Genomic DNA, 461,373 nt, shown 5'->3' with positions numbered 1-461,373 from the left:
GCAGAATGCCCATAACCAGCTTCATCATTGGAGCCATTTGTTGAATGCCGCCGACAACCTTCTGCATTTTTCCAATACCATTCATGATGCCGTCGATGCCGCCGAAGCGGTCGATCATTCCTTTTAACTCACCGAGATTCGCGAGAGAGAACCCGGAACCACTGGAAGCAGCAGGTGTCTCAATCGGAACTGGGGGAGCAACGGGTACACCGCCGCTATACAAGTTGCCGCCAGGTGCACCTTGCCCATAAGGTACAAGTGCAGATGCCTCCACTTCACCGTAGGCCGGATAGTAGGGTTCTACTCCGGGGTACATCGGTTGAACTTGGGTTTCATTCAATGAACGCTGTACCGCACCGGGCGGAGCATAGGCAGAAGTATGCGCCTGTCGCTGTGAATAGGAAGACGGACGCTGCCGTGGTGTGGGCTGGCGATGATAATAATGCTGTGGCATGAACGATCACGTTCCTTCTATATTGGATTTCGGAAATGCGTTCCTTCAACTGTCAGGTCCAATAGGCGTGAACAGACCTTGATGGAACTCCCTTTTGCTATACTGTATGTCATTCGCGGAGAGACGGCGTAGGCGGGTGTCACGGAAAACGGGATATTTGCGGAATTGGGCGCAGGGGACAAGGGAGGATCATAATCATCGAAAAGGGAAGTTTGTACACAAAATTGTAACAATTATAAGGGTTAAATCCCTACATAAGTAATCGGGAATATACAGGTGAAAAATGGGATATATCGCAGGAATTACGGTTGGTGTCCACGTGTGAAGGACAATAGTGCCTAATGTAAGCGGTAACATGTATTTTTATTCTGTAGTGCGTGAAATCGTTAACGCTTGAAATACCAACTCAGTGTGAGTACAATGAAGGTACACAGTAACCGCTAGGGGATGATGATGAAATGCAGCTGAAAAAGCTAAATGATAAAAGTATTGAACAACTATTTGAGGCCATTCTCACTCTGAAAGATATTGAGGAGTGCTACGTGTTTTTTGATGACCTCTGCACGGTGAACGAGATTCAATCCATGTCCCAGCGGCTGGAAGTTGCTCGTATGCTTGGTAAAGGCAACACGTATAATCAGATTGAAGCAGAGACAGGAGCTAGTACAGCTACGATCTCCCGCGTGAAGCGCTGCCTGAACTACGGCAATGATGGCTATAAAATGACATTAGAACGTCTGGGTCGCTAAGATGAAGAAACCGGGTGTACTGATCATTAGTCACGGTTCTCAGGAGCAGACCTGGGTAGAATCCGTCGATGACGCGGTCTCCCGGCTTAATCTGCCTGACGATCTGCCTGTTGAAGCTTCATTTCTTGAACTTGTGGAAGGACGCCTGATCCAGGACGGTATCAACCGACTGGAAGCACAGAGCGTAACCGATATATTGGTCGTACCGCTATTCGTTTCGTCTGGCAGCACTCATGTGGATGAGATTGAATATGCGATCGGCGCGAAGGAAGCACCGGAACGGGAAACGGATCTGGAACCCTTTCAGGTAACTGCAAGGGTACACTTCGGTTATCCTGTGGATAACGACCCGGATATTGCCGTGATGGTGTGGGATAAGGTGAAATCGCTGTCCCGGGAGCCGAAGCAGGAGACAATTCTACTGGTTGGGCACGGGAGCATTCACGATGGATTCCGTCAACGCTGGGAGACAGGCATCTCCTCACTCGCACAGCGGGTGCAGGATGTCAGTGGCGTTGCCCATACGGATTATGCACTCCTCAATCCGGAGAGTGTGTATGACAAGGCAAAACACTGGAGCCAGGAGCAGGGAACCCGCGTTATTGTGGCGCCGCTGTTTTTGAGTGCCGGTTATTTTACCATGAACGTCATTCCGGGCAGGCTGAAGGAACTGGACTATGCCTACAGCGGTGAGACGCTGCTGCCGCATCCGCTCCTGGGAAACTGGCTGGAGCGTCAAATTCAACTTTTACTGGACAGATGTAATGAGGGTAAGGCCCTTTCTTAAGAAGGGGACGAGCACTTTAAAATTATAGACAAGGAAACCACGTCCGCCGGACGTGGTTTTCTTATTGCTGGTGTTGCTTGAGGTGGAGCTTATCCTTGAACCACGAGTGCAGGCAGGCTCAGATGGAGCTCCAATAACGCAATTAATTGGTCGACCATATCCTCTGCAGAATAAGGCATGGCATTCATAATCCACCATTCCAGCAGACCCACGGCAGCAGAAGCCAGAAACTGTATAGTGATCTCTTTGCTCATGCCTCCCTGAACGCCGCACGCATCCATCTGTTCCTCGACGCCCTGAATCATAATCGTCATGATCTTGCTCCGGAAGGCCGGAATCCCTTTTTTCGTGAGGAGGGTGGTATAGATGGCTGCATGTTCCTCGAGATAACGGAAGGTTCGCAGCAGCGCGTCTTTTGCCGTCATTGGCGTTGGATAATGATCAATCATGCAGCTGTCCACCAATTGCTGCAGGTACGTCTCGATACAGCGGTCCAGCAGATCATACTTGTCTGTATAATGCAGATAGATCGTTCCCCGGTTAACATTGGCGCGATCTGCGATATCATTGATCGTCATTTGCTCGAAATCCTTCTCATCCAGCAATCCGACAAAAGCCTCCATGATGGCCTTTCTGGTTTTAAGTACGCGTCTATCCATGGCGCCTCCTCTACATGTTTCTTCGTTTTCTGCATATCTCTCTATAAATAGCTTACGCTTTTCAACAAAAAGGAGTATTTCGTTGATTATTCAACGAAAGCGGGTTTTTTAGCGATTGAAGCCCGAAAGCGGCTTTGATACTCTTATTTTATCAACAACTGTTCATAAAGCAACGATTATTCATAAATAACGAAACTGAGGAGAATCGAATGAAAGTATTGGTCTATGGTGCGGGCGTGTTAGGCAGTCAGCTGGCCCACGTTCTGGTACGTGGAGGAAATGATGTTACCATTCTGGCGAGAGGGAAACGGGCTGAGGAATTGGAGAGGGATGGCGTGGTCATTCGGCATGTATTTCAGTTTAGAACGACGGTTGATCCGGTTCGGGTAACAAGAGAATTAAAGGCGGAAGATGTTTACGATCTCATTTTCGTGGTCATGAAATATAATGATTTTCCATCGGTGTTACCTATTCTCGCGAATAACCGGAGCACCAACATCGTGATTGTAGGAAACAATGCAGATGCACGAAGCATGCAGACCTATCTCGAAGACAACAGCCCAGTGGATAAGCGAGTTGCGTTTGGTTTTCACGTTAGCGGCGGGAAGCGTCACCAAGATCGAATGATGTCCATAGGCGGAGGAAAGGGGCTAATGGTGATTGGCGCACTGGACGGTAAGATTTCTTTTCAGTCTCTGCTGAATCAGGCCTTTGCGCGAGCAAAGTATAAGCTGGATGTGAGTGAGGATATTGACGCTTGGCTGAAGAGTCACCTCATCCCGATTCTGATGTTGAATGCAGTAAGTTTCAATAAAGAGCGAGAGTTGAAGAAGCTGGAGGGAAACCGAGAGCAGCTCCTGCACATGATCGGTGCCTTGGATGAGGGAATTGCTGTACTGGAGGCGATGGGCATCGACATGATTCCCCGAGCACAGGCGAAGCTGATCCGCAAGCATAAGCGGCTGCTGTATCTTTTGCTGAAGATCTACAGCATGCTTCCAGTGCATAAACTGGTTGCAGGTTCTTATGGCGAAATAGAGGCAATGGACCGGGCATTTACCGATTGGAAAAGCATAGCGAATGTACCTACACCCCATTGGGATGCACTCCGAAGGGATTTTACCATCCTATAATAAGATATGCACATGTTCAAATCATCTTTCTGTTGCTCAAAACTTCAATCTCGATTACAATAAAACCAACTAATAAAATGGGGATAAGGAGATATGAGGATGCGGGAAGTGCCTATGCGTTATGTCAAAGCGAATCAGGTCGGAATTGTGCTGTTTGTACTCCTATCGTTTGGGTTCAATCAACCGCTGATCTTGGGTGCGTTATGGATCATTCAGGTGGTCGGGCTCGTCTCTGGCGGAAAGCTGAATTTATTTGTCCAGATCGGGAAGGCTGTGCTTAAGGGAAAAGGTTCGGAAACCCAGGCGGTAGAGCTGCAGCGCTTCAATAATATTCTGGCGGTCGTATTCCTGTCTCTTGCTCTCATCTCCTTCTCCTGGGGCTGGCAGGTAGCCGGTTATCTATTTTCCGGGATGCTCCTACTTGCTGCAAGTGCAGCACTGCTCGGTTACTGTGTGGGCTGCACCGTTTATTTCTGGTACAAACAGCTTCGTGCAGGCAGACGAATCGGCTTCTAAACCGATAATGAATGTAAAATATAATGTAACGTGAATGCGGCTTCGTGATTCGGAGCCGTTTCTTTGTGCTTTTTGAAGGAGATAAAGGTTAAATTCTTGTCAGACGGGCAGAATGGGTGTCAATGAAATGGGTTAAAAACAGTTGAAGAGAAAATCGCTGGCTGTGTAAAATAAGATCGTATATGCTTGCAGGATGGCGTAAATCCGTTACAGGCTAGGACATCTTCACATTTGATGATATGATAGAATATAAAGGCTTTGGAATCAGATGGAATTCCTTATGCATAGATATAGATATGAATGAAGATTCGGGCAGGATTAACGGACGTGGGTGAACATGTAAAATGTTCCCCGGGTGGACGCTCGCAAGTAGAAAGAAAATGAGGTCGTTCAGACTCATGGATAATGTGGAATAGGTGGCGTATGAGATGAAAAAGGCTCGCTTAATATATAATCCGACTTCAGGCCGGGAAGAAATGAAGAAACGTCTGGCTGATGTGCTGCAGCGTTTGGATCAAGGTGGAATTGAAGCTTCAGTACATGCAACAACGGGTGAGGGAGATGCAACCCGGGAAGCAGAGCTCGCGATTGAACGTGGGTATGACATGATTATTGCCGCAGGCGGCGATGGTACGCTGTACGAAGTCATCAACGGCATGGCCGAGCGGGAGAACCGTCCGCCGCTGGGTGTATTCCCTTTGGGAACAACAAATGATTTTGCGCGTGCACTCGGGATCCCGAGACAGTGGGAAGATTATGTGGATCTGGTCATTAAACAGCAGACGCGTCCGCTCGATCTGGGTAAGGCGAATGATAAATATTTCATTAATATCGCAGGCGGTGGCTCGTTGACCGAACTGACATATGAGGTGCCAAGCCGTCTGAAAACGATGATTGGCCAGCTTGCCTATTATATGAAGGGCATTGAGAAAATGGCCAGTCTGTCTCCGCAGGAGCTGATTATCCGCGCGGCAGGCCAGGAAGAGATACATGACGAGTTCATGCTGTTCCTGATCGCCAATACGAATTCCGTCGGGGGATTCGAGAAGCTTGCACCAGGGGCAACGATAGACGATGGGCTGTTCGATGTCATCGGTGTGCGCAAATGTAATCTGGCCGATATGATTCGTCTCGTTACGCTTGCACTGCGCGGAGAACATCTGAACGATAAGAAAGTGATTCATTTCCAGACGGATTATATGGAAGTGACATCGCCGGGATACGTACAGCTGAACCTGGATGGGGAGCTTGGCGGCACTTTGCCTGCGACGTTCCAGAACCTCCAGCACCACCTGCTGCTGTATCGTTAAGAGAAGCGCGTGAAGGCGCGGGTGGCAGTGTGTTTTTCCAGTTGCCGTCCGCGTGGGGATCACGTATAATCTCAGGGTGAAATTGAAAAGATGAAGTGGAATGAACTCCCCATGCGTGGGGTGATATATAAGAAGAAAGAAGTGAATGTACGTTGTCTAATACGAACCGCAGCGGTCGTGGAAAAAACCGCCGGAATTCGGCTGCCTCTCAGGGGCAAGGGAGCGCTACGGCATCCCGTCAGCCAGGTAAATCATCTCGTCCATCATCACGTCAGCAAGGGAAAGAGGTGCGGTCACAAGGCGCATCTCTTTCTGCCGTTCGTCCGAAGGGACGGGGACGTGAATCCGCGCCGATCGAAGGACTTCCAGTCAGCAAAAACGAAGAGACCGTCATCGACATCATTGGTATGAACCATGACGGTGAGGGTGTAGGCCGTGCGAATGGATACACGCTTTTCGTGCAAGGCGCGCTCCCGGGTGAAACCGTCCGCGTACGCGTGATGAAGACCAAGAAGCAGTACGGCTACGCCAAGCTGCTGGAGATCGTGAAGGCGAGCCCGGATCGCGTATCCGCGCCCTGCCCGATCTATGATCAGTGCGGTGGCTGCCAGATCCAGCATATGAGCTACGCTGGACAGCTTGCGTGGAAGCGCCAGCTGGTGGTGGATAATTTGCAGCGGATCGGGAAGCTGAACGTGATGGTGGAGGATGCAGGCGCTCAGGGTGATGAAGCGAACCAGAAGAAACGTTCTGAAGAGGATGCAGACCAGGCAGTTGAGCCAGCTATTTCCGAAGAACAAGGGAACGGTAGCAATCGTATTCGTCTTCGGCTGGAAGGTGTCATGAACGAAGAAGCTGCTGAGCACGCTATCCGTGTGCTGCCTACCATGGGTATGGACGAGCCGTGGCGTTACCGCAACAAGGCACAGGTGCCTATTGGCGTGACCGAAGGCGGCTTGGTGGGTGGATTTTATGCCAAAGGAAGCCATCGGATCATCGATATGGAGACCTGTCTCATTCAGCATGAGCACAACGACGAAGTGGTAGCGAAGGTGAAGGAGATCGGCAGTCATCTGGGAATCAGTGCATACAACGAAGAGACAGGCCGTGGGCTGCTGCGTCATGTTGTTGTGAAGAAGGCTTTTCGCACAGGTGAGATGATGCTTGTTCTGGTAACCAATGGCCGGGATATCCCGCATAAGGATGAATGGATTGGCAGTATTCGTGAAGCGATCCCGCATGTGGCGAGCATCTGCCAGAACGTGAACAAGAAACAGACCAACGTCATCTTCGGCGATGAAACCCGCGTCCTGTGGGGCCGTGATGTAATCTACGATTATATCGGAGATGTGCAGTTTGCGATCTCTCCACGTTCGTTCTATCAGGTGAATCCGGTGCAAACGGAAGTGCTGTATGGGAAGACGGTAGAATACGCCGGCCTGAGCGGCAAAGAGACGGTCATTGATGCCTACTGCGGCATCGGTACGATCTCTCTTTTCCTCGCTCAGCATGCGGATCAGGTGTATGGGGTAGAGATCGTGCCCGAAGCGATCGAGGACGCTCGAAGCAATGCACTGCTGAACGAGATGAGGAACGTGAAGTTCGAAGTTGGTGCCTCCGAAGACGTCATCCCGCGCTGGAAAGAGCAAGGCATCGAAGCAGACGTCATCGTTGTCGATCCGCCGCGTAAGGGCTGCGACCCACGTTTGCTCGATACCATCCTGGAGATGAAGCCGGAGCGCGTGGTGTACGTAAGCTGTAATCCAAGCACCTTGGCACGTGATCTGCGCGTACTGGAGGATGGCGGTTACCGGACGGTTGAGGTAACGCCAGTGGACATGTTCCCGCATACGGTTCATGTGGAGTCGGTGGCGATGTTGGTTAGAAGCTAAACATAAACATAAGGGATTCGAGAATTTATATATGATTCTCGAACCCCTTCTTGTCTTTGTTTTAATACCATCCATTAATTTGTGAGTAATTCTGGAGTGAGTTCATTAATTATAGTAGTCTAAAACTCCCCATCATCACAGGAGGTAATTAATATACGTGCACATCAGTACCAAGCACGGATTTGTTTTGTACGGAATTACCGGATAGATATACCCTTTGCAGATTAGGCAGCTGGCTTAGGGTCTCGATATTGGAAATGGCATTGTTCTCGAGATGAAGCTCTTCCATGGCCTGCCAGTTACTCATAAATTCGAGAGAAGCCAAATTGCTGTCTTGCAGAGTGAAGGAACGCAGAGCGGACAGTTTGGCAAAGTAAGGCATCATGCGGTCAACTTCAGTAACAGAGGTATTGTTTATGCTGAAATACGGCTGCTCTAAGGTCAAATGTTCAAGCACGCTGTTCTCCGCGGCCGCCTTTTGTTCAAAGTTCAGCCTGCACTCGGAGCACATCAGAGATTTGACCTGCTTCAAACGAAATAAAGCATCGCTCTCCTTATATAGTGACGAGTCGTAAATGTTTAGGGCCTCTAGGCTGGACAAGCCGTCCAGGGCGCCAAGACGGGTTACTTCACTGACCTCCGAGAGGGAGAGTTGCTTAAGTTTCGGAAATTTCCCCAGCGCCGCCAAATTCAACTCTCCACTTCCGTCACGGAGCGTCAGGCTGGTTGCGTCAGGCGCTTTCAGTCCGGGGAGAAAGGAGCTCGGAATTTCCACTCGCTCTACTTTAGGCAGTGTCAGGACTTCTGCATTCTCGTAGTAGCCGGACAACGTTAATTCCCTCAAAGAGGATAGGCTATTGATGGGCTTTACTGAACTAAGTTGACTTAGAGAAGCCAGACGTAATTTCGTGATGGAAGCCTTGCCGGTCAGATGCTCCAGACTGGAGAAGTTTACATTTTCAATATCTAACGTTTGTAAAGCAGGCATATTTTGCACAAAGTCGATGGATTTTACGTTGGTTAAATAAGAAAGCCGGAGCTCTTGAAGCTGAGTTAAGGCGTACAGCGGCTGCAGGTCTGTGGCTTCACTGTAATCAATGGATAGGGAAGTCAGCCCGGTCATGGACGACAACCATCCCAGTTCATTGATATAGGTGAGCGACAGGGACTTGAGCGGCAGTTTGTTCAACAAAGAAAAATCCGTTACCGATTCATCCACATAGGTAATGGATAACGAGTTCAGATTAGGGAATTCCAGCAGTAAGGCCAATTCCTGATTACTGCGAAGCTGAGTGGAAAGCTCCGTAATTTTAGACTTGTCGCCAAAGTAGCCCGAAAATGTACTAAAGGATTCGTTAAAAGCGCCTCCATAGCTTTTTAATCCCGACATATGAGCAAACGTGGTTTGGTTCGACTGGGCAATTTCGTATGTTCCCCTCAAGTCCAACGCTGACAGTCCCGTAAAGGCTTCAAAATCTCGTTGGTCGATCTCCTGAGTATTCAGTTTCTTGTCCTGAGTAACATACGTGATCTTCTCGGCCTTTTCATCGCTGAAGGGATCGGAGAGGCTATATGTAAACTTCCACTGATCATTCTCCGAATGCTCTACGGTTAAATAGCGAATGCGAGCCAATTCCTCCTCTGTCGGCAGGGCAGACCCTTTATCGAAGATATCTCGCAAAAAGGAGAGCAGAACCTCGCTTTCAGGCATCTTCCGCACAGGCAGATTGGCTTCTGCTTGGGGATGAGTGGAGCTGACGCTGTAATAAAAATAAGTGCCGATGGCCCCGGTCAGGAGCAGCATCAATATCAGCAGCAGCCTTACAGAGACGTTCAGCGTCGGTGCTGTTTTTGGGAGCGTTCCGTGGTAGTGATTAATGGTCTGGTCCACGTAATAGACATGATTTTGCTTTAATAAAAGCTCTGTTTCACAATAGGGACACTTTAATATCTCACCCTCTTTGTATTCAATTCTTCCGTTGCAATTGGGACAGTTTAACGGGATAAAAGCCACGAATGTCCCCTCCTTCATTATGATGGTCATAAGATGATGCTGAACGGGCATCTAATTTCATTATACCTTGTGAATTTACGTTTGATGAGAGAAAGAAGTTCCGCATAGTGAAGGAGCAGGGAAACCCTGCTCCTCTTTGATTTTTTTAAAGTGTGGCTGGTTGTGGCATCGAACGAAGAGCATGACCATACCCGTATCAGAATTCGTATAGTTCTGAAATAATCTAGGATTCACCTTTAATTTGGAGTAAGAATTCTCTTCCATGAAGTGGTATTATCTGGGGTGAAAGGAGGCTGGTTACAGTAAATTATGTAAGCGCTTTACATGGTTTATAAAAAATTTGGTATGGGGGGAAGGCTTCGAATGAGGAAATCATTTAAGCAGGTCGTTTCCGGGTTACTCGCAGTGGCTCTGCTTCTTCCGGGCGGCTTGACGGCTCCGACAGTCAGTGCAGCAGATCCAGTAGCTTCTAACTCACAGATCGTCTATCAGGAAACATTCCAGAATGGTCAAGGCAAGGCAACTCAATCCGGCGATGCCCAGCTGGAAGCTGCCACAGGCATGCCGTTTGAGGGCAATGATGATGGAGCAGCGCTGAAAGTCAGTAACCGATCCAATAACTGGGATGGCGTGGATCTTGCATTCACCGATCTTGGTTTGACCAATGGCAAAGAGTATTCTGTAACCGCTTCCGTTTATGTCGATACGGATATTAATCCACCTGCAGCCGGGAAAGCTGTCCTGGAGGTTGTAACCAATAAGGGCGTGTCTGGCTCAGAAGGATACACGGAAATTAGCTCTTCCGATTTTATTGCGGGCCAAGGCATTACGCTATCTGCCCCTCTCTCCGTGACGAGTGTGGACAAGACAGCTTTGCGGATTAAATCCGATGATACAGGAAAAGGTGTGCAATTCTATATCGGGGATATCACGATTACCCAAGCAGAAACCCCTAGCGAAACCGCACCAGAGATTGTGGATAAAACAGGAATCACTGCAGACTTTGAGAGCGGTCTGGATGGATTCAAAGCACGAAACGGCCGTGAAACGGTAGTCCTCTCCCAAGGCGATAATCATACACCAGACGGCAAGCAAAGCTTGCTTGTGACAACCACGACACAATATGATGCAGCCTTGGTTGATGCTACAGGCAAAATGGCGAAGAATCACGAATATGAGCTGTCTGCATGGGTGAAAATGGCACCTGGCGAGGCGCCTACAACACTTCGTATTAGTGTTCAATATGCGGACAGTGGCTTTGCGAACGTTTCACAAAATGCAACCGTTACAGATCAGGAGTGGGTACACCTAACAGGGAAGTATACACTCACGACGACTCCAAGCGTACTCAATGCGTATATTGAAACGGCAAATGACGATGGCGGGAACCGTACCTTTTTTCTGGATGATTTTGCTCTAAAATATGTGGGTCCCGTAACTGCTGCACCTCCGATTCAAGAAAGCCTTCCTGATCTGAAGGAGGTTTACAAGGATGAATTCCTGATCGGCAACATTGTTAATCCGTCGACCTTTGACGAGACCCGGCTCAAGCTGCTGACGAAGCATCACAATGTCGTCACGTTTGAGAATGATATGAAGCCGGATTATGCATACAACGCGGACAGAGAATTTGATTTCACCGCAGAAGATGCCCTTGTTCAAAGAGTACAGGATGCAGGCCTTGATCTGCACGGTCACGTGCTCGTATGGCATGCGCAGTCTCCTACATGGCTGCATACGGCAGCAAACGGCGAACCTTTGAGCCGTGAAGAAGCTCTGAAGAACCTGAGAACACATGTTAAAACGGTCGTTGAACACTTTGGTGACCAGGTTATTTCCTGGGACGTTGTCAACGAAGCCATGAACGATAACCCGGCTAATCCGCAAGACTGGAAAAATGCATTGCGTAATTCCGGCTGGTTACAGGCCATCGGCCCTGACTTTCTTGAGGAGGCATTCCTTGCAGCCAAAGAAGTCATTGACGAGAATGGCTGGGACATCAAGCTTTACTACAATGATTACAACGATGACAACCAAAATAAATCTACAGCGATCTACAGCATGGTGAAAGAGATCAATGAGAAGTACGCCGCAGATCACCCCGGCGAGAAACTGATTGATGGCATCGGCATGCAAGCCCACTACAATCTGGGCACGAGATTGGACAATGTGAAGATGTCACTCGAACGTTTCATTTCCTTGGGTGTAGAAGTTAGTGTTACCGAATTGGACATTATGGCAGGCACGAACTCTGCAATCACTGAAAAAGAAGCGAAGCAGCAGGCCTATCTGTATGCCCAATTGATGGATCTCTATAAGAAGAACAGCGAGCATATTCCGCGTGTGACCTTCTGGGGATTGAATGACAGCACGAGCTGGAGAGCCGAGCAGAATCCAACCTTGTTCGACAAGGATTTTCAAGCCAAAGAGGCCTTCTACGGGGTCGTTGATCCGGAGAAGTACCTGGCAGAACATCCACCCGAAGAGCTTGATTACAAGAAATCAAGTGCGCACTATGGGACACCATCGCTTGATGGTTCTGTAGACAGCATATGGAGCAAAGCTCCTGAATTGAAACTGGATACGAAGCAAATGGCGTGGTCCGGTGCAACAGGAACGGCAAGAGTACTGTGGGATGACGACAATCTCTATGTGCTCGTTCAAGTCAGAGACGATCAACTGAACAACACCAATCCAAATGTATGGGAGCAGGATTCTGTCGAGGTATTCGTCGATGAAAATAACGGCAAAACGTCCAGCTTCCAGGATGATGATGGACAATACCGAGTGAACTTCGAGAACCTTGCTACCTTTAATCCTGCGGAAATCGCAGCAGGTTTCGATTCCAAAGTCTCTGTTTCCGGTACCAACTACACGGTCGAGATGAAAATTCCATTCAAAAAGGTGAAGCCTGCGAATAATGCCAAGATTGGCTTTGATGCGCAGATTAATGATGCCAAAGACGGCAACAGAATCAGCGTAAACGCATGGAATGATGCATCCGGTCAAGGTTACCAGGATACGTCCGTATTTGGTGAATTGACGCTCACGGGCAAACCTTCTTCAGGAGGAAACAACGGTGGAGGCAACAACAGCGGGGGGAACAATGGTGGAAGCAGTGGCGGATCAAATTCCGGGACTACTCCGCAGCCGCAGCCTCAACCACAGCTTCCAGGCAGCGACTCGGCAATTGTGCCAGTAGTGAAAGTCGAAAATGGAACAGCCACAGCAACCATTTCAAGTGACAGCCTGAATAAAGCGATTGAACAGGCTTCTACAGGTGCAAATGGCAAGAAACAGGTTACCATCGAAGTACCGAAGCAGGCGAATGCCCAATCCTATGTGGTGCAGCTGCCAACTTCAAACCTGCAGAGCAATAATAATGTTGAGTTTGTACTTAAGACAGACCATGCAGCACTTCAAATTCCGTCCAACATGCTGTCTAATATTACGGAACAAGCGGACCAAGTCTCTATTCAGATTAGCAAAGTCTTGGCAGACCGCTTGAACGCAGAAGTTCGCGCCAAAGTGGGCAGCCGTCCGGTCATCGACCTTAGCATCAAAGCTGGGGACCGTGTGCTGGCCTGGAATAATCCAGCGGCGTCTGTAACGGTATCTGTACCGTACACACCTGCTGGCCAAGAACTTGCCAATGCACATCAATTGGTGATCCTGAATATTGACAGTCAAGGAAAGGCAGCAGTCGTACCGAACGGACGATACGATGCTAAATCCGGATCGGTTGTGTTCAAGACAACGGAATTCAGCACGTATGCCGTAGCCTACGTAACCAAGTCTTTTGCCGATGTACAGCATGTCCTGTGGGCAAAAGAATCCGTTGAAGCAATGGCTGCACGCGATATTATTAAAGGCATATCGGATGAGAGCTTCGCTCCTGCAGCTTCCATTACGCGAGCTGACTTTATCACCTTGCTGGTGAGAGCCCTTGAATTGAAGGGGCAGGACACGAACGCGGCAGCCTTCAGCGATGTACAGCCTACTGCTTACTATGCAGAGGCCGTGGCCATTGCCAAACAGCTGGGAATTACCTCTGGATTTGAAGACAACACGTTCAAACCAAGCAGCAGCATTTCCCGTCAAGACATGATGGTTCTTACAGCGAAAGCTCTAAAAGCAGCAGGTAAGCCATCTGCCGGCAGCGGGAATCTCGCTCCTTATTCCGATACCGCAAGCATTTCCGCTTACGCGGTGGATAGTGTAACTTCCCTCGTAGGAAGCGGAATCGTCAACGGAAAAGGTGGCAAAATTGCACCAACTGAATCATTGACCCGCGCTGAAGCAGCGGTGATTCTGTCCCGGATCTGGAACATGTAAGTGATTTGAAAGGACATTTTGAAAAAAACTAGGCAACTCATTGAGCTGCTGTCTGTACTTTACAGACAGCAGCTTTTTTCAAATCCCATGGCCCTCTCGATCATGATTGTAATATAGATCGTTAACCAACCGATTCCAGTTACAGCTCAACAAAAATCATTCGTTTAGGCGATTTTATGATAGGAGGGAGCCGCTACTCAATGCTGAATATTGTCGATCCAACACATAGACATCATAAATTTTACTTTTTTCCACTTTGCAATAAAGATGGAATCTGATAGGATAAGTTTATAAATACGATGGTTTTAGTGAGGATTAAAAGGAGGCCGCCTTGCCATGCAAGAATTAACACATCTGGATCAACTTGAGGCTGAAGCGATATACATTATCAGAGAAGTAGCAGCGGAGTGCGAGAAACCGGTCATGTTGTATTCTATCGGCAAGGACAGCTCGGTCATGCTGCACTTGGCCCTCAAAGCTTTCTACCCCGAGAAGCCGCCGTTCCCATTCATGCATATCGATACAACTTGGAAATTTAAGGAAATGATTGAGTTCCGTGACCGAAAGGCGAAGGAATTTGGTATCGAGATGATCGTGCACTCTAATGAAGAGGCTATTCAACAAGGAATTAACCCCTTCGACCATGGTTCCGCATATACCGACATTATGAAAACCACAGCCCTGAAACAGGGATTGGACAAATACGGATTCACGGTTGCGTTCGGTGGCGGAAGACGTGATGAGGAGAAGTCGCGTGCGAAGGAGCGGATTTTCTCGTTCCGGAACAAGAACCACTCGTGGACCCGAAGAACCAACGTCCGGAGATGTGGAAGCTATTCAACACGCGAATCAACAAGGGAGAGAGCATTCGAGTCTTTCCGCTGTCTAACTGGACTGAGAAGGATATCTGGCAATACATTCGTCGGGAGAACATCGATATCGTTCCGCTGTACTCCGCGGACGTAAGACCGATCGTTAATCGTGACGGGCATATCATCATGGTGGATGACGAGCGGATGAAGCTTGAGCCTGGCGAGAAGATAGAGATGAAGAAGATTCGCTTCCGCACGTTGGGTTGTTACCCGCTCACAGGTGGAGTCGAGTCCGATGCCGTTACGCTGGATGAGATCATTGAGGAGACGTTGGGTGCGTTATCTTCCGAACGGACCAGTCGGGTTATCGATCAAGAAGCGGCGGGAAGCATGGAACGACGCAAACGGGAGGGCTATTTCTAACATGAAGAGTCTACTTAAATTCATTACCTGCGGAAGTGTGGATGACGGCAAGTCCACGCTGATCGGACATATGCTCTATGAAGCCAAGCTGCTGTTCGCCGATCAAGAACGCGCGCTTGAGCTCGATAGTCGATTGGGAAGCCGAGGCGGCAAGATCGACTACTCGTTGCTCCTCGATGGTTTGCTGGCCGAACGCGAACAAGGGATTACCATTGATGTGGCATATCGTTATTTTACGACGTCTCATCGTTCCTTCATCGTGGCGGACACACCGGGACACGAAGAGTATACGCGCAACATGGCTGTAGGTGCTTCCTTTGCCGATCTAGCCATCATTCTGGTGGACGCTACCAAAGGCATCATTACCCAGACCAAACGCCATGCCCGGATCTGCGCCCTGATGGGGATCAAGCATCTTGTATTGGCTGTGAACAAGATGGATCTGGTTGGCTTCGATCAGAGGACGTTCGAGGCGATCAAGGAAGAGTTCATCCAAACGACGGCCGAATTCCAAATCAAGAGCATTCAGGTCATTCCCGTGTCCGCTACGGAAGGGGACAACATCACAACTCAGTCGCCAAAAAGCCCCTGGTACGAAGGGTTAGCATTATTGCCGTATTTGGAAAATATAGATGTTCATACTACCGATGATACGAAGCCATTCATGATGCCGGTTCAGCGTGTAAGCAGACCGGACCATACGTTCCGTGGGTTCCAGGGCCAGATCGAAGCTGGAAAGATTTCGGTCGGAGACGAACTCATGACTCTGCCAAGTCGGGAGAAAGCAAAGGTTAAGCGGATTTTGGTGACGGACCAAGTTCAGGATTCGGCTTATGCTGGCCAACCGGTTACGATACAACTGGACCGCGAAGTTGATGTCTCGCGGGGCTGCGTGCTCACGGTGGACAATCAAGTGCAAGAAGCTGACAGCTTCACTTCAACGATCCTGTGGATGGACGATTCCGTCCTGACTCCAGGAAAGCATTATTGGGTAAAAGTCGGAACGAAGACTCTTCCAGGCACTGTAACGGCGATTACCCATAAAATTGACATTAACACGGGCCATACCGTTCCGGCCGATCAAATTGTTAAGAACGAATTGGCCAAGTGTGAATTCACGCTGTCGGATCAGATCGTCTTCGATTCCTTTGAACACAATAAGAGTATCGGAGGTTTTATCCTCATTGATCGTGTCACCAACATGACGTCCGCTTGCGGAGTCATCGATCAAGCGCTGAAGGGAGACAGCCGATTTGCCACGCTGGATACGGGAATCACGAGAGAGGTTCGCGCCCAGCAGAAAGGACAATCTCCGCTCACGGTCTGGTTTGCTGGCTCGGATACGGTAGCTCTCGCCAAGGAAGTGGAGAAGCGACTAATGTCATCCGGTTACCATACGATGCTGCTTGAGAGCGTTAGTGGAGAAACGCTCCGCGGTACGGCGGAGATGGCAAAGGTGTTGAATGACGCCGGTCTGATCTCACTGGTATCCCATGATTCTATCAGTGCGGGCGAACTTGAGACAGCCCGAGAGATCATTGGGGGCAAAGGATTTATCGAAGTTAACGAGAACGAGATCAGCGGAATCTCCACCCAGGATGCCGCGAAATCTGTGGTTAAACGAGTCGTGCAATCCATTATCGCTCACAGTCCTTCGAATAACTACGACATTTAATAAGCATGTCAGATGCAGCGGTTGCCGATCAGGCAGCCGCTTGTTTGCTTAAGATTAATGAGCAGGTGAAAATCATAGGAATTCGTATGTAAGAGTCGGTGTAAAAAAAATTATAAAGCACAAGTTTGAAAAAAAGTATGTTCACGAAACAAAGCAAAAACCGGATTGAGCATAGATCAATCCGGTTTTTGCAGTTCCTATAATTTACCTATGTCCCATCAGTCTACGGCAAAATGCACAATGGCACTATATAACATCTTGTTGTGAATGGGGTGGTACGTCACTTGATGCTGAACCTGCTTCACTCGCAGCATTAGCGCTTTGTTGATTCCGATTCGGTCTTCAATCGTACGCTCCAGTTCTTTGAAGTCATAAGCCTGCAAGCATTCAACTTTGTCTTTGATAATATCCAGTGAAATTTCCATATTTGATCCAGGCCACCTTCATCTCACGATTTGCAGGTACAAAAGCCTGCCGAGCTTTAATTGTAGAGGAGCTTGTTCGGTTCGGCAAGAGCGGACAGCGAGAATCATCAGAACGATGGAGGTGGTTTGATTTATATCTGGGGGAGCCAAAGCGGGAAGGTAAAGTTATGCTTCGAATCGTAAAAGTTGAATTCCCCAACCATATGGTACAATGAATTTGGATTCAATATGAGGGTTGTGATTATAAAGTGATTGGTTTTCTTAAGAACAAAGGGATAAAGGCATTTTACGAGATATCGGCGATTGCAGAACATCCGAATCTGTTATTCTCTAACGATAGGCAACAATACTATTCCGAGACTCAGTTTAATCTGTATACCCTCCAAAAGCTGAACAAACTAATTAAAAAGAACAAGCTTTCGATAAATGAATTACAACAGATTTTTGGCTATATTGAGACGTCTTGGTCTGACTATTTGAGAAAATATTATCGAGGTAAATCGTTTATCTTTTACCTATGGGGTGATGAGCAGATTCCAGCAATACGTTTTTCTGTTGTTTCTTATTATGAGGGTGTGGAATTACCTTTCAGATGTAGCTTAAACATGGTCAATGACATGAGTGAGGTTTTATCGCAGTATGTTAATAAAACTCAATTTGATGGAGTGACTATAATTGAGCTAGATAAAGCAGATGAAACGGATAAAGCTAGCTCTTCTTCCGAATCAGACTACGGTTATACGCTTACGGTGTATTCCAAGAAGATCACTTGTTGAAATAACGATTGCCTAACCGTTGCAAATACAGATACTAGGCTTTGAAAACATAGGAGGAATCATGTCCTGGAGCAAATTGAAACAAAATTTGGAGAGTTTCCTCTCTCCTGCATTGAATGAAAGGGTCGAATTCCGGGCAACCAGTTATCGTTATTTACCTGATAAATCCGGAAATTGTTACCTTACTGTAGACAAAAAGAACATACTTAATATGAGTGATACAACCGGCCCAATCCGTTGGTACAAGACGGAGCAGGAAATCAAAAACGATCCAGAACTCTACATCCCAATTAGCGTAGAAGAGATTGAAGCAGTCCAAAAAGATGCCAAGAGCACTATTCCCGAGGATCGTCTAAAGGTCATTGCAAGAAGCCGAAAGATTTCAGAGCTTGCCAAAGAGCTTTTATCCGCGCAGGCTGCATTAAGTAAATCCAATTTTACCGTCGCAGCTACTGCGTTCTTATCGACTTCAATTGAGCAAAGTCTGGAGAGTAATGATATCTTATTGAATATATTGGCTCTGGTGGGCAAAAAAAGAATCTTAAACATGTCAGATAAGATAAAATTAAAACATCCAGCCATGCAGTACTTCTATGAGCTGCGGCGCAGTACGTTATAGAAAATGGCAGGGAGGGCCGGTGCCCTTCCTTTTTTTGCGAGTCTTTGGGGGAGTATGCTTCTCTCCTGGGTATGATATACTCATTTAGATGTCTACTATATAAAATATATTGTTGCTGTCGTTTGAACTGCTTCGCTTAAAATGCTATAAAGTGAAGATGAAGTAAGGGCATGAACAGGTTACATTTACTATTTTCGAGGATAAAGATTTATCCTGATATGTATAGAGGGGTTTTTGAGATGACGAACAATTTTTGGTGTGAATTGCCACGACCATTTTTTATATTGGCACCGATGGAAGATGTGACTGATGTTGTGTTTCGCCATGTCGTGAGTGCAGCGGCCAGACCGGATGTATTTTTTACGGAGTTTGCGAATACAGAGAGTTACTGTCACCCGGAGGGGAACAAAAGTGTACGCGGTCGTTTGACGTTTACAGAGGATGAACAGCCTATGGTAGCTCATATCTGGGGCGATAAGCCGGAATTCTTCCGGGAAATGAGTATCGGTATGGCAAAAGAAGGCTTTAAAGGCATCGACATTAACATGGGTTGTCCTGTAGCCAATGTGGCGGAGAACGGGAAGGGCAGCGGGCTGATCTGTCGTCCCGAAACGGCAGCGGAAATTATCCAGGCTGCAAAAGCCGGGGGACTGCCCGTAAGTGTAAAAACAAGACTTGGTTTCACTGAAGTGGACGAATGGCGCGACTGGCTGACCCATATTTTGAAACAAGACATTGTGAATCTCTCGATTCATCTGCGCACAAGAGAAGAAATGAGCAAGGTAGACGCTCACTGGGAACTGATTCCGGAAATAAAAAAAGTTCGTGATGAGGTAGCACCTAATACGCTGCTGACCATTAATGGGGATATCCCTGATCGTCAGACCGGCTTGAAGCTCGCTGAGCAATATGGCGTGGATGGCATTATGATCGGGCGTGGTATCTTCCAGAACCCGTTTGCTTTTGAAAAAGAGCCGAAGGAACACACCAGCGAAGAATTGCTTGGTCTGCTGCGGCTTCATCTGGATCTCTATGATCAGTATTCCGCACAGGAGCCGCGTTCGTTCAGTCCGCTTGCCCGCTTCTTCAAAATCTATGTTCGTGGATTCCGCGGGGCAAGTGAACTCAGAAACAGCTTAATGAATGCCAAATCGACAAGTGAAGTGCGCACGCTGCTTGATGAGTTTGGAAGCAAGAATCTTGATGAGGTTGAGGTACAAGGAAATTAAGTTGCCAAGTTCCGACAAATAGTTGAGATTTATTGGCGGTTTACCAAGAAAAGAAGCGGGAAATATTCCGCTTCTTTTTTTAGCTGCTGTACTTCTATTTTAGTCGTAACACATTCATTGCCCAATCTGTCCACGAATGGGAATCAGGAACTTCAAAGCCTTCTTCCCTAGGTAAATTAACGAGAATATTCCGGTTGTGCCATCGTTACCGGTTGAGGATTGTTAAGCACCCATAACACCGCCAATTCGCATAATCTAGCAGGCGCATCATAATCCGATCCATTGCGAAGCCTGCCGACCAAGTTGGTTGCCTCTTGCAGAAGTGCCGGAGCTAATGGCGTACCGGTGCCCAGGTATCGAAGCAGCGCATCCAGCATCTTGAGGTATTGGCCATCCCAATTTCCCCCGCCATTATCCAATACTTCATGAGACACGCGCCCGGTGATGCGGATGACCTCTCCCTGTACCGTTTGAGCATGACCCTTGGGAGGAATGAGATATTCCCACAGCTCTTGGTGCTGCTCGGGCCAGGTAGTTGCCTTTACCTGAATGGGGGCAGTTCCATCATGCATGATCCGATTCGCTACCGGCTCGACACCAAATAGTCGATACAGCTTGAGAAGCGCGTCTGACACTTCGTCAACGCTGTCTTGATTGAACTTTTCCCGGACGAATTCAAAATCCTTGCCAATTCGCTTTACCGACTCTTTCATAGCAGGGGTGACCGATGCTCCGGCATCCAGCAAAATGGCTGAGATTTCAGACATACTTACAATATCACTATTCCGGCAATTGACTAATCCTTTCGCGAGCGGGGTGTTCCCCTGTTTATTCTCTGCGTTGATATCAGCACCTCGGGTTACCAACTCTTGCACCACTGTAGTTCTATACGAATTGACTGCTAAATGCAATGGTGTTTCATTGGTATAATCAACCGCGTCCAGCTCTGCACCCAATTCGAGGAGCAAGGGTACATTTCCTGACCAGTGCGCAGCATGGGCATGCAATGGCGTACGCTGGTACTTGTCCCGGGCGTTCATATCAGCTCCTTGCTCTACCAGCCATCGAACGACTTCATCCGAAATCTGCCGGAAACTGAGGGCTGTACCTTTGCTGTAACCCCCGCGGGCATCCCATTGGCATTGCTCAAAGACCTCTTTTACAGCAGTGATATCATTATTTTTAATGAGTTGCTCCATATGGGCGGGTAATGTTGTTTTCTTCTTAGCCATAACGTCTTCCTCTCCTTTATGAATAGCAACGTATTATCCCATGATAGGCAATGACAGTTTAATAGATATACAATTTCCAGTCATTTTATCACATAGGGAATTAAAATCCCAAAATAGGAATTCTCCCGTCTGAAGTCTAGCTCCACATCCTGTATCAACCCGAGATGTCAATTCGGTATGCTATGTTATAATTAAGGTAGTAGGCTTTTGAGAAGAGGAGGATTTATGTCCTGGAGTAAATTGAAGCAACAACTGGAGAGCTTCCTTAGCCCGGCATTAGTCGGAAGAGTTGAATTTCGCGCAACAAGCTACCGTTATGCACTTGATAAATCAGGAAGCTGTTACCTTGCCGTAGATAAAAAGAACGTGCTCAATATGAGTGACACAACAACTCCCATCCGGTGGTATCAAACGGAGCAGGAGATCAAGAACGATCCGAATATTGAATTTCCTGTGGATAACGAAGAGATTGAAGCAATCCGAAAAGAGAGCAAAGGAGCCATTCCGGAGGATCGCCTGCACGTCATTGCAAGAAGCAGAAAAATCTCTGTCCTGGCCAAAGAGCTTTTGTCAGCACAGTCATCATTAAGCAAATCCAATTTCACGGTTGCAGCGACTACGTTTTTATCAAGACCTATAGAGGAAAGTCTGGAGAGTCAGGATATTTTGCTGAACATTCTGGCTCTGGTAGACAGACGCGTTGGCAAAAAGCGGATTTTGAACATGTCCGAGAAGATCAAGTTAAAGCACCCAGCCGTGCAGTATTTTTATGAAATTCGGCGTAGGACGTTGTGAATTAGTTGAGAGTTAGATGTTTATCGTTTTTATTCTACGCTTGCTAAGCCTTGAATTGAATTCCTCATTAGTCATGTTATAATAAGGGCATGAACAGCTTATAATGCAAAGAGAGCCGTGCGACAACACGACTCTCGGAGCAATAGCCGCTTTTAAGGGCGGTGGGCTTAACAAGAGGATATACGTCAAGTAGACCGCAACCTTTGCTCGGGGGGCGGTCTACTTGACGTATAGCTAACAAAAGTGCTTCTATCAGTATTCCATTCCAAAGGACAGCATAGTGGCTCAGATACCGAGGGAATGTAAAAATAAAAATAACTTGAAACTATGATAAGAAATTTTCTGGTGATCAAGTTTTAGAAAGTGAGACATAAATGTCGGATACTAAGCTGTTTCATATAACGGGAGAAGTTAAAGAGTTGCCAGCAAATTCTGTTCTACTTGAGAGAGAATTACAAGTATTAATTGAAAAGAATATGCCTGTTTTTTTCGGAGTAACTTTTCTAAAAAGCGAATATACTACATCGAACGGTGGTAGAATTGACAGTTTAGGCTTAGATGAAAACAACTGTCCTGTCATTTTTGAATATAAAAGAACCAGTAACGAGAACGTGATTAACCAAGGGTTATTTTATCTCGACTGGCTACTTGATCATAAAGCAGAATTTGAGTTGTTAGTGATGAAGAATCTAGGAAAAGAGTGTTCGGATAAGTTAGATTGGAGTATGCCCAGACTTATTTGTGTAGCAGGAGACTTCACAAAATATGATAAATATGCAGTTAAACAGATCAATAGAAACATTGATCTTGTTCGTTACAAAAAGTTTGGCGCAGATTTACTTATGATGGAGCTAGTAAATTCAAGTACGGTGAGACCTTACAATATTCAGGAACAAGGAGATAATTGGACTAAGCCATCATCAGACAAGACTTTCCAAGAACAACTTCAGTCAACAACGCCCGCGCTCAGAGAACTGTATTATTCCATTAGAGCTTATGTACTTGCACTCGGTGATGACGTTACAGAAAATCAGCTCAAGTTGTATACAGCTTTTAAAAAGATGAAAAATATCATTTGTGTAGAAGTCTACCAAAAGCAGATACTACTGCACATGAGATTAAATCCTGGTGAGATTGAACTTGAGGATGGGTTTACTAGAGATATGCGTAATGTGGGGCATTTTGGGACTGGTGATTTGCAGATTATTATTAAATCCCCTGAAGATTTTAAAAGAGCAGAGCCTTTGATTGATAAAGCTTATAATTTAAACTAGCTTCGTTAACACCCAAGCGCTTTAGACGAACGATAGAAGAGTTCGGAAAATTGTAAAATGGAAGAACCAATGAAAGCAGATAAACTAGTTAAACCCGTTACGGGAAGTGTTAATGGAAATCATCTTAATAATCTGCTTTAATATCTTGCTATAGCTTTTGGCTATAACTAGTTATCTTCTTTTGGTTATTCTTCGAACTCTGCTCGGCGTGATATGATAACCCTATACAACGAGGGGGTTATTTACATGACTGATAAGTTCCAGATCGTAGGAAGTTTGTTGCGGCCCGAAGAGCTGCTGACATATAAAACACAAATTGAACATCGTGATGATATCCAATATCCGTTCTATGAGAATTTTGAAGGATATGAGCAATGCGAGACCGAGGCAATCAAACAGGTTGTGAAAAAGGAAATCGATCATAACCTGTCGGTTGTTACAGATGGCGAGTTCTCCAAGTCGATGTGGCATCTGGACTTTGTCTGGGGCTTTGATGGAATTGAACGCTATATTGCGGACCACGGTTACTTTTTCCGGGATGTGGATGGAACATCCAAATATGAAACTCGTAAAGATATCGGATTGCGCATTACGGGTGAACTGAGCGGGAAGAACCATCACTTCATTCAACTGTTCAAACAGCTGCAGGATACGGCAGGCGACCAGCAAACGAAACTTTGCGTACCGTCACCTTCCCATATCTTCGGTGAGCTTTCCTGGTCGGATAACATTGGCGGTACGGGTGCTGTATATCAGAACAAACAGGAGCTCAAAGCGGGGCTTGAGAAGGCATATAAAGAATTCGTGGCAGAATTCGCTGCGGCTGGGGGCAAAATTCTGCAATTCGATGACTGCCTGTGGGAGTTGTTTGCAGACGACAATCCAAACTCTCCATTTACCGGCGAGCATATTGATCAAGCAGAAGTAGCGGGTCTCGCTACCGAATTTATTGATATTAACAATACCGTAATTGACTTCGGTCATAGCCTGGGCTTGAAAATGTGGACACATAACTGCCGCGGTAACTACGATTCCCGCAACATGGGTGGTGGATCTTATGCGAAAATCGCCAACCTGTTCCTGAAACAGTTGAAATATGACCGTTTCTTCCTGGAGTGGGATGATGACCGTGCGGGTTCGATTGAAGCGTTGGAAGTGTTCAAGGACAGACCGGAAACGGAGATTGTTCTCGGCCTGCTGTCTTCCAAGACAAGTACACTGGATGATGAAGCACGCGTCATCCGTCTGCTTGACGAAGCATCCAAAATCATTGATAAGGATCGTCTGCTGCTCTCCCATCAATGCGGCTTTGCCTCCTGCGATGGCGGTAACGAGCTGAGCGAGGCTCAGCAATGGGCGAAGATTGACCAAGGTCAGCGCATTGCGAAGCAATACTGGAATAACTAATTCAATAGAAGGACTATTTTAAATAAAAGGGATGACTCCAAGGGCCGTTTACGGACCTCGTGAGGCATCCCTTTTTGTGTGCAGCCTGCTGCCTCGGTCAAACGTAGAACCCCCGACGCAGTATATTGAATGTGGTTTTTGTCCAGCTGTCCTCATACATGAATCTAGGCTAAGAGGATAGACTCCATGCGCTAACTTCGTCTGAAATTTGGGATTAAAAAGGAGAAACCTATGTAGATCAAGAAGTTATATTATTCCAGGAATACCCTGTGAAGTATGGTTGTGGAGATGGTTGATCGCTTATAAGAGTTCATTAAAGTTTATTAGAGACATGAGGGGAGAGAAGATGATGACAGATAGCCATGATCTGATAAATATAGAGCAATTGCTTATGGAGCTGGACTCATTGGGATATTCGGACAGGATGAAGCGAATGGCTCTTCTGGGGCGCCAACATACTGGAGATGCGGATTATTCCGCGCTGCTTGTATCCTTGCTTGAAAGCGGCACCGCCTATGAGGCGCATCTGGCCTTGACGGGTGCGGGTGTAGTGAATGATGCCCGTGCAGTTATACTGGCTCTGCAGCATCCCAAGGCAGGAGTTAGGGGCCGGGCGGCTCGGCTGCTGCCTGAAGTAGTGACGGACCCGGAATTTTCAATTGAAAACCAAATCGCTCTGATGTCATACCATTGTCGCCGCCAATTGCTGCGGAGCATTGTGAATACATATCATCAGGATTGGGCAGAGCGGCTGCTGCCGATCGTGCTTAATCGCTGGGGAGCACAAGAAGCGGCCTTGTTACTAGCTGTATGCAGCGAAGAGACAGTACGCAGCAGGCTGCCAGAGCTGGGATATGCGTTACTGAATTGGCGGCTTCTAACGAAGTACCACCCCGATCTGGTGGCAGCGTACTTCAAGAATGCTTTGCAGCATGCAACGCACCGGGAGAAGACCCATGTATGGTGGACGCTCTCTTCCGCGATTGAAATACTGAGTGTTTCAAGACCGGCGATCGTGTTGGAATGTGCGCTTACCCTTGGGCCAACGGATACGATTCATCCAGTGCTCAAGCAGCAACTGGGGATTCTGATTCAGGCCAGCCCAGAGAGCGTATTTGAACTGCTGACACGTGAGGAGACACGGGGATATCTATTGAATCATGGCGTTCCGGTCGGCATTCTGAAAAAGAGAAAATGGTTCACCACAGCGCAGTGGACCACGCTGACTGCATTGCTCGCAGATCAGCCTGTGCACCTGGCCAAGGTGCTGGATACTCTTGCGCCGTCGCATCGCGAAGCGATCTTTGATGCGGCTTATCTGGAAGATGAGCGGAAAACACGCATTTTCCCTACGCTGCTGCTGGATGTATTGCCACACCGACTGCGTGACAAGGAAGCTGCCCGCATGCTGGAACTGCGCGACATTCGTGATCACCGGGACAACAAGCTCGAAACGACAGCCCGCCGCTTAATTGTTAATGCCAGAGAGCAGCTTGAGCAAGCCGTTCAGGTGTCGAATAGCGACGAGCGTGCGGCGGCCTATGCCCACCTCATTCGAAGCACAGCACTTTCCCGGCGTGGTATGGATGAGACGCTTCGTTTTCTGACCCGAATCAAGAACGATCAGGATCCGGTACGCTTCATGGTTATGGCGGAGCTCTCCAACTGCCCTGCTCCCATGTTCAAGGAAAAGCATATTGACGATCTGACGGTGCTGGTGGATAGCGTAATTGAAGCAAGAGACACGTCTTATGGGACAAGGTCTGCCACGGAGAGGCTGGCTTTTGCCATACTGCGGGAACATGCACTGGAGCCGAAGGGCACCTTGTTCAAGTTTGCTCTGAGAACGTTCGGAAGATTGACGATGCGTGACGGACAGTTTGCATTGTACACGATGGATTGGGATAGCATACCGAGTTCTGCACTGGAAGCGTTATTCGATGAGGTCTATGCTTTTGGTGTAGAAGCGAATAAGCGCGAAAACACGAGCGTGATTCTGCGCATGGCAGATTTGTTCGGAAAAGCCGTGGATCGGTTGCCGAAGCTCCAGCTTCTGCTGGAAGAACTGCTGCAGGCCAAAACGTTGTCCCCACAGGCGGTCCATTATTGGCTGCTTCCGTATAAAACCCGGGATGCAAGGGTTAGAGAATTACTGGACAGAGACCCATCCTTCATCTCATTCCATGACGTATTCATGCATCTGCATCTGAAGCGTCAGGAGTGGCTGGACCCGTTCATCTCGGGGACAATCATCAAAGGCAAGCATTTATCGGGAAAAACAATTTATGTTGTGCCTGCGCATAACGGGTTCCATCGGTGGCTGCCGCGTCAGCAAAAGGCATTCGCTTCCCTGCTGGAACGGGTAGCACTCGACGCCAAACGAAGCTTCCATGAACGTGCATCCGCGATGCGCAGCTTGGCGAGCATGCCCGATTACATTTCCGATCAACTGGAGGTTTTACTGCATGACGAGGAAGTGCATGTTGTGGAGGCGGCTCTGTATGCGTACTCGTTATGGGAAGAGCCCGAGAAGGGACTGCCTGTATTGCTAAATAACTTGGATGGAGACCGGGCCCGGGTTGCCATGTACTCGATCCCCAGATGCATGCGCAGGGTCAGTCCGGTGATGTTGAATTCCATGCTGTCCGACCTGCTCCATCGGGAGAAATTAAAGATCACGGTCAGAAAAGAGGCCATTCGGCTGCTTGGAGCTTATAAAAGTGAAGAGAGCATGGCGCTTCTCATCCGTGAATGCGAGAAACCGAATGTACACAAGGACGTGATGATCGCCATAGGCCATGCCGCCAGACAATGGCTGGATGATGAACGCAGCTGGGCCATGCTGAGTGCCATGGCTGCTTCCCCGCAGCGTGACATCGCAAGAAGCCTGCTTAACCAGTATTCTGGCGGGATTCCCGTGGAATCCAGGCCAAGATATTTGGACTTAATTATCGAGATCGCCGGACATTCCGACCCGGTTGTGGCCAGAGAGGCTTTCCAAGCGATGAGCCACTGGGTGAATGGAAGTGAAGAGAAGGTGGCAGCTTCCACCAGCAAAACGATTCTGGATCTGGAGGACAATGCCAGGTGGAAGGCAGCGATGGATACACTAATTACGGCTTGTCGTGAAGGAAAGGTGAATGATCAGGTCATTAATGTTTGCACACAATTATCGGGCACGGAGACAAGAGCCGAATGGAATGCCAGCCCGGAGAGAGACCTTCCAAAGCGGCAGCGTTTGGTCGCATTAATAGACAAGCTAATCTCATTGCCTCCACATGCGAAGCGTGGACTCGTTCCTTTATATACAGGCATGATTGCTGTCCTTCAATCTCAAGAAACTTTGAAACAAGCCGTGATCAAGTTACATTTGGCATTTGTTGAATGGAACGAGGTGAATCAGGCCGCCCTGCAATTGGATCCTGTGATTCAAATGGTGGACAAGCACCCGTATCTATTGGATGTGGCCTACAGGCAGATCAATCGGGCAGCTAATGCCAGTCAGGCGTATTGGAAACCGGAGGCGATTCTGGATCTGGTGGACCAACTGAGAGGTCAGCAGCGAATTGCGGCCCAGTATCTTGGGCTTTCTCTGCTGAAGATGGCAGGCACGGCATTGCTGTGGAATCAGGCTTGTTCCGAACGCTTGCGAGCATACCGGAATCATGAGCATGAGGCCATTCGTATGGCGGCATTGGATATGTGGACGGTGCTTGAATAGAAAAGTGGTCCGGGTCGGATGGTTATATGGATAGATTATTAATAATGAATATCATAAATTAAAATAAATTATAGCATTTCATTTTATCCGGGAGGGGAGCCGAGACGATGCTGCATATCAGTAACTTCAAACTCTCTTCTGTCATTTCCAGCAACCCGAATATCTATCCGGATCATGTGTTCAGACACATGGCAGGGGAGGTTCTGCTGTTTGATCGTATCACGGTACTATACGGCAGTAATGGCTCCGGCAAATCCACCTTGCTGAATCTGATCGCGAACAAATTGCGATTGGCGGGCGCTGAGCGAATGTCCACTTATGGACACAGCATCTATGTTCAGCGGTTTATCGAGGAGAGCAGCTATCAACTCGGGCAGGATGAACAGGAGCGTACCGTATATAAGCTACCCGAGGGGAGCCGATACATCAAGTCAGAGGATCTGCTATATGAAATCAAAAAAATACAGCAGGAAAGCGTGCTTCGCGAAGGGCTGCTCCACGAGCAGTTCGTTCAGGGAAAGAGCAAGGCCGAGGTAGAAGAGCTGGAGCAGTCATATGCGTTTGAGAAAAAGATGGATATCATTCGGTTCTCGCAGGAGAAGTATTCGAACGGGGAAAGCTCGATGCAGTTCTTTGAGGAGCAGCTGCTTCCCGGGCAGCTGTATTTATTGGATGAACCGGAAACGTCACTGTCTCCGGCGAATCAAATCAAGCTGGCTGAACAAATGAACGATCTGGCGCGCTACTTCGACAGTCAATTCATTATTGCCACGCACTCTCCCTTTGTTCTGGGCACGCTTCATGCGAAGATCTACAATCTCGATGCCAGTATGCTGCAAACGGCAGAATGGTTTGAACTTGATAATGTACGATTCTTTTACGAGTTTTTTCATAAGCATCAACGGCTGTTTGAATGAAGTGGGTTTAAAATCTAGTAAGAGATATCCTGATGTCAGGGTATCTCTTTTTGGTATACATTTTATCATGTTAGAGCCATATGGAACTCGTATGCACTCATCTGCAATCTACTAATTCATTCCATTCCAAATCTGAGAGTATATTGTCCCAACTGAATTTTTACCGTATAACATTGAAATGAAAAGCTGACATAGCAATAAAATTCATTGATTTTTATGCAGATAATTGTATAATCTACTTAATTAACGTTAATTAAAGTGGAGAAAAGGGGATGACCATGACCAGAACGAAGCTGAAGGAAGCAGCGCTTAGATTATTTGGGCAGAAGGGCTACGATGGGACGGCATTATCGGAGATCGCGAAGGAGGTCGGGGTCAAAACACCAGCAATCTATGCCTTTTTTGAGAGCAAGGAGGATCTGTTCATGACGGTCTTCGAAGAATCGATGAGCGCCTACAACGAATATATCCAAGCGATGGCGGAAACCAGCAAAGGAATGAACACGGAGAAAAAACTGCATGCGCTGCTGCTTCGCCAATACGATTTTCACCGAAACAAAACAGAGCTTGCCGTGTTTGCCTTCCGGTATTTGATTTTCCCGCCGGATTTCCTATTGGAAAGAATGCAGGAGGCATTCGGGCGTTTCGATATATTGCTGAGCAGCATTATCGGCGAGATGATGCAGGAAGGTCTGGATCGCGGCGATTTGGCTGCCGTTCCGATGGAGACGCTGGTGGATTCGTTCCTCACCTTGATGGACGGGCTGGGCATGCAATATTACTACTATAAATCGCCGGAGCTGTTCGAACGGAAACTGAAACATGCCTTTGAGATGTTCTGGAGATCCGTCGCAGCTTAGGCAATCAACAAGATTGTACAGAAAGCAGAGGGTGGAACATGAGCAACGATACGAAAATAGAAGATTACGAACGGGAACCCGTACCTCAGCATTTACGAAAATCATGGCTTTCGATGGCATTTGTCTGGATTGCGATCGGAATTGATCTATCTGCCATGTTTCTGGGAGCGCAGCTCGGCGCAGGCATGAGCATCGGTGACTCCCTTACTGCGGTCATCGTCGGTTCAGTCATTTTGGGTATTATCGGGGCGTTGTGCGCCTATGTTGGGGCCAAAACAGGCTTGTCCACGGCCATGATTAGCCGGTTTCTGTTCGGGAACAAAGGAGCACTCATTGTCTCCGTCATTCTCGGAATTTCATCGCTGGGCTGGTTCGGCGTACAGGTCGGCTTCTTCGCTTCCAACTTCCAGACGGCGTTAAGCGAGCTGTGGGGTTGGCACTGGTCACTCTGGGTACTGTCGATGATTGGCGGACTGCTCATGATGTCTACGGCGATCTGGGGCTATCGGGCCATTGAGAAATTAAGTGTTTGGTCGGTACCGCTGCTCGTCGTTTTTATTATTTTCGCGCTGGTCTTGGCGCTGAACGGCGAAGGCGGAAGCACGGTCTGGTCACCGTTCGAGGGTGAGGCAGTGCCGATGGGAACGGCGATCTCACTGGTCATCGGAATCTTTATCCTTGGGACAGCACTGTCCCCTGACATTGCTCGTTGGGCCAAGACACCCAAGCATGCGATTACGGCAGCCTTTGTCGGTTTCTTTGTCGGCAACAGCTTCATGACGATCATTGCCATCTTCTTGTCACGGTCGATGGATTCCGACGATCTGACGGGTATTTTCCTGACGCTCGGACTCGGTATTCCGGCCATTATCGTGCTGACACTGGCACAGTGGACAACCAACACGAACAATTTGTATTCCGCAGGATTGGGTTTCTCCGTCGTATTCAAACGAGTGCCCAAATCCGTCATTACGATCATTGCAGGTTTGATTGCGACAGCACTCGCTTGCTTCGGCATTTATGACCGTTTCATGACGTTCCTCACATATATCACGATGCTTGTTGCACCGCTGGGCGGTATATATACGGCAGAGTATTTGCTGGTGAACAAAAACAGATTCTCGTTTGAAGGGCTGGACAGCAACCGGAGCTGGATTCCTCGCTCCATCGTGGTATGGGTCCTTGCCACATTCTTCGGATTCATGACAACGATGGCTCCGGATGGGCTTGGTTGGTTCCAAGTGACGCAGGTTCCGGCGCTGGACAGCTTCTTGATGGCATTTATCGTACAAGCCATCATAGGCAAATGGGTAGCAAAGAAGGGATGAAAGCATGAACAAGGCAGCAAGATTAACTACACTTGATGAACAAGCTATTGAATATATTGCAATTGGCGCAGCGGTGCTGGGCACAGGCGGCGGGGGTGACCCTCATGTCGGTAAACTGATAGCCATGGAGGCCATCCGCAAGCATGGGCCGGTCCGTATCGTACAACTTGAAGAACTGGATGATGAGGGACTTGTGGTACCGGTATCGATGATTGGTGCACCTACGGTGATGCTGGAGAAAATCCCTTCGGCAGAACAGCTGACCAAGCCGCTGGATCTGATGGAAAGAGAACTGGGCCGCAAAGTGGATGCCGTCATGCCGATCGAGGTCGGTGGTGGCAACTCACTCGTTCCGGTCATTGCGGCGGCGCAGCGCGGAATTCCGCTTGTGGATGCCGATGCAATGGGGCGTGCGTTTCCCGAATCGCAGATGGTTACGTTCCATCTGGAAGGCATCCCGTGCAGTCCGGTAGCGATGGCGGACGAGCGCGGCAATAGCGCGTTGATGCATACGATTGATGGCGTATGGGAAGAGCGCATGGCGCGTGCGCTGACAGTAGAGATGGGTGGTTCTGCTTCCATCTGCGATTATCCGGTATCTGGAGCGCAGGCGAAGCAGAGCGCCATTGGGGGTACGCTAACGCTCGCTTATGAGATCGGGCGGACGCTGTTCGAAGCGAAGCAGGAGAAGCTGAATCCGGTGCAGGAACTGCTCACGAAGCTGAATGGACATGCCCTGTTTCATGGCAAGGCCGTGGATATCCGTCGCCGGATGGACGGCGGTTTTACGCGCGGTGAAGCCGTGTTCGAAGGTACTGGCGAGAACAAAGGGAAGACGATGCGGCTGTTTTTCCAGAATGAGTTCCTGCTCGCCACCGTTGATGACCAACCACTCGCCATTACGCCTGACCTGATTACGCTGTTGGATCAGGATACGGGTATGCCGGTGACGACGGAGAATCTGAAGTATGGTGCCCGGGTGACGGTAGCAGGCTTGCCATGTGATGACAAATGGCGAACACCTAAAGGCATTGAGACGGCTGGGCCAAGATACTTCGGATATGATTTCGACTATGTGCCGATTGAGACGTTGGTTTTGAAAGGAGGTGCGGCGCAATGACTAAGGTAACTATGACTGAACCAAACACAAATCAGGTTTACCGGATCGGGATTGATGTGGGTGGAACGAATACGGACGCCGCCCTGCTGGATTCCAACTTGCACTGCGTGCACAAGGTCAAGGTCCATACTACTGCTGACGTGAACGAGGGCATTGTAGAGGCTGTTCGCCGCTTGCTGCAGGAGAGCGGCGTGAACGGAGCAGAGATTCGCTACGCGATGCTTGGCACCACGCACTGCACGAATGCGATCGTGGAACGCAAACATCTCGGCCGGGTCGGCCTGATTCGTATTGGTGCTCCGGCAACGACAGCCATTCCGCCGCTTGCTGGCTGGGACGAATCCCTGCGCACGGCGGTTGGACCGCATAGCTATATCGCCTCTGGCGGTTATGAGTATGATGGCCGCAAGATTGCAAGTCTGGATGAAGCTGAGATTGTCGAACTGGCCAACCGGATGAAGGGCGAAGTTGACGCGGTAGCGGTGTGCGGGGTCTTTGCCCCGGTGAACCGTGACCAAGAGAAGCGAGTTGGCGTGATCATCCGCGAAGTACTGGGTGCTGACATGCCAGTTACCTATTCCAGTGAGATTGGCAGCATCGGACTACTTGAGCGGGAGAACGCATCTGTGCTGAACGCGGCACTGCTGCAAGTCATTGCGGGTGTCGTGCGCGGCTTCGAAGAAGCGCTGAACGGCTTCGGCATCCATGCGCAGCTGTACATTTGCCAGAACGACGGCACGTTGATGAAGAGTGAATATGCGCTCCGTTATCCGATTCTGACGATTGCCTGCGGACCGACGAATTCCATTCGAGGTGCTGCGCACTTGTCCGGGCTGACTGATGCGCTGGTCGTTGACATTGGCGGTACAACAACGGATATTGGTGTGCTTGTGCAAGGCTTCCCGCGCCAGTCGTCGGCAGCGGTAGATATCGGCGGCATTCGTACGAATTTCCGGATGCCGGACATTTTGTCCATTGGTCTCGGCGGCGGAACCATTGTCCGGTTGGATGGCGCTGACGGCGTAACGGTTGGCCCCGACAGCGTCGGCTATGACCTGACGACACGGGCCCGCATCTTCGGCGGTGATACGCTAACGACGACGGACGTGGCGGTGAAGCTGGGCCGGGCGGTATGGCCGGGCACAAATGCGGATGCGGTAGACGAAGCCGTATGCCACAAAGTGGATGCAGTTATGCAGCAGAGCCTGGAGGACGCCATTGACCGGATGAAAACGAGTGCCGATCTGGTCGATGTCATTCTGGTTGGCGGCGGCAGCCTGCTTGTGCCGGAGACGCTGGCAGGAGCGAGCCGGATCATCCGGCCGGACAATTATGATGCGGCGAATGCAATCGGCGCAGCACTGGGAGAGGTTAGCGGCGAGTCGGAGCGGATCTATTCGCTGGACGACTGGAAATATGACGACGTCATGCAGGATGCCAAGGAAAGCGCCGTGAACGAGGCGACGGCAGCTGGCGCGAACCCGGAGACGGTACAGATTGTGTCCGTCGAGGACATTCCGATTGCCTATTTGCCAGGCAACGCACTGCTCGTGAAAGTGAAAGCTGCGGGTAAGCTGTAATACCATAAACGATATGCCCTCTATGCTCGACAGCATTATCTGCTGCATGAGAAGTATGTTGTAGACTCAGGCATCCACCTACGGTGCCGGTCAGGGGAATGGCGAGTGAAAAAATATGAAATATGAACTGGTGGTACGGATCCAATTCCGTATCACCTTTTTATTTGAGAGGATGGATTTCCTGATGAACCGGGATTAAGAAATGCAGGGAAACTGCAGATCAATACTCCAGTGGAGAGTTTGTTTTTTTGGATTACCCCATGATGCTGCAGGTTCAGGAAAAGGAAAATATGCACAACGAAGTAAGATGTTTATTTCAAGGAAATGCCCTCGACTCGGGTATCTAAATATGCCACAATAGAGGATCAGGTGCACAGGAGAATGGACCCGTTGGCACAGTAATGCAAGCCGCAAATTGCTAACAAATTTATGCTCAATAATTTATACTAAATAAGCCAGAATATATCGAAGGAGCTGCCGATTCCGCTATGAACAAAAAAGAAGTCGCCAATATACGCAAGCAATTCAAGATGGATCACGATTTACTGAATATTTACGATATCCTCAATGTCTATATTACGAAGGAAACGAATGAAGTCTACCACTGGGAGCGCCATCCGTTCGAGCTGGTGGACCGGGAGAAGCAGGAGTTATACATGGGGAATTTCAAAAAACTGCTGACCGGCGAACTGGATCAAAAATTGTTCGAACTGAAGTTTCAGGAAGAAGCGGAGGAACCTGCACAGGTACTGCTTCACCAAGCGCTCGTGACGGGAGACCCGGAAGAATGGCAGGACATGATGCTGCTGCTCGTGGACCGGATGTTGGCCGATGCCAAGTATGAGCGGGATATGGTAGTCACGTTTGTTCGGGGGCAGTATTATTTGCCGACAAAGGCGAGAAATGATGAAGCGGAAGAGAGCGAGAAGAATGAGGTATTCGCCCATCCGTTCATTCTATGCAGTGTGAACTCGACGGAGAAACAGCGGAAGACCCTCTTGTTCGATTATGTGGAGCGGGAGTTCAAGTACAATGTCATTGTCGATCCGATTATCAAGTTAAGCACGCCGGAGCAAGGATTCCTGTACCCTAGCGTAACGGACAACTATTCCGATGTGAATCGGATTCTGTACTGTACGGGAAAATCGAACTTCCCGGATCCTCATTTTGTCGAACAGGTATTGAACGGAGAAAGATCCGTGACAGCACTGGAAGAGCGAGCGATCTTTGAAGATATCGTCAAGGAAGTGGCCGGCGAAGAGCTCGATTCAGCTACCATTGCACAGGTGTATGAAGAGATTAACCGGGTGATCGAAATCAACGAAGAAACGAAGGAAGAAGAGCCTCCGAAGCTGGATTACAAAGATCTGGAGCGTGTACTGAACGCAAGCGGCGTGGAGGATGTGACCACCGAGAAGGTGGAACGGGCATTCGAAACGATCGTGGACAACAGAAACTATGAGATGAAAGCGACCAGCGTTATGCCGAAGTTTACTTCCAAGTCCATCAAGATCGAAACGAAGGTCGCTACGATTTCGGTTAGCCCGCAGGATTTGAGATACGTCAAGCAGGTGAATTTCCAAGGGAAACGCTGCATCATGATTGAAGTGGACGAAGATGTTGCGATTGAAGGCTTTACGCTGGCGTCAGAGACCCTTATTCAATAAAAGAAGCATTAACGCAGGCAGGAGATGACTTACGATGAACAGACTGCTTATGATCCTGATTGCGGCCTCAACAATGTTGACGGCTTGCCAATCGAACCAGACGGATGCCGGGAACCCCTCGGGCAGCAACGAACAATCCGCACAGACCGATACAGCGCAGCCAAACAACGAACCAACCGAAGAACGTACAAGCCAGGACGAGTGGTCTTCGCTTCCCGAATATGACACGATTGTTCAGAAGGTTGATGCCCGGGATTATACGTTTCGAACGGTAACGGACAGTGAAAATGAACGCATTCTGCTACTCACGAACCAAGATGGTGAGGAGAAATACAGGACCATTTTTATCAAAAACACGAGTCGCCTTAAAATCATTGATGTTGATGGAGGCGGACAGATCTTCAACGATGTTTTGAAAGATAGCTGAGACAAAAGGCAGACGAAATATCCCAATTCCAATATGAATCAAGGAGTGTTGCGGTCATGAATTTGGAAGAAGTGATGCAGGAGCTTGAGGCGTTAGGCAAGGAGCGCACCAAAAAAATCTACATGTCCAATGGCGCCCACGAACCACTCTTCGGTGTGGCTACAGGAGCGATGAAGCCGATTGCCCGCAAAATCAAAAAGGATCAGGCATTGGCCGAGCTGCTGTACGCAACTGGGAATTACGATGCAATGTATTTTGCGGGCGTCATTGCCGATCCGAAAGCGATGACTGAAGCGGATTTTGACCGGTGGATCGAGGACGCTTATTTTTACATGATCTCCGATTTCATCGTTGCTGTCACGCTGTCCGAGACGGATATTGCCCAGCAAGTGGCGGATAAATGGATCGCCAGTGGTGAAGAGCTGAAAATGTCGGCAGGCTGGAGCTGTTACTGCTGGCTGCTCGGCAACCGGCCGGACAGTGAGTTCTCTGAGGATAAGCTGAGGGCGATGTTGGAAGACGTACAGGCGAAGATCCACCAGTCTCCCGAACGAACCCAATATTCAATGAACAGTTTTGTATACACCGTGGGAGTGTCCTACATTCCGCTGCATGACAAGGCTGTTGAAACGGCGCTAGCCATCGGTCCCGTCGAAGTTCAGAAGGATAAGCCCAAGAGCAAGTTCCTGAATGCTTCCGAAACCATTCAAAATGCCGTAGATAAAAATCGGATTGGTTTCAAACGCAAGTATGTAAGATGTTAAAGGAAGGAAATGCACGTGATTTTATCTGGATTTTACACGATGAATATACATTATTTTCAAGTAGTTGTTGACAATCCTCAAGGTCTAAAATATAGTAAACACATCAGATTAATGTAAATTGTAGATATTCAAATTTTATCCATTGAATGGATGCTGACTGGTTTATCCAGAGGCTCAGAGGACAGCGCTTGTCGTTGTCACCTGAGCCTTTTTTGATTAAATACACCCAATATCATCGAAGAGGTGAAGTCAATGGCTGCTGCTGAAAAAATCAGATTTGAGAGTGTCACCAAAACGTTCACTGTCCGCGATCCGAAGCAAAAGGAGGCAACACAGGCATTTACAGCTGTAAAAGACCTGGACTTTTCGGTAAGAAAAGGCGAATTCATCACCATCGTAGGTCCGAGTGGCTGCGGAAAGTCAACCTTGCTGGATATGATTAGCGGATTATCCTCACCGACACAGGGTCGCATTTTAATCGACGGCCAAACCATTACTGGCCCAGGGCTTGACCGGGGCATTGTGTTTCAGCAGTACGCTTTATTTCCGTGGAAGACGGCACGCGGCAATATTGAATTTGGTTTGGAAGCCAAGGGTATTCCGAAGCAGGAGCGTAGGGAGCAAGTGGAGCATTTTCTGTCACTGGTCGGGCTTACTCACTTCGGAGACCGTTTTCCTCATGAGCTATCCGGGGGGATGAAGCAGCGTATAGCGATTGCCAGAAGTCTTGCTTTTAATCCGGATGTTTTATTAATGGATGAGCCTTTTGCCGCATTGGACGCCCAGACACGTGAATCCCTGCAAAGTGAACTTTTGCGTATTTGGCAGAAGACCCAAAAGACCATCATTTTTATTACACATGGTATTGATGAGGCGGTTTATCTTGGAGAACGAGTAGTGGTATTGACGCCAGGGCCAGGTATGGTGAGACAAATTGTGGATATTCCGCTTCAATCGCGATTGGAAGATGCAGATATTCGCTCCCATCCCGACTTTGTAAAGGCTCGCCATGAAGTATGGAGTCTGCTGCATGAACCTGAGTACCGCGGTGCTTATATCTAATTGATTAAAGGAGTGTATTCCTATCGAATCCGTAAAGACTGCTCATTCAACCCTACGGCTTGGTAAACGAAGTCCTGCTGCCTTTTCTGGTGTGCTGAAGTTGTTCAAACAGTCGATCGTGTTAATTGCCTTGGTCTTACTATGGGAGATTGCGCCAAGGACGGGCTTGGTCGATGCAGCGTTTTTCCCTGCCTTTTCCGAGGTCATCCGGGCATTGTGGAGTTTGATCATCTCAGGTGAACTTTTCACTCACTTTCTGGCAAGCATCGTTCGTTCATTCAGTGGATTTGCCTTAGCCTTACTTATTGCGATCCCGTTAGGATTACTGATTGGCTGGTATCCATTAGCCAGACAGCTGTTAAATCCCGTGCTGGAATTGTTTCGAAATACTGCCGCATTAGCACTGCTTCCGGTATTCATGCTGCTGCTCGGAATCGGTGAAACTTCCAAGATTGCGATCGTGCTCTTTGCCTGCACATGGCCCATTCTTCTGAATACGATTGCTGCTGTCGGCAACGTTGATCCTTTGCTCATTAAGGCAGCAAGATCGATGAATATTAAGTCCTTTAAATTATTTCTTAAGGTGATTCTGCCAGCATCAGTCCCAACCATTTTTACCGGTATTCGTATGGCAGGGACAGGGGCGATCCTGGTACTTATAGCTGCTGAAATGGTAGGGGCCAAAGAAGGTTTGGGTTATCTCATTACGTATTCCCAATATAACTTCCAGATCCCTCAAATGTATGCCGGGATATTAACCATTGCTTTGCTGGGGTTGTTAATCAACCAAGGGCTCAGCATGCTTGAACGTAGATTTTCCAAATGGAAACAGCAAGTGAATGAGTAGTTCTGTTCGAATATTCCCTCATTATTTTTTTATCAATAATCCTTACTAATTCAATTGAATTAATAAGTTATGAATAAGCATCGTTTGGAGGAGGAAAAGCGAGATGAAACGAACATTAGGCATTCTTGTACTTGCAGGCTTGGTCAGTGGTGTCCTATCAGGCTGCTCAGATCCCAAGACCTCCGCGAAGAGCGGAGAAGAAGATCAAGTTCTGCAGTATCAGTCTTCACCTGGAAGTGTTTCTTTTCCGGAGCTGGCTGCAGATTTGGGCTACTTGGGGGATTTGAAACTGGAATCCATAGGTGACAGCGTTGGGGGACCGGAAAGCATCCAGTTAACCGCGACGAAACAAATTGACTTTGGTTCAGCATTCAACGGGGCCATTATCAAATCCTATTCTCAAAATGTAAAAATAAAGTCCGTCATCGGTTCATACGGCAGTGATGAACATACGTATATCGGAGCCTACACCCTTGAGGGGTCACCCATAAAGTCAGCTAAAGATTTTATCGGGAAAAAGGTAGGGGTGAACATTCTCGGGGCTCATTTGGAATTTGTCCTCAAAGACTATTTACGACAAGGCAATCTGACGGAAAAAGAAATCGAACAGGTCACTTTGGTGACCGTCCCAAGTTCAAGTGCGGAACAGGTGCTGCGGAATCAACAGATCGACGTGGTGATGTTAAGCGGAATTGGCCGGGACAGGGCTCTGGCAACAGGAGGAATCACTGAAATTTTCAGAGATATCGATGTGTTTGGCAAGGAGTTTACGGCAGGCGACTATTTCTTCAGCGAGGATTACATCCGGGAGAATCCGAATACGGTGAAGCAATTTGTTGACGGGGTTGCCAAAGCCATTGACTGGGCTCAGACCACGCCTAGGGAGGAAGTCATCTCGAGGTTCGAGGACATTGTGAATCAGCGGGAACGCAAGGAAACGACGGAAAACCTTAAATATTGGAAGAGTACAGGCATATCGGAAAAGGGAGGCGTCATTACTCCATCGGAATACGGAACTTGGATCGACTGGCTTGTGGCGAATGGTGAGCTAAAAGAAGGTCAGGTGAAACCGGAAGACTTATATACCAACGAATATAATCCATTTGCTCAATAACCTTTTCATATATACCATACACACTTTAACGGAGAGGCAGTACCAATCTGGAGAAGCGAAGCGTTCGCCTTTATCACCTGATTTTCCCCTTAGAAAAAGGGAATCAAAAAATCTGGGGATAACAGCGATCGGAAGATGGTACTGCACTCGCAGTGGCCTTGTGTGATAGATAAGTGTGGTTTATATAAAAGGTTTTTAACCATAATCAAATAAGGGAGTGGTTCGTATGACTAGAAAACAAATGAAACTGGGAGCTTTCATTAATCTGCCGGGACATCATGTAGCAAGCTGGCGGCACCCTTCATCAGGTGCAGGTCGCGCATTTGATTTGGATTATTTAACGGAGATTGCACAGACGGCGGAACGCGGTAAATTCGATATGATATTTTTCGCCGATGTCCTGGGTCAGCGGCTTTCCGGTAATGCACAATCCTCACTGAAGCTGGACCCGGTTATCATTATTTCGGCCCTCGCGGCCGTGACAAAAAATATTGGGTTAACGGCCACGCTGACCACAACCTATAACGATCCATACCATGTCGCGCGCAAATTCGCAGCAATTGATCATCTGTCCAAGGGACGGGCCGCCTGGAATGTCGTCACATCGGCCAACGAGGGAGAAGCGCTCCTGTTCGGGAAAGAAAAGCATCTGCAGCATGCGCTCCGTTATGAACGTGCTGAGGAATTCGTGGACGTTGTCAAGCAGCTATGGTTGTCCATCGAGGATGAGGCGCTGGTCATCGACAAGGAAAATGGACGGTACCTGGATGTAGAGAAGGTACATCCGGTTAACCATGAAGGGGCATGGTTTAAAGTTCAGGGTGCCCTTGATTCCCCAACAACACCGCAAGGGCATCCCGTGATTGTTCAGGCCGGGTCTTCGGAATCTGGCAAAGAGCTGGCAGCGAAGACGGCTGAAGTCATTTTTACAGCTTGGCAAACGCTTGAAGAGGCACAGGTCTTTTATCGGGATGTCAAAGGGCGACTGGCTAAGTACGGACGTAAGCCGGATGATCTGAAGATCATGCCTGGCGTGTTCATTACGGTGGCCAAAACAGAGGCAGAAGCTCTGTTGAAACAGCAGCAATTAAACAGCTATATCCTGCCTGAAGTGGGGTTAGCATATCTGTCTGCCTTCACAAATATTGATCTGTCCGGGTATGATGTCGATGAACCACTTCCCGAGGCAAGCTCCATCGAAGATGAGACCAATCCGCGAATCCGCTACAACATCATTCGTGAAATTGCGAAACGGGAGAATCTGCAGTCGATACGTGCAATCTATGAACGAATCGCAGGAGCGCGCGGTCATCGGGAGATTGTCGGGACCCCGGAACAAATTGCGGATCAATTGGAAGAATGGTTCCTGAATGATGGTGCAGATGGCTTTAATATTATGCCGCCCCATTTCCCGGAGGGCTTCAACGATATCGTCGAACTGGTGGTTCCGGAATTGCAGCGGAGGGGATTATTCCGAACTGAATATGAGAGCAGTACCCTTCGAGGGAATTTGGGACTGTCTGTACCTGCAGTAAAAACACCCGAAAAGGCATTAACCGGTGCGAGCACAGGTGAAATCGTGTAAGGAATGCATTTAACGCAACCATTTATGGTTGCGTTTTTTGATTGGGAACCGGATTGAGATCCGTAGGGAGGAAAGGGGGAGATGCTAATCTTCCCGCTTTTTGAGCCTAGGCCTAGACCTAGACCCACCCTGTAAACTCCAGTATGGATGCTTTGGCGGACTGTACTTCGGATTGTACACTCTTGCGCCACGCTTTGGGGGACTGTCCCATCAGTTTGGAGAAGCAGCGATTGAAGCTGGAGATGGAATGAAACCCGACCTGTTCAGAGATCGACAGAATGGAATGGTCCGTGCTTTTCAGCTGTTTGCAGGCTTCTTCGATCCGTGTACTGTTGATGAATTCGAGAGGCGTCGTCCTCATAATCTCGTGAAATTTTCTGCGGAAATGCGTTGTGCTCAAGTGGCACAGATCGGCCAAAAAATCGATGGTCATGGGGGTCATGTAGTTCTTGGTGATATACTCGAGCACGGGCGAGATGACCAGATCGCCTTTCAAACCATGATCTGTACCTTGTTCAGCCAGGGGCTGATTCCGGGAGTGAATTCGAAGGAGCTCGATATACAGGGACAACATTAAACCATAGGCACTTTCCTGATAATAAGGATTCTGCAGCCTTAACTCCTCCACGATCGATGTGGCAAGGGTGTACACCTTGGGATGCTGCTCCTTGCTTAGCACACAGTTCATTCCCTGTACTGCCCATAGATTCGGCTCGAAGTCGCTGTATGTACTTTTTAATGAATGCTGAAACAGGTCCTCCGGCGAAAAGAAAATATAGGCCCACAAACTGGCCGTACCAGGCGTGCTGTACGTTGTATGAGGAAGATATCTGGGAATGAAAGTTATATCGCCAGCCTGAAAGGGAACGGATTCACCCTTGATCTCCATAATGCCGCTGTCGGAGTAGCAGATGCCAATCTCCAGATGGTTATGAAAATGAAGATGCTCGCTCTTGATATCGGATATTTTCCAGCGTTCACCGCTTAATAGCAGGACGGGAAAATGGATGGGCAGGCTGTAATGACGATATTCAATAACAGGTTTCCTGGTTTTGGCCATATGCGATACCCCCATTCATAAATGGTTGAAATTGCGCAGTTTTGTTACGAATATGCTTAGATTGACACCATTTTACTGCGTAGAATGGAATAAGTAAAGCGTTTACAATACGAACGGACACCTCTCAGGGTGCACTTGGGGGCATGTGTCCAGGAGAGGGGAATACCGATGCTTCAAGTGAAATATGACAGGGAAGAGATTTTAAAAGTCATCGATAACGTCACCGAAAAAACACTATCCATGGATCTGACATGGGACTGGCCTTGCGGGGTAGCCTATTACGGTGTATCCAGAGCCTACCAGACGACTGGCAACAAGGAGGTTTTGGACAGGCTGGTTCAATGGGCAGATGAATACATTGAGCTGGGACTGCCGAGCTGGACGGTGAATACCTGTGCCATGGGCCATATGCTGATCACGTTGTATGAAGAGACAGGGGATCAGAAATATTGGGATATCGCGCTGAGCAAAGTGGATTATCTCCAGAATCATGCGCTCCGCTTCGGAGACAACGTGCTGCAGCATACCGTATCCGTTGCCAATGATTTTCCGGAACAGGCCTGGGCGGATACCTTGTTTATGGCTGCATTTTTCCTGCTGCGCGTAGGCAGCAAATTGAAGGATGAAGCTATGATTCAGGATGCCTTGAATCAGTATTACTGGCATATTAAATACCTTCAGGACCCAAGCACGAGCTTCTGGTATCACGGCTATAACAACGTTAATAAGGACCATATGTCCGGATTTTACTGGGGCAGAGCGAATGCCTGGGGTGCTTACACGATGTCGCAGGTGAAGCCGCAATTGAAGGACTGGTATTTGTATCCGCAATGTATGGACGTCGAGTGTTCGCTTCGGGATCAGCTGGCAGCATTGAAGCTGGTTCAGACGGACAACGGCTTGTGGAGAACGGTGCTTGATGACGAAGAGTCCTATGAAGAAGTATCGGCATCTTGCGGTATTGCGGCAGCCATGATCAATAACGGCAATCCGCTGCATACCAAGTATGTGCAGAAGGCATTAGATGGCGTTCTGAAAAACATCACCGAAGATGGACGGGTGCTGGGTGTATCCGGCGGTACGGCTGTCATGAAGGACCGGGAAGGGTATCGCAATATTCCAAAAGACTGGATTCAGGGCTGGGGTCAGGGCCTGGCACTCGCCTTTCTGTCCGACATGTTGAGATAGGAGGAGATCCAATTTGTCCAAAAAATCAACGGGGGCCTTTACCTTGCCCGGAGAATCGGGTTATGAGGCTCTGACACTGGAACTCGCTGAACGTTGGGGTGCCGATGTCATTCGTGATAGTGACGGAACGAAATTGTCGGATGAGATTATCAACGCAGGATACGGTATATATTCGACGATCTGTATCATCCGGGATCATAATGAGTGGGCATCCCGCAATACGGATAAGCTGCAGCAATGTTTTCTCATCACCAACCCCAAGGTGGCCGTGCAGGATTACCTGTCCATCTACCTGATGGAGGATTTTTTCGCTGAACAATTCAGAGTGAACGATTCCCGGGAGGCGTTCAAGTATTGGCAGGTCTATGACCGGACGACGGGACAAGAAGTGCCGAGAGAACAGTGGAATTATGAACGTGAATCCGGCAATGTGGTTATTACCGGCATCGTTCCGTGGCATAAATACACCGTCAGCTTCATGGTTTACCGGATATGGGAAGAGATTTCGATGTACAATCACACGACGAATGACTGGGATAAAGAGCATCTGATGCAGATCGATCCCATCTATCCGGAAACCCAAGCATACTTGCTGAATTGGATGGAACATTGGTGCCAGGAGCACAAGGAAACGACCGTGGTTCGGTTTACGTCCCTGTTCTATAATTTCGCCTGGATCTGGGGCAGCAGTGAGCGGAACCGCCATTTGTTCTCGGACTGGGGTTCATACGATTTTACGGTAAGCGCAAGAGCGCTTGATCTGTTTGCCAAAAAGGCTGGCTATTCCCTCACGGCCGAGGATTTCGTAAATGGCGGGAAATACCGGGTCAGTCATATCCCTGCGGATCAGCGCAAGCTGGACTGGATGGCATTCATTCATGATTTTGTGATTGAATTCGGCAAAAAGCTGATTGATATTGTACACCAACATGACAAGCTGGCTTATGTCTTCTACGATGACAGTTGGGTTGGCATGGAGCCTTATAATGACCGCTTTCAGGAGTTTGGATTCGACGGCATGATCAAATGTGTATTCTCCGGGTATGAGGCAAGAATGTGCTCGGGTATCGACGTGGATACGCATGAAATCAGGCTGCATCCTTACTTGTTCCCGGTGGGTTTAGGCGGGCTTCCTACCTTCAAGGAGGGCGGCGACCCTACGCTGGATGCCAAGAAGTATTGGATTAATATCCGGCGAGCCCTGCTCAGAGAGCCGATCGACCGGATTGGACTGGGCGGGTATCTGCACCTGGTTGAACCTTATCCGGATTTTGTAGAATACATCGAGAAGATTGCGAATGAATTCAGGGAAATGAAGGAACTGCATCAGGCTGGCAAGCCTTATCAGATCAAGACCAAGGTAGCCGTGCTGCATAGCTGGGGCAAACTGAGATCGTGGACGTTATCCGGGCATTTCCATGAAACGTATATGCATGACTTGATTCATGTCAATGAAGCCTTATCCGGATTACCGGTTGAAGTGCGGTTCATCAATTTTGAAGACATCCGTCAGGGCGTTCTTAAAGACTGCGATGTCGTGATCAATGCCGGCTCTGCCGGTTCCGCATGGAGCGGTGGGGAGCACTGGAACGACCATACGTGTGTGGACCTACTGACGGAGTGGGTGTATCAAGGTGGGGCATTTATAGGCATCAATCAGCCTTCGGCGATCGAGGGGTACGACAGCTTTTTCCGAATGGCACATGTTCTTGGCGTGGATGAAGATACAGGGGCCAGAGTCGTTCACGGAAAATGGTCGTTTGAGGCTCAGGATGAACAGGGGTTGGTACCGGGTAAGGCCAGCATAATGCCGAAGAAAGGCATTTATCTTACCGATGGTACAGCTGAGGTGCTGCACGAAACGGATGGTTACATTACGTTGACTGCGCATGCCTTCGGCAAAGGAAAAGGAATCTATCTTCCCGCCTTCGAATTCAACTGGGAGAATACCAGATTGCTGCTGAATCTGATTCGCTATGCAGGCCAAGTGTACGAAGAAACGAAGTATATCCCGGATAACTTGTACACCGAGTGTGCTTATTATCCGGAAAGTAACATATTGGTTGTGATCAACAATAGTGACAAGGTTCAAACAACAACGATTGATACAGAGTTTGGAAAACAAACGCTGGAACTGGCTCCGTATGACACGGTCATCACCAAGATTGGCGTAACCAAATCGGTATCCTCATAGAATATTTTCTTCATAAAATATCGTCTTCATAGACCGTATCCCTGGCCAGGGAGCGGTCTATTTTGGCTACAAAGGAATTCTGCGCATGAATATTTTATAATGTAAACCATACATGTAAACCAAATATATCTTACTCTAGACTCAAGATCGTGGGGGTGTAATCAATGATTCGAATGGCTGTCGGCGCCGTCATCCAAAAGGATGGCAAATTGCTATTGGTTCATAAGGTGAAGGGAGCGCAGGGCAAAATCAAAGGAACGTGGGATTTCCCGAAGGGCGGGATGGAGCCGCAGGACAAGAGCATGGAGGCGGCACTGCTCAGGGAATTAGAAGAAGAAACCGGATCAACGAACTATACAATTACCAAGCAATTTGAGGACAGAATTGCCTTTCGTTTCGATGCCATAACGCAGCAGAAATTGGGCTATCTGGGGCAGGAAACGACAATGTTTCTGGTCCAGTACTCCGGAGACGGAACCGACCTGAAACCTCAGGATGATGAAATCGATGATATTCGATGGTTCTCCATAGATCATGTCGCTCCATTGCTATTTCCGGAGGCCCGTCTGTTCCTTGAAAGATACGTTCTGGTGAGAGGAGGAGATTGACTTGATTGCAGATTTTAGAGTTTTGACCGAATTCCTTCAAGGTCATGATGAAGCAGAGGATTTCATTACAGAGGAAGACATTCAGGAGCAGGAGAGCCGCCTCGGCAAGCCGTTTCCAGCCGCTCTGCGTGAATACTATAAGAGGTTTGGGCGGTCCCAATATATTACCCAGCATTGCAATAATCAGTATGAACCGATGGCTTTGGAGGATATTTTTGTACCTGATTCGGAGTTTTTTACAACGGACAAGGCGTTTTTGGTATTTTATCAATGCGAAGAATCAGTGATCTATTGCGGCATTCGTTTCAGTGATCTGACGAAAGAAGACCCGCCTGTGTATCTGTGTGCGTGGAACCATCCGGATTGGTCGCTGGAGAATGAATCGCTCACCAATTTCCTGGTAAGCAAGGCATTCATTCAAATGGGGGTGGAGGACAGGCTGCCTTATTGGGTTATTTTTGATGAGAACATGTGGGGGTTATCGGATTACCGATCCTATTGGGGATTAAGCGATGGAGCATATGAAATTCCAGAAACGTCATCTCTTCAGGCCTGGCGGATATTTTATAAGGACGGTGTCAATCTCCTATTCGAACTGGCTGTTGGCGAAAACGAGGATGATGTATTAGCTGTATATCTGGCTTTTTTTGATCGAGAGTGTATAGCGAGCCTGTTGAATCGTACAACGCAGGACAGGCAACTGCCTGATTATAGAACCAATCTGAGTTCATAGTTGCAAACCATTGATGATTCACAGTAGAACCTCACTTCCAAAACGTACCTGTAACCTATATATTGAATGATAGGGATAACAGAAATAATTAAACTGAAGGAGCACATTATGATTAATTTTAACCAACCAGTGGCTTTGCGGTCTATTTTAAGCCCAAAATATTTGGAGTTTGCTCTAAGAGATCAATATGAACTGGGTCAATGGGAAGAATGTTTGTTTTGGCTGCGAGGATTGAATGATACATACAGGGTAAAAACGTCCACTGGCTTGTATATCCTTCGGGTTTACCGAGCAGAGATCGGAGAGGAAGAAGTAATCACGGAGTTGTCTGTGCTATCTCAATTAAAAGCGATACTGAATTCTTCGGTGCATGCAGATGTTGGAGATTACATTAAGAGGAAGGATAACAGGGATTACACCGTGCTGGGTGCGCCGGAAGGCAAACGGGTAGCCGTGATCTTCCGCTATATTGAGGGGAACGAGAACAACCTGGAGGATGAAGAGTCCTGTTTTGCTTTTGGTCAATCTGCGGCTGAGCTGCACGGAGCTATGGATCAGGTGGTACTGGAGCAGCCGAGATATGAGCTGGATACACCATTTCTGATTGATCAGCCGCTCGCCCGCATTATAGCGTATATCGGAGAGTCGCATGAATCGGCACCATTTTTGTATGCGTTTACTCAGGAGCTGAAGAAGCGCATTACGGCATCCAGCCAGAGTCTGGAATGGGGGCTGTGTCATGGCGATATGCATGGCAACAATAATGCCTTTCAGCAGGGAAACTTGTTTACGCATTATGACCTGGAGTGGACAGCCAAAGGCTGGCGTGCTTACGACCTGGCTCAGGTAAAGGCTAGAAAGAGACAATCCGGTGAGCAAAAAGCAGCATTATGGAATGCACTCATGGCAGGTTATCGTTCGATACGAAGCTTCTCTCCAGCGGACGAACAGGCCGTGGACCTATTCATTGTCGCTCGCCGATTCTGGGTCATGGGTCTGGATGTTGCTTTTATTGAAAGTGATATGGGTGCACTGGATTATGGTGACGATTGGCTGGACAGTTTTGTGGAAGAGTTCCGCGAAGCGGGAATCCTCTAGTTTTGAAAGTTGATTAATTGTTCTATACTCATTTTGAATAACCTAAAGACCCCTCTGAATCATTCAGAGGGGTCTTTACTCTCATGAAAAATTCCATGGGAAACGTCAGCTTGAAGAAGATGAAGCGGCAGCAGCAGCCGATGCCGCGGCAGCGGAGGCCATGGCGGCCTGCTGTGCGATGATAATGTTGGTGATGCTGGTAGAGAGTGTCGTGGTCAGCACGCCGCTTCGCAGATTCTCAACATGCTGAACAGCCACGAGGGCCGATGAGAATAGAAGCAGTTCTTGTTTGGTGATCGACCATGCCCCGAAGCCCTTTTGCTCGCGCAGCCAGTCAACCGTTTCTTGGACCTGATCCACCAGTGTGTCTTGGTTTACAGGCAGCAGAGAGAGCACTCCGAGGGAGGATAGGGTATACGTTTTATCCAAGCGGATGCTGCGTTTACGGAACGCCTCCTGTAACGCCAATACACGCGCGCTTGATTCAGGATTGTCGTCTCCAAGGACCAGTACCTGGGTTAATGCCTGCACACTGTTGCCAGGGGAGAATTCTGGCTTCAGTTCACGGTAGAGCTGCTCCAAGCGGGCCACACCGGATTCCACATCCAGATCGGAGAGAGCCAGCATGGCTGCAAAAATATAGTCATCCTGCCCGGTCAGGAAGCGGTGTTTTGCTTTCATCTGATCGTAAAAAGCCTTGGCACGCTCCACCGTGTACTGAAACTGGTCAGGCGTTGCCTGGGCAGCAATCTGATAGGCAGCAGCGGCCAGGAAATCGGAAGTGCGAAACTTGATCTGTTTCATCAGATCGTAGACATGTAGGGTATCCGCCATCTTCGACTCCTGATCCGTGGTAAGGGAGAGCATGGCGGCAATACTGATGGCCGAATTGCCTCTGAATACGGAAAAGAGGTTTGTATTTTGCTTCATTAGATCATGACTCTGACGAATGGCCTCGCCATCTGCTGTTTTATTTTCGGCTGCATAGAGAAGTGCCGCCAGGCGGTGCATCATCGGATTTTGCCATTTGAATGACTTCTTGATCAACTGTACGTTGGAAACGAATAATTCGACTCGTGCTGCGTGCTGCTGTTCCATATGCAGACCTCCCGAAATGAGTAGTTGTTACCCCTAGTTTATTAGGAATATCAAATGGATTAAAGCAAAAATTCCCATGGGGTAGATGAATGACCTTGAGAACGAATTTTTAAATTGATTGCGAGGGTGCTTCTCAAACAAGAAATGCAATATCGTATGTATGATGAAAAAGATGTCCAGCACCCAGAATGTAATTGTCTGATACGAACTGAAGAGCAGGGAGAGGATGACGGTGTATAGGGGCAGGTGCACCCATGTAAAATACCTATAAGCTTTCTCGTCTTCCATCTCTTTCAACACGATAAACAATCTCCACTCGGACCGCCTGATCGCATCCATTTCGTGCAGAAGAAATAGAGACAGGTTGAACAAAAATAAGACCAGCGACAAGTCAGGCATATGGTGCCTCCCCTATAAGCGTTTATAGAAGATACGGATAGGTAGCAAGATTGTTCCAGTATCCTGTTTGTTAGGTCCATGTTCGATGCGGCTATATTTAAAATACAAAAATGATAAACATTCTTAATAAAAACGCTTCCTTACATTCCTTGTTGTATTTCTGCGGCACATCTCGTACAATTTGGTGAAGCAATTCTGCATTGCGTTAATGTGAACACGAAAATGGAAATGTAAATCTGACAACACGAAGCTGCAAACAAGAAAAGGGGAGAATCGTTTGGAATCGAAGCAACTATCTAGAGGGCTAAAGCCCCGTCACGTAGAGCTGATTGCACTCGGGGGTACAATCGGCGTTGGATTGTTCATGGGATCGGCGAGTACGATCAAATGGGCAGGTCCTTCGGTGCTGCTGGCCTATCTGCTGGCCGGGATCATTATCTTTTTTGTCATGCGTATTATGGGAGAGATGTTGATTCAGGAGCCTGTCACCGGATCCTTTGCCACATTTGCTCATAAATATATCAGTCCGCTTGCGGGGTTCCTGACTGCCTGGAGTTACTGGTTCCTCTGGGTAACGGTGGGGATGGCGGAAGTTACGGCGATCGGCATTTATGTCGGATACTGGTTTCCGGATATTCCGCAATGGCTGCCGGCACTGGCTGGCGTGCTCATTATTGCGGCGGCGAATCTGGCTGCGGTTAAATATTACGGTGAGTTTGAATTCTGGTTTGCCATGATTAAGGTAACAGCCATTGTGTTCATGATCGTCATCGGAACCGGCTTAATCTTCTTCGGTCTGGGTAACGGCGGGGAGCCGATCGGATTATCGAACCTCGTGAGTCATGGGGGCTTTTTCCCTGGAGGGCTCAAAGGATTCTTATTTGCTCTATGTATTGTGACGGCAGCCTATCAGGGCGTGGAAATGGTCGGCATTACGGCCGGGGAAGCGGAGAATCCGAAGCAAACACTGCGTAAAGCCATCAAAAATATTGTATGGCGTATTCTTATCTTTTATGTAGGGGCCATCTTTGTCATCGTGACACTGTACCCCTGGAATGAAGTGGGACAGACGGGAAGCCCGTTTGTACTCACATTTGCCAAGGTCGGTATCGTGGCTGCTGCGGGCATTATCAACTTCGTGGTGCTCACGGCGGCAATGTCAGGATGTAACAGTGGAATTTACAGTGCGGGACGTATGTTATACACGCTTGCGGAGAATGGACAGGCACCTGCCTTTTTCAAAAAGCTGTCCAAAGGCGGGGTTCCACGCAACAGCATCGTTATTACGATCTCCCTGTTGCTGATCGGTGTAATATTGAACTACCTGATGCCGAATTCCAAACTGTTCCTGTATATCTACAGTGCAAGTGTTCTTCCGGGGATGGTGCCATGGTTCGCACTGGCCTTCAGCCAGTTCCGGTTCAGAAAGCGCTGGGGTAAAGAGATGGGTGAACACAACTTCAAGTCCAAATGGTTCCCCATCAGCAACTACATTATTATTGTGTATCTGATCCTCGTTATCATCGGGATGGCGTTTAACCCGGATACACGCTTGCCCCTGATTGTAGGTGCGACCTTTATGGCCATCGTGGTGATCGGATATTTCATATTCGGTGTTGGAAAAAAACAGCGTGTAGATGGCGGAGAAGATCAGTAAACTTCATATGATACAACCGTAAGTTGATTGTTCAGCGGATGCCCAAAATGCATTTCTTGAATACATCGGAGAATCTTCAGAGATTCGGTGTCATTCAAGGGTGCATTTTTTGTTTTTTTTGTAAAAATGAGTCGAAATAACAACTTAATTTATTGATCAGTATTCAGGCTTACCTTATAATCAAGAGGATTGAAGAATTTGTAAACATACTGGGGGAGTTTGCTAATGTTAGTAGGAAAAGGCGCAGTACGTGAGATGTCAAATGATATCGACAAAGTCATCAGAGAAATCGACCAGATCACTCAATCCAAAATTGACCGTGTATCGGACAAGATTGACTCCGAATTGAACTCTTGTGGTCGTGAGCTTTCAAACGCTGCAACGACATTATCTCAGATCAAGCCTCTGATTGATAGATTGGTCGCACAAGTTGGACAAGATGCTCCTGATCATGTACAAGTACTTGTGACATCGATTGCACAAGAAGTAATGTCCAAAGTTATAGCTACTAGCGGCAACATTGACGAAGTTCAGAAGAACATTAAAGATGTAGACAAGTTAACCAACGAAATCGATAGTCTCACGGACGAGATCGACAAGTTGACAGATAAGATTGATGAAATTACCGATAAGTATCAGAAATAGGGAGGATAGGTCTCTATGAGCGATTATACACCACCTGTAGGTCAGCCCAATTACATATCGGGTGGCTGGGGCAACAAACAAGCAAAAGAAACGGCTTTAAAGATAGATCATATTGCAGATAAGGCCAAGTTTGGCATTGAGATGCTGGGTACAGGATTGGATGGCATAGATGCTATTGAAAAAGAATTGATTGAAATCTCCCATGCGCCGCAGCCTCCTACACAAGAGCAGATTCGATCGATGGCACATCGCCTGGATGCACATCAAAAGCAACTTCAACTGGCTTTGGACCGGATTAAAGATATGATGACAGATATAGAAAAAGAAACGGATTCAATTCAAAAACCACGTACATCCTGGTAATTTTCGATGATTTTGAAATTAGAATATGTAAAAGAAGAGAGGGGAATCCCCTCTCTTTTTTTATTGGTTCTCAGTAGTTACTTTTTTCTAGAAAAATCCCCTCTTGAAGCTCCTGTTACAGGAGGTTTTATGATTACGAATAGAAAAGCTGCTGCTGTATGGTTTTGTAACTTAAGCGCAGCTGATAAAAGAGGGGGCATAAGCAAGATGAGGACTGTAGAATGGATTTACCTTATTTTCAACGTAATAATGCTGGTGTGGTTGATTGGGGGAAGGAATAAACCGCGGAAATGGGTATGGGGAGGGTTTGTCACATCGGCTGCGCTGCTGTTGATCCATGGTGTGGTTGAGGGAATACGTTGGCCAATGATCTCGGCATACGTGCTGACACTGGTTCCCGTGGTTGTTGTAATCACAGAAGCAAGACGGTATACGCGTGTTGGTTTGGCCTCTGAAAAAGGTAAATGTGCTGCTATATTATCTGCGTCTACGGCGCGAAAGTCTGGTCATGTTCGGTCCATTACAGCAAAGTTGCTGGTACTGTTGTATGCAGTGGTTACGGTAGGCCTGCCGCTTCTATTTCCGGTATTTTCGTTCGAAAAACCAACAGGGCCTTATGGAATCGGCACAGTCTCCTATGATTGGACGGACAATAGCCGGGAGGAATTGCTGACGAGTACCGCCGGAGACCAAAGGGAGCTGATGGTACAGATCTGGTATCCAACAGATCCCGATGTCAAGGGGAAAACAGCTCCGTATGTAAACGATCCAGCGGTTTATGCAACAGCCTTCAATGAAGTGCTGCAGCTGCCGAAGCTGTTATTCTCAAGTTTGGGCCAGGTCCAAACTCATGCAATACAGGAAGCATCGTTATCGGATGCGGAGGCCAGGTATCCGGTGATCCTTTTCTCTCATGGTCTGCATGGCTATGAAAATCAAAATACGTTCCAGGTGGAGCAGCTTGTTAGTCAGGGTTACATTGTCGTTGGCATTAATCACACCTACAGCAGTTTGGTATCCGTATTTCCGGATGGACGTGTGGCTCAGTTTGAATCGGAGGGCAAAGAGGGCTTCGAACAGCTGCAATTCAGTTATATGGACAAGCTTAATGAGACCTGGGTGAAGGATGCGCAATTCGTACTGGATGAGGTGGAGAAATTGGCTGCGAATGATCCGAGCGGACGTTTTACCGGTCACATGGATCTGGACAACATGGGCATGTTCGGGCATTCATTTGGCGGGGCAACGACGGTACAGATGTTGATGGATGATCCGCGCCTCAAGGCAGGCATGAATATGGATGGGGTACTTTTTGGCGAGAAACGCATTCCTGCTGAAGGAGTTGGCAAACCGTTCCTGATGATGAGTGCAGACACAACGGTTGCAGGAACAAGCGTCATGAGTGACGAAGAGATCGCTGCCATGGGCACGACCCGTCCGGAAGCCGAGAAATACTATGAGGAAGTATACGCACGCTATGAGCCGGTAACGGCAGGAGGAAACTACTGGATGGAGCTGAATAACACCAAACATCTGAGTTTCTCTGACCTCTATTTGATATCTCCTATTCTGGAATGGTCCCAGGGTGTAGATGCGCATGAGGCACAACAGTTGATAAATGATACAACCATCGACTTTTTTAATCACTACCTGAAAGGACAACCGCTGCAGATGGATAGTAACGTGGGAGAACATGAATCCTATTCGTTGAAAAAGGGATAAACGGATAAATGGAAGGAGACTGGACTTCAGTCTTCTTCCATTTGTTGTAACCGCAGCCGCATGCCTTCCTGAAGCAGGTTAATCCCGTCGACGATCTCGCTCCACTCGGGATTCACCACCATACACAGCCTATTAAAACGAAGGATGCGCTCCGTAACAGAGTCCAGCATGTACTGAGCCTGAGTTCGGAAAAAAGCCTCCGGGTCTCCGGTATGCTCAATACTCGCGTACAACATGACAAAATCCTGCACGATCCCCTGAACCGCAGGACTGTCTGGCGGCCATTGCTTGGACAATGCCTCGGTGGCCCGGACGCGGATTTCCTCCATTTTCTTCACCCAGACTTCCGCCTCAACTTGTGGATGGTTCGCCATCGTGAAGAAGGGGAGTTCGAGTCGGGCCAGATCGGCAAAATAGCCGGGATCATTAATGATTTCCTGGATTTCATTCCAGGCCATCGTTTGCTCGGCAGACATTTTGGTATCTTTCATCAAGTATTTATCAAAGAAATGCAAGAATGAAACTCTCCATTCCTGCGGGAGTCCATCCAGAAGATGGGATTCTTCCATTTTGGCAGAGATGAACTGTTTGCGTTTCTTGGCATGGGCGGTAAGCGAATCCACCAGGCTGGACACATAGCTGAGAGATTGATCTGCATGCAATGGAGTTTCGGCTTCATGCTGCTTGGCTTGCTGCAAAATAGAGAGCATGGAATTCAGAGTACCGATCTGGGTCTCAAGCGCTTCAATCTGCAGGTCCAGCGCCTGCGAGACACCCAGTTCACCAGACATGAGCTTGCGAATATCTGGTATGCCGAAATTCAGATAGCGAAGCGTTGTGATTAGCTCCAGCCGCCACAGGTCTTGGGGGGTATAGAGACGGTGGCCGCCTTCCGTGTGCAGAGAGGGATGAACCAGTCCGATCTCGTCGTAATAACGGATGGTTTTAACGGTGGAACCAATCATTTTGGCGGCTTCACCGATCGAATATTTATGTGGATTAGAACCCTGATTTGAATCCAATAAGATCACCTCATGATCCATTATACAACCTCCAGTGACTGGAGATTCAATTGTACGCAGCTGCGATAAGGAAATGGCCAAGCCCAGTTTAAATTCCACCCATCTCGGTTACAAAGAAAAGAGTGCAACTTTTATGAAACCCAACTATAAATAAATTGAAATTTACACATTCTATCTAAATTGAACTTCACATCTACACATTAACGTAGAGGGCAGAGAAAACCTGAAGAAATGAAATGTTCGCCTTTATCACCTAATTTTCTCCTTCTAAAGGAATAGAAAAAAATTGGGGGATAACAGCGATCGGAAGGTTGCTCTGACCGCGTAGTGACACGTGTAGAATTCATTGGTTCTATTTTTATAGCGTGTAAATTTATCCAAGGAGGAATTGAACATGGCTAATCAAGACCAGCATACTGTACAAGATCCGACGACACAATATCCGAAGGCAACATCAGAATGGAAACAGCAGCAGGAAGAGCCGGGGCTTCAGCGCGAGATGACACCTGTGCCTGATGCAGGCGAAAAGAGCTACAAAGGCAGCGGACGTCTGACTGGACGCAAAGCCGTAGTGACTGGAGCAGACAGCGGAATTGGCCGCGCGGCGGCTATTGCCTTTGCACGTGAAGGCGCGGATGTTGTGCTATCTTATCTTCCTGAAGAAGAAGCAGATGCCAAAGAAGTGGTACAGCTGATTGAAGAAGCAGGCCGTAAGGCTGTGGCGATTCCCGGCGACCTGAAGGATGAGAACTATTGTGAGCAGCTCATTGAGTCTGCCGTTAAGGAGCTTGGCGGGATCGATATTCTTGCCAACGTGGCAGGTAAACAGCAGTTTGTGGAACAGATTGCGGATCTGACTACAGAGCAATTCGATGCGACATTCAAAACGAATGTGTACTCCATGTTCTGGCTCTGCAAAGCGGCTGTAAAACATATGAAACCAGGCAGCTCCATCATCAATACGTCGTCCATTCAGGCGTACAGTCCTTCACCAATCCTGCTGGATTATGCAACGACGAAGGCGGCCATCAACACGTTCAGCAAAGCACTGGCCCAGCAGGTCGGCAGCAAAGGTATCCGCGTGAATGTTGTAGCGCCAGGTCCGGTATGGACACCGCTTCAGGTGGTTGGCGGACAGCCCGTCGAGAAGCTTGCTAGTTTCGGTTCCAATACGCCACTTGGCCGGGCAGGACAACCTGCCGAGATGGCACCTGCCTTTGTATTCCTGGCGAGCCAGGAATCCAGTTACGTGAGCGGTGAGACCCTGAATGCTAACGGTGGTACCGTTAGTCCTTAACAGGAGACCGTAAATTGGCCCCCAATGGATTAGCTTGTTAAGCAAAGAACTCCATTCCCGATATGGGTGATGGAGTTCTTTGTGTTTTGGTTATTATTTTTGTTCCGGATTGGTTTCCAGAATCGTGTAACTGCCCAGCGTTGCCAATTGTGCCGTGTTCAGCAGGGCTTCATCCACCGCAGCAAGTGCTTCGCCTGCCGCTGTCATTAATTCATCGGAGTCAACAGGGGAGGCCAATCTCAGAATAACCCGTTTCTCCCCATTTTTAAGTTCACTCTCAGTCTTCGTTTTATATTCATTGACCGAAGCGACTTCGAGTTCATTTTGCACATAATAGTCATTCGCATCACTTTCACCATGAAACAGTTCGAGTTCGGAATCGATCCAGTAATCTTTATCCGCTATCGTTTCCTGACTTGCAGCCGTCTCATCGTTTGCATTGTATAGGAAGTAGGGAATACCGGAGTTGGTCAGGTTGTTCGTGGCATCTACGTGGAACCATTCATTTCCGATTTTGACCTTGTTCCATGCATGAGGGACACCACTGGATGCTCCCGTTACGACAATGCTGTCCAATCCGGACAGATCGGAGAGCAGCTTGTAGACCGAAGCATAGCTGGCGCATACACCAACCCCTTTGACCAGAATACCGTAGGTGGTGAATGAGTCGTTAAACTGAGCATCCACATTTTTAAAGTTGTTTTGCTCCGCACTTTCCAGTGCCGCATCGTCATACTTCGCATTATCGTTCAGATAATCATAGATGGCTTTTCGTTTCTCATCATCCTTCATGCCATCCTTGATGATGGAAGCAACAACTTCGTTTGCTTTGGCAATAATCTCGCCTTGTTTCTTCTGGATGACATCTGCAGATTCATTGTAATGAATGGAGAGCGTCAATGTACCATAGTTGTATTCGAAACCTTCGACGCCGAGAATCAATGGATTCTGATACATTACTTTCAGGACAACATCCGAGAGTGTCGTGAAATTTTGGGCTTCGGGAAAAGCTTTCAATGAGATTTGATCTTCAGCTGCAATCATGTTTTTGGCCAGCACTTCTTCCAGTGCAGAATCCGCATTGATGAGTTTATCACCTGCAGCTGGTTCAGGAACGGTTTCCTGGTTGCCTTCTTCAACATTCTGCTGTGTGTTCGATTTCTGTTCGTCCACCAGATTTGCTTCTGCCGTTTCAGGGTTAGAGGCAGGTGCTTGTTCAGAACCTTCTTCAGTGGTCGCATCCACTTCAACTTCAGGTGCTGGAACAGCAGTCGTTGCAGACTCTTCAGGCGTAGATTCTGTTGCAGTCTCCGATGCAGGCGCATCATTATTGTTAATGATGGTTGGCACATCAGGTGCAGGCACGTAAGGAGTGTCATTTTTTGGTTCAACCAGTCCGTTACTGGACTCAGCGACCGTTTGTTGATCCAATTTGGCCAAGTCTTCTTTGGTTACAGATTCTACCCGTACGTAGCTCTTAAGAGCGGTTCCTTTGATATGAAAAGGAATGTTCGTTTCGTTGAAATCCGAGATTTCTACATTCGCAGTATCGTAGACAATTGATCCTTGGGAGAAGGAACCGTCGATGTGTTCAATACTTGTTGTTTTAGGCAGTTCGTTTGTGTTCTTCAATTTCTTCATATAGAGCTGTTCTTTTAGAGCCATGGGCAACTGGTTAGAGAGAGGAGCAGTAGCCACACCGTTACTAAAATTCGATTCCTTGTCCCCACTGACAGCAGTGACGTAGTATTCACCCTTCATACCATGGTTCTGATAGGATGTCGTTAGTTCATTCATGATACCAAGGCCGCCTTTGCCATCCTCATTGAAATCATTGAAGGATGTTTCGGTTGTCGTTGCTACGACCAGCGGATTGCTTCCATTGTAGGCTTTCTCTGCCCCTTGCAGGGGAACATTGTTTGTTTCAAAAATAACCGTTCGATCGGCACGATTATAGATTTTATACTCTGCTGCGCCCTCTACCTTGTCCCAGGTAAGCGTGAACCGTTTATCCTTGTCGATCTCATACTTAAGATTTGGAACAGGCAGCTCGGATTTTACTGTAAAAGGAATAATCATGGGTTGATCAAGTAGTGTCAGTTTCTCAGCATCTGGATTATAGTTCAGACGAATGTAATAGATGGGGGCACCACCCCATGTACTTTGTTCTTGTGCTTTCAGCTTCTCTGAGCTTAATACACCCCATCCGAGAGGTTTGATCGAAATGCTATTATCATTGATTTCCGGTATGGCATAGACTTTACTTGCTTCCAGGGCTTTAATATCCGTATGTACACTAATCATGTCACTTGCTTGTAGACGACTGGTTTTTAGGTCAGCCTTAAATGTAAACTGGAATTCTTCGTCTTGAGCTACGTTATACATGGGCATAATCGATGGGCTTGATTCGGAGCCGTATTTTTGCTTCAAACTCAATATGGTAGAGCCTTCTAAAGTTTCTGTGGGATTATTTTCGCTCGGACTGCTCTCTTTGTCATTGCTTTGGCATCCGGCCAGCAGTAGAGTGAGGGCAAACAACATTACGAATAGACGTTTCATGATACACCACTTTCTGGTTTTTCTAGTTCATACACCTGACATTATCATTTATGGTAAAAATCAATCTGAATCCTCTTATCAGCAAAACCTCCTATTAATTACCTAAAGTCTTTTGCTAGTTTATGGTTATATAGTCTCATTGTCAAGGTATGTTAATAGGGATAATAGTCCCGTAGAACAGTAGAACAGATTGAACTCCCACCATGGAATGGATGTTAGAATAAGGGAAGATATAGAAGGTTGCGTTTTAGATGTGACAGAAAATCCAATGTAAATGGAGTGGCTTGCAATGACCCCAGAACAGATTGTCAGAGCCTTTTTCGAGGAGGTTCGGTCAGGTCGTAACCTTGATTATGCTGATACATTGATGGCAGAGCAGGTACTGGCACATCAGGTGGTATCCGAAGAGGAAGTGACCGTAAACAGGACACCTTCCGAATATGCGGATCATGTACGAGAGATGATTCAGGCGTACGGTGAAATCTCACTTGAGATACAGGAACTGATCGCACAGGGCGATAAGGTGTATGTGCGCTGGAGACAAGAGGGTATACATATTGGTGAAGTGGACGGATATGCACCAACCCATCGGCCGGTTATTGAAATTGCCAGTGCCGTATATCGCGTGGAAAATGAGCGGATTGCAGAATATTGGATTCAGATTGACAGGCTGGGTATTGAAAAACAATTGGAGCGCAATAAGAGCTGAGAATTCAGCTCTTTTTTTGTTATATCGATCCTTCTTACAGAAGTTATATTTTTAATAGAATGTTTTCGAGGTTTATGCGTTGAGCAGGTTAATTTACATGAAGTTTTAAACATTTATCCGTGACTGTAAGCGTTCCCGTGTTATAATGAATGAAGTTGTATACAAGTTACTAAAACGTTTTCTGTCATTTCAATTTCATAACCGAAAGAGAGGTTCAGTGATGATCAGAGTAACGAACGACAATGAATATTACGAGCTGACCAGTCCGACAAGTATGCCTAAGGCATCCGGATTCCTATGGAACGAAAAGATGATGATCCATATGAATTGCCGCGGATATGCTGTGGCGCAATTCATGCAGCCGGAGCCTGCCAAGTACTCGCATGCACCCAATTTGGAAGCGAAGACTTTTATGCAGCCGGAGCAGCCGTATTATGCGCATCATCCGGGGAGATTTGTCTACATCAAGGATGAAGTAGGCGGAAACATTTTCTCGGCTCCATATGAGCCGGTGCGAAAACAGGCGGACAGCTATACGTTCGCCGTGGGTAAACACGATATTCGCTGGAATGTTGTAAGCGATGACATTTCCATTGAGATGAGCCTGCGTCTGCCCAAAGCGGATGCCATGGAGCTGTGGCAAGTGAAGGTGAAGAACCTTTCCTCTCATAAACGCAAGCTAAGCATGTATCCGTATTTCACGGTTGGTTATATGTCATGGATGAATCAGTCCGGTGAATATGTGGATGATTTGCAGGGAATCGTCTGCTCGTCCATTACGCCGTATCAGAAGTATCAGGATTATGCCAAAGTCAAAAATTACAGCGACAAGACCTACCTGCTTGCGGATCGCAAGCCTGCTTCATGGGAAGTGAATCATGAGCGTTTCGAGGGCGAGGGCGGCCTTCATGCCCCATCGGCATTGCAGCTGGACACCTTAGAGGGCGGGGATGCAAGGTATGAGACACCTGTCGCTGTCCTTCAGTACAGGTTGGAGCTCGAAGCAGGAGCTGAGCGGGAATATCGGTTTATCTTTGGCCCGGCTCATGATGAGGCAGAGATCGAACGCATCCGGCAGCAGTATTTTATCAAACGGGATCATGAAGGATTGGATGGCTTTGCCTTGGCTGAACAGGAATATGCCGCTTACGTTGCAGAAGGACAGGGAAATATCCAGATCCAGACCCCGGATGACGGATTGAATAATTTTGTAAACCACTGGCTGCCACGCCAAATGTATTACCACGGCAAAACGAACCGTCTGACGACTGATCCGCAGACCCGAAACTATCTGCAGGATAACATGGGCATGAGTTACATTCAGCCTGGGATCGCACGAGATGCCTTCCTGACAGCCCTGGCTCAGCAGCATGCAAGCGGCGCGATGCCGGATGGAATCATTTTGCACCCGGATGCTGAGCTCAAATACATCAACCAGGTTCCTCATACGGACCACTGTATCTGGCTTCCGGTCTGTATGCGTACGTATCTGGATGAGACGAATGATTACAGCATTTTGGAGGAGCAGGTTGCATTTGCCGACAGTGAAGAGAAGGCCTCTGTGCTGGAGCATATGAATCTGGCCATGCGCTGGCTGATTCAGGATCGTGACCATCGCGGCCTCAACTTCATTAATCAGGGCGACTGGTGTGATCCGATGAACATGGTGGGTTATAAGGGTAAAGGGGTATCCGGCTGGCTCACCATTGCAACGGCGTATGCGTTCAAGGTATGGGCGGATATTTCGGAGCAGGCCGGGCATACCGAAACAGCGAAGCAATTCCGTGAGGAAGCCGACCGGACCAATGCTGTAGCGAATGAGTATCTCTGGGATGGCGAATGGTATGCACGCGGAATAACGGATGATAATGTCGTTTTTGGCATCAGCAAGGATCAGGAAGGACGCATCTATATTAATCCTCAGGGTTGGGCGCTGATGAGCGGCGCGGCCGATGAGGAGAAGCGGAAGAAGCTGATCCGGGCAGTGGAGGAGCAGTTAGAGACCCCATATGGTGTGGAGAAGTTGGCACCGTCTTTCACCGCCATGCGGGAAGATGTGGGGCGGGTTACGCAAAAACATCCGGGCAGTGCCGAGAATGGGGCGGTCTACAACCATGCGGCTGCGTTCTACATCTATGCACTGTATTTAGTTGAGGAAAAGGAGAACGCCTATCGACTCCTTCGCAAAATGATTCCTGGTCCCGATACCGAAGATGTCCTCCAGCGGGGGCAGTTACCTGTATTCATCCCCAATTATTATCGCGGGGCCTACAGACAATATCCACGTACAGCCGGGCGCTCCAGCCATCTGTTCAATACAGGTACGGTACCTTGGGTGTATCGCTGCCTGATCGATGGACTGTTCGGATTGCAGGGTCACGCCGAAGGGCTGCTCGTTCGTCCGCAATTACCTGCGGATTGGGATAAGGCTTCGGTGACCAGGTTGTTCCGTGGTGCCGAGCTGCAGGTAGAGATGAAACGGGATGCGGCTGTCCGAAAGACCGAAGTGTATGTTAACGGTCAATTGATCGAAGGAGACATGATTAAGGATATCCAGGATGGCAAGTCATACGAGGTACTGGTTAAGCTTCCTATATCATAAGGATAGAAAATATGAAATGCCTTTCTTGTTTTTTAAGAAAGGCATTTTTTAATACGATAAGGTGCATCTAAGGATGTCTGATGAACTGGAGTTCGGGGCAGGGATGTGGATCAAGATTCGTGGAGTGCCTTAACTCTATACCAATACGAGTAGATTTTCGAATAGCCCAGCTTGGCGTAGAGCTTTATAGCGGGAGCGTTACCGGCTACAACCTGCAGATAGCTGGATGTGGCGCCTTGTTTTCTCCCCCAATGCAAGAGATGTAATATCATCTGTTCAGCGAACCCGCGATTCCGGTATGCGGCATCCGTTATGATATCATACAAGCCAATGTAGCCACGTTCAACAACGCCCAGGCCACAGGCAACGACTTGCCCATCAACCGAGAGAGAAATGAAACCTGTGCTTGTACGGATATTGGACAGCATCTGTGTCATTGTTCTCCGCTTCCCTTCATGTACCTGATTCAATCGGCAAAAGTGATCCAGCCACTCTTGGGTCAACTGCTCATCGATTTGTACAAAAGGGTACTCCGGTTCCTTCAGCTCTTCCAGACTGCGCACCTGCATGTTGGTGTGATCCACAAGGGTAAACCCTCTGTCCTGCAGAAGCTGATCCAAGTGATCCGGCTGGCTAAACGGTGTGATTTTGAAAATGGTACTCAGCTGGTTGGATGCGTAGATTCGCTCGCACTCATCGATCTTGGCAAACACATCGTGGGTAGAATCATAGATGGGTTGTATGGAGTTGGCACGCTTCGTGTATCCGTTGGCAAAACGTAAAATCCATCCATCATAGAACAAGGTAGACAAGGACTGCCAGTGATTGAGGGATAATTCCTCAATGATTTTGTGTCCATTCTCAGTAATTTGCTTCATACGGTATCCTCCATTTATATGAGACTGAATTCAATATTTTTAAATAATAATACATAATAGTGAATAATAATACAGTTTTATTTAACAAATATTTATGTGTTGTTTGTGCAGATTACCTTAGGATGATATACAATCGTAATGAATGGATTAAAAAAAGAAGCGGAGCACAGCATGCTAACGATTAAACTAAACGAACACATCATTCAATGCCATGTGGTATATGGCAAAGGCAAGAAGGTTTCCATCACAATGGACCTGCCCTACATGGTAACGATTAAGGCACCTAATGGCACGAGCAATGAGATGATTCAGCAGCTTGTAGAGCAGCATGGTGAAATCATATTGAAGAAATCGGCGCTAATGCAGCAGGCCCTGGAAGGACCGCAGGCCAAAGACTACGAAGAAGAAGGTAGCGGGAAGTTTTTGTTTCTGGGCAAGGAATATGCACTGCATGAGTTAATTAAGGTTGAAGGGTTGTCCGAGGATGAGCTGCGGGCGAATCTGAAGAAATTTTATTTTGCCGAGTGTAAGAGAGTCATTGGTGAACGCATTGGTCCATATCAACAGGAGCTGAAGGTCAAGCCAAAGTCCATAGACATTGTGGAATCCCCCACCAAGTGGGGCAGCTGCAGCTGGGACAAAAAACTCACATTTAACTATCGTCTGGCCATGGCACCACCGGAAGTCATTGATTATGTCATTATCCATGAGCTGTGCCATATTCATCATATGAATCATGATCGCTCCTTCTGGCGCCGCGTTGGCAGTATCATGCCGGACTACAAGACGAAGGAAGATTATCTGATGCGCAATGGCCGGGCCATGACGTTGTGAAAAATAAATCCATATCACGAGTCCATGAATCGTGGTGGAAGGAGTTCAGGATGGCTGAGGGTAACCATTATTCTGCACTGGTCGATGAATATATTTCGGGGTTCGCTCCGGATGTACAGGTCAGACTGCAGGTATTAAGACAAATTATTCGCGAAGCGGCTCCGAATGCGGAGGAGAAGATTAGCTATCAGATGCCAACGTATGCGCAGCACGGAAATCTGGTCCATTTTGCTGCATATAAGAATCATATCGGATTCTATCCTGCTCCCAGCGGAATCGAGGCATTCCGGGATGAACTCTCTGTCTACAAAGGCGCTAAAGGGTCGGTGCAGTTCCCCCTGAATCAACCCTTGCCGGAAGAGCTTATCCGCCGGATTGTGGAATTTCGGGTGAAGGAAAATGTAGAGAAGGCCGCGGAGAAGAAACGAAAGAAGTAGCTTATATTAGAGGAATAGATAGACCGCTATCTCTGGTGAAGAGGGCGGTCTTATTTGTGTTTTAAATCATGTTCGTGGGGTCAGCGATAGCCGACAGTTCGAATTCAGCGATTTTTCAGTTAGAGCCATTATACTGTTTTCGAATCCTGTACTCGAAAAGGAGTTTTGGCATGTCTAAGGTGATCCATAAGACGCTTTATCTCATTCTTATTTTCTTTGTTGGTTTGTTTATTGTGTCGTCTTTATTCGTTCGGGCGCAGTATAATTATGGCCTTTATGGAGACAATCCGATCCTGGGAACCCAGCAATGGAGCATTTTCCTTCCGGTCATCATCCTGCTTCTGTTAATGGGTATCGGGCTATACCGTCTCTGCCTGAGATTGAACAAGTACAGTCCAAAGGTCGTCATCCCGGTAGTTTTGCTATGTTCCATGGCGATTCAGATCGCAATTATCTTTGTGTTTCCAAGAGTGCCGACAGATGACTCTCAGACGGTCGTTTCTCTGGCGATGAGCATGCTCTACGATCAGGATTATTCCTCGTTTGAAACGGGTGGATATCTTCACATGTTCCCGTTTAACTTTTCCATCGTGCTCTATTTAAAAACACTGCTGTACCTGTTCCCGGATAACTACCTGGTGATCAAGCTGTTTAATATCCTTTTTTCAACGGTGACCACCTTCATGGTTTATCTCATTTATAAGCAGCTGAACCCCAAATCTACGGAACGGGATTACGGCGTTTTGATTTTTGCAGCGACGTACTTGCCTTCCTTATTCTTGAACAACCTGATTTATAACGATGTTATTGCGACGGCATTTCTGACATCCTGTTTATATTTTTTGCTCCGGTTTGTACGCGAAAAATCATGGAAGGCTATTCTCTGTGCTGCGATTCTTCTCGCCATCGGGAACTACTTCCGCAGTATCGGCGCCATTGTGCTGATTGCCGCTATCTTGTACATCCTGCTGAACATACGGAGTATCGGGTTCAAGAAGGTGCTGGGCTCCATCGCCGTAATGGCTATTCTGTTTAATGTCCCAGGTTGGACCCAGAATGCCGTGCTGCAGTCCACAGGTACGGTAAAAGAACCGGTCGGCGAGAATTCGGCCCCCGTCTATATGTGGCTGAACATGGGGATTAACCTCGAACGATTCGGATTCTGGGACAATATGGAGAGCTACCAAATCTATCAGAGACAGGCCAATTACAATAAGGCTGATAGCACAGCACTATTTAAGCAGGAGATTGAATCGAAGCTGTCGGAAGCGAGTGCCAGCGAACTGATTCAGATGTATTACAAAAAGATCATATGGACTTGGACTGAAGGGACGTACCAGATGGATCGATACGGAATCGGCAATGAAAGTGCCTCAGGCATGGGAAGAGAAAGAGCAGGCGGAATTGCTGGCTCCTATAGTTACACCAATGGGGTAACGGACCTGTTCCAGGGGGATTCAGTCTATCGAACGGGTGTGCTTTGGGTCGTATATGTGATGAACTTCCTGATGTACTGTTTTATTTCCGTTCGGTTGGTCCGGGGGATTCGTCTTAAGCGATATGATGAAGTCTCTCTGATTCTGGTGGTTCTCGGATTTATCGGTTTTTATATCCTGTGGGAGATCAAATCGCGCTATATCTATCCGGTATACCCTTTGCTAATCGTGTTGTCCTATCTGGGATTCAAAGATACGTATGAATTGATGTTCCAAAGAAAACTCGGCTGGGGACGGCCATCCCTGGGAAAAAGGTGATCTTATGCGAAAAAATTATTATTTCACATCTGTTCTAATCCTGCTGGCAGGCTGTGCTGTTCTGCTTGCCGCCTGTGATGTCATTACAGCCCAAAAAATTACGAATACCGGTACTGCGCAAGGCATGAATGGCGGGGGAATGATAAATGGTGGCCCAGGCATGAACGGAGGAATGCAGAGAGGCGGAGGCATGAATGACCGAACAGGTGGACCGGATGATATGCGTGTTGCAATGAATGCCGATCTTACAGGCAGGATTGTCTCGATAGACGGAGATACCGTTACTCTAGCATTACTTGAGTTTCAGGGCTTCTCTTCACAGAACTCCAATAATCAGGGTCAGCAGGACGGTGCTCCTGGCAGCGGAAGCAGGGGGATCAATGAAACTGGCGTTGAAATGAAATTAAAGCTGAATGTGGATGTTAGTATCACTCAAGGTATGGAGATGGGAGGACGTGGTAACACCAGTTCAGATGCCAACGGGGCAATTCAGGTATCTGATCTGAAAGAGGGAGATGTCGTCATGGCATGGTATAAGGAGAACACGGAGACAGTGGAACGAATGGCAGTTATCCAGTCTGAATAAGAGATAAAGACAGCGATGAAGGGATTTGCGAGAAGATTTGATGCCGATCCAATTTAAAAGAGCACAGGCTACCTAGTAAAAGGGAGAGTCTTGTGCTCTTTCTCTTCATATATGGTCAGATCTAATCCAGGCTCAGGTCAAAATCAGGTTCACACATGTAATCGATCGGATAGAGATCCTCTCTGGCTGAAATTAATGCACGAAGGTGAAGATAAACATGGTTGGGCTGTACGACCACACCATCGATACGGTAGGGAGCAAGTTCAGCAACGACGAATACGTCTTCCGCAGCGTTACATCTGAAAATGACGTTAGTCGGGTTACATACTTCCTCCATGTAGCTGTAAGTCATCACGTGATAGTCTTGCCCGCGCCATTTGGTTTTAATGACTTTATAGGATTGTGTTGCGACAAGATCAATATAGCGTTCCAAGGGAAACGTATGTTCAAATTGAGTGATGTACCCTTTTTTATCCACATCAATTGTATATTCCACATCATAGCTCAAATGAAACTCTTCCTTATAGGTTCCCTTCATGATTGTCATAGCATCTAAATGCGATCCAAAGTTAGTGTCTTCTATGTAGGGAATTGCAATGCGTTCAGGATCAACATGATCGGTAATTTGGCTGGTGTTTGAGATCCCTTTTATAAACTTCGATGGTTGAAGGTCAATGGTCCCAATCATTTTTCCAGCATATGCAGGGCTGCAGGTTATTCGCATAGTCATCTCCTTTGTTGTTTATTAGTAATTAGACGAAAGGCAGTAGAGAAAGTTTCAACAGAATAAGGAATTCAACTTGAGGACAATTTGAATAAAAAAGTAGCTGCATTTAGTTGGTGCATCCCACTTGTTAATTTCCAAATAAATGAATTAAACATTTTTGATCTTTTATGAGCAAGTTATCGTTAATTGAATTGAGGGGGTGAGGGAGCGTTGGATGATGAAGAGTTGATTCATGAGATTCGCAAAGGCAGCCGGGCTGCAATGGAAGTATTGGTGAAGCGGCATTATCATTCGATATTTACTTATGTGTACCGGAAAACGGGAGACTATCATACCGCTTACGATCTGACCCAAGAGGTATTTGTAAAAATGATGAAGTCACTCGGCAGTTACCGTGATAACGGAAAATTCAGTCACTGGCTGCTGAAAATTGCAGTGAATCATTGCATGGATTATTTTCGCGGACGCGAATTCAAACAGCAAAACAGGGAAAGCGAGTTAACCGAAGAGGCGCTCCCTGCCAGTGAGCATCAGAACGTGTGGAATATCTTCTACAAACGGCTTCAGAATGATCAAGTTAGGCAGGCAGTGTTACGTTTGCCTGAGCAGCAGCGGGACGCGGTTATTTTAAATTATTACAACGGGCTGAAGATCAGGGAAGTCGCCGAGCTGACGGGAACCAACGAATCGACGGTGAAATCACGTATACGCTTGGGGATAGCCAAGTTGAAGGAGATCATTGTGGGAGGTGAGCGGGATGAAACGTACCGAAAACCAAGATAAAAAGAAGCACACCACTGAATTCGAGATGGAAGAATTCAACGAGATTGCCCCTTATCTGGATCAATATGCGGTTGAATTTCCTTCCGAGATGGAGATTGATCAGACGATCCGGACACTGGAGGCATATATGCCTGGACTGGTGGACCAAATGAACGAACATTTACAACCCTCACCAGGGAGGACGTTTATAGAATTGCTCCAGGTTGTTCGAGGAGAGGTCGCGATTTTTCACAGATCCTACTGGGTAATATGTGCGCTGCTCCTGATCATTGGCTTCTGGTTAGGGGGGCACAGCAAGATCGATCCCTACATGAGCGGGATTGTTATGGTACCTGTTCCTTTTATTCTGGGGCTGCTGGAAGTGTTTAAAGGCCGGGATCAGGGACTGATGGAAATGGAACTCACCTGCAAAATAACATCGCAGCAGCTAATGCTAACCCGCTTGATCGTTGTACTCTCAGCAAATATGGTGTTTGTACTGCTGCTTATGCTAGCCATATCCGGGGGGACTGGTGGTTCCATTTCATGGAGTGTCATTGCTCTCTGGTACGCCCAACTGATGGTTGCTGCAGGAGCTAGTTTGTGGCTGGCCATGCGTGTCCGGGGTGGTACAGCCGTTAGCCTTTTTTTGGTCGGATGGTTCGGACTCATCTGGCTAATATTGAGCGATCCACGATTCATCAGTCTAGTGCATTCGATTCAAACGCCAGTGCTTATCGTGCTTGCCATATGCGGAATCCTGCTGTTGATCAGCCAAATACGCCAGATGTCGCGTAAATATACATCACAAACAGAAAGAGGTTATTCCTTTGATATTGACCATGGATAATGTATCCAAGAAATACAGGAACAAGTGGGCTGTGAAATCATTCTCGCTGGAGCTGTCCAGCGGTGGTGTTTACGGTCTGCTCGGACCGAATGGAGCGGGCAAAACAACGCTGCTTCGCATGCTTGTCGATATCGCCAAGCCAACATCCGGCCAGATTTTGCTGGATGGACAACCGATTGAGCGGATGGGAGATCGCTATCGAAGTCTACTGGGATATATGCCGCAGCGATTCGGATTTTATAACCGTTTCACTGCTCATCGATTTCTCATGTACATGTGTTCGCTCAAAGGGCTGAGTGTACCTCAGGCCGCTGTTCGCGTGCAGGAGACATTACGGATGGTGGATCTGGAACAGCAGGCCCAGCATAAAATCCGTACGTTCTCTGGGGGCATGAGGCAGAGATTGGGTATTGCTCAAGCCTTGCTGAATGATCCGCACATTCTGGTTCTCGACGAACCGACGGCTGGCCTGGATCCCAAGGAGCGTATTCGGTTCCGTAACATTATCGGCGAGCTGGGAAGAGACCGGATTGTTCTGTTATCGACGCATATTATTTCTGACCTGGAGTTTTCGTGTAAGGAAATGATTCTGATGAATAATGGTCAACTGATCACTCGGAACACACCTGAGGAAATCATGAACAGGATGCAGGGCAGTGTGTGGAAGGCAACGTTAACGCAGCAGCAGCTTGCTGAGCTGACCTCGCATTTTAAGGTAAGTGGCTTGTCCTATCAGTCGGACGGCATCGTAGCCAGAATCTTGGCCAAAGAGCAGCCTGTACCGCAAGCTGTACCGGAAACTCCTCGTCTCGAAGACGTATACATGCACTATTTTGACGAGGAGGCGACATCGTGATTCGTTTAACCCAATATGAATTTGTTAAAATCATTACGCGTAAAAGCGTTTATCTGGCAATCGCCGGACTGCTTGTGCTTCTTGCATTATATGCCTGTTTCGGGCATCCCGGGCCGTTGAACGGTACATCATACTATAAGCCCTATGAAGGAGCCATTACGGAGGAGAAGGTTCAGACCGCACGGGATCAGATGCTAGCCGAGGGTTACAGTGACGAAAAGAACCAGACTCGATATGGCGTATTTTATGAAATATCAATGTTCTCCCCGGAATCCACCAAAAACTACACCCGATATGATGACAGCGGAAATGCCATAGAACGAACCGTAACCGTCTCCGAGATTCATTACAATAAGCCATGGGGCTATCTGTTGGAATACATTGATCAATTTGGAGTGCTCTTCATGATGATCATCATTCTGCTCGGACTGGCACCTGTATTTGCAGAGGAATATGCACGAGGAACCGCAGCATTACTGCGCAGCAGCAAACGGGGGAGAAGCCAAGTTGTATCGGCTAAATTGATGGCCTCCATGCTTTATGTCGTGCTATGCGTCATATTGTTTACAGGAGTCAACCTGTTGATCTACTGGTTAAGGTTTGGAAATTTGGCTGGAGCAGATACACCTCTCCAGAGTGTTGGGATGTATTTTCAGGGCTTTTACTATGATTTCTCTCCTTATCGGCTATCTGCGGTTCAGTATTATGGAGTCCAGCTGGTCACTCACTTGGCAGGCAGTCTGGTCTTTGCTTTTGTTGTGTTATGCGTCTCTACGCTCAGTTCAACGTCGTTTGTTGCCATGGTCATTAATGTTGCGATTGTAGGTGTGCCTTATCTGGCATTCGATGTGCTCAACTTCAACCCGGGATGGGCCAAGTGGATTGAGGAGTTTTCATTCAGTACCATGATGCGGGTAACGAGGTTATTTCAAGCACCAGCGAGCTACTCCGTATTTGGATTGGAACTGTCCTATTTGACTATATATATGATTATTATGGCTGTTATTACGATTGGCGTTGTATTTGGCATGTATCGTGCATTCCGTACCCGCGAGGTGTTTTCCTGATCGAAGCCTTCTAGGTGAGATGAATAGATATTCAATTGGGGTCCGCAGACATGCGGGCTTCTTTTATATGAAGGAACAGGATGTGATATTTCCAAACATTCTTCAATTTTGATACATTGGTTATAAACGTTTTCGGAGGTATAAGTCATATGGAACATTCGCTCCAGGAGCTCATGCGCAACGCGCGGGCGGAAGAGAATACCTTTTTATACATGCTTCATGAGGAAGCGCGTTTTGATCAGTTGTTATTCTGGAGATATGTGAATAGTATTATGGAACTGACCCGTCTCACTGCGGACCAACCGCTGAATCGGGAAGCAGCGGGGGCCGTCAGCTTCACCTATTCCAAAATCATGGAGTACCTGCAGTGGCATCACTCGGACTCCGATGTCTACGAAATTGAACATTTCCCTTACGTTAATGCCCATCATATCGTGAGCCTTCTCGGCGAAGTGGTTAACGGCTTTTATCAGGGAATTGTCCCGGATGAATCCCATTTCGATGAGCACTTTCCGAACCCGGCCTTCGCCGGTATATTGGCTAACGAACAACCAGCAATACTGCAGCTCGGATATTATAAACAAGAAACGAATGTGCACGCCCTCGGATTCCGCGAGGAGGATGGGACGTACCAAATTATGTTGAATGAAGAAGACGACAGAGACTTAGTTGATTCCAAATTGAGCCGCCGGGAGGTGGAAGGAACCTATCTCTTCCATGCCCCCGATGCCAGCAGCGCTCACCAATTGTTCCATGAATGGGTAATGAGTACTTATGCACCCTACCGTTCTGCACTGAATCGATCATAATTACGCCGTCAGTTGATTAGGAGGATGAATATGTTATCTAGTAAAGTTATTGAGTTTTGCCAAGGCAAGGGGTGGTGGCATGAAAATGTACCGAAGGAGTATGAGGAAGCACTGAAGAAGCTGAATATTGATCTTCAGTCTGATTTTGCGCAGTTTTATCTGTATGCAGATGATGGCCCGACCTTCTATAGCAGACATCAGGAGATCTATCAGATCTGCTGGGTGATGGAGAATACTGTGTATTTGGAAGACATGACGGTGGCCCAGCTCACCCTCGGATTGCCTGAAGCTTACATACCGCTGGATAGCTTTGAAGGGGAGGGAGGATTTTTCTATAATCGGCAAACCGGTGAAGTGGTGCTTGTAGAGCTTGGTGAGTCGATTGAACTTTTCTTGAACGGGGAGAGCCGCCCCGAGTGGCCTGATTTTAATACATTTCTGGAGTGGTACTTCGAACTGAAGGAGGAGAAGGCGATATGAAGGAATTGACATCGGAACATCCTGAACTGGAGAGACAGATTATTGAAACCGTTGAAGCAGGCAATGTGCTGGACGACACGCAGCAGCATGAACAGGCACTGATCTATTATGATCAGGCCTGGGGGATGCTGCCTGAGCCAAAGACCGAATGGGAAATAGCGAGCTGGATTGCATCCTGTCATGCGAATGCACATATGGACTTGGGACAGTATGCGCTGGCGAAGCCCTGGGCGGAATTATCGCTGCAAACGCGAGGATCGGATATTAATACGGGTCCGCTCATTGAGCTGGGGACCGTCTGCATGAGACTGGAACAGCATGACGAGGCGTATTCTTATTTGCATCAGGCCTATGAATACGGCAAGGAACGTGCATTTCAAGGCTGCCCGCCTGACGTGCTGCACTATTACAAGGAACAGAGGATAAAGCGTGAACAAAACTGATTCTACTGAATCACAAAAAGAAAAGGGTACCCTGTCTGCCAAATCATGATTGGCCTTGGGTTACCCTTTTTTTACTTGATCGTATGATCGTTCACTGACTTAATTGTTCGCCCCGTAAGGGAAGAATTCTTCCACCAGATCCTGTGGCGAGATCGATACCAAGACATGATCCAGTTCCGTCTTGCTGGCAAAATCCATAATGTCCTCGGTGTAATACCTCGGATCGATGACGTAGATTTCGGACACAACCGTGGACAGGAAAGAGATCATCGGCACGGCGAGGGAGTCCTTGATGAACATGACCTTCAGACCATTCGGATTATCTTTGTTCACCACATGAACAATCCCCTGATTCCCGTACAGATACGTGAAATACTTGTCCGCAGTCAGATCATATGTGGCTCCCTGCACATTGAGCGGGTAGGTGGTGAGCAGCGCATCCTCGAAGCGTCCATTAAGTGCAGCTTCGGTCTCGCCTGTCTTGAAGTAGAAGGAATAGTTTGTCTTGAACTTCGGATAGATCAGGTCGAAGTCATCTGCACCCGCGAAGTATTTACCAGCCTTGCGGCCCTGCGATCCGATAAAGATGTCTTCGTATGGAATCACATTGTAGTTATGAATGTCTGTGAAATAATGATCCGGGTCCAGCGACTTCGTGTACATGCCGTCCATATGATTCACGAGCTGGCCGAAGGCCCAGAACGCCGTCCTGATTTTCCAGTGATGGTCGGTTGTAAAGAACAGATCCTCCGGCGGAATGCCGCTCTCCAGCAATCCCTCCCGCAGATCAAGGGTATCAATGCCGTCCTGTTCCAGATTGGCTAGGAAGCCATCAGCAGTTTCATTATTATAGTTGTACGGAATGCCTTCCGGGAACGTAGTATAGCCACGCACGTATTTGTCCGGCGTCATGACATAGGTCAGCTTCGTTTGTGGATCCAAATGCGCTTCAAGCGCAGCAACCCGGTCGGACAGATCCTTTGTGTACGTTGGCCCGGTGGCAAAATAGGTATAGTGCAGCTTGCCCTCCATGTCTCTGACAACCTCGAAATTGTTCTCCTCGTTTTTCCACATCAGGGATTGCAAGTATCCGTAGGCTTCCACGAATCCAAACTTCTCGAAGACATGATCATTGATGTCCGCATCCAGCTGGTGGATCAGTCCTTTGGTTTCAGAGATATCGTAGTCTCCGGAGGCCAGTGTTTGTTTGATCGGGCCGAAGGACTGAATGATATTCAGAACAGAGAGCGTCACCAGCACAAGTATGAAGAGGAAAGCGGTGATTCTCTTTTTGGCAAGAAAGTTATGCATGCTTGTGTGCCTTCTCTCAGAAATTAAAATAGATAAATGGATTATATGTACCCTTGACCAGATACGATACGCAGACCAGGAATAATAGAATGATCGTCAGCGGATAGACCAGCTCCAGCGGTTTGCGGAAACGGGCGCCATCAACCATGAGTTTGTTCATCCGAGTGGCAATCGGCATACAGAACAGGATACCCAGAATGAAGAAGAATGCATATTCCTTGAGGAACATCCCTGTTGTATCACTCCAGAACCCATTGCCGTACAGTCCAAACATATTGCCCAGATAATGACCTGCCTGCAGCAGATCCGGCGACCGGAAGATAACCCAGCCAATCACGACGATAAACATGGCGTAGAGATGCCGCAGCGGGATGAAGCGTGTTCCTTTGTCAAAGCTGAAGATTTTCTCCAGCGCGATGAACGCGAAGTTAATTAACCCCCACACGACGAATGTCCACTCCGCACCATGCCATACGCCGGTAAGTCCCCAGACGATCAGCAGGTTACGAATCATTTTGTCCTTATTGGTAACGCGGGAACCGCCCAGCGGGAAGTATACATATTCCTTGAACCAGGTACCGAGCGAGATATGCCAGCGGCGCCAGAATTCAGTGATGGATCTGGAGATGTACGGATATCGGAAGTTCTCCTCGAACTTGAAGCCGAACATCAATGCGAGACCAATGGCCATGTCGGAATACCCGGAGAAGTCGAAATATATCTGCAGCGTATAGGCAATCGCCCCAAGCCACGCCAAACTGGAGGACACTTCAGATGTGCCTCCCATGCTGAAGATGTGATCGGCGACAATAGCCATGCTGTTCGATAACAGCACCTTTTTACCCAAGCCCACAATGAACCTGCAGCAGCCTACCGCGAACTTGTCCCAGCTCTCTTTCCGGTTTACCATCTGATCCGCAATCGTGTTATACCGCAGAATCGGTCCGGCAACAAGCTGAGGGAAGAAGGAGATGTACAATGCGACGTAAAAGAGATTTTTCTGTACAGCGCCGTGTCCACGATAGACATCAATGACGTAAGAGATACCGTGGAAGGTGAAGAAGGAGATACCCAGCGGCAGTGCAATGTTCGGAATGCTGAGTCCGAAGCTCGTATTTTCATTCACAATACGCAGCGCAAAAACCAGGTATTTGAACACAAACAGCATGCCGAGGTTGACGATCAGCATCATAGTAATAATGGTGTAGGCTGCATTGCGCCTTTCCCTGAACTTGTCCACGAGCAGAGCGAAGACATAGTTGGAACAGATAGAGGCCAGCATGATCAGGACGAACCAGGGTTCACCCCAAGCATAGAAGAATAAACTCGCGACAAGCAGCAGCATATTTTTGATCGTGACCGAGAATCTCAGTACGTAATAAAGCCCCAGTACAAGCGGCAGAAAATAAAATAAAAAAACGACACTGGAAAAGAGCACTGCCTTTCCTCCTTGAGGATCATATAAGAATACAGCGTGCATTCACGCAAAGTAGAGACAGACTATGCCGCATCCAGGGATATGGCATAGTCTGCTTCGTTCAGCTACATGCTGAATGGACGCCTTGCCCGGCGCTGCTCGCGGCGGGAACGCCTTTTTTGGGCTCGAGCTGTGTTTTTGCCTTTACGCCAGAATCCGTAGGCTGCAAGCGTAAGGATGCCGGCTGCCGACAGGATGATGCGGATGAGCCACTCCATCCACGGTTTCATCAGCGGATCGGTGGGGTTTACCACCTTTGTAACCTGATCAGGAGACGGAATGGCGCGCTTCGTCCCATCCTTCTCCTGTACATTCATGGCTGTCGATTGGTCCATCATAACGGTATAGGTAAGGTTCCATTTTCCGTTCACGAGTGCGCGTATGGTGAGACTTTTAGGTTGAACGGAAGTCTGGAGTGTAAGCAGGCCATCCGGTGTAATGGATGCCCCTTGCACAGGACTGTCCAGTTGAAAGGATGTCTTTGAAATTCCTTTGCTGGAAGAAGAGTGAACTTCATATTGTGCAATCGATTCACCAGCCTCCGGCTTCACCATTCGTTCTTCTCCCGTGATCTGCAGCGTGGTTAGCTCATTCTCAGCAGCGGCTTGCTTCCGGGATACCGGCTTGATGTTTCCGACCCGTAAGTTTAGCTTGGCATTCTCGGTGGTGGTCGTCGTAATGCCCCAGCCGGTGATTTTGCCCAGCTTGACCAGGCCTGCCGTCTTGGCCTTGTCCTGAACCATCAGACTGGAGAAAGGGATGCGGATCTGTCCGACAAAGCCAGGCTTCAGTTTAATCAGACCTGCTGTAGGGTGAACCAACGTGGCTTCCTTGGTTGTCTTCGGAACGACGATGACATTTCGGTTATCCGCTACGTTAAGGGAGCTCTGATCTGCCCGGATGATAACGACATTGAAGGGTAATGTCTGCTCCGATTCATTACGAATGGAGAAGGTCAACGCACCGTAGCTTGACCAGTCCCTGTTCCGCAGTTCATAGATGTAAGCGGAATAATAGCCTTTTTTGAGTCCCTCGGTAGAGGTTTGAATCTGTATACTGCCGTTCTTATCCATTTGGGTATCTACTTCGGTCCCGTTATTCCATTCACGAAGCGTACTTCCGCTCAGCTTAAGCTGTTCTGCTTGAACAGCCTGGACGGGAAGCAGGCTCCATAATGCAGCGAAAACGGCGGCAAGTATAAGTTGTTTCCACTTCTTGATCATGTGTACCTTGCCTCCGCTCTATAAATAAGCCATCTCGTTGAGTTCATCATTCGAGACGCTTTTGTCTTTGGATATGACATTTGGCCGACCTGTTTGCCGTTGCTCCCTATTCCACTGCGTAAACAAAGCCTCAAGGTTATGCATCTGATGATTACGGGCGATGTCCTGGATGTTGGTCACCCGGTACAGGTTACCTCGTTTGTTCCGTAGGGATTGTACCCATACACACTCCAGAGTCAGGTCGTCGCTAATGGGCAGATGGATCTCATAGCTCAATTCTTGGCGTGATGTCTCCAGCAGAACATATTCATAGTTGAAATCTAGCAGGGTAACGGCTCCATGCGTTGGCGTGTCCACTGTACGGTTAACTGCAATACGTGCCAGCTTCCGGTTGGACATAAACTCACTCTGCCCCCGGCGCACAAAGTTCAGGCGAATGTCCTCGAATGTACTGATATCCTTGTCCAGCTTCTGAGGAAGCGTAGGCTCGCGGTCATAGATTATGTGCAGCAGCTGCCGCTGCTGCTCTTCTGTAATTTTCTTTACGATAAAAGCATATTTCCAGCGATCGCCGATGGATGCAACGTGAGCGACCTTGCCTGTAAATTCACTTGCATATCGATCGTTAACCAGCTTGATGCCGACCTCCATATCACTCGGGATATATTTCGGCATATCGAGCATCACGGATATTCCGCCTTCCGAGAGATCATGAGTCAAGCAGGAGATCGTCTCGCCTTCGGTTGTAATCGTGCAGTCCACAGAAGCGAGTGAGCGCTCGTGGTTTCGGAACACTTTACGTCCGGCCAGGAAGAAGATGGACATCATGATGTTATAGAAGTTGATCAGCAACCAGTACAGCACGACCAGGAAACCGATGGTACCCTGACTGAACGTCCAGTGAATGCAGTTCACGATACCGATGATGGATAGGACAGCCAGAATCAGATGGGGAATCATTTGTTTTATCTGATAGTTCCGATCATCATTTTGCGCACCGTCCTTGCGGGTAACGACGAATTTGTTCATCGTAATGCCAAGCGTCTCCAGAATGACAGCAGGCAGCAGGGACGGGAACAGGATGGTTTCATAGACATTGGTCCATTTGGTTGTTCGAATATTGCCCGACAGCATGCGCAGACAGGTATTGGTCAGGAGATACATCGGCAGCCAAAATATTAAAATTTCAAGTATTGTGCACTTCACAACAAGAATGCCGAAGACGGCAAACAGAATCGGCGACATGATATACAGCAATCTCTTCAGCCCGGAATACCAGTAGGTTATGGAAGAGATATAATTTAATTTTTGGGCAAAACTCAAACCTTTCTTGAACAGCAGATTCATCTTCTTGCCTGTCTGGATACAACCGCGTGCCCAGCGCTGACGCTGCTTGATCAGGCTCTTTAGATCGCCCGGGGCAAGCCCGGATGCCAGTACCTTATTGGTTGCGAAGCAGCGGTACCCTTTGCTCTGCATCTCGATGCCTGTTGCAAAATCCTCCGTAATGGAACCAGTATAGAAGCCGCCTACGTCTTCCAATGCCTGTCTGGAGAGCACCGTATTGGTTCCGCCGTAGATTACGGAATTGGATTTGTTGCGTCCGACCTGCACGTCACGGTAGAAATAATCCTGCTCATTCGGAATCCGGTTCTCGGAGTACAGATTGTACTGGAATTGATCGGGATTGTAGAAGCTTTGCGGTGTCTGCACGAAACCGATCTTTTCTCCTGTCAGAAAATACGGCACACAGGACGTCAGAAAATCATGCTTCGGAATCATGTCGGCATCAAAGGTGACGATCAGGGGGGAAGAAGTATGTTTCATGGCGTTGTTGAGATTACCAGCCTTGGCGTGTTTGTGCTCGGTCCGGGTCAGGTAGTTGATGCCCAGATGGGCGGCAAGTTCCCGCATCTCGGGACGATTGGAATCGTCACACAGATGGATATGTACTTTGGAACGGTCCGGATAATCCATATTGAGGCAGCCGTTAATCGTTTTGAAGAGAAGGGAAGTGGGTTCATTGTAGGTCGCAATAAAGACATCCACATCCGGATATAACGCCTCATCTACTACGGGAAGCTCAGGGTATTCAAGCCGGGTCATATTGTAAAAGTGGACGGCCAGTTCGAACATGCCGATGAGTTCGACAATAAGGAGGGCAAGACCAGCGGTCACGGCGAGAGGGCCATGGCCGAAAGGAATGGTGAAGAACGTACGCCAAATGACGTAAATACAAGACATGATCACCGTAGCTGTGACCAGAATCTTGTTGCGTGTACTTAAATAATTCAATGGAATACCTCTCTCTGATGTTTCTGAAATGGAGCTGAACTGAAAAGGACGTGCTTATTGTACTAAAGCATTCTGAACAAATTCTGAAAAAAACACTAGGACCTTCGCAGTGTAATGTTAAAATAACGCGATTTATCTCCTTGAATATGTCGTATGGTGATAATTATTGTAGTTATTTGTCGAATAATGCGCAATATGTTTGTTGTATTCGGGTACTAAAATAGCTTGAGAACGAAGTGACAGAAGAGATTGTGAGGAGGAAATAGGAAGATTTGGAGCAACAAAAAAAGCGAGCAGAGGTGCTCGCCTTTTTTACATCTGTCTGCAGGGAAAACTGCAGGTGGCATTCATTCATTACTTTAATCAGAAATATTGCGCGTGTAATATTCAATAATATCCTTGCGCCGGATAATGCCAAGAAAGACGCGGTCCACGTCCACGACAGGCACGAAATTCTGGTCCGCTGCCAGCGTCAGCATATCCTCCATTTCTGCTTGGATGAAGACGCATTCATTATATACCCGGTTGCTGATTTCATGCACCTGAACCTGATCCATGTTATCAAATGTCAGTCCGGGGGTGCTCCGCATTTTCCATAACAAATCGCCTTCGGACAGGGTCGCAACATATTTTCCGTCCTGATCAATCACGGGAATGGCGGTATAATGCTGTGCTTCAAGCTGTTCGAGTGCTTCCTTCATGGAAGCGGAGGACTTGATATAAGCCACTTCGTCTTTGGGGAGTAAAAAATAGCTGATTTCCATCATCGGGCTCCTTTGCCTGTAGTTTCACTCTCCTTATTTAAACATATTATGTGAGCATTCGGCTATTTTTAATGATAAATTCGTCAGATTTGTTCCATTGTTTCAGGGGCTCTGGAAATCTATAGTATATAGTAGAGGTGATCTGACTATGAAAAAATCAAAACGAAAAATCATATATGGCTTGCTCCCCCTTCTGTTTGCTGGCGGAATAGGAGCGTATTTATACATGCAAAGCAGCAAGGCAGAGGAAGCGAAACCGGAGGCAACCGTAGACCAATACATACAGCATCTGCAGAAGCAGGAATTTGATCAGCTATATACATTAATGACGCCAGCGTCGCTGGATGAGTCCGGGATGAACCGGGAACAGTTTGTAGAGAAGTACAATGCCATCTATTCGGGAATGGAGGTCTCAGCCGTTAAGGCGGAAGTGAAGCCCAAGGTAACGGACACAGCGGAAAGTGGCGGTGCATCAGAGAATCAGGACAAAGGGGAGCAGAACACGGGCAAATCGGATCAGAATCCGGATGACTATGAAGTGGATTATCACTTGCAGCTAACAACCTTCCTTGGGGAAGTAAACGAGACACAGACACTCAAGCTTGTCCGGCAGGAAACCGAGGACGGCACGAAAGTGTGGCGGATTAACTGGCAGCCTTCCATGATCCTGAGCGACATGATTAAAGGAAGCAAAGTCAGGGTGAGGACACTCTTGCCGGAACGCGGTGATATCGTGGACCGGGACGGTTTGCCTCTTGCTACCAAGGGAACGGTGAACGAGTGGGGCATCGTGCCGGAGAAGCTGGGTGACAACCCGGATGCGATGATTGCCCAGATCGCCAAGCATTACAAGGTGTCCGAGGATGTGATTAACAACGCCCTGTCCCAAAAGTGGGTGAAGCCGGAGTATTTTGTCCCCATCGGTTCAACTGAGGATTACAATATTCCTGAACAATTAAGTGGGGTGAAGCTGCAGTCCAAGGAAATCCGCTATTATCCGCTTGGTGCATCGGCTGCGCATCTGATTGGTTATGTGCGTAAGGTCACTCAGGAAGATCTGGAGAAGGATACGGAAGGATATTACCATGCCGAGGATTGGATCGGAAGAGCCGGACTGGAGCAGTCCATGGAGAAGCAGCTCCGCGGCGAGCGCGGGGGCGTAATCGAAATCACGGACGAAGCAGGCAAAGTCCTCTCGGAGCTTATTCGCAAAGACGCGGCAAACGGACAAAAGGTGCAGTTGACCATCAGCGCGGAAACACAGTCGGAGCTGTATAAGGCGTTATCGAGTGACGGAGATGCCGGAGCGGCCGTGCTTATGAATCCGGTCGATGGGCACCTGCTCGCCCTGGCCAGTGCACCCGCCTACAATCCGAACAAAATGGTCACAGGACTCACTCAGGCGGAGTGGGACGCGTATTCAGCAGATGAACGGCTTCCTTTTATCAATCGATTCACCAATCGATATGCACCAGGTTCAACCTTCAAAGCAATTACGGCGGCAGCGGGATTAATGGAAAAGGTCACAACGGCGGATAAAACCCATGAGATCTCCGGTCTGCAATGGCGCAAGGATGAGAGTTGGGGCGGATATTATGTCAAGCGGGTGAAAAGTTTAACTCCGGTAAATATGGTTGATGCACTGGTCTATTCGGATAATATTTACTTTGCCCAAGAGGCGCTGGAGATGGGCAGCAAACGGTTTATTGAAGGAATCCAGAAGTTTGGTTTTGGAGATAACTTCGGTCTGGATGAGTTGTACTTAAAGCCGAGCCAGTATGCGAATGAAGCGAACCTGGATTTGGCTTCCGAAGTATTGCTTGCCGACACGTCCTATGGACAGGGAGAAATGCTGATGTCGCCGATTCATCTGGCGTCGTCCTTCACTCCTTTTATTAATGAAGGAAAAATGGTGAAGCCTGTTCTGATTCAAGGAAAAGAAACCTCCGAACCCGAGGTGATAATTACCCCTGAGGCAGCGAACACGGTCAAGGATGCTTTGGTTCAGGTGGTGTCTCGTTCGGGAGGAACGGCTCATTCATTAAACTCGCTTTCAGGAGAGCTTGCGGCCAAGACCGGAACGGCTGAGCTGAAGGCGAAGAAGGGCGAAAATGGCCTGGAGAACGGATTCGTTGTCGTGTTTGACACGCAATCCCCCAGCTTCCTGATCTCGGCGGTTATCGAAGGCGTGAATGGCCGGGGCGGCAGTCACTATGTGGTGGATAAGCTCAAGCCTTTCCTGGAAAAGCTGGAATCGACTCTGTAAAACCTTGGCGTTGACAGGCACTATCCGAAATGTTATTTTGTGGTAGAATCTACTCTATTGGATTGAGGTGGTCGATGGTGGCTGTTCGCGCCAAGCAGATTTTTGTCAATTTACCTGTCAAGGATTTGAAGAAATCGGTTGAGTTTTTTACCAACGTAGGATTTGAGTTTGATGCGAATTTTACAGATGAATCTGCTACCTGCATGATCATTGGGGACAACATTTATGCCATGCTGCTGGTGGAGGAACGGTTCCAATCCTTTATTTCGAAAGACATCTCGAATGCGGCGAGTACGGCAGAAGTCATTGTAGCCTTATCGGTAGATAGCCGCGAAGAGGTGGATACCATCGTCCAAGCTGCTCTGGATGCTGGCGGCAAGCCATATAATGATCCCCAGGATCATGGATTCATGTACGGATGGAGTTTTCAGGATCCCGATGATCACCTCTGGGAGGTTTCTTATATGGACCTTAGCGCATTTCCAACGCAAGAGTAGAGTAGAACATGAACCAATAAACGATGCCTTCCTACTATATCGTAGGGAGGTTTTTGTCTATTTATATAAAACATACACATTCACACATCCACTAAGATTTGGACTTGAATAGGATAGCGCATGCTTTGAAAAACGATTACAGGGAGATGGCCATGACTCGTTCAAATGTGAAAAGTTATCGCTACCGTGTGGGGAAGAAGCAATACATTGTCATTCAGATCCATCAAACGGCTAAAGGATATGCCGAGACGGGCAATGTGCTCGCAAGTAACGCGGTAAATATACAGATCAAGAAGCAGAAGGGCCGGCGTTCTTCGAGCAAAAGATAAACGGGTCGCTCGGGTGTTTTGATGAGCAGATCCGGAGCAGCACAACTACGGGATATATCATCATAGGGGGATGGTACGATGAGCACACGAAAGAGACAGAAGCATGCGAAACAGGTTAACCGGGTCGAGGTGGACAAAAGCCGTTTGAAATTCCAGGCTCGTCAGTCTGCCAAAGCTTCTGTTGGACAGGGCGGAAATGCATTTGCCATCAATGCGAATGAACTGGGTAACATTCGGGTACGTGCAGGACAACAGGGGTGAAGTGCAAAGGGATACCGTGAGGCGGTATCTCTTTTTTATGTCCATGGCAGGGCACCATTTACATTGGAATAACATATAGTGTATTTTACCTTTTTGCTATATGATAAGTGTCGATTCATGTAAAAACAGCAAACATACATACGTTCTTTTTGATGGAGGGATCAGGGTGTATTGTCACGTATGTGGGACCAAAAGCAGTCCGGGGGATAGCACGTGCAGAAAGTGTAGAACGAAATTATTAGATCCAAGCTCTACAGAGGAGCAGATTTGGGCCGAAACGGCAGTGGGTCTGGAGACCGGAACGGGAGACACCGATCAATCGTTATCGAGACAGCAGCAGCCTGCACCCCAGCAGAACCATAAAGGTCCGGGGCGAGCATTCAGCTGGATTATCCCGCTGCTGCTGGCAGCGGTGATGGGAGCCCTGCTGACGTATTATTACAACCAGGAAAGCCGTGTGAATGCAGAGGTACAATTGCTTCATGAACAAGCGGAAAAGGCAGCGCTGAACGGGGAATATGCAGAAGCTCTGCAGCTGCTGGACACAGCCATCGCCAAACGCCCAAACTACGATGCGCTGATGCAGGATCGCCAGATTACGGCGAAAGCGTCCAATCTGATGAATCAATTAGATGAAGCAGCTGTGAGTTTGAAGACAGGCAAACTGTCCGCAGGGGATAAAACCATTCAGGCGGTAGCCAAAGAACTGAAGGAGCGGGAGGAACCCGTTTTTGGCAAGGTACGTGCTGCATTGAACAACAGAAAGGTTACACTTTCCGTACTGAAGGTGAAGAAGGAAATCGATGGTTTGACCACCGTAGAGGCCCTTGCGGAGAAGCTGGATACGGTGTCGAAACTGAAAGGCAATGAAGCCCAGGCTGTGCAGAAGCAAATTATCGACAAGTTGACGGGAATTAGTTATAAGCAAGCGGAACAGCAAGTGAAGAAAAAGGATTTTACTGCCGCCCTGCAGACCGTCGATCAAGGACTGTCCTATGCACCGGAGGATGACAAACTGACCGCGTACCGTGAGCGGGTGCTGAGTGAGAAAAAGGCGTTTGAGAAAGCGGAAGCTGAGCGAATTCAGTTGGCTGAGCAGCAGGCTGCGGAAGAAGATTTGAGAAATCGTACGGCAGCCGTTAGCGTCGTAAATGTGGAAGCAACACTCGATAACTATGGTGATCTGTATATCAGTGGTTCAATCGTGAACAATGCGACGAGGCCGATCTCCTCCGTTACAATTATGGTCGATATCTATGGAACAGACGACACCTATCTGGGGCAGACCTATGTCGATGTGTATCCAAGCTGGCTGGAAGTGGGCGAAGAAGGTTTTTTTGAAACCTACTATTATGGTGTGTATGAGGAAGCGCAAGTCTCTGTTGTGAATGCAACGTGGTATCTGGAATAGGAGGAAAGGTTGGAATGGCCAAACGAACATGGAGTACGATCATATCCTGTGCCATCATTATTGGTGCCGGAGCAGGAGGCGTGTTCTGGATACATCAGCACTCGGAGAATCAGCTGCAGGGCGGGCCCAAACTGGCTGTCGTCGCAGCGCAGGAAGCGGAAACGACGGCAGCCAAGACAGCTCCAGATCCCAAAGTGAAGAAGACGCGCAAACAGATTATTGAAGAAAGCCAGAAGAAAGTGGTCACGATTGAGAGCAGCGGCGGGCTGGGCTCGGGCTTTCTCTATAATGACAAAGGTGACGTCATAACCAATGCTCATGTGGTGGAAGGATCCAAAGAGGTAACGGTCCGCACACTTAATCATGAGGAATATCAAGGGACGGTAATTGGTATCGGGGAAGAGACGGATGTGGCTGTCGTCAGAGTGCCGGATCTACAGAAGCATACACCGCTAACCATCGCCAAATCCAAAGCCGAGACCGGAGACGAGGTATTGGCACTGGGCAGTCCGCTGGGGCTGGAAAATACGGTGACCACAGGCATTATTAGCGGTGTTGGCCGCAGCTTCGAGATTCCGCCTTACATTTACAGTAATCTGTATCAGATCTCGGCTCCCATTACCCATGGCAACAGCGGGGGACCATTGATCCATGCGGAGACAGGCGAAGTACTCGGCATTAATTCGGCTGTCGTGGAGCAGGAGGGCGGCATTGGTTTCAGCATTCCGATTACCAGTGTATTGAAGCAGGTGCAGGCATGGTCCGAGAAACCAAATGCGACAACGGTGGTGCAGACGAACGGTGGAAGTAACACCACATCATCCGGAACCTCTGCCGAAGCAGAGGGATTGGTGACCGATTTCTATCTGAGTCTGAACCAGAGTGATTATGTTACTGCTTATGCATTACTCGGCAGTGAATGGCAGAGCGGTACGAGTTATGCCAAGTTTCGCGAAGGATATCTGAATACAAGTTATGTGACCATTAGCGGAATTTCTTCCTCAGGTAATGGGAATGATGAAATGAACGTCACGGCAACCATTACGGCGGATGAACGCGGGGACGGCGAATATGTGACCACGAAGTATAAGGTAACGTATCAGGTCGGTTACGAGAATGGTCAGCTAAAAATATTGCATGGCCAAGGGAAAAAGATAAAATAAGCAGCACAAAGGAGAATCGGCAGCGGGGCCATTCTCCTTTTGTATTGCCAAATTTCCAGTGATCTGTTAAAATACAGAACGAATGTTCAGTATGTAGAGAGAGAGTGATGGGATGAACAAAAAGCAACTTCAAACCGAGCAGACCAAGAAAAAACTTGCGGATGCCTCAAGAGCTCTTTTTGTACAAAAAGGCTATAAAGCGACGTCCATTGAAGATATTGTAGCTGCGACTGGCAGCAGCAAAGGAAATATTTATTACCATTTCAAAAGCAAAGAAGGCCTGTTTCTCTATCTGATCGATGAGTGGGATCGGGAGTGGGAAGAGAACTGGGCTTCCAAGGAACATCTCTATAAGACATCCACGGAGAAGGTCCATGGACTCATGGAGCAGCTTGTTCTGGATGACATGAACCACCCGCTGACCAAGGCAGCCGATGAGTTTTTCACCGGGGAAAAGAAGGAGAACGATATTGAGGAACGCATTGCCTTGATGTTCGAGAGGCATATCCAATTCAACAGACAATTGGTTCAGCAGGGCATTGAGAACGGTGAGTTCAAGGAAGACAATGTCGATCACCTGGCGTTGATTCTGGAAAGTACCATTATCGGACTCAGCCAGTTATCTCGCGGGATGAAGCCCGAAGAGGCTGTGGCATTGTACCGCCAGGCCGCGAATGTATTTTTGCATGGAATCTCCATAAGCAAGGCTTAAGATGGATTGAACACACCCACGAAACCCATGAAACAATACGTTTGCTCATCTATATAAAAAGCAACATTTTGACAATTTACGGAGGATACAATCATGGCATTACTGACAAGAAACAGGGGCGCACTCCTGCTGTTGATGTTTAATATTTTTCTCGTATTTACAGGTATTGGCTTGGTCGTACCGATCATGCCTGCGTACATGGATCTGCTGCATATCACTGGGTTCACGGTTGGTTTGCTGGTCGCGGCATTTTCCTTTACCCAGTTTCTATTTTCCCCAGTAGCGGGCAGGTGGTCCGATTCATTCGGACGTAAAAAGATCATTGTCGGGGGTATGCTAATTTTTGCCGTATCGGAATTCATGTTTGGTGCGGTCAATGCCCCCGTGCTGCTCTTCGCAGCCCGGATGCTCGGCGGGGTTGGTGCAGCGATGATTTTCCCTTCCATTATGGCCTACACCGCAGATATTACGACGGAAGAAGAGCGCGGCAAGGGGATGGGATTGATTAATGCAGCCATTACGACCGGATTCATCATTGGGCCGGGGATCGGTGGATATATCGCCGATTTCGGCATTCGGATTCCATTTTATGCGGCAGGGGTTGCCGGATTGCTGGCAGCCATTATTACTCTGATTATTCTGCCGGAATCGGCACGGAGCACTGGAGAAGCAAGTAAACCCGCTGCAGGTGCGGCAAAAGCCAAAGCGCCGGGAATGGTATCCCAGCTGCTGAATTCGTACCGGGAGCCTTACTTCTTCAGCCTGATTATCGTATTCGTTATGGCGTTTGGTCTGGCTAACTATGAGACGGTATTCTCTCTGTTTGTGGATCACAAATTCGGCTTCACGACCAAAGATATTGCATTCATCATTACGTTCGGATCGATCGCGGGTGCGGTAGTGCAGGTATCCCTGATCGGGTGGCTGCTGAACAAGTTTGGGGAGAAAAAAGTCATTTCGGTATGTCTGTTCTTCGTGGCGGTTTTTGTACTGCTGACCCTGTTTGTGCATACGTACTGGCTCATTCTGGTGGTCACCTTTATCGTATTCCTGGGTATGGATATTTTGCGTCCTGCCATCAGCACGCAGATGTCCAAACTGGCAGAGGAACAGCAAGGTTTCGTGGCTGGATTGAACTCCGCCTACACAAGCTTGGGCAATATCGCAGGTCCGATTGTGGCTGGGGCCTTGTTTGATGTGAATATTAACTATCCGTATGTTTCAGCTGCTGCTGTTCTGGCAATCTGTTTCCTGTTATCTCTCCGGGTTCTCAAAGGGGTTAGACCAGCAGGGCAAGCGAAGACGGAGATGTAATCGCAATTCGTTACCAACAATACGATGAAAAGCTAAAAGCCAGTCGGTTACACAGGATTCCTTGTGTAACCGACTGGTTTTGTTTTGGATGCCTATGGATTAACGGATTTCACCGTTTGTTTCAATCAGCTTTTGATACCAATAGAAGCTCTGTTTGCGGATACGTTTTAACTCCTTAATATCAAATTCCTCGCGGTCCACATAGATAAATCCATAACGTTTGCTGGACCCTTGATGTGTACTCACCAGATCGATCGCAGACCAAGGACAGAAACCAAATACATCCACACCATCCGTGATGGCCAGTTGAATCTGTTCAATGTGTTTATTGAAAAATTCAATGCGGTAAGGGTCGTTGACCACGTCGCCTTCTTCCAGCTTATCAAAAGCGCCAAGACCATTCTCCGTAACGATCAGTGGCAGGTTGTAACGGGAATAGATCTGACGAAGAGTCGACCGGAAGCCCACCGGATCAATCTCCCATCCAAATTCGGTCTTCTGCAGATTCGGATTCACAGATCCCCGATATGCACCAGGTTCGCCCACAATTTCGTGCTGATCCCCTGTGTGGGAGAAATCATTGCCATCATTCAGACTTTCACCAACGGTCTGCGAAGTATAGTAATTAAAAGCGATAAAATCAGGGTTTCCCTGAGCCAGAATATCCATGTCCCCGTCTTCAATGACTGGAGTGTACCCTTTCTCTTCAAGATAACTCCAGGCAATGTGGTTGTAGCGACCGTATACGGCCATATCGAGATAGAGCCAGTTGCGAATTGCTGCATAGTTATCGGCTGCGAGGGTATCCTCCGGTCTGGAGCTTGCCGGATAGATCACGCCAATATTGGGAGCCGGACCGATCTTGGCAGCTGGCAGCATCTCATGGCAGAGGACCATTGCTTTGGCTTGAGCAACCAGCATGTGATGGTTTTGCTGATACAGTGTTTTTTGCGGATCAACCATCGTGGTATCCAATGTGCCCAAAGAGCCAGGATGCAGGATGAGCATATTTTGTTCATTAATGGTCAGCCAATACTTGACCCGATCCCCGTAATTCTCGTACAGGGTTTTGGCGTATTGTTCAAAGGCATCGATCGTTGCCCGATTGGACCAGCCGCCTTGCTCTTCCAGCGCATAAGGAAGATCAAAGTGATACATGGTCACAATCGGTTCAATACCATATTTGATCAGTTCATTAATTAAGGAGTCATAGAATGCAAGACCTTTGGGATTAACTTCGCCAGCACCTTGCGGATAGATCCTTGTCCAGGCGATGGAGAAGCGATAGGCTTTGAAACCCATCTCCGCAAGCAGGGCCACATCTTCCTTATACATGTGATAGTGATTGCTGGTCACTTTGAAGTCGGTTACGCCTTCCACATGGTTTCCCATGTCAATAACGGATGGACCTTTACCATCTTCATTCCAGGCTCCTTCGATTTGATAGGCTGAGGTTGAACCTCCCCAGAAGAAGTCTTTGGGAAATGGTTTGAGTTGAGTATGCTTCATTGTTCATTCCTCCTAGTTGGGTTTTGGATAATGTAGCTGATCAGACAACCAGAGTGAGCAGGACATCATTTTTCTGTACATGTTCCTGGGATGTTTCGAACACATCCACCTCGTGTTGTGTGAGTGTAACAATGACCGGAGTGACAGTTTCGTACCCGGCTTGCTTAATTTGTTCGATGTCAAATTGAATCAGAAGATCTCCCTGTCTGACGATGTCACCTTCCTGTACGACAGGATTGAAGTGTTTTCCCTTCAGCGCAACAGTATTAATTCCGATGTGAATCAAAATTTCGGTGCCAGCGCCAGTCGTTAACCCGATGGCATGTCCTGTCGGGAAGAGTGAAGTGACTACACCATCCACGGGAGAAACGACTTCTCCGATTTCGGGTACGATGGCTAGTCCCTTGCCCATAGCGCCTGTGGAGAAGGCAGGATCGTTGATGGTGCTCAAAGCAACGGCTTTGCCAGTAAGCGGGCTATGAATTTGCTCTTTTTTGACCTCAGCCGTTTTCACCTCTGGAGCAGCAGGGATTTCTTTCGGTGTACTTTCGGAAATTGTATCTGTTTTCGCATCCTTGATTTCTGAAATGGCAGACTTGGTTTTGCTCTCGTAGCCGAACATGACGGTTAATACCGCAGCAATGGCGAAGGAGCATACAATCGCAATAATATATACAGCGGTTGGTGTGTACACCGGAATGGCAAAAATATTATGGAACACATAAGCCGTCATTTTAACGCCAAAATGACCATTAATGGCACCGCCGACTGCACCTGCGATGACAACGATAGGGATGACGCGTTTATAACGCAGGACCAATCCGTATACGATAGGTTCCGTTACACCTGCGAGTAATCCCGTAAGGCTTGTTGAGCCTGCAAGTGTGCGGAGCGTTTTGTCCTTTTTGGCTTTCAGGAAAATACCGAAGGCAACACCGATCTGAGCAAATACGGCTGCAGCAGCCATCGCTTCGATCGGATCTCCGCCAACCCCGATATTTTGGATCGTGATCGGAGTGAACCCCCAGTGGAGTCCGAAGATGACCATAAAGGTCATGAATCCGCCCAGCACAATCCCTGACAATATCCCGCTAACGTCAATGAGCCAAGTAACGCCAGAGGAGATCCAGTCTCCTACGTTGGTGCCAAATGGACCGAAGGCGATTGCAGACAGAGGAACCATAATCATGAGGGCAATCATCGGAACCAGAAACAATTGCAGATCCTTCAGAATGATTTTCTTCAACAGCTTATCGAGAAGGGCATAGATGCTGATGGAGATGAATATTGGAAATACGCTGGCTGAATAGCTCATCATGACAACAGGTATCCCCAGGAACGATACATCGGACCCTTTGTCCATCAATCCGGTGAAGTTTGGTTCCAGCAGGGCAGCACCGATGACCCCGGCGACATAAGGATTGGCTTTCAGCTTCATACCCAGCGTAATGCCGAGGAAAATGGGCAGAAAGTAAAATACGGCATTGCCGGCTGCAGATAAAATAAGATAGGTGTCACTGGTGTCGGACATCCAGCCAAGCATGGTTAGAACGGTCAGCAAGGCTTTTAACATACCTGAACCCGCCATGGCCGGAATCAACGGAGAGAAGCTTCCCGAGATAATTTCAAAAACTTTGGATAAGACCGAGGTTTTTTCACCTGTTGTCTCAGCGGTTGAGGAGGACTCACCTCCAAAATCCCGATGCTTCATAATCTCTGCATATACATGAGCAACATGACTCCCGATCACAACCTGAAATTGTCCACCGCTCTCCACAACGGTAATTACGCCCTCATGTTTTTCAAGCGTCTCACGCTCGGCTTTTTTGGAATCTTTGAGGTTAAACCTCAGCCTGGTCGCACAGTGGACAAGTCCGTTGATATTGGCTTCACCGCCGACGAGGCGTACGATGTCATCTCCCATTTTTTTATGATCCATGTTCATTCTCCTTTGTGGTCAGACTGCCCTGAAAACAAAAAAATACCTAAACGGAGGGCAGTGGCCATCCGAAAATGGATGGGGTGCCAATCGTTTAGGTATCGCCTGCTTGACCAGTAACAATCCTTGTCGTTAAGTTGTGAGACCTACTATAAATGACAGCGAAATCGTTTGCAAGCTTTTTTATTCCGTGTCCTGCATTTCATTTCGGGAAGTAACGCGTTGAATATGGATTGTCAAATACACCTTCTCATCAATGGACATCGCACTTTCGAACTTGTCCTCAAGGTACTGATTGATCAATTGGGTGCACTGAAAAGCCTTGCCGTATTTGTCTTTGACCTGATCATACAGAAAGTTGTCACCAGACGCCGTCTGTTCCTGTTCATTGCTCACCATGCGCTGGACGAAATATTGCAAATGGGTAATAAACCTGGAATAATTAAACGAATTTTCATCCAGGATAACACCATAATGATTCGTCACGATGTTAAAAATATCATCGATCACTTCGGTAATTTCAACCGTCTGCTGCATGCCCTGAACATCCTGTCTGGCGTTGACAAAATGCATGGCGATAAAGCTGGCTTCATGTTCGTCCATCTGAATGCCAAATTGTGTATCGATCAACTCCAGCGCATTCATGCCGATCATGAATTCCTTTTTATAAAATTTTTTGATCTGCCATAACAGGGAGTTCTTCAGCCCGACGGACTTCCTGTACCGTGAAATGGCAAATTGAATATGGTCGATGAGGGAAATATAGATATTGTCGCTAAAAATATCGCCCATTTCCCGTTTGGCATAGCCTACGATTTTGTCAGCCAACGTTAGATACTCCACGGAGGTTTCGCCCATCAGGTCGATCAGTTTTTGGGGGATATTATCCGATTTGAGAACAAAGGTTTTCTCGATTTTATCCTCATCCACGGGCTGCCCGTTTTTCTTTTTGAAGCCAAGACCGTTGCCAATGACAACAAATTCGTGACCAACCTGGTTCTCAGCCCGGATGACATTGTTGTTAAAAATCTGACGGATGATCATATATGTGTTTCACCTCAATTGGTCGTAATAATAACAAAAAACCCAAACTAAGGCTTAATAGACAGCCTTGGTTTGGGTATCGCCTGCTTACCAGTAACAATCCCGAAGAAGACGCAGCTTCCTCTTTCAATTATGTCCACTATACCGCTTTCATAACAGAATAACAATACAATGATTTCTGGAAATGGACGTAAAGACGTGGATTTTTGGTATAATAAGAAATGCTGGAAGTGAATTAGATGGGCTGGGTTGCATAATAAGTTACCGAGGACGGTCATTTTTAAGCATATACAGGATTATTGGAGTGATAACATGAGCAATGCAAAAGGAAAAGGCGGCACCGGCCGTGGTACGGGTAAAAAAGGCTGGAACCGTTGGCAAGCCGCTGCAAACCGGGCAAAAAGTGCCCCAAAGCCTTATAAAAGCAAAGGTACGAAGAAGAAAGACGATGCCGAAACATCAAGTGACAAGTCCCAGTGATTGGGCACAAGATAAGATGAAAAAGAGATCTTTCCCGGGAATAAGGAAAGATCTTTTTTGTACTACGCAAGTTGAAATGATTAATTTGTTTGCTTAACTTTGAAGAATGAAATTAGTTCCTGCAGCTGCTTGGACACGGCAGAGAGTTCATCCGAAGCGCTGACAATGGACGCCATGGAAGCTTCCTGTTCAGCGATCGATTGTTCAATCTGCTTGCTGCTGTTAGCTGCCTTGCTAACACTTGCGGACAGCTCATCTGCTGTTGCAGACATCTCTTGTGTACTGGCGGAGATTTCCTCTGTAGAACTGGAGATATCCTGGATCTGATTCGCAACTTTGTTCGTGGCTGTCAGGATATCGCCGAAGAATTCACCTGTCTCCCGGGTAACCTGAGAACCTTTCTCTACTTCACGTGAACCAAGCTGCATAGCTTCAGCGGACTGCGCGATGTCTCGCTGAATCTCGTCGATTAACGAGCGGATCTGATCGGCGGACTGCTGCGATTGTTCTGCCAGTTTGCGTACTTCTCCTGCCACGACAGCAAATCCTTTTCCTTCTTCACCTACACGTGCTGCTTCGATGGAAGCATTCAGGGCAAGCAGATTGGTTTGTCCTGCAATGTCAGTGATGAGATTGACAATACCGCTAATTTCATTGGAACGGTTTTCCAAAGACCGGATGGACTCGGATGTGTGTTGTACGGCTCCCGAGATCAGATCCATCTGCTCAATGACTTGCTGCATAATCTCATGGCCCGAATGGGACCGCTGTTCCATGCTCTGTGCTTCATCGGCAACCTCCGAAGAGCTGCTTGCGATGGTTTGGATAACGGTGGACATTTCCATCATGGCACGTGCATTTTCTACAGAGGCCTGGTCCTGAGAGCGAAGGCCAAGTGAGATATCCCGAATATTCGTACTGATCATTTGAATATTGCCATTGTTATTTTCCGAGATCTCCAACATTTTCTTGGAGGAGTTGGACAAGTGATGGGAAGTCAGTTGGACTTTGGACATCGTATCGTTGAAGCGTTCAATCATCGTATTGAATTTCTGATTAATGATCCCCAGATCATCTCGGCCTGTCTGGATGGATACATCCAGATTCCCCGAGCTGGCAACATCGATGCCCTTCATCAGGTTACGGATCGGAGTTAACGTTTTCTTCAACAGGACATATTGCAGAATCATGAACAGAAGCAGGAAACCTATAAGGAACATGCTGCTGTATGTAATAAGTTTATGAAGACCACTTGGGATTGCATTGGCGTCGACATCGAAGTAAATGGCGGCGTACATTTCACCCGCAGCATTCTTGATTGGATACATAATGGTTGTCCAGGTTCCATATTCATCTGTATAAAAGCTGCTTAGTGCAGGTTGCCCGTCCTTCTTCATGCCTTCCAGTGCTTCCACGTTTTCCTGTGGAAGAGGGTACATGGAGCCTACAGCCAGATTCAATTCTTCAAAAGGCTGTACCAGGTTGGTCGGAACGGCGATGATGGACGTTTGGTTGCCTTCCGCCAGTTCGGTTCCAAAAATATAGGTCTGGGCAATGTTGGGATACAGTTCATGGATGGAATCCAGATAGTCCCGCAGTTCTTTTTGCACCGGACCGTCATAGCTTTTTTCATTAATGGCTTCAAGCACTTTGGCTGTGTCCAGGTCGTCTGACCACTTCTGGGTGGTCACCTTGGCCTGATCATAGAGCTGCTGGCTGAGTACGTTTTTTTGCAGCTGGTATCCTGCTGTAATCAGGATGATTCCAATCAACATAATACTACCGAAAGATATAACGAGGTTTTTGGCAAAGAAAGGCATGGTACTCCATCGAATCTTGGCTAACAACTTGTTTCTCTCCTTTTTTCTGGTTAATTTGATCTATTCGTATATATGAATCATTCCAGACTCTTCTAGGACCTCCAGACATATCGTATTCATGGAATATATCGTAATAAAGTCATATGAATGTTAGTAATGAGAATAAAATGATGCTTTAGTACTAAAAGATTTAGTTTTTTTTGCGTTTTTTTAAAGGTTGGAGAGGGAAAATTGATTTAAGGATTAGTTTGAAATGGGAAAATAAGTAGGTAGTTATACAATAAAAAGGCCCTTTGAAACATGGGTAAGTTTCAAAAGGGCTTCTGCTCTATTCCAGTTGCTTTATAGGGTCTCACTATAGGTTTCGGTGTAGTTTTTGTAGTCGGCTTTGGCTTTGTCAAACCGTCCCTCGGTCGTCCAAAAAATAATTTGGGAGAAGTAATTGGTTGATTCCAGGAAGGTATATACATAACCGATTCTCATCTGGTCTACTTCAGTGAGGACTTCAACCTGCCATCCGTTCATACCATGAATCTTCACAGGGGTTCGTTCTGAGATGGATGCAGTACCGTCTGGATCTGCATTATTTTTCATAATGTAGTTGTAGTACTCCTGCAAGGTGATATCGTTCCCTAACTCCTCCTTCGCTTCACGCAGTACAACCATATAATCCTCGTTGCTGACGAATGCAGCCTCAATGTCGGCATCCGACGACAAATTTGGAGTGACTAACCAATTGGAAGGGATTTGGATTTGGCTTAGCCCATCCTCGCTCGTTAATGTTTGCTTCGTATAAGAAGAACGCCCCGTATCTACCATTGTCAATTCATCATTGAGGATTTTGACGGATTCTGCAATACGTACAAAATCTTCATGGTCCGCACTGGCGGATCCACCCGGGTGAAACAGGAATATCCGGTAAAAATGATGTTCTGCCTCCAGTGCAGCATTTAAATAATAGATGTTTTCACCCTGCGCGCTCCCCTTGCCTTCGATCACAGGAGCTGTCTTTCCATCAATGTGTAGAGTATATGTGGGCGCGTCTTTATTCTCCGGCTCTAAACCAGAGGCGGTACTGTCGTTGAACAGCTTATGTACATCTTCGAGTGTTGTTCCTGCTGTCAAGTCGGATTTGGCTATCCGGTTGATTGTTATGCCTCTACTTGCTTGTTGATCCATTGCGCTAAACAGCAATTGCACGTTTTCACTCGAGAATACCTTCCAGTCTGAAGGCACAGAGACTTGAATCTCCTTAGATTTTGATAATAATATCTGTTCTTTTTCGGTGTGTTCACTCGAAGTAGTAGATTCTGCCGTAGATCTGGTAGAATCGGACAGTCCTGAAGATGCAGATGATGCATCATCGGAGGATGAATTGCATCCGCTTAAAACAAGCGGAATGGATAAGGCCAAAATCATGGGAAACTGTACCACTTTCTTCAATGATGTAATCAAGATCAAATCCCCTTCAGAAAAATATTAGTAGACGCAGAGGCGTATTTTACCATTTATATGATCTTTCTGGCTATAGATAAAATTTCAGTATATAGATAAATATTACTGGACATTGATGTCGCGAAGCTGTGATACAATAGGTGAGGTCTATACAGAAACGGAAACATGCATGAGGTCGAGGAGGAGCAGGAACACAATGAATTCAGCCCCGTTTATTGCGGTGGAAGGTGCGATTGGAGCGGGGAAAACCACGCTGGCAACGATGCTTTCCAAGGAATTAAACCTTCCGCTGGTGAAGGAAATAGTAGAAGAGAATCCCTTTCTGGCTTCCTTCTATCAAAATATTGATGAGTGGAGCTTCCAGCTTGAAATGTTTTTCTTATGCAATCGGTTCAAGCAATTGGAAGACACAGGTCTGCACTACATTGAACGAAATACTCCAGTCATTTCAGATTATCATATCTACAAAAATATGATCTTTGCCGAACGCACCCTGAAAGGGACCAAACGGGACAAGTACCGTCAAATCTATCACTTGTTAACCGATGATCTGCCTAAGCCCAATCTGGTGTTATACATTGAAGCAGAGCTGGACACATTGATGTATCGCATTAACAAACGTGGACGTTCCTTTGAGCAGGACATGGACCCAGCCTATATGGAACAATTGATTGCGGATTACAAAACAGGCATGGCCTACTTGGCGGACAGCGCCAATCCGCCAACCCTTATAAAGGTAAATGCGGAGCAGTTGGATTTTGTGGAGCATCCTGAACATTTCAGGCAGATTGTTAACCAGGTAAAGGAGTATATCACATGAATAACTATGGCATTCCGGCGAATGCATTAATTACGGTAGCAGGTACGGTTGGTGTGGGCAAATCCACGTTAACGGCAGCACTTGCACAGCGTTTAAATTTTAAGACTTCTCTGGAACAGGTCGATCATAATCCATATTTGGAGAAGTTCTACCATGATTTCGAGCGTTGGAGCTTCCATTTGCAAATCTACTTCCTGGCGGAGCGCTTTAAGGAACAGAAGAAAATTTTTGAGCTGGGCGGAGGATTCGTACAGGATCGTTCTATTTATGAAGATACAGGGATTTTTGCGCAAATGCATGCGGATCAGGGCACAATGTCGGCCACGGATTTCGAAACATACAGCAGTTTGTTTGAAGCGATGGTAATGACCCCGTATTTCCCTCATCCCGATGTGTTGATCTATCTGGAAGGCAGCCTGCCGTCTATTCTGAACCGGATCACGGAACGCGGACGTGAAATGGAAATTCAGACCGACCGCTCGTATTGGGAACATATGCATGAACGTTATTCGGTATGGATTGATCAGTTCACGGCATGTCCGGTACTCCGTCTGAACATTGATGAATATGATGTGCATGATCCGGCTTCAGTGGATGCCATCCTGGCACAAATTGCTGCAGTCATTCAGCCTGCTAAAGAAGCGCAAGCATAGGATGTCAGCATTGTTTAGACAATAAATGATGCGCAATCAAAGATCCCCTCTACCAGCATTAGGCTGATAGAGGGGATCTTTGCGTTGCTGAAATATATCATGGGAGCTGCCCTGCCTTCTTTCTATTAATTTTCAGAAACAATTAGAAATTTGTTGAAAGAAGGCATATTTTGTGGTTTCATAGGAAAGGTGAATTCTGGAAAAGAAGCATAAGCATGACTCAGGAGGGAAAAGCACGTGGAAGAGAAACAAGGAATCCGAATTGGCTTGCCGATCATCGGCGGGTTAATTGCAGCAATTCTAGGGGGAGCCGTGTGGGCAGCAATCGCAGCGTCGACCGAATATGAGGTTGGGCTGATCGCGATTTTGATTGGGGCACTTACGGGGTATGCGGTTGTGTTGTTCTCCAACAAGCGGATTGCAACGGTACATAAAATCATTGCGGTAATTTTCGCACTTCTCGGCATTCTGCTGGGTAAGTATCTTACGGTGATCTATTTCACATCCCAATTGTTCGGGGATATCGGAATGATGGAACTGGCGTTTGATGTTGAGATCATCCGCGAGTTCTTCGCTACCATTACAGATTACTTCAGTGAACCGATCGATCTGTTGTTCATCGTGTTGGCCATTGTATCCGCATGGCAGATTCCGGGACGCATGGCGAAGACAAGTCTGGCGTCGTCAGCTTCGTCATCGGATCAAGCGCCAAGAGCGTAAGAGGACGAAGGGCTGTATTCAGAAGGGTGCATACGGCAGCGGGTTATACAACTTAAAAGTACTCAGAGTGAAGGACCGGAAGGGGTCAATCACATTGCGGCTGAGATACAGGAGAAGGGACGTGACGCCTAATGGCGTACGTCCCTTTTTTATCGCTTGGAGTGGAATCGGAGCTTATGCGTGAAGCATTAGCTCTTATGATCGGCAAAGATTGCCATTGCATCCCTCATAAACAAGGCCAATCCTTCGCCAAATTGATCAATATTACGAGTGAAGCGTTCGTCATCCACATACATCTGTCCAAGTCCTCTGAAAGCCTCCGGGGAATAACTCCCCATGTTGTTCAGATAGGTGTACCATTCGGTAATCCCTGCTTGGGCCTCCTCGGAGGCAGGATCCATGTGACGAAGTGCTGCCAGGCGGGTATAAATTGTATTCATTTCATCGGCCAGAGTTTTCTGTTCTTGGGCAGACTTGCTCTGAAGCTTCTGGTTTGCTTCTTTTACAGCTTCGTCTCCCCAGCGTTCTCTGGCTTCCTGTTCATACGGATTTTCACTGAAGTCGAATCCTTTGAATTGTTCTTTGGCTGTCATGTTAATCTCTCCTCTCATGTGAAGGACGCTTCGATCAATGGTGGCGATCATTTGATCAAGGCGCTGGCGCTTTTCCAGCAAAATACGGCGGTGCATATGCAGAGCCTCCTCCCGGTCAAAGGAAGGATTAGTGATAATGTTTTTGATCTCTTTCAGGGAGAAATCAAGCTCTCTGAAAAATAAAATTTGCTGCAGCATTTCCAGATTGGCGTCTGAGTACAGCCGATATCCAGCTGATGTGACTTCGTCCGGGGTTAATAATCCGATCTCATCATAATGATGCAGTGTGCGCACACTGATCGAGGCAAGTTCGGCAACTTCTTTGACTTTCATGGCCATGATCAACACCTCCTTACACCACCGATTGTACAGCGTCACGTAACGTGAGAGTCAACAGGGAAAAAAGATGCGAGCCAGAGGGCTGCATCCGGAACAAAACGGAGTAAATTTGTAAACAAAGGTGAGGCCGTCACGCTGGGATGATTAACATGCCCCAGCGTGTTGGACCGGGGGGGGGAGGCGGTGCAGGGACCGCACGGCTACGCCTGCATCCCGCGCACCGCCGCAGCGAACTGCGCAGCCGCTGCGCGCACATCGGCCGCGCCCGCGATGGCGGAGATGACGGCTACGCCGTCGGCTCCTGCCGCCATCACGGCGGCCGTGGTATCGGGCGTAATGCCGCCGATACCCACCACCGGAACTGAGATGCCTGCGGCGCGCAGTTCCGCCACCCCGGCGGGGCCCAGCACAGCGTGGGCATCCGCCTTGGAGCGCGTCGGGTACATGGGCCCGACGCCAAGATAGTCGGCGCCCGCCTGCACGGCGCGGCGGGCTTCCGACACGGAGTGGGCGGATACGCCAAGCATCCGCCCCGCTCCGATGCGGGCGCGTACCAGCGCCGCGTCCGCATCGTCCTGGCCGACATGCATGCCGTCGGCCTCCACCGCCACAGCCAGCTCCACATCATCGTTCACGATGAACGGAATCCCGTGCTGGCTGCATACCTCGCGAAGCTGCATCGCAAGCGAGATGCGGGCTTCGCCAGCAAGTGCACCAGTTCCCTTCTCGCGGAACTGGAACAGCGTGATGCCGCCAGCAATGGCTTGGCGCAGCACATGCACGGGGTCCAGCGTTGTATTCACGCTGCCCATCACCAGGTACACCTGCATCGCCCGGCGTACCGCCTCTGCATCCCATCTGCGCATCACTGTTCACCCCGCTGTCTGCGCTGATACGCAAAATGATTCGTTGGCCCATGTCCGGCCCCAATGCCCAGTTCATCCTCAATGGCTGCCTGAATGAACGCTCGCGCGGTCGTTACGGCAGCCAGGACTGAAGAGCCCTTGGCCAGTTCGGCCGTGATGGCGGCAGAGTACGTACATCCGGTCCCATGAGTGTGGCGTGTCACAATGCGTACGTTCTCCAGATAATGAAAGGACGTGCCGTCATAGAGAACATCCACGATCATCCCTTTACCCTCAGCATGACCACCTTTGACCAGAGCATACGCCGAGCCCATGTGCACGATCCGCCTGGCGGCTTCTTCACGTTCCGCCAGATTCCGAATGGTCATTCCGGTGATCAGTTCGGCCTCCGGAATATTCGGCGTTGTGATTAATGCATGTGGCAGCAGGTCCGTGATCAGGGCATGTACCGCCTCCTGCTGAAGCAATGGGGCACCGCCCTTTGCTACCATGACCGGATCGATGACCAGATTGGACCAACCGAATTTCCGCCATTTCTCGGAAACCAGCCTAATGGTCTCTGCATTGAAGAGCATGCCTGTTTTTACCGCCCCAGGCTTGAAATCTTCACCCGTGGAATCGAGCTGCCGGGCAATGCCTTCCAAGGGAACCGGATACACTCCCTGAACGCCTAGTGTATTCTGTGCAGTAACCGCAGTAATGACAGACAAGCCGTAAACGCCAAGCTCCTGAAAGGTTTTCAAATCTGCCTGAATGCCGGCCCCGCCGCCATTATCCGACCCGGCAATCGTGAGTGCCTGCGTTATACTCATTGAGGCTCACCGCCAACCTGACGAACCCGAGCCTGCTGTGCAAGCACGTCCGGGGTTACCAGCGCAAGCTGGTTTAACAGCTCAATCTGGAAGCTGCCTGGCCCAAGATGGGCTGTGCGCGCTGCCGCGATCTCGGCTGCAACGCCATAGAAGGCAAGTGCTTCAACAACGCTGCTGAGCAAGTCTTCTCCAGACGGTGCAATCGCAGCAAAGGCACCTATGATGGAGCTGAGCAGACATCCTGCGCCAGTGACCTGGGTGAGCAGGGCATGTCCATTTTGCGTCAGGAACGTGGTCTGCCCATCCGTAATCACATCCTCGCGTCCAGTGATAACGACAACGCAGCCGAGCTTTTGCGCTGCCCGCTCGGCGATCCGGGTGCGGTCACCTTCCCCTTCGCCAGCGTCGACACCCTTGATGCTCCAGTTCTCGCCTATAACATTGGCGACTTCCGCCACGTTCCCCCGCAGTACGGTAAGCCGAAGCTCACGCACGAGCATCTGAACTGTATCCGTGCGATAGGCCGTAGCGCCAGCTCCAACCGGGTCGAGTACAACAGGTACATGATGGGCATTGGCCGATTGTCCGGCGAGGCGGATGGCCTGAACAACCTGGTCATCCAGGGTGCCAATGTTGAGCACGACCGCTCCGGACATTTTGGCGACATCGGCTACCTCTTCATGGGCGTAGGCCATGAAGGGAGAGGCGCCCAGTGCGAGCAGGCCATTGGCCGTAAAGGGAGCAACCACAATGTTGGTGATATTGTGAACAAGTGGATTATGAGTACGAACACGTGCCAGATATGACATATGAAAATTCCTCCTAGTAAGCCATTATTGTTTTTTTATAGCAGAACTCATTTCCTTACTGATCCTGCAAGTTGATAAAAACATCGTCAGCTTTAACCGAATCCGGAATCAATTCACTTTGTACCAGCCACTTCCGCACGTTCTCCCAGGAGGAAGCGTCCTGCCAGCCAAACGGCTTGCCATCCTCAGTCATGAGTGGCAGCAGAATGTCCAGACTTTTCGCTTCAATCTCAGGATCCAGCGGAGACGTTGCATTTTCATGTGCGAGCAGAATGTTCAGTGCTTCTTCCGGATGTTCCATCACATCGTTCTGACCTTCCTGGATCGCTTTGACGAAGCGGGTGAGCTGATCTTTCTTCGCCTCGATTCCCTCATCGCTTGCCGTCAGAACGAGTTCGTAATAATCTGGTACGCCGTAATCGACTGGATTAATCGACTTGACGGCATGACCTTCTTTTTCGAGAATCAACTGTTCATGATTGATAAAACCACCCATAATCGCATCAGCCTGACCGGTGGCCAGCGAAGGGATCAGATCAAAACCGACATCCACCAGATTCATGCGGTCCGGATTGCCTCCATCCTGACGGATCATCGTTCGTACCATGGCTTCATACAGGGGAACGGAGGAATACCCTACGGTCAGTCCTTCAAGATCTTTGGGCGTGTTTACGTTCCCGTCCTTTTCCGTCATTAGATGAACGAGTGGATGCCGAACCACAGCGGCAATGGATCGTACGGGAATGCCTTCCCCACGGGCTAGCAAAATTTGCGGCTGATAACTCAGCGCCAGATCCACTTTGCCGGCGGCTACAAGTTTGAGCGCATCATTCGTATCGGCAGGCATCTGAATGTCCACATCGAGACCTTGGTCTGCGAAATATCCCTTTTCCTGTGCTGCGTATATAAAGGAATGGACTGCGTTCGGATACCAGTCGAGCATGATGGACAATGAATCATGGTCACCAGACGACGTTCCGGTTGTTGTTGAATCTGTGCCCTGTACCTGGGGATCGGAATCGGACGATGACGGGTTCGCGCCTTTATTGCCACAACCGCTGACGATCAAAAATAAACAGATGAGGACAGGAAGCAGGATGTGAATGATTTTCTTTTTTTTCATGGATAAATGGACCTCGTTTCGTTCATTTTTGTTTGGTTCCAATCGATGATATGTTTCAAAAAGATCGACAGGAAGGAGCAGCACTTGTTATCTCATTGCGATTGCCTTTTAATCGACTTTCCTCTGCGTTCATGGTCTGCATTCCGCTTCAATCCAAGAGATCGCTCCAGCCAGGCAATAAGCACAAACAGACCGATGCCCAGCAAGGATAACAGCAGGATGGAGGCAAACATGGCATCGGTATTCATGTTGCTTGACATTCTGCGGCTGAAATAGCCAAGACCTTTGCTGCCTCCGAGCCATTCGCCAATGGTTGCACCAACCACGCAGTACACCACCGACATCTTCAACCCCGAAAAGAAAGAGGGAAGTGCAAGAGGCACCTGGAGTTTACGGAACAGATCCCACTTGCTCGCCCCCATGGTCATCAGCAGTTCACGCTGCTCCGGGTCACCTTGACGGAGACCATCGTAGGTGCTGACCACAATCGGGAAGAACGCGATCAGAAACACCACGGCGACTTTGCTCCAGAGAGTATAGCCAAACCAGAGAATGAATACGGGGGACAGGGCGATGAGTGGAATCGTCTGACTGATCACGATGAAGGGGTACAGCGCCTTTTCAATTGCGCGGCTTAGGTGCATGCCCGCTGCAAGAGCGCTTCCGGCGACGATGGACAAGCCGAAGCCAACTGCAACCTCTATCAATGTGGTAGGCAGATGGGTGGCCAGAAGCAGATGCCGATGCTCAACTAGAGAACTCGCTATCGATGTAGGTGCAGGAATAATGAAGGAAGGGACCCAGCCCAATCGCACGATACATTCCCAGCCGGCCAGCATCATGAGGAGAAGCGATGCGAACAGGCCATAGCGGGCAAACCATCTGGTGACGCTAAAGCTTCGCATGTAATTGTTCCTCCAACCGTTGTCGCATCTGAATAAGATTCGGATCATAGACCATGTCCGAATGCCTCGGACGGGGCAGAGGCACCGTCATGTCCAGCAGCTGCCGACCACCAGGAGTTAGAAGGATGATCCGGTCACTTAATAACAGGGCTTCTTCAATATCATGCGTGATGAACAGCACCGTTTTGCCGAGGCTTTCCCACAATTCAAGCAGCCAGCGGTGCATCTCCCGCTTGGTCATGGCATCGAGCGCGCCGAAGGGCTCGTCCAGCAGCATCAGCTGTCCTCCCGTCAGCAAGGTGCGCAGCAGGGCGACCCGCTGCTTCATGCCGCCGGACAGTTCGTCCGGGTAGGCATGCTCATAGCCGGATAAGCCGAATCTGTCGAGTCCGGCCATAATGTCAGCTCGCAGCTTAACCTTGTCCTGCTTCCTCGGGGCAAGCTCCGAGGGAAGCAGGCAGTTCTCCATAACGGTCCGCCAGGATAACAGCAGATCCTTCTGCGGCATGTAGGCAACCTGCCCAAGTCGCTGTCCGGAAGGCACTCCCGCAATTTCGATCATGCCGTCCGTCGGTTCAAGCAAGCCCGCCAGCAGCTTGAAGAGTGTGCTCTTGCCCGACCCGCTGGAGCCGATCAGCGAGACGAATTCTCCTTTTTTTACACACATCGACACATTGGAGAGGACGGGGGAATCCCTCTGATCCGGGAAAGTGAAAGTCATGTTGTGAATCCGTACATCGTTGCTCATCGTGTTCCGTGCCCCCTTGGTATGAAAACTGCCTGAACGAAAATGCACCTGGTTTGCGATCTGTATGTAAACGCGAAAAGACCCACCCATTTCCGGAGAAATGAGTGGGCCTGTTAAGTTCAACCGACATTCATGTTCATATGAATATGTAAAAAATCAGTTAACTGAAAGTCCGCTCCACTTCCCTCCGCTGGTATGATCCAGATCAGGTTCAAAGGGTCCGAATACATTCATTCGTCTCAGCCGCAAGGCTCCCCTAGTGCAATCGTTCAAGATATGCAGTTGTGTACACAGCATATATCACGTGCCCGCGAGATGTAAAGAGGGCTTAGAGGCAAAAGTTAAACGTTAAACGCATTCGCGGATTTACCTTGGCTTCCTAACCCGATATAATGGTGATGGCGCATATGGGCCGGATTAAAAATGAGGGTGGGACTGTTCTCCCTCCTAAGCAGAATGGGGACCCCGAGTTGAAAACGTTCAAGAAAGTATATATTGAAATTACAAGCATATGTAACCTGGCATGCAGCTTCTGTCCACAAACCAAGCGTGCCAAAGGATTCATTGACCCTGAAGTCTTCAACAATATATTGGATCAAATTAAACCACATACCAAACATATTTATTTGCATGTCAAAGGGGAGCCGTTGCTTCATCCCAAAATTGATCTGTTACTGGATTCCGCGCATGAGAAGGGATTCAAGGTTAACATTACAACGAACGGAACGCTGCTGCCCAAGACCCAGCATAAGCTGCTTGGCAAACCGGCCTTGCGGCAAATGAATTTCTCCCTTCACAGCTTCGACGGGCATGAGGGATCGACAGACCGTGAAGGATACCTCAGCAACATTTTGTCTTTTGCCAGAGAAGCGGTGAAACATAATGTGATCATCTCGTTCCGACTCTGGAACCTGACGCAGGACAACTTCACGAATGCCCAGATGAATCGCAACCGGGAGACGCTGGAGGTACTGGAGCGCGAGTTCAACCTGGATTTCCGCATTGAGGAAAAGGTGGTTCCAGGCAGCGGCGTCAAAATTGCGCCGAATGTCTATCTCAATCAGGACCACGAGTTCCAGTGGCCAAGTCTGGATGCACCGGAGGATGATGGCAAAGGCTTCTGCCATGCGCTGCGCAATCAGGCGGCGGTCCTGGTGGATGGCACGGTTGTTCCGTGCTGCCTTGATGGCGAAGGTGTCATTAATCTTGGTAACGTCCATGAGAAGTCATTCTCGGAGATTATCGAAGGCGAGCGGGCGAACAATCTGGTTTATGGTTTTTCCAAGCGGGAAGCTGTGGAGGAACTATGCCGGAAGTGCGGATATCGTCAGCGGTTCGGAGCTTAGTCAAATAAGATATATTTAAAAGCGTGCCCTTCGAATTTTATTTCGATATGGCACGCTTTTTGCTTTTTTTATTGCAGAATAGTTTTGATAATAAAAATTGAAATCAATTCAGGATAACAACTTTTTTGTAAAATCATAGTTTAATGATCTTGTTTTTATGATTTTACATGGTATTATTATCCTATTGATCAGGAGGTGATATAGTTCCATAGATTCATATAATATTGTTTTTACCTACTAGAAGCCTATTGAGGAGTGTGTTTTAGTTTTGAATTCAAAATGGAAAAAGTTTAATCGCAAACTATCGTTGATGCTTTCTACGTCGCTTGTTGTCTCCATGTTAGCTCTTAATTTATCTGTATCGGCAGAAGTGGCTACATCTAAAACTTCTTTTACTGATATTGATCATTCGTATGCCAAAACGGAAATAACCAAACTAGTGGAACAAGGAATTCTGACAGGTTTTTCGGATGGGACATTTAAGCCTTCTGATTCCGTAACACGAGCTCAATTGGCAAAAATTATGGTCGGTGCACTTAAGTTACAGCCTGATACATCTGAAGCAAGCCAATTCAAGGATGTAAAGGAAGATCAATGGTATGCCGGCTATGTAGGTGCACTGGTCAAATCCGGGATTGCTCAAGGCACTTCCAAAGATAGCTTTTCACCTAATAAGAACGTGACAAGAGAAGAATTAGCTGTATTTTTCGTTAGAGCTTTTGGTTGGAACCAACAAGACGTAACGAGCCAAACATCCAAACCTCAACTTTTTGATTTGGATCAAGTATCGAACTGGGCAAAAGATTCTGTAGCATTGGCCTACCAATCGGGCTTCATCAAAGGATTAGTTCAAAAAGATGGAACAGTAAAATTTAATCCTTCAGGAATAGCAGATCGCCAAGCGTTAGCGAGACTTGCCTATGAATTTGTAATGAATAAGTCTACATATGATAGTTACATGACTCCGGCCAAGACAGAGGACGGAACTGAAGAATCTAACGAAGCAAAACCGGAAACGACAAAACCTTCTGAAGGTAGTAGTAAAGGAAGCAGTGGTAGCAGTTCCGGAGATAAAGGGAACGGTAGTAACAATGGTGGAAATAATGGAGGCGGGGAACAAGCTCCTAGTAAAAATCTTACCGCTCCAGGTGAATATACGCTTGGGGATGTAACTGGAAATGTAACTATTAGTTCTCAAGGTGTCACTCTAAAAAACACTAAAATAAATGGTGATTTGAAAATACTTGAGTCCGTAGAAAACGGTGACGTGACTCTTGATAATGTTAATGTTACGGGAACCACTGAGATTTATGGCGGAGGACCTAACAGTATTCATGCGGTGAACTCCGTTCTAGCAACAGTGATCGTTGACAAAGGAGATGGCAGTATCCGTCTGGTCCTTGAAGGTGGAAGTGATGTTCAGCAGATTGAAATTAGATCTGGTGCGATCGTACAGAATGTTTCCACGGGTCAGGTCGGACCAATCGATATTGCAGAGTCCGTTCCGCATAATGCTTCGGTAGCTCTAAGCGGAAGTTTCGACTCCGTAATGGTTCATGCGGAGCAAGTTTCAGTGGAATTTGGAGATGACTCCACCATTGGCAATCTCGAAGTATTCGAACAAGCATTGAACACTGTGTTTAAAATTAACCATGGTGCTGTAGTGAATCGGGCGATATTGAATGCAGTTGTACAATTTTCTGGTGGGGGAGCATTAACTTCGGCTCTGGTTAATGTAGAAGGCATTGATTTCAGTCAACTGAATCAGTCCCCAACCATTGAAGCAGATCCTACGGTGACGAGTGTCGTTTATTCACCGGAAGCAGCGGAGTTTTCAGCAATTGATTCAACCCGTCAGATCGTATTAACGGGGGTTACTGGATCAGCGTCGTCTAAGGATCTTACTTCGTTTGCAACATGGGATGTCGAAGATAGCTCCATCGCCGTCGTTAACTCAGGCAAGATTCAGGCCAAAGGTAACGGTACAACAGTTGTACAAGCCAAATATGGAAATTTTGAGATCAATGTTCCAGTAACCGTTGCAGTGTATAACGAAGGAACAGCCTATCCAACCCTCACAGGGATCCAAGTTACCAATGGAAGTGCAAAATTGGTGTTTACTGAAGGGTTTGATATCTCTGAACTAACAGCAGATGATTTTGTAGTTCATGCCTATTTGAATGGGGCAGAGCGGCAATTGAACAATCTGCAGTACGATAATGGCGAGTTTACTTTTGACGCTGTTAACAGTTACGGGTCCACATTATACATCACTGTAGAGTCTGATGTGGATAAAACACATTTTGCAGGAAGCCAAAGTGGTGCGATCAAGCTGACAGGGTTCGGTGGTCATATCAAGGATGTTGCTGGAAAGCCGGTAGCCGATCTACTGATTTCCTTCAGAAAAGGACTGGACAACAAAACCGGGGACGTTGTTGGAACGGTAACAACGGATACGTATGGCAACTATCAAATTTATCTTCCACCAGGCATCTATACAGGTGAACTCGGAGGAGGAGATACGAAATATATTAGAACGTATCTCATCGGTGTCTCTGCAGTAAATGTGGAAAATAGAAATGAAAATCAAACAGCTATTGAAATACCTTCGCAAGATGAAACACGCATAGTTCTGACATGGGGAAAAGACCCAGCTGATTTGGACTCACACCTTGTAGGTCCTGCAGGTGACAACGGCGTGTTCCATACGTTCTTCGCGGATAAGCAATACTATAATAATGACGAACTTATGGTAGATCTGGACTTGGATGATGTCACGTCCTATGGACCTGAAACGACTACAATACGTCACCTGCTTCCTGGAACATATACGTTTTATGTGCATCATTTTTCAGGAGCGAGTACTATCAAGAGTTCCGGAGCCAAAATTGAAGTGTTCCACGGAGCTGTAGCTGCACCAAGTGCCTCGTTTACGGTAGAGGAAGGAAGCGGCAACGAGAGATACTGGGTCGTTTTCAAAATGATTGTATCGGATAACGGTTCAGTAACATTTGAATCTGTGAATACATTTACGGATATCAACCCTCTCAATTCCCTTCAATCAACTATTGAAGATAACGAAGAAGAGTTGTAGAAATAACTGATACTTAGAGGTTAACGTCATCATAGTACCTTTAGAAACCCTGTCTTTCATAGACCAAGGGTTTCTTTTTTTGTATCTTTACAGGCTGTAAATGAAGCATACCGGAAGTTGAGATCAGCACATTCCATGCGGAATGGATCGACAAACAATGCTGGGAACGCAGATATCATGCCGACATTTGTATACCTAATCTAATGATTATTATCATTACACTCCTGATTTGGTAGGATCAGGGTAGGTTCCAGGACAGAGGTGCACCTCTCCAGGATCCGGGAAGACAAGCTGGCTTAAACACTAATTCATCAGAACAAGGGAGGATTTACGCATGAAAAAAATGTTATCGTTGCTGCTCTCCGCAGGTCTGGTCGCTTCCGTTTTTGGTGCATTACCCGTGTCTGCTGCTCCCGAAATTGTGAAGACGACGATTATTGTCAAAAAAGGTGAGACTTATGACGGCAAAGGAAAGAGTGTAGCCGCAGATCCCAACACATTGGGTGATGGCAGTCAGGCCGAGAATCAAAAGCCTATTTTTCGTCTCGAGGCAGGAGCTACCTTGAAAAATGTAGTGATCGAGGCACCGGCAGCCGATGGCGTACATTGTTATGGCAACTGCAATATTCAGAATGTCACCTGGAATGATGTCGGAGAAGATGCGCTTACGCTTAAATCCGCGGGTACGGTTAACATTACTGGCGGTGCAGCATACAAAGCCTACGACAAGGTGTTCCAGATGAATGCATCGGGGACGATCAACATTAAAAACTTCAGAGCCGATGATATCGGCAAGCTGGTACGCCAAAATGGGGGGACTTCTTACGCGGTCACCATGAACGTGGACAGCTCCAACATTTCCAATGTGAAGGATTCCATTCTGCGCACAGACAGCAGCTCTACGGTGGGCAAAATAACGAATACCCGCTATTCCAAAGTGCCTACATTGTTCAAAGGATTCGCGTCAGGTAAAACAAGTCAATCGGGGAATACGCAATATTAAAAACCATGAAATAAAGGCATCCACGAGGATGCCTTTTTTTCCATTTGAATGTTCATCTGTTGTTTTTGATGATAAAAGTGACTGCTTGCCAGGGATTGCCACAAATACCCAAGTGGTGTACATTAGTAGCAATGAAATAAAGTGAACCGGGAGCTCAATGAAGTTGGGCTGAGATTGGGGCCTTATGCCGCTGACCGTATATCTGATCTGGGTAATGCCAGCGTAGAGAACATGAATTCATGATAAGTAACTAGGTGGATGAAAACTGGAACGGTTGATCTCGGAATGCGAGTGGAAGCAGGCTTGCCTCGTGAATTGAACCGGAGTCCATTTTATTCTGTGCTACTTCATATCATGATATTTGACACTGTGCGTGAAGCTTTCCCGGAACCGGGGAGGCTTTTTTTATTTTCATTCCATAACCTCAAGGGGAACAGAGAAAGGAAGTAGAGAACATGTTAACAACAGTGCGCAGCAACAAATTGAAGTTAACCGATATTTTGGTGACGATCGTGATTGCGGTCGTATTCGGGGTCATCTACAAAATATGGGGACCGACGTATGATCTGATGAAGCCTTTCGGCGTGCATGCGGAACAGATGATCTATGGCATGTGGTTTATGGCGGGCACGTTCGCCTATGTCATCATTCGCAAGCCGGGGGTGGCCATCCTGGCTGAAGTTGCAGCCTCAACGGTAAGTGCTTTTCTCGGAAGTGAATGGGGAATGTCCACCTTGGTATACGGTCTGTTGCAGGGGCTGGGCGCTGAGATCTTCTTCGCAGCATTTCTGTACCGCAAAACGAATCTGTTCGTCACCTGTCTGGCAGCCATCGGTGCAGCAGCAGCCTCGCTTTTGCTCGATTACCAGTATGGTTACATTGACTCGCTGTCAGCGTGGAACTATACATTGTTTATCGGCTTCCGCTTCATTGGGAGTATTCTGATTGCAGGTGTATTTGCGTATTATCTTGCGAAAGCACTTGAACTGACAGGTGTGACCCGGTCCTTGAGACCTGTCTCCAAGCAGGATTATGAGGCACTGGACTAGATGAACGGAGAAGGGAGTTCGCAGGCGGTAGGCGTTACCAATCTAAGATGCAAGTTCCCGGGAGAGCAGGACCTGGTATTCCAGGGCTTGTCTCTCTCCGTGCGTAAAGGGGAAAAAGTGCTGCTGCTTGGTCCAAGTGGTTCAGGCAAGTCCACGCTGCTGCAAATTTTGAGCGGCCTGATTCCGCGGTCCGTGGAAATTCCGATGAAATGCGATGAGATCCAGGTGCCGATCCAGCCGGGCATTGTGTTTCAGGACCCGGATACCCAATTCTGCATGTCCTATACGGATGAAGAGATTGCTTTTGTACTTGAAAATCGGAATATCCCCCGAGATCGGATGCCTGTGCTGATTCAACATTATTTAGAATTGGTTGGGCTTTCTTTTGAACATAATCGTGCATTGATTCAATCGATGTCCCAGGGGATGAAGCAGCGCCTTGCAATTGCCTCCGTCCTTGCCATGGAGCCGGATGTCCTGTTTCTGGATGAACCAACTGCACTGCTCGATGATGTGGGAACCACACAGGTGTGGGATACGGTGAAGCAGGTTGCACAAGACAGGACGCTCATTATCGTGGAACACAAAATTAATGAAGTTGTGGACGTGGTTGACCGAATTATCGTGCTGTCGCCCGAAGGGAAGATTGTGGCGGACGGACAGGCGGATCAGGTGTTTGCGAATGAGCGGAATATGCTCAGAGAGTATGGCATCTGGTATCCGGGAGTATGGGAAGAAGTTGGAGCCGGGAAGATGGAAGCGAAGCAGCAATTTTCTCAAGATGTCTTTAAGCATGTGACCTTCGGATCCGGCAATCGCGCAGAAGTCGAAGAGGATGATTCCAGAGAATCAGGTTTAGCCCATCCAGCACTCGAATTGAGGCAATTCGCAGGATCGCGAGGGAAGACGCCGGTTGTACAGATTGATCAAGCTGAGGTATTTCACGGGGATTGGGTAGGAATCGTTGGAGCTAATGGTGCTGGAAAAAGTTCATTATTGCTTTCCTTGATGAATATCCTGAAAACGACGGGTCATTATCGTGTTGAAGGACAACAGCCCGGTAAGACCAGAGAGCTGGCTGACCGCATTGCATTCGTGTTTCAGAATCCGGAGTTTCAATTTGTTACGAATTCGGTTTTGGATGAGGTGGAATTTTCCTTGCTCGGCGGAGAGCTTACTGCGGAAGAACGTAGGTCCAGGACCATCGATATGCTGGAGCAGTTTGGACTTAGGGAGCTGTCGGAGCGACATCCGTATCAATTGTCGATGGGACAGAAACGCCGTCTGAGCGTAGCTTCCGCTCTGGTTCGCAGACAGCGGATATTGCTGCTGGATGAGCCCACATTCGGGCAGGACGCACGCAATACGTTTGCCATGCTGGGACAACTGGAGCGCCTGCGTCGTGAGGGAACGGCCATTGTCATGGTCACACATGATCAGGAAATCGTGAACAGATATTGTACTAAAGTGTGGACCGTAGTAGAGGGGAGGGTCACGCATGCAGCTTTCGTTTCCTCATCGTGAAACCTGGCTGCACGCCGTGAATCCGGGCCTTAAAGTTATTTTTCTGACCCTGATGTTTGTCTTCGTTATTCTTATTCACAATCTGAACATTATGATCAATGTAGCTGCTGTAATGCTTCTGTTACTATGCTGGACGGGTCACCCGTGGCATCGGTTGCTGCTCTATGCGTCGCCTTTTCTATTGATATTTATCTCCACTTCGACAGGCATGATGATGTTTGGCAAAGGCGAGACGACGTGGTTCAGATATGGACTGATACATATCACGGAAGAGAGCTTCTATCGCGGGCTGCACCTGGGGTTCCGTTCCCTGAGCATGGCGGCTGCGGGATTATTGTTTGGGCTGACCACCCGCCCGGTTCGTCTATTCTATTCACTCATGCAGCAATGGCGTCTGCCGCCCAAGTATGCCTATAGCTTTTTGGCCGCCATGCGCATGATTCCCATTCTGCTGGACGAATTCCAGACACTGCGTTATGCAATCCGCATTCGCGGCACGCAGCAGCGTGTCTCGCACTGGAATGTATACGCGACATTGAAGCGATATGCCATTCCCCTGCTCGCGCAGAGCATCCGGCGTGCAGAGCGCATGGCCATCGCCATGGAAGCAAAAGGATTCGCAGATGGCGCAAGCCGGACATATTACATCCAGATCGGGTATTCCAGGGCAGATCTGTGTTTTGTAATTTATTTTATCGCATCCCTTACTACGGCTTACACGCTAGGCTGTGAATTCCCTTATTACTCGGCAATGCTGGATGTCAGATGAAGGACAGGACAGAACTTTTTATTTTGATGGGATCGTAACTTTTCCTTGTTCAAAACGTCTTTAATGGAAATAACTTCAAATGGATGGAGTGAACAGATGTGAAGACAGGCGGGAACTGGCGCAAAAGGGGTTACAGATGGATCACCATTACGGGAGTAGCTGCTGTGATGGTTACAGGATACATGCTGCTGGATCTGAATGTGGCTGCCCGTGAAGGCCAAGTGCCGGAACCAGTTACACAAGCCCTATCGACATCAATAACCTATAAAGCCGGAGAAACCGTTACTTTGGGAAAAGGACTGCCTGTGTATGCCCAAACGGTTGATCACAAGGTTCCCGTTGATCTGATGAGAATATCCACGCATACCTCCGGCGGGGAAAAGATGAAAGTACAGACTGTTCGCGGAGAATGGATCAAATTGAATCATGACGAGTTCGGGAATTTCTGGGTACCCGGATGGTACGTATCCAAGGAAAGCCAAACGCTGAAAAGGTTGGTTCCGCAGAACTTTACACTCCGGACGGGCAGTAAGCTGTATCTGTATCCTGGAAGCCAGACAAGCTGGCCTTCTGGGGCTTCTCTAACGGATCATGCACTAATCGTGGCAGCGACGAAGGATTGGTATGGCGTCTCCGTTGCCCCTCGGACCTGGAACAAAGAGTCGAACGTATACCGTCCAGCGATCATCTGGGTTAGGGCGAAGGACGTGCAGCAGCACGTGAACGTAGCGGACGGCTGGTTCGGGAATCAGGCTTCCATGTCTACAACAGATGTGCGTCATCTGACGGATATCTTATTAAATAAAAGCACTACTTCGAAACAAGCTGCCCAGTGGCTTGGCGAGCCGGATTGGAAAGAGCATTCCCAGAATCTGAATGAAACCAATGTTACCATGAGCATTGGACAGACCTGGCGGTATGAGCGGGAAGATGCACAGTTTCTGGTAACGTTCAGCAAGACGGGAAGGCTCCTGCAAACACGCTGGAACATCCCGGTGGATGATCGTAATAATGTGGTCCCATCGGATTGGAATTTCAGTCGTTCGGACGACGATCAGTTCACAACCAAAATTGTTGGCAAAACACTGCCTTCAACGTTACCGTGGAAATCAACATGGACCAATCAGGGAAAGCTGAATTATCCCTTTTTGCAGGCAGCAACAGAGGATGTGCTTCTGATGAAAGGAGACGACGGCGGATTTAGCGGCATGCATTATGACAAATCCGTATACGCCCTTGATCGACATACCGGAAAAAATTTGTGGGAGATCCATGCAGGCTACGGCGCACTCCAAGCGCAGGTGGATACGAAGCGTGAAGGTGTAACGCTCTTTACGTCTTATACTCCGGGAGATCAAGAGTACAAAGACCGCATACGTCACATTAAACTATCGGATGGGAAAGTGCAGTGGGAGTACAAACCCGGCTCCAAACTTTCACTTCGTGGTATTACAGCTGCGGAACATGTTGTGGTGGTGGATAGCCCGGTTGCGGAAGGCTCCAGTCAGGGACGAATCACCGTGCTGAACAGTTCTAATGGCAAAACCCTCTGGACAAAGAAGCTAAGTGCCGGATACCAATTGTTCAACCAGACGGCAGATGACCCGCATGTGATGTATTGGGAGAAAAATCAACTGATTGCAGCCGACCCGCTATCAGGTCGTACGGTATGGAGTATCAAAACCGGTAAGCCTACTGTGGATCATATCGAGAATGATCCGTACTTCGACGGAATAACCCGGCTTGATCCATTCACGAAGGCACAGCCTGAACGTTGGATGCTGCTTGGGGATCAGTGGGTGTTAGTTGACCTGAATTCAGGCAAGAAACTCGCTCACTTTCAGGCTCGGAACGGACAGCGCTTCGAAGTCCTGAATGATGGCATGCTGTTGATCCGCGAAAATAAGCAAGGTGACCATTATGGAGATTATTTCGATTTTACAACGACACTGTATGATGCCAGGAACGATAAGAAAGTATGGACGTTAAACGACAAGGTCGAACGAGGGCTTGTGGAAGGTGATCAAATCGTTGTGATCAAGAACGGTTACCCGGCTGCACTGGATTATAATACGGGAAAAACACGCTGGGACGCACAACATACGATCTCTTCATTGAAATATCCTACCAACCAGGGGAGTTACCTGACCATTCATGACCAACTCCTGTTACCCATGGGTGACGATCTTCTGGTCATGAACAAAGAGGATGGTACGCTGGTTGGCCGCGTGTATGACGTGGTCATGGGATCACCGGAACACCGGGATCGGGATGCCAAGAATGGCACAATGAATCGGGTAGGGGATGAAATATACATCGGTTCCTCGAACGGGCGATTCAGCTTGTATCTTGCAAACGATTTAATAACAGATATCTCTCGTTAAGGCTTGTTTCACACAGAATGTTGCTTTATTATAAATGAACAGGATTGCTCGCGCTCCGGTTATCGGCTGTGCGGGCTTTCTTCATGTGTTCTCGAAGAACCATGCATGATTAATCGCAGGAGGAATCTCCATGATTTCATTATACGGCGTAAGCAAGCGTTATAACGAACGCGGGTCCCGGGCTGATCAGGGATTCGAGGCGTTAAGCTCTGTCTCGCTTGAAGTGGGACAGGGGGAGATTCACGGTATCATCGGCTCCAGCGGTGCAGGCAAATCGACGCTTCTCCGCATGCTGAACGGACTTGAACAGCCGGACTCGGGTGAAATAACCGTAGGCGGACAGCAGCTGACCCGGATGAGCGAACGCGGTCTTCGTCAGGCGCGTCGTTCCATCGGCATGATTTTTCAGCACTTCAATCTGTTGAGCAACCGAACGGTGATTGGCAATGTATGCATGCCTCTTGAACTGGCAGGTGTTTCCCGGAAAGAACGGGAAGAACGCGGACTTGAGGTGTTGAGATTTGTGGGTCTTGAGGATAAGGCGAAGCAATATCCTGCTCAGTTAAGCGGAGGGCAGAAGCAGCGCGTGGCCATTGCGAGGGCTCTTGCGAGCCGGCCTGATGTATTGCTCTGTGATGAACCGACGTCTTCGCTCGACCCACAGACAACGAATGGTATTCTGGATGTGCTGCGCCATGTCAATGAGACACTGGGTGTGACCATCGTGCTGGTTACGCATGAGATGGAGGTTGCGCGAAGACTCTGCCACCGGATTTCCATTATGAAGGAAGGGCGTATTGTCCGCACACTAACGGAAGCCGAAGTTCGCAGCATTCCCGCACCGCAGCCGGATTTGCTGACGTCCCTGCTTACAGGCGAAGAGGCAACGACGGTGGGAATGGAGGACAAGGAATAATGATACCTGAATCCGTATTGAAGTATCAGGATGAGATATGGAAGGCGATCGGAGAGACCTTTGTCATGGTTGGCATCTCGATTGGGGCAGCTGTCTTGATCGGGCTTCCGCTCGGTACGCTGCTGTATCTGTTCAGAAGAGGACAACGGTATGAGAACCGGCCTCTGTTCACGATTCTGGGCAGCCTTGTCAATATCATTCGTTCGTTCCCGTTTCTGCTGCTGGTTGTATTCATGATTCCGTTCACGCGGATGATTGTGGGTACGGCGATGGGCACATTGGCGGCGGCCGTGCCGCTTTCCGTTATCGCGATTGCTTACTATGCCCGCTTAGTAGAACAGGCACTGCTCGATGTGCCCAAAGGTGTGGTTGAGGCTGCATCGTCGATGGGTGCATCAACCATGCAGCTTGTGCTGAAATTTTTGTATGTGGAAGCACGTTCAGGTCTCGTACTTGGACTGACCACGGCAACGATCAGCTTTATCTCCTATTCCACGGTGATGGGGATTGTCGGTGGTGGAGGCGTAGGCGATTTTGCCATTCGTTACGGATATCAGCGGTTCGAGACGGAGATCATGGTATTTACGATCATCATGATGATCATTCTGGTGCAGATGATCCAGTTTACCGGAAGCAGATTGTCCCGCTGGCTGGATCGCAGATCATGAGGCAAAAAGGTTTACAGATGAGAAGAATTGAGTAGGACATTACAGATTACACGATGAAGGGGTTAGAATGGGAATGAAATCAAAAATGATCCTTATGCTGCTCGCAGTCATGCTGGTTGTGTCCGCATGCGGCAAGAAAGAAGAGACACCTGCTGCGGAGGGAAATAATGAAGGCAGCCATGCGACTCAGGAAGTTACTTTGAAAGTGGCCACATTGATTCCGCCAATGACGGATGTACTGGATATTGTAAAGCCGCTGCTTAAGGAAGATGGCGTGAATTTGGAGGTAGTCGTGCTTTCCGATAACGTTCAACCGAATACGGCATTGAAAGACAAGGAAGTAGACGCCAACTTCTTCCAGCATGTGCCTTACATGACTCAATTTAACGAAGCCAATAATGCGAATCTGGTAGCTGTACAGCCGATCTACAACGCGATCTACGGCGCCTATTCCAAAAAGTATAAATCCACTGAGGAACTGCCTGAAGGGGCAACGGTTGCTATTGCCAATGACCCTTCCAACATTGGACGTTCATTGGTCATGATGGAACAAAACGGTCTGATCAAGCTGAAAGAAGGCGTAGGATTCAACGCAACACAAGCGGACATTATTGAGAATCCGAAGAACTTTAAGTTCCAGGAAGTGGACCTGCTCATGTTGGCCCGTATGCTGGATGATGCAGATCTGGTTGCCATGACGCCAGCGTATGCAAGCCCGCTGGGACTTACACCGAAGAAGGATGCATTGTTCACAGAAAAGGATGACTCCCATTTTGCGATCACTCTGGTTGCACGTGAAGACAACAAGGATTCCGAAGCGATTCAGAAGCTGGCCAAACGCATGGCAGGACCAGAAGTGAAGGCTTTCTTCGAAGAGAAGTATGCGGACATCGCCATTCCGGCTTTTGAATAACATTTGATATGCATAAAGTGATCTGATCAGTATCCGATGAAAAGGGCTGGCTGATCTACTAAAAAGATCCGAGCGGAATCCGCTCGGATTTTTTTTCGTTTATTTGCATGGGGATGCCGTTTAAACGTTAGGTTTGGCTTGACGTTCTTTCTCCCGTTCCATAAGCCGCATCAATTTCCGTTCGGTGGCCGTATCCTGTGCTGGTGTGTAGATGCTGCACCGCAGATCGGTATTCCCCTGCACCTGTAACGAGGTCAGGTCGAACAACATTTTGCCGGCTCTGGAATGTCTGAATTCAATCAGTACATCTGGTGCACTGCTCACGCTGCTTTGTTTCCACAGGGACTGGAACTCCGGATATCGATCCATCATTTCATTCAGAAACAGATTGTACCATTCATCATCGACATATTGGCCGTAATAGGCACGGAAGATCGCAAGGTATCCGAGGACAAAATCCTCCCAGTTTACCGCCAGTCTCCGAAATTCCTTTCGTTCAAATAATAGACTGATCATATTTCGCTGTTCCGCAGGAATCTGCTCAAAATCGATGAAGACATGCCTGGCTGCCTCATTCCAGCCAACAATGTAGCAGCGGCGATCGGAAATGATGGTGGACAATTCTGGAGCTCCTGCAGTATTTTTTGCAGGGAAGGATGGAGCTGGTAAGGTTCTTCCTCAGGGATATGCAGCTCCGAGTAATGCTCCATGGCAAGAGAGAACAAGTACTTGCGTTCATCCGGGGTCAGTTTGAGTGCGGAAGCAATGTTATCCAGCACCGAATGAGATACCTGGATATCCCTTCCCTGTTCAAGCCAGGTGTACCAAGTCGTACTTACGCCAGCCAATTGGGCGACCTCTTCTCTTCTCAAACCTGGTGTTCTGCGCCGGGTACCTTCCGGCAAACCGACCGCTGCGGGAGCAATTTTGGCACGTTGTGTTTTCAAAAATACGGATAATGCCTGAAGCCTGACATCCTGGTTCATCTTATTCCACCCCAACCTCATTTTATCATGGTAGTCATTATACTATTATAATTGACAACTTGTAATAGGATACTGCACGTGCCAATATAAATGCAGAAGTTCAGTCGGGTAGCACGAAATGGCTAAGGAGGATGAGTAAGATATGGAACGCGAACGTGTTGTGATTACGGGTATGGGAATCATCTCGCCGCTGGGGAATGATGTAGATACATTTTGGAACGGACTCGTGAAAGGGAAATCAGGAATATCATTAATCGACAGCTTCGATACCACTTCATATAAAACCAAAATGGCCGGTGTCGTCCGGGATTTTGACGGAGAGGGCCGCTTCGGACGCAAGGAAGCCCGCCGTATGGACCGATTTTGCCAGTTCGCTGTAGCAGCAGCTGACGACGCTCTTGTACATTCGGGTCTGGATATGGAGAAAGTGGACAGAGAGCGGGTTGGAGTATATATTGGTTCCGGTATCGGCGGCATTCAAACATTGATGGAGCAAGGGAAGCTGTTGTCAGAACGTGGCCCCGGCCGGGTGAGTCCAACCCTTGTGCCGATGATGATTTCCAACATGGCAGCAGCCATGGTAAGCATGAAATTCGGATGTTGGGGTCCGACCCTTTCCCCTGTAACTGCCTGTTCAATCGGGAATACAGCCATAGGTGAAGCTTTCCGGCTGATTCGTGACGGAGGCGCAGATGTCATTATTGCAGGGGGAACCGAAGCGGCCATAACGGAAGTTTCGCTGGCCAGCTTCGGTAATGCCACCGCATTATCGACTAGAAACGAAACCTATGAAAAGGCAAGCAGACCGTTCGATGCAGGCAGAGATGGCTTTGTTATGGCAGAAGGTGCGGGGATTGTGGTGGTGGAATCTCTATCACATGCCCTGGCTAGAAACGCGAATATTCTCGCTGAAATTGTGGGATACGGAGCCAGTTCAGACGCCTATCACATGGTTGCAACCCACCCGGAAGGACGAGGAGCATTTCTGGCAATGAGAGCGGCTCTTGCTGATGCGAAGCTTGAGCCCCATGAAGTCGATGTGATAAACGCCCATGCGACCAGTACCGAAGCGGGAGACCTATCGGAGACCAGAGCTATCAAGCAACTTTTCGGTGATGCAGCTTATCGCATTCCCGTAACGGCTAACAAATCGATGACTGGGCACATGTTGGGAGCCGCGGGTGGAGCGGAAGCCATTTCACTGATCCAAACCTTACAGCATGGCCTCATTCCACCAACCATCAATCAGGAGCAGCAGGACCCGGACTGTGATTTGGATTATGTGCCTAATGAAGCCAGAGAGGTGGAAATGCAGATCGGAATGTCCAATTCTTTCGGTTTTGGCGGACATAATGCCGTTGTCGTATTTCGTAAATATTCATCCTGACAACAAGAGAACAGCAGCAGCCAAAGGGCTGTGCTGTTCTCTTTTCAGGTTGTGCTATGGGTGAACCTGATCGCCTAGGAAGAGAGGGATGTTGATTCCGTTTTGCTCGTAAAGGACTTCTTCAGCCATTGGCCGCGCCATTTGGATTGCATAATCAATACGAGCAGCATGGATGCGGCCGCAATAAGACTAAGGATTACGAATCCGGGCGTATAGGACTGATAGGAACTGTACAATTGACCGAGAATCAGCGGGAGTGCATATCCGCCCAGACCTCCTGCCGCGCCGACAATGCCCGTCATCAGACCGATTTCATTGCCGAATCGCTGCGGAACCAGCTGGAACACGGAACCGTTTCCCGCCCCAAGGCACATCATGCCCAGGAATAACATCACGACCACAACGGGAAGAGGTGGGAGGAAAGACACGCCCACAAGCATGATGCAGGCCCCCGTGTAGAGGAATGTTAGCATTCGCGTACCACCGATTTTGTCTGCCAAGTAGCCACCAACAGGCCGGAAGAAGCTGCCTGCAATGACGCAAAAGGTTGTGATGTCAGCGGCCCGAACAGGCGACAGGCCATATTGGGTATTGAAGAAGATGGTCAGATAGTTGCACAACCCGACGAAACCGCCAAAGGTTACACAATAAAATGCACAGAATACCCAGGCATCCCTTTGTTTCAGCAAGGTGCCGTATTCAGATAGCTTCTTCGGTGCTGGTCGGTTAGGACTGTTACGGGCAAAGATGGAGAAAAGGATGAAAACGACCACGATTGGAATGATAGCGAGTCCGAAAACGACTTCCCAGCTGCCGAAATGAGTAGCCAGTCGGTTGGCAAAAAGGGTAGCGAGCACTGTCCCACTATTCCCTGCTCCGGCGATTCCCATAGCCAGTCCTTGATGCTCCTTGGGATACCATTGACCCGCAAGTGGAAGGGCAGCGGCAAAGGAAGCACCGGCGACACCAAGCAGAAGAGCAACAACGTATAACTGGCTAAGCGAGTCAACCCACAGCCAGCCTAGCAGTAAGGGAACAAGTGTTACTCCCATTCCGATCTGCGCCGTGAGTTTTGGACCGATATAATCAGACATAAAGCCAAGGACAAGTCTAAGAATGGAGCCGCCAAGGATGGGCAGTGCCACCAGGTTGGCTTTCTCCAGAGGGGTCATCGGGTAGTCCATTGCAATAACAACCGCAAGCGGACCAAGCATGCCCCAGATCATAAAACTGATGTCAAAATACAGAAATGCCCCGAAGAGACTGGGCTTATGCCCGCTCTTCCAAAAACTTTTGCTCTCCATCATTCAGCATCGCTCCTCATCCAATTGAATAATCTTAACCTGTCTCTGTGCAGTTCGGGCAGAAAAAGGCCGCAATTCGTCCAGATCATGAACGATTTGCGGCCTCATTGCCGGCAGGCAGGACACGTCATTGTGTCCTGCACCTGATTTGATCACAGCACGGTGATTTTGATTCAAATTATAAAAAGAGAATTTATTTATGTCAAGAAAAATAACATTAAATTTTGAAATAAATCATTTTGATTCGTTATCCAGATTTATGTGTTAATTTTGTTGACATTAACTATGGATTGCCGTAATCTGAATCTAATATGAAATCACACAATGGCGTGTGATTTCCGGAGGCAACGGTGCCCTTTTCCGATTCATGGAGAAGGGATTTTTCTGTTTACTTTTAATTCAACATGTAACAGAGACAGGGGGCAGCCCATGAGCAAGAAGAGACTGGTCGTTATCGGAAACGGGATGGCAGGTGTTAGGTGTGTGGAAGAGATTATTGCAGTATCTCCGGATACCTATGAGATTGTCATCTATGGAAATGAACCACGTCCCAATTACAATCGGATCATGTTATCCAAAGTTTTACAGGGTGAACACGATCTGCAGGACATTATTATTAACGACTGGAGCTGGTATGAGGAGCATGGCATCCGGCTGTGTGCGGGAGAGATGGTCCACAAGATTCATACTCAGTCCAAAACGATTGAAACGTTATCCGGGATGAAGGATTCCTACGATATTCTAATCCTGGCCACAGGCTCTGCCCCGTTTATTCCGCCTATTCCTGGCGTGGATAAAGAGAGGGTGATGTCCTTCCGCACGATAGATGACTGCACGCGTATGTCTGATTATTCCAAAGTACATCGTAAGGCAGCCGTTATTGGTGGCGGATTGCTTGGACTTGAAGCTGCCCGAGGGCTGCTGCATTTGGGAATGGAAGCAGTTGTGGTCCATAACGCACCTTATATTATGAACCGACAATTGGATCTGCAGGCAGCGACCATGCTTCAGCACGAGCTGGAAGCTCAGGGCATGTCGTTCCTGTTAGCCAAAAACACACAGAAGATCATGGGCCGGTCCCAGGTTCAGGGACTTCAATTTACAGATGGAACCAAGCTTGAAGCACAGGTAGTCGTTGTTGCCGTGGGCATTCGCCCCAATGTCGACGTGGCCAGGCGGAGCGGAATCAGGACCAATCGGGCGATCGTGGTTGACGATTATATGCGTACCAGCGTACCGGATGTTTATGCTGTCGGTGAATGTGCCGAACATCGGGGGATCAGTTATGGTCTGGTCGCTCCCCTGTATGAGCAGGGTAAGGTACTTGCACGTTTTTTATGTGGACAGGAGACAACAGAGTATAAGGGTTCTATTCCATATTCCCAACTGAAGGTCTCTGGCGTTGACGTGTTCTCGGCCGGAAATATTAGCGGAGAAGATATGCAGACGGCTGTACAGATGCTTGATGGCATTCGCGGAACGTATAAAAAAGTATTAATGAAGGAAGGGTTCGTAAGCGGAGCGATCCTGTTCGGGGATACGACAGAGAGTGCGAGCCTGTTGGGACTCGTTCAGCGGGGGGCAAGCGTTGAGGAACTCGCTCCGCGCGAGGAAGGGACGAATCCAGCAGAGATGGCTGCAGCTGCATTGCCTGATCTGGAGACGGTCTGCGCATGTAACCATGTTAGCAAAGTGACGATCATGAGAGCTATACAGGACAAGGGGCTGCAGACTGCTGAGCAGGTTAAAGAGCATACCAAAGCCTCCGGTTCCTGCGGCGGATGCCGACCGATGGTGGCGGCACTGGTGAAGCATACCCTGCATCTTCAGAAAAACGGCGGTAGTGCAAGCGGAACAGCAATGGAAGCGAAAACGGCAGAATGGCCCATTTGCAGCTGTACGGATCTGAGTCATGCCTCGCTGAAAGAAGCGCTCGATCTGGTGTCGGAGGGAGATGGAATGAGAAGAATCATGCAAAGGCTGGACTGGAGAACAGAAGAAGGCTGCCATATCTGCCAACCAGCACTTCGTTATTATTTGAAGATATCCGGAAAATGGATGAATATGCAGCAGCCAGATCGGGCTGGAAACCGGAATGATACCTTGCGGGGGGCTGTTACAGGTATCGAGGTTCATGCCGATGATATGAAGTTCAAAGCAATGGCAGAGGAACTTCGGTTCAGGTGGATGAATGCAGAGATGCCCGCTTCTGTGAGGGTGGCCATGTCGGGTGGAGCAAGCTCCTGGGTAAGCCCGGTTGTGCAGGATATCGGTTTGCAGGAATCTCCCGCTGGCTGGGAAATTTACGCGGGGGGTCATGCAGCCCTTCCGGTAAAAGAGGGGGGGCTTCTCGGACTTGCCGAGGCGGAAGAAGATGCTGAACGACTTATCTCGGCATGCCTGGAGTGGTATCGCCGGACGGCCTGGTATGATGAACCCCTCTGGGCATGGGTAGAGCGAATGGGATTCATATCGATCCGCGAGAACCTGCTGGATCAACCATTCCAGAACGTGCTGGCGGGCAGAACCGTAAGTGAAGTGACTCTTACTTGATCGAAAAGGCAGGGAAGGGAGTGAAGAGGGGAATGAAGACATCAACTGAACACAGTTCGTCTGCTTCAAAACTGCATGTACGGGAGACACAATGCCCGTATTGCAGCGTACAGTGCAAAATGACCGTCGAGGAAGTTGCAGGGCCCATTGCCGGTGAACGCCGTGCCACATACACGGTGGAAGGAGTGCCTAATGAAGCCTCACAGGGAAGATTGTGCGTCAAAGGCATGAATGCACATCAGCATGCACTCAGTGGGCAGCGGCTCCTGCAACCTCTCATTCGTCAGGATGGTGAACTGGTACCTTCATCATGGCATGAAGTCTCTGAGCTTATTGCAAGACGTTTTATCAGTCTTCAGGATCAATACGGTGCAGATGTAATTGGTGTATATGGAGGGGGTTCCCTGACGAATGAAACGGCCTATTTGCTGGGTAAATTTGCGAGGGTTGCCTTAGGGACACGATACATTGATTATAACGGACGCTTCTGTATGTCTGCCGCTGCCTCGGCAGGAAGTAAAGTGTTTGGCATGGATCGGGGGCTGACGTTCCGTCTGTCCGACATTCCGCGGGCCCAATGTATAGTGCTTGCAGGGACCAACGTTGCAGAGTGCCAGCCAACCCTGCTGCCTTATTTCAACCAGGCGAAGGAGAATGGTGCATATATCATCGTTATTGATCCACGCAAGACAGCTACTGCAGCGATCGCCGACCTTCATTTGCAGGTTAAGCCGGGTATGGATGCACTGCTTGCGAACATCATGCTGAAGATCATTATGGAAGCCGGGCTGGTGAATGAGCATTTTGTTAATGCAAGAACCCAAGGGTATGAAAGTTTGCGGAATGCCCTGAGCGAGATAGACCTGGAACAATCCGCAGTACAATGCGGGGTGGCCTTGTCCATGATCCGTCAGGCCGCAATGGCCTATGGCCAGGCGGAGACAGGCATGATCATGACTGCGCGCGGAGTGGAGCAGCAAACGGATGGACATCTCGCTGTCCGTCATTTTCTTAACCTGGTACTGGCGACCGGAAAAATTGGCAGACCAGGCTGTGGGTACGGTGCGATTACGGGACAGGGAAACGGACAGGGCGGAAGAGAGCATGGGCAGAAGGCCGATCAGCTGCCGGGATATCGTTCCATAGAGAATGCGCAGGACCGTGCATATGTAGCATCCATCTGGGGCGTGGCGCCCGAAACCTTGCCGGGAAAAGGCGTCTCCGCCTACGAAATGATGGAGCGGGTTCATGAACAGGAGATCCGTGCGCTGCTTGTGATGGGCTCCAATCCGGTCGTGTCCAATCCCAATGTACGCCTGGTAGAGGAGGGCCTCCGCAAGCTGGATTTTCTGGTCGTGGCGGATATGTTTCTGTCCGAGACGGCAAAGATGGCTGATGTGGTGCTTCCGGTCACGGCTTATTTGGAGAACGAAGGTACACTGACCAATCTGGAGGGCCGGGTTCTGTTACGTGAACAGGGTAGACCGGCACCAGGAGAAACCCGTCATGATTGGGATATTCTATGCTCCATTGCTGGCGGTCTTGGCAAAGCTCCTTATTTTCAATATGAATGTGCCGAGGACATCTTCAATGAACTCAGACTGGCCAGCCGGGGCGGGGTTGCGGATTACTATGGAATGACCTATGAGCGTCTGCGGAGAGAAAAAGGGATCTATTGGCCCTGTGCTTCTCTGGAGGATGGGGGTGAAGGGTTGCTGTTCAGTGATCGGTTTGCCCATGAGGACGGCAGGGCTACCTTTACGAGTGAGTTAAGTGTGGGTTGGCAGGACACCTCTCGGGAATTCCCCTTGATCCTGACCAATGGCCGCGTGCTTCCTCACTATCTGACCGGCGTACAAACCCATCGGAGCCCAACCCTGGAAGCTCGTGAATTAGAAAATTTTGTTGAACTTCATCCGGCTACAGCTGCGCGTAATCGAATTATGGACGGCGAGTGGGTCGAGATTCAATCCCTGCATGGGAGCTTCACGGTTCGTGCCCGCATCAAGGAAAACATTCGTGAAGACACGTTGTTTGTACCAATGCATTGGGGTGGTATTCAGAACGTCAATCGGGCGACAAGGCCTGATCTGGATCCTTACTGCCGTATGCCAGGCTTCAAAACGGCGGCTGTCACGATTCGTTCCATGCGAGTGGTCAGATGAATCAATAATATATTTTGTTAACACAAATCAGGTCTGGTTGGCTGCTGAAGTGGCTGGGAAGTTCCAAGGTTATTGGAACAACCCGGCTTTTTTGCGTAAGTACGTTGGGGTGCAATAGTTCGCAGGTTTCAGGTAAACGTGAGATATGGCCCATGATTGTGGATAGGATATTGTTTATGATGCTAATAAGGGGTACATGTGTACGTATTTTTATTTTTTTATCAGGCTGGCTGAGACGCGATTAGTCAGTTCATATAGAAGAAGGGAGGGGACATCATGAACGTGTGGGTCACCGTCAAAAGCCTGGGCAAACGCAAGCCTGCACTTGCCAAGCAAAAGACAGAACTTCCGGAAACAACCGGAACGTTACGAGAGCTGATCGAATATATGGTACACGTGCAGGTGAACGCTCTTCAGGACAAGATAAACAGTGCAGCGTGGCTCACTTATCTGATGCCTGAGGATATTGAACTTAAGGGATCATCTGGAAAAGTAGGTTTTGGTGCGGTGTACAATGAGGAGATCCCCGATCTGGAGCATGCGGTCCAAACGGCAATGTTAGCTCATGAAGATGGACTATACAAAGTGTTCCTCAATGATGAGGAAATGTCCGAACTTGATGCACCACTGGAGTTGCGGGAAGATGACGAATTGGTGTTTATCCGGTTTACCATGCTTGCCGGGCGGTTGTGGTAGTTTACGATGAGGAGGAGATTGGATGAATCAGAACGATAACGAACAGGTGTATATTAACGGCTTGCAGGAAAGGGCAGCGTCATTGAAGGGGATCTGGCAGGAGCTTGCAGGATATGTGGTGGAGATGGCTGAATCCACGTATTTGCGCGGAGATGAAAAGGCATATTTAATTACAGAGGAAATCCTTCAAAAACAGGCTGCCGCAACGGGAAAACCCCTATTCGAACCTTTGCTGAATGTGCTTGGGCAGCTGGCGAACGAACGGTTGGTGGAACGATTCCGTTACATTGCTGACCGCGCCACAAAATACCCATACAGCATCATGTACGAACGCCGTCCGTTTCGAACTGCCGATCCTGAGCAGCATATTGGACAGGTGATTCGTAAACTCATTGGACTGCTGCGCATGGAGATGCGGCAATTTTCCCTGGACGAGTATGTATCTGTTCGTGAATACAAGTTCGATCATTTGTATGAGATCCGATCCGTGCTTTCGGATTGCATCGCTTATGAACTGGACCATCAGAACGGGGATATAAAGCAGGCGTTGCACGATATCATATATGGCGACAATCAGTCGGCGCTGCTTACTGGCGAGATGATCAAAGGTATATTCATGAGTGACCAGGCAGAAGCGTACCACATGGTGGGTGAACTGCTAGTGGCAGCAAGGCTGCAGGAGGGTCTGCGCCAGAGTATCGTTGAACGGATGGATGAAGGCACCATTGAAGCATTTATATACATATTAAAAGTAATTATCGATCACAATCTGATTCGTTTCAGTTCAGTGGTTAGAGCGTTAGCCGTATGGACAGGGCTCGGTATTGAAGCGGCCAACACGCGCGTTGCGGCACAGTTGATTGAGCAAGCTTATGACGCATTGACGGACGCAGCCGTTCGCGAAGCTTGGGAGCAGGATTCGAATGCCAATAAGATATTTATCAGTCTGTGGGCAACGGCAGTTATTGAAGAGGATCATCTCAATGACAAATTGATCCGTATTATGGATCATGGTCAGATGTATCAGAAGATTGTTGCTCAATATGTGCTTGCGAACAGTCAGAATCGTGAGCTGCGGCTAAGCATTGCCCGTCGCTATTTGGATGTGCAGGATCTGGAGCTGATGCACTGGATTATCCAGAACTATGATGCCATGTACATGCATAACTGGCACTTCGAGAATGGAGAGAATCAGCGCAGTATCCACATTTCGCCACTGCCTATCTTTGAAGACAAGGCAACACGGCGTCATGACTTCGATCAGTTCAAGCAGCTGCTGGACCGCATTCCCCAGGGAGGGGAAGGTGGGCCATCTGGCGTTCTTGAACATGTCCATTTCCGGATTGAACGAAATGATGTAGTCAAAAAAATGCTCTATCTGGCTGCGTATGATATGGACCCCGATTGGATCGGAGAAGTCATTGCAATCAAGGACATGCTGAGCCCGGAACTTCGAGGCGAGCTGTTATCCCAGTTCGTTCAGCAGCCCGAAAACAATGTACAAAGACAGTTTGTGTTCGAGAGTCTATCCGACAAAAGCATGAGCAACCGGGAGAGTGCTCTTGCCAAAGTGAAGAAACTTGAGCTGACCACCGAAGAGATGAAGCAGATGGAGGCTTTGCTCAAACTGAAGACCGGATCGCTTCGCCAGAAGGTCATTCAGGTTCTTTTGCTGCAACCTGTGGATCAACTAACGGTTTCACTGGAACGCTTGCTGAAGGCGAAGAATGAATTGCAGCGTCTGGGCGCACTTGAACTGTTGACCGAAATATCGGCAGATTCGGGACGTGCAGATCAGCACGAGCAATTACAGCCATTAGCCAGACTGATCCAAAAGCCTACCGCGAAGGAGCAAAAGCTGCTGGACAAGCTGACAGAGGAGGCCAGCCGGTATACCGCTTCGAACGGTTTTGGCCTTTTCAATCCTTCCCGGGAGGAGCCATTGCTGCAAGAGAAACGTGATTTTAGTGGTTTCAGTCCGAAGGATATCTTCACCCTTTCCCTGGAGAAGGCCAAACCGTTTATGGAAGGATTAGATGCTCTGGTTCATCAACACAGGGATCAAGAGTATGAGGTGGAGTATTATGCGGGCTACCGAGAAACGCTCTTGATTGGAGCGACTCTGCGCTCCATGGTCTCCTATACGGAACGGAATAAGATGAAAGAGATGGAGCAATACCCTCTCCATGAAGTTTGGGAAGCGTACGTTGCGCAGAGTGATCTGAACAGCTTGGAACTGATGCAGCTATTTTTTGTGTTGCAATTCAGCACATTGAGCGGCAGCTTAAATGAACATTACAGCTATTATCACGATCAATATGATTATAACGAATTAAACAAAATTCCGTTATTGGAAGGCTGGCGCAAGTCCTTTGCCGAACAGACATATCCTCTTTCCTATATGGAAGAACTGAAGCAGATTGCGGCTTCGCTGACCTATAAGGATCAGGTTGCTGAATTGATCGCAGCAGCGTTCAAAGACAGCAACCCGGCAGATACGTTCGAGATAGCGGAGAAGACGTGGGCTTCCATTATCGCAAGCATGCCGGACGATCAACTGGAGAAGGAAACCGGAATGCTTCATATTCTGACGGAACGGTGGAACTACCTGGTAAGAAGCAGAATATACGATGATGCCAGTTTCCAACGGTTTTTCCAAACGGCTTATCAGTTTATCAACCTTGTGGGTAATACACAGCGTTTCTCCCTGTTATCATTCGAAGATTACCTGCGGGCATTCAAATTGCGTTTGATTGATGATCAGACCATGTATCGTCAGTTGCTAACCGGTGGGGATCGCTTTGCATTCATTCGTGAGTTGACGTCGACACGGACGGAAGGTATCTCCGATGATCCGGAACTGGTAGAGCTGCGCAATACCGTCGTTGAACGAATTTTGGAGATCGAACTGACACGAGGCGAGCTTTCCACGGAAGTCAGCACACTGGCAATGAAGTTTGAACGAATGGAAGGCATGGAACATTGGGTGCATCTTGTCTCAGCCATGGATAAGGATACGTTTGTACGAGGCTATATTTACAGCTACGGGGATAACACAACACGCAAGGAGACATTCAGTCATCTGATTCAAGTCTGCCATCCACGTGAGGGTGAGGATGCGAAGCTCCTGGGGCAATGGCTTGAGCAATACCCGATTCAAGAGAAAAAGTTGTTGGAAGCGGCCATGTACGCACCGCAGTGGATGGAAATCGTATCGAAGCATTTGGGATGGGAAGGACTCCGCAGTGCAGCGTGGTACTTCCATGCCCATATTAATGAACGTTTTACAGCTGAAAAGGAAACCATCGTCGCTCACTATTCACCGATATCGCCGCAGGAATTCAACGACGGAGCATTTGATATTGCCTGGTTCGAGGAAGCTTATGCAGCTGTCGGTGAGGAACGGTTCAATCTGTTATATGATTGCGCCAAATATATATCTGGTGGAGCAAACCACCGCAGATCCCAGTTGTTCGCGGATGCAGCGTTAGGGAAGCTTCGTCTGGAAGATATGCGTCAATCGGTGCAAGAGAAGCGCAATAAGGACCATCTGCTTACGTACAGTTTGATTCCATTCCAGGCACAGCAGGAACAGGATCTGCGCGAACGTTATGACTTCATTCAGAAGTTCCTGCATGAGAGCAAGGAATTCGGAGCCCAGCGTCGTGCGAGTGAAGGTGCCGCCGCGCAGATTGCTCTTGGCAACCTGGCCCGCAATGCAGGATATACGGACGTCACCCGGCTGATCTGGAACATGGAAGCGAGCAAGCTGGATGAGATGAAATCCTATTTTGAACCGAAGGCCCTGGATGAGACAACGACAGCACAATTGGTCATTGATGAGGATGGTCAATCCGAGTTGGTTCTTGTAAGTAAAGGGAAGACACTCAAATCGGTACCTGCACGGTTCAAGAAAGATGGATACATTACAGAGTTGAAGGAATTAAAAGGGGATCTGGTCCAGCAGTATCGCCGGGCAAAACTGGAACTGGAGCGTTCCATGACAGCAGAGACTTCCTTTACCGTGGGGGAAGTTGCGAGCCTCATGCAAAATCCGGTCATTCGACCGCTGATTCGTACGTTGGTATTCCAATCAGGTGACCGTTTGGGGTATTTCGATGCGGAATCTGCTTGCCTGATTGTACCTGGCGAACATCGTGCCACGCATGCATTGGAGGAGCAGGATACACTGGTGATTGCACATCCGCTGCAATTGTTCCGCAGCGGGACGTGGAGCGAATTCCAACGGGATCTGTTCACTCGTCAGGAACGTCAGCCGTTCAAACAGGTCTTCCGTGAGCTGTATCTTCCCAATGAGGATGAGCTCGCGAATGGAACCGTATCACGACGATATGCCGGGTACCAGATTCAACCGAAGAAGACTGTTGCCCTGCTTAAAGGTCGTCAGTGGACAGTCAGTTATGAGGAAGGCTTGCAGAAGGTCAGCTATGAGCATAACCTGATTGCCAATTTGTATGCCATGGCAGACTGGTTCTCTCCGGCAGATACGGAGGCACCCACGCTGGAGACGGTACAATTCTATGACCGCAAAACGTATAAACCTGTAGCTTTGAAAGAAGTACCGCCGATCTTCTTCTCAGAGGTCATGCGTGATGTCGATCTGGTGGTCAGTGTTGCGCATGTGGGCGGGGTTGATCCGGAAGCCAGCCTGACAACGATCGAAATGCGTCATGTTATCGTCAATGAATCACTGCGACTACTCAAAATAAACAATGTACGACTTGATGGCAATTACGCACGGATCGAAGGTGAACTCGGTGAATATGCCGTTCATCTCGGCAGTGGCAATGTGTTTAAGCAGGCAACAGCTGCGCTTTATATCGTACCTGTGCATAGCCAGCATCGGGGAAGAATTTTCCTGCCATTCTTGGACGAAGATCCAAGAACAGCTGAGATTTTATCCAAAATTATGCTGCTTGCAGAAGATAAGAAGATCAAGGATCCACAAATTCTGGCACAGCTGAAGAGCTAGAATGAGCTCGAGATCGCAGGCAAGATGAGGTTAGGACAGATCGAGTACGGTCAGTAGGCATGGATGTATGATTTAAGTAAGTTCCACTAGAAAAATGCGACACGATTTGCAGTGCGTAATGAAGAAATAGCAGCCGGGGTACCTGTTAAAAGGGACTTCGGTTGCTTTTTATTTTCCATGTGTAATGAAGGCGTACAGTGCATCCGTTTTCAAAAAGACTTTGGGCCCAAGTGTTCCGACGAAATTCCTTAATCTGATAATTAATTGAATAAATTGTTATCTCGGGTGTGGGACATAACGACTGTTTTTAAAAGTGAATGTTTTGTATGACTTTAGTTACAAAAATGTAATTAACCCGTTTTCATACGATGTTATCCGAACTTAACAACACATCATACCTAAGAACTAATTCGCTCCATTCGGCTCCATTTCCAAATTTAAGGGGATGCAATTGGTCTCAAGGTCAGCTATCGTAAGGAAGCGAAATTGCTCGCTCGCTTGTCGAGCCGCACTTTTCGTAGTGATGTGCAGGGCTGCCTGAATGCTTGAAGGGCTGGGACAAGCCAGTTTGCATTCCCTTGTATACATGTATCCAACGATGTGTGCAAGAAAAATGATCAAGAGAGAAGGAGAGCTTACAAACATGAACAGAAGACTCAACCTGATTTTCCTCAAACGATGGTTTATGCTGTTAATCATCGTGGCGGTTGCGGCCATGCCGTTACACGCCTTCGCCGCAGAGGCAGAATCCGGGGCAGATCGCCCTTGGATGAACAAGTCATTATCTGCGGAGGAACGTACCGAGCTGCTGCTCAAAGCGATGACGCTGGAGGAGAAAATCGGATTCGTTACCGGTAAAGTAAATAACTATTATGGTTTCTATAATGATGGATTGGAGCGCCTTGGCATTCCGGCATTACAGATGGCGGATGGACCCGCAGGGGTACGTGTCGCGAACCCGGATGTTCAGGACAAAAAGTCCACGGCACTGCCTGCACCAATCGCGCTGGCAGCATCCTGGGATACGGATCTTGCCAAGCAATATGGTGATCTGATCGGGCAGGAAGCGCATAATACAACACATAATGTGGTACTTGGCCCTGGGCTGGATATTGCACGTACACCATGGGGATCACGCAACTTCGAATCTATGGGTGAGGATCCGTTGCTGGCTTCCGGCATGGGTGCAGCGTACGTTAACGGGATTCAAAGCAACCCTGTTATAGCAACGGCGAAGCACTACATCCTGAACAATCAGGAAACAGAGCGTTTCACCACGAATGCAACAGCCAGTGAACGTGCCATTCAGGAAGTCTATGCACGTCCGTTCCAGGCCATGGTCGAAAAAGCGGATCTCGGTTCAGCAATGTGTTCATTTAACCAGGTGAACGGTACATATGCTTGTGAGAACAAGGAGATGCTGACGGATCTGCTCAAGGATCAGTTTGGCTTCGAAGGTTTCGTCATGAGTGACTACGGTGCCAATTTCAGTACAGCGAAATCGGCTAACGCGGGTCTGGATCTGGAAACACCAGGGGAGCCTTATGGCAAATGGGGAACGCAGCTGCTGGAAGCCGTAAACAAAGGTGAAGTCAGCGAGCAGACCATTGATGAGAAGGTCCGTCGCATTCTGCTCCAAATGTTTGAGAAAGGGCTGTTCGATAACCCTGTAACCAATACGCAAATCAATGCAAAGGCAGATGGCAAGCAAGCACGCGAAATTGCAGAGCAGAGCATGGTGCTGCTGCAAAATAACGATAACGTTCTGCCTCTGTCGAAGAAAGAACTGAATTCCATTGCCGTCATTGGACCGGATGCAGACACTGCTTCTGCAGCAGGTGGAGGCAGCAGTCTCGTTAATCCGACATATACAGTGAGTCCGCTCGAAGGGATTCGCAACCGTGCAGGCAATGGCGTGGAAGTGAAGTATGCAGCCGGAACGGATCCAATCTCCGCAGGGGATGCATTTAACGGACCATCCGCTGTACCATCTACTCTCCTGTCCCCGGCAAATGCCGAGAAGAGCGAGCAGAACTATGGTACGGACAAAGCGGAATACGGTCTGCGTGCCGAATACTGGACCAACACGAACATGGAAGGTGACCCTTCTCTGGTTCGTACAGACAATCAGGTCAACATGAATCTTGGATTTTATAACTATGAAGGGTTCAACGCCCAGTCATCCAAGCTTCCGGTTACACCAACGAAATTCAACAGTAAAATGTCTGCACGTTGGACGGGTTCCATTACAGCTCCCAAAACGGGTGACTACCAATTGTCTCTGACCAGTCTGGGATCTGCGAAATTGTACGTGGATGATCAGCTGCTCGTAGACAATCAGGGTGAAACGCTGAGCACAACGAAGAAAGCAATTACGTTAAAAGAAGGCGAGTCCCACAACATTAAGATTGAATACCGTACTGATTTCCCGGTACAGACCAGTCATGATATGGGTGCCCAAGTCCGTTTCGGCTGGGAAGCGCCTGAAGATGCGGTGGATGCCAAAATGCAAAAAGCCGTCGAGCTGGCCAAAAAATCGGATGTTGCCGTTGTCGTGACACGCACGTATGACAGTGAAGGTTATGTGGACCGTTCCGATCTGGAACTGCCGAACAACCAGGAGCAGTTGATCCGTAAGGTTGCAGCAGCGAATCCGAAGACGATTGTTGTACAGATGAGTGGTCGTGCCGTGGAAATGGATTCCTGGCAAAAAGAAGTACCATCCATTGTTCAAGCCTGGTATGCAGGTCAGGAACAAGGTAATGCCGTAGCCCGTGTTCTGTTCGGTGATGTGAACCCATCGGGTAAATTGCCAGTGACGTTCCCGGCAGATGATTCGCAAACACCAGTATCCACTGCGGAACAATTCCCGGGTGTGAATGGCGTGGGTACTTACTCCGAAGGAATCTTTGTAGGCTACAAAGGGTATGACAAAGAAGGCATGACACCGGCGTTCGCGTTTGGACACGGTCTGTCTTATACCGATTTTGACTACCGTAACCTGCACGTGAAGAATACAGGTAAAGGCGACGATGCTACCGTAGAAGTGTCCCTGAACCTGCGCAATACGGGTAAAGTTTCAGGTGCAGAAGTTGTACAAGTGTACGTAGGCAATCTGCCAACGAGTGTGGAAACACCGGAAAAACAACTAGCTGGCTGGGCCAAAGTCGATCTGAAGGCAGGCAAACAGCAGCGCGTTAAAATCAAACTGGATCGCAGTGCACTGTCCTATTGGGATGAAAAGTCACATGAATGGGTAATGCCTAAGGGTAAGGTATCTATTTATGTCGGCAGTGCATCGGATGATATTCGTCTGACAGGCAGTGTGAATATCGGAAGCAAGTCCGGTAAATAAAAGGAAGAAGCAAAAAGTCGTGGCCAATGGGCCGCGGCTTTTTCCACACCTGGAGAGGAGCGTGAGATGAGATGAAGTCACGTTGGAGAGAGAGGAGAACAGCATGGATCATCCTGTCGCTCGGTGTATGCATTGTGGCTGGTTTCGGCGTATGGCGGATGACATGCCACACCGAAGAGGATGCCATTCCGCCACCAGTAGAGAAGAAACCCGCAACAGCTGAAGTATGGCTGACAACCGGAGATCAGCAGCATTTATTGGAACCGCAGCAGCCGATTTCCTGGAATACATCGGAGGCGAATGATTCCGACGCAGATTCAGATTACACTATAATTATTGATCCGTCCCAAACGTATCAGACCATGGATGGGTTCGGTGCCGCCATGACAGGCTCGTCCACCTACTTGATCAACCAGCTTCCGCCAGAACAGCGAGTACAGTTACTTCAGGAGCTGTATACCACGGAAGGCTTGAATCTGGATATGGTGCGTCATACCATCGGTGCCTCCGATTATTCGGTGGATACATCAGGGAAACCATCAAGTTATACGTATAATGATATCGAATCGGGTACGGATTATGATATGGAGCACTTTTCGATCGACAAAGATCGGGAAGTTGTGGATATGCTGAGACAGATCGTTGGACTGAAGCCGGACATCAAGGTTATGGGCACACCATGGACTGCCCCGGCCTGGATGAAATACGGCGAGAAGACCATGAATGGCTGGTATCTGGATTACAGCAATCCTCAAGTGTATGAAGCTTACACACGTTATTTCGTAAAATATATTGAAGCCTATCAGGCCCAAGGTGTACCCATCTATGGAATGACGCTGCAGAATGAACCGGAGTTCACCACGGCTAGCTATCCGAGCATGAGTATGGGAGCCGAAGAACAGGCCATGTTTATCCGGGATTACCTTGGGCCGGCCATGCAAGAGGCAGGAATGGACACGCGAATCATCAGTTATGACCATAACTGGGATCAGGCAGTGGAGTATACAGGCAGCGTGCTTAGCGACGAAGCAGCTGCATCCTATATTGATGGTTCGGCATTCCATTGTTATGCAGGGGAGCCTTCTGCCATGACGGACGTGCATGATCGCTTTCCGGACAAAAACATCTATTTTACAGAATGCAGTGGTGGGGAATGGAGTCCTGAGTTTGGCGATAATCTAAGCTGGCAGATGTCCAATCTAATGATCGGTGCTTCGCGAAACTGGGCCACAAGCGTACTGCTCTGGAATATTGCACTGGATCCGCAAGGCGGACCGACCAATGGCGGCTGTACGAATTGTCGGGGGGTGGTGACCATTAATCCGGATACGCGCGAAGTGACTCGTAATGTCGAGTATTATGCGCTTGGACATGTCAGTCGTTATGTGCGTTCAGGAGCCATAAGAGTGGAGTCTACCCAAGAATCGGATGAACTGAAAAACGTAGCTTTTCGCAATCCGGATGGAACCATGGTGCTCGTTGCGGCTAACACAGGGAACGAAGATGCTGCCTTTCATGTCGTCATGGAAGGAAAGACATTTCAATACACACTACCATCCCAATCCGCTGCCACGTTTCGTTGGAAGCCGGAGGTCAGCTCGAATAGCTGAGTCAGGATGAAAGGTAGATAAAGCCAATCATAACATCAACTTCTATTTCAGTATTTTGCATCATTCGATTCTACTTGCTCCTCGTATTTATGTAATATAATCATCCTATGGGAGGAGTGAGAAGTGAAAATGATGCTTATACCATACCGTAAGCAGGATCATGCCAAGCTTGTTGCCATATGGGAACGTGCTGTAAGAGCAACACATACGTTTCTTGCAGAGGGGGATATCCTTTTCTATAAGAGTGTGGTGAGCGAAGCCTTGTCAGAGATGGAAATATGGGAAGCGGTGGACTCAGCGGATGAACCTGCTGGTTTTATTGGAATGGACGGCAAGCACATTGAGATGTTATTCGTAGATGTGGACAAGCATGGACAAGGTGTCGGACGAAAGCTTGTCACGCATGCCATTGGGCTTAAGGGAAATGATCTCAAAGTGGATGTGAATGAACAAAATGAGGGGGCTGCCCGGTTTTATACCCGAATGGGGTTTGTACAGACAGGCAGATCCGAGCTGGATGGCTCGGGCAATCCTTTTCCCCTGCTACATTTGGAGTTGAAATAGAAATCCCCCGCAACCACCATCAGGAGATGGTTGGCTGCGGGGGATTTTCTGTGCATTAGTGTGTCTCATCATCGAGAAATGGTTTGTTTACCGCATAATACATGAAGCCCATCAGCAGCACGCCCCCAACCAGATTACCGAGGGTTACCGGGACCAGGTTATGGATAACTCCGCCAAACGAGATCGTTCCCGGATGATTCAGCACAAGCGCGATCGCAAACGTACACATATTGGCTACGCTGTGTTCATAACCCGAGATGAAAAAACAGAAGACAAAGAGCATCATGGCGAACATTTTGGCGCCGTTCTCCTTCATGAACATCGGCACGAAAAACGCCAGACATACGAGCCAGTTACACAGAATCCCCCGGAAAAAGAGCTGCATCGCCGGTGCCTCCATTTTGTGCTCCACCACACTTAGCAGAAATCCATTGACCTGAGACGAATCGAATAATCCCGTCAGATAGATTAATAGAGCGAAGACAGCCGCGCCCATCAGGTTTCCGCTGTAACTGGCAATCCACAGCTTCACCACTTCGAACCAGCGCAGCTTCTTCCTGAGTGCAGCGTACGTGTAATAGAACGTATTCCCGGTAAAGAGGTCACCCCCGCCGTAGGCAATCAGAATAATGGCTGCTCCGAACGTAAGTGCGGCCATAGGGTATGTAAATGGGGACTGCTCCATATAAAAGAAATTACCTGTCTTAAATGCCACGATTACGCCAAATCCGATAAACATGCTCGCCAGCATGGAGCGTGCAAGGTACCGGATCAAACTTTGTTTGTAAATCTTGTGCTTCTTCAAGGCTAGTTGTTCAACGTTGCGTAAACCTTCAGTTTCCATAATTCGCCTCCCGTTTCTCGGTGTAATGCTTACATTATAACGAAAATTTGGAAGAAGGGTGGTATGAGTTTAACTACCACATCAGCAGCTCCGCTAAACATTTCCATTTCGGATCATGTGGCACCTCAAAATATGATGGTTACGACTTCACTGGATAAGGGTACATGCAGGAACTGAGAATCTCAGCCTTCTGTTCTGCTGTTCGATCACGCGGTGCCAGTTCTTCTGCGTAGGAACGCTCCAGTTTGGCTCTCATGAAACGCTCAGCATATTCATTGGGTCGGGAGTGGAAGTCTTTGGTGTACTCGGCATAATCATGTGCATCCCGCACCTTTTCCAGCACACTGTTCAGCAGAGGGCTACCTGCATATAGCAGGGAGTCGGTTTCTTCGCACTCAAATTTAAGGAACATGATGGCCTTCTGCAAAGCATTGATCTCACCTTGGGTCAGGTAGACAGGCTTCACGGCATGTTCTCCCGATTCTTCATTGGACTGACCTGTGTTCTTATAAGCTTCGTGTTCATGTGAAGAAGGATCATGTTTGCTCATTCACTATCACTTCCTTGGTTCGATTGTAATACCCGCTTCGCAGAAGGGCCGAAATCGGGATCGGATTGAAGCGACTCTAACGCAGATCGAGCACCGGCAACGTGTTGATGTGCAGCAAGAACAGCGAAGGCGGCTCCCTTGACCAAGATGTAAGCATTCCTCTCCAAAACCTCCAGAGCCAATTGAATCTCGGCTTCGGTCACGGGCAATAAGGCTAGCGTCTGCAAGGCATAGTTTTGTACATCCTCATCTTCGTCCGAATCACGAACAAGCTGCGCGGCAGCATGTAGGATGCCATCCAGCAGCCCAGAGGAGCTTGCCAACCCAAGGGCGCGCCAGGCTTCGATGCGTACCAGATCTTCTTCGTGAGCATTCATGCCGATAGCGAGAACTTGCCGAGTAAGATGATGATCTGTTAACTCGACCAGATTACGGAGAGAATGTAACTGTTCTTCTCCGCTGACTTCGTCAAAATCAGGCTGTTCATTGTCGTTAATGTTGTTGTATTTGATATCAGACATAGTCAATCGTTCACCTCCTGAATGAAGCTAGGATTGGGGTGGAAGCTGGATGGGACGAGCAGCCAGTGCTTCTTCCACAATCTGTTCGGGGGTCAGGTCCCGATCATCCCAGAAAATCAGATTACTGATCTCCGCATAAGGCAACTGCAGCTGCAGCTCGGTCAGCATATCATCCAGTTCCGCTTCAGTTCCTTCGGCATTCATCAGCTTGCGAACCCGTTCTACCAATTGTCCATGGTCGGACATAACAAAACCTCCTGAATCATTCATAATGTAAGTAATCACTCGATCCGTATAGCAAGATTGCCAAACTGCTCTCCCTTTTCCATACGTTCAAATGCCTTCGCTGTATCCTGTATCGGATGCACACTATCGATTACAGGATGGATATTATGATCTTCTACCCATTGCAGCATCTGGACAAACTCTTCATGGCTTCCCATGGAAGTGCCGATTAGGCTAACTTGAGGGAAGAAGATGGATCGAATCGGAATAGTCAGATCATCTCCAGAGCTTGCGCCATACATCACGATCCGGCCACCGGGCCGGATCATATTAAAATATTGGGGAAATAGTGCCTGTCCGATGCTATCTAAAATCAGATCCACAGGGTCAAGTTCGTTATGCTGACTCCAATCCTCATGACTTCCGAATGCTTGTACAGCTCCCAATTGAATAGCTTCTTGTCGCTTAAATTCGCTCCTTGAGGTTACCGTTACCTTGGCTCCGGCTGATACCGCCATGAGAAGGGCACAGGTCGCTACACCACCGCCAATGCCGGGAATTAGAACATGTTCTCCTTGCTGCAGACCGCCACGGGTGAATAACGCACGATAGGCCGTCAATGCCGATAAGGGTAACACCCCTGCTTCTTCCCATGTTAGATGAGAGGGTTTAGGTAATGCATTTTCGGCAGGGATAGTAATGTACTGTGCAAGTGTTCCATCCGTTGGTCCCCCTACAATCTCGGGCACAATAGGCACATCTGCTGCACACTTCCAACCCAGAGTTGGATGAATAATGACTTCATCACCTACAGAAGGGTGAGTTACTCCTTCGCCAGTTTCTACTATTATACCAGCCCCATCGGAGCCTGGAATGAGCGGAGCGTCATGGGTTGTGCGACCTGCCATGATGAAGAGATCGCGGTGGTTGAGACCCGCTGATTTTAACTGGATTTTGACTTCGCCATACCCAGGTGCTTGACTTGTAGATCCTGTAAATTGAATACCTTCGAGGCCACTGCGGCCTGAATGTATAATAGCTTTCATAATGTTATTCCTCCCGTTGATGTAATTAAAGGTCATGATTGAACCTCATTGTACAGTTGGGGTGGTTTCACGTAAAATGAACAAAAATGAATGTGGGTATCAATAAAAACAATAGCTAGTAAGCAGGTGATTATCGTGGATGCAGGAGATCTAAAAATATTTCGGACAGTTGCTCGAGAGGGAAGTATTAGTAAAGCAGCATTGGCACTGAATTATGTGCAGTCCAATGTTACAACGCGGATCCAACAGCTGGAAAGTCAACTTCAAGTTCCACTTTTTCATCGCACGAACCGGGGAATGGTACTCACGCCTGCTGGAGATCATTTGCTCGGGTATGCAGATAAAATACTGGATTTGTTGCATGAAGCAGAATTGTCGACTCAAATAGGAAGTAAACCTGCAGGAAAGCTTCGTTTAGGTTCCATTGAGACAGCGGCCTCCAGCTTCCTTGCTCCATTCCTGGCTAAATACCATTCCTGTTATCCAGAGGTACAGGCTTCACTTGTCACAGGAGGGACCCATGAGCTGAATCAGAGGGTCATGCAGTATGAATTGCAAGGAGCCTTAGTCTATGGGCCAATTGATCATCCTGAACTGAACTATATCAAGGTGTATGATGAGGAACTGGTTCTAATCGCGGAACCCGGCTTGTATCAGATGACCGAAGTATTAGGTAAACCGATGTTGTTCTTTGAGATCGGGTGTACGCACAGAACCCAAGCTGAAGCTTATCTAAATAGCTGTGGTGTTCATAAGCTCAATGTAATGGAGTTTGGAACACTGAACACGATACTAAGTGGTGTATCTGCCGGAATGGGGATATCCTTACTCCCACGTTCTTCCGTTATCCAAGCTGAAATAAGAGGAGAAGTTTCAGTGATATCTTTGCCAGAGCCATACTGTAGATTGGAAGTGGGGCTTGTACATCCCCGAAGTGAACATCTATCGGCCGCATTACGTGGCTTGCTGGAGATGATGACAACCAGGCCAGAAACAAAGAAGGGAAATGAGATTTAATTTAGCAAACTAAATTGAACTGAGCACTGTTATTAATAGAGAGTTGCGAAACTCAATTCCTATGAATAGCAAAGTGAGGTTTGATGATAAGCATGTGGTTCATACCAAAACTGATCTGTGCAGCAATCATTGCTTTACCGGGTTCTCTTCCTGTTCCGAATCAAGAACGAATTGTATTGGCCGAGATCCAAGAAAATCAACAAGACATTACATTAAGCGCAACAACCAAACCTGTTCAAGGGATGTACTCCGGAATTACAGTCATATGGAACAACCAAACGAAATTATTTCCATGGGAAAACATCAGCGAACCAGCTTATTACCCGGAAGTGGTTACCGCCAATATAGATGGCAAAGGTCAGGACGAAGTGATCATTATACTTACGACTGGAAAAGGTACTGGGGCGCGGGGCTCATCCATTCATGTGCTACAAGAAGATTGGACCGAAATCCACGTCGGGGATCCGATAGCGAAAGCTCAGAATTCGTTGTCTTCGATCTACAAGGAACACCAGGCAACGGTTGAATACACGATGAACATTGCAGGTAAAGAGTATGTCTATTCTTATCCTGCTGAAGATGCGGGAATGTGGTTTGACGAGGCGAGTATTGGTCGTATTCTGAGGTGCCGGGTTTCGGACAACAAGCTGATTGCCGAAATCCCGGTGCAAGTTTCTCCCGGCACGTATACAGGTACGATTGAAGTTGAATTCAGGGCGTACAATGGTGATTTGATACCCTCAGAAGTCAGTTACATAGAGGACCTCTAGTCAGTAACTATGCTCATATCCAGATCATTTGGAAGACTCTATCTCACTTATGGAGGAGGATGTTTCGTGGAATCTAAGGCTCTTGAACCGATTCGAACTCTTTTGGATCAGGCGTATCAGACCGTAATGGGCAGAAGCTGTACTCCGGAAACGGAGCAGGCAATAGCTGATTTTGAGAAAAAGTACAACGTTCATCTTCCCGAAGCATACAGGGATCTTTTGCTATATTATGGCGCCTGTAACTTCGGTGATCCTGCTCTTTATTCCACTAAAGAATTGGACTGGGCATACCCTGCATTTGTAGAGGCGTACCGTGAATATAAGAAAGAATATGACCTGTCTGAAGAGCTGAACCCGTTCCCGATTGGCGGCTTTGGAGAAGGGAGCATTGCTGTTCTTGAACAGAACACGGGTAAGGTACTAATGCTCATCCACGATTATGCAGGAGATTATCCATTTCAAGAGGTGGCTCCTCACTTTAACGGACTAATGGAGATGCTGGCTGAGTCTGCGATCTGGGTTCAGGAACAGATGAAATAGTTATTTGACAGACTGCTCTTGAATGTATTTACGATAGAGGGCAGGCGTAATTTCTTCGAATTTTTTGAAAATTTTAATAAAATACCCCGATTCGTTAAAGCCCAGCTCATCACTAATCTGTGAGATCGGCATGTCGGTCACCTCCAGCAACTGCTTGGCCCACTTGATTTTGAGCTTGGCCAGATAGGTTGTGAAATTCTCACCCGTTTCCTTGGCAAACAGTCTGCTGAAATAGCTTGGGCTAAGGTGGCATAGATCTGCCATGTGTTTCAAAGTAACCTGTTCACTCTTGTGACTGTGAATATATTCAAAAGCAGGCTGTAACGCCGGGCTGGTGCATGCATTATCGCTTGGGCTGTTTTTGAGATACGCATCCGCAATCGCATTGGTCATTTCCTTTTTGATGGATTCAATATTACGAATGGAATAGCCAGGAAGAATCGTGGACAGATTAACGGATTCCGGAGACCCGGAAGCCTTCTCGAACATCTCCACCAGCAAATTTTTATTGAGAGCTTCCTCTACGATATAGTTGCAGAGCAGGGACAGCATATTGGAAATTTTGACGATCTCTTCATACGTCATTACGGGCAGTTGGTCATAATCGTCCTGGAGTTCCTGCAGCTTCGCTTCATGCATAGGCACGTTTTTGGAAGAGACGATCTGTTCCAGATCAGTGCCTTTATCGGGATCTGCAAGTTTAACTTGCCCTGCCAGTACGGCCCCAATGTATTTCCCATCAATCGTGATGGGAATGGCGATATCAATAATATTAAAATGACACAAGTAAACATAGGGTTCATTCAACCGAACCGCTTCCAGGCCGCCGCGAGAATCACATTTTTGGCAGTAGGGAAGCAGTTCGGGGTCTTTGCGTACATTTTGGCAGAACGCTTGGCAGCTGCTGTGGCTGGTCACCGGAATGCCTTTGTAGTCGACGGTCAGGATGGCCAGTTTGGTTACATTAGCCAGTGAATCCTGTAGACGCTTCCATTTATTCAGATCGAGAATTTTATTAATATGCAAATATTCTTTAATCATGGGGTGAACCTCCATACAAACCGGATTGCCGGCTCTGAGCCGTGAAAAGTTAGCAAGTTGTACATATTAGAATGAGATGCGAACGGGTAATGTAAGAGGATGTCAACATTCAACATTCAACGATCCAATGACAATAAGATACCATGATTTCAGCAAAAAGCAAAAAATTACGATTGCAAATTATAATAATTTGTTATCAAAGTCCAATGTATCACTCGCATCCATGAGATATATTTAGGTTAATTGTGAATCATTAAAATTTGATGCATTAACTCTAACTTTCATACAAACTATCCTTTAGGAGGCATTTACCCTTATGAGAAAAGCATTTATCAGTCCAACGAAATACGTGCAAGGCGAAGATGAATTGTTGAACCTTGGTTACTTTGTGAAATCCTTCGGAGATTCCGCCTTGTTGATTGCACATCCGGATGATGTACAACGCGTGAAGACGAAGCTGGATGCAACAGCAGAGAAGTTCAATATTACCTTTGTTGAAAGCGGTTTTAGAGGGGAATGTTCCCGTGAGGAGGTGGCGCGTCTACAAGAGATCGCGAAGGAAAAAGGATGCACCTGCACCATCGGTCTCGGAGGCGGCAAAGCCATTGATGCAGCCAAATGCGTAGCGGAAGGCGAAGCACTGATCATCTGCCCAACGATTGCTGCAACAGATGCACCAACAAGTCACTCTGCGGTATTGTACACACCGGATGGTTCTTTTGACGACTACGCTTATTTCAAACAAAGCCCAAGTGTCGTTCTTGTGGATACAACCGTAATTGCCAACGCTCCAACACGTTTTCTCGTATCCGGTATGGGAGATGCGCTCTCTACCTACTTCGAAGCAAGAGCAACAGCAAAATCGTATTCCCGTGTAAACGCAAGTCTGCCTATGGGTTCCCGCGAAGGATATACTCCATCGGCTGTAGGTACGAATGCAGCACTAGCACTGGCAAAATTATGTTATGAAATGCTGCTGACGGACGGGGCGAAAGCAAAAGTAGCCAGCGACAGCAACGTCGTAACTCAAGCGCTGGAAAATATCGTTGAGACGAACATTCTGTTGTCCGGTCTTGGATTTGAAAGTGGCGGTCTGGCTGCAGCACATGCCATTCACAACGGATTGACGGTTCTGGAGGGTACACATCACTTCTTCCACGGTGAAAAAGTATCATTCGGTACGATTGCCCAGCTCGTCCTTGAAAATGCACCAACCGAAGAGCTGCATGAAGTCATGGACTTCTGTCTCGCCGTGGGACTGCCTGTAAGCTTGGCGGATATCGGTGTAGATACGATTAGTCAAGAAGAGTTGTTGAAAGTTGCAGAGATCGCTTGTATTCCGGAAGAATCCATTCACGCCATGCCATTTCCGATCACTGTTCCTGAAGTGGCTGCTGCCATTGCAGCGGCTGACCGTATGGGACGGGAATACAAAGCTCGCCGGGAGGCAAAGTAATGAAGAAAATTATCAATCAAGCTGAAAATGTCGTGATGGAAATGTGCAACGGGATTGCGCTGGCGCACCCGGAGCTGGAATTTTTGAAAAAGTATAAAGTCATCAAACGTAGAGAGATTAATGCAGACAAAGTCAGCCTCATCAGCGGCGGCGGCAGTGGCCATGAACCGGCTCATGCTGGTTATGTGGGGAAAGGCATGCTGGATGCTGCGGTATGTGGAGATGTATTTGCATCTCCTTCCCAGATTCAGGTGTACCAGGCAATTAAGGCAACGGCCAGCAATAAGGGGACACTCTTGATCATCAAGAACTATAGCGGTGACATGATGAATTTCAAGAATGCTGCCCATCTGGCGGAGGAAGACGGTATCGACGTACAGTATGTGCGTGTTGAGGACGACATTGCTGTACAGGACAGTCTGTACACCGTAGGACGCCGCGGCGTAGCCGGAACGGTTCTGGTGCATAAAATTGCCGGAGCTGCAGCTGAAGAAGGGCGCAGTCTGGCAGAGGTGAAGTTGGTGGCCGAGAAGGCAGCCCAGAACGTACACAGCATTGGTTTTGGATTTACGTCCTGCACCGTGCCTGCCAAAGGGACCCCAACGTTCGAAATTGCGGACGATGAGATGGAGTTCGGCGTAGGCATCCATGGTGAACCAGGTATTCGTCGCGAGAAGATTGTTTCTGCTGATGAGCTGGCGGGCCGCATGGTTGAAGCACTGCTGGCAGACATGAAGCTGGATGGCGACACATCCGCAGAGATTGCTGTTCTTGTGAACGGTTTTGGCGCAACTCCACTGCAGGAATTGTACCTGCTTAACAACTCCGTTCAGCGCGAGCTGGCAAGCCATTCGGGTCTTCATGTCGCTACCACTTTTGTTGGCAATTACATGACCAGCATCGATATGGCTGGCGCATCACTGACACTCCTGAAGCTGGATGATGAGCTCAAGTCGTTGTTATATAAGGAAAGTGATACACCTGCATTCAAGGTTTCCGGTCCTCCGGCTTCACAAGCAGCATACTCCGAAGCACTTGAAGCGGTTGTAGGTGAAGAAGCTCCGGTTTCCTACGAAGTGGAGACACCTGCATCCGCAGCAGTGATTAACAACAACCAATTCTCCCTGGACAATATCGTGTACCTGATCGATAAGATGGGTGAGATCATCATCAAGAACGAGGTACCGTTCTGTGAACTGGATTCTCATGCAGGGGACGGCGACTTCGGGATGAGCGTGGCAAAGGGCTTCCGTCAGCTGAAACGCGAATGGAATCATATTATCAGCGAAGAGAAGAAGGATATCGGTTCGTTCTTGGATGCATGCTCACTCGTTATTATGGAGTATTGCGGCGGGGCATCCGGTCCAATCTGGGGTTCGGCATTCCGCGCAGCGGGCAAAGCTGTAGGAGATAAACAGCAGCTGACGGTATCCGAATTTGCCGAAATGATGCAAGCAGCCGTGCAAGGCATTCAATCCACGGGTGAGCGTTCCTTCGGACGCGGCGCAGTTGTGGGTGACAAGACGCTGATTGATGCACTCGTACCTTGTGCTGATTCCTGGACACAAAGTGCAAATGCAGGTGATGACTTCAAAACCGCATTTGCCAAAGGGGCGCAAGCGGCAGTCGAAGGTGCGAAGAAAACTGAAGACATCGTGGCTCGCATGGGCCGCGCAGGTACGGTTGGAGACCGCAGTCTGGGGTATCCGGATGCTGGTGCATACGCACTAGGAGTTATTTTCACAGAGCTCTCTGAGTCAATGAAATAAATAGGGAATGCCAGTGGTCGTTTGATCACTCCGATGGCAGGCCATACTTTTGGTAGCTGTTTAGTTAGCGTCTACGTTCCAGTGTAATCATGTTTCACAACCTTTCCAACGTTTTGTCCAATGGAGGTGAGGGAAGAAAGACCACTCTGTAGTTTGGTTACAGAGTGGTCTTTTTGGTTTAAGAAGCTATAGCAGCAGGGCAGAAATTTGGTGTCCTCATGCCAAATAGTGTAATCTGGAGAACAGATACTTAGGAATGTGTATGGATCAGCACTCAAATTGAACGAGAAGGGATCAGGATCAGTTAATGACACAAAAGTTATATTACGACTCCGCATACACGCGGGATTGGCATACACAAATTACGGGTAGAGCGGACAAGGAAGACGGTAAATATATCACACTTGCGGAGACGGCATTTTATCCGCATGGGGGTGGACAACCCTGTGACCTGGGCCGAATCGGAGGTATCGCTGTTCTTGATGTAAACATCGAAGATGGCGAGGTATGGCATAAAGTCGATCAGGCGCCTGAGCAGAAGGAGGTTCACTGCGAGATTGACTGGGAGCGCAGATTCGATCACATGCAGCATCACACAGGGCAGCATCTGTTGTCAGCGATCACGCTGAAGCTGGCTGATGCGATGACGCTCAGTTTCCATCTGGGAACCGAATATGCAACGATTGATGTAGCCGCAGAACTGGGAGCGGATCAATTGACAGCCATTGAGCAAGAAGTGAACCGCCAGATTTACCGCAATGCCCGCATTAGCAGCTCCTGGGTTACTGCGGAGGAAGCAGCGCGTCTGCCGCTCGTGAAGCAGCCTACTGTGACAGAGGACATCCGTATTGTCGAGATGGAGGGTGTGGAATACAATGCTTGTGGCGGCACGCATGTGGCGGCAACAGGCGAGATCGGCATTCTTAAGGTGCTGAAAACGGAGAAGGTTAAAGGTGGCACGCGCATCTATTTCAAATGTGGATTCCGAGCATTAAACGAATTCACGGCAGCACAGCAGGTGTTAAACGGCATTTCGGTGAAATTAAAAACCAGCAGGGAAGAGCTACTTGATCGTATCGATAAAATGGAAACAGACCAGAAACAGCTTCTATCCGAGCTGAGTACGGTCAAATCGACCAATGATACGTATTATGCACAGGAACTCCTATCTGCACGGGAAGGTTTGGTTATTGCCCAGGTATTCGAGGACAAATCCCTCAAGGACATGCAGAGCTTGGCGACCAAGCTGACGGAAGATCATGAGGGCATCGTGCTCTTTGCCAGCATCTCGGAGGCCAAGGTCGTTCTGGCCCAGAACGGGCAGCCGCCGGAGTGGTCTTGCGGTCCATTCTTCAAGGGCAATCTCGGAGCCTACCAGGGCAAGGGCGGGGGCAGTGACAGAATGGCTCAGGCAGGCTTTGCCAGCAGTGAAGATGCCTTAGCCTTTTATGAATTTACCAAGGACCAGCTGGGACATCACTAAGATGAATTGTGGCTTCGGGACGAAGCGATATCTGTAAGGAGCGGCACGCCACAAATTGTGGCGTGCTTTTTCACATGAGGCGAAGATCCGTCTGAGAAGAGCCAGTACATCCCATGATTTTCCTATGATATACTCGGGGGTATATCGATCAGACGGCAAGGAGGTACAAAGGAATGACAGAACGCATTCCGTGTATCCGTGAAGGATGCACCAATACGATTTTACCGGCAACCGCGGCCAAGACAGGTGGGTACTGTATGCCCTGCAAGCAGGAGATGGAGCGGGAGGAACGCCGGAAATACATTGAAGCGAATCGACGGGACGTGAATTTGTATGAAGGAGTGCATGACCCGGTGGAGATTCTGAAAATCATGCATACACCTCATGTACGCGATCCATTAATTCACTATGTGCCTTATGAACGTTCCCAAGAGCAAGTCTACCTGTCACTGTCTGCGGAGCAGCAGGAAGCGACGGCAGACTATGCGATGGAGTTGATTCGTACCGATGATACGGATACCGGCAAAGACATTCTGCTGTATCTGGTCTGTTACCATGATATCTCGCTCGCTGCACAGATTCCCGAGTTGTTGGAGCAGGAGATCTACTATCCTGCGATTCTATATAAAAGTGCTTCAGCGAACGTGCGGGATCAGCTCTTGAAGCAGGTGCACAACGATGACGAGAATCGAAACCATATCCTGATTATGTTAGCCTATATCGGCGATGAGGTAGTTGTTGAGCAGTTCTGGCAATGGAAGCAGTCTCCGCCGGCCTGGGCAGATCAATTATATGTAAAACCAGAGCAATACACCTTCCAAGCCGGGTGGGAACTCACCAAGGACGGGAAGCGGAGAGAATTGTTTATCAGCCCAAGTTATTCATTATATAAAGGTGATGCAAAGGTTGGAACAATTGCGCCTTCAAGCGGCGTACCCATTCAAATGCTTCAAACAAGTTCCAGCAGTTGTCCATGGTGTGGAACCGCTTTAACCAACTTGGTTGCTCTGGATGTGAGGCATCCGGCCTTGCAGAATGTTTCCTGGCAAGCCGAAAAGCTGCAGATTCGAACTTGCATCAACTGCAGCTGCTACGGTGTGGTCTATATGGAGACAAGCTCAGCAGGGGAGCCCTTCTGGAGTTCTCACAATGTCATGCCAGTAGGAATGGATGACATTGATCCCGAAAATTCGCTCGAACCTGACCCGGATGCTGGTGATTCATTCTACATTGCGACAGAGCCCCGTCAGGCCTTCCATGGCAGTGAGTGGGCCATGGAACCTTCACTATCCCAGATTGGCGGTCATCCCGGATGGGTTCAGGATGCAGCGTATCCGGTCTGTCCCTGCTGCTCCACAACTATGAAGGCGGTTGGGCAGGTAGACTGGGCACAGATCGAGGAGTATGGCGAGGGTATGTATTATATGTTTCTATGTGAGCCGTGTCAGATGACTGCGGTGACGTATCAGCAATCTTAACTAGATTGGTTTGAAGGTATATTTTGACAAACTAAAAAATGCTCATGCCTACTGTCAGGTAAGGCCGTCTGTGGGAAATAGAGTAGAGGTGGTTTAAACGGGAGCTTTTGTCTTACTCTTGAAAGACTATGAGGATGAATCAGTTGTGATTTATCGATTCGGCCCAAAAGAAGAGATAATGGGAAAGATTGAATTAAACAAAGGAACTAGAATGTTTTCCGAATTAGAATCAATTAACAACACAGATCATTCAAATCAATTTTACTTTGAAAGAGCGGCTCAAAGAATGGCCAGATGTCTAGTTAAGGAGGGCGGTGTATTTCCTGAGAAAATGACATTTGAATCCTGAGGAGTCGAACTCTGATTGGCTTCTCGCCTCTCAAGGTTTTTCTACAGTGGTGCTACCCAGTGCCTGATGAAACCATTATTGAACAAATAACACATATTACTCATGGTATTACCCGTATAATGATTTCGTCATTTCGGTTGTATTTACGTTAAGGCTTTAATCTTATATCCTAAATAAATAATGCTATTCCGTTACATAGAACAGGTCCATTATGGTCAGATACTACCATGATTGACCTGTTTTTTTGTTATCTTCGTTTTCTTGCGTTTTTCAAATTAAAGAAAGAATCAAGCTGACGCTCACGTGTAGGAATTAGATCTCGCCCGCTAAATAAATCTGATCAATTACAGCCCTCAATTGTACATCCTTCTACAATTCTGCAGATGCCTGTGTCACCAGACCAGCGAGCCATTCGTAATCCGGTGTATCCTTTTCCTTGATCTTGATCGTTTTGCGTTCCGCTGGTCCTTCAAATACTCCATCGGGTAGATCAAGAGCAGCCGAATTAAAAATGGTGAAGGACACCGCCTGTTTGGAAGGGGAGATGACGGCGGCATATTTGCCGTTCTTCAGGAAGTGAGGCTTCTTGTATTGTATGCGCTCCTGCGCGTCCGGAATGGAATCGTGCACGAGCTGGCGTAATTGTCCTGCTACGGCGATTTGCCAGGGGGTTGAGATCTGTTCGATAAACTCCGTGACTTCTGTATTCAAGGCCATTATTGTTCATCCTCCATTTGTATTGGATTAAGTGCTTCCCACTCCGGCTTCAGAATGCCCATCATCAGGCGGTCATAACGCCGTCCATCACGGTAAACTGCTTCGCGCGCTCGTCCTTCCAACTGAAAACCGGCCTTCTCATAGGCACGAATCCCTTTTGCGTTATACGAAATGACGTCCAGCCCCACACGATCGAGGTTCATCTCATGGAAGGCATATCGCAAAATCAGATTCAACGCTTCTGTTCCATACCCTTTGTTGCGATGTTCGGCAAGTCCAATGCCGATGGCGAGCTGTCCGCAGCGGTTGTTCCATTCAATGCTGTGAATGACAACAAAACCGATTAGTGTATCTTCCTCATGTGTTCGAAGCCTGAAGTACACTTCTTTGTTTTTCGTTTCCCCCTCATCTTCCAGTTGTTTCTCCGAATAGGGAATGGCAATATCGGTATCCACATTACGAAGATACTCCGGATCTTCATTCCATTGCAGCATTGTCTGCACGTCTTCCTCACGTGGAGGTGTCATTTTCAATCGTTTGCTATAAAACAGGTTGTCCGTTGTCAGTGTCATGTTGGTCTCCTTTGAAGATAAATGAAGCTCGCTTCACCTCAGTACGAAAATGAACTGTATGGTTGGCTCAATATCTTCGCCCCTTTGGAAAATCAGATAGCCCCATCATACTGGAAATTTTAGGGGATCACAATACACTTTTCAGTGGGTTTTCTTAATCTCTTGTCAGTAAACCTGCCACGGTAGTAAGATGAAATCATAAAGTTTAAAAACAGCGATGGAATACACCAAAATTGTTGGCAGGAGTGGTTGTTATGGAGATCAGAGTGGATGATTTGAGTGGGGATCAGGTTAAGGGGTTAATCGCAGAACATTTGCTTGGTATGGCCGAAGATTCGCCGCCGGAAAGCATTCATGCATTGGATCTGGATGGGTTGAAGAAACCTGAGATTACATTCTGGTGCGCATGGGAAGGTGAAGAATTGCTGGGATGTGGGGCCATGAAGGAATTGAGCGCTGAGCATGCCGAACTGAAATCGATGCGTACAGCCAAGGCCCATCTTCGAAAAGGCGTAGCGAGACAAATCCTGACTCACATCATTGAGGTTGCCAGAAGTCGGGGATACAAACGCATTAGCCTGGAGACCGGATCGATGGATTCGTTTATCCCGGCACGCCGGATGTATGAAGACTTTGGATTCGAATACTGCGAGCCTTTTGCAGATTATATATTGGACCCGAATAGTGCATTTATGACGAAGGAGTTATCACCGCTCGAATAGTCCTCCTCGTTGTTTCAATTTCATTTACAAAAGGGTAATCAACCAGGATTCTGCCTTCGCAGGGTTCTGGTTTTTTGGCGTGGCCGTATGAATTGAATGAATTTGCCATAACGAATCTCTGTGCTGAGGCATGAACAATAGGGTATACTGGAAATTATGTTATAAAAGCTTGAGAGAAGATTACAGACGTTGTTGACATCAGGAGGACTTGAATTGGCTCAGACAGAAGGAACATTACAGAAAAAGCTTAAACCAAGACACATCAGCTTCATGGCCATGGGCGGTGTCATTGGAACCGGAATTTTTAAAGGCAGTGCCGAAACGATTGGACTCGCAGGTCCGGGTGTTATTTTAACGTACATTTTTGCTGGACTATTACTGCTGGTTGTAATGGCAGCGATGGCGGAGATGGCTACCGTCTATAAAAACAAAAACATGAAAGACTTCGTGCAAGAAGCCTTTGGCAGCAGGGTATCCTTTGTAATGGGGTGGATGTACTGCTTCCTATGGTTATCCGTGTGTGTCATTGAGGTAATTGCTGCGGGGAGCTTCTTGCAATATTGGTTTACGGAAGTGCCGTTATGGATGCTGAGTCTGGCGTGCGCGGTATTTATTATACTCGTCAATCTGCTGAGTGTTGGGGTGTTCGGGGAGTTTGAATTTTGGCTGGCAGGCATCAAGATAGCCATGATCATTATTTTTATCATCCTGGGTGCCGCATTGATCTTTGGCATTATTCCAAGTGATAACACACCTTATCTGCAAAATTACACACATGCCGGAGGTTTCCTCCCGAATGGTTGGTCATCGATCTTCTCCGCGCTGCTTGTCGTCATGTTCTCGTATGGAGGCTCAGAACTCATTGGTCTGACACTGACGGAGACGGAAAATGCGGACAAGGTCATGCCGAAAATTGTGGGCAATTTCATGCTCCGAATTATTTTGTTCTTCACGCTGCCGATTCTCATCATCTGTGGTCTGATTCCATGGAATGAGATCGGGCCGGAAAGCAGCCCGTTTGTACAAGTGCTGGCTTCCACAGGTTTACCTGGTGCAGCGCATATTATGAACTTTATTCTGGTGACTGCCGTTCTATCTGCTGCCAATTCCGGCATCTACGGCGCATCCCGGATGCTTCATTCCATGGCGGTGGGTGGTGAGGCTCCAAAAGCACTGTCCAAAACCAATCGGAGCGGCAGTCCGGTGAATACGCTCTTGGTCTGTTCCGTCATTTTGCTCGGAGGCTCGATGCTTGGACTGTTCGCTCAGGATCAATTGTTCCGCGTATTGCTCGCAGTGCCTGGGTTTGTCGTGATGCTTGTATGGATCTGCATTGCCACTTCCCAGTTAAAATTACGGAAGAGATACCCGGTCACACCGACATTCAAAGTCTGGGGATTCCCTTACGTAACCGGACTGGCCGTACTGGCGCTTGGTGTAATTGCGGTGATGTTCATATTCGATGAGGGCAATCGATTCAGTATCAGTATCTGCCTCGGTGTCCTTGCCGTATTGATTATCTGGTCCCTGATCCGGTTCAGGAAGTCGAATGGACAGGAAGTTTAAGGTTAGCAAAAGTATGATTGAAGAGTAGAGGTATGGATCGCTAAATGGACCAACATCTCGGCATTTATGCCGGGATGTTTTTTTTATGTGCAAAGGAATGGACTCAGAGTATAAGGGAAGATATGATATGTTACATTTGGGAGATATTGGGGGTAATACGAACTATGTAAATAAACCAGCAGTCGCTACGAAATAATTTTGTTCCATTTTATAATAGAAGGCCAAGTGTATATATTTGAATCAATTCAATATTTCGTGCCTGCCGTATTCTTATAACAACGTAATACATATTTCGAACGAGGTATCATATGACAACGATAAAGGTAACACCTGAACAATTATCATCTGTTTCTAAACAATTTGCAGTCGCACAGAGCCAGGTTTTTCAGATGAATAGTATCCTGAAACAACATTTATTCGAGATCGAAAGACAGTGGGATGGAAGCACAAAGGAAAAGTTTTACGTTGATTTTGTGGTTGCCCAAAAGATAATGGATAACTTTGTTTCATTATCTCAGTCGATTTCGAAAGAACTCGAAGGACATGCAGAAAAATTCAGACTTGCAGATCAGCAAGCAGTGCAATCTTATGATTCGAGGTGTGCACCCCCACCGCCGGATGAATGTAGGGCTCCGGCGACGGACAACCGTAATGCATTCCAAAAATCAGCTGACAGCTTGGCTGAGTTGGGTCGTGCATTTATGCAATCTGCGGACGATCGATATCAAAAACGTTATGATAGTGTAGGGGGATTCCTGGATTACTGGACGTTTGGTATCCCGAGTGGACTGGTTCAGGGATATGTAGACCGGGCGGATAAAGCATTTAACTCCCCCAATGATACAGCAAACTGGCTTACATTCGGTATTCACGGCACGATTAGGGAGGCTACTATGCCAACCAATGCCTGGTCCAGCGAACACTGGGCGAATATGATTGGTATGGGAGGGCTGATGGTTGGTACCGGATATGCCTCTTCTATGATCAAACCGCATAATCTACTGACATCTTCAGGAGGGGGCGCGAAAATAAATTCGTTCACACGTCCATCGGGTACAGGACAAATGACGGGTGGATTTAATGGCTTTCAGGATCCCCGCATTCGAGTATTGGACAATATTGCCGAGAGTAAAAAGGCGAGAGAATCATCTGGATTCTCCGAGTTTCTGGAGAAGGAAAAGGAAATAGGAAAAGGGGATCATCGTCAGATATCTTCAGACGGTTTGAGGAACGAACTAGAATTAACAGATGCCCAGAAAACCGAACTGGTTAATTACTCTAAAAGATTAGGTTTCCCAGAAGAGAATATAGTGTTTCGAGAACATTGGAATACCGGAATGATGTATGACAGACTGTATATCAATACAGACGTTCTACCTGCAGAGTCCCATGGAATTGGCACATTGAGTGCCAACGCACGTGTTTCGGGTAGAGCTACTGTAGCTCATGAAATTATTGGACATTATGAAGCGTTTAAAAGCGGAAGAGCCTTTGAACTATATAATCTTGATGATAATACGTATACACGGAATTTTGCTTTAGACGAAGCTCAAGCCAGCATAAGAGCAGCGAGATTTGCTCCCGAGTTAAATTCTGTAGAGAGAATAACACTATTAAGAGATGCAATTACGAGATTAAAAAATGCAAATCTCCGTGTACGAGATGTCAAGAATGAACTTTATATTCAACATAGATAGAAAGGAGATTAGTATGTATAAATTGATGAATGTTGGAGATGTTTTTGAATCATTGGAATATGGCACTATTTTAGTGGGGATCAATCCTGAACTTGATGATCTCAGCCATGATCAAATAAAAAATCGCATCGATAATCGTATTGTTATTAGAACACCTGATAAAAAAGAATTTTCAATAGAAGTGGTTTCAATACAAATCTCAAGTTCATTAATGAATAAGAAAAGCATTGGTATCTGTGTTGGTAGATCAATCAACCAATCTGAAATTCCCCTTAACTCAGAAGTGTATACAGACAAGTCTTAATGAATTTAATGTCATGATTAGATGATGGTTGCCTTACACAAAGAAAGATGAAAATAATGAATAAAGGAGGTTTAGTCTGACTAGTTCGATTGAGGATATTTTAATTATGGCTTGCAAGGGTAAGTATGAAACTTTAGGACTTTAAAAACTTACCTGATGTAATGTAGAAGGAAACATTAAATAAGTACTTTAATGCTTACTTGGATTTAATTGAAAACACTGATGATTTGGACAGCATAGATGTTTTAGAAACGTTATCAGAATTAGCTGATAGAAAGGTCTATACTCACGAATTGTTAGAATCTAATCTAAGACCAAGAGTCGATCAAATGGTTCTCAGACTATGGGATGTTTCATCTGCGGAACTGGTCGATAATTATGCTTATGTGGTTATAAACCTAAATTTGCAAAAAAGTTATGAGTTGATGAAGTCAGCTTTAAATATGGATTTGGACAAGCTGAATATACACATTATCTAGACGATATGAATAAGGGATTTCCGGGTATGAGTTATCATTTTCAAACAATAAATCGTGTTAAAATGGAAATGAATGCATATTATGAGAGAAATCAAAATAGCCGAAGAGTTGGGTCGGAATGACATTGCCAATACTCTATTTGAGAATTATTTAAGAGAAAGAAAAACGTTAACTAGTCACTTAAAATAAACTAGATGGGTGATCATAAATGAATTTAATTAATAAAATCGAAGAAGGAAAATGTTCAGTTGAAGAGTTACAACAATTACTAAATGAGCAGAATCCAATCGTTCTGTATCATGTAATGACTTATATAGGCAAAGAAAAATTAGACACTAATAGCATGCAGAGAAAGTTGGAGGAGCTATCGTCTAGAAGGGGATCCTCAGATAAGTTACTAGGTTATTATAAAGTGGGAGACCTTGCAATAGCTACTCTGATAAAATTAGGAAAAGCGCCTTCTGAGCTATCTAGTTATCAATCGCTCAGTGAATTTGATCAAAAAATGATTATAAATTTGCTCGAAGAGTTAGAATGGTAGATCAGTTTTCTCTAGAGAATTTGATGCCTATTGAATCAACTTAACATTTTAACCCCTGAATTATTTAACGAAGAAATTTTGTCAGATCCAACGGGAGTTGGTCATCGAGCTGCACTGGACCAAACATCTCGGCTTTAATGCCGGGATTTTTTTTATGTGCAAAGGAATGAGCTCAGAGAGTCGAGATTAGGCGGCAACGTGGGCTTGCTCTTTCATGTGCTTTTCTATGTTGAAAAGGGAGGCGGAGATCCTTGGCCAGCAAGAAGCATTTAGAGATCATTGAAACCAGATATGAAAATAGAAGTATATAATTAGAAGAATTAAATATTTTAGTTAACGATTAGGAGAAGGGAGAGACGGATGTAATAACATTTTTTAATAAAGTTTGGTTACGAAGGATTAGCAGGGGGAGAGTTTAAGCAGAAGTGTAATTCTAAATGTGTGAGTTGCTACGTGATGATGAAGTTTGTGTTGAATACAACCATAGAGGGAGGACGAGTATGCCATTCATTGGGGGAATGATTTTAGTCTTTATCTTAGCTTTTATTCTATGGTCATTAATGTTCCCGCTATTCAATATGGTAGGTAGAAGAGTGTTGAAAAGATACAACAAATTCAAACAAGAGGAGAATGTAAATGAAGAATCTAAAGACGTTTAAGGTAGGAGCCATTTCAGTAGCTTTAGTGATTATTGTGGGGGTAGTATTGGTAAGCTTTTTTGTGACACGAATTCCTAACGGTTATGTTGGCGTTGTCTATTCACCAAATGGGGGCGTAAAAGATAATACGCTGAGTCAGGGATGGAAGTTGGTTGGTGCTTTTGATAAGGTAACCAAATATCCAATTAGAATTCAAACCGTTGAATACAAAGATATACAGATTGCTACGTCTGACGGAAAAAACATCACAATCGATTTTGCTTACAACTATCAAGTAGAACCAAGCCAAGTGTCTTCGATCTTCAATACCTTTGGACCCATTAGCATTCAAGAAATTGAAGATACATATCTGAAAACACGTTTTCGTGATGCTGCCCGGAAAGGTATTTCTAAATTTACTGTAATTGATGTATATGGCGAAAAATCATCTGAGGCTGGCGTAGACGTTCAACAACGTTTCGCAGACGATGTCAAAGAGCTAGGATTCATTGTATCCAATGTGACCGTTGGTGTTCCTCAACCAGATGCGAAAACCCAAGAAGCCATAGATAAACGGGTTGAGGCATCTCAAGAGCTGGAACGTAAAACGACTGAGCTTGAAATTGCGAAGAAAGAGGCAGAACGGAAACGTGTGGAAGCACAAGGTAACGCAGACAAACTATTGATCGAAGCAGAAGGTCAAGCCAAAGCAAATAAAGAGCTTCAACAATCACTTACAAGCCAACTTGTTCAATACGAAACGATTAAGAAGTGGGATGGTGTGCTGCCATATGTCAGTGGATCCAATACACCAATGATTCAGTTACCAACTGCAGCTGCAAAGACAGAAGAGGTAAAATAAATGAAGGGGAGTTTTTCTTCCCTACTGAGGTACAGATATGCAGGATCGGAAGAGGCTGCAGCATCGGTGGATATCATTTTTCAGATTTCATCCGGGGTTTCGGATCACTCCGATGACATCTACCGCCTGATGCTGGAGCAGCAAACCAATGAGATGAGCGAAGCCGTGAGAAAAGTAAAAGTGTAGGCATCACATAAGAGAAGGTACCCATGCTGCTGGAGGAGTTGAAGTGGATCATCCCCAGTGTGTGGTGTACCTTTTTGTTTGGTTTGGCCCTGAGTAATGATGCGAATTCTTATTAAAATTAAAAGAACTTAACTTTTCAAATAATCCAGCTCGATCGCCTGTCTGAACTTTTGGGCAAATCGTTCTGCGGCTACGGCAACCTCCTTGGACTCGGTCTGTACGAAGCCGATTTGCATCTTGGGCTGGTCGATGGAGGCAATCTCGATCATCTTCACAAGACCTTCTTTCCATAATGTATTCTGGTAGAAAGAGAAGTCGTGACCGATGCTGGCTGCTATGTTGTTTCTAAGCACCGTGTTGATCGCTTCCGAATTGTTGGTCTTGAAGAGGATGGATAATGCCCCATAATCGTATGTGAAATCCTTAATGAAATCTTCAATGAAGCCATCGCGGTACAGCGCAAGGGAATGCTCCTTCAGTTGATCAGGCGTCACCCGATTCAGCTTGGCCAGATCAGACTGGTGATGGGTGCCTACAACCAGTTTACCGGAATACATTGGGCTGAAATGCAGTCCGTCGAATTCACGCAGCTGTTTCGTGTAGATGGCGATGAAGCCAAGGTGTGCCTTGTTGTTCCGGATATCTTCAATAATCTCCATGGAACCTTTCTCTTCAATGGAAATGTTCAGTAGAGGATGCTCCCGTTTCATATCGGCAGTGGTCTGGACAAGATAGTGCATGACACTGGGAAAAGTCGCTACATGCAGGTCGCCTGTCAGGCAGGATGCTTCCACATTCAGCGATTTCAATTCATCAACCCGCTGCAAAATGTCCAGTGCCTTGGCAATAAACTGTTTGCCCTCCGGTGTAGGGTGGGTCCCCTGACGGGAACGTTCGAACAGGATCAGGCCAAGCTCCTTTTCCAGACGATGGATAGACTGACTGATGGCCGATTGGGTAACGTGAAGGTGCTCCGAAGCGGCGGAGAACGATTGGGTTTTGGCAATTTCAACGACATATTCAAGCTGTTCCAGATTCATGGGCTCATCTCCGTTTTAACATTACTTCTACTAATATTAACATTAGTATCTATAAATATGAATAATAAGTGAACGGCGATATAATACATAGACAAGCTATTTATAAGCTCAATAAAAGGGGATGGATTTTCATGAAAGCAGCAGTATGGTACGGCCATAAAGATGTTCGAGTGGAAGAACGTGAAGTTCCGGTTGCTGGATCCGGACAAGTCAAAATTAAAGTGGAATATGCGGGGATCTGCGGCAGTGACTTGCATGCTTATCACCATGGTGTAGGGATTCAAGAAGGTGAAAATCATCCGCTCTCCGGTCAGAAGGCACCATTGACATTGGGACATGAGTTCGCCGGAACGGTCAGTGAATTGGGAAGTGATGTAAGCGGTATCAGCGTAGGAGACCGTGTTGTGGTGGAGCCATTGTATCATTGTGGCAAATGCGAATACTGTATCCAGGGACGCTATAATCAGTGTACTGAATTTGGTTTCGTAGGTTTGAATGGGGATGGTGGTTTTGCGGAGTATGTTGTTGTTGAGGCTTATATGGTACACCCATTGCCAGACAATGTTTCCTTTGAAGAAGGAGCACTTGTTGAGCCTACAGCGGTAGCCTTCCATGCCGTTCGCCACAGCAAGCTGAAAGTGGGACAGAAGGTAGCTGTGTATGGTGCAGGCCCAATTGGACTGCTGACCATTCTATCTGCAAAAGCGACAGGAGCTTCCACGATCTATGCAGTTGACGTGTTCGAGGAACGCCTGAACCTGGCAGCTAAACTGGGAGCAATTCCAGTGAACAGTGCCAAAGTGAATGCAACGGAAGTCATCCTGGAGCAATCTGGCGGAATTGATGTCGCCTATGAAGCAGCAGGTGTACAACCTACGATGGATAGTGCTGTAGCGGTAGTCAAAAAAGGCGGAGAAGTGGTTGTGATTGCAGCCATCCCTAACCCACTGCAGGTGAACTTCTTCGATCTTCTGGTGAAGGAAGCGAACCTGACGGCCACATTGGCATATCGTCATATTTTCCCTGAAGTCATCTCCCTCATTGCTGAAGGAGCACTCGATGTGAAACAGGTCATCACGAAGAAAATCAAACTGGATAACATCGTGGAAGAAGGACTGGAACTGCTGATGAGCGACAAGAGCCATGCGAAAATTTTGGTGGAGATCGGCGGTTAATAAGCAGTATTACATTGCTGCATCTTCCAATAGTAAAGGCCACTCGGATGAGTGGCCTTTTTTTCATCTTTATCACTTCAATTGAACTGAAGTTTATAGCTTGCGCTTAATAGCATGTGTTCTCATATGAATCATGAATCGTAACGATAACAGATGGCGTTTCCCCCACTGCTGCGTGTACTGAATTCTTCATCCTCCACAAAGCCAAAACGTTCATATAAACGGATGGCATTCGTCATCTGCCCGCCCGTGAACAGATACACCGTATTTTTGCCCATGTCCTTGGCGGATGCAACACACTGACGAAGGAGCTCCCGGGCAATACCGTGACCCCGCCACGCAGGATCCACGCCAAGCAGGCGAATGAACGGATAATCAATCGGGAGTTCAAAATTGGGATAGGCATTATGTGCAGTTTCGAACAATTGCACGGTCCCTACAATCTGGTCGTCCACTTTGGCGACCCACAATTGTGTGAGGTAGGGATTGTCCAGTGATTCCTCGATGTCTTTCACATAGGCTACCCAACGTTGTTGATCCTGAAAGGTATCCTTGTACTCTGCATAACTTGCAATGAGGATATCTACAATCCCTTTATGATCAGCTTCTGAAGCGGGTTGAATCGTGACTGCCGTTGTCGTCATTGCAATTTCTCCTTCTTAAATGGGGTGGATGAAATACAGTTATTCCACATCTTAACACAACTAAATTTATCGGAATAATCAAAATATTCTATAGAATACGCATGAATTTCTATGAGTCAGTCTATGCGACAATCTTATGATTTCGTACTAATCCATTGATTATAAACGATTGAGCTGAGTGGAATATAGGTTATTGCGATATTCTGTTGGCGTACTGCCTTCGTACTGCTTGAACATGCGCAGGAACAGTTTGTAATCCGAGAATCCGCATTGCCCGGCTATTTCCTTAACACTGGCATTGGTATTGAGCAGCAGCTGTTTGGCCCGGTTAATTCGCTCGGTAAGGATGTAGGTTTTCAGCCCAATGCCCTTCTCGCGTTTTACCATTTTGGAGATATAATCCTTGTTAAAATTAAAGTGCTCCGCAATCTTGCCTACTGTTATATCGGTATGGAGATGAATACCAACCCACTTGCAAATATGGTCAACAACCGCATTATGAGGGCGATAACCAGCCTCCGTATTGCGTTCCAATTCTTTTAACAGCAGGAAAAGTGCAGCATTTGCCTCTTCGGTGGAGAAGGAGGAGACATGCAGCAGCTGCTTGAACAGCTGATTGGCCGTAGAGGGTACCGGGATAGTCGCATGTGTAGGATAACGATCGAACCCTTCAGCCAAGGTGTCATAGTGAACCCAGTAAAAGCTGACAGGAGCATCGCTGACTTGATATCCGTAATGGGTATGGCCGGCTCTCAGAAACAGCAGATCATTGGCGCGAACCACGTAATGCCGCTCCTCCTCCGCAATGTACATTTCTCCCTCCAGCATCAAAATGATCTCATGCACAGGCATGATCCGTTTCATGTGTGTCCAATTGCCTTCCGTGATGAACTTGCCGCACAGGTAAAATTCGAGTGGCTTCTGCATAAGACGGATTTATCCACCTTTTCTTGGATTATGAGTCTGATGTAGTTGTATTTTATTTGATAATATGTGGATATTCAAGGGTTTGTATGAATTTGGGGTTATGAAGCAGTTGGTGGGTAGAACGGATTTTACCCTCTCGTATGATGCCGGAAAGATATCAGGAACTATAACATTCTGTACATAATGAGGAGGAGCATAGGTCATGATCGAAACGAAACGGGGATTTTTGGGTCCGGAGCACGTGCAGCTATTAAACGGGGTTTTCCAAACGTCTCAGGAGGTCGGGGAACGTTACCTGTTATCGCTGGATATTGATCGGTTTCTGGCTCCGTGTTATGAAGCACACGGGTTAACGGCGAGGAAGGAGCGGTATGCTGGCTGGGAAGCACGGACGATCAGTGGACATTCCCTGGGGCACTATCTGTCTGCTCTGGCAGTGACCTATCAGGCGACAGGGAATGAGACGCTCAAACAAACATTGGATTATGCCGTCACCGAGCTTGCAGGAATACAGAAGGCAACAGGCAGCGGATATATCGGCGGTTTGACCGAGGAAGCCTTCGACGCGGCATTTCGGGCCGAGCGCATCGGCAGTTTTGATATCAACGGATTCTGGGTTCCATGGTACAGCGTGCACAAAATTTATCGCGGCCTCATTGATGCTTACAAACTCACGGGCAACCAGCTCGCCCTGGATGTGGTTACCCGGTTCGCTGATTGGGCTGTGACAGGCATGAGTGGCATGACAGAGGAGCAGGTACAGACGATGCTCCAGTGTGAGCATGGCGGCATGAATGAAGTGTTCGCCCAGTTGTACGGCATAACGGGAAAATCCGTATATCTTGAGACCGCTAACCGGTTCACCCACCACATGATCCTTGAGCCCTTGGAGCAAGAACGGGATGACCTTCAGGGCAAACACGCGAATACCCAAATTCCGAAAGTGATCGGTGCAGCCGAGATTTACAATCAGGATCATTCGCATGAGAGCTACCGGACGGCGGCGGAGTTTTTCTGGGACACAACGATTCATCATCGCTCCTATGTGTTTGGCGCCACGAGCATCGCGGAGCATTATGAAGCGAAGGGCATGGAGAGTCTCGGCATCAAAACCGGGGAGAGCTGCTGTACCCACAACATGATGCATCTGACGAAACAGCTGTTTACCTGGAACCCGGACAGTGCCTACATGGACTATTATGAGAACGCTATCTATAACCACATTCTGGGTACGCAGGACCCCGATACAGGCAACAAAACGTACTTTGCTTCAACCCTCCAGGGTCATTACAAAATCTACGGGACACACGATACCGCATGGTGGTGCTGCACAGGCTCAGGCATGGAGAACCCGGGCAAATATGCGGAGGCCATCTACTTCGAAGATGAACAGGACCTGTATGTGAACCTGTATATCGCATCGGGGCTGAACTGGACGTCACAGGGACTATCCCTGAAGCTTGAAACCGACTTTCCTTATTCGGAAAAGGTAACCCTGACGATTACCGGAGGCCATGCCTCGGCCAATCTAAGACTACGCGTGCCCTCATGGCTGCAGGAGCCAATGACGGCAACCGTCAACGGGGATACGGCATATCCGTATACACGGATGGAAGCCGGCTATCTCTCCATCCAGCGCACTTGGTCTGCCGGGGATGTCGTGACCATCACCCTGCCAATGTCGCTGAGCCGATACACGTCCAGGGATGATACCCACAAAGTCGCCTTCCTGTATGGACCCATTGTGCTCGCGGGCGCACTGGGAAGCGAAGGGCTGCCGGAGGATACCATCGTGGATGAGACAGCTCTGAATCCGAAGACAGCACCCGTTCCTGTGATTTGGACGGAGCAGGAAGATGTGCGGGAATGGATCAAGGTGGTGGATAAGGGGACGTTAACCTTTGAGCTTAGCAAGGATGTGACGTCTACGGGTGAAGCCGTGAAGCTGGTTCCGTTCTACGATGTGCATCATGAGTTTTATACGGTCTATTGGCCGTTCAACGATGAAGGCGATGCACTGGAGAAGGAACTGAATGCGATTACGATCGACAGGGTGCAGCCAGACGGTCAGCAGGACGAGATCGGGCATCATCTGGATAGCAACTGCCGAGCAGAACATCACAATGGTTCATACACGGATAGCCGTAATAGGCTGCATATGTGGCGCGAAGCTTTTGGTGTCAGCGAAGCCTATTTCAGTTACCGGCTGGCCGTGGATGGTTCTGGTACCAATGTGTTGTGCGTCGGTTACTGGGGCGGGGATCATTCACCGTTTGAACGTGAAGGAACGAGGTATGACAGAGTATTCAACCTTGTGGTGGATGGAACCGTGGTCGGTGAGCAGCGAATCCATATGAACAAGATCGGTGAAGTGTTCTATGCGACCTATGATATTCCTCAGGCTGTTACCTCTGGTAAGGAGAGTGTGACAGTTACGTTCCAGGCCATTGGTGATCGTGGGTGCGCAGGGAAAGTCGTAGAGGTGCGGACAACCCGAAGCAAGCCAAACTTTGTGATCTCATAAACGGGCAGAGCATGGAAATCAGCTAACACAATGGTATAATGAGGACAAAGTCATACCCTTTCATCAGCTGTTCAGGCTGGAATAGAAGAATAAAATTTAAGTTACTCCGGTGCCCTGTGCCCGGAGTATTTTTGGTTGCTTTTTCGGCTCGTCCTATATAAAAAATGACACGTAACCTCTGGATTCCACGTATTACCTGTAAATCTTTCTTTTTCCGTTAACGGATATTTTCGTTTGTCTCCTCCGTCGTAAATCGGTTCAATAGTGAGCCGTCAAAAATCCGTCCACATGTCCCTGTATCGATGAAATGGGATAAGCTGGCGTCACGTATATTAGGAATATCCATATTCTTCGACCGAATCGGGGCTGCATCATGTACAATGAGTGATATACGCTAGTGGGAAATATCGACAATTGATCCGTCATATAGCGAGAAAGGAGGTCAGTGGATTACGATGACCAAATACATAAAATGGCTAGGCCTGATCTTCGGCGTTGTTGTCCTCAATATTTTGTTATTTTCACCAGGCTTCATCGGGCTTGGCTTCGGTGGTGGAGCCTTCTCCACTGCACTGTCCGTCACCATGCTGTTCGGAAGTGTGATGGTCCTATTTTACGGAAGTTACACCCTGCTGTTTAAACAGCCTGTAGTCTTGCCCGTCAAGCAGATCGAAACGCATGAAGATTATGTAGAAGCTCTATCCTTTTACAGACGCATTAAAGTGCTGGAAGAAGATATTACGCTGGGATTGTCCCAATTGAGCCGGATGAAGAAAAAGAAAGAGACGCTCCTGAACGTGCTGAACCAGCGGTTCGATCCGGGGGAGCTTAGTTATAAGAAATTTGCCTCCGTCACGCTTGAAGTGGAGAAGCTGCTGTATCTCAACATTCGAAGCGTGCTGAACAGACTCCATGTGTTCGATGAAGCCGAATATGCCGCCCTGATGAAATCCAAATCCTCCAAGATTCCGCCAAAATTATTCCAGGAAAAAACCAAAGTATATAACGACTATTTATCCTATGTGAAGGATTCGCTCCATACCAATGAAGAAATACTGCTCAAACTCGACCAGCTGCTGCTGGAGATTTCACGACTGGACAGTTTTGAAGCCGGGGATATCGAACAGATGCCCTGTATGCAAGACATTGATCAGTTAATCAAGCACACCAAATTATACAGACAGTGAGGGGTTGCGTTTATGGCGAAGAAAGGGAAGTTTTTTATCATATCGATTGTGACGCTGGTGCTCGTGTTCGGATTGGTCTATGCAGGGATCACATTGACATCGAACTTCGGCAAGTCCAGTACACAGGTGACGACAGAGAACGCAGGCAAAGAATTAGGCAAATTATATGCAGATATTGCACCAGCAACGGCTGAACCCGTGAAGGGACAGATCGATCTGGATCCGGTCGATGTGGCAGAGTCCCTGCCGGATATCTCCAAGTTCCCGATTACCGTTGAGAATACCACGAATGAGTATGTAGAGATATTCTCATCCATTGAGAAATCGGGCACTGGGGCGGACGGCTGGTTAACCGAGGTCAGTGAAGAATTCAACAAGGCGAATATAACGGTGGGCGGTCAGCCAGTATCGGTGAAAATCCGCAATATCGCTTCCGGTACGGCAGCCGATTATATCAAATCCGGCAAATATGTACCTGATGCATACACGCCTTCCAATGAACTGTGGGGCGAAATGGTAGCCGCAAGCGGGGTGAAGACGGAGAAGGTATCCGAAAGGCTCGTGGGCAACGTCCCCGGCATCGTAATCTCCAAAGCCAAATATGACTCCCTCGTCGACACGTACGGCTCCGTGAACGTCAAAACGGTGACCGAAGCGATTGCCAACAATGAACTGGCGATGGGATATACCGATCCATTTGCCAGCTCCACAGGACTTAACTTTCTGGTTACAGCGTTGAATACGTACGACAGCTCCAATCCGCTGGGCGAGAAAGCCATTGAAGGTTTCGAGAAATTTCAGGCCAATGTACCCTTTACCGCTTCCACAACCATTCAGATGCGTGAAGCCGCGAAGTCGGGCCGATTGGATGCCTTTGTTCTCGAATATCAAACCTATGTCAATACCGCCGATCTGAAAAGCGGATATGTCTTCACCCCGTTTGGCGTAAGACATGACAGCCCGCTGTATGCACTGGGACAGCTGCCGCAAAACAAGCAGGAGATCATCGAGAAGTTCTCTGAATTTGTTACCCAAGAGAAATACCAGCAGTCGGCAGAGGAATTCGGATTCAATGGTTTGCAGGATTACAAGTCCGAGCTGGCGACCGTTGATGGGGGTACACTGTTGTCCGCACAAAAAGTATGGAAAGAGAAAAAGAACGGCAGTAAACCCATTGCTGCCGTATTCGTAACCGACGTGTCCGGAAGCATGGACGGGGAACCGCTGAATCGGCTGAAGGAGTCCCTCCGCAAAGGGCAGAAATATCTGGGCACCGACAATAGCATTGGGCTTGTGTCTTATTCCAGCGGTGTAACCGTGAACCTGCCGATTGCGAAGTATGATACCAACCAGCAGTCCATGTTCGTCGGGTCTGTGGATAGTTTGCAAGCAGGCGGCGGTACGGCGACCTTTGATGGAATCGTGGTAGCCATGAAGTTGCTGGAGGACTATATGGCGGCTGAACCGAACGTGAAACCGCTGATTTTCGTCCTGAGTGATGGAGAGACCAATGAGGGACATACACTGAAGGATATACGCGAACTGGTCGAGACCTACCAAGTGCCGATCTATACGATCGGATACAACGCAGACATCAAGGCCTTGGAGAGCATCTCCAGCATTAACGAAGCGGCCAGCATCAATGCCGATACCGACGATGTCGTGTACAAGATCGGAAACCTGTTTAACGTGCAGATGTAAATAAGTAATTTATATAGTTAATGTATTTCAAATTCACACGAAAACGGAGAGTGCAGAACCAATCTGAAGAAGCATAGCGTTCGCCTTTATCCCCGGATTACTACCCTGAAAAAGGGAGATCAAGAAATCTGGGGATAACAGCGATCGGAAGATGGTACTGCATTCGTAGTGGCCGAGTGTAATCATCGTTAGTACATTTATAAAACGTGTAATTTAAGGGGGAGTTTGGATGTCGTTTTCGATGGAAATACCCAGCCAGAAGGAGATTCAGAAGGTCATAGAGGAAGAGGTGAAGCCCGTCCCGGCCGAGGTCGCGGAACTGCAGCAGGTGGCGAACGCCAACGTGGAGATGATCATGTCGCTGGATCTGGAATCACTGGATAAGCGCCAGGAGATTTTACAGTCCATTGAAGGCTTTGGCATGAACACGATGAGGTCCTCCTCGGAGAAAAACGCGCTGCTTCAAGTCTCAGTTGGACATCTGTCCAAGACGGGAGACGAGGGTGGTCAGGTCGCCAAAGGCTTAACCGAGCTGCACATGCAATTGAAGGATCTCGATCCCAGCGTGGTCGATTTCGCCAAGACCGGATTTCTTGGCAAATTGTTCAATCCGCTGCGGGCTTATTTTCTCAAATACCAGAAGGCTGATGCGGTCATTGCCGATATCGTGACTTCTCTGGACAAAGGCAGGGCGACATTGCGCAATGATAATACGACTCTGGAGATCGAGCAGCAGACGCTTAGGGAATTGACCAAACGACTGCAAAAGGAAATCCAGCTCGGCGTGCTCATGGATGAGTCGATCGACGGACAGATTGAAGCAGCGAAGGTTCGGAATGAGGACCCGGAGAAGGTCCGGTTTATTACGGAAGAGGTACTGTTCCCGCTGCGTCAGCGCGTCATGGATCTGCAGCAGATGCTGGTCGTGAACCAGCAGGGCATCATGGCGATTGAGGTAGTCATCCGTAACAACAAGGAATTGATCCGCGGAGTCGACCGGGCCAAAAATGTGACGATCTCGGCATTGAAAATTGCCGTTACCGTTGCCAGTGCACTGTACAATCAGAAGATTGTTTTGCAGAAGATCGAGTTGCTCAATCAGACGACCAATGACCTGATTGCAGGCACGTCCAAAATGCTGAAGGATCAAGGGGTTGCGATTCAAAAGCAGGCGTATGATGCCAGCATATCGGTCGATACGATGAAGCAGGCGTTCACGGATGTGCTGTCCGCACTGGATTCCATCAGTGTATATAAGCAGGAGGCACTACCGCGGATGCGGGAGACGATTAACCAGTTCCGTGAACTCGCGGATACCGGTGAGCAGCAGATCCAGCGCTTGGAGAAGGGGCAGAAGCTGGGGTTATGATCAAAAGAGTGAAAAAATGACGTGTTTGATTGTTATCTTAATTGTATAAGTAGAAGAAGCGACCGTTCTCCATGAAGCATAGGGAATGGTCGCTTTTTGGACTTCTATGAAGATCGGTACTAACTGTCATACCCCAAACTTCTTGCATAAGCGTACAGTTGCTGCTCGCATTGGTCCATTAGAAGCTCAGCGGTGGTTACTTTGGCGTTGCCCTGTTTTAGCAGCGTGTAATTCACTTTGTTCGTGGATACTGCCTTTTGGTACAATAGGTACCCTTCAAGCTGAGTGTAGCTTGCCTTGATAAATGTGGCGTGGATTTTCTTGAGTTGTGGGTTGGTAGGCTTGATTTGTTTTGCCTTGGATACCAATTTCGTATAATTGGGGATTACGGTATTTGTAAGTTTAAGATACATGGACTTGCGATTCGTTGAAGTTACCTGGGTGTCGATGCTTTCCAAAGCGGTAAAGGCTTTGGCCTCATAAGTTTCAAGAGCAAATAACTGAGTAGTGTACTCTTTAAATTCTTCATAACTCTGATCTGAATATGTAGATGTTGCTTCTTTGGCTGCATGGGCAGAAGTGGCTGGAGAGAGAAGCGCTCCGCCAATCAAAACAAAACTGGTAATCAATGATATAATCCACGACTTCTTCAAATGTAATGTCATCCTCCTTTTGTTTGTATTCCATTGGATAACCTAACATATAAATACCAGAAATTACAGGAATGTATTTACATTATTTTGGTTGTGAAGTTTCCTCGAAATTCTTCTCGATCCCCATACTATAGGGAAATATAACGTTAATAATTTTCAGTCTTTCAACACGACATTGTCAGGCCTGTAATGAATGATCTTGAACAACTCCTCGGCCATGTAGGCGGGGGTATGCTTGAAATCCTGTCTGATCCACTCCAAGATCATGCCGAATATCGCATGAGACTGGTAGCTTGCCAGCAGTTCAGGGTTGATGTGCTGCGGGAAGATCTGATTCAGATCCTGTAAGGAGAGATCCCGAAGAACATCACAGATCATGCGCTGAAAGTTGGAAGAAGCCTCGGATTTCACAACCAGCGTGTAGAATTGTGCATGCTGGTGCACATGCTCAAATATGGTGATTGCCGAAGAGGGCATCAGACCAACCTCGAACTCTTTCAACCCCTGATAGGGTTTGCGAAAAGAAGTCACCAGATCCTGTATCACATCATCGATGATTTCGTTAAACAGGTCTTCCTTGTACTGATAATGTCTGTAGAAAGTACCGCGATTCAGATCAGCCCGCTGTACAATGTCCGTAATGGATATCTCCTTAAAGGGATGCTCTTGCATTAAATGGATGAGTGCATCCTTCAGTGCAGCTTTTGACTTTTTGATTCTTCTATCCATTGAATTGGGATTATCAGACATGTAGAGTCCTCCTGGGAATCGCCTATTTAGAGTAAAAGTACATTTATGTTCCAATGTGTTTATTAACGTACAAAAGGGCAAGCTTTTACTGATTGAACCAGAATGCTATGACTTATTATACTAAGGATAGGAGTTAATGAACATTTGTTTGTTAACTTATTGTAAACGAATACACAAAGGAGGATACATGAGATGAAACTTCAAGATAAAGTAGCTGTTGTTACAGGAGCAGGTTCAGGTATGGGAAAAGCAATCGCCACGCTATATGCGCAAGAGGGAGCGAAGGTGGTTGTATCGGACATTAACGAGGAATCCGCACAGACAGTTGTAAATGAGATCAAAGCCCAAGGCGGGGAAGCCATCGTGGTTCTGGCTAATGTGGCCAAAGAAGAAGATGTGCAAAACCTGATTGATACTACGGTGAGCGCGTACGGTACAGTAGACATTCTGGTGAACAACGCAGGGATTATGGATGGCATGGAGCCGGCTGCAGAGGTCACGGATGAGAAGTGGGAGCGACTCTTTGCGGTGAATACCACGAGTGTCATGCGTACAACGCGTAAAGTGCTGCCGATCTTCCAGGAGAAGCAAAACGGCGTCATTGTTAACGTTGCTTCGGCAGGCGGATTGCATGGTGGACGTGCGGGAGCGGCATATACGGCATCGAAGCATGCTGTAGTTGGGCTCACCAAAAATACAGGGTTTATGTATGCAGAGCAGGGCATTCGCTGCAACGCCATCGCTCCGGGTGGGGTAGCGACGAATATCGGTTCCTCCATGGCAGGGATCAGCCAATTCGGCGCGTCGAGACAACAGCTGGGCATGGCGATCAACCCACGCATAGGAACAAGTGAAGAGATTGCCAAGGTAGCCCTGTTCCTCGGCTCGGACGAGTCCAGCTTCGTGAACGGAACCGTGATTGAAGCTGACTCAGGCTGGAATTCCTATTAATTCATCCATGGAATGAAAATCGAATAATGATATGTAAACGAGAAGCCGCATACTGCGGCTTCTTTTTTGCTGCCTTCCATCGCTACTACCTATAGTTATTTCAAGGAATAGGACAAACGTTTGCATTACTGCAATAAATCTCAAAAATCGTTTAAATGGAGGCCGGTTTAGACTTCGAAAAGAGAGAAGATTCACGCACAATTAATCGATGCGGAATAATGACCGGATTCTGAGGCAGGGTTTCCCTGTTCAGAATTTTTAGCAGCACTTGAACGGCAGTATAACCAAGCTGGTAGGTTCCAATATCGATGGAGCTCAGCGGCGGAGAAGCCAGTTCCGATAGGGCAATGTTGTTAAAGCTGACCACGCTGATGTCTTCAGGTACGCGGTAACCAAGTTCGGCAAGAGCTCTCAATACGCCAAAAGCAACATTGTCATCAATAACTACAATCGCGGTAGGTCTATCCGGGAGGGACATAAACAGCGACATGGCTCGGAATCCGCTCTCCTGTAGGAATTCACCTTCCACAATCCAGTCATTATTGGTATGAAGTCCTGCTCCGGCAAGCGCCTTTTGATATCCCTGCATCCGGTCATGCGATAACGTAATGTCCGGCGGACCGCTGACGAATCCGATTCGCGTATGTCCTTGGGCGATGATATGCTGGGTTGCATCATAAGCGGTCTGCACATTATCGTTATCGACCATAGGTGCGTTCGGATGAGCCTCGCTGCGTCCGATCAGTACGAAAGGGAACTTTTCCTCTTCCAAAAAGGAGATGATCGGATCGTCCCGTTTGGAGCCGAGCAGCAGAATACCATCCACTCTTCGGCCATGAACCAGACGGGAAATGGCATGCAGTTCATTGTCTGAGGACGTTTCGGTGGTCAGCAGCAGTTCATAATTCATGCGGGTGGCATGCGTAATAATTCCTCGCAGCAGTTCTCCGAAAAAGTAGTTTTGAAACAGCTCTTCTGCAGGACGCGGAAGCATAATACCAAGGGTTTGAGTCGTCTTGGATACAAGGCTTTTGGCCATGATATTGGGATGGTAATTCAGTTCTTTCATAATTCGCTTCACTTTGAGAGACGTCTCGGTGCTGATTCTGGGATGGTTGGAAATCACCCGTGAAACTGTAGAAGGGGAGACACCCGCCATTTTGGCAATATCTTTGATCGTAATCATGTAAAAAATCCCTTCTGATCCATCATTTCAACATGCTCCTATGGTAATGCAATGGATTCGATAAATCAATTGCAAACTGCAGCATGGGGGATGCAGGAGAAGTAAAAATAAGGAAGAAGCAGACAGATCAAGCAAACAGGAAATTACTGGCGTTAGAACAAGAAAAATGGATGAAATTGAACAAATATGGCTTGTGCAAACGTTTGTGCAAAGAAAGTCTTATATTGTATGATGTGATTGTTGTTGTAGCGCTTACATAAGTGGATTTTACCCGCATCTTAGACCATTTCTCCCTGAATACATACCTTAAAAGTAACCTTGTCTTCCATTTGAGCAAACGTTTGTGCAAAAGCGAACATGGATTGCAAAACCGTCATAACTCGTACAACAAAGGGTGAAAAGCGCGAGACGTATTGGACCAAACAGAGGAAAGGGGACATTTACATGAGAAAATGGCAAGGGGCAACATTGTCCGTCATCATGGCTTTTACGCTCGCCGCATGTTCGGCTGGAGGCGGAACGACCACTCCGGCAGCGGGAGGGACGGAGAATACGGAGGAAGTTGTCGAGCTGACAGCCGAAAATCTTCAGCCGGAAGAAGGGGCAACACTGGTTATTTGGGAAGATAAGAACCAACAGAGTTTTGTAGAGGAGAGAGCCAGGCTGTTTGAGGAAAAGTATGGTGTAACCGTGAAGATGGAGGAGCTGCCTCCTACCGATCAGGTTACCAAGCTGACAACGGACGGTCCGGCAGGACTCGCAGCAGATGTGGTCGTATTCCCGCATGACAAGATTGGAAGCGCTTCAGAGGCAGGGCTCATTTTGCCAAACGATATATTTGAGGCAGAGACGGTAGCGAACACCAGCGAAAATGCGCTGAAGGCCGTTACGTTCAAGGACATTTTATATGGATATCCGTACAGCGTGGAAACGTACGCTCTCTTTTATAACAAGGCACTTTATCCGGAAGCACCGAAGAATTTTGAGGAGATTGTCAGCTTCGCCAAAACCTTTAATGACGTGAAATCCAACCAATACGCCCTCATGTGGGAACTGCAGCAGTTCTATTACAATTATGCGTTCCTGGCTTCCCAAGGTGGCTATATTTTCGGGGATAACGGAATGAACAGCGAAGATCTTGGCCTGAATAACGAAGGAGCCCAGAAGGGTGGAGAGTTCCTGAAGACGCTGAAGTCGGAAGTGCTGCCGCTCAAGATGGGTGACGTGAACTATGATATCAAAAAAGGATTGTTCTCCAGCGGGAAACTGGCTATGGACATTAACGGTCCTTGGACGATTGCCGATTATCGCAATGCAGGTATTGATTTCGGTGTTGCACCGCTCCCAGCGATCGATGGCAAACCAATGACATCCTTTTCTGGCGTGAAAGCCTATTACGTCAATGCATTTACGCAATATCCGAATGCAGCCAAACTCTTTGCGGCTTTCCTCTCCAACGAAGAGGCCCAGATGACCAACTTTGAGATGAACGGCACGCTTCCTGCCAACGCCAACGTGGCAGCTGATCCGAAGGTACAGGAGGATCCAATCAACAAGGCTTTCCTTGAGCAGTTCAACAATTCGACGCCGATGCCTTCGCTTCCCGCAATGGATAGCGTCTGGGGCCCGATCACTTCAGCCATGACGGATATTTGGGATGGCGGCAAGGATGTGAAGGCGTCGCTGGACAACGCCGTGAAACAGATTCAGGAGAGTCTTGCAACGGTTCAATAATCGGACGGAGTACCTGGTAAGGAGAAGGTGGAGAGGAGAGAGCGAATGAAACAGCAGCATGTCCCGGTGTCTGCTCCAGCCAACAGGGAAAAGCAGCACCGGATGACAGCGGCCATATTATCAATCATACTGCAGGGTCTAGGACAGCTGTACAACCGGCAATGGATCAAGGGAATTTGCCTACTGTTACTGGAGGGGGCAGGTCTTGCTTACCTGCTTCCCCGCCTGTCGCAGGCCGTATGGGGAATATGGACACTGGGGGAAAATACGCAGCGTTTTGTCAAAGTGAATGGGTCTACGGTGCTTCAACGGGGCGACCATTCAATCTTTTTACTGTTAGAGGGAATTATTGTGCTGCTCGTATTTTTTGTGTTTATCGTGGTCTACATCCTGAACATCCGTGATGCGTACCTTACGGGACTTGCGAGGGAGGAAGGAAAGAAAACACTGGGAGCGGCAGCTTCACTCCGTAACATGATGGACAAAAATTTCCCGTATCTGTTTTTGTCCATTCCGGCTCTGGGGGTACTGTTCTTCACGATCATGCCGATCCTGTTTACAATCACCCTGGCGTTTACCAACTACTCGGCACCGGATCATATTCCGCCTGCCAAGCTCGTGGATTGGGTAGGATTCAAGACATTTAGCGACCTGATTCAGCTCAAATCATGGAGTCACACCTTTTATGGCGTATTAACGTGGACGGTTATATGGGCGGTATTAGCCACAGTAACCACTTATTTTGGCGGGGTACTTGTAGCACTGCTGATTGAGCAGCGAGGCATCCGGTTCAAAAAGCTGTGGCGGACGATCTTCATTCTCCCTTATGCCATACCACAGATCATTTCCTTGCTGCTCATGCGGAACCTGTTCAATGGTCAATTCGGTCCAATTAATACGTATATGAGAGCTTTTGGTCTGGAGGGACTGCCCTGGCTGACCGATCCGTTCTGGGCCAAGGTCACAGTCATTGTTGTTAACATGTGGATCGGTATTCCGGTCAGCATGGTGCTGATCCTTGGCGTTCTGACGGCGATTCCACGTGATCTGTATGAGGCCGCTGAAGTGGATGGAGCATCCGCATTCCAGAAATTCCGGATCATCACCATGCCATTCATCCTTTTTGCAACAACTCCGGTGCTTATCATGCAATTTGCCGGAAACTTCAACAATTTCAATGTTATATTCCTGCTGACCAACGGTAATCCGTTACGAGGCGACTACCAGTATGCGGGAGCAACAGACCTGCTGGTAACCTGGCTCTACAAGCTTACGCTGGACAACAACAAATACAACATGGCTTCAGCGGTGGGCATCATCATCTTCATTATTATCGCGTCGTTTTCCATCTGGAATTTCCGTCGCTCCAAATCGTTTAAGGAGGAGGACATGATTCAATGAAGAAACGCAATAACCCACTGCGCCTAACCCTTAGTTATGTGCTGTTGATTATTATCGCCGTGGTCTCCATCTATCCGGTGTTGTGGATCTTTCTCTCTTCCCTGCGTCCTGGTGCGGCACTGTTCAGCGAGCGCTTATGGCCTGAAGCCTTTACCTTGTCCCACTATGGCGAGTTGTTCAACAATCCGTCCTTCATGTACGGCAGGTGGTATCTGAACACGCTGAAAATTGCCTTTTTCACCATGATCTTCTCCACGCTGATGGTGACGCTCGGGATGTATGCCCTATCCCGTTTCCGTTTCAGGGGGCGGCAAACGATTCTCTCCACCATGCTGATCCTAGGCATGTTCCCGAGCTTTATGAGTATGATCGCGATCTATATCATTTTGCTGCAGATCAAGCTGCTCGACACGCATGCCGCGTTAATTCTGGTGTATTCTTCCGGAGCGGTTCTGGGTGGATTTATCGTCAAAGGATTCTTCGATACGATTCCACGCAGTCTGGATGAGGCAGCACGTATTGATGGTGCGAGTCATCTGAGGGTGTTCACGAGCATCATCCTGCCGTTATCCAAACCGATGCTGACCTATGTGGCGTTAACCAGCTTCACTGGCGCATGGATGGATTTCATCTTCGCCCGGCTTGTTCTGCGGACGAAGGAAAACTGGACGCTTGCGGTGGGCATGTGGGATCTGGTCAACCGGTACCAGGACAGTAACTTCACCATGTTTGCCGCAGGTGCCGTGCTAATCGCAATTCCGATTACACTGCTGTTTGTATTCCTGCAGCGCTTCCTGGTTCAGGGACTTACAACAGGTGCTTCCAAAGGCTAATGCCGTGCCAATAACAGCATAGATTGCCGCCTCTACGCGGCCGCACACTCAGGCACTTCCGCCATGTCACGTTTCTTTTCGACGGACATGACAACGGAAGTGCCTGGTTTTGCATGGAGCTTCATTAAGATCAGGGAGGAAAGGGATGTATGGGGATGATACCGTCCAGTGAGCCCGAGGCGATTGGATATGAAGATGGACAAGCCGTGCTGCGCGAAAACAGGGTTCCGCCAAAGCTTTGGCAGCATGTCACTTTCCGCAGGATTTTATACGGCTACGGCATCTCCGTGTTCGGAGATTGCTTTAACGGCATTGCCATCAGTCTATGGGTTCTCCAGACGACGGGAAGTGCCAAGAGCATGGCTGCCGTTCAAATCTGCAACATGGCAGTCAGTTTTCTGTTTGGATCGCTGGCAGGTACGGTTGCTGACCGGTTGGACCGCCGGAAGCTGATGCTGACCTCGGATGTATTTCGCGGTGTAATGGCCATATTGATTGCGGTTAGTATGTTTGGACTCCATGCACCATTTCCCGTGCTGCTGCTGATGCTCTCACTGTCGATGTTCTCCAGTCTGTTTCAGGCGCCTGCATTCCATGCGTCCGTGGCAAGCATGGTTGGCAGGGAGCACATTCAGCAAGCTACGGGGGCCATTCATCTGGTGGATAACCTGGCCCGAATCAGTGGACTCGCGGCAGCCGGGATCGCTGTTGCGGCCTTTGGCGGGTTTGTTGCCATATTAATTACCGGAGCAACCTTTCTTTTGTCAGCGGTCTGCGTGCTGATGGCCGGCCGTTTCCCGGAGGTCCGGCGATCTGAAGACCAGAAGACGACCTTTGTTCAGGAATGGCGGGGATCTTTCTCCTATATCTACCGCAGTCCTCTGATTCGGTCGATCGTATTGCTAAATCCACTGCTGATTTTATTTTTCATGTCGGCCATGATGCTTATTCAGGTGATGGCAGTCAAGGTATGGGAGGCAGACCCCGTACAGTTTGGATTGATTGAAACGTGTATTCCGCTCGGTTATATGATTGGTTCGGGAGTGTTGATTGCTTCGGGGAAACGAATGAAGCGAAGAGGACGATGGGTATTCATCGGACTGCTTGTACTGGGGCCGGTCTATATTCTCCTGTCACAAGTAACTTCTCCCATAATGGCACTTCCGCTCATCATGGGCGGAGGAGCGATGTTTGCCTGCTGCACGATGCTCACCCAGATCATGCTAAGAACAGCGGTACCCGATGAGCTGCAGGGGAGAATCTACGGCGTTGTCGGTACAATTACGAGCACGGCGCCCATCCTGGGATTGACAGTCGTCTCCGTGATGGCTGATCAGTGGGGGGCAGCGGCGGTGCTGGAGGGCCTCGGCATGCTGCTGCTGGCAACCGGAGTTCTTGCGGCAACCACATTGAAGTCCATTCGAACGTATCGTTAAAACTGAAACGGATTCAACGTAAAAACCCGGAGCGTACGCTGCACAAGCGCTGCTCCGGGCTTCATTAATGGGCTCCAGCCAAATGGTTATTGCCAGTTTACATTTACTGTGGCTGTACCGCTTGTCGGTGTTGTAAAGGTATGATTGGATCCACCTTCCCACGTAATGGTAGCGCCATTCTTCTTAAAGAACTTGAATTCCAGCTGTTTGCCGGCAGGAACGCTGACGTCATAATACCAAGTTGGGTAGGCGTGAATGACCTGATTAAAAGCCGGCCCGATGGATGCTGCACCTGTGGTCCAGTTGCCCAGTTCCGCCACGTTACCTGTCAGATAGATATTCTCGCCCAGCGCAGTGGTCGCATTGTTGATGACGAAACGAACCGATACCTGATCACCGCTCAGGATGGTGAAATCGTTATAGGCGTTGCTGTTCACGCCATTGGCAGCCACTTTCACTGCATATTCGCCGCCTGCTACTGGTGGAATGGTGACTTTGATTTGGGTATCTTCCCAGGAAGTGATGGCTGAGCCTGTCACGGCTGTTGTACCGAAGTAGACGGTACCTTTGGTGGAACCGAACCCGCGTCCATCGATGGTAACGACATTACCTGGTTTGCCCATCACAGGACCCACGTGTCCAATCGTCGGCGTTGTTTCACTCGCTGTATATTGCCACACAGCGGTCGCTCCTGCTGCCAAAGTGAAGGAAGAAATGCTGCCTCCGCTGGAAGTAATGTTGTTTCCGTTCAACACACCGCTTAGTACATCGGTGTATGTTCCTGATGGAAGCGACGTACTCAGGTTTGTGATATTGGTTGGCGTCGTGAGATTGCGGTTAACGGCAACGATGGCTACGCTATTGCCGAATTTGCGCTCATAGATATATACGTCGTTGTTGATCCAGCGCTGCTGCGTGGAACCGTAGGCGATAGCCGGATTCGTTTTGCGCAGAGGTGCCAGCTTGCTGATCACGTTGAAAGCGGTAGTCGATTTGGAGAAAGAAGGCATCTTGCCCCGGTTGTCAGGGTCTCCGTTCCCGGTCAGATACTGCTCGGTACCATAGTAGATGGCAGGGACACCGCGTGAAGTCAGTGTAAAGGCCAGAGCCTGCTCCAGGCGACGGTTGTTCACCGCACTCGTTTTGAAACGGTCCATGTCATGGTTGTCGATAAAGGTGACTTGGTCATTGACTTGGTTGTAATCTGCCGCTGTAGCGGTAAGCATGGAGTCCAGTGCGTACATATTGGAGGTGTTATCCCGGAACACGTTGCGGACCGCCGAGTTGAAACGGAAATCAAGCAGACTCATGCCGGATTCATTGGCAAAATCCGTGTTATCCGCATCGGGTGCAGCTGATCCCAGGAACCATTCACCGAAGGTAAATACCGGCTGGTGTGCGTAGATGGAGGACATCCAGTTCTTCTGCCAGCCCTGAGGCATGTGCTTCACCGCATCGACACGGATGCCGTCTACGCCCATATCCAGCCATAATTTGATTGCGTCCTTGAAGTATGTATCGATCGTGCTGTTATTGTGATTCAGATCGGCCAGGTCGTAGAGGTTTTTGTAAATGCCATTCTCAAGGGTGGAGAAATCGGAGCCGCCATTGTGGTGGAAATATCCGTTCGTATCATTGGTGTACCCGCCAACCAGGTTGCCGTTATCGTACAATTTGCCGTTCTCCGCAAAGGAAGTATCCGTTTCCATGGCAGGGGATGTATGGTTTGGTGCAAAATCAATAACGATTTTGATGCCTTTGGCATGCGCAGTTGTAATCAGATTTTGAAAATCGGTCATGGTTCCGAAGTACGGATTGGTCTTCTTGAAATCCCTTGCCCAGTAGCCATGATAGGCTGTGTTGGTTACACCGCTGTAGTTGATGGTAGCGAAGATATTCTCGACAGGCTGAGAGATCCAGAGGGCCGTGACACCCAAGTCACTGAAATAATTGTCGTTGATTTTGTTGATTAATCCCTGCCAGTCGCCACCGCAGTACAGCTTCAGGTTGCTGCACGTGCCATCATAGGCAGCCCCGGTAGGGTTATTGGAGGGGTTACCATCCAGAAAACGATCGGTAAAAACCTGATAAATGACATCGGTACTGAAATTCTGCTTGTTGGTGACAGCAGTATCCGCATCGGCGTAAATAGCGGAAGCAGGCAGGAAAGGCAATGCACTGCCGGCAAGCAGGCTGAGGGTTAGCGTGGTACTGAGGAGAACGCGTTTGGCCATTTGAAACATGGTAATCCACCCTTCATGAATGTAGTAGTTTTCAACAAAAACAACTAACCTGGCTCTTGATAATAGCGCTTACATTTGTACAAAAAAGACATTCAGTGGCGTACAGACTTCCCTCCTTCGACACGCCAACAACCCCGGTATCTCCTGGGGAGTTACCGGGGTTGTCCTAAACCACTGGGGTTTAAAAGCATGGCCCTCGAGTTATGATCACATCGTTATCGTAAGAAATATTGGCAGTTATGTCAATAACTTTTTTAGGAGCATTTTTTTTCTATTTTCATATTTACAAATGATGATCCGGGACTTAAACTATTCGCAGATCCACCAATTATGAGGGCCATGTATTTTAGGACATTGATGTGTCTTGAAACAACCCCGTCTCTACTGAGGCGGGGTTGTTTGTGCATGCAGCCATGGCGGGGATGGAATAAGGGGAATGCAAGAACCTGAATGATGTCTGATTCAGAGGAATCCGGAGATGAGAGGCGGTTGATGATCCATTGAGCACGCATTCGGTCATCGAATGTCTGGAAGGCATTCGTGCGTCACGGCTGGGCAATTCACGTAACATTTATGTGTACCTCCCGCCAGGTTATCAGGAGCAGACAGATCGGCATTATCCTGTTATGTATGTTCATGCGGGGCAGCGGGCTTTTGGTCCATCCGGTCCCGGCAATGAAACGTGGAATCTTGACCAAGCGGTGGACGAGCTGATTGCCTCCGGGCGGATCGAGCCACTGATTATGGTTGGCATTGCGCATGTCCGCCCGGTTACGCACAACGAGTTCTATCATTTTACTGCACCCGAGAGGGAAGCGGTAAGCGTGGGCTGTTCAGGCACCGCATACGAGCATTTCATCATTCATGAATTGAAGCCTCTGATTGACCATCGATACCGGACGCTTCCGGACAAGTCCAATACAGGGCTGCTTGGTTCATCAGCAGCGGCACTATGTACACTTCATATGGGCATGCGGAATCCGGAGGTATTCGGCAAACTGATAATGATGTCGCCGTTTTTGGTAGATGTGCAGCTGGATGAATGGTCGGACAGCGGTCTGTTGGAGGAAGCCATGTATCGCTTGCCGGATAAGGTGCCAGACGTCCAAATGTGGATGGACATTGGGGATGCAGAAGGACTCTTCCTGCCCTCCCAGGTAAGAAGTGCAGCTCACGAACTAATTGAAAAAGGGATCGGAATAGGGGAGGGCTTCGCTTTTCTGGAACAGCCGGAGGCGTGCCATCAGGAATCCGCCTGGGGCGAGCGCGTCCACCTTCCGTTAATGTACATGTTTGGCGAAGTAGGCCGGCCTGTGGCATTGGAAATGCAAGGTAGAGAGGTTATTGGATTATCCGGTGGAATGAACACGTACATTAATGCACTGCTCCATTACGATAGCGGATGGGTGCGGAGCCTACTCGAAGGGAGCTATACAACAAGTCATCCGCATGTGCTTCAAGTACGTCCGAATGGTGAATTGGTGCCTGTTGGCCCAGGCAGTGCGCTCATTACCCTGACCGTAGGAGAGTTATCAACGACTCGTAAGTATACCGTTATTCCTGAACTCTCTGCTCGCGTTGAAGTATGTATCTGTGCCGAAGTGGAAAACGAAGAGGAACAAGCTGAATCCATATATGGAGGGATGGGCATGAAGCTGGTTCGTACGGGAACGGGGCGTTATGAAGGCTGTTACCGGGTTCCGCGCGACAGTGGTTTTTCCTTCCGGTTCACGCGTGGTTTTCGGCGCTTTGAGACCGACATGAATGGCAAGCCAGTAGCCAATCGGGTCATTCGGGCCACAGAGAATATGTCAGTACATTACCACATCCTGTCTTGGGGCAGTACATCTGCCGTCAAAGCGGGAATAGGAGGCCAAGGATGATCATTCAATCGTTCGCTCCAGTCATGGACATCCCCTATTATTATCCCTGCAACTTTCCACTGATTCATGAGGTGCTTCAGCGGCAAGGGTCGATCAGCAGTCTGGCCCTGCTCGCCGCAAGCCGGTTATACTGCCTCCCTTCGTGCGCGGATAACGGACTGGTGAAGCCTTATTTTCACAAGCTGGACTATGAGGAACCGATCTGGGAGATGTATGGCCAGCGGGAGCTGGGCAGCTTCGAGGAGGGGAAGGTGCATATGCGGCAGCATATAGGCGAAGGCGGACTTTTTCTCGCTACGGGAACTAGTTATCACCTGCCTTATTGCGAAGATTATCAGAACCCTGAGTACATCCGCAAACATGTCAAACCAGGCTCCCGGCTGCATCTGGTTGACCATTGGATTGCGGTGTATGGCATCGATGATGAGCATTTTCACGTCTATGATCCGGTTCCCTCGAAATATATCGGAAAGGTCTCCCAAGAAGCCTTTCATGAATTCTGGAAAGGAAACCAAAGCATACCCGAGCTAGCTCCTGCGAAGCGCAAGGAGAAGCTGCGTACCTACGGTACCATGGACGTCCGCGCCACTGGGAAGCTCGATTCTGCCGGTTATCGTGACATGTTGATCCAGGCACTGGCGACACAGATTTACGAATTTATGACGGGCAGGACCATTATGCAAGGGGAGCGCGGCTATCATTTTGGACAGGGAGTATCCCTTCATTTGATGAAGGCGCTGCAGGAGAGAAATGCAGGGAATCAAGCGAATGACACGCTGATATCAGGTCTGCTGTTCGATATGCGCTGGAGCCGCTATTTTCTCCGGGATCTGCTGCAGGAAGCTGCCTTATGGCTTGGTTCCCCACTGGATCAGCATGCAGCAGAGTTTGACGAGATCATTGAACGCTGGGGGAAGGCGTACAAATTGCTTCAGGTCAGTCGGATCAAGCAGCGGGAGGATTGGCAGGTGCAGCTAACAAGCGTGATACATTATTTAATAGCCGATGAATGGCGCTGGTACGAAGCTCTCCGGAATGCTGTACCGCAGGAAGCCTGCTTCAATCGGCAGATGACCCCGCGAACCGAAAACGGCTACAGGGAGGACCTGCTTCGCATTGTGCTGGATAGCTGTCGGGAACTGAATACGTATCATAATACAAGCATACCTCTCGACAAGGGCGGGAACGCACCGCTATATGGCCGGCATGGTCAATTGGATTCACTGGAGCTGGTTTCCCTACTTGCGGTCGTAGAACAGGGGCTTGAGGAAGAATGGGGAACGGGAGCGGGGGCCGCACTTTCCGAGATGGCCGCAGCCTCCTTGCCGGAGAGTCCGTATCAAACGGTTGGTTCGCTGGTGGACTATCTCGAACGGCAATGGCTGCCGGATCAGGAGGAGGATGCAGGTTGATCATTCAATTTCTGCTTGAGCGATTTGCAGAGCAGGGCGAGCGCCCTGCATTCATCTGGGAAGATCGGGAGTACAGCTACGCATGGCTGCTCGAACAGATTAGGATTATGGGTGAATGGATTGCGGCAGAAGGACTGAGTGGTCAGCTCGTAACGCTGGAGGAGGATTATTCACCCTACGCGGCCGCAGCGTTCATTGCGCTTCTTGGTCAGGGGTGCATTGTGCTGCCCATGGACCGCCATCTGGTTGAGGCCAAGCGGCAGGAATATATCCAGCTGGCACAGGTGGAGTGGCGTCTTGGCATTGAAGATGGCGTGTTATCGATCAGGCATAAGTGTAACGCCAGTTCACGTCCTGCATTATTGTCCACGCTTGAGCAGGAAGGTGTGAGTGGACTGGTGCTCTTTTCATCAGGATCTACTGGCGTGAGCAAGGCAACGGTTCACCGTGCAGATCGGCTGTTACAGCGTTTTCGGCGACAGGTACGGCCATTGCGAACAATTCCGTTCATGATGTTTGACCATATCGGCGGGGTAAATACGATGCTGCAATCCCTGTCCAGCGGAGGCTGCTTGTGCATTATTCCGGATCGTTCACCTGAAGAAGTGTGCCGGACGGTTCAGAAGCATCGCGTACAGGCTCTCCCGGTTTCCCCGACGTTCATGAATCTGCTGCTGCTTGGCCGAAATGATGAGGCATACGATCTATCGAGTCTTGAAGTGGTGTCCTACGGATCGGAGGTGATGCCGGAATCGGTACTGGCAGCCTGGAATCAGCAGTTCCCGGGGATAAGAACGATACAGGCTTATGGCATGTCTGAACTCGGCATTCTGCCCACGCGTTCCAAGGAACCAGGCTCGTTACTGTTTGCCATTCACGATGATCACATCAAATTCAGGGTCGTTGAAGGAGAGCTGCAGGTCCTGACAGAAACAGCCATGATCGGTTATCTGAATGCCCCGTCGCCATTTACGGACGACGGATGGCTGCGGACAGGGGACGAAGCAGTGCTCGAACAGGGTTATATTCGTATCCTCGGCCGCCGCTCCGAGATCATTAATGTAGGCGGGCGTAAGGTGTATCCGGCTGAAGTGGAGAGCATTCTGGAACAGATGGACTGTATCGAAGCAGCTGTAGTTACAGGGGAACCGAGCGGCATTACCGGACAGAATGTCAAGGTCATTGTTAAGCTCGCAACAGATTGCACGCTTGTGGAGCTGCGAAGGCTTATCTGGTCGTATTGTCAGGACAAGCTGCCTCCCTACAAGATCCCGCAGAAAATTGTCATTACGGAAGAGGGGCTTGTGAGCTCGAGAATGAAGAAAGTCAGAAGACCTGCAGCAGCTGATTCACCCATGGATGAAGTTGCAGCAGCAAGGGAAGAGACTTCGGCAGATCTGGACCTGGGATAGTAATAAGCTTGTCTCATAAGAAGAGGGCTGTTTCTTCAGGCAATGGGGACGCTCAAGATCGAAGGGCTGGACGTTTAATCAACGTTCAGCCCTTTTTGTGTGGAAAAGAGAGGATGAATATGAAACAAGTTAAAGTATGGCGACGACATTATTGTCCCTTTGTTTCGCTTATGAAATAGAAGGATGCAGAATGTAGGGCACCTGTATCTTAATCAACAAGCATGATGAATGGTCTGGCGGTCATGCCTCCGCAGGTTGTTTCACATCGAGCTGCAGCAGGGAGAAGCCGTATGCCTCCAGTTTCAGAGACAGTTTATTTTGCTTTGCTTCGATAGAAGTGACCGTAAACAGGTCGCGCCAGACGCTCTGATTGGCCAGCGGCAAGTCTATACTGCAAGCTTCGTCACCAGCGTTCAGCACGATGAGGAAACGTTCTCCCGTCGCTGAATCCACTCGTTCCATTGCAATAACCGGATCTCCAGCTTCGGCATGGAGAATCTTCAACTCGGTGCTGCGCAGTGCAGGGTGCTCTTTGCGCAAGGCAATCGTCTGCTTAAAGAAGTCGAGAAGCTCAAGGTTTTGCTTGGTTTCATCCCACTCCATACATTTACGGCAGCCAGGATCATATCCGCCATCGAGGCCCACTTCGTCTCCGTAATAGATGCAGGGAGCACCTGGATACGTGAGCAGCAGTGTAACGGCAAGCTTCATCTTGCGGATATCCCCGTCGCACAGGGTGAGCAGTCTGGGCGTATCATGGCTGCCCAGCAGATTGAAGGCAACTTCGGTCACAGGCTGGGAGTAGGCTGCGAGCAGCTTGCCGATCTCATTTGCGAAGCCGAGTCCATCCAGCTTGCCGTGAACTGCATAGTCCAGCACCGAATTGGTGAATGGGTAGTTCATCACCGCATCGAACTGATCTCCCTGCAGCCACATCAACGAATCATGCCAGATTTCACCCAGCAAATAGGCGTCAGGCTTGATGGCTTTTACCGTTTGACGGAATTCACGCCAGAACTGATGATCTACCTCGTTTGCTACGTCCAGTCTCCATCCATCGATGTCCATTTCCTCAATCCAGTACCGCGCGACCTCCAGCAGGTAGGCCTTAACCTCGGGATGCTCCGTATTCAGCTTCGGCATAAGTGGTTCGAAGGCAAAGGTATCGTAGGTCGGTATGCCATCTTCAATGCGTGGCGGCCAATCTCTGACATAGAACCAATCCGCATAGGGGGAAGCTGCCCCGTTCGCCAATACGTCAGCAAAAGGCGGGAACTCTCTACCGGAATGGTTGAATACCGCGTCCAACACAACCCGAATGCCGCGCTGATGACAGGCATCCACCAGCTCTTTCAATTGTTCATTGGTCCCAAAATGCGGATCCACCTTCATATAGTCGGCTGTATTGTACTTGTGATTGGTTGTAGCCTCGAACAGGGGACAGAAGTAGATCGCATTTACCCCAAGCTGACTCAGATGATCCAGATGATCAAGCACACCCTGCAGATCCCCCCCGAAGAAATTCACCGGTGTAGGCTCCCCTCCCCAAGGCTCGGCGTTCTTCGGACTAATGGAAGGGTCACCGTTCGCATAGCGTTCAGGGAAAATCTGATAAAATACCGCGTCCTTGACCCAGGCAGGCGGTTCAAAAATGTCGACCGGATTCATAAACGGAAAATCGAAGAATTCCAGCGGATGTTCCGGCAGAGCTTCCTCAAATCCGCGCTCGGTCATCCAGACGTTTTTCTCGCCCTCCACCAGCTGGAAGCCGTAACGTAATCTCCGGTAGGGAGGCCGGGTCTCGACTTCCCAATAATCAAACAGCTCATCCCGGGCGAAGATTCGCATGGGTGTGTGGGTGATGGTCTGCTCCCAGGCATACTTATCCCCCGTAATGGCAATAACGGCATCCAGATCTCCGCGTTTGGAACGCAGCCGCAGGTGCATGGTGGACCGGTCGTAGGCATAGGACCAGTTTAATTTGGGACGATGGTAAATGGCTTCAAGAATCACGTTGAATCACTCCTTATACGATGAAATTCAGATGATATTCGGCCATGAAAACGCAAAAAAGGCACAACCTCCATTGTTCACGAGGTTGTACCTTTCGGCAGCATAGCCTTTTGATTATACGGCTATTATACGAATTATCCCGGCAAAAGAAAACACTTTTTTTTCCTGAAATCTCATTTTATTTAAATGGGAAGGCTGGTGGATGTGCATGCCTCTGCTCGGGCTGTTCGTCTAAAGTTTGCTTCATTAAAAATCGTAGCCCAGTTCTTGGGCGTAGGCTTGGATTTCTTTTTTGTATTGCTCCAGAATTTTAATGCCTGTGTCAATTTTGGCATTGCCTTGTTTCAGGAGGGCGCTGTTTACTTTGGTTTTGGATACGGATTTCTTGAACAGCAGATAACCTTCGAGCTGTGCATAGCTTCCTTTGATCAGTTTGTTATGGATTTTTTGCAGCTCCGCGTTCTCTGGCTTGATCTGCTTCAGCATGGACACATACTTGGTGTAATTGGGAACCGCAGTATTGTTCAATTTCAGGAAGATGGATTTGCGGTTGGCGGATGTAACATACGTGCTGCCAATGGAATCCAGGGCTTTCTTTTCATAAACCGTTGTCAGATCAAGTGCATCCAGATAGTTAAGGAAATCTTCCTCATCAGCGCTAGGAATTGGCTCTTGTTCCGACGTGTCCACTTCCGTGTAGTTATCTTCCGAATATGTAGTGGTGGTGTCTTCCGCTGCAGCCGCATAGGAACCAGCAGGAGCGAATACCCCGCCCAGCAATACAAAACTCATAATAATGGATAATACCCATGACCTCTTCTTCACGTAACATGTCCCCTGTCTATAGATGTGATTTTATTCCAAGGGATAATCTAACATAGGACTGCAAGAAATTACAGGAATAGTTTTACAAATTTTTGGAGATTTCCTTTGTTTTCTGAATTTGAATCGTTAGACTGATACGCTATATAGGTATAAAGGAATATCCATATGTTCAAATATGAACTCTCAACTGAATATAAGTAGAGGCCATACGCCCCCCACAGAATTTGTAATGGGGATTGTTCATATAATCTCACCAATATATGCTTGAAAATAACGTACATAGAATCGATCAGATGATATAATCGGTTGGAGTATTCATGTCACGCCGAATAGATTCCGAAAAGGTTATCGGCGAAGATGAACATTTTTGAAACCGCAATCATAAATCACACAGAAAGTGAGAGTAGCGATGAACCAGAAAAAGCTTTTTAATGATGGATGGCAATTTGCGAAAACCAAACTGGATGTTTCGGAACCTGCGGGGCTGGCGTTCGAGCCTGTGGAGCTTCCCCATGACTGGCTGATCTATAATACGCTTGACCTGTACGAAGACAGCATTGGATGGTACCGCAAGACATTCCCATATACGAAGGATGAACAGCAGCTTTTACTTTGTTTTGACGGCGTTTACATGGATTCTTCCGTGTATGTGAACGGTCAGTTGGTTGGAGAGTGGAAATACGGTTATTCCGCGTTTGAACATGAGATCACGGATGCGCTGGTGGAAGGCGATAATGAAATCATCGTCAAAGTGGTTCATCAGAGTCCGAACAGCAGATGGTATTCCGGGGCTGGAATTTATCGCAATGTATGGCTCAAGACGAGAGATCGCAATCATATCGTAACCGACGGCATCTACGTATCCATCAAGCAGCAGCCAGCGGGCTGGCAGGTTGAACTGGACACGGAGCTGAATATCGATCAGAACGCACAGCTTGTGCATACGATCCGATATGCGGGTCAGGTTATTGCCACTAATACAGCGGCGGTTACGGCGGCTGCAGGTGGAGATACAGAAGTAACGGATCGTCAGCAGATCGTGGTGGAGAACCCAAAACTGTGGAGCACGGATGAACCGAATCTGTATGAACTGGTTACGGAACTGCAAGTGGTGGATGCGGACCAGCATGTACAGACGCTTGAGTCGGTATCGCAGCGAATTGGCTTCAGGGACGTCCAGCTGGATCCGAACGAAGGTTTCCATCTGAACGGGGTCAAAATGAAAATGAATGGTGTGTGCGAGCACCATGATCTGGGCGCACTCGGGGCGGCTTTCAACCTGACGGCACTTCGCAGAAGGTTCAATCTGCTGCGGGAGATGGGCGTCAATGCGATCCGGACCGCGCACAATATGCCTGCCAAGGAGTTCATGGAGCTCGCAGATGAGATGGGCATGCTGATCGTCTCGGAAGCCTTCGACATGTGGGAAAGATCCAAAACGCCTTATGACTATGCGAGATTTTTCCCCGAATGGGCACACACGGACGTGAAGAGCTGGGTGAAGCGTGACCGCAACCATCCAAGTCTGGTCATGTGGAGTATCGGGAATGAAATCTATGATACCCATGCGGATGAACGGGGCCAGGAAGTAACGCGAATGCTGATGGAGTATGTACTGGAGTTCGATCCGAAAGGCAACGCAGGCGTAACCATCGGTTCCAACTACATGCCTTGGGAAAATGCGCAAAAATGCGCGGATATCGTGAAGCTGGCAGGATACAACTATGCGGAGAAATATTACGACAAGCATCACGAGGAGCACCCAGACTGGATCATCTACGGTAGTGAAACATCATCTGTGGTGCAGAGCCGCGGGATCTACCACTTCCCGTTCGAGCAATCGATCCTGGCCGATGATGACGAGCAGTGCTCCGCACTGGGCAACAGTACGACAAGCTGGGGTGCGAAGTCTGCAGAATACTGCATTTTGGCCGAACGGGATCGGCCGTATTCACTGGGGCAATTCCTGTGGACCGGGTTCGATTATATCGGAGAGCCGACCCCATATCATACGAAGAATTCATACTTTGGACAGCTGGACACGGCGACGTTCCCGAAAGATTCCTACTATATCTATCAAGCGGCATGGACCGATTACAAAAAAAGCCCGATGGTGCACCTGTTCCCGTACTGGGATTTCAGCCCTGGTCAGCTGATTGATGTACGCGTGTGCAGTAATGCGCCGAAGATCGAATTGCAGCTGAACGGTAATACGATCGGCACGTATGATATTGATCATGCGAACGGAACCCAGCTGGTCGGCTGGTGGAAAGTGCCGTATGAAGAGGGCGAGCTGAAAGCGATCGCTTATGATGAGAACGGGGAAATTATCGCAACGGATGTACAGCGATCTTACACGGACGCACAAAAGGTTCGTCTGCAAGCGGATAAAGAGCAGCTGCAAGCGAATGGAACTGATCTTATTTTCGTTGAAATTCAAGTGGAAGATGAAGCGGGCAATCCCGTGCAAAATGCAAACAACCGTGTACAAGTTAAGGTGACAGGTGCAGGACGACTGCTTGGCCTGGATAACGGGGACAGCACGGACTATGATCCGTACAAAGGTCTGAGCAGAAGATTGTTCAGCGGCAAGCTGATGGCGATCATCGGGGCAACTCATGAACCGGGCCGCATCCGGATTGAAGTAACTTCCGAAGGTTTGCAAGGTGGAACAGCGGAGTTCGAATCGAAGGCAGTGGATGGCAAAGCAGTGAGTACGTCTGCATCCGTTGCAATTCAGGGACAAGCCGTGTTAACGAAGAACGTGGAACGTCCGGTTCTTACCGGACGCGCCCAGGAGGTTCCTTTGCGGAAAATCGAGATTATCAGTGAAGCCGGGCAAGCCTTCGATCCGTCGACCCAGGAGATGGTGGTTACCGCCAAGCTGTATCCCGAAAACACTTCGTATCGTGACATTGAATGGGCTGTTGTGAACGATGCCGGCATTGAGTCCAACATTGCAAAGGTCGAAGCAGACGGTCTGGAAGTACGCGTGTCTGCGCTGGGTGATGGTGAATTCCGCCTCCGCGCAACGAGCAGTAATGGTACGGACAAAACGAAACTGATCTCACAGCTGGAATTCAAGGCAACAGGTCTGGGCACAGCTTACAAAGATCCGTACGGCTTCATTACTGGTGGATTGTACGATTACACCAAAGGCGATGTCGGTAACGGCAACGAACGCGGTGTAGCGACAAGTCGTGATGGAGAAACGCATGTTGGCTTCCGCAGTATCGACTTCGGACCGTATGGCTCCGATACGATTACGATTCCGATCTTTGCCCTGTCGAGTGAGGATTACTTCCTTCAGATTTGGGAGGGCATGCCGGATGAAGAGGGCAGCACGCTGCTGGCTGACGTGGTCTACCAGAAGGAATCCAGATGGAATGTGTATCAGGAAGAGACGTACCGGCTGTCCAAGCGGCTGAGCGGCATTACGTCGATCTGTTTTGTTACGAAGCAGAAGATTCATATCAAGGGTTTCTCATTCAAGCGTCAGAGCCGTGCATTCGAGCAAAACACGGCCGCATCATGCGATCATCTCTACGGTGATACGTTCTCGATCCAGGATGAGTATGTAGAGGGGATCGGTAACAACGTATCACTGGAGTTCGAAAACATGGACTTTACGGCAGAAGGCACGTCGAAGCTCGTCATCTATGGCCGTTCGCCGATTGATAAAAACACGATTCATATCCGCTTCGCTGGCGCAGATGGACAGAGCAATCAGCTGGTCGAGTTCACGCACTCGGAAGGGTATGAGGAGCGGATATTTGAGCTTGAACAGGTAACCGGTGTGCAGAAAGTGACCTTTATCTTCCTGCCGGGAAGTCAGTTTGACTTCGGATGGTTCCGGTTTGAGAAGTAAGTGGTTTTAAGAGATACACGGCCTTATAGTAGAGTAAATTAATTAAATTAAATAAATAAATTAAATAAATAAATTAAATAAATAAATTAAATCCCCTTCAAAGTGTGTGATTTAAGTTCAAATGAACCTAAACCGCATGCGTGAAGGGGATTTTGGTATGTAAAGTATATGGAACGCGAATGTTTAACGGAATTGCTCCGCACGTATAGAGAGGTCCATGTCATGCCCTATTCTGCTGTAGATGTATACCTTAACACTAGTGTCCTGTAAGGCAAGGAGATTCACGGTCTTTTCACTGTTTTTGCTGATCGTGGTTTCCATAGGTTCACTGTAGTCGTCGACATACAGGTTCATATACATGGGATGATTACTATGATTTTCAATGATGATGTCTGCAAGTGTTCCATTGTCAGCAACCATCGTGAAGCTGCCGGTGTATGCTGCAAGGCCTTGATGATGGGTTTGACCAATGAGCAGAGCATTCCGATCCTGCTTTACTGATTCTTCTGCAGCATTGACCGCCATGGATGACGGTTCAGCGGGGGCTTTCCCTTTCGCATCCAATGTACTAACGGGCATGAGCAGGACAGAGCAAAAGATACCTGCACCCATGATCTTTTTTAACCACATTGTAATAAATCCTCCTGTACATAATGAATGATCTCGTTGCTAGGTATCACTTTGGATAGTCAACAAGCTTGCCTCTTCATCCCAGTTCACAGTAAGTCCCAAGGCCTCGAATACTTCAAAGGGAACGGTCGTCGCACCCGAATAATTGCTTATCGGTTCTGGTAATGAAATGGATTGAGCTGTAGAGGAAGAGGTGGATTTCACCGTGGCCTCCGTCTCGTTGGGACGGATTGTGACGGTACGATCTTCATATTGCAATGAATAAGCTTCGACTATTCCGTTTACCTGGTTCATTTCAAATGCTGCCCCAATCACTGTGGCTGCGGCTCTGACTGGAAGTTGAACGGTATGTTGGGTTTGGACTGCCGAATACGTGGACTGGAACAGAGCATCGTTAATATACACATCGATGCCAAGCTTGGCCTGAACGGGTCGGTAAACCATGCCTCCAGATGATGTCGCAGGTGCTCCAGCCTCCTGGTACTTGTCACTTCCCCAACCCCAGACAGTTCCATTAGAGGATAAGGCCAGACTGTGGTGATACCCTGCCGAAATATCGGTAATACCCGACAGATGCTTAACTCTGCCTTCTTTGCCTGTAACCGTCCTTCCGTAGCTGTACACCTCACCCGAAGTGGTTAACAGCAAGATATATTGCGAATTCCCGTCCATCTGCTTCACCTTGAGGTTATGATGCTGAGCAACTGGTTTGCCCTTCTCGTTCAGGCCCCACACTTTCCCGTTCTGGTCCAGTACAAGCAGGGACGTATCTGTGCTTGTGATCGATGATATGTTGGACAGACCCTTTAACTTGGCTGGTTTGGAAGGAGTGTCATCCGGTTGGTTTGGTTCATTCCATGTCCACAGGGAGCCATCTTTCTTCAAGGCATAGCCTTGTTGGCCGGATGATCCTACCTGAATGATGTCTTTCAATCCGTTTACTGCGTGTGGACGGTGTATAACTTCTGAATCGTTTCCTTGAGTCCCATGGCGCTGCCATGACATAACTGTACCGTTCCGAAGAAGGGCGGTATTGAAAGAACCAGTAACCACATCCTTCGCAGAGGAGATGCCTTCGACTTGGTAGGGGAGTGTACCAGAGCCCCATTCCCACACGGTTCCATCTGCCTGAACGGCTGCGTTAATCCCACCTCCTGCGGCTGAAATGGCTATGACATTCGAAATTCCCGGAATGCGAATGGGACTGGACGTATGGCGATAGCGGATGTCTTCACTGACACCAAGCTCTCCGAACATATTGCGACCCCAAGCCCAGACGGAACCGTCATTTCGCAGTGCGATCGTATAATAATGAGCCCCCTCCACAGCGGTATAGTGAAGTTTGTTTTCTGTGGTTGCTGCGGTGGTATGGACCGCAGATGTACCGCTGGGTGGCAGTGGAGTTGTTGCTGCGTATGATATGGGGGCATGGCCCAGCCCCGTTAATAGGGTTGTGGTTAACCAAGTAGAAGCGACCACCAGGCGCCATCTACGAGCTGGTTTACCTTTTACAGGGGGATCGGTTGGTATGAAGGAATTTTGGTTGGGGTTAGTTTTATGATCAGATGGATCCGGCCAGCTCATGAAATCGCCTCTTATTCGAGTGGGTTAGGGGACTGCGGTTTTTCTATATGTCTAAACGCTCTTGGGAGTGATGAAGTTACAGAGAAATGATAAAATGTCTATATATTGAAAATATTATGGCTCTAGCTATGTGAATCAATGGACAATTCAAATAAGGGAGAAAAGGAGGGTGAACCATGAAGTTTAGTGAAGATGTACTATGGAATCAACTGCAGGATGTGAGGCAATTTACGCTGCACGTGTGCGACTCTATGGATGAAGGACAGGTTCATGATGTGCCGAAGGGATTCAATAACTCCATCCTGTGGAATGTGGGACACATCATTTTGGATCAGGATATGTGGTTTCATTATCTCATTGCTGATGACTCGGAAGTGCCTAAGGTCTATGTACAGTTCTTTGGTTATGGGACAAGCCCGGCAACGTGGGATGCATCACCCCCAACCTGGACCGAATTGATGGATCGTCTAAGGGCACAACCAGAGCAATTGAAAAACAAATTTGCAGGTCGCCTGGAAGAGCCGCTGCTCCGAGAGAGCGAGTTAGGCATGAGTACAATCGGCGAAGTGATTCCGCGTACGCTCTATCATGAGTGGTACCATCTGGGATACATTCAATCTATTCGCAGATGTCTGAGTGTATCTTCTGCAGGTTGAGGCTTACATACATTAAAATTGTAGATGGGAAAATCCTGTGGAGCCAAGGCTTTACGGGATTTTTTGGCGTTATCACATTTGAGAAAGAGGCTTTCTTCTAAATATTCAGAGCGTAAGTCCATTCAATAACGTCATGAATATTCAATCTATTAAACGAACAACAGGCGCAAATGAGTGTTGCTCAGACTTCTGGTATAGTAGAAAAGAGAAGATTTGGAATTGTGGTCGAGGTGACAACCAGAAAACTAGGCATGCCTTTTTACATTAGAGCGAGATTCTTTCATGATTTGTATAGGTCATATCCATTAACGATTATTCTTGAGATGTTCAGGAAGGAGTTCATCCTGTGAAGCAATTTTTATTATCATTTGCATCTACAGCTGACGTACAACATGCGGCCAACGTACCAGAGCAAACGGCAGTGCTGCATGACGACTGGATCCAGCACGCTGGCGTACAGTTGATGTGGTTGCTGCTCGCTGTATTCGTACTTCAGTTAATAATATGGATTCGAGCTCGATTAAGCCGAGGTACATACTCGGACGAAGAAGTGGAACGGGCAGATCCATTGTATCTAGCCTATCTACATAGCAAAGGACGGATAAAGCTAAGGGATACACTTGCTTCCTTGTTTGCTTTAACCCGCATTGGTGTATTGTCCGTGCGAATCGAACAGGCAAAGAGTCGCTATCGGGAGGACAAGTACGCTCCAGATGCAACGCTGGAATATCGGCATGAACGTCCTACAGCGGAGGTGACTGCTGATGAGAGGGAACTCATTCAATGGCTGCTGAAGGACTACGGTACCGCTAACCGTAAATTTCGTCTAGATGCACTCGCAGGCCCAAGCTCGAAGCAAAGCTCAGAGTCGGAAGAGATGCAGCATTATCGCCGCAAGGAGAAGGCACTAGGACAGGGGCTACAGCGGTGGACGACTCGAATTCGCGAGAATAGAGATTGGGAAGGTCTGGTTCGCACACCGATTCCGCTTCGATTGCTCGTTGGCATCGTATTTCCGCTGTTATGGATTCTCACTGGCGCGCTGTGCCTGCTCGATGACTTAAGCATTGGAGAAGGCATTAGTTTGGGGGGGGCGTTATTGATGTGGTTGTTTGCCTGGAGACGGATACGCGTCCGCTGGCCATTTCATACCGCAGGAGTAGGGCTGCTCATCGCGATTACCCTAGCCGAGCCCAGTGATTCCAGTGGAACCGGAGTAGTGATCCTGGCTATTATGCTAACACTGCTGGTTCGCCTCCTATTACCGGTACGAGAGATTGCTCCTGCAGCCCGTGATTGGGCTGTTTCGATGAACCGATGGCGCAGACGTTACAAGAAAGGCATCCCTGCAGATCGAATGGCTGAACCTGCCGAGACATTGGAGCGCATGCTGCAGACTGCACTGGTACTCTGGATCGGTTCACAATGTGCGCGCAAAACGAACTGGAGCTTGCTTCAGGATCATGCAGATCCAGAATTGAGGCGTATGGTACAGCTTAAGAGTGGGAAAACAGGAGTTCCACCGGACTCAACCCTTTTACAAGCACCATTGTTGAGGTTGACGCTGCATCTTCGCGAAGAATATCGCCCACTCCTTGCAGCAGAGTATCCTTACGAACGTTTAAATTACATTGCTGGCAGTTTGGAATCCGGCTCGTATGGAGGTAGTTCGGTATATAGTGATAGTTCCGATACAAACAGTAAGCGACATTCACGGGATCAGGATGGCGACCCTCCCGATGGGTATGGTCATGGAACGGATGGAGGAGATCCGGGATCAGGTGGTGACTCTGGGGTGGCGGAGATTAGGTGCATTGCTCAGTTTAGTATAGAAAAATAGCCACCCAGAGCTTCATCACACAAAATGGATAAATGAAGAGCATGAAGGAGGCAGACATGTGATCATCATATATGGCAGTTCACCTCTCGATGAGAAGAAGGTGGACGAGAGTTATGAAGAGGAATATCAATGTGCGAAGCAGCTCGGCTTCGAGGTAGGACTCATTAATTTGGAAGAATTTATAGTGAATCAGCGTCCGGATCTCGCCATTAAACGACTTAGAAAAGCTCCGGAGCGGGAAGAAGCACTGTACCGTGGCTGGATGTTGAAACCGCAAGAGTATGCACAATTATATGAAGCACTGGCCTCGAAAAATTGGTATCTCATCAACACGCCAGAGCAGTATCAACATTGTCATTACCTGCCTGAGTCTTATGACAAAATCAAAGGACACACGCCAAAGTCGGTATGGCTACCTATATCTGAGCTACAAGGTTCCCCGGATGCGATTCAGAAGGCAGTGCTCCCGTTTGGTGAGCAGTCCATCATGGTGAAGGATTATGTAAAGTCTCGTAAACATGAGTGGGAGGAAGCTTGTTACATCCCGAATGCTGCGGATAACGAGCATGTAATGCAGGTCGTACATAACTTGATAACGCTGCAGGGCGAAGACTTGAATGAAGGACTCGTATTCAGGGAGTTCGTTCCGCTTGAATTTCTGTCCTACCATGACCAGAGCGGCATGCCGTTGTCACGGGAGGTGCGGGTGTTCGTTTTGGATGGTAAACCTGTCTATATATCAAACTACTGGGACGAAGGCGAGGATGAGGTGTTCAAGGAAGTGTTAGGTTCATTTATGGATATTGCTGGAGAGATTCAAAGTCGTTTTTTCACGATGGACTTTGCCAAACAGGAGGGCGGATCCTGGATCATCCTTGAACTCGGTGACGGTCAGGTGGCAGGATTGCCGGATTATGCGGATGCATTGCGCTTTTACGAGCATTTGAAGATAGCCCTGGAATAGACAACAAGAATGAGTTAACTCATGGTGATCATGAATTAACTCTTTTTCAGTCCCTACCAAGTCAATGATGCTTCACTAGTTGTGTTTACGGATAAACCCGCAGAGCGCTCTTTCATTACTGATTTGCAGACGAACATGGATTATATTAATAATCAGAAGCTAAGAGAAGAAGGTCCAGTTACCAATGTGAATTTTTATGATGTTCGTGACGAACAACAATTCAATTACGAACAGATATTTAATATGAGCACTTATCCGTACATGATCCTTTTTGAAAAAGGTCAGATCGTCCTAGAAACACAGGAACCTGAAGAGATTGTAAAGTATAATGAGGGTAAAACTCCAAATGAGGATTAAATTGTTTGTTACGACGATAAGCTAAATTGGTGTTGTTGCAGTGATGTTTAAAGAGATCAGGAGAGTGGTTTTAAACAAATGTTGTGTGCACTAATGCGAAAGTATACCACCTAAAAGTATGTTGCTCGACTACCGTATAACCTTAGAGAAAATGAATCCCTCGTTTGATTCCAATCCTCCTTCTGACTTGTTAAAATTTAGGTATTTATACACTACGGTCAGGTTGGCGGTGAAGATGAATGCAGCAAATTGAGGTTCACCCTGATGTATTAGATGAAAAGGCCAGGTTCGTTCAGCAAAAGAAACAGGAACTGGAGCGGATGGTCTGGGAACTGGAAAAATCGATCTACCTTTTGCAATCCGATTGGTCGGGCGTAACAGGAGAACGATTCTTTTGGGACTTTATGCAAGTAAAAGAAGTTTTCCCTACGACATTGGGTCTCTTGGATAAAATCCAAAATGAGTTTACCTTTATAGCAAAAAATTTCAGGACGACAGATGGTTCAGGCGAAGTTGCCCTGTATATTCCTGAGGAGCTTAAACCAACTTTTGCTAAGGGGCTTGCGGATGGTTCAGTTGGAGAAACGGTAAACGGAATGGGGCAGACGGCCGAGGCGCTCTTTTATGATCCGTTCGGCACGGTGGCTAGTTTTGCCTATGCGATGACTCTTGGCAAAGTTGTCGATGCTGGGCGAGGCATTAAGTTTGCTTGGGATGCATATTGGGGAAACGGTACGGCCAGGTCCGATGTGGAACAATTTGTGGAAGAGCAGAAGAAACAGGTAGACCAAGATGGACTTGGCTATTACAGCGGATCGATGGCAGGTCAGGTATTGGCCTATGCTTTCTTTGGCAAAGCGTTTCGGGCTGTTGAGAATAAGCATAGCGATCTGGGAGGGTCGGGTGGAAGTAAGCCGGAGGCAGGAAAGGGAACTGGGGGGCATAGAGAATTAATAAGGCCTAGTTTTCATCCTAACCCAGAGGCTGTACCTAGCGGAACGAGGACAAAAATTCCAAGTAATGCTGATAAGGCAACTAAGCAATCCTTAGAATTAGAAAATGATGCTGCCGATCAGTTGGCGAGAAGTGGATACAATATCGAACAAAATCCAAGAGTTCGTGAAAGTGATGGAATTGACTCCAACAGAGATCCAGATTTTAGAATCGAAGGTAAAATATTTGACTGCTACGCACCAACTGAGAACAAAGGTGTAAGAGGTATTTGGAGTGAAGTTCAGGAGAAAGTTGTTATTAAACAACAAACTAAAAATGTAGTGATTAATTTAACACAATGGTCTGGAGATGATGCCCAATTGCTTAAGCAATTTAAAGAGTGGGAAATTCAGGGCTTAGAAGAAGTTATCGCAATTAAAAAGGACGGTAAAATCATTTCAGTATTTCCATAAGTAGAGGAGATAAAGTCAATGGAATATTCATTGAAGGTGAATGGAAAGCAGGATGCATTATGGTTAAAGAAATTATTAGGAAGTAAAAATATTGAATTTCGTTATATAAACAAACAACATAATTCATTGTCTATTGATGAATTTGATCTAGCCAATGGTCTGAGAATAAGTGTTTATGAAAATAATTTTCCACCCAATCATCCGGCGGCTACTTATGAAACTATGTTTCAAGAAGAGGACTTTGTTTATGAACAAACAATATCTTATGAGTTAGAGAATAACGAACAATTTGAACGTTGTTATAAAACCATGTACGAAGTTTCTTTTTCTATCTTAGAATCTCTCAAAGTAGATGGGTTATTTTATCATACATCAGGAGAAGAGATATTTTTCTATAGAGATGGAAAGTACACCTTTAACGGAAAATATCTTGAATTGCTCGAAGACCAATACAGCGAAATTCTTAAAAGTATCAATTATACGCTTTTTGGTAGCTAATTGATGGCATCAGCGGAGTTATATCATAATCACGACAGGCAACTATGTTTTAGAATTGCTGATGAACCTTATCCGTATAAAACTTGTTAATTATGATCAGAAGGTTATTTCAAAACAGTGGTGTCGAGTGACTGTAATGACAACGAATATTGTTTAAAGTTCTGTTTGTCTTTCTGAATGAATTTCCGGTATAAACCCTAAAGATATCTAAATGAGTAACTGAAATTCAAAATGAAGAGAGATTAAACTTTAGGACATATTCGAAATGAAATTAAGTAAGCACTTCTACCAAGAAAAGAGTAGAGGTGCTTTTTTTATGATTCAAAACAACTAATGAAATCTTCCACAAGTTGGACGATAATATAGTAGAAACATGATATAGCTCTAACCTGTACATACAGAATATCCACAACCATCCTACACCCACGCGAGGTATTTCCATGAAACAAGGCATATATGAACAGCTTATTAACACAATCACCAGGCAGGAGATTTCGGCACTAGATCCGGATGTGTATCACATTGGGACTGAGAAGCTGGATGCAGAGGAAGCACGTAAACTACTATCTACGTATTTGGCTGCGTTGACCCGACGAGCTCTGAAGATTGTGAGAGAACAAACTGAAGATAGTACAGCAGTACTAGCACAGATCCGTACATGTAATGAAATTATCGCTACGTTAAAAGAGACGCTGGGGGAAGAAGAATATAACGAATTGCAGTTGGATGAGCAAGGGGAAGTGTTGACCCATGTGTATTCCAAGCTGAACAATATACGAGCCGTACGGAATTCTAAAATCATTCGCCCAGATAAGCCTATCGCTCAAAGCTCATTATTTACTGGGGCAAAGTCTGAGCCGAGTATGCTTTTGGAGTTGCAAAAAGAGATCGTGACAGCAGACCGGATCGACTGGCTCGTGTCTTTTATCAAATTCAGTGGGCTTCGCCTACTCTTGGAACAACTTCAGCAATTTACATCTGGTGGCGGGAAGCTGCGAATCATTACGACCACCTATATGGAAGCGACGGACCTTAAGGCCATTGTCGAACTCAGCAAACTGCCCAACACCGAAATACAGATTTCATATGATACGAAGGTTACACGATTACACGCCAAAACGTACATTTTCCACCGTGAGACTGGATTTACGACAGCCTATGTAGGCTCTTATCCACAAATCGCAGATGAGCCAAATTATATTTGAAGATATCCACAAGCTCTGCCCGGAATGCCTCACAAGACAGCACACGCTGCACACCGTCTTCGATACTGTTCAGTCCCAGCCTCTCAGGTGCAGCCCGATGGAAGGTGTAATAGAACATGATCAACATGCGCCGTTCATCAGCGGTCGTGGGTTCTTTCCCAAACGGTGTGCGAGTTGGTAATATACCTAACCACAAAAACAAAGCAAAGCGAAGTGGAGAGGGCCAAGCTTGGTTCCCTAAGGAATGGACAGCGGAAGATATCAAAAAGTCAGGTGAGTACGTAGCAAATCTCCCCAAAAACAGAGTTAAAGGTGATGGTGAATGGATGTTTGGAAACTATAATAACGTTAGAGTGGGAGTGATCAAGAACGATGGTCAGATCGGAACGATTACTCCAGATAACTCAAGACAACCGTGAGGAGAGTAAAACATGATAGATGATTTCAGCGAAAAAGTGATCTCTTTAGTGCAGAAGAGAAAAGACTTACACCCGGATGATCCAGCAATTCAAGCGATTTGGAATGAGATGATAGAAATTTTAAAGGAGAATGAGCAAAGTGCGATATCATTTTTAGATCAATGTGATGAAAAAGAGTTATACTGGCTTAGTGAGATATTTGAGGATTTATCTTCTGAATTTCAAAGTCGAGCATTCATAGATTGTCTTTTTCAATTGCAAAAGAAGTATCCTGATCTGGATATGGAGCAAGACATAGAATATGCGATTCAATCAATAGAAGATTAATAAAGTCGAAAGCCCATTTCAACTCGAATACGAGGTAGTCATGGGTTATTTTTAGATCCTCATTCCAATCGACTACTTTAAAAATCAACCGATCTCCTCCCATGGCAAATGGTATAATGGCAAAAAGGGAGATTCTGGCGCGAGGCCCGAAGGCTCTCATAGCAGAAAGGATGTTATACCACATGCCTACATACAACAAATTGGTGCGGGACAAGATTCCGCATATTATCACATCCAGTGGGAAGGAATGCCGCACACGCATTCTGGACCCGGAGGAATATAAGCAAGAACTAAGAACGAAGCTGCAAGAAGAATCGGAAGAATACATGAGTGCAGGAAGTGATCAGGAAGCGCTGGAAGAACTAGCCGACATGCTGGAGGTTATCCGGGCGCTGGCGGAGGTGCATGGTGCGAATGCGGCACAGCTGGATAAGCTTCGGGCAGACAAAGCCGAGGCACGCGGCGGATTCCAGGAACGGGTGTATCTGATCGATGTCGACGAAGCTTAACGTTAAACTCATTACAGATAACTTGGCAGACGAACTCATTTCCCGGATGCAGCATGCGTCCGGGATTTATATTATGACTTCCTTTATTATGCAGTCTGGTGTGAAGCTGCTTGCTCCGCATTTAAAGCGTGCGGCAGAACGTGGAGCCGAGGTGCGGATGCTCGCGGGAGACTATCTGTATATCACGCAGCCGGAGGGCTTGCGGGCATTGTGTGAGGTCGATCCACGAATTGAAGCAAGACTGTGGCGAAGTATGGGAACTTCTTTTCACCCGAAAGCCTATCTGTTCGATCATGACAACGGGGAAGGACTGCTGATTGTCGGATCGTCGAACTTTTCGTTCACGGCGCTGAAGACGGGGTATGAATGGAATCTCGCAATGAATGCAGAGGCAGAACCATATACGTTCCAGATGGCTTTGGACAAGTTCATGCAGAGCTTCTATCATGAGACGACATTGCCGGTGAACCCGGATTCAATTGCGCTTTATGAAGAAGAGTACCGAAAGTACCACCAGAAGAACCCGGAGATGATCCAGAGGATCACGGAAATGGAAGAAGCGGAGTTTGGCACCGGACTGCCAGAAGAAACAGAGGAAGAAGCCGCCGAGCTGTCGCTTATACCGATCCAGCCGCGGTTTGCGCAGCTCGATGCACTTGAAGCGTTGGAAGGCACGATGGAAGAGCAGTATGACAAGGCGATGGTCGTCATGGCGACCGGGCTTGGCAAAACGTATCTGGCGGGCTTCTTCGCCCAGCGATTCCAAAGGATACTGTTTGTGGCACACCGGGAAGAGATTTTGTTCCAGGCGAAGAAGTCTTTTCAGCGGATTATGCCGGAGCGCAGTCATGGTATCTACAACGGGCAGCATAAGGATGGAGCAGCGGATTGTGTGTATGCTTCGATCTTTACGCTGAGTATGCAGAAGCACCGGGATGGGTTTGCGGCGGATGCTTTTGATCTGATCGTGGTGGATGAGTTCCATCATGCGGCAGCGAAGACGTATATGTCGGTCATTGAGCATTTTCAACCTAAATTTCTGCTGGGCATTACGGCTACTCCGGATCGGCTAGATGGCAAAGACGTATATGCACTCTGTGATGGGAACGTGGCCTACCAGATACATTTTATTGATGCGATCCGGCGAGGATGGCTTGCTCCATTCCAATATTACGGTGTATTCGATGACACGGATTATTCGCAAATTCGCTGGATTGGTACGAAGTATGATGAAGAACAGCTTATGGCGGCTCAGCTACATGAGGAACATGTGGAGAACATCTATTCAGCCTGGATGCGGCATAAACAGACACGAACGATTGGCTTTTGCTCGTCGATCCGTCAGGCAGACTTTTTAGCTGCGTATTTCCGAAGTCAGGGCGTTAAGGTACTTAGTTTGCATTCGCGTACAACGGAGATGTCGCGGGAGGAAGCGATTCGACATCTTGATGCGGGTGAGCTGGAGGTTGTGCTGACGGTGGATCTGTTCAACGAAGGGACGGATATTCCAAGTGTGGATACGCTGCTCTTCGTGCGCCCAACTGAATCACTTACGGTGTTTACCCAGCAGGTGGGCCGAGGTCTGCGGCTGGCGGAAGGTAAATCACATTGTGTCATTATCGACCTGATCGGAAATTACCGGAATGCGGATGTGAAGCTGAGTCTGCTGGATGTGCGTGGCGAGGAAGAACGAAGCGGGAAAGGAATGGATTCGGCTGTGCCGGAAGTTCCAGCCAACTGTGGAATTCATCTGGAGACTCGAGTGGTAAATCTGCTTCAGGAGCTAAGCCGTAAGCGGTTGCCGCGTCGCGAGAAGCTGCAACAAGATTTTCTGGATGTGAAGCGGGAACTCGGGCGTATTCCGACATATCTGGAGCTGCATCTTATGGGACGTTCCAAAAGCATCGGGTATCGGAGCGAATTTGGCTCATATGTTGGGTTTCTTTATCGGGCGGAGATGCTGTCCTCGGTTGAGGCAGAGGTATATGTCCGCCATGAAGCATGGCTGAGGGACGTAGAGAAGACGGTTCTGAACAAAAGCTACAAGATGATTGTGCTGCTGTACATGATGGAGCGAGGCGAAGAGTACTGGATGGACCCGGTGACCCCGGGGGAGTTAGCGAATTTTTTCCATACGTATCTAACAGAGAAGGAGCACCGGAAACGGAAGGACTTTTCGGACAAGGACAAGCTTGCGCTCTGGGAATGGAACGAGAAGACGGCAACTGAGATTGAGAAGTTAATTGTTAAAATGCCAATGTCTATGTGGAGCGGGGCAAGGGGCAGTATGACGCGTTTTGAGGATGGGATATTCTCACTGAACATACAGGTGCAAGATGTGGAGGAACGGGCATTATTATACCGTTGGACAAGGGAGATTTGTCTATATCGATTGCATGCGTATTTTGAGCGTGGGAAAATAAATTAATATAAAAAAGCTGCTTTTGAAATCAGATGGACTGAATTTTAAAAGCAGCTTTTTAATCATAAATATGTACGAATTAGAAAAATTCACTGCGAGTTAACCTCTGCCTCACTTTTTCGTTTCTTTATGAAATCTTCAGGTCCACTTTCTGACTTAATTTCGAGAGATGGGAAGTAGTAATATAGTGAAACTTTAGTATAAGGATCCTGTTTAAGGGACCTTTTAAGACCATAGTTGAGGACATCGGTACATTGATATAAAATTCAGTGAATTCAACTTCAGCGTCATAATATTTTCTAAAGTAGTCTTGACCGATAGGGATTGCCTTTTGATAATATTCCTGCTCTTCTTTATCGGACAGCCTCCCACAAGCAGTTAGTAGGGTCACTAAGACAATGAAAATTAAGCCGTTACGGATATAAGTAAGCAATTGGATTCACACCCTCGTATTTATCATTGGAAAATATTTTAATCTATGGGACTTGGGTAGTAAAGAAATGATGATTACTCATTTTTACAAAGATTAAATCAGGAATTTGGAAGGATGTCTCCACAATATAACTTCTGCTAACAAGGTGGAATCCTATTATAAATGACGGAGAATAATATGAATAGAATTAGAGTTAAACCGGAACAGCTGTTGCATGTATCCAAACAAATGAAAACAGACCAAATCGATAGACTAGTAGATACAAATAATAAAGAATTTTTTAATTATAATAAGAAGGAAGTTGTTTTATATATTGATGCACCGCTAGAGAATATGGGTCGAATTGCATCTGAGAAAATAGATTATATCAGGGGCAAGGGCGTCAAAGTGGTTAACTCGTTGGAAGAATTAAGGGAGGTACTGAAGTAATGGCATCTGCTTTTGTGTTGGTAGAAGAGAACAGTAATATCCCCATAGACCGTTTGGTTCGAGACATACAACAAACTTGTTTGGAAGCAAAGTTAAATTTAGTTTTTGGGATTCAAGATATAGATTCAGAAGAGAACATGAAACATTGTGCCTTAGGCATTTCACTCCCAGACCAACAAGTGTCAGATCATGGTGAGATAAATAATACGATCAGAGTTGATGTATATGATGAACCTGCTCCACATCAATACAGAGAATTAGAATGGAGAGATACTGGGCAGATATATTTTAACACGCTCATTATCGATGAAGTATATCAACATGAAGAGGTCGCACTAACCTTTCTGTATCATTTTCTAATGAGGTACCCACAGATGGTGGTATGGATGGAGGAAGACTGGGTCTATACATTATCTGATCTGGAGAAAGCTCTAAAAACTTCAAATCAATCTGATTGGTGTTATGTGAATCCGAATTCTATATAAGTAACACAAAATCTCTGAGTAGATTTCAAAGATCCTGGAGGACTAGGTAACATCACTAAAAGGCCCTTTTCTTAACGCCAGACAGGAGCCGCTTAATCTTGCTCAAAAAAATGCGGTTATACAGAATTTGAAAAAGCATATCAAACACAATACGGCAGTTGATGTTCATATTGTCGACACTTCAGGGCTAAACAAAGATGTAGTTAAAGGATTGAAGAATGGATTAAAAGATTCTGAAATCAAAATTATTTTTCTCGGATAGAGGTGATTCATTTGGCACAAAGTGCAATTCGTTATGCTAAACAAACAAGGTATATTCAGGATGCTCAATTAGGGGGGGGGATACATCGTATTTTTAAAGTTGTTGATGGTATTAGGTCTGTAGAGATCATCGAATATGAATAGTTGCTAAATGCAATAAACGAATGGTGGAGCGACTTTGAAGATATGCCGCCAGGATTAAAGGATATTGAATTAGACAAATGGCTTACAGATGTAAACCGCAAAGATTATTTTTATTCAATACTAATCAAGGCGCGAGAAAAATGTGATGAATCGCTAAAAGAGGAAATATCCAAATTTATTGAGGTCTTGCATAATTAACATGAGAATGATTGGATAAACTCATTGCAAGCAAGAAGGGGATTTGTCTATATCGACTGTATTGACATCGAGTATAAGACAAAAGATTTTTACAAAAAAGGCTGCTCAAATTCAGTTTATCTGAATTTATAGCAGCTTTTTAGATTCTCTTAAGAATGAAGTACCATATGATCTCGGGAGCTACAATTCTTCATTTGAAGGTTCATCATTGAACTCCCCATGCTTTTTGAAGTTTTCCTTCACAAAAACCATAATAGCCTCATACAAAAAAACCAAGAAATCCTCATCGCCAAACTGAGCAAAATAACCAGCATAGCGGCGATCAGTCACATAGACCTCTGCGATACAAGTCAAAATCTCAGCGTCACACACCATAAATGTTTCAAGGCAGCTTTTCCATTCCCGAATGTACTTTTGCACCTCAACAGAAGCGGGAGACTGATCCTGGTGTTGAGCCAACTTACGAAATATGTGCTCCATGTTGACCGAGAACTGCTGGTAGGTTTGTTGCTGCTCCTCGGCAGACAGCTGGTTCACATTGGTTTCAAATTCTTGATACTTTTCAGTATCCCCGTAAACGAGCTTTGCCTCGGAGTCGTATTGCTCTTGAATGGACAGGATGGGGGAGTCGCCAAACACATTGAGATGAACGATATCCGTACCATCCACATATTCATCCAATTGGTCGATGATGGTTTCGAGCCTTTGCTTTCGTTGCACGAGTGTACTGCGATGCTCTTTTAAGATTTCTTTCTGTTCATCCTTGGAGAGATTCATCATGGCTGCAATATCCTTCAATGAAAAATTCATTTCCTTGAACAATAGAATCGTTTGCAGATTACCAAGTGCTTCCTGATCATAGAACCGATAGCCATTACCCTCGACTTTGGTCGGTTTCAATAGATTGGTTTTATCATAATAATGTAAGGCGCGTTTGGTAACGCCTGTAATCTGAATGATGTCTTTAACGGTGAAATAGAGTGTCTTCATTCCAAAAGTCCTTTGTTTCAGCAAGGATCTCACTTGCCGGAGTGATGGTTGCTTCGGTGATATGTTTGCCTGTTTTGTTCAAATAGTATTGAATTAAATGATAGCCGCAGGCATAGCCAGCAGCATAGGGCATCCCTACGGGAGTAAAGTTCTGCGTTCTTGCAAGATCGTCCCCGTATAGATAGGGATTAATCTGCTCGAAGCCCGTAATATGCAGTCGATCCTTCATTTTCGGTTTAATGATTGTATTTAGGGTTTCCATATTTGTTTTGGCTACCCAGGGTCCTAATAACTCTTCACCATACAGGGACGTGGCGAAGCTCTCCGCAAGCCCCTCACTAACAACCATTTCTCCTAGCGTAACATACGGATCCCACTGAATAAATTGATACCTCACGTTATGATTGCACTCATGAGCTAATACGGATTGGATGCGAGGTAAAGTATATGCATTCGGGATCAGGTTCGCAATAATATAGCCGGGGATTCCACCATCTCCGCAGATTCCTTCATTCATTTGCATTGCCTGACTGTTCTGATCTCCTAATAAAACGGTGTATAGATATTCCGATACCGGAAGCTGAGTGCCATTGTCCGTAAATGTGGTTAGACTTGCCCTCACAGCTTCATCGCATTGCTGCCAAAATGCTTCTGATGATATAGCTGCGAGCGGTTCATTAATCTCAGGCGTAATGCCTAGAGGTGAGATATTCATCAAATTATTCATCATGATAACGTCAAAGCCATGAGGCTCACTTGATTGAAAGGGGATCTGTTGAATGTTCCACTTTGGCATAAATGGACCCAGCATTTGTTGCCTATATAACTCCACCTTTTCATCGGGTGCAGCATGAATAATATTTCCATAGATTTTATCCGAGCGTAACGCGGTAATCTTCATCATCAATCTCTCCTTCATGTAAGTTTGATTTCATTATCAAGTATGACCTTACGTTACAGTCAAGGAGAGAAGAGGAAGGTTATACATATTTTTATGTGTGGTAATTCGATTCTCTCTGTGAGTTCACCTCTTACTGTGAAGAATTAGTCGCTCTTTTTTTATGAATTGAATAAGAAGAAAATTTTCGTTTCATGTTGAAGTATCTTGGAATGAGCTAACGTTTCAAGGGATGGTGCTTTAATTAAGCTAGGGTACTTGTTTACAAATTGGTAGGACCACAATCGTTTCAAACGTTTCTCCAGCAGTTGTGGTAATATGACCACCATACTTTTCAGTGATTTGCCGGACGTTCAAAAGGCCAACCCCGTGAAATTCGCTGTTTTCCTTCAATTTCTTTTTATTTTGATGAGCATAGGAATTTACAATTTGAATGGTGAGCATATGATTGTGAGTGAAAATCCGAATCGATATAAATCGTTCTTCAGGTGTAAGAAGAAGTTGAGCAGCTTCAATTGCGTTATCCAGAATATTTCCGATCACAATGCATAAGTCGTAAGGGTTTATCATATCTAGATTGTTTATGCTCACTTGATATTTAATCTGTATGTTTTTCTCCTTGGAAATATTTATTGCATTATTTAATAAAGCGTCAATGACCAGGTTACCTGTGGCTATTGATAAATAAGAGTTTCCCATCACTTGCAAGGTTTTGCTGATATGCTCAAGTGCTTTTTCTTGTTCTCCTGTTTGAATGCAGGCACGAATATAAACGAAATGTTTATTGGTGTCGTGGATAATTCGTTTGGTCATTTGAAATGAATTCGAGATTTTCTGATAACTAGCATTTTGATAATCAGTTTGTTTGTGTAATTGTTGTAATTCATCTTTCATCTGAAAACTTTCAATCAATTGATCAAATAGATAAATAATGGTGATATTGATCAGTAAGATACCAAATGCTGAAAAAATATACATATTGTTTTCTTGCGTATGAAAGAAAAGCGTATTTAAGATGAGAAGACTGACAATATTAATGAGTCCTAGCACAAGATAGTACCATTTGTTTAACTTATAATCACGTTGCCGTTTAAATAGCTTGATCAGCATAATGAACAAGAAAAAAATAAGCGATGAAAACAATAAAATAAGTAGGCGTGTTTGCTGACTGCCCAAGTCTATATCACTAGGAGTTAAGTGCACTTGTGTAATAAACCCGTATGAGAGAGTTTCTGCTATGAAACCTAGAATGACGTATAGAACGGAAAAAATTGCTTTCGATTCAATCCGAGAAGAGTAACACCAAGAAATAATAAAGGCACTGCTGATTGATAGTAAACCTGTAATTAGAACAGGAAAAAAAGAGACTGAGGATAGATAAATTGTCGTACCGCTCAGAAGATAATGAACAATAATACGTTGTCTGCTCTGCTGGGAAGAGCCAAGTAATGCAAAAAAATAACGGTTTAGCAGAACAAGTTGCAGGAGAGTCGTTCCTAAAAAAGAAAGCAGAGTCAGTATCATATAATAAATTTACCTGCCATGTATTGAGCATATGTATCTTTAATTTGCTTCATTTGAGTTCGGCTTATTGGGAAATCCTGATGGTTGCTCATAATTACTGAATTAGCTGTGAACCCGCGAATATAGTCCATATTAACAATGACTGATCGGTAAACAAGCAGAAAGGGCATTCCTAATTTCTCCGAATAGGATGAAATCGTACCTGTGATTAGAAATTCTTGATCAGTTGTGACAACCTGAAGTTTGTTTTGTACCAAAGAGTGTTTCAATTTTGAGATAGCGATGATTTCTGATACTGGCACAATGTTCTGTCCTCGCTCGTCTTTCAAAAACATGACATGCTTGGCAGTTGAACTGAGGTGATCATAAAGGCGCATCATTTTCGATTCAAAAACGTCATATGTTAAGGGCTTAAGTAAATATTGAAAGGTTAATACATCAAAGCTTTCCATAACATAGTCTGGGTAACTGCTTAAAAATAGGATTGTTACATCTTTGTTGGGGAGTGAACGTATTTGTTTAGCTGTTTCCAATCCATTAATTCCTGACATTTCAATATCAAGAAAGAGGAAATGAAAGTTTTTACAATTTTTACTTAAGTAGTGTTCAAGTAGCTCTTCACCTGACGAAAAATGAGTCAACTGAATTTTGCAGTCATTAATTTTTTCGAAATCACGAAAGAATTGGCTCAAATCTTCGTGAATCTCTTTATCGTCGTCACATACCCCACCGAATAGCACTTCTATTTCCCTCCTAAAGATACCATTTATTAAAAGTATAACGAATTCAGACTATAGATCAACACAAGAGTAGTTACAAAGTCCAACGTGAAGCAGAATGCTTTGGTTTACGATCGTCACGCTAATGCTCACTCAAAATCCGTCATTCCTAGCAATAAAGTCATTCTCCAAAAAAGTATATGAGGAAACAAAATACATCAAAAAATGCAATTCGCATAGATTTTAATACAATTGGCATATTAAGTATTCCATAAATTCGGGTAATCCCTATATATTGTTTTTTAAGGGGATGGAAAAAAATGATAGAGTTGTTGGTTAACGCTACAAGTGAGCAAATGATTCGACACAAGGTGGTCATGCAGAAGGATTTACCGATCATTCGATATGGATTACAGGCGATGACTGAGACATTGCTTATTGCTAGTACAATGATAATAATTTCTATTTTTGGGGGGCGGATGCTAGAAGCTCTGGCCTGGATTGGAACGGTATTCATCGTAAGAAGTTTAGGAGGAGGGAGACACGCCGGGACGTTTTTACAATGCTATTTCATATCTGTAGGTGTTTTTATAGCGTGCATGTTCGTAGTGCATTTATTCGAAAATTCCTTCATTTCGTACCTGATAGGCTGGGGAGCAGCGCTCCTGTTTGTTTTATCTCAAGTATTTTTACGTAAAAAATCAAAGCAAATGAAGCTGCAGAAAATAAGCACGTTAATTACTGCTGTTGCAGTTTTTATATATGGTATTTTTCTTTGGTTTCAAATCACAGATAGTATCATGTTATCAAGCTTGTTGGGTTTAGTCGCTTCACAATTATCTAGATTTTTTGGGGGGAGTCACTTATGAGTTTAGCTCTAATCAAAAGAATTCCATGGAAAATCATTAGTTTATTAGCCATTGCTTTTGTCGTGTTACGAACTAACACTATGTGTTGGTGGATAGCCCATGAACCAGAAATGCCGGAGGAAGTAAAAAAACTACAGTCATTCTAAATTCATAATTGTAATAAATTTGGGCTGGGAGTAGATGGTTATATGGATTGGTATGTACTCTTTGTTGAAACGGGAAAAGAAGATGTCGTACGATCGTTGATTAGCAAATATTTCGACAAGTCTGAGATTCGTGCAATTGTACCCAAACGGAAATTGGTAGAGCGAAGATTAGGTCAGTCTTACGAGGTTTGCAAAACGATGTTTCCTGGCTATGTGCTCGTATATACTCAAATGAATACGAAAATGTATTATGAACTTAAGCAAATACCGAGGTGCTATCGGCTGCTTAATCGTACCCATAGCTCTATCGATAATAATGAACAGAGGAGTGTAATCTACAATCAGGAAGATACACTCGAAACGTACACCTTCTCAAAAATTGAAGAGGAAGAAATGACATTGATCCTCCAACTCATTGGGAAGAGTGAAATGATTGACTGCTCAGCTCTGTACATAGAAAACGCAAAGATAAAAGTATCTAGCGGGCCTTTGAAAGGGAAAGAAGGGATCATAAAAAAAATTGATAAGCGCAAGAGGCGAGCTAGAATTGCTTTGAATTTTATGGGATATGAAAAGTTGCTGGATGTTGGTATTAGTTTATTGGAAAAACCATTGGAGAATGGAAATTTCGGGACTCATTAAAAATTCAGAGTGAAACTAATCGCTGCTTCGGTACGTTGGTGGAGCTCTGTTGTCATAATGCTTGGTCTAGTAGTGTATATGTTGAATATAGACGATCTGGCGAAGCTGTGCCCAAACGGCACTAGACATCAATCAGAATAACCTATCGTGGTAGTTAATAGTCGAATCAGATTGGTAGGTATCGCATTTGATTAGTTATTCTCCTTCATTGTTGTTGCAGGAAATCGAAATGAGTAGACCAGAGAGCAGCATCAAAGCAAGCATATGCATTGCACGATTTGCACACAATTTATATTTTGAAGAGGTCATCCATTGCTTGCACGAAGAAGAATTGGATTATTACACAAATCTTCAAGTCGAAAAAAGAAAGAACAGTTTTTTAATGGGAAGGTTCTGTGCCAAAAAAGCGATCCAATTGTATACGGGTATCGGGGATGATCGGAAAATTTTAATCCGAAGAGGGGTTTTTCAGCAGCCGGTTGTTACAATGCCGTCATACTCAAATATTCAGGTAAGCATAACACATTGTAATGATATGGGGGCGGCTCTTGTTTTCTCAGAAGAGCACGCAATGGGAATCGATATTGAAAAAATATCGGGAGAACCTACTGCAATTAAATCCGTTTTGACGGAAAAGGAAAGAAATCTTATCAAGTCGTTAAATTTGAACCCCAACGTAGCTTTATACTTAATGTGGACAGCAAAAGAAGCATTATCCAAAATATTGAAGACTGGGTTTACAACACCGCCTCAAGTTTTTGAGATTAATCGGATTGACATACAATCAGATTATGTCTCAAGTGAGTATACGAACTTCTCCCAGTTCAGGGCTACATCTTTTCAAGCGGGTCATTACATGCTTTCTATTGTGCACCCAAAGCGAACACTCATGGATGTACATACGTTAAAACATCTAATCTCTAAAACGCAGGCGATCAGCTCCTTTCATTGTTGAACAATGGAATGAGCATTTTTTTTGCATAGATTGATACAGTTTGTATTCGTTTTACGGAAAAGGAGGTGATCGCAATAAATAAGAGACGTGTCGTATTTATGTTTGGCGGGCAAGGTACCCAATACTATCATATGGGGCTTGAGTTATACAAGATGTATCCTGTATTTCGGTCTTGGATGGAACGTTTAGATTCCCACGTATCGAATATCACAGGATTATCAGTCTTAGCTCATTTGTATGACGATCGCAAATCCTTAGCGACGAATTTTGAAAATCTTGTCTATACGCATCCAGCTATATTCATGATCCAATATTCGCTCGCACGTACGTTGATCGATGAAGGGGTTGAGCCAGATTTATTGTTGGGTATGAGCTTGGGCGAATATGTATCTGCTGCTGTGGCTAATGTGGTTGAGGTAGAGGCTGTATTAGAAAACATTCTGATCCAGTCGAAATTGATTGAATCGTCTTGTGAGAGGGGGGGGATGATCACAGTATTGTCAAATGCGGATGTATACGATACCTCTCCTCAGCTCCATATGGCCTGCAGTCTGGTGGCTATCAATTATGATGGTCATTTTGTAATTGCAGGGAGAGATACAAGTCTATCAACTGCAGAAAGCTGGCTAAACTCAAATCGTATTATTCATCAGAGGCTCCCAGTCTCCTATGCGTTTCATAATGCGCAAGTGGAACCCATAAAAGGCGCCTACATGTATCATCTGCAAACCATGACATACAAAGCACCTGTGGTGCCTTGTCTATCTAGTGCAGCAGGAGGTGTATGTGGAAACATAAATGCTTACCTTATGTGGCAGGCGATTCGTGAGCCAATGCGATTAAGTGAGGCAGTGGAAAAGCTAGACCAAAAGCAAGAGTATATATATTTAGACTTAAGCCCTTCTGGCACATTAGCAGCAATAGTCTCGAAAATACATGGGCAAAGAGCCAACTCTACTTATTACCCCATTATCACAAAGTTTAATCAAGATGCTTTACATTTGAGGCGCGCAATAGAGGGGTGTATGAATGGGTTAGTGCTGTAAATAGAGGTTTTCATTAAGACACTGAAAAGCTTGAAGGGTTGAAACATACAAAGTAGGCGTCTCAGATGAGCAACATATATAGAGTGAAAAGAAAACGTTTTCATTAATAAAGAATGTGTGGTGATATATTTTCAATTAGGTTAAGATTAGAAAAAATGGATTATGGAGGGAATCGAGTGAAGGCTCAAGAACAAATGCTAAAAGGGATGTTTGAAGGTCCGATTATTCCAATGATCGTGAGAATTGGTTTACCCATACTGATTGGTAACCTGCTAAATTACGTTTATCTGGTTATTGATACGTACTACATCGCCATGCTAGATCCCACTTCGTCCGCTCTTTTGGCAGGAACAGGTCTGTTATTTCCTCTGTTTTTTATTTTTGAAGCCATCGCCTCGAGTTTGGCAGTCGGTCTCAGTACAGTGACAGGACGGTTGATTGGCGAAAGAAAATTTGAAGAATGCAAAAGTCTTGGAATCAGCGGGTTCATCATGGCAATGGTACTCGGGATTCCATTCATTCTCGTCTGTTATTTGTTCGGACCAGAGTTGATCAATATGCTCGCGGGGACTGGGCTCAGTTCGGAGGCAAAGGCATACGGGCTAGAATTTCTATATTCGTTAGCACCAGGCTTGATCTTTATGATACTGGTACAGGTCTATGGAGGTATCCTTCTTGGCGAGGGACTCACCCATGTGCTGGCGATCGCATTTACACTCATGACAGTCATCAATTTGATTCTTGATCCAATTATGATTTTCGGTCTGGGCATGGGGATCACCGGTGCAGGATTGTCCACGACAATCGCAATGTGCTTTGCGTTTCTGTACGTGGTGCGGTTTCTGCAGAAAGGGAAATCAAGAATCCCTCTGACATTCAGCCTTTCGAGGTTTAATAAACGAATTGTGAAGGAAATTGTTCGCATTGGTTTGCCGCAGTTGTTGATGACCGTTTCCATTTATACAATTACCGTTGTCTACAATAAAATCATTACGACCAATTTCAGCGAAAATGCGATGAATGCCTGGACCTTAACGGGAAGGATCGATCAAGTCTTGATCATACCGATTATTGCAGTTGCAGGTGCTACTACGGTTTTTGTTTCACAGAATTATGGACGTAACCAGCTTGATCGTATCAAAAAAGCGTTGAATGTCAGTATGCTCTTCGTTTTCGGAATGTCTACTGTGATTGCGGCCTTCTACGTATTAGTGGCGCCCTGGTTATTTGCAAGGTTCACTTCTATACCTGAAGTGGTGGAGCTCGCGACCCAACAGGCGCTCATTATTTCATTTACATTCGGGTTCATGGCCATTACATGGACGATCTGCTCCTTCTTTCAAGCGACAGGTCGACCAATGCCGGCCGTCATTATTATGTATATAAGAGTCATCCTCATTATCGGACTCGGCGTATACTTCATCTATGGGTTGGATATGGGGTTAAATGGTATCTTCATCTCCATGGTCATAGGCAATGTTGTGACTTTGCCTATCTCGTTCCTATGGGTGAAGGGACATCTCAAAAAAGTGAAGTTCACATCCATTTTTGATAATCAGTCTCCAGTACCGAGCGAACAGAGGGTATAGATTTTTAACATTGCTAGTTTAGGGATGTAATTAAAGCCTCCATTATCCATTGACCATTGGCGTAAGCAGATGGTTAGGATCATGGGGGCGCTTTTGATGTTGGGACATTCCTCCGTCTAGACGTGTTGAAAATAATGTTGTTCTTTTTTTTTTTTTTTTTGAAAATTTTCAAAAATGTTAAGTCATTCGCCTCGTCTGTCTGAAGAAGACTCATAACTATTCAATTATTAGGAGGAACACGTATGAAATTTAGTTTCTGTACAATCGCCTGGAGACATCGGACGTTAAAGTTGGATGATATGGCCTATATTATTAGCTTACTCGGTTATGACGGCATTGAAATTTGGAGTAAGCACTTGTTCGAATATCAGGCTGCATTGCCTGCCTTAAAGAAACTCCTTTCTCATAGTAAGCTCCAAGTACCAATGATTACGCCTTATTTTGATTTTACGTCTTCCAAAAAGAAATGGAGAGACAGTATTTTGGAAGCCGAAACATTCATCCATCTAGCTAATGAGATCGATTGTCCTATTATTCGTTGCTTTACGGGCAGAGTTGGAAGCGAGTTTGCGACACAACGGGAATGGGAGAGTGGAGTAGAAGGAATACAGGTTATTGCGGATAGAGCAGCTGAGTTCAACATCAAAATTGCGATTGAAACACATGTAAATACACTCGCGGATCGAATTGAATCAATCCAGAAATTATTAAAGGATGTCAACCGTCCGAACGTCGGCTTGGTGCTCGACTTTTATAATCTATATGAAAACGAAAGAGGAATGGACCCTCTACTTGTTATTGAAGAGCTCTATGAGCATACCATTCATGTGCATGCCAAAAATGCGGAGGCAAACTTAGGATTAATTACACCATTCAATTATGTGATGGAAAAAGATCGGGCAATACTTGGCATTCGGAACCTCGCTGATGGAGATCTCGACTATCGGGCTATTCTACATGAATTAAACCGAAGAGACTATCAAGGCTACGTGTCCATTGAGTGTTTCGAAGTGAATCGCAACCCAATTCGCGTCGCTATGGACGAGATAAAGTTTTTAAATGAGACAAAACAGTCAAATTTTCAGCCAACTGTATACACATAAATGGGAAACATGGGAGGTACGCATGGGGAAAAGAACGCTGAATTTATCGGATGAATTATATGATTATATTTTGGACAATTCACTAAGAGAACCTGCGGTTGCGCAGGATCTCCGGGAAGAGACGAATCGTATGCTCATGTCCGCAATGCAAACTCCGCCTGAGCAAGGACAATTTTTAGCGATGATGGTTGAATTATTGAACGCGAGGCAGATTCTTGAGGTAGGTACATTTACCGGATACGGAGCGTTATGGATGGCGCTTTCTTTACCTGAGGGCGGGAAAATAACGAGTCTCGATGTGGATGAGAAATGGTGTACAATGGCCAGGAAATATTGGCGTCAAGCAGGGGTAGAAGAGAAGATCGAATTGATAATCGCGCCAGCTTCCGAGTCGATGCGTCAGCTTCTAAATGATCATAAAGCGAATTTTTACGATATCATCTTTATCGATGCAGATAAGGAAGGCTATCTCGATTATTACGAATTGGCGATTAAGCTTGTACGAGTAGGAGGATTGATCTTACTTGATAATGTGCTTTGGGGCGGCAGTGTCATTAACGAGCTCAACCAGGGACGCGACGTTTGCGCCATCCGTGAAGTCAATAAAAGGGTTCATCTTGATGATCGAGTTACTATGAGCTTAATGCCTATTGGAGACGGTTTAACCTTTGCAATTCGTAGAAAATAATGAAAGGAGCTACAGGATGAAACCTCTCAAACTATTGGATACGTTAAGCAACTCAAATATACACTATGGATTTTATGAGGATGAACTCTATATAGAAAATAGTAAATTAGATCCGAACGTTCAAACGTATTTCGTCAATCATAAAGAGCTGATTATCGATTTTCTTAAAAGTCGTCAATTTATAGATTTAACGGTAATGGATTCGGACACACACTACAAAGGTGGAGCCGGACTTGATTTTTTATTCGTTGAACCTGGCAGCGTGAAAAAGGTCCCGAATGTATATCGAAGCTTTCTCGTAGCAGATATCAATTCCAATCCCAATCTCCTTTACTTTGCCGGCATCATGATTGCTTTATTTGTTCGTTATACGGATGCCAATGTCACCACCTGGAGCATCCATTGCAGAGGAGAACAGTTGAAATTCGACACGTTGAACTACACGAAACAATCTAAGCTTGCGGATATCGTGGAGAACTTGGCTTCCTCAATTATGAAGGAAAAACGCCATGCTCACGATTTAGACAACCTCAATATAGCGCTATGCAATGCTGATTCCAGTCATGTGCTGGCTATGAATATGTCGACCAGTGAAGATCATGTCATCATAACGATGAAGTATAACGCTCACATGATCGCTGGAAATACAATCGATCGAATTGTGAACCATTATTCGACCTATTTATCAGGGTTCATTAGCAACCCAGATGCAGCGCTTTCCACGCTTTCCTATCTTTCGGCAGATGAACTCAGCAGGATCAAAGAATGGGCAGGATTACCAGAACAATATTCGTTCCAAGAGACGCTGTATGATGTATTCGAACAACAAGTCTTCCAGACTCCTGAGGACATTGCTTTTATCTATGATGATAATAAAAGCAATGTTTTTTATATTTCCTATATTGATTTGCTCTGTTCCGTAGATCATTTGGCATTAGAAATCTCGCAATTAAACGTTAGTAATCAGGTTATTGGCTATTATGGCGAGCGGTCCATTTATACCGTAATTGCAATGTTAGCAGTTTGGAAGTCAGGCAATATTTATCTTCCTCTGGACACCTCTTATTCGGAAGAACATCTTCATTACATGATTGAGGATGCTAAAGTCGAACTCATTTTTACAACCGATCAGAGAGTGAGCGAAATTTCGAACTATAGGACAATCGTGATGAACGAGCATCATTTAATCGATGCTGCTTCCTACGAGCCAAGTATTTCGGCAAGCAACTTCTCTTTGGAACGCGACTGCTTAATCATGTATACCTCGGGCTCAACTGGAAAACCGAAAGGTGTCATTCACAAACAGCTGCAATTGATTAATCGTTTTAATTGGATTTGGTCGAATTACCCTTTCAGAGAGAACTCTTGTATGGGTCAACGGACGAGTATGAATTTCATGCCGTCCATGTGGGAGTTTCTGGGGGGGCTACTTAAAGGGGTTCCCACCATCATATTGACTGATTCAATTGTAAAAGATCCGAATAGTCTAGTTCGTGCGATTGCTCGTCATCAGATCTCGCATCTTACCGTCGTCCCTTCGCTACTAAAGCGTATTTTAGAGTCGCCGGAAGATAAGGGATTGTTATCAACGATGCAATTATGTATTACTGCAGGAGAACCGTTGACCGTAGATTTATTGAGACTTTTTAAAGAAATTGTGCCTCAGGCTACGTTATTAAATGATTACGGCGCGACAGAGGTAAACGGTATTTTATATGTAGATTCCAAAACCAATGCAGCCAGAACAGATAAATTGCCCGGGTTTAAACCGATCCGGAATGTAAAAGTGTACGTACTTGATTCGGATTTAAACTTGGCGGGAGTTGGGATTGAGGGTGAACTGCATATCGGAGGGGCGGCATTAGCAACTGGCTACCTCAATGACAACGAAAGCAATGCAAAAAAGTTTATCGAAAATCCATTCAAGGATAGTTCAAGTCCCCGATTATATAAAATGGGCGACTATGGTCGGTATTTACCTGACGGAACGATTGAGTTATTAGGTCGGCGCGATCACCAAGTGAAAATCAGGGGAATTAAACTTGAGTTGACGGGTATTGAACGCGTAATAGAGCAGAACGACGCAATTGTTGAATGTGCTGTTTTTGTTAAGGAACTCAGTCCGGGAGTCAGCCGGTTATACTCGGCTATCGCATTGAGGGATGAGGAATCGATCACAGATGACCAATTATACGAATTCCTGAAACCCAAAATATCCGATTATATGATTCCTTCTTCATTCATTCATGTAGAAAAATTACCAAGGACACCGAACGGTAAAATCGATCGGCAACAATTATTGACTTTAACCGAATTACCTGGAAGTGATCCAAAACCGAGCCTCATTTCCGTGAGTAACATAAAAGAACAGCTCGTTTCCCAAGCAGCACAAACGTTATCCGTTGGACGCTCCTTGATCGAGAGTGGGAAGAAGTTCTATGCGTTAGGCTTTGACTCATTGACCATTGTAGATTTTTTAAACGCTATCAATAAGAGGTTTGGCATATCGTTAGCCATTACGGATCTTTACGATCGTGCAAGCATAGACGAGTTAACATCGTATATCCATTCCAAGAACGACAACATCATAATTGAATTACAGTCTGATTTAAGTCCGGAGTCGAAACCTGAACCTGAATCTGAACCAAAGATTGAACCTCATTCTGAATCAACCGTTGTAACGGAAGCCACGGTTTCTATTGAGGTCACAGCAATCAATGATATTTTGGCTGATTTAGCAGCGAACGTTCTTCAAGTAGAGCGTTCATTGATTGAAAATGGGAAGAAGTATTATGCACTGGGTTTCGATTCATTGACTATTGTGGACTTTTTAAATCTAGCGAATAAAAAATTCGGAACCAAACTTGCCATTAGCGACTTGTACGATTTTTCAAGCATTGATGAACTAGGTGCGTATATGAGCAACCAGAAAAATATGAACATTATGCCTGAACCTGTTGCTTTTTCAAGCCCAGTACCTGCTATATCGAATGAAGCTGCAAATGAACGGAAAGAAGCTGCGAATACACCTAAGAAAATTGCCATCATCGGGTTGGCGTGCAAATACGGCGGTGCTAATTCTGCTGATGAATATTGGAATAATCTTAAAAATGGCATTGATTCCATCCAGGTCGTTCCTGAGCAGCGATGGTCGATTGAGAACTATTACGATCCTGATATAAGAGCAGATAACAAAACAATGAGTAAGTGGGGAGGGTTTGTAGCCGATATTGATCGTTTCGATGCAGATTTCTTTTCAATCACGCCGATTGAAGGCGAGAATATGGACCCACAGCAGCGAATTTGCCTCGAAGAGTGTTATCATGCGCTGGAAGATGCGGGATATTCAGAATTTGATCTGAGCAACAAAAATGTTGGGGTTTTTATAGGTGCAAGGCCAGGAGATTATATCAATCTTATTAAAGAAGGTGGACATCCACCAAATCCGTATAGCTTGATGGGTAATGATTTTGCAATTTTGGCGGCGAGGGTAGCCTACTTCCTCAATTTAAAAGGACCTGCTATTAGCTTGGATACCGCTTGTTCTTCTTCACTCGTTGCCATTCACCTTGCGGCGTCAAGCATTCTAAAAGGTGAATGCGAAATGGCACTGGCTGGGGGGATCTGTATCATGTCCACGCCAGATCTTTATTTGACCTCTTCCAAGCTGGGAATGTTATCTCCCGATGGTAGATGTAAAGCTTTCGATAACCATGCGAACGGCTTTGTTCCTGGTGAAGGTGCAGGAATCGTTGTGCTCAAGGAACTGGATCAGGCTATTGCAGATAACGACCATATTTACGGCGTGATCTCTGCTTCGGGCATCAATCAGGATGGTAAAACGAATGGTATTACCGCGCCAAGTGCCATGAGTCAAGTTAATTTGCTCCGAGCGATCTATGAGGATAACCAGATAGACCCTGCGTCTATTGATTATGTGGAGACGCACGGAACAGGGACCAAACTTGGCGATCCCATTGAGATTAAGGCGCTTTCCGATGTATTTGGAGAAAACGGGATGGAAAAGGAATCTTGTCCGATTGGGTCCGTCAAAACGAATATCGGGCACACGATAGGCGCTGCAGGTGTGGCGGGGTTAATCAAAATCATCATGTCACTGAAACATCAAGCGATTCCTCCAACGCTGCATTATGAACAGGCGAATGAGCATATCGACTTCAAGAACAGCCCTTTTTATGTAAATACGACATTGAAAGAATGGAGGCCGAAGCCCACGCCAAGAAAAGCAGCGGTCAGTTCGTTCGGGTTCAGCGGCACGAATAGTCATGTTGTCATTGAGGAGTATAGTGGTGACACGAACCGGCCCAATTCTGATCATTCATATCACCTAATTCCTATATCCTCCAAGTCGATAAAGAGTTTAAGGGGCAAAATCGGTCAGCTTCGTGAATGGTTAAAAGCCTCAGATGGACAAACGATTGGAGATATCGCTTTTACACTTAGCGTAGGGCGGACTCATTTTGACGAACGGATCTCCTTTATCGTAGAGAGCAAAGAAGAATTACTGGCCATGTTGGAGAATGATTATTCGAACGTGCAAGGTAAAACAACCGTTAATCCCGATTCTACGGTATGCGATAACTTGATTGGCAAATTAACGGCGACGGATCCTGATTCTCCTGCATATAAGGTATATTTGGAAAGTTTGAGAGACCTTTATATTAGTGGATGCGAGATTAATTGGCGGAAATTGTACGAGAATCGTCCGTATCAGAAAATTTCACTACCTGTCTATCCGTTTGAGAAGAAACGGTATTGGATTGAGCCAGTGCGCAATGAACAGAGCCGTTTAACGACGTCTGTGGGGCATACGTTTTTTGACAATATCTTAAGAGAAAGACACAACATACATTATACGGTGAACTTGAACAATCAAAGTGAGCTCGTGAAAGATCATGTCATTCATGGGGATGTGGTCGTTCCTGGGGCTTTTTATCTGGAAATGGTCATGAAAGCATTGGAAATGTACCATGTCACGTATGAGGAGATCGCAATTGACAATTTGAGGTTGCTGCAATCCGTTGTGCTGAGGGAGCAGGATACCTGCCTCACACTCTCTATAGATACGTCGGCCATGACGTTTGTTGTCAGTAGCGGGGATAACATCGTCGTCACTGGCGCGTACAGTACATCACAGGATCGTGTACCAGAATCATTCGATCTCGATCATTTTGTTGCACATGCTCACGTAAGTTTCAATAAGAACGAGATCTATCGACAGCACTTGGGGGCAAGTGTCCAGTATGGCCCAACTTATCGAGTTGTCCAAACGGTATATAACCGCAATGATGAATTGTTGGCCCGCTTGGATGATGGGTTGGAACCTGTTCGCTATAAAAATGGAATTATTCATCCAATCCTGCTTGACGGCGCTTTGCATGCCGTTGTTGGTAGTAAACAATGGAGGTCACTCAATGCTACATATTTGCCCTACTCGATTGGCAAAGTCAGAATTTATCGAAAGCTTGTCGCTCCCTGTTATTCTCGGATCAAAATTACCGATCATAATGTAACGAATCGTTATATGAAATGCCAGATTGCTATTTATGATCGAGACGGTCAACCGCTCGTAGCAATTGATGATTTCGTACTGAAGGCATTACCGGAGAAAGCGCCAAAATTACTCTATTATGCACCTCATTGGATAGAAAGGTCTATTCCCAGCGGTCAAAATTTCAAACAAGAAACCGTCATTTTATTGGATCGCGATGAATCGAATTACAAAGTACTAACGGAGTCCAATCTGGTTGGGAAGGTCATTCTGGTTAAAGCCGGACCTCAATTTAAAGCTGAGTATCCGATTTATCAAATCAATGTTCATAACGAACTCGATTATCATACGCTACTTGAACATTTTGCAATACATGGAATTGATTTTACGAATCTACTGGTAGTTCCTGAAATCACCAATACCAACGAATCGCCATTGAATCAGGCAAAAGAGGTGGCACATCCGTTGTTTTTGCTATGCAAAGCATTGATAAGAGTAACCGGGAAACGAAATTACAATGTTTTAGCTTTACTCAATGCCAACCATCATGAGAATTATCCTTTTTATGCGGGACTCGGTCCTATGATGCAAACGATCAGTTTGGAACATCCGACTCTCCGGTTTCGAACATTGGCCCATCACTGGCTGAATGTGGATGCTCAGAAGGTATTTGAGGAGCTCTTCCATCATGCTTCTTCGAATGAAATTAAATATGACCATAACGTGAGAATGGAAAAAGAACTGCAGGAAGCTAAGGTTGCATCGTCAAGTAACGTAGAATTTAAGGGTGTGTACCTTATCACTGGTGGATTAGGCGGAATTGGCCATGTTGTAGCGAGTTATCTTAGTCGATATCCGCTAGCTACCATCGTTCTGCTTGGTAGGTCCCCGCATGATGCGAGTACGAATCGACTGCTTGCCTCAATCCCTGGTGACCGTGTCATTTATAAAAGTTGCGACCTTGCTGTTGAGAGCGATGTAAAGCAGGTAATCGTCGATATCACTCGAGAGCTTGGACCTGTCAAAGGTATTTTTCATTGCGCTGGGGTCATCAAAGACCGGCTATTTTTCCAAAAAGAATGGAGCGACTTTGGACAGGTTATGGAAGCTAAAGTAGCTGGAACGGTCTACTTGAATAAATACACTGACAATGTAGATTTTATGGTCTATTTCTCGTCGGTTACCTCAACCTTTGGGAATAAAGGTCAGTCCGATTATGCCTATGCGAATGGGTTTATGGATTATTTTGCTGCATATCGAGATGGCGAATGTCAAAAAGGATATGCATCCGGCAAGACTATCTCGGTCAATTGGCCACTCTGGATATCGGGAGGAATGCAATTATCGGAGTCGGACAAACATCGCATGAAACAGGAAAAGGGATGGGAGGGTTTACCCGACGAGGTTGGCATGGATGCGCTGTTTTCGATTTTATCGAGTGGTTACCAGAACATTGGGGTTCTGTATGGGTACGAAAACAATCTTCGACTTCCAGTAAACCAGACCGTCACCGATCGGGATGTGGATTCCAGTCATATTGGGATCGAAACGAGTCAGCCAGAGATCGATAAAGAGAAAGTAAAAGAAGAAATTGCTGGAATGATTGCTGCAGTTACTAAAATGTCCGTGAAGCAAGTGATCGGTAAAAAGAGCTTTGAGCAATTCGATTTCAATTCTCTCATGATTATGGAGCTGACCGATCGACTAGAGAAGGTTTTCGGTTCGATATCCAGCACTCTTTTCTATGAGTACAATTCGTTGAATGAGCTTGCCGATTATGTTATAGACCATTATCACGAAGTATTGCTGGCTAAATATGTTGCCTCAACCAATCAAGTTGTTATGGGTGAACGTGATCTGATTAAAAACCGGGCAATATCGAAAGGCGAGCCGGAAACAGTGATGATAGAGGTTCCCATTGCGGATAACAAGGAAAGAACAATTGCTTCAAGTCATAGTCGTTATCCTGGTGTGCAGGACATCGCTATTATCGGCTTAGCGGGACGTTATCCAGGTGCTAACAGTACAGATGCGCTATGGGAGTTATTAAAGAACGGAAAGAGCAGCATTTCCGAGATTCCGAAGGACAGATGGGATTGGAAAACCTATTATACCGAGGATAAAAAGGCGTTTGGCGGGATTTACACCAAGTGGGGCGGTTTTATTGACGATATCGATAAGTTTGATCCGATCTTTTTTGGCATATCGCCAAGAGAAGCAGAGCAAATGGACCCGCAAGAGCGATTATTTTTAGAAACGGTATATGCGAGTATCGAGGATGCGGGATACACACCTGAGAATTTGTGTGCATCGAGAAGAGTCGGCGTCTTCGTTGGCGCGATGAATGCGGACTACATCACTGGGGCCTCATTCTGGTCCATCGCGAACCGTGTTTCTTACGTGATGAACTTTCAAGGGCCAAGCATGGCCGTCGATACTGCGTGCTCTTCTTCGCTGGTGGGGATTCATATGGCGGTGGAAAGCCTTTATAACGGAACGAGTGAATGTGTCATTGCCGGTGGCGTCAATTTAATTGTAGACCCTTACCATTATCAACGGTTGTCCGGAAAAACGATGCTGTCTTCAGGTCGTGAATGCAAGGCATTTGGCGCTGGAGCAGACGGTTTTGTAGACGGGGAGGGAGTCGGAGCGGTTGTCTTAAAGCCACTATCAGCCGCTGAACGTGACGGCGATCATATTTACGGCGTGATCAAAGGAACGATGATCAATGCGGGAGGAAGAACGAACGGATACACCGTTCCCAATCCAAATATGCAGCGCCAATTGACCAAAGAAGCGCTGCGGCGGGCCAATATGGATGCAAGAACGATTAGCTATATTGAAGCGCACGGCACAGGTACGGAGCTGGGCGATCCAATTGAGGTCGCGGCGCTGGCAGGTGCGTTCGAAGAGAATACGACCGATAAGCAGTTTTGCGCAATCGGATCGATCAAGTCGAACATCGGACATTTGGAAAGCGCAGCGGGGATTGCAGGTTTGACCAAAGTGCTGCTGCAAATGAAGTATGGGCAGATTGCACCCTCCCTGCATGCTAGGGAATTGAATCCACGCATTGATTTCAACAGAATGCCGTTTTTCGTCCAGCAGGAGTTGTCTGAGTGGGTACGGCCGGTCATTAACAACACGCGATATCCGCGGCGTGCTGGATTATCTTCCTTTGGCGCAGGGGGCGCAAATGCGCACGTCATCATTGAGGAATACATGCAGGCAGAGACAACAAGCGATAACCTGGCGTACAGCCTTCATAATCCGGTTATCATCTTGTTATCGGCCAAGAGCGACGAGAAGCTTCGGGAGCATGCCGGAAATTTGTTGGCTTGGATAAGAAAAGATCAGTATACGAACAGGGATTTGATCCGTATCGCGTATACGCTCCAAGTCGGACGGGTTGCGATGGAAGAGCGGTTGGCGATAACGATAACTTCTTTGGAGCAATTGGAACGTAAGCTCACTGCATTTGTAGAACATCTAGGTGAAGTAGAAGACATGTATCGAGGGCATGTGACAGGCGATAAAGCGTTGGGAGCAGTGCTAGGATTCGATGAAGACATTCAGCTTGCCATTGAATCGTGGATTAACAAAGGAAAATACGATAAGCTTCTTAGCTTGTGGGTAACCGGCCTAGACGTCGACTGGGCTAAACTATACAGCCAAAAGAAGCCTGAAAGAATTAGCTTGCCAACGTATCCTTTCGCCCGGGAACGTTATTGGCTGACGGAAAGAGAAGCTCCAGCAGGGAATAACAGTCAAGTGTTCGTGCAGGCAGTGGGTTATTTGAACCCGTTACTCCATCGCAACACTTCGAATTTGGAAGAGCAGCGATTCAGCAGTACGCTGACCGGTAAAGAGTTTTTCTTGAAGGATCATGTCGTGATGGGTGAGAACATATTGCCCGGAGCAGCCTACATGGAGATGACCAGAGCAGCGCTGCGGCAATCCGCTTTATGGGGAGAAGATCATGATATTCGATTGAAAAATATCTTATGGTCAACACCTTTTGCTGTGAATGGATCAAGTCTAGAGCTGCATATCGGAATCTATCCCGAAGAAGATCGGGAAATTGGTTTTGAGATATACAGCGAGGGCGCGAATGGGGAAGAAGAGACGGTCGTTCATTGTCAAGGGCGAGCGGTCTTTTTGTCAAAGACCAGTCACGAGCATGCACAAGAGGTCGATATTCGTGCGGTGCAAGCCGACTGCAGTGAGCGTTTCATCGGCAGTACTGAATGCTACGAGCGGTTTAGCGCGCTCGGGGTCGATTATGGAAGCGGCCATAAAGGGATTGAGTACTTATATATCGGAGAACGCCAAGTATTAGCTAAGCTGATCATACCGGAATCAGTAAGCGCGAGCGCGGGTGACTATATCCTGCATCCAAGCCTGATGGACTCCGCAATCCAGGCCACAATCGGCTTGACCATCGGCAACCAAGCGGGAGAGGGAATCAGCGAACGAACAACGAAGGTGCCATTCGCGCTCGAAGAGTTGGACATTATTGGCCAATGCAGTCAGTGTATGTGGGCAATCGTCAGAATGAGCGATGGCGTTAATACCGATCAACACATGCAAAAGCTGGATATCGACCTGTGTGATGAGAACGGGGTGATCCAGGTACGGATGAGAAAATTTGCATTCAGATTGCTGGAAGCAGAAAGCGAGGGCATGGTTTATGTTGGTTAGAACAATTGAAGGTACTCATTCCAATGCGAGTCTGCATGCCGCCGAGGATCAAGCGGGTGCAGGCTCCTTAATGCTGCATCCAATATGGAAAAAAACAGACCGCATCCTGGTAGCTAGTATACCGTATGAACAACGCGAAGTCATTTTGTGCGAATCGGACCAGCAGATAACCTCCGAACAGTTGGAATCTCGACTTCAAGGGGCGAGATGCCGAATTTTTCGAAGTGAATCTACGGATTTAAGTACACGGTATGAACAATACGCAAAGCAATTGTTTATTGCTGTTAAAAGGATGCTTGCAAGTAAGCCAAAAGGCAATATTCTCATTCAACTTGTTGTTTTCGCAAGCGGCGATAAAGAACTGTTCCGAGGTTTAGGAGGGCTCTTAAAGACAGCGCAGCTCGAAAATCCGAAGCTGAAATATCAGATCATTCAGCTGTCTGAGGGAAGCGAGTTGGAACATGTTGCCGCAATGCTGGAGGCGGACAGCCAGAATCTTAATGATCATGAGATTAGCTATGTGGAAGACGTAAGATATACGAAGAGTCTGGAAGAGACAGAGATGCTTGAGAGAAGCGGCGATCTAGGAATTCCGTGGAAGGAAGACGGTGTCTATTTGATAACTGGCGGGTCCGGAGGTCTAGGTCTGATCTTCACCGAAGAGATAGCCAGGCAAATCAAGGATGTCACCTTGATTCTGACGGGAAGATCGGAGCTGCCCGAAGCGAAACAGACCCAGTTGAACGTCTTGAAGGAACAGGGAGCCATCGTCGACTATCGGCGAGTGGATATAACAGACAAAGAACAAGTGAAGGCATTGATCACGGGTATAACGGAAGCCTATGGCAGATTAAACGGGATTTTTCATGGTGCGGGTATCATTCGTGATCAATATATTCTTCACAAAACCGAAGAAGAATTCGCCGAGGTATTGAAGCCAAAAGTAACTGGCTTGCATAACCTCGATACGTTCACAAGCCAAATGAATCTTGATTTTATGCTTCTTTTCTCATCAGGAGCTGCGGAAACCGGGAATCCGGGACAGGCTGATTATGCGGCAGCGAACGCGTTCATGGACGCCTTTGCAAGCTACCGCAATCGGTTGGCTGAGAAGGGAGAACGCCGGGGGAAAACGGTCTCGATCAACTGGCCGTTATGGGCGCAAGGTGGCATGCATGTCGACAAGGAGATCGAGCGGCGCATGGTTGAGCGTGTGGGTATGATCCCCCTAAAAACGGAGACCGGTATCAATGCCTTGTATCAGGCGCTAGTTCAAGATCATGATCAGGTGATGATTATGGAGGGAGACCGCAAGAAGCTTCGTAGTACATTCCTTCACCAATTAGGGGATAAAGCCAGTGGGAGCATGGATTCAAAGACAAGCCTTGGAGCAGAAGCAGAAGGTGGTCATCGGCTGGCGGTATCGCAAGAAACGCTGCAAGAAAAAGCAGAGCATTATTTCAAAAAGCTGCTCTCGTCCGTTATAAAACTTCCGGTTAATCGGATCGAATCAGACGCACCGATGGAGAAGTATGGAATCGATTCATTAGTCATCATGCGAATGACGGATGAGCTGGAGAAAAGTTTTGGTTCGCTCTCGAAGACACTGTTCTTTGAATATCAGAACATTCGGTCTATAACTGATTACTTTCTGGATTCTCACAGGGACAAATTAATTGATCTGTTGGGTGTTGCACACCACATTCGGCAGCCTGCCGCTGAATCTGCATCTTCAGCTAGTCATGTGCCCTTGCAACCGTCAAAGAGAAGATCGGGACATCAACGATTCGCATCTTTGGACAAACCAAACAGATCGACACCCGCGAAGGAGGATATCGCCATCATTGGTATTGCAGGACGGTATCCGCAAGCCAAGAATGTGGATGAACTTTGGGAGAATTTATGCAATAGAAAGGATAGCATAACCGAGATACCGAAAGAGCGCTGGGACTATCGTCTTTTTGCAGATGAAAACAAGTCGATGGCACAGTGGGGTGGATTTTTGGATGATGTCGATCGATTTGATCCGTTATTTTTTAATATTACACCACGCGAAGCCGAGTTCATGGATCCTCAGGAGCGGTTATTTTTGGAATGTGTTCTGGAAACGTTGGAAGATGCGGGATATACGAGAGAGGCCTTAAGCAAAGTTCAAGGATCCGGCATGGAAGGGAATGTGGGGGTATACGTCGGCGTCATGTATGACGAGTACCAGCTTTATGGAGCGCAGGAACAAGCGAAAGGTCACAAGGTTGCGCTTAGCGGGATAACGTCTTCTATCGCGAATCGCGTTTCTTATTTTTGTAACTTTCATGGCCCGAGCATCGGATTAAATACGATGTGTTCCTCATCATTGATTGCGATTCACCTGGCCTGCCAAAGCATTCGTCAAGGAGAATGCGAGTTAGCGATTGCTGGCGGCGTTAATGTTTCGATTCACCCGAATAAATACCTGTTGCTTGACCGCGGTAATTTTATGTCAAGTAAAGGAAGATGCGAAAGCTTCGGTACCGGCGGCGACGGTTATGTGCCAGGTGAAGGTGTCGGTTCCATTCTACTTAAACCGTTGTCCAAAGCGATCGAAGACCGGGACCAGATTTACGGTGTAATCAAGGGATCGGCAATTAATCACGGCGGAAAGACCAATGGGTACACCGTACCGAATCCGAATGCACAGGCGAGCATGATCAGAAGAGCAATAAAAGATGCGAATGTAGATGCCAGACATTTCAGTTACATCGAAGCTCACGGTACAGGAACGGCGCTCGGGGATCCAATTGAAATAACAGCACTGACCAAGGCATTTGAAGATCAAACGGTCGATAAGCAATTCTGTTCGATCGGTTCGGTCAAAAGCAATATAGGGCATCTGGAGAGTGCGGCGGGGATCGTAGGCGTGACCAAAGTGCTGCTGCAGATGAAGTACGGGAAGCTCGTGCCAAGTTTGCATTCTAGTGAATTAAATCCGAACATCGATTTTGAGAAGACGCCGTTCAAAGTGCAACATGAGCTGGAAGAATGGAAAAGGCCAGTCATTGTGCGGGACGGTGCCAAGAAGGAAGTGCCTAGACTTGCGGGGATATCGGCCTTTGGTGCGGGGGGATCAAACGCCCATCTTGTGATCGAAGAATACATGCCTGAGCAAAAATCAGAGGTCGCACCAATCATTATGACTGACAACCCTGCAGTCATTGTATTGTCAGGGAAGGAAGAGGAGAATCTCAAAGAACGGGCAAGTCAACTATTACGGCAGATCAGACTGGGAAAGTATGAGGACCAAGATCTACCGAATATTGCATACACCTTGCAAGTTGGGCGCGAAGCGATGGAAGTACGATTGGGTACGACCGTTACCACGATCCATGAGCTGGAGCGGAAATTAAATGGATATTTGACTGGCGAGGATGACGTGGAAGAACTGTACGTTGGCCGTGTCATAAGAGAGAAGGATACGCTAGCCATCTTCAAAGCGGATGATGATTTGCAGGAGGCGATCGATTCCTGGATTAGTAAAGGGAAGTATGGGAAGCTGCTTGGTTTCTGGGTGAAGGGTCTGGATATGAATTGGGAAAGCCTTCACATGGGCACGACGCCAAAACGAATCAGCCTGCCGACCTATCCGTTTGCGAAGGAGCGTTACTGGATATCAGGCGTCAATGCTAGCGCAGAATTAATCGGAGCACATGTACCGAAACGTACAGAGGAAGTCAAACCGACAGCTCCAATCATCGAACGAAAGGAACCTTTTGCAGCTCAAGCGGATTTGGCACAGCTTACTACGCCGACGATTATGAAAGAGAAGACGGTCTTTTATTGTAAGCAGTTGCTCGCAATGGTCAGCAGCATCCCGATCGACCGGATTGAATCGGACGTTTCGTTGGAGAGCTATGGCATCGACTCCGTCATGATTAAGCAGTTGGCAGAAGAAGTGAACAATACACTTGGGCCGATTTCGCTGACGATATTCTTTGAATATCAAACCATCCAGGCATTAGCGGATTATTTCATGCAGACATACAGCGAAAAGCTGATGGAATTGTTCGAAATCCACGCTCCCTTTGACAACGTATCAAACGACCAGGATAAGGAGCACAAAAAAACTACAATATTATCAAGCGTCCTTCAGCCAATGAGGACAGATTACCATGGGGATGTGGCGCAAGGGCATGACGGCAGTCATATGGATATTGCCATTATAGGCCTCTCCGGCCGATATCCGCAGGCTAACAACATCCATGAATTCTGGGAAAATCTAAAGCTCGGAAAAGACTGTGTCGTTGAGATTCCTGAGGAACGTTGGGATTACAAGCGCCATTACGATGCGGACAAGTTTAAAACTGGAAAGATCAATAGCAAATGGGGAGGATTTATCAATGATGTCGATAAATTCGATCCATTGTTTTTCAATATCTCGCCTGAGGATGCGGAATTTATGGACCCGCAAGAGCGATTGTTCTTGGAGTGCGTCTATGAAACGATAGAGGATGCTGGATATACAAGAGAGGCTCTGAGCAAAGTCGAGAACGGGAATATCGGTGTTTTTGTAGGGTCTACCTTCATGGACTACCAGCTTCTTGGCATACAGAGCCAAATGAGAGGTAACCCTGTCGCGTTATCGGGAATCGCCTCCTCCATTGCGAATCGCGTCTCTTACTTTTGCAACTTTAATGGACCAAGCATGGCGATTGATACCATGTGCTCCTCTTCCTTAACGGCATTGCATGCAGCATGCGATAGTATCAAGTTAGGGAGATGCAAACTTGCCATTGCCGGTGGCGTCAATCTTTCCTTACATCCGAACAAGTATTTATTCTTGAGCCAGTATAACTTCATGTCCAGTAAAGGCAAATGCGAAAGTTTCGGGGACGGGGGAGACGGCTACGTGCCCGGTGAAGGAGTGGGCTCCCTACTGTTAAAGCCGCTTAATCAAGCCATTGCTGATGGCGATCAGATCTATGGGGTCATTAAATCCACAGCCGTTAATCACGGCGGCAAGACGAACGGATATTCCGTTCCCAATCCGGCCGCATTAACCCAAGTTATTGATAAGGCGATAACGGACGCCAATGTGAACCCGAGAACGATTAGCTATATCGAAGCCCATGGAACGGGAACCTCGCTGGGAGATCCAATCGAAATTGCTGGATTAACGAGAGCGTTTGAAACGCACACAACCGATAAGGCCTTTTGCTCCATCGGATCTGCGAAGAGCAATATCGGTCATTTGGAGGCGGCAGCAGGAATAGCAGGCGTAACGAAAGTATTACTGCAGATGAAATATAAACAATACGTGCCGAGTCTTCATTCGGAGGTGTTGAATGCCAATATCGATTTCGGGCAAACCCCTTTCAGCGTCCAACAGGAATTGGCAGAATGGAAACGGCCTATTGTTGAGATTGATGGGGAACAGAAGGAATATCCCAGAATCGCAGGTATTTCTTCCTTTGGTGCGGGTGGCTCTAACAGCCACGTTATTATCGAGGAATATGTGCCAGGAAACCAAGTGGACAACCCCGTTGAGATAACGATGAACGACCCTGCAGTCATTCTTTTATCGGCTAAAAGAGAAGACAACCTCAAGGAGCAGGCGGTGCAGTTGTTAGAAGCGATAAAGGCTGAACGATTGGATAATAACCACTTGGCAAATATGGCGTATACACTGCAAGTAGGCCGGGAATGCATGGAAGAACGGCTGGGCTTCATCGTAAGCTCGATGGACGATCTAACCGAAAAGCTGGAGAAATACGTGCTCGGGAAGCATGACATCACCAATCTTTACAGAGGCAATGGCAAGAAGCAAAGAAATATGCTCACCTTGTTTAAATCGAATGAGGAATTTCAAAATGTGATTCAACTATTAGTGGAGCGGAAGAAGTATTCGACGTTATTGGAATTATGGATCACGGGTATAGACGTGGATTGGGAGAAGCTTCACATTCATCGCAAGATGAAGCGAATCAGTTTGCCAACGTATCCTTTTACGCGGGAGCGGTACTGGCTTCCGGAATTGGAATCAGATGCTTCGGTTAACGTTAAGGCAGGCTATTTGCACCCGATGCTCCATCGGAATACATCAAATTTTGATGGACAAAAATTCAGTAGCATATGGACCGGGAATGAATTTTTCCTGAACGACTATGCAATCCTGGGAGAAAAACGGTTACCAGAAATAGCGTACCTGGAGATGATCCGGGCAGCCATTCATGAATCCGTACCACGGGCAGAAGAATATACGATCATCTTGAAAAATATAGCGTGGTCAAGTCCTTTCACGGCGAAGGAGCGCAGCAGAGAGCTGCATATCGATATTTATCGAGTGGAAAAAGATGAGATAGGCTATGAAATCTATAGCGCTGGGTTGACGGATCAAGATGAAATCGTACATGGCCAAGGACGGGCGGAACTGGTCCCGAGGAAGAAAATCTCACAGCCTGAGCGTGTGGATCTTCACAGGATTCAAGCTGAATGTAGTGGTACGGTTCTCAGTGGAAGCCAATGCTATAGCAAATTAAACGCCATCGGAATCGAATGTGGAAGCGGCTTCCAAGGGATTGATCATCTGTACATTGGAAATGGCAGTGTTTTGGCTAAGCTTGTCCTACCTGAATCGTTAAGAGAAGAGTCAGAATCCTATATTCTTCATCCGACTATGCTGAATTCGGCAATTCAAGCAATGATCGGTTTATCGATCAGTCACGGTGAGACAAAAGCCCAAGCGATGTCACAACTGTGGCTGCCTGTCAGCCTGGAAGAGCTGGAGCTGACGGGCTGTTGCACGGAGAGCATGTGGGTGATCGTGCGCACGAGTGAAAGCAATCATTTCGATACTAACGTTCGTAACGTCCACATCGATTTATGCGATGAAAACGGAAATATCCGGGTGAGACTGAAAAATTTCAGATTTAGAGCCTTGGAAGCCGTTGACGATAGTAAGACTGTTATCGGATCAATGATGCTCCATCCCGTATGGGAGAAGTCAGTTATTCTTCAAGCAGAAACACCTGAGTATGTGCTGCGCAATATCTTCCTTTGTGAAGCGGACCAAACGATATCCTCCGAAGCGATCGAGTCCCAGATCAAAGGAGTGAGCTGTACAATATTCCGAAGCGAGGCACGCGATCTGCATGTCAGATTCGAGCAATATGCTGTTCAATTATTCGGAGCGCTTCAAAACATACTGTCGAGCAAGCCGAAAGGTCATGTTCTCATTCAGCTCGTCGTCTTTACAGGCGATGATCGAGAGCTGTTCCGGGGATTGGGTGGACTGCTCAAGACAGCTCAGCTCGAAAATCCGAAACTAATGTTCCAGATTATTCAACTGCCTGCTGGCAGCATGGTAGAAGAGATTACAGTGACGCTGGAAGCGGACAGCCACAGCCCGAAAGACCGAGAGGTTAAGTATGAAGCCGGTGCGAGATATACGAAGAGTTTTGAAGAGTCGGGTTTGTCCGATAGAAATGAGAAAGATGAGCAGCCGTGGAAGGAAGGCGGCGTCTATTTGCTGACCGGTGGGGCCGGAGGACTAGGGTTGATTTTCGCCGAAGAGATGAGCCGAACGATTAAAGACGTAAAGCTGATCTTGACGGGACGCTCAGCGCTGTCTGAAGAGAAAGAAGCCCAGTTGTACGCCTTGAAGGAAAGAGGGGCAAACGTACAGTACAAGCGAGTCGACATAACGGACAGAGATCAAGTTCAGACCTTGATAGACGAAATTGTGGAGGACTATGGCAGGTTAAACGGCATCTTTCACAGCGCCGGTATCATCCGGGACCAATTAATCATTCATAAATCGGAAGAAGAGTTCGCAGAAGTGTTAGGACCGAAAGTAACCGGATTACTCCACCTCGATACGTTCACAAGTGGGATGAATCTCGACTTTATCATTCTCTTCTCATCCGGAGCGGGAGAGTTCGGGAATCCGGGGCAGGCAGATTATGCGGCAGCCAATGCCTTTATGGATGGTTATGCAAGTTATCGTAATACATTGGTGGCTAAGGGAGAACGACAGGGGAAGACCATTTCGATCAATTGGCCATTATGGGAACAAGGTGGCATGCATGTTGACAAAGAGATCGAGAAAATCATGTTCGACAATCTGGGTATGGTACCGATGAAGTCAGAAACAGGTATAAACGCCCTCTATCAAGCGCTGGATCAAAACCAGGATCAAGTGCTCGTTATGGAGGGGGATACGGACAAAATCAGAGTAAAAATACTACTGGCCGAATTAGCCGACAATACCGAGCAGCCGCAGAAACAAGTAAGGGAAGTCAACTTCGATCGTTTGAAAGAACAGGCGATCCACAAACTGACAGTCCTATTTGGAGAAAGCATTAAACTGCACAGCGATCAAATTAACGTGCAGGAGCCTTTCGAGACGTATGGGGTCGATTCTGTCAAACTAACGCTGCTTAACAAGAAACTGACGGATCATTTCAAGGACGCTTCCAGTACGATCTTTTTTGAATACCGAAACATCGAAGCCTTGAGCACATATCTGGCTTCGGAATACCCGTATGAATGTACACAGTGGATCGGTGATGACATATCGGATGAGGATGCTTCAAGACCTCAACGTTTAATGTCGAAAAATCCCTTTGAGGAAAGTCACGTGTTTCCAACATTATTACCGAACCGGAGTAGGCGTGGAGCGAAAAAAAAGAATAGGTATGACGCTGGTTCCGGCAGTCAAGAAGAGGAGCAGATAGCCGTCATAGGTGTAAGTGGACGATTCCCGATGGCGAGGAATATCCACGAGTTCTGGGACAACTTGAAAAGTGGGACAAATTGCATTACAGAGCTGTCTGAAGAACGTTGGTCGCTGGGCGGATTCTTTAACCCAAACCGCGAAGAAGCATTGTCCAAACAGCAAAGTTTCAGCAAGTGGGGTGGTTTTCTGGAAGGGTATGCTGATTTCGATCCGTTATTTTTTAACATCTCACCAGCCGAAGCGCAGCGAATGGACCCACAGGAACGCCTATTCTTGGAACAGTGCTGGAAAGCAGTTGAAGACGCGGGTTATGTGCCATCGAAAATGGATGAAAGTATCCGCAATCAGATAGGCGTATTTGGTGGCGTAACTAAAACAGGCTTCAATCTGTGGAATGAGACGTCCAATCAATTTTACAACACATCCTTTGCGTCTATGGTCAATCGTCTATCATACGTCATGGACTTCCATGGTCCAAGCGTTCCAGTTGATACGATGTGCTCTTCATCGCTTACAGCGCTTCATCAGGCTTGTGAAAGTATCCGACACGGGGAAACGTCGATGGCTGTTGTTGGAGCGGTAAACTTATATGCTCATCCGAGCAATTACACAAGTCTCGCACAGGGAGGTCTACTCTCTGATCGTTCGAGCAGCACTGTATTCGGTAAAGGTGGCAACGGATTTATTCCATCCGAAGGCGTGGGAGCAGTCGTCCTGAAAAAATTGTCTGACGCGGAACGAGATAACGATCATATTTGGGCGGTTATCAAAGGTAGCGCCGTTTCTCATAGTGGGAGGACGAATGGCTACAATGTGCCTGATCCAGTGAAGCAATCTGCCGTTATCCAAAAGGCTTTGGACGCGGCCGGCATCGATCCGAGAAGCATCCGGCATATTGAAGCAGCGGCAAGTGGCGCGGAGATGGTTGATGCTATCGAAATGTCTGCCATTACCAAAGTATTCGGGAAATCTCGCGACGGCGAGAACAATTTCTATACATTAGGTTCGATTAAAGCAAGTTTGGGCCATGGGGAATCTGTATCAGGAATGGCCCAATTTATTAAGGCGCTCTTGCAGTTAAAGCACAAGTTAATATGCCCAACTCGTTTGCCGGAGCAGCTGAATCCGAGCATCAATTTTGACGCCTTGCCGTTTACGGTAGAAACGAAATTGGCTGAATGGCCAGAGATGGAACTGGACGGGGAAAGAAGTCCAAGACGTATCGGCATTAACAGCTTTGGCGCGGGCGGAGTCTACTCACATGTTATTGTGGAAGAATACGAGAGCCCGACGGACAACGCGTACGTATCCACCGACGAGACGCCGAGTCTTTTCGTTTTTTCTGCCAAAACAAGTCATACGCTCAGAAGTTATGTGGAGATTTGGAAGGCGTACCTGGAGAAGCATCCTGGTCTGGATTTACGTCGACTCGCCTATGTACTGCAATTGAGACGGGAACCGATGAAACGTCGATTTGCTGTTGTTGCTCACAGTGCGGGAGAATTGATCACAAGCATGGAGAAATTCCTGATCGAGGAGTCGGATCATCGTACAGAGTTTGCTTCACTTGAGCCGATACATGACGACCGGATTGAACAACTAATTGTCCAAAAGAATTGGTCAGCATTAGCGCAATTATGGCTAAACGGCGTTTCCATTCCTTGGGGGGAACTTTATAGCGATTATGCACCGCAGCATATGCCTGAGCTTCCTACGTACCCGTTCAAAGCAAAGCGCTTCTGGCCCAATGAAATCGAACAAAGACATCCCGGAGAAATCGAAACCGAAAACCAACCCTTTATTTCGTTGGATGATATCTTAAGTGTAAGTGTTCAACCAGAGAAAACGTTAGCTCCTCCTATCGCTGAGCCAGAAACCGAGTCTGGGTTTATTCCAGTGGTAATTGAAGAGGATGCGGAGTCTTTGTACGGGATAATGGAGATCGAACAACGAATCAAGGATATTCTATTTGACCTTTTATACTTGGATGATCTCGATGAATTTGATGTTGAAGCGAATTTTATGGAACTTGGGTTGGATTCCATTCTGGTCGGGAAATTCATCCATACCTTAAACAGTCAGTTGGGTCTGTCATTAAATGATACGATCATATTTGATTATTCCACCACTTCCAAGCTCGCAGACTATATGGCTACGCATTTGAAACCGAGGAGGTTAAATGAAAGCTATGCTTAACGTACATTCAAACGAAAAACTGCTGCATGCCTCCGCGCAGCGGTTTTTTCCCGATGTCAGCGCCGAAAGCCAGCTGAAAAGCGACAAGTACCATGACGACTATTTTGTTAGACGCGATTATTGTATCCGTCTAGCGGTACCGGAAGATATTGAAGCTTTAATGGAAATTGAGGGGGACTGCTGGGCAGTTCCTCTTCAAACTGACCGGGGGGAAATCGAGCAGCGATTAGTTGATCCGGCCTGCTTCACGTTTGTATTGGAATATGAGGGAATCGTAAGAGGCGTCATTTATACGCAGCGAATCCGGAAGGACGACATCAAAAAAATCAAATCGATGACGGTTTCAACATTTCGGAATCAAAGGGGTCCATGCGTTCAGTTTATTGCGCTCAATATTATGCCTCTCTATCAAGATAAAGGATGGGGCAGTGAGCTGCTTGAATTTATCCTACAGTATTTTTCCTTACATCCAGAAATCCATCATGTTTATGCAGTCACGCGCTGCCGTGATTTTCTGAAATCGAATTGCGCTACCCTTCAGCAATATTTAGTTCGGATTCATCGGAACGGTCTGCTCGACGATCCAATATTAAAATTTCATCAATTGCACGGGGCAACGATATTAGGATTGTTGGATAATTACAGACCGAAGGATGATGAGAATCAAGGTTATGGTGTACTTATTGAATACGACGTTGATCATCGACCATGGGGCGGGAAGTTACCGGTAAGAAGCCAGGAAAAGAAACAACCAGGAGCCAAAAAACAACTATTGGAGCTGCTCTATCGAAAATTAGATACCACGCAGCTGGATGAACGGCAGAGCCTACAAACGCTTGGTCTCGATTCCCTGGACTTCGCAGAAGTATTGACCTTTATGCACGACAAGATCGGACTTGCAATATCGATCCATGATCTCAACGATCGAAGTTTGGGTGAACTTCTTTGGTTGTGTGGCGACGGAGAGAATGCTCCACCTTCTGCATCCGCCGATCAACCGTTAAAAAACCGTCTACGCCATCTTATTCGGCAATATCCGGAAATCGTACCTTTATCCGCAGACGGAGACGGGCCATGCACATTCTGGATTCATCCGCTTTCTGGGGATGTAGGCATTTACAATCGAATCTCAAGCCAAACGGACGGCGAATTCCGTATTATTGCTATTAAAGCACGTGGCTTTCTGTCCTCTGAGCATCAACCCTTCACGTCGGTTCATGACATGGCTCGATACTATTGCGAAATAATGAAAGCCGTACAGCCGGAAGGGCCATACAACCTGGCCGGTTTTTCATTTGGCGGGACCGTAGCTTATGAAATGACACGGCAATTGCAAATGGAGGACAAACAAGTCGACTCGCTACTTCTTGTGGAGTCGCCCTGTATTACAGGTAGGGAGACCGAACTTTTCCAAACGACCTTCAGAAACAATCTATTAATGAATGCGAATTTCTTATTACTCACACTTTTGAATCGGAATGAAGCTTTCCAAGGGAAGCGACCTGACGTTGCGATCGATTGGAACTTCTATCAAATGACGGACCATGATATTCGTGATGTTTCTGATGATGGTCTGGTCTCGCATGTCGTCAAGCTTTGCAAACAAAAAGGATTGAAGCAGTCTGAAGAAGAACTGGCATTCAAATTGCGCTCTATGTCGGAGGTGCATCAATCCAATTTGCTAGCTATTCAGAATTACCAGGTCCAGAAGCTGCCACGACCTAACGATCTGACAGCCGTGTTGTTTCGAACGGAATCTGCTGATGCTGTATCCCATTCCTTCTGGAACCCGGACTATTTGGAGCGAATCCAGCATGAAATGGGATCGTTTATGCCGCTTCTTCAAGGATGGTCTTCCTTATTGCCCAAGCTGAAAACGACGATTTTAGCTGGAGATAACCATTTCGATATTTTGCATGAAGATCGAAGCGTAAAGATTTTCTATGATCATTGCAAGAACATCTTTACGAAACGCATGCATGCATCCCTGCATGAGGGAAGACCCGTCCCGGACAATGATAAACGGACTTCTCTCCCGTCCATTGCGATTGTCGGGATGTCAGGAAGATTTCCGGATGCGGACAACGTACAGCAATTTTGGGAAAACCTGAAAACCGGACGCAACAGTGTACGGGAAGCGCCTCGCGATCGTGGCTGGGATATAAACGATTATTACGACCCTAATCCGAAAACACCGGGTAAAACCTATTCGAAATGGGGCGGGTTTCTAACGGATATCGATAAATTCGATCCGCTATTTTTTAAAATATCGCCGCGGGATGCGGAGCTGATGGACCCTAGTGAGCGTTTGTTTATTCAAGAGGCGTGGAAAGCGATTGAAGATGCAGGCTATAGTCCAGAGGATCTGAGTGGCAAGCCTTGGGGCGTGTTTGCCTGCGCCAAAGGGGATTACTCCATGACGATACAACAAGAGATCCCAACCTATTACCTTCCGACGGATTCGTATTCCGCATGTCGGCTTTCCTATTTGCTGAATTTAGTTGGACCGGCGATGACGATAGATACGTCTTGCTCCTCGACCTTAACGGTTGTTGCGGAAGCTTGCGACAGCCTCGTATTGGGCAATTGTGAAAGCGCAATTGTTGGCGGTGGCTCGGTATATACAACACCGAATGTCATGATAGGTTCAAGTCAATCCCTGCTCTTATCGTCTGATGGTCTCTGCCACACCTTCGATGAGCGGGCAAACGGGACCGTAGTTGCTGAAGCGATTGGGGTTGTTGTTCTCAAACTACTCGACAAGGCGATTGAAGACAATGACCATATCTACGGGGTTATTCGGGGCTGGGGCATGAATCAGGATGGCAAAACGAATGGAATGACTGCTCCGAGCGGATTGGCACAAAGCCGGCTTCAAACCAGTATATACGAGAAATTCAATATCGATCCGGCGAGTATCACGATGTTTGAAGCACACGGAACGGGTACCAAACTAGGCGACGCCATAGAATATGAAGCGCTGAAGGAATCCTTCCGGAAATTCACCTCAAACACGGGCTATTGTGCGCTGGGGGCTTTAAAAAGTAATATCGGTCATGCTTTCTTCGGCTCTGGGATTGCAGGGCTCATTAAGGTACTGTTATCGATCGAGCATGGGCAAATTCCTCCGACCTTAAATTATGAGAACGGAAGTTCCAAAATGTCTTTCGAGAACAGTCCCTTTTTTGTAAATACAACTTTAAAGCCGTGGGAAACGGCATCGAATCAACCGCGATGCGCAGGGATCAATTCGTTCGGGGCAACCGGAACGAACGTGCATCTGGTCATTGAGGAATACCTCCCAGAGGTCAACCCTGATTCTAGAGTAAACAGCAAAGATCAAAATCCAATGATGTTTGTTTTGTCGGCAAAGGACGACAGCAGATTAAACGAATATGTCCATCAGTTTGTTCAGGTTTTGGAAAAGGGTCAGTATTCGAATAAGAACTTGGCGGATATCGCATATACGCTGCAGGTTGGTCGCGGAAGTATGGATGCCCGGTTGGCAGTGACGGCAACCTCGTTATATGAGCTGGAGACCAAGTTGAAGCGCTATCTGGAAGGTGGCGAAAACAATGAGGATATCTACCGCAGTCCGGCCAAAGCGTTAAAAGGCGGACCGGCACGGTTGGTGGCAAGTAGAGAGATACTTGATGCAGCAGATCGGTATCTAGAGCTCAGCGACGCGAGACAATTATTGGATCTATGGGTGAATGGCGCAAAAATTGACTGGGAGCGTTTCTACAGTAACGGGAAGCCGAAGCGGATCTCATTGCCTACGTATCCGTTTGCCAAAAAGCGATGCTGGATTCAGACAAATGAAGAGGGGGGCAAGCGCAATACCGAGGAAGTTGTTGCCCGTCATTGCTCGGCCTCCGATTCAGCACTATTAGAAATGAATGATGACAAGCAGAAAGAACATGTTGAAACCATGTTGTTTACCGAGGATTGGGAAGAAAATCCTTTATTTGATTATCGGGCAATTGAATTGAACACTATCGTATGTTTTCTCTCGGAGCCGGATAATCAGAACAGAATCAAGAAGTACATTCAAACTCGGAATCCAAGAGCCAATATCGTGTTTTTGTCCCAACACACAGGTCTTCGGAATTATGAGCAGACGTATTACATCGACAGGAATAAAAAGCAAGCTTATGAAGAAGCATTCCGTAGCATAAGAGCCACATATAACGAAATTTCTGCCGTTCTTTACCTATGGCCGTATGAAGATCGGGCATGTATAGAGGACTACAGCAGTATCGTCTATATTTTACAAGCGATCGCATTTGCTCAACTGGAGCCAGAAAGGCTTCTGCTGGGTGCATCGTATAGAAATGAACGTGAGCGTTGCTATCTTGAGTCGTGGATTGGCTTCGAACGGTCTATCGGACCGATGGTATCGAAGACGCGCGTGAAGGCAGTCATCCAGCAGGAAGAGCATGTGAAACCAGAAGAGCTAACTGAAGACATAACGATGCGGCTATACAAAGAGCTCGAGGCAGCGGACAGCGTCCAAAGCGTGCTGTATGAAGAAGGGCAACGATACGAATGCAAAATGAGAGAGACGAGCATAACCCCGGGGACAGCTCCGCTGAAAGCCGGAGGCACCTATTTTATAACCGGCGGACTCGGCAAGCTTGGGCTTATTTTTGCAAGACACCTCGCACAGAATTACAATGCTAATCTGATCTTGAGCGGAAGGTCGAAGCTGAATGACGCAAAGCTGGAACTCATCCGACAAATCGAGAATATGGGCGGCAGAGTTCACTATATTCAGTCGGATTCTTGTGACAAGAAGCGGATGAATGAGGGGCTGGAGACGGCGAGACGAAAATTCGGGAATATGGACGGTGTTATCCACGCCGCAGGACTAGTTGATCCTCAAAGTGTTTTCAAGAAAGAGATTGCAAACTTTGAGCAGGTCGTCTCTCCTAAGATTAATGGAACGCTCGTGCTGGATGAACTTCTGCAGGGGATACCGCTTGATTTCGTCTGTTATTTTTCTTCGTCTGCCGCTATTATGGGAGATTTCGGCACTTGCGACTATGCTGTCGGGAACCGCTTTCAAATGGCCTATACCCGCTATAGAAACAAGCTGGAGGCGAGGCAGGAAGTATTGGGCAAGACCGTTGTCATCAACTGGCCGCTGTGGCGGGACGGTGGCATGGGATTTGATCAGGACAATAACGAAAAATATCTGAAATCTAGCGGCCAGCGTTATTTGGAAACTGAAGAGGGACTGTCCATCTTTGAACGAATCTTGATGGCGCCTCAATCGCAACACTTGATTATGTCAGGCCAAAGGAGCATGGTGTACAAATTTTTAAGATTACAGCAGGAACAGGAGCAAGAAAACATTCGTTTCAAATCTCCTGCAGTCTCAAACATCAGCAACGGCGTAGCAAATGAAGCATTTGACGTCGTGCGATTCGTGGAGCGGGACTTGAAAGAAGCAATCAGCCAGCTGCATCATGTGCCTGTCGAGAAACTGGACGTGGACGAGCATTTGTTAGAATACGGCTTTGACTCCATCAATTTGTTCGAATTTGCTGGAAGGATCACGAGCTTATACGGCATTGAGATTACGCCATCCTCACTGCTCGGTTATTCCACGATCGGCAAGATTAGCGAATATTTGGTGCAGGACCATAAAGAAACGCTCGAACGGTTTTATCAGGGGGAAATTGAACTGAATGAAAGGAAAGCTGAGATCGAAAGTGACAATACCCCACAAGAGCGCAAAGATAAAGGATCGGATCTCGACCACATCCACTCCAACATGGAGAAATTAATTGAGCCGATCGCCATCATTGGGATGAGTGGGCGATTCCCTCAGGCGGATTCGGTGGAGAAGCTTTGGCAGAATCTGAAGCATCGTAAAGAAAGCATTACTGAGATTCCGAAGGATCGGTGGGATTGGCGGGACTATGATGGAGAAGCATCGGGTGAAGTTGGAAGAAGTCATTCGAAATGGGGAGGATTTCTTACCGATATCGATCGCTTCGATCCGTTATTTTTCAAAATTTCACCGAAGGAAGCCCATATCATGGATCCATGCCAGCGCTTGTTTCTGGAAGAGGCGTGGCATGCGCTAGAAGATGCAGGGTATATGGACGAGAGAATAAAAGGGAAATCGTGCGGCGTGTACGTAGGGGTTGAAGAAGGTGACTATGGATTTATGGTGAAGCAGCAGGGACAGTTTTACAGCAATCAGAATGCCATTCTATCCGCTCGTATTGCCTATTTACTAGATTTGAAAGGTCCCAATTTATCGATTACGGCATCTTGTTCTTCCAGTCTGGTTGCCCTTCATCAAGCTTGCCAAGCTTTGCGCCAGGACGACTGCGAAATGGCTCTAGTTGGTGGTATCAACCTGTTCGTCTCACCATCAGCGCATATCGGAATGAGTATGTTAGATTTGATTTCCCCTACGGGGAAGTCTCATGTATTTGATGACCGCGCAAACGGTATGGTGCCGAGTGAAGCTGTTGCCGCCGTTTTGCTCAAGCCTTTATCTAAGGCCATTCGCGACAAGGATCATATTTACGGTTGCATCAAAGGCAGTGGTGTCAACTATAACGGGAAAGGCCATGGTATGATGGCGCCAAATCCGATCAGGCAAGCGGAGCTGATTAGCGACACGCTGGATAAATACCAGATCGATCCTTCAGGTATCCAATATATGATTTCGCATAGCGTAGGGACCAAACTGGGAGATGCTGCAGAAATTGACGGCTTGCGCAAAGCGTTTGGGAGCTATTCCTCTGAAAAGCCATTAGGTTATATTAGTTCAATTAAACCGTTAATCGGACATACGTTTGCTGCTTCGGGGATAGTCAGTTTAATAACGATGCTGATGGCAATGAGAGAGCAGACGATGCTGGGTCTGCATAATTTCAATACGAGTAACCCTGATATCGATTTTTCAAAAGCGCCGTTTCTGGCGAGTGGAAGCGATCAGACATGGAATAGATGCGCTGATCAACCGCGCCTGGGTGCGATCAGTACATCCGCGAATAGCGGAACGAATGCCTTCGCTGTTATAGAAGAGTATATCGATCCTTCGAAGGAATCGAATAAGCCTATCGCTGAAGATCAAAGCCAAATTTTTATTTTTTCGGCAGCAGATCGTGAAAGACTTCATGCCGTTGCGAAGCAGATGCATGATCACATTTCCATGGCTGATCATCTCTCATTGTCCGACCTTGCCTATACGCTTCAATCTGGAAGGGAAGCGATGCCGAGTCGGTTAGCCATTGTAACGAAAGGCAAAGAAGAACTTATTCAGGGGCTGAATGATTATTTGCAATCCGATCAGGGCAGTCAACAGATCAATAGCGTAGTTCCGATTTTTACCGGCAACGCAGAGGAGGCATTACAAGTAAAAGCGCTTTCCTTTATGAATGAAAAAGAGTCGCTGGTACAACAGTTTGTTCAGAGCGGAAATCTCGACATCATCGCCATACACTGGGTAAATGGCGGCAAAGTGGCATGGAATTCATTATTTAATGAGGATCGAGCGCGGATCATCCCGTTACCGACCTATCCGTTCAAAAAGGAACGTTATTGGATTCCAGCGGAAACGAAAAGACGTTTAACGGAGCGTGATAAGTCGAATGAGGAAGTTCGAGTGGATGATAATGCTTTGGTCAACGTCGAGATGTCAACTCAGGAAGAGTTCGAGGGGTATCTCATCGGGTTTTTCTCAGAGAAGCTCGAAATCGCTGAACAAAGTATCAACGTGAATCGTGACCTGCAAGACTATGGTGTAGATTCGATTCTGATGATGAAATTAATTCGGAATGTCGAACAACATTACGATCTCACGATTTCAGGTCGCGAACTTCTTCAGTGCCCGACGATTCGTTCCATTTCAGCATACTTGGTTCCAAAACTGGGAATTAGTCAACATAACGATCAGGATACTAAAGAAAACATGCAGCGCGAATACAAAGATCTAGAAGTTATCGAAGCGATGGAGAAGTTTATTCAAGGCATTATCAAGCTTGATGATCTAGAAAAATGTATAGGAGTAGATGGATAATGATAGCGAAAGAGTTGTTGGACAAGTATAGAGAAGGCGAATTATCAACATCTGAGCTACGCCAAAAGCTTCAAGAGCTGACCCCTCAATTTTTGGCGAAAAAAACGCTATCTGAGGGACAGAAGGGTCTATGGATGCTAGAGAAAGTAGCACCCGGCATGAGCGCCTACAATCTGCCGATCTGCTTCCGTATTCGAAAACGACTGGATGTTAATTTGTTCAGGCAAGCGCTGGAGTATATGTTGGAGCAGCATCCGATATTAAAGACTGTCATTGAAGAGGAGAACGGTATTCCTTTTCAAACCTCTCAGCAATCACAGAAACTAGCAATCACGAGAGAGGATATTTCCCAACTGTTTTATGAAGAGATTATCCCATTTATTCGTACGAAGGCTAGCGAGTCCTTCTCGTTTAATGCAGGTCCATTAATGCGAGTTCATGTGTTCGAGCGATCCGAGACCGAGCACTGGGTGTTAATCAATGTCCACCATATTATTTTTGACGGCAGTTCAGTTGCAATTCTCGTAAAGTCCTTATTGGATGCTTATCTTGCTCTTGCAAAGGGGGAATCGCTAACAAGCGGTTCCTCTTCCTCACACTATTATGATTTTATCGATTGGGAACAGGAAATGCTGGCAAGCAGGAAAGGGGAAGAGCACCGTGCCTATTGGAAGCAGCAATTGTCGGGTACGCTGCCGGTCTTAGACCTCCCAACCGATCTGCCGCGTCATTCTGCAGCCACATTTAAAGGGAAGACGCATCGCGTTTCTATTCCGTCCGAGCTTAAAGATAAAATCAAATCGTTTTCCAAACTTCAGCGCATCCGTCTGCCGGTTTTTTTCCTAGCTGTGTTTAAGGTGCTGCTACATCAATATTCAAATCAGCGCGAGCTGATTGTCGGAATGGCAAGCTTAGGAAGGCCGGAAGAGAGATTCGAGTCGTTAATCGGTTATTTCATCAACATGATTCCAATTCGTAGTCGAATTGACGAAGAGGAAGGCTTTACGAAGTTTGCTGAGCAGTTACAGTTGACGATGCTCGACGGAATGGATCATTCGGACTATCCGTTCTCTGCAATGGTAAGAGAACTGAATTTGCCTCGTTCGATATCGAATGCGCCGGTATTCCAGGTCGGATATTTCTATCAAAATTTTATTTCTTCCAGCCAGATGAAGCAGTTTGCGGATTATCATAACGCTCTTGATTTTGAGCTAGTGGAGGAGATTCATCAGGAAGGAGAATATGAACTTGCGTTAGAAGTATTTGAGCACGGCGATCACTACCAACTTAATATGAAGTACAATCCTGACCTTTACCATGACTCAACGATCAAGCGGATGACCGAATACTTTGTACGATTAACGGAAGAAGTGATCGGTAACGGGGAGCGTGCGCTTGGACAATATCCGCTACTTTCAGCAGAAGAAGAACAAACCATTCTCTTGAATTGGAATGCGACAGAGATCACGTATTCGAAGAACAAATGCGTACATGAATTATTTGAAGAACAGGTTAGGAAAACGCCCGAGGCGACCGCAGTCATCTATGAGAACGAGTCGCTCACCTACCGGGAATTGGACGAGAGAAGCACGAAGCTTGCGATCTATCTGCAGCGACAAGGGGTTAAGCCCGATAGCCTGGTGGGGATCAGCTTCGAACGATCATTACATATGATCGTTGGTTTGCTAGGGATTCTTAAATCCGGTGGCGCCTATGTTCCTTTAGATCCGGAATATCCGTCTGAACGCTTGAGCTATATGATCGAAGACAGCCGGATATCTATTGTTATCAGTCAGTCCGCATTAATGAACAAGTTGAATGGACTATTAAGTAATGAAGTTACAGCTATCCCGCTGGATACGTATTGGGAGACCATAGAGAAAATGGCAAGTGGCCAGGTGGTAATTCAGAAACCATCAGGGTCAGATCACTTAGCCTACGTGATGTATACGTCCGGAAGCACAGGTAACCCAAAAGGAGTAATGATTCCGCATGTCGCTCTGACTAATTTCTTGCAATCGATGGGACGGAAGCCCGCTATTACGTCCGAAGATAAATTGCTCGCCGTAACTACGTATTGCTTTGATATTGCCGGCTTGGAATTGTACCTGCCTCTAATCTGCGGTGCGGCCTGTTATATTTGCAGCACGGCTAAACAAAAGAACGTCGAGTTACTTCAGCAGGAAATTCAAACGGTTCGACCTACGATAATGCAAGCGACGCCCGCGACGTGGACGGCGCTTTTTCTTTATGGTTGGCGGAACGAAGAACGAATTAAAATTCTATGCGGAGGCGAGGCTCTACCGGAACGGTTAAAGCAGTTCTTTATGGAAACAAATAGCGAAGTCTGGAATATGTTTGGACCGACGGAAACGACGATATGGTCTACGCTCAAGCAGATTAAACCGAATGAACCGATCACAATCGGCAAGCCGATCGCCAATACGCAAATCTATATTTTGAATGACCGAATGATGCCGGTTCCTGTTTCCATTCCGGGCGAGCTTTATATTGGCGGAGATGGATTAGCCAGAGGGTATTTAAATTTGCCTAAGCTTACGGCAGAACGGTTCATCGAGAATCCCTTTCAACCAGGTACCAAGCTTTATCGAACTGGAGATTCGGCAAGATGGCTCGCAGGCGGCGAAATTGAATATTTGGGACGGATCGACAACCAAGTGAAACTGCATGGATTCCGGATCGAACTGAACGAAATAGAAACGAGACTCAATCTGTATCCGGGGATTCGTGAAAGTGCCGTCGTCATTCACAATCATCAAGAGCATGTGCAGCTAAGAGCGTATTATGTGCGCGGTGGTCAGGAGCGCCACCGTGATCTCGTTCTGAAAGAGCTGCGTAGGTATATGAAGAAATGGCTTCCTGCTCATATGGTTCCGAGCGTTTTTACGGAGATTGAGTCGATCCCGCTGACGCCAAATGGCAAAGTGAACCGATTGGAGCTATCCAAACGAAATGAAGTACAACCGGACCGCGTAGCAATGAATACGATGTCGGAGTCGGAAACCGAACAAATTATTGTGGCGATTTGGAAAGACGTTATCGGCGTTGATGAAATTAACATGGAAGACGGATTTTTTGATGCAGGCGGAGACTCCTTCACTGCTGTAACGGCAGCGGATCGGATTAGCAGGAAGCTGGACTGCGAAATCAAGGTAACGAACCTCTTTGAGCATGCCAATGTTAGAGAGCTAAGTAAATTTATTCTGGATATAAAAAGTGAGGGGCAGCTCCATGTTCAAGTGAAGAGTCCTCCTGAAGCCATACAGACTCCGTTGTACCCCACAGATAAAAACAGCAAGGGCAGTAACCAGCAACACAACTATCCGGCGTATGTTGAAGATAGCATGGCTATCATAGGCATCTCGTGTCAGTTTTCCGATGCCAACAACTACCGTCAATTTTGGGAGAACTTGCGGGAAGGAAAAGAAAGTGTTCGTCTACTATCCGAAGAAGAGTTAAACGAGTTAAACATCGACAAACAACTTATCGAGAATCCGTCGTATGTGCCTATCCAATTAACGATAGATGGCAAAGAACTGTTCGATCCCGAGTTTTTCAAAATCTCGCCTAAGGATGCGGAAATGATGGATCCGCAGATGAGGCTTTTACTGCTTCATTCCTGGAAAGCGGTAGAGGATGCTGGTTACCGTGCTCAGGATATTCCAAACACAGCCGTGTACATGTCCTCAAGCAACAACTTCTATCAGGCGCCAGACGATCCGCAACAGGTTCATGTCGTCGATGATGCCGGTACGTATGTATCGTGGATACTAGGCCAAGCGGGGACGATTCCGACGATGATCTCATACCAGCTGGGATTGAAAGGACCGAGCTTTTCTGTCCATTCCAATTGTTCCTCGTCTTTAGCTGGGATGTATTCAGCGTTTCAAAGCCTGCGTTCGGGGGAGAGCGACTACGCTTTAGTCGGGGCGTCGACAATTCACTCTTCAACTAGTGCTGGCTATGTCCATATGCCAGGTCTGAATTTTTCGGGAGACGGTCATTTGAAAGCCTTTGATGCTTCGGCTGACGGGATGATTGGCGGAGAAGGCGCCGCTGTCATCGTACTGAAGTCTGCGAAGAAGGCCATCGAAGACGGGGATAATATCTATGCACTGTTAAGAGACATTAAATTGAATAACGACGGGGCGGACAAAGTTGGATTTTATGCACCCAGCATAAAAGGGCAGGCCAACGTCATTCAAAGTGCGCTGGAATCAACGAAGATCGACCCGGAAACCATCAGCTACATCGAAGCGCATGGAACGGGCACCAAGCTGGGCGATCCGATCGAAATTGCTGCACTCAGCCAAATCTACAATCAATACACGACAAAACGGCAATTTTGCGGAATCGGATCGGTTAAAACGAACATTGGACATCTGGATACTGCCGCAGGCTTGGCAGGTTGTATTAAGGTGGCATTAAGCTTGTATCACAATCAGATCCCCGCGTCACTGAATTTCAAGGAAGCGAATCGTGAGATCGATTTACGTCACTCACCTTTCTATGTAGTAGATCAGCTGCAAAGTTTGGAGAATCGTCCTCATCCATACCGGGCGGCACTCAGTTCATTCGGGATTGGAGGGACAAATGCTCATGCCATTTTCGAGAAATATACCGAGATGAACCCGGTTGAAAGCCTTGCAGAATCAAATTGCGGTCGTTCTTATTTGATTCCGCTATCAGCCAGAAACGACGATCGTCTCAAAGCGTACGCGCTTGAGCTCCTTCACTATATGAGAAGCGACAATCGCCATCCGAATTTATCGAATATCGCATTTACGCTGCAGGTTGGCCGCGAAACGATGAGTAGCCGAGTTATCTTTCTGGTCAACGATGCCGAAGATTTAATCGGCAAGCTGGAGGCTTATGTGGAAGGCAAGATGAACATCGATAATTGTTTTGAGAAGAAGGCCAAGCAGGCAGAAGCATCTATTCAATGGTTTGAGCGGGATGAGGATTCAACTGAGTTGATTGGCAAATGGATCATGAAGGATAAAAAGAAAAAACTGGCCATGCTGTGGGTAAACGGGCTGAAGCTGGATTGGACCTTATTCTATAATAATGCCCCGCGTCCTCGCCGCGTCAGTCTTCCGACGTATCCGTTTGCGCAAGAGAGGTACTGGAAGACGGAATCCTCTCGTAAGCCTGTGGCGGCAATAGCAAAGGAAGCAGCTCAAAAGCTTCATCCGTTCATCGACCGTAATACGTCGGATTTCATGGCGCAGAAATATACAACAACACTAACAGGTAACGAATTTTTCCTTGTGGATCATGTCATTCATCATCAAAAGGTTTTGCCAGGCGTAGCCTACATCGAGATGGGTAGGGCAGCCGGTGAGCTGGCGGCAAAGCGGAAAATCCATAAGATTAAGCAGATCGTGTGGGCACGTCCCATCATTGTGGAGACGTCTCGTGAAATGGAAATTGTACTTACCCCACTTGATCATGAGATCGAATTTAAAGTATGTACCTACGAACAGGAACAGCAGGTCATTCACGCGCAAGGAAAGCTTGAAGTTCGCCCGGATATGGATACAGAGTGGAATATCGAGGAATCACATGAAATCTTTGATATAGAAAGCTGCCTGGAAAGATGCTCAGATCGTATCGAGCATACCGCTTTCTATGGATCGAATGCTTCCGCGGATGTCTACCAATACGGCCCGACATTCCGGCCAATTAAGGCGCTTTATTATAACGAATCCGAAGCGATATCGCGAATCGAATTGCCAGTTGAGAGAGAAGGAAACTTCGATGCCTTTACGCTGCACCCTTCCTTGCTGGAAGGGTGCCTGCAGACAATCGTCGGGCTGCTACAGGGAAGAGATACTTCGCCTTTCATGCCGTTCTCCATTGATGAGGTTGAAGTGATACGGCCATTCCCGAAGCAATGTTACGTCTATGCGACACGGGCCGATCAAGATTCTAACAAGACAGGTGCTTCAAAGTTCAATTTGAACCTATATGATCCACAAGGCCGTATGGTGGCCTTCATTCGGAACTATTCGATTCGAACCATTACGACTACGTTGGAAACGGGTTCTTCAACTTCAGATAAGCTGGAAACCTTGTATTATCACAACTCTTGGGAGAAGGCGACTTTGGAGCTACATCCTGGCAACATATCCGGGCCGCTACTTATTTTTACCAACAGCGAACAAGCGTGGGATGCCTTCAAATCGGATTTTCCTATCATTCTCGTGAAGCCTGGCGAAGCATTCAAAGATGGCCCCAACGATAATTATGTGATTAATCCGGAGCGACAAGACGATTATCGCAAGCTTCTCTCTGATCTTAAGCAGAAAGATAGGCTGCCAAGTCAGATTATTCACATGTGGTCGCATCATTCGTCGTCTTATGAGCTGGATGCGGTGATGAACGAGGGGATATACTCGTTGTTTTATTTGACGAAGTCTCTAACGGAAGTCGCTCCGTACGAAAAAGTGAAGCTCCTACTCATCTATAACGAGGAGAGCACCATTGCTTCGGCTCTCAGCGAAGCGATAAGCGGCTTTGCCAAAACCGTCCGGCTGGAGTATCCGAAATTAGCCTACAAAATTGTCCGGCTTCAATCGGTAGCTGTTCTTCCGGAAAGCATTGCAGCAGCCGAATTCGAAGCGGAGGACGGCGATGAAATTCGGTACACAGAAGAAGGTCGATTCGTGAAGCGTTTAAAAGAAGGGAATTTCGAACAAGAGATCACCGATAAGCCGATGCCGTTCCGAAACAACGGCGTCTATCTTATTACCGGAGGGATGGGCGGGATCGGGATTGTGTTGGCTAAGCATCTTGCTAGCACGACACAAGCAAAATTGGCGCTGATTGGTCGATCGTCTCTGGACGACGAAAAACAAATTTTACTTGAGGAGCTGGAATCGTTAGGTTCGGAAGTTCTCTATATTCAGGCAGATATGTCCGTACATGAAGAGGTCGAAAGTGCGCTAGCCCAAATACGAGCCCGATTCCAGGCGCTGCACGGTATCATCCATTGTGCAGGTGTCCTTGATGACAAGTTAATCGTAAATAAATCTTACGAAGAAATGAAGGCTGTGCTAGCCCCTAAAGTGAACGGCACCATTTGGTTAGATGAGGCTTCCAAAGAGGAATCGTTAGATTTCTTTGTTTTATTCTCATCTGTGTCGCACCTGGGTAATGTCGGACAGTCAGATTATGCCTATGCCAACAGCTTCCTTAATTCCTTTGCGGAATATCGTGAGAATCTTCAGATTCGTGACAAACGTTCAGGCAAGACAATCAGTATAAACTGGCCCTACTGGGAAGAAGGGGGAGTGCGGAATGCGACTAAGTGAAGAAACGATCAAGCTACTCAAAACAACAAAAGGCATTCATCCGGTTACGGGCGAAGTCGGACTACATGCACTGCAGCAAGCCATGTTACAAAGCAATAATCAAATCATGGTTTATCATGGCGACCCAGTTAAGATTAGACGCAATTCAGGGTTTCAACCGGTTGAAGCCAAACCGAAGCAAGTAGCAGACCATCCGCCTGTAGTGCGAACAGATAATAAAGCACTGTTCGAAAAGGTTAATGAGGATTTGGTGGAGATCGCTTGCGGATTACTAAAAATGCAGAACATGGATATCGATCATGACCTGATGCAGTACGGCTTTGATTCCATTAGCATTACAGTATTCACTAATAAAATTAACGATCTGTACGAGCTGGATGTGATGCCGACGGTCATCTTTGAGTTAGAGCAGCCAACGATCCGGTCATTGATACAGCATTTGTGCGAAAAGCATGCTGATCGTCTTCGTCACTATTACCGGCATGACCTCGTAGACAGTGCCGTTACGGCTAGAGCCGATCGAGCTGCGAATGTGATGTCGGATCCGGTCCCACAGCCTTCTTCTTTCGAAGATAATAAACTGTTCAAAGCGGAAGCACCTAAAGCACCAATGCGGTTTAGTCATTCCGAGCGAAACGTGCCCGTCCATCAGAACACAAAGGATGTGGAAGAGCCGATCGCAATTATCGGCATGAACGGAATTTTCCCACAAGCCGATAATCTCGACGAGTTCTGGGAACATCTCGTACAGGAGAAGCAGCTAATTACTGAAATACCTGAAGAACGATTCGATTGGCGAGCGTTTGGCGACCCCAAAGTCAAGTGGGGCGGGTTTATGAAGGAGGTCGATAAATTTGATGCGGCCTTTTTTGGCATATCCACTCGCGAGGCGGAAGTAATGGACCCCCAGCATAGACTGTTCCTTCAGGTTGCATGGGGCGCGATTGAAGAAGCGGGATATAAGCCATCCGATTTATCGGGAACAGACACCGGAGTTTTTGTTGGCATCGGTACCCAGGATTATGCTCAGCTTATCGATCAGCATTTGACCGAGCATAATCCGTATGCGCTTACGGGAAGAACACCTTTCATGCTTGTCAATCGGATTTCCTCCATGTTGAATTTGCATGGACCGAGCGAGCCTATCGATACCGCATGTTCTAGTTCGCTTGTAGCGCTGCATAAAGCAGCGGAAGCGATACGTAGAGGCACGTGCAGAATGGCGATTGCCGGTGGCGTTAATGTGATCCTAACGCCTTCGGTTCATCTCTATTTCAGCGAGGCGGGGATGCTCAGTGATAACGGAGAATGTAATGTCTTCGACAAAGATGCTGGCGGTACGGTTCGGAGTGAAGGCGTAGGCGCGATATTGCTTAAGAGAATGAGCGATGCCATTGCTGATGGGGATCACATCCATGGGGTCATTCGAAACTCAGCACAGAATCATAAAGGTAAAAGTGCATCCTTAACCGCTCCGAATGCGAACGCACAGGCTGACCTATTAATAGATGTGTACGGCAAGGCAAAAGTGGATCCGACAACCATCGGTTACATTGAAACGCACAGCACAGGGACTCGGTTAGGTGACCCCATTGAGATTGCCGGTCTAAAAAATGCTTTCAACGAGTTGTACAGCAAGAATGGTGTTTCATCATTCCAGCCTCATTGTGCCCTAGGGTCGCTGAAAACGAATATCGGACATCTGGAAACAGCTGCAGGGATTGGTGCTGTCATCAAAGTGCTTCTTTCGTTGAAAAACAAAACGATTCCGGGTATGCCGGGCTTTAAAGAGCTGAACCCATATATTAAATTATCCGAAAGCCCCTTCTACATCAACGAGAAGAGCACGCCATGGGATCGAATTCAGCCGGATATTCCACGCAGAGCAGGAGTCAGCGCATTCGGTTTTGGCGGCGTAAATGCACATGTCATGATCGAGGAGTATATAGATGAGCATCCGGACCGGCCACGAGAGAAGATCAGGCTAGAAAGTCCCGCCCTCATCGTACTATCCGCAGCCAATGGAGGACGTCTAACTGAACAGGCCAAGCAGCTGGTTGACGCGATGGGAAAAATGCAATTCCAAGATGAGGATTTGCTGGACATCGCTTACACGCTGCAGGTCGGGCGCGAGGCACACGAGGAACGATTGGCGTTAACCGCAGCTTCCATCGATGAACTTTGGATGAAGCTTTCAACATGGCTTCAGGGGGATAACATCCGGGGTAACGCGGTATTCCAGGGGAAGGTTAACAAACGTGATGATGTCCTTGCCCTGCTGGCGCAAGATGAATGCATGGAGGATGTCATTGAAGCATGGTTCAAAAAGGGCGAGTATAACAAGTTATTGAGTTTATGGGTGAGAGGTCTGGCTCTAGACTGGAACATGCTCTATCCAAACGCTAATCCTCGGCGCGTATCCCTTCCGACCTATCCATTTGAGCGGCAGCGTCACTGGTTACAGATTTCAAACCCAGAGGTGCGTCATGTGGATAAGGAATCAGGTAATCGGCAGGCAGCAACCATCGTTGCAGTAAAAGAGAGCATAAACAGCATTACAGAAAGCGGCGTAACCCGCATCTCGATTGGTAACAGGATCATCAACCTATTTGCCTCGTTATTAGGCGTCAATGCTTCCGAAATCGATAGAGATCAATCCATGGTGGAAATGGGAGCAGATTCAATCATTCTGACGCAAGTGCTGCAGCAGTTGCAATCCATTGATTCGTCCATTGATTTTGAGACCATATATAATTGCATCTCGATTCGAGAGATCATTGACGTCATTTCTAAATCCGCAGATCCAGAAAACGAGATTACCGTTAGGGAACCAGCATACGAACAGGAAGAGCACATAGAGTCTTCCGCGCCGATTCAGCTCGACCAGCGATTGGAGTATCCGGAGCTGATCAGATTAAACAAGTCGAATAAGAAAAGACCCGTATTTTGGTTCCACGGCGGTTTTGGTGGCGTTGAAATTTATCGGTTAATTTCGAATAAAATAGAGCGCCCTTTTTACGGCGTTCAGGCAAAAGGATATATGACTGACCATGAGCCAATCGAGGGAATTGAAGCGATGGCCGCCTATTATGTCCAGATGATTCAATCGGTTCAGCCGGAAGGTCCGTACGATTTCGGTGGCTTGTCTTTGGGTGGTATGATCGCCTATGAAGTGGCACGCCAGATGCAAGAGCAGGGCGAGACGGTGAATTCAATCGTCATGCTGGAATCGATATATGTAGACGAAGCGATGAGAGAGGATTGGCTGACGATACCACAAGGTAACTTAAAGAAAGATCGAATGTTAAGAGCGATCAACCTTCTGTTAGCTTTCTCGTCAGCCGATCAATTGGTACTCATTGCTGATCATGAAGTCCAAACAGACGTTTCCGACGAGGCATTCCTCGATCAGCTCGTTTTGCTGGCCGAACAAAAAGGCATCACGAAGTCTCCTCAGCAATTGCGTAAGTCTGTAGTTCAATATGAGAAAATATTAGATACGCTTGATATGAGCACGGCTATTTATGACGGATGGCCTCTGTCTGATCCCCACAATGTACCGTGTTATTACTTCTGTAACCCAACGGGGACGTTATTTGGAGAAGACGAATCCTATTTCCGTCTCGTCGATAAAGGACGAGTCTATGATTACGTAAGCTTTGCTGCGAAGTGGAAGGAGAAGATGCCTGCATTAACTGTTCTAAAGGTAGAGGCATCCAATCATTTGACGTTGTTGACGGAGCCTGAGTCACAGGAACGGATTGTTACATTTTGCGAGAAATTATATTCCGATGAGCCTATACCCGATACCTATTTAAAATCGTTATCTATCGACTAAAAACGGGCTCTCTTTTTAATCGCATTTTGAGGAATCTACCAGAGGGGTGGGGGGCGGATGGATAGCCATTGAAACCTACAGTAGCACGAGGTAGCACACATGGAATATGTCTGTAGTTTTTGAGTTGATCGCAGCTGCTGTAGGGCGTTATAGCTCTTTCTGTTTGAGGAAAATAGCGTATTATTCATGGCTGTATCCTTCCTCTCATCCACCTATTTTAAATCAAGCTCACAAAGGAGCTTGATTCTTTTTTTAGTATAATGTATACAAGAAAGGAAGTATTCTACAGCAATGGGAGATGAATAAATGAAGAGTATAGACATTAAGGCAGCGCGTGTTCACAATCTTAAAGAAATCGACATTTCTATTCCTAAAAACAAGTTAATTGTTGCGACAGGCGTTAGTGGATCAGGCAAATCCAGTCTTATGTTCGATATCATTTTCGAGGAAGGGCGCAGGGAATATCTTCAATCGATCGGTATGTTCGCGGGACTTGAAGACGAACGAAAGTTCGACAGTATTTCAGGCATAGGACCTACGGTCGCTGTTCAGCAAAGCATTGTTCGTCAAAGCAATCCCAGATCAACGGTCGGCTCAAGGACACAGCTGCTGGGCCTTCTCGGTCTCCTCTATTCTAGCGAAGGCCAAATTTCCTGTTCCGAATGCGAGGCACTCATTGAGAATGGCCTAACCTGCAGCGAATGCGGGAATGAAGAGGAGCGGCTGGAAATGAGCTACTTCTCACACAACAACGCCAACGGAATGTGCATGAAGTGCTCCGGACGAGGCGCTTACTATCATGTCAATATGGAGAAATTGGTTCCTAACGATAGAATTACGGTTCGTGAAATTTTTGATTCGATCGGCGTAACACCCGGCATCGGTAGAGTAATTGAGAGAAACCTCAAATCAAACATGGATATGCCGTACTCGCAATTGTCAGAAGAGATTAAAGATGAAGTGATCAATGGCCACTATATTAATAATAATAGTGCCAATCAAAGCTTCTGCTTGTCCAGAATATTGCAGATTCGTCATAAAAAAGGCGAATATATGAATGGCTTGTACGAATTAATTGCCTGTCCCGAATGTGATGGGTTCCGTATTGGAGAAGAAGCACGCAGAGTATTCATCAACGGTAGACATATCGGAGAAGTAGGCAAGATGACCCTTGTAGAGCTGAAGACATTTTTCGATTCTGTGTTGGAACAAGGACGCTTTACGCAGTCTGGGATAAACCTGATTCGGGATATTCTGCGTAAGACATCTTCGTTAATCAATGCTCGCCTGGGGCATCTGTCCCTTTACAGAGAAATGTCTTCCTTAAGTGGCGGTGAAATTCAGCGGTTATTCCTTAACTCGCATCTGGAATCGAAGATGGAGTCGCTCATTTACATTCTCGATGAGCCGACCGTAGGTTTACATGAATCGGAAAAGGCCGAGTTGCTTAAGTCGATCTATGCACTCAAGGAATTGGGCAACACCGTCATCGTTGTGGAACACGACAAAAGCACAATAGAAATGGCGGACTATATTATCGACATCGGGCCCAAAGCAGGGGTGGAAGGCGGTAAAGTCATCTATGAGGGCAGCTATGAGGGTTTGCTGCAATGTGAAGACTCGTTGACTGGTCAGTATCTGTCCGGTAGAGCCAAGATGCCGGATCGAAGGTTGAAATCTGATATTTTCCAGGATGATGCATCCCCAAGGCTTACCATCCGGAATGCCAGAACAAACAATTTGAAAGATGTGACTGTATCGCTTCCGCTAGGCGTTATTGTTGGGGTCGCCGGTGTTTCTGGTTGTGGGAAAAGCTCGCTCATTTCAGATACGCTAGTCCCCTTTTTAAGAAGCTATTTCCGGGATCAATCGAAGGGTAGCAGTGCAGCTAATATGGAAGATAGCTCTAACGACTTCGAGGACGATTCCACCCTTATCGAAACGATAGCAGAGAGTCTGGACGGCGTAGAATACCTTTCGGGATTTGCGGAAGTCTCGCAGGCACCGATAGGAAGGAATATTAACTCTAACCCGATCACCTTCATAAAAATTTGGGACAAAATCCGCAAGCTGTTTGCCGAGCAACCGGAAGCGCGGCAGCTCCACTTGTCCGCGGGACACTTCTCGTTTAATTCGGATGGCGCTTGCCCGGAGTGCGGTGGTAGCGGCCGTAAAGCCGTTTTTCCAGGCGCGACGATGAAGATTTATACGACGTGCACAGAGTGCAAAGGCAAACGTTACAATGATGAGGCGCTGAAGGTTCGATACAAAGGCAAAACGATTTCGGAAGTCCTCGATTTGCAAGTGTCGGAAGCCGTTTCCTTCTTTGAGGAGCATAAGGCGATTGTTGCTACATTGGAAGTCATGGAACGGATTGGTATGGGCTATATCACGCTGGGACAACCGACCTCGACCATGAGCGGAGGAGAGGCGCAAAGACTCAAGCTCGCAAAAGAAATCGGTAAAAAGAGGAAGGGGAATATCCTCTATGTGATGGATGAGCCAACAACTGGTCTAAGCTTATATGATACAGCTCAGCTCATTAAGCTGTTGAACGAGCTTGTCGCGAACGGAAATTCCGTTATCGTCATTGAACACAATCATGAGGTACTTGAATCGTGTGACTGGATTATTGAACTTGGTCCCGAAGGTGGATCAGGCGGAGGACGGATCATCGCAGAAGGGCCACCTCAAGCGTTAAAAAACAATCCTGATTCGATCACCGGCAAATATTTGGAGCTTCATTCATAAAATTGGGGGGATTAGCGAGATGAATCAACTAATGGACTGGGAAACGAAAGATGCTGAATCAGTTGGCATCAATCCAGAGAAGTTGAAAGAGCTAGATAACGGACTGAACTTCCAGCTTGGATTTATTAATAGCGTCATCGTTGTTAGAAAAGGAAGCATCGCGTATGAGAAATACTTTCACGGCTTTGGACCGGAGGATCCTCATGATGTGACTTCGGTTACGCAGGGGATTATCTCTGCCTTGATCGGAATTGCGATCGATCAAGGTCATATCCAAAGTGTTGACCAGAAAATTATCGACTTTTTTCCGGAGGCAACCGCCAGAGCAAGCGTTTTATTGAAAAGTACGCTGACCATTAAGCATCTTCTCACGATGACGGCGCCATATGCATGGAAGGGGAGCGATCCTTTGGATCGACTTCGGAGGCAAAAGAACTGGACGTTGTTTATTCTCGAAATGCTCGGCCAGAAAGGAAAAGCCGGTGATTTTCAGTACAGTTTGTCTAGCGCACATTTGCTGTCGGCCATTTTAACACGAAGCACAGGCGTTTCGACTCGCGAATATGCGAATGAATATTTATTTCGCCCGCTCGGCATTCGAGAAATTCCGGATCAGAAAATGAAGTCATTCTCGAAAGAAGACGTGCTTGGAAAAAACATTACCGGCTGGATCAAAGATCCCCAGGATTACAATATTGGTGGATGGGGGCTGACTTTAACACCAAGAGAGATGGCCCGCTTCGGTTATTTGTATGTGAATCGTGGCAAATGGGGCGACAAACAAATTGTTTCGGAGAAATGGATAGAAGAGTCGTTGTCACAACATCTTGAGGATTATGGCTACTTATGGTGGCTACGGGAAGATAACGGCATTTTCACATATATAGCGGCAGGAATAGGAGGTACATATATTTACTGCATGCCTGAGAAAGAGCTGGTCGTCATCGTTGCTTCTAAGATGGACAAAATGATTATCGACCGTTGGGAGCTTCTAGAGGATTACATCATTCCTGGCCTAATCGATTAGAAGCTTTTCAAATATTCGAAGTTATCAATGACAAAGAAAAAGGAGGCACATATGAAAACCTATGTATTCCCAGGACAAGGCTCGCAAGCGAAAGGCATGGGAGAAGGTCTCTTCGAAGCATTCCCTGATTTGGTCGAGAAAGCCGATGCAATTCTAGGTTATTCGATCAGAACACTTTGTCTCGACAATCCCGAAGGAAAGCTTCGTTTCACACAATATACGCAACCTGCCTTATATGTAGTCAATGCACTGTCGTACTTGAAAAAAATTAGAGATGGAAACCCGAAGCCGGATTTTCTGGCCGGGCATAGCTTGGGTGAGTACAATGCCGTTTTGGCGGCGGGTGGTTTCGATTTCGAAACAGGCCTAAAGCTGGTGAAAAAAAGAGGGGAATTGATGAGCCGGGCCTCCGGTGGTGCAATGGCTGCTGTAGTTGGCCTCACCGAAGATCAAATAAAAGCGGTACTAGTAAACAACAAATTGACGGAAATTGATATTGCGAATTTGAATACAACGACGCAAATTGTCATCTCAGGACACAAGGACGATATCGATCGTGCAAAGCCATATTTTGAAAGAGAAGGCGCTGATTATATCCCGCTGAATGTTAGCGCGGCATTCCACTCCCGCCACATGCAGGAAGCAAAGGATGAGTTTGAACAGTACCTGAAAGAGTTCTCCTATTCAGAGCTTACGATTCCCGTTATTTCGAATGTGACCGCGAGACCTTATAATCCTGCCGAAATCGTACCCAATTTGGCTGAACAACTGCGTTCATCCGTCAGATGGACGGATAGCATACGGTACTTGATTCGCCAAGGGGGCATGGAGTTTGAAGAACTTGGTCCGGGGAGTGTGCTTACTAAAATTATTGCAAAGATTAAAGTGGAAGCTCCGGCCGCTCAGCAGAAGGTTTCTGTCAGTGCGGGAATGACGAACTCCATAGAGAGCAAGGAAGAGGATACAGAAGGCCAAGCTGCATTCAAACAAAAGATCGATACCGCTTATCAGCAAACGGCGGACTGGAATCAAGCCTATGCAATCGGAACGAAGGTACGGTGCAAAGGGTATGAGGATGTTTTGATAACAAGAACTAAAGCAATGGTGCTGTTTGGCCACAGGGCAGCCGTGTACATGGAAGGCTATAACGGCTATTTTGCTTTAGAGGAGTTAAGGGCTCTCTAAGTGGATATGATCTATCGGTATTCAAAATAACACCGTTGTGTGCATGAATCAAATACTAAGGTGCGTCCTCATAAGTTATTAGAAATCTAATAGACTCGTGGGGACGCTTTTTTTGAAGGGGGAGGATGAGAATGATATCGACAACCGACTATGGCTATAAAATAGATATATTGCGAACCAGCTCTTCGGAATTCATTAATTATTGCTACCTCATTTCGGACCCTATATCGAGAGAAGCTTTTATCGTTGATCCTGCCTGGGAACTGGATACCATTGTACGCAGAATTGATGAGCTTGACGTCCAGCTTCGGGCTGTTCTACTGACCCACTCGCATTATGATCATGTTCATTTCGCCGACCCGCTAGTTGAAAGGTTTGAATGCAACGTACATATGTCAAAGACCGAAATTGATTACTATCAATTCAAGTGCGATAATTTGCATGCCTTGCAGCACCTCGATCGAATTGACATAGGAGAGATGCAAATCACGTGTTTAGAGACTCCAGGTCATACGGCTGGAGGGATGTGTTTCTATCTACCTTCTACCCTATTCACGGGAGATACGATATTCACAGAAGGTTGCGGGGCATGTCATTTTAGTGGAGGATCTGCTGAGCAAATGTATGACAGCATCCAGTTGATCAAGAACGGGCTTCCTAATTCTACACGTATATATCCTGGCCATTCATATGGTCTTTCTCCCGGACATACGATCGAGGAGTTGGTGCAAAACAATATCTATTTCCAATTGGATCAGAAAGAGCAGTTTGTAAGCTTTAGAATGCGAAGAAATCAGAAGCGTTTATTTGATTTCAAATGAGGTGAGTCAGTGGCAAGCCAAACGTATTCATTTTGGCTTAGCAGATTGAGGTTGGACCTATCGAACTCAGATTTAAGTAGCTTCAAAAAACGCTTGCAAACTTTGAATTCTACCCTACCTTTTCAGGTGCGAAGCTGAGATAATGGGAGAGGAATATGGCAAAGAAACAATAGGCAAAACAGTCTTCACCAACAGCACAAATAAACGCTACACACCCATAGGAGGAGTAGAGATGACGACACAACCATTACAACTGATCCAGTCCGCAGAAGGCCAGGCCTTGCTTGCTCAAATGTACGGACAGCAGCAGGTCGAGGAACAGACTGCACGTTACACGAAGCTGAACGCTTCTTTTGAAGAGTACTTTGGTGTACAAGAGGGCAGTAAATTGTTTAGCGCCGCAGGACGCAGTGAGATTGGTGGTAACCATACGGACCATAACCATGGTAAGGTACTGGCAGGCAGCATTACGCTGGATACGATTGCAGTGGCGGCACCAACCGCGGAATCCGTGATTACCTTTTATTCGGAAGGTTATGACAAAAAATATGTAATCGATCTCACAGAACTGACGCCGAAAGCAGAAGACGACGGTACGACGGCGTTGATTCGCGGTATGGCTGCGGGATTCGGAGAGTTTGGATACAAAGTTGGCGGCTTCCAGGCGTACATCTCCAGTAACGTGTTCTCGGCATCGGGTCTAAGCTCGTCGGCTTCCTTCGAGATGCTGATCTGTACGATTCTGAATCATTTCTACAACGAAGGAACGCTGGATGTTGTGGTGATGTCCAAGATTGGTCAGTATGCGGAGAATCAATATTGGAATAAACCGTCCGGTTTGCTGGATCAGATGGCTTGTGCTTATGGTGGTCTGATCGCGATTGATTTTGCGAATCCGGCTGAGCCTGTCATTGAACCTGTGCAATGGGATTTCCAACAGAATGGCTACTCCCTGGTGATTGTAAATACAGGCGGAAACCACGCCGATCTGACCGAAGATTACGCTGCCGTGCCGAATGAGATGAGAGCGGTTGCTCAGGCGCTGGGCCAAGAGTATGTTCGTGAGATTACAGCCGAGAACATCTACGCGAACCTCAAGCAGGTCCGTGAAGCTGCGGGAGATCGTGCGGTGCTGCGTGCACTTCATTTCCTGGAGGAGAATAACCGGGTAGATGGCCAAGTGCAGGCGCTGCGGGATGGACGTTTTGCAGACTTCCTGAATTTGATTACAGCGTCAGGGAACTCGTCCTGGAAGTGGCTCCAGAATGTGTACCAAAGTGGTTCCGTGAAGGAGCAGGAGATTGGGATTGCGCTGGCACTGACAGAAAACTATCTGCAAAACCTGGGCGATGGCGCCTGCCGTATCCACGGTGGTGGATTCGCAGGGGTTATCCTGACCATCCTTCCAAACGACAAAGTTGAGGAGTACATGTCCTGGATGCACGGTATGCTGGAAACGCCAATTATTGTCGTGAACGTGCGGGCACAGGGTGCAGTGTGTCTAAATGAATTGATCGGCTAGGCGTAAAATCATAATTGCATTAAATTTATGGGTAACGTGTAACGCTTCGAACATAAATGATTGTAGAACGTGAACAAACGAATCAGAAGAATAAATAAGTGTTTAACCAAGTCCGGGCCTGCCCGGGCTTTTTGGTTTATTTTAATTTCGACTAAAGTCCAAACTTTGAAGATGATTTACGTGTTGATTAGGTAGAGGGTTAGAAACGGCGGGCCGTTGCTTGGATGGTACTTAACATTTAACAGAGGAATATTTCAGTAAGTTTTGACAAGGGGGGGTGTGAAGGATGACTACAACCACAGTAAATGAAGAGGAACAATTATATGAAGAGTTGAGGCGTGAACTGGAAGATGTAGAAGACGGCGAGCAGCGGCAAAGAGTCCTGAATCGAATGATCAGACAGCTCAAGTTTGCCAAATGGCGAAAAGGACGAATGCATAAGTTCGACAACTACTTCCAAAATGTAAAACCGGTAACACTTTGGTTTATTTTAGCGACGGGGGCACTTACGCCCGTACTGTTATTTAGCATGTTCATATGGGTGTCGCTGTGGGTGGAATGAGATTGAAGCAGAGAGGGTAACTACCTTGTATAGGGGAGAAGCAAGAGATTGACATCAAGAGACAAGGGAGGTACTTATGTTATTTGCAGTTTTTTTTGTTGCCATTATATTCAGTGCTCTGCTGATCGTTCGAATTAATGAAGGAAGAAGACTGAGAATCGGCGCACTAACGGTTGTGGTCTACAGCATATTGCTGTGTCTGTTACTTGTATTTCAATCGGTTAAACAGGGTGAAGATTTTATGTATCTGGGGTTCTTCAATATGACCTATGGGGCGGCCAAAGTATGGATTAACATTTACGTCGTCATTGCGCTTGCAGCATTCTTAACGTATCTGGGTGCGAGCGAAGAGGAATAGGGGGTTTGAAGTTATGGCTGCGGCGAGTGAGATTGTATGTATAGGTTGCTGCTGAAAAACTCCATTACGATCGAGTGGTTATTTTAACCTCACGTATACATGTAATTGGATTCTACTTCTTTTGATCAAGAATCTCTTTGGGAACGATCGCATTCTGCACTTCAAAAGTATCATAATTGACGAGAATCGTGATCCCCGTATCTTTATTATTTTTTACATGTCCGCTCAAACTCACATTATGACTCAGGTCAGCGGGAAGGTATTTGTAATCTGTGAACTCTACCTCCACACCATAGTTCTCCTTAAAATAGGTGAGACTCACTTGCTGGGCTTTCTCTAAAGTTTCCTTTTGTTCGCTTGATATACATCCGGAAAACAAAAAAATGCATATGAATAAAAATGAGAATGTAAGATGTTTTTTTATGAGCATGTTCACTTCATTACTCCTTATTTCTAATCAAAACCAAAACACTCCTGTTCTTCATTAACACTGATGCAACCATTTTTATATATAACATATCCAAAGTACATTTGGAATTAATTAGTGGAAAAAAAGATACCGCAAATCATCAGAATGGATCATTCCGATGGTTAGCGGTTCTCTGAGTTAACTTTATTCTAGTGTGACTCTTGCGGGTGTTTTTGTTCCAGAGGCTGCACTTGCCCTTGCACATACTGATGATATTCACGGAAACTGCTGATATGATGCAGAGCATCGGTTTTGGATGACTGAATTTTGATCTTACCGTTTCCAGGATTGTTTTTCATCTCGGTCAGTACCGATTTGGATCCTTCGATATCACCTGACATTTCCTGAATTCGCTGCAGCAATGCTGGGTGCCCTTCATGCTGAAGCATTTCAGCAAGTGGTCTCATTTCCTCTAGCTTTTGACTGGATCGTTCGAGTGTAGTCATCACCTGATCCCCATCGGTACTTGCACTTAATGAGACCATTCGGTGGATATGATCCTTCTCCATGCGCTCCAATGCCTCAAGATGAGAAGCCTCAAGCCGTTTGGGGTCATTCCAGTTTTCAACTTGAACCTCTGGTTCACTTTGCTGTGATACCTGGTTTGCACTATTCCCGTTATTCCCGCATCCCCATATTAACGATGAACAGGTCAGGATTACACCGACTGCAATGATGCTTTTCAAGCTCATGTTGTCACTCCTTCTATTTTTTCCTGAAGGTAGTATGAGCCAACATATATCGAATCATGCCTATTCCGCAGAATTCCTTTCCTGAAATGACGCATATCCCCAAAAATTCAGGTAACAACAGCCTACGTTAATTCTTTAGTGATGATACTTCGATGTCATAAATTGCAGACTTTTAGCTTATTTTTGCTGACCTGTGTTTTCGGGCATGTGGACTTGATTTATAATGAATTGATTTGAATAAGAGGTAATTATTCCAAAAACGGGCATTAAGGAGGAACGATGCACATCTACAACAACCCGATTTGGCGCTGGACCTTTACGCTGCTGTATCCCGCCATTATTTTCGTCTTTCAGAGCTGGGGCCCCATATTGGACTCGTGGGTGGGCCCCATTATCTTTGTAGCTTTATTTTGCTTTCTGTGGAGCGGGATTGAGGAGATGTTCATCTCGACCGGATTGACCTGGTTTGTGGCTATCCCGTGCTGGTGGTATTTTATTGAGCGTCCGAAACCGTCGTTCGGTGCGGAACATTTTGCGGCACATTTATGGTTAATTGTGGTCATATATATCGTTTTCGTACTCATTCCGCAGGCGCTGATCCTAACCACCCGTTTGCGGATCATGAATTATTTGAATAAAAAGTGAGATAGGAGAGGGTGGGGGGTTGCCTTCTTCTTAGATCATTTAACTCATGTATAGGAGAGAGATAGTTTGCCAAATAAAGATCTAGATCGAAGCAAAGAAAGAAGTTTTTTATACATCATGATATTTACCTTAATATACGGATTGACGTTGCTGCTCTGGCCTTTGATTGCTTTTGCCATGGGGATGTCGCTCGCTGCGCCAACACCTCCCGAATATGAGGTCGCAAGCCGTCTGGAAGGTGCGTTACTCATGACGTATCCCATCAGTGTTATTGCAGCCTTGATTGCGGGCTGGGTATCGTATCATGCGAGGAGGTACACCTTTCCTTACTGGATCATGCAGCTGCCTCTGTTATGGATTGCGGCCTGGATATTGGTAATTTACTTAGGAGAAGCACTATCTGACGTACCATTTTTACGATAGTCTGTCTATACATAGCGTTTCAATGTAAGGGAGGGAACAAATGAACCGTCTAAAGGGATTAAACGTACCCTATGTCATTTTCTTTCTCTGGAACGTACTTATGATCTTTGCCGTGCATGGGTTAACATTTCAGCATGAAGCTGGCAGAGGAGTCTCCGGCAATGGTAACCCGGGGATACTCATTTTGTTTCCGTCCCTTCTGACGTTTCTGATCCAGTGTATCTGGACGGTGTCGTTGTCCAAGTGGTGGCTTTATGATCAGCGTCAGCGGTGGGGCGATAAAGTGCATGTCATAGTGCCTTTGCTTGCTGTGCTGCTGTGTGTCTTGTCTGTCTTTTTGGAGCTGCAAATGATTGAGAATCTGCGGACGCAGCTGGGCGGCTTCACGAATGATCCGAGCTCGGCCGTGTACCGTTTTGGCTGGTTGAACCAATACACGAATACTCTTTATTACAATTCTCCAATCCTGCTGTTCGGACTGTCATTGTCTATATTCATTGGCTGGCTGATGGAACGGAGCGTACGCAAAAGCAGTTCATAAAGCTCATTCTCATCTTCCTTCTCCTACCTGCAAACAATCCAACCTAACACCCGAATAAGCCCTCTTGTCCGGTTTCAACCAAACAAGGGGGCTTACTGCTTCACCTTTGCTATACTCTTCTTCGGAATTTACCCGTATAGGGAATGGTGATCTTGATGTTCAGGTTCTGAATGGAGTCTTCCGTCAGGATCATCTTGGAACCATTGTTCGATAGCTTACGCCACAGACCTGGATTCTTACGGTACAGCTTCTCCTGAAGTCCATACACATCGACTCCGCGCCGCAGCCCTTCACGGTACGTTTGCAAGATTTGTTTCCGTAACGTCTTCTCGCTAAACTGGACCATTTCATCATAGGAAATGGGGGTGAGATATTCGTACAAGGCGGTCAGGTACTTCGCATCGATATTGAAGTGAACGTCATTCCCCTTAACAACAGGCTTGATCTTAAGGTTGGGCAGGCCCACACTGAGGACCCCATAGATGGTTCCATCCTTCTCAATCATCAATGGTGCACGCCGCATATCCTTGAGCAGCCAGTGGTATCCTGGAAGCTTACTGCGAGACAAATATTCGAAATTAACCCCGGTTCGTTCGAAAAAGGCACCCTCAATGACAAACAGTTCATGTTTCTTTTTGTTCTGCGACCAATGCTCCTTGTTCAGGGCAATACTCGGCAGATAGGTTGTCGTGGACGGATCGTTATGGGTGGCAATGAGCTTGAAACTAAGCACCGGAGGAAAGAGCGACTCCTCCAAAAATGTAGGGAGTGGATTATGAAGAATGCTGTCCAGCGGCGACATGTTGTAGATGGATGTCGCGCTCAGAATATCCTCCAGCGGTTCACGAGTACCATACACCCAAGTCGTATATCTGGATTCCGGGAAGCGTCCGAGCATATCAAACACACCCTTGATATGATTGCTTGTCAGAATGCTTTCGGCCATAACGATTGCCGTCACATGACCCCAGGCAATATGGAGTTGGGCACTGCGGAACAGTTCATTTATAGCCAGGTTCAATGTTTTGCCCGTTGCATGTCCAACCCATATGGGAGGGGGTTCCTCATTTTTGGTCGAGCTCTCACTCTTGGCTACACTGGCAAAGTCCATGGTCTGAACGTACACGTGATACATCCCGTCTTTATAATCGACGCCGATCGCTTTGGCATAGTCAACCTGCTGAATCTCATAGGCACTCCAGCAACCGCTGGTCACTAGACACAGAACAAGGCTTAGTAGTCCTAACGACCACCTTCGCATATGCCGTTTCATCGATCGTTACCTTCTTTGCGCGGCTTTTGCGTTTCAAGATAGACGGGTCTGCGTTTCATCCAACCCTTCGGGAGCTTGAACAGAGAAGCCAGGGCCTGTTTGAAATTAAGCGGTGTCAGTGGTGTCAGGTAAGGAATGCCGAATGACTTGAGATCGGTCAGATAGATCAGGAACAGGATAATGGACAGAATGAACCCGTATATGCCAAGGGAAGCTCCAAGTACATAACAGAAAAAGCGCAGAATCAGAACCGAACTGGTCATCACCTGATTCACGATGGTTGCCCCGGCGACTACCGTTACGGCAATGACGACAATCATGAGCGGAGAGACCATTCCCGCCCGAATGGCTGAATCCCCGATAATCAAACCACCAACAACGGTCAGCGTCTGACCAATGGCGCTGGGAAGCCGTACTCCTGCTTCCCGGAACAACTCCATCAGAAGCATAATGAGAAACATCTCCACACCCGATTCCATCGGCAGACCCATCCGTCCAACCGAGATCGTGGCAACAAGCGGAAACGGCAGCTGGTCCATATGAAATGAAGTCAGCGCGATATAGAAGCCAGGCAGGAATATGGTTACCAATAGTCCGATGAAGCGCAGCATGCGGCCCATATTCACCGAGAGGAACGGAAAACTGGCGTCCTCAGGTGATTTGAGAAGCAGAAACAGATTTACCGGACCGATGATGACACTGGGATTACCATCCACGATGAGAATGAAACGGCCATTCAACAGGCATTCTGCTGCAAAATCAGGTCGGCCCGTGTAATGGGTTAACGGAAACAATGTGAGCTTCGATGGAGATAACAATTCCTCCAGCTCGTTGGCTGTCATGATGCGTTCCGTATCAATCTTGCGCAGCCGATTCTGGACATCATTAATCAGTTCAGGGTTGGCAATATTTTTGATATACATCAGAGCTACTTTGGTCACTGAACGTGAACCGATTAATTCGATATTACAAGCCAGATCGGCTGTACGCAGACGTGTACGAATCAACGTAATATTGACGGACATCCGTTCGATAAAACCGTCTCTTGCTCCCCGGATGGACACTTCCGTTGTGGATTCCTCCGGCGTACGTGTAGGAATATTGGAGATATCCATGCTCCACATCACCTGCAGTGATGGTATGCAGATCAGCATATGACCTTCGAATACTCGGAGGGACATCAGTTTCGGACCGAATGCCTTGTCCTCTAGATCCATAAGGGTCCATTGCAGGGTAATGGATCTCTCAATATCCGATGTACGAAGGAAGTGAGTGCGCTCGTAAGCGCGCGTCAATTCGGGAAGAATAATATCATATATGGATTTGCTGTCGACCATACCGCTGCAATACACGATGACGATCTGTGCGGGAGACTCCCCGATCATATGGCTGCTGATGATGACATCGTCCGATCCGGCAAAGAACGTCGTCAAATTATGCTCATTGATTCGAAAAGGTTCAGCCGGATGAGGGACCTTTGTGGGCGTGGTTGTGATCGGCATGGGCAGGAGCCTCCTTGTCTTTTTTGTGTATGAATGCGGCAAGGGTCAACAGGACAGTGACAACAGATACATAAGCGAGCATCACGGGAAACTGAATGCGGTTCACATAATAATCGACGTAATCAATTCGCCACCACTGTATAGCTACGAAGCACATAATGAATGTGACTGACAATACAGCAATGTATCTCTTCCTGGGCCTGCGAAAATCAAGCAGATCCACAATGAGATAGATGGAGATGGCGACTCTGGCAAATGAACCGCTCAGCCATTGATAGATGGATAGGAAGTCCACGTGCTGGAGCAATTTTCCGATATTCACCAGCTTCCATTGTTCATAGGGGCTATTCCGCTGCTTGGCTGCTTCCTCCGGACCGAATTCAACAATAGCTCCCAGCGTGGGGCCAGCCGCCATACTAAGCATGAATAGTCCAAGCAGCAGAAGATGCCACCAGCGGATTTTGCCTTTGACATCGTGCTGAAACAGCATCAATATCCAGATCTCCATTAGTCCGGCGAGTGAATAGATCATACCTTTCAGGACGGGACCGGCACCGTATTCCATGATCGGGAACAGCTGGCCGTAGTCCTTGTATTTCATGTTGGCTGACATCACAAAATATCCGAGCAGGATCACGAAAGGGAGCAGGATACTTGATGTCATCGCAATGGACCGGATCCCTTTGGCGGCCGCCCAGGCGGCAACCAACGCTCCGCATCCTGCTAGCACATATGGCGGGGTGAATTGCAGATAAGTGGATACCGTCCAGTTCGTGGTCTCATATAAGGTATGTGTCCCAAGTGCAAGCAGCAGAAGAGAGGCCGAAATACGGAAGATCCAGGAAGGTACAGCACCGAATTCCCGCGTGATCCAGTCGGTCAGGCGCTGACCCCTTACCCGGCGAATGATGACGAACATCATACATAGAAAAAGCATGAAGAAAGGTGCAGCCGCCGCTACAGATAGCCAGCCGTCTCTGCCAGCCTTGTCCAGAATCGCCGGAATAGATAAAACATGGCATACCAGTCCGGCACTGAGCAAGATGATCGAAAAGGACAGCCATATCGTGATTTCTCCCTTTTCACGGCTCATGGGAATCCTCCTTTCCGTACGAGGAAGTTTCCGTTAGCTTGTACAGCGTGTGGTGTTTCGATTCCTCTAATCTGCTTTTTGTAGCAAAACGTTCCATTGCATAGCGATCGGACAATTTTTGTCTCCATTTCCGAAGCGTTTGCCGTAACGCTGTGCATTTTCTCCGTTAGAACGGACATAAATTTCCTGCTCCGCATCTGCAAAAAATGTCCCTACTGTGCCTGTCGCCCAAGGTATACCGTTAAGGTACATCGCAGACAAGAGGAGGATGATGCGAATGAACTGGTGGTCTTCAAACCGGCTTCGCCTGATTCAAAATAATCTTCGCGAGATTGATGCGGACATGAATGTGGACCTGTTGATGAAGGAGCTGCAGGAGTTCCAAACCAATGTGCTGATGATGAATGCGGGAGGAATCTTCGCCTTTTATCCATCTGCACTGGAGCATCAATATGTCACGCCTTATCTTCAGACCGATCTACTGCAAGAGGCTGTATCGAAGACCCATGAGCATGGAATGAAGTTTATTGCCCGCTTTGATTTCAGCAAGGCACACGAATCACTCTTTGAGACCCATCCGGAATGGTTTTATCGTGACCGTAACGGGCAGGAAGTGAACTATTACGGAATTGTGCATACGTGTCTGAATGGGGAGTATCAGCAGGAAAAGTCGATTGAGACAATTACGGAAGTGCTTGAGAAGTATCCGGTGGACGGCATTTTCTTCAATATGTTCGGGTACCAGCATTGGGATTACAGCGGTAACCATTATGGACCTTGTTATTGCAACAGCTGCAGGCGGCGTTTCCAGGAGATCTGCGGGGCCGAACTGCTGGACTATATGGGTCCGGAGCATGAACTGCATAGAGCGTATCTTCATTTTCAGGAGGTAACATCAAGGGCAATCCTGGATACCATTGTAGACCGGGTGAAGTCCCGTTGGCCGGATGTGGCCATTAGCACCTATCACCCGCACAGGGTTGATATCATTCGCAAGGAATCGAACACATCGCTAACCCGCAGCTTGCCTTTATGGCTGTATTCCGCCTCAGAGAACGTAGCCTCTGTAGTGAGCAGTTGGGACGATAAATGGGTCAGCAATTGCAGCATCAATGCCATAGATCTGACCTATCGATTCACCGGAGTCTCACCCTATGAGACGGAAGTCAGGTTATACCAAAACATCGCCAATGGCTCCGGACTCGATTTCTGTATTATAGGGGCGTTCGAGGGATATCCGGATCGGAAGAACTTTGGGGTAGCCCAGAACATTTTCCGATATCATGCAGCACATGAACATATCTATGGAAATCTGGCTTCCATGGCTGAGGTCATTTTGATTAAACCCAAGGCAGCAGAGGCAGGGACCGAATATCTGGGTCTGTTCAAAATGTTAAAAGAAGCCCATGTGCTGTTCGATGTCATCGTAGAAGACCAGATTACAGCCATGGCACATAAGCTGGCCGCAGTGAAGGTGATCATCTTACCTGGTCTGCAAAGGCCCCAAGCCAATACCAAGGAAACGCTGATCGAATTGCTCAAGCAAGGCGTAGCTCTGCTAGCCACGGGAAATGCCTTAAGAGAGGATGCAGATGCATTATCAGAGTGGTTTGGTGCTGTGCATACAGGAAATACCGACATGCTTCCCTCTGCCTACCTTCACGTGGCGGATGTTGATCGTTTTCCCAGTCTGAAGGACCGGGAATGGATCACGGTTAGCGGTGGGTTCGCTCACGTACAATTCGACCCCTCACGTGTGGAGTGCAGTATGCCGTATATTGAACCTGCATCGTTCGGTCCGCCTGAACGGGCGTATGGACATCAGGTGGGGGACAGTTACGGGCTGGGAATCTCGACTCCGGCAACCGGCGGTACAGCAGCTTATTACACATGGAATCCAGGCGTACTTTATTACAAACACGGTTTCGAAGATCACAAACATGCCGTGTTGGACATTTTGGCCCGGTTGACGGGTGAGAATGTGGTGAAGAACGATCTACCTGCCAGTACGGAGTTATTTCTGAATCGGACGGAACAAGGCCATGTGCTCGTCCAGCTCCTGAACTTGTCCGGTTTCAACGGAACGACATACATGGAAGCGATACCGATATACAATCGTACGATTGAGGTTCGCGATATAGGGGTACCTGTTCGGGCGTACTCATTATGTTCCACTGAGACTCTTCCCATTCAAGTCGAGGGGAACAACGTGAGACTAAGCATTCCTAGCCTGAAACGTTATGAAGCCATTGTAATCGAGATGGATCATGGCCTGAAGAAAGAGGTGATATAAACCGATGAAACCCCAGATAACGACGGTGAACCGTGCGACAGGTAAGCTGCAATCGGGCAGCCTTCTGTCACGTATGTACAAACACCGGATGATCTATTTGCTTATTTTGCCGGGGCTCCTCTATTTCCTGCTGTTCAAGATCGTGCCTCTCTGGGGACTGCTGCTGGCTTTTCAGGATTACAATCCGTTCCTCGGGTTTACGGGAAGTGAATGGGTGGGATTCAAGCATTTTAATGAGCTGTTTGCCAGCTCCAACTTCTACATCATGCTGCGTAATACGCTGGCCATTAATCTGATTGCGCTGGTATTCCATTTCCCGCTGCCGATTCTGCTGGCTCTAATGTTGAACGAAATTCGGCATGAGACGTTTAAACGCATCAATCAGTCGATTGTGTATTTACCGCACTTTCTGTCATGGGTCGTCGTTGCCAGTATGACGTTTTTCCTGCTCTCGACGGACGTGGGCATCGTGAACAAGCTGATTGCACAGAGTGGCAAGGATACCATCTCATTTCTATCGGAACCCAATTATTTCTGGGGGCTCCTTACAGCTCAGAGCATGTGGAAGGAAGCCGGCTGGGGAACAATTATTTTCCTCGCAGCTATGGCTGGAGTGGACCCTCAGCGGTATGAGGCAGCCGTTGTCGACGGAGCGGGACGGTTCCGGCAAATTTGGCATATTACGCTGCCTGCCATCCGCCCGACCATTATCATTTTGCTGATCCTTCGCCTCGGCAGTATGGCCGATACGGGATTTGAACAAATTTTGCTAATGATGAATCCGTTGGTTCGTTCGGTCGGCGAGGTGTTTGATACGTATTCCTATACGTATGGGATATTGCAAGGCAAGATCAGCATTGGAGTTACTGTAGGGCTGTTCAAGGGGCTGGTTGGACTATTCCTGATTGTGGCGGCCAACAAAATTGTGAGAAGACTTGGACATGAAGGCATTTATTAAACCCGGAGGGTTGTTGTCTGTCAGAAAGGAGGATAGGTTATGAGCTTTGTTGTACAGAAAAAAGGGCTCACGCTCTTCGACTGGATCAATTACAGTCTGGTTGCTTTAATCTCGCTGGCATGCATATTCCCGTTTCTGTATGTCTTCAGCGTTTCGTTTACCGATCCGAAGGTATATGTGCCGCTCAAGTTTTATCTGTTCCCGGAGAAATGGTCGCTGGAATCCTACCGGTATATCTTATCAACCAACAGTTTTATCAATGCGTTTAAAAGCACGTTGTTTATTACGATTGTAGGCACCATACTGAATATTATCGTATCCTTCACCATGGCTTATGGATTAACCAAACGATCTCTGCCCGGGCATAAGTGGATTATGGGATTGGTTATTTTCACATTGGTGTTCAGTGCGGGGATTATCCCGAATTACTTGCTCGTGAAGGAGCTGGGACTGCTGAACTCCTATTGGTCCATGATTTTGCCTGGACTGACGAATGCCTGGAGCCTGATTGTGATCAAAAGTTTTCTGGAATCGCTTCCTTCGGAACTGGAGGACGCGGCGCAGATCGATGGATGCAGTGATCTCACAGCATTTTTCCGGATTATTGTACCGTTATCCATGCCGGCAATCGCCACGTTTACCCTATTTTTCGCGGTAGGACACTGGAATGCGTATTTCAATGCATTGATCTACTTATCCGATTCAAGCAAATGGACGCTGCAGCTGCTCATCAAGACGCTCGTCATCGATTCGAATTCCGTCGCCGTAGCTCAGGCCGGGGCTAGTGATGAGAGCGTGGTACCGCAGGAGACCATTCGTATGGCGTCGATTGTACTCGCCATGGTGCCGATCCTGATCGTGTATCCATTTTTGCAGAAGCATTTTGCCAAAGGTGTCATGATTGGATCTGTCAAAGGTTGAACGCAACTGAAGTGGAATAGTGCTTTATGTATAAATGCAAACGCTTACTATATTTCTGACGATAAGGGAGATGAAGGCGAATGAACAAGAGGAATAAACGATGGACGACCTGGCTCTGCATGCTGCTGGCAGTAACCTTGCTGGCTGGCTGTGCGGGGAACAGTGGTTCAGGTGAGACGGCAGGCAGCACAAATAGCGGAGAGTCAGGTGGAGATCAGCCGCTGGATATCAAGATGTTTGCCGGCCTGTACAATGAAATTCCCGATATGAACAACGAATACTGGACCGAATGGGAGAAGCGCACTAACACCAAACTCGATATTGAATGGGTGCCTTCAGGCGATCTGGATACGAAACTGGATCTGCTGCTTGCCTCTGGTGATCTGCCAGAAGTAGTGGCCTACCAGAATCAGATTCGCCCAACGCTAATTACCGCCATCAAGAACGGTGCGTTCTGGGACCTGGCTCCATTTCTCGGAGATCTTAGTGAATATCCGAACCTGAAGGAGAATTTGGCGCCAGATGCGCTCAAATACCTGTCTGTGGATGGAGGCATTTACGCCGTTCCACGCTCTCGTTCCCGAGTTGATGGCGGACTGAAAATTCGGGAGGATTGGCTGAAGCAGTTGAATCTGCCGATTCCCAAGACGTTTGAGGAATATAGAGAAGCCCTGAAGAAAATTGTGGACAGTGATATGGACGGCAATGGCAAAAAAGATACGGTCGGCTTGTTATTCATCAACAATCCACCAGCCATGTTCCAGGCGGGTTTTGGGGCGTATAACCCGACCTACGATAACGATGGCGGGCTCATGAGCCCTGGCTTAACACCGCAATATGTAGAGATGGTCGAATGGTTCCGGGAACTGTATGCAGATGGGCTGTTGTCCAAGGAGTACGCCGTCATGAAGGAAAGTCAGGCCGAAGAACTGTTCAAGACCAACCGGGCCGCTTCTTACGGACGTCCAATCTGGTGGGATCATGAATGGGAACAGGCGATGAAAAAATCCGGGCAGCCTGACGCCAAAATATTGAACTTGTCTCTGACGGGTCCACATGGCGATGCAGCAGTCGGTCTGGAGACCGGAGTTGCGGGTGGATTTTACATTTCCAAGAAGGTGCCTGAGGAAAAGGTGAAGCAGCTCCTGAAGTATTTTGACATGACCGCTTCCCAGGAGATGACGGACTTTGCCTATTATGGAATCGAAGGTACGCACTATACAGAGAAGGATGGACAGAAGGTACTGACGGAGCAAGGCGTCAAGGAAGTGAACACAACGAGCAAAGGGGCAGGGGTGCTCGCCTATGCCAAGTGGGGCAAAGTCATTAGTGCTTCTGGAGACAAAGCCTATAATGACGCCAAAATCAAGGAAGTCGAGAATTTCGACGAAATTGGAAAGATCGACTTTTACCGGGTGATTACCTCGGAAGCCTGGAGAGAGACGTGGCCCAAATACGGAGACGAGTACAGTTCCATGATGACCAAAACGATTGTTGGGCAGATCAGTGTAGAAGAATTCAGAGCCTATGTAGACAAGTTGAACAACCAGCCGGACATGAAGCAGGCCTATCAGGAAATGGCCAAAGCGTATGAGCAATTTAATCAACAATAACGATGTAAAGGAGAAGCGATGAAGACTCCCATACTGAGCGATAAGGAACATCGTCCCTGGTGGCAGCAGCCGCTGCGCATCATTCAACCCAACATGCAGGTGAAGGACACCGAGAAGATTGATCCAAAACGGCTTGCGGATCAGTTGCTTGAGATGGGTGCGAATGCCATGGTGTTTAACACCGGTGGAATCTATGCCTGGTATCCATCCCATGTGCCTCTTCATATCCACAATGAATACTTACCCCGCGGCAGCGACCTGCTGCGGGACATCATCCGGAGCTGTCATCAGCGGGGGATTCGCTTTATTGCCCGCTTTGATTTTAGCAAGGCAGAGGACTCCGTTTATTTGCAGAAACCCCAGTGGTTTGTCCGCAGGGAAGGTGGGCAGCCGGACATTATCGGTGCCACCCGCCCAGGGGCCTGGCCTCTTCTGATGTCGACCTGCATTAATGGAGGCTACCGCAACGAAGACCTGGCGGTTCCTGTAATCCGGGAGGCACTGGAACGTTATGAGATTGATGGTGTCTTCTTCAACGCACCCGGGTATGTATTTTGCCAATGCTCCAGTTGTCAGAAGAAATACAAGGGTATGTATGGAACAGAGCTGCCGAGTACTTCAGCTGAGATGGCTTCTGATTTTGCGGCCCGCTGCTTCGATGATAATCTGGGCCGGATGTATCGGGAGATTAAGGCTGTTCGGCCTGAAGTACCGATGATCCTCTACTATAATCTGCATCGGGATAATCTGGAGAAACGGGTGTCCATCACCGATATGCTCTGTACTGAACCACAGGATGTGTTGTCGCTGGGTCACACCCGTATCCCGGAGTTCTGGCAGCCTGCGCTCAGTATCAAGGTGGGACGGTCCGTTCCGGGTCGTCCGGACCCCTTCGGCATTGTGCACTCCTGCCCCGGCATGGACTGGCGACATACCGGGCTTCCACCTGCGGAATACCGGTTCTGGCTTTCACAGATTCCGGCCAATGGTGGTCAGCTCTGGCATTCATTAACCGGGATTCCGGATACGATTACCGACAAGCGAATTTTGCGAACCGTGACAGAGGTCAACAGGGATGCAGCGAAGATTGCTGCCTATATGGACGGGGCACAGCCAGTGAACCAGGTGGCGCTTATGTGGAGTGCCAATCGTTCAGCAGAAGGCTTGGCGGAGGCGCTTATCCATAAGCATATTCCATTTGATGTGATTTCACCTGAACAGGTGGCCAGCGTGAACCTGCATCACTATCCGGTTATTCTTTTGCCTGAAGGCTTTTCGCATGCATCCAATTTTACAGATTTGCTTCACGATTATGTGAGTCAAGGGGGCAGCATTATTGCAGAGGGGGAGCTGCCGAAGGTTGAAAACCAGGCCGATCCGGTGCTGACGAACCTATTTGGTATTTCCGGGGAAATGCAGGAGAGCGAGTATTTGGTTGCATCCTATCTGCGGTTTGAACAGGAATATCTTGCGGGCAATGAAGTGAATCCATTGCAGCGGAAGCTGGAGGAAACGGAACTCATACCGCATCGAGGCAAGGTCATCTACTGTCAGCCTATGGATGCGGATGTGCAGGTCCTGGCTACGTTAGTCCCTCCGTTCTCCCCATTGGAAAGTGTAGGGGCTCCTCCCGAACGAGCCTCACTGGCTGTAAAACAGACGGATCTTCCGCTGGCACTGTTAAGAACCTTTGGAACAGGGCAGACCCTATATTTCCCATTTTCACTTAGCAGCCTGATACAGGAATTTAAATTGGAGGAACATTTCCGATTGTTTGCCAATGCCGTTCATTTGCAGCTGAAACATAAAGCTCTGGTATCGATCACGGAAGCACCAGGATTACAGCTGACTGTTTTTCGCAAGAATAACGACCTGCTCCTTCATCTGGTGAACGGGGCCGGACGCAGACCGTTGTCAGCCGTACTCCCCATACATGATATTGAGATAACTGTTCATTCAGGGGAGGGCAGCCTTGCAGGAGAAGCTGAAGCGTTAATCGCAGGAAATACGCTGAAGACAGAACGGGCCGGAAGTGAACTGAAAATTAGTGTTCCCGCGCTGGACGTTTGGGAGTGTGTCCGGGTGCCTCTCTTGATATAATGAACCCGAACAGATTCAGGCGAAAATGAGCCTAAGGCAGCATACGGGGGTGATTCCATGAGGCGGGTAATGCACACCATCCAATCAGCGCTTGACCGCTGGTTCGCAACGAATGGTTATCTGAAAAGACTGATCTGGTTGGGCTGTATGTCGGTGGTCATCCCGGTGGTGCTTGCCGGAAGCGCGTACTATCATTTCTCGATGATCAAACTGACCGAACAATTCCAGGATAACAATATGGCCTCATTGAACTTGCTCAAAGACAGGGTGGAGAATATTCTGACCAATATTGAGCATGAATCGATGCAGCTCGCCAGTGGCCCGTTGATGCGAAATGCATTAGGCAGTGCTCATTATGAGAGCGATTACTTTCTCCACCTGGATCTGCTCGATCTGTTTCAACTTCACAAAAACACCAATAACCTCATCGAAGAAATGATCTATTATGATGCTAAAACGGATATGGTTCTGTCCCACTATTATGGATTGGTCTCGCTCGCAAATTACAAGGAGCAGCAGGACATGAAGGCTGCCCTCGAAGGCCAAACAGCAGCGGGCTGGAACTATCTCCCCCAATCCGGAGAAGCGGGTTATATTTCCTATGTTAGACAAGTGCCTGTCATGGGCCAGGGAGACCCGCGTGGAGTGGTTATCCTCCAAGTGAAAGAACAGGAGCTGCGGAGCTTGCTGCGCAGCTATTCGGTTAGCCTGGAAGATCAGTCCCTCGCCATTCTTAATGCAGACCAGCATATTATTTTGCACACGGACGGTCCTGGAGAGATCGGCAAGAGTGCATCGGAGGATGATGTGCTGCAGCAAATTGCATATGCAGAAGGTAGAGAAAGGTCGGGCCATGAGGTATTGAAGGGTGAGCATGGGAATGAGCTTGTGGCATATACTTCGGCATCCATGGGGAGGACATATGTATCCCAGCTCCCTGAGCAGGAGATGATTGCCCAATTGAATTGGATCAAGGTGCTCATCCTGATCTCGGTGACCATTTTTGTGTTGGTAGGCATGCTGCTCACCTGGTTCAGTTCACGTCTGGCTTACAACCCCATTCAACAGTTGCTCCGGTATGGGGAACATTTGCGCAGGAACGGGCAGGAGTCAGCTCCGCATGGGAACGAAATTGAATATATCAGGTCTTCGCTCAGCTATCTTAATGAACAGACAGAGACCCTGAACCGGTATATAGAGGGCATACAGCCCGACCTGCGCGATCGTTTTCTGCAGAAGTTACTGCAATATAGCGGTTCATGGACCAGCAGCAGACTGGCTGAAGAATGTGCCAGACACGATATCCGGGCGGAGGGGCAATTTTTGGTGCTGGTGGTCAAAGTCGAAAATCTGGTCAAAAAGAAACGGTTTTTGCCCAGTGAAGGCCCTGTCATCGTATTTGCCTTGAGAAACGTCATGGATGAACTGCTCAGCCAAAACAAAGATCTGAACGGGTACGTCGTGGACAAAAATGACAGCGACTCGGTGGCGATCCTGCACTTCGATTCGGAGATTTCTCCGCGTGAAGCAAGGCAGAGGGTATGTAACTATGCAGAGGAGATCCACCACGCACTGGATCAGTACCTTTCCTTCTCGGCTACAGTGGGCGTAGGGCGTCCGGGTCAATTGGATGGGGTAGCCGAGTCCTTTCGGGAAGCACAGCTTGCCCTGCAATATCGGCTATTTGATGATGCCGAGAACGTTCTGTTTTATGAAGATATTCTGGCCACCCAGCGTAATCCGGTCTTCATGTATCCGCGGGAGATGGAAGAGGAGATTCTTGAATCGTTATGGAACGGAATGCTTACACATGCGGAGGATGCACTGCATCGGTTTTCCAAGAAAGTACGCGCCTCCGAATCCTATACGGTCATGATTCAGGGATATCACATGCTGCTGTCGGCCATTATCCAGTCCATGGAGACAAAGGGCCCCGGCATGCTTGAACGACTGGGGGGCAATCTGTTCGATCAGCTGCAGGAGAATCAGACATCGAAGGAAATGCACGACTGGTTTATCGGAGTACTGTTTCCACTATGCATCGAGGCCAGTCAGGATCTGCGCACCAATTCTTCCCGCCTGATCGTCCAGCGGGTCTGTGAGCATCTGAGCAGCCATCCCGAAGGAATGCAATCGCTATCGGATTGTGCAGAACTCGTGAATGTCAGTCCTTCCTATCTAAGCAGACTTTTCAAGAAGGAGATGGGGGTATCCTTTATCGAATACCTGATGAATCTGAAGGTGCAAAAAGCGAAGCAATTGCTGAAGGAAACGGACTGCACTATAACAGAAATTGCCGAACAGGTGGGATATTCGGAACGCAATCTAAATAGGGCCTTTCAGCGCTTTGTTCAGATGTCGCCCAATCAATATCGAATGTCGGTCCGCTAGATTTCATGCAAATGATAGACGGCGGCGTGCGAAAGCTATAACATACAGATATAGCGATCCAAGACAAGCACCTCACCAAACCATAGAGAAACAAGGAGGAAACCTACGATGACAAATACGACTAAGGCACCTGGAGAGACGAAAGTTGGCTTTATCGGTACAGGCGTTATGGGGAAAAGCATGGCAGGTCACATCCAGAAGGCGGGATACCCGCTGCATGTGTATACCCGCACAGCTGCCAAAGCGGAAGCATTGGTGAATGAAGGTGCCGTATGGCATGACACACCAGGCAAACTTGCGGCCGAGTGTGATGTCATCATCACCATGGTAGGATATCCGAAGGATGTAGAGGAGATTTATCTTGGCGAGGACGGTCTTGTGGCAAATGCCAAACCGGGTTCAACCCTGATTGATATGACGACATCCAGTCCCATGCTGGCTGCTCGCATATTTGGGGCAGCAGAAGCTAAAGGGCTGCATGCGCTTGACGCACCCGTGTCGGGTGGAGATATTGGTGCACGGGATGGTAAGTTGTCCATCATGGTCGGTGGTACTTCGGAAGCATTCGAAGCGGTACTTCCGCTGTTCGAATGTATGGGTACCAACATTGTATTGCAGGGCAAGGCTGGTTCAGGCCAGCATACCAAAATGTGTAACCAGATTGCCATTGCATCAGGCATGATGGGTGTATGCGAAGCACTCGCGTATGCCAAGAGTTCGGGGCTTGACGCGGAAAATGTGCTGAAGAGCATTGCTACCGGGGCAGCCGGAAGCTGGTCGCTTAGCAATCTCGGTCCGCGCATGATTGCAGGCGATTTCGAGCCTGGATTCTATGTGAAACATTTTATCAAAGACATGGGGATCGCCCTTGAATCGGCCAAAGCCATGGGCATGAAGACGCCAGGACTGGCACTGGCTGAATCCTTGTATCAGGAAATATCCAGGAATGGTCTGGATGAGAAGGGCACGCAGGTGCTCTATACGTACTATCTTCAAGCATAAATACATTTTGTGGTAAGCGGCAGCGTGTTCTTTTTCTTCAGTGGAAGGGAATACGCTGCTTTTTTAGAATTTTCACTGGATCGCATGTGTCTAAAGTCACAATATTGGTTAAATATTTTCGTATACTTTAGTTAATGTAAGAGAATTAGGCCTGATGACCTTTATTTTTACCCGTCTCTATCCGACATAAGTAATAGAAGTTTACATAATGGAAATACAAAAATGTTGTTATGTTGTTCAATCGTCGTAACCGATCCCCTGTAACTCACACTATATTTAGAACGGAGCTTGCCCATGTTCAAAAAAATCCTGTCTCTGTTCAAGACGCAGCCAGAGCTTGCGAGTTCAATTACGGCTTCCGCCCCGGCGATGCCGGCAACCGGCCCCGCACCTGCACGACTGGTGCGGAGCAGACGCAAATCCAAATCAAAATCCAAACACGAATCAGCATGGATCAGCGAGCCGGAAGAACCGACCACAGCAGAACGGCTGCATAGTCTCTCGGGACCATACAAAGTCCTGAATGATCTGCTCGTTCCCAATCCGAAATCCCGTTCAGGCTATTCACAGATTGATCATGTTGTTATTGGTCCACGGGGAATCTTCGTAATCGAGACCCGTAACCTGACAACAGGCGAGATTCGGGGGGGCCGCAGAGAAGCCAATTGGACGGTCAGTACCAGTCGAATCAAGATGTATAATCCTCTGATGCAGCATCGGGGTCATGTCGAGGCGGTTCATGCACACCTCGGAGATTACAAGCGAATCCGCCTGATTTCCATGGTGACCTTTACCAATCGCTGCCGGATCAGTGTCGATCCTGCGGTACGGTATGTGAATTCGGATGAACTGGTGATTTATGATCATGAATTGGTCGAAACCATTCTGCGTAAAACGGAAAAGCTTGAAGCAGAATTCCCTGAAACGTTGTTTAAAGAGCAGGATATTCAGGCTATTTATTCCCTGCTGTCGTCAGCCAATTGCACGGTGCCTCAGACCCGGGCAGAACATATCGAGAAGGCCAAGGGTATTAAATAGCATATAAATTGCAGACACTGTTGTCCTACGGGATGACAGTGTTTTTTGTACTTTTGTCGGAGGCGTCCGGTCATGACAGCTCACGGAGACAGGTACATCGTCGTATACACCCAGAATTTAACTTATGTTAGAATGTAGACCAATGCTTACCTGTGAATACGGCATGTTACCCGAATGGAGATCATAGGGTGAATAGTAATTCAACAAGTACATGCCATGGTTAATGTAGTTTATATGCACGCATAAGATAAGGGGAAGATTATACCATGAGATGGACACAACCGATTCGGATGTTTACCGCGATCTTCAGCTTGGCTGCGGTTCTAACCGCATGCGGCGGCGGGGCCAAGGAAGCTGCCAGCCAAGAGCCAGCTCAGGAGGCGAGCGCGGAATTAACAGCGGACAGTACTCAGACGTCCGGGGCTGATACAGCAGCAGAAGAGAGCGAGAGTAACGCTTCGGAACCAGCCTCGGCTGGAACGGAGTCTACTCTGAAAGAACTGCAGGAAGAATACGCGGACAAGCTTGGCTATATTCGTATTCCGCTGGACGATCACCCGGTTCGCCGGGTCAGTGAGGAAGGTTCCAAAAATATTAACGTTGCCAACTACAGCGATACGCTGGTGGATATGAATGCGGAGGTGCCGATTCATGCCAATACACAGCGTCTGATTGATGACGCGTTTCCTTTTTTTACAACCGTACAGGCACCTGACGTGACTTACATTACTTGGGATGAAGCTACAAACCTCGAACGGGCCATGGTCAAGACGCTGTTTATTGCTCGTGAAGGTCTGCTGATCACCGAAGATGCGATGAATACCAAGGATTACAATAGCCAATCGTTCCAGGATTCCATGGATTTCTTCAGAGTAACCGCCAAATTCGAATCCATGGCACCGGTTGCGCAGCATCCATATGATATCACGTTAGGCCAGCTCTACGACAAGGCCCGCAAATCATGGGGCGAGCTGGCAGCGATGGACCCCAAGCAGGATGAGGCATCGTTTGCTGAGAAGTACCAAACGGCGAGAACAGATGCCAATAATGCCATGGGGCTGCTTAACATTTTGCTGTCTACCAATGAGGAAGAGCGTATGGAGCAAACATACGGAAAGTAAAAGAGTGGCTTGTGGCTTGTCCTGTTCTGGACGTTCCCAAGCAATCTATCAACATAAAGAAAAGGTCCATCCGATTAGCGGATGGGCCTTTTTTGATCCTTTTTCTATATTCAAGGCAGATGAATAGTTTGAACATGATCGGTATGCATAATCAAGGTATTGCCCGCTGCCTCCACCAGTTCAAGCAAATTGTTGTCAGCAGCCTTCAGCAATCCAGCCCGATATGGCTTGTCACCAAGATTCAGGATGACAAGTTCACCAACCATTTTCTGAAGCTGTTGGTCCAGTGTGCGGGAAAGGGGCATGGATGCAGGCTGAATGGGAAAATGCTGCTGGCTTAAAGAATAGGGTGTGCTGTTTGTCGGAGAAGGAATGATATATTTCAGATGATTGATGGAGACGTAGACCGAATGATACAGCGGAGAGAAGAAAATGAAGTAGTCGTTCATAATGTTCGTAATATAACCATGCAGCGTACGTCTGCCTATCGAAATTTCACTGAATCTTCCACGGGCATTCATTAATATTTTGCGATACGATATATTGTTGTGATCCATCTCGGGATCAGGAGCAGGCACGCTCGAAGTGAAACTGGCATCGTCCCCTTTGGTCATGTGCATGGACTGAAGGTGATGAAGAGGCACATAGGTGAAGCGCTGGTCTCCGTAAACCACAATCAAGTCCTGACCCATATCGATAATTTCACCCTGAATTGGAATTTTACAGCCGGATAGTTCCAATTCAATGGATTTTCCAAGCCACATTGTTGGGAATTTCACAGTATACCTCCTCTCAATATAGAATAGACGTCCAAATATATAGGGAAAATAGGCTGACAATTAGACTAATTGGTATCACAATGAAGGTCACTTTCATATACTGTTTCCAAGAGACTCGAACATGGTGAGTCTTGAGAATATACATCCAGATCAGGGTTGCTAGCGTACCTATGGGTGTCAGTAAAGCGCCAATATCACTTCCCAGAATGTTGGCAAGGTAAGCCAGATGCAGCTGGGTATCACTTAACTGAAGATCAGTTACAGCAAATGTTCCGATCATTACAGAAGGCAAATTATTGAACAGATTGGATAATAGAGTCAGCATAAGACCCGATACAGCAATTAGACTGGCGTTACCATCTTCTACCAGAGGCTGCATCCATTGAACGATGGTAGCTGTCATTCCAGCCCGGTGAAGACTATCCACTATAATATAAATGCTGAAGGCGAAGAGCAGAATATGCCAAGGGGTTTGTGTGACTACATCCTTGAGTCCAGTCCGGGTGCGATACCAACGCACAGCCAGCATCAGAACAACACCGGTGATGGCCACAACCTCCATACGAATACCCCATTGCTCAGCGAGAAAGTATCCTGCACGAATGAATACAACAATCCCGATGCAGACACGGAACAACCACCAGTCTACGTTTTTTCCACTATCGGTTGGTTTTGTCTCCTGATCTCCTGTTTGCAGCGGATGATACGCGGAACCCGATGTGGATTGCATGGACATAGGGTAATGATGAATTATCTTGGGAATACTTTTGCGAAAATAATAGAATAGCAGTACAGTCATCACAATAATACCCAGCATCGAAGGCACAAACATCATCTGGGTATAGGTGTTCAGGTTTAATCCTACCATTTGCAGAGCGATCAGATTGGCGAGATTACTAAGTCCGATCGGCGCACTGGAAGCTGTAGCGATGAGCGCACCTGAGATCAGGTAAGGTAATTGCTGATGCACTTTCAGCCGAAGTATGGAACAGATCCGGAGAATGATCGGAGTTGTAATCAGTATACTGCCGTCGTTGTTGAAGAAGACTGTCATGAGAAAACAGAGTAGTAGAATCAGCCAGAATAATCGGAAGCCGGAGCCTCGAGCCTTTTCGATCATATTGATGGCAATCCAGCGGAAAAAACCGATGCTTTCGAGAATGATTGACATGACAATGGTAGAGAGAATGGTTACGGCTGCGCCGGAAACAATCCCGAAGATGCCAACGATATGAGCGAAGCTGCTCACACCAGTAATAACGAGAAGAAGGGCGCCGAGCGAGGTAGGAATGGATTCATTTAATCCGCCGGGCCGCCACATCAGGAAAATGACAGTGATGATAAATACCCCGAAGGTTAACCACAACTGGTAATCAGGCATTTACTGTGATTCACCTCCCAGGGGGAGAAGTCCTGGTGGAGATTGAATCGAATGTTCGTGGGTTGGAGCGGGCCTTCCAGGTACAACAAGCCAGTATAAAGGCACACCGATTAAGACAACGGCAACGAAGATCAACATGATTATTCCCCCCTTTAAACTGGTTGATAACTTAAGCTTTTACGTGAAGATTAAGATCTCTTTTTACCGCCGGATTTGTTGCCACCGGATTTATTACCGCCAGACTTGTTTCCTTTGGATTGGTTGCCTTGGTTACCGCGCGAACGGTTGCCTTGAGCTCCCTGGGAACGGTTACCGCCAGACTTGTTGCCCTTGGACTGATTGCCCTGGTTGCCGCGTGATTGATTGCCTTGAGCTCCTTGTTGGGCACCTTGGGAGCGATTACCACGGGACTGGTTGCCTTGGGCGGCCTGATTACCCTGTGATTGGTTGCCTTGAGCAGCTTGGTTGCCTTGGCTCGTGTTATTACCATTGTTGTTGCTGTTGTTAGAGTTATTGCTATTGCTATTATTGTTGTTACTACCGCGTACAATGGATACCGATTTCACATGCTGCAGGGGAATACGAACGATCTCCTGATTTTTCAAAGCCAAAATTAATTGGTTCTGATTGGCATCGGCCAGGATGCCTTCGACTTTTTCAGGACCGCCCCGGTTGATCTGAACACGACGGAAGCGGAGTGCTTGCATAACCCCAAGGAACGTGTTGGATGGGATAGGGTTCCCCATGGCTGCAGTTCTGTTTCCACCAGAACGGCCTGTGTCTGTTATGCTTTTGACATGAGTCTCATTAACATAGACGATGCCTTCCTTGCAGTTCATCGCCATGTAGTCCCAGCGTACGTCGATCAGTGTGCCCTGTACTGCATCAGGACCTCCCCGGTTTATCTTGATCTCTCTTCCCAACAAACCTCTCATGCCTTGACCGTTCATAGACATTGTGTTGTGCCCCTTCCGTGATATAAGTTCAGATGGACAAAAATGGCGGATGTTTTATTGATCCCTTCCATTCGTCATTCGTGTCTGTCTGTAGTTTAATCATATGTAACATGCTATTTAGGGGGACTAGCCGGACAACCATTTCCATACTATTTTGGCTATAATCTATGAGAAGATGATGATTTCATAGATTAATGGCACGAATATTCCGCATCCCGGAAAGTTGAAGTTGCAGGGTTATGAAGGTAACTGTGCATCTGCCCTTACGGCCTGCTGTGCTCCTGCATAGGATGGTGTAACAGCCTAAGGGCAATCTTACGGGTTTTCGAAAGGCGGATGGAAATGCCTCTACCTGTCTACCACATCACAGTGTCCGATAACGAATATCAACAGTTAACTTCGAATATATGGTCCGATACGTTTGTGAGCGGAATGATGCTGATGGACGGCAAACAGCTACCAATCCGAATTCGATACCGGGGAGGACACACACGCGGCTATGTCAAGAAATCATTTGAGATTCGTACGTCCAGCCGGACGTTCCATTTCAATGCCGAGTACGATGATCCTTCACTGCTGCGCAATGCACTCTCTTTCCGTTTCTTTGAATCCATTCGTGTTCCGGCTCCGTCGACCCAGCACTGCGTCCTGTATCTAAATGGAGAGCTAAAGGGTGTCTATTTGCGTATTGAGGGTGTAAAATCGTTCTTTTTCCGGCAACGAAAAATACCTGTTCGAAGCATCTTCTATGCGGTGAACGATCATGCCGGATTCGCGCTTGATTCGAGTTCTGATGATACGAACAGGGACTTATTGTCCGGCTACACGCTGATTCGTGGCAAGGATGAGGACCGAACGAGGCTCCGTAACTTTATCCAGCAGCTGAATACGAAGTCCAGGCTGGAACTGCTTCGCTTTTTGCAGGCCAGAATGGATACGGATAACTATTTGCGCTGGCTGAGTGGTGCCGTACTTACAGGCAATTTCGATGGATTCCATCAGAATTACACTTGGTATGAGAAGAGCAAGTCTCGGAAGTATGGCATTTTGCCGTGGGATTATGAGGGAACCTGGGGAAGAAACTGTTATGGTGCAAAAGTGAACCCCAATCTTGTTCGAATTCAGGGATATAACAAACTGACCGGTCGCCTGCTTGCCTTCCGCCTTTTTCGTCAGCAGTACAAGAGAATGATGCAGCAGCATCTGATGAACGTTTTCACCGAGAAACGGATTATGCCGGTGGTGTATCGATTGCATAGTCAGATTCGTGAAGCGGTGGAGCAAGATCCCTATATGAAGTGGCCCATGAATGTTTTCTATGGTGAGCCCGAGAAGATACGTACTTATGTGGCAGAGCGCCGGGAGTATCTGCAGAAGGAAATACATCGAATATAGATTGCACCATAAAGATAAGCAGATAACTTTGATCACTGCAGACAGGGGTCAGGGTTTTTCTGTTTTTTTGAACAGGGGTGTGATATGTTTTTAAGCATAAGACGGGGACGGGATAAGGGTGAGGTGCGTGCACAGGATATGGTGGGACAATTTTTGTAAACGCTTTAAATTCAGGACAAAACTAGTCTTGTTTTTGTCCGCGGCGACGGTGCTGATCTCGGGAATCACAGGGCTGGTCACGTATCGCATACATATTGCCCTATTCAACGAAGAAGTCAGTCGACAGTACAGCCTTACAGCAGAACAGGTTCTTGCACGGCTCGATTCGCGGGTCAACGACATGTACAAGGTCACGGATTACATCACACTGAATCCTTCCGTGAAAAATGCCATTAAGGCACAGGCTGCAGGCATCTCTTCCTATGATCAGATGAAGCTTGAGGATGAACTGGATGACCAGCTGTATCAGGTAAGGCTGGATGCACCGGAGATCATGGGACTTCGCATTTATGATCTGAAGGGAAATATATTTAATCTCGGCGCCTTTGCCGGCTCGTTTCAGCAGATGAATCCTTCCTATTTGGCCGAGATGGTTCATAAGCTGGAAGGGACGGGCGGTGAATATGTATGGAATCGTCTGGGTCCGGATGCCTTCCTTCAGGAAGAGCAGTCCAATTGGATTTTGGCTGGACGATTAATGCGCTCGGTTGATCTGGAAACGTATGGCGTGATGTTAATCCTGTTTAACACCTCGCTGTTCGAATCGTATCTCAAGGACCTGCGATTGAATGAGGAAGTTGCCGTGTATCTATATGATGCGGAAGGACAGCTCCTATATGCATTTCATAATCAGGATGCAGACCCGCCACCGCTTACACAGCTCAGCCTGGGGGCAACCGAGATCAGGGACGAGCAGGGAACCACCCACTTGTACACCAAACAAACCTCGGACAAGGCCCGCTTCACACTGGTGAGCAAGGTATCGCTCGCACAGATTCAGAACAAGGGGAAGCTCATCCTACAAGTCGCCGTGTTCTCTGCGGCCGCCAGCGTACTCTGCTCCTGGTTCATCATCACCATCATTAGCGGCAGATTGCTGCGTCCGCTGGCAAGCCTGGTCAATGCGATGAAACGAGTGCGCGATGGCCAGTTCGATACAAGGGTCCGAATTGAGACTAGGGATGAGCTGGGCTTCATCGGTGAACGGTTCAATGCGATGGCATCCCGGATCGATACGCTGATTCATGAAGTGTACGAGCGGGAACTCAGTGAAAAGGAAGCCGAGCTCAAAGCGATTCAAGCACAGTTGAATCCTCATTTTCTATATAACACATTAAGTATGTTTTTCTGGAAGTTCTATATGCTTGGTGACGAGAAATCCGCTCGCCTCGTTACGGCCTTGTCTGAAATGTTGCAATATACACTGGAACCCGTGCAGCGCTTAACGACTCTTCAGGATGAGATGACGCAAATCGATCATTATCTACAAATCCAACAGGCCCGGTATCAGGAAGCATTATCGATAGAGATTTCAATTCCTGCGGAATTGCTTCGCTGTCAGGTGATCCGATTGCTGCTCCAGCCTATTGTCGAGAATGTATTTGTTCATGCCTTCGCAGACAAGAGGGACAATCGCCGTTTGGAGATTCGTGGTTCACAGCAACTTGGGCATGAGACGGAACCGGACATGCTGCTTATTGAAATATCGGATAACGGCTGCGGCATGGATGCACCGGTCATTGAACGTATTATGGAGCCAGTTGCCCCTGCGGAGGAGGAGCGTCAGCATATCGGCATTCGAAGTGTACTCCGAAGAATTGAGCTGATTCACGGTGAGCCTTATGGAGTACAGATCGAGTCTGGTGTAGATGAAGGGACGCTTGTACGCCTTCGTTTACCTTATCAGATTGGAGAAGGAATCATGCCTGGGAATTCGGATGACAGAGAGGAGCAGGTGCGGTGAATGGACGTATGCTTGTGGTAGATGATGAAGCGTTATTCCGTCAGGGGCTGATTCATCTGGTTCGGAACAACCCTCTCGGATGGGAGGTTGTTGGGGAAGCTGCGGATGGAGAAGAAGCGATTCAAGCGGTGCACAGTTGTACGCCTGATCTGATCATTACGGATATCAACATGCCTGTAATGGATGGTCTGGACTTGGCTGAGCGCATACATGAGAGCGGGCGGGATATCATGATTATCATTTTGACTGGGTATCGTGAATTTGAATATGCACAGCGTGCTATCCGCTATGGGGCCATTGAATTTTTACTCAAGCCGTTTTCCCTCGATGAAGCGTGCAAGGTACTGCGCAAGGCACATGAACGGTATCGCCGGAAACAGTCGGACATCCGAATCAGGGAACAATACATTCAGGTGGACCGGTCCGAGAGATGGCGCGAAGAACTGGCTTCACTGCTGCTCCATCAGCAATTCGAGGAGATGGTCATTCGGGTGGAGGAGCTACTGGAGGAAGCTGCCAGATTGCCATTGCCACAATGCAAATCCGAGATCCATATGCTCATGAAAATCATGACGGATATGCTTGCACAGCAGCTTCAGCCGCAGGAGCCCGGTGGGATGGACGTTTTTGGTCCAGATCCGCTGCTGTGGATTCATACCGTGCCTGAAGTCATTGCATGGGCTCGCTCGAAGAGCGAAGAGTGGATGGATATGATGATGCGTCTGACTCGGGAACAGCAGGATCATGTGATCACACGTGTCATTCGATATATTGAGATGAATTACGCTGGAAGCTGCACGCTGCAGGCCGCTGCTGCCCATGTGCATGTGACGCCAAACTACTTGAGCCATTTGTTCAAAAAGGAGACCGGACAGGGCTTCAGCCAGTATGTCAATAAACGCCGGATCGAGAAGGCGAAACTGCTGCTGCACAGCACCCGGCAGAGCATGGCGGATATAGCAGAACAGACCGGCTTCGATAACTCCAGCTACTTCACAACCGTATTCAAACAGGCGACCGGATTGTCCCCTCGCGAATACCGCAAGCAGGCGGCTGGAGATCACAGCGAGTAGCATCTAGTCTTTATGAGTTTTACAGAAAAGAGCCAAAATGATTCTGTATGCACAGCCTCGTTTCCTAGGACAACCCCACCATGTGGGGTTATTTTGCGTAGAAATTTTAAAAAGGATCGTTAAATAACAAATGTTTACGCTTACATTTTTATCTAAAATAACAGCTATAGCACATCAGCAGCAGAGAGGAGTGATGAATATGAAGGGGGAGCTGGCCGCTGGGACGCCGTCCGGATTACAACCACCGGATAATGAAATGAAGCATCGAATCAGGCAGCAGCGGCTGAGACGGTTCAAGACCAATATTCCGTTAATCTTGATGTTTATTCCGGTCATCCTGTTTTACCTGACCTTTCGTTATGCACCGATCGGAGGACTGGTCATGGCCTTCAAGGACTATAACTTCTATGACGGGCTCTGGCATAGTCCATGGGTAGGCTTTCAGCATTTTCAGACACTGTTCAGCGATCCGCGCACGGTGGAGATTATCCGTAATACCTTGTTCCTCAGTTTGTTAAGCATCATCGTCGGATTTCCCATTCCGATTATCCTGGCCATTATGCTCAATGAAGTGCGAAACATGGCCTTCAAGCGGACGGTGCAGACCGTGGTCTACATGCCACACTTCTTCTCCTGGGTCATTATTGCGATGATGATCATGACGGTTTTCTCTTTGGAAAACGGGATCGTAAACCGCTGGGTCGAAGCATGGACAGGTGAACCATACCCGTTTATGTACAACAAGGGCTCGTGGATTGCAGTTTTCGTCGGATCGGGAATCTGGAAGGACATGGGCTTCAATGCCATCATTTTTCTGGCAGCGCTAACGACCATTGATCCGAGCCAGTACGAGGCTGCACAGATGGATGGGGCGAGCAAACTGCGACAGATCTGGCATGTGACTCTTCCGGGAATACGTTCAACGATTATCCTTCTGCTTATTCTGTCGATGGGGAGGGTGATGGAGGTCGGATTCGACCAGGTCTATATGCTCCAGAATTCCAATGTTAACGAGGTTGCTGATGTTATCAGTACGTATATTTACCGGACGGGTCTTCAGGGGGCACAGTTCAGCCTGACGACGGCGATGGGATTGTTCGAATCCCTGGTGGCCTTTATTCTCATCTTTTGTGCGAACTACATCGCACGCCGATTCAACGAAGGTTTGTGGTAGGGAGGGAGAACAGCATGAGAAAAACCAGAGGAGAAAAAGTCTTTTACCTGATCAATTATGTATTGTTATCATTGGTTGCCGTCAGCTGTATCCTGCCCCTTCTGAATATCATCGCTTTGTCGTTCAGTGATGCTAGAGCCGTCGTGTCCGGTAACGTGGGGTTATGGCCAGTTGATTTCACCTGGTTCTCCTATCACAGCCTGATTACGGGGACGCCGATTCTGAATGCGTTCTGGAACAGTGTGGAGATTACGTTAATTGGTACAGGGCTCAGCATGGCCGTGACGATTATGGCGGCTTATCCGCTGTCACGAAGGCATTTTTATCACCGCCGATTTTTTACGATGGCGATGGTGTTCACGATGATTTTTAATGGTGGACTCATTCCGACTTACCTGGTGGTGCAAAATCTGGGGCTGGTGAACAGCTACGGTGCACTCTGGCTGCCGGGACTGGTAAGCACATATAACATGCTGATCATGCGGTCCTATTTTGAAAATTTGCCCGGAGAAGTAGACGAGGCTGCCCGCATTGACGGTTGTGGTGAGCTGGGACTGTTGTTCCGAATCGTGCTGCCGCTGTCCAAACCTTTGCTGGCGACGATTGCCCTCTTTTACGGCGTGGGGTACTGGAATTCGTTCATGAGCGTAATGATCTACATCAACGATACGTCCAAATACAACATGACCGTGCTCGTCCAGAATATGATTATGTCCAATCTGAACGTACAGGATTTTACCGATCCTACGATGATTTCGAATCTGACGCCGGAAGGTATCCGGGCAGCAGCCGTGATCGTGATGGTTATTCCCATTTTGGCGGTATATCCGTTCTTGCAGAAGTACTTTGTCAAAGGGGTTATGCTTGGTTCGATCAAAGGGTAAGACAGGCAAGCAGGAAGTCGGTCATATTGCGTGGGTGTCATATTACAGGAGAGAAAGAGGGTCTTATCTATGGCGTTAACGATGAAGGCATGGGTGAAGTCGGGTCTCGTTCTGGGCTTGATCGGCGGAATACTGGCGGGCTGCACAGGGGGAGGCGGCAGTGACCAAGCGGAAGGCGAAGACAGCAGAGGAAATATCACGTCAACCATCTACGATCGGGGGGCGGTCCCGAGCGGTATGGGTACGATTGAAGATAATATGTGGTCCAAGTGGATTAACGAGAATGGTCCGGTGAATGTCAAATATACGGCAGTTCCCCGCTGGGAATCCCAATCCAAGCTGAACGTATTATTTGCTTCAGGCAGTGCACCGGATGTCATTTTCGAATTCGGTACGCCCATCCGAAATACCCTGTTTAACCAGAAACAGCTCATGCCGCTGGATGACTTAATCGAGAACTCCAGCGTAGAATACAAAGCATTGATGGAGAAATATCCTCAGCTGAAGAAGGCCGGTATCAAAAGCGATGGCAAATTGTACGAAGTCGGGCGCATGAACGAGGTGTTTCCGCTAACGAGCTTTTTCATCCGGGAAGACTGGCTGGAGAAGCTGAATCTGGAGGTACCGACAAACGAGGAAGAGATGCTGGCCGTAGCCAAAGCCTTCACGGAAAATGACCCCGATGGAAACGGAGCAAATGATACATATGGCATCGGCGGGTTTCAATTTGGGGATACAGCGGGTCTGTTTCGCTATATGTTTAACGCCAATTGGGTCAATGTTGAGAATGGAGAGATCGTTGTTGGTCCCAACCACATGAAGGAAGCGACTGCTTTTAAACGAGCCTTGTTTGAAGCAGGCGTGGTGGATAAGGATTTTCTAACCGATAAGGACGGCGCCAAAGCGAAACAGGATTTCCTGAATGGCAAAATCGGCATGTATGCTGCCATGACTTCGGATTATACGGGCTTTGCGGCGAAAGAACTGGATACGCTGATGCAAAATGTCCCGGAGGCCAAACTAAAAGTCATCGCCCTGCCGACGACTTCGGTCGGACAGTACACGATGGTATGGAACAACCCGGTGCAGATGACGGCGGTTGTGAATGCACGCGCCAAAAATCCGGAAGCGGTCATGCAGTATATTGATTTTTTAACCAAAACAGAGACAGGACGAACCTTCAAAAATGGATTTGAAGGCACGCATTACACCCTGAACGATCAAGGTTGTCCGCGCATCTCCGATCAGGAAAAATACAAACAGGAGATCAGCTGGGCCGGGGACTATGCCATGATGTACAGCCGCCTGGAGGAAGGTAAATGCGGGTATACCGAAATGCTGTTCAGCGAGGAGATTCCGTCCCAGAAGGAAGGGCTGCGACTCTTCAAGGAAGCGCGGGAGGTATATATGACGGATCTTCCGGTGGGAGAGGGCGTGACCCACTCAGAACATATGCCGCAGCTGCCGAAGGAGCTTCAAGTGAAGCTAACCAATGTAACGACAGCCATCAACGACATCTTCACACGGTCTATCATCGGAGGCAGCAAATATACGGTTGAACAAGCCGCGGCAGAAGCCCAGCAGAAGTGGGAGCAAGGCGGCGGACCGGAGATCGAAACGTGGTACAAAGACTGGTGGAGCAAAGAAAAGGATAATGTCCTGATCTGGGACGATTTCTATGAAATCTATGAACAGCAGCAGGCTGATTTTAAGAAGGCAAAGTGACTTGGCGGTTTAAAAGCTGTGTGGAAATAGTTGTCATAGATAGAAAAATTAAGGATGTTGTCCTCAAAAGCTCTAAAAAACATATCGGTTGGGAGCAGTAACACAGATATATTCAAACGGGACGAAGCAGAGGTCTATTCTGTTTCGTCTCGTTTGCGTTTTTCCGTGATCGTGGCTTTCTTGAGTAGATTGTGGGCAAGGCCAAGCCACCTAAGATTTCGACATAACTAATATCACAGCTATGTTAAGTTGTCTAGGTCTGTTTGTTAAAATTTATTGACAATTTGGATTTGATGTTGTTTCATATGATTAAACTATGTTGAATGACCTTAGTTAGGAGATCAATGGAATGGAACTGGGAAGTAAAATCCGAAAGCTTCGAAAGGAACAAAACCGGAGTCAAGATGACATCGCAAAGGTTTGTGGATTTACCAAAAGCTTGCTGTCCAAAATCGAAAACGGGAAGACAGTTCCTCCCATCGGTACGCTGATCAAGATTGCCGAAACGCTTGGAACCAAAATTTCCATTTTGCTGGACGATAACGATTTTAACGGAACGGTGTACACGCCAAAAGCCAGGAGCATGGAAAAAATGGTCCAGACGGATCGAGGGTATCTGTTTTCCGCCATAGCGGCCGAACGGCCGGAAAAACTGATGCAGCCGTTTTACTTTGTTGCACAGAAAGGCAAAACGGGTAAAAGAACGATTTCCCATGTCGGGCAGGAATTTATCTTTGTCCTCGAAGGCACAATGATTTATTACGTAGGGAAGGAAGAGTACACTTTAAATGCCGGTGACAGCTTGTATTTCGATTCGGTGGAAAACCATAAATACATGCTGGTGACCGATGAAGTCAAGTATTTGTCGGTATTCTGCTCCGACACGAATGGTTAGGAGAGGGGATGAAATATGTTAAACATTTTGGTTGTGGATGACGAACCGAAGCACAGAAGAGGACTGTCCCGAATGCTGAAGGCTCTGAAACCGGAGTATAACATTTTTCATGCCAGAGATGGGGAGGAGGCTTTGCAAAATTTGAATGCTCATCCGATGGATCTGGTGTTCACGGACATTCAGATGCCGGTTATGGACGGCATCGAATTAATGGAACAATTGACCCGCCGCGGAGGAAATGAAAGCGTTGTCATACTAAGTGCTTATTCGGATTTTGTTTATGCCCAGCGTGCGCTCCAGTTAGGCGCCAGCGATTATTTGCTAAAGCCGGTGGAAGAACAGAACATCCTGCCGCTGCTTGCAAAAGCGGAGCGTAAAGCCAGCACTGCGCGTCTTGCATGCATAGAATCCGCACTTTCCGAACTGTTGGAAGGATGCCCATCCAATCAAGATTATCGATTATTGGAGAGCGCATTCCCGGAACTCAAGCAAGGGATCGTTCTGACCGCTGTTTTTGGCATGGCGAAGGACCATCAATTTCTGCTCAGCAGCCTCCAAGACCAGCTGCTCAAGATGATGGAGAAATCCGGATTCTCCTGCGCTTTTTGCATGAAGGAACAAATGCTCACCGCCTTGATTATGAACTCCGAGTCTTCCTCCATAGTGACTGCCGGCTTTGAAGACAAGATGCAAGAGGTCATTCAACACTTCCTGCGGGCATACGGGGCGGAATTAACGTTTGGCCTTGGACGTTATTTTGCCGAATGGCAAGAAGCCAGGCAAGCTTACCAGCAGGCGTGCCATGCGCTCAAAGCCAGATTTTATAAAGGCGGAGGGGCGCTGTATGGAGCCGAGCAGATGAATAATGGAGACCGGCCTGCCGTCGTGAAGCTTGAAGTAAACGAGCTGACCCGAGCGGTCCTGTCTGGAAACAAGCCGGAAATTGAAGCCTGTCTGGATTCGGCTGTTTGCCAGGATTCCGGGAACGGCTTTCCCGAGCCGGAAAAATTGAAATACGTTCTCGCCGCCTCGATCGATCAAGTCATCTCCCTTTTAATGGAAAAAGGGCTTGTGCCCTTACATAGCACTGCCTATGAGGAAGCTTTGCTTCACTGTCATACCGTTGATGAACTAAAAAAGGCGGCCCGGGAGTGGATCTTCGAGCTGACGGATCGTCTGGATCAACGGCGGCAGTGCAAAGCGGAGTCCATTATCGACAGCTGCAAAGCCTATATTGATACGCACTATGGCGATGGCGATTTGTCATTGAGCACGCTGGCAACGAAATTTCATTTTAATCCCTCGTATTTTTGCATGTTGTTCAAAACACATTCCCACATGACCGTCCATCAGTACATCGCCCATACCAGAATGAAGGCAGCTGCTGGCCTGCTGCTGCAGACCTCCCAGAAGGTTTACCAAATTGCCGAGAGCGTAGGATATAAGGACGCAAAGTACTTCATTCGTCTGTTTCGCAAGGAGTTTGGCACAAGCCCCGAAGAATATCGCCATTTATCCGCTACTCTCTAAAAGGAAGGGATGTCATTTGAGAGGACGTTGTCTATTGCCGCGTTTTAAGGATCTCAGCTACAGGTTCAAGCTTTTCCTGACCTATGCACTCATCGTTTCGCTCCCCCTCAGCATCCTGAGCTGGATGTATTTTCATTCAAGCCGGGAATTTGTCTCCGAATTTGCCAGGAAAAATCTGTATTCCATCGTAAAGCAAAATAATGAAATCATGGACGCCGAGCTCGCGCAGGTGGAAGAAAGCAGCCTGGCCATCATCGCGGATCAAACGTTGTATGAGCAGTATCTGCATGCAAACCCTGCAGATGAATACAGTATGATCTCGATGGAGAAAAAGGTTAGCCGGACGTTAAACACGTATTTTACGGACTTGGGGCAGATATATTCCATACATCTCATTACTAGTTATTCCAATATTGGCCCAACGGGCGCCTCCGCATTTATTCCGTATAGTAACTTCAACCAAACAGCATTGTACCGGGCTGCTTTACAGGGGGAAGGGGCAATGGAGTGGGTGCCGACCTTCTCGTTTGATCAGATGTTTAAGCAGGATATCCGCCGCTCCAAGCCTCCCGAATATGTTCGCCTGCTGGCGGGTGCCCGCTTGCTGAAGCTGTTCAATATCAATAACGGCGAAGTCGTCGAACTGCAGGGCAAGGCCGAGCTTCCCGTGCTGGCCGTTGTTTATCGGCCGGAAATCTATCATTCCCGCTTCGCCGACACGCTCCCTTCCGCCGGAGCTTCTTTTTTTGTGGTCAGCCCGGACGGACAGCCTGTGGCGGGCACGTCTATGGAGCATGAAATGGCAGGCATCGATCTCGCTTGGCTGGATGAAATGACGGAGATGAAAAGTGGCACCTTGACGGTGATGCAGGATGGAAAGCCGCTCATCGTTTGTTTTGATACGTCTAGGGTGACGGGATGGATCTCGGGTGTCACCATCTCGCCCGAAGCGATGGTGGCTGCTTTTTTGCCAGAGATCAAATCTTATACCTTCTATTTGGCCATTATTCTCCTGTTTATTTCGCTCCTGCTCGCGTATGTTTTTGCCAATTCCATTACCAGGCCCATTCATCAGCTACTCCAGGCAATCAAAAAAACGAGCGAAGGTGAATTCGACACGCGAATACCCGTGGAATCCTACAACGAAATGGGGCTTTTAATCCACAAATTTAATCAAATGAATGTCAAAATCAACAATTTGATTGAAGAGAATTACAAAGTCAAGCTGCGGGAAAAAGAAACAAAGATCATGTCGCTGAACATTCAATTGAATCCCCACTTTATGTACAACACGCTGAATATCATGAATTGGACGGCGCTTGAAAACGACCAAAAAGAGTTGAGCCGCATGATTGTCAGCTTGTCCTCCATGTTGCAGTACACCTCCGAGAACAGCCAGGACATCGGCGATTTGGTCCAGGACCTGAACTGGCTGAAACATTATATTTACATTACCAATCAGCGTTTCGAAGATCGGTTTACCGTCAACTTTTGTCTTGCCCCTGAACTGTATGCATACCAAGTTCCGAAGCTGTTCCTGCAGCCGTTTATCGAAAACGCGATCGTTCACGCATTTTCCCGTTTGCACAGCGGGGGAAGGATCACCATCCGGGGATGGATGGCCGACGGTGAGCGTTTTTTTACGGTGGAGGATAACGGCACGGGGATCGCTCCAGACAAATTAGAAGAGCTTGCAAAGCTTGAAGGAGAGTCGATCGGTATCCGGAATGTGGACAAAAGAATCAAACTCATCTATGGAGACAGCTATGGCGTCACGCTGACTTCAGTTGAAGGACAGGGCACAACGGTAACTATCAACCTTCCTGTATCAAACGTGTGAAAATACTCCACCAATACAAATATGTTGGAATTTTATTCGGAACGGCTTTTTTTTACAATAAATATACAAACCATCAGCCAATGAATGGAGGTTTCGTAGATGAACAAAGCCAAACGTGTCGCAGGAGTGGTTTTATCGTCTGTTCTGACGATCAGCTTGTTGCTGTCGGGATGCTCGGACAGTGGAGGTCCCGAAGCCCAAGGTGGCAAGAACGGCCAAAAGGAGCCGGTCACGCTTAAATTTTCCTTCTGGGGAGACACCATTGAAAAGAAAACGGTTACAGAAGCGCTTGAGCGCTTTGAGCAGGAAACCGGCATCCAGGTAGAGCCGATGCATGTTCCAGCGGATTATTTGACCAAAATGACAACAATGGTCGCAGGGAACGTTGCGCCGGATCTCGGTTATTTGTCATCGGGGGCCGCTCTGAGCTGGGGACGTGACGGGAAACTGCTGAACCTCACACCGTTTATGGAGAACGACCCTGATTTTAAAAAGGAGGATTATCTGGACCAGATATGGTATGAAATCGAACCAGGCAACATCATCGGGATGAGTACCGCCGTCGAAGGTTATGGTCTTATGTACAATAAGGATTTGCTGCTGGAAGCTGGGGTCGAGCTGCCTCCAACGGATGCGAACAAAGCATGGGATTGGGACACGTTTGTGGAGTACGCCAAAAAATTAACGCTGGACGATCAAGGAAGAAATGCGTTGGATCCGAATTTTAACCCGGATAAAATCAGACAGTTTGGCCTTCAATATGATCCGTATAACATGATGGCGGCGGTAGTCTCCAATGGTGGCAACTTCCTGACCGAAGACGGCAAAGGCTTCGGGCTTGCCCAGCCGGAAGCGATCGAAGCGATTCAAAAGCTTGCAGATCTGATGTATGTGCATCATGTTTCCCCTACTCCGCTGCAGACCAAAAACATGCCTGACACGGCGCTTCAGACCAAAAAAGTCGCCATGACGGTATCCGGCAACTGGGCGCTTCAAGCCTTTGCGGAACAGGATTTTAATCTTGGCGTCGGGGTCCTGCCAAAGCTGAAGGAAAGCAACACGCTGCTGGACGGGGCGCCAACAGTCATTTTCAAATCAACCAAACATCCTGAAGAAGCTTGGCTGCTGTACAAATATATGACGGACCCTGAATCGGTGCTGCCGCTGATCGAGGGCGGATTATGGATGCCGCTGAAGAAAGAGTGGTACACGAATCCCGAGTTGATCAACAAATGGGCAGCAGGGAACAAAGCGCATCCGGAAGGCTACACGGAAGCCTTTATGAAACAAACCATTGAAAACGGATTCCGCACTCCCGGCTTTGAAGTGAAGAATCTGGACAAGATCAACGCGCTCGTCACGCCCGCACTCGATTTGGTGTGGACGGGCAAACAAAAAGCGGAAGAGGCACTAAAAGGCGTGGAGCCCAAAGTACTGCCGCTTATTGAGGGATATTACGGAAGGTGATCCTTTTCCGGGGGCAGCAGCAAACCGCGTTCTGTTCATGACTCGAAGGATATTCATTGAAGATAGGGGGGATTCATATTCAACATAAACGCCGAATCGCAATGGCGGGCATTCTGTTTGCCCTACCCAGCATTTTGGGACTGATGTTGTTTGTCATGCTGCCGATGCTTGCCAGTTTGCTGCTCAGCTTTACGGATTACCGGATTGTCAACACGCCTAAATTTATCGGACTCGCCAATTATATTCGGCTCTTTGACGGAACGGACCCCTATTTCTACAACTCGTTATGGGTCACCTTGAAATACGTGATTCTCCGTGTTCCGCTGGGCCTTGTGTTCTCTTTTATGGCTGCGTTTTTGCTGAACATGCAATTCATTCGCGGCAAATCCGTCTTTCGCACGATCTTTTACTTGCCGTCTATTGTGCCTGCTGTCGCCTCTTCCATGATCTGGCTCTGGTTGTTCAGTCCCGATCTGGGATTGTTCAACAGCGTTCTTGAAGCGTTGAATCTGCCCACGCTCAACTGGCTGTATTCCGAACAAACGGTGGTGCCTTCGATTGTGCTGATGAGTCTTTGGGGAATGGGTAGCACGATCATCATCTTCCTAGCAGGCTTGCAAGGGGTGCCACGATCCTTGTATGAGGCGGCTACTGTGGATGGTGCCGGTGCCCTCCGGAAATTCCAGCATATTACGATTCCGATGATGACGCCAATTATCTTCTTTAATTTGATCATGGGGTCAATCGGAGCCTTTCAGGTGTTTACTGAGGCGCTGATTATGACGCAGGGAGGTCCCAATAACGCCAGCCTGTTTTATAACTACTATATTTACCGGCAGGCCTTTCAGTTTGGCGAAATGGGGCAAGCCTCCGCCATTGCGTGGATTCTGTTTATCATCATCCTTTTGGTTACGGTTATATTCTTCCGCACATCGAAGTCCTGGGTATTCTATGAAAGCGAGGTGTAGCTCCCTGTGAAGAAAAGCCGCCGTATTCAGCAAATTATCGTGTATTTGTTCCTCATTGGGGGAGCTGCCTTCTGTTTACTCCCGCTGTTTTGGCTGGTACGCAGTTCGATGATGAATTCGTTGCAAATTTTTGAGATGCCTCCGAAGTGGATTCCTTCGCCGTTTCGGCTGCAAAACTATGTGGAGGCACTGACCACCATCGACTTTTTTCAGTTTTTCCGCAACACCTTGTTCATTACCGTCAGCTGTCTGTTTGGAGCACTCTTTAGCAGCTCGATTGGAGCCTACAGCTACGCCAGACTGGAATGGCCGGGAAGGCGGCTCTTCTTCGGCTTGCTGCTGGCCAGCATGATGCTTCCCAGCGCCGTCACCTTGATTCCCACTTTTATCGGCTGGAGGTTTGCCGATCTGATCAATACGTATTTTCCGCTGATTTTGCCGGTGTGGTTGGGCTCTGCCTTCGATATCTTTTTGCTCCGGCAGTTTTATTCCACGATACCGAAAGACATGGATGAAGCCGCATATGTGGATGGGGCAGGCCCGTGGACCATTTTCACCCGGATCATCATTCCTTTGTCTAAACCGCCACTCATCGTGATTGGATTGTTTTCCTTTATGAATTCCTGGAACGACTTCATGGGACCGCTGGTGTACTTGAATGAGGAGAGAAAGTTCACGCTAGCATTAGGCCTGCAGATGTTCCAGTCGCTTCACAGTGCGCAGTGGCACCTTCTGATGGCGGCCTCGACCGTGGTCATTTTACCGGTCATCGTGGTTTTTTTCATAGGCCAGCGTTATTTTATCGAAGGGATTACGTTGACCGGAATGAAAGGGTAACTCGGGCGTGGGCATACCCATAATTCAACATTATTGAATATAATTCAATTCAGTTTTGTAACATGCTGTAAAGGCAGCAATTTCGGCTTTGTCACAATACGGAGGGAGCGTAAAAAAATATGGAAGCTCAGCGACTCAGCAAGGTAAGGGAAGTGATCGAGCAGCAGGAAATAGATGCACTGTTGATTTCCAGTCCGTTTAACCGGAGATATGTTACCGGCTTTACGGGAACTGCCGGTTGGGCTGTAATTACTCAGGATCAAGCGTGGCTAGTGACCGATTTTCGTTATGTCAGCCAAGCGGGGCAGCAAGCCAAGGAATTTGAAGTGGTGCAGCATGGGGGCCAGCCGCTTGAGCTGATCCGCGAAAAACTGAGCGCCGCCGGCGTCAAGAAAATGGGATTTGAAAAACATCATGTTCCCTTTGCCGACTATGAAACGTACGAGCGCACGTTTGCCGGCATCGAACTAACGCCAATTGGGGACGTCATCGAAAAGCTGCGAGGCATTAAGGATGAGGGGGAGCAGCACTGTATTCGGAAAGCAATCGAAATTACGGAAAAGGCCTTTGCGTTTATTCTGGGTGTAATGAAGCCTGGCGTTACCGAAAGGGAGGTGGCGGCGGAGCTGGAATATTTCATGCGCAAAAACGGCGCGGTGTCGTCGGCGTATCCGATCATCGTCGCTTCCGGCGCGCGCTCGGCACTTCCGCACGGATTAGCCAGTGACAAGCCACTCGGAATGGATGAATTCGTGACCATGGATTTTGGCGCGAATTACGAAGGATACTGTTCCGATTTGACGCGCACGGTTTTTATCGGCAAACCGACCGAACGCCATCGGGAGATTTACCGGATTGTGCTGGAAGCGAACCAATCCGTCCTGGAGGGGCTGAAACCGGGAATGACCGGGAAGGAGGGTGACTCGTTGGCCAGGGAATATATTTCCGGCCGCGGGTATGGGGATTATTTCGGTCATGGTCTCGGCCACGCCTTCGGTTTGGAGATTCACGAGCCCATGCGGTTTTCCCAACAAACGGAGGATAAGCTGGAACCCGGCATGATTATGACGGTTGAACCCGGCATTTACCTGCCTGATTTTGGGGGCGTCCGCATCGAAGACAACATTCTGGTTACCGATACGGGCATCGAAGTGCTGACAACATCGAATAAAGAACTGATTGTGCTGTAAGAGGGGAGGCAAGGGATCGATTCATGAATGCTGAATCTGCGGAGGTTGTTGTTATCGGCGGCGGGATTATCGGCATGTCCATCGCTTATTATGCGGCGAGGCAAGGTATGGATGTGGTTGTGGTGGAGCGGGGAGAACTCGCCGGAGGGACCTCTTCCAAATGCGACGGCAATATTCTTGCGATTGACAAGGATCCCGGCTTTGACAGCCAGATGTCCTTAAAATCGCAGGAACTGGTGGCGGAATGGGCCCGGGAGCTCGATGAGGAATTTGAGTATCGCGCCCCCGGAAGCATCCTTGTCTGCGAGACGGAAGAGGAGATGCTTGCCGCCGAAAGCTGGGTTTTACGCCAGAGGGAGGCCGGCCTTCCCTTCCGCATGCTCGACCAAAAAGATCTGCGCAGCGAATGGCCAGCGCTGGCCGAAGATCTGCTCGGCGGCTTAGAGTGCGCAACGGATTCCACGGTAAATCCGGTGCTGCTCACCTATTCGCTGGCATCCGCCGCTCGCCGGTATGGAGCCAGGCTGCGGGTTCATACATCCGTTACGGCGATTATGCTTGATGCTCAGCGGAGAATCCGCGGGGTAGAGACCACCGGCGGCACGATTCATGCACAGACCGTCATCAATGCTGCCGGGGTGTGGTCGAAGCATATTGGACAAATGGTCGGGCTGGATATTCCGATCGAACCCCGCAAAGGGCACATTCTGGTCGCTTCCCGCTGGGAAAGCATCGGGAAGCGAAAGGTGATGGAATTTGGTTACCTGATCAGCAAGTTTGGCGGAAAGCGGAGCGTTGACCCGAAATTTGAACAATACGGGATCGCGCTTGTATTCGAACCGACCGCATCGCAAAATTTTCTGATTGGATCGAGCCGCCAATTTGTAGGGATGGACGCTCGCGTGGACCAGGAGGTCATCCGGCTTATGGCCGAAAGGGCAATTCGCTTTTTCCCTGCCCTGGAACAGATTCCGCTGCTTCGAACCTACGCGGGATTACGTCCCTGGACACCGGATCATCTGCCGATTGTATCTGCCGTTGATGAAATTCCCGGGTTCTACATCGCGGCCGGACACGAAGGTGATGGCATCAGCCTGGCTGCCGTTACGGGAAAAGTCATTAGCGAAATGCTGAACGGAGCGGAGACCTGTATTCCGGTTGATCCGCTGCGTTATGACCGTTTCCGCCACGAGGCGGGCCGACAGGAGGTAATCTTTTGAGAATATCCAAGCTGGTGAGCACAATCGACACCCACACGGGGGGGAACCCCACCCGGACCGTGACAAGCGGAGCACCCGAGCTGATCGGCCGTACAATGACCGAGAAGATGGTGTACATGTCCGAACATTACGACCATTTCCGCCGGGCTCTAATGCTGGAACCGCGGGGGCATGAAGTGATGTCAGGCTGCATTTTGACTCCGCCGTGCAACAAAAGTGCAGACATCGGGGTTGTCTTTATCGAAAGCGGTGGATATTTGCCGATGTGCGGACACGACACGATCGGCCTATGCACGGCACTGATCGAGGGAGGAATTTACCCCGGGAACAAAGACGTTATCCATTTGGATACGCCAGCAGGAATGGTTAAAGCAAAGCTTACAGTGGAGGACGGGAAGGTAAAGAAGGTTTCGTTCACAAACATCGCTTCTTTTTTATACCAATCGGATGTACGGGTTCGCGTTGAGGGTATTGGCGTCATTTCCGTTGATATTGCGTATGGCGGCAATTTTTACGGGCTTGTGGACGCGCGCCCGCTTCATCTGCCACTCGTTCCCGGACGGGGTTCGGAGATCGTGGAGCTGGCGATCAAGATCCGGGAGGCGATCAATCGCGAAATCGAGGTGGTACATCCCGAAATTCCCGTCATTCGCGGACTCACTCATATTGAGTTTTACAGTGACCCGGTCTCGCCGTCCGCCAACTGTCGGAATACGGTTGTCGTACCCCCTGGCGGCATTGACCGCTCTCCATGCGGCACGGGAACTTCTGCGAAAGTTGCCGTGCTTCACGCCAAGGGGGAGCTGCAAAAAGGGGAGGAGTTCGTGCATGAGAGCATCGTAGGCTCCTTGTTCCAGGCAAAAGTATTGGAAGAAACGACCGTGGGCGGTTTGGCGGCAGTCATTCCCGAAATATCCGGTTCAGCGTGGATTACGGGCTTTCATCAGTTTGTTTATCAGGAGCAGGATCCGTTGAGTCAGGGATTTTTCCTGCTCTAATGAATTTTACCGGAGGGCGGCATTATGGAAACAACGAAGTGGTATGCGGCGCTCGATACGCATTCCTGCGGTCAGCCGCTGCGGATCATCACCGGGGGGGTGCCTCAGATCAATGGCTCCTCTCAGCATGCGAAGTCTTTATTTTTCAAACGGCATTTCGATTCCGTCAGGAAGCTGCTGCTGGCTGAACCGCGAGGGCATCGTGAGATGACGGGAGCGATTGTAACGGCATCGACAACGCCAGAAGCGAGCTTTGGATTGTTATTTCTGAACCAGGAAGGCCTTTCGGCCATCAGCGGCCACGGAATCATCGCCACCGTTGCGGCATGGGCGTCGACGGGACAGCTATCTGCTTCGGACGCTGCCAACGGCGTTCTGATCGATTGCCCGGCCGGAACGGTCAAGGCCTTTGCCGATTTCGACGGGCATGAAGTCCGGTCAGTTTCTTTTTTGAATGTCCCAAGCTTCATTTATGCCGAGCAGCTTGCGGTGAAGGTTCAAGGCATGGAGATAAGGGTCGATGTCGCTTTTGGCGGTGAGTTTTATGCTGTGGTCGATATGTCAGCTTTGGGAGACGGAGATGTGTTCAACCTTCCAAAGCTGCGTGAATGGGGCAGGGTGATCCGCGAGGAGATCGAACGGCGGCTTGAGGTGAAGCATCCGCACCTGGACTGGATATCCGGAATTCACGGCGTCTTTTTTTATCAAAGGGGAGATGCATCGTGCGATGACCGAACCCCCCACCGGCTCGCATATCGCTGCACGGCTGCATTTGCCGGAGAGCAGCTTGACCGGTCGCCAGGAGGGGCTGGCACCTGCGCTCACATGGCATTCCTGCATTCCTGCGGTTCGCTGAAGCCAGGGCAGCAGATCGTTTATGAAGGGATCACTGGCGCGCGAATCGTGGGAAGCATCGAAGGGGAAAAGGACATTCACGGGTATAGAGCCGTCATTCCTCGGCTCACCGGAACCGCTCACATCCTGGGATTCATGAATTTCTTGCTCGATCCGTCAGATTCGCTGCCGGAAGGTTTTGTTCTGTACTGAATCGAGGCTGATATTGAAATGGATAACGCTGAAGGGAGAAATGTCAATATGGCAACATTTGAAGGAGTTTATGTCGCGCTTGTCACACCGTTTACAGCGGATTACGAGGTCGATTACAAACGTCTGGCGGAGCTTTGCGATGACCTTATCTCACAAGGCGTGAACGGCTTGATCCCGGCTGGATCATTAGGCGAATATGCGACATTAACGCGGGAGGAGCGGGCCAAGGTTGTGGAGACGGTCATCGAAGCCGCGGCAGGCCGAGTGCCTGTAGTCGTCGGTTCCGCGGCGCCATCCACCAAGCAAGTGGCAGATTGGGTACGGCATGCCAAGGACGCGGGAGCTGCCGGCGTAATGGCACTGCCACCAATCAATTACAAGCCACTTGAGTCTGAGGTCATCGCTCATTATGAAGCGGTGAATGAGGTGGGTTTGCCGATCATCGTTTACAACAACCCGCATGATTACAAAGTTGATTTGACTCCCCAGCTGCTTTCCAGGCTTTCCGAGCTTGAACATGTCGTGGCCGTGAAGGAATTCTCCGGGGACATCCGCCGCGTGCACGATATTTTGGCCCATACGGATCTGGAAGTGATGATCGGCGTTGACGATTTGGCTATGGAAGGTGCGCTGTGCGGGGCAACGGGCTGGATTTCAGGCGTGCCAAATGCTCTTCCTAAGGAAGGAGTGGAGTTATTCAATCTGGCGAGACAAGGCAAAGTTCGGGAGGCGACTGTTCTATATCGCCATCTTCTCCCTTTGTTCCACTTTGATGCCAGTCCGCAGCTTGTCCAATCGATCAAATATATGATGGAACTGGCCGGATTCCCGGTAGGACCGACGCGTCCGCCTCGCCTGCCACTCCCGGCAGCCGACTATATCGCCATTAAAGAAGCATTTGAGTTTGCCGTGAAGCGCGAAATAAGCCAGCCATGAAGCCTTAACCAATAAAGCTGAATTATGAGTCCTGCAAAAGGAGGAACACAAATGAAAAACAGCCGCAACTGGATCGGGGGAGAATGGATAGAGCCGACAGCGGGAGAGTGCGCCGTAATCAACCCATCCAACACCAAGGAGCAGGTGGGGGTGCTGCATTTATCGGATTCATCACAAGTCATTCAGGCGGAGCAGGCGGCGCGTGAAGCTTACGGCTCCTGGTCTGGCTTGAGCGGCTCTGTCAGAGCCGGTCATTTGGAACGGATGGCGGATTTGCTTCAGTCAAAATCGGATGACGTCGCTAACCTCGCAAGTATGGAGATGGGGAAGCCGATTGCGGAAATGCGCGGGGAAGTAAGCCGGGGAGTGAACCTGCTGCGTTATTACGCCGCCGAGGGACTCCGGGCGAACGGGGCGGTCATCCCTTCCAGCGAGCAGAATGTGCTGCAGTTCACCAGGAAGGTTTCTCTCGGCGTGGCGGGCATCATTACGCCATGGAATTTCCCCGTTGCCATTCCGATCTGGAAAATAGCACCCGCGCTGATTTGCGGAAACACAGTGGTATGGAAACCGGCGGAGCTTGCATCGCTGACCGCGACCAGGCTGGCGGAACTGTTTGAAGAAGCTGGGCTTCCGCCAGGTGTCATCAATCTGGTTATCGGCAAGGGCAGCCAGATCGGTAAAGCGATGCTTGAGCAAACTCCTTTGGACGCCGTAAGTTTTACCGGCTCCACGTCCACAGGCCTTGGCATTGCCCAAATTTGCGCCAAGCGCAATATCAAATATCAGACCGAAATGGGCGGCAAAAATGCTGCGATCGTATTAAACGACGCCGATCTTGAAACGGCTGTGTCGCTCATTGTCAGCGGTGCGTTTCGGTCGGCGGGGCAAAAATGTACGGCAACAAGCCGGATTATCGTTGAGTCGGGAATCTATGATTCGTTCATCAAGAAATTGTCGTATGCCTTGTCCAATATCAAGCTGGCTCCGGCGCTTGACAGCGAGGCTTATCTTGGTCCCGTGGCTTCCGCAAGCCAGTACGAAACCGTGATGTCTTATATGCATATGGCGAGCGAACAAGCGGATATTCTGGCGCAAGGTCCGCCGCTCTCCGGAGATCAGGATGGTTATTATATCCGGCCGATCGTAGCCGCTGGCGTAGGCGCAGGACACCCCCTGATCCAGGAGGAAATATTCGGACCCGTCGCCACGGTGCTGGAAGCAGCCGACTTTGACGAAGCGGTGGCTTTGTGCAATCAATCGATTTACGGTCTGAGCGCTTCGCTGTTTACTCAAAATTTATCGCATGCCCACCGGTTCCTGGACGAGGCCCGGGCCGGAATGGTCCGTGTTAATCAGGAAACCGCGGGTGTTGAGTATCAGGCGCCTTTTGGCGGTATGAAGCTGTCAAGCTCCCATACGCGCGAGCAGGGCCAGGCTGCACTGGACTTCTTTACCGAGCTTAAGACGTGCGCCATTTCTTATCGATAGGAGGGTTCTCATGAAACGCTCCATGATCATTTGCCGATGCGAAGAAGTAACCCTCATTCAATTGGAGGCCGCATACGAGTCAGGATGCCATACTTCAAGGCAGCTAAAAATGAAAACACGGGCCGGTATGGGAGCCTGCCAGGGCAGGATATGCCGGCATCTCCTCGAAACCTGGGTACATGCCAAAAATCCGGAGTCTCCCCCTGATTCGGAGCTGCTGCCCCACCGTCCTCCGGTGCGACCGGTGACCTTTGGCCAGCTGGCTAATGGTGAAGCGTAATGGAACGGATTACGAATCATCCGATTTTGGGTCCGCTGAAGGGGAGGAAGGAAGCGGTCAGCTTTACGTTTGACGGCAGAGAGCTGACCGGACTTCAGGGTGAGCCTATTGCCGCGGCACTGCTGGCCTCGGGGATTCGCAGACTGCGCAGGCATGAGGAGTCCGGCACCGCTCGCGGGCTGTATTGTGCCATCGGCCACTGTATGGAATGCCGGCTGAACGTGGAAGGGAGGGGGCAGGTGCGCTCCTGCCTTACCCCGCTCGAAGAGGGGATGCGGATTTCGGAAGGGCGGCAGCTTTCCAATGAAATTACGGGGAGGAAGCTGCCATGACGTCATATGATCTGTTGATTGTTGGAGCCGGTCCGGCGGGATTATCAGCCGCGGCAGCGGCGGCTGAGCATGGCTTAAGCGTAGCTGTGCTGGATGAATTCCCGCAGCCGGGCGGGCGCATGCTGGGACAGTTCCACGAGGAAAAAGGGAGATGGTGGGTTGGCAGACAGGTTGCAGAACAGCTGATAGAAGAATGCAGCGTCAAGGGAGTGGATATCCGCTGCGGCGTTTCCGTTCACAGCATGCTTCGGATTGAACATCGCTGGGTCGTAAGATCCACGGGGGGATCTTTCTCGGCAGCAAGGGTTTTGCTCGCCACCGGCGCCGCCGAAATTCCTCAGCCGACCCCGGGCTGGACGCTGCCAGGAGTCATGTCGATTGGGGCCGCCCAGGTGATGGCCAATGTGCACTATGTGAAGCCGGGACACCGCGGGCTAATCATCGGCGTGAACGTGCTCGCCATGGCGATTGCTCGCGAACTGTCCGTTAGCGGTATTTCGCTGGCCGGGATCGTGCTGCCAGAACAAAATTCCGTATTCGGTAAGGAAGCCCTGCCTAAAGAAGCGGTGAAACGTCTACTGGGCCTTGCTCATTTGGCACCATCTCCGCTGATGAGAATCGGAGGAAAGTTGGGCGCGAGCTTTGGGTTGGCTGGCGCGGTATCCTGCTTTTATCCACGGGGCGGGCTTAAAATATGGGATATTCCTTTACGGCTCCGCACTTCCGCGATATCCATTAACGGCGAACATCACGTGGAATCCGTGACGCTGGCTGATGTAACCGGGAGAGGCGAAATTATTCCAGGCAGCGAGCGGGAGGAGAACGTCGACTTTGTGGCCCTTGCCGGCGGCTTATCCCCGCTAGCGGAATTGGCCGCAGTGGCTGGGTGCCCTCTGGTGTATGCAGAGGAACTGGGCGGTCATATTCCGCTGCACAACGAGGAAATGCAGACGCCAGTAGAAGGCTTGTACGTCGCTGGCAATATTACGGGAATCGAAAGCGCGCTGGTCGCTATGGCTCAAGGCAGTGTTGCGGCGGCCGCCATTTGCCGGGATGCTGGAGTGCTGGGGAAGGATTGGGAACATAACCTGCTTGAAGCGATGGAGCATGTCCGCCGGATTCGCGCCGCTGCTATGATCCAATTTCATTCAGGCATTTCGGATGCCAGAGAGCAATTTTATAAGAAATGAAATGAGGAGCAATGAACATGAAAAAATGGTTATCCATGGCGCTGAGCTTTGCGCTGTTGTTTTCCTTATGTGCATTCCCGGCCGCGGCCGAGCCCGTGAAACCGGATTCAACCAACGGCGAGGCGAAGATCATTGACATTTTCGGAAGAACGCTCAACGATTACGGCGTCGAACTGGTAGACTGGCAGGGATACATCGCTAACCCGTATGTGAAACTGAACGTTGTTCCGCCGAAAGACGCCGCCTATCCACTTACGATTGACATCAAGGCCAAAGGCACCTCTCGCCTGATGATGGACCGGCCGAGCACCTTGAGCGAGACAGGGGCGGCAAAGACGCTGACGTTTCAAAATACCGGCGAAAGCAAGCACTTTCTGCTCGAAATTCATCCCGACCGAATCGGAGGCAACGGTGAAATCGAACATTATACGCTGGAGCTCACGGTCACGGATGCCAATGGCAATGTCCAAAAACAAACCACTCCGATTCGTGTATGGGACCAGGATGATGACAGAGAGCCGAGCCTGCCGCTGAAATTTGATTATAGATATGATACGATCCAGCCATATTTCAGCGATCCGTCGATCCGAAACGCCAGTGAGCAGGCAATCAAGGATTGGTTTTACTTCTTTGATATGGAGCCCTTCGATACCGTCCCGGCGATTTCGGAAGTCACCCGACTGCCGCAGGATAACTTTGACGGGCATATCTCCGTGACCAATAATGAGCCTTACAACGGAATGTGGATCTACCTCAGAGGGCTTAACGAGCCTTATTCCACTGGCGGAGCATCCGACAACGGGAAATATCATAAGCGTAACGGGGTGACGGTTCCCGACAGAATTCATCGTTCGCTTCTCACCATTCTGGACTTTTACGATACTGCAACGCCGTTTAGCTCGCTGGATGATGAGGAATGGTACCTGACGGAGATGTCCGACACCTCTACAGACGTGTACGGACTCATCATGCACGAATTCGGGCATGCGCTTGCATTTTCCCACAGCTGGAGAGGGATGGCTGCCTATAAACGCAGCGGAGGAACATCGGACAATATCGTTGCGTACCAAGGGGTTCCGGTTCCGCTGGATGACACCTACCATATTCCTGGGGAACCGCAATACTGGGACCGGATCAGCGGCCAGAATGGTGGCCGTACGCATCTCTTTCACAACAAGCGCTGGATGCTGACCAAACTGACGCTGTTGATTGCGGAAAAAGCGGGCTGGAAATTGAATCATACACTGACGCCTTTCCTTAGCCCGGCCATTAAAAACACCCCGGTTCCCAATGCTAAGCCAGGACAGAATTATGAGCTGAAGCTGCAGGCGGAAGGCGGAGTTCCTTTCTATGATTGGAATATTGCAGGGGGGACGCTGCCGGAAGGACTGACGTTGGACCGTTTTACGGGCAAGATTGAGGGAAAAGTATCCGGTGAGGCCAAAGGCAGCTACAGGTTTACGGTACAACTCCGGGATTATGACGAGAAGAGTGCCCCGGTTCAAAAGGAATTCACATTAAATGTCGGTCAGGGAGAGCTGGCCGGAAGTTACTTATTTGATGAAGAACAGGCCGAGGATTCCGGTATCGCTCTGGATTATTCCGGTGCAGGCCGTGATGCTGCCGTTTATCATGCTTCCTGGACGGACGGCGCAAGAGGCGGAGGATTGGGACTGAACGGCTCGTCAAGCTACATGAAGCTTCCGGATCGGATGCTGAAAGGAGCACACGACTTCACATTCTCTGCATGGGTAAACGTGGCCGGGAGTCCGGATACCTCATCCTCCGGAAACGCAGCCAACTTGCGCATTTTCGATTTTGGCACATCCCCAGGCAAATCCATGGCGTTATCCATCGAAGCTGGCGGAACGTTACGCTTGACGGCACCGGGCCCACAGGGGACGGGAGCCGTGAACGTTTTTGGCAGCGGCGTAACGTCCGGACAATGGCATCATGCGGCGGTCACCGTATCCGGAAGCACGGCAATCCTTTACCTGGATGGGGATGAGCTGGCCAGGACCTCGGATGTGAATCCAGGCAGCATCCGATCCTTTCTGAATGGAGCGAACAAGTATATCGGAAAGTCCGGGACGAACGAACATTATTTTGCCGGAAGTCTCGATGAAATCAAGCTCTATTCGCGTGCGCTGCTTGCGGCCGATATCGCTGCTCTTGCCGCGGATAAACCATCTCCGCCCGTTGTCGAACCGCCGGGACCGGTAAATCCAAACGTAGCGGTTGAAGGGAACATTACGGCCTCCTACGTCTCGCCTTGGGAAAGCCTGGTGGGACTAAATGACGAATCCGAGCCGACAAGCTCGGCGGACAGGGGACACCCGATTTACGGGAACTGGGATACTCGTGGGACCGAGCAGTGGGTGCAGTATGACTTTGACCGGCCGTTTACCCTCTCGTCAAGCGAGGTATACTGGTTTGCCGATCATGACGGGATCGATCTGCCAGCGTCGTTTTACATCCAGTATTGGACGGGAACCGATTGGGTGAAGGTGTCGAATCCTTCCGAATATGGCGTTCTTCCGGATCAGTATAATGTGACCTCCTTCGATCCGGTAACAACGACGAAAATCCGCCTAACCATGAAGGCCAAGGCAACGACATCCACAGGCATTCAACAGTGGAAGGTGATTGGAACATCCGCAAGCGAATAGGGGGGCATGACATGGTTTCAGTTAAAGAGGATGAAAGCATCGTAACCAAGGATATGGAAATGCTGTATTTAGGCAATCTGGCCACGGTGGAATTCGATCTCCGCTTGCCCCTGGAAGGGAAATACGGCTCAAAAATCAACTGGACATCAGGGGATTCCCGCTTTCTCCATGACGACGGCACGGTAACCCGGCCGAAATACGGCATTGGCAAACGCACGGTTCCGCTGCGCGCAACGTTTCGATATGGCGATTGCATCAAGGAAAAAGTCTTTGAAGTGACTATTTTAGAGGAAAAGAACCAAATTCGGGTGTCACGGATTTATCCGATACTGCTGAAAGAGGAAAAGGGGAGGCCGTTTTATTTGCCGACGGTCGCCGTGGTCGAAACGACCGAGGGCGAGATCATTTCCCATGCGGTGGATTGGGAACAGGAGGAGGCATGCATTGTTAATGAGCTCGGTCCTATCATGTTTAAAGGGGTCCTGAAAGACACGGCGATTCCGATAAGTGCGGAAGTTTGGATAGCAGCCGGACAGCTTGAACGGGAAACGATGGACACCACTCCTGCCGTGCACGGCTTTCCCGCTGATGCGGTGGCGCTGAAGGACGGGACCGTCTTTAAAGCGGCTCAGGACAGAAGCCTGGTCTTTTTGAGGAATGTCAATGACGACCAGATGTTATATAATTTCCGGGCTGCCGCCGGACTGGATACGCGCGGAGCTCCGGAAATGACCGGTTGGGATTCGCCCGACTGCTTGCTGAGGGGGCATACGACCGGGCACTATCTTTCCGCGTTGGCATTGTGCTATGCGGTTTCGGGGGATGGGGATATCAAGCGGAAGGCGGAGTACATGATCGCTTCGCTGGAAGAATGCCAGCAGGCTTTTGCAGGCCGAGACGGGATTCATGCCGGATTCCTCAGCGGTTATACAGAGGAGCAATTTGACCAGTTGGAGAAGTTTACCCGCTATCCGGAAATATGGGCTCCTTACTACACCCTGCACAAGATCTTTGCCGGGTTGCTGGACTGCTACCGCCATTTGGGAATTCGTACGGCGCTGACGATCGCTGATCAGCTCGGCGACTGGGTGTATCACCGTTTGAACAGGCTCCCTAACCCCGTGCTCAAAACGATGTGGGGCATGTACATCGCCGGCGAATTTGGTGGCATGAACGAATCGCTTGCCGAGTTATACTCCATAACACATAAGCCCGAACATTTGGCGGCGGCCAACCTGTTTGACAACGATCGTCTGTTTGTGCCGCTGCGCGCGGGTATTGACGCCCTTGGCGGCCTCCATGCCAACCAGCATATCCCTCAGGTCATCGGCGCCCTGAAAATATTCCAGTCTACCGGGGAGAAGGTGTATTACGACATGTCTCGTTTTTTTTGGGAGGCCGTTACGGGCGCTCATATCTATTCGATCGGCGGCACGGGAGAAGGCGAAATGTTCCGGCAGCCAGGCAGAATTGGAGAGTATCTCAGCGATAGAACCGCGGAAACTTGCGCCTCGTACAACATGCTGAAATTGACGAAGGAGTTGTTTGTGTATCATCCGGCAACGGAATATATGGATTATTACGAGCGTACGATGTTTAATCACATTTTGGCCTCCTGCGATCATCAACCGACGGGAGGCAGCACGTATTTCATGCCACTGGCACCCGGCAGGACAAAGTCTTTTGACGTAGCGGGGAATACCTGCTGCCATGGCAACGGATTGGAGAACCATTTTAAATATTCGGAGGCGATTTATCATTACGATGAATCCGCGCTATATGTTAATTTGTTGATCCCTTCAACCCTCCATTGGCGGGAACGGCAGGTGAAGCTGGCGCTGGGCGCGGAGCGATACGATCCAGGTAAAGTGACGCTGCGGGTGGAGGGGACAGGGGCTTTTACATTGAAGATTCGTCGTCCTTACTGGGCCGGGCCGGATTGCGGCATGGAGATCAACGGCCAGCCAGCCGACATGGCTGACGACCCTGAAGGGTATATGTGCTTCAGACGGGATTGGCAGGATGGAGATGAGATCAAACTTTTCTTCGACTGCAGGCTCCGCGTGGAAACGGCGCCGGATCGGAAAGAACTGGTGTCTCTTGCGTATGGGCCGTACATTTTGGCTGCGCTCTCTGAAGAAAGTGACTATTTGCGGCTTCAGCTACGCGAAGATGCCCTTCAGGAAAGTTTTACCAAGGAAACCGGGCCGCATGGGTTCGCTTTCCGCTATGCCGAGGATGATTTGTTGTTCATTCCACTTGCGAATGTGTTTCACGAACGATATCACGTGTATATTGAACGGAATACGATGCTGCAGTAGGAGGAGAAATGAAGCGCACACTTTTGCAGTGTGCGTTTTTTATATTTGAACTTGAGGTCTGAAAGTGTATCAGGCGTGCGTGGTTACCCGGGGCGGATTTGACGCTTAGCCCCGATCTGCTGGACGCCGGAATGGGTGAATGTCTCCCGCGCAGGCGCTAAAGATAAGATCTTACCGAGCAGCGGCTGGCGAACGCCGGGCGCTGCTTCGTATAAGCCCTTTGATTTTGGAGGGCATTATTAATTCGTGGTCATCGTAGAGGCTCCGAAATCTTCAATGTCCACCTTCACCTCAAAGGTCACGGGTACGGTTGCAAAGACTTGATCCCAATGGTCCTTCACTTGTTCCCACATATCGGGGTGTTGAATTCGCAAGGCTTGGCCCATATGTGCTACCTCCACCCGCATTTTTTTCATCTTGGATACCGTTTGCTGTGCCAGCTCTTTGATCTTGTCCTGAACAACATCTGCTTCTTCGCGCAGTGTCTGATCCTTCATTTTATTCGCATCAGAAACAAAGCTTTCAGAAAGGCGACCCACCGATGAAATCTTCACATGGAACGAAATGTCGTTTTTATTAACGTGAGCCTGAATATTGCTTTTTGCTGATTTGATCTCATAGACGAAATCCCGTTGCGAACGGGAATCGGTACCTTTTACAATCCCACCTGTCAAATCTCCTGTAATCCATTGCAATCCTTCTACATCCATTTTATTCAGATATCCTGCATATTTTTGCGTTTCCCCCCTGATAACCCCTGCACCAGACAGTGTGATTCCATCCCTAATCCTGATGACGTTAGGTACCACGAAGCTGGACCTCGATTTTAGCGGTCCGATCACTTTGGCGAGAGTTACGGGCTTGACGAGACGATTGGTGTGGCTGCGGTTGTCAAAAAGATCTTTCAGCATGAAGGCTGGCGTTTTCCCCGATTTCATTTCCTTAAACACATCGCTTGCTGTGCCGGTACTTGTTAAGAGCAGAATACTCAGTCGAATGTCGTTATCCGCCAAATAAAAATCCAATAGTTCCTGAAGGGGAACTTTTTGAAGTAATTCCGAACTAATGACAATGGTTTTAAGGTGAAATCCTGCCGGAGACTGATTGCTGAGATAGGATTCCCTTGTCATTTCCATGATTGAATCGCCAAGCTCTTCTTCATTATAAAACTTGTTTCCCTGTGAAGGAGAGCCTGAACTGCTCCCTTCTTCCGGAAGGATGAACTGTACAGTTCTCCGGATCTGTTTTTTGGGAGGCTGCTGGTCTGTTTCCTCGGCCGACGTCTCTGTTTGCTGCGGTACCGCGTCCAATGCAATGCCTGCTTCCAAATTCCTCTCCTCAATGGGGGAACTGCTCCAGCAGCCAGCAAGCAGGAAGTAACATGTAATCATGCAGGAGTATCTCAAGCAACGCTTCCAACTCTTCATGGAGAATTCACCCGCCAACGTGAAATGAGAAGCAACAGCACAGGCAAGCATGAGAACAAGACCAGATTGGCCTTACCCATGTATGCTCCCAGAGCAAAAACTTCGTTGATGTCTTTAGGCAACTGGGAAATGAGGCAAATGAACGGCAAAATCAGGAACATGCTTATCCTGTAGGATAAATTGAAAATTTGGGAAACGCCTAAGGCCGCAGAATAGAAAATAATTGTAAATGTGGAGAAAATCTGAAGTACCCAGATAGCCAAGAGCAGGGATTCGAATCGTTCCAGCAGAAGATCTTCAAATTCCACGCTGCGGGCAAGATCGAAGAAAGGCCAGGTGCGGGTCAAAACTCCATCCAGGGAAAATACCCCAATACAAATGATTACGGCTGACGTATAAAAGATAACGGCAAGGCCGATCCCCCAGCTCATGACTTTAGCTGCTTTCTTGGGAGCCTGCATCCGACTCAATATGAACAGGAAACATTCGCTTCCGCTGAAGGCGAGTGTAGTGGATGGAATGCCTTTCATGATTGGTGTCCATCCCTTGGCAACGAGGGGACGAAGATTATTCATATCGAAAGCGGTAGATCCCAAAATATAGATAAGAATGAGAACGGTTATGGATATAGGAATAATAATCTGGCATAATCTCCCGATTGTGCTGATACCCTCCATGCACAAGTATAGAGATATCCAGACAAACCAAGCCAATATGGCCCATCCTGGTGTCCCCTCCAGAAGAAAGAAGGAAGCCATTTCTTCCATAGACCTTAACTCATAACTGGCAAGATGAATGTAATATAGAACGACGACAAGCCCGATGCATTTTCCGATAAGCTTACCAGTAATTTGTTGTACGTATTCATAGAAGGTGAAATGCGGATATCGTTGGCCGAGCAAGATAATGATCCAAGCTGTGCAGAAGCTGAATATGCCCCCCAGAACAACCGATATCCAAGCGTCGGCAGTGCTTACTTTGCTAATTATCTCCCTTGGCAGGATAAACAATTCCGCTCCAATCATGAAACAAAGAATAAGCGCTAGCGCCTGTAACGTGGTTAACTGTTTCGTTTCAGGAATTCCGGTTGACATCAGGAATGCTCCCTTCCATCTAATCTTTGCGTTTAGATTCCTTGGGCTTGAGCACCTCGGGACGATATTTCATGAATTGCAGAGGTACACGGATCACATAGTCTTTCCAGTCTTTCAAGGACTGGGGAACGGCCAGATTGACATAAGAAATGCCGAAGCTTTTCAGCTTGAGCATATGGACGACCAGGAAGAGAAAAGACATGATTACGCCATACAATCCGAACATCGCAGCGCTAAACATAATTGGAAAACGCAGCAGACGCATGGATAACCCTGCGCTGTACATTGGCGTTGCAAAGGAAGAGATGGCTGTCACGGCAACGACGATGACCAAAATGGGACTGACGATTCCTGCATTTACCGCAGCCTGTCCAATGATCAGTCCACCTACGATTCCCATGGCTGGACCGATAGGTTTAGGAAGTCGTAGTCCTGCTTCACGCAATACTTCAATGGCGATTTCCATGATCAATGCCTCAATGAGTGTCGAGAAGGGAACGCCTTGCCTTGTGGCGATGATGGAAACAACCAACTTGGTTGGAATCAGGCCGGGATGAAACGAAATAAATGAAATGTACAGGGCAGGAGCGAAAAGGGAAATGAACGTGCAGACAAAACGAAGGATGCGAATCAGCGAGCTAGGAAGCCATCGTTCATAATAATCCTCCGGGGATTGTAACATCATGGCATAGGTGACGGGCATTAACAGCGCATAGGAAGAACCATCCAACAATATGGCTACTCGACCTTCCAGCAAGGAACTCATAACCCGGTCAGGACGTTCTGTATTTTGTATTTGGGCAAATGGACTCAAAAAATTGTCCTCGATGAGCTGTTCCACATAACCGTTCTCCAATACTTCATCCACGTCAATGGTTCTTATACGCCGTTTGACTTCTGCCACCAACTCTTCATTGGCAATATCCTTGAAATATATAACCATCAACTTTTTTTGCACCCGCTTACCGACTTGATAGGACGTCATGGCAAGGCTTTTATTTTCTCCGTGTCTTCGCAACATGGCCGTATTATCGCTTAACGTTTCGGTGAAGCCGATTCTTGGTCCGCGAAGAACGGCTTCTGAGATGGGTTCCTCCACGGAACGGGTCTGGCCGCGAGAGCTTCCCAACAGCAGGGCACCTGGCATGCCTTCAACTAACAGCATGGTGGAACCGAACAGGACTTTTCGTAATGCTTGATGGACATCGACGATCCACTCGGTCTCCGAAATCAACAAGACTTGTTGCACAAGGTAATCCTCTAGCTTTTCATTTTTAATATGTTCATCTGTTAAGGGCTTACTTGCCCAGTCCAGAAGCGGCTTTAATATATTCTGGTCGAGTCCCGGTTTGTCGGTAAGACCGTCCACAAAAAACAAGATGCCTCGGGCTTTCAAATTTTGGAGAAAGATCGTTCTCTCGTTGACATCATCCATATCCAGAGCAGTTTTCCTGAATTTGTCCAGGTTAAGTTGATAGTCATCCGTATAAGAAAGTATTTCCTCATCTGATGCTGTCTGCGTATCGCCCGAGTCGAGTCCACGTTGGTCTTCCCGTTGTATTTCCTCTAATTTTTGTTTTCTTTGGCTGTAAGCCCCATCAAATATTTTAATTTGTCTGATGGTGAGCAGAATGAGCAGTGGAACAGCCGAAAGAAAAAAGACTTCCATTAGCACTCCCCATTTGGGTATATGGTTCAGGATGAATTGTGGCATCACAAGGCCTCCATTTCCAGAATATCCACGTTGGTTAATAGGGTTGCCAAAGATAACAAAATAATGCATTACTAAGGGGCAATACGTACTGTACCCATTTGCATTCTTGATTTAGGCACGCTGCTCAGTTTTTTGACGTAGATCGATATCCCCTTGTCCATTTCAGGTTAATAATAAGAAGGAAAGAAGATATTAACGATTCCAGCCTACAAAATGAGATATAATAATCGTATTGGGTACGTGAGATTTTACATAGCGTTAAAGTAAGAGACTAACGGAGCTGGCTGCGTAGACACAAAATGAGTCACGGTAATCAAGCGCTCCGGTGCCGGAGGAATGGTAATGATCAAGCTGTTGTACTACTTGAAGAAGTATCGGGTTGCCGCGATCGCTGCACTGGTCATGATGCTGATTGAGCTGGCGGTGGAACTGGCTCAGCCTTACCTGATCTCCAAAATCATTGATAATGGGATACAGCAAGGTGATCTGTCGGTGGTTTGGTTATGGGGCGGCGTGCTCGTAGGCAGTGCCGTTGTGGCATTTGCTGCTGGAATCGCCAGTTCATTTTTTGCATCACATGCGAGTTTAGGGTTTGGATATGATCTGCGGGAGAAGCTTTATGACAAAGTGCAAGCGTTCTCTTACGCCGTATTTAACCGATTCGCCACCTCATCGCTGATTACCCGATTAACCGGGGACGTGACCCAGGTACAGGATACGGTATTCATGAGTCTGCGGTTTATGACCCGTGTGCCGCTCGTGGTCATCGGAAGCATGATTATGGCCGTTATCGTGAACCCAAGGCTGGGCTTGCTGCTTGTGGTGATGGTACCTGTACTGCTCGTATTTGTCATCTGGATGATCAAAAAGGCTGCGCTGCTGTTCCGCAATGTGCAGCGCAGACTGGATGCCGTCAACGGGGTCATCCAGGAAAATCTGACAGGCATCCGGCTCATCCGTGTCTTCGTCCGGATGGGCCATGAAATCGAGCGCTTTGCCGGATTCAGCGGCAAGCTGATGAAGGGCACCATCTCCGCGCTGCGCCTGACGGAGACCACGATGCCATTCATGCTGCTCATGATGAATGGCTGCATCATCGCCGTCCTCTGGTTTGGACGGCGTGACATCTCCACCGGTAACGCAAGTGTCGGTGAAGTGGTCGCAGTTATCAATTATTTGCTCCGCACCATTGGGGCCATGTCTGCCTTGTCCTGGATTCTGGTGACCTTCTCCAGAGCCAGCGCTTCGGCGCAGCGGCTTAATGAAGTATTTGATACAGAGGATCCATCGGAGGCTGCTCAGAAGTCAGCTGCAGTACAAGACTCAGGGACTGGAGAGCACGTTAAAAGGGCTAACGCTGTTCAGGGTGCAGTTGAATTCCGGGGTGTAGGATTCAGCTATCCGAACAGTGATATTACGGTTCTGGAGGATATTACGTTCTCCGCCAAACGAGGGGAGCGCATCGCCATCATGGGTGCAACAGGATCAGGTAAATCCTCACTCGTACAGCTGATTCCTAGGTTGTATACCGAGGATCAGGGCAAGGTGTTCATTGATGGCACCGATGCAGACCAACTGCCAATACCTACATTGCGCGGTGCAATCGGTTACGTGCCGCAAGAGGTCGTACTCTTCACAGGTTCTGTGCGGGATAACATTGCCTGGGGACGGGAAGACGCAACGCTGGAAGAGATCAAGGAAGCCGCGAAGCGCGCCCAGATTCACGACACGATTGAGAAGCTCCCGAATGGATATGATACTCAGCTGGGTCAGCGCGGGGTTAACTTGTCCGGTGGTCAGAAGCAGCGTCTGTCCATTGCACGTGCATTGATCAGACGCCCGAGTATTCTGATTTTGGATGACAGCACCAGTGCACTTGATGTGGCAACCGAAGCGAGGCTGCTGGATGCGCTGGAAGAGCTGTCATGTACAACCTTTATTATCACCCAGAAGATCAGCTCAACGACCTCTGCCGATCTGATTCTGCTGCTGGACGATGGGCGCCTGATTGGACAGGGAAAACACGAAGACCTGATGGATTCGTCCGAGCTGTATCGCCGAATCTATGGATCACAATACGGGGAGGGTACACTGCATGTTCAAAGCGTTCATTGAACCTTTCCGTCAGCCTCCGCCGCCACTGGACCCTGAAGCGCTAAAAGCAGGGGGAGGTCGCAAGCCGAAGGCACGGGCCAAGAACTTGTCCGGTACACTGGGCCGGATCTGGACATATCTGGCTCGCCGCAAAGTGAAGCTGACGCTGGTGCTGCTGATGGTATTCGCCAGTTCTGCGCTGGCTTTGCTTGGTCCATATATGGTCGGTGTGGCCGTGGACAATTATATGGATGGGGAAGCCACAAGCTCCAGCTGGATAACGTTTTTGCTGGGTCTTGCAGCGGTGTACGTACTGTTCTCACTCACATCCTGGCTGCAAAATATATGGATGATTGAAATCGCGCAGGAGACCATTTTCCGGATGCGCTACGATCTGTTCTCCCATCTGCACAAGCTGCCCATTCCGTTCTTCGGCAAGCGTCAGCAGGGTGAGATTATGAGCCGGGTCACCAATGACATTGAAAATGTCAGCGGTACGCTGAACAGCTCGGCCATTCAGATTTTCTCCAGTGTGCTGACGCTGCTCGGAACGTTTGGCGTGATGCTCTGGTTAAGTCCATTACTGACCTTGCTGACATTCATCGTGGTGCCACTGATGGCGGTTGGCATGCGCTGGATTACGCGCAGAACCGGACCGCTCTTCAAGGAACGTCAGCGTAATCTGGGTGAACTCAACGGGTATATTGAGGAGACCTTATCGGGACAACGAATTATCAAGGCTTTTTCCCAGGAGGAACGGGTGATTCGCGGATTCGAGGAACGGAATACCCGGATCAGATTATCCGGTTTTTGGGCGCAGACCATTTCCGGCTTTATCCCCAAACTGATGAATGGATTGAACAACCTGAGCTTTGCAATCGTTGCAGGAATCGGGGGGATTTTGGCCATCCAGGGTTCAGTTACTGTCGGGGTAATTATCATCTTTGTAGAGTATGCTCGTCAGTTCACGCGTCCGCTCAATGACCTGGCGAACCAGTGGAATACGCTGTTGTCTGCCATTGCCGGGGCTGAGCGAGTTTTCGAAGTATTGGATGAGGATGAGGAAGCGAAGGATGAAGGGGCTGCGGTAGCACTAGAAAAGCTTGAGGGAGCGGTGCGTTTCGATAAGGTTTCCTTCGGATATGATGAGGGACGCAATATATTACATCAGATCAGCTTCGAGGCGAAACCGGGTGAGATGATTGCCCTGGTCGGGCCGACGGGTGCCGGTAAAACAACCTTGATTCAGCTGTTGTCTCGCTTCTATGATCCGACAGAGGGAATGCTGACCGTGGATGGACGGGACATTACCACCATTCGACGTGAAAATCTGCGCTCTCACATGGCGTTTGTCCTTCAGGATTCATTCCTGTTCCAAGGAACAATTCGGGAAAATATCCGTTTTGGCCGCCTGGATGCAACAGACGAAGAAGTGGAAGAAGCTTCAAGGCTGGCCAATGCCCATTCGTTCATCATGCGCATGAAGGATGGGTATGACAAAGTGCTTCAAGCGGACGGAAGCGGCATTAGTCAGGGTCAGAAGCAGCTGCTTGCCATTGCCCGGGCCATTTTGGCGGACCCGTCCATACTCGTATTGGATGAGGCGACCAGCAGCATTGATACTGTTACGGAGATCAAAATCCAGGAGGGATTACAGCGGCTGATGCAGGGCCGGACCAGCTTCGTCATTGCCCACAGGCTAAACACGATTCGTCAGGCAGACCGGATTCTGGTACTGAAAGATGGGCAACTGCTGGAACAAGGCTCGCATGATGTGCTGTTGGAGCAGGGCGGCTTTTACAGCGAACTGTATTACAGCCAGCTGCGCAAGAAAGCGCAATAGTAATAAAAGAGCAAGTACCTGAACCTGAGAAGCGTTCCAGTACTTGCTCTTTTTGCTGCTCCAAATGGGACATCCCCATTTTTGAGCAGCGATGGAAGAAGGATTATCTGTTAATAGGATCCAGAGATAGGGATGTTCATGCTCAAGCAGCTGCTGGATAATCTGGATCATCAGCATGAAGTGGCAGTCAAAATAATCATTCCGTACTTGGATGAAGGAACTCTTTTTTATAGCATTCGGGATAATTTCCGGTACTCGCGAGGAGATATCCCCTCATGTTTGCGGAAAGTACGGCTGAAATAATGAATGTCCGGGTAACCGCTTCGTATGCCAACGATCTCAATGGAACAGTCCGTTTCCCGCAACAATCTGCGTGCTTCACCCAGACGGATGGATTGAATGTATTCGTTTGGGGGCATGCCGACCATTTGTTTGAACAGTTTGGCCATGTGATCCACGCTCAGATTCAATTGTTTGGCTATGCCCGAATTGGTCCAAGGCTCTGAAGGAGAGGCTTCGATCCGTTTTAGGAGTTCGCGCAGCTTATCTCCGTGAACTGAAACATGGCGAGACGAGCTCAAGTATGGAGAACGCAGCAGATAGGTAAGCACTTGCAGCGTCAAGGCTTTGCATATCAGTTCATATCCTGGCGGACGCGTCGTAAATTCATGAACCAGCTGCTCCATCAGCTGAACTGCAGCAGAGGACAGTGTATAGACTGGATTTGCGGATAACGGTGTCATCCCTTCTGCACAGGCTTCCGCGGCAAATTTATCTGGCTGAACATGCTCTTCGTTTACAACCATATCCGCCTCGGTCTGTATGGTCAATTCGTTAAAAAAGTCAAAGTGAATGCCGATGAATCGTGTCTTCGGATACGATACGGCTTCATTCTGGTGATAGACTCCGGAAGGTAGCATAATGAGCTGTCCCGCCGCCAGTGTATAGCGTTTATCGTGCATGTAGGTTGCTGCTTCTCCCTCACAGACGTACAACAGTTCGAAATCATACAATCGCCGCCTTGGCAGCTTACCTGGAGGGAGAGTCTGGAACTGCGCGTAATGAACACTGGGAGACCATTCCCTGTAACTGGCGGTTCTTCTCACTGGATAATCCGTTTGCGGGAGGGACACGGGCTCAGCTCCTTTCTTATGCAATTCAATGATTGATCATTTAAAAAAACAAAACGGAATTGTACAAATAATCTCTTGATCCTCTAAATAAAATTCGGAATGATTCATCTATAATACAGATATTATCACATGTTCAATCCATAGTTACAATATCGCGGATTATGTCAAAAAAGGAGTTGAAGTGGATTGAACACCGCTTCCCGCGGAATGGAGGTAGAAACGGATGATCATGGCAACCGGGTGTGCTTATTCACATTCCATCTCGTAATTTCAAGTTACCTTTGTCAACGGTATAGTATCGCTATACCAAACGGAATCACCGGAATTCATATGATGAGGAGGGATTTGAGATGAAAAAAGGGATTAACATATGGTCGTTTCCAGGGGACTGGGCCATTGCAGATTGTATTAAAACAGCCAAGGAGGCTGGCTTCGATGGAATTGAGCTTTCGCTGAATGGGGAAGGTGAGCTAAGCCTGTCTGCCACAGATCAGGAAGTCCGCGATATCCAGGGACGTCTTGAAGAGGCTGGGCTGGAAATTGCAGGCCTGGCGACCGGACTATACTGGGACTATCCGATGACGAGTGCTAGTCCGGAGACCCGCAGCAAAGCACGGGATGTGTGCAAAAGACAGTTGGAGCTTGCTTCGGCATTTGGCGTGGATACGATCCTGGTGATTCCCGGTGTCGTAGGGGTTGATTTTATCCCTGACAGCGAAGTGACCGATTACGAGGTGGCCTATGAGCGGGCCCAGGAAGCTATTGCCCACCTGCTGCCGTATGCCGAAAGTGCCGGAGTGTCGATTGGCATTGAAAACGTATGGAACAAGTTTCTGGTGTCGCCGCTTGAACTTCGTACGTTCATCGATTCATTTCAGTCCGAGTATGTAGGTTCTTATTTTGACGTAGGCAATGTGGTTCATAATGGCTATCCGGAACAGTGGGTTCGTATTCTCGGTCACCGAATCAAAAAGGTACACTTTAAGGACTATCGCCGGCAAGCTGGCGGAATGCATGGTTTTGTAGACCTGCTGGCTGGGGATGTAAATTTTCCGGCAGTTATGGAAGCATTGCATGCCATCGGTTACGAAAATTACGTCACAGCGGAGATGATTCCCCCATACACCCATCATTCGCAACAGATTGTCTATAACACGTCCAGAGCGATGGATGCTATTTTGGGGAGAGTCACTCAATAAAATCATATAACAACGGACAAAAGAACTCTATTAAATTGATTATTAGGAGGAAAACACATGTTAAAAGTGGGCTTGGTTGGTTTCGGATTTATGGGACGCATGCATTTTGATAACTATGTACGCCTCGCCTCGGAAGGGGAGCCTGTAGAACTCGTCGCCATCTGTGATCTGAAAATAGAAGAAATGAAGCATAGGAAAGCAGCCGGAAATATGGCAACAGAGCAGGAGATCTATGATCTTACTCCTTATCGGCTGTATGATGACATCGCTGTGATGGTGGAGCAAGAGGAATTGGATATCATTGTTATTACATTGCCCACACCGCTGCACGCGGAGCTTACATGCGCCATGCTGGAGAAGGGCATCCATGTGCTGTGTGAGAAGCCGGTTGCGCGCAATTCAGCGGATGGATGGAAGATGGCGCATGCCGCCAAACAGACCGGAAAAACACTGATGATTGGTCAATGCTTGCGCTTCTGGCCTGCTTATGACTATCTGAAATCCGTGGTGGAAGACGGTCGTTATGGAGCCGTAAATGCAGGTTATTTCTTCCGTGGTTCAGGTTTGCCTCAAGAATGGTTTCGGGATGGCTACAAAAGCGGTGGCTGCATATTAGACATGCACATCCATGATACGGATATTATCCACTGGCTGTTCGGCAAGCCGGATCAAGTTTCCACACTCGCGCGTAATGTGATTCCGGGAAGTGGTTATGACACGGTATCGACCCATTATCTGTATCCTGACGGGAAGGTGCTAAATGCACAGGCGGATTGGACGTTGGAGGGGGACTACGGTTTCTCCATGACATTCCGCGTTAATTTTGAGAAGGGGAACCTTGTATTTGAGAACGGCGAGCTAAAAGTGAATCCGAAAGACGCACCAGGCTTTGTTGCCGAGTTGTCCCCGGACTCCGGATATTATCATCAGATCCGGTACTTTATCCGGTCGGTAGCAGCAGGAACGCCTGTAACGGTATGCACGCCGGAGAGCGCGATTGGCAGTCTTGAAATCATTGAAGCAGAGATACGTTCTGCGAATGATCGAGGTGCTTTTGTGACGCTCGGAGAGAAGGCGAGCAGCCTGACAGCGGAGTCATAATTCATAATTTATTGTAAAATTAATCAATGACGATCTATCATCATGTGGATATACTGGAATAAGATTGTTTTTCCGGGAGGTCCTTAGTTATGAAAAATCGTACGGTGGCGAATTGGCTCTTATTTATCAATGCGATCAATTTAATAACACTAATAGCCTATCCATATATGCTCTTTATCAGCTTCTATATGTTCGCCAGCAGCAATACAAACGATTACGTACTGGAGTATATTTCCGCAGGGGTATTGGCTACCTATCCTGTTCCAGTCCTGGCATCGTTCACCTGCTGGGCGTTCTATAAGAACTACAAGTTCAAAGCTGCACTGATCATGGCGAATTTAATACTGGTGTGGGTGGCTATTCTTTTGCTTGCCGCACTTGCCTCTACCTTGGTGTAGATCAAGGGGGAATGGAAAGAGCAGAACCTTCATGTAAGAAGATTCTGCTCTTTTTGACTATCCGCCGATAACCTTCCAATTATCGGCTCGTTTTACCTTCAAAGGCTGATGCCTGCGGATATAATCCTCCACTAATGCCGCCATATCTGTGGCCCCTTCATGCAGCACCTTTTTGCCTGGATACATGGCGTAATCTCCACCACCTGCCGCACGGTAACTGTTCATTACCACCGAATACGTATCTCTCATCTCAAGTGGTTTACCTTCACGTTCCAGCTTGGCCACACGATTTCCCACAGGCTCCGATATATCCAACTCGTAATCGATCCCTGCCCACATGTCGTAGTTGTAATGCTGCGGTTTCGGGGTCATGTAGGCCGGATTGACTAGCACTTCGCCAGAAGCATCCACTTCAAAGTAACGTGCTGTTTGCTCCAGTGCATCCCGGATGTCCTGACCGCATAGCTCCAATACGGTCAATGTATTGGGGTATATAAAATTGGATAACACGTCCCTCACCGTAATGTTGGGTCCGAAGCCACGAGCTTCCTCACTGAGCAATGCCGTATTGGAAAGCTCAGCTCCGGTCGCTTCCATCTGTACCTGATGTACAAAGTCAATGAAGGGATGTGCCGAGAGCCGCAGAGCAGTGGCATCGTTGACGGACAAGTCCCCGGCTACCTCACCAATCGGTTTGTCGAGCCAAGCCTGAGCCGCGGCTTCCAAGTCTTTCGTAAGTTCCATGACGACAGCATCCGGCTGTACGTCACTGTTCTCATCCAGAAGCAGCAAATGTGATTCCTTTCCGGTAATCTTCCACGTCCCGTCCGAATGCTGCTCTAATTGAACGGATACTTGTCCAAGACCGTTGCCGCTAAACCCTGGCTGAATGACGGTCACACCATGAATTTCGGCAGTAAGCTGACGGTGCTGATGCCCGGTCAGAAGTACATCAATGCCTTCGATGTCACGACAGATGGCATAGCCCTGATTTTCACCAGTTAACCTCTCGGCAGGCTCGCCCGTCTCCAGATCACACTCAAACCCGCCATGATAGCTGACTACCATCACGTCTGGCCGCTCATACTCGCGAATGTAACCCACCCATTTTCGAATGGTCTCCAGGGCGTCAACGAACTGCAAACCTTCTATATTTTTCGGATGCTCCCAATTCGGAATGTAGTGCGTGGTCGCACCGAGCAGGGCAATTTTGACGCCTGAAGACAATGTTTTGATCAGATAAGGAGGACCATACGCGGGTACATCCGGCTGTTCACTGCTCACAATATTGGCAGACAACCATGGGAATTTGGAGGCTTCAACTGCTCCGCGCAGTAGATCCTGCCCATAGTTGAACTCGTGGTTGCCCATCACGGCAGCATCATAGCCGAGTTCATTCAAAACTGTAATGAAGGGATGCTCTTTGTTATCCGTAACAAAGGAAGCAGCATATGAAGCCAAAGGAGAACCTTGCAGCAGATCCCCGTTATCCACCAGCATCAATTCGGGTGACCGTTCACGTTCCTTACGAATCAGCGAAGCTAGCAGAGCCAGCCCTGCGGGGCGGTAGGCGTTGGTATTGTAATGAATGGGGCGGATGGCCCCGTGCAGATCGCTAGTGAACAAAATGTCGAAGCTGGATGTATTCGTTATGGATGTCATTTTACAATCTCCTCTAATATATAAGTTTAAACATAAGGGATTACAGGCTATTTTGCCTATGAATAACGAGTGAGGACCAGCCTCTCTACCTATATCTTCAACCATAATGAGCCTATTCTAACAGATGAAAGTCTCTCTGACAGCCTGACAGGAAACTTTACAAAACTCCAAATTTCGTTTCACATCGCGCAAATATTTGCCAATTATAGTAGACAAGTATTGAAAAATAGAAACTCTTTGGAGGGTGTTCGTTTGAAGAAGTCCGCTTTATTTTTACCATTGTTGATTTTGGTTCTGTTTCTAAGTGCTTGTGGGTCAGGCAGTACAACGGGTTCGACTAACGAGGCGAATTCGAGTTCCAATGCATCCGGTACATCTACCGAAACGGCAGAAACAGACAAAGCAGCCGAAGGTTACGTACCCACCGAATTGACTGTACAATTCGTTCCATCCCAGAATGCAGACACGCTTGAAGCCAAAGCAAAACCGCTGGAGAAATTGCTGGGCGACAAACTGGGCATTCCGGTAAAAGTCAGCGTATCCACTGACTACAACACCATTATCGAAGCAATGGCTTCCAATAAAGTAGACGTGGGCTTCCTGCCACCAACTGCTTATGTACTGGCAAAAGAAAAAGGTGCAGCACAGGTTATTCTGCAGGCACAACGTTTTGGCGTAAATGATGAGACAGGTGCTCCTACTGAAGAATTGGCTGATTCCTATAAATCCATGTTTATCGTGAAAAAAGATTCGCCGATCCAATCCGTTGAAGAACTGAAAGGCAAAAAGATCGCCTACCAAAACGTAACTTCTTCCGCAGGTTATGTATGGCCGGCAGGTCTGCTGCTGGACAAAGGCATTGATCCATTGAAAGACGTAACTCCTGTAACGGTAAAAGGTCATGACCAAGGTGTTATTGCTGTACTGAACGGTGACGTTGATGCAGCTGCTATTTTCCAAGATGCCCGTAACACCGTGTCCAAAGACTACCCAACGGTATTCGAAGATACACGTGTACTGGCGTTCACAGAGCCGATTCCTAACGATACCATCGCTGTACGTACAGATATGAATGCTGACTGGACAACCAAAATCAAACAGGCGTTCATCGACATCGGTACCGATCCGGAAGGTCATGAAATCATCAAAGAAATCTATACACATGAAGGTTATGTAGAGTCTGATGACAGCAAGTTCGAAATCGTTCGTCAATACGGCGAAAAAGTAAAAACAGAGTAGTTTTTTGATTAATGTAGACATTTGAAATAACTAGATTGTCATTAGCTTCTATTGTATGGAACAGATGTATTCGCAGTGCGGACAAGCCAGTTCAGCGTGATATACGCTGCGCTGGCTTGTCCCGTTACTGCCTTCAAGCGGATAGAACTCTATTAATGAAAGAAGGATTAATGTCATGATTGAGCTTCGCAACGTAACCAAAACGTACGCCAACGGTACCAAAGGCTTGGACAATATTAACCTTACCTTTAAACAAGGTGAATTTATTGCTGTAGTAGGTTTATCCGGTGCAGGTAAATCCACACTGCTGCGTTCCATTAATCGTCTCCACGATATCAGCGAGGGAGAGATTTTGATTAACGGCAGTTCCATCACGAAGGCACAGGGCAAGAGATTGCGCATGATTCGCCGGGATATCGGCATGATCTTCCAGAGCTTTAACCTGGTTAAACGCTCCAGTGTCCTCCGTAATGTTCTGGCGGGTCGCGTCGGTTATCATTCCACGATGCGTACCATTTTGGGCCGCTTTCCAAAAGAAGATACGGAACTTGCATTCGAAGCGCTCGAACGCGTGAACATTGCGGAGAAGGCTTATTCCCGTGCAGATCAGCTGTCCGGCGGACAGCAGCAGCGTGTGGCGATTGCCCGCGTACTCGCACAGGAAGCCAAAATTATTTTGGCAGACGAACCAGTTGCCTCACTGGATCCGCTCACAACCAAACAAGTTATGGATGACTTGAAACGCATTAATCAGGATCTCGGCATTACCACGATCGTTAACCTTCACTTTATTGATCTGGCAAGGGAGTATGCAACACGTATTGTCGGCTTACGTGCAGGTGAAGTGGTGTTTGACGGTCCTGTGGAAGAGGCGACAGATGAGCGCTTTGCGGAGATCTATGGCAGACCGATTCTGGCGGAAGAGTTGTTGGACAAACAGGCTGTAACCGAACAGGGAGAAGTACTGGTATGAAGGGGCAGTCTGGCGCTTCACTTCACCAACCACTGACGGGAGCGGGGAAGGAACCCGGTTCCGGACCTGGGCAGGTCGTTCATCGTCCCAAACCACCCGGCCGCACCAAACATCTGCTCACGCTAGTTATCATCTTGCTGTTGCTGTGGGCCAGTGCCAAACAGACCGATGCGAGCTTCGGCGAACTGTTTGGAGGATTTCCTGAAATGTGGAAATTGATAAAGGAAATGTTTCCACCTCGGTGGACTTACTTTGACAACATTGTTCAGGGCATGCTGGAGACCATTCGTATGGCTTTGATTGGTACAACCATCGGGGCCATTATTGCCATTCCGGTTTCGATTATCTGTGCGGGCAACCTGATGCCGAACCGCTGGATCTACTACCCGGCCCGGTTTGTACTGAATCTGATTCGTACCGTGCCCGATCTGCTGCTCGCTGCACTGTTTGTTGCTGTATTCGGTCTGGGTCCGATCCCGGGTATTCTGGCACTTGCCGTATTCTCCGTCGGACTGATTGCCAAGCTGACCTATGAAACGCTGGAAACGATTGATCAGGGACCGCTGGAAGCGATGACGGCTGTCGGCATGAACCGAATTCAATTGATCGTCTATGGCGTGGTGCCACAACTGGCTGCCCAGTTTACGTCCTATGTCCTGTATGCCTTTGAGATCAATGTGCGTGCGGCTGCCATTCTTGGGTTGGTAGGTGCAGGCGGTATTGGACTGTATTATGAAGCAACACTTGGATTCCTGGAGTATGACAAAACGAGCGTGATCATTCTCTTTACCCTTGTTATTGTTCTGATCATCGATTATGTAAGTACTAAGCTGCGGGAGAAATTGTTATGATGAAAAATGAAACGAGCGTCATCCGGCGCAAACCTCGGAAGAACCCGCTTCGCTGGGTCATTGTGCTGCTGCTGATCCTTGTGTATGCTTGGGCTTTGGCAGGCGTACCGTTCACTGGCTTCAAGGAAACAGCCGGCCAGATTATGAAGGCGATCGTGGCCGGAATTTTCTCGCCTGATTGGGACTTTGTCTATTTGCCTGAAGGTGAAGATTTGCTGCGAGGATTGCTGGACACGCTGGCGATCTCGGTCCTGGGAACTGTCATTTCAGCTGTACTGTGTATTCCTTTTGCTTTCTGGTCTGCCAGAAACATGAGCCGCTTCCGCGGGATTTCAGGTGCAGGGAAAATGGTGCTGAGCTTCATTCGTACCTTTCCTGAGATCATTATGGCTTTGCTGTTTATCAAGGCCGTAGGACCAGGTTCCTTCGCGGGTGTACTCGCACTTGGACTGCATTCTATCGGAATGCTGGGTAAACTGTTCGCGGATGAAGTGGAAAATATCGATTATGGCCCTTCTGAAGCATTGCTGGCTTCCGGAGCGACTCGAATGCAGCAGCTGTGGTTTGCAGTACTGCCACAGGTATTGCCTGGATTCCTGAACTATACGTTGTATCGGTTCGAGATTAACGTACGTTCTGCAACCATTCTGGGCGTGATCGGGGCAGGGGGAATTGGTACACCGCTGATCTTCGCACTCAGCACGCGGAACTGGCCGCGAGTAGGGATTATCCTGCTGGGGATCATCGTGATGATCACGATCATTGACCTGATCTCGGGGTATATCCGGAAGAAACTGGTGTAACTAATCATAGAAATCTTGGATTAAGAAGAGGCTATCACGTGCTGAAATATAACTGCGCTGATAGTCTTTTTGTATTTTAACTGTATCATTGATTGTAAGAAGATCCATTAAGGTTTTTGCAACATTTCAACTGAATACAGATTAACTCATTAAAAGTCGTTACAACTTATAGAACGAAATAAAAAACCGAAACCATATTGCCCGGAAATCAGGCAGCTGTTGGTTTCGGTTTTTCTGTAGTCTCTTAGCTAGCCAAAGGCAGTGCTTTGGTAACTTGAACCGTAATTGTTTCGGTGCTTGTCACACCAGCTGCATTCACCAGCTCAGCACGGTACGTATACGTTCCGTTAGCACGACCGGACAGGTCTGTTGCCGCGCTTTGAGCCGATGGTGTTGCAGCGTTCAAGGCTTGAGTATCGATCAATACATCATTCTCATAGAGGCGATATTCGGTTGCGTTTGTCCCCCACCAGAGGTTCATCGTTACTTTGTAGTTGCCATCTCCATCCCAGTTGTCCTGGGAGAGAACTGCTTTGCCTGGAGCGGCATTGGCCACTTGAACCGTTAGTACTTCACTGCGAGTGGAACCGCTGGAGTTCGTCAACTCGGCGACATACGTATAGGTACCGTTGGCTTTGCCAGTGATACTGGTTTTAGCAGATTGTGCTTGCGGAGAAGCGCTGGTCAGCGTTTGCGAATCGATCAGCACGCCGTCTTCGTACAATTTGTAGCTTGTTGCGTTTTCACCCCACCAGAGGTTCATGCTAACCGTATAGGATCCTTCAAGGAGACCATTGGTATGGCCATTATTGGAGGAAAGCACGGGTTTACCCGGTGCACCCGCCGAAGGAATCGAAGGTTCTTCACCGCCGCCTTCTTCCTCGGCAGCAGCAAAATCATTCAGGTTTCTTGGTTTCAATTGATATACATCCTTGAAGATGGCAGCCACACCGGTAACATTGATTTTGTCACCTGCAGCATAAGGGAAGCTTGATTCAGTTACCCCTGTGCGTGTGTCGACACGTACATGAGTGCTTGTCCCGTCGGCTGCAACTGCGTCGAATTCAAACGATCCAACAGGTGTTGCGCTGACCATGTTTTCAACCGTTACGTCTTTTAGTTGGATCAGTTGTCCCAGGTTTTCATCCGTCACTGTCGTTGACTCCACTGGGGCCGGGATATCAGCCGTTCCTGTTTTCTCAATCGCAACAATGTCTGTCAGTTCGAACTCGGAGTTATACAGTGCCGTAGCAGCTGTAACCTTAACCTTGTCTCCGGCGTGGAAACCGCTTGTGCTTTGGAAGACGTAAAGTCCGCCCGTTTCATCCTGCAGGTAGAAGGATTGTCCACCAAATGCACCTGGCTCCGTAGTCACAACGCCCTCTACGGTTACCGTTGTTCCGGCTGTTTTGGTACGTGCTTCAGCAATGGTAATGGCTGCAGGAATCGGTCCTTCTTCTTCAGGAAGCTGCTCGGCTGGAACGTTGCCGATGGTCACGGCATTGGTGATCAGGTTGCTGCCGTTCAAGCGAAGACGCAAGTTTGCCGCACCGGATGTTCCTGGCTTGATGCGAACGTTCAGATCTTTGATGGCCCGGCCTTTGCTGTCGGAAGTTACGCTAAAGGTAGAGCTGTAGCCATACGAAGTCGGCCAAGTACCACTTTCATTCTGAATCATGGCGACTTGAGTTCCGCCAGTCAGATAGATTCCTGCGCTGTACCCGGAAACAGTCGTGTTAGCAGGCATATTTTCCACGACTACGCGAACCTGGAAGTCCTCTGCATTAGGCAGTGTATCCTGTTTCACGAAGCTGTAGGAAGCATTGGCGCTGGAAGCAGGTCCACCATAGGAACCTGGTTTGAAGGTGGAGCTGTCATACCATTTGTACCCTGCAGCTGGTGCGGCCCAAGGTTCAGCCTGTGGCTCAGTAGAAGCTGCTGGTTCCTCGAATGCCAGCAATGCGGTTGGGTTATCCAGTTCCAAACCGTTTACTTGGGTCAGATCGGTATAGTTTTCTTGCGTAGCAAGCCAGTTCACTGTGTTGACGAGCAGCGCAGCATCGTCGGCTTCTTTGAAACCGTCATAGGTTGTTTTGCGTGCACCCGTCTCTTCACGCAAATATTTTGGAGATGCATCTTCTACGGGGGAGGAGTCTCCGATGAAGGCTGCTTTACCCGCGCCCAGCTTGGATACAGCTACGTAAGGACCTTCCTCGATTCCGCCGCCGTTATAGATGCCTTGATCGACTGCATTATTCCATTTTGCATTGGTTTTTGGCAGGTAGACGATACCTTTTGCTTTTTCCGGATCGGTAATAGCGAGGGTTGAACCGGCATGCATGGCTACAGCCGATACTCCTTCAGTGATCCCGAAGGCTTGATCTGCTGGTACAATGACGTTCGCATCGATATCGCCAAGTGCGTTATAGCGGAATCGTACGCCAAAGTTATCGGACAACCAGTCCGTGCTGGTAACATTTTGCATGGCTTCAGAGTTACGCTCATCAGTGCTCATGCCTTTAGTCGGATCTTCAAAAGCTCCCCGGCGATAGCCGTTAATGACTTCAGAGCCATCCCAGCGGTTTTTGTTACGGTCGGCATTATAGTGATCTCCGACGAAGAAGATACTGCCGCCTGATTCAACATATTGCTTCAGCGCAGCCTGTTCAGATGTTTTGAAAGGAATTTGGGGTTCAGCAATAACAAATACGTTATACTCCTTGAGATCATCATAGGTAAATGGGGTTGTTTTTCGAAGTTCCTTCACGTAGTACCCGTCATTTGCAAGTGCATTACCGAAGTCCGAGAATCCACCATCAATAACCCAGTCTGCAGCTCCAGCCGTCTGACCATGCGAGTTGTCGAACAATACCTTTTTACCGGCATTTTCGTTCACAACCTTCGCCTGGATGAACGGTGCTGGATCCGTTGGTCCCTCTGCGTGAACGGCAGCGTTCCCGTTCCATAATCCGACCTGAAGCGGTAAAGCCATGGACAATGCAAGGAGTGATTTTAACCACACTCCACGCATGCGTGTCATTTTACCCAACCAAATCCCTCCCAAATATTAGATAATTCATAAGTTCGTCCATATTTTATCACACCAAAATCTCACATAGTCATAACAATTTGTAAAAAATTCCTCGGGTTTTGTAAAATTGAGTCAGTAGTCATACATTAAAACGAGCATATACGATTAAAGCTTACATCCCCTGTTTATTTTTGCTCTTGCATAATCTGAAAAAGCCATCTCTTAGGAGATGACTTTGGCACGTATGCGATTCACGGCATGAAATACCGAAGATTTGATCATGCCTTCGCTGCGGTTGACGAGCTGGGCGGTTTCCCTAATGCTGTAACCTTGAATGACACGAAGCTCCAGGATTTTGCGATGCTCTGCATTGGTGACAACGGAGAAGAGGTCGTTGACACTCTCGGTGATCTCAAGTTCGGATATGTCACAGTGGTACGTTGGGACGCCAAGCCTGCTATCCCGCTTCATGGTTCGCGTTCGTTTGCGGAAGGAGTCCAGAGCGAGGTTGTAAGCAATCTTTTTGAGATAGTAGAGCATTCGATCTTCAGGGATGTCTGTGTGCACGTTCATGAGCCGAATGAAGCATTCCTGCGTCAGATCTTCCGCATCTTGTGGCTGTCTGACGATATGGGTTAAGTACCGTGTGATTTCCGATTTATAGTTAACATAAGCGTTGTTCATTGTTGCGCTGTTCATGTGATGGGGGTCTCCTTTGGTTACCGTCTGCATATCCGTTCCGGTTTGTGCGATTCGATTGTCAGTATAGCGAGAGGATGTTTCCAAACGTGCCAAACTTGTATCTAACTTGTAACATTGGAGCCTAGTGACTTTCCCTACCCGCATCAGAATTGAGACCATCAATCTTAAAATGAGACTTCGATGGACATGTGAAAGGTCGTGGAGGAGACGAAGTCGATTCTGGAGATAACAGCGATCGGAAGAACGATTCGTAGACGGAACGGTTGCTCATACCTATTTTTGAAATGAGTCTCAATAAAACACTGAATATTGATCGTTTTGAACGGATATTTGCCTATGTCATAGCGGAAAGGATGTCTATAATAATACCCGTTGGGCGGGAATACCTGCTCAGAAGTGAATGAGGTATGGAAGGGGGACAGTGCTCTGGAAATCGGTTGAGAGGTGGATCAACTTCATTTTTGTAAGCGCAATCATTATATGGTGGCCTGTTCAAAATATGATAAGCATCACCTATTCTGTCTCAAGGAGAGTGAAGGTTGATGAATACCAAAACAACAGTAAAGGTACATAAGGAGTCGTTTCCCCGTGTACAGACCAATCGCAGGAAGGCGCGCATGCCGCTTGCGGCTAAGGTGCTATCCTCGGCGCTCAGCGTAGCACTGCTAATTGCAGGAACTGCGGGGACGAGCGGAGCAGCGGCTTCGAATGGCAGCAGCGCAGCAGAGGCCAACCTGCAATCACACAAGGGGGGCGGTTCGTTGAAAGAGATTCAGCTCGAATATCTGGATCGGGGGCTGGTGGCAGCATCCACGTCCGAAGGTGTTTTTCTAAGCTGGCGGTTACTTGGGGATGAGGCAACGGGGTACAGCGACAAAGGGCTGACAGGCACGAACTTCAACGTATACCGCGACGGCAAGAAGATTGCCACTGTTACGGACAGTACAAACTATATTGATCCCGCAGGAAAATCGTCCTCCCGCTATGAAGTGGCGGCTGTAAACAGCAAGGGAAAGGAAAGCAAGCGCAGCAGCTCTGTCAAGCCGTGGGCCAATGGCTATATGGATATTCCACTGCAAAAACCGGCTGATGGGGTTACGCCTGCTGGTGAAGCCTATACGTATTCCGCAAATGACATGAGTGTAGGTGATGTGGACGGAGACGGCCAATATGAGTTTTTCGTCAAATGGGACCCTTCCAACGCCAAGGACGTATCTCAAAAAGGCTACACCGGTAAAACGTACGTCGATTGCTACACCCTGGATGGCCAATTATTGTACCGAATTGACCTCGGGGTCAACATACGCGCGGGTGCTCACTATACACAGATGCTGGTTTATGATTTTGACGGAGATGGCAAGGCAGAATTGATGTTCAAGACTGCTCCGGGAACCAAAATCATTAAATATAATAAAAAAGGAAAAGTGACGTCCGAGAAATATATAACGCTGCCAAAAGAAGATCGCAAAGCAGGCTACTCCAACGAAGACGACTACCGTTTAAGTGCTGATGGTTACTATGATCATGTGGTCGACATGTTCAAGAACTGGCACAAACACGAGGAGGTTGTGAAGGGGAACTGGCCTGCTACGCTGGAGGAGGCTTTTGGCATAGAGAAGAAGTATGCCTACCCGTTGTCCCAGCAGGATGCCGAGAGCCTGGCTGATTACTTCATCGATGTCTATGCGCCAAGCCGCAGTGATAAGAATGAGCTGCGCAAGTTCGAAGGCTTTATCGTCGATGGACCTGAGTATGTGACCGTGTTTGAAGGGAATTCCGGCAAAGAACTCGAGACCGTTCCTTATGAACCGGAGCGTCATGATGATGGTCTGATGTGGGGCGATTATGCCATGGCGCGGATCGAGCCGGGTAACCGGGTAGACCGTTTCCTGGCAGGGGTGGCGTATCTGGATGGGAAGAAGCCGTCTGCTATCTTTGCACGCGGATACTATACACGCTCGACGATGGTTGCTTATAACTGGGATGGCAAAAAGCTCAAACGCGAATGGAAAGTGGACAGCGGCTGGACACCGATGAAAAATCCGTTTAACGACGGACCGCATGGCGTAGATGGTACAGATCCAGAGTACGGTTCCATTACAACCCAGGGTGCTCACTATTTTAGTGTGGCGGATGTCGATGGAGACGGTAAACAGGAGATTGTTTACGGTTCAGCCACGATTGATCATGACGGCAGTGTGCTGTACAGCTCAACAGACCTGATGCCTGCGGAGAGTGCTGCACCGGGAACGGTGGCCCGTCTGGGTCATGGGGATGCACTGCATGTGGCAGATATTGATCCGGATCGTCCGGGACTTGAAATCTTCATGGTGCATGAAGGCGGTCCGTGGGCTCCATACGGATATTCCTTACGGGATGCCAAGACCGGAGAAGTGATCTATGGCGGGTACACAGGCAAAGATACTGGGCGTGGCATGGTAGGGGATGTAGACCCGACTCGCCGAGGCTTGGAGACATGGGCCGTAGGATTGTGGACAGCCAGTGGTGAGAAAATAAGTGATAAAATGCCTGGCACAAATATGAATATTCGTTGGGCAGCAGACATGACCACTCAAATTGTGGACGGCGCCATTGATGTCACGCCAACCATCAAGGATTGGAATCGTGGCACACTGCTGACCGCCACAGGCACATTAACCAACAATCATACCAAAGGTACACCTTCTCTTGTGGCTGATATCTTTGGCGATTGGCGGGAAGAGATGCTGGTGAGAACCGAGGACAGCTCAGCCATCCGCATCAATCTGAGTACCGAGAAGACAGACCGGAAGCTGTACACGCTGATGCATGACGCCATGTACCGCGTGGGCATCGCCGGACAGAACAGCGGTTACAACCAGCCTTCCTATCCATCCTTCTACATGGCATCGGATATCGACTGGTCGAAGGTAACGCTGCCCAAGTTCTCCACGCCCCAATCGGGTAAGGGTGGAAAGTGATTAGAACAGATTAATGTAACAAGGCTTATAATACAAAAATAGCTCTGGAATATCCCGATGTGTCTCGGCACATGAAGGGTTCCGGAGCTTTTTTTAATAAAAATAAGCAAGGAACTTGATCGAAAACTCATCGAATCGAGTAGGCATGATATCACATCTATTATCCTTGTCTTAATCAGTCAGATGTTTTGTGGACGCGAATGCTTCGATCCTGCAGGCTCTCTTATCATAGATTAGTTTGGTTATGGAACACTCAGGAATCAGACGGTTCTGCACGGATTTAAAATCAGGATGCCAGACATTCAGTTCATGTTCGGTAAAGGTATGAACAAGGAAATCGGTAATAAGTCCACCATGTGTAACCACAATGATGTTACGGTTTGCCGGCTCTTCATTGTGCAATTCGGCCAGTAGGGAGGCCAGGCGTTCACCAGCTTTTTGGGCCGAATCACCCACGGGTGGGATGTATTCCGGATCAGATGTACATTGATCCCACATCGCGATAAATTGCTCAAAGGTTTGATCCGGGCAATCGCCCCAATTGGCACGCTCTCGCAAGCGGGGATCTTCGGTTACCAAGGAGTGAGTATGGCGGGCAATTGCTTGGGCGGTTTCTTTTGCTCTTTGAAGGGGGCTGGTAACGATTTTGGTCACGGGGAAGGCAGCTTTGGCAAAATGCAGTGCTGTTGACTCGGCTTGTATCGCCCCCTCAACAGTAAGGGAGACATCACCGACGCGTTTTTCTTTTAAACCGTGTCTCACAAGATGGAAGATGGTACTCATGATACTAAACCTCCTTATAGGATAGAGAATAGACACAATATAAGATTAGATGTTAGGTTAATTAGATATATGTCTAATTTGACTATGCAAGTTTAATTGAAGCAATAGAGTTTAAAATCACCTTGCGGAATTGCTACAATGGAGAAAAGTGAGGATTGCTGTATCAATGGAGGTACGACAGATGAGCACGAAACATTTTACGGGAAGCCTGTTTCAGGAGGAGTTGCGAACGGAGGACTGCGGGCCGCGATTCTACGCGTACTATTATAAGCAATGGGACAATTACAGCATGGCCTATCACCATCATGATTCGACTGAAATCATGTATATCATTTCGGGGATGTGCAGGGTGGATGTGCTGATGCCGGATGGGGGTTCGGAGCAGGCTGTGTTGAAAAAGGGACAGTTCATTCTGCTGGATGCAAATGTACCGCACCGTTTGCTGGTCGAGGATGGCGTTCCTTGCCGGATGTTAAATGTGGAGTTTGGCTTTGCCGGCTCGGCGCCTGGACAACCTTCCATTCAGCAGCTCGCACAGGAAGAGGAGGAGGTCGATACCTTCTTAACGCATGCTGCGCCTTATATGGTACTGCCTGACCCGGAAGAGGTATATCACATTATGAAAAGTCTCGTACTGGAGCTCGATCAACGCGGCTTGCTGGACCAGGGCGGACCTGCTATACCGATGCGAATCATTCCTTCTGACGAACGCTCACATCACCGCGAAGCCAGGAATCTGAAGTCACCGGAACAGGGAACGCTGGTACGTACTCTGTTTATCCAGCTGCTGGTCCGGGTTGCGCGGCTGCGTGGAGAGATGAGCCGAAGTGCGCCGGACCAGACGGAGCTGTATGTTAAACGAACGATTGAATTCATGCATCACAATATGGATCGCGGCATTCAGATGAAGGATATCGCGGCAGCCGTCAATTTGCATCCCGGATATTTGCATCGCATTTTTCGTCAACACACTCAGCGGACTCCTACGGACTATCTTACCATGCTGCGAATGGAGAAGGCCAAGATGCTGCTGCAGCAGACCAATATCCCGATCTCGGAAATTTCGGAGTACGTGGGCGTGGGCAGTCGTCAGTATTTCCACATGTTATTCAAGAAATATACAAGCCGGACTCCGGTTGAATATCGATCCATGATGGAGAGACATGTCAGCCAGTACCCGCCACGGGAATGAGCAGATTAGTTTATCTTTTGGCAGCATGAGAGGTGCTTAAATTGAATTATAGAAGTTAGGATTTTTGACAACCTGATCTGGAACAGGTCATGATTTTGATAACGCTTCCCAACTTCCTGTTGCTACAATGATTCCATGAAGTGAGGTTATTAACCGAAACAAATCATTTCGGATGACGGGAGGACATGCGAATGTCGTTTAAAGTGGCATTTATCGGGGCAGGAAGTATCGGTTTTACAAGGGGATTGCTGCGGGATTTATTGACGGTACCGGAGTTTAACAACATAGAGATTGCGTTCTGCGATATTAATCAGCACAATCTGGACATGGTGACAGAGCTATGCCAGCGGGATATTCGCGAGAACGGACTGGATATTCAGATTCAGCCTACCACAGACCGGAAAGAAGCACTCAAGGACGCGAAGTATGTACTGTGTACGATTCGTGTCGGGGGGCTGGAGGCGTTTGCAACCGATGTGGATATTCCACTCAAATATGGGGTGGATCAATGTGTCGGCGATACACTGTGTGCAGGAGGCATTATGTATGGACAGCGCGGAATTGCCGAGATGCTGGACATCTGCAAAGATATTCGCGAACAGAGTGCGCCGGACGTGCTGCTCCTGAATTACTCCAACCCGATGGCCATGCTAACGTGGGCTTGCAATAAGTATGGGGGCGTGCGTACCATCGGATTGTGTCACGGCGTACAGCATGGACATCATCAGATTGCGGAAGCTTTTGGATTGAAGAAGAGCGAAGTGGATATCATCTGTGCCGGCATCAACCATCAGACCTGGTATATTCAGGCTTCTCATAAGGGGAAAGATCTCACAGGGGATCTGCTCGAAGCTTTTGAGAAACATCCCGAATACAGTCGTACCGAGAAAGTGCGAATTGATATGCTGCGCCGCTTCGGCTACTACAGTACGGAATCGAACGGTCATCTGAGTGAATACGTGCCTTGGTACCGCAAACGTCCGGAAGAGATCAAGGACTGGATTGACTTGGGTAATTGGATTAATGGCGAGACGGGTGGCTATTTGCGGGTATGTACGGAAGGAAGAAACTGGTTTGAGACCGATTTTCCAAACTGGATGAAGGACGAACCGATGAGATTCATTCCGGAAAAACGGGGCGAGGAGCACGGTTCCTACATTATAGAAGGGCTTGAGACAGGACGCGTCTATCGCGGGCATTTTAATACCGTTAATAACGGTGTGATCTCCAATCTGCCCAATGATGCAATTATTGAAGCACCGGGATATGTGGATCGCAATGGTATCTCGATGCCGCATGTCGGTGAGCTGCCTCTTGGTCCGGCTGCGGTATGTAATGTGAGCATTTCGGTGCAACGGCTTGCGGTTGAAGCGGCTGTAAACGGAGACGATAAGCTGCTTCGTCAAGCATTCATGATGGACCCGCTCGTGGGTGCTGTATGTAATCCTAAGGAAATTTGGCAAATGGTTGATGAGATGCTGGTGGCTCAGGCACAGTGGCTGCCGCAATATGGTGAAGCCATTGCAGCTGCAGAGGCCAGACTTGCTGCCGGTAATCTGATTCCTACGAAGGAATATGAAGGTGCAGCACGCCTCAAGGTGAAGACGGTTGAGGAGATGCAGCAGGATCGTGATGCAGCGAACAAAAATGCGGGTGAGTCCGATAAGGGAAAAGACCGCGAGAAAGTGCAGCAATAGTCGTAAGATTAAAGATGAATCTGGTCAGAAGATAAATTAAACGTGTGAACCGTGACAAGGCCCACTCCAATGTGTTGGAGGGGGCCTTGTTTTTTTCCTTCCAGCAGTTCCATGTCTCCTGCATAGTCAACACACCTGGCCTCCCAGCAATAACTCCCCTGTACAGCGGGAATGGGGCTGTTGCTTGCTGATTGAATCATGGGTTTAGAATAGTTCCGTTGGTAAATTATTGTGCTGGTTCGTTGCTGGAGAAGATTGTTTCTCAGAAGAATGAACATTTGCATCACAACACATATTACCTTTACAGGCATAGTAATATGTCTTATAGTATACAGAGGGAAGAAGAAAGTCGGTGAATGGGTCAGATGGATGAGCAAGCCATTAACAGTGATTTAATTCGGGGCAACATTGACCCCATTATTCTAAGTGTACTTATACCGAAGGATAACTACGGGTACAGCATTATCAAGGAAATCTACCGGAAGAGTGGGGAACGGTTTGAACTCAAGGAACCTACGCTGTATTCCAGTCTGAAACGTCTAGAGAAGGGCGGATACGTTGAATCCTATTGGGGGGGAGAAACACAGGGAGGACGGCGCAAATATTACCGAATTACCGTGGACGGACGTGAAGTTTATAAGCAGCAGGTCCAGGCTTGGCAAGCAGCCAAGGCACTTATTGACTGCATGATTATTTCCGCTCAAGAAGGAGATGAAGGACTATGACAATGGAAGCTCGTATTACGCGCCATGTGAATCATCTTTTTGAACAAGCACAGGACACCCAGGCCAATCGGGAATTAAAAGAAGAGATTCAGAGCAATCTTACGGCAAGGATTGAAGATTATGTTGAACAGGGATTGAATGAGGATCAGGCATTTCAGAACGCAATTCAGCATGTAGTTGGACTAGATGATATTTTTACCGGTAACCACCGGGTGCAGCGGGTTCCTTACTGGACAGCAGTTTTACAATCGGCTCTGATCTACAGTTTGATAGCCTGGATTATTACGATTCCAATGAGAGTACTTGTGGAAGGGAATGTACTAAACAATTTACTCATGGTTGTCAGCCTGATTGTTGGCGGAACGTATGTATTCTATATGTTGAAGAACAAAAACAATCATCAGGATAGGGAAGACACCACGGTTATTCGCACTCCACTCTTAATGCAGTGGGCGAAAAGATTGTGGTGGATATGGACAGGCTTCATCTTGGTGCTGTGGGCAACACAGGCTGCATTGCGCTTTGGAAGCAACTTATGGTATAACCGGCCAATTCAGGTAGAAGGACCGTACCAATTTGCAGTAATTGCAATTGCATTCACCATCCCTTTATTAAGCGTGATTATTCCACTAGTCGTGCACAGAGCATATCGGATCGTTAGCAAGTATGAGGTAGGTGATATGATATGACGATAAAGAATAAATGGATTATTGCTCTCGTTGGTATTGGCATCATTGGCTTTATAATTGTAGAAGGTATGGTTAATCCGAAATTGGAAGCCAAACATGCGCAGTATGAAGCGGAGCAGCAGCATCCAATGACTCATGATTTTACCGCATTGCAGAAATATCATAGTCCATACATGGGCGATTTCTCCAATCTCAGTCATTTGAATCAGGCATTGCCTTTGCATGATCAATTGAACGGATACCAACTGTACCCGGAAACATTCACAGCTCAAGTCAATTACAGCATGGATACCCGTGAGATAGACGCAGAAGATCTTGAGCAAATACTTGTATATAATGCGACGGCCAATTTTGTGCTGATTGATAACCTGGAGCAGGTCGTCTATCAGTTTGAGGACACCAGCCATGCATTAAGCCGTGGCGCAGCTCAACGATGGGTAGGCAAGGAACTGAAGGCTCTTCGGGACCCTGACCAATGGGACTCTGTGATACGTTCGAAGCTGGAGGAGCCAGCAAAAGTGAAAGAGGCATTTTCACAAATTGTTGACAATTGAGCTGTATGAAAACTTAGGAAATAGGCAAGACACTCGACTCTTCTCCCATGCTATGTTATTATAAGTCTCTGATAACGTGGTAACGAACTAAAGCGTTTGGGTTTTGGTTACAGACATGGAGGGGGTTAAGAGATGAGAAAAAAAGCGATATTACTATTATTTATCAGCATATGCATGATCGTTGTAGCAGGTTGTTCCAGCTCGGGAAGCAAGGATGATAACTCCATTATTGTAGGGATTGATGACAAGTTCGCTCCAATGGGATTCCGAGATGAACAAAATGAAATTGTAGGCTTCGATATTGATTACGCCAGAGCTGCAGCGGAGAAAATGGGTAAAGAAGTTACATTTCAGCCGATCGACTGGTCTTCCAAAGAATCAGAGCTGAACAGCGGCCGGATTGACATGATCTGGAACGGGTACACGATTACGGATGGACGCAAGGAGAAAGTGCTGTTCACGAAGCCGTATTTGGAAAACAGTCAGGTTGCGATTACATTGGCCGATTCCCCAATTACGAAGCTGGATGAGCTGGATGGCAAAAATGTGGGATTGCAGGCACTGTCTTCAGCAGCAGATGCACTTGCAGCCAGTCCCCTGAAGGACAAAGTGAATGCTTCCGAATTCAAGGATAACGTGCTTGCACTGACGGATCTGAAGACGAAACGTCTGGATGCGGTTATCATCGATGAAGTGGTGGCAAGATATTACATGTCGAAGGAAGAGGGAACCTTCAAATTGCTGGATGAATCCCTTGCGCCGGAGCAATATGGCATTGGTATCAAAAAAGGCAATGAAGAGCTGCTCGATCAGCTGCAAAAAGCGCTGGATGAGCTGAATGCCGACGGAACGGCTGCCGAGATCTCAACGAAGTGGTTGGGTGAAGACAAGGTGTTGAAATAGACAGGTTAGCGCCTGACATACGAACGGAAACAAATATGACCCCGTATTCCTCTTGGAGCATCGACTCCATAGGAGTGCGGGGTTAACAGATTAGAGGAGATAAAAATCATGAGTTGGGATTATATATCTACTATTTTGAAACCTATGCTAGAGGGGGCGCAGACAACAATCTTTATGTTCTTGCTCGCCATTGTGCTGTCCGTACCGCTTGGATTCGCGGTAACCCTGGCCATGAGAAGTGGGTTTAAACCACTGGCGTGGCTTGCACATACGTACGTCTATGTGATGCGGGGAACACCACTGCTTTTGCAGGTATTATTCTTCTGTTTCGGTCTTCCGCTGCTTCCTGTAATTGGGGAATATCTGGTGTTTGACCGTTTCGTTGCTGCGGCGATTGCATTTATTCTGAACTATGCGGCGTACTTTGCCGAAATCTTCAGAGGCGGTTTGCTCTCCATCGACAAAGGGCAGCATGAAGCTGCACAAGTGCTTGGCTTAACGAAATGGCAGACGATGACCAAAGTCATCATTCCACAGATGATTCGGGTGGTATTGCCTGCAACGGCGAATGAGTCCATTACCCTGATTAAGGATACAGCTCTGCTATATGCGGTTGCAGTTCCGGAGTTGCTTTATTACGCTCAAGCCGCGGTCAATCGCGATCTGCAGCTGGTACCCTTTTTCGTCGCAGCGATCATGTATCTGTTGATGACCCTGGTGCTTACACTGCTGTTCAAAGCATTGGAGAAGCGGTTTTCATTTGAATAAATTAAATCTGATTAATCAAAGGACTGTCTGCATATGACACATATTATAGAAGTGAATCAGTTAAGAAAATCTTTTGGAACACTCGATGTATTGAAGCAGGTATCCTTCAACGTGGCGCCGGGTGAAGTCATTGCCGTGATCGGACCGTCCGGCTCGGGCAAAAGCACGATGCTGCGCAGTCTCATTCACCTGGAGGATATCTCCGGTGGAACGATTCGTATTCAGGATCAGACCCTGGCTGACAATGGTCGTTATGCTGGAGCTGCGGAAATACGCAAGATCACGGATCGGATGGGTATGGTGTTTCAGCATTTTAATCTGTTCCCGCATCTGACCGTACAGGCGAATCTGGAACTGGCACCGAAGACGTTGAAAAAAGAAAGCACTGCAATGATCCGCCAGCGAAGCCTGGAACTGCTCGGTAAAGTCGGACTGTCCGACAAGGCGGACGCCTATCCGGCCAATCTGTCCGGTGGACAGAAACAGCGCGTAGCGATTGCCCGTGCATTGATGATGCAGCCGGACATTCTGCTCTTTGACGAGCCGACTTCAGCACTCGATCCCGAGTTGACAGGCGAAGTGCTGAGAGTCATCAAAGACCTCGCACAGGAGAACATGACGATGATGATCGTTACCCATGAGATGAGCTTCGCCCGTGATGTTGCGGACCGGGTTTTCTTCATGGATAACGGCGAAATCGCTGAAGAGGGACCGCCTGAGCAGATCTTCGGCAATCCCAAGCTGGATCGTACCCGGACCTTCCTTCAGCGGGTGGAAGTGGATGCTTAGATAGTCATGAAATGAAAAGTGGTGCTCCATTCAATATGGAGCACCACTTTTTTATTCTTCCAGCCTAAGAGACATACCCGTCAAACAGCCACTGCCCTTCGGGAGAACGAACGTAGGAAAACTCGTATGCGATATTTCCCTCGGAACCCTTTGTCGTAATGTCTTTAGCTATAAAGAGCATGAAGTGGTCGGAATCCTTTTGATCATAACCCCTGAATTCGAATTCATTCCAGTGGATATTCTGTATGAAGTTAGTTTCGTAAGAAGAATCTCCATACTGAATAATAAAGGCGTTTTTGTTTTGTGAGAGCTCCACATTAGGAGATGATACAGACTCAATATACGCGATATCACCTGAATTCATGGCAGCAATCAATTTAAAAGTCATGTTGAGAGTTTCTCGTAGGTTATTTCTTGTTTCATCCTCATCTACGCCCTCCTGGAGGAGAGTAACCTGTTCCTGCAGGCGAGTGTTCTCTTCCCTCAGTTCCTTGATGGTTTGGGTCATTTCGGCATTCTGCTCGATCACCTCAGTGCTCTCGATAGATGCACCGGGATCATTGCAGCTTGGTAATAAGAAAACGGCGGATACAAGTAAAAGAAATCCTTTATACATGATAACCTCCTTATACTGGAAAATACTAACATACTTTCTCCGCAATTACATGATTTAATCGACTCCAGATATCCATAGACAATATTGATTTTCGCTCAAGAGACATGCCGACGAAAAATATAAGAGAGGAGTTTTTTATTAGAGTGGGATAACTAATGATTGTATAATTACAAATTTATTAATATATATATTTATTTTTCAATACGACATGAATCCCCTTACTTCGACAAGGATATGCCCTTAATATGAGGTGGAGTATAGTGTTCGAATCCAGAATCGCTATGCAGCTTAGCATTATGAAAGGAGGTTAATACATCCATTCATAACGTAACAAAAGTACTTTTCATCTAAAATGGATTGGGGAAAGAGAGAGAATGTATTTATTATCTTAAAATATGAAAGCGCTTCACAATTTGGATATGAACAGAACTATAATTGATAATTTGCAATACAAGCAACCAATTGAAGGGAGAGCGATCCAATCATGCAACGTGTATACAAGTTATGGAACAAGCTTAGCACGATGATGCTCGTATTTGTGCTTCTGACTGTCAGCATGGGCAGTGGAAATGCATTGGGGGCAGCAAGTTCATCGACAACTTCGAATACAACCCGGGTTTCTGTACACGACCCATCGATTTATTACGATTCAGCCACGAACAAGTACTACATTTACGGCTCACATCTGGCTCAGGCCAGCAGCACGGATCTCCGAAACTGGTCTTACGAGGGAACGCAGGGCTATACCAACAGCACCTTGTACGCACCCTCCACTTTCGAAGGCTACTATTACATCAAAAATAAAAACAGCAACCTATATCTGGACGTCACCGATGGCTCGGCTGCCGATGGGACAAGCATTCGCCAGTGGTCCTATAACGGTTCCGATGCCCAGAAGTTCAGAATTATGCACTACGGCAACGGGGACTACTATCTCCTTACCGCGAACTCAGCCTATAAAAGTGCCATCGACGTTAACAGCGGCTCGGCTGTCGATGGTGCTCTTATTGAGCAGTGGGCATATTGGGGCGGTACCATGCAGTTGTTCCGGATACAGCAGAATGCAGATGGCTCGGTTGCTTTCCTGACCAAGGCATCCGGATATGCTAGTGCACTGGATGTGGCAGACGGCAGCACGACGGCTGGTGCCAATGTTCAGCAATGGAACTACTGGGGTGGAGAGATGCAGAAATGGGAACTGGTCAAGGCAGGCGGCACTGGAAATGCATCCCGCAGCTCGGGAGCTGCCTTGACATCCGCCTTGGCTGTTTCATATGCATGGGCCGGATATAATGATCAGGACAGCTCCGGAGGTCATGCGGTATGGGCACCTGCATCGCCGATTTACAATGCTTCATACACATGGGCGGACGGTTCCAAGGGAGCCTACATGCTGTATTACTCCACTTCTTCCACCTATATCCGCTCAGCTATCGGATTCGGGGTATCCAAGTCTGTGAAGGGGCCTTACGAGTACATCGATACCATCATCTACTCCGGATTCACAAGTGGAAACAACCCGATTACGACTACGTCCTCACTTGGAACCAAAACCGTAAATACGTGGTATCAGCATACCAACATTCCTGAGCTGATCGACAAAGGCAGTCTTTCGGGGACGCGGAGCGGTTGGTTCTTAAGCAATGGAGGTTTTAATAATACCCTGTTCCCGAATGCCATTGATCCTACCTTGACTTACGACAGTTCGGGAAAATTGTGGATGAGCTACGGATCTTGGTCAGGAGGGATCTATATTCTGCAAATTAATCCGGATACAGGACAGCCTATCTATCCGGGATCGGATAACGGCAATACCGACCGTTATTTCGGCAAGCGTATTGCGGGAGGGTACGGCAAAACGGGAGAAGCTCCTTATATCGTTTATGACAAGGATGCAGGGTATTACTACCTGTATGTAACATACGGCGGGCTGGCCAATGAAGGTGGTTACCATATCCGTTTGTACCGTTCTACGACAATCGATGGAACTTACACAGACGCAGCGGGGAATCAGGCCGTATATGCTTCCGCTTCAGTCGATCAGTCAACTCGCGGCATCAAGCTGTTTGGTAACTATGCATTCTCCGGCATACCGACTGGTTACAAATCGGGCGGGCATAACTCCGCTTTTGTAGATACGGATGGAGCAAGGTACCTGGTCTACCACACCCGATTCAACAATGGAACCGAGTATCATGAGGTTCGCGCGCATCAGCAATTCCTGAACGCTGACAAATGGCCGGTGACGGCTGTGTACGAGTTTTTGGGAAGCAGCATCTCTTCCACGGGTTATAGCGCAAGCGACATGACGGGAACGTATCAGTTCGTCAACATGGGGCTCGATGCTTCCATTAGCGGTGTGGGTATGCTTCCTACCCAAAGCGTGACGCTGAATTCCAATGGTACGATAACCGGTGCAGTAACCGGTACGTGGTCCAATACTGCGGGTACGTATTACTGCACGATGGTTATTAACGGAGTGACTTACAAGGGTATATTCTTCAAACAGAAGAATGAATCGGCCAGTCATAATGAAGTCATGACCTTCTCGCTGATCGGTTCCAACAATCAATCCATCTGGGGTTCCAAATAGGAACAGCCGATTAGACGATACAACCCAATAGTTAAATTTAGATGGCATTATCCCCTCATCGTAGACAGTGAAGAAAGAGGTCATTTTACAATGAACTCGGCACTGGAAGCTAGAGGGGATTTTTGTTTTGTTATATCATCGAAAAATTCAAAACGGTGAGAGCTTTAGATCACCAGTACTTATTGGGTTTTAGTCACCCTCCAAGACCTAAAAAAAACACAAGTGAACGAAAAGACAGTCCATTGTTGCTCTGCCGCAGGAACGCTAAGATAAAGTTGTTAAAGCGTTTACATTATGTTTCGAAGGGAGCTTAACTCGGATGCCAGAAATTACGATCAGGTTGTATGAAGGCAGGACGAATGAGCAAAAGCAGGAGATCGTCGAGGTGTTTACACGCGAGCTTTCGCGTATTATCGACCGCGAGCCGGAGTATATTTCCGTTTCATTCAACGAGATCCCATGGGACGAGAATGTTCCTGACAATCTGAAAATCAAGCATTCACAGAAACAGGAAGGGGAAAAGACGTGAAGCCCGCGGATATCGTGCCGTCAAGCCAGGGCACAACCGGATTGCACAGATCATCTGGCTTCGGTGCTCGGATCGGCGATGCGAGGCGTTACCTGTGGCGTTACCGGATACTCTATCTTCTCTCGGTGCCTGGCATCCTTTATTTTTTCCTCTTCAAATATGTTCCACTATTCGGTTCGGTCATTGCTTTTCAGAACTATAACATCTTCAAAGGCATAACGGGGAGTGATTGGGTAGGGCTGGAGCACTTTCAGAAAATGTTTAGCCATTATGATTTTTTACGGATTCTTAATAATACATTGCTGCTTGGATTGTATGATCTTGTGATTGCATTTCCTGTCCCCATTATACTGGCCATTTTGCTCAATGAAGTACGGCAGATCATGTTCAAGCGAACACTTCAAACGATTGTTTATATGCCTCACTTCTTGTCTTGGGTTGTCATCAGCGGCATTTTTATGGGGATTTTCTCCATGGATGCTGGTGTGGTGAACAAAGCACTCGAATTCTTAGGTTTTCAACCCATCTATTTCCTTGGAGAGGATTCGTATATTCGATCCATTCTGATTGGTTCGGGAATCTGGCGGGATTCCGGGTATGGCACGATTATTTTTCTGGCTGCTATCGCGGGTATCAACCCTGATCTGTATGAGGCTGCAGAGGTGGATGGAGCGGGACGATTAAAACAAATATGGTCGATTACGCTGCCCTCACTACTGCCAACAATCATGATTTTGCTTTTGCTGCACATTGGTAAATTTCTGGACCTGGGCTTTGAGCGTGTGTTCGTATTTCTTAATCCGCTCAATCTGGAATCTGGTGAAATTCTCGATACGTATATCTACAAGGCAGGTCTTCTATCGCAGCAATACAGCTATACAACGGCCATCGGGTTATTTAAGTCTGTCGTCGGATTGGCACTTATCGTAATTGGTAATTTCATCAGCAAAAAAACAACTGGCGAAAGCCTGTATTAGGAGGCGAGATCTATGCGTACCCCTAGTCTTCGCTACCGTATTTTCCGCATTGGAAATCTCGTTTTTCTTACACTGCTTACGTTAACGATGATCCTTCCATTCATTAATGTGCTAGCCCAGTCGCTCAGCAGCTCGGAAGCGATTATGGGAGGCGAGGTTAGCTTCTGGCCTGTTGCATTTACATGGATTAATTATGAATATGTCTTCGGGGATGCTTCATTTTGGAGGGCATTTGCGGTATCGGTTGGCGTTACACTGTTGGGTACGCTGGTCAACCTCGCCGCAACAGCCTCGCTGGCTTATCCGGTCTCGCGTCCGGAATATAAGGGACGTTCCGTAATTGTGATGTTCGTTCTTGTGACCGTTGTGTTCTCAGCGCCGTTAATCCCAAACTTTATTCTGATGAAAGAGCTCCATCTGGTCAACAATCCACTGGTTCTTATCGTACCTGGAGCCATCAATGCCTTTAACTTCTTCGTGATGCGATCCTTCTTCGCACAACTGCCTGGTGAACTGATTGATGCTGCACGCATAGATGGTTGCGGAGAGTTTGGCATAATTTGGCGTATCGTCATTCCATTATCCAAACCAGCTATGGCATCACTTGGCATTTTCTATGCAGTGGGCCACTGGAATGCGTACTCCACGGCGCTATACTATTTGAATGATCCAGCCTGGTGGCCAATTCAGGTGACACTCAAGAAGCTGTTTGAGAGTGATGATATTTCCGTTGATCCGGGATCCGCCGTCTACAGCACCCTTGCACACACCTCACCAGAAGGCATCAAAATGGCGACCATTATTATCGCTACCCTGCCTATTATCATTATTTATCCATTTCTACAGCGGCATTTTGTGAAAGGAATCATGGTCGGTTCCGTCAAATCTTAGTAACAGGAAGCACACACATCTGACGGAAACGGGGGATGGCGATGTTCAGAATCTTGATTGCGGACGATGAGCCTATGATTCGAATGGGTCTGGCCAAAATGATCAAGCAAGCGGGATTGTTTGACTGTGAGATTCGGCAGGCTGCAAACGGAGAAGAGGCTCTTCAGGTGGTGGAAGCATATCGGCCGCACATCCTGTTTACAGATATCCGGATGCCAACGATGGATGGGATCGAGTTGTGCCGACGATTGTCTGAGCAAGGCCGCACAATCCGCATTATCGTTGTCTCTGGTTACTCGGACTTCGAATATGCCAGAGCCTGCATGGATTATGGTGTGAAGCGTTATTTGCTCAAACCTGTAGGGCGGCAGGAGCTCTCTGAGCTTCTTCACAAATTGCTGTCAATGGAAGAAGAAAGGCCCACCTTGTCCCTTGTGCCCGTGAGAGAACTGAATGATTGGGCGATGCGTCTGGAAAGTGCCATTTGGGAACTTAGACATCCGGATGTGAAGGAATTACTGGAAGATTGGTCCCAAAGATATCCTGCATTCTCCTTAATGCCTGAGCAGACGGCGGAGCTTTTTCAGGACATGCTGGAACTGATCGTTGCCCGAATGAATGCACGCGGTAATGGAGTTTTGAGTTTGCCTCAAGACACATTTGTAAGCGTTTCCCAAAATAAATATTTTGAATCGTTGGTCGGTGCCGTCGACGTGCTGATGAACAGAATCAAGGAGCGGCGCAGCGGCAAAAAAAAGCATCCGGTAGAAGAAGCAAAAGCCTATCTGGAGGAGCACGTGCGCCGTGAAGTGTCGCTTGAGGAGATTGCGGCCAAGCTGGGACTTAACCCGTCCTATTTCAGCCAATTGTTCAAGCAGACAACAGGTCAGACCTTTATACAATATCGGATACGCAGCAAAATGGAGCTGGCCAAGCGGATGCTTGAACAGCCGGGCAACCGGATTACGGATATCTCCTACGAAGTGGGGTATGCGGATCATCCCCATTTTACGAAGACGTTCAAGAAAATTACAGGACTGACCCCGTCCGAGTACCGCAACCGAATGGGCATTGAATGATGAAACGCAGCCTGTCGATCCGTCTGTTCTTTCATTTTGCTGTCGTCATTACACTGTCCCTCACAGCCATTGGCTTGTTTACTTATACCTATGCCTCCACGGAGATGAATGACCAGCTTGCTGACAACATTGCCCAGACGATGCGCAATACGGCTTACCAGACAGACTTATATTTGCAGAACTACGATCGGGCAACCTACTCCATTCTCTCGAATGGAAGCGTCAAGCATTTTCTGGACATGAAATCCGAGGATAGCTACGCCTACTACGAATACAGCCGACAGATCAAAAAAAATGTATTTCCTCCTGTTTTTATGTTGTACCCGCAGATTAAGTTCCTGTATGTGATCGGGGAAAATGGGCGTGTTGTCATTGACGATAACCAGAATTCCGCAGGCATCCCGGATGTGGATGGGGATCTTCAATATAAGGAGCTGCTGGCTTTGACGCCAGCGGATGGAGAATCGATATTGCTTACCCGCAGCATTCGCAGTGAACAGACTGCCAACGTAATTACGATTGCACGCCGGATCAGGGGATTATCATCCTATACACCTAACGGTGTACTGGCGGTGGAAATCAATGTACTTGAACTTGACAAGATTTGGGGTGAACTCGATCTGGGTCAAGGTGGATATCAGTATGTAATGGATCAGAACGGAACGGTAATTTACACGCCCGGGGAGGAAGAAGCGCAGGTAGCCATGCCACCTGGTATTGCAAGCAAGCTTATGGACATGGATGCGGGTTCACTTGAGCTGGATCCAGACGGCACCAAACGACTATTCATTTCTGAAATTTCTGACTATTCGGGCTGGCGCTTTATCGCTTCCGTACCCTTATCAGAGCTCCAGCGTCCGATTGCAACGATCCGTTCAGCAACGCTATGGGTCGGCGCAGGAACTTTGCTGGCAGCACTTGTCGTGGCTTATCGGATCGGCGCATCACAGGTGGAGCCGATTCGCGTGCTGATGAACGGAATGAGACAGACCGAGAAGGGGATCTGGAACAAGGTGGAGATGAAAGAAAGGCGGGATGAAATCGGCGTATTGATCCGCAGCTATAATCTGATGGTCAGCCGCTTGTCGGACATGATTGAACGTGTGTACGAATCTGAACTACGCCGTCAAAAATCAGAGATTGAGCTCCAGCAGGAGGCGCTCGAACGGCATCGTGCAGAATTCCAGGCACTTCAATTGCAGATCAATCCGCATTTTCTGTATAACACCCTGGAGACGATCAAGTGTTATGCCGTGGTCCAGGACTCGGAGGAAATTACACAGATGGTGGAATCCATGGCCCATATGCTCCGTTATTCCATTCAAACCAATTTGGAAGAAATTACAGTGGCAAATGAATTAAAGCATGTACTGGCCTATCTTTCAATCATGAAGCATCGCATGGGCCGGGAGCTTGAAGTAGAGGTAATCATCGCTCCGGATCTGCTGCTGGAGAAAATGGTACGGCTTACCCTTCAGCCGCTTGTTGAAAATGTGCTTCAACATGCATTCCCGCATGGCATGGAGCCTGGTCACTTCATTCGTATTGATGCGATGCGGGTGGAAGGACGTTTTTTGGTCATGATTCAGGATAACGGCAAGGGGATCAATGAACGACGTCTGGAGAAGCTGCGTCAGCGACTTGAACTCAATCGCCTTGCTGGTGAAGATCAGGATGACGTATACCATCGCGGAGGCATCGGACTAATGAATGTTCACCGGCGTATACAACTGGTGTTTGGAGAAACCTACGGCCTGATGATTGAGAGTATGGAAGGCATAGGAACCACCATTACGATGGCGCTTCCGGCGGATCAACACAGCAAGCGAATCTAAATCGATTATAGAGAGGATGAAAGTGAATGAATATTAATTTGCAGAACAAAATTGCGCTCGTCACGGGTTCAAGCGGAGGCATCGGCGCTGCCATTGCCGGAGGATTAGCTGGGTGCGGAGCTAAGGTAGCCGTGAACGGTCTGCATAATATGGAGCGCGCCGAGGAGGTTGTGGCTTCCATTCGAGCTGCCGGCGGTGAAGCGGAAGCATTCCGGGCGGATGTAACAAATACGAAGGAGATTGAATCCATGATCGGTGATATTACTTACCGTTTCGGAGGTCCCGTTGAGTTGTTAGTCAATAATGCGGGCCATCTGGTGCAGCGAAGTCCAATTGAAATGATGAGCGAGGAATTGTACGGCCGAATTATGGATGTGAATTTGAAGAGCGCTGTTTTTGTCTCCAAAGCGGTCATTCCCGGCATGAAAGCCATCGGCCGCGGGCGCATTATTAATCTGACTTCGGTGGCAGCGCATAATGGAGGCGGTCCAGGTGCAGCGATTTATGCAGCCTCCAAGGCCGGAATCATTGCTTTGACGAAAGGTCTTGCCAAGGAGTTGGCCGCTGCCGGTGTTACGGTCAATGCCTTATCGCCGGGTTTCATCGGTCAAACGGCATTTCATGCAACGTTCACTTCGGAAGGGGGACGATCATCTGCCATTAGCAGCATACCACTCGGGAGGGAAGGGAATCCCGATGATGTGGCTGGAGCAGCGTTGTATCTCTGTTCCGATCTGGGCTCATTTATAACCGGAGAAACGATTGAGATTAATGGCGGCATGTTCATGCGTTAATACCACATCCATTAGTTAAAGGAGGGGACTTATCCATGGAAGTTAAACGAATGCCTGCAGAAAGTCCGCTATACCAACCGAAGAGTGGACCGTTCCACGTGGACTATGCACCTAATGAACAATCCATTCTCCAAGAGAACCCGCCGAGGTTTACCTGGATGGCGGCACAGCAGGAGGATGAAAATGCGTATATGGTGCAAGTATCGACCACGCCTTCTTTTCAGGAAGAAGAGACGATGACATTTGCCCCGATTCCTTATAACTTTTTTACGCCAAATCGGGTATTTGTGCCCGGAGACTATTACTGGCGCTATGCACTGCTTCTAGATCATGCGGTGCTGGAAGGCACAGCGGTGGAATCGGAGGTAGCAGAGGGTGAAACACGGGGGAAGTCGGCATGGAGTGAGGTGCGTCAATTCACCGTGCCAGCAGGTTTGCCTGAGACACCGATACCAGATCGTCTTCAGCGTTATGACTCCACGGAAGTGGCCCATCCTCGTCTATGGCTCGCAGAGAGCGGATTGAAGAAGCTTGCAGAAAGCATTGCATCCGATCCAACCTACTGTGGCTGGGATTCGTTTCTTTCCGATTCTGTAGAGCCCTGGGTAACCCGCGAATTGATCCGAGAACCCGGGCCTTATCCGGATAATAAGCGAGTCTCTTCATTATGGAGACAAATGTACATTGATTGTCAGGAAGTATTGTATGCCATTCGGCACCTCAGTATTGCAGGACGTGTACTTGGTGACAGAAGGTTGCTGGAAGCAGGGAAACAATGGCTGATTCATGCCGCGGGATGGGATACAGAGGGCACGACATCACGCGATTATAACGATGAGGCTGCTTTTCGGATCGCTGCAGGTCTGGCCTGGGGATACGACTGGCTGTATGATGAGTTGAACACTGAGGAGCGTGATATGGTAAGAAGCAGCTTGCTGCGCAGGACAGAGCAAGTGGCACAGCATGTCATGGTCCGTTCCAAGATTCATCACGTTCCTTATGATAGCCACGCGGTGCGTTCATTGTCCTCTGTGCTCGTACCCTGCTGTATTGCCCTGCTTCATGAGGAACAGCAGGTTGTGGAGTGGCTGGATTATGCCATCGAGTATTACGCCTGCTTATACTCACCGTGGGGAGGCAGTGATGGCGGGTGGGCTGAGGGACCGATGTATTGGACAACAGGTATGGCCTACGTAACCGAGGCGATGAACTTATTGCGAAGCTATACCGATATAGACTTCTTCTACAGGCCTTTTTTTCAGCGCACAGGTGATTTCCCGCTATATATGTATCCGCCTGATGTCCGGCGGGCCAGCTTTGGCGATCAGTCCACCTTGGGTGATCCGGTAAACTTAAAAACGGGTTATCTGGTTCGCCAGTTTGCAGGAGTGACAGGCAACCGCTGGTACCAATGGTATTTCGAGAATGTACGCCGCATGGACCCGGGAACAGAGGGGGCTTTCTACAATTACGGCTGGTGGGATTTCCGCTTTGACGATCTGGTATACCGACATGATTATCCTCAGGTGAAGGAAGAGGTCCCTACAGACATCGAACCGGTTAAATGGTTCCGTGATGTGGGTTGGGTAGCCATGCACCACCGGATGGATGATCCGGAAGAGCATATCATGCTGCTGTTCAAGTCGAGCCGGTATGGCTCGATCAGTCATAGCCATGCGGATCAGAACAGTTTCACATTGCATGCGTTCGGTGAGCCGCTTGCGGCAGATACCGGATACTATATTGCTCATGGTAGTTCCTTTCATCGGGATTGGCGCAGACAGACACGTTCCAAAAATAACATACTAATTGGCGGTGCCGGACAATACGCCGAGAACAACAAGGTGCTGAACATGGCGGCAACCGGACAGATCGAAGAAGCCTATTGGCAAAACGGAGATGGCTATGTACGTGCAGTAGCGACGGATGCTTACGCGAGCACAGTCCCGCATGTAAGGCGGGTTATGAGAGAAATTCATTTTCTGCAATTGTCTTATTTCGTTATTGTCGATTACATTGATCTGGATAAGCCGGACAGCGTCCAGTGGCTGTTTCATGCCCTGCACCCATTGCAGTTGAAAGGACAAAGTTTCAGATTGAATGGAAGCAAGGCAGGCTTAGAAGGAACGTTTGTTTACACGTCGTCCGGTGCAATGTCGCTGAGTCATTCGGATCAATTCTCGGGTGTGGACCCTGCTGAGTACGAAGGCCTGCCAAGACATTATCACCTAAACGCGGAAACACGGACTGCCTCAAGTCACAGGATCGTGACTCTGCTTGTGCCTTACCGGAGCGGGGAGCCAAAGTATGTGCCATATTTCATCGATGATCAGGATCATGGCATCCACCTATACTTTACCGATAACGGAGTTACGAAGAAGATTGAGGTATCCAAAGCGTACTAAGGCTCTACCTAAAGAAAACGCAATCCGATCTAAAACATCCCCATTGTTGCAGAAGGTGGGGATGTTTTAACATTGATCATATGAAAGCGCTTTACTTATTAGGGATACCTAAAACGGGATGAAAAGAGGGGTAGCATGAAAAAGTGGATGACCTCAGGTATGGCCTTGTTGTTGACGGCAGCCGTTCTGGCGGGATGCAGCAAGGGAAGCGGAACAGCATCCGGTGAGAATGGAGTGGATGGCAAAACGAGTTTCTCCATGTCACTGCGTACGTTGGCTTACACTTATGTGGAGAAGTCGCCGGACATTAACCAGGATAAGTGGGTGAAAAAGCTCGAGGATCTGACCGATACGGATCTGAAGATTGTCTTGGTGCCTCACAAGGAATATGAACAGAAAATGGTCCAGATGTTCGCAACCAATGATATTCCTGATGTCGTGCAGGGTGATGGAGGCATCAACGGCAAAGAGATGGCAGGCTCTGTGGAAGCGGGAGTATTTCAACCGCTGGATGATCTGCTGAAGGAGTATGGGCCCGACTTGCTTAAGACCGTGCCGCAGGAGGCCTGGGATCAAGTGACCCATGACGGCCATATATATGCCATCCCCGAATATTTATCCAATCCGTCCCGTCGGGCTACCTGGATTCGTAAGGATTTGCTGGAAAAGACCGGCCTGCCTGTGCCGACCACGGTAGAGGAAACCCTCGAAGTTCTGCGCGCATTTAAGAAACTTGGCGTGGAAAATCCCTATATGGGGCGCGAGGATTTTAAATATGCCGACACCTTCTTCGGAGCTTATGACGTGCAGCAATTCTTATCGATGATGGAGCAGCAGGGTGATCAGATCGTACCAAAATTCATGGATAACGAGAATATGCAGCAAGCGCTGACCGTGTATAAGACGATGTATGATGAAGGACTGATTAACAAAGAGTTTGCAACCATTAATTCAACGGTTTTCAAGAATACGATTCTCTCCGGCAAGGCCGGTATGTGGTCCATGAATGCGAACGAATTGATTCAATGGGAGAAACAGATCAAAGCATCGGTTCCGGATGCGGAAGTTGAGATTATTCCTTCACCTGTTGGCCCGGACGGTAAGGGTGGCTACTACTTGTATGGTCCCGTGACACGTGCCTACTTCATTAATAAGGATGCAGCAGATCCGGCTTCCATCATTCGCTTTTTTAACTGGATGGTATCCGATGAAGCAGAGAAATTTTTCACGTACGGAACGGAAGGTGAGACCTACACAGAAGATAATGGGGTAATTGCGTACAACGCTCCGACGGATTCTGCTGGTGTGGATGAGGAACGCTATCGTCAATCGTTCTTATGGTTCGTACAGGATACGACGTACAACAAGGGATCTCTTTCGTTAACCGAAGAAGGCAAAAAGCTTATGAACATTTACGATACCATTTTGGCGAAAGAGGGCCGTGATGGTATTACCTTTGATCCTCGTTTGGAAGCCTTTGTTCAGAATCCAGACATCGCACCCAATTCGGATACGCCTCCTCAGGTACTGCTAACACACATGATCAAGATGGTTTACGGCAAAGAGCCGATCTCTGACTGGCCGAAAGTGGTGGAGGAATGGCGAGCCAAGGGCGGTGACCAGGCCATTCAGGAAGCTACGGAAAAGTTCAAGAGTGGTGAAGGGGTGTCCGCACCGCGTCGTTAGATGCAGAACGGGATGGAAACAGTGGGAATTCAGGTGAACACGGAGGGGATACAAGTGAAAGACTTGTTCAAAACGTGGAAGAAGCGGGTTGTGCTTGTTGTCATGTCTGCCTTGCTCGTTAGCGGTACCATCGTTCCTGTACAAGAAGTCCGTGCGATGGAGGAAGCTGTTCCTCAGATCTCCTTAAATTCTACATTGGAAGGGGAAATCCAAGATCCCGAAGGCCCTGAACTCGAGATTTACTCCGAAAACTTTGATGACCCGGATAACTTCGGATCTACTGGCGGGATTGCGCTGAGGGCTCCATGGCTGCAGGAAGGAGAAGGAGGAAGCAAGGCCAAAACGTCCTCCTCGACTGCCGCGCCATCGCTGCCCAACATGATTAAAATCGATGGAACCGATGCACTTGCGCTGCCGCTTAATCTAACGGGATATGGTAACATCCGGCTGAGTTACTATACACGTGCCTCATCCTATATAAGCGGAAGTGTCATTGTCGAATGGTCGAAGGATGACGGTGTTTCCTGGACGACGCTGGAGACGTTCGATCTTCCGCCAGGCACGCCGGATCTGAAAAATAAGGAAGGCAATACGTTAAAAAGCTGGGCCCTCAGTCCAGATGCGAACAATAACAGCACCGTTAAAATTCGATTTCGAACGGGAGATGTCATGCAGGCCAATATGTATCTCGACAATGTCGCTATCTACGGTCAAGCGATTCCTGGCATAACCCCCTCTCCATCTCCGGTGCCACCTGGGGAGGAAGCCACAGAATTTACGCCTCCACAAGGCGTAACTCTGTATGAAGACGTGGAGATTGGCATGGCGGGTGACCGGGCAATATATTCATCCATTGCTGTGCCCGAGACTGCCGCATCTGAACCTATGCCGGTCATGGTCTATATCCATGGAGGCGGATGGAATCATGGTGACCGAAAGCAAGCATTGAACACCATATGTAACTATGTGCTCAAGCGCGGTTACGTCGGTGTGTCTCTGGACTACCGGCTGACGCCGGAGGCGCCTTTTCCTGCCCAGATTCAGGATGTGAAGCTCGCCGTCCGCTATTTGCGGGCTAATGCAGCCCTGTACAATCTGGATCCGAGCCGTATCGGAGTCTGGGGCTCATCGGCAGGAGGCCATCTGGCTGCACTGCTTGGAACAACCGGAGATATCGTTGCTGGCGAGACGATAGAGCTGGATACAGGAGCAATGGTACAGGTGCCTGATCTTGAAGGTTCTGGTGGGTGGCCAGAGTATTCGGACAAAGTGCAGGCGGTAGCCGATTGGTACGGACCTGCTGATTTTACGACTACGTTTGCCAATAATTACAGCTCCGTCACTGCTCTTCTGGGTGGACATCGGGCATTTGATGTACCCGAGCAGGCCAGATTGGCGATGCCAGGTACGTATGCTTCACCGGATGATCCACCGATCTGGATTCGGCATGGGGATGCTGATGCTACCATCCCTTATACGGACAGTGTTACTTTTGCAGGACAGCTTCAATCCGCAGGTGTACCGATTGTGGATCTCAAAATCGTTGCTGATCAGGGGCATGGATTTACAGGAACGGCTTCCGAGATTGCCAATGCGGAGGCATGGGCTTTCATGGATGAACATGTGAAGAATCGGGTTGTAACCGAGCCGATTATATTCAAAAACAATCAGGAATACACATCGCCTGAAGAGGAAGATGAAGTGAATGAAGAAGGCTCACAATGGATCGAGAAGCTCATCGTCAGCAAGCTCCCTAGTGACGATGCGGCGATAGATAGTGGCAAGCCGGATCTTAATTTTAATCAAGCTACGGGTTCCAGCACCGGATTGCTCAGCATTTCATCCACCTCGTCTACCAAGAAATATGTATATCTCAAGTTTGTCATGACAGGTAATGAAGGCGAAGGAGATCGGTATCGACTGCGAATCGCTGCCAAGAAAGGCACCTCGAATACGGATACGGAGCTGTCCCTCTACGGTTTGGATGAAACGGACTGGAGCGAATCTTCATTAACCTGGACCAATGCTCCAGTCAAAAGTTTGAACGGGAGTGCACTTCTCGGCACGTTCGTGGTTACTGCAGATCGTGGAGGAAGCCCGGCAGTTTATGAAGTTGATGTGACCGATTATGTGAAGAACCGTCCGGCTGAAGGGGAGGTGGCATTTCTGCTTGCCGACGCTGAAGCAACAGGCGTCTCGGTGAACGTGTACACCAAGGAAGCCAATGGAACGAGCAATCCTAGACCCCAGTTAGCGGTCATTGCTCTAACGGAAGATGGCACTGACTCGATTGCGCCTGAATGGGAGCCGAGGGCGAAGCTGGAACTTCGCAACTGGGGAACGGATTTTGCCGAGCTGCGATGGCCAGCAGCAAGCGATGATATGGCTGTGGCTGCATATCGGATCTACCAGGACGGTACGTTATTGGCAGAACAAGACATCCGGTCATTCCGAGCGGAAGGACTTGCAGCCGGAACGGCGTACACGTTTCAAGTAAGGGTGATTGACGAGGCAGGCAACATCAGCAACGAGATTACAACCGACATGGCGACCCTTACGGATCCTGTATCGTCGTTGCCTATTCTGTCCGTTTCAGCAAGCGGCAGTGATGGTAATCTGGAAATCAACACGATTGACAATAATAGCTATACACGCTGGTCCGCTGCTGGAAGCGGGCAATGGATTTCTTTTGACCTGGGCGAGGAACGGCAAATCGGCTATGTGGGTATTGGTTTTTACAAAGGAGATGCAAGGAGGACGTCTATCGAGATCGAAACATCTGTTGACGGAGAGCAGTGGGTACAGGTATTCAGCGGAGAAAGCGGCGGGGATACAACGGAGATGCAGGCATTTGATATTCCGCACACTTTCGCACGTTATGTACGGATTACCGGACATGGGAATTCGGATTCGAGCATCTACACAAGTCTGACCGATGTGCATTTGTATGCGCCTATGTCGGGTGGGGGTACTCCAGTGGCCCTGATTCCATACATTGTTCCAGAGCCGCCGGAGGGGACGGAGCCTTTTACAGCTCCAGGTTTGACGGAGACCGATGGAACACCACATGCCGTTCATTTTCCAAATGCCGTAACCGGACGGACCATAGATGTACGGAATTACGGCGCAGATCCTGCCGATAATGCTAGTGATGACCAGCCCGCAATTCAGGCGGCGATTCATGATGCAAACGTTGGAGATGAAGTGTTTTTGCCCGACGGTGTGTACAATTTGTTATCCGGACCAGACAACGCTACCAATTTGACGCTTAAATCCGGGGTGAATCTGAGAGGGGAGAGCACCGCAGGGACCGTGCTGAAGACATCTCTTGATCAGATGACCGGCAGTACCGTTCTGAAAGCATCTGCTCAACATAGCATTCTCGTATCCAACCTGACAATCACATCATCATGGTCCGGTAATTACACGACTGATCATAAATCCAACAACCCCTCCGCAGGGGGGCCGGACACGATGATTCACATCGCTAACTATGGTGAAAGACCATCCTATGACATTACCATTGACAGTGTGGTTGTGGAAAAATTCAAACGAATGGCGATCCGCATTGAGCACAGTCGTGATGTCGTTGTGAAGCATGCAACATTTCGTAATGCAACGGATCTTGGGCCTGGAGGTTCTGGCTATGGCATTTCCATTCAGGGGACGGCTAAAACCGATCGACTTGGTTTTGACAATGATACGTTATGGAATGTGGTAGAGAACAGTACATTTGAAGGGCCTTACTTGAGGCACGGAGCGCTAATCCAATTCGTGGCCCACAACAATGTACTGCGCGGCAATATGTTTAACGGTACGAAGTTGGATGCCATTGATCTTCATGGAGAACTGGAGTATTTCAATGAAATCTCCGGCAATGTGATCGCGGATGTACTTACCGGCGCAGGAATCGGACTCGGCAATACGGGAGGTTCAGCGCCCAGTAACCACAGCAAATCTGGCAAAGGGAACTATATTCATGACAACACAATTACGAACAGCCAGATCGGCATTTCGGTGGTCATGGGCACGCCTGATACGTTGATCGAGAATAATCTCATGGAGAACACATCCACAATTGCGGATGCAGTAGGAATTAAGGTGCTGAACGGACCGGGTACAGTGATTCGTGGCAATGTGATCCGTGATAATATCGCCAGCAATTATTGGGCCGTGAGGCTGGATTACGACAAAGGGGATACGGGTGCCGGGAATATTGGTGAGGGTAACCCCGAGAACGTATGGATTGAAAATAACCGGCTTGAAGGTAATACGAACGGGATTGGTCTCTTTGCCGGAATTGGGATTTTGCTGAAAGATAATACATTGAATAATGTGATTGAAGATTACTACAAGGCAGCTGGAGTGACTGTGACAGAGTTATAAGTATGCGTAACACTTAAAGAAACAAGGAGCCTATCAGGCATTTTATGAAGTTGAACCTATGGAGATATACCACTACACTTCCGGTTCAATCCAAAATAGCCTGGTAGGCTGTTTTATTGGTGAATTAACCTTTTAAGATTCATTAAAGGTTTGTCCTCTACCATGGTTCATATAAGCCTCAGGTGCTTAACAGAAACCAAGAAGGAGGATGTAACATTTGAATAACTTACTACAAAAGTTTGCCGTAACGGCACTGTCCGTGACGATGGTGACATCGTCGTTTGGTCTGATCGTCAGCCCTAACGCTGCGCATGCCGCAGAGGATGCGGCGGCTACAACGACCAGCACAGGAGTTGCGCAAGCCTATGAATCGTTGTTTCAGACAGATAATGTTATTGATATTAACGTTACGATTGATGATGCGGATTGGGAGAGCATGCTTGAAAGTCCGCTGGATAAGGATTACAAGAAGGTCAGCGTGGAAGTGGACGGCAACAAGCTGGATAATGTCGGTTTCTCCACCAAAGGCAATCTGACACTGAAGTCTGTAGCATCCATGGAAGATTCGGACCGTTACAGCTTCAGACTTAAGTTTGATAAATACGATAAAACGCAAACCCTGCTTGGCCTCGATAAAATGGTATTGAACAACAACTACGCGGATCCATCGTACATGCGTGAAGTTCTTCACTATGAAGCGCTTCGCAGTATTGGTATGGATGTACCGATGACGAACTACGTCAACCTGTATGTCAACGGCGAATTGGTTGGTTTCTATACGGGTGTTGAAGCAGTGGATGACAGCTACCTGGAGCGCAACTACGGCGAAGATTACGAAGACGGTGTTCTCTATGATACCGACGAGAGAAGTTATCTTCAATATGAAGAGGGCAGCGACTACAGCACACTCACTGAAGATTTGGGTACGGACGAGAATAAAACCAAACTCAAAAACTTCATCAAAACGCTGAATGACATGCCTGAAGGAGAAAAAGGCGATATCGAGAGCGTGCTGGACGTGGATTCCGCACTTCAATATATCGCGGGCAACATGGTCTTCGGCAACTATGACAGCTATAACGGCGACAAAGGGCACAACTACATGCTCTACAGTGATGCCGATGGTAAGTTCACGGTTGTACCTTGGGACTTTAACATGTCTTTCAATGGGTATTCGGGTGGGGGCGGACGTGGAACAACGACAACCGGAACGACCACAACGAACACCAATGCAACGAACGTATCCGTGGACGAGCCAGTACTCGGCATAAGCATGGAAAATGTACCGATGATCAACAACCTGCTTGCGGTGCCGGAGTATAAGGAAAAATACTTGAGCTACGTCAACGCGTTGACGGACTACCTGGAAGGCATCCAAGACCGTATTACAGAACTTGCCGATGTCATCCGCCCTTATGTTGAAGCAGATCCAACGAAATTCTACACAACCGAACAGTTTGAATCCAACATCGCTTACTCTGCTAATGCTGATGCAGCAGGCGGCATGGGTGGAACGCCACCGGAAGGGTTCGAAGGCATGACGCCGCCAGAGGGCATGGAGGGAATGACACCTCCGGAAGGTTTTGAAGGAACGCCTCCAGATGGAACGACACCACCTTCGCAGCCGGAGGGCACAAGCGCAACCGATACAACAGATACAGCGAGCATAGGAAATACACAGACACGTCCCGGCGGTAACTTCGGCGGTGGTGGAGGCATGGGCTCCATGGCAGCAGGATCGCTGACGACGTTTGCCCTGAACCGGCTTGCCAACTTGCAGGAGCAGCTCGGACGCGAAGTGACACCGCTGCCTGAGACCACAGAAGATGCAGGCTCGGAAACTTCTTCTGAAACGGGAGCAACAGACCAAACCATTTCCGTTACTTTGGATGGCCAAGCCATTTCGTTCCCGGATCAGGATTCGCTGGAGCAGGGTGGCCGGGTAATGGTACCTGTCAATGCCATTCTTGAAGCGCTGGGTGCAGAGGTGACTTGGGACAAAACGGCGAAGACGGTAACTGCTGTTCTGAACGACCAGACACTCGTACTCCAGATTGGAAGCAGTACTGCAACGGTTAATGGGGAGACGCTTGATATCGATGCACCGGCCATTATCCTAAACAGCCGCACACTGGTGCCAGTACGCTTCATCTCTGAAGGCTTGGGACTAACTGTGAATTGGGATCAAACGGCAGCACAAGTAAGTCTTACATCCCAATAATCTAGAATGGAACAAGAGACTCGATGAACACATCGGGTCTTTTTTTGTTTTCCTTTTTTCCATGTGTTTCGTTCCATACTCCCTAATCATAAGCGACCTTGTATTCTTCTGTTCAATATGAATATATGAATCTAGACATATCTAATCGATCTAATCAGGACATCAAAATTACCAGACAGAAGGACATTCGCACACGATTACGGAAAACACGGAAATGTTTTGGTTTTTTCATTGAAAAATTGTGATAAATATCACTGAAAACTTATAAATAATGTGTTTATGCCTACCGATAACTCTATATGTGATATTCGAAATGAATTCGAAATTCGCTTCGGTATACCTCAATTATATAGGGAAATGGGTGGCTCAACACATGCGAAGCATGAGCATCGGTACCAAAATCAGTTTGATCGTTATCAGTATATTTATCTTGTTTTCCTCAGCCGTAGCGGTAAGTGTGATTCTGGAAATGAGACAGGGAATTACAACATTTGCAACGGAAAAGGCGAAGCGGGATTTGGAGATGGCGGATCGAATCATTACATACAAACACCCCGGCGACTGGCTCATCAAGGATGGCGAGCTTTATAAAGGCGAGACAGCAATGGAGGGTAACTTCGAACTTGTGGATGAGATCGGTGAGGCATCGGGAGATACAGTCACCATTTTTCGCGGGGAAGAGCGCGTGGCAACCAACGTGATGATGGATGGAGAGCGTGCTGTTGGGACGAAAGTATCGGAACAGGTTGCCCAGGCTGTTTTGCAGCAGGGGGAGAAATTTTACGGTGAAGCCGTTGTGGTGGGACAAAATGTCCAAACGGCATATCAACCGATCAAGGATGCAACCGGGGCAATCATCGGAATTCTCTATGTAGGGGCATCCCAATCGTTGATTGATGTCATTATTTCTTCATTTCTGAAAACTTTCCTGATTGTAGTCCTGCTCGCGATGGTGGTAGCAATTACAGCCATTATTCTGTATGTCCGCAGAGTGAAATTAAGAATTGAACGGGTGTCTATGGCAATCAAGCGTGCAGGCACGGGGGACTTCACGCAGCCGGTTGTCGATCACGTCCAAGACGAGATTGGCATGCTGGGTGCCGGGTACAACGAGATGAGAAGCAGCTTACAACTGATTATTCAGGGTGGCCTTCAAGCGGGGGAGAAGGCTAAGTATTCGACCGGAATTCTCTTGACCATTGCGGAACGGACGGCACGGGAATCGGAACAGATTGCTTCGTCGGTAGAACAGGTTGCCAGAGGGGCAGAGAGCCAGACGATCAGCACGGAAGAGAACCTGCAGGCCATGGAAGAGGTGGCAATCGGAGTGCAGCGGATGGCAGACAAGGCTTCCAGCATCTCGGAATCTGCCCTGTACTCCCGCAGGCAGGCAGAAACCGGAGGAGAGGCGGTGCAGCTGACCGTTCAGCAAATGTCAACGATTGAATCTTCCGTTACAACAACGGATGAAGTCATTCGTACACTGGAAGAGAAGTCGGCCCAGATTAGCCAGATGGTTACCACCATTCATGAGATTGCGAATCAAACAAACCTGCTCGCTCTCAATGCATCCATTGAAGCGGCAAGAGCAGGGGAGCATGGCAGAGGGTTTGCCGTCGTGTCAATCGAGGTTCGCAAACTGGCTGAACAGGCCGGAGATTCTTCGAGCCGCATTGAGGAACTGGTAAAAGCCATGGAGCAGGACATGCTGCAGTCATTATCAGCCATGTCTCGAGTGAAGGAAGAGGTGCAGGAAGGGCTGCGCTTGACCCGTGAAACCGAACAGAACTTCAGCCTGATCCGGGACACAAACTTACGAATCGCATCAGAGATTGAGGACATGGCGGCGACGAGCGAGGAGATGTCCGCCGGCGTGGAACAGATTGTCGCTTCCGTTCACGAGATTGCGCGTCATGCGCAGACGGCCAGCGCCAATTCGCAGCAGGCTGCCGGATCCGTTCATGAACAGCTCAAGTCGGTGGAACAGATTAAGGCGTCTGCAGCTGTGCTGTCCGATGTTTCGACCGAGTTACAGACATCGCTGAGTCCGTTCAAGATCTAATATCTGGTACAATGAGGAAAAAGGAGGGAATACGCATGGCTCCCGATAAAACAAAACTTTTCCCCAACGAGAACATTCGAACCGTCTGTTATATTCAAAATTTGCCGCCTCGCCCCAATGTGGACATCGGTGACTATACCTACTATAGCGACAACAGTAATCCACCGGAACATTTCTATGATCGAATTCAGCATCATTATGATTTTCTTGGGGATCGCCTGGTGATCGGCAAGTTTTGTGCGATTGCAGAAGGTGTGACCTTTATTATGAATGGCGCGAACCACCGGATGGAGGGCATGACAACCTATCCTTTCAATATTTTCGGTGGAGGATGGGAGAAAGTGACGCCTACTCTGGATCAGTTGCCCTTTAAGGGCGATACCGTACTGGGTAACGACGTCTGGCTTGGGCAGAATGTAACGATCATGCCGGGTATCACGATCGGAGACGGTGCCATCGTAGCATCCAACTCGACGGTAACCAAGAATATCGAATCTTATGTCATTGTTGGGGGTAATCCAGCAAAGCCGATCAAAAAGCGCTTTGATGACGAGATCATTGCTTTGCTGCTGGAACTGAAATGGTGGGATCAGGATGAAGAGTGGCTGGACACCCATTTGGAACGATTGGTTTCCAGATATGATCCACAGACGTTACGTGAGCTTTTGAACAGCAAGTAGTTGATTAAGAAAACGAGGCAGCAGCTGGTTCCTGACGGAGCCGGCTTGTTTTATTTTAGACTGCGTACCCCTATGTCTGTGGCCTAGCTGCCATAAATAATGTCTCAATATTGAGGAAAGAGATGGAATGTTTCTTGTGATATATCTCATAGAATATCGTTAAGTAAGCGCTTCCAAATACCAATATGAATTCACGGAGGGGTTCAGGATGCGAGTCAAGAGTGCTGCAAAACCGCTCATCGCCCTGTTATTGTCGGCTGCTTTATTTGCCGGATGCCAAAGTGTTCAGCCACCGTCGGTAAGTGAACCGCAAGGAACGGTAGATCCACCTGCTGCAACCACCCAAAATGAACCTGCCCCACAAACCAATAAGGAGACTCCGCGCAATGAGACGTTGTATGTCAATGGATTGCAATGGGGACCACCCACCAACTTCAATCTGCTCAGCGGCAATCCCGCCTTTCCTGTGAATTACGGAAACTCCAGGGAACTCCTGTATGAGACTTTATTTATGGTGAACCAGTTGGATGGAGCGCTTGAGCCGCTGCTCGGCAAGTCATATGAATGGACGGATGACGCTACATTGCGGATTGAGCTGAACGCGGATGCCAAGTGGAGTGACGGAAAGCCTTTTACCGCAGATGATGTGGTGTACACCTATGAGCTGGGCAAGAAATACGACATTAACTGGAGCAGTTTCTGGACCTACATTCAGGAAGTAAAAGCCGACGGAGCACAGGACGTGGAGATCAAGCTGAATCCCGATAATCCCAATAAACTGACCGTGCTGGACAGCATTGAATTAATTCCGATGCTGCCGAAGCATATCTGGGAAGAGATCGAGAAGAAAAATAATAATGATCTGACGGCGATCCGCAAAGAAATCAACGATAACCCGGTGGGCACGGGAGCTTATAAGCTTCACTTTTACAATGATCAGAAAATTACAATCATTCGCGACGACAACTACTGGGGACAAAAGCTGTTCGGCAAGCTGCCAGCACCGAAGTATATCACCCATGTGATCTACAAGGATAATGCGGCAGGGGATCTGGCGTTCAAAAGTGGGCAAGTAGACGTCTCGCAACAGTTTATCCCACAGGTGTGGAAAATGTGGGAAGGCGGCGCTCCGGTCAAAACCTATCTGAAAGATGCTCCTTATTATCTCCCGGGTTCCATGCCGAGTATCTTCTTCAATCTCTCCAAAGCCGGACTGGATAACGCAGATGTCCGCCGGGCCATTGCTATGAGCATCAACTATGACAAGATCTCCGAACTGGCAATGAGCGGTTATTCTGCACCAATGCAGCCTTCGCTGACCTTGAACTCGGATGCCGAGTCCAAATATATGGATCAGAATGCAATCAAGTCCCTACAATGGACCACCGATGTGGAAGGGGCCAATGCGCTGCTTGATTCGATTGGGGCTACCAAAGGCAAAGATGGCATTCGTGTACTGAATGGTACCCGTCTCGGACCGTTTGAAATTGAGTGTCCATACGGCTGGTCAGACTGGAATGCTGCCCTGGAGATTGTTGCACAGAGCGCCAAGGCGATTGGCATTGAGATTCGAACCAAATTCCCTGAATCTCCGGTGTGGACCAACGATCTGCAAACCGGCAAATTCGATATCATCATGAACACCCCTGCGGGCGGAGTGAGTCCAAGTCAACCTTGGAACCGTGCCATGACAATTATGTATTCGAAAGGCGTTGCACCGCTCGGCGAGATGGCGTTCTGGAACTGGGGCCGTTACCAGAATGATCGTGCAGACGCCATCATTGAAGAGATTCCTTCCGTATCGGATGAGGCAAAACTCAAGGAACTCTATACCGAGCTCAATACAATCTGGCTTACAGACATCCCGTCCATTCCACTGATGTACAGACCGTGGGTGTTTGATACCGTGAATGAGTCCGTCTGGAAGGGCTTCCCGTCCGAAGGGGACGGTACCAACATTCCGCCGCAGATTTCCATGGATGGCGCAGGCATCAAGGCACTTTACCAAATTCATAATTAGGAGATGCAAGAGCGTTCTCACCTTAGTACAGATATGGCCTTATCCGTAAAAATCGGGGGGTGCTGAATCCAATGAATGCCTACGCCAGATATGTAGCGAAAAAAGTGTTCTGGTATGGCCTGACCCTGATCATCGCCATCGGATTGAATTTTATTCTGCCAAGACTGATTGAAGGCAACCCGGTGAGCATGATCGCGTCCAAAATGACCGCAGGCATGACCGACTCGGATTCCATCAAGCGGGTGTATGAGACCTTTACGGTTGAATTTGGTATCGATCAGCCGCTGTGGGCCCAGTTTGGCATTTATCTTAAAAATCTGTTCACAGGCAATCTCGGCACGTCCTTCGGATTATATCCGAAGCCTGTAACGGACATTCTGGCCTCCGCCGTCCCTTGGACGGTGGGGCTTCAACTCCCGGCTATTCTGGTGGGTTGGCTGATCGGCAATCTGCTCGGTGCAATTGCGGCGTATCGGAAAGGCGTTTTTGATAAAGTCCTGTTTCCTGTTGCACTGTTTATCAATTCCATTCCTTTTTTCACTCTGGCTATTATTATGCTGTATGTCTTTGCTTTAACACTGAAATGGTTTCCGCTGTCCGGAGGATATGACTTCCAGATGGTGCCTCAGCTAAGCTTCGACTTTATCATGTCGGTCATACGCCACCATACCTTGCCGTTCCTGTCCATTGTGCTCGTGACCATTGGCGGTCAGGCGATTGGTATGCGGGAGATGTCCATCTATGAGCTGAATTCGGACTATGTGCTGTACAGCAAACTGCTTGGCATCCGGGACGGCCGCATTGCGCGCTATGTGTTCCGCAATGCCATGCTGCCTCAGATCACGGGACTGGCGCTCTCCATTGGCACCATGGTTGGTGGATCACTGATCTGTGAAATTGTGTTCAGTTACCCGGGCATCGGCACGTGGCTGTTCACGGCCATACGTCAGCTCGATTATCCGCTCATTTCAGGGTGTACATTACTGATTGCCATCGCCGTGCTGCTGGCCAATTTCACGATTGATGTAATCTATGGCTTCATTGATCCGCGCATCAAGGCTGCTCAAATGGAGGAACAATGACATGAAGCATTCGATCTCTATTTTGCTGAAATCGCCCAAGTTTATGATCGGTGCGGTGACTTTTGTAGGCATGCTGCTGCTCGTTACCATCTATCCGCTCATTAATCGCAGTGATCCGCTGGAGATGATGGCGATGGCGTTCCAGCCTCCGGGGGATGGATTGCTGCTGGGGTCAGACAACTTTGGGCGCGATATCTTTCTGGAATTGATGTATGGCATCCAGACATCCATTCGGGTAGGGCTGATTGCTGGCGTTTTTGCAACGGTCATTGGCCTGATTATGGGCTTGGTATCCGGATATATCGGGGGCATGCTGGACAATTTCCTGACAGCGGTCACGAATATCTTCATCGTGATTCCGTCGTTCATTATTCTGATTCTCATCTCAGTCAGTATTGATTCCCGCAGTTCACTCGTAACGGCCATCATTATTGGCATCACGAGCTGGCCGTGGACAGCCAGGGCGGTGCGTGCGCAGACGACATCCCTGCGGAGCCGGGACCACGTGCATATCGCGAAAATTTCGGGACATAGCACGCCGCGTATTATCATCCATGAAATTCTGCCGTATATCGCGTCGTATGTTGTGATGGCCTTTGTGCTTCAGACCGCCTCGGGCATTCTGTCCGAAGCCTCAATCTCAATGCTCGGGCTCGGCCCGTATAACACGATATCACTCGGCATTCTGATGAACTGGGCACTGGTATTTGAAGCCCCGGTAGCAGGAGCATGGTGGGCATTTATTCCTGCGGCATTGGCCATTGCCGTCATTACGTTCTCGCTCTATCTGATGAATACGGGCATGGACGAAATCTTTAATCCGAAAATAAGGAGCTAAGACCATGGACCAACCTATACTTCAGGTCAGCGGCCTCAAAACTTATTATCGTACCCGGCTCAAAGAGAATGTTTATGCGGTTGACGGGGTTGAGTTTGGTTTGAAAGAAGGGCAGACGCTGGGCATTGCGGGGGAGTCGGGCTGCGGCAAGTCGACACTGGCACTCAGCCTAATGGGCTTTTATTTCCCGCCCCTGCATTATGGCAGTGGTTCGATCCGGATCAATGGCACAGATATTATGCAGCTGAACAAGGAGCAGCTGCGCTCCCGCATTCTCGGTAAGGAAATTGCCTATATTCCGCAGGCCGCCATGAATGCACTCAATCCAACGCTGCGCATTATTCGGTTCATCGAGGATATTATGAAGGAACATCGCCCGGAGATGAAGCGGCAGGAAGTGCGGAGGATGGCAGCGGAGCGTTTTCAATCGCTGAATCTGTCCCCGGATGTGCTGGATATGTATCCGAATGAATTATCCGGTGGCATGAAGCAGCGAACGGTGATTGCCATCTCAACCATTTTGAATCCCAAAGTGCTCATTGCGGATGAACCGACATCCGCTCTGGATGTGACTTCACAGAAGGCAGTGATCCGTCTCCTGAAGGATTTGCTGAAAAAGGAAGTGATCAAATCCCTGGTGTTTATCACACATGAGCTGCCGCTTCTGTATCACGTCACGGATGAGATTATGGTGATGTACGCCGGCGAAATTGTGGAACGGGGAACGGCGGACCAGATGATCTTCAATCCGCTGCATCCATATACCCGCAAGCTGATGGGATCCATTATTGTACCGGAAGAGGGGATGAAGGAGCATAAGCTTGCGGCCATACCTGGTGCTCCGCCGAATCTGAAGCATGTGCCCGAAGGCTGCAGATTTGCCGAGCGCTGCACGCTGGTTACGGACGAATGCCGGCAGGGCAAGATTGAGAATATCCAAGTGGAAGAACGGATCTATCGCTGCCTGCTGACACCGGAAATCCTGGAGCAGATCAGGAAAGAGGAGCAGCTTGATTCATGACTCCCGGAAGGAGTGAACCCGCATGGCGATGGGCAAGGTGCTGATTAGCGGCCGTCATCTGACGAAGGTATACGGTACAGGCAACCGCAAAAAGGCGGCAGTAAACGATGTCAGCTTTGATTTTCACGAAGGCGAGATTATTTCGATTGTTGGAGAGAGCGGCAGTGGCAAGACTACGCTTGCGAAGATGATTATGGGACTGCTTAAGGAAACGAGCGGGGCCATCGAATATAACGGAAAACCGAGACAGCTGGGACGATACCGTGAACGCAAAGCCTATTGGAAGGATATCCAGGCCATTTTCCAGGATCCGTTCTCCTCCTTCAATGTCTTTCACCGGGTAGAGAAGCTGCTGGTAGACTGCATCAGGCTGCAAGGTTTGAAGCTCAGCCAGGATGAGGCGTACATCAAAATGAAGGAAGCTTGTTCCTTCGTTAACCTGAAGTTTGAGGAGTTGTACAATAAATATCCATTCGAGCTGTCAGGCGGGCAGATGCAGCGATTAATGATTGCGAGGATCTTCATGCTGCATCCGAAGGTGCTGATCGCCGATGAGCCTACCTCTATGGTGGATGCCTGTTCGCGTTCCACCATTCTCGATATGCTGCTCAAGCTGCGTGATGAGAACCGGATGACGATTGTGTTTATTACCCATGACGTGGGTCTCGCCTATTATGTGAGCGACACGATCTGCATTATGGAGCACGGGCGGATGGTGGAGGCAGGAAAAGCAGAGGAAGTCATTCACCATGCGGAGCATCCGTATACAAGGCAGTTGATTAACGATGTGCCCAAAATTCATTCACCCTGGGTGCTGGATTAACACAAATCAAGCCCTGGACCGTTTTGAGCGGATCAGGGCTTTTTGTAGTCCAATATGAAAGGGTTCGTTAGCGAGTGGGTGATTGTTGTGTCTGTTCAGACGCTGTTGATGGGGCTGTGGAGTGGGTGTGATCCTTCGCGATATTCTGGTTACTCTTCTTGTCAGAATAATAGTTAAGAATGTCATCAACGCTAGAAAATACGACATTTACATTGTAATTATCGTTGTTTGTTTGAATGAAAACCTCTTTTCCGGTACGGTTGTTGCTGCCTTAATTTAAAGCTTCTTTCATCATTAATCCTGCCGTGAATACAGGAACTTTTCCTGCAGGAAGCTGGATTTCCTTGCCGGTTCTCCGGCTTTTACCCATGCGTGCTTCACGCTCTTGTACCTCGAATTTTCCGAATCCGACAAGCTGAACTTCTTTGCCTTCTTTTAAAGCCTCTAGAATCGAATCGAGTACAACGGTTACGGCCTTTTCGGCGTTCTTTTTGGAAAACCCGCCAGATTTGGCTACTTCGGCAATCAATTGTTCTTTATCCATCTGTAATCCCTCGCTTTGTATGGTTTGCGTTCGGGTCGTTCTGATGATCTGATAGGTCAGGCAGAGAATAAAAACAAAAAGCTGCCTGTAAAGGCAGCTTGCATATAATTAGATGACTGTAACGTTTTCAGCTTGTGGTCCACGGTTACCTTGAGTTACATCAAATTGAACGCGTTGTCCTTCATCCAATGTTTTGAAACCGTCGCTTTGAATTGCGCTGAAATGAACGAAAACGTCATTTCCTTCTTCAATTTCGATAAAGCCGAAGCCTTTATCCGCGTTAAACCATTTCACTGTACCTGTTTGCATGTGATTCCTCCAAAAAAATAAGTTTTTAAACGACCATTTTGATAAGTGCTAATTAAAAATTAACGCTGACCAGGTGTATTCAAACCACAGACTTGATGTCCGCTAATGTATCGATTAATATGATAATACCATGTCCGCTAATATAAGTCAAGATTTGGAGGTTTTTTCTAATGGATAAGGTTTCTGGCATGCCGGTGCAGGGGGAGATGGTGGTTCAGGAATTCATAAATATGCTTACACTTCAGGGTCAATTGACTCCCAAAACGTTAAAGGAATACGCGAGTGATCTTAAACATTTTCTCGAATGGTACAAAGGCAGCCCGCTTGTGGTTGATCAAATCATGTGTATTGAAGACGTTGAACTCTCAACGTTAATGGGCTACCGGGATTATTCGAAGAATGTTTTGCAGTTGAAGCCAGCGACCATTAACCGCAGACTGATTACCCTGAAGCGCTTCTTCAAATGGGCTGCAGCAGAATCCAAGATCAGCTATGATCCTTCCAAACCTCTAAAATTCATTCCGGAAGACAAGGTGAGCCCTCGCCGGATGACAACCAGGGAAGAAGAAGCCTTTCTCTCTGCGATCGAACATGGCAGCTCTCTTCGGGATCAGACGATCCTGACGCTCATGTTTCATACGGGGTTACGGACGATGGAAGTATGCAATCTGGAGCCGATCGATATTGAACTGGGAAAACGAAGCGGACAGCTCACCGTGCGAGCCGATAAACGAAACGGGCAGCGGAAAATTCCGCTGAACATGACGTGTGTTATATTGTTGAAGAAGTATATGGAAGGTCTGAGTCCGGATAGCCCTTATTTGTTTCCTTCAGAGAAAACCAGCGATCGTTTGACCGAAAGGGCACTGCGTCATCTGATCAAAAAGGTGATGACTTCAGCCGGACTGGAAGGACTAAGTTCACATGATTTGCGTCACCGGTTTGGCTATGCCATGGCCGAACATGTTCCACTGCACCGTCTAGCTGAAATGATGGGGCACACGAATCCCGACAGAACGATGATATATGTAAAAGGGTTATATGCCAATCCCTTAGAGCAAGAGAAGGAATCTCACCATTTGGAGTAGATTAAAAGATATACTGTGGTCTTTACTGCCGTAATATTGCGTTATACTAAACTACATACGAATGATAGCCCTAACCGCTTAAGAGCGGGTTAGGGCTTATTGATAATCTGCGCACCAGTTTCAAGCCATTTGCGCTTTCCGTCCTCATCTAATCGTTTCTCCATTGTGATAATTGCATACGTTCCATCATGCTTTTCCCAGAACTGAATGGCTTTTGAATGGTCAGGGTCCAGAAGCAGGGCAGGCATGAAATCTCCATTTTCAAGCAAGGATCTTCGGGCATCACCATAATAGACCTGACTGAAAGAGGAGTGCTCTCTGCGGGGGATTAGATGTTTGGCATGCTCCAAATCGTAATACAGCTTCCATTCGCTTAGATTTTCCTTATCTTCATCTTCACCCATCACTTTACGAATTACTTCTAATCCCGCACTCCACGATCGTGTTAACTTATCCCTTAACTCCTGAGAATAATCTTGCCACATCAATGATTTCGTAGGCGAATGAAGCTGATCAGATCGAATGGTTTCGGTGATGGCTCCGCTACAAAGCAATACGGCGCCGATCCCTGTGGTTAACAATCCAGCTTTTAATTTGTTCATGTGAAATAGCATGTTCCTTTCTCGCAATTTCTCGGATTGATTCAACTATAATTTACCATAAATTCAAGATGAATGTGATATAAATAAAAGTCTTACTTACCCATAAAGTAAGCGGTTACATAAACAAAATAATATTGTATAGTATGATGGCAACCTTGGATCGAAACGACATATACATGAGCATCTTGCATGATTCCAATAAGCTGGGGGAGGAATTCGGACGTGTACCGGGTATTGCTGGTGGATGATGAAGAGGACGTACGCGAAGGACTAGTCATAGAGGTAGATTGGGAGGCCCTGGACCTGCGAATCGTCGGTTTGGCAGAGAATGGCCGTGAAGCGCTGGAGATGGCGGAGAGGGTTGAGCCGGATATCGTGGTAACAGACATCAGCATGCCGTTCATGGATGGACTGGAGCTTGCGCGAAGATTGCGGGAACGCAACCCGCTTGTGAAGATTGTCATATTGACAGGATATGATGAATTTGATTATGCCAGGCAGGCCGTCTCACTGAGTGTGGATGAATATTTGCTGAAGCCGTTCTCAGCCGGGCATCTGACCGAACTGCTTACACGTCTGCGAGCGCAGATGGCCTCTGAAGTGGCAGAACGCGAAGATGTCCGGCAGCTGCGGGATCATTATTATACAAGTCTGCCGCTGGTGCAGGCCGATCTTATGGCTACCCTGCTGCATCGGCAGAAATCGCCGGCGTACATCCATGGGAAAGCAAAACAATGTGGTCTGAACCTGCACGGTGAGCGGTATGGGGTATCTGTTTTGACGCTGCACATGGAGGGAGACGGGAAGAAAAACGGCCATCAAGGGGGAACAAATACTCAGGAATTGGTAAGTTCAGGCGAAGTATCGGTAGAAAAGGAAAATCACGGTTCCGGGGGATCACTGCGTCACTCCGAGGATGCGGAACTGAAGCAGTTCGCTGCGCTTAACATTGCCGAAGAGGTATGGAAGGAGCACGGGGCAGGACATGCTTTTATGCACCAGGAAACGATTGTTCTGCTTTTTATTGACCGTGGGGGTCAGCGCGAAGGGGAGATAAGACAGCAGCAGGCACTTGAAAATGTCATCCGCAGCATTAATCATTACTTGCGCATCCCGGCTACCGTGGGATCTGGGTCAATGGTCGAGACACTCTCGGATGTGAAGCATGCCTATGATGATGCATTACTGGCGCTCGACTACAGACTGGTGCCGGGAACTGATTCGCTCATCTATATTGCAGACGTGGAGCGGCAGACTGCAGGCAAGCTGCGTTTTGACGAACTGAAACAGCAGGTGCTGACCCGCACGCTCAAGGCAGGAACCAGGAATGAGCTTGAAGACGTACTGGGAATCATTTTCCGAGAAATTACGGTGGAGCATGGGCGGGGGGACATCCAGCTATATCTGATTGAAGTGTTGACAACCGTGTGGAAGGCCGCGCAGGCATCTGGTGAGGACATGGAGGATATCTTCGGTGCAGGATTTCAATTGTATGCGGATTTGTTCCGATTGCCGGGACTGTCTGAGGCACAAGACAAAGTGAGGGATGTCTGCGTGCTCGTACAGCATCGGATTGCCAGTGGGCGCCAGCATGTATACAAGGATATTGTGGAGCAGGCGCTGCGGTTTACGAAGGAACATTACGCCGATCCCGATCTGTCCATCCAGAAGGTATGCGGTTATCTGCATATCAGCTCAGGTTATTTTTGCGGCATTTTCAAAAAAGAAGTACAGCTTACGTTCCTGCAATATCTGATGCAGATCCGCATGGAGGCGGCCAAGGAACTGCTTCGCTCCACGGAGCTGAAGTCGTTTGAGATTGCGGAACGGGTGGGCTTCGCCGAACCGAATTATTTCAGTTTTTGCTTCAAGAAACATATTGGCATCTCGCCCAAAGAATACCGTAAGCAGTCTGCGCTGACAACGCGTGAAGGTGCAGAACGATGAGAACGTTAGCCGGGTGGATGAGACCGTTATGGCTCCGGCTGCGTTTCCGTCTTCGATCGTCGAAGGTTAGCAGTATTCGGTCTATTATTACGTGGTCCTTTTCCATCTTCATCGTACTTGTGCTCACCATAATGGCCCTGCTTCTGCACGATAAATTCACTCAGGCTGCCGAACGCAGCGCTGAACTGACAACGAGACAGATTGTCGATCAGGTCAGTTACAACCTGGAGGACTATGTCCGGAGCATGTCACATCTGTACCGGGCCATTGAGGAGCATATGCTGCGGGACGGAACCTGGGAAGGGGACCAGGTGGACAAACAGCTGGATACACTGCTCAGCAGCCGGGAGGACATTATCTCTATTACCCTGCTCGATTCCAAGGGCGAACTGCTCAAGAACAGACCTTCGGCCGAGCTAAAATCAAGCGCCCATGTGACACAGCAAGGGTGGTTTCAATCTGCGCTCAGAGTGCCGGATCACCTTAGCTTTTCACTGCCTCACATTCAGAACATGTATTCAGGCCCCTATAAATGGGTCGTATCAATGAGCAAAGGGATTACCGTACGGCAGAATGGTCAGGACCGACAGGTCATTCTGCTGGTGGATATCAATTTTAAACAGATGGATGAACTGAGCCGCCGGGTCAGTCTGGGGCAGCGGGGATATGTCTACATCATCGACGAGAGTGCAGGCAATATTGTTTATCATCCGCAGCAGCAGTTGATGTACATGGGGCTCAAAAGCGAAAATATCGAACAGGCCCTGGTCGCCACAGGCAGTTATGAAGATGAAGCGGATGGACAGAAAAGGCTGAATACCGTGAAGTCTGTTGCCAATATCGGATGGAAAATTGTCGGTGTGGCCTACCTGGATGAAATCATGACAACCCGGCAGGAGGTCAATGGCTATCTTGTCCGGGTACTGCTGGTTGTGTTAATACTCGTTATTCTCGTGTCCATGCTGCTCTCTTCCAGTCTGACACGTCCGATCCGGCGGATGGAGCGGAAGATGAAAGCCGTGGAGAGAGGGGACTTCAATGTTGAGCTGCCCATTCAGGGACCGCTTGAAGTGGAACGGCTATCCCGCCGGTTTAACCTGATGGTGTACAAGATTCGTACTCTGATGAATGAGATCATCCATGAACAGGAACAGAAACGGCGTCTCGAACTGGAAGCCTTGCAAGCCCAGATTAATCCTCATTTTCTCTACAACACCTTGAATTCTGTCGTGCGGATGGTGGGCATGAGTCGTAATGAAGAAGTGATCACCATGATCACATCGCTTTCACGCCTGTTTCGCATAAGTCTCAGCCAAGGAAAGACCATCATTACCGTCCGCGAAGAGCTGGAGCATGCGCACCATTACCTGACGATTCAGCAGATGCGGTTCAAGCGCAAGTTCCGGTTCAGTCTGGATGCGGATGAGGATACATTGGACTGTCTGACGCTGAAGCTGGTGCTCCAGCCGTTAATCGAAAATGCCATCGTGCATGGGATTGAATATCACACGGATGAAGGCTGTATTGAGATCCGTGTCTATCGGGAGAGGGAGCAGCTGGTGTTTTGCATCATGGATAATGGTGTCGGCATGACGGAAGAACAGGTGGCAGGCCTACTCCACGGCAGTCCCATCGTCAAGAGTGGTGCTGGATCAGGTGTAGCCGTGCGCAATGTGCATGACCGGATTCGGCTCTACTACGGGGAAGGATGCGGTCTTGAATTCGAGAGTGAGCTGGAGGAAGGAACGACGGTCTGGATTCGGATTCCAGTCCAATGCGAACGGGAGGATGGCAATAAATATGATAAAGCGCAATGAAGATAAAGATAAAGATAAAGATAAAGCAATCATTCGACGGATGGTTAGTCCGGACCCCATCAAGAAGTTCAGTCAGTCCATCCTCTGTGTACGCAGCTGCATGGGGATCGTTGCGACAGGCTGCTGTCTGTTCCTGGGTACAGCCTGTGGCATTTCTAATGCCGATTCGGTCCTGCCTCCACCTCGTGTCGCTCTGATTACCCCTGCTGGGACAGGTGAACTTGCTGAAGCGATAAGGCTCGGAGCAGAAGCGGCAGCCAAGGAAAATGGAGCTGAGCTGCTAACGGTGGAGGCATTTCCATCCGAGGCGGCAGCGTATGCACCATCCAATCCCGATTCGACGATCCACCAAGCCAGGGAGCTGCAGGAATTGTCTGGTCAGGACATTTCGGTGTACAGCCAGCGCGAACAGGCTCAGATTCGAGCGGTCACGCAGGCATTGGAACAGGGTGCTTCCGCTCTGCTCGTGGATCCATTAAGTGAGAAGGCACTAAGCGATATTATTCAGAAGGCCCAAACGATGAATAAGAGTGGTATGAGTGTTCCCGTGATTGTTCTCAACGATGAGTTCCCTGTAGAAGGAATTACAAGTGTCATTTCCATGGATAATGTGGAGGCTGGGCGACAGGCGGGCGAAGCGATGGCCGAACTTCTGGGAGGGAGGGGCAGCGTGGCATTGCTGGGGCCCGATCCGGTAAATCCGGGACTGATCCACCGGGAGCAGGGTGTCATGGAATCGCTGGAACAGTATCCTGGTATTCAGGTCGAACCCAAGTCCGTATGCAGCACCCGAGATGTTTGCTGGCAGGCAGCGAAGCAGCTGCTGGACCAGCAGCAGGTAGACGGCTTCATTGCCCTGCAGGAACCGGCGTCTCTCGGAGCAGCGGATGAACTGCATCGCCGCAAGTTGGAACGCCAGGTCAACATTGTAGGCTTCGGGAGTGAGCAGCAACAGCTGGAGCAGTTGCAGGAAGGGGTATTCCAGCACCTTATTGTGCAAAATGGCTTCAGCGCAGGGTATCTTGGTTTGAATCAGGCCGTGGCACGGCTGAGTAATCAGCAGGTGCAAGCAAGAGTGACGCTGGAAACGAAGCTGGTGAGTACGGACAATATGTTCTGGATGGATAACCAGAAGCTGCTGTTTCCTTTTGTTCAATGAAGACAGAAGAACTCAAATGAACAGAGGAAGATTTCGATAAAACAGATGAAGATATTGTATTCGAAAATAGTGTAAACCCTTTCATAATAAAGACATCGGTGAAGCCGAATGAACTTGGGGAGGTCATTAGGATATGAAGAAAACGTGGATGACACTGCTGCTCACTGCATTCATGGTTGCGGCTGCGGGCTGCAGCAGCGGTGGAGACAGTGCTGGCGGAAGTACGGGAACGGGTACGGAGGAGCAGGCAGCAGGCGGAACGGAGACGCCAAAGATTGGTGTCGCGATCTACAAATTCGATGATACGTTCATGACGGGCGTACGGAATGCCATGACGGCAGCAGCAGAAGGCAAAGCCACACTCGATATCGTGGATAGCCAGAACGCACAGCCGACCCAAAATGAGAAGGTGGATCTCTTTGTATCCAAGAAATACAGCGCCATGGCTGTGAATCCGGTTGACCGGACCGCGGCAGGTGTCATCATTGACAAGGCCAAGGCGGCAAGTATCCCTGTTGTTTTCCTGAACCGTGAGCCAGTTGCCGAAGACATGAATAAATGGGATAAAGTGTACTACGTCGGTGCCAAGGCGGAAGAGTCCGGTACGATTTCCGGCCAGCTGATCGTGGATTACTGGAAAGCCCATCCGGAGGCAGATAAAAACGGAGATGGCAGACTGCAATACGTTATGCTGAAAGGAGAGCCAGGTCACCAGGATGCAGAACTGCGGACCAAATATTCCGTTCAGGCGATTCAGGACGCCGGCATTGAAGTAGAAGCGCTGGCGGAAGACACGGCGATGTGGGATCGGGTCAAAGGCCAGGAGAAGATGCAGGCATTCCTCGCTTCCCATGGCGATAAGATCGAAGCTGTGCTTGCCAACAACGATGACATGGCGCTTGGTGCTATTGAGGCATTAAAGGCAGCAGGGTATTTCAAGGACGGTAAAGCAATGCCTGTCGTTGGTGTAGATGCCACCGCCCCTGCCATTCAGGCGCTTCAGGACGGCACGATGCTGGGCACTGTATTGAATGATGCGAAGAACCAAGGGGCTGCAACGGTGGCTTTGGCTACTGCACTCGCTAAGGGTGAGACGCCAACGAAAGAAAATACGGGTTATGACATTACGGATGGCAAATATGTCTGGATCGCCTATAAGAAAATTACGAAAGACAACATTGCCGACGCCCAATAACAGCAGCAGAGAGGGACGTCCGTCTTACAGGTGGCGTCCTTTTTTCTGGGCATATGGAAGGGAGGAACTAACATGGCATCACCTTATCTGCTGGAGATGGACGGGATTTCGAAGGGGTTTCCGGGTGTGCAGGCACTTAGTCAGGTAACGCTGAAGGTTAAGCCCGGAACGGTCCACGCCCTGATGGGAGAGAATGGAGCAGGCAAATCGACACTGATGAAATGTTTGTTCGGCATGTACCGACCGGACGAAGGAACGATTCGAATGGATGGAAAAGAAGTGGACATTCCAAATTCCAAAGCAGCGCTGAAGCACGGCATATCCATGATTCATCAAGAGCTGAACCCGGTGCCTCATCGACCGGTGATGGAGAATATATGGCTGGGACGTTTTCCGATGAGAGGGTTACTGGTCGACGAGAAGAAGATGTATGCCGATACCTTGGCCTTGTTTAAAGATCTGAATCTGGACATCGACCCGAAGGCACAGGCAGGAACGTTATCCGTATCCAAAATTCAATCCATGGAAATCGCCAAAGCGGTCTCTTTTCAATCCAAAGTCATTGTTATGGATGAGCCGACCTCTTCCCTGACGGGCAAGGAAGTGGAGCAGCTGTTCGCCATCATTAACGAGCTTCGCAGCCGCGGCGTGTCCATTATATACATCTCGCACAAAATGGAGGAAATCCTCACGATTTCGGACGAAGTCACCATTATGCGTGACGGGTTCGTGGTCGGGACCTGGGACGCCGCTGATCTGACTACCGATCTAATCATCACCCGTATGGTTGGACGGGATCTGGATGAACGTTTTCCGGAACGGACCAACGTTCCTGGCGAAGTGATTTTGAAGGCCGAAGGGTTAACATCAAGTCAGTCCCACTCGTTCAGAGATATCACGTTTGAGCTTCGAAAAGGCGAGGTGCTCGGCATTGGCGGCCTCGTTGGAGCGCAGCGGACGGAACTGATCGAGTCCTTGTTTGGGCTGCGCGGTCTCGCTTCGGGTACGATCTCGATTCATGGGCGCAAGGTGAAGATCAACTCACCCGCCGCGGCGAAACGTCATAACATGGCGCTATTGACCGAGGAACGGAGGGTTACGGGCATATTTCCGGTGTTGTCCGTGTATGAAAATACGATTATTGCGAGTCTGGGAAGGTACCGAAATAGAATTGGGCTGCTGGATGAGAAAAAGGGACGCGAAGAGGCGCGGGAGCAAACCCAGAAGTTCAGAACCAAAACGCCTTCCGTTAACACGCTGATTCGCAACCTGTCTGGTGGCAATCAGCAGAAAGTGCTTTTGGCACGGTGGCTATTAACCAGTCCGGAAATTCTGCTGCTTGATGAACCGACACGGGGCATTGATGTGGGAGCCAAGTTTGAAATCTACACCATTATTACGGAACTGGCTCGTCAGGGCAAAAGCATAATTATGATCAGCTCGGAGATGCCTGAACTGCTTGGGATGTCCGATCGGATCATGGTGATGAGCGAAGGAAGGCTGACCGGCATTGTAGACGGAGCCGAGGCCACAGAGCAGGATATTATGAGGCTGGCCGCTCAGCAGCGGATGGCTTAGACAGGAGGAAACAGATGAACACGCAAGTCATCAATCAGGTGAAACAGTATATAACGCAGCGCGCCATTTTTATCGTACTTATTCTGCTTGTCATTGGCATTGCCATTGCGGACCCGAACTTCCTTGCTTTCTCTACATTAAGGGATATTTTACAGCAATCCTCCACAAGGGCCATTATCGCACTTGGGGCAGCCTTCATTCTTGTCACTGGCGGGGTCGACCTGTCTGCGGGCCGGGTGGTAGGCCTGACCGCTGTGGTATCCGCATCCATGCTGCAAATTGACGAATATGCCAATCGGTTCTTCCCAGATCTGCCTCATTTATGGGTGGGGCTGCCCATTATAATTGGGATTGTTGCCGGTCTGATTGTCGGATTGGTCAATGGGATTATTGTCGCCAAACTGCATGTACCTCCATTTATCGCGACACTGGGAACGATGGTGGCTGTATATGGTTTGAACTCGATTTATTTTGATACAGAACCCAACCAGTCACAGCCGATTGGAGGACTAAGACCAGACTTCACGGTTATCGGATCAGGTTATATTGATCTGGGTGGCGGCTACTCAATCCCTTATATTGTACTGATTGCGATCGCAGTAGCGTTAATCTGTTGGGTCGTTTTCAACAAAACCCGTCTGGGCAAAAATATGTACGCCATCGGTGGTAACATTCAGGCCGCGCATGTGTCGGGAATTCACGTTGCACGTAATTTAATCGCCCTGTATGCCATTGCGGGAGCCTTGTATGGGCTGGGTGGTGTGCTGGAGGCAGCGCGCACAGGCGGGGCGACAAATAACTACGGCAACATGTATGAGCTGGACGCTATTGCGGCGTGTGTCGTTGGCGGCGTTTCAACAGCTGGAGGCATCGGGACGGTGCCCGGCGTAATGGCAGGTGTGCTCATCTTCGGCGTTATCAATTACGGCCTTACCTTTATCGGTGTTAGTCCCTATTGGCAGCTGATTATTAAAGGATTGATTATTGTCGCGGCCGTTGCCTTTGATATCCGTAAATATATGGCGAAGAAATAGCCTGAGTTGAGAGGAAAGAAGAAAGCCAGCGCTCTGGAACGACAGAGCGCTGGCTTCTTCTTTCTTTATGAATTGACGATCCAATCCAACACAGTAACCAAAGGTCCTATGAAACAGATGATCAGCATAACACCGGCCACGATTGAAGCGGTTTTTGTACCATAGTGTACCTTGTGTTTTCTCGCAATGATGATGGCAGGGATCCAGAAGATTGCAGTTATTACTGTTGGAATAACCAATCCTTCGTCACCCTTGCTATAGATTGGCCAATTCATCTGATGAAACAGATAATACCCAAACCTAAAATCATGAGGCCCCCATGCATAATTAAATGCAAATCCCAAAGCCACAATGAGCAGAGAAAATGTGCCCATTCCGAATGGTCTTCTGCGTTCCACCATGAAAATCACCTTCAACTTCCAATTTTATTGAAAATAAATCCATTATTGTATTATATCATACCAGAAAAAGGATGGATTATGTGCAGAACAGCTATTCAAGACGCTAAATAAATGGTATATAACCCATGAGCCCGATCCATTCCAATTTGGAGAGCTTCCATTAATCGACAACATTAGCTAGTCATAATCGATATAATACATGTAATTAAAATGTTAGATGTGAGTAGATTGTCAAAGGGGGCGAGGCTGTTTGCTAACGTACACGATGAAAAGGGTTATTTTCCCACTGGGTTGCCTGCTTGTAATCCTGTCCTCTTATTTTTTGGACCGTACTTCCAGCCTCACATGGATGATCCTTGCCGGTGTCTTATTTGTTGCCAGCATTTATGGAGAGAGACGATATCCTGTATTACAAAAAATCCAATGGATTTTCCTTGGCGTATTCCACTATTTCAGTGAATTGAACTGGTGTAACTTGTTATATTACCTGCTCATCATGACCATGATTCAGAACAAACAGCGTGTAGAGCAGACCCTGCCCATTTCTCTCCTGCTCGTGCTGCAATATACAGGGATTCGGTTATCCTATGTAACGATAGATGCCTACACATTGTCAGTTTCCCTATTCGATTTACTCACTGCGATTGTTATTATCTTTCTGTACCATACACTAATTAACAGTGAAGCCGAAAAGCGCAGATTGCGCGAAAAAAACCAATTCCTCACCCTCCACGACCCACTTACAGGGCTGCTCAACTACGAAGGATATATGAATGCCCTGCAAGAGACGGCAGAGAAGCAGCGCTCATTTTTGCTCATTCTTCTAAATATCCAGAACTTCAACGGATTCAACAAGGAAGTGGAAGACAATTGGAGCACCATTATAGCGGGAACAGGGGAGAGCATCTCCAAACATTTTGCGGATGCCTATGGGGTATCCCGTTATGCAGGGGATCGATTTTCGATCATATTGCCTGAGGTTGAGAATGTCGAGGAACGAATGAGCACGATGCAATCCACAGATCTGAAAGGATTACAGGTTACCTATAGCATTTCGGTCTATCCGGAGACAGCAGAGAACCTGCAGCAGTTAATAACGATTGCAGAGGAGCGGCTATTTCAGGCACAGCGCAGCAAGTGGATCAAGAATGAAGAAGAGATCTACCGTTCGGAAAGGCTCAGGGCTGTTGGAGAACTGGCAGCCGGCATGGCGCATGAGATCCGTAATCCGCTCACGGCGATTCGTGGATTCTTGCAGCTGTCACGCGGACAAGCATTCAATATTGCCCCATGGTATGAAGTGATTATGGGCGAAGTGATCCGGGTCACGGACCTGACTGCAGAGTTTCTGCAATTTTCCAAGCCGCAGGCTCATCTAATGAAACCGGAGAAGCTGGGCCAGTGCCTTGAACGTGTTTTGTCATTAACCGAGTCAGATGCAGCATCACGCGGTCACCGGATTACATTAGAGATGACAGGCGAATCAGTTGTGGTCAATATGGATCGGGACAAGATCGTACAGGTTCTGATTAATCTGATTCGTAATGCTTTTGAAGCAATGGAAGACCCGGGTGAAGTGCGTATTGGTTTGTTACATGATGGAGAAGAAGCACTTATCTCGATTACGGATACGGGCAGCGGCATTCCGGAGAACGCACTGGCGACGATCTTTGATCCATTTTATACGACCAAGGAAGAAGGTACAGGACTTGGACTGGCACTCTGTCAGAAAATTGCTTTGGACCATCATGGCAAAATTACCGTTCATAGTGAAATAGGGATTGGCGCTACATTCACCCTTCATTTACCTATGGGGGCATAATTCCGGCAAACAAAAACGCTGAACTGCTCACCGTTAAATAGACAGATAAAAAAACAAAAAAATAGTTCGTTTAGAAACCTTAGCTCAATGAGTGCTAAGGTTTCTTGTTTTGCTGTTCTTGAGCATTCATTCGGAAACAGACCGCCGAAATAATCCGTTTAACGTTAGTTAATGTAGTATCACATAAAACGGTGAACGGCACTGTGAACATCTTCATACGTGTCATACCTCGTAAGATAATAACATTTTGTTTTAGTTTAATTACCAAATTATACATTCATGTGAATTCGACGAGCCTCCAAATATCGACAACATCAGCTAATCATAATCGATATAATACATGTAAAATAGGATCCGAGTGCGAGAATTATGTCAAAGGGGGCGAGGATGTTTGCTAAGTTACACGATAAACAGGGTGGGCTGTTCCATTATTTCAGTAGACTAATGTTCAATAAAATGGAGGGGATGCTATGTACCAAAAAACGATTCGTAATGGTTTTACATTAGACGGCATTGCTATACATAGTGGGAATTTGTCAGAGATAACTTTGCATTCTGCACAACCAAACACGGGTATTGTTTTTAGAAGAGTGGATGTAGATCCATATGAAATTATTGAAGCTAAAATCGGTAATGTATCCAATACAGAACGTTGTACACAGCTTAAAAACAAGCATGGATACGCTGTATCTATGGTTGAACATACCATGTCTGCTGTACGCGGGATGGGCATCGATAACGTGATTATTGATGTTAATGGTGAAGAATTACCTATTTTTGATGGCAGCTCTACCCACATTGCGGCCAAGATTTCAGAAGTTGGCCATCTGCAGCAAGAAGTCAAAAAAACGTACCTTCATTTACAACAAAAAGTTAGAGTTGAACACGGTAATTCTTTTCTTGAAGCTTATCCCTCCTCAAAAATTTCCTATTGCGTTTGTTTTAAAAATGAACATAAAATTGCCTACCTCTCGGATCAAATATCCAATTTTAATTTTATAGAAAACGATTACTTAACTGATATTGCGCCAGCTAGGACATTTTGTTTTGAAGAAGAAATAATGTACTTAAGAAGCAAAGGTTTAATTCAAGGAGCTTCTTTAGAGCATGGAATAGTTGTTGGTGAGAAGGGGATTTACCCCAACTTACGGTTTAATGATGAATTGTCTCGTCACAAGCTGTTGGATCTTATTGGCGATTTAGCTTTGAATCCTTCTTTTCATGCAAAAATCATAGGTTCGGGGACCTCACATTATTTGAACACTCTTTTTGCACGAGAACTATTAAAATATCTAATCTAAATACAAAAGGAGACTATATCATGCCATGTAATTTAAATGAAATCTCTGAACAGTTAAATGGAATTTTAATAGGTGATGGCAATGTTGTTATAACAGGCGTAGGTTCAATTAATGCTGCTAAGGAGGGAGAAATTACTTTTGTTACGGATAAAAATCTAAATAAATTAGATCAATGTAATGCTTCGGCTTTCATTGTGCCAGAAACGACAATAATAGAATTTAAAGTACCTGTTATTAAGGTGAGAAATCCCAGACTCGATTTTATTCGCTTAATTGAAATGTTTAGTGAGAAAACCAAAAGTAGTGGTGTAGTATCATCAGAAACAATTGAGCCTTCGGTTACGTTGGGATACAATGTGCAGATCGACGAGTTCGCAGTAATCCAAGAAGATGTTTCTATTGGGGATCATACTATTATTTCCGCACATTCATTTATTGGTAAAAATGTGACCATTGGAACGAACTGCTTGATACATCCTAATGTCACTGTTCTACATGATACGTTCATCGGAGATAATGTCATCATTCACTCAGGAGCAGTGATTGGCGCTGACGGGTTTGGTTTTGAATGGGATGGGCAAAGACAAGTGAAAATCCCCCATATTGGAAATGTCATTATTTTTGATGATGTTGAAATTGGTGCAAACACCACTATTGATCGCGGAACGATTGATTCAACAACCATTGGTAAAGGAACCAAAATGGACAACCTTATCCAAATTGGCCATAATGTCCAAATTGGTGAGCACTGCATTATTGCAGGCACAAGTGCAATTGGGGGCTCGTCGAAAATAGGTAATCGCGTCATAATGGCTGGTGGAAGTGCGGTTATTAATAATATCACCATTGGACACAACTGCGTTGTTTTAGCTAGAACTATGGTTACTAAAAACATGCCTGAGAACTCAATAGTGTCGGGATATACAGCTCGTTCACATATGAGACAACTACGAGAATCGGCTGCACTTTCCAGACTCCCAAAAACGATAAAAAAACTAAATGAAAAACTTGATGAACTTTCCAAAACAAAGGAAGGTGCTAAATGATACATCAATCAGCCATGATTCATCCTACGGTAGTAATTGGGAACAATGTCGAAGTCGGACCCTTCAGTATTATTGAAGAAAATTCAAAGATAGGTAACGGGTGTAGGATTGGAAGTCACGTTATCATAGGGTCTAACACGATATTGGGAGAGAATAACTATATTTCACATGGTGCGATTATCGGTTCAGATCCACAAGATAAAAGTTACCAAGGCGAAGAATCATATCTCATTATTGGAGATAATAATACCGTAAGAGAGTATGTCACCATATGTAAAGGCACATCAAAAGGAGACTGTTTCACGAGAGTAGGAAGTAACAACTTTATTATGAATTATGCTCATATCGCACATGATGTATGGATGGGAGATCATAACGTCATCGTCAATAATGTGCAAATTGGCGGACATGTTAAAATTGAAGACTATATTACTTTTGGTTGTGGTTCTGGTGTACATCAATCATGTAACATCGGAAGATTTGCAATGATTGGGGCGGGAAGTAAAGTTTCACAAGATATTGTTCCATATTCTTTAGCAGATGGTCCACGTTCGTACATATATGGTATTAATATCATTGGTCTAAGAAGAAATGGATTTACAAATGAAGAAATAAGCACGATAAAAAAGATTAATACCATTTTATTTCGCCAAAAGCGAACTCTCGATCAATCTATTGAAGCAATAAACAACTTACCTCCTTCTGAATTTAAGGAACACACATTGAATTTTTTAAATAAATCTACACGTGGAATTGTACGAATGAAGCGATAAAATGAAACGCCGCACAGGTCCGAATATAACGGAACCTTCGTGCGGCGTTTTTATGTTGTCGCTTAATTGATGGATTAGTTTAGCTGACCTTGATGAAGTTGATAATAAAACCCTTTTTGCTGCATGAGATCCTCGTGGTTACCTCGCTCGGCAATCTGGCCTGAATCGATAACCAGTATCTGATCCGCTTCCCGGATCGTACTCAGTCTGTGGGCAATGACGAAGCTGGTCCGATCCTTCATCAACGTGCGCATCGCCTCCTGAATCTGCATTTCTGTACGGGTATCGATACTGCTCGTTGCCTCATCCAAAATAAGAATAGCCGGATCGGCGAGAATAGCTCTTGCGATGGTCAGCAATTGCCGCTGTCCTTGGCTAAGATTGCTTCCGCCCGCAATAATGGGGGTGTCGTAACCTTGGGACAGCTTGCGAATGAATGAATGGGCATTGGCCAGTTCAGCGGCCTGCCTGATCTGCTTATCTGTCGCATCCGGCTTGCCATAGGCAATATTGTCACGAATGGTTCCCGAGAACAGGTAGGCATCCTGCAGCACGATGCCTAGTCCGCGCCGGAGGTGATCCTTCTCCAGCTCGGAGATGTCCGTGCCATCAATGGTAATGCTTCCGCCGGTAATTTCATAGAAGCGGGGAAGTAAGTTGATAATGGTTGTTTTGCCGGCACCTGTTGGTCCAACGAGGGCAATCATCTCGCCAGGCTGCGCGGTGAAGCTGACATTTTTCAATATCTCTCTGTCGGAATTGTATCCAAAAGATACCTTGTCAAAAACAACTTTGCCTTGAATGTGGTCCAGCTGCTTGGCTTGCTTCTCCTCGTATTCACTTGGCGTATCCATAATCTGAAATACACGCTCAGCACCTGCGATGGCTGCCTGAATCAGGTTGTATTGGTTCGCAAGATCGTTGAGGGGCCGCTCAATCTGCCGGGAATAAGCGAGAAAGCTTACAATCAGTCCGATGGACGTCATGTCGTGGTAGGCCATCCATCCGCCCACTGCGGCGAGAATGGCAAATCCGATGTTGTTCATGACGTTCATCGTAGGCCCAACCAGACCGGATACGGTCTGCGCCTGTGTACTGGCTGTACGCAGCTTTTCATTCAGGTTTATAAAATGTTTGTGCGCCTGATCCTGACGGTTATAGGCGGCAACCACCTTTTGTCCGGCGATCGTTTCCTGTGCATAACCATTCAGCTCACCGAGCAGCTTCTGCTGAGCAGAGAAATGTTTGCGTGTTCTGGATGCGATCAGCTTGGTGGCAATCGTGATTAACGGCACCGTCACCAGACTGAGAAGTGTCAGCCGGATATCCAGGGCAAGCATGATTGAAAGGGAACCGACAAGAAGGATTGCACTGGACATCAATTGAGTCACGCTCTGATTCAGCGTAGTGGACACGTTATCGATATCATTGGTAGCCCGGCTCATCAGATCCCCGCTTTGATTTTTGTCAAAAAAGCTTATGGGCAGCTGCTGCAGCCTGGAGAACAAAGCCTGCCGCAAATCCTTCACCGTCAATTGGGATACGCCGATCATGACATAAGACTGCCCCCACATCATTAGCGAACTCAGGACGTATACCGTCAGTAACAGGAGGCAGTCCTTCATAAGACCGTCTGTCACTTTTGGAACGATATGCTCATTGACGGCACGGCCGAGAAGGTAGGGTCCCGCGAGATTAAGCAGCGTTCCCAGAGCGGTAAGGATCAGAGCCAGGATAACCCCTTTGCGATGGCGTCCCATGTAAGACCATACTCGGATGATAGCGTGTTTGGCATTTTTGGCTCTTACTTTTGGGACAGGCCCTCGGCTCGGTCCAGGTCTTCCGATGGGAGGAACGACAGGTGGCTGCGTGGAGGAAGATGCAGGTTTAGCCAAATTGAACATCCTCCTTCCGTTGTTGTGAATCATAAATGGATTGATAGTGTGTGGAGTTGGCCATGAGTTCGTCATGTGTACCCCTTGCCACGATTTTCCCCTCATCAAGCACGTAAATGCAGTCTGCATCCTTCACCGAAGAAATGCGCTGTGCGATCAAAAAGGTTGTACTGTCTTTCATCAGGGAATGCAGTGCTCTCTGAATGCTGGCTTCGGTTCGCAAATCGACTGCACTGGTACTGTCATCCAAAATAAGAACCTCCGGCCGCATGAGCAGGGCACGTGCAATGGATATACGCTGTTTCTGTCCGCCGGAGAGATTAACTCCCCGCTGTCCGAGCTCCGTGTCGTATCCATCTTTCAGCTTCATGATAAATTCATCCGCTGCCGCTGCCTGTGCCGCCGCACGGATCTCAGTATCCGTGGCATCCGGTCTGCCGAAGCCAATATTATCCCGAATGCTGCCGCTGAACAGAATGGATTCCTGCAATACAATGGACACCCGGCTGCGAAGCAGCTGAAGATCCCAGTTCCGCACATTAATGCCACCAACAAGTACTTCACCGAGCGAGGCATCGTATAGGCGGGGGATCAGCTGCACAAGTGATGTCTTGCCTGAGCCGGTGGAACCGATTATAGCCACTTTTTCCCCCGTCCGCGCAGTAAGATTAATCCTCGTGAGGACATCTTCCCCGTCATAACGAAAAGTGACATTCCGGAATTCCACTTCACCTGCTCTGCCAGTGGTTGTGAATGCCGGATTGGAGTGGACCTGAAGCACCTGATTCGGCAATGCCTTTTCAGTGTGAAGCTCATGACCTGACTGAATGTCCGGCTCGGTATGCAGAACCTCGTTGATCCGGGCAGCAGACACCTTGGCCCGGGAGTAACTCATCATCATCATGCCGATGGAGGTGAGGGAGGAGAGCACTACTGTTACATAGTTGATAAAAGCAATCAGATCACCGGCTGCAATATCGCCTCCTACGACCTGAAACCCTCCAAACCACAATACGGCCACAATCGTCGCATTCAGCATCAAGCTGAGTACAGGTGCATTCAGCGTAACGATGCGCCAGGCCTTTACCGCTGTCCCCGTATAATCCTCATTCGATTGATCGAAACGCTTTTTCTCTGTACCCGCACGTGCAAAAGCCTTGACGACACGAATACCAGCGAGATTTTCCTGCAGAACGGCATTGACTTGATCCAGCTTGTTCTGCACGCTGGCAAACAGCGGGTAGGAAGCGGATATGAGGATATACAGAATGACAAAAAGAACGGGTACAGTCATCAGGAGAATCAGCGCCAGCTTGATACTGATTGTAAATGCCATAATAATGCTGCCGATGATCAGCATCGGCGACCTGATGAACATGCGCAGCAGCATCTGCACAAATGTCTGCATCTGGGTAATATCGCTCGTTAGACGCGTGATGAGTGATCCTTCCTGGAACGTGTCCAGATTGCGGAAGGAAAAGGTTTGAATATGGTCGAACAGCTCCTGACGCAGATCGGTGCCATAGCCAACAGATGCCTTGCTTGAGAAAAGTGTACAGCCTGCCCCGCCAACCCAGCCAATGAGGGCAAACAAAAGCATGAACAGTCCTGTGCGTACAATATGGGGCAGGTCCCCTGCAAGCACGCCGTCATCCACAATGCTGGACATCAGCTTCGGCTGAAGCAGGTCCATGGCCACCTCCAGCACCATGAGCAGTGGAGCGAGTATGGCGGCTGACTTATAAGGCGTCAAATAGCGTTTTAATGTCCACAATAGGAAAATCACCTCATTCAATGAAGTCTATAATCATGCTGCAAAAATTCCACACGTCATTCAGGATTCACGAAGGTTGTGAATCATGCGCTGTGCAAGCGCTGACATGAGCTGTGTTTCTTCTGGTGTAAATCCTTCCTGAGCCTGGTGCTCCAGTTCCTGAAAGACCTCTCTCAAATCCTTGAGCGCGCTCCGGCCCTGGTTGGTCAAATAGACACGCAGACTGCGGAGGTCATTCGGATCGGCTTCACGCCTTACATATCCCGATGCTTCCATTCGTTTCAGCATGACCGTAACGGTTGCAGGAGCACGGCGAAGCTGCTCGGCCAGACTTTTCTGGGTTTGACCATCTTCACGATCAAGCTGGAACAGCAATGGCGGTTGTCCGGGGTACAGCTCGGGGTGGTTAACCAGCTTCTCATGAACTTTATAACGATGCAGCTTCACAAGTTCGGATAACTGCCCGAGCAGCAGCCGTTCATTGCGGGGTGAATTCATAAGCTGCCCTCCTTTTAATTAGTCGACTAACTAAATCATAAGATTGATCTGATATATCGTCAAGGCATTTGTAAACTCAAATTATATTTAAATGTGGGGGCATAGTATCTCCTTCGCGAAGCGAGGTAGGTTGCAAAATAAGAAAAAAGAGCTGCGGAACGGATCCGCAGCTCTTTCTGGATATCAGGAAGACTTTACTGCTCAATTGAGGGAAACCCATTCATATTACATCGGTTCAGTCCGTGACTGTGGCTTGACTGCAGGAGAGATGGAGAGCTTGCGCCATAGCCACTCGACCGGACCGAGCGTAAATCTGCGAAGCCATACATGGGAGAATACCATCATCAGGACACAGATGCCGGCCCACGATAACAGGATCACAAGCGAGGATGGAGAACCGCCAAGTCCCAGGCCCCATCCGTAAAACAGGGCAGACGCCAGAATGTTTTGCATAATATAACAGCTTAGGGCCATCTTGCCGATCTCCGCGAAACGCCTAAAGAGGCCGGCGAGCATGTTCTTTTCCAGCACGTAAGCAATCAGCCCAAGATAGCCAAGCGTGAGGATCGGTGCACTGATGTAACGAACAAACAAGTCCATGATTCCTCCCGGCACCAGCAGGAGCAGATTCAGAGGAATGCCGGCGCCCAGCCCGAACTTCATTAATTTGCGGCGTCTCTGGCGCCCAGATGCTTGGTCTGAAAATACGTCCGCACGCATGAGCAGGGAACCAAGCAAGAACAGAAATATATTCAGCGGGATGATGGCGATGGATTCTGTTCGAAAGAAAGCAAAGTTGTTCAGCCGGAACAGGATCTGCTCCCACCATGTGCCGGAGGCATATAGCTGGGTAATGGTATCCATGCCATTAAAGGCGGAACCGGTCTCTGAAAGTGCCAACAATGCTGTGATTCCGCCCACTCCAATGAGGTGTATACTCCCCATGATCCCCATCACGATCAGGATAAAGCGGCGGGAACGGTTAATGATGAAGGACACGATGATGCCTGTAATCGCGTAACTCATCAGCACATCATATTCCATGACCAACGTGTAGTGCAGCAATCCATCGATGAGCAGCAGCACACATGTCCATATGTAAACACCAGGCCAGACATATCCCTCCCGAAGCGCTTTTTGCCGCTTTAATTCCATGCCTGCCCCGAAGAGAAGGGTAAGCAGTCCGAGAAATTTTCCGTTTACCAGCATAAGCATCATTGTTTGCATTGCACGGTCACCTGAGGACCACCACGGCTGAAGCGGATCGCCAAACATTTGGTTCAAATCGCCCAGATAAGCAAAGATCCAAATATTCGTCCCCAGTGTACCGATAATCGCAAATCCCCTGAGAACATCCAATAACACGATTCTTTTCATTCCAGCAGAACATCTCCTTTTTAGTACAAGTGAATTAAAAACAACATAACACAATTGTACTAAAATAAACAGCAGGCACAGTCCTTATTTTTTTAAATATGAGAAATATTGACGAAGGATAATAGATGTGTTAACTTCTTATTATCTAATTGTTAATAACATTTTGTTAATAACAGAATGGGGTTCTGATTATGACAAACGAAGGTAATCCGGATGGCCGCTCAATGGACCATCTGAATCATGTCAATATAAGCGAGCAGCAATTTCTGGAGACGTATGACGCTGGCGATTATGATCGCCCCTCTGTGACGGTGGATATGCTCGTATTCACCATAAGGAGTGAAGCTCAGTCCAATTACCGCAAGCTTGCCGAGCCAGCACTACAGCTGCTGCTGATTCGCCGCGGTGGCCATCCTTATATGGGCAAGTGGGCATTGCCAGGTGGATTCGTGTCGATGCAGGAATCCCTGGAAGATGCAGCACGCCGCGAACTGGTTACGGAGACCGGGCTGGTTGACATCTATCTGGAACAGTTGTACACGTGGGGCGATGTGCACCGCGATCCTCGTACGAGGGTGATCAGCTGCTCCTATATGGCACTTGTTGATAGCAGTGAGCTTGAGCTGGAAGCAGGCGATGATGCGAGTGATGCAGACTGGTTCAGGGTGGAACAGCGCCTCCTTGAGGAGGAACGTCATATTCATGAACGAGGTCGTACGACGGAACGAAGAGTGCAGCTGACATTATCGAACGGAACAGAGGAGCTATCGGCTGTCATTGAGGTGAAGGAAGCCGTGGAAGCCAGCGTGCGAAGCAGCAGCATGACCGTAACGGAAGTGGAGGGAATAGCGTTTGACCATGCCAAGATCATGTATTATGCGCTGGAACGTTTACGATCCAAAGTGGAATATACGGATATTGCCTTCAATCTGATGCCGGAGACATTTACGCTGACTGCACTGCAGAAGGTATACGAGATTATTAGTGGGAAGAAGCTGCTGGCTGCCGCTTTCCGGCGCAAAATCGCCGATTGGGTAATAGAAACCGGAGAGTTTACAGGCAATGCAGGACATCGTCCTTCCCGCTTGTACAGACTGAACCCGGAGCGTATGACAACATAAGGGTTTGACCCAAAGGAGGACATCTGGAACCATGGAGAGGTTTACTTTTTTCTGGCGCACCGCATCACCCTTTTCCCAGTGGCATCCGGCTGATTTCACGGTGAACGGAATCGGTTATACGAGTGCCGAACAGTACATGATGCATCAGAAGGCCCTGCTGTTTGGCGATCAAACCATTGCGGACAAGATCTTGAACTCCAGTTCAGCTTCCGTACAAAAAAAGCTCGGCAGACAGGTTGCCGGGTTTGACCAGAAGGTATGGGAAGCGGACTGTAAACGCATTGTCTATGAAGGCAATCAGGCCAAATTTACACAAAATGATGACCTGCTTGCCGCCTTGCTCGCCACGCGTGGAACGACTCTTGTGGAAGCGAGCCCGAATGACCGGATCTGGGGCGTTGGGCTGGCAGAGGAAGACCCGCGTATCCGCAACCGCAGAACATGGCGGGGAACCAACTGGCTCGGTGAAATTCTGACCCGGCTAAGAGATGAGATAGGAAGTGATTCGAATGAATTCAAACCATCACACGAAGAATAATCAGCTAAAAAGCATGAATCAGCGTTCGGGGCGGGCTCGTATTGCCGAGGAGACACTGGCTATCCTGAAACAGGGCAGTACGTCAACGAATACGATCGCAGGGTATCGATTGATGAAGATGTGAAACAAGCGATCGAGAGTTCGGTGCTATACCGTCCGAGCGAGCTTCCTGCACTTCGGGAGCAGGTGCGCCAATTACAGGCAACATTGGAGTCTGCCACTACCAAGATGGAAGTCACTGGTGAAACGACGCTTGCCGCAGCGTCACGCCTCGTGGTAGACGAAGGGAGAACGGATGTCGTTTGCCTTAACTTTGCCTCCGCGAAAAATCCGGGTGGAGGTTTCCTGGGAGGAAGTCAGGCACAGGAAGAGAGTCTCGCCCGGGCTACCGGGTTATATCCGTGTATTTCACAAATGAACGAAATGTATGATTACAATCGTAAGCTGCGTACCTGTTTGTATTCGGACTACATGATCTATTCACCTGGTGTTCCAGTCATACGTGATGATAAGGATCGGCTGCTGCCCCAATATTACACGTCGGCCTTTATTACAGCTCCTGCCGTAAATGCTGGTGTCGTGAGGGAACGGGAGCAAGCGGATCATCAGCAGATCGAATCGGTCATGAAAGAACGAATTCGGTATATTTTGGACGTGGCGGCGGTGAACGGACATCGTACCCTCGTCCTGGGTGCTTATGGTTGCGGGGTGTTCCGGAATGATCCGGTAGATGTAGCGAGGTATTTCCATGAGGTGTTGGTACAGGAGAACTTCATGCAGTCCTTTGAGCGAATTGTATTTGCCGTACTGGATAGATCAACCGGACAGAGAACAATCAAGGCATTTCAAGAACGATTGATTTGAACAGTAAGTCAGTCATCCTAATATGTAAGGGGGAGGATTCAGATGCAATTTCGTGAGATTCAACAGGATTTATTTGCAATGGATGAAGCTTATACGCTCGCTCATTGTATTTCCGCTGATGCCCGCATGGGGGCGGGAATTGCAGTACAGTTTCGGGAAAGATTTGGGCTTGAGGTTCTACAGGAACAGGCGAAGCAGGAAGCGCTTGAGATTGGACGATGTTACCCGGTAGGACGTACGTTGAATCTGGTAACCAAGGCGAAGTTTTCGAACAAACCAACCTATCTGTCGTTTACCCGTGCGGTGGAATCGATGCGTGACGTCTGTAAAGAACAAGGAATCAACAAGCTGGCCATGCCACAGATTGGTTGCGGGCTCGACAGACTGAAATGGGACAAAGTAAGCGGCATTATTCAGGATACGTTTGCTGACACGGATGTTGAAATTGTCGTTTGTACCCTATGAGAATGAGGAATGATTGGACTTCATTAATATGTATAATAAAAAACCTCTGCTTCGGACGGAGGAGAACAGGACAGCAAGTGACTGCCGTTCTCTCTCCAGTTCGTAAGCGAGGTTTTTTTGTGATTTCTTTATGTGAGGTTCTTGGTCTAGTTTTGGGTAAACATCTCTTTGGCCTCATCCAGTGCCATTTTGTTGCCGATCGCGGAATAGTCCAGCCAAGGCTGTGCGCCGATGGTATACACGTGACCGGCTTTAACGGCTTTTAGCCCTTGCCAGATCGGATTGTTTTGCAGTTCTTTGAACATGTTTTCCGCTTCCTCATCCGAGTTCACTACCACAAAGAGGGCATCTGCATCGAAGTCAGGCAGTACTTCACGGGAGATGACCTGGTAAGGCTTCGTGGAATCGATATCCGTAATGCCTTTGGCTGGAGTCAGTCCAAGATCATCATACAAGATTGGCCCCATCGGACGGCGCGTACTGAATACACGCAATTCTTTGGCAGTCACACGGATGGCCATCACGGTACCGTCGCCGATCTCGTCATGAATCAGCGATTTCACTTCTTCGGTCTCGGTTGCATAATCCTGAATATATTGCTCTGCTTCCTTCTCACGATTGACCAGTTTGCCAATGTCCTTCAGATGATCACGCCATGTACCATCATCCAGATTGAATACATGCACAGGAGCAATTTTCTCAAACTTGGCGATGTCATCACCGGAGAACTCTTCGTCCAGATAGATGACATCGGGCTTCAGGGCAAGCAACGCTTCCATGTCGGGATCTTTCACCGGGCCCAGCGGTGTCGTGTTTTGCAGGCGATCTGCAACATGGGACAAGAACGGCTTTGGCTTCACCGCCAATAACGGAACCAACGGGAGTGATACCGAGTGCCAGCAAGTCATTCGTCAAGTGAATGGACATCGACGCAATGCGCTGTTCTCCGGAAGTCTGGCTGTTATCCTCCTGTACGGAAGCATGATCGGTGGAGCTGCTGCCAGCAGTCGATGAAGAGCCTGAATTGCTGGCGGTTCCGCAAGCGGCAAGCACAAATATCAGGCAAATGCTCAGGGCGAGCAATACATTTTTCTTTAACATGAATATTCACATTCTCCTTGAACATCACTTGGATGCTAGTAATGGGTTTAAACAAGTAGGTCAACGGCTTCGATCATTTGGTTCTCACCAGCAGATATAAGAAGTAGGGTGCACCAATGGCAGCCACCACAATGCCTGCGGGGATAGCGTTCGGTTGGAAAATCGTTCGTCCAATCGTATCCGCAGTAACCAGGATGACCATGCCAATAAGACCGGCCGCCGGAATCAGGTGGCGATGCATCGGACCGACAAGTCGGCGGGCGAGATGCGGCGCGGCCAGCCCGATGAAGCCAATGCCTCCGGCCATGGATACACTTACGGCTGATAGCGCCACAGTACATAGAAGAAGCCATATGCGCTGGGACCTGACAGGTGTGCCGATACCCGTAGCGGCTGCATCTCCGAGACCGAAAGCGTCCAGTGTTTTGGAACGGCTCCAAATGTAAGGAACACAGACAGCTACCCACGGAAGCAGAGCCTGCACATGAACCCAGTCCCGTCCCCATACACTGCCGGCCAGCCAGCGTGCAGCGAAGGAATAGGTGTCTTCATCCAGACGCAGGGACAGATACATCGTTAGCGCATGGAACCCTGCGGCGACAGCGATACCGACAAGGATCAGCTTGATGGGAGAAACCCCGTTATGCCGGTCATAAGCGAGCAGCATAATGATCAGTGCCGAGATGACTCCGCCTGCAAAAGAAAACAAGGGGATCAACAGGGCAATCGAGCCGTCCATCGAATAGGACAGACTTACGAAGACCATCAATCCGAGCGCTGCTCCTGCATGAAGACCAAGAATGCCGGGATCGGCAAGCGGATTGCGTGTAATGCCTTGCAGGGCCGCTCCCGAGATGCCGAGTCCTGCCCCAGCCAGGACGGTAATGAGTATGCGAGGCAAACGGTAATCGAACAACACAATCTGATCGTCCGGACTCCCATTGCCCAGAAGGGTGTGCAGTACAGCGATCGGAGAGAGACGAATCGTCCCCGTATTCAGGCTGATCGCGATTACCGCGAATGCAATACAGAGCAGCGTAACGCTGACTGCGATGGATCGTTTCCCTCGTGAAGGCACATTGGATCTCATGTTACAATGCCCTCCTTTCCTTGCGGGCCAGATAGAGGAAGAACGGTACACCGACAAAAGCAACCATGATGCCTACCGCCAGTTCCTCCGGAGGATTCACGATGCGTGAGCCCAGGTCAGCCAATACCAGAAGGATGGCTCCGAGCAGGGAGGACATGGGGATGATCAGACGATAATGGACACCGACGAGCTTGCGGGAAATATGCGGAATGACTAGACCGACGAACCCGATTGAGCCAACGGCGGAAACGGACACGCCTGCGAGTACGACCACAGCCGTCAGTGCCAGCAAACGGGTCAATCGAATATTAATCCCCAGGCCCATCGCAACTTCCTCTCCGAGCGACATGAGTGATACTCGCCGGGCAAGAGGCATGGTCAGCAGCAACGTGGTCAGAAGCACAGGAACAATGAGTCTAAGATGCCGCCACTCAATGCCGCCAAAGCCGCCGGCATACCAAAAAGCGAGATCCTGACTCAGGTCAAAATAAATTGCGACACCTGTGCTGAGCGAGCTTAGCATGGCGGCAATGACAGCACCTGCAACCGTCAACCGCATCGATGTCAGACCCCCTGGCGCCGCCGATCCGAGCAGGAAAATAAATACGGTGCTCAGCACGGCACCAGCAAATGAAAGGCCCATGAGCCAGGCATAAGACAGTCCCGGCCACATGGCAAAGCTCAACGCCACCATGAAGGTGGCACCTGCGTTGATGCCCAGTACTCCCGTATCCGCCAGCGGATTGCGTGTAATTCCCTGCATAAGTGCTCCTGCAACCGCAAAGGCTGCGCCAACAACAGCGGCAGCAATAACGCGGGGAAGGCGGAGTTCATGAATGATCTGATGCGGGGTCAGAGCAGGGTTGTACTGAAATATGGCATCCCATACGGTTTCGAGTGTTAATGATTTGGCACCAAGCGAAATGGAGACAAACAGGCTAATCAGCAGAATGGCGATGGCTGACAAAAACATTAGGCCAATCGTCACCGTGGATTTTTGAGAATTGGACGGACGACGAGGCAGTCCCGGATGTTGAATGGGGGTCACTCCTTTTGTTGCCAGCAAGATCAGTTCTGCTGTTATTGATTATCATTATCAATTAGAGTTCATTATAAAATCTTAATTCAGGCCCGTACATGGCATAAATTAAGATTCGGGTGATGGACATTTTTTAGATTACAAAAAGGGTCCTTTGTTCGTCAATAGCGTAACGGCCTCATCCAGCTGGATGTTGATGGAATAGGGAGCATAGACCACCCAGGAATTCCAATCGATAACATGTACACGCCCCTTCCGGACAGCCGGGTACTGATTCCACCGCGGATCAACAGTGATCTGATGCAGCAGGGAGGCTCGTTCTTTCATCGAGGTCACGGCCAGCAGCAGGACATCGGCTTCCAGTCCATCCCATTCGCCTGGAGTGATGGACATCCAATTGAACCCCACACCTGAAGGTTTGCCAGCGAGCTCGGCTTGAATCCGTTCAGGTGGAGTCAGCTGCAGGCTGCGGTAGAACACATGGCCGAAGTTACGGGTGCTGTACATTCGAGGCCCTTTCGCCGTTAATGTGCATACCGCAACAGTTGCCTGTCCAATCGTCTCTCTAATCTTCTTGCGTGCACGCTCAACCTTGCGTTCGTGCCGTTCCAGCCAATCATTTGCTGCCTGGGTACGATCCACGATAGATGCAATCGTACGAAGATGCCCGAACATGTCGGTCTGATTCCAGGGAATAGTGATAATCGGAGCGATATCCCCGATGTGTTCCATTGCTTTTGCTGCTGCATTGTCCTTGGTCAGAATCAGGTCGGGATTCACATCCAGGAATGCCTGACGTCCTTGCTCCCAGGGTTCATAGGCATGAAAGGGCAGACTGAGCGATTTGGGAATGTGGGGCAGATGTCCCTGAATCTGAGCCGCACAAGGCGTAATGCCGAGTGTCATCAGGTGATCGGTATAGGGGTAAGAGAGCGAAACAATATTGCGGTGCACCTGCTTCGCATAGGTTGTTGGCGCGTATCCGGCATGGTTTCGAAAACGCCGGCTGAAATAAAATTCGTCCCGGTAACCGACACTTCGGGCCACATCGCGAATGCGCATGTCCGAGGTCATCAGAAGCTCCTTGGCACGGTTCATGCGGAGATGGGTCACGTATTCAATTGGATTTTTGTGCATCCGGCTCTTAAAAAGCTGCGAATAATACGATGGATGCATGCCTGCGAGTTCAGCCAATTTCTCCAGTTTGATCTCATGCATGTAGTTGTCGCGCATATATTGCATCGTTACCTGGAGCCACTGGTTCGGATTGTCCTCCGCGCCTTCGTTATTTTCCTGCTCTTCCTGAGGCCAGAGCATGTGCAGCAGCTCGGTCATGAGCATTTTCTTTTTATGAGAGGCTAGTCCGGTTTCAGCAGTCAACTGTGCTGCAATGCGCTGGATGCCGTAATAAGGGCCCTGAATCCAGCCCGTTACCGGGAAGCTTGGTTCACGCTCATAAATCATTCGTGCTTCGGTTTTCTCCGCTGCCCGGAACAGATCATAACTGATCATATACAGCTCGGTCTCATGGCCTGCGTCACTGGATAATTCCAGGGCAGTGCCTGGTTCGCAGAGGAAGGCTGATTTGCGGTTAACCAGGTGTTCGGTACCATTCATCATCAGTTTACCCGTAAATTTATGCATGTATATGAAGGTATGGTGGCCAATATCGGGTTTGCTCCAAACCCATTCCTTATCGGTAATCCTGATCAGGTCTGTTTGGTGAATTTCAAGCAGGGTATCTTCCAGGAAAAGCTCCAGATCACTCGGAGAGACAGCTTCCTTGCCCGTGGCCGTAATGGTACGCTTCATGTTATTGGAAGGAGGAGTATTGGCGTTCGAATGATGAACCATATCGGATTTGCTTATCATGGTGGGACTCCTTTCCTTCTATATTCCTTGGATGAATTGATTCTTTCTATAGCGAGCGCAAACGCATATCTGATGTAAACCATTGTCTGTACGTCAGCAGACTCAGGATAATGCTGGTTATGGCAGCCGAACTGGTGAAGGCAAACACAATCAGAATCTGGTAACGGACAGCCTCAACCGGGTCGGCGCCAGCGATAATCATGCCGGTCATCATGCCTGGAAGCTGAACGAGGCCTACCGTTTTCATCCCGTCAATGGTCGGAATCATGCTGGATTTTACAGAGCGTTTCAGTACATCCTGAAATGCACGTCTGGGCGTAGCGCCCAGAGAGAGCAGCGTCTCGATTTCCCCTTTGGAGGCTTCAACCTCACGTTTCATCTGATTCAGAAACAGCCCCGAGACAACCATCGCATTGCCGATCGTCATGCCGCTGAGTGGAATGATGTATTGCGGGGTCGGCTCGACGATGTGAAGACCTAACAGAAGCCCCATCATCAATAGCTCGGTCACCGTAATGGCCACCGCAATATATAGGGAAATTCGGCGAAGTCCCTTGCCTCGTTTGCCCGCATTGAAGGATGCCACGGTAATCATAAAAGCTACAATACCAATGATTAGAGCAGGGTGGTCCGAGTTGAAGATAAACTGAAGTACATATCCGACCAGCAGCAGCTGTACTGCGGAACGAACCGTACCTACAGCAATATCTCTCTCCAGACCAAGCTTCTGCCATACGGAAATAAGCATGGTCAGCATAATAAATATGATGGTAAAACTCAGTGCGAAAATGGACATGTGTTCTCCTTATCTGCCTCGGGGGCAGGGCGCAGAATGTATTGCCGGGCCAGTTCCGAATGCGGATGGGCAAAGAAAAGGGAGGTGGGCTGGCGTTCTAGCAGGGTCTGCTCGCCCATGAACCATGTTGTTGTGCTGAATGAGCGTGCCTGTTCCTGATCATGGGTAACCCATACGAGTGAAATACCTTCCTGCTTGCTCCATTCCGTTAATTGTTGTTCCACAAGCTTAGCATTGGTCCGGTCCAGGGAAGCGGTGACTTCATCCAGCAGCAACACTTTGGGGCGAAGCAAGATGGAACGGATCAGCGCTATGCGCTGTTTTTCTCCGCCTGAAAGATCACTGGCCCGCTTATGAATATCCAGTCCTTCCAGACCCATTCCGGTCAGCAGACGACCAGCCAGATTCGAATCATAGGGTGTTCGGTGCAGGAAATGAACGGTCTTCAAATTATCTTCAACGCTGCCTGCAAGCATAACGGGTTGTTGTGCAACATAGGACATGCGCATGCGCCAGGTTCTGGGATCGGAATCGAGGTAAGAGGTGCCTTTCCACAGGATATCTCCGCCATCGGGTACATCCAATAAGGAAAGGATGCGGAGCAGCGTGCTTTTGCCCTGGCCGGATGCACCCAGTATAGCAATGCGCTCTCCTTCTTCGACGGAGGCATTCACCTTCTCGAACAAGAGTCGCTGCTCGGTCGTTCCAATATGTTTAGTGAGTTGTTGAAGGGTTACGAGAGTAGACACAGCGGGATCTTCCTTTCATCCGTGATCTGCTGATAATCTTAGCAAAAATGCAGAAGAATTGAAATGAAAGCTGGACTTGGCAAGCATACCGGAGCAGAAGGTGAAACCAACGTCTGACGCCAGAGGTTCTTTTTGGTAATATAGAGGAGAGTCAGAGTTGGTTCTACCAATAGGGACAAGGGAGGCTTTAATATGACAGGAGTTACTGGACGACAGGACAAGGTGAAGTGGGGCATTATGGGCACAGGTTGGATCGCATCCCAGTTTGCCCGAGACCTGGAGCATGCCGGAAATGCCGTGAAGGCAGCAGTTGGTTCGCGTACACGGGAAAGTGCGGAGAAATTTGCAGCTGAATATGGTTTTGCAAGCGGATACGGTTCGTATGATGAATTGCTGCAAGATCCCGAAGTGGATATTATCTATGTCGCTACACCGCATCCTTTCCATAAAGAGAATGTAATGGCTTGTCTGGAAGCGGGAAAAGCAGTGCTGTGTGAGAAGCCGTTCACGATGAATGGCCGTCAGCTGGAGCAGCTGGTGGAGACCGCGCGTAATCGCAAGCTCTTCTTGATGGAAGGCATGTGGACACGTTTCTTGCCTCCGATCGTTCAGGCGCGGAAGTGGATTGCCGAAGGCCGGATCGGTGAAGTGCGGCTTGTAAAAGCTGACTTTGGTTTCCGCATAGGCTGGGAGCCTGAAGGAAGGCTGCTGAACCCGGATCTGGGCGGAGGAGCACTGCTGGATGCAGGTGTGTATCCTGTCTCGTTCGCGTCCATGATCTTTGGCGAGCAGCCGCAGCATGTCTGGAGCACGGCGAACATCGGAGAGACTGGTGTGGACGAACAGTTCTCCGTACTGCTTTCTTACTCGGAAGGTCGCTCGGCATCGTTGAACGGGGCGGTCCGTCTGAATCTGAGCAATGAAGCTGTCGTGTATGGTACGGAAGGGTATATCCGTTTGCCGCTGTTCCTCGCCGGGAAAGAAGCTTATCTGCATGTGAATGGTCAGGACGAGCCTGAAACATTTACGGATGACCGGACGTCCATCGGCTATGCATTTGAAGCAGAAGAGGCTGGACGCTGCATCCTGGAAGGCAAAACGGAAAGTCCAATTATACCGCTGGATGAGTCCCTTGAGATCATGAAACTGATGGACACTATTCGTGGACAGTGGGGCTTGCGGTATAAATTTGAGTAATGAAATACAACCAAATCCCGAATTGTTCTACGTAGGCAATTGTACGCAGAAATCTTACGAGAGATACGAAATAGGTGGGAGTGGGACAAGGATGAAAATTCTGATTTCGGGGTTTGAGCCTTTTGGCGGGGATGCCGTGAATCCCACGGGAGAACTGATGGAAGCTCTCGCACAGGAAGTGATGGAAGGTGCAGAACTGAAAACAGTGCTGCTGCCGGTACATTTCGATGAATGTGCGGACCTGCTGATTGCAGAGATGGAAGCATACGGTCCGGATGTCGTGATTGCCTGTGGTCTTGCCAAAGGCCGGACGGCTGTGACCCCGGAGCGCATCGCCGTGAATGTAAAGGACATTCCGCCTGGTTCCTATGCGGATAACCAGGGACAGCGTCCTGTGGACGAGCCCATAACCGAAGGCAGCCCGGACGGCCTGTTCTCGACATTGCCCATCCGCGCGATGGTGAATAATATGACTGCAGCAGGCATTCCGGCAGCGGTATCCAATACCGCAGGAACGTATATTTGCAACAATACGATGTATCGTGTGCTGGATCAGATTCGATTGCAGCAGCTGCCGATCCGGGCGGGATTTGTCCATTTCCCGGCTTCAACGGAGATGTCGTTGCTGCAACCCTCGGTGCCTTCGCTGTCGATTAGTGCAATGCTTGATGCCTTGCGGGTGATGATACGAACCGTGGTGGCGGAAGCGTAAATAATGGTCTTCTTTTATGTGTGTAGTAGCAAAGTTAAAGGTGACTTTAGCCTGTAAGTAAATCTCGTTGCAAAAAGGATTGAATGGAGAAACTAAAACGTTTTCTGTAATCTGCACGTTTCATTTGTAATGTACTCGCTTCTCTGGCTTGTACCGAAATAAATGAAAAGGGGCTGTCCCATGAAGTCATGTTTATGACTATGGGACAGCCCCTTCTTCGGTATATATCTAGTGGCGCCGTACAGGTAGCCAGTGTTGCTGCTTAGATGAGTAAATATAACGAACTCAGCACTTCTTATTGGAAGAGGTACAAGAGGTAAGTTGGTTGTAACGCATCGTAGATGGCTTAATACATCGTTTCACTTATCCTGTCCCAGGTTTCTGCACGAATAACGTGTCTGATGTTCATCAGCCTGTCCATTACGTACGAATTCTCTGAATGAATTGCGACAGGTTCGTTAGCGACTAAAACCCAAGGTAAGTAGTCTCCGTTGTCATCCAAATGAACAGCTGGTTGCTGCAGGCTCAGATCCGCAGCAGATTCAGGTCGAATTCGGGAACGAGGCCCTCTTTCATCGCCCGTCCAAGCAGGGCTGTAATTGCCCCATAGCCATCATCGCCCAGATGGGCACTGAACTCGTTCACGTACAGATCGATATGCTGCGCCGCAACATCCGGGTCCATTTCCTGTGCATGTGCCATGACGTATTCTGTGGATTCGTCCGGGTGTGCCCAGGCGTATTCCACGGATGCACGTGCCCATCCAGCGAGTGCATGAGCGTCCAGATTGCGGCGGGCAATGATTGCTCCGAGCGGAATCGGCAGGCCGGTATCGCTTTCCCACCAGCTGCCCAGATCGGTCATGAGCTTCAGATTGTAGTTCTGATACGTGAAACGTGCTTCATGGATGACCAGGCCGGCATCGATTTTGCCATCCCGTACCGCGGGCATGATCTGGTCGAACGGCATGACGACGATTTCGCCTACGCCGCCAGGGACATTCTGTGCAGCCCACAGACGGAACAGCAGATAAGCGGTTGAGCGTTCACTTGGCACGGCAACCCGGCGTCCGGACAGATATGCAGGATCGGTGGTACCGTTAGCCGTAAGAACCAGCGGGCCGCATCCTCTTCCCAGTGCTCCGCCGGAAGGCAGCAGCGCATACTCGTTCAGCACGTAAGGCAGGGCTGCATATGAAATCTTCAAGACATCCGGTCCGCCGGGATTGGCAGCCAGACCATTCGTAATATCGATATCCGCGTAACGGACGTCCAGTTCCGGAGCACCCGGAATCAGTCCGTGCACCCAGGCGTGAAAGATAAATGTATCGTTAGGACAAGGGGAAAATGCAATTTTCATGATGTAAGTACCTCCCGTAAAATGGAACTTGCGGCCTGGAGCGCATCCAGGGCATCCTTGATGCGCCAGGCATCGCGGTCGCGTGGACCGACCGCGTTGGATATGGCCCGCAGTTCGAGCGCGGGCACGCCGAACTGCTTGGCCGCCGTTGCCACGCCGAAGCCTTCCATGCCTTCGGCGGTGGCATCCGGCACGCGGCGCAGCAGCTCCGCGGCCGTCTCGGCTGTTCCGGTCGCCGTGGACACGGTGACCGCTGTGCCTCCGCTGACAGCGTGCCCGGCCCGCTGCATCTCATGGCGCAGGCGGGCGGCAAGCTCCGCGTCCGCCGCCACACGGGACGAGCCGAATCCGAGCTCGTCCACGCTCAGGAAGCCGTCTGGCGTCTGCGAGCCCAGATCGGCAGCAACCATGGCGTCGGCCACCACGAGTGAGCCGACGTCCGCCCGGCCGGGGAACCCTCCGCCGATGCCGGCACTGACCACCAGCGTGTACGCTGGGGTCAGGCCGGCTCCGGCAAGGGGCCCCGTGGATGCGGCAGATGCCTGTGCCGCATCCGGTCCGCCTGGCGCGGTGGAACCTTGCGCCATTGCCTTACCGCCAGCCGCTGCGGCGAATGCCAGCGTGGCTGTCGTGCTCGCCGTAACCGCTGCCGGGCCCACCCCGCCAGCGATCACGTCAAATATTCCCGCGGCTTGGTCACCCAGGCCGCGTTGTACGGCATCTTTTTCCGCATCCACGGCGGTCACGATTAATACGCGCTGAACTGCACGGTTCGGTGCCGAGCCGGTTGGCTCTGTATGATTTAATGCTTGATTTTGCTCATTCATCGGAGTTCTCCCTTATAAGGTGTTAGATTCAACGCTATATTTGGTCATCTCCATCATAACGGAATGGGAAAGAGAGGAACAACCTTTGTATGTATTTGTCTGAACATGATTTACTGACATGCACGATCTAACTAACCTGCCTTGCTCGCTGAATATGTCACTTCATATATATAAAGTTATCGCGGATTAAACGAGAAGTCAAAGTTAACCGTTGACAATCTAACTCGACTGTACTAATAATAATAGTACAGTTAATACACCTTGGAGTTAAAAGCATACACTTCATATACAGTCAGTCATCTCACTTATGGGTATTACATTATATTTTTGGGGAGAGGGGGTGCGGGATGTTCGAATTAGATGTACGCAGCCGTAAGGCGATCTACGAACAGCTAGTGGACAAAATCAAGGAAATGATCGTATACGGTGTTCTCCAACCTGATGAGCAGCTTCCTTCGGTGCGAACACTGTCAGCGCAGCTGACCGTCAATCCGAATACGATTCAGAAGGCATATCGGGAGCTTGAACGCGAAGGTTATATCTACTCTTTGCAGGGAAAAGGGAGCTTCGTATCATCGTCTGTGGAACATCCGAATGCAGCCATGAGAGATGAGATTAGAGCGGCACTGGTGAAGCTGATTGCAGAAGCGACGTATTCCGGTTTAACCAAGGCGGATATGACACTTTTGTTCCAGGAAGCGATGGCCCGTATCGAAAAGGGGGAGCCGAATGATTGAGCTGAATCAGGTCATTAAAGCGTTTGAACATGAAAAAGCAGTGGATGGCGTTACGATGCACATACATAAAGGATCCATCTACGGCCTGCTCGGCTCCAACGGGGCAGGCAAGACATCGCTGCTTAAAATCATAGCAGGCATCTATCGTCAGGACAGTGGGACTGTTCGCATTGACGGGGCTGAAATTTATGAAAATATGGACCTCAAGGGACGCACGATTTTTATGGCGGATGCGCCTTACTTTTTCCCACAGTCCTCCATTGCTCAGATGGCGGCCTTTTACCGCTCTTTGTATCCACGCTGGAATGAGGAGCGGTTCGCGCAGCTGGCCACGGTGTTCAAACTGGATGTAAAACGCAAATTGCATCGCATGTCCAAAGGTATGCGCAGGCAGGCAGCCGTATGGCTCGGGCTAAGCTGCATGCCGGAAGTGCTGCTTATGGATGAGCCGATTGACGGCCTTGATCCAGTGATGCGCCAGCAGATCAAGAATTTGCTGTTCCAGGAAGCCGCTGAGCGTCAGGTGACCATTATTATTTCGTCCCATAATCTGCGTGAAATCGAAGATCTGTGTGATCACGTCGCCATTATGCACAAAGGCCGCATGATTGTAGAGAAGGATCTCGATGATCTGAAGGCCGATACCCATAAGATTCAGGTGGCTTTCCGTCATCCTGACGATGCCAAGGCGATGGATGAGCTGAATATTTTACATGAAGAGATGCGGGGAAGTGTCTCGCTGTACATTGTCAAAGGCAGTCGCGAGGAAGTGACGGAACGGTTCCGGGCCTTGAATCCTTATTTGCTGGATGTGCTGCCGCTGACGCTGGAAGAAATATTTATTTATGAAATGGAGGATGCAGGGTATGATATTCAACCGATTATTCTGTAACCGGGGCATCCTGTTCCAAAATTTCAGGCAGCACGGTTGGCTCGGAATACTATTTCTGCTCACATTGCTGTTTTCGCTTCCGCTCCATATTGCAACAGAGCACAGGGGTGGTGTAACGCAGCAGATTACCAGCTTGTTTCAGGCCAATGGGGAAACGCACATTCTGTTTGCGATTACGTTCCCAGTGGCGATGGGCATTTTTCTTTTCCGTTATATACAATCCGGAGCTCCATCCGATTTGTTCCACGGTTTGCCGCTACAGCGCAAACATCTGTTAACGGTCAATCTGCTCTCCGGCTTTGGAATGATCCTGATCCCGATCTGGATGACCACGGCGATTACAGGTTGGGTGTGGGCAGCGCAGGATCGTATGGCTTATATCTTTGATGGTAGTGAGATCTGGATGTGGGGTCTCAGCATGAGCATCTATTCGCTGTTTATGTTTATGCTAACGGTAGTTGTGGGCATGTGTATCGGCCAATCTGTACTACAGGGGCTAACAGTGTATGCCATCCTGTTATTGCCTGTTGTGTTCTGGTTTATCTTTACACTGCACCTGCAGCATTACTTGATTGGATATCCATACGGTGACATGAGCAGCTATGCGGAGAAAATATCCCTTGTCCTTCGTATGGCTTCAATTAGCAGATATCCAGTGGTCGGTGGGGAACTCGTAATCTATGCAGCTTTGGCCGTCTTATTTATCCCATTGACTTATGTATTTTATGCCAAGCGCAAGGTGGAATCCGCTACACAGGCGATTACGTTTACCCTTGTCAAACCGATATTTCGCTTTGGCTTGATGTTCACACTGGTTCTGATTGGCGGAGCCTATTTCACCATGATTGCGCCCCCAGAATCGACCGGGTGGACGATCTTCGGATATGTTCTCGGCGGCATTGTCGGTTACATTGTGGCCGAGATGATCATTCGCAAAACGTGGCTGATCTGGAACGTCAGATTACTGCCCAAGCTGGTTATATATGGTCTTCTATCCGGTTTGATTTTGTATGTGCCTGTCGCCGACTGGAACGGTTACGCTGCCAGAGTGCCGGATGTGAGTGATGTCAAAAGCATTAAGCTTGGAGGAGATCGTTACACTTACGTTAACGGTGTGAATCAGAAAGTGGATGATCATCCATTTTACTCGGATAATCCTGAATTTGTGGAGGCCGTTCTGGCCCTGCATCAGAAAATTATCGAATCCGATCTTCCTTTGCAAGACCCTGTATATCCGAATGATGATTATGACGAGTATGTATATATCAGCTATAAACTCAATAACGGCAAGGTCATGAAGCGTAAATACCAAATTTCCGAAACGGAATTCAGGCAGGAATTAATGGCCCTGAAACAGTTGGAGGATTATAAAAAGGTGGCCTATGATACGTATAAACTGGATGAGGATGTACTCAGTATTGGTATCCGTTCAACCATTAGTTCGTATCGCAAAGTATACATTGGCAGTCCCGACCAGGTCCGTGAGTTCAAGGAGCTGTTGAAGCAGGATATTCTGGACCAGACCTATGAGGAACAACGTTCCCCTTGGCAGTCTTTTGCAAACGCGGAGATAAACCAGGAATCCTACTCCAATGATCCGTATCAACCCAGAGATATGTGGAGTTACGAAATTAAACCAAGCTACGATCGTGTGATCCAATGGTTAAAAGAAAACAAATTATACGATCAACTGCTTGTCACGGCAGACGAAATTGCCTCGGCCCAGTTCGTGAAGCAGGAGATCGACAGTCCGGGAAATCCTCAGTGGGTATATGTTCAGCCGGAATATATTGATGGAAGCCTAGGCGGCAACAAACAGGTTGCGACTAAAAACAAAAAAATAATTAGCGACCTGCTAGAACGTCAGCGATCAGGAGAGCGGACGGAGAAAGCAACCGTTTATCAGATCAAGCTGAATGCCACCCGGGGGGAAAACATCTACATGATGCTGAAGGAAGAGGATTTAACCGATGAGATGAAGGCCATTTTGGCCGAACAGTAGATTGAATGGCAAGCGGGAAGGGTTCTCCCGCTGCAGGATGCACAGCCCAAGAGGCTTGCTTGACGAAATGATTGTATTGGAATATATTTGAAAAGGTTGAGATTCGCGCCGAATAAGATATAACCGCGAATTATATAGGGAACGGTTAATAAGGGAAGCACCCGTAAAATCAGGCAATCGCCTGACTTTGCGGGTGCTTTTTTTGTGTTTGTTTCGGCCGCTTCACCTTGGATCAACTGGAGAAAGAAGAAGCTGTATTTACATTTTGAGTAAACGAGGAGGAAGGTCCAATGAACACGGTGGAAGATCACCACAGCATGGATGGTGCTACGAGTTTCGGAAGCGTTAGAGGCAGAACTAGGAGAGGATTTATTACTCGATTTTGCATCGCGCTGCTTCTGGTAGCCAGCGTGGGTTCCATGCATCTTTTTACGTCAGCTGCCGAGGCGGCAGGCCCGGATCTCGGTGTAACCGCCCAAAAGTCGTGGGAAGCCCTGCTTAAGAAAGCGGATGCCCAAACGAAAGCTTCACTGCAGCAAACGTACCAAAAAGTGGGGACCTGGACGACGCAGGAGCAGAGCTGGGAGCAGAAAATCAAAACACTTCATGCAGCGAATACGGCTGAATTATCCAGGCTTCGTCAGGAAATACGGAAAACAGATGAAGCGAAACTGGCTGCACAGGCAGATACATTAAAGCGTACCCAAACCCGTTATGAGCCAATGTTTACGCTGTACACCACTGTCAACAAGCAGCTCGCTGCAGCCAGAGCCGCCAAGAACAAGGAATGGACTGCCGCGCTCCGTGCTCAGGCAGACACATTGAAACCAGCTGTACAGCTGGCGAAGGCGGACATTCGCATCAAAAAACAGCAGCTGGCCGATGCCCGCAAACGCAAAAGTACAGAGGATAAGCGTCTGCGCACCATGCTTGCGTCTGCCGATCCAATCAAGAAACAGATTCAAACCGGCAAAAAACAGGCAAGCCTGTCCAAAGAGCGATACGCGAACGCACTGAAGCTGTTCAAACAGAATATCAAAGCTGGCCAGCCTTCACGTGTATTGAGTTCATTGAATCAGCTCTCATCTGCTGCCGAGAAGTGGGCTGGCTCTAAACAAAATATCCATGCATTGGAGCAAAAAGTTGCGGATATCTACCTGAAGGTAAAAAAGGAACTGGCTAAGAAATAACAATAAACTGACCAAGAAGACACAATAAATGGAAACCCGACCAGTACCCTAGGCGTACACAACTTTAGATGCAGACAGACGAATGAACAGAGGTGAACCTGTTGCAGATCAAGTTGAACACCGGAGATACAGCAAGGCCGTGGTACAGACACAAGCGGTATTGGATGCCGGGCGCGATTGTAATTCTGGCTATGTTTACTCTTTATATTGGCGGGCAAATCACACCCAATATTCCCATTTTCTTTTTAAAAACACTAATCAAGCTTGCCCCATCTGATTCTGATGTCATTATGGCTGAAGGGGTAAGCCGTCTAAAGGATGTAGCCTATATTGAAGGGGGACGCAACAACAGTACGATGGATATCTACTATCCGTCCGCAGCCACTGAATCGCTGCCTGTCGTTTTGTGGGTGCATGGGGGCGGTTGGGTCTTGGGCGACAAAGAAGACATAACTGACTATGCGATGCAATTGGCTGAGCGGGGGTTCGTGGTTGTCAGTATGAACTATGCACTTGCGCCAGATGCACCTTATCCGACGCCTGTGTTCCAAACCAATCAAGCCCTGACTTATATCCAGAATCATGCCAAAGAATTTAAGGGGGATCCCCAAAAAGTCTTTCTTGCTGGCAATTCCGCGGGTGCTCAGATTGCAAGTCAGACCGCAGCGATTGTAACGAATCAGGCTCTTGCACAACTCATGAATATACAGCCCTCCATTCAGCCGGAAGAGCTGCGAGGTGTCCTCCTATACTGTGGGCCTTATAATATGAGTACAGTTGGCGAAAGCGGGTTTCCTCTTATCCGGACATTCCTCTGGTCTTATACGGGAGTCAAAGCTTTTGAAGAGTTCCCTCGCCTGGATGAGATGTCGACCGTGCTGCAAGTTACGCCGAACTATCCACCTGCATTTATTACTTCAGGCAATCATGATCCGTTAACCGGGCAATCGGTTGAACTGGCACAGACCCTGAAGCGGTTGGAAGTTGAAACGGAAACCCTGTTTTTTACGGCCTCAACGGAGAAGCTGGGACATGACTATCAATTTCAACTACAGACAGATGGCGGGAAAAGGGCGCTGGAGGAGGCCGTACGATTTTTGCAGGAGCACAGTCGATGAAGCAGCCAGACTATGGTACACTCGGGTGTAAACGACATGCAGGAGGCTATGAATGGCAGATAAAGAAGATTTGACCCGATTCGGTGTGGCATTCCCTACTCCGCTGATTGAACAGTTTGATAAATATATTGAAGAGCGGGGGTACAAAAACCGGTCCGAGGCGTTTCGCGATCTGGTTCGCAAAACACTGCTGGAGCCTTCCCGTCTGCGATCCGAGCAGGATGTGGCAGGAACGATTGTCATGGTCTATGATCACCATATCAGCGATCTGCCGGTCCGTTTGATGGAACTGCAGCATCAGGCACATCATGACATTATCTCCAACATGCATGTACATCTGAACCACGATCAGTGTCTCGAGGTCATTGCTGTACGAGGAAATCTCGGGCGTTTGCGTCATCTGCATCAACAGATCCAGGTGCAAAAAGGGGTGCTCTATGCCGAGCTGTCCGTTACATATGTGGATGAGCTCAACCAACTCGCGAGCCGCCACAGCCATGATCATCATCATGAGTGAGATTAAACAATAAAAATGAATCATTTATATATGTTTTCTGGAAAATGCTTGATCTCCATTGTTTTTGTCTATTGTGGAACATAATGGACAGCATCAGTTTGCCACGAGTCGAAATTGGAGGCATTTGCCGTGAGTTCCCATTCAAACGTTTATGACAATTCAAGTATGTAGCCGGCTAATTAGCCGGTTTTTTTCGTTAAGCTAACGGGCAGGATAGTTGAATTGAACTAGGGTATAATTTCACCAAAAACTATAGGAGCAATTTGTTCCTCGCAAGCCAGGTGAGTCAGACGGATAGCAGCTTGTATGGGTTTGGATGAAAAAAACTCTTTCTTAGAGAGTTTTTTGAAGGTAATTCATTTCTTATTGGAAGGTGTTACGTAACGGTGATCGTTCCATAATACATGTACATACCGCAATTGAATTGATACGTTCCAGGCTTCAAGTCATTTAAAGTCACGAAGTTATCTCCCTTTTCGAGATACACATCAAATCCTAAATCGGTAGATTCAATGCTCCTTATACAAGTATAACCTGAGTGTTTTATGAAATTAATTTTTGTGGGAACACCTGCTTTTATCTTTATATTTTCTTGACTGAAGCCTTTAGATGTTACATCGACTGAAACAATTTGATACCCTGCATTTTCTTGAACGGTACTTTGATTACTTGATTGTGAGTCTTGTGATTGAATTGCAGTGGTTTGGTTATCGTATAACTGGAAAAACAGTAGTATCCCGATCGAAAGGGTTCCAAAACCAACCATAAGTACACCCGAAATAAATGGTAAATTCATTCCATTTTTCTTGGTTTCATGAGCTTGGTCCGTTTCTTGATTGGCCAATTGGAGAACAACGCTCAAAATAAAAATGAAAAGGATGTCAATAAATAACACCATTATATAAGAAAAACTCACCATGGCCCCAAGCATTGCACCCATCAATCCACCCATGATTCCTGCTAGCATCCCATCCAAAGCAGCCATTAAACTTACAGGTTTTCCGATAAAGTATCCCACTCCCAAACCAAATAAAATGGCGATTATTGATGGGACTTCTAAACTGTGTTGAAACACTATTCCTAATTGAAAACCGAGTGCAAGACTAGATATCATACCAACGGTCATTGCAATCATCATACCAGCCATACCTGCAAGTTTCTCTTTTCGTTTATAGGTAACTAAACCAATGTATCCAGTGAATAATACAATCATAACTATGCTTAATATGGTTAATATCAAATTTTTACCCCCTAAACATCTGGTGACTGAGATAGAGTGTAGATTGTAGTTTCTATTCAATGTAAGATCAATCTGATAATATATAAAATTTTATATAGTCCTGTACTACGAATTGTAGTGCAATTATTGAAATTGCAATAGATCAAATTTTAATAATTCAGTAATTGTTCATACATTTGTGGCGAAATTAGTTTGTAAGCGAGACGTTTGCTGGTAGCAGGATTATTTACCGAGGTGCAATTTTTGCTAAATTGTACTCTAAGCATTTGGAGGTTTACTTGAACAATACACATACGATACGATGCTTAAAGTAATTTCTCCATTGCCATCACATCTACAAAATTGCCCTCTAGAACGCCTTGATTCTGAAATACACCTACCTCCCGGTATCCAGTTCTATGATATAAGCTCTGACCTAGCGTATTAAACGGAAAGGTGAAAAGAACAAACTTATTAAAGTTATTCTGCTTACCGATCTCCTCTAATTTCCCAAGCAACTGTTTGCCTATCCCTTTGCCGCGATGATTACGATGAATATAAATCGAAAGGTCACCGACGCCGTCATAAGCACTTCTTGGATTGTAGACATTAATGGATGCCCATCCGATTATGCATTGGTTCATTTCAGCGACGATTACTGTGTAGCGTCCCTGGTGTTTCTTAAACCATTCGTTCATGTATGCCTCGTCTTTTAGCTCGGTTTCAAGCGTGGCAACGCGGTCTTCGATACCTTGGTTGTAGATAGTCAATATGCTACCCAGATCCCCTTCGGTAGCTTGTCGTATTATTACCATGATGATCACTCCTACGTTTGTTTTTTACATGTTTATATATCATAATGTAACTCGAAATGGGAAAGACAAAGAATAAAACAAAAAAAACATTTGCATTTCGCAAATAATATAGGTATAACTATAACAAGAGGTGAGGTAATTGGAAAACAACGTAAGAGAGATGTTTCAGATCATGACGCGACGTTTTGGATTATTGGATAAAAACTGCTGCACCGCAGGAGGGTTGGATATTTCACTCGTTCAAAGTCATATCATTTATGAAATTGATCGTAAACATAATCCCTCCATTCAGCAGGTGGCAGATGCACTTTCCATTGATATCACAACGTTTAGCCGTCAGGTTCAAAATCTCGTGAAGTTGGGGTTGGTTCAAAAAACGCCATTACCAGAAGATCGACGGATTTACATATTATCCTTGACTACACAAGGTAAATTTGTCGCTACGGTCATTGATGAGCAGATGAATGATTATTTAAAAGAAGTCTTTTCGCATATGTCTGAGTTTGAACGTGATATGGTGATAAATGCGGTCAAACTGCTAAACGAGAGTATGGCGAAATCTAGCGTATGCTGTACACCACTGGGATAATAATTAGTTATCCCCTTTACTTCACTTAATACTTGTAAAATGCAACTAATTCTGAGGAGGAAACAATAATGTTTAAAAGTATCCCTGTTAACCAAGTGAACTGCTGCGAATCACCCGTGATAGAAACAAACCAATTACCTGTTGCGATCATTGGAGCAGGACCGGTTGGTCTTGCGGCAGCAGCACAACTCATTTCAAAAGGTGAGCCATTTATGTTGTTCGAAGCTGGAGATGAAGTAGGGGCGAACATTAGAAAATGGGAACATGTACGTCTGTTCTCACCTTGGGAATATAACATCGATAAAGCTGCTAAAGAATTGCTGCTTTCCACGACTTGGGTCGCTCCTCAAAATGGAACCATCCCAATAGGTAAGGAGATTGTTGAGCATTATCTAAAACCTTTGGCTGCGCTACCTGAAGTAAGTCCATACATCTATTTGAATACGAAAGTTACTGCGATCAGTCGTAAAGGGTTGAGCAAAGTGAAAACAGGTGGACGCGAGAAACTTCCGTTTGTACTCCATGTTGAACAAAACGGATCTCCGTTTATTTATGAGGCGCGGGCAGTTATCGATGCTTCTGGAACATGGTCCAATCCAAACCCGCTTCGTTCAGACGGTATCTTTTCAGAAGAAGAAAAATCGATTGAAAGCCACATTTCATACGGTATTCCTGCAGTTTTAGGGAAAGAGAAAAATCGTTATAGCGGCAAGAAGGTCCTTGTGGTAGGAAGCGGACATTCTGCGATCAACACGTTGCTTGAACTCGCAGAGCTTCAAAAAGAGGAATCGGGAACTGAGATTGTTTGGGCTATTCGTAAGGCAAATATTGAAGACGTGTATGGCGGTCGAGAATTGGATGGATTGCAGGCAAGAGGAGAACTAGGTACCCGAATTCAAAAGGTGGTTGAATCCGGTGCAGTAAAGGTCATGACGGCATTTCATATTGAAGAACTGAAAAAACAAGGTGGAAAGATACAGGTTTCTGGAACCATTCGAAATGAAAAAGTGGTTATCGATCACATAAATGAAATAGTGGGTAACACGGGCTCTCGCCCTGACTTATCGATTGTCCGCGAAGTAAGGGTACTTACGGACCCAAGCTTAGACTGCGTTTATGAGCTCGCGCCATTAATTGATCCCAATATACACAGTTGCGGTACCGTTAGACCTCATGGCGAAAAGGAACTGCGTCAACCTGAAAAGGACTTTTATATCGTGGGTGCCAAAAGTTATGGAAGAGCGCCAACCTTCTTAATGGCAACAGGATATGAGCAAGTCAGATCCATTGTAGCGGCTTTAGTGGGAGATATGGCGTCAGCACAAAAAGTAGAGCTGGAACTGCCGGAGACAGGTGTATGTAGTCTTGGGGCTAGTGGTGCAGACAGTTGCTGTGAACCCGTTCATGTAGAGGCAGCATCTTCGAATTGCTGCTCTCCTTCAAAAACCGAAAAAGCAGGATCAAATTCTTGCTGCGGATAAAACGAGAACTTAGAGCTACTGCATCCGGAACGTGATGCAGTAGCTTTTTATAGAAGGAGGGAGAACAATGAACAACCTGATTTATGATTGCATCGTTATTGGTGGTGGTCAATCCGGCTTGGCAGCAGCATATTTCTTACAACAAGCTAAACGGAGCTTTATCTTACTTGAAAAAAGTGAAGTGCATTTAGGATCATGGGCAAATTATTATGATAGCTTAACGTTGTTTTCACCCGCAGCGTACTCCTCATTGCCAGGACTCGCATTTCCAGGCGGTGCAAATGTTTATCCACGCAGGGATGAAGTTGTTCAATACTTAAAGTCTTATGCGGCTACGTTTAAGTTTCCAATATACTCAGGGCAAGAAGTTATTAAGGTGGATAAGGAAGGAAATATCTATACGGTCCATACTTTGAGCGGAGAACAGTTTGGTACCAGGTCTATCATTAGCGCAAGTGGAGCATTTGTAAACCCTCATATTCCAGAGATTCCAGGGATGGATCATTTTAAGGGGGAAATACTTCATGCCAAGGACTACCGAAATGAGGACGAATTTAAAAACAAACGGATCATTGTTGTGGGAGGAGGGAATTCAGCTGTCCAAATAGCCGTTGAACTTGCCAGGGTAGCTCATGTAACAATTGCATCCAGAAGTCCGATCAAATTTAAGCCGCAGGTCATTGCGGGGAAAGATATTCACTTTTGGCTAACCATACTCAGACTTGATCAATCCACTTGGGGAAAACGGCTATTGCAAAAAAGTAGTGATGGAATCCTTGATACCGGCATCTACAAAAATGCCATCGATCAAGGTAAGCCTGATGCCAAACCTATGTTTAAATCCTTTACGGAAAATGGGATTGTGTGGACAGAACATACTCATGAAGATGTGGATGTCGTTATTTTTGCTACAGGTTATATTCCGAATTTTGAATATCTTAGCGGGTTAAATATTCTTAATTCTTCGGGTATTCCTTTGAAACAATCTGCTGAAAATATTCATTATGTGGGTATCCCCTGGCAGACATCTTTTGCTTCGGCAACAATTCGAGGTTCAGGGAAAGATGCGAAAGAAGCTGTACGATCGCTTGTAAAAAAATTGTAAGCACCTAATATATTCGTCATTGATTATATAAGTGATTTATTATATGATTATATTACTAAATGAAGCCAACGAAGATAATTACAGGGGAGGTACATATGGAACAACAAATTCAGGAGATGGCTGAAGCATATAAGCTATTAGCTGATAAAACGCGATTAACCATCGTTGCATTGCTGAAAGAACAGGAACTTTGTGTATGTGATATTACGGACATTATTGGGATGTCTCAACCAAACGCCAGTCAGCATCTCCGGAAACTAAAGTCCGCCGGTTTTCTTAATGAGAAGAAAAAAGGGCAGTGGGTTTACTATTCCCTTAATCCGGAAGCAGAAGCATACGTTCAGTGTGTGTATCCGTACCTGCCTTCCATGAAAGACAAAATAGCAGGATTGAACAACTGCTGCGGCCCTCAGGAGGAAGCATGACCATCATCGCGATTTTAATCTTTTTGTTTACACTCACTTTTGTAATATGGCAACCAAAGGGGCTTAATATCGGGTGGTCAGCATCTGCTGGAGCTGCTCTCGCTCTCCTATTTGGAGTCGTAAGTCTATCCGATGTGGTCACGGTTACAGGGATAGTATGGAACGCCACCCTTGCTTTTGTAGCCATTATTCTGATTTCACTTATTCTAGATGAAATCGGCTTTTTTGAATGGGCTGCACTACACATGGCAAGGCTCGCAAGAGGAAATGGTAAGCTGATGTTCGTTTATGTTGTTCTTCTTGGTGCAGGGGTAGCAGCGTTCTTTGCGAATGACGGTGCCGCACTGATATTAACGCCAATTGTGCTTGCTATGGTCCGAGCGCTCAAGTTTGATCAAAAGATGATTTTACCTTTTATTATTGCAAGTGGTTTTATTGCAGATACAACTTCGCTCCCACTTATAGTCAGCAATCTTGTCAATATTGTTTCAGCTGATTACTTTGGTATTGGTTTTGTGGAGTATGCCAGTCGGATGATTATCCCTAATTTCTTTTCCATATTTGCGAGTCTTCTGGTCTTGTTCTTGTTCTTTAGAAAAAGTATTCCTGGGAACTACGAAGTCAGTCAGCTCAAAAAGCCAGTTGATGCAATCAAAGACAAGAAGTTGTTCAAATTCTCTTGGGTGATTTTAGCTGTACTACTTGTCGCGTACCTGATGAGTGAGTTCATTCAAGTTCCGGTTTCAGTCATCGCTGGGGTTATTGCAATCTTGTTTATTTTAGCTGCACGACGTAGTCAAGCTATTCAAACGTGGAAGCTCATCAAAGGAGCACCATGGGCAGTCGTGATTTTCTCAATTGGTATGTACGTCGTCGTTTATGGACTACGAAATGTAGGATTAACGGATGAACTTGGGAAGGTCATTCAAGCCATTGCCGACAATGGGCTCTATATCTCCATAATCGGCATGGGATTCCTAGCTGCGATATTGTCTTCGGTCATGAACAATATGCCTACAGTGATGATTGATGCGCTAGCTATTGATGGAACCAATACGCAAGGTGTAATTCGAGAATCACTGATTTATGCCAATATTATCGGCAGTGACCTGGGTCCAAAAATCACTCCGATCGGCTCGCTTGCAACACTTTTATGGTTACACGTACTATCCCGTAAGGATGTAAAAATCACATGGGGAAGTTATTTCAAAATTGGGATTGTGCTCACCATCCCAACACTCTTTATCACGTTAACAGGACTGTATTTGTGGCTACATTTGATCCATTCAACAAGCGTAAACGTTTGGTTAATGATTACAGTAATCACAGTAGTATTGGTTGTTATCGCTATGATCATAAAAGCTTTGATTAATCCAAAAATGGGCAAAGCGAAAATACAAATAAGCCAAACCGAGGACAAAGGAGATTAATAATTATGAATAACAAACCACTTGTTTACTTTTTGTGTACTGGAAACTCTTGCAGAAGTCAAATTGCCGATGGATTTTTGAAGTCTCTTGGAAGTGATAAATACGAGGTGAGAAGTGCTGGTCTAGAGGCGCATGGTTTAAATCCCCGTGCTGTTCAAACCATGAAAGAAGCTGGAATCGATATTTCAAATCATACATCGGATGTCATTGATCCTGAGATTTTAAAGCAAGCAGATTACATCATTACGCTATGCGGTCATGCCAACGATAATTGTCCGGTTGTACGTAATGACAAAGCCGAAAGATGGCATTGGGGTTTCGATGATCCAGCAAAGGCGACAGGCACAGAGGAGGAAATCACAGCTACATTCGCTGAAGTCCGTGATTCAATCAGAGCTCGTATAGAGCAGTTTTTGAAAGAAGGTAAGTAAAATGAATCATGCCAAAAAGGACTACCATGCACTCATTGCTGACAAAATCTTTATGGGCGGAGCAGCAGACGTTGAGGCAATGGTTCTTAACGAAGGCATTGAAGTCGTGGTGGATCTGCGGGAAGAAGCAACAACGTGATCGACTGCTTTTCTTCATCTAACGGGCAGGATAGATGAATTTTGTGAATATACTTCAGGTATGCGAACGATAAAAAAATAAGTTTAACTTTTAATGATATTAAAGACGTGCTACAGTCTTCGAAGTTCACTGAATTCGTTAAAGGAAGTACGATGGCAGAAAAAAGAGGTCGAACCAGTAAGTTCTGGTGACCTCAAATCTGATCGGTTAGGTTATGAATTAATAAGAAATATAACCGGGCTAAAGAACAGGGAATCTTGCTAGGCCTGACAGACATCCAATGAAAGTGACGTGTTCTATTCGTTAACGCGCAGTGACAACAAGTGTTTTAGATTGTCATCGATGAATTGATTATCGGCACTGTTGATACCGCGGCCGGCAAAGTGACCCCAGATTGACTGGATCGGGTTAAGACTAGCATTAGGGATACGTGCAGCTTCATATGCATTATCGTCCGCTGTGCAGAAGAGATCGGTACTTCCCGGCATAATGCAAGCAAATGCCTTTATGCTTTTAAGTGCCTTATCAAAATCTCCGTTATAGGAAGAGTTGGCACTAATGTCTGCATGCTGGCCTGTCCATAACATGGCCAGGACGTTATGTGGATCCATATTCATAAAGCTATTTTCCCAGACACCAGCTACAAAATCCTCCAATGAGTCAAATCCCATCTCACGATAAAGCTCCTCTCGATAAAACGCATGTGATAATCCCCATCCCGCATACACCCGACCAACGGCGCGCATGTCTGCAGAAGTCAACTGGTTTAGTTTACTTGAGTCGAAGCCGACTGCAGATAGCAGTGAGGATCTTACACCTTCCAGTACTACATATGTGTGAGGCCAAGGTTTGGCGATACCTCCGAAAGGTGCAATCCGTTCGACCATCTCCGGGTAACTTGCCCCCCATTGAAATGCCTGAATGCCGCCCATGGACCATCCGACGACGAGAGCAATCTTCTGAATGCCGAATTTTTCGGTCAGTAGTTGATGCTGGAATCGTACGTTGTCATAGATAGTTACCTGTGGAAAGTTCGCCCGCTCGAATGGATGCGGCGTGTTGCTGGGAGAGGATGAAAGTCCATTACCCAGTAAATTTGGAACGATAATAAAATATTTCTCTGGATCAAGTGCCATTCCGCTGCCAATGAGCCATTCATTCTGTACATGCTGATCTCCAAATGCCGTTGGATAGACAATCACATTATCTTTCTGTTCATTTAATTTTCCGTATGTTTTATAAGCAAGAAAAGCATTGGGTAACGTCACTCCTGATTGTAAAAGTACATCACCCAAATTAAAAATTTCATAATCCATTGTATGGTCGCTCCCTTCAAAATGAAAAACCACATGTTCACTGTGATCTCTTGTGCTCAGTATAGAGCTGTGATACTTTCAATAAAAGTGAATAGAATTCAAGATAGTATTCAATAAAATTGAAAGATGAAGGGAGAGCATCGGATGGAATTGCGTCAACTGAATACGTTTTGTACGGTTTCAACAACATTGAATTTCACGCGGGCAGCAGAAGTGCTGAGCTACGTTCCTTCCAACGTCACGATGCAAATTAAAGCATTGGAAGATGAGCTGGGTGTTCGCCTTTTTGATCGGTTGGGCAAGCAACTCGCGCTCACAACTGCGGGTAAACGCTTTTTAACACACGCCCAAGGCGTTCTTGAAAAAATGGACGAAGCTCGTAGTGCTGTCCATGATAATGAAAAACTAAGTGGTACCTTAACGATAAGTGCGAATGAGGTTATTTGCTCCTACCGGCTTCCGCCTGTCTTCCAACGGTTTCGTTCGCAGCATCCGGGAGTTCGTCTAATCTTCCGCTCAGTTCCGAATCAAGAGCTCAAGCAAACGCTCTTTGAGGGAACCACGGATATGGTTTATATGTTGGATGAACCCATTCGCTCGAGTGGACTTTCCGTGGAACCTTTGCTGGAAGAACATTTCCGATTGTTAGCTGCTCCAGATCACCCACTCGCCAAACGAACGGTGCTTCAGTTGGAAGATTTTCACGGAGAAGTATTTCTGACGAATGAAAAGGGTTGTCCTTATCGAACGATGTTTGATCGATCATTTGAGAAAGAGGGCATTGATAGCATTACATATTTAGAGTTTCAAAGTGCTGAAGCCATTAAACAATGTGCAATCTCAGGAATCGGTATTGCCTTTCTTCCGGAGATCGTCGCGAAATCCGAAGTTGAACGCGGAGAACTTGTTGTCCTTCCATGGAAAATTCCGGACTTGCTGGTATATACACATATGTTGTGGCATAAAGACAAGTGGCTTTCACCAATCATGTTATCTTTCATAGAAGCAACCAGGGCAGTTTTTGGTTCACAGAATGGGAAACGTTAGCAAGGGTAGCAGCCGATCAATGTGATCGGCTGTTGTGTTATATTTACGGGTATAAAAGTTTAACCAAAAAGAGAGGTAGTCACAAATATAAAAGGTTCCTTAAAAGATTTAAGGAATAAAAAGATATCTAACCAAATTATCTAAGTGTATTGAAAAAAATAATAAAAAGGGGGAGACAAAGTGACTCAAGAAGAAGTACTGAAGGGTGGAAATGTGAATCACATTATACGAAAAGAGAATATGGTTCTCCGTCCCACTGGTTATTGGAGTCCGAGTGTTCATGAGCTGCTTGAACATTTAGAGAAACAAGGATTTGAGGGGGCACCAAAATTCCTCGGAATCGACGACTCTGACCGTGAAATACTATCATTCATTCCAGGGGACGTCCCAGGAAACGAGTACCCTGAACTTAAGGCTTACATGTGGTCAGATGAAACGCTTGTGGGTTTAGCTTGTCTTTTACGCCGTTTTCATGATGCGACTGAAGGATCAACTCTCTTGGCTAAGGGTCAATGGCAGCTTAGTTATGTCGACGATCGTGAGCACGAAGTGATATGCCATAATGATGCTGCATTGTATAACGTTGTCTTTCAAAATGAGAATCCTGTAGCGCTGATTGATTTTGACATGGCTGGGCCGGGTCCCCGCATGTGGGACATTGCGTATACCCTTTATACATCGGTTCCACTTGCCAGCTTCCAGCCCAACCATACCTCGGAAAAAACGGTAGTATACCAATCGAATTTGCACTCTAGAGAGCGAAGTCGACGGATCCATTTGTTTTTTGAATCCTATGGAGTTCCCGTCCCTAATGAACTGTGTCAGTGGATTATTCAACGATTGACAACGATGTGTGATACGTTGAGGAATGGTGCTGCCCAAGGGAATTTGGCTTTTCAAAAAATGGTGGATGAAGGACACTTGGCTCACTATGAGAGCGAGATTCGATTTGTAGCAGATCATTTCAATGATTGGATTAAAAATTAAGTATTCTGCTAACGGGCAGGCTAGTTGAAAAGCCATGAGTAGTCTGCGGATTAGCAGGCTGCTTATTTTTTGCGGTAACAAAAGTTAGTTTTGATGCATTCTGAGTCGGTGTATTTATCGATGCGCTTGGAAATAGTCACAAAAGCAGGTTGGAACCGCCAAAGTTTTTTACTAAACTGTGAGTCGTTCAACTAATTTAACTGCTATTTCTTCGCATGAAAGAACTTCATTACTAATTGCCCGAAGTAATAACTTTCTTCCCATCTCCACTAGAGGTATTTCAATTGTAGTAATATTCATAATTTCAGCTATTGGTTGATTGTCAAATCCTATAACTGCCAGGTCATCTGGTATTGAAATTCCCTTTTCCTTACTACATGTAACTATTCCTGCAGCTACTTGGTCGTTTGAAACCAATAAAGCTGAGGGAGGATTATTCATGTTTATTAATTTTTCAACAATCTCGTGCCCATCCTCGAAATCATAATAGTCTGAGAAAATATATTCAGATTCAAATGGTTCGTTGAGCTTTTTTAAAAAATCCCTATAGGCTGATATCCTTTGCACACCGTTCGTTCCCACTTTTCTCCCTACGCAAATGCCAATCTTTCTATGACCTTTAGAATACAAATACTCTAAACCCTTGGAGAAACTTTTATAATGATCCATATATATTGAAGAAACTTTTCTGTCTCCCGTATTTTCACAAAAGATGATTGGTCCATAATTTAAATAGGTATCTATAACATTCCATTCACAAATTCTGGAACAGATAATCAAAGCGTCTATTTGCTTTTGTTTTAACATATCTAATGCTTCAATTTCCCTACTCTCTTCATAATTAGTCTGGAATAGAACCACCTTATAGTTAGAATTCAATGCCTCGTTTGCAATACCCTCTACGATCAAAGCAAAAAAAGGATGATTAAAAAATGGGATTGCAACACCTATAAGAAAGGTTTTTCCTTTACTTAAATGGACGGCATTTATGTTTTTTTCATATTTGCTTGTCTCAATAGCTCGTCTAACCGCTTTTATTTTTTCTAAGCTTACATACGGCTGATTATTAATTACACGGGATACGGTTGTAATTGAGACGCCGGCCATTTTTGCGATATCTCTTATGTTTGCCATTTTTTCTCCTTTCAAGTTTTTTGTGCTTGCTCTGAAACGCTTTCCATAATCTAAACTTTTATCAATGTATAAAAAGTTTAGGAGGAACTTGTATGGTTATCGTGTTGGGCATATTGAGTCTAATCTCTATGTGTGCTTGTATCTTAATTTTAGCATCATTAGCTATACCACTACATGAAAAAAAATCGGAAACAGATAACAAATATGACCCCTTCAGTTATTTATTTGAAGTATATAAAGAAAAATAAATACGTGGGTTAAGTCAATTTATATTTACTAAAAATAATTTTATGAAAAGAGGAAGAAAAATGAGCGATAAACAAGTAACTCTACATGCTTTTGAAACAGATTACATTAAAGAACTGCATCACTGGTTGAATGACTCCGTTTCTATTTCCATGGTTGGAAGAACTCCATTGACCTATGAGCAAACTGTGAATCATGTGGAGGAAAAACGTCAAGACGGAGATCTTATATTAGCTATAAAAAATGAAGAAAAGCGTCTAATTGGATGGGTTTTTCTTCAAAATATAGAACTTGAACATGGTAGAGCAAGTATTGGTATCTTGTTAGCTCCAGAAGCTCGTGGACAAGGTTATGGAGAACCTGCTATGAAGCAAATGATTGAGATTGGCTTTAAGCAACTACGTTTAAATAAAATTCACTTAACAACAAGAGGTGTTAATAAACAAGCTATTAGTTTGTATAAGAAAGTGGGATTTATTGTGGAAGGGGAGTTAAAGAAACATGCTTTTTTTGAGGGAGAATTTCACAATACGTATATTATGGGGGTTTTAGCGTCGGAATGGGATTGAGTTTTTATGCTGAATCGCTAAGCCTAATTATTTATGCTCTAACGTTTCTTTCACTAAGGTCTGAATTCTTATGGCTTAGGCTCTATCCTAGCTTTAGTTAAAATTTGGCCCGTCAAGCGTGAATTGCACCCCAATTGTTAGACGCCATCGAGCAATTGGGGTGGTCCGTTGAATATCTAGAAGCTGAATTAGAATGTTTACGCATGGAAAACGCCTTCTAAAAAAAGTTGAGACTTGAACTCATGGTGGTTGCATTGCTAACGTTGTTCCGTAATTCCCAGAACTCGCCTCCAAATTAAGGCTTTTGCAAAGAAACATCGCTCCGATCTCGTACGATTGTTTCCATGTTGATCTCCTGTTTTCCTTTCAGGTATTTATCAAAGAAGGCCGTCGACAATTCATTAATGTATGTTTGTACACGTCTTGGCTCGGCCCCTCTCGGCGGCAATAATGGGGAGAATAGATAAAAGTCCGTGAAACTCATATGGTTGGCATGGTCTAAAACGACAAAGTAAGAATCCTTTCCCATAGCCGCTTTTTTTCGTCTTTCCTGGGACTCGACCCAAAATCGCTCATAATGGTCCCGGTCATGATCGGAGGCTTCAACGGCTTGATCTAGAGATTGCGCAAACCATCCGTAGTCGATGCTTTGAGCTGCATTCATCTGCAAATACGGTTTATCGAAGCCATGCTCGGGAACGGGCTCTCCGTAGAGGACTCCATCCATATTCAGAGCCGCTTGGATTCGAGAATCCTTCATCAGCATCTGGGCTGCAGTGGCACCACCGAACGAATGGCCGAACACCCCGATTCGATCCATATCCACTTTTCCCGAGAGAATTCCAGACTGTGCTGACGAGGACATGGCTTCGATATGATCGAGAACAAATTTGGTGTCATCAACCCAATAGTGGGTCTTCGCTTTATAATCTTCAAAGCCCGATAAACCTTCCAATTTGAGCAGAGCCGTTGATTGATCAGGATATATAACGGCTGCCGCATCGTAAGGATGATCAATGCCGACCACGATATACCCCTGGCTGGCCAGCTCCTCCACCTGAAATGTGTTTTGGTTACGAAACCCGGTTAGACCCGGAGAAAACAACAGCAGCGGAAAGCGTTCCTGCGCAGATGATATTTTGGCATCTGTATAAGCATGTGTTTTTACATAGCGAAGTTGAGAAAGTAAAAAAGGCGGCATAGACACGGCTTCCCGAAGACCGGATAATACAACAGGCACATTCTCAATATAATCTGCATTTGGTGCCTCCGAAGCACTTTCAGCAGGGTACCATATCTGAACCATGAGCTTCCGGTGATCACCGGGGTTGTCTGTTGCTGGTTCGCTTCTCGTTACGTCTTCCATGAAAAGCGTGGTCGTTCCTACTGGAAAGGAGCCAGTTGGTTCTGAGAAGGCAAAGACCGGCAAGGTGATTGGCAAGAGGGCTGCAATGCCGGTATAGACTGTAAGGAGCAGAATGACCACAACTTGTTTCAACCGCGTTTTTGTCTTAGAGACAGAGGTTTTTAGGATCGATTGATCTGATCTTCCAGCTCTATCCGACTGTAAAGCCATTAAACCGATAATGAGAGCTGATCCGTACAAGAGAATACTTTGCCAGCGGTAGCCTTCAACGAGGATCTGAATTCCCGCAGATAACACCGAAATTCCGGCACCGCTCGTTTGCAGCAGGGCCCTTTTGGGGAGACGAAGAAATGCACAAACGAAGAGCAGAATCGTATTCACAATGAGAAGTAGCATTTCAATATTTCGCATAAAACCTCCTAAATCATGTAATGTAATTTAAAGATTACTACATGTAACTGTAAAGACCCTGTAGCCTTTCTTACATGATCCTTACAAATGTATTGTAGAGAACCTCAACCGATAATAAGCATGTATAGTAATGGTAGGAGAAATTGCTAGCTTGGAGGAAAGACAGAAATGAATCATAACCCAAACCTAAACATGACACGCACGATCTTGATCGTAGACGACGAAGAAGAGATTGTGGAACTGCTGAGGATTTTCCTTGAAAAGGAGAATTATGCTGTGAGGGAAGCCGGCAATGGGGAGGAAGCCTGGGTCCTCCTTCAGCGGGAACATATAGACCTTGCACTAATCGATATTATGATGCCTGGAATGGATGGCTATCAGTTAATTAGCCGTATTCGCGAGAAGCTGAGACTGCCAGTCATCATCGTTTCGGCCAAAACCGGGGATGTAGACAAAGTTACAGGACTTGGACTTGGCGCGGATGATTTTATAGCGAAGCCTTTCAGTCCGATTGAAGTCGTGGCGCGCATCCAAGCACAGCTGCGGAGATATTATGACCTCCTTGGCGCTCAACCGGTTGCTGAAATAAAGCCTGCGCGAAGTATATGCGGTTCATTACAGTTGGATCATGAGTCCTGCATGCTGTACCGAGAGAATCAGAGCATTGTGCTCGGGCCGCTGGAATATAAGCTGTTAAACCTATTCATGAATGCTCCGGGACGAATCTATACCAAGAAACAAATCTATGAAGCGGTATGGAACGAGCCTTACCTTGAGGATAGCAATACCGTTATGGTACAGATCAGCAGACTTAGGGACAAGCTTGAGGATGATCCCAAGCATCCACGCTATCTTCGGACCATTAAGGGATTGGGATACAAATTGATCAGCCAGGAGAGCGGCGAATGAAAACACGCAGCATGCATTCAAGCCTAATGATCAATTATGTCTGGTTTACCATCATTTTTGCTCTAATCTGTTATCTGGTGTACAGCGCTATGTACGGTGCCCGGGATGGATACATGAACCGAACTTTGCCTTTGGTGGAGGCGGACAATTTGGTTCGGGAGCATTGGGAGGATATTCCCTATGAAACTGTAGCGTCTTTAGGTGGTTATGTGCAGGTTCTGGATGAAAATAACCGTGTCGTTTTTTATCGGGGACGTACAGATGCAGAATATCCTAAAAGTTATACGGAAGAAGAACTGCTAAGTCTGTTCTATGAGTCTTCCGATTCAGGTTTTTACTCCATTGCACCTCAATTTACGAAAACGGGAGCAAAGTATCATTTGCTAGTGGCCATACCTGGAGGAATGATCATAAAGGAAAGCAGAATGGTCAGAACAGATCGGGAACAGACTGCGTATTTTGTCAAACTTATTGTGACTGGATTGGTTGTGTTTGTTGCAGGGTTTTCTCTCATTCTCTGGTTATACAGCTGGATTACCGCAAGAAAGATAACCCTCCCACTCCAAGCGGTCTCGAATAGACTGGCGGAAGTTTCAGAAGAGGAGCAAGGGGAGCACCTTCAAATCAAGGCCAATAGGGAATTGATGGAAATTCAGCTGAATTTCAACCGGATGACAACCAGGCTGAAGAAAGCGCACGAGGACAAGCGGCGGCTGGAAAATGACCGTACACGCATGTTAATGGACATTTCGCATGACTTGAAGACCCCCGTTACCACCATTCAGGGATATGCGGAGGTCTTGCGTTTAGGACTGGAACAGGACCATATTCAGCGCAAAAAGTATGCGGGGCACATTCACCGGAAAGCCCTTTTTATTGGTTCTCTCGTTAATGACCTGTTGGAGCTGACCAAGCTCGAAAACGCCTCGTTCTCTTTTGAACGTGTGAAAGGTGATCTCGCGGAGATCTGCCGTACGGAAGCGGCCGATCTGTATGACTCCTTTGAGCGGAAAGGCATTCATTTGGATATTACGATACCTGATAAGCCAGTCATATTTCATTTTCATGAAGGCTTAATAAGAAGAATTATTCATAATTTGCTCGCGAATGCGTTGAAGTACAATACTCATGGAACTCATGCCTCGCTTACCTTGGAAGAAAGAACGGAAGGTTTGCTTCTGACCGTGGGGGATGATGGTCCAGGGATATCGACAGACTTACTGGAAACGGTTTTCGATCCGTTTGTACGCGGAGACCGGGCGCGCCGTAATGACGGGGGGGCCGGATTGGGACTTTCCATCGTGAAAGGCTCGGTTGAGAGGCATGACGGAGTCGTCTGGGTGAATCGTAAGGCTAGGGGTACACTGATTTCCATTTACTTTCCTTTCTGAGCATGGTGGCACATTGAAATAAGCCCAAAAGCTAAAACAGTGCTATAGCTTATGGGCTTATCATTTGGCTTAATTATCTTGGTTTATTCTCTTGGCGAATTTCACCTAACCGCTGCTGAAGCTGATCCGCATGGGAGGACAGCTCAGGTTCAACGGCCAAGTCGCGCAGCAATGCTTGGATCAGAAAGGCCCGCGGCACTTCCGTGTTCATTTCTTCCTCCAGTAATTTCGCCACTTGCTCTAATTCACTTTTTCTGGAATTTGGGACATACAGCTCAGGAATGATCGACTGTATGGTATGAAGCAATGAAGATATTCTTGCCGAGTTTGTTGGAACGAGGGATTTCAAATCTACCGCTTCATATTCCTTCATAAGCTCGGTTGTCAATAAAGCCTGCGGAGAGGTCTTAACCAATCCCTCAACCAAATCATCCATGCGTTCCGCGATAAATAAGGCCAGTTTCTCGATGTGGATCGGTTTGAAGGCGAATAACAGATGAAAGGTATACTCACGAACTAGACCGCTGAACATGGAGGTCACATCCCACTTCCAATGCGAGATGGCTGAACCATACTGTCTTGACAACAGGTTCTCGTAATAATTGAACATCTGAATCTGGATCTGTTGAATAAGGGTATAGACATTGTCGCTGCTCGCCGGGGGAAATTCAGTATAGTCCCGGGAAATGTAATAGCCGTGACGGCTAAAAAATCGAAATAAACTTGTGATCTCGGCCAGATAGGTTTCCCGGCGGGGTAATGCAAGTTTTCGAATTCGCTCTACCTCATCCATCATATATTGCTGACGTTGCTTTAAAATGCAAATAAACAAATCTTCTTTGGATTCAAAGAACTTGTACAAGGAGCCTTTGGCGATGCTGCAATCGTCAGCGATATCCTGAATGGACGTAGCTCTATAGCCCTTCTCCATGAAAAGACGGACGGCGGATTGGATGATCTTGTCTTTCAATAAACTCATTCTAATTCTCCTTATCACTCATTACGGATATCGGGCGTTATTCCTTTCCAACCTCCTTGCATAAGTATAACCAATATACGACGAGCAAAAAAGAAGATCCCGCTCAGGAAAATGATTTTTTGCTAACAAACCTGTCCGCAGTCCATTCATAAAATGGATGGGAATTTCCGATGGAGAAAATCAGACTACAATTATGGCAGCAAGCAGCGCAAGCGCAGTTACCATAACGGGAGTTTTCTGGCGAAAAGAAATTTTATCATGTAGATGTATCCTTTCTTTGCTTCTCGCTTATTGTGGTGTTTTCTTTCATGGGTATCTGCGTTTTTTTCAAAAATAAGCCGAGCACAAGCCCTAGTCCCGCAATGCATGCAGCGATCCAGAACGTATCGCTGAAGGCGGCGATTGAAGCTTCAGTCGTAGGCATTTTACCTTCCATATTGGTTGTGATCTGCGACGAAAGGTATCCCGTGAAGCCAGCAATGGCAAAAGACGAAACCACCTGCTGGGAAGCACTCGTAAGCGGGGTAACCCGGCTGACCATACGAGGGGGCGTTGCATTCAATACATAAGTATTGAGTGACATCATGGACAGGCCCATACCAGAACCGAGAGCAAACAGAATAATCATAATAAAGGCTGGTTCCTGCTTCGTGCCAACCAGTGCCATTGTGCACAGCCCTCCGGCAATAAAAAGCATCCCCAATGTCAGGGGCGGCCGCACTCCAGTTCGGTCGAACCATTTGCCCGCAAGCGGCATGAAGATCATGGAACCCACCGCTTGAGGCAGCAGATGCAGGCCTGTTTCCAGCGGGCCGAGTTGTTTGACTTGCTGGAGGAGCAGCGGGAACAATAGCACGGTTCCGAATAGTGCTGTTTGCATAATCCAAGACGTCAGGATTCCGATTGTGAATGGAGCGGATCGAAATACACGCAATTCGAGGAGAGGCTGTCGCTGTAACAAACACGAGATCACGAAAAGCACAAGCAAAACAGCGCCGACGGACAAGCCTAAGAAGGCGCGTGAAGAAGCGAGACCCATACCGGCTTCACTGAAACCATACGTCAAGCAGGCAAAAGCAGTCGGTCCGAGAAGCATTCCCACGATATCCAATGATGGATTCCCTTGTGCTTGGAAGGTGGGTAAGTGCTTCATTCCGATCCATATTCCCATTAATCCGATCGGTAGGTTAATCCAGAAAATCCAATGCCAGCTCACATACTCTACTAACCAGCCGGATAATACGGGTCCGAGGGCGGGAGCGAGCAGCATCGGAATGCCTAACATGCCAATAATAGACCCGCGTTTGTCTTGGGGGGCCAGCCGGTAAACCATAGCCATCCCAATGGGAGAAACCATGCCTCCCCCCAGCCCTTGAACGATCCGAAACAAAATCAATTGTCCAGGCGTCTGCGCGAATGCACAAAGAATGGAGCCAAGCGTAAAGAATGCTATGGAGCAGAGGAACACTCTCTTGGCGCCAAATTTGTCCGATAGCCACCCAGCCAAGGGGATGACTGCCGAGAGCGCCAAAGTGTAGGCGGTAACTGCCCATTGCATGGTTTGAATGGATACTCCGAATTCGATTACCCAGGTTGGGAGAGCTACGTTGACAGCCGTGCTATCTAAGATCACCATAAATGTTCCTATGACAATCGCAAATAACGGCGGAAGGTAGGGAAGAAGCGAAACGGCACCTTCCTTGTTAGATTCATTATTCAAAGACGGATGAGACATATTCCTAAACCTGCTTTCTTTTGAAATGATTAGGATCAAGTTGAGCCAGCTTCAACCTGCCCCAAGGAGCAGAAGACCCTATGTACCAATTGGTTTTATAAAAAACTATAAGGTCACAAATTAATCATAGCGTTCGGTAAGATGATGTGTCAATCCTTGAATCAAATAAAAAAACTTATGTTTTGAACAATCAGTTCTTTACAAAACCTATAAGTCACACTAATATGATTGTTGAGTTTCAACCGTAAATGCTCGTATACAACTAGAAAGTTATGGATGATCAGAAAGAAGGAACGCACATGAAGAACAATATTCTAAATCCCGCTTCCCTGTCTCACTTCGACGGATTGAATAATTTCAGGGATTTTGGAGGTTATGCCACAACGGATGGAAAAAGAGTAAGAAAGGGGATACTATTCCGTTCGGATGAATTGTCGAAACTTTCGAAAGGAGACATGGCAAGGTTCGACCAGCTTGGTCTCCAATTAATCTGTGATTTGAGGACGGAAACAGAGCAAAAGTCAAACAAAAGCCGTATGCTGAACAAGGGAACACCAATTGCAAATTTGACATTGCAGGATCAGAGTCAGGCGTTTACACGCCTTGAGTTTATGAAACATCTAATCTTTCATGGAGACGGGCTTGATTTCGAGAAAACGATGAAGGACATGTATCGTCATATGGGGACGAGCGCTCAGTCAACGCTCAAAGAGCTATTTGGGTTGCTTGCTAAAGAAGGAAATCTTCCAGTTCTTATTCACTGTACTGGGGGAAAGGACCGAACCGGATTTTTGGCTGCAATCATTCAGCTTCTTCTAAAGGTTCCGTACGAGAACGTAATGAAAGATTACTTGTATTCCAATGTACGAATCGGGCCCCGTATGAAAAAAGCAGAAAAAATGATTCGTCTGATGAGTTTATATCGCGTGCCTTCAGAAAGAATCAAGCCTATGCTGGAGGTGAGGCGTGATTATCTAGAGGATGTGCTTCAGGATATTCTCGGCAGACATGAGAACATAGAACATTATTTGGAACAGGAATGTGATATTCCCGAAAGCCACATCGTACGTTTCAAGGCGTTTGCGCTTGAGAATGCTTAAAATCGTGATGACATATTCTTGTTTAAACTTATCAGTACTAATACAATGTCACTATTCTTTTTAAAAATTTGGAATGACATGGAATAGGAGGTAGACGAATTGCCAAGGATATCTTACTCCAGTACAGGTGACACCCCGTTTCAGCAATTGTTGGGTCACAATGAACAGATTCTAAAGAACTGGACCAAACTTGAACAGGCTTTCTATCAAGATGGTGAATTAGATGGTGATTTAAAAGAACAAGTTCGCCGCACGCTCGCATTCGGTAATGGATGTAAGTACTGTCAGGCTAAAGGAAAGGCCGTATTGGATCAAAAAGATTCGAAGATCAGCCTTGTGGTGGGTTTTGCCGAGCTGTTTGTGAACCATCGTTCCTCCATTAATCAGGCGACATTTGATGTGTTGAGACAAGAGTTTTCAGAGACGGAGATTGCCGAACTTTGTTCGTTCGTTTGCTTCACCACAGCATCCCAAATGTTCGGGGCAATCATGGATTTACAGCCTGAATAATGGTCTCTTATTCAATCTAGAATGAACTGGAGGAGAAGAGTAATGAAAGTAACTACAAAGCAAACGTTATCTAGACTTGTTAAAACTAGTGTTGCAGCAGCGCTATTCTTATCGCCAGCTTCTGCATTTTATGAGATTGGCTTAGGCCATGTATCAGCCGCATCAGCAGTTAATCATACATCTATAAATCTGAAACCGTTTTGGACCAAAACGGTAGGAGATCCGAATAAAATAAATACTAGGGCCACATTATTGAAGAATGACCTTTATTATACAGTTGGCAATACGTATATTGCGTTTGACCCCCTTGCTGGCAAGACCCGCTGGACAGTTCAAGCCTCGGCAGTATCCCAGACGGTAACGGATGGTCAATCGGTATGGTTTACGGATGCAAAGGGACAACTTCTAAAGCTGAATGCCAAATCAGGCAAGTTGCAATGGAAAGTCAAAACGCAAGTAAGTCCCAAAAAGGGAGAGCGGTATTCAAATTATAGCTTGCATCTCGCCGATGGAGTGATCTATGTCGGGGATGAATATGGATTGACGGCATACCGTGCTTCCAACGGAAAGGTAAAGTGGAAAACAAAAAGTAACAATCACGGATTCAACCTTCTTCAAACCGGAGATATGCTTGTGGTGTCTACCACGATCTCAGGTGCGTTGACGACGAGCGGATTACAAGGAATTGAGGCAAAGAGCGGCAAAGTAAAATGGACACTAACCGATGGAAATCATCAGGATATTCTTTACTCAGATGGCCAAACGTTATATTCTCGCGATGAATCAAGCGGCATTGACGCTGGGTATGCTGCAAATATTGATGAAATTCGCTTAAGCAATGGAGTTGTAAAGGCCACCCGGTCGTATATCCCGGTAGATTTTGTGGAAGTGCAAAGTGCATCCGATGTTGTCTCGGATGGAGATAACTTTTATGTCATTGGAAAGTACGATGACGAGCAAAAGCAAGCTGTGATTTCACGTTTTCCAGTGGATGGCCGGTCTGGCGAAGAACCTGATAAAACTTACACCTTCGATGCTCCGGTAGTGGATTGGTCATTCGCAAACCGTGATGGTGTTGCATATGTCAGTTTGAAGAACGGAAGGCAGATCGCTTTAGATACGGAAAGCGGCAAAACGTTAGCCGCTGTACATTACAAAGGAGACCCGTTATCAATTCTCGTCGGACAGGACGTGATGATCGTCCAGCACGGCGCCAATATTAGTGGTGTAAAGATAACATCGCCGGCCAATAGAAGATGATAGATCGTAGCGAGAACGATGTATGATCTTATGCTAAAAACGATAGGGTATCGCATATCCTCACGAACTCGCAGATAGCTCTACGATAAAAAAGTCGCTAACTAGCGACTTTTTTTTATTTCTAAACCATCCATATCGAATTCTTCTCACGGATCGAACCTGTGCATTCTTTTTTTCGCGAATGTCACATAACGCAATATTCGGCACGTTATAACAAGTGAGGGCAGGGCAAAGGGAGGTGATATTATGGATTACTTAGTCCCAAAGACAGAAGAGTCGATGCAGAATATTGAAGCCATCGTGGAAGATGCCAAAAAAGGCAATAAGGATGCTTTTGTTGTCATCATTCGTAAGTTTGAGCGTCAAATCTATACTTATTGTTATTACATTTTGAAAAATCGTGAGGAAGCTGAAGATGCATTACAAGAGGTCTTTATAAAGGTGTATCGGTCGATCCATAAATATGAACAACAGGTTTCATTCAAATCATGGTTGTACAAAGTGGCTTATTACCATTGCTTGGATATGTCCAGAAAGACAATTCGGCTAAAGAGAAAGACCCTATCACTCCAAAATGAGCTTCAGTTGATGGAAGAGCATCGTCAAAGCGCAAATGTAGCTGAGGTAGAAGAACTGCTTATGAATTTGAAGAGAGAAGAGAAGAATCTCGTGCTGCTGAGAGCAGTAGAACAATACAGTTTCGAGGAAATTGGACAAATCATGGACTGCAAACCAGCAACGCTGCGCAAGAAATATGAACGAGTTAGGCGAAAATTAATTCAACAAAAAAAGATTAAGGGAGGGGTAACCCATGAACAACAAATGCTCAGAACTCAATGAAGAAGAGCAAATATTACAAATTAGAAGAACGGTAAAACAGAGTAAGATGCCGCAAGAAAGCTATGCTAATCAAATTATGGAGAGGTTGGATCGTATGGAAAACAGAAGGAGAAGAGAACCCGTTCAAAGAGGAAGCTGGAAAAAGAAGACGCTTGTTAGCATGACATCTGCAGCTATGCTTGGGGTGCTGGTGATGGGTAGCGGCTTCGTGTCGCCTGTTATGGCAGATGCCTTGAAAAACGTACCTTGGATCGGTAACGTATTCGAATATAATGCTGACAGCAGCTTGAAACAAGCCAGCACAACTGGGCTGACGACGTTGCCGAACCTAACCGTAACCAAGGATGGGGTAACATTAAGCATTAAAGAAGTGATGTTTGATGGAACGCGGCTTGCTTTTGCCATTGAACGTCAGGGCATTGATGACGACAATATGATTTCACTCTATCCGCCCGAAGGAGCTACCGACGAAAATGGAAAGCTTATTCCGACCACACCCATAGAGCTGCAAAATAAAGGTTATCTCTCGATACCAGATATCGAAATTGAAGAGCATAGCAAGTTTTTTGGAAGTTTCACTGACTATGTAGGCAAGACGCCAGATGGACAAAACATACCAAACATGGCTATGTATGAAATAACGAAGGGATTGACGGAGAAAAATCTTCCTGAAAGTTTTGATATGACAGTAAAGCTGAATGTAAGTGGAATTCAGGAGCCGTTTGAGTTCGTCGTACCAGTCAAAAACTTGGCGAAAGATTCTATTGTTCTTCATCCCAATCAAACGCAAAGCAACGGAGAGTTCAGCTACACAGTCAGTCAGGTAGATCTGACTTCGGTAACCACACGTTTGGTTCTGGACAGTGAAGGGAAAGTACCTGAAACACCGGAACAGACTGGTGATTTAAGTGCAACCAAAATGTACTACGACATCGTGGATCAAGACGGGAATCAGGTACAGCAGAATATAGTTGGCTACTTCCATAGCAGCCCAGGCACCAAATATCATGAAGACGAGACATACAAGCCGTTTGGCAAAACACCAAAATCCATCACTATCAAACCGTACACGCTGACCGTGAAAAAAGATTGGAGCGTGGTTTCAAATCACGAGGGACAGTCGATTAAAACCTATCACAAAGATCTGGAAATGACGATCCCGATTGTTCAATAATAGGATTGGTTTGAGGTGATTCTAACCCTGTGGGAGTATGAAAAATTATTATTTGTCACAATCGACGAGTTCATGATCGTTATATAGGTGTAAAACAAATTAAACAATATGGAGGGAACATAATGAAAAAGGTTTACAAAGTACTAAGCTCTGTAGCGTTAGCAGGAATCATTGGTACCACTACGTTGGGATATTCTCAAACACCGGCAAGTGCAGCCAGTGTCGATAAAACGGTCTCTGCAACTGAAAAAGCTGCAACAACTGCACCTGCTGCGGCAGTCAAGAAAGCGGAGCAAACATTAAAGAAAATAACAGGCACTGCCTATAAACTTGACCAAGGTGATTCCTTAGGTGGGACGGAATGGTCCTATTCCGTTAAAAAATCCCCTAATAGCTATGTTCTTATTGATTCAAAAGGGAAAATTAGTACGGCTAGCATCAGCACTCAAAAACTTACCTACCACATTCAAGAGGACAAGCTCAGTCACACCTCCCAGTCAATCCAGCTGAATGCGGTAGATTCTTCAGTACAACGTGCTGCGAATGCCGTTTTCGATAAGATGGAAGGTGTGGACCAAGGAGAGCTGAGCGGCGTCTCTCTTATTAAGAAGGGGGCTAAGCAAGTGTATGAGTTCATGTTCGTGGACGGTGAATTCGGGACGTGGATCGAGATCGACAAAAAGACTCTAAATGTTCAAAGTGTAAACGCTAGAGCCTTGGCAGATGATTTGTTTGAGAAGGATCAGGAGGTAATTGATAAATATGAAAAAAGCATCAAAGCCCTCACCGAAAAGGAGCTACTAACACAAGCAACAGAACAGGCCGAAGCTTGGCTTGGTGTTGATCTGACCGGATACAAAGCAACAAAGGGTGCTTTCCCATCTGACCGCGTTGTTTTTGAGAAAAAAGGAGCCCCTACCATTATAGGTAACTTCAATTCAGATGGTGTGTTCTACTCCATTGGAGTGAAATACCTATAATCCTGAAATTTTTCAATATGTGAAGTGTCCATGGGGACTAACCCCATAACGTGAGAAAAATAAAAACACCTTCAAGAATATGTAACCATGTCCTGAGATATGGAGACAATTTTGGAGGTGTTTTTGCTATGGCAGTAAAAATCAACCTCCCTTGAAATCCCTAAGGCCATAGAGGTCATGTACTCTAAGGTAGATCTCTTGAAGCAGACGAGATGTTTTACTCTGTTTTGTTCTTATGGTAAATATATCAAACTGGTGTCGAGGGACAAGAACTTGTTCTATTGCCGATTAGACATGTATCTAATCGTCATCTTGTCCTTCATTTCATTCAACTAACGGGCAGGTTAGTTGAACAAAGGGAACTGACAGACTTCCTTAGACTGTCCTCAGGAAAAACGGATTCTCTATATGAGATTCGGATGAAAAACGAAGGATAAATTGATGATTATCTAATGAGAAAATCTGAATATGATCTGTTTTTGTTTGACAATTTCATAATCTTTAGCTACTATAGCACCAATGACAGTGTTCACTGACATACTTTGAAAAGAGGAATAGAGATGTCTAACAATACAAAATTAAGCAGCAGAGAGAAATTAATGACAGCAGCCATTGATTTAATTTCAATGAAAGGCTATAGCAGTGTGACCACTCAAGAAATTGCTGCTACTGCTGGCTTAAGTGAAAAAACATTGTTTCGCCAATTTGGTACGAAACAGAACTTGTTAGAAACAGCTTTTGACCATTATCACTATTCAGAAGAAATGGCAAAGATATTTAAAGATGAGTTAGTATGGGAACTACAAACAGATTTATTATTGATTAGTAAGACATACCATGAAATTATGAATCGTAATCGTAAAATGATTATGATCAGCATAAAAGAGGAAGATAATTTACCTGGCTTTCGAGAACGAACAATAAAACATCCTCGTCAACTGATGGAGGTGTTAACTAATTACTTTAAAACAATGTATGACCAAGGAAAATTGGTTGAGACGAATCCTGAACTACAAGCCTTTTCTTTCATGGCATTGAATTATGGTACGTTTATAAACCATCTGGATGCACGATCTCATTTTCCATCTCTCTCTTTGGAAGATATTATTAGAGAAAGTGTGTGGATCTACTCTAGGGCATTAACCCCCTAGTTTTTTTACAACATTAATGTCAGTAAGTACTGACAGTCATTTTATTTATTTAATCCAAACACATTAAAGAATTGAGGGAGTTCATTTGAATACAAAAGCTGCTACAACCAATGAAACGGGTCCAGTGTTACTCCGTGTTCTAATTTTCACACTTATTATTTCAGTCATGAATGGAACGATGTTTAATGTCGTATTGCCAGTAATCAGCAAAGAATTTCAACTTTCTGCATCACAAGTAACTTGGATTGTATCAGGCTATTTGATTGTGTACGCCATAGGTACTGTTACTTATGGGAAATTGACAGATAAATTTAGTATTAAAAGTTTAATTACATTTGGTCTTTTACTTCTGGCAGCTGGGTCTCTTGTGGGAGTAGCTGCTACACAGTATTGGATGATCATCGTCGCACGTATCTTGCAAGCCGCTGGTGCGGCTGTCATACCTGCGTTGGCTATGATAATTCCTGTTCGTTTTTTTTCACCTGAGAAGCGTGGGCACGCCTTGGGGACATCTGCAATCGGGACTGCTCTTGGAGCAGCACTCGGTCCAATTATCGCAGGATTCGTATCAAGTGCTCTGAATTGGAAGTTTCTCTTTGTGATACCTTTGCTTTCTCTTTTTGCGTTACCTTTTTATAGAAGGTATTTGGATGATGAGTCAGTGTCCAATGTAAAAATTGATTATGTTGGCGGTGTTCTGTTAGCAGGGACGGTTGCCACTTTCTTACTTGCACTCTCAAAAGCAAATATTTGGTTGTTAGTGAGTGGAATAATCATATTAGTATTGTTTATCCTGCGAATTCGCTATGCTTCCGATCCCTTCGTGAATCCAGCAATTTTTAGAAATAAACAATATTCGATGGGAATGGTCATTGCATTTGTACTAGTCGCTGTTGGTTTCGGCATTCCATTTCTGACACCTCTCATGTTGTCGGATGTTAATGGGCTGTCACCTGCATCCACCGGATTCATTATGTTACCTTCAGCTCTTATTACTGCCTTCTTAGGCCGAAAAGGTGGGAAATTAGCTGATGATAAAGGGAATCCATTTCTACTCTATACTGCATCATCACTTCTAGTTGGTGGTTTCATTATTCTTTCGTCAGTCGCAGGGATGTCGCCAACGTATACTCAAATATTCCTTACCTTAGGTGTACTGGGTCAATCTTATATGCAAATTGCAATGTCAAACACCATTTCAAGAACCTTGCCTACGGCTGAGGTCGGAATCGGTATGGGATTACTATCGATGTTTAACTTTATTGCAGCAGCAGTATCCACGGCTACCATTGGTAAGCTGCTTGACGGTGGAACAAGTGCTGTACACTTGAATCCGTTTGTGCAGGAAAAGATTGCTTTTGCGTACAGTAACATTTTGCTGGCGCTAGCTGCGGTAGTCGTTTTAATGACTGTTCTTTATTATTTTCAATTTGGACGTAGATTGATTGGAAAGGAGGTGAGGTCAAAGAATAATATGCAATTATAGATTAACAGTCATTTCAGAGATAAGATTATCTGAAGATTGTTTCGGTTTATTCTTTAACACCATTAAATCTTCCTTAATGTAGTTAAAAACGGGGGTAACGACCTATCAAAAGTAGAATTCATGAGAATTGAACAAAAAGGAAAACGTTAGCTCATAACAACAAGAAAGCAGCTGATCATTGGGATTGGCTGCTTTTATTCAACTACTTACATTACTCTTCAATACAACTTTTCTTTGTAAATTGCGTCTTAATCTAAACAACTATTGGCTAGTTTACACAGCGATTAGAGAGGAATGGTCAGAATGAAAAAATACCTTGCTGGATTATTAATTATTTTTGTCCTATGTTTGGGCTTACCGGGACAGGCCTACATGGAGGCGTCTAACCAACAGCCTTTGGCTTTTGAGGATCTCAATCTAGAACAAGCGCTTAAGTCATTATTGAATAAAAACGACGATGAATCCCTAACAAAAGAGGATTTAGAGTCACTGACCGACGTTCCTCTATCGGGTAAAGGAATTAAGAGTTTGCAGGGTTTGGAGTATGCAGTCAATGTGACGACTTTGGATTTGAGTGGCAATCAAATTGAGGATATTAAGCCCCTTGGGAAGTTAACGAAGATGGCAGATTTATCTCTAACTAGCAACCAAATCAATGATCTTTTACCGCTAGCGGGACTAGTTAATCTGAATACGTTGTCCATAAGTTCTAACAAGATCACAGATCTAAAGCCGCTAGCAGGATTGGTTAATCTTTGGAGACTCGATGCTGCGAATAATAACATCAAAGATCTTGCTCCGTTATCTAAATTAACTAACTTACTTTCTCTGGATTTATCTTCTAACCAGATCTATGATTTGGAGCCGTTGAGAAATCTTCAAAGATTGTCTTACCTCTATTTGAAAAACAATCGAGTCTGGGATTTAGAGCCGCTCCAACAACGTGGTTTTTTACCGTATTATGATACGGGTGCATTCATTGAACCACTTGCACTGCAAAATAACTATTTAGATTTAAGCAAGGGATCGAAAACATATAAATTATTTGTGAAAATGGCAGGAAATGAGTTGCCTGGCGGTCAGCGTAAGACACAGCGCTTGGTGATCGGCAGCACGACTGCTTATGTTGGAGAAAGTGCTTATCGTATTACTGCAGCGCCATTTATTCAGACGGGACGTACCTATGTGCCGATCCGTTTCATCTCCGAGAAGCTTGGGGCAGCCGTGAATTGGAACCAGAGCACCAAAGAGGTAACGATTCAGAAGGATGGTAAAACGATTCGTTGGGTTGTAGGGAACAGGCAGGTCAAAGTAAACCAGCAAATAGTGATGCAAGATGCTCCTTTACTTCTGAAGAACGGCAGTGCGTTCGTTCCTGTTCGTTTTGTGGCGGAGCAGTTAAATACTTCGGTTGAATATATGGGAAGCAAGCATATGGTCGTGATTTTCAAAAATTAAGTAGCATAATTACAGAATAATCTTTGAAGATAAGGACGCAAGGACCATGCTTCAAAACAAGAGTAGAATATGCAGACCATCATTAAACTAATGGGAAAAGATAGCGTTAAAACAAAGAAAGCAGCTGATCAATATGATTGGCTGCTTTTGTTCAGCAAGCGGGCAAAATAGTCCACTTGTGTGCTCTTACATAGATAGAGACCCCCTGCCAAGATCGGCGAAGGGTCTCTGTATCTTAATTTAATATGAAACTGAACTCCACGTTAAGTGATGCTAAGTCCGCCGCTTGCATATCCGGCCAAAGTTGTAGCCACATCAATTCCCGCTGTTACTGATGCCGAGAACACCATAAGCAGGCGGTCACTGGCAGCTACCGGAATGCTAAGTCCTGTTGTCAATCCGATGGATATTGTTCCGAGTGCCAAGACACCGGTCAATGAAGGCGCCAAGGTTACTACAGCACCCGGTACGCCCGTAAAGGAGTTATTTGGTGTAGTAGATATGAATAGTTGTGCAGTGATGGTTATTGTGGATCCAACCAAGCTTAGCCCAGCTGTCGTACTGAAATAAGCAGCCAGTGAAGTAATTGTTCCTGCACGGGATGCGGAGAAAGCAAAGTTTAGCAAGGTGCCTGCAGCGCCAGTGAGATCAATGATTCCTCCGTTGACACTTACACCTGAAGCACTGTTGCCAAATCCAACTAAACTGGAGGTATTCAACAGTCCTCCTAATACGGTAGTCAGCGCAACTGGACGTCCAGACGCATAAGGAATAATAGCTCCAGCACCAGCTGTTCCAGTTGCTCCGGTTACACCGGTAGTGCCCGGAGCCCCCGTCGCACCCGTCTCACCGGTAGACCCAGGAGAGCCCGTTGCACCTGTGACACCGGTAAGTTATTAAGCAGGATAGCTGCATGATGTGTTAGTCTAAATATTGGAAAAATTGATTTAACGGAGGTCATCAGAATTGTCCATGATATTTCCTGACATTGTTACAGATCGGTTGAAGCTGGTTGTTCTTACCCTAGATCATGCTGAAGCCGTATTAAGGCATTTTTCAGATGAGGATGTTACCAGATTGATGGACATAAGTCCGTGTAAAGACAGAGATGAAGCTGAAGACATAATAAGATTTCATCTGGAGGATACGGGTTGTCGCTGGGGGATTTTCAGCAAAAGCGATGCGAAATTAATTGGAACTTGTGGCTTTCATTGCTGGGTTCAAGGGGAACAACCTAGAGCTGAAATCGGATTTGATTTAGCGAGGGAATATTGGGGAAGAGGACTTATGCAAGAAGCATTGAAGCCAGTTATCGATTTTGGATTCAAAGAGATGGGCTTGAATTTCATCGAAGCCACGGTTGAGAAGGATAATGAAAAATCAATAAGCTTGCTGAGAAAACTAGATTTTGAACGAGAAACAGAATTAAGAGACCAGTTGATATATTTTTTCTTACATCGAGAACATCGGGGACCAGAAGGTAAGTTCGGATGAGGGTAGATTGATTTTCTAATTATGGAGGTTTTTCAGCGTGACTCAAAACGGGATTGTCTTGGTTGTGAGTGTTTCGATAATACATGAAGATAAGCTGCTTATGATCAAGGAAAACAAAGCAACTGTCAGGAATACGTGGAACTTCCCGTCAGGGAGAATCGAATATCATGAAGATATTCTAGAGGCAGCACGTCGAGAAGCAAAGGAAGAAACCGGGTACGATGTTAAACTTACAGCCACTACAGGTATTTACAATTTCATGAGTAGTACAAATCATCAGGTTATTTTAATTTCATTTTATTGGTGAGATCATCGGTGGTTCTCTTCAGTTAGATCCAACGGAGATCATTGATTCGAAATGGATAGCACCTGCGGATTTGTTGATCCCAGATTTTCTGGAGCTCCGCGATAAAGAGGTCATACAACGGATCACCCAAAATTTGATCTCTCAAAAGGAATACTCGTTATCCTTATTCAACAGCTCTCTGGAGAACATGGTTTAAACTAACAAGAGAATTTATATAGGGGTGGAATGACGTGCCTAAAATAGACAACATGCTAGCAATTCTATGGATGCTTCGATCAGGTGAAAAAATTACTGCAAAACAAATCTCGGAAAAGTTAGAGATGAACATAAGGACTGTGTATCGTTATATCGATACCATTTCAACAAGTGGCGTACCTATCATTTCAGAACCAGGACATAACGGTGGATACACTTTAATGAACAATTTTATTGAGGCTCCTCTTTTTTTTGATTTTGAGGAGCAAACTTCACTATTTCATGCTGCAGTTTTCGCAGAAGAAGCCGGATATTATGGAGGTGAAGCATTAAATAGGGCCATTTCAAAACTAAGTAAATACTCAAATCAAGAGCAGGAAACCAAGATAAACCAACATTTAACTAGTCTTGAAGTCATAAGTCGATTAAGTTCACGCTCTATGCAGCCCTTTTTGAAGGAGTTGGAGCAGGCCGTAGCAGACAGGTAATCAGTAAAAATCTTCACCATAAAAGTGGCGAGAAGCAAGTAAATGATAGATTGGTTGATCCGTACAGACTTATCTATTGGAATAACAAGTGGTATGTGATCGGATTTTGTCATCTTAGGAGTGACATCCGTAGTTTTAGAGTAGATCGAATTGAAGATCTAATGCTAACCGAAAATAAGTTTGACCAGCCAGAAAATTTTTCAGCACGTACCTTTTTTATGAAAAACTTTCTTCCAACTATAGAAGATAAGGAAGAGACTATTTCTTTGGTTATTAACGGGGATAAAAGTGTATTAGCTGATATATGCCAACATTGGTTTTTAGGACATTATTTACAAGAGCGGACTTCAAATCAAGCCGTATTTCATTTTGAGAAAGATATGATACATACATTTGTACCTTATTTCCTTTTATCGTACGGTAAATCTATTCGAATTGTTGAGCCCATAAGCCTTAAGAAAAGAATGATTGAGGTTTTGTCGGAGTTAATACATTTTCATCAAAATTGATGACTTCCCTGACGCTAGGTGTCAGTGAAGTCATGCTATAGTTGGCTATATCAATTGGGATTGGAGTGTTATTGGATGCAAACCAAAAAAGTTTTTCTATATGTATTTAATACGATGTCGGACTGGGAATATGGATATTTAGTTGCTGAACTAAAATCGGGAAGGTATTTCAAAAAAGATGTAGCACCTTTAAAAGTAATTACAGTAGGAGCTAATCAAGAAATGATTACTACGATGGGAGGACTGAGCATAAAACCAGATATTTCCCTTGATGAATGTACTCTTGAGAGTAAAGATCTTTTAATTTTGCCAGGAGGGACTACTTGGAATGAAGAAATTCATCAACCCATATTGGAGAGAATTGGACAAGCTTTAGAGCTTGGCACTATTGTAGCAGCAGTTTGTGGTGCAACGGAGGCCCTTGCGAATAGGGGATACTTAGATACTAGAAAGCATACAAGTAATAATTTAGAATACACTAAAATGGTATGTCCTAATTATAAAGGAGAAAAGTTCTATGAGATGGGACCAGCGGTATCGGATAAGAATTTAGTTACTGCTTCAGGAATAGCTCCTCTGGAATTTGCGATGGAAGTATTGAAAACATTAGATGTATTTGCTCCAGATACATTACATGCATGGTATAACCTAAATAAGACTCATAAACCTGAATACTTCTTCGAGTTAATGAGTTCAATAAATAGTTGAGCTGAAAAATCAACTTGCTTATCATAGCATGCAGCCAACAAGCTGCGAGGTACGCCAAGCCTCTTTTGATCTAAAAGCGGCCGGTTTCCTGGATGATAAGGATACCGGCCTCTTATTACTTTTTATCCACTCAATATTAACGCGTACATCCTCGCTAGTTAGTGGATTATCACTTTGATGGTGTTTCTGTTTTGTGCTCAATCACTTGTAATACTTTGGGTTCAACAGCTTTTAACATTTGTTCATTTGAACGATTGCTTTTTGGAACATCGCCATTTTTTTCACCTTGAATCTGTCCGTCAGCCTGCGTTTTTGCAATGACGTCAATCACTTGTTGTTTTGAGACATTTCTGGATGCTGCAACCTCCACAACAGATTTACCCTTTGCTAGTTCTTGTTTTAATTCTTCTGGGCTGATTTCAAGTAAAGCAAACAGTTTTTCATCATTTAGATAGGCATCGGCAAAATAATCTGGTTTACCATTTGTAGAGAAGAAACCTTCTACCTTGTTTGGCGGTGTAGTCTCAACTCCGATCAGAGAAACACTGATGGAATTGCCCTGAACAAATACCTGGTAGAACGGTGTTGTTGATCCTTTTTTGCTGTAATTCAATATAAATGTTTTTTGATTCGAGTTCTCCATTTGCTCCATAGAAAACTCGTACTGTTCGATGTTACCATACAATTTATCAATGAGAGAATCTACCTTCGATATGATTTCCTGATCGGTAAGAGCAGTGAGCGGCTTCTCCTTAGGCTCCCAATTCTCTTGAATCACGTGTTCAATCGCACCGGTAATACCGTTTGTATGAAGTGTAATTTTTTTGCCGGTCCCTCCCTTCTCCTGCAGGATGATGCTTGTTTGAACACCTTGAACGTTGCTTGCATCGATGATCTCAAACGCTTTTGTTTCGGGAAATGCGCTGTACAGTTTCTCAAGTGCTGCTTTGCCAAACTCATCCGCCTTGACTTGCTCAGTAGTTAATGGTGTTCTGGTAAGCATATCAATCAAGGTAGGTGCAGCAAATGCTGCACTTGGAATCAAAATAGCAACAGCAACAATTCCACCAATTAAACGTTTTTTCATGGGTCTTCCGCTCCTTTTTTGTTGCAAATATTGAGAATAGAATTGTTCTATTCGATTGGAAATGGCCGGTGGGCACTCCACCGTTTCGGCTTCTTTGTGCAGATGTTCACGGATTTTGCGTTCAATAGTCATTGATCTTTTCCATCCTTTCTGGGGGGAGATTCCAAATGTTTTTTCGAAGCGCCTGCAGGCCAGCATGATATCTCGACTTGACTGTTCCCAATGGAATATCGAGCAAAGTCGCAGTTTCCTCGAGCGTATAGTCATGAAAAAAGCGGAGGATAATCACCGTTCGCTGTTTGTCGGTCAGTTTCTTAATGGCCTGCGATATCATGTCGTTCGTCCCACTCGTCAACACAGAAGGTTGATCCCAATGAGGTTCTTCCCGAGAGAAGGAACAGATGCGTTCAAAAATTCGGAATCTCCGCCAGCTCTTGACCCGAAATCTCTGCACTTGACGGATCACCAAGCCGTGCAACCAGAAGTGAAAAGGTCTACTCGTATCGTAGTTGGCCAGTGAGGTCCACATTTGCATATAAATCTCATTCATGACATCTTCCCGATCCTGCTGATGATCCACCAGAAAGGTAACGGTCCGATAGACGTCCTGATAAGTGGCATCATACATCGTGTGAAACGCCTGTTGATCACCATCTTTCATTTTTGTGAGTAATTGATACATATATTCACTTTCCATTCAGAGGGCCCTCCTGAGTAAGCAGCTTACACACTATATTGTCTCTCTTTCAGAAAAAGGTTCGGTTCTTTTTTTATTTTTTTGTTTGCACTGGACTAACGAACAATCGGTAGTCGAATTTTCCCTTGATTGAGGAGGTAGTGAAGAGCTGCAATAACGAGTGGAAATACGCTCGTCTGACTTAAGTTGATTTTGCCATACAAAAATAAGGTCGTTAATATATAACGGCCTTATTTGTGCTGTATGTGATTTATTAAGATTCATCTGCTTCATTGATCTCCAGGCTTACAATGACTCCGTTCTTCTCTAAATTTTTTACGACCTGCTCCGCATGCTCATTCAGCGGGTTATTGCCTAGATATACCTCGGTTAAATGAGGAATCGTTTCAAGCACAGCAATATCCTGAATGAGGTTATCTTGCAGATAAAGATATTGTAAAGTTGGATGGTTCTTTAATGGTGTCAAATCCTGAATCCGATTATGGTCCATAATGATCCATTCAAGATTCGTCTTCTGAAGGGGCCTTAAGTCCGATACCTGATTCCCGCTGGCAAGCAAACTTGTAAGATGGCGTAAATTTTTCAAAGGTTCTAGACTTCTTATTTGGTTATCGCTAATCAATAAACTTTCCAAATTGCGTAATCCTGAAAGTGGAGATAGATCTGTAATTTGATTTCCGTCTAAAGCCAATAGGTTTATTTTTGTCAGCTTGGAAATTGGTTTTATATTTTTGATTTTATGGCCGGGTAGGACTAATTCCACTACGTTAACTGCATATTCAAGTCCTTGCAGACTTGAAATCTTACTTTTTCCATCCATTGAATACAAGGATTTTAATTTTTTTAGATGGCTTGCTTTCAGTTCTTTTTTACCCGATAGCTTCAGATCTGCTCGAATGACTTGTGCCAACACTGGATCCTTAACGACTGAAGCTGCCAAAATGGTTGTGGTTGGTATTACTAAAATCATCAAACACAATACGATTAGACTTTTTACGAATTGATTAGGCATAGTAAACTCCTTAAAAATTTAGTATTTGGATTCATTCTCTGATTTCGTTGATCTCAACTATGTATGATTCTTGGCGCTCTCCTTATATGATTTAATAATAGAAATATACCATGATCTGGAACATATTACCTTGTTATATTATCATAATAATAGACAGAATCCATTGTACAAAAATAAGTGAGTTTGCAGATATTTTTTGGAGGGGGTTTAAAATTGAGCGGCTGCCGGTTGAACTAACAAGCAGTTGAGCGTGGTAACTTGTTTCCATATTTCCATTCTTCAACTCCATGATATGGTAATAGAGGTCTTTCTCATAAAAAGTAAGGGAGTGCAGGCACATGGCTGAAGAACCGTTTATTTTTCTAGCGGGTATAATATGTTTTTTCGCTCCAATCTACTTCAGAAGATCAATGATGTCTATTCAAATGATTGCAGGAGTTATCCTATTCTTCTGTATTCTGATTTTTCACGAAGATACCCAAGTTAAATTGATTTATCTTTTAGCTTTTGTTTGGGTATTTGGTTCAATAAGTGCATTAAGTGTATCCGCAGAGAAGTCAACAAAGTAGTTATTCACAATTTCATAGCCCACGTTTTGAGAGTATGCCATTTGGTAAGCTTATGATTGAGGTCCTATTTATATAGCTCTTCATCCTGTAACTTCATATCCTTATTCAGTTAGACTGCTGGTTCATCACCAACAGTCTTTTTCTGTTGTCATCTATTCTTACTTATTGATTTGTGAAATTCAATAATTCCAGTCCAATTCTTCTGAACATCTTTATAAATGAAAATATATGGATTCTGAAGTTAACTTTATTGACACGTAATTTTGTTATTGTGCTACAATTGCTAAAAATAGTAACACGAATATGAACTGGAACGAATCTGGTGGGAGGATTGCTGCACCTTCTAGAGGAGAGCAAGTGGTCAATTTCAAAAGGGGGAAAAGGGAAACATGCACGGAATTTCATGGAGAAAACGTTCAAGTCAGGCAGGGCTTAGTCTTTTGCTGTTGTGTGCAGTTGGACTCGCAGGATGTACGCAAGGTGCTTCATCGGTTCAAGAGAGCCAGGCACTTGCAGCTTCTCACCCGAGGGATGAGCTGGTGCTTGCGGTAGGGACAGAGCCGGAAGGCGGGTTTGATCCGACAACAGGCTGGGGGCAGTACGGCTCGCCGCTTTTCCAGAGTACTCTACTGAAAAGAGATGCCAAGCTGCATCTGGTCAATGACCTGGCAACGGACCATTCCGTTAGTGAAGACGGGCTCACATGGACCATTTCCCTGCGGGATGACGTGAAGTTCTCGGATGGTGAACCGCTGACGGCGGAAGATGTTAAGTTCACATTTGAAACAGCGGCCAGCAGCGGATCGGTTATCGATTTGACGAATATGGCCGAAGTGCAGGCTCCCGATTCAACAACGGTCGTGTTTACATTGAAGTCTCCGCAGTCCACGTTTATCAGTATCCTGACTACACTTGGAATTGTGCCTGAACATGCCTATGGCTCCGATTATGCTGAGCATCCTGTCGGCTCCGGTCCGTACAAGCTGGTGCAGTGGGATAAGGGACAACAGGCGATTGTAGAAGCAAACGAGCAATACTACGGTCAAAAGTCTGCATTCCGCAAACTGACATTTCTCTACCTGGACGAGGATGCAGCCTTTGCGGCAGCCCAAGCGGGATCAGTTGACATTGCAGCCATTCCCGCCGCATTCAGCAAGCAGGAGGTAAGCGGCATGACGCTGGAATCGGTCAAAACCGTGGATAACCGGGGAATCATGTTCCCAATGCAGCCTGCGGGCGGTACTTCCGCTGATGGTTTCCCTGCTGGGAACGATGTGACGTCCGACCTTGCTATCCGCCAAGCGGTGAACGTAGCCATTGACCGTAATGCATTGGTTGAAGGCGTGCTGGAGGGTCATGGTCGTCCTGCCTATTCGGTCAGTGATGATCTGCCTTGGGGCAATCCGGAGGCTGTATTCGCAGATGCGGATGTTCAAGAAGCGCAGCGGATACTGACGGCTGGCGGCTGGACAGATACAGACGGTGATGGCGTGGTGGAGAAAAACGGTATGGACGCCGAGTTCAACCTGCTCTATTTTGCAGGAGATCTGACCAGACAATCCATTGCCCTTGCTGCAGCGGATATGGCCGCCCAGGCTGGCATCAAAATCAATGTGGAAGGCAAGAGCCGTGAAGAGACGAAAAAGCAGGCTTACGCCAATGCCGTGTTATTCGGATGGGGAAGTCATGACCCGCTGGAAACCTACAATCTGTACAGCAGCACGCACAAGGGGGAGGGATACTACAATGTGGGGCTGTATTCCAACCCGGCGGTGGATAGCTGGATGCAGCAGGCTCTCCAAGCTACGAGTGAAGGGGAAGCCCTTCCGTTCTGGCAGAAGGCAGAGTGGGACGGGACGACGGGATTCAGTTATCAGG

The 461,373-nt window shown here is 47.5% G+C and carries 355 protein-coding genes, 9 pseudogenes and 1 riboswitch (2 of these 365 running past the window's edge); of the genes and pseudogenes, 264 read left to right on the top strand and 100 right to left on the bottom strand.

Annotated features, from left to right (window positions below):
* On the bottom strand, positions 1-454 hold the 5' portion of the coding sequence (locus tag ABGV42_RS17540) for a tyrosine protein kinase (RefSeq protein WP_347382786.1). Its footprint begins 185 nt before the window's first position; only the first 454 of its 639 coding nucleotides appear in the window; the start codon lies at positions 452-454; its stop codon lies beyond the left edge, outside the window.
* Positions 455-912: 458 nt separating this feature from the next.
* On the opposite strand from ABGV42_RS17540, the gene ABGV42_RS17535 reads away from it, so the two are divergent.
* Together ABGV42_RS17535 and ABGV42_RS17530 are read left to right on the top strand one after the other, a co-directional pair.
* Positions 913-1,203 (top strand): YerC/YecD family TrpR-related protein, encoded by a 291-nt coding sequence (locus ABGV42_RS17535; protein ID WP_017690665.1) that lies wholly within the window; start codon positions 913-915, stop codon positions 1,201-1,203.
* A 1-nt stretch (position 1,204) separates the two neighbouring features.
* Positions 1,205-1,990 carry a sirohydrochlorin chelatase gene (locus tag ABGV42_RS17530; protein WP_347382785.1) on the top strand — a complete coding sequence of 262 codons (786 nt, stop codon included), beginning with the start codon at positions 1,205-1,207 and terminating at the stop codon, positions 1,988-1,990.
* 89 nt (positions 1,991-2,079) lie between these two features.
* Here ABGV42_RS17530 and ABGV42_RS17525 read toward each other — a convergent pair whose 3' ends face one another.
* Positions 2,080-2,649 carry a TetR/AcrR family transcriptional regulator gene (locus ABGV42_RS17525; RefSeq protein ID WP_347382784.1) on the bottom strand — a complete coding sequence of 190 codons (570 nt, stop codon included), beginning with the start codon at positions 2,647-2,649 and terminating at the stop codon, positions 2,080-2,082.
* 209 nt (positions 2,650-2,858) lie between these two features.
* Between ABGV42_RS17525 and ABGV42_RS17520 the strand changes: the two genes are divergently transcribed.
* The 4 genes from ABGV42_RS17520 to rlmD all read left to right on the top strand — a co-directional run bounded on the left by ABGV42_RS17520 (position 2,859) and on the right by rlmD (position 7,500).
* Positions 2,859-3,782: a ketopantoate reductase family protein gene (locus ABGV42_RS17520; protein ID WP_347382783.1), complete on the top strand. Its 924-nt coding sequence runs from the start codon at positions 2,859-2,861 to the stop codon at positions 3,780-3,782.
* A 99-nt stretch (positions 3,783-3,881) separates the two neighbouring features.
* A complete protein-coding gene (locus ABGV42_RS17515; RefSeq protein WP_347382782.1) occupies positions 3,882-4,298 on the top strand; it encodes a DUF4395 domain-containing protein in 417 nt (138 codons plus the stop codon).
* 428 nt (positions 4,299-4,726) lie between these two features.
* Complete coding sequence (locus ABGV42_RS17510; protein WP_347382781.1) at positions 4,727-5,608, top strand: diacylglycerol kinase; 882 nt, start codon at positions 4,727-4,729, stop codon at positions 5,606-5,608.
* Positions 5,609-5,760: 152 nt separating this feature from the next.
* Positions 5,761-7,500, top strand: a complete 1,740-nt coding sequence (gene rlmD, locus ABGV42_RS17505) for a 23S rRNA (uracil(1939)-C(5))-methyltransferase RlmD (RefSeq protein WP_347382780.1) — start codon at positions 5,761-5,763, stop codon at positions 7,498-7,500.
* Between the two features lie 148 nt (positions 7,501-7,648).
* Here the strand turns inward: rlmD and ABGV42_RS17500 are convergent, their stop codons facing one another.
* Entirely contained in the window at positions 7,649-9,514 is a 1,866-nt protein-coding gene (locus ABGV42_RS17500; RefSeq protein WP_347382779.1) for a leucine-rich repeat domain-containing protein, read from the bottom strand.
* Between the two features lie 363 nt (positions 9,515-9,877).
* Here ABGV42_RS17500 and ABGV42_RS17495 point away from each other — a divergent pair, with 363 nt between their 5' ends.
* The 3 genes and pseudogenes from ABGV42_RS17495 to ABGV42_RS17485 all read left to right on the top strand — a co-directional run bounded on the left by ABGV42_RS17495 (position 9,878) and on the right by ABGV42_RS17485 (position 16,759).
* Positions 9,878-13,849 carry an endo-1,4-beta-xylanase gene (locus ABGV42_RS17495; RefSeq protein WP_347382778.1) on the top strand — a complete coding sequence of 1,324 codons (3,972 nt, stop codon included), beginning with the start codon at positions 9,878-9,880 and terminating at the stop codon, positions 13,847-13,849.
* 336 nt (positions 13,850-14,185) lie between these two features.
* A pseudogene (cysD, locus tag ABGV42_RS17490) lies at positions 14,186-15,084 on the top strand (sulfate adenylyltransferase subunit CysD).
* A 1-nt stretch (position 15,085) separates the two neighbouring features.
* Complete coding sequence (locus ABGV42_RS17485; protein ID WP_347382777.1) at positions 15,086-16,759, top strand: GTP-binding protein; 1,674 nt, start codon at positions 15,086-15,088, stop codon at positions 16,757-16,759.
* A 218-nt stretch (positions 16,760-16,977) separates the two neighbouring features.
* Here ABGV42_RS17485 and ABGV42_RS17480 read toward each other — a convergent pair whose 3' ends face one another.
* Positions 16,978-17,184 (bottom strand): DUF2536 family protein, encoded by a 207-nt coding sequence (locus tag ABGV42_RS17480; protein WP_347382776.1) that lies wholly within the window; start codon positions 17,182-17,184, stop codon positions 16,978-16,980.
* Positions 17,185-17,432: 248 nt separating this feature from the next.
* Here ABGV42_RS17480 and ABGV42_RS17475 point away from each other — a divergent pair, with 248 nt between their 5' ends.
* The 3 genes from ABGV42_RS17475 to ABGV42_RS17465 all read left to right on the top strand — a co-directional run bounded on the left by ABGV42_RS17475 (position 17,433) and on the right by ABGV42_RS17465 (position 19,808).
* Positions 17,433-17,960, top strand: a complete 528-nt coding sequence (locus ABGV42_RS17475) for a hypothetical protein (RefSeq protein ID WP_347382775.1) — start codon at positions 17,433-17,435, stop codon at positions 17,958-17,960.
* 61 nt (positions 17,961-18,021) lie between these two features.
* A complete protein-coding gene (locus ABGV42_RS17470; RefSeq protein ID WP_347382774.1) occupies positions 18,022-18,579 on the top strand; it encodes an SF0329 family protein in 558 nt (185 codons plus the stop codon).
* Between the two features lie 239 nt (positions 18,580-18,818).
* Positions 18,819-19,808, top strand: coding sequence for a tRNA dihydrouridine synthase (locus ABGV42_RS17465; protein WP_347382773.1), 990 nt, complete (start codon positions 18,819-18,821; stop codon positions 19,806-19,808).
* A gap of 176 nt (positions 19,809-19,984) precedes the next feature.
* Here ABGV42_RS17465 and ABGV42_RS17460 read toward each other — a convergent pair whose 3' ends face one another.
* Positions 19,985-21,040, bottom strand: coding sequence for an ankyrin repeat domain-containing protein (locus tag ABGV42_RS17460; protein ID WP_347382772.1), 1,056 nt, complete (start codon positions 21,038-21,040; stop codon positions 19,985-19,987).
* A 225-nt stretch (positions 21,041-21,265) separates the two neighbouring features.
* Between ABGV42_RS17460 and ABGV42_RS17455 the strand changes: the two genes are divergently transcribed.
* From ABGV42_RS17455 to ABGV42_RS17380, 16 genes are all read left to right on the top strand, one after another.
* On the top strand, positions 21,266-21,835 hold the full coding sequence (locus ABGV42_RS17455; RefSeq protein ID WP_347382771.1) for an SF0329 family protein: 570 nt from the start codon (positions 21,266-21,268) through the stop codon (positions 21,833-21,835).
* Positions 21,836-22,209: 374 nt separating this feature from the next.
* Positions 22,210-23,109, top strand: coding sequence for a DUF5655 domain-containing protein (locus tag ABGV42_RS17450; RefSeq protein ID WP_347382770.1), 900 nt, complete (start codon positions 22,210-22,212; stop codon positions 23,107-23,109).
* Positions 23,110-23,355: 246 nt separating this feature from the next.
* A complete protein-coding gene (locus ABGV42_RS17445; protein ID WP_347382769.1) occupies positions 23,356-24,516 on the top strand; it encodes a cobalamin-independent methionine synthase II family protein in 1,161 nt (386 codons plus the stop codon).
* Between the two features lie 346 nt (positions 24,517-24,862).
* Positions 24,863-28,237: a HEAT repeat domain-containing protein gene (locus tag ABGV42_RS17440; protein ID WP_347382768.1), complete on the top strand. Its 3,375-nt coding sequence runs from the start codon at positions 24,863-24,865 to the stop codon at positions 28,235-28,237.
* A 107-nt stretch (positions 28,238-28,344) separates the two neighbouring features.
* The gene (locus tag ABGV42_RS17435) at positions 28,345-29,154 is read left to right on the top strand and encodes an AAA family ATPase (RefSeq protein ID WP_347382767.1); all 810 of its coding nucleotides are present in this window, start codon (positions 28,345-28,347) and stop codon (positions 29,152-29,154) included.
* 272 nt (positions 29,155-29,426) lie between these two features.
* Positions 29,427-30,014 carry a TetR/AcrR family transcriptional regulator gene (locus ABGV42_RS17430; protein ID WP_347382766.1) on the top strand — a complete coding sequence of 196 codons (588 nt, stop codon included), beginning with the start codon at positions 29,427-29,429 and terminating at the stop codon, positions 30,012-30,014.
* A gap of 38 nt (positions 30,015-30,052) precedes the next feature.
* Positions 30,053-31,342, top strand: a complete 1,290-nt coding sequence (locus ABGV42_RS17425; RefSeq protein WP_095288555.1) for a cytosine permease — start codon at positions 30,053-30,055, stop codon at positions 31,340-31,342.
* 4 nt (positions 31,343-31,346) lie between these two features.
* The gene (locus ABGV42_RS17420) at positions 31,347-32,462 is read left to right on the top strand and encodes a DUF917 domain-containing protein (protein WP_347382765.1); all 1,116 of its coding nucleotides are present in this window, start codon (positions 31,347-31,349) and stop codon (positions 32,460-32,462) included.
* A complete protein-coding gene (locus tag ABGV42_RS17415; protein ID WP_347382764.1) occupies positions 32,459-34,042 on the top strand; it encodes a hydantoinase/oxoprolinase family protein in 1,584 nt (527 codons plus the stop codon). The genes ABGV42_RS17420 and ABGV42_RS17415 overlap by 4 nt, the downstream gene beginning before the upstream one ends.
* A gap of 488 nt (positions 34,043-34,530) precedes the next feature.
* Positions 34,531-35,709 carry a DUF4317 domain-containing protein gene (locus ABGV42_RS17410; RefSeq protein WP_347382763.1) on the top strand — a complete coding sequence of 393 codons (1,179 nt, stop codon included), beginning with the start codon at positions 34,531-34,533 and terminating at the stop codon, positions 35,707-35,709.
* A gap of 34 nt (positions 35,710-35,743) precedes the next feature.
* Complete coding sequence (locus ABGV42_RS17405) at positions 35,744-36,136, top strand: hypothetical protein (RefSeq protein WP_347382762.1); 393 nt, start codon at positions 35,744-35,746, stop codon at positions 36,134-36,136.
* A 56-nt stretch (positions 36,137-36,192) separates the two neighbouring features.
* The gene (locus ABGV42_RS17400; RefSeq protein ID WP_347382761.1) at positions 36,193-36,900 is read left to right on the top strand and encodes a DNA alkylation repair protein; all 708 of its coding nucleotides are present in this window, start codon (positions 36,193-36,195) and stop codon (positions 36,898-36,900) included.
* A gap of 252 nt (positions 36,901-37,152) precedes the next feature.
* Entirely contained in the window at positions 37,153-37,962 is an 810-nt protein-coding gene (locus ABGV42_RS17395; protein ID WP_347382760.1) for an ABC transporter ATP-binding protein, read from the top strand.
* A 91-nt stretch (positions 37,963-38,053) separates the two neighbouring features.
* The gene (locus ABGV42_RS17390) at positions 38,054-38,809 is read left to right on the top strand and encodes an ABC transporter permease (RefSeq protein ID WP_347382759.1); all 756 of its coding nucleotides are present in this window, start codon (positions 38,054-38,056) and stop codon (positions 38,807-38,809) included.
* Positions 38,810-38,912: 103 nt separating this feature from the next.
* On the top strand, positions 38,913-39,923 hold the full coding sequence (locus ABGV42_RS17385) for an ABC transporter substrate-binding protein (protein WP_347382758.1): 1,011 nt from the start codon (positions 38,913-38,915) through the stop codon (positions 39,921-39,923).
* 226 nt (positions 39,924-40,149) lie between these two features.
* Positions 40,150-41,508 carry an LLM class flavin-dependent oxidoreductase gene (locus tag ABGV42_RS17380; RefSeq protein ID WP_347382757.1) on the top strand — a complete coding sequence of 453 codons (1,359 nt, stop codon included), beginning with the start codon at positions 40,150-40,152 and terminating at the stop codon, positions 41,506-41,508.
* A gap of 118 nt (positions 41,509-41,626) precedes the next feature.
* Here ABGV42_RS17380 and ABGV42_RS17375 read toward each other — a convergent pair whose 3' ends face one another.
* Entirely contained in the window at positions 41,627-42,568 is a 942-nt protein-coding gene (locus ABGV42_RS17375; protein WP_347382756.1) for an AraC family transcriptional regulator, read from the bottom strand.
* Positions 42,569-42,736: 168 nt separating this feature from the next.
* Between ABGV42_RS17375 and ABGV42_RS17370 the strand changes: the two genes are divergently transcribed.
* From ABGV42_RS17370 to ABGV42_RS17350, 5 genes are all read left to right on the top strand, one after another.
* Positions 42,737-43,756 (top strand): glycoside hydrolase family 88/105 protein, encoded by a 1,020-nt coding sequence (locus ABGV42_RS17370; protein ID WP_347382755.1) that lies wholly within the window; start codon positions 42,737-42,739, stop codon positions 43,754-43,756.
* Positions 43,757-43,769: 13 nt separating this feature from the next.
* On the top strand, positions 43,770-45,950 hold the full coding sequence (gene gnpA, locus ABGV42_RS17365; protein ID WP_347382754.1) for a 1,3-beta-galactosyl-N-acetylhexosamine phosphorylase: 2,181 nt from the start codon (positions 43,770-43,772) through the stop codon (positions 45,948-45,950).
* 164 nt (positions 45,951-46,114) lie between these two features.
* The gene (locus ABGV42_RS17360) at positions 46,115-46,558 is read left to right on the top strand and encodes an NUDIX hydrolase (RefSeq protein WP_347382753.1); all 444 of its coding nucleotides are present in this window, start codon (positions 46,115-46,117) and stop codon (positions 46,556-46,558) included.
* Position 46,559: 1 nt separating this feature from the next.
* Positions 46,560-47,291, top strand: coding sequence for an SMI1/KNR4 family protein (locus ABGV42_RS17355; protein ID WP_347382752.1), 732 nt, complete (start codon positions 46,560-46,562; stop codon positions 47,289-47,291).
* Between the two features lie 108 nt (positions 47,292-47,399).
* Complete coding sequence (locus ABGV42_RS17350) at positions 47,400-48,389, top strand: phosphotransferase (RefSeq protein ID WP_347382751.1); 990 nt, start codon at positions 47,400-47,402, stop codon at positions 48,387-48,389.
* Positions 48,390-48,494: 105 nt separating this feature from the next.
* On the opposite strand, the gene ABGV42_RS17345 is transcribed toward ABGV42_RS17350, so the two are convergent.
* Together ABGV42_RS17345 and ABGV42_RS17340 are read right to left on the bottom strand one after the other, a co-directional pair.
* On the bottom strand, positions 48,495-49,487 hold the full coding sequence (locus ABGV42_RS17345) for a DUF4003 family protein (protein WP_347382750.1): 993 nt from the start codon (positions 49,485-49,487) through the stop codon (positions 48,495-48,497).
* A 33-nt stretch (positions 49,488-49,520) separates the two neighbouring features.
* Positions 49,521-49,886 (bottom strand): DUF6713 family protein, encoded by a 366-nt coding sequence (locus tag ABGV42_RS17340; protein WP_347382749.1) that lies wholly within the window; start codon positions 49,884-49,886, stop codon positions 49,521-49,523.
* A 277-nt stretch (positions 49,887-50,163) separates the two neighbouring features.
* Between ABGV42_RS17340 and ABGV42_RS17335 the strand changes: the two genes are divergently transcribed.
* From ABGV42_RS17335 to ABGV42_RS17320, 4 genes are all read left to right on the top strand, one after another.
* Complete coding sequence (locus tag ABGV42_RS17335; RefSeq protein ID WP_347382748.1) at positions 50,164-51,543, top strand: amino acid permease; 1,380 nt, start codon at positions 50,164-50,166, stop codon at positions 51,541-51,543.
* Positions 51,544-51,768: 225 nt separating this feature from the next.
* Positions 51,769-52,188 (top strand): hypothetical protein, encoded by a 420-nt coding sequence (locus ABGV42_RS17330; RefSeq protein ID WP_095288570.1) that lies wholly within the window; start codon positions 51,769-51,771, stop codon positions 52,186-52,188.
* 15 nt (positions 52,189-52,203) lie between these two features.
* The gene (locus tag ABGV42_RS17325; protein WP_347382747.1) at positions 52,204-52,551 is read left to right on the top strand and encodes a hypothetical protein; all 348 of its coding nucleotides are present in this window, start codon (positions 52,204-52,206) and stop codon (positions 52,549-52,551) included.
* A 207-nt stretch (positions 52,552-52,758) separates the two neighbouring features.
* Positions 52,759-54,273 (top strand): alpha/beta hydrolase family protein, encoded by a 1,515-nt coding sequence (locus ABGV42_RS17320; RefSeq protein ID WP_347382746.1) that lies wholly within the window; start codon positions 52,759-52,761, stop codon positions 54,271-54,273.
* Between the two features lie 26 nt (positions 54,274-54,299).
* Here ABGV42_RS17320 and ABGV42_RS17315 read toward each other — a convergent pair whose 3' ends face one another.
* Entirely contained in the window at positions 54,300-55,316 is a 1,017-nt protein-coding gene (locus ABGV42_RS17315) for a MerR family transcriptional regulator (protein WP_347382745.1), read from the bottom strand.
* Between the two features lie 373 nt (positions 55,317-55,689).
* Here ABGV42_RS17315 and ABGV42_RS17310 point away from each other — a divergent pair, with 373 nt between their 5' ends.
* Entirely contained in the window at positions 55,690-56,592 is a 903-nt protein-coding gene (locus ABGV42_RS17310; RefSeq protein WP_095360984.1) for an SDR family oxidoreductase, read from the top strand.
* Between the two features lie 93 nt (positions 56,593-56,685).
* On the opposite strand, the gene ABGV42_RS17305 is transcribed toward ABGV42_RS17310, so the two are convergent.
* A complete protein-coding gene (locus tag ABGV42_RS17305; protein ID WP_347382744.1) occupies positions 56,686-59,151 on the bottom strand; it encodes a transglutaminase domain-containing protein in 2,466 nt (821 codons plus the stop codon).
* Positions 59,152-59,440: 289 nt separating this feature from the next.
* Here ABGV42_RS17305 and ABGV42_RS17300 point away from each other — a divergent pair, with 289 nt between their 5' ends.
* Positions 59,441-59,860, top strand: a complete 420-nt coding sequence (locus ABGV42_RS17300) for an ester cyclase (protein WP_095360986.1) — start codon at positions 59,441-59,443, stop codon at positions 59,858-59,860.
* 220 nt (positions 59,861-60,080) lie between these two features.
* A complete protein-coding gene (locus ABGV42_RS17295) occupies positions 60,081-62,462 on the top strand; it encodes a GH36-type glycosyl hydrolase domain-containing protein (RefSeq protein ID WP_347382743.1) in 2,382 nt (793 codons plus the stop codon).
* A gap of 110 nt (positions 62,463-62,572) precedes the next feature.
* Here ABGV42_RS17295 and ABGV42_RS17290 read toward each other — a convergent pair whose 3' ends face one another.
* Positions 62,573-63,340, bottom strand: coding sequence for a GNAT family N-acetyltransferase (locus tag ABGV42_RS17290; RefSeq protein WP_347382742.1), 768 nt, complete (start codon positions 63,338-63,340; stop codon positions 62,573-62,575).
* Positions 63,341-63,478: 138 nt separating this feature from the next.
* On the opposite strand from ABGV42_RS17290, the gene ABGV42_RS17285 reads away from it, so the two are divergent.
* From ABGV42_RS17285 to ABGV42_RS17270, 4 genes are all read left to right on the top strand, one after another.
* Complete coding sequence (locus ABGV42_RS17285) at positions 63,479-64,174, top strand: M48 family metallopeptidase (protein ID WP_255248029.1); 696 nt, start codon at positions 63,479-63,481, stop codon at positions 64,172-64,174.
* 50 nt (positions 64,175-64,224) lie between these two features.
* A complete protein-coding gene (locus ABGV42_RS17280) occupies positions 64,225-64,611 on the top strand; it encodes an iron chaperone (RefSeq protein WP_110755630.1) in 387 nt (128 codons plus the stop codon).
* 170 nt (positions 64,612-64,781) lie between these two features.
* Positions 64,782-66,365 (top strand): glycosyltransferase family 39 protein, encoded by a 1,584-nt coding sequence (locus ABGV42_RS17275; RefSeq protein WP_347382741.1) that lies wholly within the window; start codon positions 64,782-64,784, stop codon positions 66,363-66,365.
* A 4-nt stretch (positions 66,366-66,369) separates the two neighbouring features.
* On the top strand, positions 66,370-66,951 hold the full coding sequence (locus tag ABGV42_RS17270; protein WP_347382740.1) for a hypothetical protein: 582 nt from the start codon (positions 66,370-66,372) through the stop codon (positions 66,949-66,951).
* Positions 66,952-67,072: 121 nt separating this feature from the next.
* Here the strand turns inward: ABGV42_RS17270 and ABGV42_RS17265 are convergent, their stop codons facing one another.
* Positions 67,073-67,459, bottom strand: coding sequence for a hypothetical protein (locus ABGV42_RS17265; RefSeq protein ID WP_347382739.1), 387 nt, complete (start codon positions 67,457-67,459; stop codon positions 67,073-67,075).
* Positions 67,460-67,888: 429 nt separating this feature from the next.
* On the opposite strand from ABGV42_RS17265, the gene ABGV42_RS17260 reads away from it, so the two are divergent.
* The 7 genes from ABGV42_RS17260 (at position 67,889) to ABGV42_RS17230 (ending at position 72,945) form a co-directional block, all read left to right on the top strand.
* The gene (locus ABGV42_RS17260) at positions 67,889-68,461 is read left to right on the top strand and encodes an RNA polymerase sigma factor (RefSeq protein WP_258377517.1); all 573 of its coding nucleotides are present in this window, start codon (positions 67,889-67,891) and stop codon (positions 68,459-68,461) included.
* Positions 68,436-69,290, top strand: a complete 855-nt coding sequence (locus tag ABGV42_RS17255; RefSeq protein ID WP_347382738.1) for a hypothetical protein — start codon at positions 68,436-68,438, stop codon at positions 69,288-69,290. Before ABGV42_RS17260 ends, ABGV42_RS17255 begins: the two co-directional genes overlap by 26 nt.
* The gene (locus ABGV42_RS17250; protein ID WP_347382737.1) at positions 69,271-70,146 is read left to right on the top strand and encodes an ABC transporter ATP-binding protein; all 876 of its coding nucleotides are present in this window, start codon (positions 69,271-69,273) and stop codon (positions 70,144-70,146) included. Before ABGV42_RS17255 ends, ABGV42_RS17250 begins: the two co-directional genes overlap by 20 nt.
* Positions 70,143-71,213, top strand: coding sequence for an ABC transporter permease (locus tag ABGV42_RS17245; RefSeq protein WP_347382736.1), 1,071 nt, complete (start codon positions 70,143-70,145; stop codon positions 71,211-71,213). Before ABGV42_RS17250 ends, ABGV42_RS17245 begins: the two co-directional genes overlap by 4 nt.
* 149 nt (positions 71,214-71,362) lie before the next feature.
* Complete coding sequence (locus ABGV42_RS17240) at positions 71,363-72,022, top strand: Imm41 family immunity protein (RefSeq protein ID WP_347382735.1); 660 nt, start codon at positions 71,363-71,365, stop codon at positions 72,020-72,022.
* Between the two features lie 30 nt (positions 72,023-72,052).
* Positions 72,053-72,502, top strand: a complete 450-nt coding sequence (locus ABGV42_RS17235) for an SMI1/KNR4 family protein (protein WP_347382734.1) — start codon at positions 72,053-72,055, stop codon at positions 72,500-72,502.
* Positions 72,499-72,945: a hypothetical protein gene (locus ABGV42_RS17230; RefSeq protein ID WP_347382733.1), complete on the top strand. Its 447-nt coding sequence runs from the start codon at positions 72,499-72,501 to the stop codon at positions 72,943-72,945. Before ABGV42_RS17235 ends, ABGV42_RS17230 begins: the two co-directional genes overlap by 4 nt.
* 99 nt (positions 72,946-73,044) lie before the next feature.
* Here the strand turns inward: ABGV42_RS17230 and ABGV42_RS17225 are convergent, their stop codons facing one another.
* The 5 genes from ABGV42_RS17225 to ABGV42_RS17205 all read right to left on the bottom strand — a co-directional run bounded on the left by ABGV42_RS17225 (position 73,045) and on the right by ABGV42_RS17205 (position 80,015).
* Positions 73,045-74,256: an alginate O-acetyltransferase AlgX-related protein gene (locus ABGV42_RS17225; RefSeq protein ID WP_347382732.1), complete on the bottom strand. Its 1,212-nt coding sequence runs from the start codon at positions 74,254-74,256 to the stop codon at positions 73,045-73,047.
* A gap of 16 nt (positions 74,257-74,272) precedes the next feature.
* Positions 74,273-75,694: an MBOAT family O-acyltransferase gene (locus ABGV42_RS17220; RefSeq protein ID WP_347382731.1), complete on the bottom strand. Its 1,422-nt coding sequence runs from the start codon at positions 75,692-75,694 to the stop codon at positions 74,273-74,275.
* A 104-nt stretch (positions 75,695-75,798) separates the two neighbouring features.
* Complete coding sequence (locus ABGV42_RS17215) at positions 75,799-76,956, bottom strand: hypothetical protein (protein ID WP_347382730.1); 1,158 nt, start codon at positions 76,954-76,956, stop codon at positions 75,799-75,801.
* A gap of 18 nt (positions 76,957-76,974) precedes the next feature.
* Positions 76,975-79,251 (bottom strand): glycosyltransferase, encoded by a 2,277-nt coding sequence (locus ABGV42_RS17210; protein ID WP_347382729.1) that lies wholly within the window; start codon positions 79,249-79,251, stop codon positions 76,975-76,977.
* A gap of 359 nt (positions 79,252-79,610) precedes the next feature.
* A complete protein-coding gene (locus ABGV42_RS17205) occupies positions 79,611-80,015 on the bottom strand; it encodes a CBS domain-containing protein (RefSeq protein ID WP_341173880.1) in 405 nt (134 codons plus the stop codon).
* A 148-nt stretch (positions 80,016-80,163) separates the two neighbouring features.
* On the opposite strand from ABGV42_RS17205, the gene ABGV42_RS17200 reads away from it, so the two are divergent.
* The 8 genes from ABGV42_RS17200 (at position 80,164) to ABGV42_RS17165 (ending at position 87,968) form a co-directional block, all read left to right on the top strand.
* Complete coding sequence (locus ABGV42_RS17200; protein ID WP_347382728.1) at positions 80,164-82,281, top strand: penicillin-binding transpeptidase domain-containing protein; 2,118 nt, start codon at positions 80,164-80,166, stop codon at positions 82,279-82,281.
* A 77-nt stretch (positions 82,282-82,358) separates the two neighbouring features.
* Positions 82,359-82,778, top strand: coding sequence for a VOC family protein (locus ABGV42_RS17195; RefSeq protein WP_347383279.1), 420 nt, complete (start codon positions 82,359-82,361; stop codon positions 82,776-82,778).
* Positions 82,779-82,930: 152 nt separating this feature from the next.
* Positions 82,931-83,107, top strand: coding sequence for a hypothetical protein (locus ABGV42_RS17190; protein ID WP_347382727.1), 177 nt, complete (start codon positions 82,931-82,933; stop codon positions 83,105-83,107).
* Positions 83,108-83,185: 78 nt separating this feature from the next.
* Positions 83,186-83,368, top strand: coding sequence for a hypothetical protein (locus tag ABGV42_RS17185; RefSeq protein ID WP_095361005.1), 183 nt, complete (start codon positions 83,186-83,188; stop codon positions 83,366-83,368).
* A 166-nt stretch (positions 83,369-83,534) separates the two neighbouring features.
* Positions 83,535-84,779 (top strand): FxLYD domain-containing protein, encoded by a 1,245-nt coding sequence (locus ABGV42_RS17180; protein WP_347382726.1) that lies wholly within the window; start codon positions 83,535-83,537, stop codon positions 84,777-84,779.
* 14 nt (positions 84,780-84,793) lie between these two features.
* A complete protein-coding gene (locus ABGV42_RS17175) occupies positions 84,794-85,942 on the top strand; it encodes a S1C family serine protease (protein WP_347382725.1) in 1,149 nt (382 codons plus the stop codon).
* Positions 85,943-86,054: 112 nt separating this feature from the next.
* Entirely contained in the window at positions 86,055-86,654 is a 600-nt protein-coding gene (locus ABGV42_RS17170; protein ID WP_347382724.1) for a TetR/AcrR family transcriptional regulator, read from the top strand.
* 93 nt (positions 86,655-86,747) lie between these two features.
* Complete coding sequence (locus ABGV42_RS17165; RefSeq protein ID WP_347382723.1) at positions 86,748-87,968, top strand: MFS transporter; 1,221 nt, start codon at positions 86,748-86,750, stop codon at positions 87,966-87,968.
* A gap of 99 nt (positions 87,969-88,067) precedes the next feature.
* On the opposite strand, the gene ABGV42_RS17160 is transcribed toward ABGV42_RS17165, so the two are convergent.
* From ABGV42_RS17160 to licT, 3 genes are all read right to left on the bottom strand, one after another.
* Positions 88,068-89,477 (bottom strand): glycoside hydrolase family 1 protein, encoded by a 1,410-nt coding sequence (locus tag ABGV42_RS17160; protein WP_347382722.1) that lies wholly within the window; start codon positions 89,475-89,477, stop codon positions 88,068-88,070.
* 40 nt (positions 89,478-89,517) lie between these two features.
* On the bottom strand, positions 89,518-91,416 hold the full coding sequence (locus ABGV42_RS17155; protein WP_347382721.1) for a beta-glucoside-specific PTS transporter subunit IIABC: 1,899 nt from the start codon (positions 91,414-91,416) through the stop codon (positions 89,518-89,520).
* 183 nt (positions 91,417-91,599) lie between these two features.
* Entirely contained in the window at positions 91,600-92,460 is an 861-nt protein-coding gene (licT, locus tag ABGV42_RS17150; protein ID WP_347382720.1) for a BglG family transcription antiterminator LicT, read from the bottom strand.
* A 312-nt stretch (positions 92,461-92,772) separates the two neighbouring features.
* On the opposite strand from licT, the gene ABGV42_RS17145 reads away from it, so the two are divergent.
* Positions 92,773-92,940, top strand: a complete 168-nt coding sequence (locus ABGV42_RS17145) for a DUF3934 family protein (RefSeq protein WP_347382719.1) — start codon at positions 92,773-92,775, stop codon at positions 92,938-92,940.
* Positions 92,941-93,020: 80 nt separating this feature from the next.
* On the opposite strand, the gene ABGV42_RS17140 is transcribed toward ABGV42_RS17145, so the two are convergent.
* Together ABGV42_RS17140 and ABGV42_RS17135 are read right to left on the bottom strand one after the other, a co-directional pair.
* Complete coding sequence (locus ABGV42_RS17140; RefSeq protein WP_347383278.1) at positions 93,021-94,760, bottom strand: methyl-accepting chemotaxis protein; 1,740 nt, start codon at positions 94,758-94,760, stop codon at positions 93,021-93,023.
* Positions 94,761-95,102: 342 nt separating this feature from the next.
* Positions 95,103-96,215: a hypothetical protein gene (locus tag ABGV42_RS17135; protein WP_347382718.1), complete on the bottom strand. Its 1,113-nt coding sequence runs from the start codon at positions 96,213-96,215 to the stop codon at positions 95,103-95,105.
* Positions 96,216-96,411: 196 nt separating this feature from the next.
* Here ABGV42_RS17135 and ABGV42_RS17130 point away from each other — a divergent pair, with 196 nt between their 5' ends.
* The 3 genes from ABGV42_RS17130 (at position 96,412) to ABGV42_RS17120 (ending at position 98,408) form a co-directional block, all read left to right on the top strand.
* Positions 96,412-97,035: a deoxynucleoside kinase gene (locus tag ABGV42_RS17130; RefSeq protein ID WP_347382717.1), complete on the top strand. Its 624-nt coding sequence runs from the start codon at positions 96,412-96,414 to the stop codon at positions 97,033-97,035.
* Complete coding sequence (locus ABGV42_RS17125; protein WP_347382716.1) at positions 97,032-97,688, top strand: deoxynucleoside kinase; 657 nt, start codon at positions 97,032-97,034, stop codon at positions 97,686-97,688. Before ABGV42_RS17130 ends, ABGV42_RS17125 begins: the two co-directional genes overlap by 4 nt.
* A 237-nt stretch (positions 97,689-97,925) precedes the next feature.
* Positions 97,926-98,408, top strand: a complete 483-nt coding sequence (locus ABGV42_RS17120) for a hypothetical protein (RefSeq protein WP_347382715.1) — start codon at positions 97,926-97,928, stop codon at positions 98,406-98,408.
* Positions 98,409-98,596: 188 nt separating this feature from the next.
* Here ABGV42_RS17120 and ABGV42_RS17115 read toward each other — a convergent pair whose 3' ends face one another.
* The 7 genes from ABGV42_RS17115 to ABGV42_RS17085 all read right to left on the bottom strand — a co-directional run bounded on the left by ABGV42_RS17115 (position 98,597) and on the right by ABGV42_RS17085 (position 104,603).
* The gene (locus ABGV42_RS17115) at positions 98,597-99,340 is read right to left on the bottom strand and encodes a MerR family transcriptional regulator (RefSeq protein WP_347382714.1); all 744 of its coding nucleotides are present in this window, start codon (positions 99,338-99,340) and stop codon (positions 98,597-98,599) included.
* Between the two features lie 200 nt (positions 99,341-99,540).
* A complete protein-coding gene (gene thiE, locus ABGV42_RS17110) occupies positions 99,541-100,206 on the bottom strand; it encodes a thiamine phosphate synthase (protein ID WP_347382713.1) in 666 nt (221 codons plus the stop codon).
* Positions 100,206-101,018, bottom strand: a complete 813-nt coding sequence (thiD, locus tag ABGV42_RS17105) for a bifunctional hydroxymethylpyrimidine kinase/phosphomethylpyrimidine kinase (protein ID WP_347382712.1) — start codon at positions 101,016-101,018, stop codon at positions 100,206-100,208. Before thiD ends, thiE begins: the two co-directional genes overlap by 1 nt.
* On the bottom strand, positions 101,015-101,827 hold the full coding sequence (gene thiM, locus ABGV42_RS17100; RefSeq protein ID WP_347382711.1) for a hydroxyethylthiazole kinase: 813 nt from the start codon (positions 101,825-101,827) through the stop codon (positions 101,015-101,017). Before thiM ends, thiD begins: the two co-directional genes overlap by 4 nt.
* Before the next feature lie 55 nt (positions 101,828-101,882).
* The gene (locus ABGV42_RS17095; protein ID WP_347382710.1) at positions 101,883-102,950 is read right to left on the bottom strand and encodes an ABC transporter substrate-binding protein; all 1,068 of its coding nucleotides are present in this window, start codon (positions 102,948-102,950) and stop codon (positions 101,883-101,885) included.
* Positions 102,951-103,042: 92 nt separating this feature from the next.
* Complete coding sequence (locus ABGV42_RS17090; protein ID WP_347382709.1) at positions 103,043-103,855, bottom strand: ABC transporter permease; 813 nt, start codon at positions 103,853-103,855, stop codon at positions 103,043-103,045.
* A complete protein-coding gene (locus ABGV42_RS17085) occupies positions 103,842-104,603 on the bottom strand; it encodes an ABC transporter ATP-binding protein (RefSeq protein ID WP_347382708.1) in 762 nt (253 codons plus the stop codon). Before ABGV42_RS17085 ends, ABGV42_RS17090 begins: the two co-directional genes overlap by 14 nt.
* 165 nt (positions 104,604-104,768) lie before the next feature.
* A riboswitch (TPP riboswitch) is annotated at positions 104,769-104,871 on the bottom strand.
* 202 nt (positions 104,872-105,073) lie between these two features.
* Between ABGV42_RS17085 and ABGV42_RS17080 the strand changes: the two genes are divergently transcribed.
* The 10 genes from ABGV42_RS17080 (at position 105,074) to ABGV42_RS17035 (ending at position 118,269) form a co-directional block, all read left to right on the top strand.
* A complete protein-coding gene (locus ABGV42_RS17080; protein ID WP_347383277.1) occupies positions 105,074-105,949 on the top strand; it encodes a radical SAM/SPASM domain-containing protein in 876 nt (291 codons plus the stop codon).
* Between the two features lie 268 nt (positions 105,950-106,217).
* On the top strand, positions 106,218-109,043 hold the full coding sequence (locus ABGV42_RS17075; RefSeq protein ID WP_347382707.1) for an S-layer homology domain-containing protein: 2,826 nt from the start codon (positions 106,218-106,220) through the stop codon (positions 109,041-109,043).
* Between the two features lie 334 nt (positions 109,044-109,377).
* Positions 109,378-110,046, top strand: coding sequence for a pectate lyase (locus ABGV42_RS17070; protein ID WP_347382706.1), 669 nt, complete (start codon positions 109,378-109,380; stop codon positions 110,044-110,046).
* A 455-nt stretch (positions 110,047-110,501) separates the two neighbouring features.
* A complete protein-coding gene (locus ABGV42_RS17065; protein ID WP_347382705.1) occupies positions 110,502-111,095 on the top strand; it encodes an ECF transporter S component in 594 nt (197 codons plus the stop codon).
* Positions 111,096-112,619, top strand: coding sequence for an ABC transporter ATP-binding protein (locus tag ABGV42_RS17060; RefSeq protein WP_347382704.1), 1,524 nt, complete (start codon positions 111,096-111,098; stop codon positions 112,617-112,619).
* Positions 112,594-113,388, top strand: coding sequence for an energy-coupling factor transporter transmembrane component T family protein (locus tag ABGV42_RS17055; RefSeq protein ID WP_347382703.1), 795 nt, complete (start codon positions 112,594-112,596; stop codon positions 113,386-113,388). The genes ABGV42_RS17060 and ABGV42_RS17055 overlap by 26 nt, the downstream gene beginning before the upstream one ends.
* Before the next feature lie 98 nt (positions 113,389-113,486).
* On the top strand, positions 113,487-115,772 hold the full coding sequence (locus ABGV42_RS17050; protein ID WP_347382702.1) for a PQQ-binding-like beta-propeller repeat protein: 2,286 nt from the start codon (positions 113,487-113,489) through the stop codon (positions 115,770-115,772).
* Positions 115,773-115,902: 130 nt separating this feature from the next.
* The gene (locus ABGV42_RS17045) at positions 115,903-116,688 is read left to right on the top strand and encodes a methionine ABC transporter ATP-binding protein (protein ID WP_347382701.1); all 786 of its coding nucleotides are present in this window, start codon (positions 115,903-115,905) and stop codon (positions 116,686-116,688) included.
* Positions 116,688-117,356 carry a methionine ABC transporter permease gene (locus ABGV42_RS17040; protein ID WP_347382700.1) on the top strand — a complete coding sequence of 223 codons (669 nt, stop codon included), beginning with the start codon at positions 116,688-116,690 and terminating at the stop codon, positions 117,354-117,356. The genes ABGV42_RS17045 and ABGV42_RS17040 overlap by 1 nt, the downstream gene beginning before the upstream one ends.
* Before the next feature lie 73 nt (positions 117,357-117,429).
* The gene (locus tag ABGV42_RS17035) at positions 117,430-118,269 is read left to right on the top strand and encodes a MetQ/NlpA family ABC transporter substrate-binding protein (protein WP_347382699.1); all 840 of its coding nucleotides are present in this window, start codon (positions 117,430-117,432) and stop codon (positions 118,267-118,269) included.
* A gap of 120 nt (positions 118,270-118,389) precedes the next feature.
* Here the strand turns inward: ABGV42_RS17035 and ABGV42_RS17030 are convergent.
* Positions 118,390-119,255: pseudogene (locus ABGV42_RS17030) on the bottom strand (helix-turn-helix transcriptional regulator).
* A 142-nt stretch (positions 119,256-119,397) separates the two neighbouring features.
* On the opposite strand from ABGV42_RS17030, the gene fabF reads away from it, so the two are divergent.
* The gene (fabF, locus tag ABGV42_RS17025) at positions 119,398-120,642 is read left to right on the top strand and encodes a beta-ketoacyl-ACP synthase II (RefSeq protein WP_347382698.1); all 1,245 of its coding nucleotides are present in this window, start codon (positions 119,398-119,400) and stop codon (positions 120,640-120,642) included.
* A gap of 74 nt (positions 120,643-120,716) precedes the next feature.
* On the opposite strand, the gene ABGV42_RS17020 is transcribed toward fabF, so the two are convergent.
* Entirely contained in the window at positions 120,717-121,946 is a 1,230-nt protein-coding gene (locus ABGV42_RS17020) for a nitrate/nitrite transporter (RefSeq protein WP_347383276.1), read from the bottom strand.
* Between the two features lie 429 nt (positions 121,947-122,375).
* On the opposite strand from ABGV42_RS17020, the gene nirB reads away from it, so the two are divergent.
* The 7 genes from nirB to ABGV42_RS16985 all read left to right on the top strand — a co-directional run bounded on the left by nirB (position 122,376) and on the right by ABGV42_RS16985 (position 137,882).
* The gene (nirB, locus tag ABGV42_RS17015) at positions 122,376-124,499 is read left to right on the top strand and encodes a nitrite reductase large subunit NirB (RefSeq protein ID WP_347382697.1); all 2,124 of its coding nucleotides are present in this window, start codon (positions 122,376-122,378) and stop codon (positions 124,497-124,499) included.
* Between the two features lie 32 nt (positions 124,500-124,531).
* Positions 124,532-126,664: an assimilatory nitrate reductase catalytic subunit NasC gene (nasC, locus tag ABGV42_RS17010; protein ID WP_347382696.1), complete on the top strand. Its 2,133-nt coding sequence runs from the start codon at positions 124,532-124,534 to the stop codon at positions 126,662-126,664.
* A 276-nt stretch (positions 126,665-126,940) separates the two neighbouring features.
* The gene (locus tag ABGV42_RS17005; protein ID WP_347382695.1) at positions 126,941-127,360 is read left to right on the top strand and encodes a hypothetical protein; all 420 of its coding nucleotides are present in this window, start codon (positions 126,941-126,943) and stop codon (positions 127,358-127,360) included.
* Between the two features lie 22 nt (positions 127,361-127,382).
* Positions 127,383-132,353 (top strand): DUF4132 domain-containing protein, encoded by a 4,971-nt coding sequence (locus ABGV42_RS17000; protein WP_347382694.1) that lies wholly within the window; start codon positions 127,383-127,385, stop codon positions 132,351-132,353.
* A gap of 643 nt (positions 132,354-132,996) precedes the next feature.
* Entirely contained in the window at positions 132,997-135,708 is a 2,712-nt protein-coding gene (locus ABGV42_RS16995; RefSeq protein ID WP_347382693.1) for a glycoside hydrolase family 3 C-terminal domain-containing protein, read from the top strand.
* 71 nt (positions 135,709-135,779) lie between these two features.
* Positions 135,780-137,318 (top strand): glycoside hydrolase family 30 protein, encoded by a 1,539-nt coding sequence (locus ABGV42_RS16990; protein ID WP_347382692.1) that lies wholly within the window; start codon positions 135,780-135,782, stop codon positions 137,316-137,318.
* A 123-nt stretch (positions 137,319-137,441) separates the two neighbouring features.
* On the top strand, positions 137,442-137,882 hold the full coding sequence (locus tag ABGV42_RS16985) for an acetyltransferase (RefSeq protein WP_347382691.1): 441 nt from the start codon (positions 137,442-137,444) through the stop codon (positions 137,880-137,882).
* A gap of 55 nt (positions 137,883-137,937) precedes the next feature.
* On the opposite strand, the gene ABGV42_RS16980 is transcribed toward ABGV42_RS16985, so the two are convergent.
* The 5 genes from ABGV42_RS16980 to ABGV42_RS16960 form a co-directional block, all read right to left on the bottom strand.
* Entirely contained in the window at positions 137,938-138,726 is a 789-nt protein-coding gene (locus tag ABGV42_RS16980; protein ID WP_095361044.1) for a formate/nitrite transporter family protein, read from the bottom strand.
* 139 nt (positions 138,727-138,865) lie between these two features.
* Positions 138,866-139,276, bottom strand: coding sequence for a hypothetical protein (locus ABGV42_RS16975; protein ID WP_347382690.1), 411 nt, complete (start codon positions 139,274-139,276; stop codon positions 138,866-138,868).
* Positions 139,273-139,803, bottom strand: coding sequence for a hypothetical protein (locus tag ABGV42_RS16970; protein ID WP_347382689.1), 531 nt, complete (start codon positions 139,801-139,803; stop codon positions 139,273-139,275). Before ABGV42_RS16970 ends, ABGV42_RS16975 begins: the two co-directional genes overlap by 4 nt.
* A gap of 21 nt (positions 139,804-139,824) precedes the next feature.
* Positions 139,825-140,043 (bottom strand): hypothetical protein, encoded by a 219-nt coding sequence (locus ABGV42_RS16965; RefSeq protein WP_347382688.1) that lies wholly within the window; start codon positions 140,041-140,043, stop codon positions 139,825-139,827.
* Positions 140,044-140,078: 35 nt separating this feature from the next.
* A complete protein-coding gene (locus tag ABGV42_RS16960) occupies positions 140,079-141,068 on the bottom strand; it encodes a zinc-binding dehydrogenase (protein WP_347382687.1) in 990 nt (329 codons plus the stop codon).
* A 135-nt stretch (positions 141,069-141,203) separates the two neighbouring features.
* On the opposite strand from ABGV42_RS16960, the gene ABGV42_RS16955 reads away from it, so the two are divergent.
* From ABGV42_RS16955 to ABGV42_RS16945, 3 genes are all read left to right on the top strand, one after another.
* Positions 141,204-142,085 carry a LysR family transcriptional regulator gene (locus tag ABGV42_RS16955; RefSeq protein WP_347382686.1) on the top strand — a complete coding sequence of 294 codons (882 nt, stop codon included), beginning with the start codon at positions 141,204-141,206 and terminating at the stop codon, positions 142,083-142,085.
* 92 nt (positions 142,086-142,177) lie between these two features.
* On the top strand, positions 142,178-142,855 hold the full coding sequence (locus tag ABGV42_RS16950) for a hypothetical protein (protein ID WP_347382685.1): 678 nt from the start codon (positions 142,178-142,180) through the stop codon (positions 142,853-142,855).
* Positions 142,856-142,921: 66 nt separating this feature from the next.
* Positions 142,922-143,395 carry an SMI1/KNR4 family protein gene (locus tag ABGV42_RS16945; RefSeq protein ID WP_347382684.1) on the top strand — a complete coding sequence of 158 codons (474 nt, stop codon included), beginning with the start codon at positions 142,922-142,924 and terminating at the stop codon, positions 143,393-143,395.
* Here the strand turns inward: ABGV42_RS16945 and ABGV42_RS16940 are convergent, their stop codons facing one another.
* The gene (locus tag ABGV42_RS16940) at positions 143,396-144,436 is read right to left on the bottom strand and encodes a PocR ligand-binding domain-containing protein (RefSeq protein ID WP_347382683.1); all 1,041 of its coding nucleotides are present in this window, start codon (positions 144,434-144,436) and stop codon (positions 143,396-143,398) included.
* A gap of 316 nt (positions 144,437-144,752) precedes the next feature.
* On the opposite strand from ABGV42_RS16940, the gene ABGV42_RS16935 reads away from it, so the two are divergent.
* The 5 genes from ABGV42_RS16935 (at position 144,753) to ABGV42_RS16915 (ending at position 150,971) form a co-directional block, all read left to right on the top strand.
* On the top strand, positions 144,753-145,892 hold the full coding sequence (locus ABGV42_RS16935) for a glycerol dehydrogenase (RefSeq protein ID WP_347382682.1): 1,140 nt from the start codon (positions 144,753-144,755) through the stop codon (positions 145,890-145,892).
* Positions 145,892-147,661, top strand: coding sequence for a dihydroxyacetone kinase subunit DhaK (dhaK, locus tag ABGV42_RS16930; RefSeq protein ID WP_347382681.1), 1,770 nt, complete (start codon positions 145,892-145,894; stop codon positions 147,659-147,661). Before ABGV42_RS16935 ends, dhaK begins: the two co-directional genes overlap by 1 nt.
* A gap of 307 nt (positions 147,662-147,968) precedes the next feature.
* Positions 147,969-149,144 (top strand): alanyl-tRNA editing protein, encoded by a 1,176-nt coding sequence (locus tag ABGV42_RS16925; RefSeq protein WP_347382680.1) that lies wholly within the window; start codon positions 147,969-147,971, stop codon positions 149,142-149,144.
* A gap of 173 nt (positions 149,145-149,317) precedes the next feature.
* Positions 149,318-150,622 carry a DUF1963 domain-containing protein gene (locus ABGV42_RS16920; RefSeq protein ID WP_347382679.1) on the top strand — a complete coding sequence of 435 codons (1,305 nt, stop codon included), beginning with the start codon at positions 149,318-149,320 and terminating at the stop codon, positions 150,620-150,622.
* A 118-nt stretch (positions 150,623-150,740) separates the two neighbouring features.
* A complete protein-coding gene (locus tag ABGV42_RS16915) occupies positions 150,741-150,971 on the top strand; it encodes a hypothetical protein (protein WP_336781376.1) in 231 nt (76 codons plus the stop codon).
* Positions 150,972-151,340: 369 nt separating this feature from the next.
* Here the strand turns inward: ABGV42_RS16915 and ABGV42_RS16910 are convergent, their stop codons facing one another.
* Together ABGV42_RS16910 and ABGV42_RS16905 are read right to left on the bottom strand one after the other, a co-directional pair.
* A complete protein-coding gene (locus tag ABGV42_RS16910; RefSeq protein WP_347383275.1) occupies positions 151,341-151,682 on the bottom strand; it encodes a DUF1801 domain-containing protein in 342 nt (113 codons plus the stop codon).
* A 5-nt stretch (positions 151,683-151,687) separates the two neighbouring features.
* A complete protein-coding gene (locus tag ABGV42_RS16905) occupies positions 151,688-152,260 on the bottom strand; it encodes a GNAT family N-acetyltransferase (RefSeq protein WP_347382678.1) in 573 nt (190 codons plus the stop codon).
* A 254-nt stretch (positions 152,261-152,514) separates the two neighbouring features.
* On the opposite strand from ABGV42_RS16905, the gene ABGV42_RS16900 reads away from it, so the two are divergent.
* From ABGV42_RS16900 to ABGV42_RS16870, 7 genes are all read left to right on the top strand, one after another.
* Complete coding sequence (locus tag ABGV42_RS16900; RefSeq protein WP_347382677.1) at positions 152,515-152,982, top strand: GNAT family N-acetyltransferase; 468 nt, start codon at positions 152,515-152,517, stop codon at positions 152,980-152,982.
* Positions 152,983-153,195: 213 nt separating this feature from the next.
* Positions 153,196-154,548 (top strand): amino acid permease, encoded by a 1,353-nt coding sequence (locus ABGV42_RS16895; protein ID WP_347382676.1) that lies wholly within the window; start codon positions 153,196-153,198, stop codon positions 154,546-154,548.
* Positions 154,549-154,856: 308 nt separating this feature from the next.
* The gene (locus ABGV42_RS16890; protein WP_347382675.1) at positions 154,857-156,245 is read left to right on the top strand and encodes a WXG100 family type VII secretion target; all 1,389 of its coding nucleotides are present in this window, start codon (positions 154,857-154,859) and stop codon (positions 156,243-156,245) included.
* A gap of 13 nt (positions 156,246-156,258) precedes the next feature.
* Complete coding sequence (locus ABGV42_RS16885; protein ID WP_095288654.1) at positions 156,259-156,549, top strand: hypothetical protein; 291 nt, start codon at positions 156,259-156,261, stop codon at positions 156,547-156,549.
* Positions 156,550-157,236: 687 nt separating this feature from the next.
* The gene (locus ABGV42_RS16880) at positions 157,237-157,569 is read left to right on the top strand and encodes a hypothetical protein (RefSeq protein ID WP_286459168.1); all 333 of its coding nucleotides are present in this window, start codon (positions 157,237-157,239) and stop codon (positions 157,567-157,569) included.
* Between the two features lie 636 nt (positions 157,570-158,205).
* The gene (locus ABGV42_RS16875) at positions 158,206-159,069 is read left to right on the top strand and encodes a prohibitin family protein (protein WP_095361063.1); all 864 of its coding nucleotides are present in this window, start codon (positions 158,206-158,208) and stop codon (positions 159,067-159,069) included.
* Positions 159,070-159,255, top strand: a complete 186-nt coding sequence (locus tag ABGV42_RS16870) for a hypothetical protein (RefSeq protein WP_347382674.1) — start codon at positions 159,070-159,072, stop codon at positions 159,253-159,255.
* A gap of 128 nt (positions 159,256-159,383) precedes the next feature.
* Here ABGV42_RS16870 and ABGV42_RS16865 read toward each other — a convergent pair whose 3' ends face one another.
* Positions 159,384-160,295: a LysR family transcriptional regulator gene (locus ABGV42_RS16865; protein ID WP_347382673.1), complete on the bottom strand. Its 912-nt coding sequence runs from the start codon at positions 160,293-160,295 to the stop codon at positions 159,384-159,386.
* A 131-nt stretch (positions 160,296-160,426) separates the two neighbouring features.
* Here ABGV42_RS16865 and ABGV42_RS16860 point away from each other — a divergent pair, with 131 nt between their 5' ends.
* Entirely contained in the window at positions 160,427-161,470 is a 1,044-nt protein-coding gene (locus ABGV42_RS16860) for a 2,3-butanediol dehydrogenase (protein WP_347382672.1), read from the top strand.
* Positions 161,471-161,601: 131 nt separating this feature from the next.
* Here ABGV42_RS16860 and ABGV42_RS16855 read toward each other — a convergent pair whose 3' ends face one another.
* Both ABGV42_RS16855 and ABGV42_RS16850 read right to left on the bottom strand, forming a co-directional pair.
* A complete protein-coding gene (locus ABGV42_RS16855; protein ID WP_347382671.1) occupies positions 161,602-162,114 on the bottom strand; it encodes a GNAT family N-acetyltransferase in 513 nt (170 codons plus the stop codon).
* Between the two features lie 159 nt (positions 162,115-162,273).
* Positions 162,274-163,041, bottom strand: coding sequence for a helix-turn-helix transcriptional regulator (locus tag ABGV42_RS16850; protein WP_347382670.1), 768 nt, complete (start codon positions 163,039-163,041; stop codon positions 162,274-162,276).
* A 202-nt stretch (positions 163,042-163,243) separates the two neighbouring features.
* Between ABGV42_RS16850 and ABGV42_RS16845 the strand changes: the two genes are divergently transcribed.
* From ABGV42_RS16845 to ABGV42_RS16830, 4 genes are all read left to right on the top strand, one after another.
* A complete protein-coding gene (locus ABGV42_RS16845; protein ID WP_347382669.1) occupies positions 163,244-165,565 on the top strand; it encodes a beta-L-arabinofuranosidase domain-containing protein in 2,322 nt (773 codons plus the stop codon).
* Positions 165,566-166,020: 455 nt separating this feature from the next.
* On the top strand, positions 166,021-166,752 hold the full coding sequence (locus tag ABGV42_RS16840; protein ID WP_347382668.1) for a hypothetical protein: 732 nt from the start codon (positions 166,021-166,023) through the stop codon (positions 166,750-166,752).
* Between the two features lie 12 nt (positions 166,753-166,764).
* Complete coding sequence (locus ABGV42_RS16835) at positions 166,765-168,453, top strand: vWA domain-containing protein (RefSeq protein ID WP_347382667.1); 1,689 nt, start codon at positions 166,765-166,767, stop codon at positions 168,451-168,453.
* A gap of 229 nt (positions 168,454-168,682) precedes the next feature.
* Entirely contained in the window at positions 168,683-169,822 is a 1,140-nt protein-coding gene (locus ABGV42_RS16830) for a toxic anion resistance protein (protein WP_347382666.1), read from the top strand.
* A 119-nt stretch (positions 169,823-169,941) separates the two neighbouring features.
* Here ABGV42_RS16830 and ABGV42_RS16825 read toward each other — a convergent pair whose 3' ends face one another.
* Both ABGV42_RS16825 and ABGV42_RS16820 read right to left on the bottom strand, forming a co-directional pair.
* The gene (locus ABGV42_RS16825) at positions 169,942-170,487 is read right to left on the bottom strand and encodes a hypothetical protein (RefSeq protein WP_347382665.1); all 546 of its coding nucleotides are present in this window, start codon (positions 170,485-170,487) and stop codon (positions 169,942-169,944) included.
* 144 nt (positions 170,488-170,631) lie between these two features.
* Entirely contained in the window at positions 170,632-171,225 is a 594-nt protein-coding gene (locus tag ABGV42_RS16820) for a TetR/AcrR family transcriptional regulator (protein ID WP_347382664.1), read from the bottom strand.
* 192 nt (positions 171,226-171,417) lie between these two features.
* Here ABGV42_RS16820 and ABGV42_RS16815 point away from each other — a divergent pair, with 192 nt between their 5' ends.
* Entirely contained in the window at positions 171,418-172,176 is a 759-nt protein-coding gene (locus ABGV42_RS16815; RefSeq protein ID WP_347382663.1) for an SDR family oxidoreductase, read from the top strand.
* A 151-nt stretch (positions 172,177-172,327) separates the two neighbouring features.
* Here ABGV42_RS16815 and ABGV42_RS16810 read toward each other — a convergent pair whose 3' ends face one another.
* Positions 172,328-173,362: a LacI family DNA-binding transcriptional regulator gene (locus ABGV42_RS16810; RefSeq protein ID WP_347382662.1), complete on the bottom strand. Its 1,035-nt coding sequence runs from the start codon at positions 173,360-173,362 to the stop codon at positions 172,328-172,330.
* Positions 173,363-173,806: 444 nt separating this feature from the next.
* On the opposite strand from ABGV42_RS16810, the gene ABGV42_RS16805 reads away from it, so the two are divergent.
* The 4 genes from ABGV42_RS16805 (at position 173,807) to ABGV42_RS16790 (ending at position 178,766) form a co-directional block, all read left to right on the top strand.
* Positions 173,807-175,096, top strand: a complete 1,290-nt coding sequence (locus tag ABGV42_RS16805; protein ID WP_347382661.1) for a sugar ABC transporter substrate-binding protein — start codon at positions 173,807-173,809, stop codon at positions 175,094-175,096.
* A 45-nt stretch (positions 175,097-175,141) separates the two neighbouring features.
* Complete coding sequence (locus ABGV42_RS16800) at positions 175,142-176,497, top strand: sugar ABC transporter permease (RefSeq protein ID WP_347382660.1); 1,356 nt, start codon at positions 175,142-175,144, stop codon at positions 176,495-176,497.
* The gene (locus ABGV42_RS16795; protein WP_110755791.1) at positions 176,494-177,330 is read left to right on the top strand and encodes a sugar ABC transporter permease; all 837 of its coding nucleotides are present in this window, start codon (positions 176,494-176,496) and stop codon (positions 177,328-177,330) included. Before ABGV42_RS16800 ends, ABGV42_RS16795 begins: the two co-directional genes overlap by 4 nt.
* 149 nt (positions 177,331-177,479) lie before the next feature.
* Complete coding sequence (locus tag ABGV42_RS16790) at positions 177,480-178,766, top strand: MFS transporter (protein ID WP_347382659.1); 1,287 nt, start codon at positions 177,480-177,482, stop codon at positions 178,764-178,766.
* 86 nt (positions 178,767-178,852) lie between these two features.
* On the opposite strand, the gene ABGV42_RS16785 is transcribed toward ABGV42_RS16790, so the two are convergent.
* The gene (locus tag ABGV42_RS16785) at positions 178,853-181,009 is read right to left on the bottom strand and encodes an alpha-amylase family glycosyl hydrolase (RefSeq protein ID WP_347382658.1); all 2,157 of its coding nucleotides are present in this window, start codon (positions 181,007-181,009) and stop codon (positions 178,853-178,855) included.
* 500 nt (positions 181,010-181,509) lie between these two features.
* Here ABGV42_RS16785 and ABGV42_RS16780 point away from each other — a divergent pair, with 500 nt between their 5' ends.
* From ABGV42_RS16780 to ABGV42_RS16770, 3 genes are read left to right on the top strand one after another with little or no spacing between them, the layout of a single operon-like run.
* A complete protein-coding gene (locus tag ABGV42_RS16780) occupies positions 181,510-182,892 on the top strand; it encodes an alpha/beta hydrolase (RefSeq protein ID WP_347382657.1) in 1,383 nt (460 codons plus the stop codon).
* Complete coding sequence (locus ABGV42_RS16775) at positions 182,889-184,304, top strand: hypothetical protein (RefSeq protein WP_347382656.1); 1,416 nt, start codon at positions 182,889-182,891, stop codon at positions 184,302-184,304. The genes ABGV42_RS16780 and ABGV42_RS16775 overlap by 4 nt, the downstream gene beginning before the upstream one ends.
* Positions 184,301-185,716 (top strand): class I adenylate-forming enzyme family protein, encoded by a 1,416-nt coding sequence (locus ABGV42_RS16770; RefSeq protein WP_347382655.1) that lies wholly within the window; start codon positions 184,301-184,303, stop codon positions 185,714-185,716. The genes ABGV42_RS16775 and ABGV42_RS16770 overlap by 4 nt, the downstream gene beginning before the upstream one ends.
* 240 nt (positions 185,717-185,956) lie before the next feature.
* Here ABGV42_RS16770 and ABGV42_RS16765 read toward each other — a convergent pair whose 3' ends face one another.
* Together ABGV42_RS16765 and ABGV42_RS16760 are read right to left on the bottom strand one after the other, a co-directional pair.
* Complete coding sequence (locus tag ABGV42_RS16765) at positions 185,957-187,729, bottom strand: alpha-glycosidase (RefSeq protein WP_347382654.1); 1,773 nt, start codon at positions 187,727-187,729, stop codon at positions 185,957-185,959.
* Between the two features lie 246 nt (positions 187,730-187,975).
* Positions 187,976-188,554 (bottom strand): hypothetical protein, encoded by a 579-nt coding sequence (locus ABGV42_RS16760; protein WP_347382653.1) that lies wholly within the window; start codon positions 188,552-188,554, stop codon positions 187,976-187,978.
* Between the two features lie 409 nt (positions 188,555-188,963).
* Here ABGV42_RS16760 and ABGV42_RS16755 point away from each other — a divergent pair, with 409 nt between their 5' ends.
* The gene (locus ABGV42_RS16755) at positions 188,964-192,422 is read left to right on the top strand and encodes a glycoside hydrolase family 2 TIM barrel-domain containing protein (RefSeq protein ID WP_347382652.1); all 3,459 of its coding nucleotides are present in this window, start codon (positions 188,964-188,966) and stop codon (positions 192,420-192,422) included.
* Positions 192,423-192,605: 183 nt separating this feature from the next.
* Here the strand turns inward: ABGV42_RS16755 and ABGV42_RS16750 are convergent, their stop codons facing one another.
* Positions 192,606-193,052, bottom strand: a complete 447-nt coding sequence (locus ABGV42_RS16750) for a hypothetical protein (RefSeq protein WP_347382651.1) — start codon at positions 193,050-193,052, stop codon at positions 192,606-192,608.
* A gap of 39 nt (positions 193,053-193,091) precedes the next feature.
* The gene (locus tag ABGV42_RS16745; protein WP_347382650.1) at positions 193,092-194,636 is read right to left on the bottom strand and encodes a stalk domain-containing protein; all 1,545 of its coding nucleotides are present in this window, start codon (positions 194,634-194,636) and stop codon (positions 193,092-193,094) included.
* A 176-nt stretch (positions 194,637-194,812) separates the two neighbouring features.
* On the opposite strand from ABGV42_RS16745, the gene ABGV42_RS16740 reads away from it, so the two are divergent.
* The 7 genes and pseudogenes from ABGV42_RS16740 to ABGV42_RS16710 all read left to right on the top strand — a co-directional run.
* Entirely contained in the window at positions 194,813-195,292 is a 480-nt protein-coding gene (locus ABGV42_RS16740) for a DinB family protein (RefSeq protein ID WP_347382649.1), read from the top strand.
* 346 nt (positions 195,293-195,638) lie between these two features.
* Complete coding sequence (locus ABGV42_RS16735) at positions 195,639-197,132, top strand: hypothetical protein (protein ID WP_347382648.1); 1,494 nt, start codon at positions 195,639-195,641, stop codon at positions 197,130-197,132.
* 58 nt (positions 197,133-197,190) lie between these two features.
* Positions 197,191-198,096, top strand: a complete 906-nt coding sequence (locus tag ABGV42_RS16730) for an ATP-grasp domain-containing protein (RefSeq protein WP_347382647.1) — start codon at positions 197,191-197,193, stop codon at positions 198,094-198,096.
* Positions 198,097-198,177: 81 nt separating this feature from the next.
* Complete coding sequence (locus tag ABGV42_RS16725) at positions 198,178-198,453, top strand: hypothetical protein (protein ID WP_347382646.1); 276 nt, start codon at positions 198,178-198,180, stop codon at positions 198,451-198,453.
* 239 nt (positions 198,454-198,692) lie between these two features.
* Positions 198,693-199,859, top strand: a complete 1,167-nt coding sequence (locus tag ABGV42_RS16720; RefSeq protein WP_347382645.1) for a WXG100 family type VII secretion target — start codon at positions 198,693-198,695, stop codon at positions 199,857-199,859.
* An 18-nt stretch (positions 199,860-199,877) separates the two neighbouring features.
* Positions 199,878-200,357 (top strand): hypothetical protein, encoded by a 480-nt coding sequence (locus tag ABGV42_RS16715; protein ID WP_347382644.1) that lies wholly within the window; start codon positions 199,878-199,880, stop codon positions 200,355-200,357.
* A gap of 440 nt (positions 200,358-200,797) precedes the next feature.
* Positions 200,798-201,526, top strand: a pseudogene (locus tag ABGV42_RS16710) (NgoFVII family restriction endonuclease); the annotation flags it as partial.
* On the opposite strand, the pseudogene ABGV42_RS16705 reads toward ABGV42_RS16710, so the two are convergent.
* Positions 201,522-201,722 (bottom strand): annotated as a pseudogene (locus ABGV42_RS16705) (hypothetical protein); the annotation flags it as partial. The pseudogenes ABGV42_RS16710 and ABGV42_RS16705 sit on opposite strands and share 5 nt — an antisense overlap.
* On the opposite strand from ABGV42_RS16705, the gene ABGV42_RS16700 reads away from it, so the two are divergent.
* The 6 genes from ABGV42_RS16700 to ABGV42_RS16675 all read left to right on the top strand — a co-directional run bounded on the left by ABGV42_RS16700 (position 201,679) and on the right by ABGV42_RS16675 (position 206,586).
* Complete coding sequence (locus ABGV42_RS16700) at positions 201,679-201,981, top strand: EndoU domain-containing protein (RefSeq protein WP_347382643.1); 303 nt, start codon at positions 201,679-201,681, stop codon at positions 201,979-201,981. The pseudogene ABGV42_RS16705 and the gene ABGV42_RS16700 overlap by 44 nt on opposite strands.
* Before the next feature lie 12 nt (positions 201,982-201,993).
* Positions 201,994-202,308 (top strand): hypothetical protein, encoded by a 315-nt coding sequence (locus ABGV42_RS16695; protein ID WP_347382642.1) that lies wholly within the window; start codon positions 201,994-201,996, stop codon positions 202,306-202,308.
* A 182-nt stretch (positions 202,309-202,490) separates the two neighbouring features.
* The gene (locus ABGV42_RS16690; protein WP_105405575.1) at positions 202,491-202,817 is read left to right on the top strand and encodes a nucleoside triphosphate pyrophosphohydrolase; all 327 of its coding nucleotides are present in this window, start codon (positions 202,491-202,493) and stop codon (positions 202,815-202,817) included.
* Positions 202,801-205,245 carry a DEAD/DEAH box helicase family protein gene (locus ABGV42_RS16685; RefSeq protein ID WP_347382641.1) on the top strand — a complete coding sequence of 815 codons (2,445 nt, stop codon included), beginning with the start codon at positions 202,801-202,803 and terminating at the stop codon, positions 205,243-205,245. The genes ABGV42_RS16690 and ABGV42_RS16685 overlap by 17 nt, the downstream gene beginning before the upstream one ends.
* Before the next feature lie 604 nt (positions 205,246-205,849).
* Positions 205,850-206,101: a hypothetical protein gene (locus ABGV42_RS16680; RefSeq protein ID WP_347382640.1), complete on the top strand. Its 252-nt coding sequence runs from the start codon at positions 205,850-205,852 to the stop codon at positions 206,099-206,101.
* A complete protein-coding gene (locus ABGV42_RS16675) occupies positions 206,101-206,586 on the top strand; it encodes a hypothetical protein (RefSeq protein WP_341173959.1) in 486 nt (161 codons plus the stop codon). The genes ABGV42_RS16680 and ABGV42_RS16675 overlap by 1 nt, the downstream gene beginning before the upstream one ends.
* Positions 206,587-207,369: 783 nt before the next feature.
* Here ABGV42_RS16675 and ABGV42_RS16670 read toward each other — a convergent pair.
* The 4 genes from ABGV42_RS16670 to ABGV42_RS16655 form a co-directional block, all read right to left on the bottom strand.
* Positions 207,370-208,179: a MerR family transcriptional regulator gene (locus ABGV42_RS16670; protein WP_347382639.1), complete on the bottom strand. Its 810-nt coding sequence runs from the start codon at positions 208,177-208,179 to the stop codon at positions 207,370-207,372.
* Positions 208,154-209,080 (bottom strand): DUF2268 domain-containing protein, encoded by a 927-nt coding sequence (locus ABGV42_RS16665; RefSeq protein ID WP_347383274.1) that lies wholly within the window; start codon positions 209,078-209,080, stop codon positions 208,154-208,156. Before ABGV42_RS16665 ends, ABGV42_RS16670 begins: the two co-directional genes overlap by 26 nt.
* 246 nt (positions 209,081-209,326) lie before the next feature.
* Positions 209,327-210,601 carry a sensor histidine kinase gene (locus ABGV42_RS16660; protein WP_347382638.1) on the bottom strand — a complete coding sequence of 425 codons (1,275 nt, stop codon included), beginning with the start codon at positions 210,599-210,601 and terminating at the stop codon, positions 209,327-209,329.
* Positions 210,598-211,341, bottom strand: a complete 744-nt coding sequence (locus ABGV42_RS16655; RefSeq protein WP_347382637.1) for a LytR/AlgR family response regulator transcription factor — start codon at positions 211,339-211,341, stop codon at positions 210,598-210,600. The genes ABGV42_RS16660 and ABGV42_RS16655 overlap by 4 nt, the downstream gene beginning before the upstream one ends.
* A gap of 299 nt (positions 211,342-211,640) precedes the next feature.
* Between ABGV42_RS16655 and ABGV42_RS16650 the strand changes: the two genes are divergently transcribed.
* The 20 genes and pseudogenes from ABGV42_RS16650 to ABGV42_RS16560 all read left to right on the top strand — a co-directional run bounded on the left by ABGV42_RS16650 (position 211,641) and on the right by ABGV42_RS16560 (position 266,922).
* Positions 211,641-212,189 carry an accessory gene regulator B family protein gene (locus tag ABGV42_RS16650; RefSeq protein ID WP_347382636.1) on the top strand — a complete coding sequence of 183 codons (549 nt, stop codon included), beginning with the start codon at positions 211,641-211,643 and terminating at the stop codon, positions 212,187-212,189.
* Positions 212,186-212,335 carry a cyclic lactone autoinducer peptide gene (locus ABGV42_RS31880; RefSeq protein WP_402874843.1) on the top strand — a complete coding sequence of 50 codons (150 nt, stop codon included), beginning with the start codon at positions 212,186-212,188 and terminating at the stop codon, positions 212,333-212,335. Before ABGV42_RS16650 ends, ABGV42_RS31880 begins: the two co-directional genes overlap by 4 nt.
* Positions 212,336-212,377: 42 nt before the next feature.
* Complete coding sequence (loaP, locus tag ABGV42_RS16645) at positions 212,378-212,977, top strand: antiterminator LoaP (RefSeq protein ID WP_347382635.1); 600 nt, start codon at positions 212,378-212,380, stop codon at positions 212,975-212,977.
* 229 nt (positions 212,978-213,206) lie between these two features.
* Positions 213,207-213,932 (top strand): 4'-phosphopantetheinyl transferase family protein, encoded by a 726-nt coding sequence (locus tag ABGV42_RS16640; protein WP_347382634.1) that lies wholly within the window; start codon positions 213,207-213,209, stop codon positions 213,930-213,932.
* Between the two features lie 98 nt (positions 213,933-214,030).
* On the top strand, positions 214,031-214,978 hold the full coding sequence (locus ABGV42_RS16635) for an acyltransferase domain-containing protein (RefSeq protein WP_347382633.1): 948 nt from the start codon (positions 214,031-214,033) through the stop codon (positions 214,976-214,978).
* 176 nt (positions 214,979-215,154) lie between these two features.
* Entirely contained in the window at positions 215,155-216,567 is a 1,413-nt protein-coding gene (locus ABGV42_RS16630; protein WP_347382632.1) for an MATE family efflux transporter, read from the top strand.
* 242 nt (positions 216,568-216,809) lie between these two features.
* A complete protein-coding gene (locus ABGV42_RS16625; protein ID WP_347382631.1) occupies positions 216,810-217,670 on the top strand; it encodes a sugar phosphate isomerase/epimerase family protein in 861 nt (286 codons plus the stop codon).
* A 22-nt stretch (positions 217,671-217,692) separates the two neighbouring features.
* The gene (locus tag ABGV42_RS16620) at positions 217,693-218,358 is read left to right on the top strand and encodes an O-methyltransferase (RefSeq protein WP_347382630.1); all 666 of its coding nucleotides are present in this window, start codon (positions 217,693-217,695) and stop codon (positions 218,356-218,358) included.
* 16 nt (positions 218,359-218,374) lie between these two features.
* A complete protein-coding gene (locus ABGV42_RS16615) occupies positions 218,375-228,571 on the top strand; it encodes an SDR family NAD(P)-dependent oxidoreductase (RefSeq protein WP_347382629.1) in 10,197 nt (3,398 codons plus the stop codon).
* A 502-nt stretch (positions 228,572-229,073) separates the two neighbouring features.
* A pseudogene (locus ABGV42_RS16610) lies at positions 229,074-239,417 on the top strand (SDR family NAD(P)-dependent oxidoreductase); the annotation flags it as partial.
* Positions 239,418-239,469: 52 nt separating this feature from the next.
* Entirely contained in the window at positions 239,470-247,521 is an 8,052-nt protein-coding gene (locus ABGV42_RS16605; RefSeq protein ID WP_347382627.1) for an SDR family NAD(P)-dependent oxidoreductase, read from the top strand.
* Complete coding sequence (locus ABGV42_RS16600) at positions 247,500-254,858, top strand: amino acid adenylation domain-containing protein (protein ID WP_347382626.1); 7,359 nt, start codon at positions 247,500-247,502, stop codon at positions 254,856-254,858. The genes ABGV42_RS16605 and ABGV42_RS16600 overlap by 22 nt, the downstream gene beginning before the upstream one ends.
* Positions 254,845-258,696, top strand: a complete 3,852-nt coding sequence (locus tag ABGV42_RS16595) for a type I polyketide synthase (protein WP_347382625.1) — start codon at positions 254,845-254,847, stop codon at positions 258,694-258,696. The genes ABGV42_RS16600 and ABGV42_RS16595 overlap by 14 nt, the downstream gene beginning before the upstream one ends.
* A 306-nt stretch (positions 258,697-259,002) precedes the next feature.
* Positions 259,003-261,447 carry an excinuclease ABC subunit UvrA gene (locus tag ABGV42_RS16590; RefSeq protein WP_347382624.1) on the top strand — a complete coding sequence of 815 codons (2,445 nt, stop codon included), beginning with the start codon at positions 259,003-259,005 and terminating at the stop codon, positions 261,445-261,447.
* Positions 261,448-261,466: 19 nt separating this feature from the next.
* Positions 261,467-262,474, top strand: a complete 1,008-nt coding sequence (locus tag ABGV42_RS16585) for a serine hydrolase domain-containing protein (RefSeq protein ID WP_347382623.1) — start codon at positions 261,467-261,469, stop codon at positions 262,472-262,474.
* A gap of 51 nt (positions 262,475-262,525) precedes the next feature.
* Positions 262,526-263,659, top strand: coding sequence for an ACP S-malonyltransferase (fabD, locus tag ABGV42_RS16580; protein WP_347382622.1), 1,134 nt, complete (start codon positions 262,526-262,528; stop codon positions 263,657-263,659).
* A gap of 131 nt (positions 263,660-263,790) precedes the next feature.
* Complete coding sequence (locus ABGV42_RS16575) at positions 263,791-264,480, top strand: MBL fold metallo-hydrolase (RefSeq protein WP_431523624.1); 690 nt, start codon at positions 263,791-263,793, stop codon at positions 264,478-264,480.
* A 232-nt stretch (positions 264,481-264,712) separates the two neighbouring features.
* A complete protein-coding gene (locus ABGV42_RS16570; RefSeq protein WP_347382620.1) occupies positions 264,713-266,002 on the top strand; it encodes a galactokinase in 1,290 nt (429 codons plus the stop codon).
* Between the two features lie 286 nt (positions 266,003-266,288).
* A complete protein-coding gene (locus ABGV42_RS16565) occupies positions 266,289-266,564 on the top strand; it encodes a hypothetical protein (protein WP_347382619.1) in 276 nt (91 codons plus the stop codon).
* Positions 266,565-266,640: 76 nt separating this feature from the next.
* Positions 266,641-266,922 (top strand): hypothetical protein, encoded by a 282-nt coding sequence (locus ABGV42_RS16560; protein WP_347382618.1) that lies wholly within the window; start codon positions 266,641-266,643, stop codon positions 266,920-266,922.
* Between the two features lie 112 nt (positions 266,923-267,034).
* Here the strand turns inward: ABGV42_RS16560 and ABGV42_RS16555 are convergent, their stop codons facing one another.
* Together ABGV42_RS16555 and ABGV42_RS16550 are read right to left on the bottom strand one after the other, a co-directional pair.
* Positions 267,035-267,211: a hypothetical protein gene (locus ABGV42_RS16555; RefSeq protein ID WP_347382617.1), complete on the bottom strand. Its 177-nt coding sequence runs from the start codon at positions 267,209-267,211 to the stop codon at positions 267,035-267,037.
* Positions 267,212-267,540: 329 nt separating this feature from the next.
* Positions 267,541-268,083 carry a hypothetical protein gene (locus ABGV42_RS16550; RefSeq protein WP_347382616.1) on the bottom strand — a complete coding sequence of 181 codons (543 nt, stop codon included), beginning with the start codon at positions 268,081-268,083 and terminating at the stop codon, positions 267,541-267,543.
* 279 nt (positions 268,084-268,362) lie between these two features.
* Here ABGV42_RS16550 and ABGV42_RS16545 point away from each other — a divergent pair, with 279 nt between their 5' ends.
* The 3 genes from ABGV42_RS16545 (at position 268,363) to ABGV42_RS16535 (ending at position 269,692) form a co-directional block, all read left to right on the top strand.
* Complete coding sequence (locus tag ABGV42_RS16545; RefSeq protein WP_347382615.1) at positions 268,363-268,728, top strand: hypothetical protein; 366 nt, start codon at positions 268,363-268,365, stop codon at positions 268,726-268,728.
* A 66-nt stretch (positions 268,729-268,794) separates the two neighbouring features.
* Positions 268,795-269,151, top strand: coding sequence for a hypothetical protein (locus ABGV42_RS16540; protein WP_347382614.1), 357 nt, complete (start codon positions 268,795-268,797; stop codon positions 269,149-269,151).
* A 40-nt stretch (positions 269,152-269,191) separates the two neighbouring features.
* Positions 269,192-269,692 (top strand): hypothetical protein, encoded by a 501-nt coding sequence (locus tag ABGV42_RS16535; protein WP_347382613.1) that lies wholly within the window; start codon positions 269,192-269,194, stop codon positions 269,690-269,692.
* 109 nt (positions 269,693-269,801) lie between these two features.
* Here ABGV42_RS16535 and ABGV42_RS16530 read toward each other — a convergent pair whose 3' ends face one another.
* From ABGV42_RS16530 to ABGV42_RS16520, 3 genes are read right to left on the bottom strand one after another with little or no spacing between them, the layout of a single operon-like run.
* Positions 269,802-270,965 (bottom strand): Ger(x)C family spore germination protein, encoded by a 1,164-nt coding sequence (locus ABGV42_RS16530; RefSeq protein ID WP_347382612.1) that lies wholly within the window; start codon positions 270,963-270,965, stop codon positions 269,802-269,804.
* Entirely contained in the window at positions 270,962-272,467 is a 1,506-nt protein-coding gene (locus tag ABGV42_RS16525) for a spore germination protein (RefSeq protein ID WP_347382611.1), read from the bottom strand. Before ABGV42_RS16525 ends, ABGV42_RS16530 begins: the two co-directional genes overlap by 4 nt.
* Positions 272,424-273,560 carry an endospore germination permease gene (locus ABGV42_RS16520; RefSeq protein WP_347382610.1) on the bottom strand — a complete coding sequence of 379 codons (1,137 nt, stop codon included), beginning with the start codon at positions 273,558-273,560 and terminating at the stop codon, positions 272,424-272,426. The genes ABGV42_RS16525 and ABGV42_RS16520 overlap by 44 nt, the downstream gene beginning before the upstream one ends.
* A 277-nt stretch (positions 273,561-273,837) precedes the next feature.
* Here ABGV42_RS16520 and ABGV42_RS16515 point away from each other — a divergent pair, with 277 nt between their 5' ends.
* From ABGV42_RS16515 to ABGV42_RS16475, 9 genes are all read left to right on the top strand, one after another.
* Complete coding sequence (locus ABGV42_RS16515; RefSeq protein WP_347382609.1) at positions 273,838-275,853, top strand: alpha-amylase family protein; 2,016 nt, start codon at positions 273,838-273,840, stop codon at positions 275,851-275,853.
* 4 nt (positions 275,854-275,857) lie between these two features.
* Complete coding sequence (locus tag ABGV42_RS16510) at positions 275,858-276,811, top strand: ABC transporter permease (RefSeq protein ID WP_095288712.1); 954 nt, start codon at positions 275,858-275,860, stop codon at positions 276,809-276,811.
* Positions 276,812-276,850: 39 nt separating this feature from the next.
* Entirely contained in the window at positions 276,851-277,732 is an 882-nt protein-coding gene (locus tag ABGV42_RS16505; RefSeq protein WP_347382608.1) for a carbohydrate ABC transporter permease, read from the top strand.
* An 80-nt stretch (positions 277,733-277,812) separates the two neighbouring features.
* Complete coding sequence (locus ABGV42_RS16500) at positions 277,813-279,345, top strand: extracellular solute-binding protein (protein ID WP_347382607.1); 1,533 nt, start codon at positions 277,813-277,815, stop codon at positions 279,343-279,345.
* Positions 279,346-279,363: 18 nt separating this feature from the next.
* Positions 279,364-281,445, top strand: a complete 2,082-nt coding sequence (locus tag ABGV42_RS16495) for an alpha-amylase family protein (RefSeq protein ID WP_347382606.1) — start codon at positions 279,364-279,366, stop codon at positions 281,443-281,445.
* Positions 281,446-281,502: 57 nt separating this feature from the next.
* The gene (locus ABGV42_RS16490) at positions 281,503-283,836 is read left to right on the top strand and encodes a helix-turn-helix domain-containing protein (RefSeq protein ID WP_347382605.1); all 2,334 of its coding nucleotides are present in this window, start codon (positions 281,503-281,505) and stop codon (positions 283,834-283,836) included.
* A 108-nt stretch (positions 283,837-283,944) separates the two neighbouring features.
* The gene (locus ABGV42_RS16485) at positions 283,945-284,838 is read left to right on the top strand and encodes an NAD(P)-dependent oxidoreductase (protein WP_347382604.1); all 894 of its coding nucleotides are present in this window, start codon (positions 283,945-283,947) and stop codon (positions 284,836-284,838) included.
* Between the two features lie 294 nt (positions 284,839-285,132).
* On the top strand, positions 285,133-285,876 hold the full coding sequence (locus tag ABGV42_RS16480) for a nuclease-related domain-containing protein (protein ID WP_347382603.1): 744 nt from the start codon (positions 285,133-285,135) through the stop codon (positions 285,874-285,876).
* 266 nt (positions 285,877-286,142) lie between these two features.
* Positions 286,143-286,997 (top strand): hypothetical protein, encoded by an 855-nt coding sequence (locus ABGV42_RS16475; protein WP_347382602.1) that lies wholly within the window; start codon positions 286,143-286,145, stop codon positions 286,995-286,997.
* A 110-nt stretch (positions 286,998-287,107) separates the two neighbouring features.
* Here ABGV42_RS16475 and ABGV42_RS16470 read toward each other — a convergent pair whose 3' ends face one another.
* Genes ABGV42_RS16470 through ABGV42_RS16455 form a run of 4 tightly spaced genes read right to left on the bottom strand, consistent with a single transcriptional unit; the run spans position 287,108 to position 290,113 of the window.
* The gene (locus tag ABGV42_RS16470) at positions 287,108-287,776 is read right to left on the bottom strand and encodes a DUF2642 domain-containing protein (protein WP_347382601.1); all 669 of its coding nucleotides are present in this window, start codon (positions 287,774-287,776) and stop codon (positions 287,108-287,110) included.
* Between the two features lie 13 nt (positions 287,777-287,789).
* Positions 287,790-289,157, bottom strand: coding sequence for an arsenic transporter (locus tag ABGV42_RS16465; protein WP_347382600.1), 1,368 nt, complete (start codon positions 289,155-289,157; stop codon positions 287,790-287,792).
* The gene (locus ABGV42_RS16460) at positions 289,158-289,295 is read right to left on the bottom strand and encodes a hypothetical protein (RefSeq protein ID WP_347382599.1); all 138 of its coding nucleotides are present in this window, start codon (positions 289,293-289,295) and stop codon (positions 289,158-289,160) included. It lies immediately after the preceding gene.
* Between the two features lie 50 nt (positions 289,296-289,345).
* Positions 289,346-290,113, bottom strand: coding sequence for a hypothetical protein (locus ABGV42_RS16455; protein WP_347382598.1), 768 nt, complete (start codon positions 290,111-290,113; stop codon positions 289,346-289,348).
* A 342-nt stretch (positions 290,114-290,455) separates the two neighbouring features.
* On the opposite strand from ABGV42_RS16455, the gene ABGV42_RS16450 reads away from it, so the two are divergent.
* The 23 genes from ABGV42_RS16450 (at position 290,456) to ABGV42_RS16340 (ending at position 319,538) form a co-directional block, all read left to right on the top strand.
* Positions 290,456-291,508, top strand: coding sequence for a CotH kinase family protein (locus tag ABGV42_RS16450; protein WP_347382597.1), 1,053 nt, complete (start codon positions 290,456-290,458; stop codon positions 291,506-291,508).
* A 187-nt stretch (positions 291,509-291,695) separates the two neighbouring features.
* On the top strand, positions 291,696-293,471 hold the full coding sequence (locus ABGV42_RS16445) for a cache domain-containing sensor histidine kinase (protein ID WP_347382596.1): 1,776 nt from the start codon (positions 291,696-291,698) through the stop codon (positions 293,469-293,471).
* The gene (locus ABGV42_RS16440; protein ID WP_347382595.1) at positions 293,468-294,544 is read left to right on the top strand and encodes a response regulator transcription factor; all 1,077 of its coding nucleotides are present in this window, start codon (positions 293,468-293,470) and stop codon (positions 294,542-294,544) included. The genes ABGV42_RS16445 and ABGV42_RS16440 overlap by 4 nt, the downstream gene beginning before the upstream one ends.
* 256 nt (positions 294,545-294,800) lie before the next feature.
* On the top strand, positions 294,801-295,718 hold the full coding sequence (locus ABGV42_RS16435; RefSeq protein ID WP_347383273.1) for an ABC transporter permease: 918 nt from the start codon (positions 294,801-294,803) through the stop codon (positions 295,716-295,718).
* Between the two features lie 14 nt (positions 295,719-295,732).
* Positions 295,733-296,602 (top strand): carbohydrate ABC transporter permease, encoded by an 870-nt coding sequence (locus ABGV42_RS16430; protein WP_095361125.1) that lies wholly within the window; start codon positions 295,733-295,735, stop codon positions 296,600-296,602.
* A 69-nt stretch (positions 296,603-296,671) separates the two neighbouring features.
* Positions 296,672-298,327 (top strand): extracellular solute-binding protein, encoded by a 1,656-nt coding sequence (locus ABGV42_RS16425; protein ID WP_347382594.1) that lies wholly within the window; start codon positions 296,672-296,674, stop codon positions 298,325-298,327.
* A gap of 349 nt (positions 298,328-298,676) precedes the next feature.
* Entirely contained in the window at positions 298,677-299,222 is a 546-nt protein-coding gene (locus tag ABGV42_RS16420; RefSeq protein WP_347382593.1) for a helix-turn-helix domain-containing protein, read from the top strand.
* A 15-nt stretch (positions 299,223-299,237) separates the two neighbouring features.
* Positions 299,238-300,752, top strand: a complete 1,515-nt coding sequence (locus ABGV42_RS16415) for a response regulator (protein ID WP_347382592.1) — start codon at positions 299,238-299,240, stop codon at positions 300,750-300,752.
* Between the two features lie 34 nt (positions 300,753-300,786).
* Positions 300,787-302,592 (top strand): cache domain-containing sensor histidine kinase, encoded by a 1,806-nt coding sequence (locus ABGV42_RS16410; protein WP_347382591.1) that lies wholly within the window; start codon positions 300,787-300,789, stop codon positions 302,590-302,592.
* A gap of 99 nt (positions 302,593-302,691) precedes the next feature.
* The gene (locus ABGV42_RS16405) at positions 302,692-304,059 is read left to right on the top strand and encodes an ABC transporter substrate-binding protein (protein ID WP_347382590.1); all 1,368 of its coding nucleotides are present in this window, start codon (positions 302,692-302,694) and stop codon (positions 304,057-304,059) included.
* Positions 304,060-304,223: 164 nt separating this feature from the next.
* The gene (locus tag ABGV42_RS16400) at positions 304,224-305,027 is read left to right on the top strand and encodes a carbohydrate ABC transporter permease (protein ID WP_431523655.1); all 804 of its coding nucleotides are present in this window, start codon (positions 304,224-304,226) and stop codon (positions 305,025-305,027) included.
* Positions 305,028-305,033: 6 nt separating this feature from the next.
* Positions 305,034-305,864 (top strand): carbohydrate ABC transporter permease, encoded by an 831-nt coding sequence (locus ABGV42_RS16395; RefSeq protein ID WP_192263905.1) that lies wholly within the window; start codon positions 305,034-305,036, stop codon positions 305,862-305,864.
* Between the two features lie 119 nt (positions 305,865-305,983).
* Positions 305,984-307,054, top strand: coding sequence for a M24 family metallopeptidase (locus tag ABGV42_RS16390; RefSeq protein WP_347382589.1), 1,071 nt, complete (start codon positions 305,984-305,986; stop codon positions 307,052-307,054).
* A 23-nt stretch (positions 307,055-307,077) separates the two neighbouring features.
* Entirely contained in the window at positions 307,078-308,274 is a 1,197-nt protein-coding gene (locus ABGV42_RS16385; protein ID WP_347382588.1) for an NAD(P)/FAD-dependent oxidoreductase, read from the top strand.
* The gene (locus tag ABGV42_RS16380; RefSeq protein WP_347382587.1) at positions 308,271-309,272 is read left to right on the top strand and encodes a proline racemase family protein; all 1,002 of its coding nucleotides are present in this window, start codon (positions 308,271-308,273) and stop codon (positions 309,270-309,272) included. The genes ABGV42_RS16385 and ABGV42_RS16380 overlap by 4 nt, the downstream gene beginning before the upstream one ends.
* A gap of 24 nt (positions 309,273-309,296) precedes the next feature.
* The gene (locus ABGV42_RS16375; protein WP_347382586.1) at positions 309,297-310,319 is read left to right on the top strand and encodes a proline racemase family protein; all 1,023 of its coding nucleotides are present in this window, start codon (positions 309,297-309,299) and stop codon (positions 310,317-310,319) included.
* Between the two features lie 48 nt (positions 310,320-310,367).
* Complete coding sequence (locus ABGV42_RS16370; RefSeq protein WP_347382585.1) at positions 310,368-311,255, top strand: dihydrodipicolinate synthase family protein; 888 nt, start codon at positions 310,368-310,370, stop codon at positions 311,253-311,255.
* 51 nt (positions 311,256-311,306) lie between these two features.
* Positions 311,307-312,746, top strand: a complete 1,440-nt coding sequence (locus tag ABGV42_RS16365; protein WP_347382584.1) for an aldehyde dehydrogenase family protein — start codon at positions 311,307-311,309, stop codon at positions 312,744-312,746.
* Between the two features lie 10 nt (positions 312,747-312,756).
* Positions 312,757-313,026 (top strand): (2Fe-2S)-binding protein, encoded by a 270-nt coding sequence (locus ABGV42_RS16360; protein ID WP_347382583.1) that lies wholly within the window; start codon positions 312,757-312,759, stop codon positions 313,024-313,026.
* Positions 313,026-313,358, top strand: coding sequence for a (2Fe-2S)-binding protein (locus tag ABGV42_RS16355; RefSeq protein ID WP_347382582.1), 333 nt, complete (start codon positions 313,026-313,028; stop codon positions 313,356-313,358). Before ABGV42_RS16360 ends, ABGV42_RS16355 begins: the two co-directional genes overlap by 1 nt.
* Entirely contained in the window at positions 313,355-314,548 is a 1,194-nt protein-coding gene (locus ABGV42_RS16350; protein ID WP_347382581.1) for an NAD(P)/FAD-dependent oxidoreductase, read from the top strand. Before ABGV42_RS16355 ends, ABGV42_RS16350 begins: the two co-directional genes overlap by 4 nt.
* A gap of 17 nt (positions 314,549-314,565) precedes the next feature.
* Positions 314,566-317,217: a LamG-like jellyroll fold domain-containing protein gene (locus tag ABGV42_RS16345; protein WP_347382580.1), complete on the top strand. Its 2,652-nt coding sequence runs from the start codon at positions 314,566-314,568 to the stop codon at positions 317,215-317,217.
* 11 nt (positions 317,218-317,228) lie between these two features.
* Positions 317,229-319,538, top strand: a complete 2,310-nt coding sequence (locus ABGV42_RS16340; RefSeq protein ID WP_347382579.1) for a beta-L-arabinofuranosidase domain-containing protein — start codon at positions 317,229-317,231, stop codon at positions 319,536-319,538.
* Between the two features lie 239 nt (positions 319,539-319,777).
* Here the strand turns inward: ABGV42_RS16340 and ABGV42_RS16335 are convergent, their stop codons facing one another.
* From ABGV42_RS16335 to ABGV42_RS16325, 3 genes are read right to left on the bottom strand one after another with little or no spacing between them, the layout of a single operon-like run.
* A complete protein-coding gene (locus tag ABGV42_RS16335) occupies positions 319,778-320,965 on the bottom strand; it encodes a Ger(x)C family spore germination protein (RefSeq protein WP_347382578.1) in 1,188 nt (395 codons plus the stop codon).
* On the bottom strand, positions 320,962-322,059 hold the full coding sequence (locus ABGV42_RS16330; protein WP_347382577.1) for a GerAB/ArcD/ProY family transporter: 1,098 nt from the start codon (positions 322,057-322,059) through the stop codon (positions 320,962-320,964). The genes ABGV42_RS16335 and ABGV42_RS16330 overlap by 4 nt, the downstream gene beginning before the upstream one ends.
* A 19-nt stretch (positions 322,060-322,078) precedes the next feature.
* On the bottom strand, positions 322,079-323,773 hold the full coding sequence (locus tag ABGV42_RS16325; protein ID WP_347382576.1) for a spore germination protein: 1,695 nt from the start codon (positions 323,771-323,773) through the stop codon (positions 322,079-322,081).
* Positions 323,774-324,115: 342 nt separating this feature from the next.
* On the opposite strand from ABGV42_RS16325, the gene ABGV42_RS16320 reads away from it, so the two are divergent.
* Together ABGV42_RS16320 and ABGV42_RS16315 are read left to right on the top strand one after the other, a co-directional pair.
* The gene (locus ABGV42_RS16320; protein ID WP_347382575.1) at positions 324,116-325,888 is read left to right on the top strand and encodes an ABC transporter ATP-binding protein; all 1,773 of its coding nucleotides are present in this window, start codon (positions 324,116-324,118) and stop codon (positions 325,886-325,888) included.
* Positions 325,869-327,710 (top strand): ABC transporter ATP-binding protein, encoded by a 1,842-nt coding sequence (locus ABGV42_RS16315; RefSeq protein WP_347382574.1) that lies wholly within the window; start codon positions 325,869-325,871, stop codon positions 327,708-327,710. Before ABGV42_RS16320 ends, ABGV42_RS16315 begins: the two co-directional genes overlap by 20 nt.
* A 227-nt stretch (positions 327,711-327,937) precedes the next feature.
* On the opposite strand, the gene ABGV42_RS16310 is transcribed toward ABGV42_RS16315, so the two are convergent.
* Positions 327,938-328,843 carry an AraC family transcriptional regulator gene (locus tag ABGV42_RS16310; protein WP_347382573.1) on the bottom strand — a complete coding sequence of 302 codons (906 nt, stop codon included), beginning with the start codon at positions 328,841-328,843 and terminating at the stop codon, positions 327,938-327,940.
* 350 nt (positions 328,844-329,193) lie between these two features.
* On the opposite strand from ABGV42_RS16310, the gene ABGV42_RS16305 reads away from it, so the two are divergent.
* The 3 genes from ABGV42_RS16305 (at position 329,194) to ABGV42_RS16295 (ending at position 331,541) form a co-directional block, all read left to right on the top strand.
* Positions 329,194-330,042 carry a sugar phosphate isomerase/epimerase family protein gene (locus tag ABGV42_RS16305; RefSeq protein WP_347382572.1) on the top strand — a complete coding sequence of 283 codons (849 nt, stop codon included), beginning with the start codon at positions 329,194-329,196 and terminating at the stop codon, positions 330,040-330,042.
* A 57-nt stretch (positions 330,043-330,099) separates the two neighbouring features.
* Positions 330,100-331,143 carry a Gfo/Idh/MocA family protein gene (locus ABGV42_RS16300; protein ID WP_347382571.1) on the top strand — a complete coding sequence of 348 codons (1,044 nt, stop codon included), beginning with the start codon at positions 330,100-330,102 and terminating at the stop codon, positions 331,141-331,143.
* An 89-nt stretch (positions 331,144-331,232) separates the two neighbouring features.
* Complete coding sequence (locus ABGV42_RS16295; RefSeq protein ID WP_347382570.1) at positions 331,233-331,541, top strand: hypothetical protein; 309 nt, start codon at positions 331,233-331,235, stop codon at positions 331,539-331,541.
* Positions 331,542-331,598: 57 nt separating this feature from the next.
* Here the strand turns inward: ABGV42_RS16295 and ABGV42_RS16290 are convergent, their stop codons facing one another.
* A complete protein-coding gene (locus tag ABGV42_RS16290) occupies positions 331,599-333,203 on the bottom strand; it encodes a bifunctional metallophosphatase/5'-nucleotidase (protein ID WP_347382569.1) in 1,605 nt (534 codons plus the stop codon).
* 252 nt (positions 333,204-333,455) lie between these two features.
* Between ABGV42_RS16290 and ABGV42_RS16285 the strand changes: the two genes are divergently transcribed.
* The 4 genes from ABGV42_RS16285 to phnE (ABGV42_RS16270) all read left to right on the top strand — a co-directional run bounded on the left by ABGV42_RS16285 (position 333,456) and on the right by phnE (ABGV42_RS16270) (position 337,069).
* The gene (locus tag ABGV42_RS16285; RefSeq protein WP_347382568.1) at positions 333,456-334,442 is read left to right on the top strand and encodes a phosphate/phosphite/phosphonate ABC transporter substrate-binding protein; all 987 of its coding nucleotides are present in this window, start codon (positions 333,456-333,458) and stop codon (positions 334,440-334,442) included.
* A 175-nt stretch (positions 334,443-334,617) separates the two neighbouring features.
* Complete coding sequence (gene phnC, locus ABGV42_RS16280; protein WP_347382567.1) at positions 334,618-335,415, top strand: phosphonate ABC transporter ATP-binding protein; 798 nt, start codon at positions 334,618-334,620, stop codon at positions 335,413-335,415.
* Positions 335,412-336,266 carry a phosphonate ABC transporter, permease protein PhnE gene (phnE, locus tag ABGV42_RS16275; RefSeq protein ID WP_347382566.1) on the top strand — a complete coding sequence of 285 codons (855 nt, stop codon included), beginning with the start codon at positions 335,412-335,414 and terminating at the stop codon, positions 336,264-336,266. The genes phnC and phnE (ABGV42_RS16275) overlap by 4 nt, the downstream gene beginning before the upstream one ends.
* Positions 336,263-337,069, top strand: coding sequence for a phosphonate ABC transporter, permease protein PhnE (gene phnE / locus ABGV42_RS16270; protein ID WP_347382565.1), 807 nt, complete (start codon positions 336,263-336,265; stop codon positions 337,067-337,069). Before phnE (ABGV42_RS16275) ends, phnE (ABGV42_RS16270) begins: the two co-directional genes overlap by 4 nt.
* A 244-nt stretch (positions 337,070-337,313) precedes the next feature.
* On the opposite strand, the gene ABGV42_RS16265 is transcribed toward phnE (ABGV42_RS16270), so the two are convergent.
* Positions 337,314-340,109: a DUF5689 domain-containing protein gene (locus ABGV42_RS16265; protein WP_431523654.1), complete on the bottom strand. Its 2,796-nt coding sequence runs from the start codon at positions 340,107-340,109 to the stop codon at positions 337,314-337,316.
* Between the two features lie 213 nt (positions 340,110-340,322).
* Entirely contained in the window at positions 340,323-340,799 is a 477-nt protein-coding gene (locus tag ABGV42_RS16260; protein WP_347382564.1) for an RNA polymerase sigma factor, read from the bottom strand.
* 620 nt (positions 340,800-341,419) lie between these two features.
* Between ABGV42_RS16260 and ABGV42_RS16255 the strand changes: the two genes are divergently transcribed.
* Positions 341,420-343,762 (top strand): rhamnogalacturonan lyase, encoded by a 2,343-nt coding sequence (locus tag ABGV42_RS16255; protein ID WP_347383270.1) that lies wholly within the window; start codon positions 341,420-341,422, stop codon positions 343,760-343,762.
* 171 nt (positions 343,763-343,933) lie between these two features.
* Here the strand turns inward: ABGV42_RS16255 and ABGV42_RS16250 are convergent, their stop codons facing one another.
* Complete coding sequence (locus ABGV42_RS16250) at positions 343,934-344,545, bottom strand: histidine phosphatase family protein (RefSeq protein ID WP_347382563.1); 612 nt, start codon at positions 344,543-344,545, stop codon at positions 343,934-343,936.
* A 181-nt stretch (positions 344,546-344,726) separates the two neighbouring features.
* Between ABGV42_RS16250 and ABGV42_RS16245 the strand changes: the two genes are divergently transcribed.
* The 8 genes from ABGV42_RS16245 (at position 344,727) to ABGV42_RS16210 (ending at position 351,862) form a co-directional block, all read left to right on the top strand.
* A complete protein-coding gene (locus ABGV42_RS16245) occupies positions 344,727-345,737 on the top strand; it encodes an AraC family transcriptional regulator (RefSeq protein WP_347382562.1) in 1,011 nt (336 codons plus the stop codon).
* Positions 345,738-345,928: 191 nt separating this feature from the next.
* Positions 345,929-347,434 (top strand): alpha-glucosidase/alpha-galactosidase, encoded by a 1,506-nt coding sequence (locus ABGV42_RS16240; protein WP_347382561.1) that lies wholly within the window; start codon positions 345,929-345,931, stop codon positions 347,432-347,434.
* A 365-nt stretch (positions 347,435-347,799) separates the two neighbouring features.
* A complete protein-coding gene (locus tag ABGV42_RS16235; protein ID WP_347383269.1) occupies positions 347,800-348,159 on the top strand; it encodes a PadR family transcriptional regulator in 360 nt (119 codons plus the stop codon).
* Complete coding sequence (locus ABGV42_RS16230) at positions 348,156-348,848, top strand: permease prefix domain 1-containing protein (RefSeq protein ID WP_347382560.1); 693 nt, start codon at positions 348,156-348,158, stop codon at positions 348,846-348,848. Before ABGV42_RS16235 ends, ABGV42_RS16230 begins: the two co-directional genes overlap by 4 nt.
* Positions 348,845-349,402, top strand: a complete 558-nt coding sequence (locus ABGV42_RS16225; protein ID WP_347382559.1) for a DUF4825 domain-containing protein — start codon at positions 348,845-348,847, stop codon at positions 349,400-349,402. Before ABGV42_RS16230 ends, ABGV42_RS16225 begins: the two co-directional genes overlap by 4 nt.
* 132 nt (positions 349,403-349,534) lie before the next feature.
* Positions 349,535-350,305 carry an amino acid ABC transporter substrate-binding protein gene (locus tag ABGV42_RS16220; protein ID WP_347382558.1) on the top strand — a complete coding sequence of 257 codons (771 nt, stop codon included), beginning with the start codon at positions 349,535-349,537 and terminating at the stop codon, positions 350,303-350,305.
* Positions 350,306-350,413: 108 nt separating this feature from the next.
* Complete coding sequence (locus ABGV42_RS16215) at positions 350,414-351,073, top strand: amino acid ABC transporter permease (RefSeq protein WP_347382557.1); 660 nt, start codon at positions 350,414-350,416, stop codon at positions 351,071-351,073.
* A gap of 33 nt (positions 351,074-351,106) precedes the next feature.
* The gene (locus ABGV42_RS16210) at positions 351,107-351,862 is read left to right on the top strand and encodes an amino acid ABC transporter ATP-binding protein (protein ID WP_347382556.1); all 756 of its coding nucleotides are present in this window, start codon (positions 351,107-351,109) and stop codon (positions 351,860-351,862) included.
* A gap of 64 nt (positions 351,863-351,926) precedes the next feature.
* Here the strand turns inward: ABGV42_RS16210 and ABGV42_RS16205 are convergent, their stop codons facing one another.
* Positions 351,927-352,478, bottom strand: coding sequence for a hypothetical protein (locus tag ABGV42_RS16205; protein WP_347382555.1), 552 nt, complete (start codon positions 352,476-352,478; stop codon positions 351,927-351,929).
* Between the two features lie 484 nt (positions 352,479-352,962).
* On the opposite strand from ABGV42_RS16205, the gene ABGV42_RS16200 reads away from it, so the two are divergent.
* The 18 genes from ABGV42_RS16200 to ABGV42_RS16115 all read left to right on the top strand — a co-directional run bounded on the left by ABGV42_RS16200 (position 352,963) and on the right by ABGV42_RS16115 (position 380,400).
* Complete coding sequence (locus ABGV42_RS16200) at positions 352,963-355,071, top strand: RICIN domain-containing protein (RefSeq protein ID WP_347382554.1); 2,109 nt, start codon at positions 352,963-352,965, stop codon at positions 355,069-355,071.
* A gap of 319 nt (positions 355,072-355,390) precedes the next feature.
* Positions 355,391-355,600 carry a tautomerase family protein gene (locus ABGV42_RS16195; protein ID WP_347382553.1) on the top strand — a complete coding sequence of 70 codons (210 nt, stop codon included), beginning with the start codon at positions 355,391-355,393 and terminating at the stop codon, positions 355,598-355,600.
* A 41-nt stretch (positions 355,601-355,641) separates the two neighbouring features.
* Entirely contained in the window at positions 355,642-356,577 is a 936-nt protein-coding gene (locus ABGV42_RS16190; RefSeq protein ID WP_347383268.1) for an ABC transporter permease, read from the top strand.
* A 12-nt stretch (positions 356,578-356,589) separates the two neighbouring features.
* A complete protein-coding gene (locus tag ABGV42_RS16185) occupies positions 356,590-357,468 on the top strand; it encodes a carbohydrate ABC transporter permease (protein WP_347382552.1) in 879 nt (292 codons plus the stop codon).
* Positions 357,469-357,509: 41 nt separating this feature from the next.
* Positions 357,510-358,547 carry a response regulator transcription factor gene (locus tag ABGV42_RS16180; protein ID WP_347382551.1) on the top strand — a complete coding sequence of 346 codons (1,038 nt, stop codon included), beginning with the start codon at positions 357,510-357,512 and terminating at the stop codon, positions 358,545-358,547.
* Positions 358,544-360,382: a cache domain-containing sensor histidine kinase gene (locus tag ABGV42_RS16175; RefSeq protein WP_347382550.1), complete on the top strand. Its 1,839-nt coding sequence runs from the start codon at positions 358,544-358,546 to the stop codon at positions 360,380-360,382. Before ABGV42_RS16180 ends, ABGV42_RS16175 begins: the two co-directional genes overlap by 4 nt.
* Positions 360,383-360,408: 26 nt before the next feature.
* Positions 360,409-361,176, top strand: a complete 768-nt coding sequence (locus ABGV42_RS16170; protein WP_347382549.1) for an SDR family NAD(P)-dependent oxidoreductase — start codon at positions 360,409-360,411, stop codon at positions 361,174-361,176.
* 35 nt (positions 361,177-361,211) lie between these two features.
* Positions 361,212-363,581, top strand: coding sequence for a DUF4962 domain-containing protein (locus tag ABGV42_RS16165; RefSeq protein ID WP_347382548.1), 2,370 nt, complete (start codon positions 361,212-361,214; stop codon positions 363,579-363,581).
* A gap of 135 nt (positions 363,582-363,716) precedes the next feature.
* A complete protein-coding gene (locus ABGV42_RS16160) occupies positions 363,717-365,267 on the top strand; it encodes an extracellular solute-binding protein (RefSeq protein ID WP_347382547.1) in 1,551 nt (516 codons plus the stop codon).
* 12 nt (positions 365,268-365,279) lie between these two features.
* On the top strand, positions 365,280-369,653 hold the full coding sequence (locus tag ABGV42_RS16155) for an alpha/beta hydrolase fold domain-containing protein (protein ID WP_347382546.1): 4,374 nt from the start codon (positions 365,280-365,282) through the stop codon (positions 369,651-369,653).
* 217 nt (positions 369,654-369,870) lie between these two features.
* Entirely contained in the window at positions 369,871-371,874 is a 2,004-nt protein-coding gene (locus ABGV42_RS16150; protein ID WP_347382545.1) for a CotH kinase family protein, read from the top strand.
* 373 nt (positions 371,875-372,247) lie between these two features.
* Positions 372,248-373,936: a methyl-accepting chemotaxis protein gene (locus tag ABGV42_RS16145; protein ID WP_347382544.1), complete on the top strand. Its 1,689-nt coding sequence runs from the start codon at positions 372,248-372,250 to the stop codon at positions 373,934-373,936.
* A 35-nt stretch (positions 373,937-373,971) separates the two neighbouring features.
* The gene (locus ABGV42_RS16140) at positions 373,972-374,616 is read left to right on the top strand and encodes a Vat family streptogramin A O-acetyltransferase (protein WP_347382543.1); all 645 of its coding nucleotides are present in this window, start codon (positions 373,972-373,974) and stop codon (positions 374,614-374,616) included.
* A 208-nt stretch (positions 374,617-374,824) separates the two neighbouring features.
* Positions 374,825-376,636 carry an ABC transporter substrate-binding protein gene (locus ABGV42_RS16135; RefSeq protein ID WP_347382542.1) on the top strand — a complete coding sequence of 604 codons (1,812 nt, stop codon included), beginning with the start codon at positions 374,825-374,827 and terminating at the stop codon, positions 376,634-376,636.
* A 71-nt stretch (positions 376,637-376,707) separates the two neighbouring features.
* On the top strand, positions 376,708-377,718 hold the full coding sequence (locus tag ABGV42_RS16130) for an ABC transporter permease (RefSeq protein WP_347382541.1): 1,011 nt from the start codon (positions 376,708-376,710) through the stop codon (positions 377,716-377,718).
* Position 377,719: 1 nt separating this feature from the next.
* Complete coding sequence (locus ABGV42_RS16125) at positions 377,720-378,556, top strand: ABC transporter permease (protein ID WP_347382540.1); 837 nt, start codon at positions 377,720-377,722, stop codon at positions 378,554-378,556.
* Between the two features lie 4 nt (positions 378,557-378,560).
* Entirely contained in the window at positions 378,561-379,577 is a 1,017-nt protein-coding gene (locus ABGV42_RS16120) for an ABC transporter ATP-binding protein (protein ID WP_347382539.1), read from the top strand.
* Positions 379,578-379,599: 22 nt separating this feature from the next.
* Complete coding sequence (locus ABGV42_RS16115; protein WP_347382538.1) at positions 379,600-380,400, top strand: ABC transporter ATP-binding protein; 801 nt, start codon at positions 379,600-379,602, stop codon at positions 380,398-380,400.
* 271 nt (positions 380,401-380,671) lie between these two features.
* Here the strand turns inward: ABGV42_RS16115 and ABGV42_RS16110 are convergent, their stop codons facing one another.
* Together ABGV42_RS16110 and ABGV42_RS16105 are read right to left on the bottom strand one after the other, a co-directional pair.
* Positions 380,672-380,944 carry an HU family DNA-binding protein gene (locus tag ABGV42_RS16110; RefSeq protein ID WP_347382537.1) on the bottom strand — a complete coding sequence of 91 codons (273 nt, stop codon included), beginning with the start codon at positions 380,942-380,944 and terminating at the stop codon, positions 380,672-380,674.
* Between the two features lie 108 nt (positions 380,945-381,052).
* Positions 381,053-381,253, bottom strand: coding sequence for a cold-shock protein (locus ABGV42_RS16105; protein ID WP_347382536.1), 201 nt, complete (start codon positions 381,251-381,253; stop codon positions 381,053-381,055).
* Positions 381,254-381,423: 170 nt separating this feature from the next.
* Between ABGV42_RS16105 and ABGV42_RS16100 the strand changes: the two genes are divergently transcribed.
* Positions 381,424-382,341: a tyrosine-type recombinase/integrase gene (locus ABGV42_RS16100; RefSeq protein WP_347382535.1), complete on the top strand. Its 918-nt coding sequence runs from the start codon at positions 381,424-381,426 to the stop codon at positions 382,339-382,341.
* An 89-nt stretch (positions 382,342-382,430) separates the two neighbouring features.
* Here the strand turns inward: ABGV42_RS16100 and ABGV42_RS16095 are convergent, their stop codons facing one another.
* The gene (locus tag ABGV42_RS16095; RefSeq protein ID WP_347382534.1) at positions 382,431-382,943 is read right to left on the bottom strand and encodes a hypothetical protein; all 513 of its coding nucleotides are present in this window, start codon (positions 382,941-382,943) and stop codon (positions 382,431-382,433) included.
* A 222-nt stretch (positions 382,944-383,165) separates the two neighbouring features.
* Here ABGV42_RS16095 and ABGV42_RS16090 point away from each other — a divergent pair, with 222 nt between their 5' ends.
* The 6 genes from ABGV42_RS16090 (at position 383,166) to mglC (ending at position 391,673) form a co-directional block, all read left to right on the top strand.
* Positions 383,166-384,890, top strand: a complete 1,725-nt coding sequence (locus ABGV42_RS16090) for a response regulator (protein WP_347382533.1) — start codon at positions 383,166-383,168, stop codon at positions 384,888-384,890.
* Positions 384,891-384,907: 17 nt separating this feature from the next.
* Positions 384,908-386,707, top strand: coding sequence for a cache domain-containing sensor histidine kinase (locus ABGV42_RS16085; protein WP_347383267.1), 1,800 nt, complete (start codon positions 384,908-384,910; stop codon positions 386,705-386,707).
* Positions 386,691-387,866 (top strand): substrate-binding domain-containing protein, encoded by a 1,176-nt coding sequence (locus tag ABGV42_RS16080; protein ID WP_347382532.1) that lies wholly within the window; start codon positions 386,691-386,693, stop codon positions 387,864-387,866. The genes ABGV42_RS16085 and ABGV42_RS16080 overlap by 17 nt, the downstream gene beginning before the upstream one ends.
* A 133-nt stretch (positions 387,867-387,999) precedes the next feature.
* Positions 388,000-389,061 carry a galactose ABC transporter substrate-binding protein gene (locus ABGV42_RS16075; protein ID WP_347382531.1) on the top strand — a complete coding sequence of 354 codons (1,062 nt, stop codon included), beginning with the start codon at positions 388,000-388,002 and terminating at the stop codon, positions 389,059-389,061.
* Between the two features lie 72 nt (positions 389,062-389,133).
* Positions 389,134-390,639, top strand: a complete 1,506-nt coding sequence (locus tag ABGV42_RS16070; RefSeq protein ID WP_347382530.1) for a sugar ABC transporter ATP-binding protein — start codon at positions 389,134-389,136, stop codon at positions 390,637-390,639.
* Between the two features lie 14 nt (positions 390,640-390,653).
* Complete coding sequence (gene mglC / locus ABGV42_RS16065) at positions 390,654-391,673, top strand: galactose/methyl galactoside ABC transporter permease MglC (protein WP_347382529.1); 1,020 nt, start codon at positions 390,654-390,656, stop codon at positions 391,671-391,673.
* A gap of 65 nt (positions 391,674-391,738) precedes the next feature.
* On the opposite strand, the gene ABGV42_RS16060 is transcribed toward mglC, so the two are convergent.
* A complete protein-coding gene (locus ABGV42_RS16060; RefSeq protein ID WP_347382528.1) occupies positions 391,739-392,074 on the bottom strand; it encodes a hypothetical protein in 336 nt (111 codons plus the stop codon).
* 250 nt (positions 392,075-392,324) lie between these two features.
* On the opposite strand from ABGV42_RS16060, the gene ABGV42_RS16055 reads away from it, so the two are divergent.
* The 4 genes from ABGV42_RS16055 to lpxA all read left to right on the top strand — a co-directional run bounded on the left by ABGV42_RS16055 (position 392,325) and on the right by lpxA (position 397,016).
* A complete protein-coding gene (locus tag ABGV42_RS16055; protein ID WP_347382527.1) occupies positions 392,325-393,896 on the top strand; it encodes a sensor histidine kinase in 1,572 nt (523 codons plus the stop codon).
* Positions 393,897-394,366: 470 nt separating this feature from the next.
* Complete coding sequence (gene lpxC / locus ABGV42_RS16050; RefSeq protein ID WP_347382526.1) at positions 394,367-395,197, top strand: UDP-3-O-acyl-N-acetylglucosamine deacetylase; 831 nt, start codon at positions 394,367-394,369, stop codon at positions 395,195-395,197.
* A gap of 20 nt (positions 395,198-395,217) precedes the next feature.
* Positions 395,218-396,243, top strand: a complete 1,026-nt coding sequence (gene lpxD, locus ABGV42_RS16045; RefSeq protein WP_347382525.1) for a UDP-3-O-(3-hydroxymyristoyl)glucosamine N-acyltransferase — start codon at positions 395,218-395,220, stop codon at positions 396,241-396,243.
* Positions 396,240-397,016 (top strand): acyl-ACP--UDP-N-acetylglucosamine O-acyltransferase, encoded by a 777-nt coding sequence (gene lpxA, locus ABGV42_RS16040; protein WP_347382524.1) that lies wholly within the window; start codon positions 396,240-396,242, stop codon positions 397,014-397,016. The genes lpxD and lpxA overlap by 4 nt, the downstream gene beginning before the upstream one ends.
* Positions 397,017-397,090: 74 nt before the next feature.
* Here lpxA and ABGV42_RS16035 read toward each other — a convergent pair whose 3' ends face one another.
* The 4 genes from ABGV42_RS16035 to ABGV42_RS16020 form a co-directional block, all read right to left on the bottom strand.
* Positions 397,091-398,920 (bottom strand): ABC transporter ATP-binding protein, encoded by a 1,830-nt coding sequence (locus ABGV42_RS16035; protein WP_431523623.1) that lies wholly within the window; start codon positions 398,918-398,920, stop codon positions 397,091-397,093.
* A complete protein-coding gene (locus tag ABGV42_RS16030) occupies positions 398,904-400,685 on the bottom strand; it encodes an ABC transporter ATP-binding protein (protein ID WP_347382522.1) in 1,782 nt (593 codons plus the stop codon). The genes ABGV42_RS16035 and ABGV42_RS16030 overlap by 17 nt, the downstream gene beginning before the upstream one ends.
* A 60-nt stretch (positions 400,686-400,745) precedes the next feature.
* Complete coding sequence (locus ABGV42_RS16025; protein WP_347382521.1) at positions 400,746-401,183, bottom strand: MarR family winged helix-turn-helix transcriptional regulator; 438 nt, start codon at positions 401,181-401,183, stop codon at positions 400,746-400,748.
* Between the two features lie 225 nt (positions 401,184-401,408).
* Positions 401,409-402,560, bottom strand: coding sequence for a DUF418 domain-containing protein (locus ABGV42_RS16020; RefSeq protein ID WP_347382520.1), 1,152 nt, complete (start codon positions 402,558-402,560; stop codon positions 401,409-401,411).
* A gap of 191 nt (positions 402,561-402,751) precedes the next feature.
* Here ABGV42_RS16020 and ABGV42_RS16015 point away from each other — a divergent pair, with 191 nt between their 5' ends.
* The 4 genes and pseudogenes from ABGV42_RS16015 to ABGV42_RS16000 all read left to right on the top strand — a co-directional run bounded on the left by ABGV42_RS16015 (position 402,752) and on the right by ABGV42_RS16000 (position 405,548).
* Complete coding sequence (locus tag ABGV42_RS16015; RefSeq protein ID WP_347382519.1) at positions 402,752-403,681, top strand: NUDIX hydrolase; 930 nt, start codon at positions 402,752-402,754, stop codon at positions 403,679-403,681.
* 31 nt (positions 403,682-403,712) lie between these two features.
* On the top strand, positions 403,713-404,219 hold the full coding sequence (locus ABGV42_RS16010; protein ID WP_347382518.1) for an NADAR family protein: 507 nt from the start codon (positions 403,713-403,715) through the stop codon (positions 404,217-404,219).
* A gap of 13 nt (positions 404,220-404,232) precedes the next feature.
* Positions 404,233-405,083, top strand: a pseudogene (locus ABGV42_RS16005) (TIGR02452 family protein).
* A gap of 42 nt (positions 405,084-405,125) precedes the next feature.
* Complete coding sequence (locus ABGV42_RS16000; RefSeq protein ID WP_347382517.1) at positions 405,126-405,548, top strand: macro domain-containing protein; 423 nt, start codon at positions 405,126-405,128, stop codon at positions 405,546-405,548.
* A 146-nt stretch (positions 405,549-405,694) separates the two neighbouring features.
* Here the strand turns inward: ABGV42_RS16000 and ABGV42_RS15995 are convergent.
* The 6 genes and pseudogenes from ABGV42_RS15995 to ABGV42_RS15970 form a co-directional block, all read right to left on the bottom strand.
* Positions 405,695-406,649, bottom strand: a pseudogene (locus tag ABGV42_RS15995) (iron-hydroxamate ABC transporter substrate-binding protein).
* A 73-nt stretch (positions 406,650-406,722) separates the two neighbouring features.
* Positions 406,723-407,739 (bottom strand): FecCD family ABC transporter permease, encoded by a 1,017-nt coding sequence (locus ABGV42_RS15990; protein ID WP_347382516.1) that lies wholly within the window; start codon positions 407,737-407,739, stop codon positions 406,723-406,725.
* A 1-nt stretch (position 407,740) separates the two neighbouring features.
* On the bottom strand, positions 407,741-408,712 hold the full coding sequence (locus ABGV42_RS15985) for a FecCD family ABC transporter permease (protein WP_347383266.1): 972 nt from the start codon (positions 408,710-408,712) through the stop codon (positions 407,741-407,743).
* A gap of 204 nt (positions 408,713-408,916) precedes the next feature.
* A complete protein-coding gene (locus ABGV42_RS15980; RefSeq protein ID WP_347382515.1) occupies positions 408,917-410,650 on the bottom strand; it encodes a helix-turn-helix domain-containing protein in 1,734 nt (577 codons plus the stop codon).
* A gap of 46 nt (positions 410,651-410,696) precedes the next feature.
* The gene (locus ABGV42_RS15975) at positions 410,697-411,446 is read right to left on the bottom strand and encodes an ABC transporter permease (RefSeq protein WP_347382514.1); all 750 of its coding nucleotides are present in this window, start codon (positions 411,444-411,446) and stop codon (positions 410,697-410,699) included.
* A complete protein-coding gene (locus ABGV42_RS15970; protein WP_347382513.1) occupies positions 411,428-412,195 on the bottom strand; it encodes an ABC transporter ATP-binding protein in 768 nt (255 codons plus the stop codon). Before ABGV42_RS15970 ends, ABGV42_RS15975 begins: the two co-directional genes overlap by 19 nt.
* 192 nt (positions 412,196-412,387) lie before the next feature.
* Between ABGV42_RS15970 and ABGV42_RS15965 the strand changes: the two genes are divergently transcribed.
* Positions 412,388-413,392, top strand: coding sequence for a Gfo/Idh/MocA family protein (locus ABGV42_RS15965; RefSeq protein ID WP_347382512.1), 1,005 nt, complete (start codon positions 412,388-412,390; stop codon positions 413,390-413,392).
* A gap of 91 nt (positions 413,393-413,483) precedes the next feature.
* Complete coding sequence (locus ABGV42_RS15960; protein ID WP_347382511.1) at positions 413,484-414,104, top strand: pyroglutamyl-peptidase I; 621 nt, start codon at positions 413,484-413,486, stop codon at positions 414,102-414,104.
* 525 nt (positions 414,105-414,629) lie between these two features.
* On the opposite strand, the gene ABGV42_RS15955 is transcribed toward ABGV42_RS15960, so the two are convergent.
* Entirely contained in the window at positions 414,630-415,463 is an 834-nt protein-coding gene (locus ABGV42_RS15955; protein ID WP_347382510.1) for a 1,4-dihydroxy-6-naphthoate synthase, read from the bottom strand.
* On the bottom strand, positions 415,460-416,290 hold the full coding sequence (locus tag ABGV42_RS15950; protein WP_347382509.1) for a futalosine hydrolase: 831 nt from the start codon (positions 416,288-416,290) through the stop codon (positions 415,460-415,462). The genes ABGV42_RS15955 and ABGV42_RS15950 overlap by 4 nt, the downstream gene beginning before the upstream one ends.
* A 347-nt stretch (positions 416,291-416,637) precedes the next feature.
* Here ABGV42_RS15950 and ABGV42_RS15945 point away from each other — a divergent pair, with 347 nt between their 5' ends.
* From ABGV42_RS15945 to nikR, 6 genes are all read left to right on the top strand, one after another.
* Positions 416,638-417,027 carry a GntR family transcriptional regulator gene (locus ABGV42_RS15945; RefSeq protein WP_095288792.1) on the top strand — a complete coding sequence of 130 codons (390 nt, stop codon included), beginning with the start codon at positions 416,638-416,640 and terminating at the stop codon, positions 417,025-417,027.
* A complete protein-coding gene (locus tag ABGV42_RS15940) occupies positions 417,020-417,919 on the top strand; it encodes an ABC transporter ATP-binding protein (protein ID WP_347382508.1) in 900 nt (299 codons plus the stop codon). The genes ABGV42_RS15945 and ABGV42_RS15940 overlap by 8 nt, the downstream gene beginning before the upstream one ends.
* On the top strand, positions 417,894-419,921 hold the full coding sequence (locus ABGV42_RS15935; protein ID WP_347382507.1) for a hypothetical protein: 2,028 nt from the start codon (positions 417,894-417,896) through the stop codon (positions 419,919-419,921). The genes ABGV42_RS15940 and ABGV42_RS15935 overlap by 26 nt, the downstream gene beginning before the upstream one ends.
* A gap of 290 nt (positions 419,922-420,211) precedes the next feature.
* Positions 420,212-421,111, top strand: coding sequence for a hypothetical protein (locus ABGV42_RS15930; RefSeq protein WP_347382506.1), 900 nt, complete (start codon positions 420,212-420,214; stop codon positions 421,109-421,111).
* Between the two features lie 101 nt (positions 421,112-421,212).
* Positions 421,213-422,229 (top strand): alpha/beta hydrolase, encoded by a 1,017-nt coding sequence (locus tag ABGV42_RS15925; protein WP_347382505.1) that lies wholly within the window; start codon positions 421,213-421,215, stop codon positions 422,227-422,229.
* 52 nt (positions 422,230-422,281) lie between these two features.
* On the top strand, positions 422,282-422,746 hold the full coding sequence (nikR, locus tag ABGV42_RS15920; protein WP_347382504.1) for a nickel-responsive transcriptional regulator NikR: 465 nt from the start codon (positions 422,282-422,284) through the stop codon (positions 422,744-422,746).
* Between the two features lie 376 nt (positions 422,747-423,122).
* Here the strand turns inward: nikR and ABGV42_RS15915 are convergent, their stop codons facing one another.
* Positions 423,123-423,986, bottom strand: coding sequence for a cupredoxin domain-containing protein (locus ABGV42_RS15915; protein ID WP_347382503.1), 864 nt, complete (start codon positions 423,984-423,986; stop codon positions 423,123-423,125).
* Positions 423,987-424,291: 305 nt separating this feature from the next.
* Entirely contained in the window at positions 424,292-424,780 is a 489-nt protein-coding gene (locus tag ABGV42_RS15910; protein WP_431523622.1) for an arsinothricin resistance N-acetyltransferase ArsN1 family A, read from the bottom strand.
* A gap of 160 nt (positions 424,781-424,940) precedes the next feature.
* Here ABGV42_RS15910 and ABGV42_RS15905 point away from each other — a divergent pair, with 160 nt between their 5' ends.
* The 7 genes from ABGV42_RS15905 to ABGV42_RS15875 all read left to right on the top strand — a co-directional run bounded on the left by ABGV42_RS15905 (position 424,941) and on the right by ABGV42_RS15875 (position 430,380).
* Positions 424,941-425,369, top strand: coding sequence for a MarR family winged helix-turn-helix transcriptional regulator (locus ABGV42_RS15905; protein ID WP_347383264.1), 429 nt, complete (start codon positions 424,941-424,943; stop codon positions 425,367-425,369).
* Positions 425,370-425,437: 68 nt separating this feature from the next.
* Positions 425,438-426,850, top strand: a complete 1,413-nt coding sequence (locus ABGV42_RS15900) for an NAD(P)-binding domain-containing protein (protein ID WP_347382502.1) — start codon at positions 425,438-425,440, stop codon at positions 426,848-426,850.
* A 67-nt stretch (positions 426,851-426,917) separates the two neighbouring features.
* Positions 426,918-427,955: a flavin-containing monooxygenase gene (locus ABGV42_RS15895; protein WP_347382501.1), complete on the top strand. Its 1,038-nt coding sequence runs from the start codon at positions 426,918-426,920 to the stop codon at positions 427,953-427,955.
* Positions 427,956-428,050: 95 nt separating this feature from the next.
* Positions 428,051-428,380 (top strand): ArsR/SmtB family transcription factor, encoded by a 330-nt coding sequence (locus ABGV42_RS15890; protein ID WP_347382500.1) that lies wholly within the window; start codon positions 428,051-428,053, stop codon positions 428,378-428,380.
* On the top strand, positions 428,377-429,810 hold the full coding sequence (locus tag ABGV42_RS15885) for an arsenic transporter (protein ID WP_347382499.1): 1,434 nt from the start codon (positions 428,377-428,379) through the stop codon (positions 429,808-429,810). Before ABGV42_RS15890 ends, ABGV42_RS15885 begins: the two co-directional genes overlap by 4 nt.
* A 5-nt stretch (positions 429,811-429,815) precedes the next feature.
* Positions 429,816-430,241: an arsenate reductase (thioredoxin) gene (arsC, locus tag ABGV42_RS15880; RefSeq protein WP_347382498.1), complete on the top strand. Its 426-nt coding sequence runs from the start codon at positions 429,816-429,818 to the stop codon at positions 430,239-430,241.
* A 1-nt stretch (position 430,242) separates the two neighbouring features.
* Entirely contained in the window at positions 430,243-430,380 is a 138-nt protein-coding gene (locus tag ABGV42_RS15875; protein ID WP_347382497.1) for a hypothetical protein, read from the top strand.
* Between the two features lie 296 nt (positions 430,381-430,676).
* Here ABGV42_RS15875 and ABGV42_RS15870 read toward each other — a convergent pair whose 3' ends face one another.
* Positions 430,677-431,696, bottom strand: coding sequence for an alpha/beta fold hydrolase (locus tag ABGV42_RS15870; RefSeq protein ID WP_347382496.1), 1,020 nt, complete (start codon positions 431,694-431,696; stop codon positions 430,677-430,679).
* A 144-nt stretch (positions 431,697-431,840) separates the two neighbouring features.
* On the opposite strand from ABGV42_RS15870, the gene ABGV42_RS15865 reads away from it, so the two are divergent.
* Both ABGV42_RS15865 and ABGV42_RS15860 read left to right on the top strand, forming a co-directional pair.
* Positions 431,841-432,743, top strand: coding sequence for a LysR family transcriptional regulator (locus tag ABGV42_RS15865; protein ID WP_347382495.1), 903 nt, complete (start codon positions 431,841-431,843; stop codon positions 432,741-432,743).
* A gap of 180 nt (positions 432,744-432,923) precedes the next feature.
* Entirely contained in the window at positions 432,924-433,730 is an 807-nt protein-coding gene (locus tag ABGV42_RS15860) for an aminoglycoside phosphotransferase family protein (RefSeq protein ID WP_347382494.1), read from the top strand.
* Positions 433,731-433,901: 171 nt separating this feature from the next.
* Here ABGV42_RS15860 and ABGV42_RS15855 read toward each other — a convergent pair whose 3' ends face one another.
* On the bottom strand, positions 433,902-434,864 hold the full coding sequence (locus tag ABGV42_RS15855; protein WP_347382493.1) for a LacI family DNA-binding transcriptional regulator: 963 nt from the start codon (positions 434,862-434,864) through the stop codon (positions 433,902-433,904).
* A 308-nt stretch (positions 434,865-435,172) separates the two neighbouring features.
* Between ABGV42_RS15855 and ABGV42_RS15850 the strand changes: the two genes are divergently transcribed.
* Positions 435,173-435,679: a GNAT family N-acetyltransferase gene (locus tag ABGV42_RS15850; protein WP_347382492.1), complete on the top strand. Its 507-nt coding sequence runs from the start codon at positions 435,173-435,175 to the stop codon at positions 435,677-435,679.
* A 295-nt stretch (positions 435,680-435,974) separates the two neighbouring features.
* Here ABGV42_RS15850 and ABGV42_RS15845 read toward each other — a convergent pair whose 3' ends face one another.
* Positions 435,975-437,456 (bottom strand): alpha/beta hydrolase family protein, encoded by a 1,482-nt coding sequence (locus ABGV42_RS15845; RefSeq protein ID WP_347382491.1) that lies wholly within the window; start codon positions 437,454-437,456, stop codon positions 435,975-435,977.
* Positions 437,457-437,648: 192 nt separating this feature from the next.
* On the opposite strand from ABGV42_RS15845, the gene ABGV42_RS15840 reads away from it, so the two are divergent.
* Positions 437,649-438,365 carry a response regulator transcription factor gene (locus ABGV42_RS15840; RefSeq protein ID WP_347383263.1) on the top strand — a complete coding sequence of 239 codons (717 nt, stop codon included), beginning with the start codon at positions 437,649-437,651 and terminating at the stop codon, positions 438,363-438,365.
* A complete protein-coding gene (locus ABGV42_RS15835; RefSeq protein ID WP_347382490.1) occupies positions 438,362-439,756 on the top strand; it encodes a sensor histidine kinase in 1,395 nt (464 codons plus the stop codon). Before ABGV42_RS15840 ends, ABGV42_RS15835 begins: the two co-directional genes overlap by 4 nt.
* A gap of 73 nt (positions 439,757-439,829) precedes the next feature.
* On the opposite strand, the gene ABGV42_RS15830 is transcribed toward ABGV42_RS15835, so the two are convergent.
* Both ABGV42_RS15830 and ABGV42_RS15825 read right to left on the bottom strand, forming a co-directional pair.
* Positions 439,830-440,735, bottom strand: coding sequence for a TetR/AcrR family transcriptional regulator (locus ABGV42_RS15830; protein ID WP_347382489.1), 906 nt, complete (start codon positions 440,733-440,735; stop codon positions 439,830-439,832).
* Positions 440,736-440,991: 256 nt separating this feature from the next.
* Positions 440,992-442,470 (bottom strand): MDR family MFS transporter, encoded by a 1,479-nt coding sequence (locus tag ABGV42_RS15825; protein ID WP_347382488.1) that lies wholly within the window; start codon positions 442,468-442,470, stop codon positions 440,992-440,994.
* Between the two features lie 299 nt (positions 442,471-442,769).
* Between ABGV42_RS15825 and ABGV42_RS15820 the strand changes: the two genes are divergently transcribed.
* The 9 genes from ABGV42_RS15820 (at position 442,770) to ABGV42_RS15780 (ending at position 452,429) form a co-directional block, all read left to right on the top strand.
* The gene (locus tag ABGV42_RS15820) at positions 442,770-443,570 is read left to right on the top strand and encodes a tyrosine-protein phosphatase (protein ID WP_347382487.1); all 801 of its coding nucleotides are present in this window, start codon (positions 442,770-442,772) and stop codon (positions 443,568-443,570) included.
* Between the two features lie 99 nt (positions 443,571-443,669).
* Positions 443,670-444,080, top strand: coding sequence for a carboxymuconolactone decarboxylase family protein (locus tag ABGV42_RS15815; protein WP_347382486.1), 411 nt, complete (start codon positions 443,670-443,672; stop codon positions 444,078-444,080).
* A 42-nt stretch (positions 444,081-444,122) separates the two neighbouring features.
* Positions 444,123-445,340 carry a PQQ-binding-like beta-propeller repeat protein gene (locus ABGV42_RS15810; protein WP_347382485.1) on the top strand — a complete coding sequence of 406 codons (1,218 nt, stop codon included), beginning with the start codon at positions 444,123-444,125 and terminating at the stop codon, positions 445,338-445,340.
* A gap of 246 nt (positions 445,341-445,586) precedes the next feature.
* Positions 445,587-446,180 (top strand): RNA polymerase sigma factor, encoded by a 594-nt coding sequence (locus ABGV42_RS15805; protein ID WP_347382484.1) that lies wholly within the window; start codon positions 445,587-445,589, stop codon positions 446,178-446,180.
* The gene (locus tag ABGV42_RS15800) at positions 446,152-447,354 is read left to right on the top strand and encodes a DUF4179 domain-containing protein (RefSeq protein WP_347382483.1); all 1,203 of its coding nucleotides are present in this window, start codon (positions 446,152-446,154) and stop codon (positions 447,352-447,354) included. The genes ABGV42_RS15805 and ABGV42_RS15800 overlap by 29 nt, the downstream gene beginning before the upstream one ends.
* A gap of 122 nt (positions 447,355-447,476) precedes the next feature.
* The gene (locus ABGV42_RS15795; RefSeq protein ID WP_347382482.1) at positions 447,477-448,334 is read left to right on the top strand and encodes a hypothetical protein; all 858 of its coding nucleotides are present in this window, start codon (positions 447,477-447,479) and stop codon (positions 448,332-448,334) included.
* Between the two features lie 560 nt (positions 448,335-448,894).
* Entirely contained in the window at positions 448,895-449,485 is a 591-nt protein-coding gene (locus tag ABGV42_RS15790; protein ID WP_347382481.1) for a TetR/AcrR family transcriptional regulator, read from the top strand.
* An 85-nt stretch (positions 449,486-449,570) separates the two neighbouring features.
* The gene (locus ABGV42_RS15785; protein ID WP_347382480.1) at positions 449,571-450,971 is read left to right on the top strand and encodes an MFS transporter; all 1,401 of its coding nucleotides are present in this window, start codon (positions 449,571-449,573) and stop codon (positions 450,969-450,971) included.
* A 303-nt stretch (positions 450,972-451,274) separates the two neighbouring features.
* Positions 451,275-452,429 carry a stalk domain-containing protein gene (locus ABGV42_RS15780; protein WP_347382479.1) on the top strand — a complete coding sequence of 385 codons (1,155 nt, stop codon included), beginning with the start codon at positions 451,275-451,277 and terminating at the stop codon, positions 452,427-452,429.
* Positions 452,430-452,692: 263 nt separating this feature from the next.
* Here ABGV42_RS15780 and ABGV42_RS15775 read toward each other — a convergent pair whose 3' ends face one another.
* Complete coding sequence (locus tag ABGV42_RS15775) at positions 452,693-453,172, bottom strand: exosporium glycoprotein BclB-related protein (protein WP_347383262.1); 480 nt, start codon at positions 453,170-453,172, stop codon at positions 452,693-452,695.
* 229 nt (positions 453,173-453,401) lie between these two features.
* Between ABGV42_RS15775 and ABGV42_RS15770 the strand changes: the two genes are divergently transcribed.
* The 4 genes and pseudogenes from ABGV42_RS15770 (at position 453,402) to ABGV42_RS15755 (ending at position 456,130) form a co-directional block, all read left to right on the top strand.
* Positions 453,402-453,923 carry a GNAT family N-acetyltransferase gene (locus ABGV42_RS15770; RefSeq protein WP_347383261.1) on the top strand — a complete coding sequence of 174 codons (522 nt, stop codon included), beginning with the start codon at positions 453,402-453,404 and terminating at the stop codon, positions 453,921-453,923.
* Positions 453,924-453,960: 37 nt separating this feature from the next.
* A pseudogene (locus ABGV42_RS15765) lies at positions 453,961-454,426 on the top strand (NUDIX hydrolase).
* Positions 454,427-454,460: 34 nt separating this feature from the next.
* Positions 454,461-455,422: pseudogene (locus ABGV42_RS15760) on the top strand (helix-turn-helix transcriptional regulator).
* A 75-nt stretch (positions 455,423-455,497) separates the two neighbouring features.
* The gene (locus ABGV42_RS15755; protein ID WP_347382478.1) at positions 455,498-456,130 is read left to right on the top strand and encodes a type 1 glutamine amidotransferase family protein; all 633 of its coding nucleotides are present in this window, start codon (positions 455,498-455,500) and stop codon (positions 456,128-456,130) included.
* 169 nt (positions 456,131-456,299) lie between these two features.
* On the opposite strand, the gene ABGV42_RS15750 is transcribed toward ABGV42_RS15755, so the two are convergent.
* The 3 genes from ABGV42_RS15750 to ABGV42_RS15740 all read right to left on the bottom strand — a co-directional run bounded on the left by ABGV42_RS15750 (position 456,300) and on the right by ABGV42_RS15740 (position 458,926).
* Complete coding sequence (locus tag ABGV42_RS15750) at positions 456,300-457,349, bottom strand: hypothetical protein (RefSeq protein WP_347382477.1); 1,050 nt, start codon at positions 457,347-457,349, stop codon at positions 456,300-456,302.
* Positions 457,339-457,914 (bottom strand): sigma-70 family RNA polymerase sigma factor, encoded by a 576-nt coding sequence (locus ABGV42_RS15745; protein ID WP_347382476.1) that lies wholly within the window; start codon positions 457,912-457,914, stop codon positions 457,339-457,341. The genes ABGV42_RS15750 and ABGV42_RS15745 overlap by 11 nt, the downstream gene beginning before the upstream one ends.
* A 253-nt stretch (positions 457,915-458,167) precedes the next feature.
* The gene (locus ABGV42_RS15740; RefSeq protein ID WP_347382475.1) at positions 458,168-458,926 is read right to left on the bottom strand and encodes a leucine-rich repeat domain-containing protein; all 759 of its coding nucleotides are present in this window, start codon (positions 458,924-458,926) and stop codon (positions 458,168-458,170) included.
* A gap of 338 nt (positions 458,927-459,264) precedes the next feature.
* Here ABGV42_RS15740 and ABGV42_RS15735 point away from each other — a divergent pair, with 338 nt between their 5' ends.
* Both ABGV42_RS15735 and ABGV42_RS15730 read left to right on the top strand, forming a co-directional pair.
* A complete protein-coding gene (locus ABGV42_RS15735; RefSeq protein ID WP_347382474.1) occupies positions 459,265-459,495 on the top strand; it encodes a hypothetical protein in 231 nt (76 codons plus the stop codon).
* Positions 459,496-459,884: 389 nt separating this feature from the next.
* A protein-coding gene (locus tag ABGV42_RS15730; RefSeq protein WP_347382473.1) for an ABC transporter substrate-binding protein crosses the window boundary here: on the top strand, positions 459,885-461,373 show its 5' portion. Its footprint extends 155 nt past the window's final position; the window shows 1,489 of its 1,644 coding nt (coding positions 1-1,489); the start codon lies at positions 459,885-459,887; its stop codon lies beyond the right edge, outside the window.

The organism is Paenibacillus pabuli (assembly GCF_039831995.1).
In the GTDB taxonomy this organism is placed as follows: domain Bacteria; phylum Bacillota; class Bacilli; order Paenibacillales; family Paenibacillaceae; genus Paenibacillus; species Paenibacillus pabuli_C.
The sequence above is the reverse complement of the archived record's forward strand: the minus strand, read 5'-3'. Positions and strand labels throughout refer to the sequence as shown.

Excerpts from the sequence above, each read along its gene's own strand:
- ABGV42_RS17095 (WP_347382710.1), bottom strand. The coding sequence starts at position 102,950 with ATGAAAAAAAAGAAAATCATTCACATCCTGCTTCCTGTCCTCATCTGT.
- ABGV42_RS16405 (WP_347382590.1), top strand. The coding sequence starts at position 302,692 with ATGAACAAAGCCAAACGTGTCGCAGGAGTGGTTTTATCGTCTGTTCTG.
- ABGV42_RS16135 (WP_347382542.1), top strand. The coding sequence starts at position 374,825 with ATGCGAGTCAAGAGTGCTGCAAAACCGCTCATCGCCCTGTTATTGTCG.
- ABGV42_RS17375 (WP_347382756.1), bottom strand. The coding sequence starts at position 42,568 with ATGGCCAAAACCAGGAAACCTGTTATTGAATATCGTCATTACAGCCTG.
- ABGV42_RS16070 (WP_347382530.1), top strand. The coding sequence starts at position 389,134 with ATGGCATCACCTTATCTGCTGGAGATGGACGGGATTTCGAAGGGGTTT.
- ABGV42_RS16195 (WP_347382553.1), top strand. The coding sequence starts at position 355,391 with ATGCCAGAAATTACGATCAGGTTGTATGAAGGCAGGACGAATGAGCAA.
- ABGV42_RS15840 (WP_347383263.1), top strand. The coding sequence starts at position 437,649 with ATGACACGCACGATCTTGATCGTAGACGACGAAGAAGAGATTGTGGAA.
- lpxC (WP_347382526.1), top strand. The coding sequence starts at position 394,367 with ATGTACCAAAAAACGATTCGTAATGGTTTTACATTAGACGGCATTGCT.
- ABGV42_RS17420 (WP_347382765.1), top strand. The coding sequence starts at position 31,347 with ATGAACAAGGCAGCAAGATTAACTACACTTGATGAACAAGCTATTGAA.
- ABGV42_RS16530 (WP_347382612.1), bottom strand. The coding sequence starts at position 270,965 with ATGAAACGGCATATGCGAAGGTGGTCGTTAGGACTACTAAGCCTTGTT.
- ABGV42_RS16550 (WP_347382616.1), bottom strand. The coding sequence starts at position 268,083 with ATGAGCTTGAAAAGCATCATTGCAGTCGGTGTAATCCTGACCTGTTCA.
- ABGV42_RS16130 (WP_347382541.1), top strand. The coding sequence starts at position 376,708 with ATGAATGCCTACGCCAGATATGTAGCGAAAAAAGTGTTCTGGTATGGC.
- ABGV42_RS16375 (WP_347382586.1), top strand. The coding sequence starts at position 309,297 with ATGGAAACAACGAAGTGGTATGCGGCGCTCGATACGCATTCCTGCGGT.
- ABGV42_RS16535 (WP_347382613.1), top strand. The coding sequence starts at position 269,192 with ATGAACCGTCTAAAGGGATTAAACGTACCCTATGTCATTTTCTTTCTC.
- thiD (WP_347382712.1), bottom strand. The coding sequence starts at position 101,018 with ATGAGTATAACGCAGGCACTCACGATTGCCGGGTCGGATAATGGCGGC.
- ABGV42_RS16170 (WP_347382549.1), top strand. The coding sequence starts at position 360,409 with ATGAATATTAATTTGCAGAACAAAATTGCGCTCGTCACGGGTTCAAGC.
- ABGV42_RS17125 (WP_347382716.1), top strand. The coding sequence starts at position 97,032 with ATGAATAACTATGGCATTCCGGCGAATGCATTAATTACGGTAGCAGGT.
- ABGV42_RS17515 (WP_347382782.1), top strand. The coding sequence starts at position 3,882 with ATGCGGGAAGTGCCTATGCGTTATGTCAAAGCGAATCAGGTCGGAATT.
- ABGV42_RS15930 (WP_347382506.1), top strand. The coding sequence starts at position 420,212 with ATGAACACGGTGGAAGATCACCACAGCATGGATGGTGCTACGAGTTTC.
- ABGV42_RS17425 (WP_095288555.1), top strand. The coding sequence starts at position 30,053 with ATGAGCAACGATACGAAAATAGAAGATTACGAACGGGAACCCGTACCT.
- ABGV42_RS17455 (WP_347382771.1), top strand. The coding sequence starts at position 21,266 with ATGTCCTGGAGTAAATTGAAGCAACAACTGGAGAGCTTCCTTAGCCCG.
- ABGV42_RS17280 (WP_110755630.1), top strand. The coding sequence starts at position 64,225 with ATGGCTGAGGGTAACCATTATTCTGCACTGGTCGATGAATATATTTCG.
- ABGV42_RS16925 (WP_347382680.1), top strand. The coding sequence starts at position 147,969 with ATGACACAAAAGTTATATTACGACTCCGCATACACGCGGGATTGGCAT.
- ABGV42_RS16115 (WP_347382538.1), top strand. The coding sequence starts at position 379,600 with ATGGCGATGGGCAAGGTGCTGATTAGCGGCCGTCATCTGACGAAGGTA.
- ABGV42_RS17470 (WP_347382774.1), top strand. The coding sequence starts at position 18,022 with ATGTCCTGGAGCAAATTGAAACAAAATTTGGAGAGTTTCCTCTCTCCT.
- ABGV42_RS16800 (WP_347382660.1), top strand. The coding sequence starts at position 175,142 with ATGAAACAGCAGCATGTCCCGGTGTCTGCTCCAGCCAACAGGGAAAAG.
- ABGV42_RS15850 (WP_347382492.1), top strand. The coding sequence starts at position 435,173 with ATGAGCGATAAACAAGTAACTCTACATGCTTTTGAAACAGATTACATT.
- ABGV42_RS16010 (WP_347382518.1), top strand. The coding sequence starts at position 403,713 with ATGGAGAGGTTTACTTTTTTCTGGCGCACCGCATCACCCTTTTCCCAG.
- ABGV42_RS17255 (WP_347382738.1), top strand. The coding sequence starts at position 68,436 with ATGAAACGTACCGAAAACCAAGATAAAAAGAAGCACACCACTGAATTC.
- ABGV42_RS17185 (WP_095361005.1), top strand. The coding sequence starts at position 83,186 with ATGAGCACACGAAAGAGACAGAAGCATGCGAAACAGGTTAACCGGGTC.
- ABGV42_RS17085 (WP_347382708.1), bottom strand. The coding sequence starts at position 104,603 with ATGAGCAACGATGTACGGATTCACAACATGACTTTCACTTTCCCGGAT.
- ABGV42_RS17160 (WP_347382722.1), bottom strand. The coding sequence starts at position 89,477 with ATGAAGCATACTCAACTCAAACCATTTCCCAAAGACTTCTTCTGGGGA.
- ABGV42_RS17310 (WP_095360984.1), top strand. The coding sequence starts at position 55,690 with ATGGCTAATCAAGACCAGCATACTGTACAAGATCCGACGACACAATAT.
- phnE (WP_347382565.1), top strand. The coding sequence starts at position 336,263 with ATGATGAAAAATGAAACGAGCGTCATCCGGCGCAAACCTCGGAAGAAC.
- ABGV42_RS16615 (WP_347382629.1), top strand. The coding sequence starts at position 218,375 with ATGAAACCTCTCAAACTATTGGATACGTTAAGCAACTCAAATATACAC.
- ABGV42_RS16325 (WP_347382576.1), bottom strand. The coding sequence starts at position 323,773 with ATGCCACAATTCATCCTGAACCATATACCCAAATGGGGAGTGCTAATG.
- ABGV42_RS16495 (WP_347382606.1), top strand. The coding sequence starts at position 279,364 with ATGAAGACTCCCATACTGAGCGATAAGGAACATCGTCCCTGGTGGCAG.
- ABGV42_RS15800 (WP_347382483.1), top strand. The coding sequence starts at position 446,152 with ATGAACAACAAATGCTCAGAACTCAATGAAGAAGAGCAAATATTACAA.
- ABGV42_RS17435 (WP_347382767.1), top strand. The coding sequence starts at position 28,345 with ATGCTGCATATCAGTAACTTCAAACTCTCTTCTGTCATTTCCAGCAAC.
- ABGV42_RS16255 (WP_347383270.1), top strand. The coding sequence starts at position 341,420 with ATGCCGCTTGCGGCTAAGGTGCTATCCTCGGCGCTCAGCGTAGCACTG.
- ABGV42_RS16900 (WP_347382677.1), top strand. The coding sequence starts at position 152,515 with ATGGAGATCAGAGTGGATGATTTGAGTGGGGATCAGGTTAAGGGGTTA.
- ABGV42_RS16120 (WP_347382539.1), top strand. The coding sequence starts at position 378,561 with ATGGACCAACCTATACTTCAGGTCAGCGGCCTCAAAACTTATTATCGT.
- ABGV42_RS16845 (WP_347382669.1), top strand. The coding sequence starts at position 163,244 with ATGATCGAAACGAAACGGGGATTTTTGGGTCCGGAGCACGTGCAGCTA.
- ABGV42_RS16295 (WP_347382570.1), top strand. The coding sequence starts at position 331,233 with ATGAAAAATCGTACGGTGGCGAATTGGCTCTTATTTATCAATGCGATC.
- ABGV42_RS16685 (WP_347382641.1), top strand. The coding sequence starts at position 202,801 with ATGTCGACGAAGCTTAACGTTAAACTCATTACAGATAACTTGGCAGAC.
- ABGV42_RS16465 (WP_347382600.1), bottom strand. The coding sequence starts at position 289,157 with ATGCCTGATTACCAGTTGTGGTTAACCTTCGGGGTATTTATCATCACT.
- ABGV42_RS15910 (WP_431523622.1), bottom strand. The coding sequence starts at position 424,780 with ATGGTAATAATACGACAAGCTACCGAAGGGGATCTGGGTAGCATATTG.
- ABGV42_RS17005 (WP_347382695.1), top strand. The coding sequence starts at position 126,941 with ATGAACGTGTGGGTCACCGTCAAAAGCCTGGGCAAACGCAAGCCTGCA.
- ABGV42_RS17225 (WP_347382732.1), bottom strand. The coding sequence starts at position 74,256 with ATGCATAACTTTCTTGCCAAAAAGAGAATCACCGCTTTCCTCTTCATA.
- ABGV42_RS16025 (WP_347382521.1), bottom strand. The coding sequence starts at position 401,183 with ATGAATTCACCCCGCAATGAACGGCTGCTGCTCGGGCAGTTATCCGAA.
- ABGV42_RS17285 (WP_255248029.1), top strand. The coding sequence starts at position 63,479 with ATGAATGGATTAAAAAAAGAAGCGGAGCACAGCATGCTAACGATTAAA.
- ABGV42_RS17170 (WP_347382724.1), top strand. The coding sequence starts at position 86,055 with ATGAACAAAAAGCAACTTCAAACCGAGCAGACCAAGAAAAAACTTGCG.
- ABGV42_RS16810 (WP_347382662.1), bottom strand. The coding sequence starts at position 173,362 with ATGATTACGATCAAAGATATTGCCAAAATGGCGGGTGTCTCCCCTTCT.
- ABGV42_RS16825 (WP_347382665.1), bottom strand. The coding sequence starts at position 170,487 with ATGACATTACATTTGAAGAAGTCGTGGATTATATCATTGATTACCAGT.
- ABGV42_RS17465 (WP_347382773.1), top strand. The coding sequence starts at position 18,819 with ATGACGAACAATTTTTGGTGTGAATTGCCACGACCATTTTTTATATTG.
- ABGV42_RS16260 (WP_347382564.1), bottom strand. The coding sequence starts at position 340,799 with ATGAACAGCGCAACAATGAACAACGCTTATGTTAACTATAAATCGGAA.
- ABGV42_RS17480 (WP_347382776.1), bottom strand. The coding sequence starts at position 17,184 with ATGGAAATTTCACTGGATATTATCAAAGACAAAGTTGAATGCTTGCAG.
- ABGV42_RS16660 (WP_347382638.1), bottom strand. The coding sequence starts at position 210,601 with ATGATACTGACTCTGCTTTCTTTTTTAGGAACGACTCTCCTGCAACTT.
- ABGV42_RS16750 (WP_347382651.1), bottom strand. The coding sequence starts at position 193,052 with ATGTGGTTAAAAAAGATCATGGGTGCAGGTATCTTTTGCTCTGTCCTG.
- ABGV42_RS16820 (WP_347382664.1), bottom strand. The coding sequence starts at position 171,225 with ATGTCTGATAATCCCAATTCAATGGATAGAAGAATCAAAAAGTCAAAA.
- ABGV42_RS16525 (WP_347382611.1), bottom strand. The coding sequence starts at position 272,467 with ATGCCGATCACAACCACGCCCACAAAGGTCCCTCATCCGGCTGAACCT.
- ABGV42_RS17090 (WP_347382709.1), bottom strand. The coding sequence starts at position 103,855 with ATGCGAAGCTTTAGCGTCACCAGATGGTTTGCCCGCTATGGCCTGTTC.
- ABGV42_RS17300 (WP_095360986.1), top strand. The coding sequence starts at position 59,441 with ATGACCCCAGAACAGATTGTCAGAGCCTTTTTCGAGGAGGTTCGGTCA.
- phnC (WP_347382567.1), top strand. The coding sequence starts at position 334,618 with ATGATTGAGCTTCGCAACGTAACCAAAACGTACGCCAACGGTACCAAA.
- ABGV42_RS17230 (WP_347382733.1), top strand. The coding sequence starts at position 72,499 with ATGAAGGAATTGACATCGGAACATCCTGAACTGGAGAGACAGATTATT.
- ABGV42_RS16740 (WP_347382649.1), top strand. The coding sequence starts at position 194,813 with ATGAAGTTTAGTGAAGATGTACTATGGAATCAACTGCAGGATGTGAGG.
- ABGV42_RS16020 (WP_347382520.1), bottom strand. The coding sequence starts at position 402,560 with ATGAAAAGAATCGTGTTATTGGATGTTCTCAGGGGATTTGCGATTATC.
- ABGV42_RS16500 (WP_347382607.1), top strand. The coding sequence starts at position 277,813 with ATGAACAAGAGGAATAAACGATGGACGACCTGGCTCTGCATGCTGCTG.
- ABGV42_RS16185 (WP_347382552.1), top strand. The coding sequence starts at position 356,590 with ATGCGTACCCCTAGTCTTCGCTACCGTATTTTCCGCATTGGAAATCTC.
- ABGV42_RS17380 (WP_347382757.1), top strand. The coding sequence starts at position 40,150 with ATGACTAGAAAACAAATGAAACTGGGAGCTTTCATTAATCTGCCGGGA.
- ABGV42_RS16745 (WP_347382650.1), bottom strand. The coding sequence starts at position 194,636 with ATGAGCTGGCCGGATCCATCTGATCATAAAACTAACCCCAACCAAAAT.
- ABGV42_RS16520 (WP_347382610.1), bottom strand. The coding sequence starts at position 273,560 with ATGAGCCGTGAAAAGGGAGAAATCACGATATGGCTGTCCTTTTCGATC.
- ABGV42_RS17495 (WP_347382778.1), top strand. The coding sequence starts at position 9,878 with ATGAGGAAATCATTTAAGCAGGTCGTTTCCGGGTTACTCGCAGTGGCT.
- ABGV42_RS15875 (WP_347382497.1), top strand. The coding sequence starts at position 430,243 with ATGAATCATGCCAAAAAGGACTACCATGCACTCATTGCTGACAAAATC.
- ABGV42_RS17055 (WP_347382703.1), top strand. The coding sequence starts at position 112,594 with ATGCAGCTTTCGTTTCCTCATCGTGAAACCTGGCTGCACGCCGTGAAT.
- ABGV42_RS17240 (WP_347382735.1), top strand. The coding sequence starts at position 71,363 with ATGGAACATTCGCTCCAGGAGCTCATGCGCAACGCGCGGGCGGAAGAG.
- ABGV42_RS16670 (WP_347382639.1), bottom strand. The coding sequence starts at position 208,179 with ATGAAGACACTCTATTTCACCGTTAAAGACATCATTCAGATTACAGGC.
- ABGV42_RS17065 (WP_347382705.1), top strand. The coding sequence starts at position 110,502 with ATGTTAACAACAGTGCGCAGCAACAAATTGAAGTTAACCGATATTTTG.
- ABGV42_RS16850 (WP_347382670.1), bottom strand. The coding sequence starts at position 163,041 with ATGCAGAAGCCACTCGAATTTTACCTGTGCGGCAAGTTCATCACGGAA.
- thiE (WP_347382713.1), bottom strand. The coding sequence starts at position 100,206 with ATGCGCAGATGGGATGCAGAGGCGGTACGCCGGGCGATGCAGGTGTAC.
- thiM (WP_347382711.1), bottom strand. The coding sequence starts at position 101,827 with ATGTCATATCTGGCACGTGTTCGTACTCATAATCCACTTGTTCACAAT.
- ABGV42_RS16370 (WP_347382585.1), top strand. The coding sequence starts at position 310,368 with ATGGCAACATTTGAAGGAGTTTATGTCGCGCTTGTCACACCGTTTACA.
- ABGV42_RS16715 (WP_347382644.1), top strand. The coding sequence starts at position 199,878 with ATGGAATATTCATTGAAGGTGAATGGAAAGCAGGATGCATTATGGTTA.
- ABGV42_RS16475 (WP_347382602.1), top strand. The coding sequence starts at position 286,143 with ATGAGATGGACACAACCGATTCGGATGTTTACCGCGATCTTCAGCTTG.
- ABGV42_RS17530 (WP_347382785.1), top strand. The coding sequence starts at position 1,205 with ATGAAGAAACCGGGTGTACTGATCATTAGTCACGGTTCTCAGGAGCAG.
- ABGV42_RS16035 (WP_431523623.1), bottom strand. The coding sequence starts at position 398,920 with ATGTTCAATTTGGCTAAACCTGCATCTTCCTCCACGCAGCCACCTGTC.
- ABGV42_RS16105 (WP_347382536.1), bottom strand. The coding sequence starts at position 381,253 with ATGCAAACAGGTACAGTGAAATGGTTTAACGCGGATAAAGGCTTCGGC.
- loaP (WP_347382635.1), top strand. The coding sequence starts at position 212,378 with ATGGATTGGTATGTACTCTTTGTTGAAACGGGAAAAGAAGATGTCGTA.
- ABGV42_RS16220 (WP_347382558.1), top strand. The coding sequence starts at position 349,535 with ATGAGAAAAAAAGCGATATTACTATTATTTATCAGCATATGCATGATC.
- ABGV42_RS16240 (WP_347382561.1), top strand. The coding sequence starts at position 345,929 with ATGTCGTTTAAAGTGGCATTTATCGGGGCAGGAAGTATCGGTTTTACA.
- ABGV42_RS16210 (WP_347382556.1), top strand. The coding sequence starts at position 351,107 with ATGACACATATTATAGAAGTGAATCAGTTAAGAAAATCTTTTGGAACA.
- ABGV42_RS17520 (WP_347382783.1), top strand. The coding sequence starts at position 2,859 with ATGAAAGTATTGGTCTATGGTGCGGGCGTGTTAGGCAGTCAGCTGGCC.
- ABGV42_RS17350 (WP_347382751.1), top strand. The coding sequence starts at position 47,400 with ATGATTAATTTTAACCAACCAGTGGCTTTGCGGTCTATTTTAAGCCCA.
- ABGV42_RS16140 (WP_347382543.1), top strand. The coding sequence starts at position 373,972 with ATGGCTCCCGATAAAACAAAACTTTTCCCCAACGAGAACATTCGAACC.
- ABGV42_RS17000 (WP_347382694.1), top strand. The coding sequence starts at position 127,383 with ATGAATCAGAACGATAACGAACAGGTGTATATTAACGGCTTGCAGGAA.
- ABGV42_RS16830 (WP_347382666.1), top strand. The coding sequence starts at position 168,683 with ATGTCGTTTTCGATGGAAATACCCAGCCAGAAGGAGATTCAGAAGGTC.
- ABGV42_RS16720 (WP_347382645.1), top strand. The coding sequence starts at position 198,693 with ATGCAGCAAATTGAGGTTCACCCTGATGTATTAGATGAAAAGGCCAGG.
- fabD (WP_347382622.1), top strand. The coding sequence starts at position 262,526 with ATGAAAACCTATGTATTCCCAGGACAAGGCTCGCAAGCGAAAGGCATG.
- ABGV42_RS16620 (WP_347382630.1), top strand. The coding sequence starts at position 217,693 with ATGGGGAAAAGAACGCTGAATTTATCGGATGAATTATATGATTATATT.
- ABGV42_RS16205 (WP_347382555.1), bottom strand. The coding sequence starts at position 352,478 with ATGTATAAAGGATTTCTTTTACTTGTATCCGCCGTTTTCTTATTACCA.
- ABGV42_RS16435 (WP_347383273.1), top strand. The coding sequence starts at position 294,801 with ATGAAGCATCGAATCAGGCAGCAGCGGCTGAGACGGTTCAAGACCAAT.
- ABGV42_RS16665 (WP_347383274.1), bottom strand. The coding sequence starts at position 209,080 with ATGAAGATTACCGCGTTACGCTCGGATAAAATCTATGGAAATATTATT.
- ABGV42_RS16880 (WP_286459168.1), top strand. The coding sequence starts at position 157,237 with ATGAATTTAATTAATAAAATCGAAGAAGGAAAATGTTCAGTTGAAGAG.
- ABGV42_RS15950 (WP_347382509.1), bottom strand. The coding sequence starts at position 416,290 with ATGAATGAGCAAAATCAAGCATTAAATCATACAGAGCCAACCGGCTCG.
- ABGV42_RS16425 (WP_347382594.1), top strand. The coding sequence starts at position 296,672 with ATGGCGTTAACGATGAAGGCATGGGTGAAGTCGGGTCTCGTTCTGGGC.
- ABGV42_RS17325 (WP_347382747.1), top strand. The coding sequence starts at position 52,204 with ATGAGCGATTATACACCACCTGTAGGTCAGCCCAATTACATATCGGGT.
- ABGV42_RS15735 (WP_347382474.1), top strand. The coding sequence starts at position 459,265 with ATGGCTGAAGAACCGTTTATTTTTCTAGCGGGTATAATATGTTTTTTC.
- ABGV42_RS15845 (WP_347382491.1), bottom strand. The coding sequence starts at position 437,456 with ATGCGAAATATTGAAATGCTACTTCTCATTGTGAATACGATTCTGCTC.
- ABGV42_RS16265 (WP_431523654.1), bottom strand. The coding sequence starts at position 340,109 with ATGACACGCATGCGTGGAGTGTGGTTAAAATCACTCCTTGCATTGTCC.
- ABGV42_RS17415 (WP_347382764.1), top strand. The coding sequence starts at position 32,459 with ATGACTAAGGTAACTATGACTGAACCAAACACAAATCAGGTTTACCGG.
- dhaK (WP_347382681.1), top strand. The coding sequence starts at position 145,892 with ATGAAGAAAATTATCAATCAAGCTGAAAATGTCGTGATGGAAATGTGC.
- ABGV42_RS15960 (WP_347382511.1), top strand. The coding sequence starts at position 413,484 with ATGAAAATTCTGATTTCGGGGTTTGAGCCTTTTGGCGGGGATGCCGTG.
- arsC (WP_347382498.1), top strand. The coding sequence starts at position 429,816 with ATGAATAACAAACCACTTGTTTACTTTTTGTGTACTGGAAACTCTTGC.
- ABGV42_RS16625 (WP_347382631.1), top strand. The coding sequence starts at position 216,810 with ATGAAATTTAGTTTCTGTACAATCGCCTGGAGACATCGGACGTTAAAG.
- ABGV42_RS16200 (WP_347382554.1), top strand. The coding sequence starts at position 352,963 with ATGCAACGTGTATACAAGTTATGGAACAAGCTTAGCACGATGATGCTC.
- ABGV42_RS16315 (WP_347382574.1), top strand. The coding sequence starts at position 325,869 with ATGTTCAAAGCGTTCATTGAACCTTTCCGTCAGCCTCCGCCGCCACTG.
- ABGV42_RS16225 (WP_347382559.1), top strand. The coding sequence starts at position 348,845 with ATGACGATAAAGAATAAATGGATTATTGCTCTCGTTGGTATTGGCATC.
- ABGV42_RS16585 (WP_347382623.1), top strand. The coding sequence starts at position 261,467 with ATGAATCAACTAATGGACTGGGAAACGAAAGATGCTGAATCAGTTGGC.
- ABGV42_RS15830 (WP_347382489.1), bottom strand. The coding sequence starts at position 440,735 with ATGAGTTTATTGAAAGACAAGATCATCCAATCCGCCGTCCGTCTTTTC.
- ABGV42_RS16290 (WP_347382569.1), bottom strand. The coding sequence starts at position 333,203 with ATGACATCCATAACGAATACATCCAGCTTCGACATTTTGTTCACTAGC.
- ABGV42_RS15885 (WP_347382499.1), top strand. The coding sequence starts at position 428,377 with ATGACCATCATCGCGATTTTAATCTTTTTGTTTACACTCACTTTTGTA.
- ABGV42_RS16160 (WP_347382547.1), top strand. The coding sequence starts at position 363,717 with ATGAAAAAGTGGATGACCTCAGGTATGGCCTTGTTGTTGACGGCAGCC.
- ABGV42_RS15740 (WP_347382475.1), bottom strand. The coding sequence starts at position 458,926 with ATGCCTAATCAATTCGTAAAAAGTCTAATCGTATTGTGTTTGATGATT.
- ABGV42_RS17140 (WP_347383278.1), bottom strand. The coding sequence starts at position 94,760 with ATGCCTTTCTTTGCCAAAAACCTCGTTATATCTTTCGGTAGTATTATG.
- ABGV42_RS15975 (WP_347382514.1), bottom strand. The coding sequence starts at position 411,446 with ATGTCCATTTTCGCACTGAGTTTTACCATCATATTTATTATGCTGACC.
- ABGV42_RS16855 (WP_347382671.1), bottom strand. The coding sequence starts at position 162,114 with ATGACGACAACGGCAGTCACGATTCAACCCGCTTCAGAAGCTGATCAT.
- ABGV42_RS16790 (WP_347382659.1), top strand. The coding sequence starts at position 177,480 with ATGGGGATGATACCGTCCAGTGAGCCCGAGGCGATTGGATATGAAGAT.
- ABGV42_RS17045 (WP_347382701.1), top strand. The coding sequence starts at position 115,903 with ATGATTTCATTATACGGCGTAAGCAAGCGTTATAACGAACGCGGGTCC.
- ABGV42_RS15865 (WP_347382495.1), top strand. The coding sequence starts at position 431,841 with ATGGAATTGCGTCAACTGAATACGTTTTGTACGGTTTCAACAACATTG.
- ABGV42_RS16545 (WP_347382615.1), top strand. The coding sequence starts at position 268,363 with ATGCACATCTACAACAACCCGATTTGGCGCTGGACCTTTACGCTGCTG.
- ABGV42_RS16795 (WP_110755791.1), top strand. The coding sequence starts at position 176,494 with ATGAAGAAACGCAATAACCCACTGCGCCTAACCCTTAGTTATGTGCTG.
- ABGV42_RS16990 (WP_347382692.1), top strand. The coding sequence starts at position 135,780 with ATGAAGTCACGTTGGAGAGAGAGGAGAACAGCATGGATCATCCTGTCG.
- ABGV42_RS17215 (WP_347382730.1), bottom strand. The coding sequence starts at position 76,956 with ATGATCAAGAAGTGGAAACAACTTATACTTGCCGCCGTTTTCGCTGCA.
- ABGV42_RS17275 (WP_347382741.1), top strand. The coding sequence starts at position 64,782 with ATGTCTAAGGTGATCCATAAGACGCTTTATCTCATTCTTATTTTCTTT.
- nikR (WP_347382504.1), top strand. The coding sequence starts at position 422,282 with ATGGCAGATAAAGAAGATTTGACCCGATTCGGTGTGGCATTCCCTACT.
- ABGV42_RS15980 (WP_347382515.1), bottom strand. The coding sequence starts at position 410,650 with ATGATAAGCAAATCCGATATGGTTCATCATTCGAACGCCAATACTCCT.
- ABGV42_RS16940 (WP_347382683.1), bottom strand. The coding sequence starts at position 144,436 with ATGATTAAAGAATATTTGCATATTAATAAAATTCTCGATCTGAATAAA.
- ABGV42_RS16860 (WP_347382672.1), top strand. The coding sequence starts at position 160,427 with ATGAAAGCAGCAGTATGGTACGGCCATAAAGATGTTCGAGTGGAAGAA.
- fabF (WP_347382698.1), top strand. The coding sequence starts at position 119,398 with ATGGAACGCGAACGTGTTGTGATTACGGGTATGGGAATCATCTCGCCG.
- ABGV42_RS16600 (WP_347382626.1), top strand. The coding sequence starts at position 247,500 with ATGTATAGGAGTAGATGGATAATGATAGCGAAAGAGTTGTTGGACAAG.
- ABGV42_RS15790 (WP_347382481.1), top strand. The coding sequence starts at position 448,895 with ATGTCTAACAATACAAAATTAAGCAGCAGAGAGAAATTAATGACAGCA.
- ABGV42_RS16595 (WP_347382625.1), top strand. The coding sequence starts at position 254,845 with ATGCGACTAAGTGAAGAAACGATCAAGCTACTCAAAACAACAAAAGGC.
- ABGV42_RS16590 (WP_347382624.1), top strand. The coding sequence starts at position 259,003 with ATGAAGAGTATAGACATTAAGGCAGCGCGTGTTCACAATCTTAAAGAA.
- ABGV42_RS15900 (WP_347382502.1), top strand. The coding sequence starts at position 425,438 with ATGTTTAAAAGTATCCCTGTTAACCAAGTGAACTGCTGCGAATCACCC.
- ABGV42_RS16075 (WP_347382531.1), top strand. The coding sequence starts at position 388,000 with ATGAAGAAAACGTGGATGACACTGCTGCTCACTGCATTCATGGTTGCG.
- ABGV42_RS17345 (WP_347382750.1), bottom strand. The coding sequence starts at position 49,487 with ATGGAACAGCAGCACGCAGCACGAGTCGAATTATTCGTTTCCAACGTA.
- ABGV42_RS15795 (WP_347382482.1), top strand. The coding sequence starts at position 447,477 with ATGAAAAAGGTTTACAAAGTACTAAGCTCTGTAGCGTTAGCAGGAATC.
- ABGV42_RS17155 (WP_347382721.1), bottom strand. The coding sequence starts at position 91,416 with ATGGATCATAAAAAAATGGGAGATGACATCGTACGCCTCGTCGGCGGT.
- lpxA (WP_347382524.1), top strand. The coding sequence starts at position 396,240 with ATGATACATCAATCAGCCATGATTCATCCTACGGTAGTAATTGGGAAC.
- mglC (WP_347382529.1), top strand. The coding sequence starts at position 390,654 with ATGAACACGCAAGTCATCAATCAGGTGAAACAGTATATAACGCAGCGC.
- ABGV42_RS17525 (WP_347382784.1), bottom strand. The coding sequence starts at position 2,649 with ATGGATAGACGCGTACTTAAAACCAGAAAGGCCATCATGGAGGCTTTT.
- ABGV42_RS16235 (WP_347383269.1), top strand. The coding sequence starts at position 347,800 with ATGGATGAGCAAGCCATTAACAGTGATTTAATTCGGGGCAACATTGAC.
- ABGV42_RS16640 (WP_347382634.1), top strand. The coding sequence starts at position 213,207 with ATGAGTAGACCAGAGAGCAGCATCAAAGCAAGCATATGCATTGCACGA.
- ABGV42_RS16605 (WP_347382627.1), top strand. The coding sequence starts at position 239,470 with ATGCTTAACGTACATTCAAACGAAAAACTGCTGCATGCCTCCGCGCAG.
- ABGV42_RS16575 (WP_431523624.1), top strand. The coding sequence starts at position 263,791 with ATGATATCGACAACCGACTATGGCTATAAAATAGATATATTGCGAACC.
- ABGV42_RS17040 (WP_347382700.1), top strand. The coding sequence starts at position 116,688 with ATGATACCTGAATCCGTATTGAAGTATCAGGATGAGATATGGAAGGCG.
- ABGV42_RS16865 (WP_347382673.1), bottom strand. The coding sequence starts at position 160,295 with ATGAATCTGGAACAGCTTGAATATGTCGTTGAAATTGCCAAAACCCAA.
- ABGV42_RS16335 (WP_347382578.1), bottom strand. The coding sequence starts at position 320,965 with ATGAAGAGTTGGAAGCGTTGCTTGAGATACTCCTGCATGATTACATGT.
- ABGV42_RS16015 (WP_347382519.1), top strand. The coding sequence starts at position 402,752 with ATGACAAACGAAGGTAATCCGGATGGCCGCTCAATGGACCATCTGAAT.
- ABGV42_RS16350 (WP_347382581.1), top strand. The coding sequence starts at position 313,355 with ATGACGTCATATGATCTGTTGATTGTTGGAGCCGGTCCGGCGGGATTA.
- ABGV42_RS16755 (WP_347382652.1), top strand. The coding sequence starts at position 188,964 with ATGAACCAGAAAAAGCTTTTTAATGATGGATGGCAATTTGCGAAAACC.
- ABGV42_RS17205 (WP_341173880.1), bottom strand. The coding sequence starts at position 80,015 with ATGGAAATCAGCTATTTTTTACTCCCCAAAGACGAAGTGGCTTATATC.
- ABGV42_RS16085 (WP_347383267.1), top strand. The coding sequence starts at position 384,908 with ATGAGACCGTTATGGCTCCGGCTGCGTTTCCGTCTTCGATCGTCGAAG.
- ABGV42_RS17320 (WP_347382746.1), top strand. The coding sequence starts at position 52,759 with ATGAGGACTGTAGAATGGATTTACCTTATTTTCAACGTAATAATGCTG.
- ABGV42_RS16515 (WP_347382609.1), top strand. The coding sequence starts at position 273,838 with ATGAACTGGTGGTCTTCAAACCGGCTTCGCCTGATTCAAAATAATCTT.
- ABGV42_RS15905 (WP_347383264.1), top strand. The coding sequence starts at position 424,941 with ATGTTTCAGATCATGACGCGACGTTTTGGATTATTGGATAAAAACTGC.
- ABGV42_RS16340 (WP_347382579.1), top strand. The coding sequence starts at position 317,229 with ATGGTTTCAGTTAAAGAGGATGAAAGCATCGTAACCAAGGATATGGAA.
- ABGV42_RS16385 (WP_347382588.1), top strand. The coding sequence starts at position 307,078 with ATGAATGCTGAATCTGCGGAGGTTGTTGTTATCGGCGGCGGGATTATC.
- ABGV42_RS17175 (WP_347382725.1), top strand. The coding sequence starts at position 84,794 with ATGGCCAAACGAACATGGAGTACGATCATATCCTGTGCCATCATTATT.
- ABGV42_RS16390 (WP_347382589.1), top strand. The coding sequence starts at position 305,984 with ATGGAAGCTCAGCGACTCAGCAAGGTAAGGGAAGTGATCGAGCAGCAG.
- lpxD (WP_347382525.1), top strand. The coding sequence starts at position 395,218 with ATGCCATGTAATTTAAATGAAATCTCTGAACAGTTAAATGGAATTTTA.
- ABGV42_RS16690 (WP_105405575.1), top strand. The coding sequence starts at position 202,491 with ATGCCTACATACAACAAATTGGTGCGGGACAAGATTCCGCATATTATC.
- ABGV42_RS17445 (WP_347382769.1), top strand. The coding sequence starts at position 23,356 with ATGACTGATAAGTTCCAGATCGTAGGAAGTTTGTTGCGGCCCGAAGAG.
- ABGV42_RS17510 (WP_347382781.1), top strand. The coding sequence starts at position 4,727 with ATGAAAAAGGCTCGCTTAATATATAATCCGACTTCAGGCCGGGAAGAA.
- ABGV42_RS16110 (WP_347382537.1), bottom strand. The coding sequence starts at position 380,944 with ATGGATAAAGAACAATTGATTGCCGAAGTAGCCAAATCTGGCGGGTTT.
- ABGV42_RS16180 (WP_347382551.1), top strand. The coding sequence starts at position 357,510 with ATGTTCAGAATCTTGATTGCGGACGATGAGCCTATGATTCGAATGGGT.
- ABGV42_RS16920 (WP_347382679.1), top strand. The coding sequence starts at position 149,318 with ATGACAGAACGCATTCCGTGTATCCGTGAAGGATGCACCAATACGATT.
- ABGV42_RS16995 (WP_347382693.1), top strand. The coding sequence starts at position 132,997 with ATGAACAGAAGACTCAACCTGATTTTCCTCAAACGATGGTTTATGCTG.
- ABGV42_RS17430 (WP_347382766.1), top strand. The coding sequence starts at position 29,427 with ATGACCATGACCAGAACGAAGCTGAAGGAAGCAGCGCTTAGATTATTT.
- ABGV42_RS16565 (WP_347382619.1), top strand. The coding sequence starts at position 266,289 with ATGACTACAACCACAGTAAATGAAGAGGAACAATTATATGAAGAGTTG.
- ABGV42_RS16890 (WP_347382675.1), top strand. The coding sequence starts at position 154,857 with ATGACAACGATAAAGGTAACACCTGAACAATTATCATCTGTTTCTAAA.
- ABGV42_RS17165 (WP_347382723.1), top strand. The coding sequence starts at position 86,748 with ATGGCATTACTGACAAGAAACAGGGGCGCACTCCTGCTGTTGATGTTT.
- ABGV42_RS15890 (WP_347382500.1), top strand. The coding sequence starts at position 428,051 with ATGGAACAACAAATTCAGGAGATGGCTGAAGCATATAAGCTATTAGCT.
- ABGV42_RS17145 (WP_347382719.1), top strand. The coding sequence starts at position 92,773 with ATGAGCAATGCAAAAGGAAAAGGCGGCACCGGCCGTGGTACGGGTAAA.
- ABGV42_RS15810 (WP_347382485.1), top strand. The coding sequence starts at position 444,123 with ATGAAAGTAACTACAAAGCAAACGTTATCTAGACTTGTTAAAACTAGT.
- ABGV42_RS16455 (WP_347382598.1), bottom strand. The coding sequence starts at position 290,113 with ATGTCTATGAACGGTCAAGGCATGAGAGGTTTGTTGGGAAGAGAGATC.
- ABGV42_RS17400 (WP_347382761.1), top strand. The coding sequence starts at position 36,193 with ATGAATTTGGAAGAAGTGATGCAGGAGCTTGAGGCGTTAGGCAAGGAG.
- ABGV42_RS17370 (WP_347382755.1), top strand. The coding sequence starts at position 42,737 with ATGCTTCAAGTGAAATATGACAGGGAAGAGATTTTAAAAGTCATCGAT.
- ABGV42_RS16875 (WP_095361063.1), top strand. The coding sequence starts at position 158,206 with ATGAAGAATCTAAAGACGTTTAAGGTAGGAGCCATTTCAGTAGCTTTA.
- ABGV42_RS17235 (WP_347382734.1), top strand. The coding sequence starts at position 72,053 with ATGTTATCTAGTAAAGTTATTGAGTTTTGCCAAGGCAAGGGGTGGTGG.
- ABGV42_RS15750 (WP_347382477.1), bottom strand. The coding sequence starts at position 457,349 with ATGACTATTGAACGCAAAATCCGTGAACATCTGCACAAAGAAGCCGAA.
- ABGV42_RS16000 (WP_347382517.1), top strand. The coding sequence starts at position 405,126 with ATGCAATTTCGTGAGATTCAACAGGATTTATTTGCAATGGATGAAGCT.
- nasC (WP_347382696.1), top strand. The coding sequence starts at position 124,532 with ATGAAGACATCAACTGAACACAGTTCGTCTGCTTCAAAACTGCATGTA.
- ABGV42_RS16400 (WP_431523655.1), top strand. The coding sequence starts at position 304,224 with ATGCTTGCCAGTTTGCTGCTCAGCTTTACGGATTACCGGATTGTCAAC.
- ABGV42_RS17060 (WP_347382704.1), top strand. The coding sequence starts at position 111,096 with ATGAACGGAGAAGGGAGTTCGCAGGCGGTAGGCGTTACCAATCTAAGA.
- ABGV42_RS16415 (WP_347382592.1), top strand. The coding sequence starts at position 299,238 with ATGTTAAACATTTTGGTTGTGGATGACGAACCGAAGCACAGAAGAGGA.
- ABGV42_RS15940 (WP_347382508.1), top strand. The coding sequence starts at position 417,020 with ATGATTGAGCTGAATCAGGTCATTAAAGCGTTTGAACATGAAAAAGCA.
- ABGV42_RS16095 (WP_347382534.1), bottom strand. The coding sequence starts at position 382,943 with ATGAACAAATTAAAAGCTGGATTGTTAACCACAGGGATCGGCGCCGTA.
- ABGV42_RS16125 (WP_347382540.1), top strand. The coding sequence starts at position 377,720 with ATGAAGCATTCGATCTCTATTTTGCTGAAATCGCCCAAGTTTATGATC.
- ABGV42_RS16080 (WP_347382532.1), top strand. The coding sequence starts at position 386,691 with ATGATAAAGCGCAATGAAGATAAAGATAAAGATAAAGATAAAGCAATC.
- ABGV42_RS16785 (WP_347382658.1), bottom strand. The coding sequence starts at position 181,009 with ATGTTTCAAATGGCCAAACGCGTTCTCCTCAGTACCACGCTAACCCTC.
- ABGV42_RS31880 (WP_402874843.1), top strand. The coding sequence starts at position 212,186 with ATGAGTTTAGCTCTAATCAAAAGAATTCCATGGAAAATCATTAGTTTA.
- ABGV42_RS17405 (WP_347382762.1), top strand. The coding sequence starts at position 35,744 with ATGAACAGACTGCTTATGATCCTGATTGCGGCCTCAACAATGTTGACG.
- ABGV42_RS16330 (WP_347382577.1), bottom strand. The coding sequence starts at position 322,059 with ATGTCAACCGGAATTCCTGAAACGAAACAGTTAACCACGTTACAGGCG.
- ABGV42_RS16570 (WP_347382620.1), top strand. The coding sequence starts at position 264,713 with ATGACGACACAACCATTACAACTGATCCAGTCCGCAGAAGGCCAGGCC.
- ABGV42_RS16510 (WP_095288712.1), top strand. The coding sequence starts at position 275,858 with ATGAAACCCCAGATAACGACGGTGAACCGTGCGACAGGTAAGCTGCAA.
- ABGV42_RS16650 (WP_347382636.1), top strand. The coding sequence starts at position 211,641 with ATGATAGAGTTGTTGGTTAACGCTACAAGTGAGCAAATGATTCGACAC.
- ABGV42_RS17130 (WP_347382717.1), top strand. The coding sequence starts at position 96,412 with ATGAATTCAGCCCCGTTTATTGCGGTGGAAGGTGCGATTGGAGCGGGG.
- ABGV42_RS16505 (WP_347382608.1), top strand. The coding sequence starts at position 276,851 with ATGAGCTTTGTTGTACAGAAAAAAGGGCTCACGCTCTTCGACTGGATC.
- ABGV42_RS17035 (WP_347382699.1), top strand. The coding sequence starts at position 117,430 with ATGAAATCAAAAATGATCCTTATGCTGCTCGCAGTCATGCTGGTTGTG.
- ABGV42_RS16320 (WP_347382575.1), top strand. The coding sequence starts at position 324,116 with ATGATCAAGCTGTTGTACTACTTGAAGAAGTATCGGGTTGCCGCGATC.
- ABGV42_RS17115 (WP_347382714.1), bottom strand. The coding sequence starts at position 99,340 with ATGGCCATGAAAGTCAAAGAAGTTGCCGAACTTGCCTCGATCAGTGTG.
- ABGV42_RS16840 (WP_347382668.1), top strand. The coding sequence starts at position 166,021 with ATGACCAAATACATAAAATGGCTAGGCCTGATCTTCGGCGTTGTTGTC.
- ABGV42_RS17410 (WP_347382763.1), top strand. The coding sequence starts at position 34,531 with ATGAACAAAAAAGAAGTCGCCAATATACGCAAGCAATTCAAGATGGAT.
- ABGV42_RS16060 (WP_347382528.1), bottom strand. The coding sequence starts at position 392,074 with ATGGTGGAACGCAGAAGACCATTCGGAATGGGCACATTTTCTCTGCTC.
- ABGV42_RS16460 (WP_347382599.1), bottom strand. The coding sequence starts at position 289,295 with ATGTTGATCTTCGTTGCCGTTGTCTTAATCGGTGTGCCTTTATACTGG.
- ABGV42_RS16230 (WP_347382560.1), top strand. The coding sequence starts at position 348,156 with ATGACAATGGAAGCTCGTATTACGCGCCATGTGAATCATCTTTTTGAA.
- ABGV42_RS17450 (WP_347382770.1), top strand. The coding sequence starts at position 22,210 with ATGTCGGATACTAAGCTGTTTCATATAACGGGAGAAGTTAAAGAGTTG.
- ABGV42_RS16960 (WP_347382687.1), bottom strand. The coding sequence starts at position 141,068 with ATGAAAGCTATTATACATTCAGGCCGCAGTGGCCTCGAAGGTATTCAA.
- ABGV42_RS16145 (WP_347382544.1), top strand. The coding sequence starts at position 372,248 with ATGCGAAGCATGAGCATCGGTACCAAAATCAGTTTGATCGTTATCAGT.
- ABGV42_RS15805 (WP_347382484.1), top strand. The coding sequence starts at position 445,587 with ATGGATTACTTAGTCCCAAAGACAGAAGAGTCGATGCAGAATATTGAA.
- ABGV42_RS17485 (WP_347382777.1), top strand. The coding sequence starts at position 15,086 with ATGAAGAGTCTACTTAAATTCATTACCTGCGGAAGTGTGGATGACGGC.
- ABGV42_RS17295 (WP_347382743.1), top strand. The coding sequence starts at position 60,081 with ATGATCAGAGTAACGAACGACAATGAATATTACGAGCTGACCAGTCCG.
- ABGV42_RS16365 (WP_347382584.1), top strand. The coding sequence starts at position 311,307 with ATGAAAAACAGCCGCAACTGGATCGGGGGAGAATGGATAGAGCCGACA.
- ABGV42_RS15855 (WP_347382493.1), bottom strand. The coding sequence starts at position 434,864 with ATGGCAAACATAAGAGATATCGCAAAAATGGCCGGCGTCTCAATTACA.
- ABGV42_RS16155 (WP_347382546.1), top strand. The coding sequence starts at position 365,280 with ATGGAAACAGTGGGAATTCAGGTGAACACGGAGGGGATACAAGTGAAA.
- ABGV42_RS17190 (WP_347382727.1), top strand. The coding sequence starts at position 82,931 with ATGACTCGTTCAAATGTGAAAAGTTATCGCTACCGTGTGGGGAAGAAG.
- ABGV42_RS16100 (WP_347382535.1), top strand. The coding sequence starts at position 381,424 with ATGGATAAGGTTTCTGGCATGCCGGTGCAGGGGGAGATGGTGGTTCAG.
- ABGV42_RS16360 (WP_347382583.1), top strand. The coding sequence starts at position 312,757 with ATGAAACGCTCCATGATCATTTGCCGATGCGAAGAAGTAACCCTCATT.
- ABGV42_RS17440 (WP_347382768.1), top strand. The coding sequence starts at position 24,863 with ATGATGACAGATAGCCATGATCTGATAAATATAGAGCAATTGCTTATG.
- ABGV42_RS16355 (WP_347382582.1), top strand. The coding sequence starts at position 313,026 with ATGGAACGGATTACGAATCATCCGATTTTGGGTCCGCTGAAGGGGAGG.
- ABGV42_RS16680 (WP_347382640.1), top strand. The coding sequence starts at position 205,850 with ATGAATAGAATTAGAGTTAAACCGGAACAGCTGTTGCATGTATCCAAA.
- ABGV42_RS16815 (WP_347382663.1), top strand. The coding sequence starts at position 171,418 with ATGAAACTTCAAGATAAAGTAGCTGTTGTTACAGGAGCAGGTTCAGGT.
- ABGV42_RS17020 (WP_347383276.1), bottom strand. The coding sequence starts at position 121,946 with ATGGAGAGCAAAAGTTTTTGGAAGAGCGGGCATAAGCCCAGTCTCTTC.
- phnE (WP_347382566.1), top strand. The coding sequence starts at position 335,412 with ATGAAGGGGCAGTCTGGCGCTTCACTTCACCAACCACTGACGGGAGCG.
- ABGV42_RS15955 (WP_347382510.1), bottom strand. The coding sequence starts at position 415,463 with ATGAAAATTGCATTTTCCCCTTGTCCTAACGATACATTTATCTTTCAC.
- ABGV42_RS16805 (WP_347382661.1), top strand. The coding sequence starts at position 173,807 with ATGAGAAAATGGCAAGGGGCAACATTGTCCGTCATCATGGCTTTTACG.
- ABGV42_RS16695 (WP_347382642.1), top strand. The coding sequence starts at position 201,994 with ATGATAGATGATTTCAGCGAAAAAGTGATCTCTTTAGTGCAGAAGAGA.
- ABGV42_RS16560 (WP_347382618.1), top strand. The coding sequence starts at position 266,641 with ATGTTATTTGCAGTTTTTTTTGTTGCCATTATATTCAGTGCTCTGCTG.
- ABGV42_RS15825 (WP_347382488.1), bottom strand. The coding sequence starts at position 442,470 with ATGTCTCATCCGTCTTTGAATAATGAATCTAACAAGGAAGGTGCCGTT.
- ABGV42_RS16165 (WP_347382548.1), top strand. The coding sequence starts at position 361,212 with ATGGAAGTTAAACGAATGCCTGCAGAAAGTCCGCTATACCAACCGAAG.
- licT (WP_347382720.1), bottom strand. The coding sequence starts at position 92,460 with ATGATCATCCGTCAGATTTTTAACAACAATGTCATCCGGGCTGAGAAC.
- ABGV42_RS17385 (WP_347382758.1), top strand. The coding sequence starts at position 38,913 with ATGAAACGAACATTAGGCATTCTTGTACTTGCAGGCTTGGTCAGTGGT.
- ABGV42_RS17360 (WP_347382753.1), top strand. The coding sequence starts at position 46,115 with ATGATTCGAATGGCTGTCGGCGCCGTCATCCAAAAGGATGGCAAATTG.
- ABGV42_RS17070 (WP_347382706.1), top strand. The coding sequence starts at position 109,378 with ATGAAAAAAATGTTATCGTTGCTGCTCTCCGCAGGTCTGGTCGCTTCC.
- ABGV42_RS17535 (WP_017690665.1), top strand. The coding sequence starts at position 913 with ATGCAGCTGAAAAAGCTAAATGATAAAAGTATTGAACAACTATTTGAG.
- ABGV42_RS16430 (WP_095361125.1), top strand. The coding sequence starts at position 295,733 with ATGAGAAAAACCAGAGGAGAAAAAGTCTTTTACCTGATCAATTATGTA.
- ABGV42_RS15870 (WP_347382496.1), bottom strand. The coding sequence starts at position 431,696 with ATGGATTATGAAATTTTTAATTTGGGTGATGTACTTTTACAATCAGGA.
- ABGV42_RS16305 (WP_347382572.1), top strand. The coding sequence starts at position 329,194 with ATGAAAAAAGGGATTAACATATGGTCGTTTCCAGGGGACTGGGCCATT.
- nirB (WP_347382697.1), top strand. The coding sequence starts at position 122,376 with ATGAGCAAGAAGAGACTGGTCGTTATCGGAAACGGGATGGCAGGTGTT.
- ABGV42_RS16300 (WP_347382571.1), top strand. The coding sequence starts at position 330,100 with ATGTTAAAAGTGGGCTTGGTTGGTTTCGGATTTATGGGACGCATGCAT.
- ABGV42_RS16635 (WP_347382633.1), top strand. The coding sequence starts at position 214,031 with ATGTTTGGCGGGCAAGGTACCCAATACTATCATATGGGGCTTGAGTTA.
- ABGV42_RS16950 (WP_347382685.1), top strand. The coding sequence starts at position 142,178 with ATGTGGTTCATACCAAAACTGATCTGTGCAGCAATCATTGCTTTACCG.
- ABGV42_RS15895 (WP_347382501.1), top strand. The coding sequence starts at position 426,918 with ATGAACAACCTGATTTATGATTGCATCGTTATTGGTGGTGGTCAATCC.
- ABGV42_RS16980 (WP_095361044.1), bottom strand. The coding sequence starts at position 138,726 with ATGGAAACTGAAGGTTTACGCAACGTTGAACAACTAGCCTTGAAGAAG.
- ABGV42_RS17200 (WP_347382728.1), top strand. The coding sequence starts at position 80,164 with ATGAAAAAATCAAAACGAAAAATCATATATGGCTTGCTCCCCCTTCTG.
- ABGV42_RS16965 (WP_347382688.1), bottom strand. The coding sequence starts at position 140,043 with ATGTCCGACCATGGACAATTGGTAGAACGGGTTCGCAAGCTGATGAAT.
- ABGV42_RS15990 (WP_347382516.1), bottom strand. The coding sequence starts at position 407,739 with ATGAGATCCAATGTGCCTTCACGAGGGAAACGATCCATCGCAGTCAGC.
- ABGV42_RS16250 (WP_347382563.1), bottom strand. The coding sequence starts at position 344,545 with ATGAGTACCATCTTCCATCTTGTGAGACACGGTTTAAAAGAAAAACGC.
- ABGV42_RS16480 (WP_347382603.1), top strand. The coding sequence starts at position 285,133 with ATGTTCAAAAAAATCCTGTCTCTGTTCAAGACGCAGCCAGAGCTTGCG.
- ABGV42_RS15965 (WP_347382512.1), top strand. The coding sequence starts at position 412,388 with ATGACAGGAGTTACTGGACGACAGGACAAGGTGAAGTGGGGCATTATG.
- ABGV42_RS15755 (WP_347382478.1), top strand. The coding sequence starts at position 455,498 with ATGCAAACCAAAAAAGTTTTTCTATATGTATTTAATACGATGTCGGAC.
- ABGV42_RS16975 (WP_347382690.1), bottom strand. The coding sequence starts at position 139,276 with ATGAGCAAACATGATCCTTCTTCACATGAACACGAAGCTTATAAGAAC.
- ABGV42_RS16870 (WP_347382674.1), top strand. The coding sequence starts at position 159,070 with ATGAAGGGGAGTTTTTCTTCCCTACTGAGGTACAGATATGCAGGATCG.
- ABGV42_RS17330 (WP_095288570.1), top strand. The coding sequence starts at position 51,769 with ATGTTAGTAGGAAAAGGCGCAGTACGTGAGATGTCAAATGATATCGAC.
- ABGV42_RS15985 (WP_347383266.1), bottom strand. The coding sequence starts at position 408,712 with ATGTTTTTGTCAGCCATCGCCATTCTGCTGATTAGCCTGTTTGTCTCC.
- ABGV42_RS15820 (WP_347382487.1), top strand. The coding sequence starts at position 442,770 with ATGAAGAACAATATTCTAAATCCCGCTTCCCTGTCTCACTTCGACGGA.
- ABGV42_RS17340 (WP_347382749.1), bottom strand. The coding sequence starts at position 49,886 with ATGCCTGACTTGTCGCTGGTCTTATTTTTGTTCAACCTGTCTCTATTT.
- ABGV42_RS17460 (WP_347382772.1), bottom strand. The coding sequence starts at position 21,040 with ATGGCTAAGAAGAAAACAACATTACCCGCCCATATGGAGCAACTCATT.
- ABGV42_RS16700 (WP_347382643.1), top strand. The coding sequence starts at position 201,679 with ATGATCAACATGCGCCGTTCATCAGCGGTCGTGGGTTCTTTCCCAAAC.
- ABGV42_RS17290 (WP_347382742.1), bottom strand. The coding sequence starts at position 63,340 with ATGAAGCAAATTACTGAGAATGGACACAAAATCATTGAGGAATTATCC.
- ABGV42_RS16905 (WP_347382678.1), bottom strand. The coding sequence starts at position 152,260 with ATGACACTGACAACGGACAACCTGTTTTATAGCAAACGATTGAAAATG.
- ABGV42_RS16775 (WP_347382656.1), top strand. The coding sequence starts at position 182,889 with ATGATCATTCAATCGTTCGCTCCAGTCATGGACATCCCCTATTATTAT.
- ABGV42_RS16675 (WP_341173959.1), top strand. The coding sequence starts at position 206,101 with ATGGCATCTGCTTTTGTGTTGGTAGAAGAGAACAGTAATATCCCCATA.
- ABGV42_RS15770 (WP_347383261.1), top strand. The coding sequence starts at position 453,402 with ATGATATTTCCTGACATTGTTACAGATCGGTTGAAGCTGGTTGTTCTT.
- ABGV42_RS15935 (WP_347382507.1), top strand. The coding sequence starts at position 417,894 with ATGATATTCAACCGATTATTCTGTAACCGGGGCATCCTGTTCCAAAAT.
- ABGV42_RS15835 (WP_347382490.1), top strand. The coding sequence starts at position 438,362 with ATGAAAACACGCAGCATGCATTCAAGCCTAATGATCAATTATGTCTGG.
- ABGV42_RS16345 (WP_347382580.1), top strand. The coding sequence starts at position 314,566 with ATGAAAAAATGGTTATCCATGGCGCTGAGCTTTGCGCTGTTGTTTTCC.
- ABGV42_RS15780 (WP_347382479.1), top strand. The coding sequence starts at position 451,275 with ATGAAAAAATACCTTGCTGGATTATTAATTATTTTTGTCCTATGTTTG.
- ABGV42_RS16935 (WP_347382682.1), top strand. The coding sequence starts at position 144,753 with ATGAGAAAAGCATTTATCAGTCCAACGAAATACGTGCAAGGCGAAGAT.
- ABGV42_RS16215 (WP_347382557.1), top strand. The coding sequence starts at position 350,414 with ATGAGTTGGGATTATATATCTACTATTTTGAAACCTATGCTAGAGGGG.
- ABGV42_RS16835 (WP_347382667.1), top strand. The coding sequence starts at position 166,765 with ATGGCGAAGAAAGGGAAGTTTTTTATCATATCGATTGTGACGCTGGTG.
- ABGV42_RS16175 (WP_347382550.1), top strand. The coding sequence starts at position 358,544 with ATGATGAAACGCAGCCTGTCGATCCGTCTGTTCTTTCATTTTGCTGTC.
- ABGV42_RS16490 (WP_347382605.1), top strand. The coding sequence starts at position 281,503 with ATGAGGCGGGTAATGCACACCATCCAATCAGCGCTTGACCGCTGGTTC.
- ABGV42_RS16420 (WP_347382593.1), top strand. The coding sequence starts at position 298,677 with ATGGAACTGGGAAGTAAAATCCGAAAGCTTCGAAAGGAACAAAACCGG.
- ABGV42_RS17315 (WP_347382745.1), bottom strand. The coding sequence starts at position 55,316 with ATGGATCATGAGGTGATCTTATTGGATTCAAATCAGGGTTCTAATCCA.
- ABGV42_RS17305 (WP_347382744.1), bottom strand. The coding sequence starts at position 59,151 with ATGAAACGTCTATTCGTAATGTTGTTTGCCCTCACTCTACTGCTGGCC.
- ABGV42_RS16885 (WP_095288654.1), top strand. The coding sequence starts at position 156,259 with ATGTATAAATTGATGAATGTTGGAGATGTTTTTGAATCATTGGAATAT.
- ABGV42_RS16245 (WP_347382562.1), top strand. The coding sequence starts at position 344,727 with ATGAGCACGAAACATTTTACGGGAAGCCTGTTTCAGGAGGAGTTGCGA.
- ABGV42_RS17270 (WP_347382740.1), top strand. The coding sequence starts at position 66,370 with ATGCGAAAAAATTATTATTTCACATCTGTTCTAATCCTGCTGGCAGGC.
- ABGV42_RS15945 (WP_095288792.1), top strand. The coding sequence starts at position 416,638 with ATGTTCGAATTAGATGTACGCAGCCGTAAGGCGATCTACGAACAGCTA.
- ABGV42_RS16450 (WP_347382597.1), top strand. The coding sequence starts at position 290,456 with ATGCCTCTACCTGTCTACCACATCACAGTGTCCGATAACGAATATCAA.
- ABGV42_RS17395 (WP_347382760.1), top strand. The coding sequence starts at position 37,153 with ATGGCTGCTGCTGAAAAAATCAGATTTGAGAGTGTCACCAAAACGTTC.
- ABGV42_RS16485 (WP_347382604.1), top strand. The coding sequence starts at position 283,945 with ATGACAAATACGACTAAGGCACCTGGAGAGACGAAAGTTGGCTTTATC.
- ABGV42_RS15745 (WP_347382476.1), bottom strand. The coding sequence starts at position 457,914 with ATGGAAAGTGAATATATGTATCAATTACTCACAAAAATGAAAGATGGT.